The sequence below is a fragment of the Roseateles sp. P5_E4 genome (genome assembly GCF_054049255.1).
The window spans coordinates 1-350251 of the sequence record NZ_JBFUMS010000007.1 but is presented as its reverse complement, the minus strand read 5'-3'; the positions used below and the strand labels follow the sequence as shown (position 1 = coordinate 350251).

At 68.2% G+C, this 350251-nt stretch carries 324 protein-coding genes and 1 pseudogene; 152 read left to right on the top strand and 173 right to left on the bottom strand.

Translation table 11 applies throughout. The features are described from left to right. The 4 genes from ACXJLH_RS16210 to ACXJLH_RS16195 all read left to right on the top strand — a co-directional run. On the top strand, positions 1 to 379 hold a 379-nt coding region (locus ACXJLH_RS16210; protein WP_457445231.1), incomplete at its 5' end, for a pilin. An 87-nt stretch (positions 380 to 466) separates the two neighbouring features. After that, positions 467 to 2278: a phosphoethanolamine transferase gene (locus tag ACXJLH_RS16205; protein ID WP_457445229.1), complete on the top strand. Its 1812-nt coding sequence runs from the start codon at positions 467 to 469 to the stop codon at positions 2276 to 2278. A gap of 541 nt (positions 2279 to 2819) precedes the next feature. Next, positions 2820 to 4055 (top strand): phosphoethanolamine transferase, encoded by a 1236-nt coding sequence (locus ACXJLH_RS16200; protein WP_457445237.1) that lies wholly within the window; start codon positions 2820 to 2822, stop codon positions 4053 to 4055. 56 nt (positions 4056 to 4111) lie between these two features. Beyond that, entirely contained in the window at positions 4112 to 5815 is a 1704-nt protein-coding gene (locus ACXJLH_RS16195) for a Wzy polymerase domain-containing protein (RefSeq protein WP_457445227.1), read from the top strand. Here the strand turns inward: ACXJLH_RS16195 and moaC are convergent. Then, positions 5807 to 6307: a cyclic pyranopterin monophosphate synthase MoaC gene (gene moaC, locus ACXJLH_RS16190; protein ID WP_457445225.1), complete on the bottom strand. Its 501-nt coding sequence runs from the start codon at positions 6305 to 6307 to the stop codon at positions 5807 to 5809. The two genes, ACXJLH_RS16195 and moaC, sit on opposite strands and share 9 nt — an antisense overlap. A gap of 74 nt (positions 6308 to 6381) precedes the next feature. On the opposite strand from moaC, the gene ACXJLH_RS16185 reads away from it, so the two are divergent. Then, on the top strand, positions 6382 to 7974 hold the full coding sequence (locus ACXJLH_RS16185) for a M48 family metalloprotease (protein WP_457445223.1): 1593 nt from the start codon (positions 6382 to 6384) through the stop codon (positions 7972 to 7974). A gap of 123 nt (positions 7975 to 8097) precedes the next feature. Here the strand turns inward: ACXJLH_RS16185 and ACXJLH_RS16180 are convergent, their stop codons facing one another. Further along, a complete protein-coding gene (locus ACXJLH_RS16180; RefSeq protein WP_457445221.1) occupies positions 8098 to 8730 on the bottom strand; it encodes a glutathione binding-like protein in 633 nt (210 codons plus the stop codon). 68 nt (positions 8731 to 8798) lie between these two features. Between ACXJLH_RS16180 and ACXJLH_RS16175 the strand changes: the two genes are divergently transcribed. Further along, positions 8799 to 9428, top strand: a complete 630-nt coding sequence (locus tag ACXJLH_RS16175) for a TetR/AcrR family transcriptional regulator (RefSeq protein WP_457445220.1) — start codon at positions 8799 to 8801, stop codon at positions 9426 to 9428. A gap of 230 nt (positions 9429 to 9658) precedes the next feature. Here the strand turns inward: ACXJLH_RS16175 and ACXJLH_RS16170 are convergent, their stop codons facing one another. After that, a complete protein-coding gene (locus ACXJLH_RS16170) occupies positions 9659 to 10015 on the bottom strand; it encodes a phage holin family protein (RefSeq protein WP_457445218.1) in 357 nt (118 codons plus the stop codon). A gap of 127 nt (positions 10016 to 10142) precedes the next feature. On the opposite strand from ACXJLH_RS16170, the gene ACXJLH_RS16165 reads away from it, so the two are divergent. The 7 genes from ACXJLH_RS16165 to ACXJLH_RS16135 all read left to right on the top strand — a co-directional run bounded on the left by ACXJLH_RS16165 (position 10143) and on the right by ACXJLH_RS16135 (position 16668). Then, on the top strand, positions 10143 to 10916 hold the full coding sequence (locus ACXJLH_RS16165; RefSeq protein ID WP_457445216.1) for an energy transducer TonB: 774 nt from the start codon (positions 10143 to 10145) through the stop codon (positions 10914 to 10916). 97 nt (positions 10917 to 11013) lie between these two features. After that, a complete protein-coding gene (locus ACXJLH_RS16160) occupies positions 11014 to 13323 on the top strand; it encodes a TonB-dependent receptor (protein WP_457445214.1) in 2310 nt (769 codons plus the stop codon). Between the two features lie 28 nt (positions 13324 to 13351). After that, entirely contained in the window at positions 13352 to 14047 is a 696-nt protein-coding gene (locus ACXJLH_RS16155) for a Fe2+-dependent dioxygenase (RefSeq protein ID WP_457445212.1), read from the top strand. After that, positions 14044 to 15162, top strand: a complete 1119-nt coding sequence (locus ACXJLH_RS16150) for an alpha-hydroxy acid oxidase (protein WP_457445210.1) — start codon at positions 14044 to 14046, stop codon at positions 15160 to 15162. Before ACXJLH_RS16155 ends, ACXJLH_RS16150 begins: the two co-directional genes overlap by 4 nt. A 10-nt stretch (positions 15163 to 15172) precedes the next feature. Beyond that, positions 15173 to 15457 carry a PepSY domain-containing protein gene (locus ACXJLH_RS16145; protein ID WP_056191418.1) on the top strand — a complete coding sequence of 95 codons (285 nt, stop codon included), beginning with the start codon at positions 15173 to 15175 and terminating at the stop codon, positions 15455 to 15457. A 6-nt stretch (positions 15458 to 15463) separates the two neighbouring features. After that, positions 15464 to 16009 carry a cytochrome b/b6 domain-containing protein gene (locus tag ACXJLH_RS16140; RefSeq protein ID WP_457445208.1) on the top strand — a complete coding sequence of 182 codons (546 nt, stop codon included), beginning with the start codon at positions 15464 to 15466 and terminating at the stop codon, positions 16007 to 16009. Positions 16010 to 16230: 221 nt separating this feature from the next. After that, positions 16231 to 16668: an SWIB/MDM2 domain-containing protein gene (locus ACXJLH_RS16135; RefSeq protein ID WP_056191416.1), complete on the top strand. Its 438-nt coding sequence runs from the start codon at positions 16231 to 16233 to the stop codon at positions 16666 to 16668. Positions 16669 to 16785: 117 nt separating this feature from the next. Here ACXJLH_RS16135 and ACXJLH_RS16130 read toward each other — a convergent pair whose 3' ends face one another. Further along, positions 16786 to 17175 (bottom strand): response regulator, encoded by a 390-nt coding sequence (locus tag ACXJLH_RS16130; RefSeq protein ID WP_056191414.1) that lies wholly within the window; start codon positions 17173 to 17175, stop codon positions 16786 to 16788. A 221-nt stretch (positions 17176 to 17396) separates the two neighbouring features. Here ACXJLH_RS16130 and ACXJLH_RS16125 point away from each other — a divergent pair, with 221 nt between their 5' ends. Next, positions 17397 to 18209 (top strand): MHFG family PEP-CTERM protein, encoded by an 813-nt coding sequence (locus tag ACXJLH_RS16125; RefSeq protein WP_056191411.1) that lies wholly within the window; start codon positions 17397 to 17399, stop codon positions 18207 to 18209. Positions 18210 to 18361: 152 nt separating this feature from the next. On the opposite strand, the gene uvrA is transcribed toward ACXJLH_RS16125, so the two are convergent. Beyond that, complete coding sequence (gene uvrA, locus ACXJLH_RS16120) at positions 18362 to 21265, bottom strand: excinuclease ABC subunit UvrA (protein ID WP_457445206.1); 2904 nt, start codon at positions 21263 to 21265, stop codon at positions 18362 to 18364. Positions 21266 to 21336: 71 nt separating this feature from the next. Between uvrA and ACXJLH_RS16115 the strand changes: the two genes are divergently transcribed. The 5 genes from ACXJLH_RS16115 (at position 21337) to ACXJLH_RS16095 (ending at position 29855) form a co-directional block, all read left to right on the top strand. Continuing rightward, positions 21337 to 23322 carry an alpha/beta hydrolase family protein gene (locus tag ACXJLH_RS16115; RefSeq protein ID WP_457445204.1) on the top strand — a complete coding sequence of 662 codons (1986 nt, stop codon included), beginning with the start codon at positions 21337 to 21339 and terminating at the stop codon, positions 23320 to 23322. A 137-nt stretch (positions 23323 to 23459) separates the two neighbouring features. Continuing rightward, positions 23460 to 23684 (top strand): hypothetical protein, encoded by a 225-nt coding sequence (locus tag ACXJLH_RS16110; RefSeq protein ID WP_056191405.1) that lies wholly within the window; start codon positions 23460 to 23462, stop codon positions 23682 to 23684. Positions 23685 to 23880: 196 nt separating this feature from the next. Next, the gene (locus tag ACXJLH_RS16105) at positions 23881 to 25086 is read left to right on the top strand and encodes a hypothetical protein (protein WP_457445203.1); all 1206 of its coding nucleotides are present in this window, start codon (positions 23881 to 23883) and stop codon (positions 25084 to 25086) included. 96 nt (positions 25087 to 25182) lie between these two features. After that, positions 25183 to 28143: an ATP-binding protein gene (locus ACXJLH_RS16100; protein ID WP_457445201.1), complete on the top strand. Its 2961-nt coding sequence runs from the start codon at positions 25183 to 25185 to the stop codon at positions 28141 to 28143. A gap of 281 nt (positions 28144 to 28424) precedes the next feature. Continuing rightward, a complete protein-coding gene (locus ACXJLH_RS16095) occupies positions 28425 to 29855 on the top strand; it encodes a pectate lyase family protein (RefSeq protein WP_457445199.1) in 1431 nt (476 codons plus the stop codon). A gap of 108 nt (positions 29856 to 29963) precedes the next feature. Here the strand turns inward: ACXJLH_RS16095 and ACXJLH_RS16090 are convergent, their stop codons facing one another. Beyond that, positions 29964 to 30305 carry a nucleotidyltransferase family protein gene (locus ACXJLH_RS16090; RefSeq protein WP_457445197.1) on the bottom strand — a complete coding sequence of 114 codons (342 nt, stop codon included), beginning with the start codon at positions 30303 to 30305 and terminating at the stop codon, positions 29964 to 29966. A gap of 2 nt (positions 30306 to 30307) precedes the next feature. Beyond that, positions 30308 to 33856: a Dyp-type peroxidase gene (locus tag ACXJLH_RS16085; RefSeq protein ID WP_457445195.1), complete on the bottom strand. Its 3549-nt coding sequence runs from the start codon at positions 33854 to 33856 to the stop codon at positions 30308 to 30310. A 194-nt stretch (positions 33857 to 34050) separates the two neighbouring features. Between ACXJLH_RS16085 and ACXJLH_RS16080 the strand changes: the two genes are divergently transcribed. From ACXJLH_RS16080 to ACXJLH_RS16070, 3 genes are all read left to right on the top strand, one after another. Next, positions 34051 to 34326 carry a hypothetical protein gene (locus tag ACXJLH_RS16080; protein ID WP_457445193.1) on the top strand — a complete coding sequence of 92 codons (276 nt, stop codon included), beginning with the start codon at positions 34051 to 34053 and terminating at the stop codon, positions 34324 to 34326. A gap of 132 nt (positions 34327 to 34458) precedes the next feature. After that, positions 34459 to 34992: a PEP-CTERM sorting domain-containing protein gene (locus ACXJLH_RS16075; protein WP_457445192.1), complete on the top strand. Its 534-nt coding sequence runs from the start codon at positions 34459 to 34461 to the stop codon at positions 34990 to 34992. Next, positions 34989 to 37040, top strand: coding sequence for a hypothetical protein (locus tag ACXJLH_RS16070; RefSeq protein WP_457445190.1), 2052 nt, complete (start codon positions 34989 to 34991; stop codon positions 37038 to 37040). The genes ACXJLH_RS16075 and ACXJLH_RS16070 overlap by 4 nt, the downstream gene beginning before the upstream one ends. An 11-nt stretch (positions 37041 to 37051) precedes the next feature. Here ACXJLH_RS16070 and recQ read toward each other — a convergent pair whose 3' ends face one another. Beyond that, the gene (recQ, locus tag ACXJLH_RS16065) at positions 37052 to 38941 is read right to left on the bottom strand and encodes a DNA helicase RecQ (RefSeq protein ID WP_457445188.1); all 1890 of its coding nucleotides are present in this window, start codon (positions 38939 to 38941) and stop codon (positions 37052 to 37054) included. A 29-nt stretch (positions 38942 to 38970) separates the two neighbouring features. Between recQ and ACXJLH_RS16060 the strand changes: the two genes are divergently transcribed. Then, positions 38971 to 39465, top strand: coding sequence for a cupin domain-containing protein (locus tag ACXJLH_RS16060; RefSeq protein ID WP_457445186.1), 495 nt, complete (start codon positions 38971 to 38973; stop codon positions 39463 to 39465). Between the two features lie 25 nt (positions 39466 to 39490). Here ACXJLH_RS16060 and ACXJLH_RS16055 read toward each other — a convergent pair whose 3' ends face one another. From ACXJLH_RS16055 to ACXJLH_RS16045, 3 genes are read right to left on the bottom strand one after another with little or no spacing between them, the layout of a single operon-like run. Continuing rightward, positions 39491 to 39814 (bottom strand): hypothetical protein, encoded by a 324-nt coding sequence (locus ACXJLH_RS16055; protein WP_457445184.1) that lies wholly within the window; start codon positions 39812 to 39814, stop codon positions 39491 to 39493. A 53-nt stretch (positions 39815 to 39867) separates the two neighbouring features. Further along, positions 39868 to 40122: a hypothetical protein gene (locus ACXJLH_RS16050; protein WP_457445182.1), complete on the bottom strand. Its 255-nt coding sequence runs from the start codon at positions 40120 to 40122 to the stop codon at positions 39868 to 39870. A 22-nt stretch (positions 40123 to 40144) separates the two neighbouring features. Beyond that, the gene (locus ACXJLH_RS16045) at positions 40145 to 40363 is read right to left on the bottom strand and encodes a SlyX family protein (RefSeq protein ID WP_457445180.1); all 219 of its coding nucleotides are present in this window, start codon (positions 40361 to 40363) and stop codon (positions 40145 to 40147) included. Between the two features lie 256 nt (positions 40364 to 40619). Between ACXJLH_RS16045 and ACXJLH_RS16040 the strand changes: the two genes are divergently transcribed. Beyond that, the gene (locus ACXJLH_RS16040; RefSeq protein WP_457445178.1) at positions 40620 to 41546 is read left to right on the top strand and encodes a hypothetical protein; all 927 of its coding nucleotides are present in this window, start codon (positions 40620 to 40622) and stop codon (positions 41544 to 41546) included. Positions 41547 to 41639: 93 nt separating this feature from the next. On the opposite strand, the gene pbpC is transcribed toward ACXJLH_RS16040, so the two are convergent. Further along, positions 41640 to 43967: a penicillin-binding protein 1C gene (pbpC, locus tag ACXJLH_RS16035; protein WP_457445176.1), complete on the bottom strand. Its 2328-nt coding sequence runs from the start codon at positions 43965 to 43967 to the stop codon at positions 41640 to 41642. Between the two features lie 143 nt (positions 43968 to 44110). On the opposite strand from pbpC, the gene ACXJLH_RS16030 reads away from it, so the two are divergent. After that, positions 44111 to 45667 carry a DUF4331 domain-containing protein gene (locus ACXJLH_RS16030; RefSeq protein WP_457321829.1) on the top strand — a complete coding sequence of 519 codons (1557 nt, stop codon included), beginning with the start codon at positions 44111 to 44113 and terminating at the stop codon, positions 45665 to 45667. 20 nt (positions 45668 to 45687) lie between these two features. Beyond that, on the top strand, positions 45688 to 46221 hold the full coding sequence (locus ACXJLH_RS16025) for a PEP-CTERM sorting domain-containing protein (protein ID WP_457321827.1): 534 nt from the start codon (positions 45688 to 45690) through the stop codon (positions 46219 to 46221). Between the two features lie 28 nt (positions 46222 to 46249). Here ACXJLH_RS16025 and ACXJLH_RS16020 read toward each other — a convergent pair whose 3' ends face one another. Further along, positions 46250 to 46633, bottom strand: a complete 384-nt coding sequence (locus tag ACXJLH_RS16020) for a DUF5329 domain-containing protein (RefSeq protein ID WP_457321825.1) — start codon at positions 46631 to 46633, stop codon at positions 46250 to 46252. Positions 46634 to 46697: 64 nt separating this feature from the next. Here ACXJLH_RS16020 and ACXJLH_RS16015 point away from each other — a divergent pair, with 64 nt between their 5' ends. Then, a complete protein-coding gene (locus ACXJLH_RS16015) occupies positions 46698 to 47801 on the top strand; it encodes an aromatic ring-hydroxylating oxygenase subunit alpha (protein WP_457321824.1) in 1104 nt (367 codons plus the stop codon). A 16-nt stretch (positions 47802 to 47817) separates the two neighbouring features. Here ACXJLH_RS16015 and ACXJLH_RS16010 read toward each other — a convergent pair whose 3' ends face one another. After that, positions 47818 to 48687 carry a hypothetical protein gene (locus ACXJLH_RS16010; protein WP_457445175.1) on the bottom strand — a complete coding sequence of 290 codons (870 nt, stop codon included), beginning with the start codon at positions 48685 to 48687 and terminating at the stop codon, positions 47818 to 47820. Beyond that, entirely contained in the window at positions 48684 to 53756 is a 5073-nt protein-coding gene (locus tag ACXJLH_RS16005) for an alpha-2-macroglobulin family protein (RefSeq protein ID WP_457445173.1), read from the bottom strand. The genes ACXJLH_RS16010 and ACXJLH_RS16005 overlap by 4 nt, the downstream gene beginning before the upstream one ends. Positions 53757 to 53983: 227 nt before the next feature. Between ACXJLH_RS16005 and ACXJLH_RS16000 the strand changes: the two genes are divergently transcribed. From ACXJLH_RS16000 to ACXJLH_RS15990, 3 genes are all read left to right on the top strand, one after another. Further along, on the top strand, positions 53984 to 54883 hold the full coding sequence (locus ACXJLH_RS16000; protein ID WP_457445171.1) for a PEP-CTERM sorting domain-containing protein: 900 nt from the start codon (positions 53984 to 53986) through the stop codon (positions 54881 to 54883). Positions 54884 to 55095: 212 nt separating this feature from the next. Next, positions 55096 to 55437 (top strand): helix-turn-helix domain-containing protein, encoded by a 342-nt coding sequence (locus ACXJLH_RS15995; protein ID WP_056191376.1) that lies wholly within the window; start codon positions 55096 to 55098, stop codon positions 55435 to 55437. Then, positions 55437 to 56747, top strand: coding sequence for a type II toxin-antitoxin system HipA family toxin (locus tag ACXJLH_RS15990; protein ID WP_457445169.1), 1311 nt, complete (start codon positions 55437 to 55439; stop codon positions 56745 to 56747). The genes ACXJLH_RS15995 and ACXJLH_RS15990 overlap by 1 nt, the downstream gene beginning before the upstream one ends. 55 nt (positions 56748 to 56802) lie before the next feature. On the opposite strand, the gene ACXJLH_RS15985 is transcribed toward ACXJLH_RS15990, so the two are convergent. From ACXJLH_RS15985 to ACXJLH_RS15975, 3 genes are all read right to left on the bottom strand, one after another. Next, positions 56803 to 57444 carry a head GIN domain-containing protein gene (locus tag ACXJLH_RS15985; protein WP_457445168.1) on the bottom strand — a complete coding sequence of 214 codons (642 nt, stop codon included), beginning with the start codon at positions 57442 to 57444 and terminating at the stop codon, positions 56803 to 56805. Between the two features lie 185 nt (positions 57445 to 57629). Beyond that, entirely contained in the window at positions 57630 to 58373 is a 744-nt protein-coding gene (locus ACXJLH_RS15980; protein ID WP_457445166.1) for a LytR/AlgR family response regulator transcription factor, read from the bottom strand. Then, positions 58370 to 59473, bottom strand: a complete 1104-nt coding sequence (locus ACXJLH_RS15975) for a sensor histidine kinase (RefSeq protein WP_457445164.1) — start codon at positions 59471 to 59473, stop codon at positions 58370 to 58372. Before ACXJLH_RS15975 ends, ACXJLH_RS15980 begins: the two co-directional genes overlap by 4 nt. A 156-nt stretch (positions 59474 to 59629) precedes the next feature. On the opposite strand from ACXJLH_RS15975, the gene ssb reads away from it, so the two are divergent. The 4 genes from ssb (at position 59630) to ACXJLH_RS15955 (ending at position 62079) form a co-directional block, all read left to right on the top strand. Next, positions 59630 to 60196 carry a single-stranded DNA-binding protein gene (gene ssb, locus ACXJLH_RS15970; protein WP_056191367.1) on the top strand — a complete coding sequence of 189 codons (567 nt, stop codon included), beginning with the start codon at positions 59630 to 59632 and terminating at the stop codon, positions 60194 to 60196. A 146-nt stretch (positions 60197 to 60342) separates the two neighbouring features. Beyond that, positions 60343 to 60810 carry a GIY-YIG nuclease family protein gene (locus ACXJLH_RS15965; RefSeq protein WP_457445162.1) on the top strand — a complete coding sequence of 156 codons (468 nt, stop codon included), beginning with the start codon at positions 60343 to 60345 and terminating at the stop codon, positions 60808 to 60810. Between the two features lie 75 nt (positions 60811 to 60885). Then, positions 60886 to 61350, top strand: coding sequence for a hypothetical protein (locus ACXJLH_RS15960; RefSeq protein WP_457445160.1), 465 nt, complete (start codon positions 60886 to 60888; stop codon positions 61348 to 61350). Positions 61351 to 61377: 27 nt separating this feature from the next. Next, positions 61378 to 62079 carry a restriction endonuclease gene (locus ACXJLH_RS15955; protein ID WP_457445158.1) on the top strand — a complete coding sequence of 234 codons (702 nt, stop codon included), beginning with the start codon at positions 61378 to 61380 and terminating at the stop codon, positions 62077 to 62079. A gap of 211 nt (positions 62080 to 62290) precedes the next feature. On the opposite strand, the gene ACXJLH_RS15950 is transcribed toward ACXJLH_RS15955, so the two are convergent. Then, positions 62291 to 62755 carry a hypothetical protein gene (locus tag ACXJLH_RS15950; protein ID WP_457353586.1) on the bottom strand — a complete coding sequence of 155 codons (465 nt, stop codon included), beginning with the start codon at positions 62753 to 62755 and terminating at the stop codon, positions 62291 to 62293. 87 nt (positions 62756 to 62842) lie between these two features. Further along, complete coding sequence (locus tag ACXJLH_RS15945) at positions 62843 to 64087, bottom strand: cation:proton antiporter (RefSeq protein ID WP_457445156.1); 1245 nt, start codon at positions 64085 to 64087, stop codon at positions 62843 to 62845. A 192-nt stretch (positions 64088 to 64279) separates the two neighbouring features. Between ACXJLH_RS15945 and ACXJLH_RS15940 the strand changes: the two genes are divergently transcribed. Further along, positions 64280 to 65050, top strand: coding sequence for a PEP-CTERM sorting domain-containing protein (locus tag ACXJLH_RS15940; RefSeq protein WP_457445155.1), 771 nt, complete (start codon positions 64280 to 64282; stop codon positions 65048 to 65050). Between the two features lie 35 nt (positions 65051 to 65085). On the opposite strand, the gene ACXJLH_RS15935 is transcribed toward ACXJLH_RS15940, so the two are convergent. Continuing rightward, positions 65086 to 65403 (bottom strand): helix-turn-helix domain-containing protein, encoded by a 318-nt coding sequence (locus ACXJLH_RS15935; protein WP_457445153.1) that lies wholly within the window; start codon positions 65401 to 65403, stop codon positions 65086 to 65088. 156 nt (positions 65404 to 65559) lie between these two features. Here ACXJLH_RS15935 and sodC (ACXJLH_RS15930) point away from each other — a divergent pair, with 156 nt between their 5' ends. Then, a complete protein-coding gene (gene sodC / locus ACXJLH_RS15930) occupies positions 65560 to 66096 on the top strand; it encodes a superoxide dismutase [Cu-Zn] SodC (protein ID WP_457445152.1) in 537 nt (178 codons plus the stop codon). Between the two features lie 21 nt (positions 66097 to 66117). On the opposite strand, the gene ACXJLH_RS15925 is transcribed toward sodC (ACXJLH_RS15930), so the two are convergent. Continuing rightward, a complete protein-coding gene (locus ACXJLH_RS15925) occupies positions 66118 to 67086 on the bottom strand; it encodes an AraC family transcriptional regulator (protein ID WP_457445150.1) in 969 nt (322 codons plus the stop codon). A 76-nt stretch (positions 67087 to 67162) separates the two neighbouring features. On the opposite strand from ACXJLH_RS15925, the gene ACXJLH_RS15920 reads away from it, so the two are divergent. Continuing rightward, complete coding sequence (locus tag ACXJLH_RS15920) at positions 67163 to 68398, top strand: MFS transporter (RefSeq protein WP_457445148.1); 1236 nt, start codon at positions 67163 to 67165, stop codon at positions 68396 to 68398. Continuing rightward, positions 68395 to 69405, top strand: coding sequence for an NADP-dependent oxidoreductase (locus ACXJLH_RS15915; RefSeq protein ID WP_457445146.1), 1011 nt, complete (start codon positions 68395 to 68397; stop codon positions 69403 to 69405). Before ACXJLH_RS15920 ends, ACXJLH_RS15915 begins: the two co-directional genes overlap by 4 nt. Before the next feature lies 1 nt (position 69406). Here ACXJLH_RS15915 and ACXJLH_RS15910 read toward each other — a convergent pair whose 3' ends face one another. From ACXJLH_RS15910 to ACXJLH_RS15900, 3 genes are all read right to left on the bottom strand, one after another. After that, the gene (locus ACXJLH_RS15910; RefSeq protein WP_457445144.1) at positions 69407 to 72010 is read right to left on the bottom strand and encodes a cbb3-type cytochrome c oxidase subunit I; all 2604 of its coding nucleotides are present in this window, start codon (positions 72008 to 72010) and stop codon (positions 69407 to 69409) included. After that, on the bottom strand, positions 72007 to 72972 hold the full coding sequence (gene coxB / locus ACXJLH_RS15905) for a cytochrome c oxidase subunit II (RefSeq protein WP_457445141.1): 966 nt from the start codon (positions 72970 to 72972) through the stop codon (positions 72007 to 72009). The genes ACXJLH_RS15910 and coxB overlap by 4 nt, the downstream gene beginning before the upstream one ends. A gap of 254 nt (positions 72973 to 73226) precedes the next feature. Beyond that, positions 73227 to 73661 (bottom strand): c-type cytochrome, encoded by a 435-nt coding sequence (locus ACXJLH_RS15900; RefSeq protein WP_457353567.1) that lies wholly within the window; start codon positions 73659 to 73661, stop codon positions 73227 to 73229. Here ACXJLH_RS15900 and ACXJLH_RS15895 point away from each other — a divergent pair. Further along, positions 73660 to 74310 (top strand): c-type cytochrome, encoded by a 651-nt coding sequence (locus ACXJLH_RS15895; protein WP_457445139.1) that lies wholly within the window; start codon positions 73660 to 73662, stop codon positions 74308 to 74310. The genes ACXJLH_RS15900 and ACXJLH_RS15895 overlap by 2 nt on opposite strands. Here ACXJLH_RS15895 and ACXJLH_RS15890 read toward each other — a convergent pair. From ACXJLH_RS15890 to ACXJLH_RS15875, 4 genes are all read right to left on the bottom strand, one after another. After that, positions 74234 to 74896 carry a cytochrome b gene (locus ACXJLH_RS15890; protein ID WP_457445137.1) on the bottom strand — a complete coding sequence of 221 codons (663 nt, stop codon included), beginning with the start codon at positions 74894 to 74896 and terminating at the stop codon, positions 74234 to 74236. The two genes, ACXJLH_RS15895 and ACXJLH_RS15890, sit on opposite strands and share 77 nt — an antisense overlap. Continuing rightward, positions 74893 to 75651: a cytochrome c oxidase assembly protein gene (locus tag ACXJLH_RS15885; RefSeq protein ID WP_457445135.1), complete on the bottom strand. Its 759-nt coding sequence runs from the start codon at positions 75649 to 75651 to the stop codon at positions 74893 to 74895. The genes ACXJLH_RS15890 and ACXJLH_RS15885 overlap by 4 nt, the downstream gene beginning before the upstream one ends. Before the next feature lie 174 nt (positions 75652 to 75825). After that, complete coding sequence (locus ACXJLH_RS15880) at positions 75826 to 77202, bottom strand: M28 family peptidase (RefSeq protein ID WP_457388825.1); 1377 nt, start codon at positions 77200 to 77202, stop codon at positions 75826 to 75828. Positions 77203 to 77205: 3 nt separating this feature from the next. Next, complete coding sequence (locus ACXJLH_RS15875) at positions 77206 to 78186, bottom strand: MBL fold metallo-hydrolase (protein ID WP_457445133.1); 981 nt, start codon at positions 78184 to 78186, stop codon at positions 77206 to 77208. Positions 78187 to 78274: 88 nt separating this feature from the next. Here ACXJLH_RS15875 and ACXJLH_RS15870 point away from each other — a divergent pair, with 88 nt between their 5' ends. Then, positions 78275 to 79207, top strand: a complete 933-nt coding sequence (locus ACXJLH_RS15870) for a LysR family transcriptional regulator (RefSeq protein WP_457353555.1) — start codon at positions 78275 to 78277, stop codon at positions 79205 to 79207. A 100-nt stretch (positions 79208 to 79307) separates the two neighbouring features. On the opposite strand, the gene ku is transcribed toward ACXJLH_RS15870, so the two are convergent. Continuing rightward, positions 79308 to 80237 carry a non-homologous end joining protein Ku gene (gene ku / locus ACXJLH_RS15865; protein WP_457353553.1) on the bottom strand — a complete coding sequence of 310 codons (930 nt, stop codon included), beginning with the start codon at positions 80235 to 80237 and terminating at the stop codon, positions 79308 to 79310. Positions 80238 to 80883: 646 nt separating this feature from the next. Between ku and ACXJLH_RS15860 the strand changes: the two genes are divergently transcribed. The 4 genes from ACXJLH_RS15860 (at position 80884) to ACXJLH_RS15845 (ending at position 83017) form a co-directional block, all read left to right on the top strand. Then, complete coding sequence (locus ACXJLH_RS15860; RefSeq protein WP_457445131.1) at positions 80884 to 81747, top strand: TolB family protein; 864 nt, start codon at positions 80884 to 80886, stop codon at positions 81745 to 81747. Further along, positions 81744 to 82196: a RidA family protein gene (locus tag ACXJLH_RS15855; RefSeq protein ID WP_457445129.1), complete on the top strand. Its 453-nt coding sequence runs from the start codon at positions 81744 to 81746 to the stop codon at positions 82194 to 82196. Before ACXJLH_RS15860 ends, ACXJLH_RS15855 begins: the two co-directional genes overlap by 4 nt. 202 nt (positions 82197 to 82398) lie before the next feature. Continuing rightward, positions 82399 to 82749, top strand: a complete 351-nt coding sequence (locus ACXJLH_RS15850) for a PRC-barrel domain-containing protein (RefSeq protein ID WP_056191319.1) — start codon at positions 82399 to 82401, stop codon at positions 82747 to 82749. Between the two features lie 70 nt (positions 82750 to 82819). Beyond that, positions 82820 to 83017, top strand: coding sequence for a hypothetical protein (locus ACXJLH_RS15845; protein ID WP_056191317.1), 198 nt, complete (start codon positions 82820 to 82822; stop codon positions 83015 to 83017). Here ACXJLH_RS15845 and eutC read toward each other — a convergent pair. Both eutC and ACXJLH_RS15835 read right to left on the bottom strand, forming a co-directional pair. Beyond that, positions 83014 to 83808: an ethanolamine ammonia-lyase subunit EutC gene (gene eutC / locus ACXJLH_RS15840; protein WP_457445128.1), complete on the bottom strand. Its 795-nt coding sequence runs from the start codon at positions 83806 to 83808 to the stop codon at positions 83014 to 83016. The two genes, ACXJLH_RS15845 and eutC, sit on opposite strands and share 4 nt — an antisense overlap. A 145-nt stretch (positions 83809 to 83953) precedes the next feature. Continuing rightward, positions 83954 to 85324: an ethanolamine ammonia-lyase subunit EutB gene (locus ACXJLH_RS15835; protein WP_457445126.1), complete on the bottom strand. Its 1371-nt coding sequence runs from the start codon at positions 85322 to 85324 to the stop codon at positions 83954 to 83956. Positions 85325 to 85725: 401 nt separating this feature from the next. Here ACXJLH_RS15835 and ACXJLH_RS15830 point away from each other — a divergent pair, with 401 nt between their 5' ends. Next, on the top strand, positions 85726 to 86763 hold the full coding sequence (locus ACXJLH_RS15830) for a hypothetical protein (RefSeq protein WP_457445124.1): 1038 nt from the start codon (positions 85726 to 85728) through the stop codon (positions 86761 to 86763). On the opposite strand, the gene ACXJLH_RS15825 is transcribed toward ACXJLH_RS15830, so the two are convergent. After that, a complete protein-coding gene (locus ACXJLH_RS15825) occupies positions 86760 to 87641 on the bottom strand; it encodes a LysR family transcriptional regulator (RefSeq protein WP_457353541.1) in 882 nt (293 codons plus the stop codon). The two genes, ACXJLH_RS15830 and ACXJLH_RS15825, sit on opposite strands and share 4 nt — an antisense overlap. A 132-nt stretch (positions 87642 to 87773) precedes the next feature. On the opposite strand from ACXJLH_RS15825, the gene ACXJLH_RS15820 reads away from it, so the two are divergent. From ACXJLH_RS15820 to ACXJLH_RS15810, 3 genes are read left to right on the top strand one after another with little or no spacing between them, the layout of a single operon-like run. Next, a complete protein-coding gene (locus ACXJLH_RS15820) occupies positions 87774 to 88730 on the top strand; it encodes a DMT family transporter (protein ID WP_457445122.1) in 957 nt (318 codons plus the stop codon). A 46-nt stretch (positions 88731 to 88776) separates the two neighbouring features. Next, a complete protein-coding gene (locus tag ACXJLH_RS15815; RefSeq protein ID WP_457445120.1) occupies positions 88777 to 89640 on the top strand; it encodes an alpha/beta hydrolase in 864 nt (287 codons plus the stop codon). Beyond that, positions 89637 to 90392 (top strand): ThuA domain-containing protein, encoded by a 756-nt coding sequence (locus tag ACXJLH_RS15810; RefSeq protein WP_457445118.1) that lies wholly within the window; start codon positions 89637 to 89639, stop codon positions 90390 to 90392. The genes ACXJLH_RS15815 and ACXJLH_RS15810 overlap by 4 nt, the downstream gene beginning before the upstream one ends. Positions 90393 to 90407: 15 nt before the next feature. On the opposite strand, the gene ACXJLH_RS15805 is transcribed toward ACXJLH_RS15810, so the two are convergent. Further along, a complete protein-coding gene (locus tag ACXJLH_RS15805) occupies positions 90408 to 91661 on the bottom strand; it encodes a D-alanyl-D-alanine carboxypeptidase family protein (protein ID WP_457445117.1) in 1254 nt (417 codons plus the stop codon). Positions 91662 to 92007: 346 nt separating this feature from the next. Here ACXJLH_RS15805 and ACXJLH_RS15800 point away from each other — a divergent pair, with 346 nt between their 5' ends. Then, the gene (locus ACXJLH_RS15800; protein ID WP_457445115.1) at positions 92008 to 92961 is read left to right on the top strand and encodes an alpha/beta hydrolase; all 954 of its coding nucleotides are present in this window, start codon (positions 92008 to 92010) and stop codon (positions 92959 to 92961) included. A gap of 24 nt (positions 92962 to 92985) precedes the next feature. On the opposite strand, the gene ACXJLH_RS15795 is transcribed toward ACXJLH_RS15800, so the two are convergent. The 6 genes and pseudogenes from ACXJLH_RS15795 to gyrB (ACXJLH_RS15770) all read right to left on the bottom strand — a co-directional run. Next, a complete protein-coding gene (locus ACXJLH_RS15795; protein WP_457445113.1) occupies positions 92986 to 95373 on the bottom strand; it encodes a DNA/RNA helicase domain-containing protein in 2388 nt (795 codons plus the stop codon). Positions 95374 to 95377: 4 nt separating this feature from the next. Then, positions 95378 to 95728: a nucleotide pyrophosphohydrolase gene (locus tag ACXJLH_RS15790; protein ID WP_457445111.1), complete on the bottom strand. Its 351-nt coding sequence runs from the start codon at positions 95726 to 95728 to the stop codon at positions 95378 to 95380. 9 nt (positions 95729 to 95737) lie between these two features. Continuing rightward, positions 95738 to 96871, bottom strand: coding sequence for a DUF3883 domain-containing protein (locus tag ACXJLH_RS15785; protein WP_457445109.1), 1134 nt, complete (start codon positions 96869 to 96871; stop codon positions 95738 to 95740). 137 nt (positions 96872 to 97008) lie between these two features. Continuing rightward, on the bottom strand, positions 97009 to 97659 hold the full coding sequence (locus ACXJLH_RS15780) for a hypothetical protein (protein WP_457445107.1): 651 nt from the start codon (positions 97657 to 97659) through the stop codon (positions 97009 to 97011). Between the two features lie 90 nt (positions 97660 to 97749). Then, positions 97750 to 99282, bottom strand: a complete 1533-nt coding sequence (locus tag ACXJLH_RS15775; RefSeq protein WP_457445106.1) for a hypothetical protein — start codon at positions 99280 to 99282, stop codon at positions 97750 to 97752. A gap of 355 nt (positions 99283 to 99637) precedes the next feature. Beyond that, a pseudogene (gyrB, locus tag ACXJLH_RS15770) lies at positions 99638 to 99925 on the bottom strand (DNA gyrase subunit B); the annotation flags it as partial. A 76-nt stretch (positions 99926 to 100001) separates the two neighbouring features. Between gyrB (ACXJLH_RS15770) and ACXJLH_RS15765 the strand changes: the two are divergent. Beyond that, on the top strand, positions 100002 to 100139 hold the full coding sequence (locus ACXJLH_RS15765) for a hypothetical protein (RefSeq protein ID WP_457445104.1): 138 nt from the start codon (positions 100002 to 100004) through the stop codon (positions 100137 to 100139). Beyond that, the gene (locus tag ACXJLH_RS15760) at positions 100136 to 101728 is read left to right on the top strand and encodes a tetratricopeptide repeat-containing sulfotransferase family protein (protein ID WP_457445103.1); all 1593 of its coding nucleotides are present in this window, start codon (positions 100136 to 100138) and stop codon (positions 101726 to 101728) included. Before ACXJLH_RS15765 ends, ACXJLH_RS15760 begins: the two co-directional genes overlap by 4 nt. On the opposite strand, the gene ACXJLH_RS15755 is transcribed toward ACXJLH_RS15760, so the two are convergent. From ACXJLH_RS15755 to ACXJLH_RS15705, 11 genes are all read right to left on the bottom strand, one after another. Then, the gene (locus tag ACXJLH_RS15755; protein ID WP_457445101.1) at positions 101674 to 101931 is read right to left on the bottom strand and encodes a HepT-like ribonuclease domain-containing protein; all 258 of its coding nucleotides are present in this window, start codon (positions 101929 to 101931) and stop codon (positions 101674 to 101676) included. The two genes, ACXJLH_RS15760 and ACXJLH_RS15755, sit on opposite strands and share 55 nt — an antisense overlap. Beyond that, positions 101921 to 102235 carry a nucleotidyltransferase family protein gene (locus ACXJLH_RS15750; protein ID WP_457445099.1) on the bottom strand — a complete coding sequence of 105 codons (315 nt, stop codon included), beginning with the start codon at positions 102233 to 102235 and terminating at the stop codon, positions 101921 to 101923. Before ACXJLH_RS15750 ends, ACXJLH_RS15755 begins: the two co-directional genes overlap by 11 nt. 37 nt (positions 102236 to 102272) lie before the next feature. Further along, positions 102273 to 104822 (bottom strand): DNA topoisomerase (ATP-hydrolyzing) subunit B, encoded by a 2550-nt coding sequence (gene gyrB / locus ACXJLH_RS15745; RefSeq protein WP_457353512.1) that lies wholly within the window; start codon positions 104820 to 104822, stop codon positions 102273 to 102275. A 109-nt stretch (positions 104823 to 104931) separates the two neighbouring features. Beyond that, positions 104932 to 106044 carry a DNA polymerase III subunit beta gene (dnaN, locus tag ACXJLH_RS15740; protein ID WP_457445097.1) on the bottom strand — a complete coding sequence of 371 codons (1113 nt, stop codon included), beginning with the start codon at positions 106042 to 106044 and terminating at the stop codon, positions 104932 to 104934. A 369-nt stretch (positions 106045 to 106413) separates the two neighbouring features. Further along, positions 106414 to 107574: a hypothetical protein gene (locus ACXJLH_RS15735; RefSeq protein WP_457445095.1), complete on the bottom strand. Its 1161-nt coding sequence runs from the start codon at positions 107572 to 107574 to the stop codon at positions 106414 to 106416. Then, entirely contained in the window at positions 107571 to 107924 is a 354-nt protein-coding gene (locus tag ACXJLH_RS15730) for a hypothetical protein (RefSeq protein WP_457353508.1), read from the bottom strand. The genes ACXJLH_RS15735 and ACXJLH_RS15730 overlap by 4 nt, the downstream gene beginning before the upstream one ends. A gap of 118 nt (positions 107925 to 108042) precedes the next feature. Next, the gene (locus tag ACXJLH_RS15725) at positions 108043 to 109023 is read right to left on the bottom strand and encodes a LysR family transcriptional regulator (RefSeq protein WP_457353506.1); all 981 of its coding nucleotides are present in this window, start codon (positions 109021 to 109023) and stop codon (positions 108043 to 108045) included. A gap of 170 nt (positions 109024 to 109193) precedes the next feature. Further along, entirely contained in the window at positions 109194 to 109946 is a 753-nt protein-coding gene (locus ACXJLH_RS15720; RefSeq protein WP_457353504.1) for a FadR/GntR family transcriptional regulator, read from the bottom strand. Positions 109947 to 109975: 29 nt separating this feature from the next. Beyond that, complete coding sequence (locus tag ACXJLH_RS15715; protein ID WP_457445094.1) at positions 109976 to 111871, bottom strand: glycoside hydrolase family 97 catalytic domain-containing protein; 1896 nt, start codon at positions 111869 to 111871, stop codon at positions 109976 to 109978. 7 nt (positions 111872 to 111878) lie between these two features. Beyond that, entirely contained in the window at positions 111879 to 113258 is a 1380-nt protein-coding gene (locus ACXJLH_RS15710) for a family 43 glycosylhydrolase (RefSeq protein WP_457445092.1), read from the bottom strand. A 75-nt stretch (positions 113259 to 113333) separates the two neighbouring features. Then, a complete protein-coding gene (locus ACXJLH_RS15705; protein WP_457445090.1) occupies positions 113334 to 114263 on the bottom strand; it encodes a dihydrodipicolinate synthase family protein in 930 nt (309 codons plus the stop codon). A gap of 217 nt (positions 114264 to 114480) precedes the next feature. On the opposite strand from ACXJLH_RS15705, the gene ACXJLH_RS15700 reads away from it, so the two are divergent. From ACXJLH_RS15700 to ACXJLH_RS15685, 4 genes are read left to right on the top strand one after another with little or no spacing between them, the layout of a single operon-like run. Then, the gene (locus ACXJLH_RS15700; RefSeq protein WP_457326003.1) at positions 114481 to 115245 is read left to right on the top strand and encodes an SDR family NAD(P)-dependent oxidoreductase; all 765 of its coding nucleotides are present in this window, start codon (positions 114481 to 114483) and stop codon (positions 115243 to 115245) included. Further along, complete coding sequence (locus ACXJLH_RS15695) at positions 115245 to 116306, top strand: aldose epimerase family protein (RefSeq protein WP_457445088.1); 1062 nt, start codon at positions 115245 to 115247, stop codon at positions 116304 to 116306. The genes ACXJLH_RS15700 and ACXJLH_RS15695 overlap by 1 nt, the downstream gene beginning before the upstream one ends. 16 nt (positions 116307 to 116322) lie before the next feature. After that, positions 116323 to 116793 carry an acyl-CoA thioesterase gene (locus ACXJLH_RS15690; RefSeq protein WP_457353482.1) on the top strand — a complete coding sequence of 157 codons (471 nt, stop codon included), beginning with the start codon at positions 116323 to 116325 and terminating at the stop codon, positions 116791 to 116793. Then, a complete protein-coding gene (locus ACXJLH_RS15685; RefSeq protein ID WP_457445086.1) occupies positions 116783 to 117703 on the top strand; it encodes an SMP-30/gluconolactonase/LRE family protein in 921 nt (306 codons plus the stop codon). Before ACXJLH_RS15690 ends, ACXJLH_RS15685 begins: the two co-directional genes overlap by 11 nt. Here the strand turns inward: ACXJLH_RS15685 and ACXJLH_RS15680 are convergent, their stop codons facing one another. The 6 genes from ACXJLH_RS15680 to rpmH all read right to left on the bottom strand — a co-directional run bounded on the left by ACXJLH_RS15680 (position 117704) and on the right by rpmH (position 122184). After that, positions 117704 to 117877, bottom strand: a complete 174-nt coding sequence (locus tag ACXJLH_RS15680) for a hypothetical protein (RefSeq protein WP_457445084.1) — start codon at positions 117875 to 117877, stop codon at positions 117704 to 117706. A 53-nt stretch (positions 117878 to 117930) separates the two neighbouring features. Further along, positions 117931 to 119295 (bottom strand): tRNA uridine-5-carboxymethylaminomethyl(34) synthesis GTPase MnmE, encoded by a 1365-nt coding sequence (gene mnmE / locus ACXJLH_RS15675; RefSeq protein ID WP_457445082.1) that lies wholly within the window; start codon positions 119293 to 119295, stop codon positions 117931 to 117933. Between the two features lie 199 nt (positions 119296 to 119494). Then, positions 119495 to 121216, bottom strand: coding sequence for a membrane protein insertase YidC (gene yidC, locus ACXJLH_RS15670; RefSeq protein WP_457445080.1), 1722 nt, complete (start codon positions 121214 to 121216; stop codon positions 119495 to 119497). Then, positions 121209 to 121496 carry a membrane protein insertion efficiency factor YidD gene (gene yidD, locus ACXJLH_RS15665; RefSeq protein ID WP_457388756.1) on the bottom strand — a complete coding sequence of 96 codons (288 nt, stop codon included), beginning with the start codon at positions 121494 to 121496 and terminating at the stop codon, positions 121209 to 121211. The genes yidC and yidD overlap by 8 nt, the downstream gene beginning before the upstream one ends. Before the next feature lie 26 nt (positions 121497 to 121522). After that, complete coding sequence (locus ACXJLH_RS15660) at positions 121523 to 122002, bottom strand: ribonuclease P protein component (RefSeq protein ID WP_457445078.1); 480 nt, start codon at positions 122000 to 122002, stop codon at positions 121523 to 121525. Between the two features lie 47 nt (positions 122003 to 122049). After that, a complete protein-coding gene (gene rpmH, locus ACXJLH_RS15655; protein ID WP_054021782.1) occupies positions 122050 to 122184 on the bottom strand; it encodes a 50S ribosomal protein L34 in 135 nt (44 codons plus the stop codon). A 382-nt stretch (positions 122185 to 122566) separates the two neighbouring features. On the opposite strand from rpmH, the gene dnaA reads away from it, so the two are divergent. Then, a complete protein-coding gene (dnaA, locus tag ACXJLH_RS15650; protein ID WP_056192510.1) occupies positions 122567 to 124027 on the top strand; it encodes a chromosomal replication initiator protein DnaA in 1461 nt (486 codons plus the stop codon). A gap of 93 nt (positions 124028 to 124120) precedes the next feature. Here the strand turns inward: dnaA and ACXJLH_RS15645 are convergent, their stop codons facing one another. The 15 genes from ACXJLH_RS15645 to ACXJLH_RS15575 all read right to left on the bottom strand — a co-directional run bounded on the left by ACXJLH_RS15645 (position 124121) and on the right by ACXJLH_RS15575 (position 147748). Further along, entirely contained in the window at positions 124121 to 124420 is a 300-nt protein-coding gene (locus ACXJLH_RS15645; RefSeq protein WP_457353474.1) for a hypothetical protein, read from the bottom strand. A 16-nt stretch (positions 124421 to 124436) separates the two neighbouring features. Next, on the bottom strand, positions 124437 to 125135 hold the full coding sequence (locus ACXJLH_RS15640) for a DUF6250 domain-containing protein (RefSeq protein ID WP_457445077.1): 699 nt from the start codon (positions 125133 to 125135) through the stop codon (positions 124437 to 124439). A 40-nt stretch (positions 125136 to 125175) separates the two neighbouring features. Beyond that, on the bottom strand, positions 125176 to 126153 hold the full coding sequence (gene yjfF / locus ACXJLH_RS15635) for a galactofuranose ABC transporter, permease protein YjfF (protein WP_457445075.1): 978 nt from the start codon (positions 126151 to 126153) through the stop codon (positions 125176 to 125178). Beyond that, the gene (locus ACXJLH_RS15630) at positions 126150 to 127136 is read right to left on the bottom strand and encodes an ABC transporter permease (protein WP_457445073.1); all 987 of its coding nucleotides are present in this window, start codon (positions 127134 to 127136) and stop codon (positions 126150 to 126152) included. The genes yjfF and ACXJLH_RS15630 overlap by 4 nt, the downstream gene beginning before the upstream one ends. A gap of 17 nt (positions 127137 to 127153) precedes the next feature. Then, complete coding sequence (locus tag ACXJLH_RS15625; RefSeq protein WP_457445071.1) at positions 127154 to 130081, bottom strand: TIM-barrel domain-containing protein; 2928 nt, start codon at positions 130079 to 130081, stop codon at positions 127154 to 127156. Positions 130082 to 130092: 11 nt separating this feature from the next. Continuing rightward, entirely contained in the window at positions 130093 to 131631 is a 1539-nt protein-coding gene (locus ACXJLH_RS15620) for a sugar ABC transporter ATP-binding protein (protein WP_457445069.1), read from the bottom strand. Between the two features lie 89 nt (positions 131632 to 131720). Then, complete coding sequence (locus tag ACXJLH_RS15615) at positions 131721 to 132671, bottom strand: ABC transporter substrate-binding protein (protein WP_457320035.1); 951 nt, start codon at positions 132669 to 132671, stop codon at positions 131721 to 131723. Positions 132672 to 132878: 207 nt separating this feature from the next. Beyond that, positions 132879 to 134921: an alpha-L-arabinofuranosidase C-terminal domain-containing protein gene (locus ACXJLH_RS15610; protein WP_457445067.1), complete on the bottom strand. Its 2043-nt coding sequence runs from the start codon at positions 134919 to 134921 to the stop codon at positions 132879 to 132881. 140 nt (positions 134922 to 135061) lie between these two features. Then, complete coding sequence (locus ACXJLH_RS15605; RefSeq protein WP_056191230.1) at positions 135062 to 137428, bottom strand: glycoside hydrolase family 127 protein; 2367 nt, start codon at positions 137426 to 137428, stop codon at positions 135062 to 135064. Continuing rightward, positions 137425 to 138981 carry a glycoside hydrolase family 43 protein gene (locus ACXJLH_RS15600; protein WP_082532317.1) on the bottom strand — a complete coding sequence of 519 codons (1557 nt, stop codon included), beginning with the start codon at positions 138979 to 138981 and terminating at the stop codon, positions 137425 to 137427. Before ACXJLH_RS15600 ends, ACXJLH_RS15605 begins: the two co-directional genes overlap by 4 nt. Before the next feature lie 3 nt (positions 138982 to 138984). Then, positions 138985 to 140538 (bottom strand): alpha-N-arabinofuranosidase, encoded by a 1554-nt coding sequence (locus ACXJLH_RS15595; RefSeq protein ID WP_056191226.1) that lies wholly within the window; start codon positions 140536 to 140538, stop codon positions 138985 to 138987. A 35-nt stretch (positions 140539 to 140573) separates the two neighbouring features. Continuing rightward, positions 140574 to 142160, bottom strand: a complete 1587-nt coding sequence (locus tag ACXJLH_RS15590; RefSeq protein WP_056191224.1) for an aldehyde dehydrogenase (NADP(+)) — start codon at positions 142158 to 142160, stop codon at positions 140574 to 140576. 9 nt (positions 142161 to 142169) lie between these two features. Beyond that, on the bottom strand, positions 142170 to 143924 hold the full coding sequence (locus tag ACXJLH_RS15585) for an IlvD/Edd family dehydratase (protein WP_056191223.1): 1755 nt from the start codon (positions 143922 to 143924) through the stop codon (positions 142170 to 142172). Between the two features lie 152 nt (positions 143925 to 144076). Next, positions 144077 to 145030, bottom strand: a complete 954-nt coding sequence (locus ACXJLH_RS15580; RefSeq protein ID WP_457445064.1) for a glycoside hydrolase family 43 protein — start codon at positions 145028 to 145030, stop codon at positions 144077 to 144079. A 75-nt stretch (positions 145031 to 145105) separates the two neighbouring features. Beyond that, the gene (locus ACXJLH_RS15575) at positions 145106 to 147748 is read right to left on the bottom strand and encodes a TonB-dependent receptor (protein ID WP_457445062.1); all 2643 of its coding nucleotides are present in this window, start codon (positions 147746 to 147748) and stop codon (positions 145106 to 145108) included. A gap of 248 nt (positions 147749 to 147996) precedes the next feature. On the opposite strand from ACXJLH_RS15575, the gene ACXJLH_RS15570 reads away from it, so the two are divergent. Beyond that, positions 147997 to 149274 (top strand): peptide MFS transporter, encoded by a 1278-nt coding sequence (locus tag ACXJLH_RS15570; RefSeq protein ID WP_457445060.1) that lies wholly within the window; start codon positions 147997 to 147999, stop codon positions 149272 to 149274. Positions 149275 to 149277: 3 nt separating this feature from the next. Here the strand turns inward: ACXJLH_RS15570 and ACXJLH_RS15565 are convergent, their stop codons facing one another. Continuing rightward, on the bottom strand, positions 149278 to 150501 hold the full coding sequence (locus tag ACXJLH_RS15565) for an AGE family epimerase/isomerase (RefSeq protein WP_235531767.1): 1224 nt from the start codon (positions 150499 to 150501) through the stop codon (positions 149278 to 149280). Between the two features lies 1 nt (position 150502). Then, complete coding sequence (locus tag ACXJLH_RS15560; RefSeq protein ID WP_056191214.1) at positions 150503 to 150736, bottom strand: DUF2805 domain-containing protein; 234 nt, start codon at positions 150734 to 150736, stop codon at positions 150503 to 150505. Between the two features lie 178 nt (positions 150737 to 150914). Between ACXJLH_RS15560 and ACXJLH_RS15555 the strand changes: the two genes are divergently transcribed. Continuing rightward, positions 150915 to 151670, top strand: coding sequence for an esterase/lipase family protein (locus tag ACXJLH_RS15555; RefSeq protein WP_056191212.1), 756 nt, complete (start codon positions 150915 to 150917; stop codon positions 151668 to 151670). A 221-nt stretch (positions 151671 to 151891) separates the two neighbouring features. Here ACXJLH_RS15555 and ACXJLH_RS15550 read toward each other — a convergent pair whose 3' ends face one another. Both ACXJLH_RS15550 and ACXJLH_RS15545 read right to left on the bottom strand, forming a co-directional pair. Next, a complete protein-coding gene (locus ACXJLH_RS15550) occupies positions 151892 to 153154 on the bottom strand; it encodes an acyl-CoA dehydrogenase family protein (protein WP_457445057.1) in 1263 nt (420 codons plus the stop codon). 115 nt (positions 153155 to 153269) lie between these two features. Then, positions 153270 to 155258 carry a cation:proton antiporter domain-containing protein gene (locus ACXJLH_RS15545; protein ID WP_457388735.1) on the bottom strand — a complete coding sequence of 663 codons (1989 nt, stop codon included), beginning with the start codon at positions 155256 to 155258 and terminating at the stop codon, positions 153270 to 153272. A gap of 183 nt (positions 155259 to 155441) precedes the next feature. Here ACXJLH_RS15545 and ACXJLH_RS15540 point away from each other — a divergent pair, with 183 nt between their 5' ends. From ACXJLH_RS15540 to ACXJLH_RS15505, 8 genes are all read left to right on the top strand, one after another. Then, entirely contained in the window at positions 155442 to 156053 is a 612-nt protein-coding gene (locus ACXJLH_RS15540; RefSeq protein ID WP_157280991.1) for a hypothetical protein, read from the top strand. Positions 156054 to 156067: 14 nt separating this feature from the next. Beyond that, positions 156068 to 156664: a hypothetical protein gene (locus ACXJLH_RS15535; protein ID WP_457445055.1), complete on the top strand. Its 597-nt coding sequence runs from the start codon at positions 156068 to 156070 to the stop codon at positions 156662 to 156664. A gap of 202 nt (positions 156665 to 156866) precedes the next feature. After that, positions 156867 to 158138 carry a Glu/Leu/Phe/Val family dehydrogenase gene (locus tag ACXJLH_RS15530; protein ID WP_457353454.1) on the top strand — a complete coding sequence of 424 codons (1272 nt, stop codon included), beginning with the start codon at positions 156867 to 156869 and terminating at the stop codon, positions 158136 to 158138. 143 nt (positions 158139 to 158281) lie between these two features. Continuing rightward, complete coding sequence (locus ACXJLH_RS15525; protein WP_457353452.1) at positions 158282 to 159322, top strand: ABC transporter substrate-binding protein; 1041 nt, start codon at positions 158282 to 158284, stop codon at positions 159320 to 159322. Then, a complete protein-coding gene (locus ACXJLH_RS15520; protein WP_457353450.1) occupies positions 159319 to 159891 on the top strand; it encodes an SCO family protein in 573 nt (190 codons plus the stop codon). Before ACXJLH_RS15525 ends, ACXJLH_RS15520 begins: the two co-directional genes overlap by 4 nt. Then, positions 159888 to 160322 carry a cupredoxin domain-containing protein gene (locus ACXJLH_RS15515; protein ID WP_457445053.1) on the top strand — a complete coding sequence of 145 codons (435 nt, stop codon included), beginning with the start codon at positions 159888 to 159890 and terminating at the stop codon, positions 160320 to 160322. The genes ACXJLH_RS15520 and ACXJLH_RS15515 overlap by 4 nt, the downstream gene beginning before the upstream one ends. After that, positions 160319 to 161080, top strand: coding sequence for an ABC transporter permease (locus tag ACXJLH_RS15510; RefSeq protein ID WP_235531765.1), 762 nt, complete (start codon positions 160319 to 160321; stop codon positions 161078 to 161080). Before ACXJLH_RS15515 ends, ACXJLH_RS15510 begins: the two co-directional genes overlap by 4 nt. Further along, positions 161070 to 161846 (top strand): ABC transporter ATP-binding protein, encoded by a 777-nt coding sequence (locus tag ACXJLH_RS15505; protein ID WP_057297562.1) that lies wholly within the window; start codon positions 161070 to 161072, stop codon positions 161844 to 161846. Before ACXJLH_RS15510 ends, ACXJLH_RS15505 begins: the two co-directional genes overlap by 11 nt. Positions 161847 to 161982: 136 nt before the next feature. On the opposite strand, the gene ACXJLH_RS15500 is transcribed toward ACXJLH_RS15505, so the two are convergent. Together ACXJLH_RS15500 and ACXJLH_RS15495 are read right to left on the bottom strand one after the other, a co-directional pair. Next, on the bottom strand, positions 161983 to 162438 hold the full coding sequence (locus ACXJLH_RS15500; RefSeq protein WP_457322380.1) for an OsmC family protein: 456 nt from the start codon (positions 162436 to 162438) through the stop codon (positions 161983 to 161985). Between the two features lie 26 nt (positions 162439 to 162464). Further along, positions 162465 to 163127 (bottom strand): hypothetical protein, encoded by a 663-nt coding sequence (locus tag ACXJLH_RS15495; RefSeq protein WP_457445051.1) that lies wholly within the window; start codon positions 163125 to 163127, stop codon positions 162465 to 162467. Between the two features lie 300 nt (positions 163128 to 163427). Here ACXJLH_RS15495 and ACXJLH_RS15490 point away from each other — a divergent pair, with 300 nt between their 5' ends. The 3 genes from ACXJLH_RS15490 (at position 163428) to ACXJLH_RS15480 (ending at position 166979) form a co-directional block, all read left to right on the top strand. Continuing rightward, a complete protein-coding gene (locus ACXJLH_RS15490) occupies positions 163428 to 163988 on the top strand; it encodes a DUF2242 domain-containing protein (protein WP_457322376.1) in 561 nt (186 codons plus the stop codon). 95 nt (positions 163989 to 164083) lie between these two features. Then, a complete protein-coding gene (locus ACXJLH_RS15485) occupies positions 164084 to 166597 on the top strand; it encodes a putative bifunctional diguanylate cyclase/phosphodiesterase (RefSeq protein WP_457445049.1) in 2514 nt (837 codons plus the stop codon). 187 nt (positions 166598 to 166784) lie between these two features. Next, positions 166785 to 166979 carry a PEP-CTERM sorting domain-containing protein gene (locus ACXJLH_RS15480; RefSeq protein ID WP_457445047.1) on the top strand — a complete coding sequence of 65 codons (195 nt, stop codon included), beginning with the start codon at positions 166785 to 166787 and terminating at the stop codon, positions 166977 to 166979. Positions 166980 to 167014: 35 nt separating this feature from the next. On the opposite strand, the gene ACXJLH_RS15475 is transcribed toward ACXJLH_RS15480, so the two are convergent. The 8 genes from ACXJLH_RS15475 to ACXJLH_RS15440 all read right to left on the bottom strand — a co-directional run bounded on the left by ACXJLH_RS15475 (position 167015) and on the right by ACXJLH_RS15440 (position 171755). Next, entirely contained in the window at positions 167015 to 167659 is a 645-nt protein-coding gene (locus tag ACXJLH_RS15475; RefSeq protein WP_457445045.1) for a glutathione S-transferase family protein, read from the bottom strand. 18 nt (positions 167660 to 167677) lie between these two features. Then, positions 167678 to 168937 (bottom strand): RNA polymerase sigma factor, encoded by a 1260-nt coding sequence (locus ACXJLH_RS15470; RefSeq protein ID WP_457445043.1) that lies wholly within the window; start codon positions 168935 to 168937, stop codon positions 167678 to 167680. 4 nt (positions 168938 to 168941) lie between these two features. Next, positions 168942 to 169433, bottom strand: coding sequence for a VOC family protein (locus ACXJLH_RS15465; RefSeq protein ID WP_457322368.1), 492 nt, complete (start codon positions 169431 to 169433; stop codon positions 168942 to 168944). A 24-nt stretch (positions 169434 to 169457) separates the two neighbouring features. Then, positions 169458 to 169862 (bottom strand): VOC family protein, encoded by a 405-nt coding sequence (locus tag ACXJLH_RS15460; RefSeq protein WP_457322366.1) that lies wholly within the window; start codon positions 169860 to 169862, stop codon positions 169458 to 169460. Between the two features lie 8 nt (positions 169863 to 169870). Beyond that, entirely contained in the window at positions 169871 to 170272 is a 402-nt protein-coding gene (locus ACXJLH_RS15455) for a VOC family protein (RefSeq protein ID WP_457445041.1), read from the bottom strand. 11 nt (positions 170273 to 170283) lie between these two features. Beyond that, complete coding sequence (locus ACXJLH_RS15450) at positions 170284 to 170727, bottom strand: SRPBCC domain-containing protein (protein ID WP_457445039.1); 444 nt, start codon at positions 170725 to 170727, stop codon at positions 170284 to 170286. A gap of 70 nt (positions 170728 to 170797) precedes the next feature. Next, positions 170798 to 171340 (bottom strand): SRPBCC family protein, encoded by a 543-nt coding sequence (locus ACXJLH_RS15445; RefSeq protein WP_457353444.1) that lies wholly within the window; start codon positions 171338 to 171340, stop codon positions 170798 to 170800. Positions 171341 to 171350: 10 nt separating this feature from the next. Continuing rightward, positions 171351 to 171755: a YciI family protein gene (locus ACXJLH_RS15440; protein WP_057297547.1), complete on the bottom strand. Its 405-nt coding sequence runs from the start codon at positions 171753 to 171755 to the stop codon at positions 171351 to 171353. 174 nt (positions 171756 to 171929) lie between these two features. Between ACXJLH_RS15440 and ACXJLH_RS15435 the strand changes: the two genes are divergently transcribed. Next, entirely contained in the window at positions 171930 to 172628 is a 699-nt protein-coding gene (locus ACXJLH_RS15435) for a PEP-CTERM sorting domain-containing protein (protein WP_457445037.1), read from the top strand. 9 nt (positions 172629 to 172637) lie between these two features. Here ACXJLH_RS15435 and ACXJLH_RS15430 read toward each other — a convergent pair whose 3' ends face one another. The 3 genes from ACXJLH_RS15430 to ACXJLH_RS15420 form a co-directional block, all read right to left on the bottom strand. Then, positions 172638 to 172985: a YciI family protein gene (locus ACXJLH_RS15430; protein ID WP_457322187.1), complete on the bottom strand. Its 348-nt coding sequence runs from the start codon at positions 172983 to 172985 to the stop codon at positions 172638 to 172640. A gap of 118 nt (positions 172986 to 173103) precedes the next feature. Then, entirely contained in the window at positions 173104 to 174594 is a 1491-nt protein-coding gene (locus ACXJLH_RS15425) for a hypothetical protein (protein ID WP_457445035.1), read from the bottom strand. A gap of 6 nt (positions 174595 to 174600) precedes the next feature. Then, entirely contained in the window at positions 174601 to 175845 is a 1245-nt protein-coding gene (locus tag ACXJLH_RS15420; protein ID WP_056191154.1) for an SPFH domain-containing protein, read from the bottom strand. Positions 175846 to 176100: 255 nt separating this feature from the next. Between ACXJLH_RS15420 and sodC (ACXJLH_RS15415) the strand changes: the two genes are divergently transcribed. Next, on the top strand, positions 176101 to 176622 hold the full coding sequence (gene sodC, locus ACXJLH_RS15415) for a superoxide dismutase family protein (RefSeq protein ID WP_056191152.1): 522 nt from the start codon (positions 176101 to 176103) through the stop codon (positions 176620 to 176622). Here sodC (ACXJLH_RS15415) and ACXJLH_RS15410 read toward each other — a convergent pair. After that, positions 176619 to 176999, bottom strand: coding sequence for a VOC family protein (locus tag ACXJLH_RS15410; protein ID WP_457353436.1), 381 nt, complete (start codon positions 176997 to 176999; stop codon positions 176619 to 176621). The genes sodC (ACXJLH_RS15415) and ACXJLH_RS15410 overlap by 4 nt on opposite strands. A gap of 91 nt (positions 177000 to 177090) precedes the next feature. Continuing rightward, on the bottom strand, positions 177091 to 177405 hold the full coding sequence (locus ACXJLH_RS15405; RefSeq protein ID WP_457445235.1) for an NIPSNAP family protein: 315 nt from the start codon (positions 177403 to 177405) through the stop codon (positions 177091 to 177093). A 98-nt stretch (positions 177406 to 177503) separates the two neighbouring features. Here ACXJLH_RS15405 and ACXJLH_RS15400 point away from each other — a divergent pair, with 98 nt between their 5' ends. The 3 genes from ACXJLH_RS15400 to ACXJLH_RS15390 all read left to right on the top strand — a co-directional run bounded on the left by ACXJLH_RS15400 (position 177504) and on the right by ACXJLH_RS15390 (position 180732). Then, complete coding sequence (locus ACXJLH_RS15400; protein WP_457445033.1) at positions 177504 to 177905, top strand: DUF1801 domain-containing protein; 402 nt, start codon at positions 177504 to 177506, stop codon at positions 177903 to 177905. 65 nt (positions 177906 to 177970) lie between these two features. Continuing rightward, positions 177971 to 178672 carry a response regulator transcription factor gene (locus ACXJLH_RS15395; RefSeq protein WP_457445031.1) on the top strand — a complete coding sequence of 234 codons (702 nt, stop codon included), beginning with the start codon at positions 177971 to 177973 and terminating at the stop codon, positions 178670 to 178672. Positions 178673 to 178704: 32 nt separating this feature from the next. After that, entirely contained in the window at positions 178705 to 180732 is a 2028-nt protein-coding gene (locus ACXJLH_RS15390; RefSeq protein ID WP_457445029.1) for a sensor histidine kinase, read from the top strand. Here ACXJLH_RS15390 and ACXJLH_RS15385 read toward each other — a convergent pair whose 3' ends face one another. Continuing rightward, positions 180733 to 181056 carry a hypothetical protein gene (locus ACXJLH_RS15385; RefSeq protein ID WP_056191141.1) on the bottom strand — a complete coding sequence of 108 codons (324 nt, stop codon included), beginning with the start codon at positions 181054 to 181056 and terminating at the stop codon, positions 180733 to 180735. 95 nt (positions 181057 to 181151) lie between these two features. Between ACXJLH_RS15385 and ACXJLH_RS15380 the strand changes: the two genes are divergently transcribed. From ACXJLH_RS15380 to ACXJLH_RS15365, 4 genes are read left to right on the top strand one after another with little or no spacing between them, the layout of a single operon-like run. Beyond that, positions 181152 to 181535, top strand: coding sequence for a cupin (locus ACXJLH_RS15380; RefSeq protein ID WP_457445027.1), 384 nt, complete (start codon positions 181152 to 181154; stop codon positions 181533 to 181535). Positions 181536 to 181547: 12 nt separating this feature from the next. Next, positions 181548 to 181928, top strand: coding sequence for a RidA family protein (locus tag ACXJLH_RS15375; protein ID WP_457445025.1), 381 nt, complete (start codon positions 181548 to 181550; stop codon positions 181926 to 181928). A gap of 8 nt (positions 181929 to 181936) precedes the next feature. Then, entirely contained in the window at positions 181937 to 182296 is a 360-nt protein-coding gene (locus ACXJLH_RS15370; protein ID WP_457353420.1) for a YkgJ family cysteine cluster protein, read from the top strand. Further along, entirely contained in the window at positions 182293 to 183432 is a 1140-nt protein-coding gene (locus tag ACXJLH_RS15365) for an MBL fold metallo-hydrolase (protein WP_457445023.1), read from the top strand. Before ACXJLH_RS15370 ends, ACXJLH_RS15365 begins: the two co-directional genes overlap by 4 nt. Here ACXJLH_RS15365 and ACXJLH_RS15360 read toward each other — a convergent pair. The 4 genes from ACXJLH_RS15360 to ACXJLH_RS15345 form a co-directional block, all read right to left on the bottom strand. Next, positions 183429 to 183791: a hypothetical protein gene (locus ACXJLH_RS15360; protein ID WP_056191131.1), complete on the bottom strand. Its 363-nt coding sequence runs from the start codon at positions 183789 to 183791 to the stop codon at positions 183429 to 183431. The two genes, ACXJLH_RS15365 and ACXJLH_RS15360, sit on opposite strands and share 4 nt — an antisense overlap. Next, entirely contained in the window at positions 183788 to 184237 is a 450-nt protein-coding gene (locus ACXJLH_RS15355; RefSeq protein WP_056191129.1) for a VOC family protein, read from the bottom strand. Before ACXJLH_RS15355 ends, ACXJLH_RS15360 begins: the two co-directional genes overlap by 4 nt. Positions 184238 to 184251: 14 nt before the next feature. Then, a complete protein-coding gene (locus tag ACXJLH_RS15350) occupies positions 184252 to 186195 on the bottom strand; it encodes an alkyl/aryl-sulfatase (RefSeq protein ID WP_457445021.1) in 1944 nt (647 codons plus the stop codon). A gap of 168 nt (positions 186196 to 186363) precedes the next feature. Beyond that, positions 186364 to 187965 (bottom strand): GMC family oxidoreductase, encoded by a 1602-nt coding sequence (locus tag ACXJLH_RS15345; protein ID WP_457445019.1) that lies wholly within the window; start codon positions 187963 to 187965, stop codon positions 186364 to 186366. A gap of 344 nt (positions 187966 to 188309) precedes the next feature. Between ACXJLH_RS15345 and ACXJLH_RS15340 the strand changes: the two genes are divergently transcribed. Further along, entirely contained in the window at positions 188310 to 189212 is a 903-nt protein-coding gene (locus tag ACXJLH_RS15340) for a LysR family transcriptional regulator (RefSeq protein ID WP_457445017.1), read from the top strand. Between the two features lie 128 nt (positions 189213 to 189340). Here the strand turns inward: ACXJLH_RS15340 and ACXJLH_RS15335 are convergent, their stop codons facing one another. Beyond that, complete coding sequence (locus ACXJLH_RS15335; RefSeq protein WP_457445015.1) at positions 189341 to 190234, bottom strand: LysR family transcriptional regulator; 894 nt, start codon at positions 190232 to 190234, stop codon at positions 189341 to 189343. 143 nt (positions 190235 to 190377) lie between these two features. On the opposite strand from ACXJLH_RS15335, the gene ACXJLH_RS15330 reads away from it, so the two are divergent. Both ACXJLH_RS15330 and ACXJLH_RS15325 read left to right on the top strand, forming a co-directional pair. Continuing rightward, positions 190378 to 191136: an SDR family oxidoreductase gene (locus ACXJLH_RS15330; RefSeq protein WP_457445013.1), complete on the top strand. Its 759-nt coding sequence runs from the start codon at positions 190378 to 190380 to the stop codon at positions 191134 to 191136. A gap of 14 nt (positions 191137 to 191150) precedes the next feature. After that, entirely contained in the window at positions 191151 to 192050 is a 900-nt protein-coding gene (locus ACXJLH_RS15325; protein ID WP_457445011.1) for an SDR family NAD(P)-dependent oxidoreductase, read from the top strand. Here the strand turns inward: ACXJLH_RS15325 and ACXJLH_RS15320 are convergent. Then, entirely contained in the window at positions 192047 to 193234 is a 1188-nt protein-coding gene (locus tag ACXJLH_RS15320) for a DUF4382 domain-containing protein (protein ID WP_457445009.1), read from the bottom strand. The two genes, ACXJLH_RS15325 and ACXJLH_RS15320, sit on opposite strands and share 4 nt — an antisense overlap. Positions 193235 to 193325: 91 nt before the next feature. Beyond that, entirely contained in the window at positions 193326 to 194279 is a 954-nt protein-coding gene (locus ACXJLH_RS15315) for a LysR family transcriptional regulator (RefSeq protein WP_457353403.1), read from the bottom strand. A gap of 115 nt (positions 194280 to 194394) precedes the next feature. Between ACXJLH_RS15315 and ACXJLH_RS15310 the strand changes: the two genes are divergently transcribed. After that, positions 194395 to 195246, top strand: a complete 852-nt coding sequence (locus ACXJLH_RS15310; protein WP_457353401.1) for an oxidoreductase — start codon at positions 194395 to 194397, stop codon at positions 195244 to 195246. A gap of 3 nt (positions 195247 to 195249) precedes the next feature. Here ACXJLH_RS15310 and arsC read toward each other — a convergent pair whose 3' ends face one another. Together arsC and ACXJLH_RS15300 are read right to left on the bottom strand one after the other, a co-directional pair. Next, a complete protein-coding gene (gene arsC, locus ACXJLH_RS15305) occupies positions 195250 to 195672 on the bottom strand; it encodes an arsenate reductase (glutaredoxin) (RefSeq protein WP_457445007.1) in 423 nt (140 codons plus the stop codon). Next, on the bottom strand, positions 195669 to 197453 hold the full coding sequence (locus tag ACXJLH_RS15300; RefSeq protein WP_457445005.1) for a DUF885 domain-containing protein: 1785 nt from the start codon (positions 197451 to 197453) through the stop codon (positions 195669 to 195671). The genes arsC and ACXJLH_RS15300 overlap by 4 nt, the downstream gene beginning before the upstream one ends. Positions 197454 to 197560: 107 nt before the next feature. Between ACXJLH_RS15300 and ACXJLH_RS15295 the strand changes: the two genes are divergently transcribed. Together ACXJLH_RS15295 and ACXJLH_RS15290 are read left to right on the top strand one after the other, a co-directional pair. Continuing rightward, entirely contained in the window at positions 197561 to 200299 is a 2739-nt protein-coding gene (locus tag ACXJLH_RS15295; protein WP_457445003.1) for a polysaccharide deacetylase family protein, read from the top strand. Positions 200300 to 200324: 25 nt separating this feature from the next. Further along, a complete protein-coding gene (locus ACXJLH_RS15290; RefSeq protein WP_457319814.1) occupies positions 200325 to 200606 on the top strand; it encodes a hypothetical protein in 282 nt (93 codons plus the stop codon). An 81-nt stretch (positions 200607 to 200687) separates the two neighbouring features. Here ACXJLH_RS15290 and ACXJLH_RS15285 read toward each other — a convergent pair whose 3' ends face one another. Then, entirely contained in the window at positions 200688 to 201092 is a 405-nt protein-coding gene (locus ACXJLH_RS15285) for an SRPBCC family protein (protein ID WP_457445001.1), read from the bottom strand. Positions 201093 to 201208: 116 nt separating this feature from the next. Here ACXJLH_RS15285 and ACXJLH_RS15280 point away from each other — a divergent pair, with 116 nt between their 5' ends. From ACXJLH_RS15280 to ACXJLH_RS15270, 3 genes are read left to right on the top strand one after another with little or no spacing between them, the layout of a single operon-like run. Then, on the top strand, positions 201209 to 203440 hold the full coding sequence (locus ACXJLH_RS15280; RefSeq protein ID WP_457444999.1) for a helicase-related protein: 2232 nt from the start codon (positions 201209 to 201211) through the stop codon (positions 203438 to 203440). A 17-nt stretch (positions 203441 to 203457) separates the two neighbouring features. After that, the gene (locus ACXJLH_RS15275; RefSeq protein WP_056191100.1) at positions 203458 to 203679 is read left to right on the top strand and encodes a hypothetical protein; all 222 of its coding nucleotides are present in this window, start codon (positions 203458 to 203460) and stop codon (positions 203677 to 203679) included. Next, on the top strand, positions 203676 to 203978 hold the full coding sequence (locus tag ACXJLH_RS15270) for a type II toxin-antitoxin system RelE/ParE family toxin (protein WP_056191098.1): 303 nt from the start codon (positions 203676 to 203678) through the stop codon (positions 203976 to 203978). Before ACXJLH_RS15275 ends, ACXJLH_RS15270 begins: the two co-directional genes overlap by 4 nt. Positions 203979 to 204016: 38 nt before the next feature. Here the strand turns inward: ACXJLH_RS15270 and ACXJLH_RS15265 are convergent, their stop codons facing one another. Both ACXJLH_RS15265 and ACXJLH_RS15260 read right to left on the bottom strand, forming a co-directional pair. Continuing rightward, on the bottom strand, positions 204017 to 205033 hold the full coding sequence (locus ACXJLH_RS15265) for an NAD-dependent epimerase/dehydratase family protein (protein WP_457444997.1): 1017 nt from the start codon (positions 205031 to 205033) through the stop codon (positions 204017 to 204019). A 5-nt stretch (positions 205034 to 205038) separates the two neighbouring features. Further along, entirely contained in the window at positions 205039 to 206421 is a 1383-nt protein-coding gene (locus ACXJLH_RS15260) for a ribonuclease E inhibitor RraB (protein WP_457353388.1), read from the bottom strand. Positions 206422 to 206575: 154 nt separating this feature from the next. Here ACXJLH_RS15260 and ACXJLH_RS15255 point away from each other — a divergent pair, with 154 nt between their 5' ends. Continuing rightward, positions 206576 to 207991 (top strand): peptide MFS transporter, encoded by a 1416-nt coding sequence (locus ACXJLH_RS15255; protein ID WP_457444995.1) that lies wholly within the window; start codon positions 206576 to 206578, stop codon positions 207989 to 207991. 6 nt (positions 207992 to 207997) lie between these two features. Here ACXJLH_RS15255 and ACXJLH_RS15250 read toward each other — a convergent pair whose 3' ends face one another. Continuing rightward, a complete protein-coding gene (locus tag ACXJLH_RS15250) occupies positions 207998 to 208576 on the bottom strand; it encodes a hypothetical protein (RefSeq protein ID WP_457444993.1) in 579 nt (192 codons plus the stop codon). Between the two features lie 88 nt (positions 208577 to 208664). Between ACXJLH_RS15250 and ACXJLH_RS15245 the strand changes: the two genes are divergently transcribed. The 3 genes from ACXJLH_RS15245 to ACXJLH_RS15235 all read left to right on the top strand — a co-directional run bounded on the left by ACXJLH_RS15245 (position 208665) and on the right by ACXJLH_RS15235 (position 210649). After that, entirely contained in the window at positions 208665 to 209123 is a 459-nt protein-coding gene (locus ACXJLH_RS15245) for a hypothetical protein (RefSeq protein WP_457444991.1), read from the top strand. 32 nt (positions 209124 to 209155) lie between these two features. Beyond that, a complete protein-coding gene (locus ACXJLH_RS15240; RefSeq protein WP_457444989.1) occupies positions 209156 to 209821 on the top strand; it encodes a glutathione S-transferase family protein in 666 nt (221 codons plus the stop codon). Between the two features lie 147 nt (positions 209822 to 209968). After that, positions 209969 to 210649 (top strand): class I SAM-dependent methyltransferase, encoded by a 681-nt coding sequence (locus tag ACXJLH_RS15235; protein ID WP_457444987.1) that lies wholly within the window; start codon positions 209969 to 209971, stop codon positions 210647 to 210649. A gap of 10 nt (positions 210650 to 210659) precedes the next feature. Here the strand turns inward: ACXJLH_RS15235 and ACXJLH_RS15230 are convergent, their stop codons facing one another. From ACXJLH_RS15230 to ACXJLH_RS15215, 4 genes are all read right to left on the bottom strand, one after another. Then, complete coding sequence (locus ACXJLH_RS15230) at positions 210660 to 211637, bottom strand: hypothetical protein (RefSeq protein ID WP_457444985.1); 978 nt, start codon at positions 211635 to 211637, stop codon at positions 210660 to 210662. Then, the gene (locus tag ACXJLH_RS15225; RefSeq protein ID WP_457319791.1) at positions 211634 to 212158 is read right to left on the bottom strand and encodes a (2Fe-2S)-binding protein; all 525 of its coding nucleotides are present in this window, start codon (positions 212156 to 212158) and stop codon (positions 211634 to 211636) included. The genes ACXJLH_RS15230 and ACXJLH_RS15225 overlap by 4 nt, the downstream gene beginning before the upstream one ends. A gap of 595 nt (positions 212159 to 212753) precedes the next feature. Continuing rightward, on the bottom strand, positions 212754 to 215576 hold the full coding sequence (locus ACXJLH_RS15220; protein WP_457444983.1) for a xanthine dehydrogenase family protein molybdopterin-binding subunit: 2823 nt from the start codon (positions 215574 to 215576) through the stop codon (positions 212754 to 212756). Positions 215577 to 215658: 82 nt separating this feature from the next. Further along, positions 215659 to 216960, bottom strand: coding sequence for a M20/M25/M40 family metallo-hydrolase (locus ACXJLH_RS15215; RefSeq protein WP_457444981.1), 1302 nt, complete (start codon positions 216958 to 216960; stop codon positions 215659 to 215661). Positions 216961 to 216983: 23 nt separating this feature from the next. On the opposite strand from ACXJLH_RS15215, the gene ACXJLH_RS15210 reads away from it, so the two are divergent. Beyond that, complete coding sequence (locus ACXJLH_RS15210) at positions 216984 to 217808, top strand: alpha/beta hydrolase (RefSeq protein ID WP_457444979.1); 825 nt, start codon at positions 216984 to 216986, stop codon at positions 217806 to 217808. On the opposite strand, the gene ACXJLH_RS15205 is transcribed toward ACXJLH_RS15210, so the two are convergent. From ACXJLH_RS15205 to ACXJLH_RS15185, 5 genes are all read right to left on the bottom strand, one after another. Next, entirely contained in the window at positions 217795 to 220887 is a 3093-nt protein-coding gene (locus ACXJLH_RS15205; protein WP_457444977.1) for a ligand-binding sensor domain-containing diguanylate cyclase, read from the bottom strand. The two genes, ACXJLH_RS15210 and ACXJLH_RS15205, sit on opposite strands and share 14 nt — an antisense overlap. 125 nt (positions 220888 to 221012) lie before the next feature. Then, positions 221013 to 221846, bottom strand: coding sequence for a CPBP family intramembrane glutamic endopeptidase (locus tag ACXJLH_RS15200; RefSeq protein WP_457319781.1), 834 nt, complete (start codon positions 221844 to 221846; stop codon positions 221013 to 221015). Positions 221847 to 221862: 16 nt separating this feature from the next. Beyond that, positions 221863 to 222546: an ABC transporter ATP-binding protein gene (locus ACXJLH_RS15195; protein ID WP_457444975.1), complete on the bottom strand. Its 684-nt coding sequence runs from the start codon at positions 222544 to 222546 to the stop codon at positions 221863 to 221865. A gap of 2 nt (positions 222547 to 222548) precedes the next feature. Next, a complete protein-coding gene (locus ACXJLH_RS15190) occupies positions 222549 to 223808 on the bottom strand; it encodes an efflux RND transporter periplasmic adaptor subunit (RefSeq protein ID WP_457444973.1) in 1260 nt (419 codons plus the stop codon). A 7-nt stretch (positions 223809 to 223815) separates the two neighbouring features. Next, positions 223816 to 226293, bottom strand: a complete 2478-nt coding sequence (locus ACXJLH_RS15185) for an FtsX-like permease family protein (RefSeq protein WP_457444971.1) — start codon at positions 226291 to 226293, stop codon at positions 223816 to 223818. Positions 226294 to 226445: 152 nt separating this feature from the next. Here ACXJLH_RS15185 and ACXJLH_RS15180 point away from each other — a divergent pair, with 152 nt between their 5' ends. The 4 genes from ACXJLH_RS15180 (at position 226446) to ACXJLH_RS15165 (ending at position 231171) form a co-directional block, all read left to right on the top strand. Beyond that, complete coding sequence (locus ACXJLH_RS15180) at positions 226446 to 227738, top strand: sigma-54-dependent transcriptional regulator (protein WP_457444969.1); 1293 nt, start codon at positions 226446 to 226448, stop codon at positions 227736 to 227738. Then, positions 227728 to 228888, top strand: coding sequence for a sensor histidine kinase (locus tag ACXJLH_RS15175; protein WP_457444967.1), 1161 nt, complete (start codon positions 227728 to 227730; stop codon positions 228886 to 228888). Before ACXJLH_RS15180 ends, ACXJLH_RS15175 begins: the two co-directional genes overlap by 11 nt. A 92-nt stretch (positions 228889 to 228980) precedes the next feature. Next, positions 228981 to 230219: a glycerophosphodiester phosphodiesterase gene (locus ACXJLH_RS15170; protein ID WP_457353358.1), complete on the top strand. Its 1239-nt coding sequence runs from the start codon at positions 228981 to 228983 to the stop codon at positions 230217 to 230219. A gap of 226 nt (positions 230220 to 230445) precedes the next feature. Then, complete coding sequence (locus tag ACXJLH_RS15165; RefSeq protein ID WP_457319764.1) at positions 230446 to 231171, top strand: response regulator; 726 nt, start codon at positions 230446 to 230448, stop codon at positions 231169 to 231171. A 147-nt stretch (positions 231172 to 231318) separates the two neighbouring features. Here ACXJLH_RS15165 and ACXJLH_RS15160 read toward each other — a convergent pair whose 3' ends face one another. After that, a complete protein-coding gene (locus tag ACXJLH_RS15160; RefSeq protein WP_457444966.1) occupies positions 231319 to 232332 on the bottom strand; it encodes a hypothetical protein in 1014 nt (337 codons plus the stop codon). Positions 232333 to 232517: 185 nt separating this feature from the next. On the opposite strand from ACXJLH_RS15160, the gene ACXJLH_RS15155 reads away from it, so the two are divergent. Then, positions 232518 to 233291: a PEP-CTERM sorting domain-containing protein gene (locus ACXJLH_RS15155; RefSeq protein WP_457444964.1), complete on the top strand. Its 774-nt coding sequence runs from the start codon at positions 232518 to 232520 to the stop codon at positions 233289 to 233291. 13 nt (positions 233292 to 233304) lie between these two features. On the opposite strand, the gene ACXJLH_RS15150 is transcribed toward ACXJLH_RS15155, so the two are convergent. Genes ACXJLH_RS15150 through ACXJLH_RS15135 form a run of 4 tightly spaced genes read right to left on the bottom strand, consistent with a single transcriptional unit; the run spans position 233305 to position 237792 of the window. Next, positions 233305 to 233967 (bottom strand): 3-keto-disaccharide hydrolase, encoded by a 663-nt coding sequence (locus ACXJLH_RS15150; protein ID WP_457353352.1) that lies wholly within the window; start codon positions 233965 to 233967, stop codon positions 233305 to 233307. Beyond that, positions 233967 to 234581, bottom strand: coding sequence for a gluconate 2-dehydrogenase subunit 3 family protein (locus ACXJLH_RS15145; RefSeq protein WP_457444962.1), 615 nt, complete (start codon positions 234579 to 234581; stop codon positions 233967 to 233969). The genes ACXJLH_RS15150 and ACXJLH_RS15145 overlap by 1 nt, the downstream gene beginning before the upstream one ends. Before the next feature lie 2 nt (positions 234582 to 234583). Next, on the bottom strand, positions 234584 to 236383 hold the full coding sequence (locus tag ACXJLH_RS15140; RefSeq protein WP_457444960.1) for a GMC family oxidoreductase: 1800 nt from the start codon (positions 236381 to 236383) through the stop codon (positions 234584 to 234586). A gap of 50 nt (positions 236384 to 236433) precedes the next feature. Then, the gene (locus ACXJLH_RS15135) at positions 236434 to 237792 is read right to left on the bottom strand and encodes an MFS transporter (protein ID WP_457444958.1); all 1359 of its coding nucleotides are present in this window, start codon (positions 237790 to 237792) and stop codon (positions 236434 to 236436) included. Positions 237793 to 237865: 73 nt separating this feature from the next. Between ACXJLH_RS15135 and ACXJLH_RS15130 the strand changes: the two genes are divergently transcribed. Next, a complete protein-coding gene (locus ACXJLH_RS15130; protein WP_457444956.1) occupies positions 237866 to 238960 on the top strand; it encodes a 6-carboxytetrahydropterin synthase in 1095 nt (364 codons plus the stop codon). Beyond that, positions 238957 to 239586 (top strand): 7-carboxy-7-deazaguanine synthase, encoded by a 630-nt coding sequence (queE, locus tag ACXJLH_RS15125; protein ID WP_457324095.1) that lies wholly within the window; start codon positions 238957 to 238959, stop codon positions 239584 to 239586. The genes ACXJLH_RS15130 and queE overlap by 4 nt, the downstream gene beginning before the upstream one ends. Here queE and ACXJLH_RS15120 read toward each other — a convergent pair whose 3' ends face one another. From ACXJLH_RS15120 to ACXJLH_RS15100, 5 genes are all read right to left on the bottom strand, one after another. Continuing rightward, positions 239587 to 239979: a hypothetical protein gene (locus ACXJLH_RS15120; protein ID WP_457444954.1), complete on the bottom strand. Its 393-nt coding sequence runs from the start codon at positions 239977 to 239979 to the stop codon at positions 239587 to 239589. A 76-nt stretch (positions 239980 to 240055) separates the two neighbouring features. Next, positions 240056 to 240772 carry a DUF1223 domain-containing protein gene (locus ACXJLH_RS15115; RefSeq protein ID WP_457444952.1) on the bottom strand — a complete coding sequence of 239 codons (717 nt, stop codon included), beginning with the start codon at positions 240770 to 240772 and terminating at the stop codon, positions 240056 to 240058. Positions 240773 to 240867: 95 nt separating this feature from the next. Beyond that, positions 240868 to 241302 (bottom strand): Sbal_3080 family lipoprotein, encoded by a 435-nt coding sequence (locus tag ACXJLH_RS15110; protein ID WP_056191031.1) that lies wholly within the window; start codon positions 241300 to 241302, stop codon positions 240868 to 240870. Between the two features lie 197 nt (positions 241303 to 241499). Then, a complete protein-coding gene (locus ACXJLH_RS15105) occupies positions 241500 to 242165 on the bottom strand; it encodes an OmpW/AlkL family protein (protein WP_457444950.1) in 666 nt (221 codons plus the stop codon). A gap of 27 nt (positions 242166 to 242192) precedes the next feature. Then, positions 242193 to 243284, bottom strand: coding sequence for an SGNH/GDSL hydrolase family protein (locus ACXJLH_RS15100; protein WP_457353336.1), 1092 nt, complete (start codon positions 243282 to 243284; stop codon positions 242193 to 242195). A gap of 448 nt (positions 243285 to 243732) precedes the next feature. Between ACXJLH_RS15100 and ACXJLH_RS15095 the strand changes: the two genes are divergently transcribed. The 3 genes from ACXJLH_RS15095 (at position 243733) to ACXJLH_RS15085 (ending at position 245329) form a co-directional block, all read left to right on the top strand. Next, positions 243733 to 244059, top strand: a complete 327-nt coding sequence (locus ACXJLH_RS15095) for a nucleotide pyrophosphohydrolase (protein ID WP_457324092.1) — start codon at positions 243733 to 243735, stop codon at positions 244057 to 244059. A 5-nt stretch (positions 244060 to 244064) separates the two neighbouring features. Beyond that, positions 244065 to 244721, top strand: a complete 657-nt coding sequence (locus ACXJLH_RS15090) for a 3'-5' exonuclease (RefSeq protein WP_457444949.1) — start codon at positions 244065 to 244067, stop codon at positions 244719 to 244721. Between the two features lie 89 nt (positions 244722 to 244810). Then, entirely contained in the window at positions 244811 to 245329 is a 519-nt protein-coding gene (locus ACXJLH_RS15085) for a GNAT family N-acetyltransferase (RefSeq protein ID WP_056191021.1), read from the top strand. A 223-nt stretch (positions 245330 to 245552) separates the two neighbouring features. Here the strand turns inward: ACXJLH_RS15085 and ACXJLH_RS15080 are convergent, their stop codons facing one another. Both ACXJLH_RS15080 and ACXJLH_RS15075 read right to left on the bottom strand, forming a co-directional pair. After that, the gene (locus ACXJLH_RS15080; RefSeq protein WP_457444947.1) at positions 245553 to 246605 is read right to left on the bottom strand and encodes a hypothetical protein; all 1053 of its coding nucleotides are present in this window, start codon (positions 246603 to 246605) and stop codon (positions 245553 to 245555) included. Positions 246606 to 246759: 154 nt separating this feature from the next. Further along, positions 246760 to 247806 carry an HAF repeat-containing PEP-CTERM protein gene (locus ACXJLH_RS15075; protein ID WP_056191018.1) on the bottom strand — a complete coding sequence of 349 codons (1047 nt, stop codon included), beginning with the start codon at positions 247804 to 247806 and terminating at the stop codon, positions 246760 to 246762. A gap of 194 nt (positions 247807 to 248000) precedes the next feature. Here ACXJLH_RS15075 and ACXJLH_RS15070 point away from each other — a divergent pair, with 194 nt between their 5' ends. The 4 genes from ACXJLH_RS15070 to ACXJLH_RS15055 all read left to right on the top strand — a co-directional run bounded on the left by ACXJLH_RS15070 (position 248001) and on the right by ACXJLH_RS15055 (position 250065). After that, positions 248001 to 248969: a helix-turn-helix transcriptional regulator gene (locus ACXJLH_RS15070; protein ID WP_457388584.1), complete on the top strand. Its 969-nt coding sequence runs from the start codon at positions 248001 to 248003 to the stop codon at positions 248967 to 248969. A gap of 94 nt (positions 248970 to 249063) precedes the next feature. Beyond that, positions 249064 to 249372, top strand: a complete 309-nt coding sequence (locus tag ACXJLH_RS15065) for a DUF883 family protein (protein ID WP_056191014.1) — start codon at positions 249064 to 249066, stop codon at positions 249370 to 249372. Positions 249373 to 249379: 7 nt separating this feature from the next. Continuing rightward, positions 249380 to 249763 carry a phage holin family protein gene (locus tag ACXJLH_RS15060; protein WP_056191012.1) on the top strand — a complete coding sequence of 128 codons (384 nt, stop codon included), beginning with the start codon at positions 249380 to 249382 and terminating at the stop codon, positions 249761 to 249763. Beyond that, entirely contained in the window at positions 249760 to 250065 is a 306-nt protein-coding gene (locus ACXJLH_RS15055; protein WP_457444944.1) for a hypothetical protein, read from the top strand. Before ACXJLH_RS15060 ends, ACXJLH_RS15055 begins: the two co-directional genes overlap by 4 nt. Here the strand turns inward: ACXJLH_RS15055 and ACXJLH_RS15050 are convergent. Genes ACXJLH_RS15050 through ACXJLH_RS15035 form a run of 4 tightly spaced genes read right to left on the bottom strand, consistent with a single transcriptional unit; the run spans position 250062 to position 253274 of the window. Continuing rightward, entirely contained in the window at positions 250062 to 250478 is a 417-nt protein-coding gene (locus tag ACXJLH_RS15050; RefSeq protein WP_457444942.1) for a GFA family protein, read from the bottom strand. The genes ACXJLH_RS15055 and ACXJLH_RS15050 overlap by 4 nt on opposite strands. 15 nt (positions 250479 to 250493) lie before the next feature. After that, entirely contained in the window at positions 250494 to 251078 is a 585-nt protein-coding gene (locus ACXJLH_RS15045; protein WP_457444940.1) for a cob(I)yrinic acid a,c-diamide adenosyltransferase, read from the bottom strand. Positions 251079 to 251124: 46 nt separating this feature from the next. Further along, positions 251125 to 252186, bottom strand: coding sequence for a fatty acid desaturase family protein (locus ACXJLH_RS15040; RefSeq protein WP_457444938.1), 1062 nt, complete (start codon positions 252184 to 252186; stop codon positions 251125 to 251127). Positions 252187 to 252188: 2 nt separating this feature from the next. Further along, entirely contained in the window at positions 252189 to 253274 is a 1086-nt protein-coding gene (locus tag ACXJLH_RS15035; protein ID WP_457444936.1) for a ferredoxin reductase, read from the bottom strand. A gap of 127 nt (positions 253275 to 253401) precedes the next feature. On the opposite strand from ACXJLH_RS15035, the gene ACXJLH_RS15030 reads away from it, so the two are divergent. Further along, positions 253402 to 254049 (top strand): TetR family transcriptional regulator, encoded by a 648-nt coding sequence (locus ACXJLH_RS15030; protein WP_056191000.1) that lies wholly within the window; start codon positions 253402 to 253404, stop codon positions 254047 to 254049. A gap of 9 nt (positions 254050 to 254058) precedes the next feature. Here ACXJLH_RS15030 and ACXJLH_RS15025 read toward each other — a convergent pair whose 3' ends face one another. After that, positions 254059 to 255996: a methyl-accepting chemotaxis protein gene (locus ACXJLH_RS15025; protein ID WP_457444934.1), complete on the bottom strand. Its 1938-nt coding sequence runs from the start codon at positions 255994 to 255996 to the stop codon at positions 254059 to 254061. Between the two features lie 40 nt (positions 255997 to 256036). Next, entirely contained in the window at positions 256037 to 256264 is a 228-nt protein-coding gene (locus ACXJLH_RS15020) for a hypothetical protein (RefSeq protein ID WP_457444932.1), read from the bottom strand. A 92-nt stretch (positions 256265 to 256356) separates the two neighbouring features. On the opposite strand from ACXJLH_RS15020, the gene ACXJLH_RS15015 reads away from it, so the two are divergent. From ACXJLH_RS15015 to ACXJLH_RS14985, 7 genes are all read left to right on the top strand, one after another. Continuing rightward, on the top strand, positions 256357 to 257760 hold the full coding sequence (locus ACXJLH_RS15015) for an FAD-binding oxidoreductase (RefSeq protein WP_457444930.1): 1404 nt from the start codon (positions 256357 to 256359) through the stop codon (positions 257758 to 257760). Continuing rightward, the gene (locus ACXJLH_RS15010; protein WP_457444928.1) at positions 257757 to 258332 is read left to right on the top strand and encodes a hypothetical protein; all 576 of its coding nucleotides are present in this window, start codon (positions 257757 to 257759) and stop codon (positions 258330 to 258332) included. Before ACXJLH_RS15015 ends, ACXJLH_RS15010 begins: the two co-directional genes overlap by 4 nt. Before the next feature lie 64 nt (positions 258333 to 258396). Next, positions 258397 to 259839: a cytochrome P450 gene (locus ACXJLH_RS15005; protein WP_457444926.1), complete on the top strand. Its 1443-nt coding sequence runs from the start codon at positions 258397 to 258399 to the stop codon at positions 259837 to 259839. Between the two features lie 191 nt (positions 259840 to 260030). Further along, the gene (locus tag ACXJLH_RS15000; RefSeq protein WP_457444924.1) at positions 260031 to 262652 is read left to right on the top strand and encodes a glycoside hydrolase family 3 C-terminal domain-containing protein; all 2622 of its coding nucleotides are present in this window, start codon (positions 260031 to 260033) and stop codon (positions 262650 to 262652) included. A 27-nt stretch (positions 262653 to 262679) separates the two neighbouring features. Continuing rightward, a complete protein-coding gene (locus tag ACXJLH_RS14995) occupies positions 262680 to 263600 on the top strand; it encodes an alpha/beta hydrolase (protein WP_457444922.1) in 921 nt (306 codons plus the stop codon). 35 nt (positions 263601 to 263635) lie between these two features. Next, complete coding sequence (locus ACXJLH_RS14990) at positions 263636 to 264082, top strand: nuclear transport factor 2 family protein (protein WP_457444920.1); 447 nt, start codon at positions 263636 to 263638, stop codon at positions 264080 to 264082. A 93-nt stretch (positions 264083 to 264175) separates the two neighbouring features. Next, positions 264176 to 264574: a VOC family protein gene (locus ACXJLH_RS14985; RefSeq protein WP_056190984.1), complete on the top strand. Its 399-nt coding sequence runs from the start codon at positions 264176 to 264178 to the stop codon at positions 264572 to 264574. 66 nt (positions 264575 to 264640) lie between these two features. Here ACXJLH_RS14985 and ACXJLH_RS14980 read toward each other — a convergent pair whose 3' ends face one another. Continuing rightward, positions 264641 to 266830, bottom strand: coding sequence for a TonB-dependent receptor (locus ACXJLH_RS14980; RefSeq protein ID WP_457444918.1), 2190 nt, complete (start codon positions 266828 to 266830; stop codon positions 264641 to 264643). Between the two features lie 205 nt (positions 266831 to 267035). Between ACXJLH_RS14980 and bla the strand changes: the two genes are divergently transcribed. Beyond that, positions 267036 to 267896: a class A beta-lactamase gene (gene bla, locus ACXJLH_RS14975; RefSeq protein WP_457444916.1), complete on the top strand. Its 861-nt coding sequence runs from the start codon at positions 267036 to 267038 to the stop codon at positions 267894 to 267896. Beyond that, positions 267893 to 268789, top strand: coding sequence for an AraC family transcriptional regulator (locus ACXJLH_RS14970; RefSeq protein ID WP_457444914.1), 897 nt, complete (start codon positions 267893 to 267895; stop codon positions 268787 to 268789). Before bla ends, ACXJLH_RS14970 begins: the two co-directional genes overlap by 4 nt. Before the next feature lie 7 nt (positions 268790 to 268796). On the opposite strand, the gene ACXJLH_RS14965 is transcribed toward ACXJLH_RS14970, so the two are convergent. Further along, positions 268797 to 269942, bottom strand: coding sequence for a GGDEF domain-containing protein (locus ACXJLH_RS14965; RefSeq protein WP_457444912.1), 1146 nt, complete (start codon positions 269940 to 269942; stop codon positions 268797 to 268799). A gap of 145 nt (positions 269943 to 270087) precedes the next feature. Here ACXJLH_RS14965 and ACXJLH_RS14960 point away from each other — a divergent pair, with 145 nt between their 5' ends. From ACXJLH_RS14960 to ACXJLH_RS14925, 8 genes are all read left to right on the top strand, one after another. Continuing rightward, positions 270088 to 270396, top strand: a complete 309-nt coding sequence (locus tag ACXJLH_RS14960) for an NIPSNAP family protein (RefSeq protein ID WP_457353297.1) — start codon at positions 270088 to 270090, stop codon at positions 270394 to 270396. After that, a complete protein-coding gene (locus ACXJLH_RS14955; protein WP_056190972.1) occupies positions 270393 to 270716 on the top strand; it encodes an antibiotic biosynthesis monooxygenase family protein in 324 nt (107 codons plus the stop codon). Before ACXJLH_RS14960 ends, ACXJLH_RS14955 begins: the two co-directional genes overlap by 4 nt. Then, on the top strand, positions 270713 to 271411 hold the full coding sequence (locus ACXJLH_RS14950; protein ID WP_457444910.1) for an ArsR/SmtB family transcription factor: 699 nt from the start codon (positions 270713 to 270715) through the stop codon (positions 271409 to 271411). Before ACXJLH_RS14955 ends, ACXJLH_RS14950 begins: the two co-directional genes overlap by 4 nt. A gap of 156 nt (positions 271412 to 271567) precedes the next feature. Continuing rightward, the gene (locus ACXJLH_RS14945) at positions 271568 to 272830 is read left to right on the top strand and encodes an ammonium transporter (RefSeq protein WP_457444908.1); all 1263 of its coding nucleotides are present in this window, start codon (positions 271568 to 271570) and stop codon (positions 272828 to 272830) included. After that, positions 272830 to 273108 (top strand): hypothetical protein, encoded by a 279-nt coding sequence (locus tag ACXJLH_RS14940; protein WP_056190967.1) that lies wholly within the window; start codon positions 272830 to 272832, stop codon positions 273106 to 273108. Before ACXJLH_RS14945 ends, ACXJLH_RS14940 begins: the two co-directional genes overlap by 1 nt. Positions 273109 to 273154: 46 nt before the next feature. Further along, on the top strand, positions 273155 to 273562 hold the full coding sequence (locus ACXJLH_RS14935) for a hypothetical protein (protein ID WP_056190966.1): 408 nt from the start codon (positions 273155 to 273157) through the stop codon (positions 273560 to 273562). A gap of 1 nt (position 273563) precedes the next feature. After that, a complete protein-coding gene (locus ACXJLH_RS14930; RefSeq protein WP_457444906.1) occupies positions 273564 to 274187 on the top strand; it encodes a LysE family translocator in 624 nt (207 codons plus the stop codon). Between the two features lie 14 nt (positions 274188 to 274201). Continuing rightward, positions 274202 to 274582 (top strand): VOC family protein, encoded by a 381-nt coding sequence (locus ACXJLH_RS14925; RefSeq protein ID WP_457444904.1) that lies wholly within the window; start codon positions 274202 to 274204, stop codon positions 274580 to 274582. Here ACXJLH_RS14925 and ACXJLH_RS14920 read toward each other — a convergent pair. From ACXJLH_RS14920 to ACXJLH_RS14895, 6 genes are all read right to left on the bottom strand, one after another. Next, a complete protein-coding gene (locus ACXJLH_RS14920) occupies positions 274579 to 274920 on the bottom strand; it encodes a hypothetical protein (protein WP_056190960.1) in 342 nt (113 codons plus the stop codon). The genes ACXJLH_RS14925 and ACXJLH_RS14920 overlap by 4 nt on opposite strands. A gap of 18 nt (positions 274921 to 274938) precedes the next feature. Continuing rightward, positions 274939 to 276483: a SpoVR family protein gene (locus ACXJLH_RS14915; RefSeq protein WP_457389013.1), complete on the bottom strand. Its 1545-nt coding sequence runs from the start codon at positions 276481 to 276483 to the stop codon at positions 274939 to 274941. A 139-nt stretch (positions 276484 to 276622) separates the two neighbouring features. Continuing rightward, positions 276623 to 277903, bottom strand: coding sequence for a YeaH/YhbH family protein (locus ACXJLH_RS14910; protein WP_056190957.1), 1281 nt, complete (start codon positions 277901 to 277903; stop codon positions 276623 to 276625). A 107-nt stretch (positions 277904 to 278010) separates the two neighbouring features. Then, positions 278011 to 279933, bottom strand: a complete 1923-nt coding sequence (locus ACXJLH_RS14905) for a PrkA family serine protein kinase (protein ID WP_056192487.1) — start codon at positions 279931 to 279933, stop codon at positions 278011 to 278013. A 473-nt stretch (positions 279934 to 280406) separates the two neighbouring features. Next, positions 280407 to 281300 carry a ParB/RepB/Spo0J family partition protein gene (locus tag ACXJLH_RS14900; protein WP_457321550.1) on the bottom strand — a complete coding sequence of 298 codons (894 nt, stop codon included), beginning with the start codon at positions 281298 to 281300 and terminating at the stop codon, positions 280407 to 280409. 15 nt (positions 281301 to 281315) lie between these two features. Then, a complete protein-coding gene (locus ACXJLH_RS14895; RefSeq protein WP_056190953.1) occupies positions 281316 to 281855 on the bottom strand; it encodes an RBBP9/YdeN family alpha/beta hydrolase in 540 nt (179 codons plus the stop codon). 51 nt (positions 281856 to 281906) lie between these two features. Here ACXJLH_RS14895 and argC point away from each other — a divergent pair, with 51 nt between their 5' ends. The 4 genes from argC (at position 281907) to ACXJLH_RS14875 (ending at position 286790) form a co-directional block, all read left to right on the top strand. Next, the gene (argC, locus tag ACXJLH_RS14890) at positions 281907 to 282854 is read left to right on the top strand and encodes an N-acetyl-gamma-glutamyl-phosphate reductase (protein ID WP_457321546.1); all 948 of its coding nucleotides are present in this window, start codon (positions 281907 to 281909) and stop codon (positions 282852 to 282854) included. Positions 282855 to 283002: 148 nt separating this feature from the next. Continuing rightward, on the top strand, positions 283003 to 285297 hold the full coding sequence (locus ACXJLH_RS14885; protein WP_457444902.1) for a hypothetical protein: 2295 nt from the start codon (positions 283003 to 283005) through the stop codon (positions 285295 to 285297). Continuing rightward, entirely contained in the window at positions 285294 to 286586 is a 1293-nt protein-coding gene (locus tag ACXJLH_RS14880) for an esterase/lipase family protein (protein ID WP_457353277.1), read from the top strand. Before ACXJLH_RS14885 ends, ACXJLH_RS14880 begins: the two co-directional genes overlap by 4 nt. A 72-nt stretch (positions 286587 to 286658) precedes the next feature. Beyond that, positions 286659 to 286790, top strand: a complete 132-nt coding sequence (locus tag ACXJLH_RS14875; RefSeq protein ID WP_457444901.1) for a hypothetical protein — start codon at positions 286659 to 286661, stop codon at positions 286788 to 286790. Positions 286791 to 286811: 21 nt separating this feature from the next. Here ACXJLH_RS14875 and ACXJLH_RS14870 read toward each other — a convergent pair whose 3' ends face one another. The 3 genes from ACXJLH_RS14870 to ACXJLH_RS14860 form a co-directional block, all read right to left on the bottom strand. Continuing rightward, on the bottom strand, positions 286812 to 287435 hold the full coding sequence (locus tag ACXJLH_RS14870) for a PAS domain-containing protein (RefSeq protein ID WP_457444899.1): 624 nt from the start codon (positions 287433 to 287435) through the stop codon (positions 286812 to 286814). Positions 287436 to 287529: 94 nt separating this feature from the next. After that, entirely contained in the window at positions 287530 to 288015 is a 486-nt protein-coding gene (locus tag ACXJLH_RS14865) for a heme-binding protein (RefSeq protein WP_457444897.1), read from the bottom strand. Positions 288016 to 288018: 3 nt separating this feature from the next. Next, positions 288019 to 290268 (bottom strand): beta-glucosidase, encoded by a 2250-nt coding sequence (locus ACXJLH_RS14860; RefSeq protein ID WP_457444895.1) that lies wholly within the window; start codon positions 290266 to 290268, stop codon positions 288019 to 288021. A 227-nt stretch (positions 290269 to 290495) separates the two neighbouring features. Between ACXJLH_RS14860 and ACXJLH_RS14855 the strand changes: the two genes are divergently transcribed. Next, a complete protein-coding gene (locus tag ACXJLH_RS14855) occupies positions 290496 to 296147 on the top strand; it encodes an alpha-2-macroglobulin family protein (RefSeq protein WP_457444893.1) in 5652 nt (1883 codons plus the stop codon). A gap of 22 nt (positions 296148 to 296169) precedes the next feature. Here ACXJLH_RS14855 and ACXJLH_RS14850 read toward each other — a convergent pair whose 3' ends face one another. From ACXJLH_RS14850 to mnmG, 8 genes are all read right to left on the bottom strand, one after another. Then, a complete protein-coding gene (locus ACXJLH_RS14850) occupies positions 296170 to 297198 on the bottom strand; it encodes an OmpA family protein (RefSeq protein ID WP_457444892.1) in 1029 nt (342 codons plus the stop codon). A gap of 19 nt (positions 297199 to 297217) precedes the next feature. Next, positions 297218 to 298249, bottom strand: a complete 1032-nt coding sequence (locus ACXJLH_RS14845) for a DUF4892 domain-containing protein (RefSeq protein WP_457444890.1) — start codon at positions 298247 to 298249, stop codon at positions 297218 to 297220. Between the two features lie 100 nt (positions 298250 to 298349). Continuing rightward, the gene (locus tag ACXJLH_RS14840) at positions 298350 to 299096 is read right to left on the bottom strand and encodes a GNAT family N-acetyltransferase (RefSeq protein ID WP_457351894.1); all 747 of its coding nucleotides are present in this window, start codon (positions 299094 to 299096) and stop codon (positions 298350 to 298352) included. Next, positions 299093 to 299626: an N-acetyltransferase family protein gene (locus tag ACXJLH_RS14835; RefSeq protein ID WP_457444888.1), complete on the bottom strand. Its 534-nt coding sequence runs from the start codon at positions 299624 to 299626 to the stop codon at positions 299093 to 299095. The genes ACXJLH_RS14840 and ACXJLH_RS14835 overlap by 4 nt, the downstream gene beginning before the upstream one ends. Next, positions 299623 to 300084, bottom strand: a complete 462-nt coding sequence (locus ACXJLH_RS14830) for a hypothetical protein (RefSeq protein ID WP_056190932.1) — start codon at positions 300082 to 300084, stop codon at positions 299623 to 299625. Before ACXJLH_RS14830 ends, ACXJLH_RS14835 begins: the two co-directional genes overlap by 4 nt. A gap of 10 nt (positions 300085 to 300094) precedes the next feature. Then, positions 300095 to 300868 (bottom strand): ParA family protein, encoded by a 774-nt coding sequence (locus ACXJLH_RS14825; protein WP_056190929.1) that lies wholly within the window; start codon positions 300866 to 300868, stop codon positions 300095 to 300097. Between the two features lie 126 nt (positions 300869 to 300994). Then, positions 300995 to 301621 carry a 16S rRNA (guanine(527)-N(7))-methyltransferase RsmG gene (gene rsmG, locus ACXJLH_RS14820; protein ID WP_457444886.1) on the bottom strand — a complete coding sequence of 209 codons (627 nt, stop codon included), beginning with the start codon at positions 301619 to 301621 and terminating at the stop codon, positions 300995 to 300997. After that, on the bottom strand, positions 301618 to 303567 hold the full coding sequence (gene mnmG, locus ACXJLH_RS14815; protein WP_457324039.1) for a tRNA uridine-5-carboxymethylaminomethyl(34) synthesis enzyme MnmG: 1950 nt from the start codon (positions 303565 to 303567) through the stop codon (positions 301618 to 301620). Before mnmG ends, rsmG begins: the two co-directional genes overlap by 4 nt. A gap of 118 nt (positions 303568 to 303685) precedes the next feature. Here mnmG and ACXJLH_RS14810 point away from each other — a divergent pair, with 118 nt between their 5' ends. The 4 genes from ACXJLH_RS14810 to ACXJLH_RS14795 all read left to right on the top strand — a co-directional run bounded on the left by ACXJLH_RS14810 (position 303686) and on the right by ACXJLH_RS14795 (position 306670). Further along, the gene (locus ACXJLH_RS14810; protein ID WP_457324040.1) at positions 303686 to 303943 is read left to right on the top strand and encodes a YkgJ family cysteine cluster protein; all 258 of its coding nucleotides are present in this window, start codon (positions 303686 to 303688) and stop codon (positions 303941 to 303943) included. 33 nt (positions 303944 to 303976) lie between these two features. Further along, positions 303977 to 304945, top strand: coding sequence for a Bug family tripartite tricarboxylate transporter substrate binding protein (locus tag ACXJLH_RS14805; RefSeq protein ID WP_457324041.1), 969 nt, complete (start codon positions 303977 to 303979; stop codon positions 304943 to 304945). Between the two features lie 160 nt (positions 304946 to 305105). Beyond that, complete coding sequence (locus ACXJLH_RS14800; RefSeq protein WP_457444884.1) at positions 305106 to 306155, top strand: TlpA family protein disulfide reductase; 1050 nt, start codon at positions 305106 to 305108, stop codon at positions 306153 to 306155. A 20-nt stretch (positions 306156 to 306175) separates the two neighbouring features. Beyond that, positions 306176 to 306670, top strand: coding sequence for a hypothetical protein (locus ACXJLH_RS14795; protein WP_457444883.1), 495 nt, complete (start codon positions 306176 to 306178; stop codon positions 306668 to 306670). Here the strand turns inward: ACXJLH_RS14795 and ACXJLH_RS14790 are convergent. The 6 genes from ACXJLH_RS14790 to ACXJLH_RS14765 all read right to left on the bottom strand — a co-directional run bounded on the left by ACXJLH_RS14790 (position 306667) and on the right by ACXJLH_RS14765 (position 312538). After that, on the bottom strand, positions 306667 to 307182 hold the full coding sequence (locus tag ACXJLH_RS14790) for a hypothetical protein (protein WP_457444881.1): 516 nt from the start codon (positions 307180 to 307182) through the stop codon (positions 306667 to 306669). The genes ACXJLH_RS14795 and ACXJLH_RS14790 overlap by 4 nt on opposite strands. A gap of 12 nt (positions 307183 to 307194) precedes the next feature. Then, complete coding sequence (locus tag ACXJLH_RS14785) at positions 307195 to 308358, bottom strand: ABC transporter permease (protein ID WP_457321016.1); 1164 nt, start codon at positions 308356 to 308358, stop codon at positions 307195 to 307197. Further along, a complete protein-coding gene (locus ACXJLH_RS14780) occupies positions 308355 to 309149 on the bottom strand; it encodes an ABC transporter ATP-binding protein (RefSeq protein ID WP_457444879.1) in 795 nt (264 codons plus the stop codon). The genes ACXJLH_RS14785 and ACXJLH_RS14780 overlap by 4 nt, the downstream gene beginning before the upstream one ends. After that, entirely contained in the window at positions 309146 to 310624 is a 1479-nt protein-coding gene (locus ACXJLH_RS14775; RefSeq protein WP_457321020.1) for an alpha/beta fold hydrolase, read from the bottom strand. Before ACXJLH_RS14775 ends, ACXJLH_RS14780 begins: the two co-directional genes overlap by 4 nt. Positions 310625 to 310748: 124 nt before the next feature. Beyond that, positions 310749 to 311447, bottom strand: coding sequence for a cysteate racemase (gene cuyB / locus ACXJLH_RS14770; protein WP_457321022.1), 699 nt, complete (start codon positions 311445 to 311447; stop codon positions 310749 to 310751). Between the two features lie 197 nt (positions 311448 to 311644). Continuing rightward, entirely contained in the window at positions 311645 to 312538 is an 894-nt protein-coding gene (locus ACXJLH_RS14765; RefSeq protein ID WP_457444877.1) for an amino acid ABC transporter substrate-binding protein, read from the bottom strand. A 111-nt stretch (positions 312539 to 312649) separates the two neighbouring features. On the opposite strand from ACXJLH_RS14765, the gene ACXJLH_RS14760 reads away from it, so the two are divergent. Both ACXJLH_RS14760 and ACXJLH_RS14755 read left to right on the top strand, forming a co-directional pair. Continuing rightward, on the top strand, positions 312650 to 313531 hold the full coding sequence (locus ACXJLH_RS14760) for a LysR family transcriptional regulator (protein ID WP_457351912.1): 882 nt from the start codon (positions 312650 to 312652) through the stop codon (positions 313529 to 313531). A 260-nt stretch (positions 313532 to 313791) separates the two neighbouring features. Beyond that, on the top strand, positions 313792 to 313995 hold the full coding sequence (locus tag ACXJLH_RS14755; protein ID WP_056190902.1) for a hypothetical protein: 204 nt from the start codon (positions 313792 to 313794) through the stop codon (positions 313993 to 313995). A gap of 3 nt (positions 313996 to 313998) precedes the next feature. Here ACXJLH_RS14755 and ACXJLH_RS14750 read toward each other — a convergent pair whose 3' ends face one another. The 3 genes from ACXJLH_RS14750 to ACXJLH_RS14740 form a co-directional block, all read right to left on the bottom strand. Beyond that, on the bottom strand, positions 313999 to 315564 hold the full coding sequence (locus ACXJLH_RS14750; protein ID WP_457444875.1) for a thioredoxin family protein: 1566 nt from the start codon (positions 315562 to 315564) through the stop codon (positions 313999 to 314001). 108 nt (positions 315565 to 315672) lie between these two features. Then, positions 315673 to 316086 (bottom strand): nuclear transport factor 2 family protein, encoded by a 414-nt coding sequence (locus ACXJLH_RS14745; protein ID WP_457444873.1) that lies wholly within the window; start codon positions 316084 to 316086, stop codon positions 315673 to 315675. Next, positions 316083 to 316520 (bottom strand): MerR family transcriptional regulator, encoded by a 438-nt coding sequence (locus ACXJLH_RS14740; RefSeq protein WP_457444871.1) that lies wholly within the window; start codon positions 316518 to 316520, stop codon positions 316083 to 316085. The genes ACXJLH_RS14745 and ACXJLH_RS14740 overlap by 4 nt, the downstream gene beginning before the upstream one ends. A 48-nt stretch (positions 316521 to 316568) precedes the next feature. Between ACXJLH_RS14740 and ACXJLH_RS14735 the strand changes: the two genes are divergently transcribed. Continuing rightward, positions 316569 to 317234, top strand: coding sequence for a DNA alkylation repair protein (locus tag ACXJLH_RS14735; protein WP_457444870.1), 666 nt, complete (start codon positions 316569 to 316571; stop codon positions 317232 to 317234). Here the strand turns inward: ACXJLH_RS14735 and ACXJLH_RS14730 are convergent. Then, complete coding sequence (locus ACXJLH_RS14730; protein WP_457444868.1) at positions 317231 to 317623, bottom strand: cupin domain-containing protein; 393 nt, start codon at positions 317621 to 317623, stop codon at positions 317231 to 317233. The two genes, ACXJLH_RS14735 and ACXJLH_RS14730, sit on opposite strands and share 4 nt — an antisense overlap. Positions 317624 to 317884: 261 nt before the next feature. On the opposite strand from ACXJLH_RS14730, the gene ACXJLH_RS14725 reads away from it, so the two are divergent. After that, the gene (locus tag ACXJLH_RS14725; RefSeq protein ID WP_457351923.1) at positions 317885 to 318091 is read left to right on the top strand and encodes a hypothetical protein; all 207 of its coding nucleotides are present in this window, start codon (positions 317885 to 317887) and stop codon (positions 318089 to 318091) included. On the opposite strand, the gene ACXJLH_RS14720 is transcribed toward ACXJLH_RS14725, so the two are convergent. Then, positions 318088 to 320139: an oxidoreductase gene (locus ACXJLH_RS14720; RefSeq protein WP_457444866.1), complete on the bottom strand. Its 2052-nt coding sequence runs from the start codon at positions 320137 to 320139 to the stop codon at positions 318088 to 318090. The two genes, ACXJLH_RS14725 and ACXJLH_RS14720, sit on opposite strands and share 4 nt — an antisense overlap. Positions 320140 to 320354: 215 nt before the next feature. Between ACXJLH_RS14720 and ACXJLH_RS14715 the strand changes: the two genes are divergently transcribed. The 4 genes from ACXJLH_RS14715 (at position 320355) to ACXJLH_RS14700 (ending at position 323024) form a co-directional block, all read left to right on the top strand. Next, on the top strand, positions 320355 to 321713 hold the full coding sequence (locus ACXJLH_RS14715) for a DUF4397 domain-containing protein (protein WP_457444864.1): 1359 nt from the start codon (positions 320355 to 320357) through the stop codon (positions 321711 to 321713). A gap of 83 nt (positions 321714 to 321796) precedes the next feature. After that, positions 321797 to 322492 (top strand): hypothetical protein, encoded by a 696-nt coding sequence (locus ACXJLH_RS14710; RefSeq protein ID WP_457444862.1) that lies wholly within the window; start codon positions 321797 to 321799, stop codon positions 322490 to 322492. Between the two features lie 167 nt (positions 322493 to 322659). Further along, on the top strand, positions 322660 to 322791 hold the full coding sequence (locus ACXJLH_RS14705) for a hypothetical protein (RefSeq protein WP_457321046.1): 132 nt from the start codon (positions 322660 to 322662) through the stop codon (positions 322789 to 322791). Continuing rightward, positions 322788 to 323024, top strand: coding sequence for a cysteine-rich CWC family protein (locus ACXJLH_RS14700; RefSeq protein ID WP_457321048.1), 237 nt, complete (start codon positions 322788 to 322790; stop codon positions 323022 to 323024). Before ACXJLH_RS14705 ends, ACXJLH_RS14700 begins: the two co-directional genes overlap by 4 nt. On the opposite strand, the gene ACXJLH_RS14695 is transcribed toward ACXJLH_RS14700, so the two are convergent. Further along, a complete protein-coding gene (locus ACXJLH_RS14695) occupies positions 322988 to 323440 on the bottom strand; it encodes a nuclear transport factor 2 family protein (RefSeq protein ID WP_056190885.1) in 453 nt (150 codons plus the stop codon). The two genes, ACXJLH_RS14700 and ACXJLH_RS14695, sit on opposite strands and share 37 nt — an antisense overlap. 99 nt (positions 323441 to 323539) lie before the next feature. On the opposite strand from ACXJLH_RS14695, the gene ACXJLH_RS14690 reads away from it, so the two are divergent. The 6 genes from ACXJLH_RS14690 to ACXJLH_RS14665 all read left to right on the top strand — a co-directional run bounded on the left by ACXJLH_RS14690 (position 323540) and on the right by ACXJLH_RS14665 (position 329192). Continuing rightward, positions 323540 to 324268, top strand: a complete 729-nt coding sequence (locus ACXJLH_RS14690) for a TetR/AcrR family transcriptional regulator (protein WP_457388501.1) — start codon at positions 323540 to 323542, stop codon at positions 324266 to 324268. Positions 324269 to 324417: 149 nt separating this feature from the next. After that, the gene (locus ACXJLH_RS14685) at positions 324418 to 325293 is read left to right on the top strand and encodes a DMT family transporter (protein ID WP_457444860.1); all 876 of its coding nucleotides are present in this window, start codon (positions 324418 to 324420) and stop codon (positions 325291 to 325293) included. Further along, positions 325290 to 326960, top strand: a complete 1671-nt coding sequence (locus tag ACXJLH_RS14680; protein ID WP_457444858.1) for a long-chain-fatty-acid--CoA ligase — start codon at positions 325290 to 325292, stop codon at positions 326958 to 326960. The genes ACXJLH_RS14685 and ACXJLH_RS14680 overlap by 4 nt, the downstream gene beginning before the upstream one ends. A 134-nt stretch (positions 326961 to 327094) precedes the next feature. Further along, positions 327095 to 327706 carry a class I SAM-dependent DNA methyltransferase gene (locus tag ACXJLH_RS14675; protein WP_457444856.1) on the top strand — a complete coding sequence of 204 codons (612 nt, stop codon included), beginning with the start codon at positions 327095 to 327097 and terminating at the stop codon, positions 327704 to 327706. Then, on the top strand, positions 327703 to 328587 hold the full coding sequence (locus ACXJLH_RS14670; RefSeq protein ID WP_457444854.1) for a DMT family transporter: 885 nt from the start codon (positions 327703 to 327705) through the stop codon (positions 328585 to 328587). The genes ACXJLH_RS14675 and ACXJLH_RS14670 overlap by 4 nt, the downstream gene beginning before the upstream one ends. Before the next feature lie 50 nt (positions 328588 to 328637). Further along, positions 328638 to 329192 (top strand): alpha/beta hydrolase, encoded by a 555-nt coding sequence (locus ACXJLH_RS14665; protein WP_457444852.1) that lies wholly within the window; start codon positions 328638 to 328640, stop codon positions 329190 to 329192. Between the two features lie 9 nt (positions 329193 to 329201). Here ACXJLH_RS14665 and ACXJLH_RS14660 read toward each other — a convergent pair whose 3' ends face one another. Both ACXJLH_RS14660 and ACXJLH_RS14655 read right to left on the bottom strand, forming a co-directional pair. Then, positions 329202 to 332072 carry a helix-turn-helix transcriptional regulator gene (locus ACXJLH_RS14660; RefSeq protein WP_457444850.1) on the bottom strand — a complete coding sequence of 957 codons (2871 nt, stop codon included), beginning with the start codon at positions 332070 to 332072 and terminating at the stop codon, positions 329202 to 329204. Positions 332073 to 332188: 116 nt separating this feature from the next. Next, on the bottom strand, positions 332189 to 332959 hold the full coding sequence (locus ACXJLH_RS14655; RefSeq protein WP_457444848.1) for an SDR family NAD(P)-dependent oxidoreductase: 771 nt from the start codon (positions 332957 to 332959) through the stop codon (positions 332189 to 332191). Between the two features lie 235 nt (positions 332960 to 333194). Here ACXJLH_RS14655 and ACXJLH_RS14650 point away from each other — a divergent pair, with 235 nt between their 5' ends. Both ACXJLH_RS14650 and ACXJLH_RS14645 read left to right on the top strand, forming a co-directional pair. Continuing rightward, on the top strand, positions 333195 to 334094 hold the full coding sequence (locus ACXJLH_RS14650; RefSeq protein WP_056190870.1) for an AraC family transcriptional regulator: 900 nt from the start codon (positions 333195 to 333197) through the stop codon (positions 334092 to 334094). A gap of 104 nt (positions 334095 to 334198) precedes the next feature. Next, positions 334199 to 335929, top strand: a complete 1731-nt coding sequence (locus tag ACXJLH_RS14645; RefSeq protein WP_457444846.1) for an ATP-binding response regulator — start codon at positions 334199 to 334201, stop codon at positions 335927 to 335929. Here ACXJLH_RS14645 and ACXJLH_RS14640 read toward each other — a convergent pair. From ACXJLH_RS14640 to ACXJLH_RS14630, 3 genes are read right to left on the bottom strand one after another with little or no spacing between them, the layout of a single operon-like run. Continuing rightward, complete coding sequence (locus ACXJLH_RS14640) at positions 335915 to 336541, bottom strand: response regulator (protein WP_457323327.1); 627 nt, start codon at positions 336539 to 336541, stop codon at positions 335915 to 335917. The two genes, ACXJLH_RS14645 and ACXJLH_RS14640, sit on opposite strands and share 15 nt — an antisense overlap. Positions 336542 to 336576: 35 nt before the next feature. Continuing rightward, positions 336577 to 337164, bottom strand: a complete 588-nt coding sequence (locus ACXJLH_RS14635) for a cohesin domain-containing protein (RefSeq protein WP_457323326.1) — start codon at positions 337162 to 337164, stop codon at positions 336577 to 336579. Between the two features lie 40 nt (positions 337165 to 337204). Then, complete coding sequence (locus ACXJLH_RS14630) at positions 337205 to 339310, bottom strand: dockerin type I domain-containing protein (RefSeq protein WP_457444844.1); 2106 nt, start codon at positions 339308 to 339310, stop codon at positions 337205 to 337207. Between the two features lie 178 nt (positions 339311 to 339488). On the opposite strand from ACXJLH_RS14630, the gene ACXJLH_RS14625 reads away from it, so the two are divergent. Further along, complete coding sequence (locus ACXJLH_RS14625) at positions 339489 to 340244, top strand: tRNA-uridine aminocarboxypropyltransferase (protein ID WP_457445233.1); 756 nt, start codon at positions 339489 to 339491, stop codon at positions 340242 to 340244. Between the two features lie 66 nt (positions 340245 to 340310). On the opposite strand, the gene ACXJLH_RS14620 is transcribed toward ACXJLH_RS14625, so the two are convergent. From ACXJLH_RS14620 to ACXJLH_RS14610, 3 genes are read right to left on the bottom strand one after another with little or no spacing between them, the layout of a single operon-like run. After that, positions 340311 to 343406, bottom strand: coding sequence for an efflux RND transporter permease subunit (locus ACXJLH_RS14620; protein ID WP_457444842.1), 3096 nt, complete (start codon positions 343404 to 343406; stop codon positions 340311 to 340313). Continuing rightward, entirely contained in the window at positions 343403 to 344515 is a 1113-nt protein-coding gene (locus ACXJLH_RS14615; RefSeq protein ID WP_457444840.1) for an efflux RND transporter periplasmic adaptor subunit, read from the bottom strand. The genes ACXJLH_RS14620 and ACXJLH_RS14615 overlap by 4 nt, the downstream gene beginning before the upstream one ends. Continuing rightward, positions 344512 to 346008, bottom strand: coding sequence for an efflux transporter outer membrane subunit (locus ACXJLH_RS14610; protein WP_457444838.1), 1497 nt, complete (start codon positions 346006 to 346008; stop codon positions 344512 to 344514). The genes ACXJLH_RS14615 and ACXJLH_RS14610 overlap by 4 nt, the downstream gene beginning before the upstream one ends. 67 nt (positions 346009 to 346075) lie before the next feature. Between ACXJLH_RS14610 and ACXJLH_RS14605 the strand changes: the two genes are divergently transcribed. Then, positions 346076 to 346726: a TetR/AcrR family transcriptional regulator gene (locus tag ACXJLH_RS14605; RefSeq protein WP_056190852.1), complete on the top strand. Its 651-nt coding sequence runs from the start codon at positions 346076 to 346078 to the stop codon at positions 346724 to 346726. A 151-nt stretch (positions 346727 to 346877) separates the two neighbouring features. Here the strand turns inward: ACXJLH_RS14605 and ACXJLH_RS14600 are convergent, their stop codons facing one another. Further along, positions 346878 to 348668: a hypothetical protein gene (locus ACXJLH_RS14600; RefSeq protein ID WP_457444836.1), complete on the bottom strand. Its 1791-nt coding sequence runs from the start codon at positions 348666 to 348668 to the stop codon at positions 346878 to 346880. A 517-nt stretch (positions 348669 to 349185) separates the two neighbouring features. On the opposite strand from ACXJLH_RS14600, the gene ACXJLH_RS14595 reads away from it, so the two are divergent. Continuing rightward, the gene (locus ACXJLH_RS14595; protein ID WP_457444834.1) at positions 349186 to 349572 is read left to right on the top strand and encodes a RidA family protein; all 387 of its coding nucleotides are present in this window, start codon (positions 349186 to 349188) and stop codon (positions 349570 to 349572) included. Positions 349573 to 350047: 475 nt separating this feature from the next. On the opposite strand, the gene ACXJLH_RS14590 is transcribed toward ACXJLH_RS14595, so the two are convergent. Then, positions 350048 to 350251, bottom strand: a 204-nt coding sequence (locus ACXJLH_RS14590) for an integrase core domain-containing protein (RefSeq protein ID WP_457444832.1), incomplete at its 5' end; no start/stop codon positions are given.

Here is a 350251-nt window from a genome sequence, read left to right as displayed (position 1 = left end):
GTACAAGGACTACACGGCCAAGGCCAAGCTCGGCAATGCCATCACCGCTGCGGATCCGTGGAAAGCGGCCATCGCCCTGTGCACCCAGGAGACCGGCGACGCGACCTTTGCTGCCTGTGGCCCTAGTGCCAACGGCGTTCCTGCGGACGTCACCACCAACGGTGGCAAGCTGGCCACCGAAGTGGCATCAGTCACGAGCGCCGCCGGTGTCATCACGGTGACGCTGGCCGCTGCTTCGGTGGTGGGCTCGGACCTGGGCGGCAAGGTGATCACCTTCACTCCCACGGCCAACACGACCGCCGTGACGTGGCAGGCTGCCAGTACCGGCATCACCAACACCACGCTGCTGACCGCGCTGACCAAGAACAACGCGACCTGATTGAACTGATCAGGCCGCGAAGGCGGCGAAGCAAGCAAGAGAGGGCATGGCCCTCTCTTTTTCATGGTGGCCTGCGGAAATCCCTCTGTGCGTGAAATCGCCGCCCTATCGACGCCCTCCAACGACCCGCGCGCGCAGCGCAAGGGCTGGATGGCGCTGGTTGGCCTGTTCTTGTTGAGCAGCTTGCCCGCCCTGCAGGTCCTGTCGACACCCTGGATGGCCGCAGAGGGCGGGGGGGCACCCGGCGAACTCTGGGGGCGCACGACAACCTTGTTCGTGCATCTGCTGCTCAGCTTGTTGCTGGCAGCGGCCGTGGGGCGGCTTCGCTGGTGCTTGTGGCTGCTGGCGCCATCCGCCCTGCTCGGCCCCGCCGAAGCCTTCTACTTGCATCACTTTGGCCTGCCGTCGGGCGCTCATGTCTATGGCGTGATCGCAGAAACGGACTTTGCCGAGGCGAGCGCGTGGATAGGCGCTGGGTGGCTGGCGGTTATGGCGTGCGGCCTGTGCCTGCTGGCCGCAGTCACCTGGGCGGCCCGTGAAGTGTGGCGGGCCAATCTTCACTGGCGCCATCGCTCGCGATATTGGGTTCTTGCAGGCGGTGTTCTGCTGTTGGCCGTCCAGGCCGCAGTCCTGCAGCAAGCTGCCGATTTCGACGCCCGAATGGAAAAGGACGACCCGGGCGCGGCCAGTTACGTTCGCTTCGAGCTATCCCCGCGCGGGGAAGGCGTGTTGGGATTGCTGGAAAGTCTCTATCCATGGGGCCTGCCACAACGATTCCATCGTTACCTGCAGCATCGCCATGCGATGGCTGAGCATCTGACGCAGGCCAGCAAACACGACTTTGCAGTACGCGCCGTGCCGGACGCCCATGCATCAAACCGCCAGGTGCATGTGCTGGTGATTGGCGAAACCGGCCGCCTGGATCGCTGGGGCCTCTTCGGCTCGACGCGAAACACGACGCCGCGTCTCGCTCGCCGCGAGGGCCTGCTCGCCTTCTCGGATGTCGTCGGTGCCGCATCCGCGACGCGCGAGGCGGTGCCGTTGATGTTGACGCGGCGCCCACCGGAATCCATGCTCGCCCCGACGTCGGAGCCCTCAGTGGTCACTGCGTTCAAGCAGGCGGGCTTTCGCACCTATTGGCTGAGCAGCCAAGGCAGCGCTGGATCCCACGAGACACCTGTTTCGGTGCTCGCCAACGAAGCAGACGAACGCCGCTACATCAACGGCGCCGACTACCGTGGTTCAGGCGCGTTTGACGCGGAATTACTGCCGTTGCTTGAGAAAGTGCTGTCCCGTCCCGAAAGAAAGCAGTTCATCGTTGTGCACACGTTGGGCAGCCACCTGCACTACGCGCATCGCTATCCGGCGGAATTCGCCCGGTTTCAGCCCAGCTATGGCCCTGAAGAAACGCCAGATATATGGCAGCCCGCTCAGCTGGAGAAACTGCGCAATGCCTACGACAACAGCGTGCTCTACACCGACCTTTTCCTTGATCGTGCGATCGCCGCATTGGATACCCAACGAGTTGAGGCAACGCTGCTCTACGCAGCCGACCACGGAGAAACGTTGTTCGACGGGCATTGCGGCAGGGCCGGGCATGGATTTTCCGCAGTCGCGAACTACCGCATCCCCATGGTGATGTGGGCCTCCACGTCTTGGCGCGCAGTTGCCGCGCAGCGGTGGGCACGGCTCAGCGCTCGACAGACACAGCCTTTCAGCGCAATGGCCGTATTCCCGACGCTGACCGGCTTGGCGGGCTTTGAAACGTCGGCGCCGCATGCCCACCAGGACATGGGCGCCGAACGGCGCCAGACCGCACCGCGCCGGGTCACCCACTTCGGCGACTTCGATAGGGACGTCAGTAGCCGGGGCTGCGACGTCGGTTCTTCTAGGCTGTGATCGACCGCATGCACAAGGCTTGTTCCTACCGATAACCGGCATGGTTCAGAAAACATCGCTGATGCACAAGCGCGCCCGGCATCTGTGGATGGGAGCGCTCAATGGCGCTCTGCTGTTGACGCCGCCGCTGGTGCTGGCCTTCGCGAGCGGCGCTGCACGCCTCGGCCCTTGGGCTCCCGTCTACGGCCTGCTGCTCTCCCTGCTGGTGTTGGCGTTGCCTGTCCTGGTGGTGAAGACCTGGCGAACGTTATTCCTGCTGCATCTGCCGCTGCTGGCCTTGTCGCCATTGTTCGTTTGGTATGTGTTGAACTTCTCGGCGCCGCCTGACGAGAACGCATTCGCCGTGCTGCTGACGTCCTCGCCTGCGGAGGTCAGGGGCTTCGTGCAACTGTTCAGCCTGCAAGTACCGCTGTCGCTCAGCGTCGCGGTGCTCGCGGTGTATGCCGTGCAGGCGGTCTGCCTCGGATCCAATCCCATTCCGGTGTCGTTGCGCAACACCGTGCGATGGCTGTCGATCCCACTGCTCGTGCTGCTGCTCTGGATGCCGTCCAAGGGCCCGCGCGGCATTGGGGTCGACGTCGGCGAGAACGTGCACAGCTATCTCACGTCGAGCTATCCCCTCGGCGGCCTCATCAGCATCGTTGGCGGATTGGAGGGCAATGCGCACGCTTTGGGGCTGTTTGAGAAGCCTGAGCCCTATGGGGCCAGGGCCATCGCAAACGCCGTATCCGCCACGCCGCGCACGCACATCCTGGTCATCGGTGAATCGGCGCGGGCGGACCGGTTTCACATCTTTGGCTACGCACGCCAGACCACGCCGGAACTGGAGCGTCTGGACGGTTTACTGGCGTTCAAGCGCACCTATTCAACCGGCAACCTCACCTTGCTCGCGGTGCCGATGATGATGACGGGCATCGCGCCGGCGGCCTATTCACCTCAGGCCATCCGCGGCACGTTGATCGACCTCGCCAACGAGGCGGGCTACTTCACCGCCTGGCTGTCGAATCAGAACATCGCGCTCTACAAGATCTTCCGGCCGCGGCCGCAAGTCTGGCGGCAACCCGCGGACATGGGCAACTGGAGCGACAACCACGCAACGCCGGACGACGTGCTGCTCGCGCCGCTGGACGACGCGCTGCGCGACGAGCATCCACACAAGTTCATCGTGATGCACACCTACGGCAGTCATTGGGACTACACGCTGCGCCTGCCGGACGATGGTTTTCATTTCTCCGGGCCCGACCGCGCGACGGTGCGAGCTGCCATCCAGGCCGAGACGTCCGGCGGGACGGCGGCGGATGCCTACGACGACACCATTCTGCACACCGACTTCGTCCTGAGCCAGATCATCCAGCGCGCCTCGCGGCTGCCCGGTGAGGTGACGGTGACTTACATCCCCGACCACGGCGAGGCACTGATGGCCATGGAGGGCCGCGCCACCCATGGCTTCAGGGATTTCAACGTCAGCGAGCTTCACATCCCGCTGCTCGTCTGGGCCAATCCCGCATTCCGGACGGCGCACACCGCGCAGTGGCAGACCCTCAGCGCGCGTACGGAGCAGGTTGTCAGCCAGGACGCCGTGTTCTACACCACTGCTTCCATCCTGGGCATTGGGTTCCCCGCGCAGGACCCGCGCCGCGACCTCACCTCACCAGCCTTTCGCCCGATTCCGGTCCGGCAGTTGCAATTTCGCATAGCGGGTTCGGCCGAGCTCCGCCGTTTGCAGGATGCTGTCGATTGGCCCAAGGCCTGCAAGCCGCTCAACGCCTGCGACTGAGCGCCTGCGCCGCCGAACACCAAGCCTTAGACGTGCCCGTGCCATCATCCGCGCCCATGTCATCCGCGACACCTCACCACACCTCTCCCGCCGCCACCTTCGGCCTCGTCCTCGCCGCCGCTCTGCCGCCCCTGCTCGCCTTCAACCAGACGCCGGCCGCCACCCTCTACAACCAGTTGCTCGCCCTCGCTGGCTGGGGCCTGGCGCTGCTGTTGTGGGCCCGGTCCACGCCTGGCTGGCGTGCCGGCCTGAAGAGCCCCGCCGCCATGGCGCTGGCGCTGCTGCTGGCCGCGCCCATGAGCTCCGTCGTGTGGCGCGCACTGCCGCCGTCACTGGGTCTGGGCGCCACGGCCATCATCGGTGCCGGCCTGGCCGTGCTGCTCGTGGCCCAGGGGTTGTCGACCTCAGCCCGCCTGCTCGCCGCCGAGGCCTTTTGCTGGGGCCTGCTGGTCACGGGCCTTTTGACGGTCGTCGTCTGCATCGTGCAGGTCTTCCTGCCGGCAGTCGCCGATGGCAACTTCATCGCACGCTCCGGCGTGGTGGGCAGCGCGGTGGGCAATCTGCGCCAGCCCAACCACCTGGCCAGCCTGATGATGTGGTCGTCCATCGCCGCCGTCTTCATCACCGAGAAGCGCAGCTGGCGGATGGCATTGGCGCCGCTGCTGTTTGCCTTCACCTTCACTGTCGTGTTGAGCGCCTCGCGCACCGGCTATGCCGGCATCGCGTTGCTGGCCGTGTGGGGCGTGGTGGACCGAAAGCTGTCGCGCAGCGCCCGGCTGTGCCTGTTGGCCACACCGTTGATGCTGGGTGTCAGCTGGTGGGGCATGTCGCTGTGGTCGGCCGAAAGCGGCCATGCCTTCCGCGCCGCTTCGCGGCTGTCGGAGGGTGCCGGCTCGCCGTCGCGGCTGGCCATCCTGCGCGACGCCTGGGCGCTGACAACGGCCAACCCGCTGCTGGGTGTTGGCTGGGGGGAGTTCAACTTCGCATGGAGCCTGACGCCATTCCCGGACCGCCCCATCGCCTTCTTCGACCACACGCACAACATCGCGTCGCAGCTCGCCGTCGAGCTGGGCCTGCCCTGGGCCGGCGCGGTGCTGCTGCTGCTGGCCTGGGCGCTGTGGACGGCGTGGCGCAGCCCCTCCGAGAAGGCAGAAGACACGCCGCTGCGCCGCATGGCACTGATGATCGTGCTGACCATCGCCTTGCACAGCCTGGTCGAGTACCCGCTCTGGTACGCCTATTTCCTGCTGCCGGCCTGCTTTGCACTTGGCCTCGCTCTCCCTGCCGAAGCGCCGGCCAAGCCGGCGGGCGCCACGCCCTGGCGGATGATCGGCGGCCTGCTGATCGCCGGCAGCGCCTTCGCGGTGTGGGACTACCAGCGCGTCGTCGCCATCTACATGCCCAGCGAGGATGCCATGCCGCTGGACGCTCGCATCGCCGATGGCCAACGCTCGCTGTTCTTCAGCCACCAGGCGGACTACGCGGCCGCCACCAGCCAACCCCCCGGGCCGTTCGCGCTGGAGGCTGCACGCCGCACGGCCTTCAACCTCATTGACGCACGACTGCTGATGCACTGGTCGCAGTCGCTGGAAAAGACCGGCGACGTGCAAGGCGCGCGCTTCCTTGCCGACCGCCTGCGCGAGTTTCGCAATCCGACCGGGGACAACTGGTTCGCCAACTGCGAGATCGCCGCCTCGGCACCGACCATGCCGCAATGCCAGCCGGCATCGGGCGTCATCGACTGGCGGACGCTACGCTGAAGGCACCGGAGAATCAGCGGCGCGCCAGTCGCCGCTCTTGCCGCCCTGCTTCTGCAGCACCCGCACGTTGCCGATGACCATGCCGCGGTCCGCGGCCTTGCACATGTCGTAGATGGTCAGCAGGCCGACCTGCACGGCGCACAGCGCCTCCATCTCGACGCCGGTGCGGCCCAGCGTCTCGACCTGGGCGCGGCACAGCACGCGGCCGCCGGCTTCGTCCAGATCGAAGTCCACCGCAACGCGAGTGATCGGCAGCGGGTGACACAGTGGCACAAGGTCGGCGCAGCGCTTTGCGCCCTGGATCGCCGCGATGCGTGCCACGCCCAGCACATCGCCCTTCTTGGCCGTGCCGCTGGCGATCAATGCAAAGGTCGTCGGCTGCATGCGGATCTCGCCGGCCGCAACGGCGACACGGTGGGTCTCGGCCTTGGCCGACACATCGACCATGTGCGCCTGGCCCTGGGCGTCGAAGTGAGTCAGCGGGGTCGACATACCAAGAAACATTCAGGAAACCGAGTTGCAGGCATCATAGACAGCCGGCTCCCGCCGGCCGGAGTCTCTGTTCGATGAAGAAGTCACCCGCCTCCCGCGCCCTGCTGACCCTGCTTGCGGCCGCCTGCCTCATCACCACCAGCCCGATCCGGGCCCAGGTCAACCTGCCCGCCCTGGGTGACTCGGTCTCGCAGGATCTCGATGTCGTGGCCGAGCGGCAGCTCGGCGAGCGCTACATGCGCATGATCCGCATCGACCCCGCGTGCGTGCAGGACCCCATCCTGCAGGAGTACATGGCCGGCATCTTCGAACCGCTGGTGGCCGCGTCGCGCAAACTCGGCCATATCGGCGAAGACATCCAGACCCGCTTCGCCTGGGAAAGCTTCCTCGTCGAGGACAAGAGCGTCAACGCCTTTGCGCTGCCGGGCGGCTTCGTTGGTACCCACCTGGGGCTCATCGCGATGACGGTGTCACGCGACGAGCTGGCCTCGGTGCTGGCGCACGAGATCTCGCACGTGACGCAGCGCCACATCGCGCGACGCATTGCCGGTGACTCCAAGAACAGCATGGTCGCCATCGCGGGCCTGCTGCTGGGCGTGCTGGCCGCGTCGCGCGGCAACATCGACCTGGCCAATGCCGGCATCGTCGGCGGCCAGGCGGCGGCCACGCAGTTGTCGCTGAACTTCTCGCGCGACATGGAGCGCGAGGCCGACCGCGTCGGCTTCAACGTGCTTGTCGAGGCCGGTTTCGCGGGCAGCGGCATGGTCAGCATGTTCGAGCGCATGGAGCAGGCTTATCACCTGATGGACAACGGCGCCTTCCCCTACCTGCGCTCCCATCCGCTGACGAGTGAGCGCATCGGCGACGCACGCACGCGCCTGGCCCTCGAACCGTTCGCGCGCCCGCGGGGCCTCGCCGAGCATGCGCTGATGGCAGCGCGTTCGCGTGTGCTGATGGACCCCCGCGTCGAGGCCTGGAAGGTACTGGAGAACTACGACGCCGGCGCCCGCAACATCCGCGAGAGCGGCGGCTACGAACAGCTCGGGGCGCGCTATGCCGCGGCGCTGGCGTCCATCAAGCTGCGCAACTTCGACCGCGCAGAGGCCACGCTGCGCAGTGCGGAGGTGACGTTGCAGCTCGTCAACCCCAGCCCCGCCGAGACGGTGGCCGCCAGGCGGCAACTGACCTATCTGCGTGCCGAGCTCGCGCAGGCCCGCGGCCGCCCGATGGAGGGCACCACCGCGCTGGACACGCTGTCAGGCGAGAAATCCCGCCCCATGCTGATGCAGCGCGTGGGCCTGGCGCTGGCGGCCGGCCCGGGGTCGCCAGCCCTGCGCGAGGCCGCGGATGCACTGCAGACCCATGTCAGCCTGGAGCCGCGGGACTCCCTGGCCTGGGCCCAGCTCGCACTGATCTGGCAGAAGCTGGGCCAGCCGCTGCGGGCCGTGCGGGCCCAGGCCGAGGTGCATGCCGCCGCCGGCGACTTGAACGGTGCCATCGACCGCATGCGCTCAGGCCTGCGCCAGTCACGCGGGCCGGATGCCGACCAGGTCGAAGCCTCCGTCATCGACGCCCGGCTGCGCGCCCTGGTCTATGAGCGCCAGTCGCTCCTGGGCGAGATGTACCGCGGCCGCTACATCCCGCCGGACGTCGAACTGCCGAATTGAGACCACCCCGTACGGCCTGACGGCCGCCCCCTTCAAGGGGGCACTCCCGACGGACCGGCAAAGCCGGATCCGTGGGAGTCGCTGGAGGAGCGGCAGCGCTACGCGCGCCTAGAGCACCCACCTTCAAGCGGCGCGGAGACGTTGCTCTTCTTGATAGAGGGCGAACTCCTCACGCAGCGCCCGCGCCACGGCTTCACGCTGGCCGATGCGGCGGTGATAGACCTTGACCGCGGGCCATCCGCCCAAGTCCACGCCGGCATAGGGCGCCCAGTTCAATACGACGGCGAGGTAGATGTCGGCGATGCCATAGCTGCCCTCCAGGTATTCGTGCTGCTGCAGATGCGCTTGCAGGACGCCCAGGCGCAGCGCCACCTTGTCCATCGAATAGGCCTTCACGTCGGCGCTGGCCTTGGGGTCGAGCAGCGGCACGAAGACGGCCTTGTGCAGTTCGGTGCCGATGAAGCCCAGCCATTGCCGCACACGGGCGCGCGCATCGGCTTCGGCGGGCAGCAGGCCGGCCGCCGGGTAGGCCTCGGCCAGGTATTGCAGCACCGCGGCGTTCTCGTTCAACAGCCAGCCCTCGGGGGTGCGCAGCGCCGGCACCTGACCCATCGGGTTGACCTGCCAGTAGTCGCGCCCGTCCAGCGTGCGCTTGGCCTTGCCGTCCACCTGCGTGAAGCGCGCATCGGCACCTACTTCATACAGCACGGTGCGGCTCGCCAGCGAACAGGCCATGGGGGAAAAGAACAGCTCCATCAAGATCTCCAACAGTGTTTTGTACTGTATTGAATAGAATTCACTGTCGTCAATGAATTTCATGCGCCGTGGTACAAAAATCTGAAGATGAGGCCAAGCCAACCCCGCGCCCTCGCGGGCGGCCGCGCAGCTTCGACACCGAGGCCACGCTCGCGCAGGCCACGCTGGCCTTCTGGCAGCGCGGCTATGCAGCGACGTCGCTGGACGATCTGAGCCATGCCACCGGCCTGAACCGGCCCAGCCTTTATGGCGCCTTTGGCGACAAGCACGCCCTCTATCTGCAGGCGCTGCGTCTGTATACCGAGCAATCCAATGCCGCCATCGCCGCGGCGTTGGCGGACCGTTCGCTACGCGATGGCCTGCTGCGCGTCTACGAGTTGGCGCTGCAGCTCTACTACCCGCCCGACGAGGCCGCTCGGGGTTGCCTGCTGATTGGCACGGCGGCCACCGAGGCGCCGCGGGACGAAGCCATTCGCCAGCAGCTCGGCGATTCGCTGCGCGGTTTCAACACCGCTTTCGAGGCGCGGCTGCAGCGGGCAGTCAACGAGGGCGAGCTGCCGCGCGGCACTGATGTCGCGATGCGCGCCCAGCTCGCATCGGCGGTGCTGCATTCGATGGCACTGCGCGCCCGCGCTGGCGATGCGCGCGAGGACTTGGCCGGCTTCGCGGCGGCCAGCCTGGACTTCGTCTGCCGCTGAGTTTTCAGTTTGCGGGCCGAGCGCTGGGCCGCTCCCGAGCCGGCCCGCTGTGGCGATGTGCTTGCGGCTCAATGCTGCAAGCATCGCCGTCCCCTAGGGGGCTGAGGCCGGACACATGGCGCCCGGTGGGCGGCATGTGCCTGCCGAAGAGCTGCGGCACTGCCGCGGCGCGGTCTGCAAGACCGATCAGGCCCGCCCGCGTTCAGCGGCGCGGGACTGGGCGAGGGGCTTCAGTCGCCAGGGAAGACGCGCTCGACGACGACGTCGATGACCATGCCGCACAGGCTGTAGATCAGCGAGCCGATCAGCGCGGCGGCAAAGCCCGTCACGGCCAGACCATCCAGCACCGTGGCGGCCATCCAGAACATCAGCGCGTTGATGATGAAGAGGAAGAGGCCCAGGCTGAGCACCGTCACCGGCAGCGTCAGCAGCACGAGGATGGGCCGCAGCAGCGTGTTCAGCAAGCCAAGCACGAAGGCCGCGATCAATGCGGATGTGAAAGTCTTGACGATGACGCCAGGGTAGAGGTGAGCCACCAGCAGCAGGGCGCCAGCGAGCAGCAGCCAACGAACGAGGATCTTGGTCATGGCCGCGAGCATATCGGGCCACCGCCAGAGCGGTGTCGCATGACTGCAGCATCGCGACGCCGCATCAAATAGGAATCGTTCGCATTCGTGTTAAGATTTTTTCATCGAACACGGTCCTGTCTCGCTCGTGAAGCCCGCCCTCGCCTTTGTTGCCTCCAATTCGGCCGTTCCCGCGCCGGTCGCCGTCCCATCGCGGCCGGCGGTGGTGCTGCCGTTGCGAGTGCCGGAACCGCGGCTCAGCTTTGCCGAGATGGCGCGCCCCTCGCGCAGCCGGCGCCTGTTGCTGGTAGGTATTGCCGCGCTGCATCTGCTGGGGCTGTGGGGCCTGAGCCAGGTGCAGGATGTGCACCGCACGGTGGCGCGCGTGGCGCCCGTTGTCGTGCGCCTGGTAGCGCCGGCCGAGCCGCCCAAGCCGCTGCCACCGCCCCCGGTGGCGATGCCGGAGCTGAAGGTGCCGGCGCTGACGATGGTGGATCCACCGCTGATCGCCGTCGCGGCGGCGCCCGCGCCCTCTCCCGTCGTTGCGGCTCTGCCGCCGCCGCCACCGACGGTCGTTCCGGTGCAGGCGGCGCCGACACCTGTCATTGCGATCACGCCGCCACCCGCACCGCAGATCAAGCAGATCCCCGCCAGTGCGGTGCGCTATCTGAAGGAGCCGCGCATGACGGTGCCGCTGATGTCCAAGCGGCTGCACGAGTCCGGCGTCGTGCACCTGCGCGTCATCGTCGACGTGCGCGGCCAGCCGCGTGAGATCACCCTGGCGAAGTCCTCGGGCTTCGCCCGCCTGGACGAGCAGGCGCTGCAGGACATGCGCAGTGCCCGCTTCGCGCCGTACACCGAGAACGGGCAGCCCGTCGAGTGGGAGGTCATCGCGCCGATGTCCTACGAAGTCGACCGCTGACCCCGCCTCCTTTCCCTGAGTAGCCATGCCGTGGGCGGCGCCTTGCGCCGCCGTGGGCAAAGCCATGCCCATTCAACACGATCCCTCGGAGAAATCCATGTCCCGCAAGAACAAATCGAACAAGTCGAAGACGCAGGCGCTGCTACCCCTGGGCGCGCTGGCCGCCGGCTTCGGCCTGGCCACGGCCACCCTGGCCCAGACCGCGCCCACACAGAAAGCGCCCGCCAAGGAAGAAAGCGTGCTGCCCACCGTGCGCGCCAAGGCCACTGCCGAGCCGCAAGGCAAGGACGGCTACCAGGCCACCGAGACGCGCATCGGCAAGGGCAAGCAGGACATCCGCGACATCCCGCAGTCCCTGACCATCGTCACCGAGAAGCTCATCGACGACCGCAACCTCGACAACGTCAAGGAAGTGCTGAAGAACACCGCCGGCATCACCTTCCAGGCGGCCGAAGGCGGCGAGGAAGACATCAAGATCCACGGCATCTCGCTGCAGAGCACCGGTGACATCTTCATCGACGGCATGCGCGACCCGGCCTTCTACGACCGCGACACCTTCTTCCTCGACAAGGTCGAGCTGCTGCGCGGCTCCGGTGCGCTGATGTTCGGCCGCGGCTCCAGCGGCGGCGCGGTCAACCAGGTCACCAAGCAGGCTGTGCTGGCCGACCAGAACGAGATCAACGTCGGCGCCTACAGCCACGGCGGCCTGCGCGTCACCGGCGACTTCAACAAGCGCAGCGGCGAGACGACGGCCTGGCGCATCGGCACCATGGTCAACCGCGCCGACAACGACGGCTCGGGCAACATGATCAACAAGGCCGGGCTGGCCGGCTCGGTGCGCACGGGCATTGGCGAAGACGACGAGTTCGCCCTCACGCTGTACGCCCTGGACAACAACAACGGCATGAACTACGGCATGCCGTGGATCAAGCCCACGCCCACCGCTCCGAGCAGCGCCACGACGCTGCTGCCGCTGGCACCGACCGCCTACTTCGGGCTGGCCAGCGACCGCAACAAGGGCACGGCCAACTACGTGATGGGCTCGCACACGCACCGCTTCAGCCCCAACGTCGAGCTGGTCACCAAGGCCCGCTATGCGTCCTACACGCGTGACCAGCGCGCCGGCACGGTACGCTTCGCAGCTGCAGCCCTGCAGCCGGGCGGCATTGCCGCGTCACTGGCGACCTTCGGCCCCAACACCGTGCTGGCTCGCGGCACCCAGCTGAAGATCCAGGATCTGCAGACCATCACCGTGCAGAGCGACCTGAGCGCCAGGTTCAAGGCCGCCGGCATGGAGCACCATGTCATGACCGGCGTGGACTTCGCCCAGGAGAAGAAGCAGGTCTACAACGACAGCCCCGGCTTGACGGCAGCTCAGCGTGCGGCCTTCTACGCGGCGCTGGGCCTCACCAAGCCCAGCACGCTGGCCGGCACGCCCGACGATGGTGCCGGCATCGACGAGTCGCGCCGCCAGCCTCTGAAGGCGAGCGAGTACACCTCCCGCTCTGCCGGCGCCTACGTGCAGGACATGGTGTCACTCACGCCGCACTGGAAGCTGCTCGCCGGCCTGCGCTACGACAAGCTCAAGGGCGACTACGACAACTTCAACTACAGCTACAACGCCACCGGCACGCCGGGCTACGACAAGATCGTCCGCTCGACGACCGACAGCTACCAGATGAACGTGTCGGAGTGGAGCAAGCGCGCCGCCGTGCTGTTCCAGCCGAATGCCCAGCTGTCCTTCCACCTGATGGGCGCGACGTCCTTCAACACCTCGGGCGACACCTACTCGCTGAGCGCCACCAACGCCAACATCCCGCCCGAGAAGTCGGTGAACATCGAGCTGGGCGGCCAGTACGACAGCGCCGACGGCAGGCTGACGACGCGTTTCGGCATCTTCCGCGCCACCAAGCTGCACGAGCGCAATACCGACCCGCTGAGCAATCTGGTCGTGCTGTCCGGCAAGCGCCACGCCCAGGGCATCGACGTCGACATCACCGGCCGCATCACGCCGGAATGGGAAGTCTTCGGCACCTTCACCTGGATGCCGACGGCCATCATCGACATCGGTGCCGAAGGCGCGGAAGGCGAGGGCACGCGCCCGTCGCTGACGCCGCGCTACTCCGGCAGCTTGTGGACGACCTACAAGATCACGCCGCAATGGCGCGTTGGCGGCGGCTTCAACGCTCGCAGCGGCCAGCAGCCCAACCGCAACCCCGGCTTCTACGCGCCCAAGTTCATCATCGGCAACCTGATGGCCGAATACACCGTCATCGAAGACGAGCTGCTGTTCCGCCTCAACGTCGACAATGTGACCAACAAGCGCTACGCCGACACCCTCTACACGGGCCACTACATCCCGGGCAAGGGCCGCGTCGTCGCGCTGACGGGCACCTACAAGTTCTAACCTCCTCCCAAAAGGCCCGCGCCACGCCATGCTGCTGAAGATCCCCCAGATCCTCGACGCTGCCGGCGTGGCCCGGGCCCGCGAACTGCTGGCCATCGCTCCGTGGGCCGATGGCCGCAGCACTGCCGGCCGCCAGGCCGCGCAGGTCAAGAACAACGAGCAGCTGCAGCCCCTGAGCGAGAAAGATCGCGGACAGCACCGCGAGCTGCAGGCGCTGGTACTGCAGGCACTGGAAAAGCACCCGCTGTTCTTCTCCGCCACGCTCCCGAAGCGCGTGCTGCCGCCCCTGTTCAACCGATACGCCGGGGCGAGCAACGCCTACGGCAGCCATGTCGACCAGGCCGTGCGCTATCTGCCAGGTGGCGCGCAGCGCGTGCGCACCGACATCTCCTGCACCCTTTTCCTCAGCGAGGTCACCGACTACGACGGTGGTGAGCTCGTCATCGCCGACACCTTCGGCGAGCAGCGCGTCAAGCTCGCCGCCGGCGACCTCGTCGTCTATCCCGGCAGCAGCGTGCACCGCGTCGAACCCGTCACGCGCGGCGAGCGGCTGGCCAGCTTTTTCTGGATCGAGAGCATGGTGCGCTCGGACGATCAGCGCCGCCTGCTTTACGAGATGGACATGAGCCTGATGAAGCTGCGCGGTGAACTGGGCGAGACGGACGAGCTGGTGCAGCTGACCGGCACTTATCACAACCTCTTACGCATGTGGGCGGACACGTGACAGCGCCCCGCATCGAATCGCTGCCGGATGGCCTGGCCAATCTGGCCGACTTCGAAGCGCCCGCCCAGACCCGCGTCGATGCCAAGGCCTGGGCCTATCTGAACGGCGGTGCCGCGGACGAGATCACGCTGCGCGCCAACCGCGCGGCCTGGGACGCCATCAAGCTGCAGCCCCGCGTGCTGCGCGACCTCAGCAACGGCCACACGCGCGTGACGCTGCTCGGCCGCGAGCTGCGCCACCCCATCCTGCTCGCGCCCATCGCCTACCAGCGCCTTTTTCATGCCGACGGCGAGCTGGCCATCGCCCATGCCGCCGCCGCCCAGCAGGCCGGCCTCATCCTCAGCGCCCAGGCCAGCGTGACGATGGAAGATGTCGCCGCACCGATGCTGGCCGACCCGAGTGCCGGCCCGCTGTGGTTCCAGCTCTACTGGCGTGACGACCGCGACTTCATGCGTGCGCTGCTCCAGCGCATCGAAGCCACCGGCTACCAGGCCCTGGTGCTCACCGTTGATGCACCCGTGCACGGCGCGCGCGACCGTGAGCGCCGCATCGGCTTCAAGCTGCCCGATGACATCCGCGCGGTGAACCTCGGCGGCGTCAAGAAGCCGCTGAACCTGCAGCCCGGCCAGAGCGCGCTGTTCGACGGCCTGATGCCGCGCGCCGCCACCTGGGCCGAGATCGACTGGCTGCGCGCCGAGAGCCGGCTGCCGCTGCTGCTCAAGGGCGTCACGCACACCGACGATGCGCGTGAAGCCCTGGCCCGCGGCGTGACCGGCTTCATCGTCTCCAACCACGGCGGCCGCACGCTGGACACGCTGCCGCCCACCGCCGAACTGCTACCACCGCTGCGGGCCGCCCTCGGGCCCGACGTGCCGCTGCTCGTCGACGGCGGCATCCGCCGCGGCACCGATGTGCTCAAGGCCATGGCCCTGGGTGCCAACGCCGTGCTGCTCGGCCGCCCCTACGTTCATGCCCTCGCCGCCAGCGGTGCGCTGGGCGTGGCGCATGCGCTGCGCCTGCTGCGCGACGAACTCGAGATCGCCATGGCGCTCTCCGGCTGCAAGACTCTCGCCGACGCCGGCCCGGCGCTGCTCTGGCCAGGCAACTCCCGTTGAAAGGCTCACCATGAAATTCCTCGCCTCCCTTCTCCTCGCTTTCACCGCCTCCGCCGCCTTCGCTCACGGCAACGTCTCCTGCCCCGCCGTGCCCAAGGAAGAGAAGAAGCCGCAGATGGAACTCCAGAAAAAACTCGAAGGCGAAGGCTGGAAGGTCCGCAAGGTCCAGAACTACAACGGCTGCTACGAGGTTTACGGCTTCGATGGCGCCGGCAAGAAGGCCGAGGCCTTCTTCAATCCAAAGACCTTCGAGCGCGTCTATCCGGAAGGCGAGCAGCCCGCCGAGAAGAAGTAGATCAGCATGCGCGTGCGCGTCTGGGACGGCCTTGTGCGCCTGCTGCACTGGACGCTGGCGGCCGCCGTCGCGACCGCGTGGATCAGCGGGCACTGGCCGCCCAGCCACTTCGACGCCTGGCACCACACTGCCGGCTATGTCGCGGGCGCGGCCGTGATGCTGCGGCTGGTCTGGGGCTTCGTTGGCCATGGCTACGCGCGCCTCGCCCAGTTCGTGCGCCGGCCGCGCACGGTGCTGGCCTATGCCCGCGCGATGCGCGCCGGGCGCGAGCGGCGCTACGTCGGCCATAACCCACTGGGTGGATGGATGGTGCTGGCGCTGTGGTCCACGGCCGCCTTGCTGACGCTCAGTGGCTGGCTCTACACGACCGACTGGCTGTGGGGCTACGAATGGCTGTCGGACCTGCACGCGATGCTCGCCTGGCTCGTCGCGACCCTCGTGATCGGCCATCTCGGCGGCGTCCTTTTGACGAGTTGGCGGCATCGCGAGAACCTCGTCAGCGCCATGTTCAGCGGCATGAAGCGCGCGCCCGGCAGCGACGACATCGCCTGACTGCAAGGCCCGTGAAGGCCCAAGTGATGCGGCCTAGCGACAAGCAGGGCCTCAAAGGCCCGATTTCATGGGCCTTTGCGGGTCATCCCCTCTATGAAAGCCTTCTCTTCCCCTAGGGAGCGCAGTACCATCGCCGCCGCAGGGTGCTAGAGAGTATTGAAGGCTTACGCGGCCTTCACCCGGACCCGGCACATCAACAACCTTTGATGGAGTGAATCGACATGGCAACTGCGAAGAAGGCCGCGCCCGCGAAGAAGGCGGCGGCACCGGCTAAGAAGGCCGCACCGGCGAAGAAGGCAGCAGCGCCCGCAAAGGCGCCTGCAGCAAAGAAGGCAGCTCCGGCCAAAAAAGCCGCGGCACCTGCGAAGAAGGCAGCTCCGGCCAAAAAAGCCGCAGCACCCGCCAAGAAGCGCACGCCCAACGCCGCCTTCATGAAGGCCCTCACCCCCAGCGCCGCTCTTGCGGCCATCGTCGGCGCAGCTCCCCTGCCGCGCACCGATGTGACCAAGAAGGTCTGGGAATACATCAAGAAGAACAAGCTGCAGGATGAGCTGCAGAAGCGTGTCATCAACGCCGACGCCAAGCTGAAGGAAATCTTCGGCAAGGCCAAGGCCGACATGTTCGAGATGACCAAGCTGATCAACAGCCACCTGAAGTGAAGCGGCGCCGCGCAAGCGGCCTCGTCAACACAAGCCCGGTCCTGCCGGGCTTTTTTTCGTCCATATCAGCCGACCGTGGCACAGCGGGTTCACTGCTATTACAGCGGCGGGCCGACCCTAGCCCAGCAGCTTGTGCAAGCCGGCCTGAAGGATCGGCACGTCGATGGGTTTGAGCCAGTAGTCGTCGAAGCCCGCCGCGCGGGCGGCGCGTACGAGGGCACCCGGGTTGTCGGCCGAGAGCGCAACCCAGCGCGCGCTCAAAGCTGCGGCCAGGCTGGCGTCCGCGGCCACGCGTTCGCGCAACTCCAGGCCGGTCATGTCGGGCAGGTTCATGTCGACCAACACCAGCGCCGGCTGGCATTCGGCCAGGGCCGCCAGGGCCTCGGCGCCTGTCTCGACCATGCGCAGCTCCCAGCCCTGCAGCAGCCGGAACACCTCCTCCATCAGGATCAGGTGGATGCGGTCGTCTTCGACGTAAAGCACCAGCGGCGCGGCGCGATCGGGCATGGAGGGTTCGGGGGGACTGCGGGAGGCGGTCGGCACGATAGCAGCAATGGCGGGCCGGACCAGCAAGCGATGACGGGCAATCGTTTTCAGCCTTTTGCGTGATTTATCTCACCCGATGGCCACCCCCTCTTTGCGGGTCTTCAACGCGGATAAACCCTAGCCTTCCCTAATACTAGGGACATGCGCCCTGGTTCGGGCGCTTCCCTTTTGCGGGCCTTCCGATGTCCTTGATCGCCACCCTCGCCCTCGCCGTTTCCGCCGGCTCCACGCTGCCCCAGTGCAGTTGGGACCGCCCCGGCGCCAATCCATTCATGGGCGACGTGGTCGCGGCCGTCGATCGCTACCAGGACATCCCCACCGCGACGCGCGAGAAGCTCAAGGCCCGCATGAAGGCGCGCAGCTATGACGACATTGCCGTCATCGGGCGCGATGCCATCACAGGCAAGGCGAGCTACGCACCCGAGATTCGCGACATGCATTTCGGCCCCGGCGCCGTCTGCCGCACGGTGACGCGCAGCAAGTGGACGGCGACGACGCAGGAGCGCGGCCTCGTCTATTGCGAGGACGGCCAGTGCATCCTGGTACCCACCGTCTGCCGCAACGTCAGCCGCATCCGCCGCCTGGACAAGCCCAGCGCCGTGGCACCGGCCCACGCCAGCAACGTCGCCTCGTCGACTCGTGAGGGCGAAGAAACCGCGCCACTGGAATTCGAGGCCCCGGGCGCCGGCCCCGCAGCCGCAGCGCCGGACAGCTTTGCCACCGCATCCGGCGTGTCAGCGCTGTCGAGTTCGCCCGCTCAGGGCGGCAGCCTGCTGGCTGGCGGCGGCGCCAGCGGCCCTGCCAACGCCGGCGGTGGTGGGGCTCCCGGCCTCGTCAACCTCGGCATGCCCGCCCTGCCGCCCGGCACGATTCGCCCGGCCGACGGCCCCATTGATCTGCCCCACACGCCGGCCGTGCCCGAACCCGGCACCTGGGCCATGATTGCCCTGGGCCTGCTCGTCATCATCTTCCGCGCGAGGCAGCGCAGGCGCTGAAGCCCCTCGTCCGGCCTCGCCCTTGCTGAACGCGGGCGAGTCCAGCCGGTCCCCCGAGGGGACGGCGATGCTTGCCGGGTCGACCGGCAAGCACATCGCCATTTCGGGCCGGCTTGGGAGCGGCCCGGCGCTCGGCCCGCAGGTGCGGCTCGTCAGCGCCGGAGCAAGGGCGCCAGATAGCGCCCCGTGTGGCTGGCCTCACAGGCCGCCACGTCCTCCGGCGTGCCCGCCACCAGCAGCGTGCCGCCGCCGGCGCCGCCTTCCGGCCCCATGTCGATGAGCCAGTCGGCCGTCTTGATGACGTCCAGGTTGTGCTCGATGACGACGATGGTGTTGCCCGCGTCGCGCAGCTGGTGCAGCACCTTCATCAGCAGCGCGATGTCGGCGAAGTGCAGGCCGGTGGTCGGCTCGTCCAGGATGTAGAGAGTGCGCCCCGTGTCGCGCTTGGAGAGCTCCAGCGCCAGCTTGACGCGCTGGGCCTCGCCACCGGACAGCGTCGTCGCACTCTGGCCCAGCTTCACATAGCCCAGGCCCACGTCCAGCAGCGTCTGCAGCTTGCGCGCCAGCGCCGGCACGGCGTTGAACAGCTCGTAGGCGTCCTCCACCGTCATGTTCAGCACCTGGGTGATGTTCTTGCCCTTGTAGAGCACCTCCAGCGTCTCGCGGTTGTAGCGCCGGCCCTGGCAGACGTCGCAGGGCACGTACACATCCGGCAGGAAGTGCATCTCCACCTTCAGCACGCCGTCGCCCTGGCAGGCCTCGCAGCGGCCGCCGGCCACGTTGAAGCTGAAGCGCCCCGGGCCGTAGCCGCGTTCGCGCGCGGTGTTCATCTCGGCGAACAGCTCGCGGATGGGCGTGAACAGGCCGGTGTAGGTGGCGGGGTTGGAGCGCGGCGTGCGGCCGATGGGTGACTGGTCGACGTTGATGACCTTGTCAAAGGCGTCCAGGCCCTCGATCTCGTCATAGGGCGCCGGGTCGGCGTGGCTGCTGTAGAGCTTCTTGGCGACGGCCGTGTAGAGCGTGTCGTTGACCAGCGTGCTCTTGCCGGAGCCCGACACACCGGTCACACAGGTGAACAGGCCCACCGGGATCTCGACCGTCACGCCCTTGAGGTTGTTGCCGCGCGCATTGACGATGCGCAACCGGGACTCCTGCACGGGCTTGTGCCGCTCGGCGGGCACCTCGATGCGTGCCACGCCGCTGAGGTACTGGCCCGTCAAGGAATTCGGGTTGGCCGCCACCTGATCAGGCGTGCCCTGGGCCATGACCTGGCCGCCATGCACGCCGGCGCCGGGGCCGAGGTCCAACACCCAGTCGGCGGCGCGGATGGCGTCCTCGTCGTGCTCCACCACCAGCACCGAATTGCCCAGGTCGCGCAGCCGCCGCAGCGTCGCGATCAACCGGTCGTTGTCGCGCTGGTGCAGGCCGATGCTGGGCTCGTCCAGCACATACATGACGCCGGTGAGGCCCGAGCCGATCTGGCTGGCCAGGCGGATGCGCTGGGCCTCGCCGCCGGACAGCGTCTCGGCGCTGCGGTCCAGGCTCAGGTAGTTCAGGCCGACGTCGTTGAGGAAACGCAGCCGCGACGCGATCTCGCGAATGACCTTGTCGCCGATCTCGGCCTTGTTGCCCTTGAGCTTGAGCGTCTCGAAATAGTCCAGGCACTCGCGCAGCGTCGAATGCTCGACCTCGAAGATTGGCCGGCCCTTCACGCCCGTCGGCGCATCGGCTGGCTGCAGCACGACATGCCGTGCTTCACGGCGCAGCCGCGAACCCTCGCAGGCCGTGCAGGGCTTGGCAGCCATGTAGCGCGCCAGATCCTCGCGCACGGCGGCTGAATCGGTCTCCTTGTAGCGCCGCTGCAGGTTGGGCAGGATGCCCTCGAAGGGATGCTGGCGCTTGACCGAGCGCTTCTTGCCCGCGGCCGTCTCGGCCTGGTAGACGAAGCTGATGTCTTCGGTACCCGAGCCGCGCAGCAGCACCTCCTGGGCAGTGGCCGGCAGGCTGTCCCACGGCGCCTCGACGTCGAACTTGTAGTGGGCCGCCACCGACTCCAGCAGCGAGAAGGTGTAGGGGTTGCGCCGGTCCCAGCCCTTCACCGCGCCACTGGCCAGCGACAGCGTCGGGAAGGCGACGACCCGGTCGGCGTCGAAGACGGTGACCTGGCCCAGGCCCTCGCAGCTCGGGCAGGCGCCCACCGGCGAGTTGAAAGAGAACAGCCGCGGCTCCAGCTCCGGCAGCGAATAGGAACAAACCGGGCAGGCGAACTTGCTGGAGAACAGTGTCGTCTGCTCGCTGTCCATGTTCATCACCAGGGCCCGCCCGTCGGCCAGGCGCAGCGCCGCCTCGAAGCTCTCGGCCAGGCGCTGGCGCAGGCTGTCCGCCGAGTCATGGCGCAGCTTGATGCGGTCGATGACGACGTCGATGTCGTGCTTCTCGGCCTTCTTCAGCGCCGGAATGTCGGGGGCCTCCACCGTGGCGCCGTCGACGCGAAAGCGCACATAACCCTGGGCCTGCAGGTCGGCGAACAGCTCGACGAACTCGCCCTTGCGGTCGCGCACCACCGGCGCCAGCAGCATCAGCTTGGCCTCGTCCGGCATGGCCAGCACGGCGTCCACCATCTGGCTGACAGACTGGGCCTCCAGCGGCAGGTCGTGGTCGGGGCAGAAGGGCGTGCCGGCGCGGGCATAGAGCAGGCGCAGATAGTCGTGGATCTCAGTGACCGTGCCGACGGTCGAGCGCGGGTTGTGCGACGTTGCCTTCTGTTCGATGGAGATCGCGGGGGACAGGCCCTCGATGATGTCCACGTCGGGCTTGTCCATGAGCTGCAGGAACTGGCGCGCATAGCTGGACAGGCTCTCGACATAACGCCGCTGGCCCTCGGCATACAGGGTGTCGAAGGCGAGCGACGACTTGCCCGACCCGGACAGCCCCGTGATGACCACCAGCGCATGGCGCGGCAGGTCGACGTCGATGTTCTTCAGGTTGTGCGTGCGCGCACCGCGCACGCGGATGAATCGGGATTCAGGAGGCGCGGGCAAATCCGGGAGGGCCATGGCAGTTTTCACAAGCGAACCGGACATGATAGGCCGCCACAATCTGGCGCGTCCAAACCACGCTACCGCACATGAAGTACCGCCTCGCCGCTGCCCTGCTTGCAGCCGCCACCGCGCTGGGTGCCAGCACGGGCGTCAGTGCCGCAGAGCCGCCGCCCGCCGCCGCCTTCTTCAAACGCGCGGCGGTGCGCGCGCCCAAGCTCAGCCCCAGCGGCCGCTTTCTCGCTATCCAGGCGGCGGGCAAGGGTGACCGCATCTGGCTGGCCGTGCTGGACCTGCAGACCATGCAGCCGCCCAAATTCATCGCCGGCTTCAATGACGCTGACATCTCGACCCACCACTGGATCAGCGAGGACAGGCTGGTGTTCGACGTGTCCGACTCTCCGGACGGCACCACGCGCGTCAACGGCCAGGGCCTGTGGGCGGTCGACCGGGAAGGCGCCAACCTCCGCCAGCTGATCAAGACCGACAAGCCCTTCGTCACCACGGCGACGCTGATCAACGATCGGCGGCTGGACTTCAACTGGGTGCTGCACAGCGTGCCGCCGGGGCTGGACGGCGGCGAGGTCATCGTCCTGCGCCGGCCTTGGTCGAACGAACGCGAGGCCACGGGCGTGCAACTGGCGCGGCTGGACACCCGCACCGGGCTCACGCGCACGCTCAGCGCGGGCATGCCCGACCACACCAGGAATTGGCTGCTCGACTGGCGCGGCGAACCCCGCGTCATCGACACCCAGCACCAGGGCCGCAGCCAGCTGTTCAGCCGCGACGATGCGGGCCGCTGGCAGCCCTGGTACGACGACGACCCCCACGCGCGCAAGCACCCGTGGCCGATCTGGGCCGGGCCGGACGGCCTGATGCTGGGCGAACGCGGCTACGGCGGCTATGACGCCGTCTTCCGCGTCGACCCCAAGACCGGCAACGCGGACGGGGAACCGCTGATCTCCACGCCCGGCTACGACTTCGAAGGCCGACTCATCACCGAGCCCGGTACGGGCCGGCTGCTGGGCGTGCGCTTTGAAACCGACGCGCCCGGCACCGTGTGGCTGGACAAGACGATGAAGGCCGCCCAAGCCGACATCGACGCTCGCCTGCCTGGCAGCGTCAACCTGATCGAATGCCTGCGCTGCGTGCAAGCCAGCCACTTCATCGTCACCTCGCTGTCCGACGTGCGCCCGCCGCTGTACTACCTGTACGAGACGGCCGAGAAGCAGCTGCAGTCGCTGGCCGGCACCCGCACCGACCTGCCGGCCGCCGCCATGGGACAGCGCGACTACCACCGTATCAAGGCCCGCGACGGCCTGGAGCTGCCGGTGCTGGTCACGCAGCCGGCCGGCGGCGTCAAGGGCGCCACGCCTACCGTCGTGCTGGTGCATGGCGGGCCTTATGTCCGCGGCACCCACTGGTCATGGTCACCCTATGCCCAGTTCCTCGCCAGCCGCGGCTACCTCGTGCTGGAACCGGAATTCCGCGGCAGCACCGGCTACGGCTTCAAGCACTTCAAGGCCGGCTGGAGGCAATGGGGCCTGGCCATGCAGGACGACCTCGCCGACACCCTGGCCTGGGCCGTGAAACAGGGCTGGGCCGACCCCAAGCGCGCCTGCATCATGGGCGCCAGCTATGGCGGCTACGCCGCCATGATGGCCGCCGTCACGCAGCAGGACCTGTTCAAGTGCGCCGTCAACTGGGTGGGCGTGACCGACATCGGCCTGCTGAGCAGCATCAGCTGGAGCGACATGTCCGACGAGTGGAAGGATTACGGCATGAAGCGCCTCGTGGCCGACCCGGACAGCGACGCCGAGCAGATGCGCAAGACCTCGCCGCTGGCGCGCGCCAGCGAGATCCGCATGCCGCTGCTGATGGCCTACGGCGGCGAGGACCGGCGCGTGCCGCTGAAGCACGGCACCGAGATGAAGGCCGCGCTTCGCGCCGACCAGCCGCTCGAATGGGTGGTCTACCCCGACGAAGGCCACGGCTGGTTCAACCTGAAGACCAACGAAGACTTCTGGGGGCGCGTCGAGCGCTTCCTGGCCAAGAACCTGGCGGCGAAGAACTAGCGGTTTGTCGCGGCCGCATGCAGCTCGCGGCCCGCGTCTGGCGATTCATCGCAGCGCCATGGCGGCGCCCGTGTCCAGTGACGAAACTGCTTCCATCGACACAGCAAACCCGCTGAACGAAACCCCAAGGAAGCATCATGAAAGCCACCGTCCTGATCCAAGCCGCCGCCGTCGCCGCCTTCGTGTTCACCGCCTTCGCCGCCAGCGCCGCCCCCCAAGAAGTCACCAAGCTGCCCCGCGTCGTCATCACCGGCAAGGCCACGCAGGAAGTCGCCCAACTGCCGCGCGTCGTCATCACCGGCTACGCCGTGCGTGAAGTCGCCCAGCTGCCGCGCGTGACCATCACCGGACACCGCGTCTGAGTCCCACATGAGGATTCAAATGACCCAGGAACACCGAGCCGAGTCGCCGGCGCAGCAGGCCGGCGGCCCAGGCTGTGCCGACGACTCGGCTTGGCGTGAAAAAATCACGCGTCTGTGAAAGACAATCCAGGCTTCTGATTGGAGCCTGCTTGTGAAAGAAGAGCTGCGCAAACGCCGGTCCTGGCTGGATGGCTTCATGGCTTATCCAGCACCGGCCGGCCTGAGCGAAACCGCACTGCGCGAGAACATCATCCTGCTCGACCAGGCGCTCTACACGCTGTGGGGCCTGGGCGACAACCTGATCTACGCCTGGACACCCGAGCCGCGCGGCCTGCGCGTGCTGGTCGCGCCGCACCAGATGCTGACCGAGTACACGCTGGGTGACGGCACCTCGCCGCTGACCGAGGTGACGCGGCGCACGCGGCTGCTGGACAACCTGCTGTCCAACCAGGAGCACCTCGAAAAGCAGGCCTTCGACAGCGTGGCCGCCGCGCTGAGTGTGGTGCCCAAGCTCATCGAGCTGCCCTTCAACCCCGAGCGGGGCCTGGGCCTGCCGCTGATCGCGGCCATCGCGGCGCGCTACGGCATCCGCCTCGTCGAGGACCGGGCCGTCATCCTGTTCGACGCGGTCGGCTTCTCGCTGCTGACGCCGCTGCAGCAGGTGGTGCAACTCAACAGCCTGTCCTGCTCGGTCAACGCGGCCTACGCCAAGTTGCTGGACCGCGAGATCAACATCAACTTCGCCCGCACGACGACCGGCGACGGTTTCTACATCTGGAACCGCATGCGTGGCGTCGAGGCCAATGTTGAGCTGTACCAGCTGATGCAGTTCATCCTCGCCGACAACGCCCTGGCGCTCGAGCGCGCGACGCGCCCCGAGTCGGTGCCCAAGCTGCGCGCGTGCTTCCACGTCGGCTCGCACTACGAGTTCTATCAATCCGAAGGCCTCAACCCCACGTCCTTCAGCTATTTGGTCGGCCAGGTCACGATCGAGCTCGCCCGCATGATCGAGCGCGCCGAACCGGGCCAGATCCTGGTCGGCAAGTTCAACACGCTGATGCACGACGAGGTCAACGGCGAGGACGTGCACATCGACAGCCTGGACTTCGTCGAGCGCACGCGGGCGCCGCTGCGCAGCCTCAATGGCCTGAAGCTCGCCGGCTCCGAGGTCGACGAGATCGCCTGCTACCTGACCGGCCGGCGCGACTCGACCGGGCTTTGGGGCATCAGCGAATACCACATGGCCGACAAGCACGGCTTGATCCACCGCGTCTACAACGCCAAGATCAACATCCATCGCCGCAACGGCGAGCCCATCTACCTCGGCCTGCGCGAGGAAGACCTGCCTCCCGACGCGCCGCGCACCGTGGCGGACACCGATTTCGTGCCGCTGCAAGGTTGACGACGGTCAGCAGGCGACAAGAGCTAGAGCAGAGCCCCCAGAACGGCCTGTTCATGCGGTCAGCCCCGAAGCGCAACGGCTAGGATGACCAGCGCCGTGACCGAGTCCTCCGCGCCCTTCGCTGCCCCCCCTGCGCCTGTCGGCCAGCGCCGACTGCTAACCCTGCTGTTCGCCGACCTCAGCGGCTCCACCGCCATGGCCGAGTGGATGGAGGCCGAGCACTATGCGGCCATGCTCGGGGGCTTGCGCGCGCTGTACGAGCGCATCGTGCCCCACCACGGCGGCGTCATCGCCCGCATCCAGGGCGACGGCATGCTGGCCGTCTTCGGCCACCCCGACGTGCGCGAGGACGATGGCCGCCGCGCCACCGAGGCCGCGCTGGAATTGCACGCCGCCGTGCGCGAGCTGCTGCCGCCCGGCCCCCGCCCCGCCGACTTCCCCGGCCTGGCCCTGCACAGCGGCATCCACGCCGGCATCGTCCTCGTCAACGACGGCGACCAGATGCGTGGCCGCTTCGAGCTGCTCGGCAACGCACCCAATATCGCGGCCCGCCTGTCCGAGGCCGCCAAGCGTGACGAGATCATCGCCAGCGAGGAGAGCCTGGGCCTGCAGAGCCAGTTCTTCGACACCGGCCCGCGCTTCTCGCTGCAGCTGAGGGGCCGCGCGACGCCGCTGGCCGCCTACCGTGTGTTCGGCCGCGCGCCGGTGGGCCGGCGCTTCGAGGCCAGCATGCGCCGCGGCCTCGCCCCCTTCGTCGGCCGCGGTGGCGAGCTGGCAACCCTGGAGGCCACGCTCGCTCGCGCGCTGCAGGGCGGCACGCTGTGGCTGGGAATCCGCGCCGGCGCGGGTGTCGGCAAGACCCGGCTCACCGAGGAATTCCTGCGCCACGCCCAGGACCAGGCCGTCCAGATCCACCGCGGCTATTGCGAGAGCTACCTCAGCGCCGAGCCGCTGCAGCCCTTTTTGCAGATGCTGCGCGCCATGGACATGCATGACGGCGGCCTGCACGACGCACCGCCCGAACTCTTCGCCGCCCAGCACAGTCAGCCCGGCCAGCGTGCCGACGCCCTGCTGACCCTGCTGCTCGCGTTGGCGCGGCGCATGCCCCAGCTCGTCTTCATCGACGACCTGCAATGGGCCGACGACGCCTCACTGCGCCTGCTGCATCGGCTGCGCGCCGCTGCCGATCGTGAGCGCCTGCCGCTGCTGCTGCTGACCGCCAGCCGGCCGCAGCCCGCCTTGCCGGGAGCCAACGACGGCGATGCCGACCTCATCGAGTTGCCGCCGCTGACCGAGACCGAGGCCGCTCGCGCCGTGCAGCAGCTGCTGCCGCAGATCGACCCCTTCATCGCCGCCGAGGTGCAGCGCCACGCCGGCGGCAATCCCCTCTTCATCGAGGAGCTCTGCCACGCCGCGGCCGACACGGGTGAAGGCCTGGTCGCCGGGCCGAGCAGCTCGGCCTGGCTGGCCGCCCTCGTCGAATCCCGCGTCGGCCGCCTGCCGCCCGAGCAGGCGCAGCTGGTGCGCGTAGCGGCCGTCATTGGCAATGTCATCCCGTCCTGGCTGCTGCAGGCGTTGTCCGGCTGCGGGGAGCAGCACCCTGCCGTGCAGGCTTTGGCGGCCCAGGACTTCATCTTCCCGGACCAACGCCCCGGTCATCTGCGCTTCAAGCACGGCATCACGCGCGACGTCGTCTACGAGGCCACCGGCCTGCACCAACGCCAGGCCCTGCACCGGCGCATCAGCGTCGAACTGGCAGAACACGGTGGCCAGGACCTGCACGAACAGCTGGCCTATCACGACGCCGCCGCCAACGACTGGCCGGCCGCCGCCCACCACGCCGAAGCCGCCGGTGACCAGGCCCTGGCCGCCTCGGCACTGGACCGGGCCAAGAAGCAGTTCCGCGCCGCCCTGGCCGCGCTGGAGTTCCTTCCCGACGATGCGGAGCGCCGGCGCCGCTGGGTTGGCATCGCCCAGCGCCTGGGCATGGCCTGCGTCTTCGACGCCTCCCAGGACGACCTGCGCGTGCTCCGCCATGCCGCCACCCTGGCCAAGGCCGAAGCCGAGCCCGGCCTCATCGCCCGCACCGAATACTGGCTTTCCTATGTCGGCTACGCCCTGGGCGAGACGCGCGACAGCCTGCGCCATGCGCGCGCCGCCGTCGAGACGGCCCAGGACTGCGGCGACCATGCGCTGCTCGCCCAGCTGCCCGGCACCGTGGGCCAACTGCAGGCCGCCGCGGCCGACTACGCCAACGCCCTGCCCATGCTGGACCTGGCCATCGCCCGCCAGCGGGCGCGCGCCCGCAAGAGCGCGGTCAACCAGATCGGCCTGTCCTTCTCGCTGTGCTGCCGTGCCTATGTGCTGGCCGACCAGGGCCATTTCGACCAGGCCCACGAGATCTTTGCCGAGGCCCTGACGCCCTTCGATGGCAGCGGCCATGCGGTCGAAGCCAGCATCCAGGGCTGGCGCGCCGCCGTGCTGCTGTGGCAGGGCCGCTGGGCCGAGGCGCGCGAGGCCGCCCTCGTTGCCCACCGCGTCGGCGCCCAGGTGCGCAGCATGTTCACCTGCGCCATGGGCCACGCGGCCGGCGCGTATGGCGCCTGGATGCAGGAGGCCGACCCGACCGCGCGCCAGCACATCCTGGACGCCACCGCCTGGCTGGCGCCGCGCGGCGGCGGCCTGTACAGCAGCTTCCAGCACGGCTGGCTGGCCGACATCCTGGCCACCCAGGGCGACGCCGGCGCGGCCCGCCACCACGTCGCGCTGGCCCTCAAGCGCGGCCGCCAGCATGACTGGATTGGCGGCGCCATGGCCTACCGCGCCGCCGCCCGGCTGGCAGCGCGCATGGGGGACAGCGAGCGCGCCAAACGCTATCTCGGCCTGGCCCGCGGCGCTGGCGAGCAGCGCAACTCGGCGCATGAAGCCGCCGTCACGGCGCTGCTGGAAGCCGAACTGCGGCTGGACGACCGCTGGCAGGCCGCACGGGACCGCGCCGGGCGGGAGTTCGAGCGCCTGGGCATGACGGGCTTCCTGGAGCGGGCCCTGCAGCTCTGAGCGCCGCAAAGTCGCACTCATCGGCTACGTGAAACCACGTATCCATAAAAACAGAACGCTGTTTCATAGTTGCTTCGCGATGCGCGGCGATGCCGCACCGACCTGACGTCGCCGCGCCCCAGCGCGCGGATCGACCGGTAGTGACCTGACGTCGGCACCGGTTTTCTTCTCCCTTGCCCCGACAGCCTTCGTGGCGGCCGCTCCTCGGCCCCGACGACGGCCCGCTGCGCGCATCCGGACGGAAACCGCGCGCCCACACAACGACCGGAGACAAACAAACCATGATCACGAAGAAGCTCACACCCCCGCCCCTGCCCGTCATCCGCACCGCCGGCACGGCCCTGTCGCTGCTGCTGGCCGCCTCGGCCGCCCACGCGGTGGACTGGCCCTCGGGCTATTCCAAATGCGCCGACGAAGGCGAGACCTGCAAGGTCGGCACCAGCACGCGTGCCGTGTCCTATGGCATCAAGGACAAATGGGTCATCAAGAACCTCAGCGGCAACATCGCCTGCACGACGGCCACCTTCGGCTCCGACCCCAACCCCGGCATCACAAAGAAATGCGCCATCGGCCCGGTGGCGTCGCCGGCGCCAACGCCTGCGCCGACACCTGCTCCAACCCCCGCACCGACACCGGCGCCTACACCTGCTCCCACGCCGGCCCCTTCACCCGCTCCGACGCCCGCACCCGCCCCGGCCGGCGCCAGCGGCGGCTATGCCGGCACCGTGACGGGAGGTGGAACCAAGACGGCGGTGACGGTCAGCACCGCCGCGGCCATGCAGGCCGCCCTCAACGCCTATGACGGCAGCTCCGGCCTGGTGCTGCGCTACACCGGCACGTTCGACTTCGGCACCATCCCCGACGCCTGCGCCCAATGGCAAAAGCCCGCCGGCGCCATCGTCGAAATCAAGAACAAGAACAACGTGACCATCGAAGGCGCCAACGGCTCGGCGGCCAACTTCGGCCTGGCCATCAAGGCCGCGGCGCAGAACATCATCATCCGGAACATGACCATCGGCCTGCTGCCCGGCTCCATCGACGCCATCGGCATCGAAGGCCAGAGCGGCGGCATCCCGGGCTACATCTGGATCGACCACAACACCCTGTTCAGCAGCCTGAAGGAATGCAGCGGCGCCGGCGACCTGGAGTTCGACGGCCTCGTCGACAACAAGGCCGGCGCCCATCACATCACCTATTCGTACAACTACATCCACGACCACCACAAGGTCGGCCTGATCGGCTCCAGCGACAGCGACGCCAGCGACCGCTTCATCACCTTCCACCACAACTACTACAAGGATGTGGGCTCGCGCCTGCCGCTGCAGCGCGCCGGCTATACCCATCTGTACAACAACCTGTACAGCGGCCTGCTGACCTCGGGCGCCAACATCCGCATGGGCGGCTACTCGCTGATCGAGGGCAACTGGTTCGAGAACTCGCAGAACCCGGTGACCTCGCGCGACAGTCCGTCCATCGGCTACTGGCAGCTGCGCGGCAACAACATCACGAGTCCTTCCGACTTCGCGACCTATGGCATCACCTGGGTGGCCAGCGGCTCGTCACCGTCGCGGGATGCGACGGACTGGGCCAGCACCGCCACCTTCCCGCTCGGCATTCCCTACGGCTACACGCTGCAGGCGCCGTCGTGCGTGAAGCAGAAGCTGCCGGCGGCGGCGGGGGCGGGGACGGGGTTGGCGAAGGTCAGCTGCTGATGGGTTAAATCGCTGGCGCCCGCGTTTCGCTGGCGCCAGCCCACAGTTCAACAGAATGCTAGATTGCGCGACGGGTCGCCGAACCGCTCGCTCACCGGTCGCGAAAACCTAGCCTGACTTCTCGTAGGCAATCACGCTGGATTGATGGAGCCCTTGTGCGATCGTCGGGTCGAGCTTCTCGTTTGCGAAATGCTCGAGTTGTACTTCGATCCCTGTGAGCGATTGCAACTCCGCCTTCCAGCCTTCGGTTTCAAACATCCAGGTGGCTATTCCACCGCTTTCATCGCTGCCCTCGAACTCGTTTGGGTCAAGCTCAATAGCAACATCAAGATCGCTATCCGCTCGGTTATCACCACGCACACGGCTACCAAAAAGGTGGACTCGCTTGATCAGCGGCTTCTGGCTGGCCCAGGCGCCAACGATAAGCAGCAACGCATCCAGCGTCGTCAATGTCACACCCCCATCGCGACCACTGTCGGCGCCCCGGTAAACCGCAGCACCCCCGCATCCAGCACCGCCGCGATCACCCCCAGCATGACGCCCATGCCCATGCCATAACCCGAGCAGGCATGCGGCGAGCGGCCCTGGGGGTCGGCGCAATCGCCACCGAAGGCGACGTGGTGGCGCAGCGGGTCTTGCTGGGTGGCCGAGCCCAGGCCCACGACGACGACGCGGCCGGCCTCGACATCGACCTGTCCCAGGCGGTGCGCTTCGCGCGCCTTGCGCCAGACCTGGAAGGGCGTGGGGCGCCGGGTCAGCGTCGCGACCATCGTCGGGCGCAGCCGGGCCACGGCCTCGGCGTAGGGGCGCATCTGGGTCTGCGGATCGGGCACGACTTCGTGCCACAGCGGCTGCAGCTCCCACAGCTTGCGCGTCTGCACCCAGGCGGCCAGCACGGTGATCAGGTTGGCATGCGTGGTGGGCGGAAAGCCCAGCATGATGCCGGCCAGCGTGCATGCAGCCAGGTCGGGCGTGGCGTCGGGCAGGGCTCTGGCGGCGGCAACGATCTTCTGCGCCAAAGGCGGCAGCACGGTGCCCGGCTCGGCCAGCCAGGCCTCGACGGCGGCCGTGAAGCGGCGGCCGGCGGCGCGGCCCTCGGCCTGCACCGCCTCGGTCGGGTAGGGGCCGAAGACATGGCGCGAGACCTTGAAGAGGTCACGCGGGCAACGCGCGGCCGCTCCTTGAGCCGGCGCCTCGGCATGGAACTCGGTGCCCCAGATGTGGCGCCCGTCGGGCTGGCCGAACCAGAGCTGGCAGAGCTTGGCCAGCACGCCCTCGCTCAAGCGCTCGAAGTCCAGCGGCGTGTCGGTGGGCAGGTCCTTGGGTTTCTGCGAGGCTGGGAAGGCATCCAGCAGCGTGTGGGCCTCGTCTGCCAGCGTCTTCAGGCCCTGCTTGGCGACCCGATAGGCCAATGCGTAGCAGTCGGCCTCGCTGTATGCCTCGATGGCCGCATTGATGATGGGCGCCAGTGCTCGATGACCGCTGCTTTCGTCCTGGCCCAGAAAGCCCAGGCCGATGGAGTCGTGCATGCGCTCGCCATAGCCGCTGACGGAGTAGCGGTCGGGTGCGTTCCTCAGCACCTCGCAGACGCGCTCGGGCGCGCCCACCAGCACGCCATAGGCCGTGTCCACCACGCCACCAGGCTGGGCGCGCACCCAGGCCCAGGCGGCATCGCGGGTGTTGGTGTCTTCCAGCCAGAGCTGCATGGCCGCCTTGTCCTGCAGGTCGGGCACGCGCTCGGGCACCGGCGTGGGAGGCGGCAGCGGCAGGGGCAGCTCGGTCAGGCAGGGCAGGGACTTCAGCGCAGCGATGGAGGGCACGAAGAAATAGGCGCCCCATTGCAGCGTGACGAAGGGTTCGGGGCCGAGGTCGATCTCGTAGGCCTTGCCGCCATGCTCGAAGGGGAACAGGCGCGGGCCGCCGCTGCCGTCGACGACACCCAGCAGTGGGTCGCTCTGCGCCGCATAGCCGCCGCTGGCATTGCCGCCGGCCACCCAGCGCTGCACCACTTCAAATTGCTCGGCCAGATGGGCGTTGTAGGCCATGAAGACGAGGCCGCGGTCCTCGTCGTCCGGGGCATCGGCATGCACGGGCGCGCCGTAGCTCATGCCGCGGCGCAGGATGCGCGGCATGCGGTTCCTGGAGAAGGCCGTGCCGGCCAGGTCGCGCGGGTTGGTGCGGCGGATGTGGGCGTGGAAGGGGCAGGCCGAGCCTTGCGCGTCCTTGGCGAAGTTGAAGTCGTTGCTGCTGCCTGAGGCCTCGGGCGCCGCGAGCGGCCGGCCGTCCTGCCAGCGGCCCATCAGCTTGGCGAGCACCAACTCGTGGTCCAGGCCGATCTTCCTGGCCTCCTGGTAGGTGCGCTTGGCAAAGCGGCCGGTGTACTGGCGCAGCTTGCGCACCACCAGGAAGCTTCCGCGGTCCAGCAGCGCGTCGGGCTGCTCGGGCACGGCGTAGCCCTTGTCGCGTTCGGTCGGGAAGCCCTGCAGGATCTCGCCGGTCTTGACCCGGTCGTCCCATGAAGTGCCCGAAGCTTCTCCGCCCAGCACCGGCTGGCCGGTTGTAGAGGCAGCCAGCACGGGCTGGCTGATGCCGTCCTTGAAGCCGAAGTGCTCCTTGTCGGCCGCGTTGCTGCGCATGGGCTCGATGGCCATCAGCGCCAGGCCGGTGTTGACGGTCAAGGCCTCGGCCAACTCCTTCAGGCGCTTGTCGTCAGCCGCGGCGAAGTTCTCGCCCGGCTCGGCGGCCGTAAAGCGCAGCTGCACGAGGACATGGGCGTTGGCGGGGTCAATGCGGTCGATCTTGTTGACATGAGGCGCCAGCACCCAGTGCGAAGGATGGTTGTGGCGCACGTCACCCAGCAGGCCGGCGCGCGCGGCCATGCCTTCCTTGAAGGCCTGCGGGAAGCGGTCCAGGCGCGAAGCCGGAACGCCCAGCGCCTTCAGGCCTGACAGGGTCAGCGCGACCTGGCGCCAGACGGCGAGCTGGGCGTCGTCTTCGTTGTCACGCTGCACCGGCGCCGTGCTGAGCCAGGCGACAGCCTGGGCCGGCTGGGCCACGCGCAGCAGCACCAAGCCGCCGCGGTTGCCGGGCGGTTTGCTCAGCAGGCAGCACTGCAGGTCGCCCGGCAGCAGCGACAGTTCGCGCGCCTTGACCTCAGGCTCGGGCAGCGGCTGCTCGAACCAGGCCAGCATCTCGTGATGGCGCTGGCGCAGCTGGCCGCCGGCGGTCTTGCCGCCGTCCTTGGGAAACTGTTCAGCCGTGCCCAGCTCGCGCAGCTCGAACAGCACATCGTGCGTGGCGCGCAGCAGGCAGTCGCGGTCGGGCGCCCCGGCACCGAAGTAGCGCTGCAGCGTGTACAGGCCCGCCAGCGGCAGCAGACCGCGCGCCGCCATCGCGAAGCGCTCCTTGTCGCCAGCGGGCAGCGGCGGCGTCTCGCCGGAGGCCGGTGCGCGCAGGCGGTTGAATTCCAGCTCGTTGGCACGGCCGCGCTGGGCGGCCTCCAGCCGGGCGAGGTATTCGCCATCGCCGACGCTGCGGCCGGAGGCGATGAACAGGAAGTCGGCCGAGATCTCATGATCGCGCACCCAGCGCGCATAGGTCTCGAAGCTGCAGTCGCGCGACAGCGTGTAGGCCTCGGTGTGGCAGAGCATCAGGTCCAGCGTGGAGCCGAGCTGGTCCCAGATCACCCGCATATAGGGCTCCCAGCCGCCGTCGAAGCAGACGTTGAGCAGCAGCCGGTCGGGCGCTCCGTCCTTGCCGTCGACGATGCTCCAGCGGAAGGAATGGACGATTCGCCAACGGGCGACGATGTCGGTATAGGGCGAGGCCGGCGCGCTGGACTCGCGCGAGCCCAGGCGCAGGCCGTTGAGCGTCTTCAGCACCCTGCGCAGGCGGTCCACATAGGTGACGACCTCGAGCGCGTCGACAAAGCCGCGCTTGATGTCAGCCAGCAGGTTGAGGTCGGTGATGCCGCCGAGCTGAACGTCGTTGCCCCGTGCCATGTGTCTCTCCCTGACTTATAGGCCGAGTATCCAAGCGCGCCGTGGCAAGCGAGCGCGCCTACACCCTCAAGTGTGAGGAGTGCTTATCCGCGCCAACTGCAATTCATCCGCGAAAAACCGCGACCTATCGCAAACCCTTAGATCGGAAGCGCCCTCGCCAACACACTGGCGGCCATACACCAAGGGAACGCATCATGAACCGCATCAGCACCACCACCGCCCGTACCCGCCTGCAAGCCGTCAGCGCCGCCGTCCTCGTCACACTGATCGCGCTGACCGGCGCCACCTGGATGACCATCACGGTCCCGGCCGAGGCTCCCGAGGTCGTGAAGCTGGATCGCGTCGTCATCAGCGGCGTGAGCACCCCCGAAGTGCAGCAGCTGCCACGCGTCGTCGTCGTGGGCCACCGTGACAAGGCCGCCGATGGCGCCCAGGTTGCCAGCGCCTGCGTCGCACCGGCTGTCTGCTGACCCCCCACGAATCACAGGCCCGCGAAGGCCTGTTTTCCCCAAGCGTGGGGATGGTGGCCAGTGACTGGCTGCCTAGCATCGGCCCCATCGCAAGCCCCCGTGTGGGCGCGGCTGCGCAACTGGGGAATGTCGATGAAGTCCGTTCAGTGGTCCAGTGGTCTGTTCGCAATTGCCCTGGCCTGCGGCCCTGCACAGGCCGCCAGCATGGATGCCGTCTATCAATGGTTGGGCGGCACGGATTGGCAGGTGGCGTTCACGCTGCACGCCGACGGCACACCGGCCAGCGTGTCGGAGTTCAGCGTCTATTTCCCCGAGACCAGTTTCGGCATGCTGACGCTGCAAGCCTCCCCTGCCGCCTGGGACAGCCTGGTGGTGCAGCCCGACACGGCGCTGGCCTCGGCGGGCTATCTTGACGGCCTGCTGCCTGCGCCCGCCCCGGGCCTTACCGCAGGTCAGTCGCAAGCCGGCTGGGTGGTCAAGTTCAGCTACCTGAGTGCAGGCCAGCCTGGTGCGCTCAACTTCGACATCCTGGACGCGAACTTCGCCGTCGTCGCCAGCGGCCAGACCACCGTCGTGCCCGAGCCCGCGCAGTACGCGCTGCTGCTGGCCGGCGCGCTCGCGCTGGGCTTGTGGCGCGCAAGCCGCCGCAACGGAGACACGGCATGAGCGCCGCCGGTATCCGCAACCGGAGCCGTGGCTGGCTGCCGAGCCTGGCCGCCGCGCTGCTGCTCAGCGCCTGCGGTGGCGGCGGGCAGGACCCGTCACCCTCGGCCACGCCCACCGAGGCACCGCGAGCACAGGCGCTCGCGGTCAACGCGGCCACCGCCGCCAGTGTCACCGGCCTCACCAAGCTGAGTGAGAAGCGCATTGGCCGCACCCTCTTCGAATACGAGTTCCGCATCACGGTGCAGAACGGCGCGACGGCGCAGACCGGGCTCAAGGCCCAGCTCACCGCCGCAGGTGCGGGCACCACCATCGTGCAGGGCGACGTGAGCGTGGGCGACATCGCCGCCGGCGCCAGCCTCACGCCCGCCGGCACCATCACGCTGCGCCAGGACCGCCTGCAGGCCTTCCAGCTCAACCAGATGGTGTGGAGCTTCAGCGCCAGCGGCGCCGTGCCCACCGGCATCAGTCTTGCGCTCAATCAAGGCGTGATTGGCGCGGGTGGCAACCTGGTCATCCAAGCGACGGTGACCGACGCCAGCGGCAATCCCATCAACCCGCCGCCGGCGCTGACCCTGCAGGTGATCGCACCCGCCGGTGGCTCCCTCGGCGCACTGCCCACGGTCAGCGGCAACCAGGTCCTGACCTCGGCGGACACGCGCGGCGGCTTCGGCCTGCAAGCCACGCTGGGCGGCTTGCAGACGCGGGTGGACTTCGTCGTCGTGGCCAACAACAGCCAGTCGGAGAACTCCGGCCAGTTTGCCGACCTGTCGGCCAACCAGGCCAGCCTGGTGAGCAACCTGGGCCTACTGCGCGACGCGGTGGCCCGCGGCGACAACGCCGCCGTGGCGACGCTGAAGGCAGCCATTGCCGACACAGGCAACCACATCGACCCCAACACCCTTTACTTCGGCAGCCCCTATGCGCCGGACACCGGCTTCGTGCCCGACGCGGCCAAGCTCAGCGCCGGCGGCCTGACCGGCACGCCCGCCGACGCCGTCTACGCCGCGGCGGTGGCGCAGCTGCAGGCCAAGCTCGCGCAGATCACGGCGCTGTTGCGCTCCACCACCGGCACAGACGCCGAAAACACCGCCCTGCTGACCCAGTACCAGGCGGACCTGGCCGGCATCGCAGCCCAGCTGCAGGCCCCCGGCGCCCAGCCCAGCGCCCATGGCCTGGTGACCAACGCCATGCTGCTCAACCGCCTGCTCACGCAGGACATGCCGATCACGATGCGTGCCATCGCCGAGCGCACCGTGACCCAGGTGTCGACCTCCGTCCTGTCGGTGCCCGGGCCCGACTCGAAGTCGGCGGCCGCGCTGGCGATCAAGGCCCTGTCGGCCACGCAGTCGGCCGACGGCCGCCGCACGCTCACGGCCTGGCCGCAGGCGGCGGGCGCCTATGCCTCGCCGCAGTTCCTGTTGTCCGGCCTGCTCAACGCGCTCGGGCCCATCGGCAAGCTCATCGACGGCATGTACGGCCAAGGCCTGTCGCAGATCCAGAACATGATGACGCTGCTGATCGCCAAGGACCTGCTCGACAAGCTGCTGACCCAGACGCTGGTGATCGAAGGCGTGCGCGCGGGCGCCGCTCTGCTCGGCCCCTATGCCTACAACTATCCCGACAGCACCATCGAGCTGACCAACACCAGCGCCGCCGAGATGGCGGGCTCGGACGCCTATCTGATCGGCGCCTCGGCGGTCAACGCGCTCACTTCGCTGGGCAAGTCACTCAAGCCGCCCAAGGAGGCCAAGTCGTTCAAGGAAATCTTCGACTACTTCAAGGGCATCGTCGACGCGATCAAGGGCGTGGGGGAGGCCTACGAACTGGCTCACCAGTTGCCGGCGCAGATCGTGGACAACAGCTTCAGCGAGAACTTCGGCTGCCTGGTTTCGCTGTCCGACAGCTGCGTGGAGATGCAGTACCCCAGCGGCTTCAAGAACGTGGCCGGCGGTGAGCGCTTCAGCTTCACCGTGCTGATCCTGGTGCGCAGCGGCGGCCCCAAGCCCAAGTACGGCTCCATCGTGACGAACTTCGTCCCGACGACCTGAATCGCAGGAGGCTAGCGACCCAGCACCCGCAGGATCTCGCGGCCATAGGCCTCGAGCTTCTTGGCGCCCACGCCGCTGATCTCGCCCAGTTCGACGAGATCGCCGGGCATGACGCGCGCCATCTCCGCCAGCGTCGTGTTCTGGAAGATCACATAGGCTGGCAGGCCATGCTCCTTGGCCACCTCGGAGCGCCAGGCCTTCAGCGCCTCGAAGCGCTCGTGGCCCTCGGCGTCCAGCCCCAGCGCGGGGTCCGTCTTGGGCTTGGCACCGGCACGCGACGTCTTTGACTTGCCACGCGGCTTCTTCTCCTCGGCCTCGCGCAGGCGCAACTCCACCTCGCCCTTGAGCACCGCCCGGGCGCTGTCCTGCAGAGCCAGGGTATTGAACTCGCCCTCGGCGGCCACATGGCCCAGCGAGATCAGCTGGCGCAGCACCGCCCGCCACTGCTGCTCGGACAGGTCGGCGCCGCAGGCCCAGGTGGACAGGTTCTCGTGGCCGTACTGCTTGGTCTTGTCGGTCGCCTTGCCGCGCAGCACGTCGATCAGGTGGCCGGCGCCGAAACGCTCGCCGCGCTGGTGGAAGCGGTAGATGCAGCTCAGCAGCTTGCGTGCCGCCTCGGTGCCGTCCCAGGTCTGCGGCGGGTTCAAGCAGTTGTCGCAGTTGCCACAGGGCGTTGACGCTTCGCCGAAGTAGCCCAGCAGCCGCACGCGCCGGCAGTCAGTCGCCTCGGCCAGCGCCAGCAACGCATCCAGCTTGCCGCGCTGGCCCTGCTTGAAGACCTCGTCGGCCGGGCTGTCGTCGATCATGCGGCGCTGGTTGACGACGTCAGCCAGGCCATAGGTCATCCAGGCCTCGGCCGGCGCGCCATCGCGGCCGGCGCGACCGGTCTCCTGGTAGTAGCTCTCGATGTTCTTGGGCAGGTCCAGGTGGGCGACGAAGCGCACGTCGGGCTTGTCGATGCCCATGCCGAAGGCGATGGTGGCCACCATGACGATGCCGTCCTCGCGCAGGAAACGGTCCTGGTGGCGGCGGCGCACGTCGGCGTCCAGGCCGGCGTGGTAGGGCAGGGCCTTGATGCCCTCGCTCTCCAGCCACGCCGCCGTCTCGTCGACCTTCTTGCGGCTCTGGCAGTAGACGATGCCGGCCTCGCCCTCGTGCTCGTCGTTGATGAAGCGCAGCAGCTGGTCGCGCGGCGAGGTCGTCTTTTCGGCGATCAGGTAGCGGATGTTGGGCCGGTCGAAGCTGCTGATGAAGACGCGTGCGTCCTGCAGTTGCAGCCGCTGGATGATGTCGGCCCGCGTCAGGTCATCGGCGGTGGCCGTCAGCGCGATGCGCGGCACATCGGGGAAGCGCTCGTGCAGCAGACTGAGCTGCAGATACTCGGAGCGGAAGTCATGCCCCCACTGGCTGACGCAATGCGCCTCGTCGATGGCGAACATCGACAGCAGGCCGCGTTCGTGCAGCGAGGCCAGCTGGGCCAGGAAGCGCGGCGTCGTCAGCCGCTCGGGCGCGGCGTAGAGCAACGTCAGCCGCCCGCTCATCATCTCGCGCTCGATGCGGCTGGCCTCCTCGCCGGTCTGGCTGGAGTTCAGGAAGGCGGCGTGCACGCCGGCCTCCTCCAGCGCACCGACCTGGTCGTGCATCAGCGCGATCAGCGGGCTGACGACGATGGCCACGCCCTGTTGGCGGGTGTGGCGCACGATGGCGGGCACCTGGTAGCACAGGCTTTTGCCACCACCGGTGGGCATCAGCACCAGCGCGTCGCCGCCGGCGGCCACCTGCTGGACGATGTCGGCCTGCTGGCCGCGGAAGGCGGTGTAGCCGAATACTGCTGACAGGACCTGGTGAGCTGCGGATTGCAGGTCGTCGGAGGCTTGGGGAAGATGCAGGGGCGGATTCATTCAGCCGCCATTGTCCCAGGAGCTTCCAGATGCCCCCGTCCGATAAAGCCGCCGAATTGCGCGAGCGCCTGATCCGCAATTTCAATGACGCGCCGCGCGAGCGCTTTGTGCGCCCGCCGCGCTACGACACCGAGACCACGTCGCTATCCAAAGGCACCGCCGCCCAGCAGTTGGGCGCCAGCTTCGACATCCTGGCGCCCGGTCAGATGGGCTGCCCTTACCACTTCCACTACGCCGAGGAGGAGATGTTCATCGTGCTGCAGGGCGAGGGCACGCTGCGCGTCGCCGGCGAGCTGGTGCCCATCCGCGCCGGCGACACCATCAACATCCCGGCAGGGCCCGAGTACCCGCATCACATCATCAACACCTCGGACGCGCCGCTGCACTACATCAGCATCAGCACGCAGAAGGAGCCGGAGATCTGTGTCTACCCGGATTCGGGCAAGGTGGGTGCTTTCGCGCCGGGCCTGCGCCTGTTGCAGCGCAAGGAGGCGGGGCTGGACTACTGGGACGGTGAGCCGTGACTCACCGCTCCCCACAAAACCGCCTTCATCCTGATCGCTGCTCGTGCTCGGTGCCGGTGTCGAAGAACGTGTCAACGTACGGCTCGGGCGCCAAGTCGCTGTCCCGAAGCAGCGAGAACACTTCCACCCCATGACCGGGCAGCGGCTCGACCAAGGCGTAGGCCTGGGCGAATCCCAAATACTCGATGCCGGCATCGGCATATGCGCTGGCTTCATGCTCCGCAAGCGCGATGGCCTCGTCCAAACTACCCGCAGACCACAAGGTGATCCGCTCTTCGTACAGATAGGCCAAACGCTGATCGGGACGCAACGGCCAGCGAAACAGGCAGCGAACCGTGTATGACTCCATGGCGCGCCTTGAGTTCCTGAGTAAGTGAAGGGGCTATTGCGTGAAGAGCGGCTTCACTCCTCGGCGTCAGTGGGCAGGCGCCGCAGAGCAGCTTTCTCGTGGAACCGGATGCGGCTGTTCACGAATTTCTTGCCGCCACGCTTCGCCTTGGCGTAGCCACGATGGCCGTTGCTGTTGTCACCTCCCCAACCCGCCCCGACCGTGCGGCCCGCCAGCGCTGAATATCGCGAGGTGCAATCCATCGGGCTGAAGGCGTACCGCTCCGAGTCCTTCTGCGCGGTGAAACCGCGTCGATGATTCTTCTTCATGCGTAGGTCTCCAGCTTGGTAGTCAGTAATGCGGCGGTAGCTCGTCGCGCAGATTCCGGGCCTCGCCCGGCTCGGCCGCCGTGGCGCGGTTGCGCAGCTCGACCAGCTCGCGCACCAGCCGGTCAATCTGCTCCTGCTGGCGCACGACGACCTGGTTGAGCTGCTCGACCGTGTCGTCGGTGAAGCTGGCCTTGATCTCCAGCTCGGTGATGCGTTGTTCGAGGGCTTGCAGGGTATCCATGACGATATGGTGGCGCATTTAGGCGGGGTTGCGCGCGTCGATGGTCCACTGGTTTGCAGCAGCAGCCGTCTCAACCCTTTGCCGCTCCGCAGCCGTCATCGGCCGTTCTCTTGCCCGCAGGCGTTGACGGTTACGCCTCCTCAGACTTGCGGATGCAATTGGCAGGTGGGCGATCTAAGGTCAAGAGGCGCTCGTTGACTGGGCGACGGCGATGAATTGGCCGTCGTGCCGAAGCAAACTTTCCTGGAGATCCATCGTGCCTAAACCACCTGCACCTGCTGATAACCGCAATCCTGCCATCGGGATCTACGTCACGGCGGTTGGGGCCGCTGCGGTGACGACTTTCTTCGACCGTGTTCGCAATGAAGAGGTGTCTGCGCTGCGCAAAACCGGCATCGCGCTTCGCGAAATGGTCGAGTCGGGAGACGTGACGAGTGGCTACCTCAGCATGTTCGCGCTGCTCATCTTCTGCCTGGTCTCGGCGTTCATGGTGTTCGTCTACAAGCCTCGGGAACCGAAGGAGGCCTTTGTCCTGGGTATGGGAGTGCTGGCTGCAGTGGGCATGACAGTGGCGCCTCCCAAATCGACAAATCTGCACGTCGACGGCGCGGCAGGCCAACCCCCAAAGGCGGCCAACGAGGTGCCCGCTAAGCTCACTCTCTCTGACGCGGTGCTCGGACTGTTTCCCAGCGCCAACGCGCAGACCAAGGAAGCTCCCGCCGAGCCGCGCAGGGCCGGCGTCTGGGTCTTCCTGGAGGGGCCGCAACAGCTGCGCACACCAGAAACACGGGTTCTGATCTACGCGCTGCAGAGCAAGACGGCACTGGTGAATTCACCGGCCAATGCAGCCTTCTACATTGCACTTCCGCCTGGCAGCTACCAGTTCGAACTGAACCACGTGGGGTACCGGAGCGTCGCCTTTTCCGCGACGCTTGAGTCCGGGACCCAAGTCCTGCAAGTTCCCATGGAGCAGGTGAACGTGGAGCTGCAAAACTTCTTCGGGCCGACCCGCACAAAGGTCAGGACTCGACCGGAAATTGCCCGTCAACTGGACGGCGCGCAGGCGGCCTGCGCGAGCGGGGGGGGCGAGCAGAGCAACACTGCGAAATCAGCCCTGGCCGGCATCGACAAGCGCTGGCTCAAGGCCCTGTCGCCGGAGGCGCGCCACATGTTGTGCGTCTGAAGTGGCGCTCGTGGCTAGGTTCGGAGCGCCGCCAAATGCCCCAGTAGAAGGAAGCTAAAAGACCCAGGTGCTGTCACCGGCCTTGATTTGCGGCTAAGGCGCCATCTGAAACTCTACCCTCGTCCAACGCCCCAGCCCATCCATCACCGTCAGCCGGTGGGCACCCGCGCGCTCCACGCGTAGGGTCTGCGCGGCGGAAGCGACGGCGCTGGCGGCCATCCACTGGCCATCGAGCAGCCAGGTCGCCCCCTGCTGCGCGCCGATCGCCTGCAGCTTCAGCACAACGTCGCGCTGACCCGGCGCCGGGCGCAGCACCGTGCCCGGCTCCAGGCCCACGACGCGCAGCCGGTTGGCTGCCAGCTGCTGGCTGGCGCAGCCCGGTCGCCAGGCCAGGCGCTCCAGCGGGTGGCGCTGCTCGGCATCGAGGAAAGGCCCGAGCAGCGCAGGCCAGCGCACAGCCTCAAAACGCTCGGCCTCGGGCGCGCAACCGGGTTGCACGCGCTGGCCCGCCGCCACCCAGACAGGCTCTGCCAGCGGCCCCGGTCGCAGCCGGTCGGGCAACGTCGGCGGCACGGCGCCGTCCAGCGTCCAGGCGATGCGACGCTGCAGGCACAGCGCGGGCTCGGTGGCGGCTTCGGCCAGGCCCATCGGCCAGCAGATGGGCACGGCCGCCACGCTGTCGGGCCGGCGGCGCGGCGCGAGCTGCTGGCGGGCCTCGTCGGGGCCCAGCGCCGCCGCCAGGTCGCGCAGCAACGGTGCCGCCGAGTTGGCGCCAAAGTGGCCGGGGTTGGGTGTGCCGTCGGGCCGGCCTATCCACACGCCGAAGGTGTAGCGGTCCGTCACACCCAGGGCCCAGGCGTCGCGAAAGCCAAAAGACGTGCCCGTTTTCCAGGCCACGCGCTGGCCGCTTTCGCGGAAGGGTGATCCGGGCCGGCCGCCGTTCTCCAGGATCTCGCGCACGATGTAGGCGGCGCCCTCGCTCATCAGCCGCGCCTCCTTCAGCGGCTCGTCGGGCATCAACCGCGGCCGGGCCGCGATGCCGCCGCGCGCCAGCGCCGTGTAGGCGCCGACTAGCTCCTCCAGCGAGGTGCTGCCGCCGCCGAGGATGAGGCTCAAATTGGGCGCCGCATTGGCCGGCATGCGCAGCCTCAGGCCCGCGTGGCGCAGCCGGCCGGCAAAGCGCTCGGGGCCGAGGCGGTCGAGCAGGTCCACGGCCGGCACATTCAGTGAGCGCTGCAGCGCCTCGCTGACGCTGACCGGACCGGAGAAATCGGCCTGGAAGTTGCCCGGCGCATAGCCGCCGAAGTTCTGCGGCGCGTCGATGAGCAGGCTCTCGGAATGGATCAGCCCTTCGTCCAGCGCCATGCCGTACAGAAACGGCTTGAGCGTCGAGCCTGGTGAGCGCTTGGCACGCACCATATCCACGTGCGCCCCGCGGCGCGCGTCGGTGAAGTCCGCCGAGCCGACGTAGCCGCGCACTTCCAGCGTGCGGTTGTCGACGACCAGGGCCGCCAGCGACACGGCGTCGGGCAGGCTGTTGAGCCGGTCGGTCAGCAGCTGCTCCAGGCGGGCCTGCAGACCGGCGTCCAGCGTGGTCTGGATCGTCGCCGCCGTCTGACCGTGGCGTTTGGCATCCTGGCGCAGTCGCTCGGCCGCCAGAGGCGCCAGCCAGCGCGCGCGCAGCGGTGGCGCAAAGACGCGCTCCAGCTTGGCGTCGGCCACGTCGGCAGCACTCCAGATGCCGATGGTCTGCATGCGCGTCAACACCTTGTCACGCGCCGTCTGGGCGGCCTGCACAGCCCGGTCCGGTCGCAGCCGTGTCGGTGACTGCGGCAACGCGACGAGCAGCGCGGCCTCGGCCTTGGACAGGTCCGCCGCGCCCTTGCCCAGGTAGGCCCGGCTGGCCGTCTCCACGCCCTCCAGCGGGCCGCCCATGGGCGCGAGGTTCAGGTACAGCGTCAGGATCTCCTGCTTGCTGCAGTGCAGCTCCAGCTGCAGCGCACGGGCGATCTGGCGCAGCTTGGCGGGAATGGTCCGGCCCGCCGCTCGCTCGTCCACGAGGCGTGCGACCTGCATGGTCAGCGTCGAGCCCCCGGAAACGATGCGCCCATGCCGCGCCCACTGCCAGGCCGCGCGCACCAGGGCCACCGGGTTCACGCCCGGATGCCAGCGAAACCAGCGGTCCTCGTAGTGCAACAGCGCCTCGGTGTAGTTGGGCGACACGGCTTGCGGCGTCGTCGGGTGGCGCTGCGCGCCGTCGTCACCGGGCCAGGCGCGCAGCGGCGTGCCGTCGGCGGCCAGCACGGTCAGCGTCGGCGAGTCGCTGGCAGGCGTGGGCAGCGGGCAGGCGAAGTCCAGCACCAGCACGACGGCGAGCAGGCCGGCAAGCGTGAGTTCGATGTGTCGACGGGTGATGCGCATCGGCATGCCGAAGACGATAGCCGAAGCGCCCCCCTAGCTTGCATTGCATCCAGCCCGCCCGCGCTGCGTAAAGACAAGGCCGCAGCGCTGGTTGTGTCCATCTGTTTGCGGTTCCACCCACGACCCGTCCAACAGGAGATGCCATGAAACTGCCCACCCGCGCGCCGACCCTAGCGCTCATCACCGCCAGCGTCCTCGCCGGCCTGGCCGCTTTGACGGCCCAGGCCTCCAGCCACCGCGAGGCCCCGTCGATTGGCGGCATGCCGCGCGTCGACGGCACCGACTTCTACCTGTTCAACAGCTACGAAGGCGTGGCCGCCAACGGCAGCGGCGGCCGTGCCGGCTATGTGACGCTGATCGCCAACTACCTGCCGCTGCAGGATGCCTATGGCGGCCCCAACTACTTCAAGCTGGACCCGAACGCGATCTACGAGATCCACGTCGACAACAACGGCGATGCGAAGGAAGACATCACCTTCCAGTTCAAGTTCATGAACACGCTCAAGGGCATCACCCTGCCCATCGGCAACCAGGTCGTGCCCATTCCGCTGACCCAGGCCGGCACGGTGAGCGCGCCCAATGCCGCAGCCCTCAACGTCAACGAGAAGTTCGCCCTGACCCTGATCCGCGGCGACCGCCGCACCGGCACGGCCAGCCCAGTAGCCAACCCTGCCGGCGGCACCTGGTTCGACAAGCCGGTGGACAACATCGGCACCAAGACGATTGCCGACTACCCGGCCTATGCCGCCCAGCACATCTACAGCGTCAGCCTGCCCGGCTGCGGCTTCCCGGCCAAGGTCTTTGTCGGCCAGCGCCAGGAGGCCTTCGCGGTCAATCTCGGCCCCATCTTCGACCTCGTCAATGCCGACGTGGGCGTCATCACCAACCGCAGCCTGATCAACGCGGCGGCGGTCAATTCCATCCAGGACAAGAACGTCACCTCGCTCGCGCTGGAGGTGCACAAGAGCTGCCTCACGCAGGGCAACGAGACCGTCATCGGCGGCTGGACAACGGCCAGCGTGCGCCAGAGCCAGATCGTCAACGCCGCACCGCCCAGCGGCTACGACACGGCCGTCAAGACAGGCGGCGCCTGGGTGCAGGTCTCGCGGCTGGGCAACCCACTGGTCAACGAGGTCGTCATCGGCCTGCCCGACAAGGACAGGTTCAACGCCTCGGCGCCGACGGGCGACGGGCAGTTCGCCACCTATGTCACCAACCCGACGCTGCCGGCCCTGCTGTCGGCCGTGCTGCCGATCGGCAACGCCGCCCCCACCAACTTGCCGCGCCTGGACCTGGTGACGACCTTCCTGACCGGCATCCCTGGCGTGAACCAGCCGGCCAATGTGGTGGGCTCGGAGATGCTGCGCCTGAACACTGCCATCGCGCCGCGGCCGTTTGCGATGCAGAACCGCCTGGGCATCGTCGGCACCCTGCGCGATGGCGAGAACCCGCCCGACCTGGCCGGCTTCCCCAATGGCCGCCGGCCCAAGGACGACATCGTCGACGTATCGCTGGCCGCCGTCATGGGTGGCCTGTGCTGGCTGAACAACGGCGGCGCGCTGTTCGGCCCGGCCTGCACCCGCGCCGTGGTGCCGCTGGGTGCCACCTCGCTGGAGCTTCACGACGGCGTCGACCAGGCCGTGGTGCCGCTGCTGCCCGGCTTCCCGTACCTCAACACGCCCAAGCCAGGCGCGAAGTGAACCCTTCCAGGAGCAAAGCCATGAATCGATTCCTCGGCGCCGTGGCCCTCGCGGCCGCGCTCTGCAGCAGCGGGGCGGCACAGGCCGGCCTCGTCACCTTCGACAACCCCGGTGTGATCGACATCGATAACAACACCGGCATTGCCAGCTACAGCGAGGCGGGCTATGTCATCAGCGGCCCGGCCGCGAGCTTTCTGCCCCTGGACGGCGCCATGGTGGGCGGCTTCGACACCACGCCCTTCGCGCTAAGCTTGCTCGGCGGCGGCGTGTTCGGATTGCAGTCGCTCGACATCGCGGCCTATGACCTGGGCTTCGGCCCCGGCATGCTGGCCCTGGTCGGTATGCTGGGTGGTGCACAGGTGGCTTCGCTGAACATCGACCTGGCCAATGCCGGACCGTTGGTCTTCGACAGCAGCTGGGCCCAGCTGACCTCGGTCAGCTTCTCGGCCACCAGCGGCTTCGCCCTCGACAACATTGCCACGGTGCCCGAGCCGGGCAGCTTCGCGCTGGCGGGCGCGGCACTGTTGATCGCGGCAACGCGTCGGCGGCGCTGAGCTGAACGTCGTGGCCGGTCCCGGCGCTTCAGCGCGCCGGGGTCGATGCCGCGCGGGCGGCACGCTGCAGCTGCAACTCGGTCTTCAGCCACTGCGCGCTCTCCACCGGCGCCTTGCCGGCACAGCGCACCAGATACGGCTTGCCGCTCATGCTGCTGGTGGCCGCGCCGCGCTCGATGAACTGCTCGGCCGTCTTCACCATGTCCTTGCCTTCCAGATAGTCCAGCTTCTTCAGCAGGTGGGCCTTGGCTTCGGCGCCGGCATACCAGCTGCCGTTGCGGTTGAACTCGCAGCCGGAGGCTTGCAGGCGGGTCAGCAGGGCGTCGACCTCGGCGCGGGCGACGGGTGGCAGCGGTGCGGCGTGGGCCAGGCCGGCGGCCAGCGAAAGCAGAAGGGTGAAGGCAGTGCGCATGAGCCGGATGCTACGAGGACAAACACGTGTCCGACCACAGCGGCCGCGAGGGTAAAACTGCCTGATGAACGACACCTCGCAACGCTGGCAGGTCCACCCGGAAGTCGCGCGCGCCGAGACGCTGGACAAGGCCTTCTACCTCGACCCCGCCGCGCAGCGTCTGCAGTACGAACGCGTGCTCGCGCGCAGCTGGCAGTGGCTCGCTGACCTGCATGGCGTGCAGGCGCCGGGCAGCCTGCAGCCCGAGACGCTGCTGCCCGGCAGCCTGGACGAGCCCCTGCTGCTGTCGCGTGACGCGACCGGTGCGCTGCGCTGCCTCAGCAACGTCTGCACCCACCGCGGCAACCTGCTCGTGCAGCAGCCGTGCCAAGGCGCCGCACAGATCCGCTGCGGCTACCACTCGCGCCGCTTCGAGCTGGACGGGCGCATGAGCTTCATGCCCGAGTTCCAGCAGGCGCTGGACTTCCCCCGCCCCTGCGACAACTTGCCGAAGTTGCCGCTGCAGGACTGGGGCGGCCAGGGCCTTGTCGCTTTGGAAGACCCGCTGGACACCTTCGATGCCTTCTTCGGCCCCGCCATGCAACGCCTGCACTGGCTGCCGCTGCAGGACTTTCGCCTGGACACCAGCCGCAGCCGCGACTACGAGTTCGACGCGCACTGGGCCCTCTACGTCGAGAACTACCTCGAAGGCCTGCACATCCCCTTCGTGCACCCGGGCCTCACGCAGACGCTGGACCTGAGCCAGTACCGCTATGAACTGCACGAGTGGAGCAATCTGCAGCTGGCGGTGGCGCGGGCCGACGAGACAGCCTTCGAGCTGCCGCCAGAGGCCGCCGAATACGGCCAGCGCATCGCGGCCTACTACTGGTGGGTGTTTCCCAACCTGATGCTGAACTTCTACCCCTGGGGGCTGTCGCTGAACCAGGTCACACCTATCGGTCCGGCGCGGACACGCGTGCGCTTTCGCTCCTACGTGTGGAAGCCCGAGCTGCTAGACAGCGGCGCCGGCGGCGCGCTCGATCAAGTCGAGATGGAGGACGAGGCCGTCGTCATGACGGTGCAGCAGGGGCTGCGGTCACGCTTCTACCAACATGGGCGCTACTCGCCGACGAGGGAGCAGGGGGTGCACCACTTTCATCGGTTGATAGCGCGTGCGATGGGGGATTGAAACAGCATTGCAATCGTCATCGGCTCTGCGGCGAAAACACCCTCTCGATCAAGTCGATCACCTGTTCTTCCGCCTTCGGGCAATCGGCGCGGCCGGACTGGAAATCCAAGAAATAGAGAGTGTCCGATGCCATGATCTGGCCCGACCTCCGGTCTGTAATTCGCACAGACGCGCTTGAAAGCGAATCGAAGGCTACTCCCGGCGACTTGGCCGGCGGGCTCGTTTCGCCCACTACAAGTTCGTAGCGCGCCGCAGGCTCCTGAATTTGCGTGTAGACCAGGGCCTCGCAAGCAGACGATCGAAAGAAGCTTGGTGGCTGTACCGACTGGCGTCCTTCGATGAAGGCCAATCCCAAACGTCGGCACCGTTGCACGTCACTTTGCAGCAACCGGATCAAGGTATCCGCTCTGAAACGCGACAGTTTCTGGACAAACGCGGGATCTGCACTCACAAGCAAGGTTCGAGCACCAGAGGAGGGAAGCTCTCCAGGAGGAACCGTGGAAAGCACCTGCAGTTGTCGGCTCTTGCAGAACTGCGAATAGGCTCGATCCGCAGCAACCTGCTCATCGATGACGCGGCGATTGCGGGCATCTCGTTGGGCTCTCTCCTGTTCGCCGGACATCTCGATACGCCGCCACACCCAAGCTGGCGGCAACACCAGCAAAGCGAAGGCTGCAATGAGCGCCCACCGAGATCGAAAGCCCATTGCAGCCAATACGACCAAGGCGATCAGGTACGGCAGCACCGGGCCGACTAAGCCGCCCACACCGATTGGATCGGATGTACCGGCCCAGGAAGCCTCTCCGAGCGTTGTCAACGTTGCTGCGACGACCACACGGCTGATGCCACCCTTGGCTGTGCCCCGCATGCCGACGGTGAGTCTCACTTCTTGTCCACCACCGTAATCTCCCCCTCCGCCTTCCCAATCCCCCTCACCTCCGGCCGATACATGTCCTCCGCAAACGTCGCCGGCACCACGTACTTGCCCGGCGTCACGGCGCGCACGAGGTAGAAGACGTCCAGCGTTTGCCCCAACGACGCGGCGGCGACGAAGCGGTCGTCGCGGTACTCCATGTGGACGATGCGTTCGTTGGCGTTGGCCTGCGCGATGTTGACGCCCTCCACCGTGAACTCACCAGCCTTCGGTCCCTGGCTCAAATTCAGGTTTTCGATCTCGAAGCCGGCCGGGATGCGGTCCACCACCAGGCCGTCCTTGATGGACTGCGGGGCCTTCACGCGCAGGCGCACGACGAACATCTCGCCGGTCGTGAACTGCCGCGCCGTCACAGGCTTGCCGTCGGTCGTGAACATCGCGCGTTCGACCGAGATGCGGTCGCTGGTCGGCGCCAGCGGCTTGGTCGGGTAGCCCTGGGCGGTCACGTCGAGGTACAGCGGCGCCGCGCCCTCGTTCTTCAGCGCGATGCCCGACTTGAGCTTGGCGAGCTCGAAGCTCTGCTGGCCCACGCCGCTGCCGGTCCAGGCGTCGGCCTTGGCGCCCACGTTCAACGCTGTCTTCCAACCGTCGTCCTTGCCTGCGCCGTTGGTGGCGGCCTGCACGGCCAGGAAGAGGGCCAGGCGCTCCTGCGTCGAGTAGTAGTTGCGGCGGCTGAAGTCGTCGGACAGGTCGAACAACAGGTTCTCGCGCTTCTCGTGCGTGACCTTGTGGCGCAGCAGCAGCGCATAGGCCAGGGCCCGGTCGCGCACGCGTGAGCCGTAGTCGCCCAGCCACTGGCTCCACCAGTAGTTGTTGGGGTCATCGGGCTGGTAGCCGTAGCCGCGCTGCATGGCGTCGTCCAGGGCCACCTTGGCACGGCCCTCGTCGCCCATCAGTTTCAGCGCGAGGCTCAGGTGCACCAGCGGCAGGGGCGACAGCGCATGGCTGCGGTACTGATCGTGCAGCGTGCGCAGCGTGGCCAGCGGCGCCTTCTGCTCGCGGGCCAGGATGTAGCCGGCGTGGGCGGCCTCGGCAAAGCGCTGGTGGGCGATGCGCATGGTCTCGGCGTCGCGCCAGTCGGCGATGCGGCCCTTGTCGTCGCGCTTGGGATCCTTGGCCGGTGTGGTCTGCTGGGCCGGGGCGCGCTGGAACTGCTCCAGCAGGTTGTCCAGCGAGCGCTTGAGCTGGGCCTCGGGCACGGCGAAGCCGGCGTCGCGCGAGTCCTGCAGGAAGCCGGTCACGTAAGCCGACAGCCAGCCCTCGTAGGGACTGCTGGACGCCCACAGCCCATAGCCGCCCTTGGGTTGCTGCATGCTGGCCAGGCGCGCGAAGGCGCTGTCCAGACGTTTGGCGCGCTCCTCGCGTGGCACCGGCGTCATGCCCCAGCGCTTTGCCGCCTCGTCGTCGATGAAGACGAGCGGGTAGGCGCTGGACGTTGTCTGCTCCAGGCAGCCATAGGGGTACATCAACAGGCCCTTGACCTGGTCCTTGATGTCGATGGGCGGCGTGTTGGAGACACTCAAGCTCACGCTGGCCGAACCGGCCCAGAAGGCATCGAGCAGGGCCTTGTCCAGGGCCTGCGTGGCGCCGGGCTCCAGGCGGATGCGCCGGCTCTCGCGCACCAGTGGCGTGATGGGCTGCACCTGCAGCGCTGCCTCGCGGGTGATGCTCAGCGGCCCAGCCGTCACTTTGACCTCGATGGGCGCCAGGCCCGAGGCATCCAGCGCCTCGGCCTGGAAGCGCAGGATCTGGCGCTGCTTGTCGGCCAGCTTGAGGCTCTCGGCACCGCCGGTGATCTTCAGCGGCCCGCTCGACGTGACCGACACCTTCACGTCCTGCGCCGCACCGCTGAGGTTGGTCACATCGAGTGCGATGGTGGCCTTGTCCCCCGGCGACACGAAGCGCGGCATGTTCAGCTCGGCCACCAATGGCGCGGCGACCACCGTTTCGGCCTGCGCCGAGGCATAGCTGTCGGCACTCGAAACCACCGCCATCACCCGCAGCGTGCCGTTGAAGTCCGGCAGCTTCAGGTTGATGGTCGCCTCGCCCTTTGCATCCAGCTGCACCGGGCCGCTGAACAGGTCCACCAGCAGCACCTTGCGCGGCATGGACTGCGAATCGCGCTTGCCGGCGTCGCCGCCGAAGCGCTGCTTGGCCACATTGCCCTCCATCTTCTCGATGAGGCGGCCGTAGAGGTCCAGCATGTCGGCGCCGTAGCGGTGCTTGCCGAAGAAGAAGTCTTGCGGGTCGGGCGTCTTGTAGTTGGTGATGTTGAGGATGCCCACATCGACTGCGGACACAGTCACGATGGCCGGCTTGCCGGCGAGGGCCGGCACCTTGACGCTAATGGGCAGCGCCACCGATGGCTGCGTCTTGGCCGGCACGGTCAGTGCCAGCTTGGGCTTGCGGTCCTCGCGGTTGAGCGGCAGGTGCACCAGGCCCAGCGCACGAGCCGGCGTCACCTTGTCGCCCTGGCTGCCGGGGCGGAAGGCGGCGACGGTGATGTAGAGGTCGTGGCGGGCCCAGCTCGCATCGACGGGGATATCGATGTCCGTGCCGCTGGCCTTCACGCCGATGCGCTTGGTCCACAACACGCGGTCGCCTTCGACGGTGACGATGGCCTCGCCGTCATGCGGCGGCTTGATGGCCAGCTTGGCCACGTCGCCCGGCTTGAAGGGCGCGCCCTGCAGCTTGAGCTGCACGCGGTCGGGCCGGTTGCCGATGTCGTCGGCGTCCTGGGCGCCATAGCCGGCGTAGAAGCCATAACGCATCGTCAAGCCGGTCTCGGGGTCCTTCACCTCCAGGCGGTAGCGGCCCCAGCGCACGGGCAAGGCGATCTTGGTGCGGGCCGTCAGCGCGAGGCTGCGCGCCTCCACCAGCTCCTCATTCACGTTGAAGCCGGAGTTCCAGCCGCGGCCGTCGTCATAACGCCAATACCACTGGCGTTCCTCGTAGATGAGCTTGAGCTGCACTTCCTTGCTCGGCTTGAAGTTGCCGCTGGCATCGACACGCGCCAGCTCGAACTCGGCCAGGCCGTTCTCGGCCGACACATTGCGGTCGAACAGCGGCCGCGCGCCGATCAGCACCGGCGCCGGCCACCACGTGCGCTCGATGGCGCGCACGACCGGGCGGCCGCCGGACTCCAGCAGGCTGAAGGCCGCGCGAACGCGCATCGGCGACTTGCGCTCGCCAAACGCCGTCGCGATCTTCATGCTGGCCTTGCCTTCGGCGTCCAGCTCCTGCTCTTCCAGGTCCTGGCGGTTCTTGGCCTTGTCGTCAGCGAGGTCGCCAAAGATGAAGCCGGGCAGCTTGGCCGGCAGCGGCACAACCAAGCGCTCGGAATAGGCACTGCCCTGCAGCCGGTTGCCGCCGGCGGGTGCGCCGTAGAGGTAGTCGCCCTGGGCCTGCACCGTGATGCCGCCGTCACCGTTGAGGGTGCCCTCGGGCGCGGTCAGCGTGAGCTTCATGCGCTCGGGCAGGAACTCCTCGACCTTGAAGACCCATTGCGCGTCGGGGGTCTTTGCACCGGGGTCGACGCGGGCCTGGATGGTCCAGCCACCGGTGGGTGCGTCGGCCGGCAAGGTGATGCCTTGCTGGTAGTAGCCGGTGCCCGTCTTGCCCGGCTGCACCAACTGCTCGACGAGCTTGCTGCCGTCGGGCTTCTTGACGGTCAGCGTGATCGGCAAGGGCTTGGGCAGCGGCTTGCCGTCGGCATCACGCGCCAGCACGGACACCTGGAAGTTCTCGCCCGGCCGATACAGGTCGCGGCCGGCGTAGACGAAGAGCTTGTTGCTGCGCGAGGGGTGGCCGGTGGCGTCGAACTCGCTCAGGTCCAGCGCCGCGTCGCGCAGCGACAGGATGGACATCTCCTTGCCTTTGCGCGCCAGCACGGCGCGCGCCTTGTCACTCCGGCCGGTGAACACGGCGTGGCCGTCGCCATCGGTCTGCGCCTGGGCCAGCGCCTTGCCGTTCTCATCGACGAGGCTGAGCTCCACGCCCGACAGCGCGCCGCCGCTCTTGAGGGACGTGGCGAACACATCCAGCTGCTCGGCATGCCGGCGCAGATGCAGGCCGATATCGGTGACGTAGTAATGCGTGACCTGGTAGTCCCAGCCGAAGCGGCCGGGCTGGTTCATGATGGCCACGTAGATGCCGGGCTCCTGCAGCTCCTTGATGCCCTCCACGGGCAGGAAGCTGACGTTGCGCCGGTTCGGCCGTGCATCGGTCGTGAAGCGGCCGAGGTAGACGCTGTCGCTCATGGCGCGCAGCTCGTCCAGCACCCAACCGCCCACGGTGCCCTTGAGCCGCCGCTGGTTGTCGTTGTAGCCGTCGTAGTAGTAGCCGCCCTCGCCGTCCTCTTCGCCAGAGTTCACCTGGCGCTCGCGCCGGCCGCTGACCTGCTCCAGGAAGGCCGGCAGCGAGGCCGGCTTGATGCGCAGGAACTGCACATCCACTTCGGGCGTGTTGATGGTGACGACGGGCAGGCCGCCGTTCTGGCCGGCCGGCAGCACCAGGCCACGGCTGGCGAAGTAGTAGCTGTCGGGCATGGTCTCGCTGACAGCCTCGCACTTCTGCGCGGTCGCGAGCTTGGCGCCGGTTTTCGCCCCCAGCTGCGCGTTGAACGCGAAGCGAAAGCTGCGGTCCGGCGTCACGAAGGGCAGGTAGAGCACGCGGGGGTTGTCGCCCAGCACCCAGCGGGCGGCCAGCGGCTTGAAGCTGGCGTCCGGCGCCGGCTCCTTCTTGCCGTCGGTGGTGGTTGGCGCGGCGCCTTCCTGCGCGCTGACGAGGGCGCCGAAGTCCTGCTTGCTGTCCAGCGGCTGCGTGAAGCTCAGCGCGATGGCCGGCGAGCCGTCGAAGAGTCGGGCCTTGCAGTCCAGCAGCGCAAAGGCCGCCTGCTCGCCACCGATCTCGGCGCTACTGGGCATGGCCGGTTGCCCGAGCTTTTGCGACGCCCACCAGCCGCCGCCCACCACCGCCACCACACCCACCAGGGCCGTGACGGCCTTCTTCCACGCAACCATCGAATTCCTCCCCGCAATTTGGCGAGGAGTTTAGGTAGCGATCAGCGGCTGTCCACGGAAGGTTTCTTCTCGCCGCGGGCGCTGATCGACCCCTTGGTGCCGCGGTTCGTCATCAATAGGTAGCTCGCCGTCCTAGGGGGATCGGCGCCACATCGATTGACCCTCCCCAAGCGCAGGCGTAGAAAAGCCTCGGCCCGCAGTTCGCCGGGCGGTCAAGGAGTGGCTTCATGAAATTCCGGCATCTTCTGGTGGGCCTGACCGCCCTCGGCTGCGCCTTCGCAGCATCCGCAGGCTCGACCATCGCCAGGACGTCGGCCAGCGCGCTTGGCACGCAATTCGACCCGCCCGTGGACGATTTCGACAGCGGCACGTTCAGCGCCTCGTCATCAGCCGCCGGCAACGGCGCTGGCGGCACGGCTGATGCGTCGGTGGCCCTGGGTGTCATCAAGCTCTACGCCTCCAGCTTCGCCGGCGCAGGCAACCACCTGGGCACCGCCTTTGCCGAAGGCGCGTACGGGGAGGACATCACGATCAGCTCGGCCGGTCTCAACGGTACGCAGGCGCGCGTCACCATGGGTGTCACGCTGCAAGGCATGATCGACCCGACCGGGGGCGGCTATTCCTCGGTGAACTTCTCTTTAAACGGAGCCGGTTTCCTCGGCAGCTGGGGCGCCCACACCGACCCTGCATTCCCGGGCGGGATCCCAGTCGACTTCGTCAGCGCCGTGGCCGGCGGCCCGCTGTACTACTCGGGCATCCACAACATCAAAATCACCATCACCCTGGGCACGCCCTTCACCTTCACGGAGCGGCTGACGGTGTCTGCGGGCAAGATCGACTGCTTGAGCGACCCGCAATGCAGCACCAGCGAAGCAGCCTCGGTCACTGCCGATTTCGGCCACTCTTCGTACTGGAACGGCATCTCGGCAATCTCGCTGCTCGACCCCAACACCGGCCTGTACGTGCCGGCGGACATGTCGCTGTTCACGATCACGTCGCCCTCGGGGCTGAACTGGGCCCAGTCCTTTGCTCCGGTGCCGGAGCCGTCCTCGCTGTGGCTGATGTCCCTGGGCGGGCTGCTGGCCGCCTGGCGATACCGCTCGCTCGCCCGATCCCACCCGCGGTAGGCGCGTTTCCCCGCCGGATAGGAGCTTGGTGCTGTGCTTGATGCCCGGCTCTTGCATATCCTGGCAAGCAGCTTGACACGGTAGGCGCTGCCGCGCGGCGCTTGGTCGTGCGCAACGCTTGAGCGCTTGAACGGCACCAACCCACCATGCTGGACAAAATATGGTGAAAATGTTCATAATGGTGGACATTTTCGAACCGGATTACCTGTCCGATGCCCAGCAAACCGCCGGTCGTTTTCCCCCAGGAGCAGCGTCTTCTTGCTGCTCTTGGTGAGCGGCTGCGCCTGGCGCGGCTGCGCCGCAAGCTCAGCTCCATGACCGTTGCGCTCCGGGCCGGGATCTCGCGCTCCTCCCTTTACAACGTGGAGGCTGGCGATCCCGGCGCGACACTTGGGACCTATCTGAGGGTGCTCGCCGTACTGGGCCTCGAGAAGGACATCGAGTCGCTCGCGGCCGACGACCAGGTGGGCCGCAAGCTTCAGGACCTGGCGTTGGAGCCCAAGCCCGCTCGAAAGCGCGGCGCCATGCCGGCGTCCTCGCCGAGAGGATCTTGATGAGCGGCTCGAACCTGGAGGTCTGGCTCGACTGTGATCTTGAAGACGCGCGGCGTGTAGGCACGCTGTCTCACGATCGCGGCCAGGTCCGTTTCGTCTACGAGCGGGACTGGCTGAAGGACCCGATGGCATTTTCGGTCGATCCCGATTTGTCCCTCGGCGACCAGCCCTACTTTCCGAAGCCAGAGCTGGGCAACTTCGGCATCTTCCTGGACTCGTCCCCGGACCGCTGGGGCCAAACGCTCATGAAGCGACGAGAAGCTCTGCAGGCGAAGGACGAAGGCCGAACGCCCCGGAACCTTTATGCCTGGGATTTCCTGATCGGCGTTCAGGACTTCACGCGTCAAGGCGGGCTGCGATTCCGCCTGGAGGGCGCCGAGGAATTCCTCGGCGCCGAAAAGATGGCCGCACCCCCCGTGACCAACCTGCGCGAGCTCGAGGCCGTGGCCACGTTGCTAACGAGCAAGCGCATCGACGATCTTGACGCGCTGCGTCGGTGGCTGGCCGTGCTGGTGGCGCCAGGCGCTTCATTGGGCGGGGCCAGGCCGAAAGCGAACTTCGCCGAGCAGGACGGCTCGCTCTGGATCGGGAAATTCCCATCGCGTGACGATGACCGGGACATAGGCGCCTGGGAGGCCGCTGTCCACACCATGGCCAAGAGGGCCGGCGTCAGTGTTCCAGCCGCCCGCGCGGTCAGGTTGAACAGCGAGTTCCACACCTTCTGCGTCCAGCGATTCGATCGCGAGAATGGCAAGCGGCAGTTCTATGCGTCCGCCATGACGCTGCTCCGGCGGGAACAGAGTGAGGGCGCGAGCTACCTTGAGCTCGCCCAATTCCTGAGTGCCGGTGGAGACCCTGCATACGTCGCCAGCGACCTCAAGCAGCTGTTCCGTCGAGTGGCTTTCAATGTCGCCGTCGGCAATCGAGACGATCACCTGCGCAATCACGGGTTCCTGCTCGGCAAAGATGGCTGGCGGCTGTCTCCTGCCTTCGATGTCAACCCGAACGTCGACAAAGCGGAGCATGTGCTCAACATCGACGATGTCGACAACCGCCCGAGCATGAGCACGGTGCGGTCGACAGCTGCGTTTTATCGACTCACAGACGCCGAGGCAGGCGCCATCGTCGAAGAGGTGGCGACCGTGGTCGACCAGTGGCGCGACGTCGCCCGTGGAGCGGGCATTTCCGGCGCGGACATCGAAGTCACGGCCGGCGCCTTCTCGGCTCACAGTGAGTACAGGGCAGATGCACTGAATGCCACGTCGCAACCGATGGCCGCGGCCAAGTCTCGGCGGTCAATGATCCGGTAGCAAAACTCACTGGCTGGCATGGTGTTCGCGGCACCGAGCCTGCTTGTCGAAATACCTAGTTCCGCCGTTCGCCGCGTGCGCTGATCGAGCCCATGCCCGACACCGAGCGCTGCACCGACGGGTTGCCGAAGTAGTCCACCGAGCCGATGCCCGAGATATTGGCCGCCAGCTCGTCGGTCACCCACAGCAGCACATTGCCGATGCCGCTGACGCTGACACGGGCGCGCTGGGCCTGAAGGCGGTCGGCGACCACCTTGCCCTTGCCGGAGATCTGCAGCGCCAGGTCCTCAACGCGCCCGCCCAACTGGCCGTCACCGGCGCCCGAGATGACAAAGGTGAGCTGCCTGGCCTGCAGCTGGTCCAGCCGCACCAGGCCTGCGCCGCTGATGAAGAGCTTGAGCTGGTCGGCGCGCAGGGGCAAGGGCGCGTGCACGTCGCTGGCGCCGGACAGCGACAGCCCCTTCAGCTGACGCATCTCCACCTGCACGAACAGCTTTTGGCTGTGCCAGAACTTCCAGCCGCCGGTCGGGCGAATGATGAGCTGGCGGTCGGCCAGCTCGACCTCGACGCTCTTCTGCACCTCGGCGTCACCGGCGATGAAACATTGGTCGCGCTCGCCCTGCACAAGGATGACGCGCGCCGCGCCGGCCAGCTCCAGGCGATCGAAGGCGCCGGGGGCGTAGATGCGGCCGGGCATTGCTGGGGTGGCCGGCGTCGCTGGTGTCGCTGGTGTCGGAGGAGTGGCCGGTGTTGCTGGTGTCGCTGGCGTGGCGGGAGTGGGGGGCGTCGCTGGCGTGGGGTGCGGGTGAGGCTGGGCCTGCGCCAGGCCGAGGGCTGCCAGCAACAACGCCGGCAGGAGGCGCCTCTTCAAGGTGTTGGTCTTCATAGCGACTGCTCCCTCAACATCTTGGACACCTCACGGTTGGCCGTGATGCGCGTGCCGTCACGCAGCTGCACGACGAGCTGGGAGTTCTCGTCCGGGGTCATGCTCTCGACGAAATCCAGGTTGACGATGCAGCCGCGCTGCACGCGCAGGAACTTCATCGGGTCCAGCCGCGTCTCGAAATCGGCAATCGGCAGCCGCACCAGGAAGCTGCGGCCCTTGCTGGTGATGGCGGTGTATTTGTTGTCGGAGCGCAGGCACTCGATGGCGTCCACCTGCAGCGGGAAGATCTTGCCCTGGTCGCGCACCAAGAGGCGCGTCAGCGGTGCGTCGGCCGGCGCGCCCAGCGCCTGGGCCACGTCGGCAGGGCTGGGCGAAGCGTCGCGCAGCACATGGTTGATCGCCTCGTCGAAGCGCTCGCGCGAGAAGGGCTTGAGCAGGTAGTCCACCGCATGCAGCTCGAAGGCCGTCAGCGCGTGCTGGTCATAGGCGGTGGTGAAGATGATGCGCGGCTGGTGGGCCTCGCCCTGCAGGGCCTGCACCACCTGCAACCCCGTCAGGCCCGGCATCTGGATGTCGGTCAGCACGAGGGCGGGCTTGAGTGCGCGGATCTGCGCCAGCGCGTCGTCGCCGTCCTCGCAGACAGCCACCAGCTGCAGGCCCGGCGTGGCCTTGACCCAGTCGGCCAGGGCTTCGGCGGCCAGGTGTTCGTCTTCGGCGATGAGAACGGTAGTCGTGTTCATGTTTGAGGAATGAAGAGGTCGACGCGAAATCCCGCGCCGGGAGCGGTGTGGATGCGCAGGCGCGCCTGGCCGTCGTAGTCCAGGGCGAAGCGCTTCTTCAGCGCCGCCAGGCCCACGCCGCGGCGCTGGCCGGGCTTGGGCTCCAGGGCCTCGGGCTCGCAGCCCGGGCCGTCGTCCGCCACGGCCAGGTCCAGGCCATGGTTGAGCGCATTGCGGCGCGCGGTGATGGTCACCTTGCCGCCGCCCTTGCGGGTGGCCACGGCGTGCAGGATGGAGTTCTCGACCAGGGGCTGCAGGGTGAGCGGCGGCAGCTCGTCGGCCATCACGCGCTCCTCCAGGTCCCAGTCCACGCGCAGCCGCGAGCCCAGGCGCAGGGCTTCCAGGGCCAGGTAGTCACGCAGGAAATCGATCTCGTCGGACAGCATCACGCGGTCCTCGGCGCCGCGCTTGGTGTCCAGCACATAGCGCAGCATGGACGAGAACTTCAGCAGCGAGGCCTCGGCGGCGGCCGGGTCCTTGCGGGTCAGGGCGATCAGCGAGTTCAGCGTGTTGAACAGGAAATGCGGGTTCAGCTTGCCGCTGATGGCCGACAGCTCGGCCCTGGCCAGGGCGCTTTCAGCCTGGGCGGCGTGCACGGCCGCCGAGCGCGCCGCGCGCGACTGCAGCACGGCGGTGAAAGCGGTGGCTATTGCTGCGTAGACCACGAAGCCCCACACCGAGCGCCACAGCAGGCCGGCCAGCAGCACGGCGCCGGCGTGGTCGGTGCCAAACAGGGCGGCGTTGACGGCGAACTCGCCGGCCTGCCACAGCGCCGAGAACGACAGCGCCGCCATCGCATGCGCCAGGGCGGTCGCGGCCGCGCCGGCATCGGTGCCGTGCAGGCGGCGGGCCACCGGCCAGACGGCGACGCCCAGCAGCATCGGCGCCCACAGCATGGTGGTGGCCTGGTAGACGGCCAGCCAGAACGGGTCCAGGCCGCGGTCGAACTCGCTGCCCGCCAGCACGAACAGGCACCAGGCCAGCGCGCAAGTCCCGGCGTACGCCAGCCACAGCCGCACATTCGGGCGGCGGTTGCTGGAGCGGGGGCCGGGGGAGTTCATGGCTTCATCTTAGGGAGCCCCGTCGGGCGGGCGGCGGGTGGAGAGACGAAGTGCGGGCCCCGGGGTGCGGGATGCGGTCTACGTGGAGTTGCTGACGGGGTTCGGCGAGCCCCTCGGCATAATTCGCCCCTTCCCCATCGAATTCGGACGAGCGTCATGGCCAGCGTCAACAAAGTCATCATCATCGGCAACGTCGGCAAAGACCCCGAGGTTCGCTACAACCCCAGCGGCGGCGCCTGGGTCACCCTCAGCCTGGCGACCACCCGCAACTGGAAGAACCGCGAGAGCGGCGAGCGCCAGGAAGAGACCGAATGGCACCGCGTCGTCTTCAACGACCGCCTGGCCGAGATCGTCGGCGAATACGTCAAGAAGGGCCGCCCCCTCTACGTCGAAGGCCGCCTGAAGACCCGCAAGTGGCAGGACAAGGAAGGCCGCGACACCTACACGACCGAGATCATTGCCCAGGAAATGCAACTGCTCGGCGGCCGTGATGGCGCCGGCGGTGGCGATGAAGGCGGCGGTGGCGGCGCCAGCTACGGCCGTGGTGCTGGTGGCGGCGAAGGTGGCGGTGGCGGCTACAGCCGTGGCGGTGGCGACGAGGGCGGTGCCCGCCCGGCAGCGCGCCCGGCTGCGGCCCAGCGCCCGCCCGCTCCGCGTGCACCGGCTGCGGCGCCCAAGGCGGCGACGGGGTTTGACGATATGGATGACGATATTCCCTTCTAAAGCCTGTTTTGCGATGAATGACAAGAGGCCCGCAGCATTTGTTGCGGGCCTTTTTTATTATTCACATGATGTCAACTATCACTTTTGCGCAATAAGCGTCGGTATTCGGTGTATAGGCTGTCGCCCGAAAATAACTTTCGTATCAGATGGCTATTCCTACTGCCCTGCAACGACTTGAGGAAATCGGTTTTCGCCGTTGCGGCCAGTGGCAATCGACGGATATGGGCGGAATTCGCATCTCGCTGAGCGAACACGCGAGTAGCGCAAATGCTTTGTATGCCTTTATCTCATTGGGAGAGGTGCTATACATCGGCAAAACAACACAGCAACTCCGAAAGAGATTGTATGGCTATCAAAATCCACGGAGCACACAAGCAACCAATATTCGAGGTAATGCAGCTATTGCTGCCGCTCTTGCTGCAAGTCGACTGATCGATGTGTATGTTCTCCCTGACCACGGCCTTCTACGTTTTGGAGGTTTTCATCTCAACCTCGCTGCCGGCCTTGAAGACAGTCTTATCAATGATTTGCGCCCAACGTGGAACAAACGATTTGGCCGCGAAGATGCACTCGCAAAAGCTAGAGCGGCCAAGGCGAAAGATGACAAAGCCTGATCCATCCGTCAAGAAAGAACCCACGAGCGTGCTTTGCTCACTTGCAGTCGCCCCTTAAACGGACGTTGGCCCGCAATGAATGTTTCATCGAGCGTACGCAAAGCTGAGATGGAGCGTCGAGCGTTCTGGGATTTCGCGGAACGACTCGATGAGAAGGATATTTGGCTTTCCGTTGAAAGTCGTAATCCACCCGAACCTGATCTTCTCTGCATGCACGAGCAACGCGGTCTGATCGCATTCGAGCTCGTTGCAATCACCGATCCACTGATTGCCCAAGTCAACGCGGGAAACGCACCGCAAAGCTTGCACTCGTTCTCCACCTCCGATCCGTCGGAGCGAATCATTCGAAAGAAGCTGAAGCGGAAGTACAAGACAGAACACTCGCTTGAACTACTCGTGTACAACGACCTGTTGGTGATTACACCTGACGATGTCATCGTTGCCACGATACTTCCTTGGATCAGTTCGATTTCACATCCATTTCAGCGGGTTTGGTTTATGGGCCAGTACTTAACCGAGTGCATCTGGAATGCCGGCTAGCCCTTCCTTCGAGCGCTAGATTGCCAAATGCCAAACGTGCGAAAGCAGGAGCGTCGTTGGAAAAAGCCGCGTCCACGAGTCCGAACAGCCAACCAGGCGTTTGAGGAAATCGAGCTCGCGAACGCGGCGATGACAAAATTATTTTTGGACGAACCGCTTTCCAGTGAGGAACTAGATGCGCTTCTTCACTCCGACTACCTGAGCCCATCCAGTGAAACACCGTTCAGCGACAAGCCGATTTCATTGTATGAGTCCGCAAAATTCGAAATTGCAGTTGCGTCGCCTTTCTTGTTCAGTGACGTGGAGCACGAAGTATTAGCATACTTCGGGCGTCATCCAGAACTCTTGCATTCGCTACCTCCTCGCAAATTCGAAGAACTTGTTGCTGCGGTCTTCCGACAGAACGGTTTCTCTGTCGAATTGACCCCCGAGACTCGAGATGGAGGTATCGACATCATCGCCATTCAAAAGAGTGGGCTCTCAGGGAGTAGCCTTCATCTCATTGAATGCAAGCGTTACCTTCCGCACAACACAGTAGGTATAGGAATCGTTCAGCGCCTGCTTGGTGTTGTCGAGCAGCACAAAGCCACCAAAGGCATCGTGGTTACTACGTCGAGTTTCACGCGAGATGCCGTCTTGGTTGCCGAAAGCGCACAACATCGCCTGGTATTGAACGAATATTCAAAACTTGCTTCGTGGCTTGCGGAGTTTGCAAAGCCCAATCTCTAGCCGGTCATCACACGGTCTTTAGGCGAAGCCCGGTTGGGGTGAACGCAGTGAACCCCAACACTGATGGCGGCAGAGCGGTATTGCTCGGAAGCGCGACATCGTCGATGTTGGGGTTCGCGTGGCTCACCCCACCTATGGAGCTGCGACCGGCACGCGACGAACGCCAAACGACGTGGCGGAGATCTGGCGGACAGGCCGCCCAGCTCGCCGCTTAGATGGGCTCCAGCTTCACCGTGATTCGATGGCCATCCGTCAGCGTCGGCGGGCAGATCCCGCGGCTGGAGGCGTACGAGCCTTGGGCGGTCACCTTGAGCGGCACGTAGCCGGGGGCCGAGACGGTGAAGGACTGTTCGCCCGTTGCCGACGAGAAGCCGCAAGGCAGCGTGCATTCCAGCGTCTTGCCGACCGTGCGTACGTTCAAGCTCTGCGTCGGTGAATACAGCTCCGCCGAAAAGCTCAGGCCGTTGGCCGTCATGTCGCTCAGAATGACCACCGGAATGGATGCAGACGTGGCGGCGCTCTGCACGGAAGCGAGGATGAGTGCAGGCCCGTCGCTCAGGACGATCGCCGGGCAGCCGACCGACTCCGTGTTGTCGCCTCCGCCCCCGCAGGCGGCCAAACCGAGCAGCAGGGACGCCAGCGTGATAGCCGGTGACAGGAGTGAGTGATGGCGCATGCCGGCGGGGAGGCTGCACCGGAGAAGCCAGCGCTCGCCTAACGATTCAGATGGGCGGCCATGTTAGTCGCCTTGCCGCCGCTCGACTCAGGCCGCCTTCGCGCCCTTGACCCGCTTGCGGTAGCGCAATGCCAACGTGATCAACGGGCTGGTCATCGCCGTCGTGGCCAGGGCCATGATGAGCAGGATGGTGAACATGTCGGGGCCGATGAGGCCGACGTCCAGGCCGACCTTCATGACGATGAGCTCCATCAGGCCGCGGGCGTTCATCAGCGCGCCGGTGGCCATGCTCTCGGCGCCGTTGAGGCCGGCCACGCGGGCGCCCAGCCAGCCGCCCACCAGCTTGCCGACCGTCGCCACGCCCACCACCAGCAGCATGGCGCCCAGGGCGCCGCCGGCAAAGGCCGAGCGCGTCGTCGACAGGCCGGCCAGCGCGAAGAACAGCGGCATCAGCAGCACGATGGACAGCGGCTCGATGCGCTGCATCAGCGACTGCAGCAGGCGGTCGTCGCGCGGCAGCGTGGCGCCGAACAGGAAGGCGCCGAACACCGCGTGCAGGTGCAGCCATTCGGTCGCGGCGGCGCAGGCCAGCAGGCCCAGCATCAGCGCGGCCAGCACGCCCAGCGACGGCTCGCCATCGGGCGCCCGGGCGGCCAGCAGCCGGGCATAGACCGGTCGCACGACGAAATAGAGGACGGCGAGGATGGCCAGCGTGCCGGCGGCGATCCGGGCCAGGCCGGCATAGCCTTCACCCACTCCCGCAAGGGCGACGACAAAGGCCAGCAGCACCCAGGCGAACACGTCGACGACCGCAGCGCCCGCCAGGGCCAGCTGGCCGAAGCGGGTCTGCGTCATGCCGCGGTCCTTGAGGATGCGGGCCATGACGGGGAAGGCGGTGATGGACACGGCGGCCGTCATGAACAGCGCAAAGGGCCAGAAGCCCACGCCCGCCGGCGCCAGGCCCGGGTGCAGGGCGGGCGTGATGGCCAAGGCCAGGACGGCCGGCGCCAGCACGCTGAGCAGGCCGACGCTACCGGCTGACCGCAGCTGCGAGCGCAGGCCGCCCGGCGCGCGGATCTCCAGGCCGACGACGAACATGAACAGCACCAGGCCCAGCGTGGCCAGCGCATTCAGGCCACCCAGCAGGGGCTTGGCGAACAGCTGGGCATGCAGCTCCGGAGCGTAGAAGCCCATGACCGCTGGGCCGAGGACGAGGCCGGCCGCCATCTCGCCCACCACCTGCGGCTGGCCCAGATGACRCAGCAACCAGCCGCAGCCGCGGGCCACGCCGAGGATGACGATGAGTTGCAGGAGCAGGGTGGTGGTCGTCATCGGATCGTTGAACGGCGCCTGAACGGCACGCTGGGGCGGCGAATTTTAGGTGGCCACCCCGCAGCGCTAATTCGGCCCGCCAACAGGGGCGCGACGACCCTTGCCCGGCTCGACTGTGGGTCATCCGTGGGTGGAGCGCCGTCGGACGGGCGCGCAACATCGGCGGCTCCAACCCACGATCAGGAGAGCCCCATGAGTTCTGCGACAAGCCAGCGCAATCGCCTTCCCACGCTGCTGGCGCCAGCCTTGGCGCTGGTGCTGTCGGCCCCCGCGTCTGCCACGGTCTGCCCGACCGCGACGTTCGACCAGATCCTGGCGCTCGGCAACTGCACCATCGCAGGCTCCAACTTCGATTTCACCCAGCGGCAGCTGCCCTCGCACCCGGTCTGGAACAACGGGCCGTTTGCCGGCAACACGAAGCTGGCGCCGGACGCTGCGGCAATCGTCTTCACGCCCGACAGCAGCCCCGGCAACATCGGCTTCACGCTGGCGATGGACTTCGGCGTCGTGGGCCAGGCCTCGCGCTTCGACCCGTTCGCGCAGACGGTCAAGACCGGCAACTACGTCGATGCGACGCTGGCCTACTTCAGCATCACCAACGCGGCTGGGATGGGCCTCAGCGGCTACTCGGTGGCGATGGGCAACGTGGTGGTCACGCAGACCAGCTTCGACGCCATCGTCTACGCCAATCTGAACAGCGCCACCGCGGCGGTCAACAACGCCGGGTTCACGCGGATCACCGACGCCGTTGACTATGGCGCCGTGCTGCCGGGCACCTTGATCTACGCCGCCAACCTCAGGGCCTACGAGTACTCGCCCGACGCCGCACATGGGGCTCGCTTCGGCACCGTCAGCTTCGAATTCGCCCAACAGGCATTGGCGGTGCCTGAGCCCGAGACGGCCCTGTTGTGGTTGGCCGGGCTGGCGGGCATCGCCTGCATCGCGCGTCGTCGCACGGGCTGAAATCGCACGCGGCTGGCGTTGACCTCAGGCCGCTTTCAGCCTGCCCGCGCCGCACTGGGCGCATGCCCGATCACCCGCTTGAACGCCCGGCTGAATGACGCCTCCGATTCATAGCCCAGCCGGTCGGCGGCCGTGGCCACGCGCATGCCGTCCTGGGCGATCCAGCGGCGAGCCTGAAACATCTTGATCTTGGCGACGTAGCGGGCCGGGCTCTCGCCCACGGTGCGCGTGAAGGCGTCGGCAAAGCTGGAGCGCGGGGCGCCCATGACGTCGGCCAGCTCGGGCAGGCTCCCATCGCGCTCGGGCTCGGCGTGGATGGCAGCGACGACCGTGCCGATCTTGGGGCAACGCAACTTGCGCCCCGATGACGGGCACCTCGCGCCCCCGCCTGTAGGCGCATCGGCCAGGTCTCGCCTGCCCGCACATCCCTTGTCCGCTTTGTGCCCGGCAGCCCGTCTGTCAGGGCAGGGCTGAACGAGGTGTCCGGCCCGCTGTCAGGGAGACCCACCATGCGCTTCTTCTCCATCGCCACGCTGCTGGCCCTTCCCATCGCCGCGGTCCAGGCCGCTGCCATCACCGTGCCCATGCACCTGATCGACAGCCGGGGCGCGGCGCAGGCGATCGGCGAAGTGGTGGTGACCGAATCGGCCTACGGCCTGGTCTTCACGCCGGCGCTGAACGGCCTGCCGCCGGGCAGCCATGGCTTTCATGTGCACGAGAACCCGAGTTGCGCAGCGGGCCTGCGCGACGGCCAGCCGGTGGCGGGCCTGGCGGCAGGTGCCCACCTGGACCCGCTGGGCAGCGGGCGCCACGGCACGCCCTGGGGCGACGGCCACCTGGGCGACCTGCCCGCGCTGGTGGTGGAAGCCGACGAGCGCGCCAGCCATGCCGTGCTGGCACCTCGCCTCAAGCTCGACGACCTGCGGGCGCGCTCGCTGATGATCCACATCGGCGGCGACAACCACGCCGACCACCCGATGCCGCTGGGCGGTGGCGGGGGCCGCATGGCCTGCGGCGTGACGCCGTCGGGCGCGCGGGAGCAATGAGGGCGGCGCCGGGCCGGTGCTTCAGGGCGACGGCCCCCGCGCCGCACTGGGTGCATGCCCGATCACCCGCTTGAACGCCCGGCTGAACGACGCCTCCGACTCGTAACCCAGCCGGTCCGCCGCTGTCGCGACGCGCATGCCGTCCTGGGCGATCCAGCGGCGGGCCTGGAACATCTTGATCTTGGCGACGTAGCGGGCCGGGCTCTCGCCCATGGTGCGCGTGAAGGCGTCGGCGAAGCTGGAGCGTGAGGCGCCCATGACGTCGGCCAGTTCGGGCAGGCTCCAGTCGCGTTCGGGCTCGGCGTGGATGGCGGCAACGACCTTGCCGACCTTGGGGCAGCGCACCGCGGCAATCCAGCCGGTGGCGTCGCTGCAGCCGCATTCCACCCAGGCGCGGATGATGCTGGCGGCGAGCGCGTCGGCCAGCCGGGCCAGGATGCCACAGGCGCCGATGCGGTCCAGCGCCACCTCGCGCTCCATCGCGTCCAGCAGCACGGGCACCGTCGCGTCTTTCTGCGCCAGGTCGCCGGCCAGCATGACGGGCGGCATCATCGCGATGAGGGGGTGCAGCGGGTCGAGGTTGAAGCGCAGCGCGCCGCAGAACATCACGTCGGTGGCGTCGTCCACCACCGCGGCGGCGGAGCCGGGCGCGGCGCCGACCAGGTAGATGTTCTCCGACACGGCGACGCGCGACAGCGAGTCGATGTCCACCGCCGGCACGTCGGGCGCGCTGGCCAGCACATGAAAGCTGCCATGCGGCAGCAGCACCGCGTCGCCGGCGTTCAGCCGCACCCAGTCGGTGGCCGCGGTGCGCAGCCAGCAGCCGCCGTGGCCGACGAAGTGAAAGCGCGCCGAGCGCTGCGCCGGGAAGGCCACGGCCCAGGGCGCGCGCAGGATGCAGCGGCCGTACTCGACGCCGTCCAGGCGCAGGCCCAGCAGGATCTCGGTCAGGGTGTCGCGGCCCTCGGGTCTGGACGAAAAGTCAAGCATCTCGGCTTTCCTGGCATTCAATCGCCGGCAGCCTATTCCTAGCATTCAGACCTCGCTGACAAAGGGTCTTGCCGCCGTGACTTCCTCTTCCTGCACTGCCTGCCCCACCGACCCCGGTGGCCACGCCATCGCCGCGCCCGCCCCGGCCCACACCACCGCCCGCTGGCCGGCCGTCGCCTCGCTGACGATGGGCGTCTTCGGCCTCGTCATGGCCGAGTTCCTGCCGGCCAGCCTGCTGACGGCCATGGCCAGCGATCTCGGCATCAGCGACGGCGCAGCCGGCCAGGCCGTCACGGCCACGGCGCTGGTCGGCGCGGTGGCTGCACCCGCGTTGCCGCTGCTGACGCGCAGGCTGGACCGCCGCGTCGTCATGCTGGCCCTGAGCGCGCTGCTGGTGCTGTCCAATCTGCTGGCCGCCACTGCCGGCAGCCTGGCGGCGCTGCTGGTCGCGCGGGTGATGCTGGGTGTTGCGCTGGGTGGTTTCTGGTCGATGTCGGCGGCGCTGGCCATGCGCCTGGTGCCCGAGAACCTGTTCGCCCGTGCCATGTCGGTCATCCTGACCGGCGTGTCGGTCGCCACCGTCTGTGCCGCGCCCATCGGCGCGTGGATGGGCGACGTGTGGGGCTGGCGCAGCGCCTTCATCGCGGCCGGCGTGGTCAGCCTCGTCACGCTGGCCGTGCAGGCGGCCACGCTGCCGGCCCTGCCGCCGCGCGACAAGCCGGATCTGCGTGTGCTGGCCGAGCTGCTGCGCCGCCCGCCGGTGCGCGTGGCGCTGCTGGCGGTGCTGCTCGTCATCTCGGGCCACTTTGCCGGCTTCACCTACATCCGGCCGCTGATGGAGCAGGTCACGCACCTGTCGGTCGGCGCCATCTCGGGCGTGCTGCTGGGCTATGGCATCGGCGGCTTCTTCGGCAACTTTGCCGGTGGCTGGCTGGCCGGGCGCAGCGAGCGCCATGCGATCGTCGCCGGCGGCGTGCTCATCGCGGTGCTGGCGGCGAGCCTGCTGGTGGCCGGCAGCTCGCCCGTCGTCACGGCCGTGGCCGTCACGCTGTGGGGCTTTGCCTTCGGCGCCTTCCCGGTGGGCTTCCAGACCTGGATCGTGCGCGCCGCGCCCGACCAGGCCGAGGGCGCCGGCGGCCTGCTGGTGGCGGCCTTCCAGATCGCCATCGCGAGCGGCGCCATCGGTGGCGGCCTGCTGGTGGACCGTATCGGCGCGCTGGGCGGTCCAGCCTTTGCTGTCGTTGCGTTGACGCTGGGCACGCTGCTGACGCTGCGCCATGGTCCGCGCGCCGTCGCCCGAGGTGCGCAATGAACCGCCGCCTCACTCTCGCCGCCTACCCGCAAGGCCTGCCGGGGCCGGAGCACTTCCGCCTCGACACCCAGCCCGTGCCCGAACCCGCCGACGGCCAGGTGCTGCTGCGCACGCTCTACCTGTCCGTCGACCCCTACATGCGCAACCTGATGGCGCCGGTCGGCCCGGGCTACGCGCCGCCGGTGCCGCTGGGCGGCGTCATGGTGGGTGGCACGGTCAGCCGCGTCGTGGCGTCACGGCACCCGGGCTTCAAGGAAGGCGAGCTGGTGCTGGCCAATGCGGGCTGGCAGGAATACGCCGTGAGCGATGGCAGCGACCTGCTGGCTCTGGGCGACGTGACGCAACCGTCGCACGCACTGGGTGGCCTGGGCATGCCGGGCTTCACGGCCTATGTCGGGCTGCTGGACATCGGCCAGCCCAAGCCGGGCGAGACCGTCGTCGTCGCCGCGGCCACGGGTGCGGTCGGCGCTGTCGTCGGCCAGTTGGCCAAGTTGAAGAGCGCCCGCGTGGTGGGCATTGCCGGCGGCGCCGACAAATGCCGCCACGCCGTCGAGGTGCTGGGCTTCGATGCCTGCCTGGATCGCCACGCCCCCGATCTCGCCGCGCGCTTGGCCGAGGCCTGCCCACAGGGCATCGACGTCTATTTCGAGAATGTCGGCGGCGCGGTGTTCAGCGCCGTGCTGCCGCTGCTCAACCTGCACGCCCGCGTGCCGGTCTGCGGCTTCATCTCGCACTACAACGACGCCGCGCCGCCCACCGGTCCCGACCGCCTGCCTGGCCTCGTCGCCACGCTGCTGGCCAAGCGCATCCGCATGCAGGGTTTCATCATCCTGGACCACTATGGCGAACGCTTCGACACCTTCCGCCGCGAGATGAGCGCCTGGCTGGATTCAGGGCGCATCACGCTGCGCGAGGACATCGTCGACGGGCTGGAGCAGGCACCGGCCGCGCTGGCGCGGCTGCTGCAGGGCGGCAACTTCGGCAAGACGGTGGTGAAGGTCGCTTGATTCACGCACCTCCCCACGGCAGCAGGCGCGGCAGCAGCAGGCCGGCGGCACCCTCCAGCGCGGCGTAGATGAACAGCAGGCGCAATGCCTCCAGCGTCTTGTTGGCCGGGCGCGGCGCCAGGCCGCGCATCCAGCGCAGTGCGTAGAAGAACGCCGCCAGCACCACGGCCGCCACGACGCTGCCATGCCAGGCCAGCATCGCGTAGACCGTCGCGCCCTGGCCGCTGGCATCGCCGCGCAGCCCGGCGTGCCACCAGTCGAGCACGTCCACGGCCAGCGCGGCGGCCAGGCACGCCGCGCTGAAGCTCATCAACACGGCGCTGGCGCCACTGCCCCGCTTGAGCTTCGCCATCAGCGGCCGGGCAGCATAGGCAAGGCCCGCCGATGCACCCAGCAGCAACAGGCCGGGAACCAGCGCGCCGCGCGGCGCCTGGAGCAGCCACCAGTCGGGATGCGCGGCGTACAGGTAGAGGTAGCCGAACATCGCCATCAGGAAGATCATCCCGAGCACGATGTCGAGCAGCACCGCGGCCCACCAGCCGTGCGCCTGCGGGCCGGCCACATAGGTCGGCAGCAGGATGCCGGCGCCGGCGTCGACCTGGCCCTGGTGCGGCGGCAGGTGCCGGTCGTTGCTCCACACCCAGCGCATCAGGCAGATCACGGTCAGCACGCCGCAGGCGGCGCTCAGGGTCATGGCCTTCACCGTCAGCAGCAGGAAGAAGCCGGCCGTGAACAGCGCCGACAGCAGCGGCCACCAGGACGGCCCCGGCATGATCTGCACGTACTGCGGCTCGGCGCGCGCGGGGCTGGTGACGAGCGTTTCGCGCTGGCCGGTGGCCGTGTTGGGCAGGAAGTAGCGCCCGGCTTGCGCGTCGTTGGCCAGTTGGGGGTCGGCCCACAACGGCTCCAGGTCGTTGACCACCGGGATGGAGCGCACGCCGTAGTTGCCCGCCGACAGCCATTCCAGTGTGCCCCCATGGAACGCATTGCGGGCATTGCCGCTGCTGCCGCCACGGGCGTAGCAGCGCACCGCGTCGATGACGAACAGCAGCGCACCTGCGGCCATGATGAAGGCGCCCACGGTGGAGATGAGGTTCGGCAGGTCCCAGGCCCGGTCGGGCAGGTAGGTGTTGACGCGCCGCGGCATGCCCATCAGCCCGGTCAGGTGCATGGGCAGGAAGCAGACGTGCACGCCGACAAAGCTGAGCCAGAACACCCAGCGCCCGAGCCGCTCCGACAGCTGCTGGCCGTTGATCATCGGCGTCCAGTAATAGAAGCCGGCGAACAGCGGGAACAGCATGCCGCCGATCAGCACGTAGTGGAAATGCGCGACAACGAAGTAGGTGTCGTGCGCCTGGCCGTCGAAGGCGACCATGCCCACCATGACGCCGCTCAAGCCCCCCATCACGAAGATGAGGATGCCGCCGACCAGGAACAGCGACGGCACGTTGCGCTGCACACGGCCAGACGCGAGCGTGCAGATCCATGCGAACACCTGGGCGCCCGCGGGAACGGCCACTGCCATCGACGCGGCCGAGAAGTAGCCCGCCGCCAGCTCCGGCATGCCGACCGTGAACATGTGGTGGGCCCACACGCCGAAGCTGATGAAGCCGGTGGCGATCATCGCCAGCACGACGAGCTCGTGCCCGACCAGCTTCTTCTGCGCGACGGTGACGACCATGGTCGACACCATCGCCGAGGCCGGGATGAAGATGATGTAGACGTCGGGGTGGCCGAAGAACCAGAACAGGTGCTGGTAGAGCAGCGGGTCGCCGCCGCGCGTGGCGTCGAACAGCGGCCAGTTGAAGGCGCGCTCCAGCTCCAGCAGGAAGGTCACCATGATCATGGCCGGAAAGGCCAGGATGATCATGACGCCGAAGATCAGGATGGCCCAGGCGTACACCGGCATCTTGGCCAGCGTCATGCCCGGGGCGCGCGTGCGCAGCACGCCGACGATCAGTTCGATGGCGCCGGCGATCGCGCTGATCTCGATGAAGCCGATGCCCAGCAGCCAGAAGTCGGCGTTGATGCCCTTGGCATAGACCCCCGAGCTCAGCGGCGGGTACATGAACCAGCCGCCCGACGGCGCCAGACTGAAAAAGACCGAGCCGAAGAAGACCACGCCGCCAATGGCATAGGCCCAGTACGAATAGGCCGACAGCCGCGGGAAGGGCAGGTCGCGCGCGGCCAGCATCTGCGGCAGCAGCAACACGGCAATGGCCTCGACGGCCGGCACGGCGAACAGGAACATCATCACCGAGCCGTGCATCGTGAACAGCTGGTTGTAGGTCTCCTGCGGCACCACGCCGGCCAGCGGCGCGGCCAGCTGCACGCGCATCACCAGCGACAGGATGCCGGCCGCAATGAAGAAGCCGAAGGCCGTGGCGATGAACAGGAAGCCGATGAAGTTGTTGTTGACGGCGCTGAACGCGCGCCAGCCGGTCGGCGTTTCCCAGGTCTTCTCCAGCGCCTCGAGCTCGCCCGCGGGCCGGCCGCCCTGGGTCGGGAAACGCGCGTAGAGCCGCGTATCGAAACCGGTCTCGGACGGCTCGGCTGCGGCATCGCGGACGGCGCCTTCCACGCCGGGGCTGGCGGGCAACGTCATTTCAACGACTCCATGTAGCTGGCGAGTGCGTTCAACTCGCTGGCCTTCAGCGAGCGGTAGGCGGGCATGCGGTTGTTCGGCTTGATGGACTGGCTGTCGCCGATCCAGCCGATCAGCGTGCCGCGCGTGTTCGGCAGGATGCCGGCGCCCAGCGACTGGCGCGAGCCGACGAAGGTCAGGTCAGGGCCCGACACGCCTTGCGCCGAGGTGCCGGCGACACGGTGGCAGGCCGCGCAGCCGACCTCGTTGAAGAGCTGCTTGCCGCGCAGCGCCTCGACGCTGACGTTGCTCTCAGGGGCCGGCTTCAGGCGTGAATCCAGCCACCGCTGCCAGTCCGCCGCCTCATGCGCGACGACGACGAAGCCCATCAGCGCATGCGCGCCGCCGCAGAACTCGGCGCATTGCCCGCCATAGACGCCCGCCTTGTCGGCCTGCAGCTTCAGCCGGTTGGTGCGGCCCGGGATCATGTCCATCTTGCCGCCCAGCTTGGGCACCCAGAAGCTGTGGATGACATCCTCCGAGACCATGTCGACGACGACCGGGCGGCCCACCGGGATGTGCAGCTCGTTGGCATCGGCCAGCATCTCGCGGCCCGCCGCATCGAGGTAGGACACGCGCCACCAGTAGATGTTGCCGGACACACGCATGCGCAGCTCGTCGCCCTTGATGGTGGACATGCCCGCGACCAGCGTGAGGCCCCAGGCCAGCAGCAGCAACAGCACGCCGGCCGGGATGATCAGACCGAACCACTTGACGACGCGCTCGCCGCCGAGCCTGGCGCGCAGCTCATCGCTGCCATACAGCGCCACCCACATCGCCGCGCAGACGCCCAGAAAGATCAATGTGACGAGCGCGATCAGCACCCAGGCCAGCGTCGTGACCGAGTTGGAGAACGGCCCGTGCGGATCGAGCACCGGCGGCGGCCAGCCGCTCAAGGCCTCAGCGAGGTTAGGGCCTGTCATCCTATGAATCTCCCCCGCGCCGGGGCTGCAAGGGGTGCAGCGCTAGGCGCGAGCCGACGGTCGGGGCTCTTCCCCGACCTAGGTTCGCAACGACGCGGGGCGCCCCTTGCAGCCCCGGCCCTTCGGGTGGCGCCACACAGAGCCTGCACTCGTCGTTGCAAATCCTYGCCGGGGCCCCACCCCGGCTGCGGTTTGCGCCTAGATTGCAGGCTCTGTGGGGTGCCACGCGGGGGGGATTCATAGGATGACAGGCCCTATAGCGTGAGGAGGTAGGCGGTGACATCGCGAGCTTCCTGGTCGGACATGGGAATGGCCGGCATGGCCGTGCCGGGCACCATCGACGGTGCGTTGCGAACGAACTGCATCAACAAGCCGGGCTGGTTCGGCAGCTGCCCTGCGATCAGGCCTTGCCTGCCGAAGTTCTCGAGCGACGGCCCGAGCCCTCCACGCGGCCATTTCACGTCGGGGAAGGTGTGGCAGGCCACGCAGCCCTTGTCGGCCACGAGCTGCCGGCCCCGTGCGGCGTCCGCGTCGCCCAGGGTCGGCGTGCGGTCGGGCGGGCCATCGCAGGCGGCGAGGAAGGCACAGGCGAGCACGAATAGGAAGCGCCGAACAAGTCCCTCGCGCGCAGCGCATCGCTGGGACTTGCTCGGCGCTTCCTTTGCCAGGGATGATGATTCACCCGCCATGCGCCACCTGTCTCTTCTCACTCTCATCATCCTCACGCTGCTGGCCGCCGCCTGCACCGATCGCATGAGCCCGAGCGACGACCGCTTCGGCCGCGGCGGCGAGCTGATCGCGATGAGTGGCGGCGAAGGCGGCGCGCGCTACGCCTGCGTGAGCTGCCACGGCGCGCGCGGCGAGGGCAATGGTTTCGACGCACCTCGCCTGGCCGGCCTGCCGGCGGGCTACCTGCAAAAGCAGATGGAGGACTACGCGGCGGGGCTGCGCGCGCACGAGGTCATGCGCGACGTGGCGCGCTTTCTCGACAGCGACGAACGCGTGCGGGTGGCCAACTACTACGCCGGCCTGCCGCCCCAGGCCTTGCCGCCCGCCACCGCCGAAGCCATCGCCGCGACGACCCCGGCGCTGTACGCCGCGGCCTGCCAGCAATGCCACGGCGCTGAAGGGATCGGCAGCGCGAAGGGGCCGCCGCTGAACGCCCAGCCGGCCTTCTACCTCGCCCAGCAGCTGCAGGACTGGCAAGTGTCGAAGCGCCGCAATGACGGCAATCATCAGATGCTGACTGCGGCCCAGCGGCTCAAGCCCGAGGAGGTTCATCAGCTGAGCCTTTATCTGGCGCGGATCCCACCACGCCCGGCGCCTGCGGCCCGTTGAGGTCGAACATCGAGGGCAGCACGCGGTCGCGCTTGATCACGTAATGCAGCACGGCCGCCCCGGCGTGGCCGGGAATGGCCAGCGCCGTGATCCAGACGACCCAGGTGTGCGCCGTCGCGGCCCACTCCATCAGGCGGTGCTGCAGGCCCTCGGACAACTGGTCGAAGGGCAGGTTGGGGAAGGGAATCACACCGGCGATCGACAGCGGCAGGTCGCTGGGCAGCGTCGACCACATGACCCAGCCGCTGATCGGCAGCGCGAAGAAGCTGAAGTAGAACCAGACCTCCAGCACATGGCTGGCCCTGCCCGAGAACGATGACTCGTCGACGTTGTCGGGCGTGCCGATCTGGCTGCGCCACAGGAAGCGCAGCGTGCCCAGCACCATGATGGCCAGCCCGACCTCCGTGTGCGTCTGGTAGCCGATGTACTTGTCGCCGCCCGCCGGCTGCCAGCCGAGGTACCAGCCGTAGCCGAGCTGGAAGATCATCAGCGCCGCCATCGCCCAGTGAAAGGCCACGCCGATCGGCGAGTACAGGCCCCGGCGGTGGTGGCCCTCGGCCCATTCAATGGCGGCAACGAGATTCATGCCGCCTCGGCACGCAGGCCGCGCGCACGTTCAGCGCGCATCCAGCGCCAGCCTATCCACATCGCGGCGGCCAGGTAGGCCATGCTGCCTGGCGCCCACATCACGATGCCGGCGAGCTGCTGGTCCTGCAGCGGCGAGACGCCCCAGCTCAGCGCCGATGCGAAGTGCGGCGCATACAGCGGCCGCGCGGCGAACGTGATCAGCGCGCCCAGCAGCCCCATCAACACCGTCGTGGCGAGGATGGCGCCCGTTGCAGCGACCGCGCCGGAGCGCCGCACCGCGACCCAGAAGGCGACCGCGCTGGCCAGCAGCGTGAACTGCATCAACGCGTACAGGGCCACCGACGACAGGGCCGCCGCGTAAGGCGCGGGCGCATGCCAGGTCCAGAACGTGACGGTGGCGATGGCGGTGCTGGTCCACAGCGTTGTCGGCAGGCGGCGCAGCCAGCGTTCCAGCCCGATGGCCAGCAACGGCGCCATCGCCAGCACCAGAGCCATGTGATGGACCACCCGAACGGCGAAGAACGCCGAGCTCAGCGCACACAGCGGCGACACGTAGAGCAGGGCCGCCAACGCCCAGGCGCAGCGCAGGCAGCGCAGCTGTCTCGGCGTTGCAGCCTGCGCCGCTGACAGCCGCCACAGTGCCAGCGCCAGCAGCACGAGGCCCGTGCCGAGCACCGGGTCGAGGTTCCATCGGCTCAGCCAGGCGTCCGGGCCGGGCGCCTCGCCGCAATAGGGAATCCACCGGCCGTCCATGGTCGTCTTCCGCGTCTAGTTCAACGCTGCACGGGCACACGACTTGCCCGCGTTCGTGGCCGCCCCACGAGAGGGGGCCGGTCCGGGAGCGCAAGGCTTTGCGGCAACTTTTGCCGTAGCCCGTTCAGCCCTTGAGCGCCGTTTCAATCGCCGAGATGGCGAGCTTGCGCATATCTACGGCGCGTTCGCTGCCAGCCAGGCAAACGTCGTGTAGGCGGCGACGTTCTGGTTCAAGGACGCGGGGTCGATCTTGTCCAAGGTGTCATTGGCGCTGTGATGATGATCGAAGAGGTCCGTGGCATCCTGTGCGAGCTGGATCCACGGCACGCCACGCTTGGCCAGGAAGCCCAGATCCGGTCCCGGTGCGCCAGCGGCACCGTCGAGCGTGATGCCCAGCGGAGCCAGCGCGCGTGACAGCCGTGCCGTGAGCTCAGCGTCCAGCGGCGGATGACGCAACGCGTAGATTGGCCCTGCGCCCCAATCGCTTTCGATCGCCAGATAGTGCCGCGACAGATCGCCCGCATCGCGCGCCGCATAGGCGCGTGCACCATCGAAGCCGTTCTCCTCGTTGGCGAACAAGACCACGCGGATCGTGCGGCGGGGTGCTTGGGGCAGCTGCTTGATCAACGCCCCGGCTGCCATCGTCAGAGCTACGCCGAACCCATCGTCGACTGCGCCCGTGCCGAGATCCCAGGAGTCGAGATGCGCAGACATCATCACGATCTCCCGCTTGGCGCCTCGCCCAGTGATCTCGCCGATCACGTTGTACGAGATGCTGTCGGCCTGCGTTTGCGTCGCGATGTTCAGGCGCAGCCGTACCGAGGGATACCGCTGCCCAAGCCGTTCAAGGAGATCCGCATCCGGGCCCGAGATGGCGGCGGCCGGGATCGCGTTCCCGGGAGCGTAGTTCACGCTGCCGGTGTGCGGCAGCCGGTTGTCGTCGGTTCCCAAGGATCTGATCAGAAGCGCCACGGCGCCCTTGGTGGCGGCCAACGAGGCGGCACTGCTGCGCATCTGCAGGACCCGCGCGTATCCCGACCCATCGCGGTCGCGTTCCATGCGCCGGGTGAGCAGGACGATCCTGCCGCGCACCGATTCGGCCGGCGCCGACTGCAACGCTTCGAAGTCTTGGAATCGCACGATCTCGGCATCGAGCGGGCCGTTGGTTCCCACGCTGTTGCCCAGCGCGGTCACGGCAAGGCGCTGCGTGATCGGCGCAGTGACATCTGCGCTCTCGGACAGCCGGCGCCAAGCCGTGAACTTGACGGGCTCCGTGTAGACCTTGTCGTAGCCCAGCGCATGGAACTTCGCCACGGCCCACGCCACCGCGCGGGCGTCGGCCTCCGACCCGGCGGGGCGCGCGCCAACCTCCGTGGTCAGCGATTCGACAATCTTGAACGCCCCGCTGTCCGCCAGCGCGCGTTCCCTCAGGAGCCCGGCGGTCGCTTCGTCGGCTGCGGAGGCCGGCAACGTTTCAGCGCCCGTGAAAGGGCATGCCAGACACGCGGCCAGCAGCAGTGCCGCGGAGTGATTCAGCAACCGCTGGGCCATGGTTCACTTCGCCTCGTAGTGGTCGTTCACGTAGGTCATGGGGATCCACCGGTAGCCTGGGCCATCGGGGCGCAGATGGCCGACGCCGGGGAACGAGATGTGGTCGGCCGCGACCCAATACCGGCCCTTGACCGCGTCGGCGAACGCCTTCTTGCGCGTTGCTGCGGCGGCCTTGGGATCGACGTCGAAGACGATGGTCACGCCCGGGTTGGGCATCTGAACTTCCGCCACGTGGACCAGGTCGCCCCAGAACACCAGCTTCTCGCCCTTGCTCTCGAGCGCGTAGAACGTGTGGCCCGGTGTGTGGCCCGGAGCGGGGATGGAACGGATGCCGGCGAACAGCTCGGTCGCGCCGGAGAACGTCTTCACCTTGCCGGCATCGACATAGGGCTGCACCTTGGCCGAAGCCTCGTCGAAGTACTTCTTCGCCGCCTCCGGCGCCCGCGCGCGGTTGTCGGGGCTCAGCCAGTGCGCGACTTCCTTCTGCTCGATGTGGACCGTGGCGTTGGGAAACACGATGCGCTGGCCATCCATCAAGCCACCGGTGTGGTCGGTGTGGATGTGCGTGATCAGGATGTCGGTGATCTGCGCCGGCGTGACGCCCACCGCCTTGAGACTGGCCTCGAGCTTGTTCAACGTCGGGCCGTAAAGCTCGCCGGTGCCGGCGTCCATCAGGATCAGGCGGTCACCCGCCCGGATCAGGTAGGCGTTGACCGAGGCATCGACCTCGGTCGTCTGATACGTGTCCGCCAGGCGCGACGCGACCTCGCCGGGCTTGGCGTTGGTCAGCAGCTTCAGCGTCGGGATCGGCAGCGTGCCGTCGGAGAGCGCCGCGACCTCGAAGTCGCCGAGCTTGAAGTGGTAGTAGCCGGCTTGATAGCGGCTCACCTTGGTCGCAGGCGCCTCGGCCGCGGACGAGACCGGGGCGACCAAGCTGGTGGCGACAGCGGCGGCCAGGAAGGCCGCAAGGAAGGTGCGTTTCATCGTGAGGCTCCTGTTAAGCGATGAAAGGCACTATATTTATCGCCATCTTGTTTATAAAGATCGATATAGCTATTTCACAATCAACGATATGGAAACAATGATCGACAACCTGGCCGAGCTGACGATCTTCGACAAGGTCGCCAGTGCCGGCAGCCTCACGGGGGCCGCGAACGCGCTGGGCCTGTCGCTGGCAGTGGTCAGCAAACGCCTGGCCGCCCTCGAGGCGCGCATGGGCGTTCGCCTGCTCAACCGGACCACGCGGCGGCAGTCCATGACGCAGGAAGGCGAACGCTTCCACCTGCATTGCGTGCGCATCCTTGCGGAGGTGCAGCAGGCCGAGGTGGTGATGCAGCACAGCCGCACCGACATCAACGGGCACCTGCGGGTGACGGCACCGCGCATGCTGGGCACGCGCTATCTCGCCCCCCTGGCGGCGCAGTTCCAGGCCATGCATCCGGCGTTGCGGATCGAGATCGTCTTGAGCGACGACGTCGTGGATCTCGTGGAACAAGGCATTGACCTGGCGCTGCGCTTCGGGGTGCTCAACGACTCGACGATGACGGCACGCCACATCGCCGACAGCGAGCTCGTCCTGTGCGCCGCGCCGGACTATTTGCTGCGCTTCGGCTCTCCCGACACGCCTGCTGCGCTCTCAGCGCACAACTGCATCCTCTACGGCACGCGAAGCACGCGGCACTGGCTCTTCCAGCATGAAGGCAAACCGGTCTCGGCCGAGGTGAACGCGACCTTCCTGTGCAATGACGGCAACGCGGCCAAAGCACTCGCGCTCGCCGGCGGCGGGATCTTTCTCAAGTCAATATGGGATGTGGGCTCGGAGCTGAGGGATGGAACGCTGGTGCGCGTGCTGGGCCGATACGGCATCCCCAGCGCACCGCTGCATGTCGTGTACCCGCATGCATTGCATCTGGCCCCGCGCGTACGCCACTTTGCCGACTACGCGCTCAAGAGCCTTCGCGGCGAATGGGAGCTGCTGACCGATCAGGCCTCCGCCAGCTCTTGACTTGCCGTCAGCGGACCAGAGCAGAACTCGGCGACGTCTTCGGCGGCGCAGTCGAACCACCGGCGAAAGGTGTTCCCGCAGGACGTCGGTGCGCCTGAATTCACGCGGCCTTCCTGCCGCGGTTTGCCGCGCCACGCTTGGCCGCGGGCTTGGCTGCCGCCTTCTTCGCCGGCGCCTTATCGGCCGGTGCCTTCGCCGCCTTCTCGGCCTTGCGCGCCTTGCCGCCCAAGCTCTGCTTCAGCAGCTCGGTCAGGTCGACGACATTGCTGCTGCTCGTGTCCGGCGCCTCTTCGAAGGGCTGCACGGTCGCCGTCTTGCCGGCCTTGGCCTTGCGCTTGACCAGCTCATGGATGGCGCTCGTGAAGTCGTCCTTGAACTTCTCGGGCTTCCAGGCCGCAGTCATCTGATTGATGAGCTGCTGGGCCATCTTCAGCTCGGCGGGCTTGACGCCCGCAGCGCCAGCGGCTCCCACCTTAGGCAAGTCCAGCGCATCGGGCGAGCGGATCTCCTCGGCCCAGCGCAGCACGCCCAGCATCAACGCCGGGCCGGCCGGGATCAGCGCCGCGAGGTGCTCCTTGTTGTGCAGCACGAAGCGCGCGATGCCGATGACACCGGCTTTCTCCAGCGCTTCGCGCAGCAGCGCATAGACGCGATCGGCCCGGCCATCCGGTGCGAGGTAGTAAGGCTTCTCGATGTAGACGAAGGACACGTCCGCCGCCTTGACGAAGTTCTCGATCTGGATGGTCTGCGTGCGCTTGGGGTAGGCGGCCTTGATCTCGTCGTCGGACAGCACCACGTACTCGTCGCCCTCGAGCTTGACGCCCTTGACGATGTGTTCCTTGTCGATCTCCTTGCCGGTGCGCTTGTTGATGCGCTTGTAGCCCACCGGGTCCATGCTGCGCTTGTCCAGCCAGTCGAAATCGATCTCCTGCTCCTGCGTGGCGCTGTGCAGGGACACGGGCACGTGCACGAGGCCAAAGGAGATGGCGCCCTTCCAGATGGCGCGGGGATTGGCGCTGGGGCCTGCCATGTCTTTGCCTCGGTGCTTGCCTCAGTGGCCAAACCGCGCGTACGCGGTGGGCAAGGCATAGGCCGAAGAGGCCGCCGCCTTGGGCCTGGGCACCTCATCGGGTCTTGGCGGTGGCGGCACCTCCTTGCGACAGGCGGTCAGGCCAGCCACGGCGACCAGAACGGCCGCGGTCAATTGCTGGAATCTCTGGCGGGGCGGCATTTCGGAATCGGGCCAATGTGACCCCGACACTATGGGCGACCCGCTGCGGCCGCGCCGTCGGCGGCCGGACCGTTCGGTTGTAGGTCTGCGCCGACCAGGGCCTGTTAACGCTACGGCAATGGGTCGCGAAGGCTCGCTGCCAGGGGCCAATCAAGGCGCAGCACGCCGCCCGCACTGATGTGCGGGCAAGCGGTGCAACGCCGAGTGGCCCCTGGCGACGGGCCTTCCCGAAGGGTTGAGGCCAGAAAGGCCGCGCGCGGCGTTGCAAGTGCTCGCCGGGTGGCCAACCCGGCTCCGCTTTGCGCCTTGCTCGCGGCCCTTCTGGCCTCAACGCGACCCATTGCCGTAGTGTTAGCAGGCCCTCGTCCCCGGAATCCGCGATGCGAAAGGTCAGGCCGGGCTTGCGGGCGCAAGACTGCGACCGACCTGACATCGAAAGACCGCCATGAAGGCCCTGCTGGCCCTCGCCATCGCCGCCACCGCGGCAAGCGCCCCCTCGCGATGGACGCCCGAGCGCGTCTCGACCGATCAGTACGAGTCCTCGCCGAGCTTCGCCCCCGACGGCCGCACGATGATCTTCATGCGCGCCAACCCGCAGTTCTCGGCCTACCGCCTCATGCAGTCGAGCTGCGGCCCGCGGGGCTGGAGCGAGGCCGTGCCCCTGGCCATTGCGGCGCCGCTGCCGGCCAGCGAGGCCGACCCTTTCATCACGGCCGATGGCCGACAGCTCTGGTTCGTGTCCAACCGGCCCTTCCCCGGCAAGCAGGGCGATGACCTGGACATCTGGGTCGCCGACAGCGACGGCCGCGGCGGCTGGGACGCACCACGCCGGCTGCCCGAACCCATCAACTCAGCGCAATCCGAGCTGCTGCCGCGCCGCCTGCCCGACGGCCGCCTCTTCTTCGGCTCCGACCGCCCCGGCGGCCTGGGCGGCAATGACGTCTACGTGGCCACGCCCCGAGCCGACGGCGGCTGGCGTGTCGCCAACCTGGGCGCACCGCTGAACACGGCGCACAACGACTACGAGGTGGAGATGTCGCGCGACGCCAGCCAGGCCGTCGTCGTGTCCGACCGCGAGGGCCGCTCCCATCTCTACCGCTTCGCCCGCAGCGGCGACGGCTGGCGGCCCCTGGGCCGGGTGCCAGCGCGCGACGACGTCTTCCAGGTCGGCCCGCTGCTGTCGCCCAAGGCCGACCGGCTGCTGTTTGCCCAGGCCGACGGCGAGCGTTCGGGCGAGCTCTTCGTCATCGACCTCCAAACCGGCGCCGACCCCACCTGGCCGCCGGCCTGCCCCGGGAGCAAGCCATGAATCTCACCCGCCGCACCCTGGCCCTGGGCCTGGCGACAACGACATCCACCGCAGGAGCCGCCATGGCCAAGACCCGCGCCATCAATGCCGCCGAAGCGCCCGCCCCGTCGGGTGGCTATGCCCAGGCCCTGGAGCTTCGGGCGCCGTCGCGCCTGCTCTTCATCAGCGGCCAGATCCCGGTCGACAAGGCGGGCGCCGTGCCCAAGGATTTCGCCGCGCAATGCCGCCTCGTCTGGGCCCACATCGACGCCCAGCTGCGCGCGGCCGGCATGACGCTGGACCACCTCGTCAAGGTCACGACCTATCTCGGTGACCGTACGCACGCCCTGGAGAACTCCGCCATCCGCCGCGAGGTGCTGGGCGCGCGCAGCCCGGCGTTGACGGTGCTGATCGCCGGCATCTACGACAGCGACTGGCTGCTGGAGATCGAGGCCATCGCGGCCGACTGACGCCTGGCATGTGTCCCGCCAGGGGCAGATCTGCGTGGACGAGAACGGACCGCCGGTCGGCCGGTTCCTACAAGGGCTGGGCGCCTAGCCCGACTGCCAGGCCCCGCCATAACAAGCATATTCAACGCATGGTGCACAGCACCTGGCGGAGCGGGTTAAAGCCTGCCCCGTGACCCGTGTTCAACTTTCCAGGAGTTCCATCATGGCCAGCGTCACTCCCACCATTTCTTCCTCCAAGGTCGAAGGTACCAAGGTCTACAGCCCCAGCGGCGACAAGCTCGGCTCCATCGACGACCTCGTCATCGACAAGAAGTCCGGCCAGGTGCGCTACGCGGCGCTGGAGTTCGGCGGCTTCCTTGGCATGGGCACCGACCGCTACCCGCTGCCATGGGATCAGCTGAAGTACGACACCAGCAAGGATGGCTATGTCGTCAACGTCGACAAGGCCCAGCTGGAGCGCGCACCGCGCTACCCGAGCGACGAAACGCCCACCTACAACGACGAGTACGGCCGCAAGGTCTATGACTACTACGGCTCGACCTGGTGGATGTAAGCAAGCCCTCGCCGCTTGCTGATCGAAGGGGCGGCGCTGCCGCCCCTTTTTATTGAACCCCGGAGGCCCCATGCCTGACCCGACCCGCACCCCGCCGATCCCGCCCGAGCCCGCACCGGCCGCACCACAGGCCGGCGATGTCGAGCGGCCCACCGCCAAGCAGCGGCCCGCGCGCGACGTGAAGAACGGCGCCTTCGATGACTCCGTGGCCGGTGAGGAAGACCCCGGCGCGGGCATCGACACGATGACGCCCCGGCCGGGCCGCTAACCGCCCAACAGGCGCATCAGCGGCGCCGCCGTCGCCGCGTGCGGCAGGCCGCGTTCGTCCGCTTCATCCTTGAGCCCAATGCCGCTCACTTGCCGTGATCGCGCGAGGCTTAGCAGCGCGTGCAGCTTGGCCGCCGCCGCTGGCGGTGGCAATCCTTCGGGGCGCACGTTGGAGATGCAGTTGCGCTCGGCATCCGCCAGCCCGAGGTGCGGTGCCCAGCTGAAATAAACGCCCAGGCTGTCCGGCGCCGACAGCCCCGGCCGCTCGCCGATCAGCACCACGACACAGCGCGCATGCAGCAGCGCGCCGACCTCATCTCCAAGAGCCACGCGAGCCTGCGCCGCGACGACCGGTGGCGCCCAGGTCCAGCCGCCTTCGTGCAGCAGCCGCTCGCGCAGCGCCGTGAATAGCGGCAGGGCCTGGCGCTGCAGGGCCAAGGCCGACAAGCCGTCCGCCAACACGAAGGCGAGGTCGCTTGCCGGTGCGTTCAACTCTTGCAGCGCTTGGGCGTCGGCCTCATTGAGCCGCCGGCCGAGGTCGGGTCGTTGCAGATAGCTCGCCCGGTCCGCCGCCCGGCTCTGTACGCGCAACGGCGCCTCGCCCAAGGCATGCAGCCCGGCCAGCAGCGCCTCGGCGTCCAGCGGCGCATGCACCGCATCGCGCGCCTCGGCATGCGCCTGCTGAAAGGCGAGGTGGGCCGTGGTCGGCACGCTGATGCCGGCGCGGCCCAGGCCGATGCGCGCGGCCGTGTAGCGGCGCAGGCGGGCCCAGGGTTGCTCGATGATGCTCACTGGTGCACCCTTCGGCCTGCGGCCTTGCCTGGCCGACAGCGCGGCCAGGCGTTCGCCAGGCATGGGATGCCCACTGGGCATCCCATGTCCGGGCTCACTCCCGCCAAGCGGGAGCGAGCTTGCTTGGGGCGGCCCGGCGCGGCGCTCACGCCTGCTCCAGCAAGGCCGCAAAACGCGCTGGCAGCCCAGCCGCCAGCCGCGGCACGTCACCGGCCTCGAAGATGCCCATGCGCTGCAGCCAGGCCTCGAACTCCGGCGCCGGCCTCAGGCCCAGCAGGCGCCGCATCGCCAGCGCGTCGTGAAAACTCGTGCTCTGGTAGCCCAGCATGATGTCGTCCGAACCCGGCACGCCCATGATGTAGTTGCAGCCGGCGGCGCACAGCAGCGTGAGCAGGCTGTCCACATCGTCGACATCAGCCTCGGCATGGTTGGTGAAGCAGACGTCCACACCCATGGGCAGGCCGAGCAGCTTGCCACAGCAATGGTCCTCCAGGCCGGCGCGCAGGATCTGCTTGCCGTCGAACAAATACTCCGGCCCGATGAAGCCGACGACGCTGTTGACCAGCAGCGGCTCGAAGCGCCGCGCGACGGCATAGGCGCGGCACTCCAGCGTCTGCTGGTCGCAGCCATGATGGGCGCCGCTGGACAGCGCACTGCCCTGGCCGGTCTCGAAATACATGACGTGGCGGCCGCCGCGCTTGAGCGCCAGCGCCGCCTGCCGTGCTTCTTCGAGCAACGCCAGCGTGATGCCAAAGCCGCGGTTGGCGCCCTCGGTGCCGGCGATGGACTGGAACACCAGGTCCACCGGCGCGCCGCGCGCGATGGCCTCGATCGTCGTCGTCACATGCGTCAGCACGCAGCTCTGCGTCGGAATCTCGTGGTGGCTGATGACGGCGTCCAGCATCTGCAGCAGGCGCATCACCTGCGGCAGGTTGTCCGTTGCCGGGTTGATGCCGATGACGGCATCGCCCGCGCCCATCAGCAGGCCATCGAGCAGGCTGGCCGCGATACCGGCCTCGTCGTCGGTCGGGTGGTTGGGCTGCAGCCGCGTGGCCAGCCGGCCGCGCAGGCCAACGGTGCTGCGGAACTGCGTGACGACCTCGCAGCGCCGCGCGATCAGCATCAAGTCCTGCACGCGGCAGAGCTTGCTGACGGCGGCGGCCATCTCTGGCGTCAGGCCCGCGGCGATCTGCGCCGGGTCGACGGCTTCGCCCAGCAGCGCGTCGCGCAAGCCGCCCACCGTCAAATGCGCGATCGGCGCGAAGGCGGCCGCGTCATGCGTGTCGACGATCAGCCGCGTGACCTCGTCGCTCTCGTAGGGCACGACGGCTTCGTTCAGGAAAGCCGTCAGCGGCAGATCCGCCAGCGCCAGCTGCGCGGCGACCCGCTCGCGCGCCGTCGCCGCGGCCACGCCGGCCAGCTCGTCCCCCGAGCGCCGCGGGCTGGCTTTGGCGAGCAGGGTGCGCAGGTCCGCGAAGCTGTAGCGCTCGCCGCCGAGGGTGTGCGTGTAGGCCATGGCTAGGGCCTGTTGGCACTGCGGGGATCGGTGCGAGAGGGTTTGCGCGGGTGCAGGGCTAGACGCCACGCCGAAGCCCGGGCTTCTCGCCCGGGCAAGGCGTGCAACAACGGCATGCGCCCGCGCAGACCCTCTCCCGAAGGGTTGTGACTCAAAAGCCCGCCCGCGGCGTTTCTCGGCCTCGCCGGGTAGCAAACCCGTCTGCGCCTCATGCCTTGCTCGCGGGCTTTTGAATCACAACGCATCCGATCCTCGCAGTGCCAACAGGCCCTTAGTTTGCGCTGCGACCGCTTCGCTTGCATGACCAAGGTGTGACGCGGCCAGCTCCGCAAAGCTGAGGATGCCCGGCCCGGCCATGGCGGTTAGCGTCGCGATCCTGCATATCAGCGCGTGAGATTGCCATGGATGACGAGAAAGTTTCCCGGCGAGTCAAATGGGGCGTCATCGGGCTGCTGGCGATCTGCGCGGTCCTGGCGCTCACCTTGCTGGCGCCGAACCCGAGAGGCGATTCCGCCCTCTGGTTTGTCGGCCTGCTGGTGCTGATGGCCACCGCGCTGACGCTGACGGCCATCGTCTTCGGCGGCCTCAACCTCAACGACGCCAACGAGGCTTTCGGCCTGCCCTCGGGCTCGGTGCGCACGCTGCTGGCCGTGGGCGTGATGGTGCTGTTCGCGGTGTTCGGCCTCAAGTTCTTCAGCGAAGCGCAAGACGAGGCCCGCATGCCCCGCCCCGGCGACAAGCCCTTCGAGCAGCAAATCGAGGTGCCGGTCGCGCGGCTGGCGGACGAGATCGCGCGCTACAAGCAGGTGGGTTCGTTGCTGGTCGTTGTCGCCTCGCCCGGCCGCGCCGCCTCGGGCACCGATGCCGGCGCCAATGCCAAGCTCAATCTCTACACGCTGGAGTCGCGCCCCTCGGCCAGCGCGATGGACGCGCAAAAGCAGCTGCTCACCGCCATCATCACCCTGCTGACGACGGTGGTGGGCTTCTACTTCGGCAGCAAGAGCGCCGGTGACGGCCTGCGTGCGCGCAACGAGGGCACGCCCGCCGACCCCGCGGCCCCGCAGCGCCAGCAGGCGGCCCTGGCCACCGAGCGCGACGCGCTGGAGGCCCACATCAAGAGCGATCGCGAGACGCTTGAGGGCTTGCGCAACGCGCCGGGTGACGTCGACGCGGCAAGGCGCCAGAAGCTGGACGAGGCGCAGGGCCTGTCGAGCCGCCTGGACGCGCTGCGCGACCAGCTCGCCCGCGCGCTGACCGAGGCCCAGACCCGCCTGGGCGCCATCGCCGCGGCGCCGGCCGGCGGCGAGGCCGCTGCCCGTGACGCCGCCCAAAAGGCACTGGCGCGAGCCAGCACCGAGCTGGATGCGCTGAAGCAGGCCGCCCAGCAGTTCGAGGCCGCCGTCGCCCAGTTGCGTGCGCCCGCGGCCAAGACGCCTTAAACCCAGGTCAGCGCCACCGCGTCCCGCACCGCGCCCACGGCCGGCACGGCAAGCGCCGCCGGGCTGCTGATCCAGCAGAACCAGGTCGGCGCCGACCAGCCCGGCCAGATGCGGGCCTGGCCGGCGTCTTCCATCAGCGTGGCCTGGTCGCGCCGCACCATGCCGGCGCCCATGCCGGCCGCCACCATGCTGCGCACGGCCACCTCGGTGTCGGCCTGCAAGCCCACCTCCAGCACGGCGCCGGCTTGGCTGAACAGCCTTTCCTGGTGGCTGCGCAGGCCGCAGTCGGGCGGTGTCGTCACCCAGGGCAGAGCGGCCAGGCCGGCCAGGTCGGGCGGCAGGCCGCCGTGTATCAGCAAGCGTTGCGGCACCACGGGCACGATCTCGGCGGCCTGCAGGCGCCGCACTTCCAGGCCCTCGATCTCGGCGTGCTCGTGCAGCACGCAGGCGCAGTCCAGCTCGCCGCGGCGCACGGCGGCGATGGCGCGCAGTGACACCAGCTGCTGCAGCTGCAGCTGCACCCCCGGGTGGTGTTCGGCCAGGTGCACGAACACCTCGCCCAGGCGCAGCGCCACCGCGTCGCTGACCGTGCCCATGCGCACCTGGCCGCGCGCCTCGCCGCGGATCTGCGCGGCCGCCGCCTGCATGCCCTGGGCCGCGGCCAGCGTGCGGCGCGCCTCTTCCAGCAGGCGCTCGCCGGCGGCCGTCAGCGCCATGCCGCGGGCGCTGCGCTCGAACAGCTTCACGCCGAACTCGTCTTCCAGCGCCTTGAGCTGGGCGCTGACCGCCGGCGGGCTGGTGAACACGCGCTCCGCGGCGCGCGTGAGGTTGCCCTCGGTAGCCACGGCGACAAAGGTCTTGAGCTGGTAGATCTCCATGGCCGCCATTCTGCTCAGGGGCGGCGGGGCGGGGGTGTGGATTTTCCGAACGGGGCGGTCGGCCGAAACGAATGGATGGTTTCGCGCGAGGCGCCCAAAGTGGTGGAACTGAAATTCGTCTGGAGACCCTCCATGACCGCCAACACCCGGCCCGGCGCCATCACCGCCCTGCTCTTTGCCACCTCCACCTGGGGCAGCCTGTTCCTGATCGGCAAGACCGTCGTCGCCCAGCTCGACCCCGTCTGGTTCACCTTCTCCCGCTACACGCTGGCCACCGCGGTGCTGGCCTTGCTGGTGCACTTCGCCGGCAGCCACCCCTGGGCCAAGCTGCGCCGCCACGCGCTGCGCCACAGCCTCGTCGGCCTGGCCGGCTATGGCGTGTTCAGCATCATGGTGTTCCATGGCCTGCGCCTGTCGCTGCCCTCGCACGGCTCCGTCATCATGGCCACCATGCCCTTCACGACGATGGCGCTGCGCTGGGCGCTGGACGGCCAACGCCCGCCGCTGCGCGCCATCCTCGGCGCCGCACTCGCGCTCACGGGTGTGGCCACCGTGGCCAACTTGCTCGGCCAGGCCAGCGAGATCAATGCCCGCATGCTGCTGGGCGACGCCATCACGCTGGCCGGCACGCTGGGCTGGGTGCTCTACACCCGCGCCATGGCCAAGGTGCCCGACCACAGCCCGCTGGAGTACACCGCGCTGACGGCCATCGCCGCGCTGCCGGGGCTGGCGTTGGTGGCGCTGCTCGCCACGCTGCTGGGCTGGGCCCAGGCGCCGTCGGCCGAGCTGCTGCTGAGCCTGAGCCCGAAGCTCGTCTACATCGCCCTGGTGCCCACCGTGGCTGCCGTGCTGGCCTTCAACGCCGGCGTGAAGAAGCTCGGCGCGCCGCTGGGGACGCTGTTCCTGAACATGGTGCCGGTGTCGGTCATCGCCGTGCACGCCGTGATGGGCGAGGCGCCGCATGCCAACGAGATCGCCGGCGCGGCGCTGGTGGGCCTCGGCCTGGCGCTGACGGTGTGGGCGCCCAAGGCCGCCGCGGTGCCGGCGCCGCGCGTGGCCCTGGGCAACGCGGCGCCTTGCACACGTTGAAGCCCGCGCTCACCACGCTGTCATGCAGGCGGCCTAGCCTCGGCCCATGCCACCGCTGACCGCTCTCCTGCCCTGGGCCTGGGCCCTGCTCGCCCTGCTTGCCTTGCCGGCCGCCCTCATCGGCCTGCAGGGCAAGCTGCTGTTCGGCCGCACCTGGGTCATCCGCCGCACCGACCCCGGCCCCGCTGCCGCGCGCCGGCGCAGCGAGGCCGTCTGGCTGGCGCGCCCGGGCGGCGTGCAGTTGCAGGGCTGGCTGACAGTGCCGGTGGATGCCCCGCCCCCGCGCCGCCTGCTGCTGTGGTTTGGCGGTCGCAACGAAAACGTCGCCTGGACGCCCGACCTTGCCGGCTGGCTGCCCGACGACTGCGCGCTGCTGGCCTTCAACTACCGCAGCCTGGGCGAGAGCGGCGGCTGGCCGTCCGAGGCCGCCTGCGTGGCCGACGCCGAAGCCGCCGCGGCCTGGGGGCTGGCGCGGCTGGGGCTGCCGCCGGGCGCCCTGCACCTGGCTGGCCGCAGCCTAGGCACCGGCGTGGCCATGCAGCTCGCGGCGCGCCAGGCCGCGGCCGGCCGCCCGGTGGCCAGCGTCGCGCTGATCACGCCGCTGAAGAGCCTGCGCGCGGTGCTGCGGCGCAACCTGCTGCTCGCGCCGTTGACGCCCTGGCTGCGCTCGCCGCTGGACAGCGTCGCCGCCGCCGGCGCGCTGAACTGCGAGGTGCTGGTGCTGCTGGCCGAGCAGGACCGCCAGGTGCCGCACGCGCATTCACACACCCTCGTGCGCGCCCTGCAGCGCGCCGGCTCGGCCGTGACCGTGCACCAGCTCGCCGGCACCAACCACCGCAGCCTGGCGCGCACGCCCGCGGCGATGCGGCAGCTGGGCGGGTGGTTGCTGGAAGAATCGGCCGCACGATGAAGAAAACCCTGAACGCCCTCGCGGTGGCCGCCGCCGTGGCCACCGCGCCGGCCCTGGCTGCCGACACCCAGTTCGCCGTCCTCGTGCTGGCCATGCCCACCAAGTACCACTACGAGTACATCCCGGTGGCGCGCGAGAGCTTCGAGAAGCTGGCCAGGCTGCACGCCTTCGAGCTGACCTGGACGGCCCAGCCCGGCGCCTTCGAGGGCGACTTGAGCAAGTATGCGGCGGTCGTGCTGCTCAACAGCTCGGGCGAGGAATTCAACGAGGCTCAGCGCGCCGGCTTCGAGCGCTACATGAAGGCCGGCGGCAACGCCGTCGTCGTGCACCGCGCCATCATCAGCAAGCCGGGCCTGTGGCCCTGGTACGAAAAGCTCGTCGGCCGCTCCTTCGTCATCCACCCCATGCTGCAGACGGCCGTCGTCACCAAGGCCGATGCCAACCACCCCGCCACCTTCGGCCTGCCGGACCGCTGGATCTGGTCAGACGAGTGGTACGAGTTCAGCAACCCGCATGGCGTGAATGTGAACCCTGTGCTGGCCGTGGACGAGCGCAGCTACGACCCCACCAAGATCTGGCCCGGCCAAGTCGCCAAGGGCATGGGCGCCGACCACCCGGTGAGCTGGTGGCAGGCCTACGAAAAGGGCCGCGTTTTCGTCACGGCGCTGGGCCACAACCAGGCCATGTACCGCGACGAGCGCTACCTGGACCACCTCTGGGGTGGCATCTGGTGGGCCGCCACCGGACGCTGACGACCCGGGTTCGGCCTATTTCGAGAACCAGCCGGAGATGCGCTGCTTGATGCGCAGGAAGAAGCCGGCGCGCTCCACATCGGCCAGCGCGACGACCGGCACCTCGCCCAGCGTCTTGCCATTGGCCACCGCGACCGCCTTGCCGATCACCGCCCCCTTGGCAATCGGCGCCTCCAGGCCCGGGTTCAGCGTCAGCTCGGTCTTGACCGCGGCGGCCTGGCCCTTGGGCACCACCAGCGTCCACGGCTTGGCCAAGCCCGCCGCCACCTCGGGGGCCACGCCGTACACCACCTTGGCGTTGGCCAGCGCAGCGCCCGCCTGGGCCGGCGTGGCTTCCTCGAAATTGGCGTAGCCCCAGTTGAACAACACGCGGGTCTGGTCGGCGCGGGCCTGCTTGCTGTTCGCGTTCATGATGACCGAGATCAGGCGCATGCCATTGCGCTTGGACGAGGCGGTCAGGCAATAGCCGGCGTCCTCCGTGTGCCCGGTCTTGAGCCCGTCGACGGTCGAGTCGGTGTACAGCAGTGCATTGCGGTTGCCCTGCTTGATCTTGTTGTACGTGAACTCGCGCTCGGCGTAGATCGGGTAGTACTCGGCGCTGTTGCGGATGATGGCTGCGGCCAGCACGGCGAGGTCCTTCGCCGAGGCCTTGTTGTTGGGGTCGGGCAGGCCCGCGGAGTTCGCAAAGTGCGTCTTCGTCATGCCGAGCTTGGCGGCTTCGGCATTCATCAGGGTGACGAAACCGGCCTCCGAGCCGCCGACGTGTTCGGCCAGCGCCTTGGAGGCGTCGTTGCCGCTGGCGATGACCACGCCGCGCAGCATGTCCATCAAGGAGGCCTTCTCGTTGAGCGGCACGAACATGCAGCTGTCGCCGTCCTTGCCGCCGCGGCACCAGGCGCTCTCGCTCATGGTGACCATCTCGTCGGGCTTGAGCTTGCCGTTCTTCAGGCCCTGCTCGACCAGATAGCTGGTCATCATCTTGGTGAGCGACGCCGGCGGCAGCGGCTCGTCCGGGTTGGACGACGCGAGCAGATGGCCCGTGTTGAAGTCCATCAGCACCCACGCCTTGTTCTCGAGCACCGGCACCGACTGCCCGCTCGCGTCGGTCGTCATCGCCTGCTCGGCGGGGGCGGCAGCCTTCTTCGACTTCTTGGCCGCCGCGTGGGGCTTGGCATGCGATGCGGCGCTGGCGAGGCCGACGGAGCCGATCAGGATCGCGCTGGCAAGAACGCAGGGGAGCAGGTGGGAAATGCGCGGTGTGCGGGTCATGGAGAGATGCTTGCTGGAGAAGCCAATAGGTAGTTCGGTAGCTCGCGATCAATTTTCTGATCACTGAGATGGACGGTTCGTTGTGCTGGCGCGAAGCGCACCCCAGGTGTCCGATGGACCGGCCCGGGGCGGCGAAATCGCGCTCGGGATGTCATCGGCACGGGATCGCGCCAGGCGATTCGGGGGCCAATTGTGTCCCCTCGGATGCCCACAACGGCCCTGGCGATGGGGATCTCACGAATCTCTACAACTGCGCTGGCTTCCAATACTCACCGCCATGAGCGCGTCCCGCGGGCAAACTGCACCGCAACAAACCTGAGCACGGGCGACCGAGCCCGCCCAACGCATGCAGCGCCGCCCGTTGATCCTGTCGCCCTTGTTGACCCTGCTGACGCCGCTCAGCCGGGCCGCGCCCTCGCCGAACGTGCTGCCGCTCTGGCCCGAGGGCGTGCCCGCCGCCGTGCGGGTGGATGCCCCCGCCACACGAGGGGATCTCGGCCCCGAGCGCGTCGACGCCAATGGCAGCATCGGCAACGTGTCGGTGCCTACGCTCACCGTGGTGCCGCCCGCCGTGGACCGCCCCAACGCCACGGCCGTGATCCTGTGCCCGGGAGGCGGCTACAGCTATCTGTCGGCCAACCGCGAGGGCCAGCAGTACGCCGCCTGGCTGAGCACGCTGGGCATCACCACCTTCATCCTGAAAAGCCGGCTGCAGGAGTGGGGCCACCCCGCGCCGCTGCAGGACGTGCTGCGCGCCATCCGCCTGGTGCGCTCGCGCGCGGCCGAGTTCGGCGTGGACCCCAAGCGCATCGGCGTGATGGGCAGCTCCGCCGGCGGCCACCTGGCGGCCAGCGCCAGCACGCTGTTCGACCACCCCGACGGCCGCACCGGCGCCGCGCTGGACAACAGCGTCAGCGCCCGTCCCGACTTCGCCGTCCTCGTCTACCCCGTCATCACGATGACCGACCCCGCCGCCCACGCCGGCTCGCGCCGCGCGCTGCTCGGTGCCGAGCCTGGCCCCGCACTGCTGGCACTGACCTCCCTGGAGCAGCAGGTCACGGCCGCCACCCCGCCCACGGTGCTGCTGCACACGCAGGGCGACAAGACCGTGCCGGTGCAGAACAGCATCCTGTACTACCAGGCCCTCACCCGCGCCGGCGTGCCGGCCGAGCTGTACGTGTTCGAGCAGGGCGGGCATGGGATCGGGATGCGGGATGGGCTGGGCACGGCGTCGGGTTGGCCAAGGCGGGTGGAGGACTGGCTAAGGCAGCGGGGGTTGTTGGGCGCGGTGGCGCGGTGATGCGCGTCGCGCGCCGCCGACCAATCAACCGAGCACCGCGAGCAACTCCGCCACAACGGCGAAATCACCTTCTCCAGCTTGCTCGATCACGATGGAGCGATATTCCAGGCGATCACTGTCCGGGCGCAACTCGATGCGCTGGTGAAGCCACCCGTCACCGTCCGCGGCCTTCTTGTCGCTGAAGTAGCGCTTGATGGTGTACCGGCCGCCCAGGTCGGGATCATCGATCGCGTGATGTCGAACGACGACCACCTTGCCTTGTCGCGTACCCATCGGTGACTCGCGGAACAGGCACCATGCGCCGTTTGGAATTTGGCGGTTCATGGATTCGCCGATGACCTGGGCGACGAACATGCCTTCGCTCACGTGGAAGTGCTCAGGTAGCTCTGCCCAGTCCGAGTCGTTGCCATCACGCGTCTCTTCGAATCGGCCGGCCGCAAACTTCAGGTCAATCAGCGGCACGGCGAATCGCGACTTCCTTGCTTCGCTCGGAGTCAGCCGTCGGAATGGCAGGACTTCGGCGATTGCCTCGGGCTCTTCGATTCGTGCACGCAGCCGGCTTCTGATGTGGGCCGCAAGTTCCGCATCGGTGCAGTAGACGTAGCAGCCCTTCATCCCACGCGTGAGGAGTGTCCGGTACGTGTTCTTGATGATGGCTTCGGCTTGCTCCTGCGCTTCCTGCTTGTCCAATTTGCCGAGTCCGCGCAGCGACTGGTCGTGGCGCGCTCGCGCCTTCGGAACTGTGCGAATCGACCCGCCATTGGCCGCCAGATCAGGGCCGACGATGACGCCCACATAGTCCAGCTCCAGGCCCTGGCACGTGTGGATGCAGCCGACTTCCGACACGGATTCCGGAGCAACGATCCAGAGACTGCCGTCCTTGGTGAGATTCCAGCGACGCCGGTAGCCATATTCCGGCATCTCGATGTCGTAGGCAGCGGGGTTCTTCTTGCTCTCCCACTCCCAGCAGTAGCCCGCCACCACCCTGGCGCGGCCTGACACGGCGTTACGCTGCTCGATCAGCCGATGAAGTTCGGCCGGTGAATCGACGACGCGGAAATCGAATTCGTCCGTGTCTAGCTGCTCGTTCGCAGTTGGCCGAAGCTGCAGCGTGTTGTCGAGCCAGCTGAGATAGCCGTCTGACCCGTTGCAGCGGAACTGCGAACTTAGCTTCAGCTCCGTGACCTGGGCTCCCAGCTTGTGCGCCCAATCACGCAGAGCCGCGACGCGTCCGATGTCCTTCAACGTCACGATTTGATCGTCGTCCGCGAAGAAGACAGCGCAGCGCGATGACTGAATCAACTCCTTGATCTGGTTCTCGCCGAGGTTGCCATACAAGCCGGAAAACTGATTCAGCCGATGCGCCTCGTCGACGACCAGAACGTCAAAGGTCTCGCCAGCCGTTTCGGTGAATGCCCCGCTGCCGGAAAAGAAGTTGCTGATCTCCGATTTGCGAAACGTTCCTACCAGCTTCGATTCATAGACTGCCCGAGGCGCTGCGTTCTTCGACACGTACCGCACGTTCAACCGCTCGCCCGTCAGCTTTGCCAGCAAGTTGATGGCGACAACGGACTTCCCGGTTCCAGGCCCGCCCTGAATCAGCACGACCTGCTTGCGCCCACCCTCCTTTGTCGCATCGAGTGCTCGGCGCGCCGCAACCTCATAGACCAGCTTCTGGTCGTCAATCAAGACGAACTCCGGTTGGCCCTTCAGCAGCCCCAGGACCGCATCAGCTAGAGGCCGCGATGGTCTGATTCGCCCCTCCTCCAATTGATACAGGAGGGCCCCATCGTCACCATGACGAACATGCTTGACGATGAAATCCTTAAGGCGCCGTTGCTCGGTCGGCCCCTTCAGAAACAAGGGCGCCCGGGAGAGGTGCTCCTCGTAAAAGGGGTGGTTGATCTCGCCGTCGTCTGGGTGGTTGTGCAGGTAGGCGCAAGGCCTGAGTTCGGCGTCCGACTCGTACACCGCTTCGTTGAAGCCCTTCAGCAGCGCCGCATACGTCCACGCCTGATATGACGGGTGCGGGCCCTCGGCCTCGATGGACTGACCGCCGCGATGCGCGGCGACGATGCCATCCATATCCGTTCGCCGAGAAGAAGACCACCGCTTCAATTCGACGATCACGGCGGCGGCCCGCGCGTGGTCATCACGGCCTGTGATGATGAAGTCCACGCGCTTCATCGACTGCGGAATCCGGTACTCGACTGCGATGCCGCAGTCGGCGGGAATCTGCGGCTCGTCCAGCACGAAGGCCATGTGCAGCAGCGACTCCTTCCACGCCCCGATGTCGCCCGGTGGCGGACGCGAGCCTGTGCGGACACGGTATGCCTCGCTGATGACGTCCTCGATGTCACCGCCCTTCGCGTCTTGGAGAAATCGCTGCTTGGTTGCTTGGTAGACCAGCATGGATTCAGCGTTCGTCCAATTTCTTGGCGCTGCCGAACGCCAGCTCCACGGGGTACTTACGCGCGTTGAGTACCAACTTTTGCTGCGCAGCCTCGATCAGAGGTACATGCAGTCGGTCCGCTAACTGGATGAGGTAGAGCAGGACGTCGGCAAGCTCTTGTTCCACCTTCGCGCGGGTCTCTGCGTCCAGCGAGCGGCTCTGCTCTTCAGTCAACCACTGGAACGGTTCCAGAAGCTCTGCAGCCTCCACAGCCAATGCCATTGCGAGATTCTTCGGCGCGTGGAACTGCTCCCAGTTGCGGTCTTTCGCAAACTGGCGCAGTTGTGTCTTCAGGTCATCCAATGAGTCCGACATACGCAAGTCCTAAAGCAGGCTAGCTTTGAAGGAGTGAGGGTCCAGCAGGCAGTGGTTTTCGATCTGCCCTTCCAGCTCGAACAATCGGGGTTCAACGCGAAAGTCGAAGACTCTGTACAGCCGAAAGCGATCGCTCTCGCTGCGTGCAAATTCGACCTCATTAGACGATACGAAGAAGGGCGTTCGTTTGCCGAACGAGGTTGTCTTGACCTCAATGAATCGCTCCGCCCCGTCGGAGGCGAAGGACAGCACGTCGTACCCAAGGCCGTCGCCACGCGTCTTCGCGACGTGCTCGACGCGTTCGGCCAGTTGCCCCACACCCAGTTGGGCCAACCGCCAGCGCTCGAATCGAACCACGAAGTCCTCGCCGGCGCGGCCCAGTGAGCGATTGGCGGCTTCCTGCTCCAGGTAGTCACGGCGAAAAGCTCGCCGCAGGTACGCGCGGCTCGGCTCCCGAACTTCAAGACTCCTTTCGGGCGGAGCCTCCGCCACCGTGGCGAAGTCGTCCCGCTCTAACTCGATAGCTTCGCGGCGAGCAGCCTCCATCGCCACCATATCCAGGCGCTCATGTCGAACGACTTGCGCCTCGATTTCCCGCAGCAGTGCATCTCGCTGGAAGTTTGCTCGGGGCTGATAGCCTTTGATGTAGGGCAGGCCCAACTCCAACATGGCTGCGCTGATGTTGGCGTGCTTGAACTCGACAGCCGACTCGGAACGGCCATTGAGCTTTCCCAGCAGGACGCGGCGATGGGCGTTCTTGTTGACGGACTGTCCACTCAGCTCGGCCAGCAGCATGGAGAGGTAGTCGGCCACGATAGCGGCCACTTCTGTGGGAGACCAATCGGTGCCCGCCGCCAGCGGCTCGGCGGGTTGATGGAGAACCGCAAAACCGAGTCGCTCCAGCGCTCTTTGGACCGTGAACGCCCCGCCGGAAAAATCCTTGGCGCCGAGGCCGCCGCTGCCGGGATGCTGATAGGCCAGTGCGACGCCGACGATAGCTTTGGAATCCGCCAAACCTTGCGTGCGCGGATTGCGCACCAAGTAGCTGCTGGCTTCGCCAAAGCCGTGTTTGCGAAGAAAGACCTCTTTGCCCAGCTGCTCGTATTCATCGAGCGCGGCCTGGACGGCCGCTGGACTCGTCAAGTCAGATAGTCGAAGCGACACGATGCACGATGCCAGTTGCGCGCAAGTGGGGGAATGAACACCGCACCGTACGGCGTGGTCCGACATCTCGCACCGTAGCCGGTGTCCTTGTAGTCACTTTCGGCCAATTCATAACATCAAGGTTCTATGACTGAAATCATGTTCGGCATCCGCTTTCCGGACAGCCACTCCTCGTAAGAAGGCATCTCCTTCCACGCCTCCTCAGGGGTGAACTTGTGGATCGGGACCTGCGCCAGGATGGCTTCATAGTCGGCAAGCGCCGATTTGTCATCGGTGCGGAATGCGTAGCGAATTTTTGCTGGCGCTGACTCGAATCCATGGATGTCAGGGACAAAGAGAACTCTGGACTCCCCTGAGTCCGCGAAGGACACATCACGGATCTCGCTTCCATCTGTCCACACGGCGTGCCGCTCACCTTCGATATAGAGCGGCTCGTTGTACCAAATGCGGTAGCCGCAGAGCATTGCACCACCGTGCTCCGCAACGAACCTGCCGACATTCATGTCGCAGCAACTTTGCCGAGCCCATGGTTCGGGCCGGCAATCCAAAAAGATTGGGACTTTGTCGCTTAAGGTTTTGGTGAACTCAGCGACCTGATCGTTGACGGTTGTGGGTGTCGTCAAGCCTACGAATAGGCGCTCGGCCTTTTGTTGAATTTGCAACATTCGATCGAATGATGCCGGCATTGCTCGCTGGGCGAAATCGGGCCTAGCCTTCGCTCGAGCAATCCGCTCTTCTCTCGTACCTCGTCTCTTGGCTTCTCCCATACAGCTCCCTTATCGTTGGATGGTTGCGTTACGACTCTCCGAAGCCATGTACGTTGGTACATAGCGAATCAAATCTATAGCGGACAGCATTCAAGCCTTAGAGGCCGACGGTTTGTTATCCCGGTTCGCGTCGATGAGGATGATGTCCGGGCTGTCAGTCAGCTTGAGGTCCTGAAGAATCCCTACGACCCTGCCGTACTCAGACTCCGTGAAAAACAAGATGACCTTCAACGACCGCGACGTGTTGCTCGCCTGCTCGTAAATGTCGACCTGTTTGCGCAAGTTACGTTCAAGGCTGGTGTTACTCGCCAGCTTGAACTCGACGAGGCTGGCGTTCTCCTTGCCTTTCGAAATCTTGAAATCCACTGGACCTCGGCCGTTGTTCACCTCGGCGTTTGCATCGAAGGCTGTGGCGCACCATGTCAGGCGGAACATCGTCTGGAGGTCGCTTTCACGCTTCACGGCCTTGCCATCAATGTAGAAAACTCGGTAACCGTCGTTGTCCTCGATGACGTGCTTCAAGTACAGAACGCGACGTCGGGCTTCATCCAGGGCAACCGCGTGGGCGTCACCGGACGCCGCCGGATCAGCGGTACCGGCGGGTGGAAGCGCCTCGCGAAGCTGAGTCAATAGCAGGGAAAGCTGGCGGACGTTCTCAACAAATTGGACCTCGGTCGCCTTGACCTTGAGGTCACTCTGCGTGTGAGCTTCCGGCGCATCCTCTTCCTTTAGCTTGATGTAGATGTCCAGCAACTCAGGATTAGCCGCAATGGTCCTGAGTGCCGCCTCCTTGCGCTCTTTGTTAGTGCTCTGCTCGTTGATTTGTCGCAAAAAGTGGTCGTTGACACGCTCCCGCATGTGGTCGTCATCGACCGCCACTTGAATCTGAGTGAACTGCGACAGCATGTCCGCTTGGTTAATCCAAGCCGCCTCGCGCGTGAGAATGTCCTTCGGCGTTAGCAGCACGAAGTCGTTGTCAAAAAAGGGCAAATCAAAGTAGCCGTTCGTCCACCTGCGCGTGTGGTAGTCGAAAGCAACCTTGTCGATGCGAAACCGTCGGACGTGCTCAGCGCGAAGATGCTGGCGAGCAAACGCCTGGGTGTACTCAAGGAGAAATCCCTTGATGAGATTGGTAGTGAAGTCGCTGAGGTGGTCTCGGCCGACGCCGTTGCTCAGCAGCCCTAACTTCTCGAGATGGCTACTCGCGGTCCTGGTCTCGCCGCCGAAATCCCGGAAGACGGTTCTGAGGTTTTGCGCCAGAGACTGGGCGAAGTTGATGCCTAGGCCGGTGCCGCCGTTGCCGACCTGACTGAACCCCAGCCAGTTCTGCTTGACCTCCCGGAACAGCAGCCACTGGGTGACATCGCCACGGCTTAACTCGCCTTCAAGAGTCCGTTCTTTGAGGAACACAAGGTACTGAATAATGCTGTCGTGCAGGGCCTTGTACTTGTCGTCCTCGCTGTCGAAAAGCAGGAACGGGTCTACGAACAAGGGCAGGTCGTTGACAAGGGCCACGTTAAAGGCACCGTAGTCATCGACGATGGCCTCGTCGACCTCGAAGACGTCAGAGAAGTAAATTGGAACTAGGGCTTCCTCGAAGCCATCGACCGAATCCGTCGCCATGTCCGCTCCCTGCAGATGCGCTTTTATCCCCCTAGTGTGCAGGGCGCCGTGAGTAAGTGCAAAGTGGGCGCCATGGGCAAAGGTCCATTCGCTGCGATGGCAGGTTAGCTATGGTCGTCCATCGTCTTCAGGGGGCCGGCAGCGGCCGCGATAGAAAAAGGTGCTGCAGGTTCTGTACCAACCTCGTCCTTCAGTTTTCTTTGTTTCGACAAAGACTCCGTTCGACTTTTGGTGCACTTGCGGCGTATCACCCGCCCAAATGCAACAAGGCCCGGTCACCCGGGCCTTGCATTAACGACGACAAGCGCCTTTCAGCCACTTGGCATAGCTCTGTGTCACCCGACAGCGTCCAACGTCAGACGTCGATATTCCCAGCGCGCAGCGCGTTGGTCTCAATGAAGTCCCTCCGTGGCTCCACCTCGTCGCCCATCAACATCGTGAAGACCTTGTCCGCCTCGATGGCGTCGTCGATCTGCACGCGCAGCAGGCGGCGCACGGTGGGGTCCATGGTCGTTTCCCAGAGCTGCTCGGGGTTCATCTCGCCCTGGCCCTTGTAGCGCTGGCGGCCGACGGCCCCCTCGGCTTGCTGCATGAGCCAGGCCATGGCGGCGCGGAAGTCTTCGACTTTGCTTTCCTTGTCCTTGTCATCGCTGGCTCGCGGGAGGCGCATCGCGGCGACAGCCGCGGAGCCCGCCGCGCGCGGCGCCACAATCCGCCGCATGATTTCACGACCCGTTCCCGATGAACGCGGCGGCAAACCGTTGCCACGCGCCGCAGTGCCCTGGCTGACCGGCCTGCCCGGCGCCGGCAAGTCCACGATCGCACAGGCGGCGCGTCTCGTCGTGAGACGGGCATGAAGCGCGCCGTGTCGAGCGATCCGCTGCACGGGCTGAAGCCTGCCGACGTGCAGCAGCTGGCCCGCGCCACGCAGGCGCTACAGGCGGGCGACCGCATGTACGCGGGGGTGCTGCTGCTCGATCTGGCGCGCAGCGCGCCGGATCACCCGGAGGTCTTGCGCCTGCGCGCGGTCTGCCGCGCCGGCGACGACGACTGGGAAGGCGCGACGCAGGACCTCGCGCGCGCGCTCGCGCAGCGGCCCGGGGACTTCGACCTCCGCTCACAGCTCGCGGCCGCGCAGGAGCACGCGCACGACCACGCTGCGGTGGTCGCGACGCTGCGCGAAGGCGAGGCACACGCGACGACATCGGCCGACTGGCTGGGGCTGTCGTTCGAGCACGACAACGCCGGCGAGCCGGCGGCGGCATACGACGCCGTGCAGCGCGCCGTCGCGCTGGACCCGGCGGCGCCGCTCGCCCGGCTGCAACGCGCACGCTGCGCCACGGCGCTCGGCCATGGCGATGTCGCGGCCGCGGATTGCCGGCACCTGATCGCGCGCGGCGAGCTGGTCGCGCACGCGTGGTTCACGCTGGCCGACCTGAAGGTCGTGCCGATGACCGCCGACGAGCTGGCGCAGCTCGAGGCGAAGGCCGCCGCGCCGCCGACGACGATGCCGGCGGAGGAACGGCTGTTCCTGCGCTTCGCCCTCGGCCACGGGCTGGAGAACGCGGGCCGGCACGCCGACGCGTTCCGGGTCCTGTGCGCGGCGAACGATGCGGCACGCGCGTCGCGGCCGTGGGACACCGCGGCGTTCGCGCGCCACGTCGACGCGATCCGCGCCGCGTTCGCCGGCGCGCCGCCGCCGCCGCAGGACGGGCCGGGGCGCGAGGTCATCTTCCTCGTCGGGCTGCCGCGGTCGGGGACGACGCTTGTCGAGCAGATCCTCGCGAGCCACTCGCAGGTCGAAGGCGCGAGCGAGCTGCCGTACCTGCCGCAGCTGCTCGACGCCGAATCTCGCCGGCGCGGCAAGCCGTTCCCGGCCTGGGCCGCCGATGCCAGCGACGCTGACTGGCGGCGGCTCGGCGACGCCTACTTGCGGGCGAGCGCGCGCTGGCGCACCGGCAAGCCAATCGCCACCGACAAGCTGCCCGAGAACTGGCTCTATGCCGGCGCCGTGATGCGCATGCTGCCCGGGGCTCGCATCATCGACTGCCGCCGCGACCCGGTGGAGACCGCGTGGTCCTGCTACAAGCAGCTCTTCGGGCCGGGCATGGTGCACTTCACTTACAGCTTCGACGGGCTCGCGGCGTACTGGCGCGCCTACGAAGCGCTCGCCCGCTTCTGGGCCGAGCGGTACCCGGGACGCTTCGTCGTGCAACGGTACGAGGACCTCGTCGCCGACCCGGACGCCGGCATCCACGCGCTGCTCGCCGCCTGCGGCCTCGACTTCGAGCCGGCCTGCCTGCGCTTCCACGAGACGGCGCGCGCGATCCGCACGCCGAGCGCGCTGCAGGTGCGCCAGCCGATGCGCGCCGCGTCGACGCCGGGGCAGCGCTACGGCCCGCTGCTCGACCCGCTGCGCGATCGTTTCGCCGCGACAGGGGAGTGATCGGCGATGCGTGAGGCCAAGTTCGGGTCCAACTGACGCACCCGTCCCAGGGCTTCGCCAAGGATCAGGAACTGGCGCTCGACGGCAGAGCGCAGCAGCTCATCACCCACGTAGTCATCAAGAGACTTGCCGGCTGTGAATCGCAGCGCACGCGCGGCGGCTTCCTTGGCATTCCAGATGTACTTGCGCAGGTCAGGCGCCATATACCGGCTGCCGCTCTGCGCTCACCCGTTGCTTGAAGTACGGGTTGCGGATCGCACGCTCCACCACCAAGTCGACCGGCCGGGCGAACAGCCGTTCCAGGCCGCGCTTCAGTTCGAAGAACGCCTCGGCATAACGCACGGGCGGGAGGTCTTCGAACACGACGAGGAAGTCGAGATCGCTGGACCTGGCGTCGAAGTCCTCCCGGACCGCTGCCCCGAACAGGTCCAGCCGCCGCGCATGGGCTTGCTTGCAAAGCTCCGCAATGGCTTCGCTCCGCTCGGTGACAAGGGCCGGGACTTGCATGAGCGGATTCAAGCCGTTGCGCGGGGCCGCGTCAACGTCAAACGTCGATGTTGCCAGCGCGCAAGGCGTTGGTTTCGATGAAGTCGCGCCGCGGCTCCACCTCGTCGCCCATCAGCATCGTGAAGACCTTGTCCGCCTCGATGGCGTCGTCGATCTGCACGCGCAGCAGGCGGCGCACGGTGGGGTCCATGGTCGTTTCCCAGAGCTGTTCGGGGTTCATCTCGCCCAGGCCCTTGTAGCGCTGGCGGCCGACGGCGCTTTCAGCCTGCAGCATGAGCCAGGCCATCGCGGCGCGGAAGTCGTCGACCTTGCTTTCCTTGGCCTTCTCGCCCTCGCCCTTGCGCACGATGGCGCCGGCCTGGATGAGGCCTTGGAAGCTGAGGCCCGCGTCGGCCAGCACTTCGTAGTCGGCGCCGTGCACGAAGTCGGCGTGGATGACGCTGGCGCGCACGTTGCCGTGGTGGGTGCGGGCGATCTTCAGGAAGAACTTGTCGGTGCGCGGGTCGGTCTCCACCGTCACCAGCGCGTCGTGCAGCAGGCCCTTGAGGCTGGCGGCGCTGGCGTCGGCGTCCTCGTGGGTGTCAAGCTTGAGAGCCAGGCCGTTGGCCAGCACGTGCAGGGCTTCAATGTCCATCCAGTTGGACAGGCGCGCGATGACGGACTGCGCGGCCACGTATTTGCGGGCCAGCGTGTCGAGGGTGTCGCCCTTGAGCGTGTTGCCGGTGCCGGTGTCCAGGCTCGCATCCTGCAGCGCGACCTTGAGCAGGAAGCTGTCGAGCTCGGGCGCGTCCTTCAGGTACTGCTCGTGCTTGCCGACCTTGACCTTGTACAGCGGCGGCTGCGCGATGTAGATGTGGCCGCGCTCGCAGAGCTCGGGCATCTGGCGGTAGAAGAAGGTCAGCAGCAGGGTGCGGATGTGGGCGCCGTCCACGTCCGCGTCGGTCATGATGATGATGCGGTGGTAGCGGAGCTTGTCGGGGTTGAAGTCATCACCCCCCGCGCCGCGGCCGATGCCGGTGCCCAGGGCCGTGATCAGCGTCAGGATTTCATTGCTGGTCAGCAGCTTCTCGTAGCGAGCCTTCTCGACGTTCAGGATCTTGCCGCGCAGCGGCAGGATGGCCTGGAACTTGCGGTCGCGGCCCTGCTTGGCGGAGCCGCCGGCGGAGTCGCCCTCGACGATGTAGATCTCGCACAGCGCCGGGTCTTTTTCCTGGCAGTCGGCCAGCTTGCCGGGCAGGCCCAGGCCGTCGAGCACGCCCTTGCGGCGCGTCATCTCGCGGGCCTTGCGGGCGGCCTCGCGGGCGCGGGCGGCGTCGAGGATCTTGCCGCAGATGATCTTGGCGTCGGTGGGGTTCTCGAGCAGATAGTCGGTCAGCAGGCGGGAGACGATGTCTTCCACCGGGCCGCGCACTTCCGAGCTGACGAGCTTGTCTTTCGTCTGCGAGCTGAACTTGGGCTCGGGCACCTTGACGGACACGACGCACGCGAGGCCTTCGCGCATGTCGTCACCGGCGACTTCGACCTTGGCCTTCTTGGCCAGCTCGTTGTCGTCGATGTATTTGTTGATGACGCGGGTCATCGCGGCGCGCAGGCCGGTCAAGTGGGTGCCGCCGTCGCGCTGCGGGATGTTGTTGGTGAAGCAGAGGACGTTCTCGTTGAAGCCGTCGTTCCACTGCATCGCCACTTCGACGCCGATGTTGGTCTGCTGGTCGCTCATCTTGTCGCCCTGGGCGTGGAAGATGTTCGGGTGCAGGGTGGTCTTGCCCTTGTTGATGAACTCGACAAAGCCCTTCACGCCGCCGGCGTAGGCGAAGTTGTCTTCCTTGTTGTTGCGCTCGTCGACGAGGCGGATCTTGACGCCGTTGTTCAGGAACGAGAGCTCGCGCAGGCGCTTGGCGAGGATGTCGTAGTGGTAGTCGTTGTTCTCTTTGAAGATCTCGGTGTCGGGCAGGAAGTGGACTTCCGTGCCGCGTTTGTCGGTCTCGCCGATGACCTTCATCGGGCTGGTTTCGAAGCCGTTGACCATGACGATCTCGCGGTCCTGCGGGATGCCCTTGGCGAACTCCATGAAGTGCACCTTGCCGTTCTGGCGCACGGTCAGGCGCAGGAACTTGGACAGGCCGTTGACGCAGGACACGCCCACGCCGTGCAGGCCGCCCGAGACCTTGTAGCTGTTCTGGTTGAACTTGCCGCCGGCGTGCAGCTCGGTCAGCGCGATCTCGGCGGCCGAGCGCTTGGGCTCGTGCTTGTCATCCATCTTGACGCCGGTGGGGATGCCGCGGCCGTTGTCGATGACGGAGATGGAGTTGTCGGTGTGGATGGTGACGACGATGTCGTCGCAGTGGCCGGCCAGGGCCTCGTCGATGGAGTTGTCCACCACTTCAAACACGAGGTGGTGCAGGCCGGTGCCGTCGGAGGTGTCGCCGATGTACATGCCGGGGCGCTTGCGCACGGCTTCCAGGCCTTCCAGGATCTGGATGGAATCGGCGTCGTACACCGCGCCCGATTTGGCCTCGGCCGCGGCGGCCGCCTGCTGGTTGGCGTTCAGGCCATCGGGGTGGTCGGCACTGCTGGAAACATCACTCATTGGAAGGTACTCAAGGCCGCAAGCGGCCGCTACTGCTGTCTGGCTAGAACCCCCGCTTGGCGGGGGCAGGGGGTGCGCCACATTCAGGCACACGTGCCTATGAGGATCGCTAGATCCTCATAGGCATGACCACGTACTTGAATCCCGTCGTGTCGGGGATGGTCAGCAGCGCGCTGCTGGCGCTGTCGTTCAGGTCGATGCAGACCATGTCCTGGCTCATGTTGGCCAGGGCGTCCATCAGGTAGGTGACGTTGAAGCCGGTTTCGATCTTGTCGCCGGCGTAGTCGATCTCGATCTCTTCCTTGGCTTCTTCCTGCTCGGCGTTGCTGGACGCGATGGACAGCAGGCCCGGCTCGAAGGTCAGGCGCACGGCCTTGAACTTCTCGCTGGTCAGGATGGCGGCGCGCTGCAGGCTGGACAGCAGCGGCGCGCGGCCCAGCGTCAGGCGGAACTTGTGGCTCTTGGGGATGACGCGGTTGTAGTCGGGGAACTTGCCCTCGACCAGCTTGGTGACGAACTCCATGCCGCTGAAAGAGAACTTGGCCTGGTTGCCGGCAAAGCGCATCTCGATGGCGTCATCTTCCTTGCCGTCCTTCAAGAGGCGCTGCAGTTCCAGCACGGTCTTGCGGGGCAGGATGACTTCCTGCTTGGGGATGTCGGTGTCCAGCTCGGCCTGGGCCAGGGCCAGGCGGTGGCCGTCGGTGGCCACCAGCGTCAGGTTCTTGCCTTCGGCGACGAACAGGATGCCGTTGAGGTAGTAGCGGATGTCGTGCACCGCCATGGCGAAGTGGACCTGGTTGATCAGCCCCTTGAGCGCCTTTTGCGGCACGCTGAAGGCGGGGCCGAAGTCGGCGGCTTCCTGCACGAGGGGGAAGTCGTCGGCCGGCAGGGTCTGCAGCGTGAAGCGGCTTTTGCCGCCCTGCAGGGTCATCTTGTTCTGGTTGCTGGTCAGGCTGACGACCTGGTCGGCCGGCATGGAGCGCAGGATGTCGATCAGCTTGCGGGCGCCGACGGTGGTTTGCAGGTTGCCGGTGTCGCCGTCGAACTGGACCGTGGTGCGCACCTGGATCTCGAGGTCGCTGGTCGTGAGCTCCACCTGGTTGCCGGTCTTGCGGATCAGCACATTGGCCAGGATGGGCAGCGTGTGGCGCCGCTCGACGATGCCGGACACCGCTTGCAGCGCGCCGAGCACCTGATCCTGGGGAGCTTTCAAAACGATCATGGAGGCCTCTTGGGGGATCTCTGGGGGGCAGTTTCGGCGCGCCCAAGCACAACGCGCGCGCGAAGCTGCGATTGTCGCCCGGAAACGGTGCCCGGCCGGCCGAGAGGGCTGTCTCGGAGGCTACGGGACAACCCGGAGGCGGAGTCGCCCGGCTGAGCAGCGCGGGCTGACTCGGAACTAAATTGCGTGAGTTGGCGGCCGAACCTGCCTTTTCTTGGAGAAATTCCCGTGCAGGCTGGCCGTACGGGCCAAGCGGTAGCGCCGCTGGGTCGCGCGACCGCCACGAACGCACTTGCAGGCGCCTTGGTCTTTCAGCAACGACCGTGCAGCGTCTCATGCGCGCAAAGCCCGAAACGGGCTTTGCGCAGGTCAAGGCCCCGTGCCGACGTTCATCAATGCCTTGGGGCTCCAGCTGAGCGAAAGCAGACTGGCGGTCTCCAGCTTCTCTCCGGTGATGGTCCGCTGCTTGCCGAGTCGCAGGTTGAGCCACACATCCGGCATCAATCGGGTATCGATACCCACCGCATATTTGAAGGCCCGCTGGCTCTCGGTCACCTTCTCCCGCCGGGCATTGCTCAACTCGGCGAACAACCTCGACTCGTCGCTGCCTCCTGTCACGCGAACAAGTGCAAGCTGGGTACGGCGCCGTTCCGGAGCGGCATTTGCCAATGTCGCGAGCACAGGTTCATTGCGTGTATGGCGATAGCCCAGAGTCAGCGCGAGGCCTTGGTCAAACCAGCCGACGGCGGGGTTGAAGCCCAGCGTCAAGTTGGCCGTCAGGGCGGTGCCCATAGAGAGTTCAGGGGCGCTGCCGTCGCTGCGACGTATCCAACCTCGTGCAACCGACAAAGAAGCGAGCGAGCGGTTCCATCGCAAGTTAGCTATCGCTTTTTTCGTGCAATCCGCGAACCGGGCCTTCGATTCGGCAGGATCGACCTCAGCCGGTTTGGCGGCGGCACCTGCCGGGCCGGGCGTCACGGCCGTTGGCGCAGCTGGCTTCGGCTTGCTCGAATCGAAGACCTTGCACGATTCCGCCGCTTCAGCCACAGCCAGCACCGGATCGTCACTCGCACGCAGAAACCAAGTGGTCTGCACAGACAGCGCCCGGCGGTCATAGTCCACTGCCGACACTTGGCTCTGCCCCTGGGCATATCCCACCGTGGTTGACCCCAGGATGCGGGCCACGGTCGCGTTAAGGCTGCCGTACCCGGCGTAGGTGCTGAGGTTCATCGGCGCGAACGACGTACGTGCCGGGGTGATGCCAAGGGCCAGCGCGCCTTTGCTACCTCCGACGTTGAGCCCCTTAAGCGATGCCACGAGACCTTTGACGTTTTCCACAGTAGCAACGGAGTCGCCTGCAATGCCCAGCATGCCCGCTGCGGCCACTGCGCCGGCACCAGTGTCTTCGGTGAGGCTGGCCCATGTCGCACCGCCTTTGCTGAAGATCTCCTGCTGTGCCGTTTCAGCCTGCGCTACAGCGACCGAAAGCAGCAGGCCGGGCAGCACCATGAAGCGCGCGGAGGGGTTCATGCGACCTCCAGGATAAATTGGTCCTTGAACGCCTTGGTGTCGTCCTTTGCCGCTGTGGTGTTCACGTCACCGCCGTCGGCATAGGTGTCTTGGCCCGCCACGGCGAACGTGAAGCCGTACTTACCGTTGAGAGACTCCTGCACGAAGCACTGGAAGACGCACGTGTAGCTGCCTTTGGGCAGTTTCAGAGCGACGCTCTCACTCGGACGCTTGGCCTTGCTGAAAGGCTGGGTCGCGACCAGCGTCCAGTCGTTGGCGCCAGGCTGCCAGATGTCGAGCTGGGCCAGAACGATGGTGCCGCCTGAGCGACTGAATTCGAATTCGACGGGAGATGCGGACTGTCTAAGCATGGGGGCCTCCATCAGTGGGTGGCGGCCATGCTGCGTTCAGCCCCTGAGGACGTCATCCTCAGATCTGTGGTGCGCGCCGGAACTTAGTGGATGCGGGCGCCTGGGCGCGAAGCGCCAATCAGTACAAATCCCGTGCCGCCGACCGGACCTCATGCAGCAGCTGGCGCGCCCCCGGGGACATCAGGTGCCCCTCGCGGGTGATGATGCCGAAGGCGTCCATGTGACAGGGCAGGTCGATGGGCAGGATGGCCAGCACGTTCAGCGACGCGTAATAGCGCGCCACCTCCACGGGCATCACGTGCAAGGAGTCGGTCTGCTGCAGCAGCGCCGTGATGAGCAACAGGGCCGTGGTGTCGACGTTGTTGGCCGGCGGCTCCAGCTCGGCGCGGCGGAACATCAGCTCCCAGCGGTGGCGCAGCACGCTGCCCGTGGGCGGCAGGATCCAGGGCTGGTCGGCCAGATGGGCGAGCTTGAGGTTGTCTTCCTTCAGCAGCGGGTGGCCCACGCGCGCCACGGCGCAGGCGGGCTCGACCGTCAGCTCCTCATAGTGCAGGCCGGCGGCGTTTTGCTCTTCGACGATGCGGCCGATCATGAAGTCCAGCTTGCCCCGCTGCAGCATGTCCACCAGCTGCTTGCTGCTCTCCATGTGCACGCCGATACGCAGCTTGGGCGCCTGCAGCTTGATTCGCGAGATGGCGCGGGGCAGCAGGCCCATGGCCGGCGTCATGATGACGCCCACCTCGACCTGCCCGGCCAGGCCGTTCTTCAGCGACACGATGTCGTCGTGGGCGGCGGACAGCGACGTCAGCGCCATGCGGGCGTGGCGGATCATGGTCTCGCCATAGAGCGTGGGCTCCATGCCGCGCGGGTGGCGCTCGAAGAGCTTCACGTCCAGCATGTCCTCCAGGTCCTTGAGCTGCTTGGACGCGGCCGGCTGGGTCATGCAGAGGACCTCGGCGGCGCGGTGGATGTTGCGCTCATCGTCGAGCGCAATCAGCAGCAGCAGCTGGCGCGTCTTCAGGCGCGCACGCAGGAACCAGTTGGGGTTGGGGCTGGCGTCGGTCAGGCCGCCGCTGTCATCGTCATCTTGGCGGGCCATGTCAGTCGTCCATTCCACGTTCGCGGCGGCTGTAGTGCATTGCGTCGGGCCGAGCGCCGGGCCGCTCCCTAGCCGGCCCGATCTGGCGATGTGCTTGCCGGTCAATCCGGCAAGCATCGCCGTCCCCGCGGGGGACCGGCCAAGGTACGCCTTGGGCGAGGGGCTTCATGTCACGCAAGATTGACTCTGCCGTCGTTGGCCAAGACGCTGTTGATGTCGTCGCCCGTTTCGTCCAGCTGAACCAGCGTCGCCTGACGGGCGCCGAGCGGGTCGCGGGCCTGCAGTGCGGTCAGGATGGCCTTGTGGCGCGGCAGCGAGAGCTCGTGCGTGTTGGGCAGCTGGCTGGACAGCGTGATGGACTCGCGCAGCGCCAGCGACAGCATGTTGCCAATGTAGGCCAGCAGGTCGTTGCCCGTGGCTTCGGCAATGCGGCGGTGAAAGGCCAGGTCGGGCTCCAGGAGCTCCTCGGTCGTCCTGGCGGCCGCCATGCCTGCGTAGGCGGTGGCGATGGATGCGAGCTGCTCGTCCGTCGCGGCGCGGGCCGCGAGCGCGGCGGCGGCGGGTTCGAAGATCTGGCGCACTTCCAGCAGCGTCTGCACAAAGTCGCGCTGCGGGCGGGACTGGATCAGCCAGTACAGCACGTCCGGGTCCAGCAGATGCCACTCGTTGCGCGGCCGCACGATGGCGCCGGCGCGCTGGCGCGACACCACCAGGCCCTTGGCGACGAGCACGCGCACGGCCTCGCGCAGCACGGGGCGGCTGATCTCGTAGCGCTCCAGCAGCTGGGCCTCGGGCGGCAGCTTGTCGCCGGGCTGCAGTTCGCCGCCGACGATGGACAGCCCCAGCTCGCTGACGATGCGGCCGTGCTGGCTCTTGCCCTCGGTCTGGGCGCTGTAGGTGGAGTGGTCTGCTCGGGTTCGCATGGACGCCAGGCCGATTGCTAAAGCCTTCATTATCGAAAGCGCGCGACAAAGCCGCCCTTGGGTGCCAGCGTCAGCTTGGCCGCCGGTGCGGCGAGCTTGCTTTCAGCAAACTCGCGCTCGCCTGCGCCGTCGGTGATGAGCTGGCCCTCGGCCCGGCCCAGCCAGCCCAGGTCCAGCGAAATCTCGCGCGGCTGCTCGTCGGCGTTCAAGCCGGCGACGAACCACTGCTTGCCGGCGCGGCGGGCGATGACGACGAACTTGCCCGGCTCGCCGTCCAGGAAGCGCACCTCGTCCCAGTGGCGCGGCAGCTCGCGCAGCAGGCCTTTCACATAGGCCGGCACGGTGGCCATGCCCTCGGGCGTCTCGGCGAAATGCTGGATGCCCGACAGGAACAGCACGCTCTCGGCCAGCTCGAAGCCGTTGCGCGTGGCGCGCTTGATGTTGGGGACGTCGCCGAACACCATGGGCGTGAAGTCCATGGGGTCGAAGAGGTTGCGCGTGAACGGCAGCATCGCGGCGTGCGTGACGACGGCGTCCTGGTCTTCCTGCGTGAAGGTCGTGAACTCCAGGCCGCGCACCGCTTCCACCGTCATCAGGTGGGGATAGGTGCGGCTCCAGCCGCGCGGCAGCGTGGCGCCGTGGAAGTTCATCAGCAGGCCGGCCGCCGCGGACTCCTTCAGCAGGTCCACGTAGTAGGCCTGCATGGAGGCGCCGTCGCCACCGAAGAAGTCCACCTTCAAGCCCTTCACCCCGATGGTCTTCATGCGCGCGAACTCGCGCTGCCGGTCGGCGCGCGTCAGCAGCATGCTGCGAGGCGTCTGCGGGGTGTCGTTCCAGTCGCCCGCGGAGTTGTACCAGGCCAGCAGGCCGACACCCTTGGTCCGGCCGTAGTCGGCCAGCGCCTTCATCTTGGCATCGCCGATCTGGCGGTCCCACTCGGCGTCCACCAACGTGTAATTCCAGCCCATGTCGGCCGCGTAGTCAATGAAGCGCTTTTGCACGTCGAAGACGGTGGCCTCGTCCTTGAGCAGCGCCCAGCTCCAGGACGCATGGCCGGGCTTGAGCCTGGCCTTGTCGAAGGGTATGGCGGGGGCGGCGAGATCGGTGCCGAGGGTGGACTCCATGACCGTCTTCAGCGGGCCGATGGCGAGCACGCGCCAGGGCGTGGTCAGCGGCCCATCGACTTGCGCCAGCAGGTGGCCGCCGGTGAAGACCTCGCTCGGGTCGGGCAGGCCGATGCGGTAGGTGCCGCCGGTCGAGTCGGCTTGCAGGCGCGACGCGTGAAAGCGTCCGTCCATGCCGGCTTCGGTCAACGCCACCCAGTTGGCGCCGCTGCGAAACAGCGCCGGAAAAATCCAGCCGGCCGGCATGGGCGACGGCGTACCGACGGCGATGCCCATCTGATAGTGCTCTTCATAGGACGGGTTCACGCGCTTGTAGCCCGACTTGGCGGTCGCCATGGGCTGCAGCCAGGCGCGCGCTTCGGGTGCGAAGGCGAAGCTGGTCAACTCGTCCTTGAACTGCTTGCGGCCGGGGCCGTCCACCGTGTAGCGCAGCGCCAGGCCGTCGTTGGAGGCGCGCAGGGTCAGGATAAGCCTTTGGCCGGCGGAGTTGGCGACGGTGAAACGCTGTTCATTGGCGCGGTAGTCGATGCTGCTCTTCTTGCCGGCAGCGAGCGTGTACTGCTCGCGGTGGGCCTTCACGGGCGAGGTCGCGACGAGCTTGAGGCCGTTGGCGAAGTCGCCCTGCTCCAGCACCAGGCCCAGGCGCGAGGCCAGCAGCACGGGTTGGCCGGCGCGCTGCACCGTGTAGACGAGCTGCTGCTCGGTGTTGACGGAAACGTCGACCTGGAGCTGGCCGTCGGGGCTGTTCAAGGCCTGGGCGAGCGCAGGGATGGCGAGCATGAACGAAGCGATGAGGCGCATATCGATCTCAGATTGAGTAAAGGCCATCGGCGACGGGTGCGCCGAAGTCGGGGAAGCCGTCGTCGCGCCAGCCAAAGGCCTGCGCACGCGTGTGGCGGTTGGGGTCGTTCAGCGGGTCGCCGACGATGTCGCGGTAATTGCGGGCGTGGTAGACCAGCAGGTCGGTCCTGCCGTCGGGTGTCGTCGTGAAGCTGTTGTGGCCAGGGCCGAACTGGCTCACAGATTCGTCGGTCGTGAAGACCGGCGTGGGCGACTTGCTCCAGCTCTTGGCGTCCAGTAGATCGGCGTTCTCGTCGGCCCACAGCAGGCCCATGCAGTAGTTGGCGTCGGTCGCGGCAGCCGAGTAGGCGATGAAGATGCGGCCATTGCGCTTGAGCACAGCCGGGCCCTCATTGACGCAGAAGCCGATGCGCTCCCAGGCCAGGTCGGGCCGCGTGATGACGACGGGTTCGGACTTCAAGGTCCACGGGTTGGCCATCTCGGCGAGGTAGAGATTGCTTTCCATCGGCGGGCTCTTCTGCGCCCAGCAGAGGTAGCGGCGGCCGTTGTGCTCGAAGGGCGTCGCGTCCAGCGAGAAACCTTCCTCGGGCGTCACGATCTGGCCGCGCTCCACCCAGGCGTCGCGCAGGGGGTCGTCGCCCTGGCACTCCAGCACGTACATGCGCAGCTTCCAGATGTCGTCGCGCTCGCTGGCCGCGAAGTAGGTATACCAGCGCCCGTCGGCATCCATCAGGTCCTTGCCGTCACGGTCGAGGTAGGGGCCTTCGACGTTCCGAGCGCGGCCGACGCGGATGTTGTAGGTGCTCTGCGCGCCCCGGCAGCAGAGGTCGTAGGAGGCGAACAGATAAAGCCAGTCGCCATGGCGGGCAATCGTCGGCGCTTCGATGCCGCCCCAGAACGACCCGTAGCTCAGCCAGAGCTTGCCGTCGGTGTCAACGAAGAGGTCGGGGTCGATGGCGTTGAAGCCGTCCTCGGCGCGGCTCTGCACGACCAGGCCCTCATCGCGCCAGTCGCCGTCAGGCCTGTCGCTGCTGGCAAGGCCGATGGCCGATCGGTTCTTGCCGAAGGTGGAGATGGAATACAGAACCCAGGTGCGGCCGCGATGCTGGAAGAGCTTGGGCGCCCACACGTCCGGGCCCTTGTGCTCGGGCACCGCGTCGGCCCACCAGGCGGGTGGCTCGCCGAACATGGGCGCCAGGCGGCGCCAGGTCGTGCCGGCATCATCAGACGCCAGCCGCTGCAGGCCACGGCCGGTCGTGAAGACGAACCAGCGGTCGCCCTGGATCAGCAGCGTCGGGTCATGCGCGCCCGTGTCGCCCTGCGGCTCCCATGCCCACGCATCGCCGGCAAGGAGCCACGCGGAACACAGGATCAGGAGCAATCGCATCACATGCATCTCCGTACGCCGAAGCTCGGCGGCGCGGGACGCCGACCATCGTGCGGCGCAGCCGGTCGGGTTGGGCTACTTGCCCCAGCGAAGCACGAGGGGGTCGAGTCGCTTGGCGGCGTCCAGCAGCCCGGCGCGCACTTCGGGGCTCATCTCGGGGAAGGGGTGGCGCGGCGCATCGCTCTTGATGACGCCGCCTTCCTTCATCAGCGCCTTGGCGGTCAGGATGCCGCCCTGGCGGTTCTCGTAGTTGATCAGCGGCAGCCAGCGGCCATACTGGACCACGGCTTCCTCGCGGTCGCCGGCATGGAAGGCGTCGAAGATCTTGCGGATGCCGTCGGGGAAGCCGCCGCCCGTCATCGCACCGGTGGCGCCGGCGTCCAGGTCGGCCAGCAGCGTGATGGCTTCCTCGCCATCCCACGGGCCTTCGATGGCCGCGCCGCCGACGCGGATCAGCTCGCGCATCTTGCTGGCGGCCTGCGGCATCTCCAGCTTGAAGTACTTCACGTTGGCAATGTTCTGCGCCATGCGCGCCAGGAAAGGCACCGACAGCGGCGTGCCCGCCACCGGGGCGTCCTGGATCATGATGGGAATGCCGATCGCGTCAGACAGGCGCTGGTAGAAGCTCTCGATCTGGCCTTCGGACACGCGGAAGGTGGCGCCGTGGTACGGCGGCATGACCATGACCATGGCTGCGCCGAGGTCCTGCGCGAGCTTGCTGCGCTCGATGCAGATCTGCGTGGAGTAATGCGTCGTCGTGACGATGACGGGCACGCGGCCGGCCACGTGCGCCAGGATGGCCCGCGTCAGCGTTTCGCGCTCGGCATCCGACAGCACGAACTGTTCGGAGAAGTTGGCGAGGATGCACAGGCCCGTGGAGCCGGCGTCGATCATGAAGTCGACGCAGCGCAGCTGGCCGGGAACGTCCAGCGTGCCGTCGGCGTGGAAGATGGTCGGTACGACGGGGAAGACGCCGCGATAAGGACGACTGGTGGAGGCGCTCATGGTGCGGGCCCTTGTCTCTGAAGTTGGTTCAAGCGCCGGCAGGCGGCGCAAGGCTGGCTGTCATCGCCGGCATGCCTCTCATTAAAGTATGACTATTTACCCTTGATTATCGGGGTTAACCCGAGATTCGCCGGCTTTGCAAACAAAATAGTATGACTAATAATCCATCTACCGCCCGGCCAAAGCAGCTGGGCCGCCTATCGCAGGAGACAGTCTGATGAGTTCTTACGCCCGCTACCCCAGCCTCCAGGACCGCGGCGTCCTGATCACCGGCGGGGCCACCGGCATCGGTGAAACGCTGGTGGAGACGTTTGCCGAACAGGGCGCCAAGGTGGCCTTCATCGACCTGGCCGCCGACGAGGGCAACGCGCTCGCGGCCCGCTTGGCTGGTTCGCGCCACGCGCCTCAGTTCATGGCGGCGGACCTGTCCAACGTCGATTCCCTGCGCGGGGCCATCGCCGGGTTGCGCGAGCGCAGCGGCCCGTTCACGGTGCTGCTCAACAACGCCGCCAACGACAAGCGCCACGCCGTCGAAGAGACGACGCCCGAGTTCTGGGACGCCAGCGTGGCCGTCAACATCAAGCACCAGTTCTTCACTGCGCAAGCCGTGCTGCCAGACATGAAGGCGGCGGGCTTTGGTTCCATCATCAACTTCGGCTCCATCAGCTGGATGCTCAAGCAGGGCGGCATGCCGGCGTACACGGCGAGCAAGGCGGCGGCGCAGGGCCTGACGCGCTGCCTGGCACGCGACCTTGGCCCGCACAAGATCCGCGTCAACACGCTGGTGCCCGGCTGGGTGATGACCGAGAAGCAATTGAAGCTCTGGGTCACCGAAGAGACCAAGGTCGAGATCGCCAAGGGCCAGTGCATCGACGCGCCGCTGATGCCGCAGCACATCGCCAGCATGGCGCTGTTCCTGGCGGCCGACGACAGCGCCATGTGCACGGCGCAGGACTTCATCGTCGACGGCGGGTGGGCGTGATGCAGCGCCGCGACTACGGCGTGCTGGCCGACGGCCGGCCGGTGCATGAATACACGCTGACCAACGGACTGGGCCTGGCGCTGACGGCCATCACGCTGGGCGGCATCGTCAACGGCCTGTGGGTGCCGGATCGGGAGGGCCGCATCGACAACGTCGTGCTCGGCTTCGACAACCTCACCGACTACGCCCTTCGCAACCCCTTCTTCGGCGCCATCGTCGGCCGCTACGGCAATCGCATCGCCGGCGCCAGCTTCGAGCTGGACGGCGAAACCCACACGCTGTCCCGCAACAACGGCCCCAACTGCCTGCACGGCGGCACCGAGGGCTTCGGCCACCGGCTGTGGGCTGCCGAGCCCGTCGAGCCCCGCGCCGGCGAGGCCGAGGCACTGCTGTTCACCCTCACCAGCCCGCACGGCGATCAGGGCTTCCCCGGCGAGCTCAAGGTCAGCGTGCGCTATTCGCTGAGCGCGACGGACAACAGCTGGCGCATCGACTACGAAGCCACGACCGACCGCGCCACCGTCGTCAACCTGACGCATCACAACTACTTCAACCTGGCCGGCGAGGGCAGCGCGCTGCGCCACCGCTTGTGCATTCCCGCCTCGCGTTACAGCGAGGTCAACGAGCACCTGATCCCGCAGCGCCACGCCGCGGTCGAGGGCACGCCCTTCGACTTCCGCTCGCCCACCGCCATCGTCGCCCGCATCCGCCAGGCGTACCCGCAGCTGCTGCGCGCCAAGGGCTATGACCACAACTGGTTGCTCGACGGCGAGCTGGATGCCGACGGCCTGCGCCCCGCCGCCACGCTGGAAGACCCCCACTCCGGCCGCCGCATGGACATGCTGACCAGCGAGCCGGCGATCCAGTTCTATTCCGGCAATTTCCTCGACGGCAGCCTGTGCGGTCCCTGCGGACGCATCTACCGCCAGGGCGACGGCCTGTGCCTGGAGACCCAGCACAACCCCGACTCACCGCACCACGAAGCCAGCAGCGCCTGGCCCACCACCGTGCTGAGGCCCGGCGAGGTGTGGCGCAGCACCACAATCCATCGCTTCTCCTGACCGCTAAGAGAACGCCATGGACCTGCCCGCCCACCAACTGACGATGACGGTGCTGATGACGCCCGATACCGCCAACTTCGCCGGCAATGTCCATGGCGGCAACATCCTCAAGCTGCTCGACCAGGTCGCCTATGCCTGCGCCAGCCGCTATGCCGGCCGCTATGTCGTGACGCTGTCGGTGGACCGGGTGATATTCCGCCAGGCTATCCACGTCGGTGAGCTGGTCACCTTCCTGGCCAGCGTCAACATGACCGGCACCTCGTCGATGGAAGTCGGCATCAAGGTCGTGGCCGAGAACATCCGCACGCAGGAGACGCGCCACGTCAACAGCTGCTACTTCACGATGGTGGCCGTGGGCGACGACAACAAGCCGGTGGCCGTGGCGCCGCTGCGCCCCTTCACTCCCGACGAGCGCCGCCGCCACGCGGCGGCCATCGCCCGCAAGCAGGCTCGCGCAAGCCTGGAAGCCTCACCCGATGCAAGCTGAACACCCTTTCGCCCTCGCCCTTGCCCTGGCCAACAACCTTGGCGAAGGCATCCAATGGCATGCCGCGAGTGGCCGCTGGTGGTGGACCGATATCGAAGGCGCCTGCATCTACGCCTGGACCCCGGGCGACAGCGCCACGCTGCAGGTGCGCCTGCCCGAGCGCGTGGGCAGCTTCGTGCATGGCCGCTCCGGCGCCATCATCCTGGCCATGGCCAAGCGCCTCGCGCGCCTGACGCTACCCGACCTGCATGCCACCGGCAGCATCGCTGCCGAGCCCGAGACCCTCACGCCACTGGAAGCCCACCTGCCCACCACGCGTGCCAATGACGGCCGCTGCGACCGCAGTGGCAACTTCGTCTTCGGCACGCTGGACGAAGCCAACCCGCGCCAGCGCATCGGCAGCTTCTACCAGTACTCGCTGGCCCACGGCCTGCGCCGGCTGGCGCTGGACGGCGTGAGCATCTCCAACAGCATCTGCTTCAGCCCCAATGGCAAGCGCATGCACTACTGCGACACGACCACCCCTCGCATGATGGTCTGCGACTACGACGCGGACAGCGCCCAGGTCAGCGAGCCGCGCCTGTTCGCGAGGAAGGAATTCGACGACAACTGCTGGCCGGACGGTTCCGTCATCGATGCCAAGGGTTGTTTGTGGAATGCCGAGTGGGGCAACGCGGCGGTGGCCCGCTACGCGCCCGACGGCCGGCTGCTGGGGCGCTATTCGGTGCCAGTCAGCAATGTCACCTGCCCCGCGTTTGGCGGCCCGGCCGGTGACCAGATCCTCGTCACGACGGCCCGCGAAGGCCTCAGCACCGCCGACCTGATGGCCCGCCCGCTGTCGGGCAGCCTGTTCGGCATGACCATTGAGCCCGGCCTCTACCTGCCCGACCCGCTGTTCAACGACGCCTGATCACCGCTTGCCGGGTTTCTGCACCCAGGCGTCCATCCAGTCGGACCCCGACAGCACGCGGCGCGAGCGCCACATCTCGTCGCGCGGCGGAACAAGTGCGACGGGCTTGGCCTGCGGCGTGAGCCGACGCGGTGCGGCTTCGGTCGTGAAGCTGGAGTTCTGAAGGCGTCGCATGCGACCTCCTCTTGCGTTGCGTGCGTCCACAACGCAGCAAAGGCGGCGTCGGACTACTTGCCGATGCAAAAGCTGCTGAAGATGACGCCGAGCAACTCATCGGCCGAGAACACGCCGGTGATTTCACCCAGCGCATCGTGGGCCAGACGCAGCTCCTCGGCGAGCAGATCCAGCGCGGCGTCGCGCTGAGCGGCAACTTCGCGAGCCAAGGCCAGGTGCTCTGCCGTGCGCGCCAAGGCCTGCACATGGCGCTCGCGAGCGATGAACAATCCTTCGGGCACCGCTTGCCAACCGGCCGTCTGCAGCAGGCGCTGGCGCAGCGCTTCGAGGCCATCTCCCGTCTTCAGGCTCAGCGCAATCTCGCCTTCGGGCGCTCGAGCCAAGTCGGCCTTGTTGAACACCTGCACGATGCGGCTTGCGTCCACACCGAGCAGCCGCGCGCGGATGCGCTCGTCCTCGGCCTCGTAGTCCGGCTGGCCGACGCGGCCCAGGTCGTGCAGGAAGAGCACGACGTCGGCGTCCGCGATCGCGTCCCAGGATCGCGACACGCCGATGCGCTCGACCTCGTCGGCCGTCGCATCGCGCAGGCCGGCGGTGTCGGTGATGTGCAGGGGCACGCCTTCGATCTGGATGGTCTGGCTGACCTTGTCGCGCGTCGTGCCGGGAATGGGCGTGACGATGGCGAGCTCGGCGCCGGCGAGTGCATTCAGCAGCGAGCTCTTGCCCACATTGGGCTGGCCGGCGAGCACCACCTTGAGGCCGTCGCGCAGCAGCGCGCCCTGGCGAGTTCGAGCTTGCACTTCCCTCAGTTGCGCAGCCAGCCGATCCAGACGGCCGAAGGCGTCCGCCTTCTCAAGGAAGTCAATCTCCTCCTCGGGAAAGTCCAGCGTCGCCTCGACCAGCATGCGCAGCTGGATGAGCTGGTCGCGCAGCACACCGACCTCGTGCGACAGCGCGCCGCCCAGCGCCCGGCTCGCGCTGCGCGCCGCAGCCTCCGTGCTCGCATCGATGAGATCGGCCACTGCCTCGGCCTGGGCGAGGTCGAGCTTGCCGTTCAGGAAGGCGCGCTGGGTGAACTCGCCTGGTTCGGCCAGGCGCACGTTTGCGCCGGCCGCTATGACCCGAGCGAGCAGCAGCTGCATGACGACTGCGCCGCCATGGGCCTGCAGTTCCAGCACATGCTCGCCTGTATAGGAATGCGGCGCCGGGAAGTGCAGGGCCAGGCCCTGGTCGATGGCCGCGCCGGCTTCATCGCGGAACGGCAGGTAGGTCGCCTCGCGAGGTTTCAGCGCGCGGCCGCAGACGGCTTCAATGAGCGGCGCGAGGCCTTGTGGTGACGACACGCGGACGATGCCCACGGCGCCGCGCCCGGGAGCGGTGGCGATGGCAGCAATGGTGTCTGCGTGACGAGCGAGCATGAATGCAATTGTCGCGGCGCAAAAAGAAACAGCCGCTCGAAGGAGCGGCTGCATCAGAGGTTGGCGCGGGGGAGGCTCGGTTCGGGCGCTCTCGTGAGTCCCGTCCGGGCCGGTGTTCTCTGCCCCGCGAAGCCATTGAACTGCTAACCCCGGGCAGAAAGAAGCCCCCGGGTGCGGGGGCTGTGCAGATTCACGTGATTCAGTTCACGCCCAATCGCTTGTTGATCAGCCACTGCTGGGCGATGGACAGGATGTTGTTCGTCAGCCAGTACAGCACCAGGCCGGACGGGAAGACGAAGAACATGACGCCGAAGGCCACGGGCATGATCCACATCATCTTCTGCTGCATGGGATCGGCGGCCGGCGGGTTGAGCCAGACCTGGAACAGGCTGGACGCCATCATCAGCAGCGGCAGGATGAAGTAGGGGTCGCGCACGGACAGGTCGGTGATCCACAGCGTCCACGGCGCCTGGCGCATCTCGACGGTGGACAGCAGCACCCAGTACAGGGCCATGAAGATGGGCATCTGCAGGAAGATGGGCAGGCAGCCGCCGATGGGGTTGATCTTCTCCTCGCGGTAGATCTTCATCATCTCCTGCTGCATTTCCTGCGGCTTGTCCTTCAGGCGCTCCTTCATCTCGTTGATGCGGGGCGCCACGGCCTTCATGCGGGCCATGGACTTGTAGGCGCTGGCGTTCAGGCTGTACAGCGCGATCTTGAGCAGCAGCACCAGGGCAACGATGGTCCAGCCCCAGTTGCCGATGAAGCCATGCAGCTTGTCCAGCAGCCAGAACAACGGCTCGGCCAGGATGGTCAGCATGCCGTAGTCCTTGACGCGCTCCAGGCCCGGCGCCAGTGCTGAGAGGTTGTTTTCCTCCTGCGGGCCGGCGAAGAGAGTGGCCTGCTGGGTCGCGCTGGTGTCGGGTGCGAGCGTGGGCAGCGTGAAAACCATGCCGGTGGCGTAGGCGTCGCCGCGCACGCCGGCCTGCCCAGGTAGCTTGCGCACGAAGAACTCACGATTGCCGGCTTCATTGACGAGCCAGGCGCTGGCGAAGTAATGCTGCACCATCGAAACCCAGCCGTCGTTGGCCTGCTTCTCGATGTCGACCTTGCCCTTGTCGATGTCCTCGAACTTCAGCGTCTTGAACTTGGTGTTGCTGTTGTAGACCGCCGGGCCCGTGAAGCTGGGCGTGAAAGCCGCGCCGCCGGTGACGGTACTGCCGTCACGCACCAACTGCAGATAGACCTGCGGCGTGACGGGCGCGGCACCGTGGTTGACGACTTCATGCGTGACGCCCACCGTGTAGACACCGCGCTTGAACGTGAAGGTCTTGATGAGCTTGACGCCACCGACCTCGGCCGATTCCAGGCGCAGCTTGACCTCGTTCTGGCCCTCTTTGAGCTCGCGCTCGCCGGCCACCGCCGTCATCGGCGTGGTGTGGGCAGGCAGCGGGCCCTGGGCGCTGACCAGGCCGGTCTGGGCCCGGTAGTGCTGGCCCTCATTGAAGAGCACGACCGGCTGGGGCGTGAACTCGGGTTTTTTCTGCAGATGCACCATCTGCAGCAGCTGGTCGGTGACGGTCGGGTCCGGCGACGTCAGGTATTTGGGCAGCTCGGCGCGGACGATGTCGCCGCCCAGGGTGTCGACCGTGACCGTCAGCACGTCGGTGCGGATGGTGATCTGCTCGGACGGCGCGGCCACCGGTGCGGCGGCCGTGGGCGCCTGGGCAGCAGCCGTGCCGCCAGCAGCGGTCGCTGCCGGTACGCCAGACGACGCAGGTCCGGCCGGTGCCGTCGACACGGTCTTGGGCGTCGGGCTGAACATCGAGGGATGCCCGTTGTGCTTTTGCCAACCGTCCCAGAGCAGGACGAGAGACATCGTGAACACCACCCACAGCACGGTGCGGCGAATATCAGTCATGAGGAGACTCGGACGAGGAAGAGGACGCGCAGGAGGCGCGCGCCACGGGGAGAGAGAGGAGGCGGGAAAACAGCCGCGGCGGATTGTCAGGCACGGGGTCGTGCCCGCCGTTACACCAGGGCTGGCAGCGCAGGATGCGGTGGACGGTCAGATAGCTGCCGGCCAGCGCACCGTGTTTCTCAAGCGCGCCCAGCGAGTAGCGGGAGCAGGTCGGCTCGAAGCGGCAGGCGTTGCCCAGCCAGGGGCTGAGCATGAGGCGGTAGCCGCGCACGATGGCCATCAAAGCGCGGGCGGGCCAGCTCGGCTTCACGTCTTCGTGCCCGGCTTGGACGCCATGGCTTTATCCAGAAGCTGAGCCAGCTCGGCTCGGGCAGCTTGGCGCAGCGCGTCGGAAGCGGCGCTGGGGAACTTCTGGCGGTCAAACGGAGCGCGCAAGCGGACAACCCACAAACCCGGCGGCATGCCGGTCGCTGCAGCAAATGCGGCGCGGATCTGGCGCTTCAAGAGCTGGCGTGTCACGGAGCGCTTGGCATGCCGCTTGGGAACGACGATGCCCACCCAGCAGCCTTCAGGCGCAGTGGGCGGGTTCTGTTCCACAGGGTTGTGAACAGGCTGTGATTCGCCTGTTGATAACTCGACTGAGGCTGTGCGCAACTTGGCGGCACGCCAAGCGCTGGGCGCCGGGTCGGCCGAGAGATGGTGCAGCGCGAAATGCGCGCTGCGGGCCCGGCTTTGTTTGCCGAGCACACGCTCAAAGTCCACCGGGCGCTGCAGCTTGCCGATCATCGGGTGCCCGACAGGCTGACGACGCACGGGTGGCGTCGTCGCGCGGCTTAGACGGCCAGGCGCTTGCGGCCCTTGGCGCGGCGTGCGGCGATGACGGCACGGCCACCGCGGGTCTTCATGCGCACCAGGAAACCGTGGGTACGGGCGCGGCGGGTCTTGGAGGCTTGGTAGGTACGCTTCATGGGAAACCTCTTTGGAGGGTTTGTGCAGGCCGGGCACAGCGGTTGGCACCCGGCAAGAAGGCCGGTTTTGACACCCGGCAAGAATGGCCGGTTCGTATCCGGCAAGAAAAGCGCATGGCGAACCAGTCGCAACCGGCCGGCAATGCGCGAAAACCCGGCATTACAGCAGAAGCCGCCGACCCGGTCAATAAGTCGCCAGTCTCAAGCCGGGTTTGCCAGGGATTGACCCCCTGCCAAATTCTGTGGATAACCCATCCTTCGGTGGCCTCGGGTCCGTACAATCCAGCCGCTCGAAAAGAAGTTTTCCACAATGAGCGAAGAAGAACATACGGTGGATGGGGTGCAGGCTTTGAAGACGGGCGTGATGACGGGCTTAGAGGGCATGAATTCGCCGGATTGGGCGTCAGAGCTTTGGCGGCGGGGCTGCGAGCGCCTGGCCACCGAGCTGCCTGAACAGCAGTTCAACACCTGGATTCGCCCGCTGCCACCCGCCACGGTGTCTGGCGAAGCCGCCGACAGCGCCCTCGTGGCGACGCTGAAGGTGCCCAACCACTTCAAGCGCGACTGGATCCGCCGTCAGTACGCGGCCCGCATCGAAGCCATCCTGACCGAATTGGCCGGCCGCCCGACGCGGCTGGAGCTGTCCCTGGTTGCGCGCGATGCGTCGAGTGTGCCCATCACCGTGCCCAGCTCGATGTCGGGCGCCGCTCAGGCACCTCAGCAGCCGTCGGCGTTTGCGGCCGAACCGAGCGCCGCGCTGCGGCCCGTCAGCGCGCCCCCGGCCAGCACCATCATGCTGCCCTCGCAGGCGCCCGCCTCGGCCAAGCACCGCATCAATCCGCAGCTGACCTTCGACACGCTGGTGCCCGGCCGCGCCAACCAGATGGCGCGCACGGCCGCACTTCACGTCGCCGGCGCGCCGGGCGTGACCTACAACCCCCTGTTCATCTACGGCGGCGTCGGCCTGGGCAAGACCCACCTGATCCACGCCGTGGGCAACGCGCTGCTGAAGGACCGCCCGGACGCCCGCGTGCTCTATCTGCACGCCGAGCAGTTCATCTCCGACGTCGTCAAGAACTACCAGCGCAAGACTTTCGACGAGCTCAAGGCCAAGTACCACTCGCTGGACCTGCTGCTGATCGATGACGTGCAGTTCTTCGCCGGCAAGGACCGCACGCAGGAGGAGTTCTTCAACGCCTTCGAGGCGCTGCTGGCCAAGAAGGCGCACATCATCATGACGTCGGACACCTACCCCAAGGGGCTGGTGGACATCGACGAGCGCCTCACCAGTCGCTTCGACGCCGGCCTGACGGTGGCCATCGAGCCGCCCGAGCTGGAGATGCGCGTCGCCATCCTGATCAAGAAGGCCGAGGCCGAGGGCACGCCCATGCCCGAGGATGTCGCCTTCTTCGTCGCCAAGAACGTGCGCGCCAATGTGCGCGAGCTCGAAGGCGCGCTGCGCAAGGTGCTGGCCTATGCCAAGTTCTCGCACAAGGAGATCAGCATCACCTTGGCCCGCGAGGCGCTGAAGGATCTGCTGTCCATCCAGAACCGCCAGATCGGTGTCGAGAACATCCAGAAGACGGTGGCCGACTTCTACAAGATCAAGATCGCCGACATGTACTCCAAGAAGCGCCCGGCCAGCATCGCCCGGCCGCGCCAGATTGCGATGTACCTGGCCAAGGAGATGACGCAGAAGAGCCTGCCCGAGATCGGCGAACTCTTCGGCGGGCGGGACCACACGACCGTGCTGCACGCGGTGCGCAAGATCGGCGCCGAGCGCCAGAAGAACACCGAGCTGAACCAGCAGCTGCACGTGCTGGAGCAGACGCTCAAGGGTTAGGCTGGACCGAGCTGAGCCCCCGCGGGCTCGGCGACGCCTGTCTGACAGTCCGCGCATGCAAAGCGCGGGCGCGGCCTGCAAGGTTGAAGGCGTTCAGTCCTCGGCCTCGCCGTAGACCGCCAGGAATGCCTCGAGAAATTCCGCCGACGCGCTCAGCGTCAGCGTGACGGTCAGCCAACCGCCCTCCTCCTGCTGCACGAGCAGCTCGTGGTCCCAGGCCTGGCCGTCCTCGACCGGACCGTGGCGACCAGGGAAGCGGCTGTGCGCCCAGTCCAGCACCTGCTGAGCCTCGGCCAGCACGCGGCTGTGCTCCTCGGCTCGCGTCGAGGCCATGGCCTCCAGCGTGGCGATGCCGTCGTCGCCATCGCTGAAATCGAAGATCAGGTAGCGCATCGCTGCGCAGGCTAACTCAGTCCAGCGCGTAGATGCGTAGCGCACCGACCTGCTGGCGCGACCAGGTGCTGCGCAGGCCGAACCAGCCTTCGCGCAGCGGGCTCTCGTCGCGGTGCTCGAAGAACAGCTGGCCGTCGACGTAGACAGTTGAGCGACCGTCCTTGACGAGGGTCTGGACGAGGTAGTCGTGGTTGGGTTTGAGCAGGTGTTCGGCGTCCAGCCGCTCCTGCAACAACACGCGCTGGCCGTCGCCGTACTTGCGCAGCCGTGTGCTGGTGTTGCCGTTGCCGCCGATGCCGAAGTAGTACAGGCTCAAGGCGTCATAGGACTCGAACGCGCCATTGCGGCCCAGCGGGGAGCCGCCACCGGCACCGGTCGCCATCCAGAACTGGTTGAGGTCGCTGAGCCTGTCGTTAGCGCCGCCCTGCAGGACGATGCGGCGGCGGTATTCGATGAGGAGGTTGCCGCTCAGGCGCCGGTTCAGCCAGACGGTCACGCCGCCGGCTGTGTCGAGGACGAGGTGGCCGTTCTCGGTGCGAACCGTCGAGCCGGGCTTTGCCTCGATCTCCGCGACCCAGGTGGCCGGGTCCAGCGCCTGCTTGAAGTCATCGCTGAAGATCAGCCGGCCGCGCTCGCCCAGCGGTGCGGGGTCGGCCATCGCTGCACCGCAAAACGCCAGCCAGAACAGCAGCGCGCGGCGCGGCGGGACCTTCATGGTTTGCAGCCGGGCGATGCGAGAGACCGCCTCTTGACCATCAGGCAACGACCTTCTTCAGGGACAACAGGCGCTGCACGGCGCAGAAGACGAAGAGCAGGGCGCCGATGACGATCTTGGTCCACCAGGAGCTGAGCGTGCCGTCGAATGCGATCAGCGTCTGGATCAGGCCGAGCACCAGCACGCCCGACAACGCGCCGGCTACATAGCCATAACCGCCCGTCAGCACGGTGCCGCCGATGACGACCGCGGCGATCGCATCCAGCTCCACGCCCTGGGCATGCTGGCCGTAGCCGCTGAGCATGTAGAACGCGAACAGCAGGCCGGCGAGCGATGCGCAGAAGCCGCTGAGCGCGTAGACGGCGACCTTGGCGCGGCCGACGTTGAGGCCCATCATCAGCGCCGAGGCTTCGCTGCCGCCCAGTGCGTAGACGGTGCGGCCGAAGGCGGTGTAGTGCGCGACCCACAGGCCGACACCGAGCACGACGAGGGCGATGACCGCGCCGGGCGACAGGAAGGCGCCTGCAAAGAGCGGGATCTGCGTCTGTGACAGGGAGACGAACAGCGGCGCGTCGATGGTGATGCTGTCCACGCTGATGAGGAAGCACAGGCCGCGCGCCAGGAACATGCCGGCCAGCGTGACGATGAAGGCCTGCAGCTTGAACACGTGGATGACGAGGCCCTGCAGCGCGCCGAAGGCCGCGCCGCCGAGCAGCACGATGACGATGACCAGCTCCGCCGGCCAGTGTGCCACCTGCAGCAGCCACGCGGCGACCATGGTGGTGAGCGCCAGCACCGAACCCACCGACAGGTCGATGCCGCCGGACAGGATGACAAAGCTCATGCCCACCGCGATGACGAGCAGGAAGGCGTTGTCGATGAGCAGGTTGGAGACGACCTGCGTCGATGCAAAGCCCGTGTAGTTGGCAGCGCCGGCGATGAAGAGCACGGCCATCAGCACGACGCTGACCCAGCTGGTGAAGGAGGGAGCGGCCATGGCCGCACGCAAGGCTTTCATGCCTTCCTCCAGGTCGACCAGGCCGAGGACTGCGAGATGCAGACCGCGAACACGACGACGGCCTTGACGACCATGGTGACCTGCGGCGGCACGCCCATCGCATAGATGGTGGAGGTCAGCGTCTGGATGATCAGCGCGCCGATGAGGCTGCCGGCCAGGCTGAACTTGCCGCCGCTCAATTGCCCGCCGCCGAGGGTGACGGCGAGGATGGCGTCCAGCTCCAGCAGCAGGCCGGCGTTGTTGGCGTCGGCGCTCTTGATGTTGGACGAGATCATCAGCCCCGCCAGCCCCGCGCCGAGGCTGCAGTAGACGTAGACGAAGAAGACGATGGCCGCCGTGCGCACGCCGGCCAGGCGCGCGGCGACGGGGTTGATGCCGACGGTCTGGATGAACAGGCCCAGCGCCGTTCGCTTCATCAGCAACGCGGTGAGGCCGCCGACGACGGCGACGATGAACAGCGACACCGGCAGGCCGAGCAGATAGCCGCCGCCCAGCCAGAAGAAGCTCGCGGGCTCGTAGACGGTGATGATCTGGCCGTCGGTCAGCAGCTGTGCCAGGCCCCGGCCGGCGACCATCAGGATCAGCGTGGCGATGATCGGCTGCAGGCCCAGGGCCGACACGAGCAGCCCGTTCCACAGCCCGCACAGCAGCGCAGTGCCCAGCGCCGCGGCGAAGGCGACGGCCAGGCCGTGCGAGCCGACCAGCACACAGGCCACCGTGCCGGCGATCGCGACGACGGCACCGACCGACACGTCGATGCCGCGCGTGGCGATCACCAGGGTCATGCCCAAAGCCGCGAGCATCAGGGGAGCGGCGCGATGCAGGATGTCGATCAGGCTGCCGTAGAGGTGCCCGTCCTTGATCTCCAGGTGCAGGAAGCCCGGCACGAAGAGGGCCGCGACGGCCAGCAGCAGCGCGAGCGCGGCAACCGGCCGGAGCAGGGGATGGCGCCAGAGGGCGGCGCGCGCGGGCGGAGAAGACATGGCAAGCGTGGGAGAACTCATGGGGTCGTGAATTGCAGCGCCGTCGCTTCGCCACGGTAGAGGACGGACTGCGGTTTCGTGCTGGGGCCGCTGGTATCGACCAGTGTCACGTTGAAGCGGCGCTGCTGGACGAGGCCGGGGAAGCGGCCCTCGCGGGCGCCGACTTGCAAGGTGCGCCGGGCGTCGTCCCAGCGCAGCGTGACGGTCGCACGTTCGCCGGTCTCGTAGCGGTAGGTCTCGCCGTCGTCCTCGTAGAGAGTGAACTGCGCGTCGGCGCCGGGATAGATGCGGATCTCATAGGGCGCATCGGGCTGCTGGCCGACGTGCTCGATGACCGGGCCCATCGGCACGATGCTGCCGGCGCGCACGAACAGCGGGAACTGGTCCAGCGGGTACTCGCGGGACACGGTCTCGCCGCCGGCGTGGCGGCGGCCGCTCCAGAAGTCGAACCACGCGGCACCCGTCGGCAGCAGCGTGGCCTGGCGCTTGTCGATCTGGCGTTGTTGGTCGGCAAGCGCCAGCAGCTGGCCGGGCGTGCGCCAGGCCAGGCGCAGCTTGCGCCCGCCGCCGTCCTGATAGAACTCGATACGCAGCTTGACGGCCTGGCCGGCGTTCAGCATGACGCGCTTGCCCTCGAAGCGCGCGGGGCCGTTCTTCCAGTCGTCGACCAGGAGCTTGTCGTCCAGCCACAGGCGGAAGCCGTCGTCGCCCTCGACGCCGATCTCGTACTCACCCGATTCGGGCGCGACGAGCGTGCCCTGCCAGCGCGCCGAGAACTGGTTCAGGCTCTGCAAGCCGGGCGGCACACTGCCGAGCGGCGCGGGCGGCCAGTCGTGGGCGACCGGGCCGTCTACGGTGCGGCTGGCCGGCTTCTCGAAATTCATGCCGGCGAAGTACTCCAGCGCCAGCCCCGGCTCGCCGGAAGGCGTACGCAGCGCGCTGGCGGGAATGGTGGCGGCGGGCGGCACCTCGGCATAGAGCGTGGAGTGCGTGACGGGCTGTACGAGGAAGGCCGGGCCGAACATATAGGTGTCGTCCACCTTGCGTAGCGCGGTCTCGTCGGGGAAGTCCATCGCCAGCCCGCGCATCATCACGTAGCCCTCTTCGTGCGCACGCCAGGCCAGGCCGTAGAGATAGGGCAGCAGCCGGTAGCGCAGCTGCGCGGCGCTCAGCAACGAACGGTAGACGGCCGGGTCCAGCGTCTTGTACAGATAGGGCTCGCGCTCGACGTCCGTGCCGTGGATGCGGTAGATGGGGTTGAAGATGCCGAACTGGTTCCAGCGCGCGTACAGCTCGCGCCAGGCCGGGTTGCGCTCGCCGCCCGGGTAGGGCACGAAAAAGCCGCCGGTGTCCTGCGTCCAGTAAGGCGTGCCGGCCATGCCGACGTTCAGGCCGCCGGCGATCTGCGCGCGCAACGTCGCCCAGCTGGCCGTCGTGTCGCCCGACCAGGGCAGTGCGGCGTAGCGCTGCTGGCCGGCCCAGGCGGAGCGGGTCAGCGTCATCGCGCGCTTGTTGCTGCTGGCGCGCTGGCCTTCGTAGACGCCGCGCGTCGTGACCAGGCTGTAGACGTTGAGGTAGCGCGTGAAGTCGCCCATGGCATTGCGGCCGAGGCGCTTGATGTCGGCCTCGACCTCGCCGGGGTCATGCGCGGCGCCGCCCACCTCGACCTCGGTGCCGTCCATCCACAGCGCGTCCACGCCGATGTCGAACAGGCCCTTCTTGGTGTGCTTGAAATAGATGGCGCGGCCTTCGGCACTGAAGGCGTCGTAGACCTGCGCCTTGCCGGAAATCCAGTGCTTGGGCGCGAAGCGCAAGCCCTTGGCGTCGAGCTCTTTGGCAAGTGCCGTGTCGTCACCGATCGAGGGCCAGATGGACACCATCAGCTTGGTGTTCAGTTCGCGGTGCAGCGTGTCGACCATGCCGCGCGGGTCGGGGAAGCGCTCGGCGTTCCAGGTCATGCCGCTCCAGGTGCCGTCCTTGTCGCCGCCCCAGTACTGCCAGTCCTGCACGATGGTGTCGAGCGGGAAGTGGTCGGCACGGAAGCGCTTCGCGACGTCGAGCAACTGCTGCTGCGTCTTGTAGCGCTCCTTGCTCATGAACAGGCCCAGGGCGCTCTTCGGGAACATGGGCGCAGCGCCGGTGAGCTGGCGGTAGCCCGCCATCAGGTCGTCCATCGTCGTGCCGGCGACGAGGTAGTAGTCGGCGCCGGCCGGCGCGCTCTCGGCCCAGAAGCGGGCGCCCTGCGCGTCGTCGGTGAAGCGCATCTTGGAATAGACGTCCCAGAGCACGCCCCAGCGTCGCGTCGAGATCATGAAGGGCAGGACGGTGCCGATGTTGGTCTGCACCATCAGCACGTCACGGCCGCGGTAGTCCATGTAGGACTCGTTGTACTGGCCCAGGCCGTAGAGCGACTCGTCGGCCGTGAGGCTGAAGGCCTGCGTCATCGCGTAGGTCGGCGCGCCGGATATCTCGATGGCCTTGAGCGCGGCGGGCGCCTGCTCGCGGGTGAACAGGCTGCCATCAGGCCGGTAGAAGGCGAGGGCTCCGCTGCGCTTGTCGATCTCCACACGCACGGCCGCGCTGGTCAGCACCAACGCGTCGGCAGACTCCTTCACGTTCAGCGGCACGGCCTGCGGCGCGGCCACCACGACCAGGCTGGGCTGGGTGGCATGGCTCTGGCCCAGGTGAGCCGTCACTCGGACGAGGCCTGGCCCGTAGAACAGGATGTTGCGGGTCAGCGCGCCGAGTTGCACCTGGGCACCTGCGGCCAGCGGCGTCCATGCAAAGCCGCGTGCGTCGGGCGTCAGTGGCTGGCGCTGCGCCTGGCCCTGGGCGTCAAGTCCGGTCGGTGACTGCGCGCGCGCGGCCGGTGTGAGTGCCGCCAGGCAGAGCAGGGTCAGGGTGGCCAGGGCGGCGCGCAGCGCGGGGACGGTGGGGTGATTCATGTTGGACACGCTCAGGCCGCAGCCGAGACAGGCTCCGCGGCGATGACTTCAAGCACGCTGCGTTCGTCCAGCTCGCCGCGGCGGTATTCGCCGGCGGCGCGGCGGTCGCGCATCACGAGGACGCGGTCGCTGCAATGCAGGACCTCGGGCAACTCAGACGAGATGAAGAGGATGGACATGCCACTGCCGTCTTCCTTGTGGGCCAGGGCGCGCACGGCATCCATCAGGTCTTCCTTGGCGCGCACGTCGATGCCTCGGGTGGGCTCGTCGAGGATGAGCACGGCCGGATTCGTGGCCAGCCAGCGCGCCAGCAGGGCCTTCTGCTGGTTGCCGCCGCTGAGTTGCCCGATGGGCGTGTCGGCGCTCGGCGTCTTGATGCCCAGGCGCTTGATGTAGTCGTCGGCCAGGGCCTGCTGCGCTTCACGGCTCATGACGAGGTCCAGGCCGTGCCGGGCCTGCAGCGCAAGCAAGATGTTCTCGCGCACCGAGAGGTCGAGGATGGCGCCTTCGTGCTTGCGGTCCTCCGAGCAGAAGGCGATGCCGGCGGCGATGGCCTCGCGCGGCGAGTGCCAGCGGCCCGTACGGCCTTCGGTTTCCACATGACCCGCATCGGCGGCGTCGGCGCCGAACAGCAGGCGCGCGGCCTCGGTGCGGCCGGAGCCCAGCAGGCCGGCCAGGCCCAACACCTCGCCGCGCTTGAGCTCCAGGTCCAGCGGGTGCAGCGCGCCGCGCCGGGTCAGCCCTTGCGCCTTCAACACCGCGGCGCCGGTGGTCGGGGCCTGGCTGTCCAGGCGGGTGGGCTGCTGGTCGGGCGGCGCGCCCACCATCTTGTTGACGAGGGCCAGACGGCTGAGGTCGCTCGCCAGGTACTCGCCCTCGGTCTCGCCGTTGCGCATGACCGTGATGCGGTCGGCCAGCGCATAGGTCTGGTCGAGGAAGTGGGTGACGAAGAGGATGGCCAGGCCCTGCTCGCGCAGGCGGCGCAGCACGGTGAAGAGGCGCTGCACGGCCGCGTCGTCGAGGCTGGAGGTGGGCTCGTCGAGGATGAGCACGCGGGCCTGCACGCGCAGCGCGCGGGCGATGGCCACCATTTGCTGGACGGACAGCGAGTAGCGCGACAGCGGCGTGGTCACGTCGATGTCGAGGTCCATCTGGGCGAGCACTCGTTTGGCTTCGGCGTTCACCGCAGACCAGTCGATGCGACCCCAGCGGCGCGGGAAGCGCCCGGCGCAGATGTTCTCTGCGACGCTGAGGTTGGTGCAGAGGTTGACCTCCTGGTAGACGGTCTGGATGCCGAGGGCTTGGGCTTCTTCGGTGCGGCGCGGGGCGATGGTCTCGCCGCCGAGTTTGATGGTGCCGGCTTCGGGCGTGTAGAGGCCGGTCAGCACCTTGATGAGGGTGGACTTGCCGGCGCCGTTCTGGCCCATCAGCGCATGAACCTCCCCGGGGAACAGGCGCAGGCTGACGTCGCTGAGCGCCTTGACGCCGGGGAAGCCTTTGTGGATGCCGGAGAGCTCCAGCACGGGCTCGGCGGTTCTATGGAGAGTCATGGTTTCGCGTTCTCAAGCCTCGGCGCTCGCAAGCGCCGAGTCCTTCGTGAGGCGTCGGACAGGACGCAGGTCCTGTCCTCGGTTCTCACTCAGTACTTCCGGTTCGGCAATTCCTTGGCCGCCTGATCCGCCGTGTACACGCCCTCCGTCACGGTGATGCGCTTTTCTACCGGCTTCTTGGCGACCACGTCCTTGGCCAACTGCATCAGCTGCGGCCCCAGCAGCGGGTTGCATTCGACGGTCACGTTGAGCTTGCCGGCCTTCATCGCCTCGAAGGCACCGCGCACGCCGTCGATCGACACGATGGCGATGTCCTGACCGGGCTTGAGCCCCGCCTCTTCAATCGCCTGGATGGCACCGATCGCCATGTCGTCGTTGTGCGCGAACAGCACGTCGATCTTCTTGTCGCGCTGCTTCAGGAAGGACTCCATCACTTCCTTGCCCTTGGCACGCGTGAACTCGCCCGACTGCGAACGGATGATCTGCAGCTTGGGGTTGCCCTTGATGGCTTCCTCGAAGCCCTTCTTGCGGTCGATGGCCGGGGCCGAGCCCACGGTGCCCTGCAGCTCGACGATGTTCAGGGCGCCGCCCGGCGCCTTGGCCGCCCGCTCCAGCACCCACTTGCCCGCCTTGCGGCCTTCTTCGACGAAGTCCGAGCCGATGAAGGTCACGTACAGCGACGGATCGGCCACCTTGACGGCGCGGTCGGTCAGGATGACAGGGATGCCGGCCGTCTTGGCTTCCTTGAGCACCGTGTCCCAGCCGGATTCGACGACTGGCGAGAAAGCGATGACGTCGACCTTCTGGGCGATGTAGCTGCGGATCGCCTTGACCTGGTTCTCCTGCTTTTGCTGCGCGTCGGCAAACTTCAGCGTGATGCCGGCCTCCTTGGCCGCGGCCTTGATGGACGCGGAGTTGGCGGTGCGCCATTCGCTTTCGGCGCCCACCTGGGAGAAGCCCATGACGAGCGGGGCGGCAAGGGCGCCGAACGCGGGGGTCAGCAAAGCGGCGGCCAGCAGGCTGCGGCGCAGAATTCTCATGGTTGTCTCCATCTGAGGTCTTGTGACAGCCGATGGTAGGAAGGCCAGTGATGCGCGACCAATGACATTTCTCCGTCAAGCCATGTCGATTTCGGTATGGGCCAGTCTCTCACCTCTGGCCGAACGCCTGGCGCGGTCGCCGCGTCTGTGTCGGAATGCCATGTAAACCAAGGAACCGACACAGCGCGTCCACGCGGTACTGGCGGCCTATTTGGTCGACAGCACCAGCACCGTCACAGAATACGGCGCGAAGCTGTAGCTGAACTGCTTGCCGAGCCCGCTCGCCTTGCTCGTCACCGGCACCACCTTGGTCGGCTCGGCGATGGTGTTGGTGTCTTCCTTGTGCGTCGAGCTCAGTACGATTGCCTCCCCTTCGGCCGCCACCTTGACGGCGCCGGCCAGGTCGACCTGCACCGTCTGCGCGTTGCCGATCGCGTTGACGACCTTCAGGTAGATCTCGCCGCGCTGGTCCGACTTGGTCGCCGAGAAGAACATCGTCGGCACCTGCTTGGCCGGCGGCACGTCCTGCGGCGTCTCCTTCTTGGCCTCTTGCTGCCAGGTTTGCATGCTGACCTTCTCGGCGTGCACCGGCAGCGAAACATTGCCCAAATAGTTGCTGAACATCTTTTGCGCGTAGTACGACGGCGAACCGAAGCTGGACTGCGCGTTGTAGCCGATCAGGTTGTACTGCCACTGCATGCCGCCCGGGTTCACGTTCACAAACAGCGGCGCGTAGCAGGACATCTCGACAATGTCGGCATTGCGCTCCATGCCGGCCATGAAGGCGGCATCGGCCAGTGCGGCGTGCAGGTTGGTGGTCGGCGAGCCTTCCTGCCCGGCCCATTCGCCGATAAAGACCTTCGGCCCGCTGCGCGCATAGCTGTCGTAGCGCGCGGCGTCGTTCATCATCTCCATCGGGTTGTAGTAGTAATGCTCGTCGACCAGGTCGGGCACCCGGCTGGACAACTTCTGTTGCTGGCCCAACCAGTCCTTGCCGTTGACCGTGGCGATCAGCTTGATCTTCGGGTACTTCTTCCTGATGGCGTCGTGGAACTGGGTGTAGCGGCCGTCGTAGGTCTTGTTCTTCTCGAAGCCATCCTCGTTGCCGATCTCGACATAGCGCAGCTTGAACGGCGCCGGATGGCCATCCTTGGCGCGCTTCGCGCCCCACTTCGTGCTCACGTCGCCGGTCACATATTCGATCTCGTCGAGCGCGTCCTGGACGAAGGGCTGCAGTTCCTTGCCGACCGGGACGGACTCGCCGTTGAGCGCGTAGCCGGCGAACACCGCCAGCACCGGCTCGGCCTTCATGTCCTCGCACCACAGCAGAAATTCGAGCAGCCCCATGCCGTCGGTAGAGCGGTAGCCCCAGGTGCCGGGATTGCCGGGACGCTGGTCGATCGGGCCCAGCGTTTCCTTCCACTTGAAGCGGTTCGTCACGCTGCCGCCTTCGACGTAGTTCCCGCCGGGGAAGCGCAGGAAGCCCGGCTTCATGTCGATCATCTTTTGCATCAGGTCGGGCCGGTGGCCGTTCGGCCGGTCCTTGTGGGTCGGCGGGAACAGCGACACCAGGTTGAACCACACCTTGCCCGGGCTTTCGGTGGCAAGCACCAGGCGCGCGTCGGCGGTCGGCTTGACGTTCGCACCGGTGGCGAGGGTGACGCTGTAGCGCTTCCATTGACCGTCGATGCGGCCGCCTTCGGCCTGGGCGTAGACGGTCTTGCCGTCGACGCCTTCAATGCTGATGGTCAGCGGCACGCCACTGGCGCCGGACGTTTTGGCGTAGAAGCTGGCGCGGTAGCTGGTGTTCGGCGTGACCGGGATGCCCCAGTAGCCAGCATTGGCGATACCGACACGGTGACCCGGCGAAGCGTTCTCGGCGTCGATCCGCAGACTGGTCGTCAGGGCGGTGCCGGCGACCGGGTAACGCTCGTCGAGCGCCATCGCGGCGCTGCCGCCGGCGTCCTGCACCAGCGACCAGTGCTCCGGCGTGTAGCCGTGATTCTTGAAGGCGCGGTTACGCACCAATTCCGCATACAGGCCGCCATCGTAGGAAAAGTTGATCTCCTCGGTCATCAAGCCGTACAGGGTCGGGCTGACCGGCAGGCCAGGCTTGGCGAGGTCGATCCGGACGGTGGTCTGCGCCATCGCCAGCGGGGCGATCAGGGCAACCAGCGACAGCACACGGGAGCGGAAGCGGCGTTGCACGATGGGCATGGCGGAGCTGTGCGATGGAATGTTCGAGGTCATGGGTGGGATGGTCTGTTAGTGAAGCTGCGCTTTCGGGCGCTTTTGTGTGAGGTCCGCGGCATCAACACCGCGAACGTGGTGACAGGAACGGAAGGCCAGGCGCTTGTTCATGAGCCACAACATTGCGCCGGTGCCATCAGTCAACGCAACAGCCTCAGGCCATAGAGGCCGCCGGCGATGGAACCCGGCTTGGCGACGAAGCGCACCTCCAGCTTGCCGCCTGCGGCAGCGACGAGATCGGGCGGCAGTGGCACTTCGCGGGCATACAGCGGCTGGGCTTCGGAGGCCAGCGCCAGCTCGGCGACGACACGGCCGTTGACGACCACGTCAAAGCGCCGGCCCGCATCGCCGCTGGCCAGCATCAGGCGCAGCAGCCGGCCCTGTGCCTGCGGGTCGTTCAGCGTGTAGCCGAACCACTGCTTCGCATGCCGCCAGCGGCCGGCCGGCGCGATGCCGGTTTCGGCGCCCTCGCCCTGGAAGCTGTGGTCGGACTCGGGCTGCTGCTCGCCCGGGGCGACCTGGTCGATGGTCTGCGCGTCCAGCGCCAGGCGCTCTTCCTCGGCCTTGGCCAGCTCGGCACGCATCAGGCTCTGCTGGGCCGGCGTGGACCGCGCCCAATAGACCATGTAACGCGAGTCGTGCAGGCGGAAGAAGGGGATGAGCTGCAGCTTGTCCGCGTCCTTGCCACCCTGGATGAGGTCGGGCGCGGTAAAGGTGAGCGGCTGGCCGGGCACGGGCTTGAAGCGGCGGATGAAGTCGGCCTTGTCGCTGACGAACACCGGCGCGCTGTCCTGCGGGCAAACGGCGCCGGCCGGGACTTGGTCCCCACGCGCGCTGTCGGCCATGAAGTTCAGCGTCTCGCCCGGCTGCGGCGTCTTGGCGGCCAGCACGATGGGGCCGTGCAGCACGGCGACGTAGTTCTTCAGGCCGGGCATGGGCTCCAGCGTCGTGCGCATGGGCAGCTCGATGTCGACCCGGTCGCCGGCCTTCCAGTCGCGGCGCAGTTCGACATAGTCGCCGGGCTTGGCCGTCACCTTGACGGGGTTGCCGTTCAGCTTGACCCTCAGCGCGCCGGGCGCGACCCAACCGGGGTAGCGAACCTTGAGCGCGAAGCTGCCGGCGCCGTCCACCGTCAGCCGCGTGCGCGACTCGTCGGGGAACCGGGTGGACTGCGTGAGCTTGATGCCGCGCTCGCGCCAGTCCAGCTTGGAGGCGACGAAGAGGTTGACGACCAGTGCGTCGTCGCCCTCATGCGCGTAGATGAACTCGCCGTGACGCGCGTGGCTCTCGATGCCGGAGCCCACGCAGCACCACATGCTGTCGTCCACCTTGGAGTAGACGCGGTAGTGCTGCGGCCGCATCGGCGTGAAGTAGACCAAGCCGCCATCGCCCGGGTGCTGGGACGCGAGGATGTGGTTGTAGAGCGTGCGCTCGTAGTAGTCGGCGTACTTGCCCGTTCCCGCGCCCTGCTTCGGCCGGGCCTGCGCCAGCAGCGCGGTCAGCTTGAGCATGTTGTAGCTGTTGCAGGTCTCGGGGCCTTCCACCGCGTCGAGCATCGGCTTGAAGTCGTCGGCCGGATGGAAGTGCTCCTTGACGCTGTTGCCGCCGATCGCCACGCTGCGCTTTTCGACGACGGTGCGCCAGAAGAACTCCGCCGCGCGCCAGCCCTCGTCCTCGCCAGCCTGCTGCGCGATGCGCGCAAAGCCGATGACCTTGGGGATCTGCGTGTTGGCATGCAGGCCGGTGAGCTTGTCCTGGCCGGCCGCGAGCGGCTGCAGGATGGCCCGGTGCGAGAAGCGCCGCGCCAGCGCCAGGTAGCGCAGGTCGCCGGTCATCTCGGCCACGTCGGCCAGCACCTCGTTCATGCCGCCGTGCTCGGCGCGCAACATGTCCTGCATCTGCGCGTCGCTCAGCGGCGTGGTCAGGCGCAGCGCCCAGTCGCTCAGGCGCACGAGCATGGCCTTGGCGTCGGCATTGCCGGCGTGCACCCAGGCGTCGCGCAGGCCGGCGAACGTCTTGTGGAGGTTGTACCAGGGCACCCAGCGCCCGTTGAGTCCGAAGCTTTCGACCTTGAGCTCGCCCGCGGCCACCTGGCCCCAAGCCTTGGCGCCGTCGGGAACGCCGCCGATGTAGCCGTTGCCGAGCTTGTCCTGGCAGCGCTTGAGTTCGGCGATGAAGTAGTCCAGTCGCTTCTTGACCTCAGCGTCGCCGGTGGAGGCCCACATCAGCGCCAGCGCTGAAACATAGTGGCCGCCCATGTGACCGTCCAGGCCGTGGGACTCCCAATTGCCGTAGCTGGGCGTAGGCACCGGCAGGCCGGCCTCGCGGCGGAAGGGCGCCAGCAGGCGCTCGGGGTCGAGCGCCATCAGGTAGCGCAGGTCGGTGCTCTGCGCGTCGAGGAACGGCCCGTCCTGTAGACGTACACGATCCAGCGCAAAGGCTTGCGTCGCCGCATGCGCGCCGTGGGCACACAGCGCGAGGGCGAAGATGGCGAGAAGGCGTTTCATTGCGAGCTCCCTGTGCGAACCGCCCACAGCGACACGCCGCCGGAGGACAGCGCGCTGAAGGTCACGACGAATGCGCTGGAGTTGGTGTTCCATTGCCGGGACAGTACGCCGGCATAGGTCGCTCCGCCGCTCACCACACTCAGTTTGTTGCTGCCCTTGTGCATCCAGTTGCCTGTCATGCCGCCGCCGAGCGTGCCATCGGCGTTCAGCGTGACGTTGATCGAAGTCTTGCTCACTGCCGTGATGTCCTTGCCATGGTTGACGAGCTTGTAGTTGCCGGCCGCCTGCGCGGCGCTGACGTCGGCCGTCTGCGCCGGCGTGGCCAGGCTCAGCGGCGCGTAGCGCAGCGGCGCGACGACGAGCCAGCCGTCCTCGTTCAGATGCATCTCGTGCACCCGCACCTCGTGGACCTCGCCGGTGCCAGGGAAGCGCGTGTGAAAGATGATGAAGTACTGACCGGTGGCCGCGTCGTGGTAGGCCGAGTTGTGGCCCGGCGAGACATAGCCCAGCGCCGTGCCGGTCTCGCCGGCCGCGTTGGCGAACTGGTGGCCGCCCATCAGCTTCATGCCGTGCGGCGTGATGCTGGCGTCGTCAAAGACCGTGCCGGCCGCACCCTTGACGGTGGCCATGTCGGTGCCGGCACCATCCACGTAGGGCCCATCGGGTTGCAGGGACCGCGTCACGCGGACGTTGTAGCCGCCGGCCGCATCCAGGCCGCCGAAGGACGTGAACAGGTAGTAGTACTGGCTCTGCGGGCTGTAGAGAACGTAGGCCCCTTCAATGCGCGCATGGTTGCCGCCCATCAGGTGCCTGCCGTAGCCCTGGCCCGGCAGCGGCAGGCCGGTCGTCGCGTTCAGCTGCAGGATGAACAGGCCGCCCGAGTAGGAGCCGTAGATCATCCACAGCTTGCCCGTTGCGTCCTTGAACACCTGGGGGTCGACGACGTTGGGGTGGACGGTCGCGTCATAGACCGTGCCGTCCTCGCTGGGCAGCCCCCACATGCCCGATTTCAGCAGGATCTGCTTGTTGACGTAGGGGCCGTCCACCTTGTCGGCCACGGCCACGCCCAGCGCCGAACGCGGAGAGTCGCCCTTGCAGGCGCAGTAATACATGTAGAACTTGCCGTCGTCGAGCCTTGCGACGTCGGGCGCCCACAGGTCGGTGACCTGGGCCCAGGCGAAGGTATCCGCCAGGGCCGTCGTGACCTTGTTGCCGAACAGCGCGTTGGCGTCGTTGACGCCATCGGCCACTTTGGTCCAGTTCATCAGGTCCGTCGTCTTGGCCGCGGCGAGATGGGAGCCGAAGACGTAGAAGGTGCCGTCGGTGCGGATGACCGAGGGGTCATGCACGGCGACGTTGGCGAAGCTCACCGGTGCCTGCGAAGGCGCAGGCGCTGGGGCCGGCGCGGGCGCGGGTGCAGGTGCGGGAGGCGGAGCGGGTGCCGGCGTCGGTGCAGGCGAAGGCGCCGGCGAGTCGCCGCCGCCCCCGCCGCAGGCCGTCAAGGTGAGCACGGCTGCGCCCGCGAGGAACTCGCGTCGCTTGGGGGCGCTCATGGCTCAGCCTTCGATGGCGACGACCAGGACGGACTTGGCAGGCAGCTTCAGCGTGAGCTTGCCGCCGACGGCCTGCGCCTCATAGGCCTGCGGCGTGACCAGCGGCGCCTTGCCCAGTTCGTTTTGCGCATCCATCGCGGCGGCGGTCAGCAGCTTGCCGCGCGCGGCCTTGGCTGCACCGGCGCCGACCTGCACGCTCAGCTCGGCGGGCTGGTTGGGGTTGGCGTTGACCAGGCCGACGTAGAGCTTGCCGTCCTTGGCCCGCGCGGCCGTCACGCTCAGGCCCGGCATCTCGGCCGCGCCGACCTTGTAGACCGGGTTGTTCTCGATCTTGGCGGGCAGCGAGGTCGCGTCCTGGAAGGGCGTGTACAGCGCGAAGGCGTGGTAGGTCGGCGTCAGGACCAGCTTGTCCTTGGTCGTCTGGATCATGGCCTGCAGCACGTTGACCATCTGCGCGATATTGGTCATCTGCACGCGGTCGGCATGGGCGTGGAAGACGTTGAAGTGCAGGGCCGCGAGCAGCGCGTCGCGCAGCGTGTTGCGCTGGACCAGGAAGCCGGGGTTGGTGCCGGGGTCCGCGTCATACCAGCTGCCCCACTCGTCGAAGTAGAAGCCGATCTTCTTGCTGGGGTCGTTCTTGTCGAGGACGGCCGAGTTCTTGGCGATCATCTGCTCGATCTGCTGGACGTTGCCCAGCGTCGAGATCCATTCGCTCTCGGGGAAGCCGATGGCCGCGCCCTTCTTTTCCCAGTTGCCGGTGGGCAGGGTGTAGGCGTGGTGGGAGATCGCGTTGACGCCCGGCACGCCCTTGCTGAGCACGTCGGTCCACTCGGTCTGCATGCCGTTGCCGCCGCTGGCGATGATGATGGGCCGGTTGTGGCCGGGCGCCCTCAGGAAGGAGGCGACCTGGCGGAACTGGTCGGCGTAGTACTCGGGGCGCATGTTGCCGCCGCAGCCCCAGGTCTCGTTGCCGACGGCGAAGTAATGCACGCGGAAGGGCTTGTCGCGGCCGTTCTTGCGGCGCAGCTCGGCCAGTGAGGACTTGCCCTCGGCCGTCATGTACTCCAGCCATTCGGACATTTCCTGCGCGCTGCCGGTGCCCAGGTTGCCGTTGACGTAGGCCTCGGCGCCGATCTGCTCGACCAGGTCGAAGAACTCGTGCGTGCCAACCGCGTTGTCCTCGGGCACACCGCCCCAGTTGCTGTTGACCTTGACCGGGCGTTGCTTGCGCGGGCCGATGCCTTCGCGCCAGTGGTATTCGTCGGCGAAGCAGCCGCCGGGCCAGCGCACCAGCGGCACCTTGAGCTCCTTGAGCGCCGCGACGACGTCCTTGCGCCAGCCGCGCACATTGGGGATCTTGGAGTCGGGACCGACCCACATGCCCTCGTAAATGCCGGTGCCCAGGTGCTCGGCGAACTGACCGTAGATGTTGCGGTGGATGACGGGGCCGGGCTGGTCGGGGCTGACCACCAGCTTGATGTCGGCGGCCAGGGCGCTGGCGCCCAGGGCCAGGGTCGCCCCCAGCGCGACCACCTTGGCGAGCAGTTGCTTCTTCATCGTCTTGTCTCCTGTCGTTTGTCTTGTGTTGATCTTCAGTTGCGCGTCAGCGCGCCGTCGCGGCGGCGCCAGAGGCCACGCTCGTTCGGTTCGCGCAGCACCGGCGGCAGCAGCGCGCGCGGCATGTTCTGGTAGCAGACCGGGCGCAGGAAGCGCTGGATGGCGGCCGTGCCGACCGAGCTGCTGCGGCCGTCGCTGGTCGCCGGGAAGGGGCCGCCATGGACCATGGCCGTCGACACCTCGACGCCCGTCGGGTAGCCATTGGCCAGGATGCGGCCGACCTTGCGCTCCAGCGCCGGCAGCAGGCGGCGGGCGGCGGCGAGGTCGGCCTCGTCGTCGTCCTGCAGCTGCAGCGTCGCGGTCAGCTGGCCTTCCAGGCTCTCGATGACGGCGAGCAGTTCGTCCAGGTCCGAGCAGGCCACCAGCAGCGAGGCGGGGCCGAAGATCTCGGACTGCATCGCGTGGTTGGCCAGGAAGGCCGCGCCGGTCGTCTTGAACAGGCTGGGCGCACCCTTGCAGGCACTCGATTCACCGCGCAGCAACGTGTCCACGGCAGGCTGGCCGGCAAGCTGGTCCTCGCCGCGCTGGTAGGCGCCGGCGATGCCGGGAGTCAGCATGGTGGCGGCCGGCATGGGCTTGAGGGCCTCGGCAGCGGCGCTGGCGAAGCGGTCGAAGTCCGCGCTGGCCAGGCCCAGCACCAGGCCAGGGTTGGTGCAGAACTGGCCGACGCCCATCGTCAGCGAACCCGCAAAGCCGGTCGCGATCTCGGCGCCGCGCGCGGCTAGCGCGCCAGGCAGCAGGACGACGGGGTTGATGCTGCTCATCTCGGCGTAGACCGGGATGGGCTGGGGCCGCGAAGCCGCCGCGGCCATCAGCGCGATGCCACCGCTGCGCGAGCCGGTGAAGCCGACAGCCTGGATAGCCGGGTGGCGCACCAGCGTGTCGCCGATGCCGTGGCCGCTGCCGGTCAGCAGCGCGAAGACGCCGGCGGGCAGGTTGGACAGCTTGACCGCCTCGACGACCGCGCGGCCGACCAGCTCGGACGTGCCCGGGTGGGCCGAGTGCGCCTTGACGACGACCGGGCAGCCGGCGGCCAGGGCCGCGGCGGTGTCGCCACCGGCGACCGAGAAGGCCAGCGGGAAGTTGCTGGCGCCGAATACGGCCACCGGGCCGACGCCGACGAAGCGCAGGCGCAGGTCCGGCCGCGGCGGTGTGCGGGTGGGCAGCGCCGTGTCGATGCGGGCGTCCTGCCAGCTGCCTTCGCGCAGCAGCTCGGCGAACAGCTTGAGCTGGTTCATCGTGCGGCCACGCTCGCCTTCCAGGCGGGCACGCGGCAGGCCGGTCTCGGCCATGGCGCGCACGATCAGGTCGTCGCCCAGCGCCAGGATCTGCGCGGCGATCTGCTCCAGGAAATCGGCACGCTCCTGATCCGTCGTCGCGCGGTAGGCGTCGAAGGCGGCGCCGGCGAGCGCGCAGGCTTCGGACACCTGCGCGGCATCGACGGCGTTGAAGTCAGGGCCGATGGCTTCGTTCTTGCTGGGGTCGAAAGCCTGGAAGGGCTTGCCCGCGCCGCGCACCGGCTGGCCGCCGATCAGCGCCAGGCCTTGGAGGGTGTTGCTCATGAGGAGTCCTTAATGGGAATGGCGCGGCACGGCCGAGCCGCGCTTGCCGAGCAGGAAGTCGAAGTCGCAGCCTTCGTCGGCCTGCAGCACGTGCTGCACATAGAGGCTGCGGTAGCCACTGGCGTCCTGGGGGTCGACGGTCTGTGCCGCGGCCCAAGCAGCCAGGCGCTCGGCCAGTTCGGCCTCGGGCACGTCCAGGTGCAGGCGGCCGCCAGCGCAGTCCAGCTCGATGAAATCGCCTTCCTTGACGACGGCCAGCGGCCCACCGGCGCGCGCTTCGGGCGCGACGTGCAGCACGACGGTGCCGTAGGCGGTGCCGCTCATGCGCGCGTCGGAGATGCGCACCATGTCCTTCACGCCGGCGGCCAGCAGCTTGGGCGGCAGACCCATGTTGCCAACCTCGGCCATGCCGGGGTAGCCCTTGGGGCCGCAGTTCTTCATGACGAGGATGGAACTGGCGTCGACGTCCAAGTCGGGATCGACGATGCGCGCCTTGTAGTCCTCGAAGTTCTCGAACACGACGGCACGGCCGCGGTGCTTCATCAGCTCGGGCGTGGCGGCCGAGGGCTTGAGCACGGCACCGCGCGGCGCCAGGTTGCCGCGCAGGATGCAGATGCCACCATCGGCGATCAGCGGGTTGTCGAGCTGGCGGATGACTTCGTCGTCGTAGATGGGCGCGTCGACGCAGTTGGTCCACAGGCTCTTGCCGTTGACGGTCAACGCGTCCTTGTTCGGCAGCAGGCCGCCCTCGCCCAGGCGGCGGATGACGGCGGGCAGGCCGCCGGCGTAATAGAACTCTTCCATCAGGAAGCGGCCCGAAGGCAGCAGGTCCACGACAGTGGGCGTGCCGCGGCCGACGCGGGTCCAGTCTTCCAGCTCCAGGTCCACGCCGATGCGCCCGGCAATGGCTTTCAGGTGGATGACGGCGTTGGTCGAGCCGCCGATGGCGGCGTTGACACGGATGGCGTTCTCGAACGCCTCTTTCGTCAGCACCTTGGACAGTGTCAGCTGCTCCCACACCATCTCGACGATGCGCATGCCCGACAGATGGGCCAGCACATAGCGCCGTGCATCAACGGCGGGAATCGCGGCGTTGTGCGGCAGGGACGTGCCCAGCGCCTCGGCCATGCAGGCCATCGTCGAGGCCGTGCCCATGGTGTTGCAGGTGCCGGCCGAACGCGAGTGGCCGGCCTCGGCAGCCATGAAATCGTGCATGCTGAGTTCGCCGGCCTTGACCTGCTCGTGCAACTGCCACACGGCCGTGCCCGAGCCGATGTTCTTGCCCTTGAGCTTGCCGTTGAGCATGGGGCCGCCGGTGACGACGATGGCCGGCACGTCGACGCTGGCCGCGCCCATCAGCAGGGCGGGCGTGGTCTTGTCGCAGCCCACCAGCAGCACGACGGCGTCCATCGGGTTGCCGCGGATGCTTTCTTCGACGTCCATGCTGGCGAGGTTGCGCGTCAGCATGGCGGTCGGGCGCAGATTGCTCTCGCCGTTGGAGAACACCGGGAACTCGACCGGGAAGCCGCCCGCCTCCAGGATGCCGCGCTTGACGTGCTCGGCCAGCTTGCGGAAGTGGGCGTTGCAGGGGGTCAGCTCGCTCCAGGTGTTGCAGATGCCGATGATGGGCTTGCCCTGGAATTCATGGTCGGGGATGCCCTGGTTCTTCATCCAGGAGCGGTACATGAAACCGTTCTTGTCCTGGGTGCCGAACCACTCGGCGGAGCGTAGCTTGACCTTGCTCTTCTTGTCGTCAGTCGTCATGTGTTGTCTCGATGTCGTTCCCGGCACGCAGGTTTGCCGCTTCATGGAGCTGGCTGCGCCATGCAGACGCGGGCAGCCCGTCAAACGATGCTAGGGGCCGAGGGATACGCGATCCAATCAAATTCCACAACGTATCGATATCGAAACCGGCATCAATCAAGCCGGGAAGGCTTGCCAAACAGCGGCATGCCGTCGGCCGACCACCGCAGCGGCTTCACGAAACTGTGCCGGTCGGGGTTCCACAGCGGGTCGCCGACGATCTCGGTGTAGGTGCGGGCGTGATAGACCAGCAGCACCTCGTCGGGGTCCCGGCCCGTCGTGAAGCTGTTGTGGCCAGGGCCGAAGACGCTGTCCTCGGCGCAACTGCGCATGACCGGCTGGACGGACTTGCGCCAGCTCGCCGGGTCCAGCGGGTCGGCGCCGTCGTCCGCCCACAGCAGGCCCATGGCGTAGTTCTCGTCGGTGGCGCTGGCCGAGTAGCTGATGAAGACACGGCCGTTTCGCTGCAGCACCGACGGCCCTTCGTTGACCAGGAAGCCGCGGCACTCCCAGTCGTATTCGGGCCGGCTCAACAACACCGGCGCGCCGCCCAGTTGCCAGGGCGTCCTCATCGGCGCGATATAGAGATTGGAATTGCCCGGGATGGCCGGGTCCTTCTGCGCCCACAGGTAATAGAGCTGGCCGCGGTGCGTGAAGGTGGTCGCGTCCAGGCAGAAGCTGTCGATGCCGCTATCGACCTGGCCCATGAACTCCCAGGTGCCGCCGAGCGGGTCCCTGGCCTGGTTGCGGATCGCGTACATGCGGTGCTGGAACATGCCCAGGTGATCCAGCGCCCGGGTCGGTGCCGCCGCGAAGTAGACATACCAGGCGCCGTCGTTGAAATGCAGCTCGGGCGCCCAGACCAGCTCTGAATACGGCCCCGCGTCGGGCTTGTGCCAGACGTCGAAGACCGGCGCGTCCACCAGGGCCTCGATGGTGAGGGCACGGCGGATCTCGACGCGGTCGTACTGCGGCACCGACGCGGTGAAGTAGTAGAAGCCGTCGGCGTGGCGGCTGATGTGGGGATCGGCGCGCTGGCGGATCAGCGGTTCAAGCAGGTCAGACATGGGTACGGCGGCATAAAAAGGGGCGTTACCGGCGAGGCGCCTGCAACGCCCTGGACGAGCCGAGGGTCGTCGGGTTCAAAGCTTCCAGCGCACCGACACCCCCACCGTGCGGTCGTAGTAGCGCACGTCGCGCACCAGCGACGGGGTCTGGTCGAAGTAGTCGTGATAGGACTGGTTGAGCAGGTTGGTGACATCCACCGACATCGTCAGCTGCTTGTTGAAGCTGTAGCCGAACGAGGCGTCCAGCGTGCGCAGCGGCGCCACCCACAACTCACGGCCCGTCGTGCGGTAAGGCTTCTCGGCCAGGAACTTGCTGCGCCAGTTGTAGGCCAGGCGGGCGTAAATGTCACCGTACTCGTACAAGCCGACCAGGTTGTAGGCCGACTTGGACTGGCCCAGGAAGGGGCCGACCACGCCGTTCGGGTCGGTCTGCTTGCCGGTCATGAAGGTGTAGTTGGCCTCCAGACCGAAGCCGCCAAGCCAGCCGGGCAGGAAGTCGTAGAACTGGCGGTAGCTCAGCTCGTAGCCGTGCAGATTGGCCTTGTTGATGTTGATCGGCTGCGTGATGCGGTAAGGCACGCCACCGATCGTCGTCTCGACCGTCTGCGAGTACACACGGTTCTTGAACTTGTGCTCGAAAGCCGTGGCCGTCACCGAGCCGGTGCGGGCGAAGTAGTACTCCAGCGCCGCGTCCACATTGGTGGACTCGGTCGGTTTGAGCTGCGGGTTGCCGCCGTTGGCCGTGCCGTAGGTGACGCCGCCGCCCGGGGGCGTGAAAGTGATGCCGGGGTTGTAGTCGACGAAGTTCGGGCGCTCGATGGCCTTGCCGGTCACCAGGCGGGCGATCAGCTTGGACGTCAGCTCGGCCTTCAGCGACAGCGTCGGCAGCGCGTCGGTGCGCGAGGTGTCGATGTTGACCGGCGTGATGACGCCGGTGCTGGCATTGCGGGAGTTGCCCATCAGCTGCTGCTCGGTGCGCACGACACGCAGGCCGAACACGCCGGTCACCGGCACACCGCCGGCGTTGAAGCCGAACTTGGTGCGGCCGTAGATCGCCTGGGTCGTCTCGCTGTCGTCGAACAGCGTCATCGGGTCATAGGCCGTCAGCGCGCCGTTGCCGTTGGTCAGCAGCTTGCGGAAGGCTTCGCCGTTGTTCAGCAGCCAGTCGCGGTCGGCATAGACGTATTGCTTGACGCCGTAGTCGCCCCAGGTGGGCGGCGACACCGAGAACATGTCCGCCAGCGCGGCATCGGCCGTCGACTTGCCCACGGCCGAGAAGCTGGTCGTCCAGGGCATGGTGGTGCCGATGGACATGGCCGTGCGCTTGGCCAGGCGTGCGCCGCCGCTGACCTCGCGGAAGAAGCCGTCGCCGATGTCATAGGTCGCGTCGCCGCGCCAGTCGGTGTTGTGGCCGTCGCGCTCGCCGCGCACATCCACGCCGCCGTTGATGCGGAAGTTGGCCTTGCTGGTCAAGTCCAGGTTGGGGTAGTTGATGTAGCCGCCGCCGTCCTGCACCTTGGCCACCGTGCTGGTGGGCGAGTAGCCGGTGTCCAGGATGCGGTTGACCCAGTCGATCTGGCTGTTGGTGCGGGCCAGCTCGGTGGACAGGCGCAGGCGGTCGGTCACGTCCCAGTGGCCGCCCAGGGCCACCTGGGCATTGCTGACCGTGTCGTGCTTGGCCTGCGTGGAAGTGAAGCCCCAACCGTTGTAGTTGGTGTTGGTGACCGTGTCCATGAAGTTGGTGCCGGGCTTGACGGTCACCACCGAGGTCGGCTCGAAGACCGGCGCACCGGCCACCAGGAAGGACTGCTGGAAGCGGTGGTTGATGCTGGTGCCGAAGCCTTCCAGATAGACCTCCTTGTCGGCGCTCGGCTTCCACTGCAGCGCGAAGTTGCCGGCCAGGCGCTTGCGGTCGCCCAGGTCGAGCACGCGGCCGACGGCGTCGGAGCCGACAATGCTGCGGCCGGCGTTCGTGAAGGTCAGCGGGTCGCCGACCCATGCGCGCTCATCGTGGTACTTGCCGCGCTGGTAGGACAGGCCGAACAGGGCGCCAACCTCACCGAGGTCGGTCTTCCAGCGGTTGGAGGCCATGCCGCTCAGGTCAGGGTTGTTGACGTCGGCCTTGTCGCGGTGCTCCATGCGGCCGTTGACGACGAACTGCGCGCCCTTGAAGTCGAAGGGGCGGTTGGTGCGCACGTCGATGACGCCGGCCGTGCCGCCTTCGGGCAGGCTGGCTTCCTGGGTCTTGTAGACGTCAATGCGCTTGAGCATCGTCGCCGGCACGTCGGCCAGATAGAGGCTGCGGCCCGAGTCCGAGAAGAACTCGCGGCCGTTCAGCAGCGTGACGATGCCGCCCAAGCCGCGCACGATGACCGTGCCGGCCTCGCCGTTGCCGCGCTGGATCTGCACGCCGGTGACGCGGCCGACCAGCTCGGCCACGTTCTTGTCGGGGAACTTGCCGATGTCCTCGGCGACGATGGAGTCGACGACCTGGTCGGAATTCTTCTTGATGGCCTGCGCCGTCTCGGCCGAGGCGCGGGCGCCGGTGACGACGACGGTCTCCAGCTGCTGGTCGGCAGCGGCCGCAGCGGCCTGCTGCGCCAGCGCGCTGCCGGACAGGGCGGCCAGCGCGGCGGCGGCCGTCAGGCTCAGGGCAAAGCTCGGGAAATTCTGGAAATGGGCACGCGCATGCCGCGGCGCCAGGCCTTGTTGCTTCATCTTGTCTCCGGAAATCGTTATGGGTGCAGATCCAACCCTGGCAGCGTCGGCCTCTCGGGGGCCGGTGGCTCGGGTCTGAAATCATGCTAGGGGCCCGACCGATTCGCGACTAATCACATTTTTGGACTTCTCGATGCTGTTTTTCGCATCGTTACCGCGGGTATTTACCAGTAAGGTTGCAATGGCCCTGACGGCCAGGTGAAGGCGCGCCCCTATTATCTAAAACCGCCGCTCCAAAGCCTTGATCCATGTCCGCCGAGGTTATTTCACCACCCACTGCAAACCTCCGCCAACCGTTCGGCCTGTTTGTGCTCGCCGGCGCTGAAATGTGGGAGCGATTCAGTTTCTACGGCGTTCGCTCGCTGCTGGTGCTGTATCTGGTAGAGGCTTTGCAATATTCGCGGGCCGACGCGGTTTCGGTCGTCGGCATGTATACCGGCTCGGCGTTCTTCTGCGCCATCTTCGGCGGCTGGCTGGCGGACCGCCTCCTGGGCCAGCGTCGCGCGGTGCTGCTGGGCATGCTGATGATGATGGCCGGCCATGTGGCTCTCGGCGCGGGCCAGCCCGTCACCCTGGGCCTGGGTTTGCTGGCGGTGGGCACCGGCCTTTTCAAACCCACCACGACGGCCATGGTCGGCGCGCTATATCTGCCAGACGACGCGCGGCGCCAGGGTGGGTATACGGTGTTCTATATGGGCATCAATATCGGCGCGGCCCTGTCTGCGCTGATCGGTGGGTATCTGGCGCAGCGCCACGGCTGGGGATATGGATTCATGTCTGCCGCGGTGGGCATGGCCGTCGGCGTCGTGGTTTTCATGGCCGGCTGGCGCTGGTTGCCGCCTGTGGCTGCGCCAGCGCCCGAGCCGGCACGCGCGGCCTGGACTGATGCGCAGGCGCGGCGCCGCATCCAGGTCATCTTGCTGATGTCGCTGGTGGCCATCTGCTTTTACATCGGCTACGAACAGGCGGCTGGCGCGATGACGCTGTTCGTGCGCGACCACGTCTCGCCGCAATTCCTCGGCATCGAGCTGACCGCCGCGCAGTTCCTGGCCGTGAACCCCCTGCTCGTCATCCTGCTGGCGCCGCTGTCAGCGCGCCTGCTTTCGCGGCTGGGCTGGCCCGAGTTCCGCGTGCAGGGCCTTGGCATGCTGGTGCTGGGCCTGAGCTTCATGCTGTTGCAGGTGCTGCAGAGCCGCGCCGCGCAGGGCGAGGTCATTCCGGCCTGGATGATGGTCGGCGTCATCGGCGTGCAGACGCTGGCCGAGCTGCTGGTCGTGCCCATCGGGCTGGCCGTGGTGTCACGGTATGCGCCAGCCGGCTGGGCGGCCACGTTGATGGGCGCCTGGATGCTGGCCAAGGCCACGGCCGGCCTGCTGGCCGGCCAGCTCTATGGCTGGCTGCTGCCGACGGGGCTGTCGCTCTACGGGGTGGTGACCGCCATCGGCATCGCCGGGGGCCTGCTGCTGATCTCGGCGTCCGGCGCACTGCGGCGATACGCCGGCATGGGCGACCTGCGCCCGGGCTGAGCGTCAGCTGGCGACCTTGAGCGCCGCCTGGTGCAGGCGCACCATGTGATAGGGATCGGGCTGCGCATCACGGCAGCCGCCGCTCTTGCAGGGCAGGGCATCGGCCGCGCGCCAGCCGCCATGCTCGGCGTCGATGAGCTGGGTCTTGATCAGCCCCTGCGTCTGCTCGTAGCGCCGCCACAGGTCGTTGCGGCCCGTGGCCTGGCCCGCGACGAGCAGGGCATGCAGGCATTCGGCCTGCTGCCACCAGCCCTTGTGCGCGTCGGCCTTGCCCCCGTCCGGGAAGGCTTTCAGGCCGCAGCCGCCGTCGATGTCGTCATAGCCGGTGGCCAGCGCATAGGCGAGCACCCGCTCGGCCACCTGGGCATAGATGGGCGACACCAGCGCGCCCTTCATCAGCAGATGGCTCCATTCGAACTGGTGGCCGATGTCGATATAGCCGCCGGCTTCCCGCGTCGGCAAGGGCTTCCAGCCCTCGTCGTACCACTCGGGGATGTGGGCGCTGCCCTCGGCCTGTCCTTGCAGCAGCTTGTAGGCGACGAAGTCGCCCAGGCGCCGGGCTCCGGCCTCGACGGTCTTGTCGCCGGTGGCATCGCGCAGGGCCAGCAGCGCCTCGAACATGTGCATGATCGGGTTCTGCGTGCGCGCGCCCGGAATGGGCTTGAAGTCACGCTCGCATTCGTTGTAGAGGCCACCGGCCGGCTCGAAGAAGTTGAGTTCGATCTCGCGCCAGGCCTGCAGGGCCGCATCGCGATAGCGCACATCGCCTCCAATGCGGTAGATCTCGGCCAGCGCCAGCAACGCAAAGGCATGGCCGTAGGCGCGCTTGATCGAGGCGCGCGGGATGCCGTCCGCTCCCACGGTGTGGAAGAAGCCGCCATGCACCGGGTCGCGGAAGCGCTGCAACAGATAGTCGGCGCCCCGCCGGGCCACCTTGAGATAACCCGCATCTGGGATGAACTCATGGCCAGCGGCGAAGGCGTAGACGAGGCGGGCCTGGCCGATCAGCTCGAGTTCCGGCTGGGGCTGGGGCTGCCAGGCGCGGTTGAAGGCCAGCTGGAAGCTGCCGTCGGGCCGCAGCGCATGACCATGCCAGTGCAGCAGCAGGGCCTCAAGATCGTCCCGGTGCCAGCCGGTATCGATGCGGTTGCGGATGCGCGCATCCGGGTCGCTGCAGGCGGCCAGGGCGGCGAGCAGCGCGAGGACAGACCGGCGGTCGAGCTTCACGTCAACGACCATGGGGCCAGGTGGCCCGCTTGGTCGGTCCCTTGCTCGACCTGCCGCGCGCGGTCCAGAGCTTGTAGGCCGCCGGCGTCAGCTCGCGCTTGAGCAGGGCCACCAGCTCGCCATGCCCGATGCCATGCATCAGCAACACCTTGGTGTAGGGCGGTGTGTCCTCGAACGCGGTGGCGATGACACGCTTGACTTCTTCTGGATTGAGCTTGGGTGCGGGCTTGGCCATGCTCGCATTCTGTCAGCCGAAGCACCGGGCTCACCCCGCCAATGCGGGGGTGGGGCCCTTCGCCCAAGCGGCCAGTGCCGTCCTACAGCGCCTGTGCCGTCGCGCTGGCACCACGCCTCGGTGCGGCACGCCAGCATCGGGGCCATTGACTGACCCATCGGCTCACGCCGCTACAGCCATGACCTCTTCCACTCCCGTCGTGACCCTGACACCCAAGCCCGTCGCCGCACCCAACCGGCGGCCCGCCCTGTCACTGCTGGCCTCCGAGCCGGCGCGCGCCACGCTGGAAGCCTGGGCCGCGTTGATGCAGTGGGGCAAGACGCCCAGCCAGGTCGGCGCCGGCCATACCGTGGTGCTGTTCCCGGGCCTGGGAACGGACGGCCTGACGCTGTGGCCGCTGCGCCGGCATCTGGAGCGCGCCGGCTTTCGGGCGCTGGACTGGGGGCAGGGCATGAACACCGGGCCCAAGGGCGACGTCGATGCCTGGCTGGAGACGTTGGCCGACAAGCTGCACGAGCGCGTGGCGCCGGCACGCGAGGTCAGCTTCGTGGGCTGGAGCCTGGGCGGCTTCTATGCGCGCGAGCTGGCCAAGCGCTGGCACGACCGCGTGCACCACGTCGTCACCATCGGCACGCCCTTCAATGGCAGCGTCGACGACACCAACGTGGGCTGGCTGTTCCGCCTGCTGAACGGGCGCGAGGCCCCCGCCGAGGCGGCGCTGCGCGAGCGCCTGGCGGAGCCGCCGCCGGTGCCGACGATCTCGCTGTACAGCCGCCGCGACGGTGTCGTCTCGTGGGAAGCCTGCACGCACGCGCGCCGCTGGCCGCTGGCGCGAGACATCGAGGTGCAGGCCAGCCATATGGGCATGGGCTGGGCGCCCGAGGTGCTGAACCACGTGACGGGCGTCCTGGGCTGCCGCCGCCAGACCACCTGAGTTCGCGGGCCGAGCGCCGGGCCGCTCCCTAGCCGCGCTGGCGATGTGCTCGCGGCTCGATGCCGCGAGCATCGCCGTGCCCTCGGGGCTGAGGCCGGACACATCGCGCCCAGTGGGCGGGATGTGCCTGCCGAAGAGCTGCGGCACCTGCCGCGGCGCGGTCTGCAAGACCGACCAGGGCGCCCGCGTTCAGCGAGGCGGACTGGACGAGGGGCTAACGGTCAGCCGCCGCGCGTCACCGGCATCGAGACCCTGTCGGCCGGCAGCTTCATGTGGCTGGCCAGCTCCAGCTTGGCGAGCGAATTGCGGTGCACCTCGTCCGGGCCATCGGCCAGGCGCAGCGTGCGCTGGTGTGCCCACATCATGGCCAGCGGCGTGTCGTCGCTGACGCCCATGCCGCCGAACACCTGGATGGCCCAGTCGATGACCTGCAAGGCCATGTTGGGCGCGACGATCTTGATCATCGCGATCTCGGCCTTGGCGACCTTGTTGCCCACCGTGTCCATCATGTAGGCGGCTTTCAGCGTCAACAGGCGCGCCTGTTCGATTATGCAGCGCGACTCGGCGATGCGCTCCTGCGTGACGGTCTGCTGGGCAATCGTCTTGCCAAAGGCCGTGCGGGCGATGGCGCGTTCGCACAGCAGCTGCAGGGCGCGCTCGGCGGCGCCGATGCTGCGCATGCAGTGGTGGATGCGGCCCGGGCCCAGGCGCCCCTGCGCGATCTCGAAGCCACGGCCCTCGCCGAGCAGGATGTTGCTGGCGGGCACGCGCACATTCTTCAGCTCGACTTCCATGTGGCCGTGGGGCGCGTCGTCATAGCCGAACACGGACAGCGGACGGACCACCGTGATGCCCGGCGCGTTCGCCGGCACGACGATCATGGACTGCTGCTCGTGGCGGCCGGCCTCTTCGTTGGTCTTGCCCATGACGATGTAGACGGCACAGCGCGGGTCGCCAGCACCGGAGCTCCACCACTTGCGGCCGTTGATGACGTAGTCATCTCCATCACGCTCTATGCGGCATTCGATGTTGGTGGCGTCGCTCGAAGCCACGGCCGGCTCGGTCATCAGGAAGGCCGAGCGGATCTCGCCGCGCAGCAGCGGCTCCAGCCATTTGTCCTTCAGCCCCTCGGACGCATAGCGCTCCAGCGTCTCCATGTTGCCGGTGTCAGGTGCCGAGCAGTTGAAGACCTCGGGCGCCCAGAACACGCGGCCCATGATCTCGCACAGCGGCGCATATTCGAGGTTGGACAGGCCCTCGGGCGCGCGGGCGGACTTGGGCAGGAAGAGGTTCCACAAACCGGCCGCGCGGGCCTTGGGCTTGAGCTCCTCGATAACCTTCGTAGGCACCCAGGGATTGCCGGCGCGACGGTTGGCAGCCACCTCGTCGAGATAGCGCTTCTCGTTCGGATAGATGTGCTCGTCGAAGAAGGCAAGCAGGCGCTCACGCATCTGCGCGACCTTGGGGCTGTAGTCGAAGTTCATGGCGCGGCTTCTTTCGAGTGCGGGGTGCGCCAGTGTGGCCCAGCGACCCGCGGGCGCTTGTCACTCAGGTGGCAGAGCCTGGCAATGGCGCGGCAATGGGTCGCGTTGCCAGGCCCTAGCCCAGCAGCTTCTCTTCGGCCAGCGCCAAGGCCTCCGGCTTGCCGCTGATGACCAGGGTGTCACCACTGGCCAGCGTCGCGCCGTCAGCAAGCAGGCCTTTGCCGTTGGCGCGTCGAAGTGACACCACGGCGACACCCAGGGCGTGCAGGGCCAGGTCGTCCAGCAACTTGCCGGCATGCAGGCTGGCGGTGGGCAGCGTCACCGACGCCAGGCGGGCCTGGTCGAGCTCGTCGGCGGTGTCGTCGTCGGCGCCGTGGAAATAGCCGCGCAACAGGCCATAACGCTTGTCGCGCGCATCGCGCGTGATGCGGATGACGCGGCGCATCGGCACCCCCACCAATGCCAGCGCATGCGAGGCCAGCATCAGCGAGCCCTCGATGGCCTCGGGCACGACCTCGGTGGCGCCGGCGGTCTTGAGCCGCTCGAGGTCGGTGTCGTCGATGGTGCGCACGACGACCGGCACCCTGGGCGCGTGGGCTCGCACGAGGTCGAGGATCTTCAGTGCCGACGGCGTGTCGTGGTAGCTGACGACGACCGCGCTGGCGCGCGCCAGGCCCGCGGCCATCAGGCTCTGGACCTTGGCCGCGTCGCCGAAGACGACGCTCTGGCCCGCCGCCGCGGCCTGGCGCACGCGGTCCGGGTCCAGGTCCAGGGCCATATAGGGAATGTGTTCTCCCTCCAGCAGCCGCGCCAGGTTCTGGCCCGAGCGGCCGTAGCCGCAAATGATGACGTGGGCCTCGGACTGGATGGACTTCTTGGCGATCATCGTCAGCTGCACCGACTGCATCAGCCAGTCGCTGCTGGACAGCTTCATGACGATGCGGTTGCTGTACATGACGAGGATGGGCGTACCCAGCATGGACAGCACCATGCTGGCCAGCACCGGGCTGACCCATTGCTGCGCCACCAGGCCGTGCTGCGTTCCAAGCGTCAGCAGCACGAAGCCGAATTCGCCGGCCTGGGCGAGGTACAGGCCCGTGCGCAGCGCAACGCCCGGCGGTGACTTGAACAGGCGGGCCAGGCCGGCGATCAGCGCGAACTTGGCCGCCACCGGCGCCAGGGTGAGCAGGATGACCAGCCACCAGGTGTCCACCAGCGGCCGCCAGTCCAGCTTCATGCCGATGGTGATGAAGAACAGGCCCAGCAGCACGTCGTGGAAGGGCCGGATGTCGGTCTCCACCTGGTGGCGGTACTCGGTCTCCGAGATCAGCATGCCGGCCACAAATGCGCCCAGGGCCAGGCTGAGTCCGAAATGCTCGGTCAGCCAGGCCAGGCCGAGCGTGACCAGCAGCAGGTTGAGCATGAAGAGCTCGTCGCTCTTGCGCCGCGCCACCAGCGTCAGCCACCAGCGCATCACCTTCTGGCCGCCGTAGAGCAGCAGGGTCAGCAGGGCCGCGGCCTTCAGCCCGGCCCAGGCCAGCGCGCTCATCATCTCGCTGCCGGTGCTGTTCAGCGCCGGGATCAGCACCAGCAGCGGCACGACGGCCAGATCCTGGAACAGCAGCACGCCCATGACGAGCTTGCCGTGCGGACTCTCCAGCTCCAGCCGCTCGGCCATCAGCTTGACGATGATGGCCGTCGAGCTCATGGCCATCGCCGAGCCCAGCACCAGAGCCCCCTGCCAACCCATCTGCCAGGCGCTGCCCAGCATCGCGAAGCCGGCGATCAGCAGCGCATTGCCGAGCATGGCGCCGGCAATGGTCAGCGCCACCTGCGCCATGCCGATGCCGAAGACGGCCGTCCTCAGCGCGCGCAGCTTGGGCAGGTTGAATTCCAGCCCGATGGCGAACATCAGGAAGACGACGCCGAACTCGGCCAGGTACTGGATGCTGGCGGAATCGTGGGCAAAAGCCAGGGCGTTCGGCCCGATCAACACGCCGACGGCCAGATAGCCCAGCATGGGCGGCAGTTTCAGCAGGCGGCAGGCGACCACCCCCAGCACGGCGGCCACGAGATAGAGCAGGGCGAGGTCGAGGGAGGTCACCCGCGGATGGTATTCGTCACCTTCGCTCGCTGACTGGGGATAGTTCGGACCGGCAACGGCGCGGTACGTCCCTATAGTTCGCGCCGCCCAGGTCGCCGCGGGCTCACACCCCGGCAAAGACGACCCGGCGACACCGGTTCGCGCCGTCGAAGAGCGGCGCGTGTGATGCAACAGGGAGATCTCATGTTTACGTTGAAGGAATGGGCGCGGCGAGCTGCGCTCGGCACGCTGCTGGCCGCCACGGCCTTGTTGGGAGGCTGCGCCAGCGCCTATCTGGACGGCAGCACCAAGGAAATTGCAGCGGCGCAGTTCAAGAAGCCGCCGGCTCCAGCGCCGGTGCAGGTGCTGTTCGACTTCCAGACCAAGGGGGTGGCCAACGCGCAGGCCACGGCCATGCTGCGTGATCGCGTCTCTGCCCAGGTGAAGGCCAGCGGCATGTTCAGTGAAGTGGGCAGTGCCGCCGTGCCCAATGGGGCCGTCCTCAGCATCACGCTGAACAACGTGCCGCTGACCGACAACGCCTTCTCCAAGGGATTCGTGACCGGACTGACCTTCGGCCTCGCCGGCTCGCAAGTGTCGGACGGCTACATCTGCACGGCCACCTACCGGGCGTCGGGCGACGCCGCACCCGTCGTCAAGCAGGCACGTCACGCCATCCACACGACCATGGGCGCGGCCGCGACACCGGGCAATGCCACCAAGATGCCCAACCTTCAGGAAGCAGCGTTCCAGATGACCAACCAGGTTGTCAGCAACGTGCTGAACGACATTTCCCAAGACCCCAGCTTCAAGTGAAGGACGACCGAACCATGATCCATGCCTTGCTCTCCTCCCGGGCCACCACGCAGCGCCTGACCCTGGTCGTCTTGCTGGCCGCGTTGACGGGCTGTGCGTCCGTGAAAATGCCCGCCCCGGCGCCCAGCGCCGCCAACGCCGAAAAGCTGCGCGCCACCAAGCTCGTGCCCGCCCAGGTCGGCAGCTTCAAGCTCGCCGCCGGCAAACCGGCCGAGATGGACACCACACTGGGCGGCCTGCGTGGCTCGTCGCTCAGCCCGGCAGGCGGCAGCTTCGCGGGCCAGTTGCGCGATGAGATCGCCGCTGAGCTGACGGCCGCAGGCCTGCTGGACTCGAAGTCCAAGATCGTCATCGAAGGCCAGTTGACCGACAGCATGGTCGATGCCGGCATGAGCACCGGCAAGGGACGGCTGGCCGCCAAGATCCAGATCAAGCGCGAAGGCAAGACGGTGTTCGACAAGGAAGTGATTGCCGAGTCCACCTGGGAATCGTCCTTCGTTGGCGCGATCGCCCTGCCGGCAGCCATCAACCAATACGGCGCGCTCTACAAGACCCTGGTCGGCAAACTGTTCGACGACGCCGACTTCAAGCGCGCACTGGCCACCCAATAGGGTCGCTGCGCCCGTCCTTTGAACCCGGCCCCAGGCCGGGTTTTTTTGTTGCCCGACGCGGTACGCCGCCGTGAAATCCGGCACCCGAAACCGTTGCCATGCATTGCATGCATGGGCGCATACGGACTTGGCTAGACAAGCGCCGCCGAGGGACCGGAGCTTCGCGCTACCGTTCGGCCCACTCAAAGTTACGGAGCGTTTCATGCCCAACCTGTCCTTTGTTTCGCCGACGCGAAACAGCCCGTGGGGAACCTATCTGTCGCAGATCGATGCGGTCGAGCCCTACCTCGGCGGCCTGGCCCGCTGGGTCGAGACGCTGCGCCGCCCCAAGCGCGCGCTGATCGTCGACATCCCCATCGAGATGGACAACGGCAGCATCGCCCATTTCGAGGGCTACCGCGTGCAGCACAGCCTGACGCGCGGCCCGGGCAAGGGCGGTGTGCGCTACCACCCCGACGTCACGCTCGAAGAAGTGATGGCCCTGTCGGCCTGGATGACGATCAAGAACGCCGCGGTGAACCTGCCCTATGGCGGCGCCAAGGGCGGCATCCGCGTCGACCCCAAGCTGCTGAGCCTCAAGGAGCTGGAGAAGATGACGCGCCGCTACACCAGCGAGATCGGCATCATCATCGGCCCGCAGCAGGACATCCCGGCGCCGGACGTCAACACCAACGGCCAGATCATGGCCTGGATGATGGACACCTATTCGATGAACACCGGCGCCACGGCGACCGGCGTCGTCACCGGCAAGCCCATCGAGCTGGGTGGTTCCCTCGGCCGCGTGGCCGCCACCGGCCGCGGCGTCTTCGTCGTCGGCCGCGAAGCGATGCGCCGCCTGGGCCAGCCGCTGGAAGGCGCGCGCATCGCGGTGCAGGGCTTCGGCAACGTCGGCTCCATCGCCGCCAAGCTGTTCGCCGCCAATGGCGCCAAGGTCGTCTGCGTGCAGGACCACACCGGCACCATCCTAAACGAGAACGGCTTTGACATGCAGAGCCTGCTCGACCACGTGGCCGCCTACAAGGGTGTGGCGGGCTTTGCCGGTGCCGACAAGATCAGCGACGAGAACTTCTGGGACGTGGCCAGCGATGTGCTGATCCCGGCCGCTCTGGAAGGCCAGATCACGGCCGAGCGCGCCAAGCGCATCAAGACCCGCCTGGTGCTGGAAGGCGCCAACGGCCCGACCACGCCGGACGGCGAGGCCGTGCTGGCCGACCGCGGCATCGTCGTTGTGCCCGACGTGATTGCCAACGCCGGTGGCGTGACGGTGTCCTATTTCGAGTGGGTGCAGGACTTTTCGTCCTTCTTCTGGACCGAGGACGAGATCAATGTCCGCCTGGACAAGATCATGATCGGTGCCTTCAAGCACATCTGGGAAACCAGTGAGCTGCACAAGATCACGCTGCGCACCGCCGCCTTCACGGTGGCCTGCACGCGGGTGCTGCAGGCGCGCGAGGAGCGCGGCCTGTACCCGTAATCCGCGCTGGGCCCCGCCCATGCACCGCCGCCAGCCGCCGCAAGGCCTGGCGGCGGTGCAGTTTCAAAGTAGGTACGTAGGCACAATTCGGTCAGCCCGCATGGACAGCCCCCTAGAAGTTGGCAAAGTCATGCGCCCTGGTCATGACTCACGAACTGCCTGAATCCCCACCCGCCGGCCTTGATCGCCGGCAATTGCTGCGCGGCGCGCTGGCGTCAGCGCTGCCGACGCTGGGCCTGCCCGCGGCGGCCGCTTCCGGCCCGCTGATCGTCGGCGGCCTGCCGGTCACCTGCAACTTGACGCTGCCGGTGGCCTGCTCGGCACGCCTGGCGTCCAACAAGGCCTCCGGCAGCTCGGCCTTCCAGTTCGAGTACAGCAAGTACAACGGCTGGCCCGAGATCAAGGAGTCGCTGATGACCGGCGGCATCCAGGCCGCCTACATGCTGGCGCCGCTGGTCATGGACCTGGCCGACAAGAAGATCCCCGTCAAGATCGTCTCGCTGGGCCACCGCTCGGGCGCCGTCATCATGGTGCGCACCGACTCGCCCTACAAGAAGTTCAAGGATCTGACGGGCAAGCGCATCGCCATCCCCAGCCGCTTCGCGGTGGACTTTCTGTTCCTGCGCAAGATGCTGGCCCAGGAGGGCATGACGCCCAAGGACATCCAGATCGTCGAGATGCCGCCGCCCGACATGCCGGCCGCCCTCTTTGCCAAGGCCGTGGACGCCTATTGCACCGGCGAGCCCTTCGGCGCCTCGGCCCAGCGCGCCGGCTATGCCAGGCCGCTGCGCATGACGCGCGACGAATGGCGCAACTACATCTGCTGTGTGCTGACGGTGCGCGAGGAGCTCATCAAGGAGAACCGGCCGCTGGTGCAGGACCTGGTGAACCACGTGCAGGGTGCCGGCAACTGGCTGGACCTGCAGGCCGCCAACCGCGAGAAGGCCATCCAGATCGCCGCCGGCCGCAAGTTCTTCAACCAGGACCCCAACATCCTGCGCTTCGTGATGGAGAACCCGACGGACCGCGTCACCTATGGCGACCTGCGCATGATCCGCGCCGAGTTCGACGACCTGATGCAGCTGTCCATCGAGGCCGGCACGCTCAAGGCCCCGGTGGCCTACGAGAAATACGTGGACGACAGCTTCGTCAAGGCGGCCAAGGCCGCGCCCATCCCGATATGAAACGCCGCGCCCTGTTGTGGGCCGCGCTGCCTTTGACGGCGCAGGCTGCGCCGACGCTGAAGGCCGGCGTCTTCGAGCCCGCCCAGGCAGCGCCCGAATTCGCTCTCCAGGGCAGCGACGGTGCCGCCCTCAATCTCGCCCGCTTCAAGGGCAGGCTGGTGCTGTTGGTGTTCGGCTTCACCCACTGCCCCGAGGTCTGCCCGACGACGCTGGCCACGCTCGCCCAGGCGCGCAAGCAGCTGGGCACCGACGCGGCGGACGTGCAGGTCGTCTACGTAACGGTGGACCCCGAGCGCGATGACATCCCGCGCATCCGCCAATACCTGACCGCGTTTGACCCGACCTTCATCGGCGGCACCGAGGCACCGGACAAGCTGGCCGCGATGCGCAAGCGCTATGGCGTCGTCGCCGAGAAGATCGCGCCCAAGCAAGGCAACGCCTACGGCATGAACCACTCCACGTCGGTCTGGCTGATCGACCGCACCGGCAAGCTGCGGGCCATGATGCCTTATGGCCATGAGGCCAAGGACTTCGTGCACGACCTCAAGCTGCTCTTGGCTTCGAAGTGAGAAAGCGTTGGGTCTGGCTCCTGCCGGTCACGTTGCCGCTGGCCCTGGTGGCCTGGGCGGCGCTGGCGCCCATCGAGCTGCCCACGCGCGACGAACTGTTCGAGATCCCGCAAGGCACCTATGCCCGCCGCATGGCCGGCGACAAGGTCGAGATCCTGCCGGACCGCATCGATCTGACGCTGGGCCTGAACGACGTGCTGCTGCTGCGCAACCGCGACGAGGTGCCGCAGCAGTTCGGCCCCGTGCTAATCATGCCGGGGCAGAGTTTTCGCCTGCCCTTCGAGGTCGCCTCGAGCTACAGCTTTGCCTGCAGCGCACATGCCAGCGGCCAGATGGCCGTCGTCGTCGCGCCAACGCCAGCGCGCGGCTGGCCAGCATTGCAATGGCGCTGGCAACGCTTCATGAAGAACCACTGGAAGGAGGGGCGGTGAACCTGCGCCTGAATCGAATCCTGCCGCCGCTGGCGGTCATTGCCCTGGTGATCGCGGCCTGGTGGGGCATCGTCGTCTACACCGAGAGCCCCATCTTCCCGACACCCTGGGCCGTCGTCACCGGCACGCTGGAGCTGGCCCAGGACGGCACGCTGTGGGAGCACATCACCGCGTCGCTGATGCGCGTGGGCATCGGCTTCGGCCTGGCCATGCTGATCGGCATCCCGCTGGGCCTGTGGATGGGCTGGGTGGCCGGCGCCTACCGCACCTTCAACCCGATCTTCCAGATGCTGCGGCCGATCTCGCCGATCGCCTGGATCCCGCTGGCCATCCTGTGGTTCGGCGTCGGCGACACCTCGCCCATCTTCCTGATCTTCATCTCCTCCGTGTTCCCGCTGATCGTTCAGACGACCTCGGGCGTGCACACCATCGATCGGCGCTACCTGCGCGCGGCCACCAACTTCGGCGTGTCGCGCGCGGTGATGTTCCGCCGCGTCGTCATCCCGGCCGTGCTGCCGGAAATCATCATCGGCATGCGCATCGGCATCGGCGTGGCGTGGCTGGTCGTCGTGGCGGCCGAGATGATCGCGCTGCGCTCGGGCCTGGGCTATCTCATCATGGATTCGCGCAATGCCGGCAACCGCTATGACCTCGTCATCGCCAGCATGATCCTCATCGGCGTCATCGGCCTGCTGCTGGACGGCGTGACCCGCCTGCTCGAAAAACTCAAGACCGTGCGGTGGCGCTATGTCCGATAACAAGACTCCCAAGATCGCTGTCAATGGTCTGACGAAGAGCTTCAAGTCCGCCAAGGGCGGCCAGCTGCCCGTCATCCAGGGTGTGGATTTCGACGTCGCCGAAGGCGAGTTCGTCGCCATCGTCGGCCCTTCCGGCTGCGGCAAGTCGACGTTGATGAACATCCTCGCGGGCTTCGAAAAGACCGACGGCGGCTCGCTGCTGATCGACGGCCAGCCCCATCCCGGCCCCAGCCCACAGGGCATCGTCATCTCGCAATACGGCTCGGTCTTCCCCTGGCTGACCGTGCAGCAGAACCTGATGTTCGGCCTGACCGGCCAGGAGCATGGCGTCGATGCCGAGCGCGTCAAGCTGGCCGATCACTACGCCGCCATGGTGGGGCTCAAGGGCTTCGAAGGTGCCTACCCGCACGAGCTGTCGGGCGGCATGCTCAAGCGCGTGGAGCTGGCGCGGGCCTTCATCGTCAAGCCCGAGATCCTGTACCTGGACGAGCCCTTCTCGGCGCTGGACGCGCTGATGAACCTGCGCATGCGCAACGAGCTGCTGCGCATCCTGGCCGAAGAAAAGCACACGGTGCTGCTCATCACCCACGACGTCGACGAGGCCCTCTACATGGCCGACCGCATCCTCGTGCTGTCGCCCCGGCCCACGCGCATCCAGGCCCGCTTCGAGCTGGACATGCCGCACCCGAGGCGGTTGATCAGCCCGGAAATGGATGCGCTGCGCGAGGCGATCCTGAAGGAACTCGGCCTGGAAATGCCCGCTTAGAAAAATGAAGCCCCTCGGCCAAGGAGTACCTTGGCCGGTCCCCCGAGGGGACGGCGATGCTCGCGGTATCGAACCGCAAGCACATCGCCAGCGCGGACCGGCTAGGGAGCGGCCCGGCGCTCGACCCGCAAAGAATTCACACGGCCGCGGCGGGCTTCAGAACCGCACCAGTGCTGTCCAGCACGCGCAGCGTCACGGGAATGGCCGGCGCCACGCTCTGCGTGACGGTGCAGAAGTCCTCGAAGGTGTCCAGCACACGCTGAATGTGGCCGAGCTGGTCGGCTGGCTTGCCCAGGTGCAGGTCCACCGCCAGGCCCTGCACGCGGTTGCGCCCGCGCTCGTTCCTGCCGACGGTCGCCTTGACCTCGGTGCGCAGCGGCGAGGGGTCGTCCTTGTACTTCTGGCAGGCAAACCACAGCGACGCGGAGAGGCAATTGCCGATGGCCGAGGCCAGCAGTTCGACCGGATCGGGCCCCAGCCCGGTGCCGAAGGGCACGGGCTCGTCCGATAGCAGCACCGGCAGCTCCGGTGCGTAATGGTGTTCGAACTGGTAGCCCTGACGCTGGATCAGGGTCACGCTGGGGTTGTCCATAAAGCCTCCTGGGTTGGAAGCGATTCTCAGCGCAGGTCGTCGGTCTCGAAGTAGATCTCGGTCAGCCCCTTGGCCTTGAAGGCACGTTGGACAGTGGCGCCAGGCCTGGCGACGCCCTGCAGCGGCACATCGACCTCGCCGCGGACCTGGGGTGCCTTCAGGCGCACGATGTGGTCGAAGTCCGGGCGGCGGTCGATGGTCTTGACCGCGAACCACTCGCTGCCCTTGCCGATCAGCCGATAGCGCCCGGTCGATGCCTCGCGTTGAGCGGGGCTCAGCCGCCGAAACAGCATCACCTCATCGACGACGACGCGCTGCTCGGCCGACTGTGGCTTGCCGCCACGCTCGAAGTGGCCCGCGAAGAAGCGCGCCTTGAATTCGCGCAGCGGCTTGGCGTGGCCTGGTGTGAAGCGCAGCAGGTCAAAGGCCTCGGGGTCGAAGGTCCACAAGCTGGGCTGGCGGGCCAAGGTCTCGCGCAGTGCCTTGTCGGCCGCCGCATCGGCGAGGTGAAAGCGCAGCAGCACCTGGCTGTCATGCGGCGTGTGGAACATCGGCAGGTGCGAGGCATACAGGCCCTCGCGGCCGCCGAACACGGCCATGCCATGGCCGCCGAACGCGGACTCAGCAGTCTCTTCGGCCCAGGCCAGAGCCGGCAGCAGTGCGGCGAATGCAAAGGTACGGCGCTTCATGCGGCGCATCTTCGCCCTCAATGGCCGCATATGAAGCAAAACCCGATCAACGGTCGATGCCGGTCCGGATGGGCATCGCAGAGTTCAGCGTTGTGAGCCCGCGCTTACATTGCCGCCTGCCTGCACCGTCCGTGGCAGCCTTGCCGCTTCGCGTTCCGTCTGCCCGGCTGATGGGCACGCTGAATGCCGCACCTTCCCCTGAATGTCCCTGTCATCGGATCCCGGCCCGGCGGCGTTGCGCGCGGGCCCCGGCGCCCGCCCGGCAACAAAGCGCCCTTTCGCGGACGGAATAATCGACCCATGCATCGCCTCTGCTCCCTGACCTTGTCCGCCTTCCTGCTCCTCACGCTGCTGGCTGGCTGCGGCGGCCTGCCCTCCAGGTCGACGAAAGCCGAGAAATCGGTCTACCAGGGTGAGAGCTTTGCTGCCGAGGAGACTTTCTCGCGGCTGTTCGACGCCAATGTCGACGACACCTGCGAGGCCGCCCGGCGCGCCCTGCTCAGCCAGGGCTATGTGATCAGCAAGGCGGAAAGCGGCGTCGTGCGCGGTGCCAAGCACTTCCAGCCCGCGGGCGAGGTGCATGTGGAGATCGCATTCAACGTTGTCTGCGTCGGCGATGGCCCCAAGCAGCAGATCGCGACGGCCTATGTCAGCGCCCAGCAGGACCGCTACGCGCTGAAGAAAAGCAACCAGGCCGCCAGCCTCGGCGTCAGCGCGCTGGGCTCGATCTCGGTGCCGCTGTCATCGAGCGATGACTCCCTCGTCAAGGTGGCCTCCGAGACCATTCCCGCGGGCGAGTTCTACGACCGCTTCTTCACGCTGATGCAGCGCATGGTGCGCGAGAACACGGCACAGCGCTGACCCTGGGCCCGTGAAGCTTGCGCCGCGCTGATTGCGGACGAATCGGCATTGCGTCACACCCACGCCGGCCAGGGCCCGCCTAGGATCGGCTCGCCATGGCCGAGCCACTGCCCCCTTTTGCACTGCCTGCCCGGTGGCCGCTGGCGGGGTTCAAGCGGCTGATCCACGCCGCCTGGGAGGTGCCGGGCGATCCGGCAGAGGCGGCCAAGCTGCGGGACGACCAGTGGCGCGCCGTCGTCGGCCAGTTGCCTGCCTCGGTCGTGGCCACGGCCATCGCCATCGCGCTGCTGCTGGTGGCACTGAAAGGGCGCATTGACCTGCTACCCGTCGCGCCCACGCTGATGGCACTGGTGGCGCTCAACGGCTTCAACTTCGCGCTGTGGCGGCATGAACGCCACCGCCGCCCACCCGACGCGCCGCCGCGCGGCATCCGTGCCGGGCTGCTGCTGGCGCTGGACCTTTTTGCCGGCGGCGTGCTGGACGCGGTGCTGCTGCTGCAGGTTGCCCAGCAGGCCGAGCCCGGCCTGCACGCGCCGCTGGTGGCCACCGCGGCCGGCGCCATTGCCGCCGCAGCCTGGATGTTCGCGCTGCTGCCCGCCGTGGCCATCGGCTGGGTGCTGGGCGCCTGCGGCACGCTGGCCGTGGGCATCGCGCTGCTGCCGCTTCCCTGGATGGACGGGCTGCTGCCGTTGCTGCCGTTGTACGCCATCGCGCTGTGCATGGCGGCACTGCTGAATGCCCGCCTCTTCCTGCTGGGCCGCCACGCCCAGCACGAGGCCGCACGGGACCGGCTCACGGTGTCGCTGCTGCTGCGCGACTTCGAACATCACGCCAGCGACTGGCTGTGGGAATTGGGCCGCGACGGCCGGCTGCGCCATGTCTCGCAGCGCATGGCCGAAAGCCTGGGCCAGCGGGCGCAGGACCTGATCGGCGAGCCGCTGCTGGCCGTACTGGCCCACCAGCTGCCCGCCAACAACGCCGACGCCCAGCAGCGCCTGGACCGACTGGGCGACGCGCTGCTGGCGACCGAACCGCTGAGCGATCACGCCCTGCATCTGCGGGTTGGCGGCGAGGATGTCTGGTGGACGCTCAGCGGGCGGCGCCTGGAAGGCGACGGCGGCTGGCGCGGCGTGGGCAGCGATATCAGCGAGGTGCGCGAGCGCGAACGCGAGCTGCTGCGCCTGACCGACCAGGACACCGTCACCGGCCTGGCCAACCGCCATCAGTTCCACCGCCGCCTGGCCCTTTATCTCGGCGGCGGCGGGCCCATCTCGCCGTGCACCGTGCTGCTGCTGGACCTGGACTGCTTCAAGCAGGTCAACGACAGCCTGGGCCATGCCGCCGGCGACCACCTGCTGGCCGCCGTGGGCGAGCGGCTGCACGACAGCCTGGCAGCGCGGCGCGGCAACGGCGACCTGGTCGCGCGGCTGGGCGCCGACGAATTCGCCGTGCTGCTGCGCGGCGAGCTCAGCCCCGAAGCCATGCAGCGCCTGGGCAAGCAATTGCGCTCGGCCCTGCGCGTGCCGGTTTCCATCGACGGCAACGAGATCGACGTGCGCGTCAGCATCGGCGCGGCCTGCGCGCCACGCCATGCCCAGGCGGCCGACCCGCTGCTGCGCGCTGCCGACCTGGCCTTGTTCGCCGCCAAGGCCGCCGGGCGCGACCGCCTCGTGCTCTACGAGCCGGCCCTGCAGCAGGCCGCCCAGGACCGCCTCGCCCTGCTGGCCGACCTGCGGCTGGCGCTGGACGCGGATCAACTGGAGATGCACTACCAGCCACAGATCGAGCTGGCCACGGGCAAGCTGCGGGGCTTCGAGGCGCTGATGCGCTGGCGCCATCCCGTGCGCGGCCTGGTGCCACCGGCCGTGTTTATCCCGTTGGCCGAAGACAGCGGCCTCATCATCACCATCGGCGCCTGGGCTCTGCTCATCGCCTGCCGCGACGCAGCGCGCTGGCCGGGCGAGCTGCGCGTCGCCGTCAACGTGTCGGCCCTGCAGTTCGAGCGCAGCCCCATCGAGCTGCATGTGCTGGAGGCGCTGGAGCGCACCGGCCTGCCTGCCGACCGCCTGGAGATCGAACTGACCGAATCGGCCCTGCTGAAGGACAGCCAACACGCCATCGACCTGCTGACGCGGCTGCGCGCCCTGGGTGTGCGCACTGCGCTGGACGACTTCGGCACCGGCTTCTCGTCGCTGGCCTATCTGCGCCGCCTGCCGCTGGACCAGCTCAAGATCGACCGCGCCTTCATCGCCGATCTCGACCACCCGCGGGCCGGCCCGACGGCACGCGCCATCGTCGCGGCCATCCACGACCTTGCCGAGGCCCTGGGCCTGCACACGGTGGCCGAGGGCATCGAGACCGCCGAGCAGCACCAGGTGCTGACCGAGCTGGGCTGTAGTCTGGGCCAGGGCTTTTTGTTCGCCCAAGCCCTGCCGCGCGACGCCACCCAGGCCTTCGTCGAGCTGGCCCACCGCCAGGGCCTGGGCGCTGCGCGCGAGGCCCACCTGGACTCCGTCAATCCGCCGCTGACGGCCTGGCCTTCGACACGGCTGCAGTTGCGCAGCCTGCTGCAGCTGCCTGACACGCGCTTCAGCGGCGGCGACTTCTGAGCGACCGAGCCGGCAGGCCTGGCGGCTCTCGTGGGTGTGCACAGTCGCGCGGCCGTCATCAGCCGAAGGCGAACCTCCCCCGGATCTGCGGGGTCTGCCACCCGTTTGCAGGACAAGTCCGGTTGAAACCTGCCGAGGCGCCGCCCAAGCTCTTCACACCGGAGGGATTCCGGGCAAGGAGACAACGATGAGCACCCTGTCCACCCTGATGAGCCGCGCGGCCGTGGCCGGCATGGCTTTGCTGCCCGCCCTGGCTCAGGCCCAGGCCAATTGCGGCCAGCCGGGCACGCCGCCCTGCCCGACGCCGGAGCCCGGCAGCTGGCCCCTGGTGGCCTTGGCCCTGGGGGTGCTGGCCGTCGTCAAGTACATCCGGCGGAAATAGCCTCCCCCGCCGGCTCGCCAGAAACCGGCCCAGGCCTAGGCCGGGCGCGTGTTGACGGCCAGTTGTGCCGCGAAGGCGCGCTGGTAGGCGGGCCGCGCCTCGCCGCGGGCGACGTAGGCAGCCAGGCTGGGGAACTCATCGAGCAGGCCGGACGGCCGGGCCCGCAGCAGCACCGACACCATCAGCAGGTCGCCGGCGCTGAAGTCACCGTCCAGCCATTGGGCATCACCCAGGCGGGCTGCCAGCTGGGTCAGCCGCGCACGCACCCGGTTCTCGACGAGAGGCTGGCGCTCGTCCTTCCAGGGCTTGTCGCCTTCGGCGAACTTGACGATGACGAGCTCCAGGATGGGCGGCTCGACCGAGTTGAGCGCGGCGAACATCCACGTGATGGCACGCGCCCTGGCGTTGGCGTCGGCGGGGAACAGGCCCGGCCCGCGCTCGGCGATGTGCAGCACGATGGATCCGGTCTCGAACAGCGTCAGATCGCCTTCCTCGTAGGTGGGGATCTGGCCGAAGGGATGCAGCGCCAGGTGCGCGGCCTGCTTCATTGCCGGCATGGGCACCAGGCGAACGTCGTAGGGGAGGCCGACTTCCTCGAGGGCCCAGCGCACGCGCGTGTCGCGCGCCAGCCCCATGCCGCGGTCGGGCGAGCGATCAAAGGCGGTGATGGTGATGGTCATGATGGAAATTCTTCCTGTTCAGTTGGCCAGTCGCCTGGCCCGTTCCGTGAGCAGCTCGCGCTGCACCTCGTTGTCTGTCAGCTCCGCGGCCCGCAAATAGGCCTCGCGCGCTTCGCCGATACGGCCCAGGCGCTCCAGCACGTCGGCCTGCGCGCCGGCCAGGAAGGGGTAGCGCTTGAGCTGCGGCTCGGCGGCCAGCCGCTCGAGCAGCGGCCAGGCGGCGGCCGGCCCATCAGCGAAGCTGACGGCCACGGCGCGGTTCAGCGCGATCACCGGCGAAGGGTTGAGGGCGAGCAGGCGGTCGTAGCCGCCGACGATGGCGTGCCAGTCGGTGTCCTCGGCGCGCGCCGCACGGGCATGGCAGGCGGCGATCGTCGCCTGCAGCGTGTAGGGCCCCGGCTCGCCCAGGCTCAGCGCGCGCTCCAGCGCCGCCAGGCCGCGGCGGATCAGCAGCGGGTCCCAACGGCGGCGGTCCTGGTCGGGCAGCAGCACCGGGCGGCCCTGGGCATCCATGCGCGCGGGCAGGCGCGAGGCCTGTATCTCGAGCAGCGCGGCCAGGCCATGCACCTCGGCGTCCTGGGGCAGCAGGTGCTGCAGCTGGCGCACCAGGCGCAGGGCTTCGTCGCACAGGGCCGGGCGCAGCAGGCTGGCGCCGCTGCCGGCGCTGTGGCCCTCGTTGAAGATCAGGTAGACGACCGCCAGCACGGCGCCCAGGCGCTGCTCGCGCTCGTCGGCGCTCGGCAGCTCGTAGGCCTGGCCGTTGAGGGCCTTCTTGGCGCGCACGATGCGCTGCGCCACGGTGGCCTCGGGCTGCAGGAAGGCGCGTGCGATCTCGGGCGTCTCCAGGCCGCCGAGCAGGCGCAACGTCAGCGCGACCTGGGCCTCGCGCGGCAACACCGGGTGGCAGGCGATGAAGATCAGGCGCAGCTGCTCGTCGCCGATCTCGGCCTGGTCACGGGCGGCGTCGAGGTGGTCGACGAAGTCGGGCACGACGTGGGTGCCGGCGGCCTCATCGTCGGCCGCGAGGTGCTCATGCTCGCGCTCCAGCATCGCGCGGCGGCGCAGCCGGTCCAGGGCCTTGTTGCGGGTGGCGGTCATCAGCCAGGCGGCAGGGTTGTTGGGCTGGCCGTCGCGCGGCCAGTTCTCCATGGCAGCGATGAGGGCGTCCTGGGCACAGTCCTCGGCCTCGTCGAGGTCGCGCAGCATCTTGGCCGCCGCGCCCACGAGGCGGCTGCGCTCGATGCGCCAGACGCCGGCGGCAAGTTCAGCATGGCTCACGGCTTCAGGTGCCGTCGTAGGCGCGCTTGAGGGCCGCGAGATCGATCTTCTGCATGCGCCAGATGGCCTGGAAGACGCGCTGCACGCGGGCCGGGTCGGGGTCCCGGATCATGTCGAACCAGGCTGCGGGCAGGATCTGCCAGGACAGGCCCCAGGCATCCTTCAGCCAGCTGCATTCCGACGTCTTGCCACCGCCCGCGGGCAACTGCTCCCAGAGCTTGTCGATCTCGGCCTGGTCTTCGCAAGCGACGGTCAACGAGAAAGCCTCGTCGAGCTTGAAGTGGGTACCGCCATTGAAGGCCGTCATGTGCACGCCGAACAGCTCGAAGTTGAGCAGCATGACGCTGCCGGCCTCGCCGGGCGAGTCCTGGCCCCAGCGCTGGGTGTGGATGATGCGGCCCTTGTCGGCGCCGAACACCTTCAGGTAGTGCGCCACCGCGTCTTCGGCACCGCGCTGGTACCAGATGAAGGGTGCGAGTTTTTGCTGGATCTGCATGGTCGTCTCCTTGACGTTGCGGGGTCAGGCTTGCGGCGGCATGCCGCTCATGTGGACGAGTTCCCAGTGGTGCCCGTCCAGGTCCTCGAAGCCATGGCCGTACATGAAGCCATGGTCCTGCGGCTCGCTCGGGATGTTGCCGCCGGCAGCCTTCGCCTTCGCGACCAAGGCGTCGACCTCCTCGCGGCTTTCGCAGCTCAGGCACACCCAGCCCGTGGTTGCGGTCTTGGCGTCCGGGAACGCCTTGGGGGTGAAGGTCCTGGCGAAGTCCTCGGCCAGCAGCATGGCGTAGAGGTTCTCGCCCAGCTCCATGCCGGCGCCCTTGTCGTTGGTGAATTGCGGATTGAACTTGTAGCCCACAGCCTCGAAGAAGGCCTTGCTCTTGGCCAGGTCCTTGACGGGCATGTTGACGTAGATCTGCTTGTGCATGGTGATGCTCACTCGGGTTTGACGAGGGGTTGGACGAGGTGGATGAGGTTGCCGCAGCCGTCCTCGAACATGACCGCCTTGATCGGCCCCATGTTCTCGGGCTCGCCGCGCACGACGACGCCGCGCTCGCGCAGCTTGCGGGCTTCGGCCTCGACGTCCTCGGTGACAAAGGCGGTGGCCGGGATGTTGGCCTCGAACAAGGCCTTCTGGTAGACCTTGGCCGGCGCAAAACCGATGGGCTCCAGCGCCAGCTCGACGCCGGCAATGCCGTCGGGCGACACGACGGTCAGCCAGCGGTAGGTCGGGCCCATCGGGATGTCGGCCATCTTGGTGAAGCCGAGCTTGCCCGTGTAGAAGGCCAGGGCCTTGTCCTGGTCATCGACCATGACGCTCGCAATCTTGATCTGCATGGTGGTTCCTTTCAGTGAACGGATTCGGACAGGTCCTTGAGGCGCACCAGCGCCTTGGGCCAGGTGTCGTTCAGGAAATCGGTGAAGCCGTCGTCCCAGCTCTGCAGGTGCACGACGAGGCAGGTGCCGCCTTCGGGCGTGGCGCTGAAGACATAGCGCTCGTGGGCCGGTTCGGCATGCAGGCGGCTGTCGGCCACGGGCCGGCCGTCCTTGATCTCGCCCACCAGCCGCAGTGACAGTCGTTCGTACGGCAAGTTCTCGTCGACGACAGCCTCCATGCCAAAGCCGCGCGGGTCCAGGAAGCGCAGCCGGCGGCCGGCCGCCCAACTGCCTTCGAAATAGGAGCCCTCGGCGAAGGCGCGGGTCCAGTCGCGGTAGGCGGTGAGGTCGAACATGCAGTCCCAGACCCGTGCGACCGGGGCGGCAATGTCGATGCTGAAGTCGAGGTCGGTCATCGGGCACCCTTCGCGCTGCGCGCTGTCCCGCCAAGCGGGAGTTGAGCGCCTTCGGACGGCCGGGCGGCGCTCATGACGTCTGGGCCTCCGAGAGCTGCCGCAGGTTCTGCAGGCCGGCCTCGAAGTCGCGGCCCACCATCTTGTCCATGTCGATGAAGACGCCCATCAGTTTGCTGATGAAGTTGGCCGGGCCGTGCATGGCCCAGCGCACCTCGGTGGCGCCGTCGGGCGTGGGCTGCAGCACGAACTCGGCCTGGTTGTGGGCCTCGAAGGGCTTCACGAAATCCAGCTTCATCTGCACGGCGCGGCCGGGCTGCTGGCTGACGATCTCCAGGCTGCCGCTGCCAACTTCCTTGCTGTCCCAGTCGTAGCGGGAGCCGATGCCGCTCGAGGCGCCGCTGTAGGCGCTCTTGATCAGCGGGTCCTTGCGCTCATAGGGGTTCCAGCGGTTGAAGGCGCGCAACTCGCTGACCAGGGGCCAGACCTTGTCGGCCGGTGCGGCGATGCGCACGTGGCGCTCGACCCGGAAAACGTCGGGCCGGGTGGCGGCATAGGCCAGCAGCAGCACGAGGGCGACACCCAGGCAGATGAAGATGATGGTGAGGTTGCTCATGGTGCGCTCCTCATTCGGCACGGATGGCCATGTCGCCGCCGGGGGCGAAATCGGCGTCTTCATAGAGCCGCCGCACCTCGATCTCGCAGTCCTCGCTCAGGAAGGGCTGCGGGAAGCGGCTGGCCCAGGCGCGGGCTTCTTCGACGGAGCGCACCTGGATCAGCGTGTAGCCGGCGATCAGCTCCTTGGTCTCGGCGAAGGGGCCGTCGATGATGGTGCGGCTGCCGTCCTTGCCATAGTGCTGGCGCCAGCCGTCGCGGCTGGGCCGCAGGCCGGCACCGTCGAGCAGCACGCCGGCGCGCGCCATCTCCTCGTGGAAGGCGCCCATCTCCTCGAACAGCTTGGCGTATTCGGGGCCGGGCGGGTCGCCGCGCTCGCTGGTGGCTCGGGCGCGGACTTGGATCATGAATCGCATGGCGGGTCTCCTGGTGACGAGGCGGCGGCTTTCGCGGCCTTCACTTGCACGACGATGCAGGTCTGCCCGAATCGACATGCTCAGGGAAATTACCTAGTCCGCCAGCACCTTGGAGACGGAGCGGAGACGGTGGCCCGGCACATTGGTGGTGTCTCCACGATCCAGGCCCCTGCGATGAACCCCTTCTCCCTGCGCTGCACCCGTCTTCCTCGCGCCGTGGCTCTCGCCACACTGGCAGTGGCGCCGCTGCTGGCCTCGGCCCAGGTGTTCGACGCCGCGGCCGACTTCTCCAGCGCGGCCAACCCCACGGGGCCGTGGGCCTATGGCTCGACGGCGACGCTGGGCGGCAGTTTCGAGGCCTATGGCACGCCCGGCACGGTGTTCTACGGCGCCAGCAGCTGGAATGCCGGCGGGCTCACCTTTCCCGGCATGTACCCGCTGGTGTTCCACAACGGCACCGCCGCCGCAATCGACTACAGCAGCGGCGCTGTCCTGCCCGGAGAGCTGGGCCTGCACCCGGGCAACGACGGCCGGCTCAGCATCGTGCGATGGACGGCACCGCAGGCGGGCAGCTTCCGCGTCGAGGCCACCTTCACGCGCGACGACGTCGGCTTGACCGACGTCCACGTGTTGAGGAACCAGCTGGCGCTGCACGCCGTCGCGCTCGACGCGTTCCACCCCGGGTCGTCGTTCTCGCAGACCCTCGTGCTCGCCGCCGGCGACCACCTGGACTTCGCCGTCGGCTTCGGCGCCGACGGGGTCTTCAATGGCGACACGGTGGACTTGAGCCTGCGCATCGCCGCCGTGCCCGAGCCGGGAACCTGGGCCTTGATGCTCGGTGGCCTGGCGGTGCTGGCACGGCGGCGGCGCTGAACGGGAGGCCTACATGTAGCAAGGCCCGACGCCGCGGATCTCCACGGTGGCCCACTCCGCGGCCGGGCAGCGCTCGGCCCAGGCCATGGCAACGGCGGGGTCTTCGGTGTCGAGCAGGAAATAGCCGCCCACCATCTCCTTGGCCTCGGCAAATGGGCCGTCCCAGACCTGGGCGTCACCGCTGCGCTTGGCATAGCGCTTGGCCGCCGTGCCCAGGGAGTTGGTGCCCAGCAGCAGGCCGGTCTCCTTGAGTTCGGCGGTGAAGTCCAGCATGCGCTGGTAGACAGCCTCGCCGGCAACGCGGCCGCGTTCGGCGCGCTGGCCCGTGGGTTCGACGATGAGCAGCATCTGGGGCATGGTCGGGTTCCGCAGTCCGTGGCAACAGGCCGGCATTCTGGCGCCTGTCGAATCTCATTCCTGGCAGTTGGGTTGAACGGCGTCATGAGCCACAGCCGAAGCGCCAGCGAGGTTTCGCTCAACGCCGCATCGGCGAGCTGCCCCGCCAGGCGGGGTCGGCCCAGCGCTGGAAGGCGCCCATCAATGCCGGCTCGCTGGACTGGCGTTCGGTCGCCAGGTTGCTGAGCGACACGACCTCGAAGCTGCGGCGGTACTTGCCCTCGGCGCGGAACTCGCGGGCCAGCAGCATCTGCGCGCCACCCGGCACCCAGCCGGCGAACTCGGCCACGCCCAGGCCCGGCTGGGCCGGCGCCGGCGGCATGACCTCGATGCGCCAGCCGCCGTTCCTGCCCGGCTCCTTCAGGAACACCCACAGCTCGCGCCAGCCATCCAGCGGCTGGGCGGCCAGGGCCAGAGCACGGCCCTCGCGGTTCAGCGAGGCCGAGGCCAGCGCGATCTGGCCATAGCTGCAGCGGCGCGCAGCCAGCTTGCCGCCCTCCTTCAACTCCACGCAGCGCTCTCCGTCCGCACCTGGCTGCAGCGCGAGCTGCACGGCGCCGAAGTCACGTGCCGTGGCGGCCGTGCCCAGCCAGCGCGCCGCGTTCACGCGCATCGCGGCGTCGGCATAGGCGGCCTGGTCGTCCTCGGTCAGCTCGGTCGGCGTGATGCCGGCAAACTCGGCCAGAGCCGGCACGGCTTCGCCACCGGCGCCACGGCGGGCCTGGGCAAAGGCCAGGCTGGCGGCGACTGAAGCGCGGCGCATCAGCAGACGGTTCTTCCAGTAGGCGGGCAGGCTGGCCGCATCGACCTGGGCCAGCACCTGCTGGCGCCATTGGTCACGCGCCTCGGCCTCGCGCGGCGTGGCACGTGGGTTCAGGCAGTCGGGCCGCGTGAGGGCGAGCACCGCATGCACGCGCTGCTCGGGCGTGGCGGCCGTGACGAGCAGGCGGCGGAAGGCCTCGCCGTCGTAGCAGACCTGCACGCGACCCTCTTCCACGTCGAAGGACTCAAACTTCAGGCCATAGCGCGCTGCCACCTCCATCTGCGCGGCCAACTGGCCCTCGGTCGGCTTGGCGGCCGGCTGTGAGGCACGGTCGGCAATGCGCTCGGCGAACATGCCCATGGCCTCCAGCGCCTCGGCGCCGCCGGGGCCGGCGAACTCGGCCGGCGTGGCCAGCTGCACATAGGCCGCGGCCAGGCCCAGCCCCAGGCCCTCGGTGCCCCATTGCTGGCGAGCCAGGCGCAGTTGCGACAGCAGCTCGGCGCTGGCGCCCTCGCCACGCGGCACCACAAGGATCTGGCCCTTGCGCAGCCAGCCCCCGCGCTCGCGGCGGTAGTCCCAGACCTGCCAGTGATCGCCGCGCTCGGCGCGGATCTCCAGCGCCTCGCCGCGCGCCATCTGGGTCTGCAGCGAGGCGGTGTCACGCGGCGCACCGCGCAGCGGCGCGTCCTGCACCACCAGGCCGGCGCGCGGGAACGCGGGCAGCTCGGCGGAAGGCGCGGCTTCAGCTTTGGTCATGACGACGGCGGCGACGGCGGAGGCGACGACGATCAGCGCAATGCGACGCATGATGGCTTACTCCTTCTCCGTGGTGGCTTCAGCAGCCCTCGGCTGAGCCGAGGTGCCACCCAGCAGCGCGCTGCCGATGAAGCCGCCCGAACCAGGCGGGGCAATGATGACCTGCACCTTGTCCGACAGCTTGTCGACCATGGCCTTCTGCACCAGCAGCGGGTGCTTGGTCAGCAGCGCGCCCTCGGCCGCCATCTGGCTGGCATTGGCCTTGCCCACCTGGCCCAGGCGGTAGGCCTCGGCATCGGCCAGCTTCTGGCGCGCAGAGGCCTCGGCGTCGACCTCGATGCGACGCGCCTTGGCCTGGCCTTCGGCCTGCTGGATGCGCGCGGCGCTGTCGGCTTGCGCCTCGAGAGCGCGCTGCTCGATCTGCTTTTGCTTGAAGGGCAGCACATGCTTCATGGCCTCTTCCTGGGCCTTGGCAGCAATGATCTGCTCGCGCCCGGCAGCCTCGGCGGCGGTCTCGCGGCGCACCTTGTCGGCGGCGGCGGTCAGCTCGGTCTCCTTGACCTTCTTGTCGGCGATCTCCAGCGTGTAGCGCATGCGCTCGCTGGCCAGGCTGTCGGCCAACAGGCTGTCCATGCCGCGGCGATAGTCGGGCGGCAGGTCCACCGAGCCGATCTGCACGCCCTTGAGCACGATGCCGTCGGCGGCCAGCTTGGCGCGCAACTCGGCTTCCAGCGCCGCGGCGATCTCGGCGCGCTGGCTGGAGAAGATCTCACGCACGGTGCGCTTGGCGATCTGCTTGTAGACGACGGCCTGCACGGCCGGCGCGATGACGTCGGCCTCGATGTTGTCGGGCAGTTTGCGCGACAGCTCGGCCAGGCGTTTCTCATCCACGGCCCAGCGCACATTCATGTCCAGGCCCAGGGACAGGCCTTCCACCGACTGCAGCGGCGCCGAGCCCTGGGCCTTGGCGATGGCTTCAGGGTGGTAGCTCTGATCGCGCAGCGGGAACAGGCGCACCTCGTGCAGGCCGGGGATGCGGATGAAGCTGCCTTCGCGGAACTCACTGGTGCCGCCGCTGAACTGGTTGGTGCGCAGCGCGGCCTGGCCGTGGGGCACGGCCTGCAGGGGCGGGTGGGTGACGACGGCATAGCCGACGCCGGTCACGGCCGTCAGGATCAGCAGCGGAGGCAGGGCGCGGCGCAGCGAACGGGCGGCCGTGGGGGCAGCTTCAAGGCCGCGGCTGGCTCCGCGGCTGAAGGCGTGGCGGATGGAAGCGGCGAGGGTCTTGAGGCGTTGCAGCATGATGATGGGCTCCTTGGGCGATGTGCATCGGTGTTCGATGCATGGCGGCCATGGTTCCCAGTCATGCGGGAAGGGACGAGAGCGACGCGCGGTGAGTGTCTTCCGACGTCATGGAAGGAATCTTCCGGACATGTCAGCATCCACCTTCGTGGGCCATCCCCTCAACGCAGACGACATGTACCGTCAAGCCGGTACATGTCACATTCGAACGCCGTGAGCCAGTGCCTACGCTTGGCAACCTACCAAGGAGACCTCATGAAAAGCCTGTTCATCGCCGGCGCCTGCCTGCTTGCCAGCTCGCTGGCCGTGGCCGCCGAAGCCACCGTGACCCTCAACCTGGCCGAAAAGCAGGGCGATGGCGCCGCGCTCGGCACCGTCCGCATTGTCGAGACACCTTATGGCCTGGCCTTCTATCCTCAGCTGAAGGGCCTGCCGCCCGGCCTGCATGGCTTCCATGTCCACGAGAAGCCCTCCTGCGCGCCCGCCGAGAGCAACGGCGCCGTCGTGCCGGCCGGTGCCGCCGGCGGCCACCTCGACCCGCAGGGCACGAAGAAGCATGGCGAGCCCTGGGGCGATGGCCACCTGGGCGACCTGCCGCCGCTCTACGCGGCCGCCGACGGCACGGCCACTTCGCCCGTTCTGGGCCCGCGTCTCAAGCTGGCCGACGTGAAGAACCACGCACTGATGGTGCACGCCGGCGGCGACAACCATTCGGACCACCCCATGCCGCTGGGTGGCGGCGGCGCACGTGTGGCCTGCGGGGTGATTGGCGGCTAAGCCAGATCCTCGTGGATGCAGAGGTAGTTGCCCTCCGTGTCCTTGAACCAGGCCGCCTTCTCTGACCCCAGCACGCAGACGTGGTCGACGGTCTTGAAGTCCGGGAAGTCGTAGTCCTCGAAGACGACGCCCGCCCGCTTGAGCTCGGCGATGCTGGCAGCGATATCGTCCACCTTGAAGCTGATGGCCGTGTGGTCGGCTTTGGTGCCGCCCGGCTTGGGGAAGAGAGCCAGCGTGCTGCCGGCCACGCTGTAGACGAATTTGCCATCCGGCTTCAGGCCGCCGGGCACCAGCCCCAGGCAGCCTTCATAGAAAGCCCGCGCCCGGGCCATGTCGGCCACGGGCAGCATCGTCGTGACGGGAGCGCTGTTCAGCATATGCAGTCCTTTCGCTCGTGCCGGTTTGGCCGGGCATCGAGCATAGGACGGTCGCTCAGCCGGCGCCACCGCCGATCAGTGATCGGGAAGCCTAGGCATCGCTCGCCAGCACGGGCCTGAAGAAGCTGCGCTCGTAGCTCAGGAAGCACTGCGTTTCCTTCGCATATGCAAAGGCAGCCTGGCATTCCGGGTCTTGAAGCGAGCGGTTGCGGTAGTCCTCGTAGGCCGCCAGAGACGGAAAAGAGAACAAGGCCAGCGCGATGTTGTTGGCGCCCTCCGACGGCAGGAAGTAGCCATGGTGCGTGCCGCCGAACTTCGCGACCAATGGCAGCCAGAGCTTGCCGTAGTGCTCGAATTCCTTGGTCTTGTTGGGATCGATGACGTAGCGCAGATAGCAGGTGATCATGTAGGCGAGCCGCAGTTCAGTGAACTGCAGATTCTGCGGCGCATTCGCCGGTCGAAGCGACATGCAGCGGGCGCCGGCCTTTTCGCCAGAATCCCGCCATGCCCAAGCTGACCACCGCCGACACCACCGCCGCCGTGGACCGGTTCATGGCGACGCTCGACCACCCCTTCAAGCCAGAGATCGAGGCACTGCGCCGGGCCATCCTCGCCGTGGACCCGTCCATCGCCGAAGGCATCAAATGGAATGCGCCGAGCTGGCGCACGAGCGACTACTTCGCCACCACCCATCTGCGCAGCAAGACCGGCCTGGGCCTGATCCTGCACCTGGGCGCCAAGGCCCGCGAGTTGCCCGAAGGCGGCCTGCAGATCACGGATCCCGCCGGCCTGCTGAAGTGGCTGGGCAAGGACCGCGCACAAGTCGAATTCACCTCTGCAGTCGACTTCACGGCCAAGCTGCCTGCGCTGCAGGCAGTGCTGAAGGGCTGGCTCCGCCACGTCTAAGCCATGGCGGCCAAGCGGAAGAATCCTTCCGCGACCGGCTGTGCAGGCCTCCACATAATCACCGCATGCCCCGCATCGCCGTCATCGAAGACGACCCCACCACCAGCGAACAGCTGGCCGGCTGGATTCGCACCGCCCGCCCCGAGCTGACCGTCGACCAATGGTTCGACCGCGACGCCGCTGAGGCCGCCCTGCTGCGCGAGCGTTATGACCTCGTCGTGCTCGACATCGAGCTGGGCCGCGAGCGCAATGCCGGCGTGGCGCTGATCAACGAGATCAACAAGCAGGGCCTGGGCACGCCGGTGCTGGTGGTGTCGGCCATGCCGGCGGCCATCTACCGCAGCATCATGAAGGCGCTGGACGCCTGGGACTATCTGCAGAAGACGACCTTCGACGAAGCCGAGTTCATCGAGACCTTCCTCGACATCCTGCGCACGGCTCGGCTGAAGGAACCCGTCAAGGCCATCGCCAAGGCCGAGGACAGCAGCCTGCAGCTCGACCCGCTGAAGCAGCGCACCCCCATGTGGCGCGGCCAGCGCATCAACCTGCCGCTGACGGCCCAGCGCATCCTCGCGACCCTGCACGCGCGCGCCGGCGAGGTGGTCAGCTACGAGGAGCTGTTCGACGTCGTCAAGAGCGGCCGCAACCGCGACAACGTGCGCAAGCATGTGGCGACCATCCGCGATGCGTTCAGGGATGTGGACCCGACGTTTGACGGCATCGAGAACATCCCGATGCGCGGCTTCCGCTGGACGCCCGGCGGATGAAGCTCGGCCGGGTGGATTTTCCACTGCCAGACATGCCGCGTCTGGGCGTCGCGGCCTTCCGCAACCGCATCGTCTTCCACCTCGTCTTCATCGCCCTGGCCCTGGCCACGCTGGCCCTGGCCCTGGCCCTGTTGAACGAGGAGCGCCAGCGCAACGCGCAGCGCTACGAGCAGACCTTTGCCAAGTCCCTGGCCGAGATCGTGGCGCAGCTGCGCCACCCGTCGGGCCAGCTGGCGCTGATGAACCCCGAGCCGGCCCAGGTCGAGGCCGGCTGGGTCGCGCCGCTGCTGCTGCCTTTCGCGGCCATCGACTTTGACGACGCAACCAAGGCCCAGCGAGCCGTTGAGATGGCCGGCTGCGCACTGCAATACCCGGGCGGCGCCAGCCTGTGCACGGCAGTGGGCAGCAATGCCTATGCGGGCGGCTTCATCTATCTCGTGGCGGCACTGGATGCGCCGCCGCTGGTCTCCCGTGAGCGCGGCACGCTGGACCTGGCCGACGTGCACCGCGTGCGCATCAGCCTGAAGCGCGACGGCGCCGAGCAGTACTGGCTGGCTCCCGTCGAGATGCTGGACGCCCAGCGCGGCCAGCTGCCCGGCTTCACGGTCAACGAGGCCGGCAACACCGCGACGCTGCCGCACAAGGCCCGGCCGCAACGCGACTTCCGTGGCTGGGTCTGGCGTGAAGGCCCCTGCCTGAGCACGGCCGAGCCCTGCCCGCGCCGCACGACGGTCTCGATCCGCCTGCCGGTCGAGGCCTTTCGCGAGGCGCTGTTCCGCCCCGGCGGGCCGCAATGGCCGCCCGCGGACCTGTCCCGCACCGGCCTGCGCCTGGCCCTGCTCGGCCCTGGCGGCACCGTGCTGTTCGACAGCAGCAGTGCCGCGGCTCAAGCGCCGCTGTCGCTGGCGCGGCTGTCCGGCACGCTGGCGCCCGGCGAGACGCTGAGGATCACCCGCGGCAGCAACGTCGTCGCGCTGCTGCAGGGCGCCGACGAAACCGGCACACCGCCGTCGCCCTGGCTGACGGCCCTGATCCAGCACCTGCCCGCGCCGGCCACGCCGCGCAGGCTGCAGGCCCGGGACAGCGTGACGACGCCGGCGGGCCGCTTCGACATCACGCTGAGCGGTGACCTGCAAGGACTGGACCGGTCTTTGAGCGCCAGCGCTGCCCGCCTGGCCTGGCCCGTGGGCGCGATGCTGGGATCAATAGCGCTGGCCTGGCTCATCATCGAGATGGGCCTGATCCGCCGCGTCGCGATGCTGACGAAACGCGCCGCCGCGCTGTCGCACCAGCTGCAGTCGCCCGAGCGCTTCGAGCTCGGCACCCTGGACGTGGCCGACCTGCGCGGCAGCGATGAGCTGGGTATCCTGGCCGGCAGCTTGTCGGACCTGCTGCAGCACGCCCGCGACAGCCTGCGCCGCGAGCAGCTGCGTGCCGAGCGCGAGCACGACCAATGGCATGCCGTGGGCCACGAGATCATGTCGCCGCTGCAGTCGCTGATGCTGCTGCACGGATCGGAAGCCGATCCGAGCCGGCGCTATGTGCAGCGCATGCAGCAGGCCGTCAAGGTGCTCTACGGCCAGGCCTCACCGAGCGAGGCCCTCGCCGCCGCGACGCTGGCCGTGGGCCGGCTGGACCTGGACGCCTTCCTGCGCCAGGTGGCCGGGAACGCGGCCTATGCGGGCATCGCCAATGTGGCCTATGCGCCGGGCGATCCCGTCTGGGTGCAGGCCGACGAATACCCGCTGGAAGACGCCATCACCCATGTGCTGACGAATGCTGACCGCTACCGCGTGCCCGGCACACCCGTCACGCTGGCGCTGCGCATCGAAGGCGAGCTGTCCATCATCGACATCCACAACCAGGGCCCGCAGATCGCCGACGACCAGCTCACGCGCATCTTCGACTACGGCGTCAGCGACGCCGAGCCGGAGAACGGGCAGCGTCGCGGCCAGGGGCTGTTCGTTGCCAAGACCTATCTGGCCAAGATGGGCGGCAGCATCGCGGCGCGCAATGTCGCCGACGGCGTCGTGTTCGAGATCGCGCTGCGGCGCAGCTGATCAGTCCTTGCGGATGCGGCCCAGCAACTCGCGCGCCGCCAGCTCGGAACTCAGCGACATCTCCAGCGGCGCCCGCACCAGGCCGGCATGGCCATACTGCAGGTTCTCGTAGACCTCGGCCGCAGCGGGGAAGTGATCCAGCAGGCCCGACAACATCTCGTGGCCCTGCTGCTCGCGCAGTTCGGCGCCGAGCTTCTGAACCAGCAGCTGGTATTGGTGAGGATCGGCCGCGTGGCCCTGGCCTTCAAGCGCCTGCAGCAACTGGGCCAGGCGCACGAGGGACAGCAGTTCGGCGGGGACAGCGAGCTTGATGACGGAAGGCATGCGTCCCACATGCCGCCACCCCCACACATTTCAAGCCGCCCGGTTGCGGCATGTTGCACACCCGACCCGCACAATCGGCGCCAGGAGGCCGCCCGATGAAGTTCCTGCCCGACGAAACCTATGCCCTGCTCGACGCTGCCGGCGGAATCCGCCAGGAGGTGGGCGGCCGCGAATTCTGGGCCCAGCCGCAGGAAGCCCTGGACGCACTGGGCAAGGACTGGCTGGTGTCGGAGTTCCTCTGTGACGCCGACTGGGGCAGCTGGGAGATGCACCCCAACGGCGAGGAGTTCGTCTATCTGCTGGACGGCGACATCGAATTCCTGATGGAGACCGCCGAAGGCGTTGCCACCGCCCAGCGCATCACCGACCGCGGCGCCGTTGTCGTGCCGCGCGGCGTCTGGCATACGGCCAAGGTGTACAGGCCCAGCCGCATGTTCTTCATCACGATGGGCGCCGGCACCCAGCACCAACCCGCGTGAAGAGGACCTCCCATGCCCCGCGACATCGTCTACACCCCCAAGGCCGCCAAGCCGCCGCCGACCTACAGCCAGGCCGTCAAGGCGGCGGGGCTGGTCTTCGTGTCCGGCACGGCGCCGACAGATCCCGAGACCGGCCAGTTCGTCGGCACGACGGTGCAGGAACAGACCCGCCAGTGCCTGACCAACATCGCCGCCATCCTCGACGCTGCAGGCAGCGCCATGGACAGAATAGTCAGCGTCACCATCGTGCTGGCGGACGAGGATGACTTCGCCGGCATGAATGAGGAATACCTGCGCTGGTTCCCGGTCAACCCGCCGGCCCGCCAGGGCGCCAAGCTGCCGGCGCGCGTCCCGGGGCTGAAGGTGTCCATCGCGGCAATTGCCGAGGCCTGAGACCTCGCATGGACGACGAACTCGACTGCCAGCGCTGCGGCGCCTGCTGCGCGGTGTTCCGCGTGTCCTTCTACTGGGCCGAAGCCGATGACGTGCCGGGCGGCACCGTACCCGTGGCGCTGACGCGGCCGGTCGGCTCGCTGCACCGCTGCATGGCTGGCACCGAGACGCGGCCGGTGCGCTGCATCGCATTGCGCGGCGAGGTGGGCCAGGAAGTAGGCTGCAGCATCTACGCCCAGCGCTCCAGCACCTGCCGCGGCGTGCAGCCCGGCGACAGCCAATGCCTGAAGGCCCGTGCGGCCCACGGCCTTGAAAGCCCGCGCCACGCCGCCATCTCGGCAGGTCTGCCCCAACACCTGCTGCCATGAAGTCACTCGGCAAACGCGCCACCGGCCTCCGTCTCGAACGCATGCGGGCGTCGCCGCGCTACCTGGCCACGGAGGCAGGCGAGGGCTTTCGCAACGTCCATCCCATCCAGCCGGGGCTGCGTGACCGCAGCGAGCGGCCATCGCTGGGCGATTTCATCTGCTCCGAAGGCCGCCGCACACCGGCCGGCACCCTGCCCTCCGTCAACCCGCTGGACGCCTGGCTCAAGCCCACCGACACCGGCCTGCGCGCCACCTGGCTCGGTCACTCCACGGTGATGATCGAGGTCGACGGCCTGCGTGTGCTGACCGACCCCGTCTGGGGCAAGCGTGCCTCACCTTCGCAGCTGGCCGGGCCGAAACGCTTCCAGCCGGTTCCGCTGGCCTTGAAGGCCCTGCCCAAGCTCGACGCCGTCGTCATCTCCCACGACCACTACGACCACCTGGACATGGGCACGGTCAAGGAGCTGGTGAAGCTGCAGGAGGTGCCCTTCATCACCTCGCTGGGCGTCGGCGCCCATCTGGAGGCCTGGGGCGTGCCACCCGAGCGCATCGTCGAGCTGGACTGGTGGGAGCACTGGCAGGCGCCGAACTCCGAACTGCGCATCCATGCGGCGCCGTCGCAGCATTTCTCGGGCCGCTCGCTGACCGACCGCAACGCCACGCTGTGGTCGTCCATCGTCATCGAGACGCCGAAACACCGCGTCTTCTTCAGCGGCGACACGGGCCTCACCAGCGAGTACGCGGCCATCCGCGAACGCTTCGGGCCCTTCGATCTGGTCATGCTCGAAGTGGGCGCCTTCCACCCGTCCTGGGGCGACATCCACCTCGGGCCTGAGAACGCGCTCAAGGCCTACCAGCTGCTCGGCGGCGGCGCCTTCCTGCCGGTGCACTGGGGCACCTTTTCATTAGCCCTGCATGACTGGGATGCACCGGCCGAGACATTGCTGGAACTTGGCCCGAAGCAGGGCGCCCAGCTGCTGATGCCTCGTCTGGGTGAGGCCGTGGAGCCGGCCAAGGGCGAGCCCGCGACGCCGTGGTGGCGCGAGGCCGATGCGCCGGCGCGCAAAAGCACCAGGCCGGCGGAGCCCCAAGACCCCGCCAAGATGCCCAAGGCCATGCCCTGGCCCTTGGATTAATTCGAGGAGCTGGCGGCTGAGCCGCTGCCTTCGACCTTGTTCGCCGTCTTGCGCACGGCATTGCTGGTGGCGTCGGCACCGCGCTTGACGCCGCTGGCCGCCGCATCCACACCGTGTGCGACACCGCGGGCGGCCGCACTGGCGCCCTTTTCCACGCCGCGCACCGTCGCCTTGGCGCCGCGCTCGATGCCGCTCGCCGCCGCGTGCACGCCACGGGCAACCCCGCTGGCCGCAGCCTGGGCGCCGCGCGTCACGGCGCCTTCGATCTTTTCGAGCGTTGACGGAGGTTCATCGGCCGCCATCGCGGGCGCACCGATCAACAGGCCGGCAAGTACCAGGGCAGGGGACATGCGCTTCACGAGTCTTCCAATCCGTGGGGAGGAGTGGCTGATTCTGCATGCAGCTCGCCGCCCCAGCTCGCCGGGTCCACATCGGCCACGCTCTGCGTGAAAACCCAGTGGTGGCCGGCGAAGTCGCGCACGCCGTATTGCCGCTCGCCGAAGGGGTAGGTTGTCGGCGCGCCGGCCGCCGCGGCGCCAGCCGCTGCCGCACGGGCGTGGTGGGCATCGACATCGGCCACTCGCACCATGACCGAGTGCGACGAACAGCTGTCAGGCGCCACCTCTCCCTGCTTGACCACCAAGGCGCCACCGCCCGGCACGCTCATCTGCACACGATGGTCGGCAATGCGCAGCCGCACCGCGAAGCCGAAGGCGCGACAGAGCCAATCGGCCGCGGCGTTGACGTCCGGATAGGCCAGTTCGGGCAGGACGGTCGCAGCGGGAATGGAGCGATTGGCTTGCATGCCCGCAGTTTGCGTCAGCGCGACACGATGGGAAAGGTTCCCGTTGCCTTGTCCATCAGGCTCAGGAAGCGGCCCAGGTCAATCTTGCTGCCACTCGCCTTGACGTCGTCCGACAGCAGCAGGTCCTTGGCGCCGGCGGTGCCCGCCATCATGCGGACGAAAAAGCCCTTGGTCAGCGTCAACGTGGCGTTGGCATCCGCGGCCGGCTCGGCGCGGCGGTGGTGGAGCACGGCGTTCTCGATCCACAGCACATAGCTCTCCTTGGTGTCGGTCAGCACCAGGTTGATCTTGAAGTCCTTGCCCTCGGCGGCCGGGCCGTTGAGGCCGGCGGCCATGGCCTCAAGGAAGCGCTCGATGGGCGTCTGGGCCAGCATGTCGAGGAAGGCCGCGCGGTTGACGCCCTGCTTGGGCGCGCCACCGCGCAGCTCGGCGGCGGCCGTCAGGTAGCTGTTGCGCCAGGTGGAGGCCTCGGCCACATAGCCGAGCTGGTCGTAGGCGCGCGCCAGCAGCTCGCGCGCGGCCTTGTGGCCGGCATCGGCGAAGACGACATGGTTCAGCAGCTCGGCAGCCCAGCGGTAGTCGCCCTGGTCGAAGGCCGTCTGCGCGGCGGCCACGGCCTTGTCGGCGCCGCCGGCCAGGGCCACATAGCGCTTGGCGACGTCCACCGGCGGCAGTGGGTCCAGGTGGGCGGGGTTGCCGTCGTAGGCGCCGAGGTAGAACTGGTAGACGGCCTTGACGTTGTGGCGCAGGTCGCCGTAGTAGCCGCGTGCGCCGAAGTGGCCCTGCAGCGACTTGGGCAAGCGGATCTGGTCGGCGATCTCGGCCGGCGTCAGGCCCGCGTTGATGAGGCGCACGGTCTGGTCGTGGGTGTATTTGTAGACATCGCGGTGCTTGGTGATGAAGTCGGCGATGCGGTCGTGCCCCCAGACGGGCCAGTTGTGCTGGCCGACATAGACCTCGGCGTCGCCGAGCTGGTCCAGCGCGCCCTGCATATAGCCAGCCCAGCGCAGCGCGTCGCGCACCTTGGCGCCGCGCACGGGCAGCAGGTTGTGCATGGTCTGCGCCAGGTTCTCAGCGCCGCCGTAGAGCTTGAGCGACGGCACCGAGAAGGTCATCTCTGCCGGGGCCTCGGCGCCGGGCACGTTGTGGAAGACGATGCGCACGCCGTCCAGCACGCGCTCCTCGGTGGGTTGCGTGATGAGGTCGGTCGGCGCCAGCACGCCGAAGCTGCCGTAGCCCACGGCCTTGCCCAGGCCGGTGTCGACCAGGCCCTTGGGCGAGCGTTCCAGGTTCTTGCCGAACTGGTAGGCCGAGCGTCGGCCCATGGCGGTGCCGACCATGACGTTCTCGCTGGTGGCCTCTTCCATGAAGCCCGCCGAAGCGATGACCGGCACGGTGCGCGCCTGCTCGGCCGTCAGCACGCCCAGGGCGCCGCCGAAATGGTCGATGTGGCTGTGCGAGAACAGCAGCGCGGTGACCGGTTTGTCACCCAGGTGTTTGCGAGCGAAGGTCATGGCCGCGCTCGCGGTCTCGCGGCAGGTCAGCGCGTCGATGACGATCCAGCCGGTCTTGCCCTCGACCAGCGTGATGTTGCCCATGTCGAAGCCGCGCAGCTGGTAGACGCCGTCGACGACCTTGAAGAGGCCGATCTGGGCGTTGAGCTTGGCATGGCGCCAGAGACTCGGATTGACGGTGGGCGGCGCGGCGCCATCGACGAACTTGAAGGCGTCGAAGTCGATCAGCACGCTGCCGTCGGCCGCGAGGATCTTGCCCTCCGGGCGCGCGATGAGGCCGCGCTTGGCGTCCTCGAAGCCCTGGGCCTCGTCCAGCGGCAGGGTCTGTGCGAACTGCGCGTTCGCCTGCGCCGTCGTCGCACTCGCGTCGCCGGAGGGCGCTGCGGTCTCACGGCTGCAGCCGGCGAGGGCCAGGACTGCGGCGATTAGGGTCATCGTCTTCATTTCGTCTCCATTGAGCTATGGGCACGGTTTTCGGGCCGAGCGCAGGGCCGCTCCCAAGCCGGCCCGCCGTGGCGATGTGCTTGCCGGTCGATCCGGCAAGCATCGCCGTCCCCTCGGGGGACCGACTGGGCGCGCCCGCGTTCAGGGCGGCGCGGCTGGGCGAGGGGCTCAGACATCTTTGCGGATCATGTCGGCGGCCTTCTCGCCGATCATGATGGTGGGGGCGTTGGTATTGCCACCGACGATGGTGGGCATCACCGAGGCGTCGACGACGCGCAAGCCACCGATGCCGTGCACACGCAGTCGCGCATCGACGACGGCCATCGGATCGCGGCCCGCGGGGCCCATCCGGCAGGTGCCCACCGGGTGGTATTGCGTATCGGCACGGGCGCGGATGTCGGCGGCCAGCGCCTCGGTGTCGTCGGCGCGCACCGGGTAGAGCATGTCGCCGCGCAGGCCGTCGAAAGGCTTGGACTCGATGAGGCGCTGCTGCAACCGGGCGCCCCTCAGCAGCAGCCGCATGTCGCGCTCGTCGCTGAGGAAGCGTGGGTCGATGCGCGGTGCCAGCTGCGGGTCGGGCCCGGCCAGCTCCACCGTGCCGCGGCTGTGCGGCCGCAGCACGTCGACATGGCAGGAAATGCCGTGGCCCCAGTGCAGCTTGCGGGCGTGGTCGTCGACGATGCCAAGCACGAAGACGAGTTGCAGGTCGGGCACGGTCACATCCGCCGAAGAGCGCAGGAAGGCGCCGGACTCGGCAATGCTGCTCGTCAGCAGGCCGGTGCGATGACGCCGCCATTCACCCACCGCCCGCGCCAGCCGCGCGCCGCCGCGCAGCGAGACGCCGAAGGTAGGCGTGTCCGAGCTGCAGCGCCAGGTCTGCACATAGTCGATGTGGTCCTGCAGGTTCTGGCCGACGCCGGGCAGGTCGTGCTGCACCTCGACACCCGTCTGGCGCAGGTGCGCGGCGGGCCCGATGCCGGACAGCATCAGCAGCTGCGGCGAGCCGAAGGCGCCGGCGCTGAGCAGGACTTCGCGGCGCGCGCGCACGAGGCGGGATTGGCCGTGGACGCGGTAGTCCACTCCCACCGCGCGGCCATTGGCCAGGCGCAGCTTCGTCGCCTGCGCGTGGGTGATGACCTTGAGGTTCGGGCGGCCCAAGTTGGGCGTCAGATAGGCCTTGGCGGCGCTGCAGCGCTCGCCGTTGACTTGCGTGACCTGGTAGACGAAAGAGCCGAACTGCTCGGCGCCGTTGTAGTCGCCGATATGGGGCACCCCCTGCAGCGCCGCGGCGGTCAGGAAGGTTTGGTTGATGGGGCTCGCGCTGCGCGGCAGCGTCACGTTCAGCGGCCCGCCACGACCGTGCAGCGGGCAGTCGCCGAACTGCTCGTTGTGCTCGGCGCGGCGGAAATAGGGCAGCACCTCGTCATACGACCAGCCGGCGTTGCCGAAGCTCGCCCATTGGTCGTAGTCGTGGCGGTGGCCGCGCACATAGAGCATGGCGTTGATGGAGCTGCTGCCGCCCAGCGTCTTGCCGCGCGGCTGGTAGCCGCGGCGGCCCATCAGGCCGGGCTGGGGCACGGTCTGGTAGGCGTAGTTGTTGATGCGGGTGGGCACCATGGCGACGACGCCGGCCGGCGCGTGGATGAGCACGCTGCTGTCCGGCCCGCCGGTTTCCAGCAGGGCCACCGTCACGCCGGGGTCTTCGCTCAGGCGCGCGGCCAGCACGCAGCCCGCCGAACCGGCGCCCACGATCACGTAATCGAACTCCACGGCGCTTGCCTCCTCCAGCCTCTGAGCGGGCCGGGGAGCGAAGGATGAAAGCCGGCAGCAATTACGTCCAACGCATAATTAGTCGGCATTCATTGCGTTCACTGCATAGCAACCCAGATCCGGCAGTCGGCCGCTCCCCATGGCGCCATGCCTTCAACCTCGGCACGCTGGCCGATTTGCCACCCTCGCCGCTTCGATGAACAACGCTGCACGCCCGCTGGTCGGCCGCTGCAAACCGCAGGCGGCGTTGCTTCTCCTCGTGGGCATCAGCCCACTTCGTCGGCGCGCCTTGCCGGCGGCTCGCCTCGTCCGCCCCTCGGACGTGCCCAACTGCCGGATCTAGGTTGAACCTCCGCCAGCTCTCCCACCTGATCGCGCTGGCCGACGAGGGCCGCTTCGTCGCCGCGGCGGAGCGTGTGCACCTGAGCCAGGCCGCCTTCAGCCGCAGCATCCAGGCCCTCGAAGCCCATTGGGGCCTGCGCCTGTTCGAGCGCGGGCCGCTGGGCGCCGTGCTGACGCCGGCCGGCCGCACGCTGGTGGAGCGGGCGCGGCGCCTGGTCTTTGACGCCGACTGCCTGGAGCGCGACGCCGACCTGCTGCGCGGCGGCCTGCTGGGCGAACTGGCCTTTGGCGCGGGGCCCGTGCCGGCCGCCGTGCTGGTGCCGCCGCTGCTGGCCGAACTGCGCCGCCAGGCACCGGGCGTCGTCGCCCGCGTGCGTTACGGCAATGTCGACAGCCTGCTGACCTTGCTCACCGACGAGGCCATCGAGTTCTTCGTCGCCGACCCGCGCATGCTGACCGACGCCAGCCGGCTGGAGATGGCGCCGGTAACGCGCATCCGCGGCGCCGTCTACGCCCGCGCCGGCCATCCGCTGCTGGACGCCACGACCGTGACAGCGGCCGACCTGGTGCACTACGGCCTGGCCATGGTGTCGGTGTCGCCGCAGCTGCAGGCCTATGTGGCCCAGGGCCTGGGCTTTGCAACGCCGGCCGAGCTGCCCGTCGTCGTCGAATGCGATGACCTCGTCACGCTGGCCCGGCTGGCGGCCGACGGCGACCTGCTGGCCGCGTTGCCGCGTGCCCTGCCCATCATCCAGACCCTGGGCCTGCAGCCCGTGCGCGGGCTGAAGACGATGAGCGAGCTCTATGTGGACGCCCACGCCGTCTGGCTGCGCGGCCGCACGCTGGCGCCGGCGGCGGAGACGGCGATCCGGCTGTTCAGGGCGGTGGCGGGGTCGGGTGGGTGATGAGGAGGCCCGCAGCGCCGAGCCGCGTCCAGATGCTCACAACAGCGCCTCGATGCAGATAGGCAACCACGTCGGCCCCTAGGTCCACCGAGTGCAGCGATTCATAAGCGCTCACCGCTCAGCGTCGCTCAGCCCGCCCCCGCCATCCGCTCCGCCAGCCAATCCACAAACACCCTCACCCGCGACGACAGCTGGCGGGCATGGGGATACAGCACATAGACCGGCATAGGCGTCGGCTGCCAGTCGGCAAACACCTCGACCAGTTCGCCGCTCGCCAGTTCTTTCTCAAAGTTGTAGCGCGGCGCCTGCATGAAGCCCAGGCCGGCCAGGCAGCAGGCGCCATAGGCCGAAGCGCTGCTGACGGTGACGGGGCCGGGCAGGGTCAGGCTGTGCGCTTCACCATCGACGATGAAGTCGAAGGGCAGCACGCGACCGCTGCTGCCGATGTAGTTGACGGCCTGGTGGGTGGCGAACTCTTCCAGCGTGAGCGGCAGGCCGCGGCGCTCGATGTAGTCGCGGCTGGCGCAGGTGACCTGGCGCAGCTGGGCAACGCGCCGGCCCACCATGGACGAGTCCTTGGGTTCGCCCGAGCGCAGCACGCAGTCCACGCCCTCGCGCACAAGGTCGACAAAGCGGTCACCCAGGCCGATCTCCAGCTCGACGTCGGGGTAGCGGGCATGGAAGTCGCCGAGGTAGGGCAGCACGAAGCGCTGGGCCTGGTTGCCCTGCATGTCCACGCGCAGCTTGCCGCGCGGCTTGAGCTGGGCGCTGCGGAACAGGTCCTCGGCCTCGCCCACGTCCTGCAGGATCTGCTGGCAGCGCAGGTAGTAAGCCTGGCCGTCCAGCGTCGGGCTGACATGGCGCGTCGTGCGGTTGAGCAGGCGCACACCCAGGCGCACCTCCAGCTGCTGCAGGGCCAGGCTGACCGAGGCGCGCGGCAGCTGCAGCTCGTCGGCCGCCTTGGTGAAGCTGGCCAGGTCGACGATGCGCACGAAGAGGCGCATCGCATCCAGTCGGTCCATGGCCTTCCTCGCCCCAATTGTTTAGATGGTTTGGATTGTGATGTCTTGTTCGTCTGATTTATCCGAAAGCGATCGAACAATACATTGAACTCACAGGGCCGCTCCTCGGTCCTGCCTTCCAACCCAACGACCTGGAGCACCCCGTGAGCAACACCACTTCTTCTTCCTCTTCCCCCGTCGCCATCGTCACCGGCGCCTCGCGCGGCATCGGCGCGGCCATTGCGCAGCGACTGGCGGCCGACGGTCATGCCGTCGTCGTCAACTACGCCGGCAATGCCGTCGAAGCGCAAAAGGTTGTCGATGCGATCGTGGACCGTGGCGGCCGTGCCATCGCCGTCCAGGCCAATGTGGCCGATGCCGGCGCCGCCAGGCTGCTGTTCGACACCGCCACCGAAGCCTTCGGCGGCGTGGACGTGCTCGTCAACAACGCCGGCGCCATGGCCAACGAGCTGCCCCACCTCGCCGACACCAGTGACGAGACCTTCGACCGCCTCTTCGACGTCAATGTGAAGGGCAGCTTCCTCGCCATGCGCGAGGCGGCCAAGCGCCTGCGCCAGGGCGGGCGCATCATCAATTTCTCGACCAGCGTTATCGGCCTGGGCCTGCCGGGCTACGCCGTCTACGCGGCCACCAAGAGCGCCATTGAGACCATGACCAACATCCTCGCCAAGGAGCTGCGCGGCAAGAACATCACCGTCAACGCCGTGGCCCCCGGCCCGACGGCGACGAATCTCTTCCTGAACGGCAAGACGCCCGAGCAGGTCGAGCGCCTGGCCAAGATGGCGCCGCTCGAGCGCCTGGGCCAGCCCGAAGACATCGCGGCGATGGTCGGCGTGCTGGCTGGGCCGCAAGGAGCCTGGGTCAACGGCCAGACGGTGCGCGTCAACGGCGGCATCGTCTGAAGGAGGACAGCATCATGAGCAACCAACAACAAGTCATTCTCGTCACCGGCGCCTCCAGCGGCATCGGCAAGCTGAGCGCCCTGGCCCTGGCCGCCGCCGGCCACACCGTCTACGCCAGCATGCGCGGCGTGACCGCCAAGAACGCGGCCAAGGCCCGCGAGCTGCGCGACTGGAGTTTTGCCCGCGGGTTGGACCTGCGCGTCGTCGAGCTGGATGTGCTGTCGCAGCGCAGTGCCGACGCGGCCGTCGCCACCATCGTGGCCGAGCAGGGCCGCCTGGACGTCGTCATGCACAACGCCGGCCACCTCGTCGTCGGGCCCACCGAGGCCTACACGCCGGAAGAGATCAGCGCCGTCTTCGACACCAATGTGCTCGGCGCCCAACGCGTCAACCGCGCGGCCCTGCCGGTGCTGCGGGAGCAGCAGCGCGGCCTGCTGCTGTGGATTGGCAGCACGACGACACGCGGCGGCTTCCCTCCCTTCCTCGGCCCCTATGCGGCGGCCAAGGCGGCCATGGACTCGCTGGCCGTGACCATGAGCTTCGAGCTGGCCCGCTTCGGCATCGAGACCAGCATCGTCGTGCCCGGCGCCTTCACCAGCGGCACCGACCATTTCGCCAACGCCGGCAAGCCGGCCGACGAGGCCAAGGCCGCGGCCTACGCCCGCTATGCCGGCCTGATGGACCAGATCGGCGCGCGTCTGACCGCGCTGATGCCGCCCGAAGCCGACCCGCAGGCCGTCGCCGACGAGGTCGTGCGCGTCGTGGGCCTGGCGCATGGCGAGCGGCCCTTCCGCTCGGTCGTCGACTTCATGGACGACGGCGCGGCGGCGGTGACCGAGGTGGCCGAGCGGGTGCGCGAGGACTTTGCCGCGCGCATCGGCATCGCGGACTTGCTCAAGCCCACTCTCGCTTAGAAGCCGAAGTTGACCGTCAGCGTGCCACCCGCCGTGACAGCCAACGGGCCGACGACCTTGACCGTGCCGTTGAGGCTTGCATTGAAGGAGTAGGACAGGCCGGCCGTCACGTCCGCCGCAAAGACCAGGCTGGCCGGCGGCGCGGCATAGGGCGCCACCCAGGGCGGCGCGGCGGGCAGGGTCAGATTGAAGGCGCCGGTCGTCGAGTCCGATAGGGTCTCGGCGATGGTGATGATGCCGCCGCTGGCCAGCTTCTGCGTCGCCGCGACGGCCGCCGTGTTGACCACCCCATCCACCATCACCGTGCCCATGGCCTGGCCATCGATGGCCGGGGCGGGCGACAGCGGCGCGACGCTGGTGCTGACAGCCGTCACGGTATTCGCCGTCACCGGCACGCCGGTCACGACCATGGTGGCTCGGGCCGCGGACTTGATGACGAGGTCGTAGCTGCCCGGTGCCACCGGCGTGAGCACGAACTTGCCGCTGCTGTCCGGCGCGGTGGCCTTGAGCACGACGCCGCCCTGTTGCAGGCTGACCTGGGTGCCGCCATAGGCGACGCTCGCATCCACATAGCCGCTGACGCCCGACAGCAAGTTGGGCACGACGGCGACGACGGGCTTGAGCAGGTATTGGCCCGAGTTGCCGGCCGTGACGACGGACTTGCAGGCGTCGAAATCCAGCACGAAGTCGGCCATCTGGTTGGCTGCGATGTCGATGCTGGCATTGAGCTTGAGGCCGCTCTGCTGGCCGCTGGGCGTCTTCAGCGCGACCTCGCTGCCGCCCGTGGGAACGACCGAGTTGGCCAGCGGCGTGGCGCCGCCGTTCTCGGCCAGCACCAGGCGCAACTGGGCGTAATGGCCCACCGCCAGCGGCGTCTGGCCCAGGCTGGCGAGCACGCCGTTTTGCAGCGCCAGCAGGTCAAAGCGCTGTGTCGGGCCCACCACCAGGTCCGTCCAGCCGGCGCCATCTTCGGCGGCGTCGGCGCTGGCGTTGACGCGGACCTTCTGCACCGTCACGTACACATGGTCGAAGCCGCAGGCCGGCGAATCGGTCAGGCTCAGCGCCAGCGTGCCCGAGGTGCTGTTCGAGGGCGTCGTGACAGGAGTTCCAGCATCGCCGCCACCACCGCCGCAAGCCGCCAGGGCCACGGCCGCTGCGCATACGGTCAGGGTTCTGTAGTTCATGAGAGCCTCCAATTCAGATGCCCTCCCCGTCTGCAGTGTTGGCTTTCGCCGTGTGCCCAGGCTTTACCAATCGCGTCGGCTTGTTACCCGCTCAGCGGCGCTTGCGGGCGGCCGCAGCCAGCTCCTGAGCGCTGACCACCCAGGCCGGGTTGCCCACCACGCGCTCAACGACGAGGTCGATGAAGGCCCGCACCCGCGCCGGCTGGGCCACGCGGCTGCCGTAGTACAGGTACAGGCCAAGGTGGGCGCAGACATGCTCGGTCAGCAGCGGCACGAGCTGGCCGCTGCGGATCAGCGGGGCGGCAGTGGCGCCGACGAGCTGGCCGATGCACTGGCCGGCCACGACGGCATTGGCCTCCAGCTCGACGTCGTTGGTCATGAAGACCGAGGCGACGTCGCGCCCGACGATCTCGTCGCCCACCAGGAACTCCCAGGGCATGGGCTTGCCCGTGCTCGGGTGGCGAAAGCCGCTGCAGCGGTGCCGGGCCAGCTCGTCGATGCTTTGCGGTGCGCCATGGCGGGCGATGTAGGCGGGCGCGGCGCAGACGATCAGCTGCAGTGGCAGCAGGTGGCGGGCAATCAGGCCTTCGCCCGGCGGCGTGCCGGCGCGAAAGCCCACGTCGACGCGGTCCGCCACCCAGTCGCCGATGCGGTCGTCCAACTGCACATCGGGCTCGACGTCGGGGTGGCGGGCGCAGAACTCCTCCAGCACCGGCCACAGCACCGGCAGCATCAGCGAGCGCGAGGCCGTGATGCGCAGCGGCCCGGCAATGACGTCACGACCCAGGCGCGCGCCATGCAATGCGCGCTGCAGTGCTTGCAGCCCGGGCGCTGCGGCGCCGAGGAAGCGCTCGCCCTCCTCGGTCAGGCTGAGCCGACGCGTCGTGCGGTGGAAGAGGCGTACGCCAAGGTGGGCCTCCAGCTGTGTCAGCGCCTGGCTCGCCGCCTGCGGCGTGATGCCCTGGGCCACCGCGGCCTGGCGCAGGCTGCCCAGCTCGGCGGCCTTGGTGAAGGTGGTGATGGCGCGAAGTTCGTTGAAGGCCATTGTCAGGATTTACTTGCCAATCAATGAAGCGATTCTGGGCTAGTTGAAGATCAATCCCGATCCTAAATTTCGCTCCATCGGCCGATCCACCCTTCACCCCACACCGGAGCCCAACATGACCACCACCCCCACCTTCAAGCGCGTCTGGATGATCACCGGCGCCTCGCGCGGCATCGGCGCACGCATCACCGAAGCCGCCCTGGCCCATGGCGACGCCGTCGTCGCTACGGCCCGTGACGCCGCGAGCATCAAGAAGCGCTTGGGCACCCAGCCCGGCCTGTTGGCCGTGGCCCTGGACGTCACCGACGAAGCCCAGGCCGCCCAGGCCACGGCCGCCGCGCTGAGCCGCTTCGGCCGCATCGACATCCTCGTCAACAACGCTGGCTATGGCCTGCTCGGTGCCGTCGAGGAAGCCAGTGCCGATGAAGTGCGCCGGCTGTACGAGACCAATGTCTTCGGCCTGCTGAACGTGACCCGCGCCGTGCTGCCGCAGATGCGCGAGCGCCGCAGCGGCCATGTCATCAACATCTCGTCGCTCGGCGGCGTCCGTTCGGCCGCGGGCTTCGGCGTCTACTGCTCGACCAAGTTCGCCGTCGAGGGCATCACCGAGGCCCTGCATGCCGAGCTCGCGCCGCTGGGCATCCACGCCACCGTCGTCGAGCCCGGCTATTTCCGCACCGAGTTCCTGGAAGGCCAGTCCCTGGTCACCTCGCCGCGCGAGTTGGCCGACTACGCCGCCAGCGCCGGCCAGGTGCGCGAGGCCGCCAAGCGCATCAGCCTCAACCAGCCCGGTGACCCCGAGCGCCTGGCGCAAGCCATGCTGACGCTGGTCGATGCCAAGACCCCGCCACTGCGCCTGCCGCTGGGCACGGACACGCTGCAGGCCATTGCCGACAAGCACGCCTTTGTCGAGCGCGAGACGGCCGAATGGCGCGGTCTCGCGGCATCGACGGACTTTCCGGCCTGAACCTCAGCCGCGCCGACGGCCGTGGTCGTGCACGACTTCGCCGTCAGACTTGGTGAAGGGCGGCAACGGCCCGACGGGCAGCAGCTCCAGCACCGCCTCCGACGGACCGCACAGCGCCGTGCCCAGGGACGTCACGACGATGGGGCGGTTCAGCAGCACCGGATGCTGCTGAACCGCGTCCAGCAGGGCGTCATCGCTCAGAGCCGGATCGGCGAGGCCCAGCTCGGTGAAGACGGCCTCCTTCTCGCGCAGCAACGCGCGCAAGGGCTGGTCGGCGGCCGCCGCCAGCGCGCGGATTTCGTCGCGGCTCGGCGGCGTCTGCATGTACTCGACGACGCGCGGCTCCAGGCCGGCATGGCGGATCAGCGCAAGCACATTGCGCGAGGTGCCGCACTTCGCGTTGTGGAAGATCGTGATGTCGCTCATCGCGCCACCTTAGCCTGTGTGGCAATCCACGCATCGATGCGCTTCTCCAGCACCGACAGCGGCAGCGAGCCCTCGCCCAGCACCTGGTCGTGGAAGGCGGCGAGGCTGAACTTCTTGCCCAGCTTCTGCTCGGCGCGGCGGCGCAGTTCCTGGATCTTCAGCGCGCCGATCTTGTAGCCCAGGGCCTGGCCCGGCCAGGCGAGGTAGCGGTCGATCTGGGCCACGGCCTGCTGTTCGCCAGCACCGGTCGTGTCCATCCAATACTTCAGCGCCTGCTCGCGGCTCCAGCCCTTGGCGTGCATGCCGGTGTCCACGACAAGGCGCGCCGCGCGGCTGATCTCCATGCGCAGCATGCCGGCGTAGGCCACGGGGTCGTTGGCATACAGGCCCAGTTCATGGCCCAGGGTCTCGGCATACAGCGCCCAGCCCTCGCCATAGGCATTGATCCACATGCGACGGCGGAACTCGGGCATGGGCATCACCACCTGCTGGCCAAAGTGGAAATGGTGCCCGGGCTGGCCCTCATGCAGGAAGAGGGCGGTCATCGTCGCCACGGAGTAGTCCTTGGGGTCGTTGATGACGGCCCAGAACACGCCGGGCGCGCTGCCGTCAGCCTGGCCGGCGGTGTAGTGATCGGAAGCCGTCTCGCGCGTCAGCTCGGGCTCGGCGCGGATCTCCAGCGCCATGCGCGGCAGCTGGCCGAACAGCCTGGGCAGCTGCGGCGCGACACGGGCGTTGATGGCGCGATAGGCATCCAGGATCTCGGCCTCGGTCTTGAAGGGCCGGAAGCGCTCATCGCTGCGCGCCCAGGCCAGCAGGCCGCCGTTCTTCAGCGGGTCGCCCGTGAAGCCGAGCTGCGGCGCGATGCGCGTGATCTCGCCCTGGATCCGCGCCACCTCCTTGAGCCCCAGCTCGTGGATCTGCTCGGGCGTCATGTCAGTCGTCGTCTGCTCGCGCACCCATTGGCGGTACCAGGCCTGGCCGTTGGGCAGGGACGTCCAACCAATGCTGCCGCGGCGCTTCGCGGCGGGCAGGTAGTCGGTCTCGACGAAGGCGAGCAGGCGGCGCAGCGCGGGCTGAGCGCGCTCGGTCAGCTCGCGGCGGTAGGCCTCGGTCAGGCGCGTGCGGTCCTCGGCGGTGAGGTCGGCGGGCAGGACGCGCACCGGCGCCGTGTAGGGGCTGTGCTCGGCGTCGACCTCGGCCAGGTTCCGCAGCTGCGGCAGTGCCGCCTCGACGACGGGCCGTGACTGCACGACGTCGCGCTTGATGCCTTCGCGCATATTGGCGATGGCCTGGTCGCACCAGGCCGGCAGGCCGGCGACACGCTTCAGGTAGGCGTCGAGTTGAGCGGCCGTCTTCAGCGGTTGGCCGGCCTGGCCGCTGGAGAAGAAGGCCAGCTGGAAGGGCGTGGCGCCCATCTGGTGCAAGGGCAGCAGATGGTCGGGGTAGCGCTCGAAGGCCAGCTGGGCGCGCAGCTGCTGCTCCAGCAGCTCGCGGTTCAGGCGTTCGGCCTGCGGCAGGCTAGCGGCGGGCAGGGCGGCCAGTTCCTTCAGGAAGCCGCGCCAGGCGGCGAAGCGCTTGGCCCGCTCGGCCGGCGCGATGTCCAGGCCCAGCTGGTCGTCAAAGCGGTTGTCGCCGGCCTGGGTGGCGTTGAGCGGGTCGAAGCGGGCGCGGGTGTCGTAGTAGCGCGTCGCCACATCGGCCAGGCGCTCGGCGGGGGTGGCGGCCTGGCTGGGGGCGATGAAGCAGGCAAGAGCCAGGGTCAGGGCGAGCAGTCTCATCGTTATCGTCCTTGTTGGGAGGACGGCATTCTGTCGGCGTCCGCAGTCTCGCGCTGTCAGCAGCGCGGGCAGCCCCACAATCTCGCGGCTGACTTTTTCACCCCGCAATGCGCCTCATCTCACTCGCCCTGCTGCTGACCATCGCCTTCGCCCTGACCGGCTGCAACAAACGCCTCAGTGAAGTGCCCGCCGCGCTGCCAGCCGCCTCGGCCGCGCAGGACAGCAGTGCGACGGCCAAGCTGCGTGAGGAAGGCGACGGCCTGCTGGCCCTGCACCGCCAGATCGTCGTGCTGATGGACGGCGAGGCCACCCTGCCGGCCGCCCAGCGCCGCGAGGTGCAGGCCCTCGGCCAGCAGCTCTTCCACGAGCTGCTGCAGCGCCAGCAGCGCCTGGCCGATCTGGCGCTCAAGCCCGAGTCCCTGGACGCCACCGCGGCGCTGTTGACGCGCATCGAGAGCGAACCGAGCTGGTTCGACGCCGACCGCCTCGCCTTCAAGGAGGTGCTGGGCCAGCTCGCTACCGGCCTGAAGAGCGCGCAGACGCTGGACGGCATCAAGCTCGCCCGCCGCGCCCAGGAAGACCTGGACACGCTGGCCGAAGTCGAGAAGGCCTATGAGCAGGAGCTGAAGGAAGTCTTCGGCGGCTTTGCCAAGCGCGGCATCGAGCTCAAGCGCGAGCGCTGGAGCGACTACGTCGCCAAGCTGAAGGCGCTGCACACGCGCGACGCCGTCATGAAGCAGCACGGCGCACAGTTGCCGGCCGCGGCTGACCTGGCGCCGGAGCCCGCCGCGTCAGGTGCGATGCGCGGTGTCGCCGCCAAGGAGCGCGAGGTCTTTGGCGACAAGCTGCCGCCCAAGACCGTGCTGCTGACCTTCGACGACGGCCCGCATGCGCGGTACACGGACGAGATCCTGGAGATCCTGAAGCGCTACAACGCACCGGCCGTGTTCTTCCAGCTCGGCCAGAACCTCGGCAAGGTCGATGCCGACGGCAAGATCCAGCCGGGCAATGGCAGCGCCGTGGCCAAGCGGGTTCTCGCCGCTGGCCACCAGCTGGCCAACCACAGCTTCACGCATGGGCTGATGTCCAAGTTCGAGCTGGTCAAGGTCAAGGAAGAAGCCGCCAACACGGAGGCGCTGCTGGATGCGGCGGGTCGCAATGGCGACGCGTTGTTTCGATTCCCTTATGGCGCGCGCAACGACGGCGCGCTGACGACGATCGAGGCGCTGAAGCTGCGCTCGATGATGTGGAACGTCGACTCCCTGGACTGGAGCGACCCCATCCCCAAGAGCATCGCCGCGCGGGTGATGGCCGAGCTGGACAAGCAGCAGCGCGGCATCGTGCTCTTCCACGACATCCACGCCCGCACCGTGCAGGCCCTGCCCCTGGTGCTGGACCAGCTCGCCGCCGAAGGCTGGCGCTTTGCGAGCTGGAAGGATGGGCAGTTCGTCGTGTCCACCGACAAAACCGCCGCCGCACCGCCACCCGCCCCCGGCGAGCTGTATCGCGACAGCCATGCCTTGGTCATCGGCATCAACCAATACACGGCCTGGCCCAAGCTCTCGCACGCGGTGCGCGACGCGCAGGCCGTGCGCGAATCGCTGGTCACGCGCTTCGGCTTTCGAGCCGACAACGTGACGCTGCTGACCGATGGCGACGCCACGCGGGCCAACATCCTGAAGGCGCTCAACGAGCGCTTCGGCGACGCCAAGCGCGTGAAGCGCGACGACCGCGTCTTCGTCTTCTTCGCTGGCCACGGCAGCACGCGCAAATTGCCGAGCGGCCGCGAGGTCGGCTATATCGTGCCGGTGGACGCCGGCCTGAATGACCTGCAAGCCGACGCCATCGCTATGCCGCAGCTGCAGGAAGTGGCCGAGGCCATCACGGCCAAGCACGCGCTGTTCGTCATCGACGCCTGCTACTCCGGGCTGGGCCTGACACGTGGCGGCAGCGCCGCGGCCGACAGCAACTTTGCCCGCACCAACGCCCGTCGCTTCGGCCGCCAGATGATGACCGCCGGCGGCGCCGACCAGCAGGTGGCCGACGACGGCCCCGGCGGCCATTCGGTCTTCACGTGGACCTTGTTGCAGGCCCTCAACGGCAAGGCCGACCTGAACGGCGACGGCCTCATCACCGCCACCGAGCTGGCCGCCTACGTGGCGCCCGCCGTGTCGGCCATCGCCCATCAGACGCCGGCCTTCGGCAGCCTGCCGGGCAGCGAGGGCGGTGAGTTCATCTTCGAGCTGCCGACGGCGCAGGAGCCCGCGCTGAGTGGCGCCGTGGCCCAGCTCGATGACAAGGCCAGCCAGTTCGCCGCCAAGCTCGACGAGGCCAGCAGCGCCGGCCGCCAGGTCGCCACCGCCGCGAGTGGCGCGGCCAGTGGTGTTCAAGTGACCATCAAGGGCCTGGACGGCAAGGACCAGGCCCTGGCCGCCACGACCGCCCGCGTCGACCCCGGCGCCCGCGTCGCCGCCCAACGCGCCAACGACCGCGGCCTGCAGCTCTACCGCGAGCGCCGCTACGACGAGGCCGAGGCCGCCTTCAAGGAGGCCTTGCAGCTGCAGCCGAAGTTCGCGCTGGCGGCCAACAACCTGGGCTTCGTGTTGTACCGGCGCGGCAAGCCTGCCGATGCTGCAGTGTGGTTCGAGAAGGCCGTCGAAATGGACGGCAGCCGTTCCCTGGCCTGGCTCAACCTCGGCGACGCGCGGCTGCTGGCAGGCGACGAGGGCAAGGCGATGGCGGCCTACAAGACTTTCCTGGAGCTGGCGCCCAAACATGCAAGGGCGGCGGAGCTGCAGGGGTGGATTGCGAATCCGTCTGAGGGGACGCGGCCGAAGCCGTTGTGATGCAAGTGGAACGACTCTGACCGTCATGGGTACTGAATATCGACTGACGTTCTCGCACCTCGACAAGGCGCGGATCGAGCACGCCCTATCCGAAGTGGCCACCGTGAAAATCGGCAGCGTGCCAACCCCCAGCTACGAATTCCGAGCCGACTCGACGAAGCCTGGAATGCCGGATGCGACGGCGATGATTGAACAGTACGGGCTGTACTTCTGTGACCACGGTGGATCGGGTCGAGACTATTTAGGACGACTCGTTGCTGTGCTGGTTGGCGAGTTCGGCAGCGTGCGCGTCGAAGCTCTCGAGTAGCTGGCGCTGAACGTCGCCCAAACCGCGTCGCTGGCAGCTTGGTGGGGTGCGAGCAGCCAACGCTGCCTTGCGGGAAGCAAGTCAGCCGTTCTCCATCAACGCCTTCAACGCCCTTAAATCCTTGAGCACATGCGCCGCATCCCGCTCAAAGTCCTCATTGCTCGCCCCGGCCATCCTCAGCACCACGAACGTCAATGCACAGCCCTCATCCACCGGCGTGACCCGGAACGCGTTGTGCGTGGTCACGCCGTCCGGCGTCGTCACATCGTGGTCCAGCACCCCAAACTCGTTGCGCGGCGCCATCCTGATCTGGATGCGGCCCATGGGTGAGTCGGTGACCACCCAGTGGTCGCCTTCCTGCTCGATGTCGGCCGACGCCAGGCCCGATGCCCAGAGGTGCAGGTTCTCGCGCCGGCTGGCGAACTCGTAGACCTCGTGCGCCGGCGCGGCGACGGTTTCGCTGACAACCTTGATTTCGCGTGGCATGCGGGCCTCCAAAGCAGTTGCAGAGCTTGTCACGAAGCAATGGGCACCGGCAAACCGCGCGCCCGTCGGCCCTCGTGGCGAGGACGCAGTCAGCTCGCCTGTGTTCCACTTCCGCCGTGAATTCCGAAGTCTCCTCGCCCAAGCCGGCCAAGCCGCCCGCACCCGCCTTTCCCCTCCCGCAACCCAGCCACGCCGCCCGCTTCCCCGCGGGCCTCGCGCCTGAGGACTGGGCCCGCATCCGCCAGGCCGCGCACGCGCTGCCCCAGGTGCTCGTGCCCGCCGATTTCGACGATGGCAGCGACGAGTCGCTGGATCGCCTGGGTTGCATCCAGATCTCCCGGGCCGCTGGCGGTGGCCGGCCGAGCCGCTGGATCCTGCCGGCCCATATCCCGGTCGCCCTGGCCCAGCTCGAAGCCACGCCCCAGACCAACACGCTGCGCCCACAGCTGCAGCAGCGCCTGCACCAGCTCGAAAGCCTGGGGCTGCGCCGCGAAGGCCTGGTGTTCACGCGGCTGTGCGTGCACCCGATCACGCTCGCGCACGAGGGCTGGCGCATCGACCTGTCGCACCGCGTGCCGGTGCCCGAGGAGCCCGTCTGGGCCTTTTTCCGTGATGGCGACACGGCCGCGCTGCGCCACAACCTGGGCCAGGCGCCCGAGTACTCCTACACGGCCGAGCTGATCCTGCACCTGAACCACCTCATCGCCCGCAGCGAGGCCATGGGCCATGCCAGCCAGCTCGCCTCGCTGCTGCCGCGCCTGCAGGCCGAGTGCGGCGTGCCCATGCCCTACGAGGACCTGAAGGCGGCGCTGAACCGCGCCCAGGACCGCTGGGAGCAGACGGTCGAGGAGCAGGACACGCTGGCCAGCCTCGGCCGCGAACTGGCCTTCCAGGGCTACCCGGACAGCTTCGACGCGGCGCGCAAGCTGGGCCGCAAGGTCACGCTCTACCTGGGCCCGCCGAACAGCGGCAAGACCTATGCCGCCTTCGAGCGGCTGGCGCAGGCGCTGGACGGCGCCTACCTGGCACCGCTGCGCCTGCTGGCGCTGGAGGGCCGCGACCGTCTGGTGGGCCGCGGCGTGCCCTGCTCGCTGCTGACCGGCGAAGAGAACGTGCCGGCCAACGACGCGCGCGTGGTGAGCAGCACCATCGAGATGGTCAACACGCGCGACACCATCGACGTGGCCGTCATCGACGAAGCGCAGATGATCTTCGACGACTCGCGCGGCTGGGCCTGGACGCAGGCCATCGTCGGCGTGCCGGCGCGCGAGCTCATCATCATCGCGTCGGCCTATGCCGCGCCGGCCATCGAGCGGCTGCTGCAGCTGTGCGGCGAGAAGCCCGAGCGCCGCGTCTTCGAGCGCAAGCAGCATGTGCAGCTGATGCCCGCGCCCGTGCCGATGACGCATCTGCATGCGGGCGACGCGGTGGTGGCCTTCAGCCGCCGCGACGTGCTGATGCTGCGCGACCAGATCGCGCAGAACGGCCACGTTGTCAGCGTCATCTACGGCGCGCTGCCACCCGAGGTGCGCCGCCGCGAGGCCGAGCGCTTTGCCGTCGGCGCCAGTCAGGTGCTGGTCGCGACGGATGCCATCGGCATGGGCTTGAACCTGCCCATCCGCCGCGTGCTGTTCTCGACGCTGGAGAAGTACGACGGCGTCGGCGACCGCGCGCTGACCGTCGGCGAGGTGCACCAGATCGCCGGCCGCGCCGGCCGCTACGGCATGCACGACGAGGGCTTCGTCAGCGTGCTGAAAGAGGCCGAGGCCGACGCGATGAAGACGCTGCGCGAGCTGCTGCCCAAGGAGCCCCGCGCACCGCGCGACTTCAAGTGCCCGGTGGCGCCCAACTGGCGCCATGTGCAGACGATCTCGGCGCGCCTGGGCGTGAACAGCCTGCACCAGGTGCTGACCGTCTTCATGCAGCAGCTGCGCCTGGACGACGCCCACTTCGAAGTGGCCGAGCTGGAGCAGATGCTGGGCCTGGCCGAGATGCTGGACCGCAACGCGGCGGCACTGTCGCTGCAGGAGCGCTTTCGCTACGCGCAGGCGCCGGTGGACGACCGCCTGCCCCAGGTCGTCGAACAGTTCCAGGCCTGGGCCGCCAGCCACGCGCGCACCGGCAAGGCCGGCACGCCCTGGTTCCTGGACGACGTCGACGAACACAGCCGCCTGGACCGCATGGAGCAGGCGCTGCGCCAGTGCACGCTGTGGCTGTGGCTGGACCTGCGCTTCCCCGAGGTGTTCGGGCATGTCGAGGCGGTCATCGACCTGCGCGGCCGGCTCAACGACGGCATCGAGAGGCACCTGAAAGGGAAGAAGCCGTTGTGGCAGAGACGGGGAAGGTGAGGCGTACCATTGCAGCCATGCAGCTCACCACTGGCACCGTCGTTGGCGGCAAGATCGTCGTCGAAGGAGATCCGCTGCCCGAGGGCACGGTCGTCACAATCCTGACACGCGATAGGAACGAGACCTTCCTTGTGTCTCCTGAACTCGAAGCCGAGCTGCAAGCATCGCTCGGCGAGTTGGAGCGCGACGAAACGATGCCGGCCGACGTGCTGCTGCAACGACTTCGCATGGCATCGTGAGTGGCCGCGTCGCCGTGGTGGTGACCCGCAGGGCCGCCACCCAGTTGGAGCGGGCAGCATCGTGGTGGCGCGAGAACCGGCCGGCTGCGCCTGACGCCGTGGCGAACGATTTCGAGGACGCACTGCGTCTGCTGGCCTTTCAACCCGAATTGGGTGCGCGCTCTGCGTCGCCACACTACCCGGACCTGCGACGGCTCTTCCTCGCCCGCATCCGCTATCACGTCTACTACCAGGCGCTGCCGGACAAGGTGGTGATCCTCGCGTTCTGGCACGCCAGCAGGCAGTCGCCGTCTCTCTGAGTTCGCTGGCAGGTCAGCCAGATCGGCTCAACGCCGCGTCACATGCGCAGTGCGATCAGATCGCGAGCGGTCGCCACGATCGCCTCCCGCGGCGCCCGCGGCACCCAGCCCAGCCGCTCCCGCGCATGGCTTGAATCCTGGTGCCGCGCCGTGCCCAGCTCACTCGCCGCCGCCCGCACCGCCGGGCTGACCTTGGCCAGCAGGCGCACCGCCCAGTTCGGCATCTGCAGCGTCGGCACGCGCTGGGCCTGCTCGCCAAGCTCAGCACGCAGGATGGCCGCAATCTCGCGCAGCCACAGGAAGCCGCCGCAGGCGATGAAGCGCTCGTCGGCCATGCCCGGCGCGGTCAGCGCGCGCCAGTGCAGCTCGGCCACGTCACGCACGTCGACGATGCCGAAGCCGATGTTGGGCAGGGCCGGCACCTTGCCCTGCAGCAGGCTCTTGACGATGACGACGCTGGCCGAGTAGTCGGCACTCGCCACCGGGCCGAGCACGACTGACGGATTGACCGTGCAGAACTCCAGCCCGCCGCCCTCGCGCGCCACCCAGTCGCGCGCCGCCCGCTCGGCGATGGTCTTGGACTGGATGTAGGGCGGGATGCCGGGCGTCTCCAGCCGCGTCCAGTCGTCCTCGGTGAAATGGTGCTCGCCCGGGCCATGCCCATAGGAGATGGCCGCGACGGATGAGGTCATGACGACGCGCTGCACGCCGGCATCGCGCGCGGCCTTCAGCGCGCGCAGGGCGCCGTCGCGGGCGGGCACGATCAGCTCGTTGGCGTCGCGCGGCACGCCCACCGGCAGCGGCGACGCGAGGTGGGCCATGTGGCTGCAACCAGCGGCCGCCTCGGCCCAACCGGCGTCGGCCATCAGGTCGGCGGCAAAGCAGCGCAACTGGTCACTCGCGCCAACGCCGAGCAGCTGGCGCAACGCCGGCTCGCGCCTGAGGTCGCGCACGGTGGTGTGCACCTGCCAACCGTTGGCCAACAGCTGGCGGATCAGCACGCCGGCGATGTAGCCGCTGCCGCCGGTGACGAGGACGCGGGGAGGGGTGTTCATACGCTTCACTCCACGAACACGCGCGCGTGCCCCTCGTGCGCCGCGGGCGAGCGCCAGTAGGGCGATTCAAAGGTGACGTGGATGGATGGGCACTCGTCCTTCGGCCGCAGGAACACGCTGCGAACCTGCCTGCCCTGGGCCTGCAGTGCGCGGCGCAGCTCATCCTCGCTGGGCAGCTGGAATCCTGGCTGGGTGTACAGCAGCAGCTCCGCTGCCGAAGGATGCCGGGCGAGCGATGCGAAGTCGACCTGGCCCATGTGCAGCAACACGCCGGCGTTCTGCAGCTCCGGCCAGTGACTCAAGGTCTCGTAGCTGGCCAGCGTCCCGCCGCGGCTGCAGACAAAGACCCAGCGCAGCCGGTTCACCCCCGCGATGGGCTCGAAGCTCTGCACCTTGGGGGTCTTGTAGATCTCCAGCATTTCGATGCCCGGGGTCTGAGCCAGCTCGCTGATGTCCGTGAGGCTCAGGCAATGCGCCAGGCGCAGTTCACGCAGCGCCGAGAACCGCGCCAGGCCTTCCAGCGAGGTCAGCGGCGCGCCGGCAAGGATGAGCGATTCCAGGCCGCTCCAGCCGTCGAGTGCATTCAAGGACTTGAGCTTGCGGGGCCGCCTCAGCTCCACGCGGCGCAGGCTGGGGTTGTTCAGCCCTCGGGGATCGAGCTTCTCCGCATCCAGGCAGCGAAAGCCGCGCAGCCTGGGCAGCTTGCGGTAGTCGCCATGAGCTTGCGGCGCCTTGTGCAGGTAGATCTGCTCCAGCGCCGGCAGCAGATCGATGCTCTCCAGGCTCAGCTCTTCAGACGGGCTCCTGAGGCCGCGGATCTTGTGGGCGTAGGGTTGCAGCGCCCCCAGCGAACCCACGCCGGCACCAGGGCTGACCCAGTAGACGTCGTTCTCCGCCAGTGCGGCCTCCGAGGCGGCGCTCCAGCGGTAGATGTCCAGATCCAGCGTGCCATCAGGGCGCCCTTGCAGCCAGTGGTCATCGCTCTTCTCGAGAAAGTCCGGCGTCTCGCCGAACCATCCCTCGAACTCGCAGTCATGCTGCGGGCCGAGCTGGCACATCTCCTTCGTCCATGCGAGCAAGGCGTCTTCCGTCATCAGCACAGGCGGGGTGTGGCCGGTGACCACCCACGACGCCACCACCAGCGAAGCGGCGGTCCAGTCCACGAAAGCGCCCGTCTTGCGCGCCTGCGGCTCATAGCCGCGCGCCTTCAGCACCGCCGCCAGCGCGTCGGCCTTGGCCTGCGTGTTGGTGTGGAAGAAGAACTTCAGCGGCTTTTCGTCGGTCGGCTGGACTCGCCAGGCCCGCAGCGAGGCCAGTTGCTGGGGCGTTTTCCAAGCCGCCCGAGCCACGCTGCGCTCGAAACGCTCCTCGGTGACAAAGCTTTCCATGCCGACGCCTCTCCCTGGATGAATGCGCCCCATCGTAAGCAACGAAAACGACGGGCCGCCCCCATGACGCCCGTCATGCCCGGGCCATTCCCATTGCCAGACGGTCACCCGGCATGGACAGTCTCGGCTTTCCGCAAGTTTCCGGGACACCCCCTTGACCTCCGCCACCCTGACCGCGGCCGCCGACGCCACAAGCGACGCACGCGCCCGCCATGACCGATCCTTCCTGGGACACCCTGCCGGCCTGGGCTGGCTGTCCTTCTGCGAGCTGTGGGAGCGTTTCAGCTACTACGGCATGCAGGCGCTGCTGGTGCTCTATCTGAGCAACTACCTCTTCCTGCCGGCCCACATCGGCCATGTGGCCGGCATGGATGCGCTGCGCTCGGCAATAGAGAACGTGACCGGGCCGCGCTCGCCGCAGCAGCTGGCGTCTGCCGTGTTCGGCCTCTACGTGGGCCTGGTCTACCTGCTGCCCATCTTCGGCGGGCTGATCGCCGACCGCTGGCTGGGCCGCACCAAGACCGTCGTCATCGGCGCGCTGCTGATGGCCACCGGCCACTTCCTGATGGCCATCGAGGCCGCGCTGCTGCCGGCCCTGGGCTGCCTGCTGCTGGGCGTGGGCTGCTTCAAGGGCAATATCGCGGCCCAGGTGGGCGACCTCTATGCGCCGGGCGACAAGCGCCGCGCCAGCGCCTTCCAGATCTTCATGCTGGCGATTCAGATCGCCGTCATCGCCGCCCCCATCGTCTGTGGCACCCTCGGCGAGAAGGTGGGCTGGCACTGGGGGTTCGGCTCGGCCGGCGTGGGCATGTTGATCGGTCTGTTCGTCTATCTGGCGGGCCGTCGCTGGCTGCCGCCCGAACCGCAGCGCAGCGCAGCCAAGGCTGAGGTGCGTCCGCCGTTGGGCCGCCGTGGCGTCATGCAGGTCGCCCTGCTCGTCGGCATCCTGCCGCTGCTGATGCTGTCCATCGTCGGCAATCAGCAGTTCAACAACGCCTACCCACTGTGGTCGCAGCAGCACATGGACATGATGGTCGGCAGTTTCCAGGTGCCAGTGACCTGGCTGCAGGCCGTGGACGCCACGGTGAGCTTCATCACGATGCTGGGTTCGATCGCCTTCTGGCGCTGGTGGGCCACGCGGCGACGCGAACCCGACGAGGTCACCAAGATGGCGCTGGGCTCCTTTGTCGCGGCTGGCGCGCCGCTGCTGCTGCTGATCCCGGCTTTCGCCATCGAAGCCGGCGGCGGCAAGATCAGCATCCTGTGGACCTTCGCCTACACCCTGGTCAACGACATCGGCTTCGCCAACATCATGCCAGTGGGCCTGGCCTTGTATTCACGCGCCGCGCCGCGCGGCCTGCAGGGGGTCATGATCGGCATCTACTACCTGCACCTGTTCTTCGGCAACACCTTCGTCGGCTGGCTGGCCGGGCTGCTTGAGACCATGCCGGGCTCACAGTTCTGGGGCCTGCATGCGGTGCTGGTGGCCGCGGCCGGGGTGGGGCTGCTCATCGTCAAGCTGGTGTTTGGCCGCTTGCTGGCGCCGGACGAGGCGCCAGCCCAGGCCTGACCGGGCTCATGCCCGCGCGTGCTGGGCCGTGCCAACGCCCAGCGAGCGTGTCAGGGCCGCCATCAAGTCCTTGTAGGTGGCCAGCACCTGGTCCTTGCCTGCGGCGTTGCGGGGCTCCGAGAAGCAGGGGTTCCAGGCCTCGCTCCAGGCATAGGCGCTGTCGGTTCGCCGGTCGCCGTCGGGCCCCTGGACCAGGGCCCGCAACCTGGCGTCGTGGCCGGCGCCGGTGTAGGTCTCGAACAGCACGTGGATGTAGGCCTGGTAGGTCTTGTAGACCTCGGCCTCGAACACATGGCGGTAGATGTTGAGCGTCCTGTCCAAGTCGCGCTTGGCATGGATGGCATCAGCCGGCGAGATGATCTTCCAGTAGCCCACCCAGGTGAAGAAGCACAGCAGCTGGTTCAGCTTGGGCGCGATGTCGTCGTAGATGGCCAGCCGCTTCTCGATGAGCTTCTGGTTGGTCCAGTTGCTGAGGTCCAGGCGCTTGAGCTGGCGGCTGAACAGCCAGCCCAGCAGGGCCACCGACAGCGGCGTCAACACGCCGACGATGAGCTTGGCGATCTCCAATGTCGGCCATTGAGCCATGCGACCCTCCTTCGGCACGGCGTGCCGCGCCGCAGCGTAGCCGGCCGCGGCCTTGCGGTGCAATCCCGTCTGCCTAAACTGGGTCGCCATGAACGACGCCCTTGACCACCTGGCCCGCGAACTCGCCTTGGACGCCCCGGCGCAGGAGGGGCTGCGGCTTCGCTTCGGCCTCGCGTGCGTGCAGCGGGTGCGGCACCTGCTGGAGGACGCAGCGGTGGTCGCCTGCCTCGATGTACTGGCCCGTTTGGTGGCTGCAGGTGCGACGCGGGAAGACCTGGACGCGGCGGCTGCCGAAGCTGCGCAGCTGGCCAACCACCACCCTGGTTCGCGGTCATTGGACGGCGTAGGCCACGCGGCCGTGTCGGCTTCCTATGCCGTCGCCAACGCTCTCGCCGGCCGGGCTTTGCAAGCCGCCGAGTACGCCGCCTATGCCACGGTCTATGGCGAGGGCGGCTATGGCGCCGTGCAGCAGCGCGAGTCCTTCCAGCCCGAGTTCGACTGGCAGCTGGACGCCTTGCGCCGCCTTGCCGCTGAAGTGCCGGTGTAGCGTCGGTTGGGTGCCTGCCTACACTGCGGCACATGATCACCGTCCACCACCTCAACAACTCCCGTTCGCAGCGCGTGCTGTGGCTGCTCGAAGAACTGGGCCTGCCCTACGAGATCAAGCACTACCAGCGCGATGCCAAGACCGGCCTGGCGCCGCCCGAGCTGCGCCAGGTGCACCCGCTGGGCAAAAGCCCCGTCATCACCGACGGCGGGCTGACGGTGGCGGAGAGCGGCGCCATCCTGGAGTACCTGGTGGACCGCTACGGCCAGGGCCGGCTCAAGCCCACGGGCGAGCAGGACCTGCTGCACTACCGCTACTTCATGCATTTCGCCGAGGGCTCGGCGATGCCGCCTCTGGTCATGAAGCTGGTGTTCAACAAGGTCAAGCGCGCGCCCATGCCCTTCTTTGTGAAACCCATCGCCAAGGGCATTGCCGACAAGGTGCTGAACAGCTTCGTGCAGCCCAATATCGACGCGCAGCTGAAGTTCCTGGAGGGCGAGCTGGCGTCCCGGCCCTGGTTTGCCGGCGCCGAGTTCAGCGCGGCCGACATGCAGATGAGCTTTCCTGTCGAAGCCGCGGCAGCACGGGGCACGATGGACAGCTACCCCAAGCTGAAGGACTTCCTGGCCCGCATCCACGCGCGGCCGGCCTACAAGAAGGCCCTGGAACGCGGCGGGCCTTACAGCCTGATGAGCTGACCCTACACTGGCTCAACGGCCGCGCGCTCCGCGCGGCCGCTACCGTCTTGCCCCGCCGGCCTGTCGCCCGGCCGCTGTGAACGAACAGCGGCGCTGACCTCCCCGTGTCGCATTGCGCTCTGACACGCAGGTCACCTGGGGGCTCTCATGCCCGGCTATGAAATCAAAGTCCAGGCGCTCGCCATCGATGGCGCGGCGGATCTGCAGATCCGCTCGCTGCTGGACAACGACCAGTTCGCCGACCCGGCGGGTGCGGCCGAGGCCCTGGGCATCTCGCCCGCGCAATGGCCGTTGTTCGGCCAGGTCTGGCCCTCCGGGCTGCATCTGGCCGCCGCGATGGCGATCCGGCCCCTGACCGACGGCGAACGCATCCTGGAGATCGGCTGCGGTCTGGCCCTGGCCAGCCTGGTGTGCCACCGCCGCGGCGCCGAGGTCACGGCCAGCGACATCCACCCGCTGGCCGGCGCCTTCCTGCTCGAGAACCTGCGCCTGAACGAGCTCACGCCCATGCGCTACTGCCATGGCGACTGGAGCGAGGACGCGGTCGCCGCCGAGGGAGGCGCACCGCGTGTGCAAGGACGCTTCGATCTCATCATCGGCAGCGACGTGCTCTACGAACGCGACGACGGCGGCGCGCTGGCGGCCTTCATCGAGAAGCACGCGCTGCCGCAGTGCGAGCTGTTGATCGTGGACCCCAACCGCGGCAACCGCGCGGCGTTTGGTAAGCGGATGGCGGGCTTGGGGTTTGAGTTCAGTGAGGTGCTGTTAGCGGCGGAAGCGGGGAGGCCGGACTACCGCGGGCGGTTGATGCGGTTTGTGCGCGGCTGACGCGGCTGCCTCAACGCTTGGGCAGCGCTCCCTTCGGCCCGTACTCCACCACCCTACAGCCCGCCCCCTGCGGGTTGTCGCAGCAGGCCGCCAGCTTCTTCAGGCTCTCGCTGAACTGCTCGTCCCACTGCGCCTTGCTGTGCAGGTTGCCCGGGCTCATCCAGTGTGATTGCGGGAACTTCTTGGACCACTCGTCGCCACCCTCCTGAGGTGCATTGCCGGTGGACTGCTTCATCGCCACCTGGCAGGAGTTCATGTTGCCCATGCGATGGCAGGCCGTGCAGGTGTTGCCCCGCGTCGTGATGCCGAAGGCATTCAACTTCGCCCAGGCGCGCTTGAAGTCCTCGCCGATGGCCTTGGGTTGGTAAAAGCCAAAGGGATCGCCGGGCAACATGGTCGTCTGGGCGATGTAGGGGCTGTACATGAAGGGGCCGCTGTCGTGGCAGCCGATGCAGGCGGGCTGCTTGAAGGCCACCTCGTAGGGTGACAGCCAGACCTTGTCGGCCCCCGGCACCAAGCGCGCGCGCGTGCTGGGCGAGGGCACAGCGCGGCCGTCGATGCCGGCACCTTCGGTCAACGGTGCCTTGGCCTTGGCGGTGAACCAGCAGGTCTTGCCGTCCTTCAGGCTGTGCGAGATGACGTTGATCTCGTCGAACAGCGGGCTGCCGGCGGGCCGCGCGACCTGCTTGCGGCAGACGGCGCTGATCTGCGCGGTCTTGTCGTCGCGCAGCACCAGGGCGCGGCTGCCGGGCACGCACTGGCCCTGGCTGGCGGCATCGTGCTGAGGCAGCAGCGAAGGCCTATCGCAGCGCGGTGGCGCGGGTTGCGATGGCACGGACTTGCCGTCGACGGTGATGGGGATCTCCTCGCCCGCCATGCAGTTGAAAGCAGGGATCTCGCTGATCTGTTCGGCGCATTGGCGGCCGTATTCGTACAAGGTCTCGGCCTGGGCGGCACCGGCCAGCAGCAGTAGCAACAGGGCTCTCATGCGACCACCAGTCCTTTCTCCGCCAGCACGACGGTGCGTATGGCCTGGTGGTAGCGGGCGTAGCCGGTGCAGCGGCAAATGTGCTGGCCGACGGCGTCTTCAATCGCCGCGTCCAGTTGCTCGCGGCGGATGGGCTGCGCGCGCAGCCGCCCGAGCAGCATCTCGGTCGCCATGACAAAGCCCGGCGTGCAGTAGCCGCACTGGAAGGCGAAGTGGTCGAGGAAGGCTTGCTGCACAGCGCTGGGTTTTTCCATGCTGCCGGTGCCCTCCACCGTCGTGATGCTCTGGCCTTGCAGCAGGGCCACCGGCGTCGAGCAGGCCAGCATGGGCTGGGCCTGGCTCGATGGCGCACGCCGCGCGGCTACGGTGCAGGCCTTGCAGACGCCGATGCCACAGCACAGGCGCGTGCCGGACAAGCCGAGCTCTTCGCGCAGGAAGTCGACAAGGGGCAGGTCGGTGGGCACCTCGGTCTTGATGGGGCGGCCGTTGACGTGGAATTGGACGGGGACGAGGTCGGTCATTGGGAGGCCTCTCGTTGGTGTTGGTTGATGGCGAGGCCCAGCCGGGAGTTCGCCCCGGCGGGCGACCTACTTTCTTGTGTCGACAAGAAAGTAGGCAAAGAAACGACCCCCGATCCGCCCGCCCTTCGCTGCGCTTCGGGTCCCCTGCGGTACTCAGGCCTTGAGGCCCCGCGCAAAACTCCCTTCGCTACGCTGCGGTCAAACAGTTGCGCGGAGTCAGTTCTTGAAGCGTGCTGCGCACGCGGCCTCAAGGCCCTCCGTTCCTCGGCAGGCTCAGAGGGGGCAATAGAAATGCCTCGTTGCGAACGGCCTCCGGGTTTGGCTGTTGGCTGTTCAGGAGCCTCCCCTTCTAAACCGCCGAGAAGCACAGGAGCCCGGGGCGCGAGCGCAGCTCGCATCAACTTCTGACTTCGCGCCCCTTTGTTTGAACGGAGCGTAGCGAAGTGAGTTGGGCGCGGCCCCGGGCTTCGAGCATCGCAGGGGACCCCGACAGGGGCGGTTTCGCAGGGGAGAGCTTTTTGCCTACTTTTTGGCGGCGCAAAAAGTAGGTCGCCCGCGGGGGCGAAATCCCCGCTGGGCCTTGCCACAAAGCCGCTCATGACAAAGCCCTCTCAATGTCAGCGCCAGTAATCGGCAACGACCGAAACCGCTTCCCTGTCGCATGGGCGATCGCATTCCCGATCGCCGGCGCAATGGGGCAGAGCACCGCCTCCGCAATGCCCTTGGCCGTCGTCTCGGTGGTTGGCAGCGGCGTGATGCTCATGCGCGCGAGCGGCACGTCGGCGCTCAATGCCACGTGATAGCGGTCCAGGTTCCAGCGCCCGTCGCCCGCGCCGCCCGCCTCCAGCGGCAGGTCTTCCAGCAACGCATAGCCAATGCCCATCGCGATGCCGCCCTGGGCCTGGCCCAAGAGCAGGTCGGGTTGCAGCACCTTGCCGGCATCCACCAGCAGCTGCACGTCGACGACACGCGGCGCAAAACTCTTGGGCCCGATCTCGACGGCCACCAGCACGCCCGACGGCGCATACAGGCTGCGGCCGTAAAGCGCGGCCTCGGGCTTGGGCGGGATGACGTTCTGGCGCAGCACCGGCGTCCAGCTCGCCTGGCCCGCGGCGCGCAGCGACAAGCCGTCGATGGGCAGCTGCAGCGGCGGCCCGGCCGGCACGGCGTAGGTGCCGACCACCCAGGACCCTTCGTAGAGCCCATGCACCATGGCAGCCGAGGTCAGGCCCGTCTTGTAGACCTGGGCCGCCAGCACGCGCAGCGGCAGCGGCGCCAGACCCGGCGCGACGAGATGACCCTTGTCCCACTTCGTCTTGCCTTGGACCTGCGCCAGCGGCACGCCCCAGAGCGCTGCCGCCGCCGGCAGCAGACCGGCCTGGAAGAGCACCTGGCTGGCCCGCTCGGTCACGTGCACCTGGTGGAAGGCCGTCAGGCAGGCGCTGCTGGACATGGCAAAGCCGGCTGTCCAGTTCGGCTTGCTCCAGTCACCGCCGGCATAGGTGCTGACGTCCAGTGCATTGAAGCTGCCGACGTCGCCCATGACGATGTCATGCGCGTTGTGGCCCAGCCAGGCGGCCGTGCTGATCGCCAGCGTCGTCGCCGAGCCATTGCCCATGTCGACGCAGTTGGTGCGCACGGTCAGGCGCCCGATACCGTCCATGGCCACCTCGGCCATGACGCCATCCTTGCCCGTGCCATAGGCCTGGTTGGCCAGCGCAAAGCCGACGCCGTAGCGGATGCCCTCGCGCGCCTTGCGGGCCTTCACCAGCTCGCGGTCGCGCCACAGCGCGTGCTCGCGCGAGCGGCGGCAGATCTCGCGCAGCGTCGTCGCCTGGGTCAACGGCGCGCCGGTGATGGTGCGGTCGCCTTCACGCAGCGCGTTGAGCTCGCGCAGCGCGATCGGGTCGCGCTTGAGCGCCACGGCCACCTCGTCCACCAGCGTCTCCACCGCGAAGCTGGCCTGCGGCCCGCCGAAGCCGCGCATGGAGCCGGCGACGACGCCCGTGCTGGGCTGGGCGATGGCATCGACATAGGCTTGGCGGATGTCGTAGCCGCTGAGGCCGCAATACGCCGCCAGCATGGCGACGAACTGGCTGTAGTTGTTTTGCCCACCAGAGGGCAGCACCTGCTGGCTGCCGAAGGCGAGGAACTTACCGGTCTTCGCGTCCACCGCGATGCGCTGGGTGATGTGGCTGGCCAGCTGCTTGAGGCCGCCCTGGAACTGCTCGTAGCGGTCCTGGGCGATGCGCACCGGGCCGTCGGCCAGGGCCGCCGTGACGGCCAGCAGCGGCGGGAAGGTCGACACGTCGCGCCCGCCGAAGCCGCCGCCGGGATAGCAGGAGTTCAGCACCACGGTTGCGACCTTGACGGGGCAGTCCTTGCTGAACAGCGCCAGGCTGTCGCCCGAGTCGCCGTTGGTGGCCTGGGTGCCGAGCACGAGGTTGAGCGTGCCGGTGCCGGAGCGGTCCAGCCAGGCCAGGCCCGCTTCGGGCTCCATGAACATCGGGTCGAGCACCTGGGTGCTGTAGCTGCCGCCGAGCTGCAGCACGGCGGGGCTGGGCGACTGCAGCGCGGCGTTGATGCGGCCGCGCAGCCGGCGGGCGGTGCTGTTGTAGGGCTGGGTCTTGGAGTCGGGCTGGTAGGGGTCGGACGCACAGCCCACCTGCACCTGCGAGAACGGCTCGATGCCCGCCGCCTCATAACGCGTCAGGTAGTTGACCGGGCTGTAGGCCATCACCCAGGGCTGGGCGGGAGGCGCGGCCAAGCCGCCGGTCTGCACGACGCCGGGCTGGAACTGCAGCGCGCGCTTGGCGCGGCGGTAGGTGTTGCCATCGGCAAAGATCAGGATGGCCACGGGTTGGCCGTAGAACTGCGGCGCCGTACCGACCGGCACCAGCAGCTGGTAGACGCCATCGGCACCCGCGCTGGAGAAGGGCAGCTGAAGGTTCAGCGAGGCCAGGTCGCGCTGTGGCCCGGTGTAGCCGGGCAGAGGCGTTTGCGTGATGGTCAGGAGCGGCTGCGCATGGGCGGCGTCAAGGCGGGACAGGTCCAGGCCCGCGAAGGCGAGGCCGGGCTGGGTCGCGCGCAGGATCATGGCCATGCGCTCGGCCTGCGGCCAGCCGGGCATGTCGACGGCGCGGAAGTCGCGCGCATAGACCTTCTGGCCCGTCACCTTGGCCAGGCCGTCGATGCGAAAGCGCGCCTTGCCTGGGCCGCCGGACCAGTCGGGTGCGCCAGGCGGCGCGTGCGGTTGCACGGGCGTGCCCTCCGGCTGCGGCAGGGCGCCCGGCGTCTTCAGCGCGGGCGGCTTGAAGGCCAGGGCCAGCTCGTGCACCAGCAGCGTCACTGCGGCTGCGCCGCTGCCAATGACGCGGCGCCGCGTCAGTTGGAATGGCCCGTTTGTGTTCTGCGACACGCTTGTCTCCCTTCCATGCGATGGGGGGAGTTTGGCGCCGCCAGCCGCCCTGTCTGGCGGGGGTTTTGCCTGAGTCGATGCCCTATCGAGTCAGTCGATAGATCAGCAAGGCCGCACGGATGGCACCACGCTCGATGGAGGCGATCTCCAGCCATTCGTCAGGCGTGTGCGCACCGCCACCCGCGGCACCGAGGCCGTCCAGGCTGTCGATCAGTGGCGCGACGAACTGCACATCGCCCGCGCCGCGCAGGCCGGGCGGGAAGGGCACGATGGCATTGAGGCCGGCGTCAGCGCTGGCTTGGGAATAGGCCTCCAGCACCTTCAGATTGCCCGGCGTGGGCGCCATCGGCGGGTAGCTTTCGTGGAAGCTGATCTTCGAGCGCGTGCCGGGCAGGGCCTGGTCGACGATGGCCTGCATGCGCTCACGCGCCTTCGCACCCTGCTCGGCGGTCAGGTAGCGCAGGTCGCCGCGCACCTGGGCGTCGCGCGGGATGACATTGGTCTTGCCGAAGGCCTGGCCCTGGCTTTCACTGTCATCCCATTTGGCGCTGGTGCCGGCCACGATCGTCGCGGCATTGAAGGTCAGGTCGGGCTCGATGAGCTGCTCGCGGAAGGCGTTCAGCACACGCGCCGCCTCATAGACGGCGCCGTAGCCATCCTTGCCGAACACGCCTGCCGAATGGCCGGTGCGTGCCGTGACGTTGAGATGCCAGCCGCCCGAGGCACGCCGGCCGATGGTGGCGGCGTCGCGGCCCTGCTCGTCCTTGGTGGCGCCCTCGAAGGCCAGGGCCACGTCGCTCTGCTTTGCGGCGTCGATCAGCGCGGCCCTCGCCACCTCGGCGGGGCTGCCGACACGCTCCTCGTCGCCGGTGAAGACGGCCCGCACGGTGCGGCCATCCAGCGCGCCGGCGTCGTTCAGCGCCCGCAGCGCGAGCAGGATGATGACGTCGCCGCCCTTCATGTCGGACACGCCCTGGCCGCGCACCTTGCTGCCGTCGCTCTGCCAGGGCGGCACCGGGCTGTCCTTCTCGAAGACGGTGTCCAGGTGGCCGATCAGCAGCACGCGCTTGCCCTTGTCGCCAGCGCGCTCGGCCACCAGATGGCCAGCGCGCTTCATCTCGGCCGGCATGTCGACCCAGCGCGTCTTGAAGCCGATGGACTCGAAGGCCTTGGCGTAGACAGCGCCCACCTCGCGCACGCCGGTCGGGTTCAGCGTGCCGCTGTTGATGAGGACGCTGCGCTCCAGCAGCTTCAGCGCGTCGGGTGTGTGGCGCTTCACGTTGGCGACGATCTGCTGCTCCTGGGCGTCGAGCCCGGCGGCCATCGCCGAGGACGTGACGAGCAGCAGGGCGAGGGCGGTTCGGATAGCGTGCGGGGTCTTCATGCCTTGAGTGTCCAACACCCACCATGCAACGCCGCCTGCTGCTGACCCTGCCCCTAATGAGCTGTCTGCCTGCATGGGCCGCCCCGTCGACGGCCCTGCCCAGCGTGCAGGTGCTGCCCGAGCCGCTGGCCATGCCGGGCCTCGCCCGCAGCCGCACGCTGCGGCTGTGCCTGCCGACCAGCTACGACAGCGAGCCCGAGCGTCGCTACCCGGTCATCTACATGCACGATGGCCAGAACCTGTTCGATGCGGCCACCGGCTTTGCCGGCGAATGGGGCGTGGACGAGACGATGGCAGCCTTGGGGAAGGAGACCGGCTTCGAGGCCCTCGTCGTCGGTATCGACAACGGCGCCGAAAAGCGCAACAGCGAGATGGCGCCCTACGACCACAAGGAACTCGGCAAGGCCGAGGGCCCGGCCTATCTCGACTTCATCGTCAACACGGTCAAGCCCTTCATCGACAACGGCTGGCGCACGCGGCCCCGAAGCGAGCACACGGCGCTGATCGGCAGTTCGCTCGGCGGCCTCATCAGCCATGCGGCCCTGCTGAGCCATGGCGAGGTGTTCGGCCGCTATGGCCTGTTCAGCCCGTCCTACTGGGCGGCGCCCCAGCTCTTCGAAGCGACCGCTGCGGCCCGGCTGCCGGCCGACACGCGCATCCACCTCTACTGCGGCGGCCGGGAAGGCGGCAGCATGGCGGGGCAGACGCGCCAGATGCACAAGCGGCTGGCACGCCAGATGCCGTCCGAGCAGCTGAGCCTGCACATCGCCGCCGAGGCGGGCCACAACGAGGCGGCCTGGCGCGCCGAGCTGCCGGCGGCGCTGAAAACCCTGTTCAGGCTGGGCTGACGGCGTCGTCGACCGCGGCGCTGCGTGCGACCTGCAGCCGCTTCTCACCGCGCCAGGCGGCCAGGCCGTCGGGCGCCTCGCGCGGCGACAGGCCATTGGCGCGGATGGCGCCCATATAGCCGTCGCGGCCCTGGGCCTTGGTGGCGTACAGCGCCGAATCGGCCAGGGCCAGGCAGGCGCGCCAGTCCCACAGCCGCGGGTGGCGCGGGTCCAGCGGGAAGGCGCAAAAGCCGACGGACACCGTCACGTGCACGGTCTCACCCAGGCCGATCTCGAAGGGCTGGTCGCGCACCGCGGCGCAGACGCGCGCGGCCAGCTCGGCGGCATCGCGCCGCTCGGTCTCGCGGGCCAGCACCAGGATTTCCTCGCCGCCCCAGCGCACCAGGGAGTCGGTCTCGCGAAAAACCTGGCGCAGCCGCTCGGCCACCTGCACCAGCACCGCGTCGCCGGCCGCGTGGCCATGCACGTCGTTGACGCGCTTGAAATGATCCAGGTCCAGCAGCATCAGCAGCAGGTCGGCATCCGGGCCGGGACCTTCGCCCGCTCCTTCAATTCCGGGGGTCTCGAAGCGGCGCAGGCACAGGCGCAGGTCGTCGTCCAGGCGCAGCTCGAGGTAGCGGCGGTTGCGCAGACCTGTCAGTGCATCGGTCAGGCTCAACTCGCGCAGCTCGGCCGTGCGCTCGTCCACCAGAGCCTTGAGTTCGACCTCACGGCGGCGCAGCAGCCGCGTGCGCCAGCGCATCCAGGCCCAGATGGCGAGCAGGGCCAGCAGCCCGCCGCCGATGCGGGCCGACGTGGTCTCCCACCAGGCCGGCTCCAGCGTGATGGGCAGCTGCAGCTGCTCGGTGCCCCACAGGCTGTGGTGGGCCGTGGCGCGCACCTGCAGCGTGTAGTGGCCGGGCCGCAGCGGCCCGAAGCTGGGGTTGCGGCCGCTGGCGTCGACGCGCGTCCAGTCGCTGTCCAGGCCCTCCAGGCGGTATTCGTAGCGCAGCCGAGACGGGTCGGCATAGTCCAGCGCCGCGAACTCGATGGACAGGCTGCGCTTGCCGGGCGGCAGTTTCAGGCCGTCCAGAAGATTGCGGGGCTGCTCCCAGGGCTGGCCGTTGACACGCAGGCCGCTGACGACCAGCGGCGGGCTGGTGCGCTGCGCGCGGTAGGCGTCAGGCAGCACGCGCAGCAGGCCTCGACTGCCGCCGAACAGCAGGCCGCCGCCGGGCAGCTCGGTGCTGGCAAAGAACCAGAAGCTGCCAAAGTTGGCGCCCTCGGCGCTGCCGAAGCTGTCCAGGCGGTCGGCCGCCGGGTCGTAGACATAGAGCTGGCTCCAGATGCGGCCCTGCGCGTCCTCGTGCAGATTGCCGCCGAACACACCCTCCACGCCGTGGCGCTCGCTGATGCGCTCGAAGCGCGCGCGGCCCTCGCCGTCCCAGCCCTTGAGGCGGTGCAGGCCACTGACCGGCGTGTCCACCCACAGCCGCCCGTCGCGCCCCCACAGCAGGCTCATGACGATGGGGCTGGCCAGGGACTCGGCGGGTGCCTGTGGCACCACCTCCAGGCCGCTCTGGCCAGCGGTTCTCTCGCGGAACAGGCCCTGCTGGCCGCCCACCCAGAGGCGCCCGTCCGGCGCGGCGCTCAACACATAGACGCCACCGTGCAGCGGCCCGCTCAGCGGATGCACCCGCTCCAGCGCTGCGGCGCCATCGCCGGCGAGGCGGTACAGGCCCTCCTGCATGCCCAGCCAGATGCTGCCGTCGGCGCGCAGCAGCAGCTGCTGGGCACGGCCGCCGTCCAGCGCCCAGTCGCGCAGCAGGCGGCCATCGGCGGCGCGGTGCTCCAGGCGGCCGGCCGCGGCCATCCACAGGCTGCCGTCGCCCGCCTCGGCCATGAGCTCGACGACGCTGCGCCGCTCGCGCGGCCATTCGCCCAGCGTCGCCAGGTCGCGGCCCGGGCGGCCGTCCAGGCGGGCGATGTGGCCGGTCTGCGTCGGTGCCAGCACCTCGCCGTTCTTCAGCGCCAGCACCGCGCGCACATCGGCCTCGGCCAGCGGGCTGTTCAGGTCGGCATCGGGGCCGCGCACGGCCAGGGCCGGGTGGGAGAGGTGGCGCTGCACGCCCAGGCCATAGCCGCTGACCCACATCGCGCCGCTGCGGTCGCGCAGCAGGCCGCTGATGTCGTTGCCCGCCAGGCCCATCGCGCGGCGCGGGTCCTGGCGCAGCCGGGCCTCGATGGCGCCGCTGGCCGGGTTGACCCAGAACAGCCCAACCTTGCCGCCCACCCAGAGCCGCCCGTCCGGGCCTTCCGCCAGCGCGTTGATGGGCATGTCCAGCGTCTGCACCCAGCGCACCTGGCCCTGCTCGACGACGCCCAGATGCCCGTCTTGCGTGCCCAGCCAGATGCGCCCGCCGCGATCCTCGGCCAGGGCCAGCACGGGCATGCCCCGTTCCAGGCCGGGCAGGGCGAGGTCCTCCCAGGCGCCGCGCACGAAGCGGCCCAGGCCGCGCCAGTGGCCGGCCCAGACGACCCCGTCGGCACCCACTCGCAAGGCGAGCACCCGCTTCTCGGCCTGGCCGTGCCAGTGCAGCTCGTGGGCCTCGAATCGCTTGGCCGCCGGGTCGTAACGGTACAGGCCCTGGCCCAGGGTGCCGACCCAGATGGCGCCGTCCGGCGCCGCCGCCAGCGCGCGGATGGGCGGCTGCGGGCCCGCGCCGCCCTGAGCGCTGCCATGGCTTTCGACGCGGTCCTGCTCGGGGTCGTAGGCCACCAGGCCCTGGAACTCCGTGCCTATCCACATGCGCCCGTCGGCCGCTGGCGCCAGTGCCCGCACCCAGCCCAGGCTGCGCTTGGCCGTCGTGTCACCGGCCTGCTCGATGGGCCGCAGCCGGTAGCCGTCGTAGCGCGTCAGCCCCTTGCTCGTGGCGATCCACATGAACCCGGCCCGGTCCTGCGAGATCGCCGGCACCGAGTTCTGCGGCACTGTCACGCTGCGGAACTGCACCTCCAGCGGCCCCACGCCGGCGTCGGCGCGGGCCAGACCCGCCCCGAGCAGCATCAGGCCAAGCAGGCCTTGAATTAGGGGGTGCATGGGCCGGCATCCTAAAGGCGGCGATTGACGGCGCCGGCCTGCTGGGGTTAGGGCGGACGGGGGAGATGTGCGGTGCTGTCGGCGATCGGCGACTTGACATGCCACAGTCGCGCGTAATGCCGCGGCTATGTCCACGCCAGCACGGCAGGCGGCCGGCGGTTCAGCGACCGCAGCAGCGCAACGCAGGCCAGCAGCGTGACGCCCACATAGACGGCCTGTGCCACCTCCCACTGGCCCAGGCTCCAGGCCTGCGGACCGCGCACGTCCAGTACCGCGGCGGCGCCGTCGGGCGACATCACCAGGTCGCGCGCCCAGTTCCAGCCTGCATGCACGCCGATGGCGGCCGGCACGCTGCGCCAGCGGATGAAGACCAGACCGAACAGCAAGGAACCGGCCGTCGTGCTGACCAGCGCAACCTGCCAGCTCCAGCCGGACAGCACATGAAAGACAGCCGCGACGAGCGCCACGATGATTTGCGCCGGCCAATGGCCGAGGCTGCGCAGCAGGCCGTCCAGGGCGTAGCCGCGCCAGGCCAGTTCCTCGCAGGCATTGGTCAGGAGGTGAAAGAGCAGGGCGCCACCGATAGAAGCCGGCAGCAGCGCCGCCTTCATCCGCCATTCAACGGGCAGCCACAGCGCCATGACAAGTGTCGCCGCGGCGAAAAGCAGCAGGCCCGCCACCAGTCCCAGGCCCAGGTGGCTGAAGGCACGGGCCGACACCGTGAGGCCAAGGTCGGCCAGCGACCGGCCCTCGCGGCGCATCAGGGCACGCGCAAGCGCGGCCAGCAACAGCGCGGTCGCCAGGCCGTACAACATCGGCCTGTGCGGACCGACCGGAAACGGCAGGCCCTGGTAGACGACGACCACGAGCGGGAAGGCGCACAGCAGAAAAGCCATGCTGCGCAGTGCCAGCCAACGGCGGGCTTGGGTTGTCAGCGCGGTGTCGGCAACGTGCGGCATCGGCCGCACTCTAATATCAACCCACCGCACTCACCGCATCCACCACCACCCTGCCATCCAGCAGCCGCAGCGTTCGCGACGCCTGCGCCGCGTGCTCCAGCGAGTGGGTCACCATGACCAGCGTCGTGCCCTCGGCGTTGAGTTCGCGCAGCAGCCGCATGACCTCCGCGCCATGGGCGCTGTCGAGGTTGCCGGTGGGCTCGTCCGCCAGCAGCAACGCGGGCCTGGCGGCAATGGCACGGGCGATCGCCACACGCTGCTGCTGGCCGCCGCTCAATTGGCTGGGCCGGTGGCCGGCGCGATGGGCGATACCCAGGCGCTCCATGACCTCTGCGATGCGCTCGCGACGAGCGCGCGCGGGCAGTTCGCCGTATTCCAGCGCCAACGCGATGTTCTCGGCCACGCTCAGGTCGTCGATCAGGTTGAAGCTCTGGAACACGAAGCCGATGCGGCCGCGGCGCAGCGTGTTGAGCTGCTTCTCGCTCCAGCCTGCCACGTTGTGGCCGTCGAACCAGTACTCCCCGCCTGACGGCGCGTCGAGCAGGCCGAGGATGCCCAGCAGCGTGGACTTGCCGCAGCCCGAGGGGCCGGTGATGGCGAGGTATTCGCCGGCCTCGATGTCGAGGTCGATGCGGTCCAACGCGGTGGTCTCGATGTCGCCGGTGTGGAAGGTCTTGGTAAGGTGCTTGAGCTTGAACATGGTCAGTGGATGTCGAGAGCGGAAGCGCCCGCCAAGGCGCGGTAGGGGGAGACGACGACCTGCTCGCCGGGCCGCAGGCCGCCAAGCACTTCGACGACACCGTCGGCGCGCCGGCCCAGTTGCAGCGGGCGGCGCTGGGCATGACGGCCGTCCGAGTCGAGCACAAAGGCCCAGGCGCCGCCGGTGTCGGCGTAGAAGCCGCCGTCGGGCAACAGCAGCGCGTCCTGCGCCTGGCCCAGCGTCAGGCGCACGTCCAGACCCTGGCCGACCTGCAGCGCGGGCGGCTCGGCGTCGAAGGCCAGCTCGACGGTGAAGCGGCCGTCCTTGACCTGCGGGTCGATGCGCGCGACGTGCAGCGCATGGCTGCGGCCTTCGTGGGCCAGCGCGCCGGCCAGGCCTTCGTGCACGCGGCCGAGGTGGAATTCGTCCAGCCGCAGGTCGAGCTTGAAGCGGCCCAGGCTGTCCAGCCGCGCGATGCGGGTGCCGGCGCGCACGCTCTCGCCGACCTGCAGCGCAAGGCCCGTCACGCGGCCGGCCACCGGTGCGCGCACGGCCAGGCCCTCGCTGGCGGCGCGCATGGCGGTGAGGCGCTGGTCCAGGTCGGTGACGGCGCGCTGCATGGCCTGCACGGACTGCTTCCGGGTGCGCAGCTCCTCGCGGCCGTCGGCCTGCAGTTGCGTGAGCAGGCGCTGGGCCATGGCCAGTTTGTCGGCCGAGTCCTCGAGCGCCGACGGCGACAGGAAGCCCTGCGCGGCCAGGCCGACGTTGCGCTGGTGCAGGCGGCGCACGCGCTCCAGCTCGAACTCGCCTTGCGTCAGCTCGCGGCGCTGCGCGGCTTTCGCCTGGGCCAGCCCGGCGCGGAAGGTGGCAAGGTTGGCCAGCTGCTGCGCCGCCTCGCTGGAGCGCGCCATCAGCTCCTGGGCGCGCTGGGTGCTGCTCAGCACGACGAGCAGCTGTCCGGCCGCGACGCTGGCGCCATCCTTCACCAGCACCTGCTCGACGCGGCCATCCTCGGTGGCGTCCAGCAGCACCGACTGCAGCGGCTGCACGACGGCGCGGCCGACGACGAGGTCGCGAAAGGGGCCGGTTTTCACGGCGGCAATTTCCACGTCGGCGCGCGCCACCGCCACACCGCGCGGCCAGTAGCGCACCAGCAGCAAGGCCGCGGCAAGCGCAGCCAGGACCGCCAGCACGATCAGGCCGTAGCGCCTGGGCACCGCGACGCGGCGGTCCATGGCGGCGCCGGAGAGCGCGGCACTCATTGGCGCGTCAGCCACGCAGCGCCTGGAGTGGCCGCAGCGCCAGCGCCGCATGCAGGTGCCGCGCCACGGCCAGCGTCGTCACCACGGTCAGCAGCGCGACGGCGGCCAGCAGCGCCCACAGCGAGAACGGTCCCACCGGCGCGCGCTCGACGAAGCCGCTCAGGTAGAGCTGCGACAGCCAGGCCGCCAGCGGCAGCGCCACGGCGCAGGCGGCGGCCAGCACGCCGACGAACTCGGCGGCCAGCAATCCCGCTACTGCACCGGGGCCGGCACCGTGCAGCTTGCGCAGCACGATCTCGCGCTCGCGGCGGCGCAGCGTGTAGGCGGCCAGGGCGTAGATGCCCACGGCGGCCAGCGCCAGGGCCAGCAAACCCGCGAAGCCGATGAGCCGGCCCAGGCGGGTGTCCTCTGCGACCTTCTGCAGCAGCATGTCGCGCATTGGCAGGGCCTCGATGAACGAGTCGGGAAAGCGTTCGTTGAGCAGTGCCGTGAGCTTGCGACGTGTGGCCTGCGGGTCACGGCTGTGCACGCCGATGGCGCCCGCGCCGCGCGTCGCTACGGCCGAGATGGCGTGCGGCTGCGGCGGGCTGCGCGGGCCTTCCAGGCGGATGTCTTCGATGACGGCGACGACGGTGGCGGGCTTGCCATCGTGGAAGTTGGGGGACACCCCCAACGTCTGTCCGATCGCCTCCTCGGGGCTGGCAAAACCGAGTGCGCGCACGGCGCTGCGGTCCAGCACGAGGCCGTTCTGCGCCACCTCCGCGACATGGTCGGCCGACAGCCGGCCGGCGATGACCCGCATGCCATAGACCTGCAGATAGCCAGGGGTGAAGCCGACGCCGGTGCGCAGGTTCATGGGCGGGGCGCCTGGGCGGTTGAACTCGGAGAACCAGCTCGAAAAATCCCGCCCCGGCACGTCGTCGGCGGCGGCCACGGTGACGACCTCGGGCCAGCGGCGGACTTCCTCGAGCACCGCCATCGTCTGCGCCGGCTGCGCTTCCCAGGGCAGGTCGACGGCGACGCGGTCCTGCAGCTCGAAACCACGCGGCATGCCGCCGGCATGCTCGGCCTGCCACAGCACGGTCAGCGCCAGTGACGCGAACAGCGCGGCGGCGCCGAACTGCAGCGCCGTCATGAGCCGGCGCAGCCAGCGGCTGGCCGCGCCCTCGCTGTGGCTGCGGCCGGCCAGCGACTCTGCCGGCCGCACACGCAGCGCGATGGCCGCCAGCGGCAGCGAGCTCAGCCCTGCAATGCCCAGGCACAGCAGGCCCGTCAACGCCGCCATGACGGGCGACAGCACCGGCGCGTCGAAGGGATGCTGCAGCAGCACCGACGCCGTGGGCGAAGCCCACCAGGCCAGCAGCACTCCGAGCGCGCCGGCCAGGCCCGCGACAACGGCCGCCTCGGCAAAGAACTGCACGGCCAGCTGGCCGGCGCCCGCGCCCAGGGACTTGCGCAGGCCGATCTCGCGCTGTCGCCTGAGCGTGCGCACGCTCCACAGGTTGACGAAGTTGATGACCGCCAGGCCCAGGACGCCGGCCGATGCTGCGGCGAGGCCGGCCAGTTGCTGGCGCCGCTGTGGGCTGCCGGCGCCGTGCAGGCCGATGTCGGCCACGGGCAGGGCGCGCAGGTAGGCCGGTTTGCCGCCCCCCTTGAGGAAGTCCATCGGGAAGCCGGGCGGCAGGGGTTGCCGGTCGACCAGGCGCTGCGCCAGGTCGCTGAGCTGCTCGGCCGTCGCGCCCGGCTGCAGGCGTGCGAACAGCCGGCCGGAGTTCTGATACCAGTTGTTGGAGCGCGCCAGGTAGGCCTTGGCGGCCGGTGCCTGGAAGCCGGCGATGGCGTCGTAGATCAGCGGGCCGTTCATGTTGGGCGTGGGCAGCACCGCCTTGACGGTCAGCGCGAACTGCATGGCCGGCGTGTGCCCCTCGGGGTCGGGCGGCAAGGACAGGGTGAAGGTGCGGCCGAGGACCTGCGCGGTGCCGAAGAGCCGCTCCGCGGCGACTTCCGTCAGCGCAATGCCTTCGGGCGACGACATCGCGGCCTTCAGGTCGCCGGCGACCGGCTGCAGGCCCAGCAGCGTCTGCAGGTCGGGATCGGCCATGGCGATGACCAGCCGTACGCCACGGGGCTGGCCCTGTGCCTCGCTGGCGCGCGCGTGCAGAAAGGTGTAGAGCACGCGGCTCATCGGCCCCAACGGCGCGCCGGTGTCGCGCAAGGCGGCGTGCAGCGGCACGGACGGCACGTCGCCGAACCAGTCGGTCGTGATGCCGCCGGGGCCGCGCACCCGCCACTCGAAGGTGACCAGGCGATCCCGCTCGGGCAGGCGGGCATCGGGCCACAGCGTGTCCTGCAGGAAGCTGGCGGTCAGCAGCGTCAGCGCCAGGCCCAGCGCGAGGCCGGCGATGACGAGGGCGGCCGGGCCGGGTTCGGCGCGCAGTTGCCGCCAGGCGCCGCGCCAAGCGGTGGAGGTGGGGAGCAGGGTCATGCCCGGGTTTTGCAAGAGGCGGGCCAGGCGCGTTCTCCCAGGCCAACGCGGCCTGAAGGCATGGCGACCGTCCGCAAGCGGACACCTCGACTGTCCGCTTCCGAACACCACCTTCCCCGCAGCCCCGGCCCCGCTTAGAGTCGCGCCCTCTCATGCCCGGCATCCTCATCCTCGACGACGACCCCGACGTGGCCCTGGCCGCGCGGCTTGCGCTGCGCAGGCTGGGCGCGGTGGCCGTGCGCAACGACCCGCGCGAGCTGGCCGCCGCACTGGACGAGATGGCGCCCGACGTGCTGCTGCTGGACATGAACTTCACACCCGGCGCCAGCGATGGCGTGGCCGGCCTGGCGCTGCTGCGTGAGGTGGTGGCGCGCCGCAACGCGCCGGCGGTGGTCGTCATGACCGCCTATGCCGAGGTGGAACTGGCCGTGCAGGCGCTCAAGAGCGGCGCGGTGGACTTCATCACCAAGCCCTGGGCGAACGACAGGCTGGTGGCCTGCGTGCAGGCGGCGCTGGCCCGACGTGCTCCCGCGCCTGCCGCGGGCGAGCTGCTGGGTGAGTCGACGGCGATGCAATCCCTGCGCTCGCAGATCGCGCAAGTCGGCGCCAGCGAAGCCAGCGTGCTCATCCTGGGCGAGAACGGCGTCGGCAAGGAGCTGGTGGCGCGCGCACTGCATAGCGCCTCGCCGCGTGCGGCCGGGCCGCTACTGGCCGTGGACATGGGCTCGCTGCCCGAGGCACTGGTGGAGAGTGAACTCTTCGGCCACCGCCGCGGCAGCTTCACGGACGCCCGCGAGTCACGGCCCGGGCGCTTCGTCGCAGCGGCCGGTGGCACGTTGTTTCTCGACGAGATCGGCAACCTGCCACTGGCCCAACAGGCCAAGCTGCTGGCCGCGCTGGAGCGCCGCGAGGTGACGCCACTGGGCAGCGACAAGCCGGTGCCGGTCGATGTGCGTGTGCTGGCCGCCACCAATGTGGCCGAGGCCGAGCTGTTCGACGCGCGGCGCTTCCGGCCCGACCTGCTGTACCGCCTCAACACCGTGGTGCTGCGCGTGCCGCCGCTGCGCGAGCGCGGTGCCGGCGACATCGCGCTGCTGCTGCGCCACTACCTCGCGCAGTTCGCCAAGGAGCGCATCGTCGAGGTGACACCGGACGCCCTGGCCAGGCTCTGTGCCTACCGCTGGCCTGGCAATGTGCGCGAGCTGCGCCAGGCCTGCGAGCGCGCGACGCTGCTGGCACGCGGGCCGGTGCTCGCGTGGGACGACTTCGGCCTCAACGCCGCGCCGCTTGCGCCTGCCGAGCAGGGGTTGGACCTGGCCCAGCGCGAGCGCGAGGCCGTGCAGGCGGCGCTGGCACAGGCCGACGGCAATATCAGCCAGGCGGCCAAGCTGTTGGGCGTCAGCCGCGCGGCCTTGTATCGACGGCTTGAGAAGCATGGGCTTTGAACGAACCCGTGTCGTGGTGGCTGCGATGGGGCTGGCAGCAAGCGCGGCGGGCGCCGCCGCTTCAATGGACGCCCCGCGCCTGCTCGTCGCCTGCGCGCTGACCGGCTGCCTCGCCGCTGCCATTGGGTGGACTGCACTGAGTCGCCTTGCCCACCGGCCGACGCCGCTCCCACCCGACCCACCGCCCGCACCGCGCCCGGACCTGGATGCCGCACTCGAACACGCCCCGCTCGCGCTGTGGCGCCTCATGGCCGGTACACCGCCTCTCGCGCTGAACGCCGCCGCGCGCCGGCTCATCGCCCCGGGCCGAGCCGCCGAACCTGCGGCGCTGCTTGCTCTGCTGGACACCGGCCCCGGCCGGCGCGTCGTCACCCTGCCCACCGAGCATGGCCAGGAGCGCGCCGTGCTGGCCGTCTCGGCGCTGACGGTGCAAGGCCAGGCCTGGCGGCTGGCGGCACTGGCACCCATCGAGTCCGAGCTGGAGACCGAGACGCTGGCCGCCTGGCGCCAGCTGGTGCAGGTGCTGACCCACGAGATCATGAATTCGCTGACGCCGATCGCCTCGCTCGCCACCAGCGCGCCGGCCCTGCTGGAAGCCGGCGAGCACGAGGAGCTGCAGGCGGCCCTGGCGACGCTGGCGCGCCGGGCGGCGCATCTGCAGGCCTTTGTCGAGCGCTACCGCAGCGTCAGCCAGCCGCCCGCGCCAACGCTGGCCGACACGCCGCTGCTGCCCTTGCTGCAGGCGGTGCAGCGGCTGTTGGCGCCGGCCTGGGAAGTGGCCGGCGGCGCGGTCAGGATCGTGGTCGAACCCGAAAGCCTGGCCCTGCGCACGGACGCGGCGCAGCTGGAACAGGTGCTGATCAACCTGGCGCAGAACGCGCTACAGGCCTGCGCCGGCTATTCCAAGCCCGAGCTGCTGATCGAAGCCCGGCTGAGCCGCGGCGCACGGCTGCGGCTGACGGTGGCCGACAACGGTCCGGGCGTGGCGCCGGGGCTGGAGAGCCGCATCTTCACGCCCTTCTTCACCACGCGCGAGGGCGGCAGCGGCGTGGGCCTGGCCGTGGTGCGCCAGCTGGTGCATGGCCTTGGCGGCTCGGTGCGCCACGCCAAACGGCCGGGTGGCGGCGCCTGCTTCGTCTTGACGTTTTGATGCAGTTGCAGCGGAGCTAGGGGGTTCCAGGTTCACGGCCTCGTCACCGCCGCCGCCTACCCTGCGGCGCTCGGTCACCCAGGAGCCATCCGATGTTCAAACCCCTTCGCTGGGCCGGCCTGTGCCTGCTCGCCCTCGCCTCGCTGAGTTCGTCATTCAGCGCTACCGCCCATGACCGCGGCCGCGCCGAGAACGCGCCGCTGGTCATCGGCCACCGCGGCGGCGCCACCGGCTATCTGCCCGACCACACGCTGGAGAACTACGCGTTGGGCATCGCCATGGGTGCCGACTATGTCGAGCCTGATCTTGTCGCGACCAAGGACGGCCACCTGATCGTCCGCCACGAGCCCAACCTGATCGCGACGACCAACGTCGCCTCGCTGCCGCAGTTCGCCTCGCGCAAGCGCACCGCCGTCATCGATGGCGCGACCGAGACGGGCTTCTTCGCCAGCGACTTCACGCTGGCCGAGATCAAGACGCTGCGCGCCATCCAGCCGCTGGCCGACCGCGACCCATCCTTCAATGGCCAATTCGAGATCCCGACGCTGGAGGAGGTCATCGCCTTCGTGAAGCGCAAGTCGGCCGAGGAAGGGCGGCGCATCGGCATCTACCCGGAAACCAAGCACCCGACCTATCACCAGAGCCTCGGCCTGGCCCTGGAAGACCGCCTGCTGCGCGTGCTGACCAAAGCTGGCTGGAACCATCGCAGCGCGCCGGTCATCGTGCAGTCCTTCGAGACGGCCAACCTGAAATACCTGCGCAGCAAGTCCAGCCTGCGCCTGGTGCAGCTGGTGGATGCCGACGACGTCAATGCCGACGGCAGCCTGGCCTTCAACAAGCCCTATGACAAGCCTTACGACTGGGTCGTGTCCGGCCGCGCCGGCCTGTTCAAGGACCTGCTGACGCCAGCCGGCCTGGCCGAGGTGAAGACCTATGCCGATGGCATCGGCCCGTGGAAGGTCTACCTAATGTCCAGCGCCTGCAAGACGGTGGCCGCGGGCGGTGGCTGTGCCGACAGCAACGGCGACGGCCTGGTCGACGAGCGCGACCGCAAGCTGCTGCCCGCCAGCGACATCGTCGCCAACGCGCACAAGCTCGGCCTGGTGGTGCACCCCTACACCTTCCGCAGTGAGCAAAAGCGCCTGGCCAGCGACTACCAGGGCAGCCCGGTCAACGAATACCTGGCCTTCTACGAGCTGGGCGTGGACGGCGTGTTCGCCGACTTTGCCGACTCGGCCTTCGCGGCGCGGGCGATGTTCCTGCTGAAGAACGACGCCGGCTACGCCCGCTGCCTCGTGAACGGCCGGGGCTGCGTCTCCAGCCGGGATTGAGGTACGGAACGCGGACCGGCGCCGGGCCGCTCCCAAGCCGGCCCGCAGGCGATGTGCTTGCGGCTCAATGCCGCAAGCATCGCCGTCCCCTCGGGGGACCGACTGGGTTTGCCCGCGTTCAGCGCGCAAAACCGGGCGAGGGGTGCACTCTTACCGGCTTTCCTCGGTGGTGTGACCGTGTGGCGGGTGTTAGGCTGCCCGCTGTTACACCCCGGGGATGGAGTCGATGTTTCACGAGCTGCAGGAGTTGCTGGGCGCCTATCTGATGCCGGTATTGATCGCGATACCGCTGGCCATCATCGTGCTCATCGCCGCCTTCAAGCGTGACGACTACCGTCCGCCGCGCGAATACACGCCGCCGCCACGCCCGCCGCAAGGGGGCCAGCGCGCCAACGCGCCTGTGGTGTTGCCGCCGCTGCCTGGCTCAGCCACTGCTGGCCCGTCGATGGCCAGCGCCTTCGTCACGGCGCCTACGCCGATGCAGCCGCCGGCCGCCCCCGCGCCCGTGGTGCCGGAGGGGCCACCCACCGTGCTCATCGCCGATGACTCGGCTGTCGTGCGCACCAAGCTCAAGCGCCTGCTGGAAGGTGCGGGCTTCGTGGTCGTCCAGGTCAACGACGGCAACGAGGCCATGGCACAACTGGACGAGAAGCCCGAGATCGCCGTGCTGATCACCGACCTCGAGATGCCCAACAAGGACGGTTTCGAGCTGATCGCCGACGTGCATGGCAGCCTGATCACCGAAGACCTGCCCGTTATCGCCATCACTGGCCACGACGAGCTGCACGGCCGCGTCGGCCAGATCGAGGGCGTCTACGGCATCTTCAAGAAGCCCTGGAACGACCGCGAACTGCTCAAGCGCGTGGAGTCGCTGGTGCACCTGCGCAGCGCCGCCAGCAAGCGCGGCCGCCGCGTCAGCGACCTGCGCGCACCGCCACCGCCGAGCACGTAACTTGCGGGCCGAGCGCCGGGCCGCTCCCTAGCCGGCCCGCGTTTGGCGATGTGCTCGCGGCTCGAAGCCGCGAGCATCGCCGTCCCCTCGGGGGACCGGCCGGTCAGGCCCACGTTCAGCGAGGCCTGACAGGACGAGGGGCGTCAGTCACGTCGGTCTGAAGCTCCACTTCATCCGGATTTCCGCCTGACCGGTGCCGGCCGGCAGGCGCGCCTGATCCTGGCCCCCTGAACTGAGCTGCACGAGGCGTTGCTGCAGCCAGGGCTGGGCCTCGCGCCATTGCAGGCCGATGCGGCCCTCGTGGCGCTGCTTGCGGCGATTGGCCTCCTCGCGGGTCTGCACGCCCTGCACATCCTGCGGCACCAGGCCCAGCGCCGTCCAGACCCGGCCGTTGCGGGTGTCCAGCACGGCCTGCAGCGTCGGGCAGGGCGCATCGTCACGGCGAGTCTCGCTGCCCTGGGCCGTCTCGGTGAAGGGGACAACGCCCTGCACATCGTTGAAGCGCCCCTGCACGCGCTCGTCCAGCTTGGCGCTCAACTGCAGGTTGCAGGCCATCGGTCCGGTGAACAGCAAGTAAGGCGTGGCCGGGCCGCTATCGTCGGGTGCATCGGCACCGCCACCGGCGGCGCGGCGTGCGTCGGCGCGGCAGGCCTCGCGGGCCTTGCCGGCAGGCTGGCGCTCGCAGGCGGCCACCGCCTGGCCATAGCCCTGCATGACGCCCTGGCTGCCGCGGTTGACGCCGGGCATCGCACCCGCGCTCAAGGCCGACGCCTCGCGCATCAGGCAGGCGCTGTCCTGCCCGCAGCGTGCCTGCAGCGCCTGCGCCTTGGCTTGCATGGCACGCCAGTCGGGCATGGGCGCGGCGGGGGCAGCCGCGGCCACGCGCTGGGCGGCCTCGGCCTGGCGGCGGTGATCGTCGGGGTCCAGCGGGTTGTAGGGGATGGGTGTGCCGTCGCTCTGCAGCAGGGCGCTGAACTGCCAGCGCTGGCTCAGCGTCTGCTCGCCGCGGTCCGCGCCGGCCTGCACGGGGCCCTGGCGCAGCAGTTCGACGTCGAGCACGAGGCGGCGCTGCTGAGCGGTTTGCGCTTGCGTGGTGTCGGCCAGCAAGCTGAAGGCGGCGAGGGCGAGCAGCAGCGTCGGGGCGGTGGGATGTGAAGGCATGGGGAAGAACTCCGGCAGGGATGTGGTGGCCGGCATCGTCGGCCGCAGGCGCCAGCGGCGCATCACCCATGGGGAGCCATGCATTTATGACAGTGCCATGGCTCTCACGTGGCTCTTCGCGGGCGATGCGCCGGGATGGCCTGAAAAACACACTTCCGGCCGTCAACAACCCTGCCATCACCACCATGAAACTGCTCTTGACCCCCCTCTTGCTGGCTTCGGCCGTGCTGACCGCGAATGCGGCGGCCGGTCAGCCTTTCGCCACTTCCGGTGTTCACGCCAGCGCGGGCGGCCAGACCGCCGGCGGTGCCGGCCAGTCGCACGTCAGCAACAGCTTTGCCAACGTGAACGTGCAGGCTTCCGCCGAGGCGTCGCTGAACACGGGCAGCCTGCATGCCCTGGCCTGGTCCAGCAACAACCCGACGCTGATCAAGGGCTGCCGGCCCGACATGCTGTCGTGCAACTGGGGCACCAGCGCCGACGCCTGGTTCTACGACAAGGTCACGCTGCAGGCCGACGAGAGCCATGACCCGGGCGACCCGGTCAGCTGGAGCTGGTCGGTCGAGGGCGAGACCAAACGCGGCAAATGGTGGAGCGGCTCCTCGGCCACCAGTCGCTTCTATGTCGGTACCAACCCCGAGGGCTGGCGCAACGCCATCACGCTCGACGCCAAGAACAGTTCACGCGAGATCAGCAGCACCTTCCTGGTGCCGGCGCATGGCCAATCGCTGGTGGTCTACATCTATGGCTCGCTGTCCGTGTTCGCCGAAGGCGGCGCGGTGGCAGACTTCTCGCACACCGCCCGCTTCAACTGGGACCTGCCCACGGGCGTCACGGTCACGTCGGCCTCGGGCCATTTCATGACCGCGGCCGTGCCGGAGCCGTCCACCTACGGCCTGATGCTGGCCGGCCTGGCCGTGCTGCCTTGGGCCCGGCGGCGGCTGGCAAGGTGCGGCTGAAGGTCGCCGGTCTTCAGGGCAGCACTTTCACCTTGATATTTCTGAAATGCACCGTGCTCTCAGGGTCATGCCCCTGCAGTGCGAAGGTGCCGCTGGCGAGGTAGCGCTGCTCCAAGCCCTTCTTGCGCACGATGGGCGACTCTTCGGTGTAGTCGGCTGTCTTCTCGGCACCGACGAACGTGGTGACGTGCTTGCCCTCGACGCGGATGGTCAGCGTGAACCATTGGCCGTCGGGTGCGATGACCTTGGGGAAGTCCTGCACGCCCCACAGGCCGCCGGTTCGGCTGGGGTCGCTGTGGGAGTTGTTGACCTGCACCTCGTAGCCCAGGCTGGGCCAGCCGACGTCCTGCCACTTGGTGTGGAAATAGACGCCGGAGTTGGCCTTGGCAAAGGTCATCACGTCGGCCTTGAACTCGAAGTTCCTGAAGTCGTGCTGCTGCACGGGGCCGACGTAGAAGAGGTGGGAGCGCGGGCCCTGCACGATGAGGGCACCGTCCTTGACGCTGAAGCTCCCGGGCGCGTCGCTCGCACGCCAGTTCTCCAGCGTCTTGCCGTCGAACAGCAGCTTCCAGCCGGCGGCGGTTTCTTCGGCGCTCAGCGTGTTGATATTCATGTCGGCGGCGTGGGCAGCGGTGGCGACAGCGAGGCTGGCGGCAATTGCGGTAAGTTGGCGCATCAGGCGACTCCGACGATCTGAAGGACTTTGAGAGGGGGGCCGTCGAAGGTGACGGATGGGACATTGCCGACGAAGCCGAGGTCCTTCGAACCCTCGGGCGTCGTGTAGAAGCCCCCGGCCGTCAGATCGCGAAAGCGCTTGAAGAAGCGCGCCGCCGCGGCGTGCTCCGGCTTGGCTTTCTGCACCCAGCAGATGTCGTCGGCGATCTGCGATTGCGCGGTGACATCGAGTTCGGCGAAGCGTTTGCCGAAGCGCAAGCGGCTCTCGGCGTCCAGCCAACCCAGGCCCGCGACGATGACGTCCTTGTCCTTGACCTGATCTGGGTAGGGCGCGCTGATCCACTCGTCGATGAAGAGGTGGACCTTGAGTTGCGCGGCGCTGGGTGAGTATTCGTCGGCCGGGATGATGAGGCCACACAGCGCCTGCGCGGCGCGCGCCTGATCAGCCGTGAAGGTCAGCGGCCACAGCTTGCCGCTGCGATAGGTCGTGGTGAGCTGAGGATCCGTGCCATAGCCCTTGCCTTTGCGCGCAGCGGGCGTAGCGCCGGCCGACACCTCCACGCCCATGGCGGCGCTGGCGGCCAGCATCCATTGCAGGGTCTGTCTGCGGTCCATGCTCAGAGCTCCTTCTTGCGCATGCGCTCGACGATGTGGTCCGCCTGGCGCCAGGCCAGGGCCATGATGGTCAGCGTCGGATTCTTGTCGGCGTTGGACGCGAAGGGCGCTCCGTCGGACAGAAAGAGGTTGGGCACGTCCCAGGTCTGACCCCAGCCATTCGTGACCGAGTTGCGCGCATCCGCGCCCATGATGGCGCCGCCGACCTCGTGGATGATGGAACCGCCCGGCGCGATGGCCTTGGCCCCGTCCAGTTCCGGCCCGCCGTCCTGCACGCGGCCGCCCATGGCGGTGATGATGTCGGCAAAGGTCCTTTGCATGTGCGCAGCCTGGCGGGTCTCGTGCTCGGCCCACTGCCAGTGAAAGCGCAGCACCGGGATGCCGAAACGGTCCTTCACCGTCGGGTCAATTTCGCACCAGGACTGCTCGTTGGGGATCATCTCGCCGCGGCCGGCGAAGTGGACGAAGGAGCCGTACAGCCGCCTCACGTCCTGCTTGAAGCGCGCGCCATAGCTGCCCTGGGTCAGCCACTCCAAGCCCGCGCCGGTGCCCGAGGTGGGCATGCGCCGGCCTGTGCTGATCTCGATGTGATAGCCGCGCGGAAAGCCCAGCTTCTTGTGCCAGTCGCGGCCCTGCTGCTGGTAAAGCCACCAGGGCGAATAGGCGTGGCCGCCGCCGGCGCCGTCCTCGTTGTGGGGCGGCAAGGCTTCCAGGCCCGGCACCTGGCCCGACAGGTCGCTGCCAACGGTATCCATGATGTAGCGGCCGAGCTTGCCGCTGGCGTTGGCGAGGCCCCCCGGCTTGCTGTTCAGCAGGATGCGCACCGATTCGCAGGCGCTGGCCGCCAGCACGACGGCGCGGGCCTTGGCCTTGATGTGCTTGCCGGTCTTGCGGTCGACAAAGCGCACGCCGCTGGCCTTGCCGCCGGCGGTCGTCACCTCGTAGACCATGGCGTCGCAGAGCACGTCCAGATTGCCGCTGGCCAACGCCGGCGGCAGGTGCACCGCCGGGCTCTGGTAGGTGGCGCCGATGCTGCAGCCGCGCCCGCAGGGCGTGGCCCAGAAGCAGGCGGCGCGGTCGCGCATGGCCTGGGCGACCAAACCTTGAGCGCGCGGGTTGCCGGGGTGCAGCAGGGCGGGGATGCGGGCGTCGTCGAGCTTTTTCGTCAGCACCGCGCGGTGGATGGGCACGACGGGCACGCCCAGCGTCGCCGCATGCTTCTTGATGAGTCGCTCGCCCACGCGCATCGCTGGCGCGGGCAGCAGGCAGCCCTCGGGCGAGTCGGGTGTGTTCTCCAGGCTCTCGTTGCTACCGTAGATGCCGACCAGCATCTCAACCTTGTCGTAGTAGGGCGCCAGGTCGTCGTAGCCGATGGGCCAATCGAAGCCCAGGCCATCACGGCTGTGGGGCTTGAAGTCGTAGGGGCCGTTTCTCAGCGAGATGCGGCCCCAGTGGTTGGTGCGGCCGCCCAACATGCGTGAGCGCCACCAGTCGAAGCGCTGCCGTGGGTCAGTGGAAGCTTGCGTGTAGGGCTCGCCGGGCACCTGCCAGCCGCCATCCACCGTCGCGTCGTAGAAGCCGAAGGGCTTGTCCGGCGTGCCGGCACCGCGCAGCGGCGCGTCCGCGCTGGTCTGGAACATCGGCGTCTCGGTGCGAAAGTCGTAGTGACGGCCGGCCTCGAGCATCAGCACCTTCACGCCCTCCAGCGCCAGCGTGTAGGCCGTCTGGCCGCCACCGGCACCCGAGCCGACGACGATGACGTCATAGTCCTTGGCCATGCTGCGCGTCGTCACGAAACCCATGCACCTCTCCCGCGGAAGACGGCGCAGTGTGCCACCAGCAGAAAGCGTTTTCAGTGGTTGTTGGGTTGGGCTCGGGGGCTGATCAAGGCAGCGACGGTGACGAGCCCCAGTGCCAGCAGCAGCACCGGCAAGACCTGGCGCGTAACGGGGTCGAACAGCAGGCCGGCCAGGGCCAGCGCGGCACTGCTGGTCAGCGCATCACAGAGTTGCAGCGACGAGGTGTTGCTGCCCTGCTGCTCCGGCGGCGACAGCTTGAGCAGCAGCACCGAGAGGATGGGGAAGGATAGGCCGATGCCCAGGCCGACCAGGGTCCAGCCCACAAAGACCAGCGCAGAGGGCAGGGCGAACAGCAGCGGCGCGATGACGAGGGTCAGTGCCAGCGCAGTCAATGTGAAGCCGCCCGGCAGCAACAGGCGCCTCGATTCGGGCCGCTGCACGCGAGCCTGCAAGGCGCTGCCGATGCTCCAGGTGACCGCGCCGGCGCTCAACGCAATGCCGGCCTGGGTCAGGCTCCAGCCGAAGTGCTGGGTCAGCATCAACGGCAGGAAGGCCTCGGCGCTGGCAAAGGTCGCGGCGATGAGGCCGCGCAGCAGGATGACCGTCGGCAGGCCACGCGCCGCCCTCAGCGTGCCGGCGGGCAGCAGCAGCCGGGCGGCGATGCCGGCGGCCACCAGGCCGGCCGCGAACAGCAAGGCCGAGCTGGCGCCGCTCTGCTGGCTGGCGCTGTGCAGCGTCAGCGCGCCCGCACTGGCCAGCAGGGCCCAGCGCATCGCGCCCCAGCGCAGCTCGTCACCGGAGCCCGAACCCACACGCTTGAGGGCCGGCAGGATCATCAACGCCGCCACGGGCACGGCCGCCGCAACGACCAGGAAGACGGAGCGCCAGCCGATGAACTGCACGAGGAAGGACGCCAGCGCCGGCCCGACCAGGCCGGGCACGACCCAGGCGCCCGCGAACATCGCGAACATCTTGGGGTGGAGTTGCTGCGGCACGACCTGGCCGACGCCGACATACAGCGTGACGCCCAGCACGCCGCTGCCCAGGCCCTGCAGCGCGCGGCCGAGCACCAGCACGGGCATGGATGGCGCAAAACCCGCCAGCAGCAGGCCGACCAGGAAGGCCGCGAGGCCTGCCAGCGCGGCGCGATAGGGGCCGCGCTTGTCGCAGAGCTGGCCGGCCGCCGTCATGCCCAGCACCGAGGTGGCCAGCGTCGCGCCGAAGGCCAGGGCGTAATAGGGCAGGCCCTGCAGCGCCTCGGCCACGGCCGGCATCGCGGTGGCGACGGCGATGGACTCGAAGGCCAGCATGGAGATCAGCGCGATGGCGCCGATGCAGGCGGCGCTGCGGCCAGGGGCAAAGAGTTTTTCGGACGCGCCGGCCGGCGCGTCGATGGGGTCAGCAAGATTCATGGCGGGGAAGACTAAAAGCTCAAGCCCACTTCAAGTCAAGCAGGGTTTTGGGGGTGGGCGCGACAATCGCGGCATGTCAGTTTCCGTGTTGCACTGTGCCTCGGCCGGCTTCGAGTCGGCCTGCCGCATTCCCGCCCTGCCCGCCTCCCATCGCAGCCATGGCCTGCATGGCCACAGCTATTTCGCCACCGTCCGCACGGCACTGCCCGCCCGCTGGCCTGCTTTTCCGGGCGGTGAGGTCGAGGCGCTGCGTGCGCGCATGACTGAGACCGTGGCGCCGCTGGATCATGCCCTGCTGAACGACCACCTGGCCGAGCCCACCGACGAGAACCTGGCGCGCTGGGTGCGCCAGCGGCTGGACGTGCCCGGCATCGTGCAGGTGGGCGTGCAAAGCACCCAACACAGTGGCGTGGACCTGGACGGCGCCGGCCATGCCCATGTCTGGCGGCGCTACCGCTTCCAGGCCGCCCACCAGCTGCCGAATGTACCGGCTGGCCACCAGTGCGGCCGCATGCATGGCCATGGCTTCGAGGTCATCCTGCATGCCAATGCGGACCTCGGCGAGCGCGACCTGTCCATCGACTACGACCACCTCGACGAGGTCTGGGCGCCACTGCACTTCGCGCTGAACTACCGCTGCCTGAACGACATCGCGGGGCTGCAGAACCCGACCAGCGAGAACATCTCGGCCTGGCTGTGGGACAGGCTGAAGCCCGAACTGCCGGAGCTGAGCTGGGTGACTGTCTACGAGACCGGCTCCAGCGGCGCCAACTTCAATGGCAGCAGCTACCGCATCTGGAAGGAGATGACGCTGGACAGCGCCGTTCGCATGAAGCACGCGCCCGTTGGCCATCCGCTGGCCGGCATCCATGGCCACACCTTCACGCTGCGGCTGCACCTGGCTGCGCCGCTGGACCAGGTGATGGGCTGGACGGTGGACTTCGGTGACGTGAAGTCGCTGTTCAACCCCATCTTCAAACGGTTGGACCATCACCCGCTGTTTGAGATTGCCAATCTGCCCGACGGTGACGTGGCCTCGATTGCAGCCTGGGTGCTGCGCGAAGGCGGCGCGGTACTGCCGCAGATCGACCGCGTGGACCTGTACGAGACGCGCGGCTCGGGTGCCATCGTCAGCCGGGCTGACTCCGAAGAATTGATCCCCGTATGACGTATTCGGTCAAAGAACTGTTCTTCACGCTGCAGGGCGAAGGCGCCCAGGCCGGCCGCGCAGCCGTGTTCTGCCGCTTTGCCGGCTGCAACCTCTGGACCGGCCGCGAGCAGGATCGCGCGACGGCGGTCTGCACTTTCTGCGACACGGATTTCGTGGGCACGGATGGCGAGGGCGGCGGCAAATTCGTGACTGCCGATGCGCTGGCCGATGCGATTGCCAAAGCATGGCCCGGCGGTGGTCGTCCCTACGTCGTCTGTACCGGCGGCGAGCCGCTGCTGCAGTTGGACACGCCGCTGATCGACGCCCTGCACGCCCGCGGCTTCGAGGTCGCTGTCGAGACCAATGGCACGCAACCCGCGCCGCCGGGGCTGGACTGGATCTGCGTCAGCCCCAAGGCCGATGCGCCGCTGGTGCTGACCTCGGGCCACGAGTTGAAGCTTGTCTATCCGCAACCGCTGGCCCAACCGGAGCGGTTTGCGAATCTGGACTTCCAGAACTTCTTCCTGCAGCCCATGGATTCGGTGCTGCAGCGCGAGCACACCAAGGCGGCCGTGGCCTACTGCATGGCCCATCCGCAGTGGCGGCTGTCGGTGCAGATGCACAAGGTCGTCGGCATCGCCTGATCAGCCGCGGCAATAGCCTTCGCCGCTCTTCACGATCAGACAGTCGTGCTTGTCGGCCAGCCATTTCATGCCCGTCTCGGGGCCGCTGCCGGCGCGGATGGTTTCGAGCACGCCATCACGCGTGAATACGAGCGTGTCGGTGCCGGCCTTGGCGTCGAAGCTGCGTGGACCATCCAGGTTCTGCAGCGTGACGCTGTAGGTTCCAGGCCCGCCGGTGATCTCCAGATAGGTGCCTTCGGGGCCGTGCCATCGGCCGACCCAGGGGCTGGACGCCTTGGATGCCGAAGCAGCCGATGCTGGCACCGGTGCTGCCGCGGGGCTATCGACCGACCTGCCGCAAGCGCTCAGCGCGGCAACGCCGGCAGCCAGCATGACAAGAGGGTGGATTCGCATGGCCTTGCGGGATTCAGCGGGGATGGCCAAGTCTGATCGCCTGCGGGGTTCCCTCGTGTCGGAGGACTCCCCGTTTTCAGCAACCGATCTCGACGGCCTGCAAGGTGCGGCCATCGCGCACATCCACGGCTACCGCGAGCCAGCGGCTGGCGTGGCCAGGTTCGGCGGCCTTCACCGGCACGGCCCACTGCGCCGGGCCCCGTCCCTCCCAGAGCGGCAGCTTCCCGTATTCCCGCACGACACTGTCGTGGTTGAGCGTCTCGCCACGGTTCTCGCCGGCGCGCACGCGGCTTTGGTGGCCGTCCTCGACGCGAGCCCACCAGAGCTGGACGTGCGCGGGCGCGCCAGGCAAGGCCTCCGCACTGAGCTTCAGTTCGCCGCTCGCGCTGCGGCTCCAGCCCAACCGTACACGAGCCGGCTCGGCACTCGCCGCGGGCAATGAAGCGCTGCGCCAATCCCGCCCATTGATGACGATTTGCGGTGTGTACGCATAGCGTGAGCCATTAACGCCCACGCCTTGTTTCTGGCGCTCGGTGAAGGCCGGGCTGGAAAACCGATCCGGCCAGCCCAGGCCGTTCCAGTAGTCAACATGAAAGGCTGCCGCGATGACGCCGGGCTGGCCCTTGAGGCCGCTCAGCCAGCGGTCCGCCGGCGGGCAGGAGGAGCAGCCTTCGGATGTGTAGAGCTCGACGATGCGCGGCACCGTCGCGCCGCTTTGCACGGTTGTAGCAGGACAGCTTTGGGCGCCGGCGAGAGGCGTGGCCATGGCGAGGAGCAGGGCAGTCAGCTTCATGGGGCATGAGTCGACCATGATCGACAAACCTGACATGCCAGAACGACAAAGGGAGCCCGCAGGCTCCCTTCTGCGCTATGAGTCCGGCCGCCTGCTCAGGCGCCGGCGCCACCCGGGAACAGTTGATTGACCAGTTCGGTAATCTTCTTGTCGGCGTCGATGAACTTGCCCATGTTGCCACCGCCGCGCGTCGAGTCGTACTTGGCTTCACCGACCGGCTTACCGTTGTTGTAGACCTTGATCTCCGCGTAGGCCATGTACAGGGCAAGGTCCCAGCGCCAGTTGGCCGTGTAGGTCGACGTGATCGGGCATTCGATCAGCGAGGCGCCAGCCGGCAGCTTGCGGACCGCATAGCCCTTGGCCTCGAGCGCCTTCCTGTAGCTCTCGAAAACCCCTTCCCTGACGTCGCCGTTATGGACGATGCAGATCTGCTTGGCCTCCAGCCGCTCGACCGGCTGCACGGTCTGATGGATGGCACAGCCGCCCAAGGATGCAGCAGCGGCAATGATCAGCAGTGTGTGGATCCTCATGATGATTTCCCTCCCGAAAGTTGTTTGGATTTGGTGCTCTTCGCGGCTTGCGATCAGCGGGGGCACTATGCCGATGAATGTCACCAGTTGTGACTTGAACTTCGCTCATTGCCCTCGGCGGCCGTGACGGCTTCACGAGAGGCCCAAAGAAAAGGGAGCCCGCAGGCTCCCTCTTGGTGATCGGCCTGGAAGCCGGATCAGAAGCGATAACCAATCCCGAACTTGACGGACACCGGGTCCAGCGTCGTCTCGATGGTCTGGCCAGTAGACAGGCTGCCGGTCGTCTTGATAAAGGTCTTGGTGACTGCCAGACTGGCGGACCAGTCCTTGGTGATGTTGAAGGCACCACCGAGTTCCATGGTCGTGCCGAAGCGGCTCTTCATGGACAGCGTCGTCGGGCTGGCGGGCGAGCCACCGGTGAGGCCGGACAGTGCGGCCGTGGCGCGTGGCTTGAAGAAGTAGCCATAGGTGACGCCCGCGCCGACAAAGGGACGGAAGCTGCTGTTGGCGTCGCCGAAGCGGTACTGGGCCAGCAGCGTCATCGGCAGGGACTTGACCGTGCCGAGCTTGCCCGAACCTTCGATGGCGCCAGCACCAACGACGTCGTGCTTGAACGGCAGCGCGATCGGCAGATCGATGCTGATGTTGTCGGTCCAGTAGTAAGTCACGCCGCCGACGAAGGAGCTGGCCTTCTTCACGTCGACCTTGGTGCCCGCCAGGCTGGGCGCGGTCAGGTCACCGCTGTCGACATGCGGGTTGATCTGTGCGGCACCGCCATAGACGACGATGCTGCCGGCCGATTGCGCGTGAACGAGGCTGGTGGCGGAGAGCAGGGTGACTGCGAGCAGGGATTTGATGTTCATGAAGTTCTCCTGAAGGGTCACGCGGACTCAGAGCCAGCCTTTGCGAGCCAGTTCCAGGGACACCACCTGCGACAGCAATTGATTCCCAAACGGGGTGGGGTGGACGGAGTCAGCGAACAGGTAGTGACTGACGTCACCGCTGATGACGTTGTTGGCGCTGCAGACCAGCGACGAACCCAAGGGGTTCTTGGCCGCGCTCAGATCACAGGCCGGCGTGGTGACATTGCTCAGGCTGAACTTCGCAGGATCGGCAATCTGGTCACGCACCCCTTGGGCGGCATCAACCCAACCCACGTCAGCGCCGGCCAGGCCGGTCTTGAGTTGGTCGTTGAAGGTATTGACCATCTGCAGGATCAGGCCCTGCGTGGCTGCGGGCAGGCTCTTGGCGAAAGGTGTCAGGCTCACGTCGGGCAGGTTGATGACCACGACGTTCTTGGCACCCTTGCCCACCACCAGCGCCTTGACGTAGCCGGCCAGTTCCGCACCGGCCTTGCCCATCTCGGTCACGCCCTTGGTGGCAGCGGCCGTCGGGTCACCGCCAGCGGCGATGGTGGCCTGCACGGTGGCCAGGTTGATGAACACATCATTGCCACCGGCATAGACGAAGACGAGCTCGGTGCCCTTGAAGCTGCCACCGACTGCCGTCAGGTGGTTCTGCATCTGCGTGACGACGGGCACCGTGAGCTGGCCCAGCACGGCGTTGGAACCACCCAGCAGCTTGTTGCCCGGGCCGACCGGGTTGGTCACTCGCGCGCCACCCTGACCGTAGGCGAAACAACCCGCGTTGTTCTTGACGGGCACGCTGAACCCCTGGGAAGCGAGCCCATCCAGGCCTTGCTGGGCCGGGCAGGGCTTGGGCAGGCCGTAAAGCGTGGCAATGCGTTCCACCCAATGCGGGCCAACGCCATTGACGGTGTACTGGCCACCGCCCAGGGCGGCAACAGTACCGACCTTGTAGGTGCCCTGGTCGCTCAAGCTATCCCCGAAGGACACCACGCTGCTGGGGGCAAACTTGGGCGTCGTATCCGCCGTCGCACCACCACCACCGCAGCCCGCCACCAGCAAGCTGCCCAACAGCGCCACCGAGGCGGCGGCGATCCGGGTGAGGAAGGGTTTCATTGTTGTCTCCTAGGCGACACCGCAACATCGCAGTGCATTCAATTCGGGAGCGCAACTCTAGCCGCAGCTTTTTAGAACGGTCGTTCGTTTTTCCCCTCATTCCGCGTAAAGAAACAACGCCGACGGCTTGGGGAAGGCCTGCACAAGCGTCTCGCTCCTCAGCGGCTGTACCGCCTTGGGCAAGTCTGTGGATGGTTCTGGCACAACTGGGCAGATATCCACAGGCCAACGGCTTTCAGCAAAGTTGTACCCAATCGCGGGTCATTCCATCAGGCTACGGCGCACAGGCTTGTGCGGCTACCAAGCGCTTGTGCCGCAAGGACTTTTTGCGCTTGTCCACAGCGCAGGCGGCGCACTACTACGACCACTACCTTTGAAATCTTGAATACTGTTTATGAATACACGGGACACTTTCGGCGATGCAACGACCCTCACACGTGCTCCCCTGATGGACATTCCGACCCTGCAGCAGCGTCTGCGCCAGTTCGCCAGCGACCGCGACTGGCAGCCCTACCAGACGCCAAAGAACCTCGCGATGGCCATGACGGTGGAGGCCGCCGAGCTGCTGGAAATCTTCCAGTGGCTGACTCCCGAGCAATCCCAGAGCCTGAGCGACGACCAGCGCCGCCATCTCGGCGAAGAGCTGTCGGACGTGCTGCTGTATCTCGTACAGATTGCCGACCATGGCGGCGTGGACCTGGATGCCGCCGTCGAGCGCAAGCTGGCAATGAATGCCCTGAAACACCCGCCCAGGCATCCACTGAAGAAGTCTTGACGAAGATGACTGAAACCATCGCCGTCGTCGACCTCGAAACGACCGGCCTCGGGCCTACCAGCGGCGGCCGTGCCACCGAGATCGCTGCCGTGCTCGTGCGTGGCGGCATGGTGGTCGACGCCTGGAGCAGCCTGATGAACAGCGGCGCCAGGGTGCCGCCCTTTATTCAGTCCCTGACCGGCATCAGCAACGAGATGCTGGCCAACGCACCGGACTCGGCCACGGTCATGCGCGAGCTGGCCCGTTTCACCCAGGGCTGCCCGCTCGTCGCGCATAACGCTTCTTTCGACCGGGGCTTCTGGCATGCCGAGATGGAGCGCGCCGGCGTGGCGCGCGACCCGGCCCACGAGTTCGCCTGCACCGTGCTGTTGTCGCGCCGGCTCTGGCCCGAGGCCAAGAGCCACGGCCTGGGTGCGATCACGCAGTTCCACGGCATCCGCTTCGACGGCCGTGCCCACCGGGCGATGGCCGATGCTCGCGTGACGGCGGAGTTGTTACTGAAGGTTCAGAACGAGGTCGCGCGACGCTTTGCGTTGGACCTGGGCGACGCCGCCGTGGATCACGCACTGATGCTGGAGTTGCAGCGCACGCCGTTGCGCTGGCTCAGGCGCGGCCTGGTCGACCATGTGAAGGCCTGTCGCGCCAATTCGTTGGCTGCTTGAGCGGATAAAAAATTCTGTCAAGACCCTGCAGCTCATCATCGGGCTAGGACAATCGCGCCCTTTCGTCCCGTGCTATTGCCAAGAGTTCCATGTCCGTGATCCAGGTTCGCCCCGCCACCCTGCGCGATGCCAAGGCCATCGCCGAGATCCATGTCGCTGCCAGCCAGGACGCCTACAAGGCCCTCCTGCCCGCCGCCGCGCTGGATGCGATGTCGGTGCAAAAGCGCCAAGCCTTCTGGCGTGAGGCCATCGACCTCTGCGAGCCGCAGGTCATCGTTGCCCATCTGGACAACAAGATCATGGGTTTCGCCGGCTTCGATCGCTCCCGCGACAAGGGCACGCCCGCCACGACCGGCGAGGTCTGGGCCATGTTCGCCGACCCGGTGCACTGGGACAAGGGTGTCGGCCTGGCGCTGTGGGATGCCACGCGCGACGGCCTGCAGGAAGAAGGCTGCACCAAGGCCACGCTGTGGTGCTATCTGCGCAACGAGCGCGCCCTGCGCTTCTTCGAACTGGCCGGCTTCAAGCGTGAACTCGGCAGCGCCCGCACCTCCGAAGTCGGCGGTGCGCGTGTCGAAGAGATCCGACTGCATCGCTCCCTCGTCTGAGGCCATCGCACCGTGAGCAAAGCGCCCTGCGGGGCGCTTTGTCTTTTCCTTGGTGCTGTCGTCAAGGTATCTGGGTGTTCCGGGCCGAGCGCCGGGCCGCTCCCTAGCCGGCCCGCGCTGGCGAAGTGCTTGCGGCTCAACGCCGCAAGCGTCGCCGTCCCCTCGGGGGACCGGTCAGGCGCGCCCGCGTTCAGCAGGGCGAGACTGGACGAGGGGTCCTATTTCAAGCCGCGTAACCGCCCGTGGCCAGGGCCCAGCCATCGGTGGCGTCGTCGTGGCGCTGGATGTGCACGGGGCTGAGCTTCTTGGCGGCCGCACGTTCGACGAGGTTTTCTGCCTGTTCGGCGGTCAGCTGCAGGGCGAAACGAGCCCAGCGCTTTTGCACCAGGGGCAGGGTCCAGGCATCTTCAAGTGCCCAGCGGATCTGATGCGGCTCTTGCAGCTCGGTGGCGGCCAGCACGCGAGGGGCCAGGGCGAGCAGGAAGCGGTTGAAGTCGGTGCGCAGCGTGTCGGTGGGAAGCAGTGCCTCGAGGCGGCTCAGGCGGGCGCTCCAGCCGGGCGTGGCGAGCTGGCGTGTGACCAGGGCCTGCAGGGCCTGGATGGGGTTGAACAGACGCAGGCGATTGGGCGGCAGCACGTGCAGCGGAATCAGCGCGGCTTGCTCGTGGCTCAGCGGTGTGACAAAGCTGGCCAGCACAGCCAGGCGCTGCCACTCGGCCTCGGCCAGGCCGCCAATGCGCGTGATGGGGCCGGCGGCGCAGCTGGCGGCCATGTCCGCCAGCGCTTGGTGATTGCGATGCCCCTTGGCCCGGTTGGCGCGGCGACTCATGACGGCCAGGTTGCCGGCCGCATAACCAGCGTCGTCGCGGACGCGGTCGATGCTGGTGCTCTCGCCGTCCAGCAACTCCCGGATGATGGGGCAGTGCTGGGTTTCCAGCTGGGCGAGATGGTGCGGCGTGAGCTGGATGTCCTCGAAGCTGCGGCCGCGTGCCCAGGCGTGGGTGCGCAGGGCCAGCCAGCGCTCGACCTGCGGGCTGGCCGGCGTGCGCACCGGGCGGCCACGTGAGGCCAGCCAGCCGCGCTGCAGTGGCGACTGCGGGTAGAGATGGGCGATGGGCGGCGTGATGCCATGCAGGGCGTAGTCGCGGCCCAGGGCCAGGCCGGTGCGCTCGTGGGCGCTGACCAGAGCAGAGGTGTCGTCCATGTCCAGGTCGAACTGGACCAGCGGGCTGCTCTGGAGGCGGGGGGTGATCTGGGCGTTGATGACGGCTTGCATGACTGACTCCTGATTGAGAGGCACGCCTGAGAGTCGCGGGCCTTGGATATCAGTTTGTGAGCCAGGTAGCTCAATAGGTGATCTACCCTGTGAAAAAAATCAGATGCGCATAAAAAAGGCACCGTAAGGTGCCCTTCGGAAGGCCGACGGAAATTCAGCCGCGGCGCCGGCGCAGCTTGGCGCCCACCACGGCGACCCCCGCAAGGGTCAGGGCCATTGAGCCCGGTTCGGGCACGCTGGTCACGCTGAGGAGCAAGGACATGCAGCCCTGCTGCTGATGGCAGCCGGACGCAAGAATGGTTCCGTTGTCGTTGATCCGCTGGGCCTCGCCGATCAGCCAGTCGGACGAGCCGACCAGGTTGTTCAGGTCGTACATGGTGCCGCCCGTGTAGAGGAAGCCATGACCGAAGCCGTCGATGCCGTTGTTGGAAATGCCAACGACGTCGCCCGCGGCGTTGATGTCTTTGCCCTGGCTGTAGGAGCCGCCCAGGGTGCCCAGATCGATCATCTGCCCGCCGCTGTACCGGAAGGCGCGAGTGAAGCTGTCCGCGGTGTAGGAATATCCGGTGGCCTGACCCCCATCGTTGATGGCCGCCGGAATGCTGAGGGCCGACCCCAAGGTGCCGAGGTCCGTCATTGCGCCCTGGCTGAAGATGGCCGCATGGCCGCCGGCAGTGCCGAGGATCTGGCTGTGGTTGTTGATGGCCGTGACGTCGGTGAAGCTGGCGCCCAGGGTGGCCAGATTGATCATCTGCCCGCCGCTGTAGAGGAAGGTCGCGGAGTTCTTGTTGCCGGCGGTGACCGACATTCCTACGACCTCACCCGCGTTGTTGACGCCGTAGGCTTGGCTGAAGCTTCCGCCCAGCGTGCCCAGGTCGGTCATCTGCCCGTTGCTGTAGAGGAAGGCACGGATGTCGGGATAGCTGCTGGAATAGGACCCGCCCACCACCTGGCCGACGTCGTTGATGGCTTGGGCGTCGGTGGGGCTGTATCCATTGCCCAGCGGATTGGTCCCGCCCAGGCCGCCGATGTTTACCGTGTTACCGCTGCCGTACAGGAAGCTATACGTCGCGCCATTGGCATTGGGCAGATAGGCCAGCCCAGTCACCTGGCCGGCGTTGTTGAGGTCCTTGGCATAGCTGGTGGGATATAGCGATTGCACGGCCAGCGGTGTGACCGAATAGGTCGGCGCTGCAGCCATGCACTCGGCGCCAAGGGCTGCCCAGAAAAGTCCCGCGCAGATTTGACGCAAGAATGATGTCGACGGATTCATGTCACTCTCCCTGCCTGCTCCCGGATGTTTGGCATCCGTGAAGCAGGCTATTGATTTGTTGGCCGATTCAAGCCCGCCGAGTGTGCAGAGATGCCAGCGGTCGGGGCACTGAGAAAACCCGAATGGACCGCACCGAACGCTTTTACAAGATCGAGCAGCTGATCCGCTCCCGCGGCTGCGTGTCCTTTGCCGAGTTGATAGCGGCGCTGGAGGTGTCGCCAGCCACGCTCAAGCGCGACCTGGCCTACCTGCGGGAGCGGCTGGACGCGCCCATCGAGTACGACGCTGCCGAGAACGGCTACCGTTTCGGCCAGCAGTGGCGTGGCGGCAAGCATGAGCTGCCGGGGGTCTGGTTCAACGAGGCCGAACTGCACGCCCTCCTGACCATGCAGCAGATGCTGGCCGGCCTGGATGAGCAGGGTGTCGTGGGCCGCCACCTGCAGCCCATGTTCGACAAGATCACCGGCATGCTGGGCGTGGATGCGGCCGAGGCCGATGAGCTGCGGCGGCGCGTCAGGCTGATTGGCACGGCACGCCGGCGCATGGCCAGCGACAGCTTCGAGACCGTGGGCAGCGCCGTCGTCAAGCGCAAGCGCCTGGCCATCCGCTACCGCAAGAAACGCGATGGGGCGGGCAGCGAACGCGAGGTCTCGCCCCAGCGCCTCGTGCATCATCGCCACGCCTGGTATCTGGATGCCTGGTGCCATGCCAGCGACGCCTATCGCCGCTTTGCCCTGGACGGCATCGAGGCGGCGACGCTGCTGGACGCCGACGCCCGGCCTGTGCCCCTGGCTGAGCTGGAAGCCGAACTCGACCAGGGCTACGGCATCTTCGCCGGTGGCACGCCGCGCGAGGCCGAGCTGGTCTTCAGCGCCGGCACGGCGGCCTGGGTGTCGCGCGAGGAATGGCACCCGGCCCAGCAGAGCGAATTCCTGCCCGACGGCCGCTGGCGGCTGCGCCTGCCCTATGTCGATGACACCGAGTTGCTGATGGACCTGCTGCGCCATGCCGGCCAGGTGGAGGTGCTGGCGCCGGCCGCCTTGCGCGAGGCCTATGCGCAGCGCTTGCGGCAAGCGGCCGCGGCCTTGTAGGACAAGCCCGCTTCAATCGTGGTGGGGCATGTCAGGCCATGTCCAATCGCGTTAGGCTGCAAGCGTGTTTGATCCCCCGATCAAGGAGCCAGCGATGAGTGATACCAGCCAGGCGAAGGAAAAATTGGCCTCGGACTTCCGTGCGGTGATGGAAGACATCGACGCGCTGATGACGGCCACGACCAACAAGGCGGACGGCGAGGTGAAGGCCTTGCGCGCCCGCATCCAGGACCGGCTGTCCGGTGCCAAGGACAAGCTGCTGGACGCCCAGCATGAAGCCCTCCAGCGCGCCAAGGATGCCGCCGTCGCCACCGACGACTATGTGCATGCCAACCCCTGGCAGGCCATCGGTGCCGCGGCAGCCGTGGGCCTTGCGATTGGCGTGTTGATCGGCCGCCGCTGAGCCCCGCTTGAGCGACGCCAAGGAACCCGTCTCCGCGCCGCTGCGGCGGCTCGGGGTGTCGTTGCTGACGCTCAGCCGCATTCGGCTTGAGCTGTTTGCCATCGAGGCCCAGGAGGAGAAGGAGCGTATCGCCAGCCTGCTGCTTTGGGCGGTGCTGGCCGCGTTGCTGGCGGGCTTTGGCCTGCTGATGGGGCTGGTGTTGATCACGGTCGCCTTCTGGGACGATCACCGGCTGCTGGCCCTGGGCGGCGGTACGGTCGTTCTGATCGTTGCGGCCGTCGTCGCCGTGCTCAAGGTAAAGAAGCTGATCGATCAGCCGGCTAGCCTGTTCCAGTCCAGCATCGGTGAGTTGCGCGCTGACGCCGAAGCGCTGCGCCGGCCAGGGCCATGATCCCCAGGATCCCGGCCGACCCGGCTCTGCGCAGCGAGCGCAAGGCCAATCTGCTGCTGGCCTCCGAGTTGATGCGCGGCCAGGCTGCGTTGTCGGTGGACGATGTCGGCCAGCGCGCCGACGGCTGGGTGCGGCGCATCCTGGCCTGGCGCGATCTGCTGTCCAACCCCATCGTGCTCGCCGCGGCCGGCGGCGGTGCGGCCCTTTTTGCCGGCGCGGGGCCCGACCGCCGCGGCAAGCTCTGGCGCGGGCTGCGCTGGGCCTGGCTGGCCTACAAGGTCTGGGGCCGGCGCAAGCGCTAGGCTAGCGGGCTGTCGCGGCCGCGCATGTGAGCCGGGGTGCTGTCCAACTCAGGCAGCCAGGGCATGGCCGAGTCTTTCCAGACCTGCACCACGGGCTTGAGCTGGGCACGTTCGTTCACGCATCCCAGGCGGATGTTCAGCGTCTTGGGTACGTCGGCTTCCGTGGCGAAGAGCTGGGTGCCGCAATCCCCGCAGAAGGCCTGTGCACGGCGGTTGCCGCTGGCTGCGACCTTCACATACTGCTTGGGTGTGCCCACCAGTTCGACCTGATCCGCCGGAACGGCGATCACCGCGCGGAACGGGCCGCCGGAGATGATCTGGCAGTCCGCGCAGTGGCAGGCAAAGACCTTGGCGGGATCGGCAGTCGCCGAGAAACGGAAGGCGCCGCAGTGGCATTGACCGGTGATTTGCATATGGGCCCCTGGGCTTCAGTTGTCGGCCGCGTCCAGTCGCTTCATGCGCTCGCTCTGCCAGTAGACATCGTCGCCCCCCAGCCCGTCGAGATTGGCGCGATTCAGCACGCGGGACAGCACGAAGAGCAGGTCGGACAGGCGGTTCAGGTACTGGCGCGGCGCGGCGCGCACGGGCTCGGCGGTGGCTACCTGAATGACGGCGCGCTCGGCACGGCGGGTAATCGTGCGGCAAACATGGGCAATCGCGGCGCTGCGCGTGCCGGCCGGCAGGATGAATTCCTTGAGCCGCGGCAGATGCTCGTTGTAGTGCTCCAGCGCCTCGTCCAGACGCAGCACGGCGGCGTCCTTCAGCAGCTCGCCGCCCGGCCAGGACAGCTCGCCGCCCAGGTTGAAAAGCTCGTGCTGGATGGTGACGATGAGGTCGCGGACGTCGTCGGGCAGGGGCTCGGCCAGCAGCAGGCCGAGGTTGGAGTTCAGCTCGTCGACATCGCCCATGGCCTGCACGCGCAGATGGGTCTTGGGTACGCGGCTGCCGTCGGACAGGCCGGTGGTGCCGTCGTCGCCGGTGCGGGTGGCGATCTGTGAAAGTCGGTTGCCCATGATGGCGGTGCAGGTCGGTGATCGGACCTGCATCCTGCCTGAATCTTCAGGCCACGGCCGCTTTGGGTGGCAAGGTGTTGACCAGGATGCGCTTCATCACGGTGAGGTACTGCTTGAACAGGCTGCCGGTGTTGTAGCGCAGGCCGTATTGGCGGCACAGCGCCTGCACCTGCGGCGCGATCTCGACGTAGCGGTGCGCGGGCATGTCGGGGAAGAGGTGGTGCTCGATCTGGTGGCTCAGGTGGCCGGTGAGGATGTGGAACCAGCGCCCGCCGGTGAGGTTGCTGGAGCCGGCCAGTTGGCGCAGATACCAGTCGCCACGGGTCTCGTTCAGGCAGTCCTCCTGCCGGTAGATGGCCACATGCTCGGTGAAGTGGCCGCAGAAGATCACCACATAGGTCCACAGGTTGCGGATCAGGTTGGCCGCGAAGTTGCCGGCCAGCACGCGCGGCGCGCTCCACAACGCCAGCGCCGGGAACAGCAGATAGTCCTTGAACCACTGCTTGCCCACCTTGCCGAGGAAGCGGTTCAGGCGCTCCTTGAACACGGGCTTGGGGACGGCGCCATGCTTGTAGCGGCCCAGCTCCAGGTCATGCGAGCCGACGCCGTACTGGAAGCCCAGGGCCAGCATCAGGTTGGCCAGCGGCTGCAGCCAGTGGCGCGGCTTCCACTTCTGCTCGGGCGTCATGCGCAGCAGCGAGTAGCCCAGGTCACGGTCCTTGCCGAGGATGTTGGTGTAGGTGTGGTGGGTGACGTTGTGCGAATGGCGCCAGGCCTCGCCGTCACAGGCGATGTCCCACTCGAAGGTCTGGGAGTTCAGTGCCGGGTCGCCGGTCCAGTCGTACTGGCCGTGCATGACGTTGTGGCCGATCTCCATGTTGTCGAGGATCTTGGCGTGGGCCAGCGCCAGCACGCCGGCGATCCAGCTCAAGGGCCCGACGCCGAAATGCAGCAGCGCACGGCCGCCCACCTCGCTGGCGCGGCACAGCGCGATCATCTTGCGGATGTGATCGACGTCGGCCTGGCCGAGCGAGTTCATGACGGCGGCGCGGATGGCGTCGAGCTCGGCCTGGAATTCATCGACTTGGGATCGGGTCAAGGTGTGCATGATCAAAGGTCCAGTTCGAGGTCGGAGCGGGCGGCGCTGACGCACAGCCGGATCAATTCGTTGGGTGCGCTGGACAGCTCGCCCGTGTGCAGGTGCTGCACCGTGCCGCTGCGCTTGACGCATTGGCAGGAGCGGCAGATGCCGATGCGGCAGCCATGCTTGGGCGCCAGGCCGGCGGCCTCGGCCTGGTTCAGCAGCGGCGCGGCGCCCAGCGACGCGAAGCCAGTGGCGCTGCGCAGCAGCTGCACGCGCACCGGGGCGCTGAGGGCCTCGGCCGCCAGCGGCGCGGCGGCAAAGCGTTCGCTGTGCAGCGGCGCGGTGGTGCCGTGCGCCTGCCAGTGCGCGTGTATCGCATCCATCAGCCCGGCGGGGCCGCACACCCAGGTGGCGCGCTCGGCCAGGTCGGGCACCTGCGCCTGCAAATCGGCTGGCGTGAGATGGCCGACGCTGGTGGTGAAGTGTTGAATCAGGCGCAGCCCCGGCATGGCTGCCAGCTCGGCGGCAAAGATCTGTTCGACCGGGCTGCGGCAGCTGTGCACAAAGACCACACGGTCGGCCGCGCCGCGCGCCTGCAGCTCGCGCAGCAGGGCCATCACCGGCGTGATGCCGCTGCCGGCGCTGAGCAGCAGGATCTTGTCCGGCAGCACGGCCGGCAGCACGAAATCGCCCATCGCGGGGCCGAGCGTCAGCACATCGCCCACGCGCACGCTCTCATGCAGATGCGTGGACACCCGCCCCTGTCGCTTGACCGTGATCGCCAGCAGGCGCGAGCCCGGGCGCGACGTCAGCGAGTACATGCGCTCGTGCCGGCGACCGTTGATCTCCACCGTCAGCGACACGAACTGCCCGGCGCGGGCACCACGCCACATCGCGTTGGGGCGCAGCACCAGCGTGCGGGTGTCGGCCGTCTCGGCGATGCACTTGACCACCCGGGCCTTCACCTGATGCAGGGACAGCAGCGGGTGCAGGGCCTGCAGGCTGTCCTCGACCGCGCTCTCGCGCACGATGGCCGCCACCCAGGGGTGCTGCAGCGCCGCGCGCAGCGGGCGGGTCAGGGTTTCGAGGCGGGTGGGGCGGAGCGTTTGCATGCCTGCATTGTGTACGTTCGTACACAAACAGACAAGACACTCAACCCGGGAGGTACGCCGCAGCCGTGCATAAATAGGCAGACGGACGGGGTGAAGCTACGATACGAGTGTTCACAGACCAGCCGCCATGTCCGACACCGCCGCCGACAAACTCTCTCGCGCCGAGCGCAAGGACCTGACCCGCGCCAGCCTCACCCAGGCCGCGCTGGCGCTGATGGGCGAGGGGCGCAGCTTCACCAGCCTGGGCATCCGCGAGATCGCCCGCGAGGCGGGCATGGTGCCCAACGGCTTCTACCGGCACTTTCGCAATACCGACGAGCTGGGCCTGGCGTTGGTGGAGGAGGTGGGCATCAGCCTGCGCCGGCTGCTGCGCGAGGCGCGCCAGGGCGGCGCGGCGCCGGCCGACCGCGTGCGCGTGTCGGTCGAGGTCTATTGCAGCTATGTGCAGCAGCACCGGCTGCTGTTCCTGTTCATCAGCAGCGAGCGCGGTGGCGGCAGCCGCATCCTGCGCCTGGCCATCCGCAACGAGGTGCGCCACTTCACCAACGAGATGGCGCAGGACTTCCGCGCCATCGGCGCCTACCCCGACATGCCCACCGCCACGCTGCAGATGGTGTGCGGGCTGATCGTCAACACCATGCTGGCGGCCGCGCCCGAGATGCTCGACCTGCCGCCCCAGCAGCCGCTGCTGGAGGCCGAAATGATGGACAACTTCGTGCAGCAGCTGCAGGTGGTGCTGCTGGGCGCGGCGGCCTGGCGGGTCAACCCAGACTGAGCCCGCCCCTCAGCGCTGGGCGACCGGCATGCGGAAGGTGTTGACCAGGCCCGACAACTTCTCGGCCTGCTGCTGCAGGCTCATGCCGGCCGCGGCGGTTTCCTCGACGAGGGCGGCGTTCTGCTGCGTCAGCTGGTCCATGTGCGAGACGGCCTCGCTGATCTGGCCGATGCCGGTGCTCTGCTCGCTGGACGCGCGGCTGATGCTGGTGACGAGCTCGGCCAGAGAGCGGATGGCGTCGACGGTTTCGCGCATCGTTGCGCCGGCGCCCTTCACGAGGCGGGCGCCGTCCTCGACCTGGCCGACGCTGGTGGAGATGAGGACCTTGATCTGCTTGGCAGCCTCGGCCGAGCGGCCAGCCAGCGCGCGCACTTCCGACGCGACGACGGCAAAGCCGCGGCCCTGCTCGCCGGCCCGCGCGGCCTCCACGGCGGCGTTCAACGCCAGGATGTTGGTCTGGAAGGCAATGCCGTCGATGACGGCGATGATTTCCTCGATGCGCCGGCTGCTGGCCTCGATGGCGCCCATGGTGCTGACGACCTGGTCGACGGCCGCGCCACCCGAGATGGCGACCGTGCAGGCGCGCTGGGCCAGGCTGCTGGCGTCGCCGGCCTGATCGGCATTGCTGCGCACGGTGGCGGTCAGCTGCTCCATGGAGCTGGCGGTCTGCTCCAAGGCGGAGGCCTGCTGCTCGGTGCGCTGTGACAGGTCGCGGTTGCCCGAGGCCAGTTCCTGCGAGGCTTGCGCCACCTCGCCGGCATTGCTGCGCACCTCGCCGATGACGCCGCACAGGCTGTCGCGCATGGCCAGCAGCGCCATCGTCAGCTGGCCGATCTCGTCGCGCGCGCTGACGATGACGTCGCCGCTGAGGTCGCGTTCGGCGATCTGCTGGGCCAGGCCGGCGGCATGCTGGAGCGGCACGGTGATGCTGCGCGAGATGCCGCGCGCGAGCAGGAAGACGGCGCCCAGCATGAAGGCCAGCAGGCCGAAGACGACCCAGCTGCTGGTGCGCAGGCTGGACACGCGCGCGCCGAGCATGCCGTCCAGCGCATCCATCGCCTCCTCGGCGACGACATACATCGCGTCGATGGTGCGGGTGTAGCTGGCGATGTAGTCGGGCGCCGCGTAGGCCAGCTCCTCCTTGGCGATCAGCTCGTCGCGGGTCAGCTTCAGCGAGCCGCGCACCTGTTCGTCCAGTGCGGCGATCTTGCTGCCCAGCCGGCTCTTGAGGTCGGCATTGACGGCGAAACTCTTGTCGAATGCCGTGCCCATGCCGGCATGCTGGTCGGCGGCCTGCTGCACGAGGCCGGCCAGCAACGTGCGGCCTTCGGGGCCGATCTTGCCTTCCGCCAGAAAGCCGGCGCCACGCGCTCGCGCCTGGCCCAGGGCCTCGGTGGCGATGGGCAGCCGCACCAGCGTCGCGCTGATCAGGAAATAGGTGTCGGCCTCGGGGTCGAGGATGAGGCCGGACTGGTCGACGAGCTGGTCCAGCAGTTTGAAATAGACGGCGATGAGCTGGGCGTGCAGGGTGCTGCTCTCGGCCGCCTTCAGTCCCTTGGCGCCCACCTGGCTGGACAGGCTGTCCCAGCGCGTGCGCGCGTCCTGCCAGGTCTGGCGCATCGCGTCGTTCGCGCCATCGCCCTTCAGCATGGTGTCGACGGCGGCAACCTGCTTGGCCACCTCGGCGTTCTTGGCCGAGCGCGCCGGCTGCACCGAGTCGTTGCCGCCCAATACGGCAGCCGACAGGCCGCGGTGCTGCTGGGTCAGCTGGGCCAGCCGCACGAGCAGCCGCGCGGGTGCCAGGCCTTCGAGTTCGCCCTGCGCCGCCTGAGCCAATTGACGCGCCTGGCGCACCTGGAAGGCCGAAGGGATGCTGATGGCCACCAGCACCAGCAGGGTCAGCAGCATCAGCTTGCGGCTGATCGTCAGAGTGGTCGTCGGGCTCATGGCGTTCTCCTCGTTGGCAAGGCCCTGCTGCGGCGCCGATTCAGTGTCGGCGGCCGCTACGGTGGAAGGCCGGTTTGTGCACCGGCGCGTCATGCGGCTTGAAACCCTGGGCCGACGTCCAGCGCGGCGCGGGCGGGGCGTCATGGGGCGGTGGCGGGTGACCGAAGACCTCGTGCCAGCGCGCGGCCAGCAGATCGAAGCGCACCGCGCCGAAAGCGATGAGGGCAACGGCCGCGACGAGCAGCAGCCAGGTCAGGGTCGGGTCCATGCAGGTCTCCCGGGGGTTCGCTGTGTGCCCCATGCTGTCACCATGCGAGGGGCACTGCAACACAATCCTTGTCTGACCCCCTGGAGTTGGCCATGAACGCGCCCGAATCCTTCTCGCCCGCCCCACTCCCGGCCGCGCTGCTGGACAGCCTGCGTGCCGACTTCGCCGAGCGCTGCTCGATCGCCCTGGCCGTGCGTGAGCAGCATGGCCGCGACGAGTCGGTCTTCGACGTACCGCCGCCCCAGGCCGTCGTCTTTGCGGAAAGCGAAGTCGAAGTCGCGCGCGTGGTGGCGCTGTGTGCCGAGCATCGTGTGCCCGTCATCCCCTACGGTGCGGGCTCGTCGCTCGAAGGCCATCTGCTGGCCGTGCACGGCGGCATCAGCCTGGACGTGTCGCGCATGAACAAGATCCTGCGCGTGGATGCCGAGGACCTGACGGTCACCGTGCAGCCCGGCGTCACGCGCAAGGCACTCAACGAGGCGCTCAAGCACGAGGGCCTGTTCTTTCCCATCGACCCCGGCGCGGACGCGAGCCTCGGCGGCATGGCCGCCACGCGCGCCAGCGGCACGAACGCGGTGCGCTACGGCACGATGCGCGAGAACGTGCTGGCACTGCGCTTTGTGTCGGCCAGCGGCGAGGTGGTGCGCTGCGGTTCGCGTGCCAGGAAGAGCAGCGCCGGCTACGACCTGACGCGCCTGGTCATCGGCAGCGAAGGCACGCTGGGCGTCATCACCGAGCTGACCGTCAAGGTCCACCCGCTGCCCGAGGCCGTGTCGGCGGCGGTCTGCTTCTTTCCCAGCATCGACGCCGCCGTGCGCACGGCCATGCAGATCATCCAGATCGGCGTGCCCATCGCCCGCTGCGAGCTGCTGGACGCGAATGCGATCAAGGCGGTCAACGCACACGACAAGCTGGGCCTGAAGGAAGCGCCCATGCTGTTGATGGAGTTCCATGGCAGCGAGGCGGGCGTGGCCGAGCAGGCGGCGGTGGTGCAAGACGTGGCGGCCGACCATGGCGGCGAGGCCTTCGAGTGGGCGACGACGCCCGAGACGCGCACGCGGCTGTGGACGGCGCGCCACCACGCCTATCTGTCAGGCCTGCAGATGCGCCCCGGCTGCCGCGCGGTGACGACAGACACCTGCGTGCCCATCTCGCGCCTGGCCGAGAACATCAACGCGTCGATTGCCGAGGTCGAGGCCGCCGGCCTGCCCTACTTCATCGTCGGCCATGTCGGCGACGGCAACTTCCATATGGCCTATCTGCTGGACCCGATCGACCCCGAGGAGCTGGCGACGGCCGAGCGGCTCAGTGCGCAGATGGTGGCGCGGGCGATTGCTCTCGAAGGCACGTGTACGGGCGAGCATGGGATTGGGTTGCACAAGCAGGGCTTCCTGCTGGACGAGACCGGCGAGGAAGCGGTGGGGTTGATGCGCGCGGTGAAGCAGGCACTGGATCCGTTGGGCATCTTCAATCCGGGGAAGATCTTTCAGGCATGAAATCCATGCTTCGAGCCTCATGGGCTTTGGTGATCGGGGCCTTGACCGGGTGTGCGGCACCGCTGCCGCATGGGCCGGTGGCCGGCGGGGCCGTGCCGGAAACGACCTTTGTCATTGCCCAGGTCTGCCTGCGCGCCGAGTTCGATCGAAGCTCGATAGGCGTCCAGACTGTCAAGCCGGGTTCAGTGTCAGGCGGTGCGCAGAGACTGACCGGGCGTACGAGCGCCGACCAGCCTGTGTTCGAGTTCTCCACCGCTCACCCGCGCGAGCTGCGGACCGTGCTGGTGGCGCTGCCGCAACCGGGTCGCTACACCACGGAGCACTTCGTCTTTGACCCTCCAGCCCATATCGAGTTCGACCGCTGGTCTGACTGGCTACAGGCGTCGGCCGTTGCCGTGAACGGCAACTGGGGCGTGGGCACCGGCATGGTGAACGGCGTGAAGCCGGCAGTGAAGCCTCTACCACCGGCGTCACCGATGGTCCGCTACCGGCTGATGTCGTTTCAGCAGTATCTGGACGGCATAGGAGAGCGCAAGAAGAACGGGTTGGACGCCAATCTGACCCCCTGTTGACGCCAGCGGCGACGTCATCAAATTGAACGGAGCGGTTCGTCATACCACCTCCTAAACTGCCCCGATGGACACCCTCGCCGCCCCTCCCGTTGGCGCGCTGCGCCAGTTCGATGACCTGCCCGGTCCGCGTGGCGTGCCGGTGTTTGGCAACTTGCTGCAGATCGATTCGACGCGGGTGCATCAGCAGGTGGAGGCCTGGTGCGAGGAGTTCGGGCCGATCTTCAAGCTCAAGCTGGGCAAGCGCCGCCTCGTCATCGTCGGCGACCACGAGCTGATCAGCACGGCGCTGCGCGACCGGCCGGATGGCTTCAGGCGCACGCAGCGGCTGGAGGACGTGGGCCGGGAGATGGGGCTGAACGCCGGGTTGTTCGGCTCCAACGGCGAGGCCTGGAAGCGCCAGCGGCGCATGGTCATGGCTGGGCTGGACCCGGTGCATGTGAAGCGCTACTACCCCTTCCTGTTGCGTGTGGCCGAGCGCCTCGTCGACCGCTGGCAGGTCGCCGCGCGAGAGGACAGGCGCATCGAGCTGCAGGCCGACCTGATGCGCTTCACGGTGGATGCGGTGGCAGGCCTGGCCTTTGGCGAGGACGTCAACACGCTGCAGTCCGACGAGGACGTCATCCAGCAGCACCTGAACCGCATCTTCCCGATGCTGTTCAAGCGCATCTTTGCGCCGCTGCCCCTGTGGCGCTGGTGGCCATCGGCCAAGGACCGCGCACTCACGCACAGCGTGGCTGAGGTGAACGTGGCGGTGCAGGGCTTCGTCGCCAAGGCACGGGCACGGATGGCGGCCAACCCGGCGCTGCGCGAGGAGCCCGGCAACTTGCTCGAAGGCATGCTGGTGGCGGCCGACGAACCCGGCAGCGGCATCGACGACGAGCAGGTGGCCGGCAATGTGCTGACCATGCTGCTGGCCGGCGAGGACACGACGGCCAACACGCTGGCCTGGATGATCTGGCTGCTGTGGCAGCACCCCGACGTGCTGGCCCAGGCGCGGGCCGAGGTGGACCGCGTTTGTGGCGAGGCCGCGCTGCCGACCCTGGAGCAGCTCGGCGCGCTGGACTTCGTCGAGGCCTGCGCGCACGAGACGATGCGGCTGCGCCCGGTGGCGCCCATCAACGTCATGCAGGCCATGCGCGACGCGCGTGTGGGCGATGTGCAGGTGCAGGCCGGCATGATCGTCATGGCCGTCATGCGGCGCGATGCCACGAGCGAGCGCCACCTGACCAACGCGGCCGCCTTTGACCCCGCGCGCTGGCTGGTGGATGCCAAGCAGGCCGGCGCAGCCAAGCGCCTGTCCATGCCCTTCGGCGCCGGGCCGCGCATCTGCCCGGGGCGCTACCTCGCGCTGATGGAGATCAAGCTGGCTTGTGTCCTGCTGCTGCGGCACTTCGACATCACGGCGGTGGATACGCCCGACGGCCAGGCGCCGCGTGAGCTGCTGCAGCTGGCGATGGGGCCCGTGGGCTTGTCGATGCACCTGGCACGGCGCTCGGCCGCTGCGTGACGGCTGACCTCCAGATATCGATTCTGGTATCGATCACACTGTCGAATTCATCGCTCCCGACTTGAGCGCGTTCTCATAGAGGACGCGAGTGGATTGCGCAGGGGTCGCCATGGCGTCAATCAGGGAAAAGCAGGTGTCCAAATGATTGCGCTACCACACAATCTAGCGCAACGACAAAAATGGAGACGCCGTTGAAGACCCTTTCCATCGCCTGCCTCGCCGGGGGCCTGGCCCTCAGCGGCCTGGGCGTCGCCAGCCCGAGGACGGATGCCGACGCCCAGGCCCGCCAGATCGTGGCCCAGCTGACGCTCGACGAGAAGACGGAGCAGTTGCTCAACGGCGCGCCGGCCATCCCGCGCTTGAACATCCCGGCCTACAACTGGTGGACGGAGTCGCTGCACGGCGCCTTCGGCCCCGGGGCGACGACGAACTTCCCGCAGCCCATCGGCCTGGCCGCCAGCTTCAACGACCGGCTGATGCAGGACGTGGCGGCCAGCATCAGCACCGAGGTGCGGGCCGTCTATGCACTGGGGCGCGGCAAGCCCAACCCGCACAGGATCGGCGGCGCGCTGGACACCTGGTCGCCCAACATCAACATCTTTCGCGATCCGCGCTGGGGGCGGGGCCAGGAAACCTATGGCGAGGACCCCTTCCTGACCGCGACGCTCGGCAAGGCCTTCGTGCATGGCATGCAGGGGCCTGACCCGGCGCTGCCGCACGTCATTGCCAGCCCCAAGCATTTCGCCGTGCACAGCGGCCCCGAGTCCACGCGGCATTCGGTGGACGTGTGGGTGTCGGCGCAGGACCTGGAGGACACCTACCTGCCCGCCTTCCGCGCGGCAATAGTCGACGCGCAGGCCGGCTCCATCATGTGCGCCTACAACCGCGTCAACGGTGAGCCGGCCTGCGCCAGCCACAGCCTGCTGGTGAAGACGCTGCGCCAGGACTGGAAGTTCAACGGCTACGTGGTGTCGGATTGCGATGCCGTCGTCGACATCCATGCCCGCCACAAGTACGCGCCCGACGCCCCGGCCGGAGTCGCCGCTGCCCTCAAGGCCGGCGTGGACAACGAGTGCAATGGCGCCACGCTGTCGCACACGCCGGGCCTGGGCGAGCGCTACAAGCAGGCGCTGGCGCGCGGCTACATCCGCGCGGCCGACATCGACAACGCGCTGGTGCGACTGTTTGCCGCGCGGCTGCGCAATGGCGATCTGCCGGGGCTGGGCGAGCGCAGCTTCCCGAAGGCCGAGGCGATCAATTCGCCCGATCAGCGCGCGCTGGCGCTTCGCGCCGCGCTAGAGAGCCTGGTGCTGCTGAAGAACGACGGCGTGCTGCCGCTGAAGGCGTCGGCGCGCATCGCCGTCGTCGGCCCGCTGGCAGATGCGCGACGCGTGATGCGCGGCAACTATTCGTCAGGCCAGACGGGGCCGACGCAGACGGTCTTCGAAGGGCTGAGCCAGCAGTTCACTGGAGCGCAGGTCAGCCTCGTGCCTTTCGGTCCGTCGATCACCGACGGCGACCCGGTGCCCGCCAGCGCCTTCGTGGCGCCCGACGGCAGCCCGGGCTTGCATGCCAGCTATTTCAAGCTCCAGCCCGACTCCCCAGTGGCGCCGGGCAAGCGCCGCTTTCAGGAGAAGGCCTTCGCCAGCCACGGCGTGGCGCAGCTCGACTCACGCGTGCGCGACTTTCCCGAGTCCGGCGAGGTGACGCGGGTGGTCTTGACGGGCTTTTTCGTCGCTCCCGAGACGGGCAGCTACCGGCTCGGCGTTGCGGGTGCCAAAGGCCAGGTGCGCGTTGCCGGCCGTGATGTGACGCTGGCCAGGCGGCCGACCCAATGGGCCGAGCCGGTGGCCTTGACGCAGGTGGACCTCAAGCAGGGCGAGCGCTATGCGATGCAGTTCGAGACGGAGTCCGGCGCCGGGGCGCCGCCCGGCATGGTCTGGAAGCGCGTGTCCCGCCAGCCGCTGGCCGACCTGCGCGCCGCTGTGCAGGGCGCTGACGTGGTGGTGGCCGTCGTCGGCCTGACGTCGGACCTGGAAGGCGAGGAGATGCCCGTCAAGATCGAGGGCTTCCAGGGCGGCGACCGCACGACGCTGGACCTGCCGGCCGACCAGCGCGCCTATCTGCAGGCCGCGGCGCAGGGGGGCAAGCCACTGGTGGTGCTGAACCTGAGCGGCAGCGCCATCGACCTGTCCTGGGCGCAGGCGAACGCGGCGGCGGTGCTGCAGGCCTGGTACCCGGGCGAGGGCGGCGGCCAGGCCATCGCGCAGGTGCTCACCGGTGTGGCCAACCCGGCCGGGCGGCTGCCGGTGACCTTCTACCGCAGCGCGAGCGACCTGCCGCCGTTTGACGACTACCGCATGGCCGGGCGCACCTACCGCTTCTTTGACAAACCGGTGGTCTACCCGTTCGGCCATGGCCTGAGCTATTCCAGCTTCCGCTACGAGGCGCCCAAGGTCGAGGTGCAGGACGACGGCAAGGACGTGGGCCTGGTGGTGCGCACGGCCGTCACCAACACCAGCACGCGCGATGGCGACGAGGTGGCCCAGCTCTACCTGGCGCCGCCGCGCTTCGAGGGCGGGCCGCGCCTGGCGCTGCGGGGCTTTCAGCGCCTGCATCTGAAGGCGGGCGAACGGCGCGAGCTGAGCTACCGGCTCGATGCCCGCGACCTGAGCTTCGTGGACCGCGACGGCGTGCGCCAGGTCATGCCTGGCGCCTATCGGCTCAGCGTCGGCGGCGGCCAGCCCGACACCGGTGCGCCCGTGGAGAGCGCCAACTTCTCGCTGACGCGGCCGCTGCTGCTGCCGCGCTGACCCCAACAACTCGCTGGACAAACGACCATGCCCTCACTTCTCTCCACCTTGCTGGCCCTGCTGCTGGCCTCCGCTGCCACATGCGCCCTCGCGCAGGACGGCACCATCCACCCGCTGCAGGCGCCCGCCGAGCCACGCGCCATCCCGCTCGGCACCGGCGGCGTCGACAAGCAGCCGGCCGCCGAGAGCTGGTTCCGTCAGTGGGGCGAGCCGATGGTGCGCAACGTCACCACCGCCACGCTGACGCCCTACCTGCCCGCGCCGGGCAAGGGCAATGGCGCGGCAGTGCTGGTGGCGCCGGGCGGGGGCTTCCGCTGGCTGTCGATCAACAACGAGGGCTGGAAGGTGGCCCAGGCGCTGGCCGACCAGGGCATTGCCGCCTTCGTCCTCAAGTACCGGCTGCAGCCGACGCCGGACTCGCTCGACGGCTTCAAGGACTCGATGAACCGCATGTTCACCGCGGCCGGATCGAGCGACGGCAATCCGCGTTCGCTGGTGCCCGACCTCGCCAACCAGCTTGCCGACGCCGAAGCGGCGCATGCCCTCATCCTCTCGCGCGCCAAGGAATGGGGCGTCGACACCAGGCGGCTGGGCATGGTGGGCTTCTCGGCCGGCGCGGGCCTGACGATGCACAGCACGCTCAACTCCAAGACCATGAAGCTCGCCTTCATCGCGCCGATCTACGGCGGCATGGGGCCGGTCGACGTGCCCAAGGACGCGCCGCCGATGTTCAACGTCATCGCCAGCGACGACTTCCTGTTCCGCGGCCAGATGGGCGTCGTCAAGTCCTGGTTCGATGCCGGCCGGCCGGTCGAATTCCATCTCTACCAGAACGGCGGCCATGGTTTCGGGCTCGGCTACCCGGGCAAGACCGCCGAGGGCTGGTTCCCGGTCTTCGTCCGCTGGCTCGACGTGAATGGCTTTCTGAAGGCGGGCGCGGCAAAGTAGACGACCTAGAGGACCGCCGCCGCCAGACCTTCGCCATGATCACCCTCCGCATCCCGTATCTCGCCGCCGTGGCATCTGCCGCGCTGCTCATCAACCCCGCAGCAGGCGCCTCGGTCGCGGAGAAGGAAGCCATGGCAGTGACCCAGGCTGCGTGCGACGCCTTCCGCCTGCGCGACCTGGCGGCGCTTGAACGCCTGCTCGCACCTGAGTTCAACCTCGTAAGCACCAGCGCCGAGGTTCAGAGCCGGGCGCAGGCGCTCCAGGAAGTCCGCGATGGCGACCCGCAATACGAGCGCTTCGAGAACCACGACATGACGGCGCGCGTGTATGGCGACGCGGCGGTGGTACAGGGCATCACTTCGCTGAAGGGCCACTCCGGCGGCAAGCCCTTCGCGGTCGATGTGCGCTTCACCGACACGCTGATCCGGGTCAACGGCCGCTGGGCCATCGTGGTCAGCCATGTCACGCGCATGCCGTCCTAGTCCCGAGTGATCAGGACGCCTGGCGTCGGGCGTCCACAAACATCACAGCGCACCACAATCCTGCGCTTTCGACGTTTTCTTGAGGAGATACCCATGTTCAGCCACGTGATGGTCGGTACCAACGACATCGAGCGCAGCAAGCGCTTTTATGACGCGGTGCTCGGCACGCTCGGCGTGCCCGAGGGCTTTTGCAACCAGGGGCCCTCGGGCCACCAGCGGGTGTTCTACCGCCATTCGGGTGGCACGTTCTGCATGAGCCAGCCGATCAACGGCGAGCCGGCCTCGCATGCCAATGGCGGCACCATCGGCTTCGGGTGCGCGTCGCCCGAGCAGGTGCAGGCTTTCCACGACGTGGCGGTGGCACACGGCGGAGAGTCCATCGAGCAGCCGCCGGGCCTGCGCGAGGGGGCGCTCGGTGCGATGCACCTGGCCTATGTGCGCGATCCGGACGGCAACAAGCTCTGCGCGCTCCACCGCATCAAGACGGCTTGAACTGACGACGGAGGCCCATGAAAAACGCCGCCCGAGGGCGGCGTTCCTGTCTTCGGCGAGCGCTCTTTAGAACATCGCCTTGAACTGCACGCCATACGTGCGCGGCTCGTTGATGAAGCCGGTCAGGTTGTTGAAGTCGATGGCACCCGTCACGCGGATCTGGTTGGTCACGTTGCGCACGAAGCCGGCGGCTTCGTACTTTCCGTTGCCCCACAGATAGCCCACGCGCACGCCGCCTTCGGTCAGGCTCTTGCCCGTGAACTCGGTGGCCTCGTACAGGAAGAAGTTGACCTTGGAGCGGTAGGCCCAGTCGGTATAGACGTAGACCTCGTCGCCGCTGGCCAGAGGAATGCTCCAGCGCGCGGTGAGGTTGTAGGTCCACTTGGGCGCGTTGGGCAGCGAGTTGCCGTCGACCATCGCGTTGTTACCGACGATGGGGTCCTGCACCGTCGGGAAGGCGCCATTGACCTTCAGCGAGCCGCCCGGAGGCACGCCCAGGCCGGCGTCCTTGAGCTTGGTGTTGTTCAGCGAGCCGCCGAAGGTGACCATCAGATCGGGCGTGATCAGCGCTTCGAGGTTGATCTCGGCGCCGGTGCCGGTGGCCTTCTTGGCATTGAGCAGGCGGGTGGCGTTGACGCTGCCGCCCACGGCCGTCAGCTGCAGGTCCTTGACGGTGTAGCTGAACAGCGAACCCGACAGGCGCAGCGTGCGCTTGAGCAGTTCGCTCTTGAAGCCGACTTCATAGGAGTTGACGGTTTCCGGGCTGGCCTGCGATTGGCCGGCGAAGGCCGATGCGTTCTGCATGGACGACGCGCGGAAGCCATTGGCGTAGCGGGCGTAGAGGTTGGTGTCGGCGTCGAGCTTGTAGGTGGCCGACAGGTCGCCGCTCCACTTGCCGTCGTCGGTGCTGGCGCTGGTGCCGGTGGAGGTGTTGAACAGGCCCGTGCCGGCGTGGGTGGTGGACAGGTCCTTCTTGTCCTTGGTGTAGCGCAGGCCGGCGCGCAGCTTGAGCTCATCGCTGACGGCGTAGTTGAGCGAGCCGAACACCGCGCCGGCCTTGTTGGTTTGCGCGCTGTAGATGTGGTCGACGTCGGCGTGGGTCGTCGTGTTGTAGGTGATGTTGTCGATCGTGTACTTCTCGTCGAAGAGATACACGCCCGCCTGCCAGCTCAAGGGACCGGCGGTGTTGGACTCGAGGCGCACTTCCTGCGTCAGCTGGCGGTGGCCGTTCATGCCGCTGCCGGTTTCGGACTGGAAGGGCACGCCGGCCTGGCCGGGCACGCCGCCGTCGATGTCGCCGCGGGACAGCGGCTTGACGTGCTCGCCGCCGGTGATCGAGTAGATGTTCAGCCCGGGCAGGGACCACTTCAGGCGCAGGCTGCCGCCGGTCTGCTTCAAGGTCTGGTCGTTGACGCCATTGAAGGCGGCCTTCTCGGCGTCGAAGCCGTCGGCCAGGTCGTTCGTGCCGCGCTTGATGGCGTTGGCACGGAACAGGCGCGGGCTGCCGTTGAGGTCACGCACGTGCAGGTTGGCCAGGGCGCTGAACTGCTTGTGCGGCTCGTACAGCACCTGGGCGCGCACGGCGCTGTCGCGGTAGCCCTCGGTCTTGGGCGTGGCGGCGCCGGGGGCGGTGTTCTCGGCCCAGTCGCCACGGCGCTGGCTCTGCGCGGAGATGCGCGCGGCCCAGTCGCCGCTCAGGGGCAGGTTGGCCGCGCCTTCGAGGTTCAGCGTGCCGTAGTTGCCCACCGTGACGCTGGCGTAGCCGTCCTGCTTGTGGCTGGGCTTGACGGAGTCGAACTTGACGACGCCGGCCGGCGTGTTGCGGCCGAACAGCGTGCCTTGCGGGCCGGCGACGACTTCCACCGCGGCGGTGTCGAAGATGGGGAAGCCCTTCAGGATGGGGTTCTCCTGGATCACGTCGTCGACGATGACGCTGACCGGCTGCGAGGCGTTGAGGCGGAAGTCGGTGTTGCCGTAGCCGCGCAGGTAAAAGCGCGGGAAGGCGCGGCCGAAGCTGGACTCGATGTTCAGGCTGGGCACGCGGCCCGACAGGAAGCGCAGGTCCTGGCCGCCGGAGGCCAGCACGTCGAGCTTGTCGCCGCTGATCTTGGAGACGGCGTTGGGCACGTCCTTGATGTTTTCGGCACGCCGCTCGGCCGTGATGACGACGGTTTCGAGCTGGCTGCGGTCTTTGGCCGGGGCTTCTTGAGCCAGGGCGGGAATGGCGGTGCTCAAGGCGAGGGCCAGGAGGCTCATGCGCGGTGCGTTCATCAAACAACGACTCCAAAAAAGGAAGCGGCCCCAACTGCAGGGCCGGCGGCGATTGTGCGGACCGCCGCAGGGGCTGGCGGCCGTCATGACAGCGTTGTTGCGCAAGTCTGACGGAGTAGTCAGTTTGCGGACGGGCCGTGCAGGTGCCCCCCGCACCGGGGCCGTGCGGGGGCGCACGAGAATGCGGCGCATGAAACGTCGTCCCCTCCTTGCTGGCCTGGCTCTGGCGCCTGTAGCCACCCGCAGCCTTGCCACCAATGCCGCTGACTTCGCCGCGCTGGAACGCCGCGTGCAGGGCCGAATCGGCTTCTTCGCCATCGACACCGGCAGCGGCCGCGTGATGGCCCACCGCGCTGACGAGCGATTCGCTACGGCGTCGACCTTCAAGATCCTGCTCGCCGCGCGCGTGGCCCAGGGCGTGGAGGCCGGGCGCTGGGGCTGGAACGACGCGGTGCCCCTGCGTGAGAGCGAGCGCGTGCCGCATTCGCCGGCCTTCGACCGCTTGCTGCCGCGTGGCCAGGCGACGCTGGCCGAGCTGGTTCAGGGCATCGTCGTCGAGAGCGACAACCCCTGCGCCAATGTGCTGCTGCGCCATTGCTGTGATTCGCCCGCCGGCCTGACGGCCTGGCTGCGCCAGCAGGGCGATGCGGTCACGCGCCTGGATCGCTTCGAGACCGAGCTCAACGAGAACGCCCCGGGCGACCCGCGCGACACGAGCACGCCGCGCGCCTTCGCGAAGACGCTGCAGCATCTGCTGCTCGGCCCGGGCCTGAAACGGGCCAACCAGGCGCGCTTGTGGACCGACCTGCAAGCCTCGCGCACCGGCCTGAAGCGGTTGCGGGCCGGCGTGCCGGATGCGAGCTGGCGCGTCATCGACAAGACCGGCAGCGGCGGCCGTGGCGCGGTCAACGACGTGGCTCTGGTGTTTCCGCCGGGCAGCCGTTCGCCCTGGGTCGTTGTTGCCTTTCAGTCGGATTCCAAGGCCGCGGCCGACGAGCTCAACGCGGTGCATGCGGACGCGATGCGCGGGCTGGTGAGGGCCTGGGCTTGAACAACGCGAGTCGGCGCCAGTACGAGGCCCGCATGCACCGCGTGCAGACCCACATCGACCGGCATCTGGACGCGCCACTGGACCTGGAGGCGCTGGCCGCCGTCGCTCACTTCTCGCCCTATCACTTCCACCGCCTCTTCCTGGCCTGGACGGGCCAGACCCTGGGCGACTACCTGGCGCGCCGTCGCCTGGAGAAGGCCGCTCAGCGGCTGCGCGGCCAGCCGGATTCGACGGTGTTGAGCATCGCGCTCAGCGTGGGCTATGGCTCGGCCGAGGCCTTCTCGCGGGCCTTCAAGCAGCGCTTCGGCCTGCCACCGGCGCAATGGCGCAATCTCGATCAGGCCGATAGCAATCTGGATCAAGCCGGCGCCGGGCCGGACGACGAGCATGGCTTCTCCCGCAACCGCGACGAAGGAGATCCCGTGAACGTCCGCCTCATCGACCGCCCGCCTGTGCGCATGGGCTATCTGCGCTACCAGGGCGCCTATGGCCCTGCCCTTGGCCGCTTCTGGGCCGAGACCTTCAACCCCTGGCTGGCCACGCAGAACCTCGGCGCCGTGTCGCGCTTCGGGATCAGCCACGACGACCCGAGCCTCGTGCCGCCCGAGCAATGCCGCTACGACGCCGGCGTGGCCGTGCCGGATGACTGGGCGCCCAACGGCGGCGCCCTCGTCACCGAACTGCCCGGCGGCCGCTATGCGGCGCTGGACTTCGAAGGCACGGCCGCCGAGATCGGCGCCGCCTGGGCGGCCATGATGGGCCGGTGGCTGCCGAGCAGCGGCCTGCAGCTGGATGCGCGGCCCTGCTTCGAGCACTACGGGCCGCAGTCGAAATTCGACTTCAAGACCGGTGTGTTCGACTGCGAGCTGTGCATCCCTGTCGCGCCGCTGTAGCCGGCGCTCACACCAGCGGTGCGAACTCGCTGACCGTGCGGGCGCGCCCGGTCTGCTTGGCCTGGTAGAGGGCGCGATCGGCGCGGTCGATGGCCAGGTGCAGGTCCTCGCCGGGCGCGCATTCCGCCACGCCGGCGGAGAAGGTGACGTGCAGGCCCGGCACGATGCTGTCAAAGGAGGCCGCTTCCAGCGCGTCGCGCAGGCGCTCGACCAGGGCTGCGGCCGTGTCGGCGCTGGCCTGCGGCGTGACGACGAGGAACTCCTCGCCACCCCAGCGCCCGGCGAAATCGCTGGTGCGCAGCGTCGCGTGCAGAGTGGCCGCGAAATGACGCAGCACCGCATCGCCCACGCCGTGGCCGTGGCGGTCGTTGACGGTCTTGAAGTGGTCGATGTCGATCAGCACCAGGCTCATCACATGGCCATGCTGGCGCTGGTTCAGCTGCTCGGCGGCGAGGCGCTCGCTCAAATGGCGGCGGTTGCTGATCTGGGTCAGCTCGTCGTGGTGGGCCAGGTACTGGATGCGCCCCAGCGCAGCGCGCAGTTCGGCGGTGCGCGCGCTGAGCTTGGCGCGCAGCCGCGCCATGTTGACCGACAGCACCGACACCGCCGTCATCAGGATGGCCGCGAAGCTGAAGTGCAGGGACTCGACCGCCGCGGGAAAGTTGGCCGGGTCCGTCGTGGCGCCATAGCCCATCGCGACGGCCAGCGACGCCAGCCCGAACAGATAGAGCCCGAAGGCCTGGCGCTGCGACAGCACGAACATGCCCCAAACGAGGTTGAGCAGCATGATGGCGATGATGGCGCCGCGCAGCGGCGGGTCGATGGCATAGCCCCAGGCTGTGATCAGCGCGCCGAAGACCGATTGCGGCAGCGTCAGCGACCGGTCGCGTGCCAGATGACGGCTCAGGCCCGTGCGAACCAGCACGTAAAAGCCCGCGATGCCGGCGAGGCCGACGCCGCTGATCCAGGCTCCGGGGCGGGCCTCCATCAGACCGAGGTTGACCTGCACGGCCACGTTCAGCGCGAACAGGCCGTAGACCGTCAGCGCCAGCAGTGTCAGCTTCACCGCGCCGCGGCCCTGGCCTTTCGGGCCCAGCAGCCAATCCGCCCAGCTCGCGGGAGCAGGTGCAGGGCGGGGCGAGAGTTTGGGCACGGTGGATGGGGCTGGGATGCCGGGCGAGGATAGCGGCCGCCGCGCTGGCGCGGCGGCGGGACACAGTTCGTTGCACGGCGAAGCGTCGCGGGGGTGAAGCCGCCCACACTGCCTTCATCCCTTCAACTTTGTGTGAGCACACTCCATGCCCATCACCTGCTTCATCCGCTACGAGCTCGACCCCTTTCAGCGCGAGGCCTTCCGCGAGTACGCGCAGGCCTGGGGCCGCATCATTCCGCGCCTGGGCGGCCGGCTACTGGGCTACTGGCTGCCGCACGAGGGCACGAACTACGAGGCCTGGGGCCTGGTCGGTTTCGACTCGCTGGCCGACTACGAGGCTTACCGTGCCCGCCTCAAGGCCGACCCCGAGGCGCGGGCCAATTTCGAGTTCGCGCAGAAGCAGCGCTTCATCCTGCGCGAGGAGCGCACTTTCTGTGAGGATGTGCAGCCATGATCGCCGTCATCTTTGAAGTCCAGCCCACCGACGAGGGCCGCCAGGCCTACCTCGACCATGCCGCCGCGCTGAAGCCACTGCTGGAGCGCATGGACGGCTTCATCTCGGTGGAGCGCTTCCAGAGCCTGACGCAACCGGACAAGCTCTTGTCGTTGTCCTTCTGGCGCGACGAGGAGGCGGTGCGCGGCTGGCGTGAGGTGGAGCGGCATCGCGAGGCTCAGGCGGCCGGGCGCGGCGGGCTGTTCAAGGACTACCGGCTGCGGGTGGCGCATGTCGTGCGCGATTACGGCCTGAACGAGCGCGAACAGGTCCCTCGATGACCGCCGAACCCCGCCTTGCGCGCATTGCCGCGGCCATCGCCGACCCGACTCGCGCACGCACATTGGCACGGCTGCTCGACGGCCGCCTGCACACGGCCGGCGAGTTGGCCACGCATGCCGGCGTGGGCGCGGCGACGATGTCGGCCCATCTGAAGCTGCTGGTCGACGAAGGCCTGGCCCGCGTGCGGCCGCAAGGGCGGCACCGCTATTTCGGCCTGGCTGACGGCGACGTGGCGCATGCACTGGAGGCGCTGCTGCGCGTGGCCGACAGGCGCGACGGCGTCGACGAACCGGCGGCCGACCTCAAGCGCTGGCAACGGCCCGAGATGCGCGGCCTGCGGCGTGCCCGCAGCTGCTACGGCCACCTGGCCGGCGAGCTGGGCGTGCGGCTGCATGACGTCCTTTGCTCGCGCGGCTGGGTGGAGCGGGCGGGCAGCACAGAACGGTTGACGGACACGGCGCGCGCGGCGCTGCAGGCGCAAGGACTGGAATTGGCGACCGTGGCTGCGGGCCGGGCGCTCTATCCGTGCGTGGACTGGTCCGAGCGACGCGAGCATTTCGCGGGCGCCGAGGCCGTGGCTTTGCTGGAGGCATTGCTGGCGCGCGGCTGGCTGCGCCGCCGCGACACGTCGCGCGAACTGGTCTTGACGCCCACCGGCCAACGCGAATTCGTCGACGGGCTGTTGGCCGGTTGAGCCACGTGGCCGGCGCCGCGGGCGCGTTGGCGTAGAGCTTGCTATTCATGCGGCGCTACCACCCGCCGCATCCCTATGCCTATTCATCCTTGCTTTCCCGCCGCGCGCCCCGCTCTCTGGAGCCGATCGGCCGCGTCACTGACGGGCTTGCTTGCGATGCCCGCACTGGCCGCCGAGCAGGTGCCAGTCGCGCAGATCAACGCCGGCGACACCGCCTGGCTGCTCAGCGCCACCGCATTGGTCCTGCTGATGACGCTGCCCGGCCTGGCGCTGTTCTATGCCGGCATGGTGCGCAAGAAGAACATCCTGGCCGTCATGGCCCAGACGCTGGCCTGCGCCGCGCTGGTGACGCTGCTGTGGTTCGCCTGTGGCTACAGCCTGGCGTTCGAGCCGGGGCCGGCCGGGCTGGAGCGCTGGATCGGCGGCCTGGGTGGCGCCGGGCTGGGCAATGTGCTGCATGACAAGGCGACCGGCCTGGTCAGCGTGCATCCGCTGATGCCCAGCGTGCCGGCGGCGGTGTTCGCGCTGTTCCAGCTCAGCTTCGCCGTCATCACGCCCTGCCTGGTCATCGGCGCGGTGGCCGAGCGCATGCGCTTCGCCAGCCTGCTGGCCTTTCTCGGGTTGTGGTCGCTGTTCGTCTACGTGCCGGTGGCGCACTGGGTTTGGGCGCCGCAGGGTTGGCTGGCCCAGTTGGGTGCGCTGGACTTTGCCGGCGGCACGGTGGTGCACATCAACGCCGGGGTCGCGGGTCTGGTGGCCGCGTGGATGCTCGGCCCGCGCGTGGGCTTCGGCCGTGCTGCACTCACGCCGGCCAACCTGGCCTACACGATGACCGGCGCCGGCCTGCTGTGGGTGGGCTGGATGGGCTTCAACGGCGGCTCGGCCGGCGCGGCGGATGGACGGGCCGGCATCGCAATGCTCAACACGCAGCTCGGTGCCGCGGCGGCTGCGCTGTCCTGGATGGCGGCCGAGTGGGCGACGCGGCGCACGCCGACGCTGCTGGGCCTGTGCAGCGGCGCCGTGGCGGGGCTGGTGGCCATCACACCCGCCTGCGGCTTTGTCACGCCAGCTTCAGCGGTGCTCATCGGCCTGGTGGCGGGCGCGGCCTGTTACTGGGGCGCCACCGGGCTCAAGCGCTGGCTGCGTGCCGACGACTCGCTGGACGTGTTCGGCGTGCACGGCGTGGGCGGCATCGTTGGGGCGTTGCTGACGGGTCTGCTGGCCGATCCGCGCGTGGGTGGCGTGGCCGGGTCGCTGGGCACGCAGGCCGTTGCGGTCCTGGCCACGCTGGCCTTCAGCGCGGTCATGACGGCGGGCATCCTGCTGCTGGTCTATCTGCTGCTGGGCGGGCTGCGCGTGGATGCGGCGCGCGAGCAGCAGGGGCTGGACCTCAGCCAGCACGGCGAGCAGGTGGCGTGATGGCCAGCGACAGCGAGAAGCTGGCCGTGGCCGCCCACCTGCATGTGCTGATGCGCCGCAAGATGGGCCGCGTGACGGACGTGGAATGGCTGGTGCGCAACGCCGACTACGCACGGGAGATCATCCGCCTGGCCTGCCAGCAGGCCGAGCATCCGGAGGTGGCGGATTGGGGCGCGCGGCTGCAAGCCATGCTCTTCCCGAAACCGCCGCCGGCGGCACCAACGCCCGTAAGTGCGCGTGCAGTGGCAGCGGCCCGCTACATCGGTGGCCTGCGCTGACGCGTCTTCTCCGCGTGGCCCGGCATGGCGTTGTACAACGCATGCCATGCACATCACCCGCATCGCGCCGCTCGTCGCGGCCTACTTCGCAGCCAGCCTCGCCCACTTCAGTCACAACGCTCAGTACATCGCCTTCTATCCTGGCATGCCGGCATGGCTGACACCGGGGACGGTCTGGTTGTGCTGGTTTGCGGTTTGCGCCGTTGGCCTGTTGGCATGGGTGCTGACGCGCCTGGGTCTGCCCACGCTTGGCCTGCTGGCCCTTGGCGTTTATGGCGCCCTGGGCCTGGATGGCCTGCTGCACTATCGTCTGGGGCTGTGCTCGCAGCACACGCTGATGGCCAATCTGACGATCTGGGCCGAGGCGACGACGGGGCTGATGCTGTTGCTGGTGTCGGCCGTGCTGTTCGCGAGACGGCTGTCGTTGGTGAACACTCAAACACGTCAGGGCTGAAATGATCGAACTCCCTACCCTGCTGGCCTTCACGCTGCTCAACATGAGCTTTGCGCTCATTCCGGGGCCTGATGTCATCTGCATCCTCTCCAACTCGGTCTCGCGCGGCACGGCCGCAGGAGCCAAGGTGTGCCTGGGCATTGCCTGCGCTGCGCTGGTTCACGTCGCGGCCGCCACCCTGGGACTCACCGCCTTCCTGGCCGCCGTTCCCACGGCATTTCTGGTGGTCAAGGCGGTCGGCGCGGCCTACCTGGTGTGGCTGGGCTGGCAGATGCTGCGCCACCCCACCGAGGTGGCTGCCGGCCCCGTGAACAGCCGTTGGTCTTCGCCGTTTGCCCAGGGCGCTTTGTCCAACCTGTTCAATCCCAAAGTGGCCATCTTCTTCCTGGCCATCCTGCCGCAGTTCATCGACCCCGCCCTGGGCCATCCCGGCTGGCAGGCGGCCCTGCTGGGCATGGTGTCCATCGTCTCGGGCACGGCGGTCAACCTGTGTACCGCCGCGCTGGGCGGCAGGGCCAGGCATTGGCTGCTGGCCAAGCCGCGCTTCTTCCAGCGCTTCCAGCAGCTCGCGGGCGCTGCGCTGGTGGGGCTGGGCATCAAGGTCGCCCTGGAGCGCGCTCGCTGATACGGGGAGACCGCATGGCCACGCTCGACCACCTGATCCTCAAGGTCAACGACTTGGACGCCAGCGTGCGCTTCTACGTCGACGTGATGGGCTTCACCGATGCCGGCCGCGACGGTCCCTTCACTGTCATCAAGGCTGGGCCGGACTGCCAGCTGCAGCTCGCCCCCTGGGGCACGCCGGGCTTCGAGCACTACGCCTTTGCAGTGACCCGCGCCGAGTTCGAGACCATCTTCGAGCGCATCAAGGCGGCGGGCCTGGGCTATGGGCCGACCTTTGATTCCGTGGGTACGAACACGGGGCCGGGCAGCGAGGTGGGTGCGCGTGGGCCGGGGCCGACGCTCTATTTCAACGACCCTAACAAGCACCTGATCGAGATCAGGACCTACGAAGGTTAGCGCTTGCTTTTCGGCGGCACGAGGGGCGCGCCGCGCTGGCCGGTGGTGAGATCCCACTGGTAGACCTCGCGCGTTGCCCTGTCGACGGCGTAATGGCCCAGCAGATGGCTGGCGTCCTTGGGCTCCTTGGGGCCGTCGAAGCGCAGCGTGAAGACGAAGTCGGCGTCGGTGGGGTGGCGCTTGCAGCGGTAGTCGCCGCGCTTGTTGGGGCCGGCCAGATGCAGGGCACGGGCGGTGCCGATCAGCTTGAGGCAGGCCTGGCGCTCGGTCAGGCCGGCGGCATGGGCGGGCCAGGCCGCGGTGGCGACAAGGGCAGCAGACAGGAGCAGCCGGAACATGCCGGCGAGTATCAGCCCTCAGCCCACCTGAGCCGGCACGCTCCAGCGCTTGGTCACGTCGCCGCGCGTGTTGACGCTTTCCAGCTGCACGCCAAAGCCCCAGAGGCGGCCGACATGCTTGAGCACCTCCTGGGCGCTGTCGTGCAACGGGCGGTTCAGGTGCTGCACGTGGCGCAGCGTCAGCGAGCGGTCGCCGCGCAGGTTGACGTTCCAGACCTGGATGTTGGGCTCGCGGGTGGACAGGTCGTACTGGCGCGCCAGCGCCTGGCGCACGTGGCGGTAGCCGCCTTCGTCGTGGATGGCGGAGATCTCGTACTCGCTCTTGGCCTCGTCGTCGATGATGGAGAAGAGGCGGAAGTCGCGCATGATCTTCGGGCTCAGGTACTGGCCGATGAAGCTCTCGTCCTTGAAGTTGCGCATCGCGTGGTCGAGCGTGGGCAGCCAGTCACTGCCGGCGATGTCGGGGAACCAGTCGCGGTCTTCATCCGTCGGGTTCTCGCAGATGCGCTTGATGTCGGTGTACATCGCGAAGCCCAACGCATACGGGTTGAGGTTGGCGTTGGGATGCTGGTAGACGACGTTGGTGTGGGACTTGAGCCACTCGATCATCATGCCGTCGCTCAAGTAGCCGTCGTCGTACATCTGGTTGAGCAGGCGGTGGTGCCAGAAGGTGGCCCAGCCTTCGTTCATCACTTGCGTCTGGCGCTGCGGGTAGAAGTACTGCGCGATCTTGCGCACGATGCGAACGACCTCGCGCTGCCAGGGGTCCAGCAGCGGCGCGTTCTTCTCGATGAAGTACAGCAGGTTCTCCTGCGGCTCGTCGGGGAAGCGGCGGCTCTCGGCGGCTTCGTCGGGGCGGTCGGCCTTCTTGGGCAGGGTGCGCCACAGGTCGTTGATCTGCGACTGCGCGTGCTGCTCGCGGTCCTTCAGCCGCGCGCGCTCTTCGGCGAGCGACAGCTTGGCCGGGCGGCGGTAGCGGTCCACGCCGTGGTTCATCAGCGCGTGGCAGGAGTCGAGCAGGGTTTCGACGGCATCGACGCCGTAGCGCTCCTCGCAATCGGCGACGTAGTTCTTGGCGTAGACGAGGTAGTCGATGATGGACGAGGCGTCCGTCCACATGCGGAACAGGTAGTTCCCTTTGAAGAAGCTGTTGTGGCCGTAGCAGGCGTGGGCGATGACCAGGGCCTGCATGGCCAGCGTGTTCTCCTCCATCAGGTAGGCGATGCAGGGGTCGGAGTTGATGACGATCTCGTAGGCCAGGCCCATCTGGCCGCGCTTGTAGTTGCGCTCGGTGCTGATGAACTCCTTGCCGTAGCTCCAGTGCCGGTAGTTGACCGGCATGCCGACGGAGGCATAGGCGTCCATCATCTGCTCGGCGGTGATGACCTCGAGCTGGTTGGCATAGGTGTCCAGGCCGAAGCGCTCGGCGGTGTTCTTGATGACGGTGTGGTACTCGTCGATGAGATCGAAGCTCCAGTCATTGGGCGAGGGCAGGGGCTGGCTGGGGCGCTGGGCGACCGGCTTCATGCGCCGCAGCGGCAGGTGCTGGCGGCGGTCGGGCATGCCGGCCGGCGGGTTGGCCGGGCGCTCGTGGTGACGGCGGTCCTCTTTACTGCTCATGTCAGCCCCTCGTCCAACGAGTACGTCGGCCGATCCCCCGAGGGGATGTGGCCCGGCTTGGGAGCGGCCCGGCGCTCGGTCCTCATGTGGAGGCCCCTTCCTTCTTGAACAGCTCACGGAAGACGGGGTAGATCTGCGAGGCCTCGACGGCCTTGCGCATGGCGAAGTGGCGGGCGTCCTCGCTGAGCTTCTGGTATTCCTCCCAGAGGTTCTGTTCGGGTTCGGCCACCTGCACATAGGCGAAATAGCGGCACAGCGGCAGGATCTTGTCGGCCAGCAGCTCGCGGCAGCGGCCGCTGTCGTGATGCCAGTTGTCGCCGTCGCTGGCCTGGGCGCCGTAGATGTTCCACTCGGTCGGCGAGTAGCGCTCCTTGATGATCTGCTCCATCAGCACCAGGGCGCTGGAGACCACGGTGCCGCCGGTCTCTGTCGCGTGGAAGAAGTTCTGCTCGTCGACTTCCTGCGCCTGCGTGTGGTGGCGGATGAAGACGACGTCGATCTTTTCGTAGTGCCGTGTCAGGAAGAGATAGAGCAGGATGAAGAAGCGCTTGGCCAGGTCCTTGCGGCCTTCGTCCATGGAGCCGGACACGTCCATCAGGCAGAACATGACGGCGCGCGTCGTCGGCACCGGGATGCGCACGCGGGCACGGAAGCGCAGGTCGATGGGGTCGAGGAAGGGGATGGCCTTGAGGCGCTCGCGCAGATGCTGGATGCGCTCACGGGTTTCGAGCAGCAGTCGCGGCGTTTCGGGGCGGTCTTCCTTCAGCAGCTCCTGCTCGCGGGCTTCGAGCTCATGCAGTTCGCGGCGCTTGTCCATGCCCAGCGCGATGCGCCGGCCCAGGGCGCCGCGCATCGAGCGTACGACGTGCAGATTGGTGGGCGTGCCGTCAGACACGAAGCCGGCGCGCTGGCTGCGCCACTCGGGCGTGTCGGCCAGCGTCGTGCGGGCGAGATTGGGCAGGGCCAGGTCCTCGAAGAAGACCTGCATGAACTCTTCCTTGCTGAGGTGGAAGACGAAGTCGTCCTCACCCTCGCCAGTGTCGCTGGCCTCGCCGCCTCCGCCGCCACCGCCCTGCCCGCCCTTGGGCTTGGCGATGCGGTCGCCTTTTACGTACTCCTGGTTGCCCGGCCGCACGACTTCGCGCACGCCGCCGTCGCCATGGCCGAAGACGGGCTCGCTCAGGTCCTTCTTGGGGATGTGCACATCCTCGCCGCGCTCCATGTCGCGGATGCCGCGGCCATCGACGGCGCGCTTCACCGCTTCGCGGATCTGCTCCTTGTGGCGGCGCAGGAATCGCTCACGGTTGCCGATGGACTTGTTCTTGCCCGACAGCCGGCGATCAATGATTTGCTGGAGCGACATTCAATCAATCCAAACAACGCCACAGAGGCACAGAGACACAGAGAACACATGGGGCAGGAAACGCATTCCTCTGTGTCTCTGTGGCTGTGTTCCTTGGGCGTACGAGATCAAGAACTCTTGCGGACCCGCAAGTACCACTCGCACAACAGCCTGACCTGCTTGGCCGTGTAGCCCTTGTCCACCATGCGCTGCACGAAGTTCTCGTGCTTCTTGGCGTCCTCGGCGCTGGCCTTGGCGTTGAAGCTGATGACAGGCAGCAACTCCTCGGTGTTGGAGAACATCTTCTTCTCGATGACGGTGCGCAGCTTCTCGTAGCTCGTCCACAGCGGGTTCTTGCCCGCGTTGTTGGCGCGCGCACGCAGCACGAAGTTGACGATCTCGTTGCGGAAGTCCTTGGGATTGGAGATACCGGCCGGCTTCTCGATCTTCTCGAGCTCGGCGTTCAGCGACGCGCGGTCGAACACTTCTCCGGTGTCGGTGTCGCGGTACTCCTGGTCCTGGATCCAGTAGTCGGCATAGGTCACGTAGCGGTCGAAGATGTTCTGGCCGTACTCGCTGTAGCTCTCCAGATAGGCGGTCTGGATTTCCTTGCCGATGAACTCGGCATAGCGCGGCGACAGCTGTTCCTTGATGTAGCTGACGTATTTCTCTTCCAGCTCCTTGGGGAACTGCTCGCGCTCGATCTGCTGCTCCAGCACATACATCAGGTGCACCGGGTTGGCCGCCACCTCGGCCGAGTCGAAGTTGAAGACCTTGGACAGGATCTTGTAGGCGAAGCGCGTGCTGATGCCGCTCATGCCTTCGTCAACGCCGGCGTAATCGCGGTACTCCTGGTAGCTCTTGGCGCGCGGGTCGGTGTCCTTGAGGTTCTCGCCGTCGTAGATCTGCATCTTGGAATACAGCGACGAGTTCTCCGGCTCCTTCAGGCGTGTGAGCACGGCGAACTGGCTCATCATCTTCAGCGTGCCCGGTGCGCACTTGGCCTCGGACAGCGACGAGCCGCGGATCAGCTTCTCGTAGATCTTGACCTCCTCGCTGACGCGCAGGCAGTAGGGCACCTTGACGATGTAGACGCGGTCGAGGAAGGCCTCGTTGTTCTTGTTGTTGCGGAAGGTCTTCCACTCGCTCTCGTTGCTGTGCGCCAGCACGATGCCGTCGAAGGGGATGGCGCCGAAGCCCTCGGTGCCCTTGTAGTTGCTTTCCTGCGTGGCGGTCAGCAGCGGGTGCAGCACCTTGATGGGCGCCTTGAACATTTCGACGAATTCGAGCAGGCCCTGGTTGGCCAGGCACAGGCCGCCGCTGTAGCTGTAGGCGTCGGGGTCATCCTGGGCATAGGTTTCGAGCTTGCGGATGTCGACCTTGCCGACCAGCGAGCTGATGTCCTGGTTGTTCTCGTCGCCCGGCTCGGTCTTGGCCACGCCGAGCTGCTTGAGCACGCTGGGGAAGCGCTTGACGACCTTGAACTTGCGGATGTCGCCGCCGAACTCGTCCAGGCGCTTGACGGCCCATGGGCTGAGGACGCGGTTCAGGTAGCGGCGCGGGATGCCGTAGTCGCGCTCCAGCAGCGGGCCGTCCTCGATGAGGTCGAAGAGGCCGAGGGGCGACTCATTCACCGGCGAGCCGGCCAGCGCGTAGAAGGGCACGTGCTCCATCAGCTGCTTGAGCCGCTCGGCGATGGAACTCTTGCCGCCGCCGACGGGCCCGAGCAGGTAGAGGATCTGCTTCTTCTCTTCCAGCCCTTGCGCGGCATGGCGGAAATAGGAGACGACTTGTTCTATGGCCTCTTCCAGGCCGTAGAACTCGGCGAAGGCCGGGTAGATCTTGATGGTCTTGTTGGCGAACAGGCGCGACAGCCGCTGGTCGTTGCGCGTGTCGAGCATCTGCGGCTCGCCGATGGCCTGCAGCATGCGCTCGGCAGCCGTGGCGTAGGCCAGTGGGTTTTTCTTGCACTCTGCGAGGTAGTCCTCCAGCGAGAGCTCCTCGACCTTGCTGCGCTCGAAGCGCGCTGCGAAATGGCTGATGACGTCCATGCCGACCTCCTGCGGTTTGAACTCCACAGGGCCGCAGGCACGATCCGTGCCCGAGGGACTGGGGGGTTCTGATCGCGCCTCAACTGCAAGGCGTCATCAGAACTCTCCACTCGCTTGATCAGCAGCTTGGCGCCGCCGACCGCTCGTCAATCTCAAGAATAAGCCGCTATCTGCCCATCAACACGACCACCAACAAACCAACGCAGTTTTCCGTTGACAGGGTGCCGGGCCAGCATACGCCCGCAGTTTGGGCAAGACCTGGCACTTTTCGGGCAAACCACACGAACCCGGGGGGCTTGTGGCGGGCCGCAGACAAAGCTGTCGGTGAAGAACTGTAGCGAGAGTGGCGCGCGTCACGGATGCATCACCATCCTTGTTGGACCACGCGGGCATCGTTACTGCGCACCTAGTGTTGAGCGCCTGCCGGCAGCGTCTTGTCAGACGCCGCCGCATTGCATCGCAGCCTGCGTTGCTCAGGCGCCGCGCAGCTTGTCGAGGATGCCGGACAGGGCGTCGAGCGAGTCGAAATGGATGGCCAGTTCGCCGCTCTGAGCACCACGCTTCGTTGCCTTCTTCACGCGCACCTCGACGGTCGCGCCCAAAGCGTCGGCCAGCTCTTCTTCCAGCCGCAGCACGTCGCGGCTCTTGTCGCTCTTCACGCGCAGCAGCGGCGCCTGGCGGCCGGCGCCCTGGTGCCTGGCGACCAGCTTTTCGGCCTCACGCACACTGAGCTTCTTGGCCGCGATCTCGCTGGCCGTCGTGATCTGCGTGGCGCCATCCAGCGGCAGCAGCGCGCGGGCGTGGCCCATGTCGAGGTCGCCGGCCATCAGCATGTTCTGCACCGGGGCGGAAAGGTTCAACAGCCGCAGCAGATTGCTGGCCGCACTGCGCGAACGGCCGACCGCCTGGGCCGCCTGCTCATGTGTCAGGCCGAACTCGTCGGTGAGTCGTTTCAGGCCCTGCGCTTCCTCGAGCGGGTTGAGGTCTTCGCGCTGGATGTTCTCGATCAGCGCCATCGCGGCGGCCGATTCGTCGGGCACCGCCTTGACGAGCACCGGCACCTCGCGCAGGCCGGCAAGTTTTGCCGCACGGAAGCGCCGCTCGCCGGCAATGATCTCGTAGGTCGCGCTCCCGTTCGGTGAGATCGGGCGCACGAGGATCGGTTGCATGATCCCTTGCGCCTTGATCGATTCGGCCAGCTCGTACAGCGAGCCCTCGTCCATGCGCGTGCGCGGCTGGTATTTACCGGCCTGCAGCTGTTCGAGCTTCAGCGTGGAGGGCAAGTCGGTGGCGGGCGCTTCGCTGACCTTGGGGCCGAGCAGGGCCTCCAGGCCGAGGCCGAGGCCTTTGGGTTTCTTCGTGACCATGCGCCAGATTGTCCTTCAGCGCTTCGCGAGGCTTTCCAGCAGTTCCCGTCCCTCGGGCCAGTCGCCCAGGCCCGATTCGGCGTTCAGATGACCCCGCGGCCCGGCGATGACGACACTGCTGCCCCAGTCGGCCGCCATCTGCGTGCTGCGCTCGGCGGCGCCAAAGGGGTCGTCGCTGCTGATGACGGTGATGCTGGGGAAGGGCAGGCGCGGGCGGCGGATGGGTCGCCAGTTGTGGAGCTGGGGCGGCATGTCCGCGCGCTCGGTGTCCGGCGGGGCGACGAGCAGCGCGCCTTTCACGCGGCCGACGTGCTGGGAATGCTCGGCCCAGGCGGTGACGAGCTGGCAGCCCAGGGAATGGGCGACCAGCAGGGCCGGCGCGTCGTCCTGCAGCAGCACCTCGTCCAGCCGCGCCATCCAGTCGCCGCGGCGGGGCCAGTCCCAGTCGTGCTGCTCGACGCGCTCGTCGCCATGCAGCCGCTCCCAGCGGCTTTGCCAGTGGTCCGGGCCCGAGTTTTGCCAGCCCGGGAGAAGCAGTACACGCTCAGATTTCATGGTTTGCCCTTATCCTGCACAGTTCGATTTTCAGCGGTTGGAGCAGCGGCAATGACGTTCAAGGTGTTTGTGGATGGCCAGGAAGGCACCACGGGTTTGCGGATTCACGAGTACCTCGCGGCCCGCAGCGACATCGAGGTGCTGAAGATAGCCGCCGACAAGCGCAAGGACCCGGCCGAGCGTTCGCGTTTGCTGAACGCCGCCGACGTGGCCTTCCTGTGCCTGCCCGACGCAGCTTCGCGCGAGGCCGCCTTCATGGTCAACAACGACCGTACCTGCCTCATCGACGCCAGCACGGCCCACCGCACGGCGCCCGGCTGGGCCTTCGGCCTGCCGGAGCTGGCCAGGGGCCAGCGTGGCGCCATCCAGGCCAGCAAGCGCATCTCCAACCCGGGCTGCCATTCCAGCGCCTTCATCCTGTTGGTGCGCCCGCTGGTGGATGCCGGCCTGTTGTCCAAGGACGCCGCCATCAGCGCCACGTCCATCACCGGCTACTCGGGCGGCGGCAAGAGCATGATTGCCGAGTACGAGCAGCAGCCCTTGCCGGCCCATCTGCAGGCGCCGCGGCCCTATGGCCTGGGTCTCAAGCACAAGCATTTGCCGGAGATGGCTGCCCACACGGGGCTGGCGACGCCGCCGGTCTTCCAGCCCATCGTCAGCAGCTTCTACAAGGGCCTGGCCGTCAGCGTGCCGCTGCACCTGAGCCAGCTCAAGGCCGGCACGACGCCTGAGCAGGTCCATGCCGCGCTGGCCGCACACTACCAGGGCGAGCGTTTCATCAACGTGAAGCCGCTGCGCGACGCGGCCGCGCTGGATGCCGGCTTCTTCGACGTGCAGGCCTGCAACGACACCAATCGCGTCGACCTCTTCGTATTCGCCTCCGACACCCAGGTGCTGCTGATGAGCCGCCTGGACAACCTCGGCAAGGGCGCCAGCGGCGCGGCCGTGCAGAGCATGAACGTCCACCTGGGTCTGGAAGAGAGCCTCGGGCTGGTCTGAACCAGAAATCAGGGCGCTGAGGCGCAGCCTGGCGACATAGGATGACGCCTCTCTCAAGCAAACGACGGGCCGCTCCCGAGTTTGCTTGACCCCCTTGGGGGGCCTGTCGCGTAGTGACAGGTCTGGGGGCTCTATGTTGGGAGGCGTGATGTCGAAGACTGCAGGCACTGATCCTGTTCTGGCCCGGATCTCTTTGGTCATTCCGGGCCGCACGATCGCCTTGGGCGGCCAGCCCGAGGAGGGCGTGCCCGTGTGCCGGCTCGACACCGAAGCCATGCGCTGGACCTATGTGCTGCGGGCACGCGAACGCTGGCTCAGTTCGAGTGACGCCAGCAACAGCCGTGAGGAGCAGGCCAACCGCACGCTGAAGGGCTTTGGCCTGAAGGACGCCGACCTGGAGGCGCTTGCCCGCGCGCCGCGCGTCGTCGTGCGCATGCCTTACGCGTCGGAACGCGAGGGCTGGCAGGGCCGCATCTTTCCCTGGGAATATCTGCTGGCCAAGGCCACGCGGCGTTATCGCAATGTGGACAACCACCGCGTCACCGTGATGCGTGAAGTGGTGCCCAAGGCCCCGGCCCGGTGGAAAAAGCCCGGGCAGCGCAGCCTGCTCTATGTGCAGAGCGCACCTGGCGGCTTGCGGCAGACATGGGATTTCAGCGCGGAAACCAAGCGGCTCAAACGCGCGCTGGGCGACATCCAGCTGATGGAGTTGAAAGACCCGAGCTGGCAACAGCTGCACGACGTCGTGAAGGCGCACAAGCCCGACCTCATCCATCTGAGTGGCTTCGACAATCTGGCCGGCCTGAAGGCCTTGCGCGACCTGGTGCCGGACGGCGAAGTGGTGGAGGCCGAATTCGGCCCGATGCAGCTGGACGACGTGCTGGCCAAGGAGGCCAGCGTGCCCGACGGCATGCTGCTGGCCGGCGAGAGTGGCGGCGCGGCCATCGTCGGTGCGCAGCGGCTGGCCGAGGCGCTGGGGGCGGGGGGCGAGCACTGCGCCTATTTCGTCTCCCTCAGCCTCGAAAACTCGGCGGCGCGCACGGCGGCCCTCATCGTGGCCGAGCGCGCGGCCCTGTCGGCCGTGGGCTTCCAGGACGCGGTCGAGGACCAGCTGGCGGACTTCTTCTTCGAGCTGGTCTACGGCCAGCTCGACCAGGCCGTGTGGAACCTGCCGCTGGCCTTCGAGAGCGCCTGGTTGCGCGCGCGCAAGGAGCCCAGAGCCACGCGCGCCACCGGCGTCACGCTGTGGATGGGCGCGCCGCTGAACGAGGCTGCGTTCACGCTGGGCGAACCCGCCGCGGCTGAACTGCGCGACGCCGACACGCCGCCGCGCCTGCTGGCCAAGCCCGAGAAGGAGCTCAACTACGCGGTACTGCACAACAACGGGCGCCTGTTCAGCGAGATCGTCGTGGAGCGGGGCAACGCCGGGCCCGAGGACGGCTTGAGCGTCGACGTGGAGCTGCAGCTCGGGCCCGAACAGGCGCGCTGGCGCAAGCGCTTCGTGGCCGGCGAGACGCGCTTTGACCTGAGCAACGAGGTGCATGTGCCGCTGACCGCGGCGCTGATGCGTTCGCTGCAGGAAGCGGTCAACAGCACCTTGATGGTCCAGCTCAGCCACAACGACAAGGTGCTGACGCGTGACAGCCATCGCCTGCGCCTGCTGCCGGTGGACCAGTGGCGCGACAACGACAAGGACGGCCAGTGGCTGCCCTCCTTCGTGCTGCCGCGCGATCCGGCCGTCGTCAGCGCGGTGGAACTGGCGCAGCGCTATGTGCGCATCCTGCGCGACAACCCCAGCGCCGGTTTCGAGGGCTATCAGGCCGCGCCGAGCACCGACGAAGAACAGCTGCGCGAGGTCGATCTGCAGGTGCAGGCGATCTGGGCCGCCCTGCTGCATGAGTGGCGGCTCGGCTACATCAACCCGCCGCCGTCGTACAGCGGCAAACTCGATTCGCAGCGCCTGCGCACGCCCAGCACCATCCTCGGCGCGCGGGCCGGCACCTGCATCGACCTGGCCCTGCTGTTTGCCGCCTGCCTGGAGCTGATCGACGTCTACCCGGTCATCTTCCTGCTCAACGGTCATGCGCTGCCGGGCTATTGGCGGCACAACAGCTTCCAGGCCGACTATCTGGCGGTCAGCGGCGATGGCGCGCATGGCGCCATGGCCGGCGCCGCGGATCGCAACTCCTCCGCCAGCCTGCAGCGCTATGCCTGGCAGGCGATCGGCAATGCACCCTACCGCGAGGTCAGGCAGTTGATCCGCGCGCGGCGCCTGGTGCCGATCGAGACGGTGAGGCTGACCGAGCACTGCGGTTTCGTGGAGGCGGTGGAGGCGGGCATCGATGCGCTGTCCGAAGCGGAGGACTTCCATTCGGTGCTGGACGTCGTGACGGCGCGCATGAACGGCATCACGCCCTTGCCCATCGTGGAGGAGAGGCCATGAGCAGTAACAAGCTTTGGGCCGACGTGAGCGCCCGGCTGGTGCTCGAAGAGGAGGCGACCGCCGTCAGCACCCTGCCCATCGGCCAGCGCCGCCGGCGCGCCGCGGCGCGCGATGCCGATGGCCGCGCCAAGGTCGAGCTGGTGCGTGACGAGGACGGCCTGCTGCGCTGGGTCTATTCGCCGCCGACCACGCCAGGCGGCACGGGGCGGCGCTCCTACCGGTCGATTCGCGTGGCGCCCGACGACGTCGTGCAGAGCTTTCGCTTCAACGACTTCGGGGCCAATGCGGTCACGGACAAGCTGATCGCGGCGGATGACTGGCTGACGCCCGACAAGGGCATGCAGCGCTGGCAGGACGGCCATCTGGTGAACGACGTCCAGCCCAAGATCGACAAGGGCCGTGTGCTGCTGCTGGTGCATGGCACCTTCAGCAAGTCGCAGATGTGGTTCGACGAGCTGCAGGCCACCGACGCCGGCAAGAAGCTGCTCGCCGGCTGGCAGCAGAAGTACAGCGCCATCCTGGCGTTTGGCCACGCCACCCTGTCCGTGGCGGCCTGGTCCAACGCCCTCGATCTGCACAGTGCCCTGCAGGACGTCAGCGCGCCCATCGACGTGGTCTGCCACAGCCGGGGCGGCCTGGTCGTGGGCTGGCTGATGCGGCTGCGCGCCGTGCCGGTGGAGCGGGTGATCTTCGTGGCGTCGCCGCTGGTGGGCACCAGCCTGGCCGCGCCGGACAAGCTGCGTGCGGCCCTCGACATGATCGCCAGCTACGCCGATGCCGTGTCGACGCTCAGCAAGCATGCGACGGGCATCGTGCCCTTTGCCGAGGGCGTTTCGCTGCTGGCCAAGATCTTCGGCAAGGTGCTGCACCTGGGCAGCACCACGCCCATCGTCGACGCGGCGGTGGGCTTGGTGCCGGGCCTCGCGACGCAGCAGCTGGTCAAGAACAACAACGATGTGCGGCAATTGTTTGCCGCGCCCTGGCTCAGCAGCCCCCAGATGTCCGGCATCGGCGCGTCTTTCCAGCCCGACGAGAGCGCTCAGCCGATCTGGAAGTTCTGGCGGCGCTTCAGCCACATCGGCGACCAGGTCAAGTACGGTGCGGCCGACATGGTGTTCCCCGGCCCCAACGACCTGGTGGTGGACGTGGACTCGATGTTTCGCCTGGGCGAGGGCGGCAACATCACTTTCGAAGCCCTCGGCGTGGGCCCGACCACACATCACACCAACTACTTCCGCGATGAGCGAGTGATCGGTTATCTGGGCGATCAGTTGTCGATTCAGAACTGAGGGGTTTCGCGGTCCGCCTTCCAACGCGAAGAGTGCGTTCGTCGTCGCGATGAGGGTGACGCACGCCGATGGGTGCCTGATTGCGGCGCCGACCTGATCTTCGACCAGCCCAACGATCTCGTCGTCGACAGCGCGACGACGCATCACTGCAGCTACTTCCAGGACTTGCGCGTGCTCAGCTGGCTGGATGCTCGCTTGCGCTGAGCGGCCTTGCCAGGCGCGTCTCTACACAGTGCGCAGGCTCTCAAGTTGCGCCATGGATGCCTGCAGCAGGTCTTCAACCATGCCGAGCACCCGATCCCGCTCAAGCGCGAGCGCAGCGCGCTCTGCATCGGCGCTGTCGATACCTGACCGGTCGACGCTCAGCAGCAGGTGAAACGGCAGCACCAGCGGCAAACCCTCCATCAAGCCGCGGTGGCCGTCTGCCAACCCGCCCTGGGGCGTGAATGGGCGTTCGGTCAGGTCAATCATGGTCCCGACCATGCGCACCGCCCGGCCCTCGGCGTTGCGCTCGATGACCCGGCCGCGCGAGTGGACGACGCGATACCCCGAGCCATTGCTGCGCAGGCGGAATCTGGCCTCATAGCTGGGCTGGCTGCCCCGGGCGTGCGCGCTCATGGCTGCAAGCATGCCTTCAAGGTCGGCAGGATGGACCCTGCAGCGCCAGAAGTGGGTGCTATCGGCGCTGTACGGTTCGGGATAACCGAGCTGCTGTTTCCACTGGGGTGAATGGTGAACGGTCTCAAGGTCAAGGCGGAGGTCCCACACGCCAAGCTCACCTGCCTCAATGGCCTGTCGCCAATGAATTTCAGCCGGTGGTCGCTGCATGTCCATGGACGGGATTGTCATGTCGCGATTCGGCGCAATCCGGCTTCGAGCCCGGTCGGAAAGGGCGAATGCAGTGAATCCCAACGCTAACAGCAACTTGCGAGGCTGTTGCTCCCTACCGGCTGTTCCAAAGCGCCAGTCCACCTGCCGCAAGCGCATGGTCTTCCCACCCGTCGAGGCCCGAAACGATCAAGGTCCCCACTCGGCCCTTGCCGTGCACCGCCAGGGGCAAGGCGCCGCCTTCGGCCTGGAAGAGGGTGGGGTCGAGGCCGGATTCCGCATGGAAATTGGCCTGGCGTTCGAGGAACTCCAGCCGAACCCGCCATGAACTGTGGCCGAACCGGCGAACGACGTTCTTCTTCTTGGTGATCCAGTCCGCGTTGCCTGCGCCCGTGCCATCCATGAAATAGACGAACAGAGGATGCTCGTCGGTCTCCAGGTGAATGGCCACGGGCCGGGCCGCAAACCACTGCTGCGCCAGCGCGAGGATGGATTGCCCGATTCCCATGGCGTCAGCCGCGGTCAGGCGCTCGAGCACGAGTGCTGCTTCCTGGGCCGCACACTGGGCGGCGGTCTGCGGAGCTTTCAAGCGGGAGTCCATGCGCTATCGCGCCTTGTGACGAAGCTGCGCCGACGTGAACCTGCGGCCCGCCAGCACCAGCTGGGCGGTGGCACGGATGTCGTCCGAGCCCGCGCCGAGCTGCACTTCGTAGGTTCCAGGCGCGATCACCCAGTTGCCGGTCGACTCGTCGAAGGTGGCCAGCAGCCGCGGGTCGACCGTGACCGCACCCGTGCCGGTCTGACCCGGCTTCAGCGCCAGCTTGTCGAAGCCGACGAGGCGGCGGGGCGCTTCCCATTGGGCGCTCTGCGGCGCACGGACGTAGACCTGGCCGACCGAGGCACCGTCGCGCTTGCCGGCGTTCTTGATGGTGAACTTGACGGTCACCTGCCCGCCGGCCTTCTGGGCTTGTTCTGCCTTGAGGCCGCCCAGCTCGAAGCTCGTGTAAGACAGGCCATGGCCGAAGGCGTACAGCGGCTTGTGGCCGTGCAGGTCAAACCACTTGTAGCCCACGGCGGCGCCCTCGGTGTAGCGGACCGTGAACAGCGGGCCGTCCGACTTGCCGCCGATCTGCCGGCGCACCAGCTGATCCGTGCTCGCAGGGAAGGTGATGGGCAGGCGGCCGGAGGGGTTCACCTCGCCGGTGAGGATGCGGGCGATGGCCTCGCCGCCGGCCGCGCCCGGGTAGAAGGCCGCGAGGATGCCCTTCACATCCTTCTCCCAGGGCATCAGGATGGCGCCGCCGCTCTCGACGACGACCACGGTGTTCGGGTTCGCCTTGGCGACCGCGCTGACGATGGCGTCCTGGTTGCCTTCCAGCGTCAGCGACGCGTCCAGCGACTCGGCGGTCCATTGGTGGACGAAGACGATGGCCATGTCCGCCGCGGCTGCGACCTTGCCGGCGGACTCGACGTTGGTGCCCGCGTCGAAGGTGAATGCCGTCTGCGGCCGCAGACGCTGCAGCGCCTTCATCGGCGATGAGGGCTGCCACACCTGGGTCAGCCAGCCGCCCGGGCCGAGGCCGGTGACGGCGGTGCCGCCGATGGGCGTGACGGACGCCGAGCCACCACCGGCGAGCACCGCCTTGTCGGCATATGACCCGATGAGGGCCACGCGCTTGGGCGCCACCAGAGGCAGCAGGCCGGCCTCGTTTTTCAGCAGTACCAGCGACTGCTCCGCAGCGGCCTGCGAGACCTGCGCGTGGGCGGCAAAGTCGATGGGGCCTGGCTTGAGCGGGTGGTCCATCACGCCCTTGTCGAACATCGCCCAGAGGATGCGCCGGGCCATGTCGTCGATGCGCGACCGCGGCACCGAGCCGTCCTCGACGGCCTCCTTCAGCGGCTTGGCAAAGTAAGGCGCCTTGTCGAAGGGGAAGCCGGACTGCTGGTCAAGCCCGGCGGTGGCAGCGAGCACGGTCGAATGCACGGCACCCCAGTCCGACATCACGTAGCCCGGGTAGCCCCAGTCGCCCTTGAGCACCTTGTTCTGCCAGAAGGCGTTCTGGCAGGCGTAGACATCGTTGATGCGGTTGTAGGAGCACATCACGGAGCCGGGGCTGGACTTCTCGATGGCGAGCTCGAAGGCCAGCGCGTCGCTCATGCGCAGCGCGGACTCGCCAATCTGCGCGCTGACGATGTTGCGGCCGGTCTCCTGCGCGTTGATCAGGTAATGCTTGATCGTCGAAATGATGTGGTTGGCCTGCACGCCGCGGATCAGCCCGGCGGCCATGTCGGCGGCGAGCAGCGGGTCCTCGCCGGTGTACTCGAAGTTGCGGCCGTTCTGCGGTTCTCGCGCGAGGTTGACGCCGCCCGCCAGCATGACGTTGAAGCCCGACAGCCGGGCCTCCCGCCCGATCATCTTGCCGCCGGCCTCGGCCACACGCGGGTCCCAGCTGGCGGCCGTGGCCAGCGACGAGGGCAGTGAGGTGCGCTCCAGGTTGGGATTGCGCACGCCGATGGACGCGTCGGCCTGGTGCTGGGCCGGTAGCCCCAAGCGCTCGATGCCGGGGATGTAGCCGGCCGAACCCGGAATCACCGTGGCGATGACCTCCTTGGTGTTGACGCCGGGGATCACGCTGCTGTCCACCTGCGCCAGCTGGTCGCCCGAGGCGTAGCCGAACACCAGCAGCAGCTTCTCATCCAGCGTCATCGCCTTGAGCAGCAACTCGGTGCGCTGCGCGGCGCTCTTGGCCTTGTCCGTCCAGGGCTGGGCATCGGCGGCGAGCAGGGGCTGCGCGGCGGCGCAGAGGGCCAGCGCTACGGCCGTGGCCACGAGGGAGGCATGCATTGATTTCATGGCGAAAGGCGCATTGCGGCCGGGGTGGAATCGGTTCCAGCATCGCAGCGGTGGGGCGGACTCTACCTGGATAGCCCGGTAGGTTGGGGTGAACGCAGTGAACCCCCAACGCATGCCAGCAGCACGCCGTGGCGCATCGGTTGGGCCCTCACAATTGCCGCCAATAACTAACTACAGGGAGACACGGCATGCCTCACGCCCGGGTAGCACAGCCTTTTTCCGCACGGATGCTCGCCGCCTGCGTGCTGGCCATGACCCCGCTGCTCGCCAGCGCGGCGGAGCCCGCCGCGCGGGTGCTCACCTTCAGCCCGCAGGGGCGAGTGCCGGGCGCGGAGCAGGTCAGGGCCACGTTCAGCGAGCCGATGGTGCCCATGGGCAAGGTGGCCGCGCCGGGGCCGTTCGACGTGGATTGCGGGCTGGCCGGCGAGGCGCACTGGGTGGATGACCGCACCTGGGTGATGGATCTGAAGGACCAGGCGCGCGATGGCCGGGCCTGCGAGTTCCGCGTCAAGCCCGCGCTGAAGTCCCTGGCCGGGCATGCCGTGGGCGAGCCGCTGGCGTTCCGCTTCCAGCTGCCGGCGTTGACCGATGAGATGAAGCGCTACGTCGCGAACGTTGTTCCCCACCACGGCGCGGCCTGGGTCGCGGAGGACCAGGTCTTTCTGCTGCGCTACACCCATCCCCTGGGCGGCACCCCGACCGACGTTCGCTGCGAGGCGCCGGGCCGGCCCGAGGCGCCGGCCATCCACCTGCCGACCGAGGTTCGCGACGGGCTGAAGAAGCAGGCCAGCTGGATGTGGGAGGCGCCCGACCGCCTGGAGGCGGTGCGCTGCCCCTTTGCGCTGGCGCCCGGGAGGCCCGTCACGCTGCGGCTGGTGCGCCCGACCTTGAAGCCCCATGAGCTGACATTCACAGCTCGCGCGCTGCCGGCCGTGACCGTGGCGTGCAGCCGCCTGCAGCCCGACGGCGACTGTGCCGCCAGTTTCCCCATCGCCCTGGAGTTCAACGCGGCGATGCCTGAAGCTCTGCTTCGCGAGATCCGCCTGGACGTGGGGCAGGGCCCGCGCCCCGGCACGGTGACGGTCCAGCCGACCACGCTGACTTCCGGTGCCAGCAGCACGGTCACTTTCGAAGGCGGTTTCCAGCCCCGGGCCGAGTACCGGATCCGCTGGCCGGCGCAGGACTTCGTGGACGACGCGGGCCGCAAGCTGGCGCGTGACCGCCGGCCCGCCAGCATCAAGACGCTGCCCGCGCTGGGACTGGCGTACCTTCCGGTGCCGACGGTGTCGATCCGGCCGCTTCGGGCCGACAACACGGTGCCGGTCTTCCTCCAGGGGGCGGCCACCCGGCCTGCCGTGCGCGCCAAGGTCATCGGCGCGGGCGACGGCGACGAGGCGGCAGACCAGCTCATCCTGCGGTGGATGGGGCTGCTCGGCGCCGGTGAGGGCCCGCACCACTACTTCTCGATGCCCGACGCCTGGCGCCCGCGTGGGCGGGTCGATGCGCCCCTGCTGGGTGACGCCGCCGCCATCCCGTTGCAGGCCGTGGAGGCTGCGGTCTCTCCCGAGGCCCGCCGTGGGCGGGTGGCGCTCAAGGGCGCGGGCCTGCATCTGCTGGAACTGCAGGCGTTCGCCGTCCAGGGCGATGCCGTCCCCGCGTACGACAGCGTGGCCGTGTTGCTGACGCGGTTGGCCGTGCACTTGAAGGTTGCCGAGACCAACAGCGCCGTGTGGGTGACGCAGCTGGACGGTGGTGCCCCGGTCGCTGCGGTGGACCTCCGGGCCTATGACTGCCGCGGCACGCTCGTCTGGCAGGGCCGCAGCGATGCGGACGGCCTGGCGTCCATCGACCGCAGCGCGCTCGCCCGTTGCAACGACCTCCTCGGTGCCGGCGTGACGGTCATCGCCCGGCACACCTGGCCCGACGGCGAGCGGGATGTCTCGGTCGCCAGCAGCCGCTGGACGGGCCTGCTCGACGCCGCCAGCTACGGCGTCCACCGAACCTGGGGCAGCTCATTCATCCGGGCGCATACCGTGCTGGACCGCAGCCTGTTCAAGCCGGGCGAGACGGTGTCGATGCGGCATGTGGTGCGTCGGGAGACCGAGGCCGGGCTGGCCGCAGGCGAGCTTCCCCGCGAGGCGACGATTGTTCATCACGGATCGGGCAAGAAATGGACCGTCCCGCTAGAGGAGATCGCGCACGGCGAAGGGCTCTCCCGCTTAGAGCTGCCCAGTGACGCGCCCTTGGGTAGCTACGGGGTGGTTCTGAAGCTCGGCGAGGGTTCGTCGTCGAACGTTACCGACCACGACACGGCGCAATTCGCCGTCGAAGCCTTTCGCCTGCCCGGCATGCTGGGCGCCATCCAGGCGCCACGGCTGACCTTCGGCGCGGCACCGACGCTCCAGCTGGGCCTGCATCACGCCGACGGCGGCGCGGCGCAGCACTGGCCCGTCACGCTGAGGGTCTATGCCCAGGCGCAGGGATACCGCAGGCCCGATCTGCTCGATGGCTACACGGACATGCCGGCCTTCCTCGACGAACCGGCCGCAGCGGAGCCTGAGCCGGCCCAGCTGCTGCTGGACACGCAGTCGTTGCAGCTCGATGCCCAGGGCCATGCGCAGGCCACGCTGCCCGCGCTGCCCCGGCGCGCACGGCCCTATGTGCTGCGTGCCGAACTGAGCTACCAGGACCCCAACGGCGAGGCCCAGACCGTGTCGCAGGGCTTTGACGTGCTGCCCAGCCTGCTGACGGTCGGCGTCCGCACGAGAGGCTCGGTCGCGATCCTGCGGCCGCTGGAAGTGCAAAGCCTGGTGCTCGACGACAGCGGAGCGCGGCGCAGCCGGCAGCACGTCAGCGTGAGCGCCAAGCGCAAGGACGGCTACGGCTCCGGCCCCGTCGAGGAGCTGGGCGAGGTCTGCCAGGGCCTGACCGATGACAAGGGCGAGCTGGTGTGCGGCTTCGTGCCCCGCAAGGCCGGGCGGTACCAGTTCGAGGCGACCTCAGCAGACGTGGACGGCAAGGTGGCCGCCGCCCGTGGCGAGCCCGCCTTTGTGCAGCAGCAGCACCTGCTGGCTGGCCCGCTGTTCGTGGACACCGACAAGGCGCTGTATCGCGAGGGTGAGATGGCCAGCATCGCGGTCTCCAGCCCCTTCAAGCGGTCGCGCGTGTGGCTGACGATGGAGCGCCGGGGCGTCCTGGAGTCCCGCGTGCTCACGCTGGACGCGGCGCAGGCCCGCATCCCGCTGCGCATTCGCCGCGAGTGGGCGGGCAATGTGTCGGTCTCGCTGCTGGCGCTGGATGCCGAGGCGGGGGCGCTGCCGGCGGCCGTGGCCACGGGCATCGCCGAACTGATGGTGTCCGCCGAGGCCCATGCGCTGCGGGTCAGCCTCATGCCCGACCGCCCGCGCTACCAGCCCGGCGACACCGCCCGGGTCCGCATCCACGTCGCGACGGCAGATGGCAAGCGGCTGCCCGTAGCGCGCAAGCTCAGCTTCGTGGCGGTGGACGAAGCGTTGCTGAGCCTGAAGGACAACCCGAGCTGGCAACTACTGGCCCGGATGCAGGCCCCCCGCCTGCACAACGTCTATACGACCAGTGGCTTGGTCATGAACCCCGCGGTGGACGAGCGGGCCATGCTGCGCTCGGCGGAGGGCGTGCTCATGGACATCCTCAGGATCTCGGCTGACAAGGCCGCCGGGATTGTGACTGTCGTTGGGGAGCGGAGTGCGTTGCAGAGTGCCCAGAAGATCAAGCAGAACGACGGCGTGTATCCCGAGGTATTGCAGCGTGTGGTGGGGGAAGTGGTGGTCACCGGCTCGCGCCGCGCCGGCACTGACGCGTCGCCGCCGGCCCGCACCCTGCTCGATTCCCTGCTGTACTGGCAGGCCGACGTGCCCGTTGACGACAACGGCGACGCCGTCGTGAACTTTCCCATCAAGGACGGGCTGAGCCGCTTCCGGCTGGTGGCGGTGGCCAGCGCCGGCAGCGAGGACTTCGGCACCGGCGCGGCCCACCTGGACGTGATGAAGGACCTGCAGCTCACCGCCGGCCTGCCGCCGCGCGTCCGCGATGGCGACCGGTTTGCGGCGCTGGTGACGGTGCGCAACACGTCCGCCGGCCCCATCACGCTGGACGCCAGCGCCGGCCTCGCCGGCCAGGCCGCGCTGCCGGCCCAGGCGCTGCGCCTGGCGGCGGGCGAGGCGCGTCAGATCAGCTGGCAGGTGCGCGTGCCGCAGGGTGCCCAGGCCTTGACCTGGCGCTTCGCTGCGAAGGAACGCGGCGCTGCGGGCCGGCAGGACGTGCTGGAGACCACGCAGCAGGTCGAACCCGCCGTGCCCGTGACCGTGCAGGCGGCCACGCTGGCCCAGGTCAACGGCAGCTTTGACGTGCCGGCGTTCGGCTTCGACGGCGCCGGGGCGGTAGCCGGTACCGCCCGCGTGGCCGTGCAGTTGCTGCCCTCCCTGGCCGGCCAACTGGGCGGCGTGCAGGCTTGGCTCGCCAGCTACCCCTACCGCTGCCTGGAGCAGAGCGTTTCACGCGCGGTCGGCATGCACGACCGCAAGGCCTGGGATGCGGCCATGGCGGAGCTGCCGCGCTACCTGGACGAAGACGGCCTGGCCAACTACTTCCCGCCCGAATCCGCCCTCGCGCGGCTGGGCAGCGACACGCTGACCGGTCATCTGCTGGACCTGGCCGACGCGTCGGGCTGGCCCATTCCCGAGGCCGAGCGCAAGCGTATGCTGGCCGGGCTGGAAGGCTTTGCCGCCGGGCGCATCAAGCGCGCGTTCTGGGCGCCCAGCGAGGACGGCCTGGCGCGCAGGATCGGCGCGCTGGCGACGCTCGCGCGCTACCAACGGCTCGCACCCGGGCAGCTCGACGCCATCCGCGTCGACCCCGACGAGTGGACCACCCGCATGCTGATCGACTGGCTGACGGTGCTGAGGAAAGCCGATGCGCAGCCGGCCCTGCAGACTGCGGCCGCGAACGCACTGCGCGCTCGGTTGACCTACCAGGGGCGCCGGATGGTCTTCTCCACCGAGGCCCGCGACTACTGGTGGTGGCTGATGAGCCACGGCGACGTGGACGCCGCGCGCCTGCTGCTTGCCGTGGCCGACCTGCCCGATTGGAAAGCCGACCTGCCACGCCTGCTGACGGGGCTGCTGAGCCGCCAGCAAACGAACGGCGCCTGGGCCACCACCAACGCCAACGCCTGGGGCACGCTGGCCGTCGATGCCTTCGCGCGCCTGCTGGAGCCGGTGCCCGTGGCCGGCGAGACGCGCATCGCGCTCGGCCAGCAACGCAAGACGCTGAGCTGGAAAGAGCCGGGCAGCAAATCCTTCGACGCTCCCCTGGGCAAGGCCACCGACGCGCTGCACATCCAGCACTATGGCGCCGGCGCGCCCTGGGCTTCGGTGGAGGTGCGCGCCGCCGTGCCGCTGACGGCGCCGCGCTCAGCCGGTTACAGCCTGAGCCGCAGCATCACCGCCGTGCAGCAGAAGGTGCCGGGCCAATGGCATGTGGGCGACATCGCGCGCGTGCGCCTGAGCATCCATGCCCAGGTCGACATGAGCTGGGTCGTGGTGGATGACCCGGTGCCGGCCGGCGCCAGCATCCTGGGCAACGGCCTGGGCCGTGATTCCGCCGCTGCCCAGGCCGGCGAGCAACGCACGGGCAACGCCTGGCCGCTGTACCAGGCCCGCGACTTCACGTCGTTCAAGTCCTTCTATCGCCACGTGCCGCGCGGCGACTTCAGCCTTGAATACACGATCCGCCTCAACAACCCCGGCCAGTTCACTTTGTCTCCCACCCGCGTGGAGGCGATGTACGCGCCGGAGGTGTTTGGCGAGGCGCCGAACGCGGTGTTCGGCATCGAGCCGTGAGGCAGGGTCTGGCGCCGCCGGGCTACTGCGCCACCAGCTCCACGCGCCGGTTCCTCGCCCGCCCGGCCTCGTCGCCATTGCCCGCCACCGGTGCCAGGCTGGCCAGGCCCTTGGCGCTCAGGCGCTTGGTGTCGACCTTGTACGGCGCCGCGGTCAGGGCCAGTACGACGGCGCGGGCGCGCTCCATGCTCAGCGCCTGGTTGGCCTCGAAGCCGCCGACGTTGTCGGTGTGGCCGACGATCCAGGCCTTCAGCGTGGGCTGGTTCTTCAGCAGTTCGGCCATCGCGTCGAGCTGGGCCTTGGACTCGGGCTTGAGCTCGGTCTTGCCGGTGTCGAAGAACAGGCCGGTCAGCGTCACGCGACCCTCGGCGGCGAGGCCGGCCTGCAGCGCGGCGGGGTCCACCGTGACCTGGCCGGTCTCCATGGCCTTGGGCTCGACGACCTGCAGATAGGTGGCCACCATGCCGGTGGTGGCGTTCGCGGCCAGCGAGTTGTAGAGCAGCACGGTGGCTTCCTGGCCGGGCTTGCCCAGGGTGCCGACGAGCATGCGGCCCTCGTCGCCGGACAGGGCCGAGGTCAGGCTGTAGCGGCCGCTGCTGGGGGTGTCGACCGTGCCCTTGGCCCAGTTGAAGCCCTTGGTCGGATCGCTCTGCTTGAGCCAGGCGAAGTAGAGATCGAAGCAGTCGCGCTCGCACGAGAAGCGCTTCTTGAAGCCGGCGGCATTCAACGCCTGCTCGTAGTTGCGCCACACCTCCAGCGCCGACTTGCCGCGCGGCGCGATGTAGACCGTCTGCGTGACCTTGCCCTCGAGGCTGAGCATCGGGTCCTTGAACTGCCGCTTGTCGGCCTTGGACAGCTCGACGCTGGCGGGCAGCACGGCGGCGTCCCAGTTGGAGACATGCTGGCCGGCCAGCCAGGAGCCGGCGAAGCGCCTGACGAGGGGGTGGTCGGCGGCGCCGGGCACGTCGGCGTAGGGCGCGTCGGCGGCTGGCGCGCTGAGGTGGACGGCAGCGGCCAGCAGGGCGGCGGTGAAGCGGAGGGTGATGTTCATGGCGTCGTCTTTGCGGGCGTTATTGCAGGACCATCTCGACGCGGCGGTTCTTCGCGCGGCCGTCGTCGCTGGTGTTGGGCGCCACGGGCGCGAAGTTGGCGATGCCGCGTGCCTGCAGCCGGTTGGCCGCAACGCCGCGCTGGGTCAGCGCCGCGACGACCGCCTTGGCGCGGCCTTCGCTGAGCGCGAGATTGGCGTCGATGGCGCCGACGTTGTCGGTATGGCCGACGATGAGCACCTTCAGCGCCGGCTGGGCCTTCAGCACGGCCGCCATCTGGTCGAGCTGCGCGTTGCTGTCGGGCTTGATGTCGGTCTTGCCGGTGTCGAATACCAGGCCGTACAGCGCGATGCGCCCTTCAGCCTGCAGGCCCTGGCCGATGGCCTTGGCGTCCACCGTGACCTGGCCGGTGGGCATGGCCTTGGGCTCGACGATTTCGATGTAGGTGGCGGCGCGGTTGGTGTACTCGTTCTCGGCCATGGACGTGAACAGCAGCAGGTTCAGCGAGCGGCCGCCGCTGGCCAGCGTGCCCACCAGCATGCGGCCTTGGTCATAGGTGATGGCCGCGGCCAGGGGCCAGGCGGCGCCCCGGTGGTCGCCGTCCATGGCGGGCAGGTCGCCCTCAGCCCAGTGCATGCCCTTCATGCGCTCGTACTTGTCCAGTGCGAAGTGGGCCTTGGTGCAGCCCTGCGCCTCGCTCTCGCATTGCCAGGTGGTCTTGAAGCCGGCAGCGATCAGCGCCTGCTGGTAGTTGCGGTAGACCTCCAGCGGACTCTTGCCCAGCGGCGCGAGGTAGAAGAGACGGGTGACCTTGCCCTCAAGGTTCACCGGGTGAGCGAACTTGTCGTTCTCGGTCTTGGACACGCCGCTGGCGTCGGGAAAGCTGCGCTGCTCCCAGTCCTGCTGGGCGTAGCCGACGAGCACGCTGCCGGCAAAGCGCTTGAGGACGGGGTGGTCGGCGCTTTTGGCGACGTCGGCCTTGGGGGCGTCGGCCTGCGCAGTGGCGAGGGTCAGGGCGGCAAGAAGGGCAAGGGCAGCGCGGAGGGGCGTCATGAGTGGCGGCGGGTTGGAGGCGCGATGTTGACGCAGCCAACGCGCGAGACCCTCGCCACGGCGACCTGCAAACGTGGGAGCCGAAAGAAGTGACTCGCCGTCAGACGAGTTGCTTCTCCGGGCTGCGGTAGTGATACCGGTAGGCGAACACGAAGCCCATGCGCGCATACAGGCGTTGGGCGGCGGCGTTGTCGCTGCCTACCTGCAGATAGGCCTGGCGAGCGCCCTGCGCGTGGGCGAGGGCCAGCAAGGCCTGGCACAGGCGCTCGCCATGGCCCTGGCGCGGCACGGCGGAGAAGATGTCGTAGAGGCCGACGATGTCGCCATCGACGACCATTTGCCCGCAGGCCAGCAGCGCGCCGCCGGCGTCGTTCAGTGCGAAGCCCTGGTAGGTGACCGGGGCGTTAGCAATGCGCTCGGCGTGGGCGGCGATGGCCGTCACGGAAGAGCCACGCAGCGCGCCGACGGCGGCGGCGTAGGTGTTGGCATCGAGGGCCTGGAGGGCGGGTGGAGCCGGCTCGGGAGCGAGGTCGCCCAGCACCATCACGTCGGCCGCATCGAACACCCCCCAGCCCTTGGCAGCGAGCAAGGCGTCGAGGTCGGCCGGCTGGCTCCAGGGCGTCACGCGCACGGCCAGCGGCAAGCCGGCGGCGTCGTAGGCGCGTTGGCAACGGGCCAGCAGCTCATCCAGCGGCAGGGTGCCCTGGCGCAGCGCATTGATGCAGCGCGAGCGCTTGGCCTTGCCGGGCGACAGGCGGATCAGCCAGCCGTCGATGTCGGCCTGCTGGGGCGGGGCGCTGGCATCGAGGCCAGCGTGTTCGGCGCGCAGGGCGAGGGCGTCAATCATGGAAGCAGCACGGCAGGGTCGCGCCAGATGCAGCGCCATTCGGGCAGGCAGGCGCCGCCGAAGGGCGGGGTCGTGCCAGGGTCGATGAACTCGGCGCCCATGCGGGCGTAGAAGCGCTTGGCGGCTTCGTTCTGGTCCAGTACCCACAGGTGCAGAGGCTGGCTGTGCGCCGGCCCCAGCTCGTGGACGATGGCTTGCAGCAACTGGCGGCCGATGCCGCCGCCCTTCAGCTCGGGGTGGACGTGCAGGTTGTCGACCAGCGTGCCGCAGACCGGGTCGTGGCCCGGCAGCACATAGGCAAAGCCGATCATCTGGCCGGCGGCGTCTTCCGCGACGATGCCGAAGGCGGACGCAGCCGGCGACGTCTGCAGGCGCTCACGCCAGACGGCCTGGCGCTCGGCGAACACGTCGTGATCGAGAAAGCTGTCGGGCACGATGCCGCGGTAAGCGCTGCGCCAGCTGGTGGCGTGCAGGGCGGCGACGGCGTCCGCGTCGGCCGGCGTCATGGGGCGCAGGACAGCCAAGCTCATGGCTTTGCGCCATCGGGGGCGTTGAGATAGGTCCGGTAGGTCATGTCGACACCGTCGCTGCGGGCCGCGGATCGGATCGGGCGTGAGCCGGCAGGGTAAGCGATGTCCAGATGATCATCGGCCAACCAATGGAGATCGACGAGGCCGTCTCGCATGGACAGATGGTCGTCGACGGCCGAGCCCAGCGAGATGGCAAAGAAGCCGCGAGGTAGGGCTTGGGGATCAATGCGCCGCTCGGTCGTGGGGACGATGACCACCTGGCGCGAGAAACCGGTGGTCGCGCCGCAGTCGATTTCATAGACGATGGCCGTGAGTTTGCCGCTGGGCGATCGCACCTTGGTGAAGACCTCGGTTGCGCACAGATCGGCGGGGAACAGCTGATTCAGCAGCACCGAGCAGCCGCCGATCAGTGCGGCGATGGCCAGCGCCACCCAGGACAGTGCGCGCCTCCAGCGCATCAGCGGGTTCTCACCGCATCGTCTCGATCCGCCTCACCATCTCCTTGGCGAACTCGACAAAGGCCTGGGCCCCCTTGGAGCTGGGGTCGAACACCACGCCCGGCAGGCCGTAGCTTGGCGCCTCGGCCAGCCGCACATTGCGCGGGATGACGGTGTCGAAGACCTTGTTGCCGAAGTGAGCCTTGAGCTGGTCGCTGACCTGCTGCTGCAGCGTGATGCGCGGGTCGAACATGACGCGCAGCAGGCCGATGATCTGCAGGTCGGGGTTCAGGTTGGCGTGGATCTGCTTGATGGTGTTGACCAGGTCGGTCAGGCCTTCGAGCGCAAAGTATTCGCACTGCATCGGCACGATGACGCCATGGGCGCTGCACAGGCCGTTCAAAGTCAGCATGGACAGAGACGGCGGGCAGTCGATCAGGATGAAGTCGTAGTCCTTGCCAGCATCGAGCAGGGCGGCCTTCATGCGGGCCTCGCGGCGTTCCAGCGCCACCAGATCCACCTCCGCGCCGGCCAGTTCGCGGTTGGCGCCGAGCACGTCGTAGCCGGCCTTCTCGGCACGAGTCTTGGCCTCGGCCAGGGAGGCGGACTCCAGCAGCACGTCGTAGACCGTCAGCTCCAGCTTGCGCTTGTCGATGCCGGAACCCATGGTGGCGTTGCCCTGTGGGTCCAGGTCGACGACCAGCACGCGCTGGCCGATCTGGGCCAGGCCGGCGGCGAGGTTGACGGTGGTGGTGGTCTTGCCGACGCCGCCCTTCTGGTTGGCGATGCAGAAAATCTTGGCCATCTGTTGGTTTGTCGGGGCGTCGGGTTCGAGGCGCGAGGATAAAGGCGAACACAGCCACAGAGGCACAGAGACACAGAGGAGAGAAGCTGAATTTCTCCGCGCCTCTGTGTCTCTGTGGCTTTGTTTCTACTTAGGCCGCATCCAGATGATGCAGCGCTGGGCGTCCAGGCCCGGAACGACCAGTTGTTCCACGTGAAACACATCCACGTCGGCGGGCAAGGCAGCGATCTCGTCGGCCGGGTGCTGGCCCTTCATGGCCATCCAGACCGCACCTTCGGCCAGGTGCTGACGGGTCAAGCTGGTGAAATCGACCAGCGAGGCGAAGGCGCGGGACGTGATGACGCCGAAGGGTTCGGTGCTCAGCGCCTCGACGCGGCTGTGCACACCGCGCAGGTTGGGCAGCTTCAACTCGGCTGCGACCTGCTGGATGAAGGTGGTTTTCTTGGCGACGGCATCGACGCAGCTCACATCGGTGCCGGGGCAGCAGATCGCGATGACGACACCGGGCAGGCCGCCCCCGGCGCCCACATCCATCAGCCTGGCCGGCACGCCGTGGCGTTTCAGCGGCGCGATGACGGACAGGCTGTCCACCAGGTGATGACTCAGCATCTGCGCCGGGTCACGGACGGCGGTCAGGTTGTAGACCTTGTTCCACTTCTGCAGCAGGGCCAGGTAGGCCAGCAGCTCGTCGAGTTGGGCGTCGCTGAGTTCAAGGCCGAGTTCGGTGGCTGCCGCTTGGAGCGTGTCCCTCATGCCGCTTCAGCTTCCGTGAACCCCTTGAACTTGCCCTTCTTCAGATGCACCAGCAGCAGCGAGATGGCGGCCGGGGTGATGCCGGAGATGCGCGAGGCCTGGCCCAGCGTCTCGGGCTTGTGCTTGTTGAGCTTCTGGCGGGCCTCGAAGGAGAGGGCGTGGACGAGGCCGTAGTCCAGCTCGTCGGGCAGCTTCAGATGCTCGAAATGGGCGGCGCGGGCGACGTCGTCGACCTGCTTGTTGATGTAGCCAGCGTACTTGGTGCTGATCTCGACCTGTTCGGTGACGAGGTCGGCAAGCTCCTGGCCCAGCTCGGCGGTCAGTGTTTCACGTGAAACACCGGCTTCGGGTCGCGCAATCGCAGCGACCTCGGCAACGGTGTCAAACACGACGCCGGGCCGGCGCAGCAGTTCGACCAGTGTGTATTCACGCTCCAGCGCCTTGCCGACCAGACGCTCCGCATCCGCCGCCGCCAGGATGCCGGGATGCACCCAAGTGTTCTTCAGCTTCTCGGTTTCACGTGAAACAGCGTCGCGCTTGCGATTGAACGCTGCCCAGCGGGCGTCGTCCACCAAGCCGAGCTGGCGGCCGGTTTCAGTCAGGCGTGCGTCGGCGTTGTCCTCACGCAGCTGCAGCCGGAACTCGGCGCGGCTGGTGAACATGCGGTAGGGCTCGGTCACGCCCTTGGTGATGAGGTCGTCCACCAGCACGCCCAGGTAGGCCTGGTCGCGCGCGGGGGTCCATGCCGCCTCGCCACGCACCTGCAGCGCCGCGTTCAGGCCGGCGAACAAGCCTTGGGCCGCGGCCTCCTCGTAGCCGGTCGTGCCGTTGATCTGGCCGGCGAAGAACAGACCCTGGATGACTTTGGTCTCGAACGAGGCCTTCAAGCCGCGCGGGTCGAAGTAGTCGTACTCGATGGCATAGCCGGGGCGCAGGATGTCGGCGTTCTCCAGGCCCGGGATGCTGCGCACCGCGGCGAGCTGGATGTCGAAGGGCAGGGAGGTGGAGATGCCGTTCGGGTAGACCTCGTGCGTCGTCAGGCCCTCGGGCTCCAGGAAGATCTGGTGCGAGTCCTTGTCGGCGAAGCGATTCACCTTGTCCTCGATGCTCGGGCAGTAGCGCGGGCCCACGCCCTCGATGACGCCGGTGAACATGGGGCTGCGGTCGAAGCCGCTGCGGATGATCTCGTGGGTCTTCAGATTCGTGTGCGTGATCCAGCACGGCACCTGCTGCGGGTGCATCGCCGCCTTGCCCATGAAGCTGAACACCGGCACCGGATCCAGGTCGCCGGGCTGTGCCTCGCACTTGCTGAAGTCGATGGTGCGGCCGTCGATGCGTGGCGGCGTGCCTGTCTTGAGTCGACCCTGCGGCAGCTTCAGCTCCTTGAGCCGTGCCGACAGCGACACGGCCGGCGGATCACCGGCACGGCCGGCGCTGTAGTTTTCCAGGCCGACGTGGATGCGGCCGTCCAGGAAAGTGCCGGCCGTCAGCACGACGGCGCGGGCGCGAAAACGAATGCCGGCTTGGGTAACGGCGCCGACGACGCGGTCGCCTTCCACCATCAGGTCGTCCACCGCCTGCTGGAACAGCTGCAGGTTGGGCTGGTTCTCCAGCATGCGGCGGATGGCGGCCTTGTAGAGGATGCGGTCCGCCTGGGCGCGGGTGGCGCGCACGGCCGGGCCCTTGGAGCCATTGAGGATGCGGAACTGGATGCCGCCTTCGTCGGTGGCCAGCGCCATCGCGCCGCCCAGCGCATCGACCTCTTTCACAAGGTGGCCCTTGCCGATGCCGCCGATGCTGGGGTTGCAGCTCATCTGGCCCAGGGTCTCGATGTTGTGGGTCAGCAGCAGCGTCTGCGCGCCCATGCGGGCGGCAGCGAGCGCCGCCTCGGTGCCGGCATGGCCACCGCCGACGACGATGACATCGAATTCCTTGGGGTAAAGCATCTGGATCCTGGAAAGAGCAATCGCCGGGCAAGGCGCCTAGGCGAACCGCGAATTTTACGAAGCGGCTGTGGATAAGTCACCCCGTTCAGGCTCATGCGGCAGGGACAATTCCGCCGTTATGGAATGCCGCCCGCATTGCGCCGCCTGCTGCATCGCCCCGTCGATCAGCTCGCCCATCCCCGGCCACCCGAATGGCAAGCCGGCGGGTGTGCGCTGCCTGCAGCTGGACGACGAACTCCGCTGCCGTATTTTTGGGCAGCCCGAGCGCCCCGCCGTCTGCGGCTCGCTGCCGCCGCATGAGGAGATGTGTGGCGAGAACCGCGAGCAGGCCATGCGCTGGCTGGGTTGGATGGAGAAGGAAACGGCGCCCGGCTAGAGTCGGGCCACGCCCGCTCTTTGTCACGCCGCCATGACCGATCTGCAACGCCGCCTGCTACTGTTGTCCTCCGCCGGTCTGGTCCTGCCGAGCCTCGCCGAGACCCCCTGGCCCAGCCGCACCATTCGCCTCGTCGTGCCCTTTGCGCCGGGCGGCAGCAGCGAGATCGTCGCGCGCACCGTCGCCGCCGAGCTGACCAAGTCGCTGGGCCAGACCATGTATGTCGAGAACAAGCCGGGCGGCGCCGGCAATGTCGCCATGGCCGAGGTCGCCCGCGCGGACGACCAGCACACCCTGGTGCTCGGCCACATCGGCACGCTGGCCGTGAACCCCTTCATTTTCGACAAGCTGCCCTATGACCCGGTCAAGGACTTCCGGCCCGTCACGCTGCTGGCCAAGGTGCCCAGTCTCTACGTCGTCCATCCCGACGTGCCCGCCAAGACGCTGCAGGAGTTCGTCGCCTACGCGCGCAAGCGCCCGGGCCAGCTGAACTACGGCTCGGCCGGCAATGGCAGCGCCGGTCACCTGGCGATGGAATACCTGAAGATGGCCGCCAACCTTTTCATGCTGCACGTGCCCTACCGCGGCACCGGCCCGCAGTTGACCGATCTGCTGGGCGCGCGCCTGGAGGCCGCAGCCGTCGGCGCGCCGGCCGTGCTGCAGTTCATCAAGGCTGGCAAGCTGCGCTGCCTGGCCACCGGCTCGCGCGAGCGCCTGCCCCAGCTGCCCGACGTACCGACCGTGGCCGAGCAGGGCTTCCCCGGCTTCGAGATGACGCAGTGGTACGGGCTGCTGGCACCGTCCAGCATGGCGCCGGCCTCGGTCGACAAGCTGGCTGTCGAGGCGGCCAAGGCCATCCGCTCGGTGGGCTCCAAGGAGCGCCTGGGTGCCGACTCTGCTGAGGCTGTCGGCAACACGCCGGCCCAGTTCGCCGCCTTCATCGCCCAGGAGCAGCAGCGCTGGAAGCCCGTCATCCTGCGGGCCAAGGTCAGGCCGGATTGAATCCCGAATGACGACCGTCTCCGACACCCCCATGGAGCAGGAGATGGCACCGACAGCCCCCTAGCAAACAGGTCGTAACCAGTTCATCGGGCTGACCGTTCTCCGTCCCTCCTAGACTGCCGCCGCCGCGCCCGGCGTGGTTGGAAGTTCAGGGAGAAACATGAGAATCGAACGACATCACCGCGGTGCGGTGAAGGCCTGGCATCGTCAACTGCTGGGTGCCGCGGCCCTGCTGGCGTGCATCGCCAGCGCGCAGGCCGCCGTGGCCGAGCTGCGGCCCTATCCGCGGGCCCAGCAGATGGGGCGCTACGACAACCCGCTGGAAGCCGGCGCGCTGCCGATCAGCCCGCCCGAGCGTGCCCAGGGCGGCAACCGCACGAGCCGCTGGCGCCTGCCTTACGAGGGCAGTGTCGTCATGACGCAGTACAAGCACGAGGCCGACGACAGCCCCTTGCTGGTGGCCCGCCACTACGCCGGCCAGCTGCGCGAGCAGGGTTTCGAGCTGATCACCGTCTGCGACTTCCCGTGCAAGGCGGCCGACGGTGCCGAGGATGCCGCGGTCTACTGGTTCCATGAACTCGACTTGGCCAAGAAGCTGACCTGGCAGGCCTTTGGCGACCGCGGCATGTACCTCATCGCCCATCGCGCCGACGCCGTCGTGGCCATTCGGGTGGGCACGGTGTACGGGGGCTATGCGTCCACCGTCAAGGCGATCAGCGCGACCAACCTGGATCGCGGGCCGCTGCTCGCTTATGTCGAACGTCAGCGTGCCCCCGTGGCTGATGCACCGCTGCCGTCACCGCCGGGCCGCACGGCAACCAACCCGCCGGCGCCGGCATCAGCGGCCGCAGCCGCGACCAGCCCCTTCGTCAAGGAGGTCGCGCCCGCCGAGCTGAGCGCCTGGCTGCGCAAGACCAAGGGCTGGGTGGTGCTGCAGCTGAGCTCCTACGACCCGGGCTGCATCTACTGCATCCGCGCGAACCCATCGTTCAATGCGCTGGCCCAGAACCAGCAGGCCAAGGGCATCAGCTTCGTGCGGGTGGCCTTCCAGCCCTGGACATCGGTGAGCCGCAATGACTTCGTCGCCCAGTACGCCGTGCCCGGCCTGCCGATCTACTTCACCTTCCAGGACGGGCAGCTCATGCGTCGCCATCAAGGCAATGCCGACGAGGCGACGCTGCGCCAGGCCCTGTTGGACGGTTTGCATTGATCGGCGGTTAGGCTGGCGGCATGACGCCCACAGAAACCGCGCTGCCACCCGCCAGCCTGCTCGCCCGCCTGGCCAAGGAGCACGGTGCCTTTGCCGATGCCTACACGCTGAAGGTCCCGCGCGCGGTGACTCTTGCCGAGTTTGTCGAGGCGTTCTACACGACGCGTCTCTTCAAGGTCGAGCGAGCGCTGATTGCGCTGTTCGGCCGCCCGTCCAGTGACGCGATGGCGCGCGCCGTCGCCCGCGGTGAGGGCGCGCGCCTGGCCGTCTGGACGGTCGAGGCCCGCGAGCCCGACGAGCTGCTGATGCACGAGGACAGCGGCGCCACGCGCTCCTGGTTCAAGGCCGAGGCGGGTGCGACGGGTACCACGCTGTGGTTCGGTTCGGCCGTCGTGCCGCGCCGCTGCGAGGCTGGCGGCGAGCCGCGCTTCGGCCGGGTCTTCCACGCGCTGCTGGGCTTTCACCGCTGGTATTCGCGGGCCCTGCTCAAGGCGGCCGCTCGACGGCTTGGTTAGCGTTCGGTGCCCGGGCCGGTGAGCTTCTCGGTGACGACCTGCCCGGACGCCATCTCCTCGATCCAGACTTCGCAGCGGTCGGCGGCAATGCGGCCGGCTACGGTGTAGCGCTTGCCGTCCTGCGGCGTGAAGTTCACGTCACCCACGGTGCGGCAATTCGGGTTCGACATCGCGAGCATCGGCGAGGCGTACTGGGTCGCAGCCTGCAGCCGCACGCGGGACGCGTGCAACGGCAACTCGTTGGTCAGTGACACGGGCGTGACGGTCATGCCGCTGCCCTGACCCGCCCGCGTGCTGGCCATGCTGCTGCTGGACAGACGCCGGTCGTCGACCTGCGTCATCTCGAAGACGTGCAACTGCTGGGGGCTGATGGCCACGACCTTGTCGGCGACATTGGCCGTGGCGCCGCTGTAGTCCGGCGGCGTGGCGGCTTCGAAGGCAGTGAAGGTCTTGAAGCTGGTGCAGCCGGACAGCAACAGCGCCGTGGCCGCCATGGAGACGATGCTTTTCATGCGGTGGGCAGCTTACCGTGCCACCGCCGCCCGCATCGAGCGGGCCACGTAAAGCAGGGCCGCCACCGTCAGCGCGATGCCGACGAGCACGCCCGGCATCACCTGGCCCCAGCGCAGCGCCTCGCCCTTGAGCACGGCCATCATCAGCGTGTTCTGTGCAAGACCTGGCACCCAGTAGTACCAGGCCGCCTCGCCACCCGGGTTGAGCAGGCTGACCATGGGCATCAAGGTGACGGCGGTGATGACCAGCGTGCTGCCCGCCTGGGCCTCCTTGAAGGTCTTGGAGCGGATGGCCAGCGCCATCAGCAGGGCGGACAGGCCCGCCGCAAGCGGGATCTGGATCAGCCAGAAGGCCAGCACCTCGGGCCCGCCAAAGCTGAACTGGGCCTGCAGCACGTCGCTCTTGAGCAGCCACTGCGCCGGCACGAAGCTCAAGGAGGACAGCAGCGCGACGGCCATGCCCAGCAGCGCGACGGCGCCCCACTTGCCGGCCACGATGGCGCCGTGCGGAGCTGGGTTCATCAGCAGCGGTTCCAGCGAGCCGCGCTCGCGCTCACCTGCCGTGCTGTCCAGCGCTGCGGTCAACGCGCCGTAGAGCACGGCCATCAGGATGAACATCGGGATGATGCCGGTCAGCCGCGCCGCGCGGGCCTGGGCGCTGGCGAGGTCACGCTCCTGCACGTCCGTGGCTTCGAGCAGTTCGGTGGACACGCCGCGCATCGCCAGGTTGAGCATGGCACGCTCGCGGTTGAAGCCCCAGAGCAGGCTTTTGATGGCGCCTACGCCCGCCTCGGCCCGCTGGTTGGCGCTGTCGCTGACGACCTCCACCGTCGGCGCCTCGCCGGCCAGCAGCTTGGCCTCGAAGTCCTTGGGCACGACGAGCACCGGCTCCAGCAGCGTGGTGGCGCGCAGCCGGGCCTCGTAGTCCTCGGGCGCGGCCTTGAGCGTGTAGGTCTGGCGCTCGATGAAGTTCTTCAGCGTCGGCGCGGTGTCGATGCCGACGGCCAGCACCTCGCGCTTCTCGGCGCGCTCCTCCAGCGAGGCGATCAGGCCCGACAGCGCCATCAGCAGCAGCGGCCCCATCAGCACCGCGGGGACAGCCAGGCGCAGCAGCGTGCGTCGGTCGCGCAGCGCGTCGCTGAGCTCCTTGATGAAAACGATCAGGGCTTGTTTCACGCGGCCACCTCTTCAGGAAATGCGAGCTTGACGAAGGCGTCTTCGAAACGCGATTCGCCGGCCAGTTCCAGCAGCTCCGGCACGCTGCCGCGGGCGACGCTGCGTCCCTTGGACACGACGACGACCTCGTCGCAGAGGTGTTCCACCTCCTGCATGATGTGGGTCGAGAAGACGATGCATTTGCTGCCCCCCGCCGGGCTGCGCAGCCAGCGCAGGGCCTCGCGCAAGGCGCGCGTGGCCAGCACGTCCAGGCCGTTGGTGGGCTCGTCGAGCACGATGTTGGCGGGGTCGTGCACCAGCGCGCGGGCCAGCGCTGTCTTCATGCGCTCGCCCTGGCTGAAGCCGTCGGCGCGGCGGTCCAGGATGTCGCCCATGTCGAGCAGCTTCGCGAGGTCCTCGGCACGCGCGTTCGCGGCATCGGGGCTCATGCCCTGCAGCCGGCCGAAGTAGACGATGTTCTCGCGCGCCGACAGGCGGGGGTAGAGGCCGTGCGCATCGCCGAGGATGCCCATGCGCGACAACGCCTTCAGCGGCGCGTCCTTCACGGCGATGCCGTCGACGCTGATGGCGCCCGCATCTGGCGGGAACAAGCCGGCCAGCATGCGCAGCGTCGTCGTCTTGCCCGCGCCATTGGCGCCCAGCAGGCCGGTGATGCGGCCGTTGGCGGCCTTGACGCTGACGCCCTGCACCGCATGCACGACGCGTTTGCCGTCCTTGGAGTTTCGGCGCTTGAAGAGCCTGCCACCGCTCTGGGCGATGAACTGCTTGTGAACGTCCTGGATGTCGATCATTGGGCCGCCCCTCCGTGGACGGGCGGAGCGGGCTGAACGGGCTGGAAGGCGACAGGGCGTGGGATGCGGGTGGCGCAGGCGGCGTCCTGGGGCAGGGCGGCCGCGTCCTGCTTGGCGTCGATGAAGCGGAACATCAGGTCACGCATGCAGCCCACGGCCATGACGCCGTGGCCCGCCTCGGCGACCACAACGTGCTGCACGCGCTCCGGATGGCCAGCTCCCAGGGCCTTGGCGACATGCTCGCCGTGGCGTGGCGGCGTGGCCGGGTCGGCGCCGCCGCTCAGCACAAGGACCGGGCTGGGCGCGGGTGGGATCTTGTAGAAGTCGGCCGCCACGTCGCCGCGCGGCCAGGTCTTGCAGATGCGGGCATACATCTCGGCATCGACGGTGCGGAAGTCCGCGCCCGGCGCGTCCTTGGCCTCGGCGATGCGGGGCGCGTCCTCCGCACACATGACCGAGAAGTGCATGCCCATGGCCAGGCGCATCGAGGGGCTGGAGCCGAAGGCCGTCGTCAGGCCGAAGAGGGAGGCGAAGTTGCCGTCGCTAGCCGCTGTGTGGATGGCGGCGGGCAAGGCGGCCGCCAGGGCTGGCTGGTAGAGCGGTCCGCGCACGGAACGCATCACCAGGTCGCGGTCCACGGTGAAGCGCTCGGGCACGCCGGTCAGCGGTTGCTGCACATTGACCTGGCGCGGCAGCGAGGCCAGCAGCTTCTGCCAGTCGGCGCGCAGCTCGGGGTGGGTCTTGGCGTGGGCCTCGAAGAGCTTGTCCAGCGCCGCCTGGCCATCGGTCGAGAAACTGGCCGGCAGGATCATGTCCGGCGGCGCGACGCCGTCGATGACGGTGCGGCGGACCTTGGCGGGGAACAGGCGCAGGTACTCCACCGCGGCGCGCGTGCCGTAGCTGGCGCCGACGAGGTTCCACTGCGGCACCCCCAGCTGCTCGCGCACGGCGTCCATGTCCTGCATGGCGATGGTCGTCGTGAAGAAGCGCAGGCCGCCGTTTTGGCCATAGGGCAGCTTCTCCAGCCCGGCGCGGCATTCGTCGATGCGGCGCATCTGGGCGCTGGGCTCGAGCTGCTCGGCGACGGAGAGCTTGCTGTCGTCGGGGCAGTCCAGCGGCGCCGATTGGCCGGTGCCGCGCTGGTCGATGAAAACCAGGTCGCGGCGGTTGTTCAGCCTGGACAGGCGCGGCAGCACGCGCGCGGCCACCTTGATCGCGCTCTGGCCAGGCCCGCCGGCCAGCAGCAGCACCGCGTCGGGCTGCTTGTTGCGCGCCAGCGCCGGAACCACGAGGTAGTGGATGTCGACCTTCACGCCGTCCGGCCGGGCTGGGTCCAGCGGGCGCTGCAGGCTGCCGCATTGGAGCTCGTTGGGGATGCCGTCGATGCGGCAGGGCTTGAGCGGCCCCGCGGCCGCCACCGTGCACAGGCCGGCCATCGTCAGCAGGGCCAGCAGGCGTCCTCGCCAATCACGCATGCCAATCTCTTCTTGTCGTTGCAGTGGCGAGCAGTATCCGGCCCGGGCGGCGGCGTGGGGCAATGGGCCGGGATGAGTGGCGGTAGCAGCCGCGCGAGCGGCGGGAAAGCGCGCGTGGGTGGCTTCAGCCCCGGCCCACGCTGGCGACAACAAGGCGCGCCAGGGCCGCCGTCGCATCGACGACCGGCAGGCCGCAGGCTGCGGCGCCCAGCACGATGGGGATCTCCGTGCAGGCCAGCACGAGGACGGCCGCGCCGCGCTGGCGCAATGCGCGAGCCGCGTCGGCCAGCAGGGCCTGGCCGTCCTGCAGCCGGCCGGCCTTGACGGCCTCGATGCCGGGCATGACGCGCTCCAGCATTTCGGCGGCGGTCGGCAGCAGCCACTGCACCGGTGGCGCGTCGGCCAGGCGGCGGTTGATATACAGGCCCGAGGCGGTGGTCGCGTCGGTGGCCAGCAGGCCGATGCGGGCCTCGGGCCCGGCCAGGTCCAGCGCCTCGCGCAGCGCCGCGTCGACGAGGTGGAGCATGGGCCGCTGCAGCTGGGCCTGGACCTCGTCGAACCACAGATGGGCGGTGTTGCAGGGCATGACGATGAGGTCGGCGCCGGCCGACGTCAACCGCCGGCCGCTGGCGACGATGGCCTCCAGCGGCGAGTCGCCCGCGCCCCGGAAGGCGGCGGTGCGGTCCGGAATCTGCGGCAGGCAGCTGACGATCATCGGCACGTGGTCCTGATCGCGCGCGGCCGATGTGGCGTCAAGCACCTTGCGCATGAAGTCGACCGTGGCCAGCGGGCCCATGCCGCCCAGCACGCCGATGACGTTCATGTCAGTTGTCCATTCCGCGGTCGTGGCACCCGCGACGCATGAAGGATTCTTCGGGCCGAGCGCCGGGCCGCCCCAAGCCGGCCCGGTGGGCGATGTGCTTGCGGCTCGACGCCGCAAGCATCGCCGTCCCCCTGGGGGACCGACTGGGCTTGCCCGCGTTCAGCGCGGCAAGACTGGGCGAGGGGCGTACTTTCACTTCAGACGGCCGGCTTGTCGGACAGCTGCTTGAGGTTGTCGCGCAGCTCCGGGCTCATCGGCGCGTTCAGGTTGATGCCGCGCGGCGCGATGGGCGACTGGAACCACTTCTTGTACAGCGCCTCGAACTCGCCGCTCTTCATCAGCCCGGCCACGGTGTCGTCGACGAGCTTCTTGAAGGCGGGGTCGTCCTTGCGCAGCATGATGGCGTAGGGCTCGACCTGCAGCGCCTCGCCGACGATGGCCAGCGAGGCCGGTTCCTGGGCGCTGGCGCGCAGGCCGAACAGCAGGATGTCGTCCATGCCGAAGGCGTCCGCGCGGCCTTGCTGCACGAGCAGGGCCGATTCGGCATGGTCCTTGGCTCCCAGCAGCTCGAAGCCCAGGTCGCGCTCGACGTTGAACCTGCGCAGCACCTGGACGTTGGTGGTGCCCGAGGTCGAGACGACCTTGCGTCCCTTCAGGTCAGCGAAACCCTGCACCGATGAGCCGGCCTTCACGAGCAGCCGTGTGCCGGTGTAGAAGTAGTTGATCGAGAACGCAACCTGCTTGTTGCGCGCGCTGTTGTTGGTCGTCGAGCCACACTCGATGTCGATGGTGCCGTTGGTCAGCAGCGGGATGCGGTTCTGCGAGGTCACGGCCTGCGCGGCCACCTTCAGGTCGGCGCGGCCGGTGGCCTTCTTCACCTGCTCGACGACCTTGGCGCAGATCTCCCAGCCAAAGCCGGTGGGCTTGGCGTCTTCGCCGAGGTAGGAGAAGGGAATGGACGACTCGCGGTAGGCCAGCGTGATCGTGCCCGAGGCCTTCACCTTGTCGAGCGTGCCGGGTTCGGCGTGGGCGCACAGGCCTGTCAGGCACGTCAGGCCGGCGAGGGTGGCGGCAGCGGCGGAATGCTTCATGAAGTCCTCCATGGCGGGGTGTTGATTGATGGGCTGGATGCTAGGAAAACCGGCCCCGGCCGTGCATCGCGTTTGACCGCCATCTCATCAGCTGACCTAATGAAGGCCGCCATGAGGATCAAGCACGTCGAAGTTTTCCACGCCGTCATGCTGACCGGCAGCGTCGGCGCCGCCGCCAAGCTGCTGCACGTGACCCAGCCCGCCGTCACGCAGACGCTGCAGCACGCAGAGCTGCAGCTTGGCTACGCGCTGTTCACGCGCCAGAAGCGCCGCCTGGTGCCCACGCGTGAAGCCCAGGCCCTCTACCCCGAGGTGCAGGCGCTGATGCTGCAGCTGGAGTCGCTGCGCCGCATGGCCTCGGCGCTGCGGCAGGACCAGGACCACCCCTTGCGCATCCTCATCGTGCCGTCGCTCGCGGTGCGTGCGCTGCCGGACGCACTGCGCATCTTCCGCAAGGCGCATGCGGGCATGCCGGTGTCGGTGCGCACGCTGCACTCCAACGACATCGCCCGCGCGATGGCGCTGCAGGAGGGCGATGTCGGCATCGTCTACGGCAAGCTGCCGCATCCGGCGTTGCAGGACGAATTCGTCGCGGCGGGGCGGTTGGTCTGCGTGTCCGCGCGCAAGACGCCGGCCGACAAGCGCACGACGGTGACGATGCAGGAGGTGCTGCGCGAGCCCTTCATCCGCATCGACGAGCGCGACCCGCTGGGCGCCGTGCTGGCCGATCACTGGTCACGCCTGGGCCTGGTCGCCAAGGCCGGCATGACGGTGCAGACGCACCATATCGCCATGGTCATGGCCGAGCAGGGCTTCGGTCCCGCCATCATCGACTCCTTCACTGCCCAGGCCGCCACGGGCGAGGGCCTGCACGTGCGCACCCTGCTGCCCGAAGTGCCGGTGGAGGTGCACGCCGTGCAGCCACAGGGCGTGCGCTCGCCGCGCGCCGTGGCGGACTTCATCGCCGCCTTTCGCACGGTCATCACGGCCTGATGCGGCCGTGGCGGCGTATGCTGGGCCGCAATCCCTCAGCCCGCCGGAACGCCAGCCATGACCCTCTGCCCGATCGCTGCCGTAGTCGGCTGCGCCAAGTGCCCGGCCTTCCGGGTCTGCCCACTCAAGGCGGTCATCGGCGATGTGGCCAAGACGCCGCCCCCGCCGGCCAAGGCGCGCAAAAAATGATGCCTGAAGTCGCGGGCATGGCTTAGATTCCCATCCCACGACGGCGACCGTGCCGCAACGAAAGGCTGAGCGTGCAGACACTCGACGAGATGCGTGACCGTTGCCTGCTGACTGCCGAGCAGCATGCGGAGATCGGTGCCTGGGTCAGCCAGGCGCGCACCCCCGAGGCCATCCTGGCCATGCCCGAAGGGCTGTGGCGCACGCTGGAACTGGCCAGCGTGCTGATGGACGTGGACGCCGACCTGCGGCGCGACCCGCTGCTGTCCGATTCCTAGCGGTCAGGCCTTGCTGGTCGGCTTCATCAGCCCCTGGCAGGCCGACCTGGCCTTGGCATCGGCGGCATCCAGCTTGCCGCAGACGCCGTCGAGCTGGGCCTTGAGCCGGCCCACGGCGGCGGCTTGCGCCGGGCTCTGATTCCACGCGCCCAGCAGGGTCGCCACCTTCTTCAATGAACGCTCGCTGCGTTCGTAGAAGGCGCCGGGGTCCTTGTCTGCCTCGGTAAAGAGCTGGGCCGCCGCCTTCTCGATGCGCGGCGTGTCCTCGGGCGACAGCTCGACCAGCGCGCCGAGGTAGGTCGTGCCCCACTGCAGGCGCGTGGCCGGCCCCTCGCTCTTGTTGAAGGCCTCCTCGTACCAGCGCAGCGCGTCGGCCTTGCGGCCCTGTTTCTTCGCGTTGCCGCCGAGCTGGCTCATCAGGTAGTAGGGCGAGTGGCTGCGCGCCAGGGCTGACTTCAGCAGCTCGTCACTCTCCTTCCACAGGCCGGCGCGGCCGAGCAGGTGGGCGGCCTCGGTGACGACGGCCTGGCGCTCGTAGCCGTCGGTGATCTCGCGATTGGCTCGGCTGGCCTGTTCGCGCGCCTCGGCCAGCAGCGCGGCGGGGATGTTCTTCGGGTTCGGCTCATCCTTGGGCGAGTCCAGGCGGGCCAGATCGATGCGGCCCTGCAGCGCGTTCAGGCGGTCGGCGCGGGACAGCGTGGCGTCTTCGTTGAGGCGTTTCAGCGCCGCGTCGAACTCGGCGACCAGCGCATTGCGCGCCTCGCCGGGTTGCGGGGCGAGCGCCTTGACCAGGTCGGGCGCCTCGTTGGTCAGCACGTCCATGTGGGCACGGGATTGGGCTGCGTCCGCCAGCACGGCGCGCAGGCGTGGCAGCTGTGTGGGGTCAGCCGGCTTGCCCTCGGCCATCGCGCCGATGGACTTCAGCCACAGCCGCGTCGTCGTCTCGGCATCGGCGCCTTCGCTGGCCTTGGCCAATTGGGCCAGCGTCGCCGGGCGCTGCGCCACCGGCAGCAGTTGTTGCTCGTCGGTCTCCCAGCCATAGAAGCCCAGCAGCCGCCATTCATTGGTCGACAGCTTCCTGCCCGTGGATTTTGAATTGAGGGCATCGGCCAGCACCGCCTTGACCGGGCGGCCGCTGGACAGGCCGAGCTGCAGCACCTTCATGACCTGGGCCGCGTCGGCCTCGCCCGGCAGGCGGGTGATCTCGCTGCCGGCCGGGTTGAACAGGATCAGCGTCGGGTAGCCGCGCACCTTGAAGCGCGTGCCGAGCTTTTGCGCGCCGGGCGCATCGCCGTCGATGCCCACGGCCACGAAAGCCTTGCTCTGCTCGATGAAGTCGGCGCGGTTGAACAGCGTCGCCTTGAGCTGGTTGCACGGCGGGCACCACTTGGCGCCCCAGTACAGCAGCACCGGCTTCTTCTCGGCCTTGGCCTGGACGAAGTAGCGGTCGATGTCGGCATCGGCCGCGGCGGCCTGCCAGGAGACGCCGGGTGCGGTGGCGGCATGGGCGGGAGCGCAGCTCAGGGTCAGGGCCAGCGCAAGCGTCGAGAAGAGGGGTAGCAGCTTCATGGCAGACGACGAGAAGGGGTGGCGCAATTGTCCTAGGCTTTGCGACAGGCCATGCGCGTTCGCCGAATGGGCTTATGAGCTGGCCGCATCAGTCATGGCCAGCGCCGCTCAGGGCGACCCGAGCACGCGGCAGGCGAGGTCGGTGTCCATGTACTCGGTCACCTCCTTGAGCCGGCCGGCCTGCAGGCGGAACACCATGCAATAGTGGTTGTTGTAGGCCTCGCCCGCGTGGGTCTGCACGTCGCCCTGGCATTGCACGACGACATGGTCGCCCTCCGCGATGAAGCGCTGGGCGCGGCTGCGGTAGCGCGTCGCAAAGCGCTGGAACAGCGGCTGCAGCAACTGCCCGCGCACCACGTCGCGGCCGGCCCAGCGGCGCGACCAGGGAGAGACGCCGGCGATGGTCCAGCTGAAGTCCTCGTCCATGGCGGCAACGAAGGGGGCGCCGTCGCCATCGGCCAGGGCGGCGTAGATGGATTGCAGCAGGGCCTTGTTGGCGGTGGGGTTGTCGATGTCGGTCATGACTTGATTCCGGGGTTGAGGGGCTTGAGCGGATCACGCGCCGGGCGTTGGCCGGTGGCGATCCAGTCGTCGTAGAAATCCAGCTTCTGGTCCAGCGCGGTCAGGGCCTCCTGCCAGCGCGAGATCGTCGCCAGCACGTCGGCGCGGTGGGCGGCGAGCATGTCGCGGCGCGCCGCCAGGCTCTTGCGGCCCTGGGTGACCAACTCGGTGTAGCGGCGCATCTCGGCGATGGACATGCCGGTGGTGCGCAGGCGTTCCATCAGCTCGAGCCACGCGACGTGCTGCTCGCGGTAGCGCCGCCGGCCGCCAGCGTCCCGCGCCACGCCGGGCACCAGGCCCTGGGCCTCGTACCAGCGGATGGCGTGGACGGACTTGCCGCAGCGTGCGGCCAGCGCGCCGATCAGCAGCAGGGGAGGGTCGGCCAGGGCTGTCATGTGACCATTGGACGACCTAGAGTGCGCTCTAAGTCAAGCGCCATCGTCATGAGCACACCGCCACTCGACCTCGCCCTCCAACGCCTGCGTTCCGCGGCCCGCCCGGATCAGCTCGAAGGCATGGCGCGCTTCGGCCTGACCGGCGACGGGCGCCTCGGCCTGGCGGTGCCGACGCTGCGCGCGCTGGCCCGCGAGTTCAAGCGCGACCACGGGCTGGCCCTGGCGTTGTGGGACACCGGCATCCCCGATGCCCAGATCCTGGCCGGCATGGTGGCCGAGCCAGCGAAGTTCACTCTGAAGCAGATGGACCATTGGGTCGCCGACATGCGCGCCTGGGATGTCTGCGACCAAGCCTGCACCAATGCCTTCGTCAAGAGTCCGCTGGCCTGGGATGCGATCCCGCGCTGGGCGGCGCGCGAGCCCGAGTTCGAGAAACGCGCCGGCTTCACGCTGCTGGCGGTGGCCGCGGTGCATCAGAAGCAGCGGCCGGATGCCGACTTCATCGCCCGCCTGCCGCTCATCGAAGCCGCGGCTGATGACGAACGCAACTTCGTCAAGAAGGCCGTCAACTGGGCGCTGCGGCAGATCGGAAAACGCAGCAAGGCGCTACGTGAGCCTGCGCTCACTGTGGCGGAGCGGCTGTGCCAGCGTGACGAGAAATCGGCGCGCTGGATAGGCACCGACGCACGCCGCGAGTTGAGCCGCTCGGCCTAAGCCCGGCCCAGCTGCTCCTCGATGGAGCGCGTCTTCTCGTTCGGCGAGTCGCCGCTGTGCAGCGTCGTCTTGCGCTCCACCAGCATCAACAAACACTCCTCCTCGGCGACGGGACAGTGCTCCACGCCGCGCGGCACGACGAACATCTGCCCGGCTTCCAGCGTAACGGCACCATCGCGCAGCTCGATGCGCAGCCGGCCGCGCAGGATGTGGAAGAGCTCGTCCTCGTCGGGGTGGCGGTGCCAGCCGAAAGTCCCCTGCACCTTGGCGACCTTGACGTAGTTGTCATCGAAGGCGCCGACGACGCGTGGCGACCAGAACTCGGTCAGGCTGGCGGCGACGTCGACAGGGCTGACAGCGGCGTGAGCGGAGGCGGGGGCGTTGGACATGGCGCGGGCATCGGCGAAGAGAGGGGGGCGCCAGCGTAGCCCGACGGCGCTGGCCGTGACCGTGAGGGGACAACGACTGGGTCATAAATCGACTCTGACCCCAGTTTTGCTCCCTCTTTGGTGGGAGAGCCGGGGGATGTGCCGGGGTGGTCTCCCCCCTCGCTCCACCCTCCGGGTGATGTCCGGAAAAGGGCTGGGCGCCGATGCTGACGGCATGGCGTTGAACACCACGCCGAGCCTTCAGATCACGGAGCCCTCACCATGCAATTCTTCAGCTCGTCGCAGTCGCCCTGGTCCAACTCCAAGCTGCCCGTGGCCATGCCCGCCCGGTCGCGCACCGGGGTGGCAGGCGGCAAGCCGGAAATCTGCGGCTGGTATGACTCCAGCTTCGACCTGGCCACCGGCCTGGAAGTCTGCGAGCAGGACAACGACACGCTGTACCAGCTCTGGCAACTCTCCCAGAACTAAAGCGTGCAGGCCAGCTTGGTGCCCTGCAGGATGGCCCGTTTGGCGTCCAGTTCGCCGGCCTCCAGCGCGCCGCCGATCAGGTGGACGTTGACGCCAGCGGCCTTCAAGGGCGCCTCGAGTTCGCGCAGCGGCTCTTGGCCGGCGCACAGCACGATGGTGTCGGCCTCGATCAATTGGTTGTCGGCCCGCTTCTCGCCATAGCTGACCCACAGGCCCTCGGGCGTGATCTGCTCGTAGTTGACGCTGGCCAGCATGTCGACGTTCTTCATCTTCAGCGCCGCGCGGTGGATCCAGCCGGTCGTCTTGCCCAGGCCCGCGCCGGGCTTGCCGGCCTTGCGCTGCAGCAGCGTGATCTGGCGGGTGGGCGCCTCGGGAGCCGGCCGCAGCAGACCGGCACGCACCTGTTCCGGATCGCCCACGCCCCAGTGGCGGCGCCAGGCCGCCGGGTCCAGCGTCAGCGAATGGCCGGCTTCCAGCAGGTATTCGGCCACGTCGAAGCCGATGCCGCCCGCGCCGACGATGGCCACGCGCGCGCCCACCGGCTTGCCGTGCCTCAGCACATCGATATAGCTCAGCACCTGGCCGCGTGCCTGGCCTTCGTCCTGGCCCTTGATGCGCGGGTTGCGCGCGCTCACGCCGGTGGCCAGCAGCACCTCGTCAAAGCCCTTCAGGTCTTCGGCCGAGGCCCGACAGTTCAGCTTCAGCTCGACACCGGTGACCTCGATGCGGCGGCGGAAATAGCGCAGCGTCTCGCTGAACTCCTCCTTGCCCGGAATGCGCTTGGCCATGTTGAACTGGCCACCGATCTCTGCCGCCGCGTCGAACAGCGTGACCGCATGGCCGCGTTCGGCCAACGTCGTTGCTGCGGCCAGGCCGGCAGGGCCGGCGCCGACGACGGCGATGCGCTTCTTCGCGCCATTCACCGGCTTGATCACGATCTCCTGCTCGTAGGCCGCCCGTGGGTTGACGAGGCAGGTCGAGATCTTCTGCGCGAAGGTGTGGTCCAGGCAGGCCTGGTTGCAGGCAATGCAGGTGTTGATCTCGTCCGCCCTGCCCTGGCGCGCCTTCTTGACGAACTCGGCATCGGCCAGGAAGGGCCGGGCCATCGACACCATGTCGGCGCTGCCATCGGCCAGCACGCCTTCGGCCACCTCGGGCGTGTTGATGCGGTTGCTGGTGATCAGCGGCGTCGCGATGCCTTCCTCGCGCAGCTTGGCGCGAAGCTTTGCCGTCACCCAGGCAAAGCCCGCGCGCGGCACGCTGGTGGCGATGGTCGGGATGCGCGCCTCGTGCCAGCCGATGCCGGTGTTGATGAGAGTGGCGCCGCCCTTGGCGACGCGCCGACCCAACTCCACCACCTCCTCCCAGCTGCTGCCGCCCGGCACCAGGTCCAGCATGGACAGGCGGTAGATGATGATGAAGTCCGGCCCGACGGCCTCGCGCATGCGCGCCAGGATCTCCAGCGGCAGCCGCATGCGGTTCTCGTAGCTGCCGCCCCAGTCGTCGGTGCGCTGGTTGGTGTGTTCCACCAGGAACTGGTTGATGAAGTAACCCTCGGAGCCCATCACCTCCACGCCGTCGTAGCCGGCCTCGCGGGCCAGCTTCGCGCAGCGGATGAAGGCACGGATCTGGCGCTCGATGCCACGCGAGCTGAGCTCACGTGGCGTGAACGGGCTGATCGGGCTCTGGATACGCGACGGCGCCACGCACAGCGGCGAATAACCATAGCGGCCGGTGTGCAGGATCTGCAGCGCGATCTTGCCGCCCTCGGCATGCACGGCGTCGGTGATGATCTTGTGGCGCCGCGCCGCGCCCGAGGTGGCCAGCGTGCCCGCGAAGGGCTTGGCCCAGCCTTCGATATTGGGCGCGAAGCCGCCGGTGACGATCAGGCCCACCTCGCCACGGGCCCGTTCGGCGAAGAACACCGCCATGCGCTCGAAATGCTTGCGCCCATCCTCCAGCCCGGTGTGCATGCTGCCCATCAGCACGCGGTTCTTCAGCGTCGTGAAGCCGAGGTCCAGGGGCGCGAGGAGATGGGGATAGTTCATGGCGGCGGATGCTAACCAGCGACACCCCCCAAGAATTGGAGTGCTCTCCTCACCTCAGCACTGGGGCAGACCCTCCCCTCAGCAACAGTTCTTCACCCACCGCTAGATGGTGGAAATCGTGACATCCTCGGCTTGAGTTCTAATCGCGATCCGCGTTCTTGGCCGCACTCTTGTCGATGAGTGCCCGGCGGTTTGGTTTTTTCGGAGAGTTCTCGATGCGATTCACCCCCTGGGCCACCCGGCTGGTCCTCACGCTGAGTTTGTCGGCCACTGCACTCCTCACCGCCTGCGGCGGCGGCGGCGGCGGCGACGGCGACAAAGCGGAAGTGCGACTACTCAACGTCACGTTGACACAGCCCAGCCTGGATTTGGTGCTTGGCGACAACCAGTCCGTCAGCGCCAAGGTCACGCCTGGGACCGTCGGTACCTACGGCAGCGTGAGCACCAACAGCTCGGGCAATGTCGTGACCAGCGGATCTGGCACGAGCGTTGCCGTCGTGTCGCCCTCACTGACCGGCGGCAGTAAGTACACGTTGATTGCGTACAACTCTGCCGGGCTCGTCAGAACCAGCCTGTTGCAGGAAAGTCAAGACGCGGCGCCCTCTGGAAAGGCAAAGTTGCTGGTGCTGAACTTGGCGCCGGATGCCGGCGCGATGGACGTCTACGTGCTCGGTACCGGCGACTCGCCCGACACGGCCACCCCGCTCGTGACCAACAACGGCGGCGGCGGCGGCGCTGGCTACACCCAAGTCAATGCAGGCACATTCCGCATCCGTGTCACCGGGACGGGTGTTCGTAACGACTTGCGTCTGGACATCCCCACCGTCACGTTGGACTCGGCGAGCGTCAATTTGTTGATCCTGACGAATACCACCAGCGGGTCGCTTGTCACGGGTACGCATGTGGTGCAACAAGGCAAGGCCACCCATTTCGCAAATCCTCTGACGCGAGTGCGTGTCCTCAACGGGCTGCCCGGCACGCCTACCGTGTCCGCATCCGTTGCTGACAGCACCACTTCGACCACCACGACCATCCTGGCAGCGTCGCGTCCGCTCAACCTTTCGAGCTACGTGACCTTCAACGCGGGTGCCGGCACGGTCACGGTGCTGGTCGATGGCGCGCCGAAAACGTTGGCCGCCAGCAGCTTTGTTGCCGGCCAGGATTACACGGTGCTCGTCTGGGGCCCTGCAGGTGCTGCGCAAGTGAAGGCTCTTAAGGATGACAACACACTGCCTTCGGTTAACGGCAATGTGAAGATTCGTCTCATCAACGGCCTGTCAGATCCGTCGGCGGTCGCCACGCTGAACGTGAACTCGCAGGATGTGCAGTCGGCGATCAACGTGGCGACGGGCAGCACCTCTGACTCGTTCAGCAGTGCCAGCTACGCCAACGGTGGTACCGGTGTTCCCGTGGTCGTGACGTCGCCCATCACGTTGTCGGGCGATCCGCTGTGGGTGCAGAGTGGCACGGTGACCAGCCCTGGCAACACCATCCTGCAGGCCAACGGCGTTTACACCGTCGTTGTGACGGGCGATCCGGTCGGCGTTCGTGGCCGGCTCTACAAGGATCGCTGATCACGGCTCGCCAGGCACATAACGCCAGCCCCTCGCGCCTCAAGGCCGAGGGGCTTTTTGTTGGCCGCGCGAAGATCGCACCCGTGTCCCCGGTCACGCCTAAGCGCCATCACCTGCAACGCCTTCGCCAGCTCTGGCGCAGCGCCGGCTGGCCCTGCCAAGACCTTGTCGAGGTCGAGCTGCTGGCGGCGGGATGGGTCGAGCGCCTGCAGGAGGCCGGCGGCCGCGAGCGCCTGCGCGTGACCGATGCGGGCGTCGCCCTCATCGCCGCGTCGCTGACGTGCAACCGGGCCGCGAGGGACGCGCACGAATTGCTGGTCGAGCGCGTTGCCACCGAGATGCAGCGTGCCGGCCGCATCGCCTGGCGCGGTCTCACGCTGCGCGCCGGGCTGCCCGGCGAAGAGGGCAAGACGCTCTGGGTCAACGCCATGCCCGACGTCTATTCCATCCGCCACAGTACGGTGGAGGACTACCTCGAACCCGCCATCCACGAGATCAAGGTCAGCCGCGCCGACCTGCTCGGCGAGCTGCGCCGCCCGGCCAAGTCCGCGGCCTACCGGGCCCTGTGCGGCCAGTGCTGGTTCGTCATCAAGGCGGGCATCGCGGTGCCCGAGGAGATCCCGCCCGACTACGGCGTGCTGATCGGCCATGGCAGCCACCTCGAGCTCGCGCGGCCGGCGCCCAAGCGCGCTTGCAAGCCCGACTTCGCGACCTGGATGGCGCTGGCGCGCGCGACGCCGCTGGCGCCACCGGAAGACCCCCAGTCCCACCTGGCTTGAGGCCTGCCCATCATCCCGCCAAGGGAGGGAGGCGCCCATGATGCGCGGATTGACGGAGGGGCTGGCCGTCCTGCGGGATGGCCGGTTGGGCGCTCGCCAGGAAAGCCCGCCCGGCGCGGCCCTCTACGGCCCACAATCCGCTTCATCCCCTACGGCCAGATGACCCGATGGCGACTGCCAAGAACACCGTCCCGACCGACGACAGCAGCGAGGCCCGCTTTGCAGCGCGGCCCGAGGTGCACATGGCCGATTGCGGGGCGCTCGCCGCGCGGATGGCGCTCAAGGAATGGTGTTCATGAGCGGCACCCTGCTCGACACGAACTGCCCGCGCTGCGGCGGCGGCTTCGAGTGCGGCGCGGCATCGGGCCCGGCCGGCCACTGCGCCTGCTTCGGCATCCGGCTGACCGAGAGATTGCGCACCCAGCTCATTGAGCAATACAGCGGCTGCCTGTGCCTGACCTGCCTGCGCGAGCTGATCGAGGCCGACGGGCGCCGTCACCCCGTGATCGGCTCGGCCAAGGCCTCGGGCTGACCGGCAGCGGCCACCTCGGCCAGATAGCCCGCCAGCCGGGCCGTGTCGCAATGCACCGTCAACGCGCTGACGCGCCCCCAGCGCAGCTCGAACTCATGCATGCCGCGGTTGCTGCCCTCGCGGCCGCCGGGCAGCTGGAAACGGTCGCGCCAGGCCACGACGGCCCGCGTGCGCCAGGGCCAGCCGCTGACCCAGACGCCGTCCACCTCGAAGCGCAGACCCGGTAGCAGGCGCTGCAGGCGTGAATACCAGCGCGTCGTCGCGGCCAGGTCACGGCGCTCGCCACCCAGCGCGTGGTTGCCGACCATGCTGTGGCAATGCTGCGCCGCGAACTGGCCCGGAATGCCCTCATAGCGCCCCGCGTTCAGCGCCGCAAAGGCCGCCAGGAGCTTGCGTTTGACGATGGCGTGGTACATGGCCGCTCTCCTTGTCAACCCGTCAGACCTGCATGATCTTGACGATGTAAAGATGATGGCAGTATCCCCCTTGATCTTGCTGGTGGCAAGATGCGGTGCATGACCAAGGCTGCGCCGACCCGACCGCCCTCCGGCAAAGACGAAACCAAGCCAGTGCGTGCGCCGCGGGCCGGGAAGGTCGCGGGCCAGCTCGCCGCCGACCGCCCGCCGCGCCCGCGTGCGAAAGCGGCTGGTGCCTATCACCACGGTGAGCTGCGCGAGGCGCTGCTGGACGCGGCCGAGGCCCTGCTGGCCCAGCGCGGCGCGGCGGCGCTGAGCCTGCGAGACGTCGCCCGCAGCGCCGGCGTCTCGCATGCGGCGCCCTATCACCACTTCGCCGGCCTGCCGGAGCTGCTGGCCATGCTGGCGGCGCGCAGCTTCGAGCAGCTGGGTGCGGCCATGCAGGCGGGCGTCAACGCCCACCCGGCCGATGCGCGCGAGCAGCTTTTGGCCATCGCCACCGCCTATGTCGACTTCGCCCGGCGCCGGCCGGCGCGCTTTCGCCTCATGTTCGGCCCCGTGCTCGCGTCGCGCCAGCAGCACCCGGGCCTGGATCGCGCGGCGGAGGCGTCGTTCCGCGTGCTGCTGGACGCAGCCACCCGCTTCGACGCGTCGGCTGGCCCGCTGATCGCGCTGACGGGATGGAGCCTGGCCCATGGCCTGTCACATCTGAGCCTGGACGGGGCCTTCGCCGGCTTGCCTTTGCCCGGCCCGCTCCCGGAGCCGGTGGAACTGGTGAGACTGATGTGTGCAATGGTGTTAGCCCCTCGACCAGCCTCGCTGCGCTGAACGCGCGCGACCTGGTCGGTCCCCCGCGGGGACGGTGATGCTCGCGGCATTGAGCCGCGAGCACATCACCAAGCGGGCCGGCTCGGGAGCGGCCCAGCGCTCGGCCCGAACACGCCGTCGTTCGATGGGCGAGGCATGATCGGTCTCCCATGACCGCCCTCGACCGCCTCGCCCCACCCCTCTTCATCTTCATCTGGGCCACCGGCTACATCGTCGCCAAGCTGGCGGCGCCGTATGCCGACCCGCTGACCTTCCTGAGCTGGCGCTATGCCGGCGTGGTCGCGCTGATGCTGGGCCTGGCGCTGGCGGCGCGGGCGCCGTGGCCGTCGCGCCGCGACATGGCCCACCTGGCCATCGCCGGCCTGGGCATCCAGGCGCTTTACCTCGGCGGCGTCTGGGTCTCCATCCGCCAGGGCCTGCCGGCTGGCACGGCGGCGCTGATCGTCAACCTGCAGCCGGTGCTGGTGGCAGCGGCAGCGCCGCTGATCGGCGAGCGTGTGGCACCGCGGCAATGGGCCGGCGTGGCCCTGGGGCTGGCCGGCGTCGTCCTCGTCATCTGGCACAAGCTCAACCTGGGCACGAGCTACGGCCCGCCGCTGCTGCTGTGCCTGATGGCCCTGCTCGCCATCACAGGCGGCACGCTGTACCAGAAGCGCTTCGTGCCGCAGTTCGACCTGCGCACCGGCCAGGTCGTGCAGTTCGTGGCGGCCTTGGCCGTCACCTGGCCCCTGGCCTGGTGGCTGGAGCCGATGCGCATTGAATGGAACGCCCAGGTACTGGTCGCCATGGCCTGGAGCATCCTGGTGCTGACGGCCGGCGGCATCAGCCTGATGTTCTACATGCTGCGCCATGGCCGCGTGACGGCGGTGTCAAGCACCATGTATCTGGTGCCCTCTGTCACCTCGGTGATGGCGTGGTTGCTGTTCGGCGAGACACTCGGCGCACAAGCCATCGCCGGCATGGGTGTGACGCTGCTCGGCGTCTATCTCGTCGTCGCGCAGAGGAAAACGGAGACGCCCGCATGACCCCCCGAGCACATCACAAGTTCTGGCCCGTCCGCGTGGCGCATGCCATCGAGCCGCCGGCCACGGCCCTGCCCGACAACCTGGCGGTCAGTGCGCGCCGCTTCCCGCATCGGCCGGCGCTGGTCTTCCTGGGCCAGACGACCACCTACGCCGAACTGGCCGCGCAGGTGGCGCGCCTGGCCGCCTGGCTGGCCGAGCGGGGCGTGAAGAAGGGCGACCGCGTGCTGGTGGGCCTGCAGAACTGCCCGCAGCTCGTCATCGCGCACTACGCCGTGCTGAGCGCGAACGCCGTCGTCGTGCCCGTCAACCCGATGAACAAGGCGGCGGAGATCAAGCATCTGATCGAGGACAGCGGCGCCGTGCTCGCCATCACCAGCGCCGACCTGAGCGCCGAGTGGCTGTCGGCCGGCATGCCGGCCCAGGATCTGCTCGTCACCCGACTGGCGGAGGTGCTGCCCGGCGGGCATTCCGATGGCGCTGGCCTGCCCACGGGTTGGGCCGACTGGCTCAACACCGACATCGCCCTGCCCGCCGGCACCACGGCCTGGGCCGACGCGCTGGCCTGCACGGCCGCGCCGCCGGCGCTGGAGGTGGGCGCCGACGACCTCGCGCTGCTGCCCTACACCAGTGGCACGACGGGCCATCCCAAGGGCTGCATGCACAAGCATCGCAGCCTGCAGCACAACATCTTTGCCGGCGGCCTGTGGGCCAATGTCAGCCACGAGGACGTGGTGCTCGGCGTCGTGCCGATGTTCCACATCACCGGCATGGTCGTCATCATGCACGGCACGCTGGCGGCCGGCGCCTGTCTGGTGCTGATGCCCCGCTGGCAGCGCGAGTACGCCGCCCGCCTCATCAAGGAGCACCACGTCACGCGCTGGACCAACATCCCCACCATGGTCATCGACCTGCTGGCCAGCCCGCAGGTGGACAGCTTCGACCTGAGCAGCATGGTCACCATCGGCGGCGGCGGCGCTTCCATGCCGCAGGCCATTGCCGAGCGGCTGTGGCAGCGCTGGGGCCTGCGCTACATGGAAGGCTATGGCCTGACCGAGACCGCCGCGCCCAGCCACAGCAACCCCTACGACTCACCCAAGCAGCAATGCCTGGGCGTGCCCTACATCAGCTGCGACGCGCGCGTCGTCGACCCCGACACGCTCAAGGAGCTGCCGCCCGGTGAGGCCGGCGAAATCATCGTCCACGGCCCCATGGTCTTCGACGGCTACTGGCGCCGCCCCGACGCGACCGCGGCTGCCTTCATCGAGTTCGAGGGCAAGCGCTTCTTTCGCACTGGCGACATCGGCTATGCCGACGCCGATGGCTATTTCTTCATGACCGACCGCCTCAAGCGCATGATCAATGCGAGCGGCTTCAAGGTCTGGCCGAGCGAGGTCGAGAACCTGATGCATGCCCACCCGGGCATTGCCGAGGCCTGCATCATCTCGGCGCCCGACGCCTATCGCGGCGAGACCGTCAAGGCGGTGGTCGTCAAGCGCGCCGGCCATGAGTCACTGACAGCCGACGAGCTGCGCGACTGGTGCCGCGCCAACATGGCCGCCTACAAGGTGCCGGCCCTGATCGAGTTCATGGACAGCCTGCCCAAGAGCGGCGCCGGCAAGGTCATGTGGCGGGCGTTGCAGGAGCGCGAGAAGGCGCGCGGTGGCTGACCGGCTCCGGCGGCAACCCTGCCCCCGGGCTTTTGCCTAGTGTTCGTGGCGGCGGCGCCTAGGCATTTCGCCCCATGAGCGTTGGCATGCCTTAGACCCAGACTGAACGGCATCGATCACCGCAAGAGGAAGCGATGCCCAAGCCGACCGCCAACGCCATGGCAAACACGCGGCGTACCGTGCAGTCCTACGAAGCGTATGCGCGCCAGTACGACACGCTCGTCGACGCCGAGCGCCCGCCGCACATCCAGGAGGCGCTGCAGCGTCTGGTGCACTGCCTGCCGCCCGGCGGGTCGGTGCTGGAAATTGGCTCCGGCCCGGGGCGCGACGCGGACTTCGTCGAGGCGCTCGGCGCGGTCGTCCGGCGCAGCGACGCTGCGCAAGCCTTCCTCGACCTGATGGCCGAGCGTGGCAAGGCGGCCGATCTGTTGAACGTCATCACCGACGAGCTTGGTGGGCCCTATGACGGCGTGCTCGCCATGGGGGTGCTGATCTACGTCGACCGCGAGCAGATCGATGCCGTGCTGCGCAAGATCCACGCGGCCCTGAAGCCCGGCGGGGCTTTCCTGGTCGCGATGCGCGAGGGCGAAGGCGAGACGGACGCCGATTGGCACACCGTGTGCTGGACCGGCGAGCGCTTCGCCGCGCGGCTCGCCGCGGCCGGTCTGTCGGTCGCGTGGCAGGCCCAGAGCGTCGGCGGCGACGGCAACGACTGGGTCACTTTCCTGGCCAGGAGGGCGCCATGAGCCGGCGCGGCCTCGCCCTGTTCATCATGCTCAGCGTGCTCTGGGGCATGCCTTACCTGCTGATCAAGGTGGCCGTCGCGGAGGTGCCGGTGCCCTTCATCGTCTTTGCCCGCACGGCGCTGGGGGCGGCGGTGCTGCTGCCATTTGCGCTGCGCGGCTCCGGTCTGGCGGCGCTGCGGGCGCACTGGCGCCCCATCCTCGCCTTCGCGGTCGTCGAGATGATCGTTCCCCAGGGCTTGATCGTGCATGGCGAGCTGCACATCAGCAGTTCGATGGCCGGCTTGCTGGTGGCAGCCACGCCCATCATCACGGTGGCGCTGAATCGACTGCGCCGCGATCACGACCGCCTCGGCGCGGGCCGTCTCGCCGGCCTGATGTGCGGGCTCGCGGGCGTTGCGGTGTTGGCGCTGCCGGCGCTCGGCGGTGATCGGCTGTCCGTGCTCGAGGTGCTGCTCGCCGCCGCCTGCTATGCGGGGGGATCGATGATTGCGGCGCGCTGGCTCGGCGATGCGCCCGCGATCCCGATGACGACGGCATGCCTGGCCATCACGGCGCTGGCCTATCTGGTCCCGGCCCTGGGCAGCTGGCCCGCGGCATGGCCCAGCACCCAGGCCACAGCCGCGATCATCGCGCTGGGCATCGCCTGCACCGCCGTCGCCTTCGCGGCCTTCTTCCTGCTGATACGCGAGATCGGCTCGGAGCGGGCTGTCGTGATCACCTACGCGTCGCCGGCAGTGGCCGTCGCCGCAGGCGTGGCACTGCTCGGCGAGCCGCTCGAGGGCCGCATCCTCATCGCCTTCGCCCTCATCCTCTGCGGCTCCTGGCTGGCCACCTCGCGCGGGCCGCGAAGCCTGGCGACCGCGTCGCCTGCCAAGGGTTAGGCCGCCATGCCCAACCATCAATCAAGTCCACTCAACCCGGAGACAAGTGAATGCAGAACCACGACATCTTGTTTGTGCAAGGCGCGGGCGAAGGCGCGCACGCCGAAGACCAGGCCCTTGCGAACTATCTGAAGAGCGCCGTCGGGCCCGACCATGCAGTCAGCTATCCCAAGTTCTCCGGGCTGGAGAACGTGGTCTACAAGACATGGAAGGACGAGATGGCGGCCGAGCTGAAAAACTCCGGCGACCCGAGCATCGTGGTGGCGCATTCCCTGGGCGGTGCCGCGGTGCTGAAGTACCTGACGCAGGAGCGCCGGGACCTGTCGCTGGCCGGGCTGTTCCTCATCGCCACGCCCTACAAATGCGCCGATGGCGAATGGGGTGGCGACGACTTCGCGCTGCCCGTCGATTTCGCCGCGACCGTGCCCAGCATGGGTGCGATCGTGCTGTATCACAGCGCGGACGACGAATGGGTTCCCTTCTCGCACCTGGCCCGGTGGGCCGAAAAACTCCCGGGCGCGACCTCACGGGCCTTCACCGATCGCGGCCATTCCTTCTCTGCGAAGGCGTTCCCCGAACTGATCGCCGACATCAGGGCGCTGTAGCCGGCGGCCTCACACGGCGCTGACCAGGCCGAGCCGGTGCGCGGCCGCCGCAGCGGCGCCTCGCGACGGCACCTCGAGCTTGGCCAGGATGTTCGACACATGCACGCTCGCCGTCTTCACGCTGATGAACAGCGCCGCGGCGATCTCTCTGTTCGAGCGGCCCTCGACCAGCAGCGTCAACACCTCGACCTCGCGCGCCGTCAGGCCCTGGGGCGAGGCTGAGGGCGCACCGCCCTCGTCCGGCCAGAGCTCGACCCTGCCCCGGTTGGCCACGGTGGCGAGTTGCGCGATCAAGGGCTCGGCGCCCAGTTGCCGCGCGAGCTGCGCCGCGCGCCGCAGCGCTGCGGTGGCTTCGCCACGTTGGCCGGCGGCAAGCCACGCGGAACCCTGGCGCATCAGCGCATAGGCCAGCCATGGAAGGTTGCCGATCTCCTGCCAGGTCGCGACCGCGGCGCCCCAGGCGACCGCATCCGAACCGCCGCCCAGGCGGCTGCGCTCGGCCAGCGATGTCAGGGCGCAAGCCCGCTCCACCGGGCCGGGCTTGGCCAGATGCTCGGACGATTCCACGAGCAAATCGCGCAGCGCATCGGCACGGCCCGACCCGATGCAGGCGCGCCACGCATGGGCGATCAGCGGCCAGAGCAGTCGTGGCGGCAGCCAGCCCCTGAGCGCCCCGATGCCATGGCCGGCCTCGACGGCGGTGGCCGTGTCGCCTTGAAGCAGGGCGATCGCCATCGACAGCTGGCGCTGTGCGGCGGCGCGGCGAGGCGCGTCCTGCGGACTCTCTCCGGCGGCGGTCAGGGCTTTCAAGGCGCGCTCTGCCACGGCCAGATTGCCTCTGCCGGCCGCGATGAGGCCATCCACCTGCGACAACTGCAGGCTGCCCAGAGGCGAGGGATCGAGTTCGCGAGCCTCTGCAATCAGGTCGATCGCGTCGTCCCAGCGCCCGACGGCCATCAGCGCACGCGCAAGAAGCTGGGCGACTGACGCGCCCATATAGCGGGCCTGGCCGAGCTGGCGGGCCCGCTGCCATGCCGCGCTCGCCGCCTCGACGGCCGCTGCGTGCTCGCCGCGTGCATCGAGCAGATCGACCATCGCGACGCGGGCGATCATCTCTACGCGCCCTGATGCGCCGGCCTGCGCTTCACCCAAGGCGCGTTCAAGCCGCGTCATCGCGGCCATGTCGCCGACAGGCCGGGCGAGTGCACCGGACACCAGGGCCTCGACCGTCCACTCAGACTCGCCGAGGCGCATCGCCAACGCGTCCAACTCGTCCACCAGCGCTCGCATCTCATCGGCGCGACCGTGCAGGGCCAGCGCACGGCAGATCTGGCCGAGCGCCGCCGCCCGTATGCGCGTCGGCCCAGGGGCAAGACGCAGGGCCTCGCGAAGGTCGCCCAGCTCGCCCGCATGCAGGCTCTGCTGGCGCATCATGGCGCGCTCGAGCAGCAGCGCGGCGATGCGCTCGCCATCGGTCACCGGATCGAGTTCTGCGAGGCCCGCTTCGACGATGTGCTGCCCACGCTCGGTCTCAACGGCCCAGCAGGCGGCATCGGCCGCGGCCTCCAGCAGCTGCGCCCGATCGATGCCTTGCGGGCGCTGCGTCGGCTCGACGCGGGGCCACAGGTCGAGTGCATGTTCGAGCATCGTCAACTGCTCGGCATAGGCCAGGCGGGCGGTGGCTTCGCGCGCGGCCTGCCAGGCCGCGTTGAGCGCCCGGGCCGGGTCGTCTGCCGCGCGCCAGTGCAAGGCGATGCTGGCCGCCACCCAGGCGTCGGCGCCCAGCGACGGATCGGCTTCCAGGGCTTCGGCGTAGGTGCGATGCAGTCGCTGTCGTTCGCCGGGCAGCAGGTCGCCGCCAATCGCCTCCTGGATCAAGGCATGGCGGAAGGCGTAGCCCTCCGCATCGGCCGCGATGACGACATGCGATGCGACTGCGGCACGAAGCGCTGCATCCAGGCCATCGGCGCCGACGACGGCGGCCAGCAGCCGATGCCCGACGCGAAGGCCACCCACCGCCATCGCGTGAAGGACTTCGCGTGCCCGCTCCGGCAACTCGTTCACCGCGCCAAGCAGCAGGTCGCGCAGCGATCCCATCAGCTTGGGCCGCACGGCACCCGTCGGCGTGACCAGGGCCTCGGTGAACAGGGGCACGCCATCGCCGCGAGCGTGGACGGCGTTCACGACATCGGGCGCCGGCTCATGGCCCAGCATGGCGCTCAGGTGCAGCGCCACGTCGGTGCGCGACAGGCGCGGCAGGGCGAGCGGGGTCACCCCTTCAATCCGGGCCAGCTCCGCCAATCCGCCACGCAGCGGATGCGCTCCTGCCAGCGCCTCGGTCCGGTACGACGCGACCAGCAGCAGGCGGGTGCCCTGCAGGTTGCGAGCCAGATAGGCGAGGAGGTCGCGCGTCGCGCGATCGGCCCAATGCAGGTCTTCCAGCACCAGCACCACCGGGGCCTGGGCGGCCAGACTCTGGAGCAGCAGGCGCAATGACTCGAACAGCCGCGAGCGCGCCATGCCGGGGTCGCCTTCCGATGGTGCTGGCCCCAGCTCGGGCAGCAGCCGTGCCAGTTCGCGCGCGCCGGAATGCCCCACGAGAGTGACGATCTCGGCAACGCCGCGCAGCTGCACCAGGCGCCGCACGGCCGAGACGAAGGGCGCGAACGGCAGCCCCGGCTCGCTTTGCTCGACACACCAGCCGCTCAGGACCAGGGACTGGCGGCCGAGGCGCTCGGTTGCTTCCCGGATCAGCCGGCTCTTGCCGCCACCACCCTCTGCGCTGATCACGACGGTGCGCACCGTTCCCGCGCAGGCTTCGGCGAACGCGCCCGCGAGCACATCCAGCTCGCTGTCGCGACCGACCATCAGGGGACTCAAGAGACGCTTCACGCTTTGGGAGGGACGGCCTGCCCAGGTCTGGGTGTCGCGGGCGGCGCCGCGGCCATTATCCCGATGGTGTGTCCGAATACGGCGTCGAATGGTGCCGTGCTGATTCAGTGGTATGCCGAGACCAGATCATCGTCCCGGGACTTTTGCGTCGCGGGCTGGGCCGCCGGCCAGAGGGCTCGCAACCGTGACAGGGCAGCCGCTTCGTGCAGGCCTTCGGCGAGCAGGTGAGCCACGCTGGAGATGAACTCGGCCCGGGGCACGCCGTGGGGCCGGGAGGCATGCGCCGGGCTCATGCGCTCCGCGCGTGACGGAACGGCGACGTCGGTCACGTCGATGCAGGCGCTGGCCCAGCGCTTTCTGACCGACATGGCGCAGGCTGGCAGGCCGGTCTCGACGACCAGGCCGTCCACGCGCCTTCCTCGCCGTGCATTCGGCAGCGCCAGCATCGGTCCTGCGGCGACGTTCAAGACCGAGCTGCGCGCTCGCTTGCGAAAGTGAGGCAACAGCGCGCCGGTCAGCTGCTGGACGCCCAGCTGATGGGCTTCCAGCTTCTCGTCGCTGTCGTCAGCGTCGAGCAGCGCATGCAAGCCCGGCAGATCCCTCACCGGGAAGGCGATCGAGATGTTGACGAGCATGTTCAGGTGGGCCCAAGTCGCTGCGATCTGCTCGCAGAAGCCAGCGACGCTCCAGGGGTTGGTCAGATCCAGGTCGATGGCCCGCATGCGGGGGTTGGCGCGCGCGGCGGCCTGGGCGGCGCCAGGCTCGCCGCCGAAGATGATGACCTCGTTGCCCAGCCGGCACAGCAATTCGGCCAGGCCGCGGCCGATGCCACGGGTGCCGCCGGCGACGAGAATGGTGTTGCCTTGCATCGTCATGTGGACCTCCTTGCGCGAAGGCCCGCATTGAATCGGCCGGCGGCCATTTCGAGCAGTCGATTCCGGTCATGTGATTGCACGATTCGCCCATCGTGCGGCCCGCTCGAACCGAGCTGGGCGGCCGCCCCAGGATCGATAGCCCAAAACCGCCAAGCTCTTGCACGATCCAGTCATTCCTGAGCGGGTCGTTCGCGCGCCTCTTGAGCCGCACGGGCGCAGCGGGTACGGTTGCGCCATGGGCTCACTCGAAGAATTGCAAAGGCTGATCAAGCGCCACGCCACCTCAAAGGGTGATCGCAATGCAGGCGACGTGTTCGCGGTGGCGGCCGAGGCTCCGACCGAGCTCCAGCACGTGGTGCTGGAGCCGACCTTCGTGGTCGTGGCGCAGGGCGCCAAGCGCGCCATGCTGGGCGACGAGATGTTCGAGTACCGCGAGGGCCAGTTCCTCGTGGTGAGCGTGGACCTGCCCATCGCCGGCTGCGTGATCCAAGCCAGCCCCGAACTCCCCTACCTGGCCGCGGGCTTGACGCTGCAGCTGGCAACCATCTCCTCCCTGCTGCTGGAGATGGACCCCGCGGAAGTGGCCGCGAGCGAACCCGCCGGCTTTGCGGTCAGCGACGCGCCCGAGGACCTGCTGGACACCGTGGTGCGCCTGCTGCGGCTGAAGGACTCGCCGCGCGACGCCGCCGTGCTGGGCCCGCTGGTGGAGCGCGAGCTGGTGTGGCGGCTGCTGCACGGCGCGCAGGGCGCCATGGTGCGGCAGATCGGCCTGGCCGACAGCCGGCTGTCGCAGATCGGGCGGGCCATCCGCTTCATTCGCAGCCATCACGCCGAAGCCATTTCCATCCCGATGCTGGCCGACATGGTGGCCATGAGCGAGTCGTCCTTTCACCGCCACTTCCGCGGCGCGACGACCATGAGCCCGTTGCAGTACCAGAAGCTGATCCGGCTGCAAGAGGCGCGGGCACGCATCCTGGCGGACGCCGGCGACGTCGCGGCCATCGGCTACAGCGTCGGCTACGACAGCCCCTCGCAGTTCAGCCGCGAGTACAGCCGCTTGTTCGGCGCGCCGCCCGGGCGGGACAAGCTGCGGCTGGGGCTGCGGGCGATGGGCGCGGGATCGTTGCCCGCCTGAAGCGGCCATCTTTTTCAACACACCCCTGGGGATTGCAGTCGTCACCCGGGGCCTATCCGTTCGGAGGGCTGGCAACGCGCGCGCCGCTGGGCATGATGCGGGGCATGCTGCCCCATCCCCTGGACGAACGTACGCGCCGCGCGATGCTGCTGTTGTTCTACGCCCAGAGCGGCGTGAGCCTGGTGGCGGCGGCGCTGCTGGTGCTGTTGCATGTGGGCACGCAGATCGACCGGGTGGCTCTGCCGGCGCTGCTGGCCTGGGGCGCGGCATTTGCAGCGCTGATCGTGTTGCGCGTGCTGTGGAAGCTACAGGTGGCGCAGCTGCCGCAAGCCGCTGACCCCGCACCGTGGGAGCGCCGCGCCGAGCTGGGTGCGCTGCTCACCGGTGCACTCTGGGCGCTGGCGCTGGTGATGGCTTTCGACGCGCGGCAGCCTGCCACCCAGATGTACGCCGCCATGCTGGCCTGCATCACCTGCGTGGCCAGCATCAACGTGATGGCGCCGCAGCCGCGCGCCTTCGTGCTGCTGATCGCTCCCGTCGCCGTGGCACTGATCACGCTCTTCCTGTCACTTGGCAGTTGGAGCGGCGCCTACAACGCCTTGCTGGTGCTGTCGGCCGTGGCCCTGGCGATGGCGCTGACTTTGCGCCACACCCGACTGCTGCGCGAGAGCCACGCGATGCGCTTCGAGCGCGAGGCCTTGCTGGCCCAGGCCCAGGCTGCGCGCGAAGCGCAGACGCGCTTCCTGGCCGCCGCCAGCCATGACCTGCGCCAACCCGTGCATGCGCTGGGCTTGCTGGCCGCACAGGCCGCGCACGAGCTGCAGGGCCGGCGTGCGGCGCAGACGGCGGAGCAGTTGCAGGCCATGGCGCAGGCGCTGGACGGGCTGGTGGAAAACCTGCTCGACGTGTCACGCCTGGACAGCGGCGCCTTGCAGCCGCAGTGCCGTTCGCTGCCGCTGCAGCCCTTGTTCGAGCGCCTCTCCACCGAATACGCGGTGCTGGCCGAAGCCAAGGGCTTGCAGTGGCGGCTGCGCCCGACGGCGCTCTGGGTGCGCAGCGACGCGCAGCAGCTCGAACGCCTGTTGCGCAACCTGCTGTCCAACGCGCTCACGCACACCGCGCACGGCGGCGTGCTGCTGGCGGCGCGGCAGCGCGCGGGCCGTGTGCAGGTCGCCGTCTGGGACACCGGCCCGGGCATCGCGCCCGAGCACCACGAGCGCATCTTCCAGGAGTTCGTGCAGCTCGCCAACCCGGGGCGCGACCGGCGCCGCGGCCACGGCCTGGGCCTGGCCATCGTCGCGCGGCTGGCCCGGCTGCTGGACCATCCGGTGGACCTGCGCAGCCGCCTGGGTCACGGCAGCTGCTTCGCCGTGAGCCTGCCCGAGGACGAGCCCCGCCTGCTGACCGAGCCTCGCACCGTGCCGCAGGGGCAGCCGCTGCAGGGCCGCTGTGTGGCGCTGGTGGAGGACGACGAAGCGGTGCGCGAGGCCACCGTGACCCTGCTGCGCACCTGGGGCTGCGAGGTCTGGGCCGAAGCCGCGGTGGCGCCGCTGCTGGCGCGCCTGCGCGCGGCCGGTGCCCGGCCGCAGCGCCTCATCAGCGATTGGCGGCTCGCGCAAGGCGATGGGCTGAGCGCCATCGAGGCCTTGCGCGAGGCGTACGGCGACAGGCTGCCGGCCCTGCTGATCAGCGGCGAGACCCTGCCGATGAGCGCGAAGGCCTTGCGTGCGCTGCGCGTGCAGCCGGCGCGCAAGCCACTGCCGGCGGCGGCGCTGCGCGCCTGGCTCAGCGCGCCCTCAGAACCGAATGCCGAACCGCCCTCAGAACCGCATTGAGGCCAGCCGCGCCTGCCCGGCCAGCGCGGCCTCGGCGCGGTTGCGCACGCGCAGGATGCGAAAAATCGTCACCAGATGACCCTTGACCGTCGGCTCACCCATGCCCAGCTCGCGCGCGATCTCCTTGTTGCTGCGGCCCTTCACCAGCTCGGCCAGCACCTCGGCCTGGCGCTGCGTGAGCGCCTCGTCGGGCAGGTCGGTGCTGCGCTGCAGCAGGAAGGGTGGCAGGTAACAGCCGCCAGCCAGCACCAGCTCCAGTGCGCCGAAAAGCACACCCACGTCGGCGCTCTTGGGTAGCCAGCCGGCGGCGCCACCGTCGAGGGCGCGCATGGCCAGCAGCGGGTCGCTGTCGGCCGACATCAGCAGCACCGGCAGCAGCGGCCACTCGGCGCGCAGCTGCTGGAGGGCCTGCAACGGCGCGAGTCCAGGCAGGTGCACGTCGAGCACGACGAGGGCCACGTCGGGCCGGCGTGCCAGCAGTGCCTGCGCGGCGGGCAGGCTGTCGGCTTCGCTCACTTCGCAGCCCTCGCGCTGCGTGCGCAGCAGCTGCGCCATGCCGACTCGAACGACAGGGTGGTCGTCGACGATAAGGAGGTGCAATGGCGCGGTCATGCCGCGCCATCATGCCGTCAAACGCGGCGTTCGGGTCAGGTTCGGGCTGGATTCGGCAACGTGTGCCGCCCTCGCCGCCGAGCGCCCGCCGTGAGGGCGGCCAGCCCGATGCCGAACAGCGCGACGGACGCCGGCTCCGGCACGCTGGCAACGCTGATGGCGCCACCCATGTGCGTCGTGGCGAGCTCCATCAGCGCCGAATCGAGCAGCACGACGTTCCCGAACGACAGGCTGCTTTGTCCCGCCGCCAGCGCATGGAAAGACAGGTGCACGACGAGGCCGTCGCCGCTGACGCCCGGCCCGGGACCGGCCAGGGTGTTGGCCGTGAATGACACCGTGCCGGCGCTGTTGTCGATGGTGCCGGGCAGGAAGAACGTCGCCCGGCCGCCGGCAGACAGGAAGTCGCCTTCCAGCACCGTGGTGGCCTGCACGATCGCCGGGTCGAAGGCGATGTCGAACTGGAAGGCGTACAGGTCCGGTGCGTCCGCAACGAGCACGTCCAGCGTGAAGGTGTCGCCCACCTGCACGGCAGGCGCGGGGGCAGCGAAGGACAGGGTCGTCGCCGACGCGGGCGCAGCCAGCAGCGCCAGCACGATCCCCCACAGGCAAGTCAGTTTCGTCATCTCTCTCTCCTTGGATCGAATGCAGTTCGTTGACGGCCGCTCAGGGGCAGGTCGTGCCCGCGGCAAGCTTTTGCGCGATGAACGCCAGGTCCCGGATGTCGACCACGCCGTCGCCGTTCACGTCCGCTCTCGCGTCGAATCCGGGCATGCCGGCGCGCTTGCCGAACGCGGTCTTCACCACAGCCTGGTCGCGGCAGTCGATGGCGCCGTCGAAGTTCACATCGCCCGGCAACGCCACGACGGTGAAGGTGGCCGCACCCATGCCCGTGTTGCCGGCGACGTCGGCGGCGATGGCGCTGTAGCGGTGGCTGCCCGGGCCGAAAGAAGACGCCAGGCCGCGAATGTCGGCACAGTTGGTCGACGCCACGCCGGACTCCTTGTCCATGGCCTCGCACGTGATATCGACGCTCTGCCCCGGCGCGTACGAGCCCAGGTTGCCGCGGTAGACGACGGCGGGGGGTGTCTTGTCGATCTTGACCGTGACGATGTTGCTGCTGTCGCTCTTGTTGCCCGCGACATCGACGGCGTACTTCGAGCCGGAGGACACGGTGCCCTGCTTGCTCAGGACCAGGTCGTCGGGGCAGACCGCGACGCCCGAGCCGCCCGTGTCGGCGCAAGTGAAGCGCACGACCACGTCGCCGGTGTACCAGCCCGCTGCGCCGGGTTGCGTCGTCGCGGCTGCCTTGATGGTCGGCGGCTTCAGGTCGACCCTGACGGGGCTGGTCGTGAAGCTGACGCTGTAGCCACCGCCCGTCAGGGTGTAGCTGAAGCCGTTGGGCGTGTCCTCCGACACGACCGCTCGATTGCCGATGCAGACGACGTCGCACTGGGGCGTGATGACGACCTGCCGGTTGGTCCAGGTACCGGGGGTGTAGGGCCGGCTGTCCGAGGTCACCAGGGTGTAGCCGAAGGTCGGGCGGTTGAAGGTGACGCCTGCGTTCACGCTGGCTACCGCCGTGATGAAGCGCGACCCTGGGAAGTCCGCGCGGATGATGCCGATGCGGCTGCCGGGGAGGTGGAACTGCGGACGCATCACATAGTCCGCGATCAGCGTGTTCATGCCCTCGTAGGAGATGGTGCACAGGCCGAGGGCGCATGCGGTGCGCGGGAAGTCGGGAAAGGTGGAGGCGTCGGCGCTGGCGCCGTCCACCAGCCCGGTCGACAGGCGCGGGGCACCCGTCTCGGCGCTGGAATGGCCGCTGGCGAAGAAATAGGGAAACCCGCCGTCAGAGCCACCACTGCCAACGTAGTAGAGCTGGCTGGTGCCGGTGATATTGGCTGCGTCTGCCAGATGGCTTTTGACGGGCAGCCAGAGCCGGTGATAGAGGTCCAGATTGCTGCGGAGTTTATCGAACAGCACGGCCGTGTATCCCATCGAAATGATGGGCCGGTAGTAGTGGCGGGTGGACAGCGGACCCATGTATTGGTGGGTCAGCAGGACCTTGCCGCGTGCGTCACACGAGTTCGGATCGGGTTTCGAATTGAGCGGGGGCACCGGGCCCAAGGTCAATGTGGCCGGACCCGGGCAAGTGGCGGGCAGCAGATAGTCCGCATACTTTTGACCTGTGGCCACGCCATCGATGACGGCGGGTTGGTCCAGCAATGCGTCGAGCGCAGGCGCTGGGTCGCATTTGCAGTCGGCCGTCTCCATGACGACGCTCATGATGACCAGTTCCGACGGGTTGCTTTTCAGGAAGGCGACGGTCGGCTGCAGTACGCCGCTCTCGAAAGGCAGGAACATGTCGACACCGCCGTGAAACACCAGCAGCGCGCAGTTCGACGATTGGTAGTACTGGTTGCAGTCTTGAAGCGCAAGGAGGTCGTAGTACTTGAGCCGGATGTCCAGATAACGGATGCCCGAATCCAGCTGCTCCCGGATGGTCATGGTCTGCGTCTGCGCGATGGGGCCGCCTACACCGTGGAAGGTTCCGCTGTCATGCGTACCCGGCAGGGACAGCTCGGTGAGCTTCTTCGTGGCGCCGAGGGTCAGCATCCACTGGGGGTTGTGCGCCGCGGGCCCGGAGTCGTGCCAGTAGGCGCCGTCGTTGTGGGCCAGCGCGGGGGCGGGGCAGCACAGTGCGGCCCCGGCCAGCGCCAGCAGCGCGGCAAGGCGTCGACCGCTACGCGCAATCGAGGAAGTCAGCATGGAAATCTCCCTGTCAACTGGATCGGGCTGGCCGCCCATCCGCCGCGTCAACGGCTTTGGCCCGCTCGCAATCCACTCGTTGCAGGGCAGTCTAGGAAGCGCCACCCGGGTTGCACAGCCGACAGACGGATGGGATGGGGGCATCCGTTTGGATGAGCAGTGCTCCGACAATCCGCGCATGTCTCATGCCGTATCCCTTCTGCGCGCCGCGCGCCTGGCGAGTGCCACCAAGCCGTTCTCGGCTCGCGGCGGCTTCAAGCGCGAGCGCTGCGAAGGCTGCCGGCTGGTCTCCACGCACTGCATGTGCGCCTTGCGCCCGTCGGTGAACACGCGCGCCGCGGTGTGCCTGCTGATGGCCGACATCGAGCCGCTGAAGCCCACCAACACCGGTTGGCTGATCGCGGATACCGTCGCAGACACCTTCGCCTTCGGCTGGTCGCGAACCGAGCCCGACCCCGCGCTCCTGGCCCTGTTGAGCGAGCCGGCCTGGGATCCCTACGTCGTCTTCCCGGGCCAGTACGCCGCGCCGGAGCGTGTGGTGCATGCCGTTCGGCCGCACGTCGCGGGCCAGGACGGAGCAGCCAAGCGCCCGCTGTTCGTCCTGCTGGACGGCACCTGGTCCGAGGCGCGCAAGATGTTCAGCCGAAGCCCCTACCTGAACTCCATGCCGGTGCTCAGCCTGGCGCCCGCCGAGGCCTCGCAATACAGGCTGCGCCGGTCACGTTGCGGCGACCATTTCTGCACCAGCGAGGTGGCCGCGCAGTGCCTGAACCTGGCGGGTGACGAGGCCGCCGGCAAGACGCTTGACGCGTACCTGGGCGTCTTCACGCATCACTACCTCCAGGCCAAGAACCAGCTGCCCATCGCCTGGGAAGGCGCGGCGCATCAGCGTTTGGAAGAGGTGAGGGCTCAGCAGCCAGTGCGCGCCGCCTGACAGCATGTGCGCCATGGCGAAGTGGCCCTGGTGCCGCCATGGGTCCAGCGCCTGCGAGCAGCCCCGTCACGCGCTGGCCGCCATGGGTGCCGCGTCGGGCGCCTGCGCGGGGCTGTCGCGCCGGACGCGGAACCAGGCGGCGTACAGCGCCGGTACGAAGACGAGGGTCAGCGCCGTGGCCACGACGAGGCCGCCCATGATCGAGATGGCCATCGGCCCCCAGAACACGCTGTGGGTCAGCGGGATCATGGCCAGCACCGCAGCGGCGGCCGTCAGCACGACGGGGCGCGAGCGCCGCACCGTGGCATCGACGATCGCGGCCCACGGCGCAACGCCGCGCGCGATGTCCTGATCGATCTGGTCGACGAGGATGATGGAGTTGCGCATGATCATCCCGCCCAGCGCAATCACGCCCAGCAGCGCGACGAAGCCGAACGGCGCATTGAAGAGCAGCAGTGCCGGCACCACGCCGATCAGCGCCAGCGGTGCCGTCATGAACACCATGAACAGCCGCGAGAAGCTTTGCAGCTGGATCATCAGCAGCGTCAGCATCACCGCGAACATCGCCGGGAACACCGCGAACAGCGCCTTGTTGGCCTTGTCGCTCTCCTCGATGGCGCCGCCTTCCTCGATGCGGTAACCCGCGGGCAGGCTGTCGATGATGGGCTGCAGCGATGGCCGGATCTGCGCCGTGGCGTAGGGGCCCTGCACGCCGTCAACGACGTCGCTGCGCACGGTCAGCGCCATGTCGCGGTTACGCCGCCACAGCACCGGCTCCTCGAAACCCGGCTCCACTCGCGCGACCTGGGACAGCGGCACGTTGACGCCGCTGCGCGTGAACAGCTGCAGGTCGCCGAGCTGGCCAATGTTCTTGCGCTCCTCGGGCGTCGCCCGCACGACCACGTCGACGAGTTCCTCGCCGCGGCGGATCTGCGTCACCGGCGCGCCGTCCAGCGTCGTCTGCACCAGGCCCTGGATGTCGGCGCTGGACAGGCCCAGCAGCCGCGCCTTGTCCTGATCGACGTGGACCTGCACCGCGCGGACCTGCTCGTTCCAGTCCAGTTGCGTGTCGCGCACCAGCGGGTTCTGGCGCACCGCGTCGCGCACCCGGTAGGCGATCTCGCGCACCTGCGCCTTGTCCGGGCCGATCACGCGGAACTGGACCGGAAAGCCCACCGGCGGTCCGAACTCCAGACGCGTCACGCGGGCGTTGACGTCGGGCAGGACCTCGTCCTTGGCGAACAGCTCCATGAGACGGGCGCGCACCCGTTCGCGCTGTTCGGTACCCGCCGTCTTGACGACGATCTGCGCGAACCCCGGGTTCGGCAGCTCCGGCTGGATCGACAGATAGAAGCGCGGCGTGCCGGCGCCGGTGTAGGCGGTGAAGAACTCGATGTCCGGGTCCTTCGCCAGGCGCGCCTCAAGCAGCTTCACTTGGGCAGAGGTGGCGGCGAACGACGCGCCTTCGCGCAGCCGCAGTTCCACCAGCAGCTCGGGCCGCGACGCGGTCGGGAAGAACTGCTGCTGCACCGCCAGCATGCCGGCGCCGGCGATGGCGAACACCAGCACCGTGATGCCCAGCACCCAGGCCCGGCGCCGCACGGCCCAGTCGACGATGCCGCGCAGCCAGCGGTAGACGGGCCGGTCGTAGGGGTCGTGGTGTGTGCCGGCCGCAAGATTCTTCGGCAGCAGCAGCACGCCGAGGTAGGGCGTGAACACCACGGCGACCACCCACGACAGGATCAGCGCCGCGCCGACGACCCAGAAGATGCCGCCCGCGTACTGGCCGGCGATCGACTTCGCGAAGCCCACCGGCATGAAACCGGCGGCCGTGACCAGCGTGCCGGTCAACATCGGAAACGCGGTGGACGTGTAGGCGTAGGTGGCAGCGCGCATGCGGTCCCAGCCTTCCTCCAGCTTCACCACCATCATTTCCACCGCGATGATGGCGTCGTCGACCAACAGGCCCAGCGCGATGATCAGCGCACCCAGCGAGATGCGGTCCAGCGCCCAGCCGGCGGCGTACATGACGGCCGCCACCAGCCCGAGCACCAGCGGCACCGACGCGGCCACCACGATGCCGGTGCGCCAGCCCAGGAACAGGAAGGACACCGCCAGCACGATGGCCAGTGCCTCCAGGAACGAGCGCTCGAACTCCCAGACGGACTCCGCCACCACCCGCGGCTGATCCGCGTACTGCTGGATCTGCACGCCCGCCGGCAGCTCCTGCCGCACCTGCGCCAGCCGCTCGTCGAGCGCGCGCCCGAAGTCGAGCACGTTGCCGTTGGCCTGCATGGTCACGCCGATGGCCAGCACCGGCACGCCGTTGTGGCGGATGGTCATGCTCGGCGGATCTTCATAGCCGGTGCGCACGGTCGCGATGTCGGCCAGCCGCAGCAGTTGGCCGCCCACCTCCAGCGTCACGTTGGCCACGTCCGCCGCGTTGCGCAGGCCACCGTCCACCCGCACCTGCACGCGGTCGTGGGTGGTATCGGCCGAGCCCGCCGGAGCCACCAGGTTCTGCCGCGCCAGCGCGTCGAACACGCCGGTCGGGGCGATGCCCATCGCCGCCAGCCGCCGCGTCGAGATTTCAACGAACACGCGCTCGGCCTGCTTGCCCAGCACGTCGACCTTGCCGGCGCCGGCCACACTCTGGATGCGCCGCTTCACGTCTTCGGTGACCGTCAGCAGCTCGGCCATGGCCAGCTCGGGCGCGCTCACCGCGTAGAGCACGCTGTAGCGGTCGTTGTACTCGTCGTTGAAGAACGGCCCGCGCACGCCTTCGGGGAACTCCTGGCGCACGTCGCCGATCTTCTTGCGCACCTGGTACCAGGCGTTCTCCAGCTCCGCCTTGCTGCTGCCGCCTTTCATCCACAGCGTGATGCCGCCATAGCCCTGGCGCGCGAAGCTGCGCACGTAGTCGAAATGGTCCAGCTCCTGCAGCCGGCGCTCGATGCGGTTGAGCACCTCGTCCTGCACCTCCTGCGCGGTGGCGCCCGGCCACACGACGATGGCCGTCATCGTCGGCACGTCGAAGTTGGGGTCCTCCAGGCGGCCCAGCCGGCTGAAGGAAAAGCCGCCAATGATGAGCGTCGCGATGATCAGGAACAGCACCATAGGCCGGTGCGTGACGGCCCATTCCGACGGGTTGAAGCGTTTCATGAGCCGCTCCTGGTGACGACAGCCGCGCCGGTTTCGGGCGTGCGCTCGACAGCGCGCACGGTGATGCCGGCATCAAGCTTCTGCGCGCCGACGCTGACCACCCGGCTGCCACCGGCCAGGCCGGTGACGTGCACTCGGGCGTCATCCATGGCCACCACTCGCACGGGCGTGAACACCAGGCCGGAGCCCTTGGCGTTGAGCACCCAGACCCCCGCGGACGCACTGGCCTTCACCAGCGCGGTGACCGGCACGGCGGTGGTCGCCGGCCCGGTCGCTTGCCCGGCCAGGTTCAGCTGCATGGTGCTGCCCAGCGGCAGCGCGCCGACCTGCGCGCGCGATTCCGCGGCGGCCGCGTAGCGCACGCGGAAGGTCCGGCCCTGCGCACTGGCCAGCGGCGAGAGCTCGCGCAGCACCAGCCTCAGGGGTGACTTGGCGTCCTGCCAGGGCGTGGCCGTGGCGGTGAGCGTGCGCACCCGGCCGACCCACTCCTCGGGCAATTCGGCAACGATCTCGCGTTCGCCTACGCGGGCCAGCGACAGCACCGGCTGGCCCTCGGCCACCACCTGGCCGCGCTCGAAGCGCAGCGCGGTGACCACGCCGGCATAGGGTGCCACCAGCGTCGCGTAGCCCTCGCGATTGCGCGCCAGATCGAGCTGGCGGCGCGCCTGCTCAAGCCGGGCGGCGGCCGCATCGGCACGCGCCTTCTGGCGCTCGTGGTCGGCAGCGCCCACCGAGCCGTCGGCCAGCAGGCGGCGCAGGCGCGCTTCGTCGGAGGCGGCCTGCTGCGCATCCACCGACGCGGCCTGGACCTGGTTGGCGGCGGTACTTACGGCCAGTTGGTAGTCGGCGGGGTCCAGTCGCGCCAGCGCCTGGCCGGCCTTCACGGTGTCGCCCACCTCGACCAGCCTGTCCACCACCTTGCCGCCGATGCGAAAGCCCAGCTCCGTCTCGACACGGGCGCGGACCACGGCGGTGAAGCTTCGGGTTTGCGCCGACGCGGCGGGGGTCACGGTGGTGACGAAGACCGGCTTGGCGGCGGCGACCGGCGCGGGGGGGCCGCTGCAGGCGGCCACGGCCAGGAGGGATACGGCGAAGAAAGTTCTGTTCACTGGAATGCCCTCTCGGCAAAGGAAGTCATGGCACTGCCGGCACGGGTCGGCTCGAGACCGCCACCCAGGGCCTTGTAGAGCTGCACGTCGGCCAGCACCTGCTGCAGGCGGCTGTCCGCCAGGGTGAGCTCGCTGGACAACACCGAGCGCTGCACGTCGAGCAGCACCAGCAGGTCGATCTGCCCTTCGCGCTGCAGCGATTGCGCGCGCTGCAGCGAGCGGCGGCGATGTTCGACCGTGCTGGCCAGCGCTGCGGCGCGCTCGGCCTCCTGGGTGCGCACGAGCAGGCTGTCCTCGACCTCCTGCACGGCGACCAGCACCGCCTTCTGCCAGGCCAGCAGCGCCTCGTCGGCCCGTGCCGACTGCGCGCGGATGCCCGCATCGATGCGACCGGCGTTGAAGACCGGCATGGCAAAGGCCAGCGCGACGTTCGAAAAATGCACCGGCGCGAGGTCGAGTGCATTCAGCCGCAGGTCCTCGCGGCCGAACAAGGCACTCAGAAAAAGCTTGGGCCAGTATTGGGCTCGCGCTTCGGCGCCGCGCAACGTCTCTGCGGCAACGCGCGACTCGGCAGCGATCAGGTCGGGGCGGCGCCGCAGCAATTCGCTGGGCTGCCCGGTGCCGATCTCGCGCACGGCAGGCCAGGCAAAGCCTGCGTTCTCGTCGACGACGCGGGCCGACGGGTTGCGGCCCAGCAGCACGGCCAGCCGCGTCTGCGACGTGCCAACCAGCGTCCGCAACGGGGGCACTTGCGCGTCGAGCGCCCCGGCTTCGGCGCGCGCGCGATCCAGGTCAAAGGCACTGGCCTCGCCTTCGCGCAGGCGGCTGGCGACGCGCGTCGCCGTTTCGTGCTGAGCCGCCGCGAGAGCCTGCACGATGCGCAGACGCTCCTCGGCGCTGCGCAGCACGAAGTACTGCCGCGCCACCTCGCTGGCCACCAGCAGCCGTGCGCCCTGGACGCCGGCCGCTGCTGCGGCCGCATCAGCCAGCGCTGCGTCGCGTGCCGCACGCACGCCGCCGGCCAGGTCGATCTCCCAGGCCACGTCGACACCGGCGCGCAAGGCACGCGTGTCGGGCATGCCTTGCTTGACGGGGTCGGGCAGCCCGCTGTCGCTGCGCGAGGCCGAGGCCTGCACACCCACCGTGGGCCACAGGCGGGAACTCTGCGCATCGCGACCCGCGCGAGCCTGGGCGACGCGTTGCAGCGCGATCGCCACATCCTGGTTGGCAGACAAGGACTCTTCGATCAGCGCCGTCAGCACCGGGTCACCGTAGCCGGCCCACCAGGCGCCATCCAAGACCTGGGCAGCGGCGGCAGCCGACCCGGCCTGCGCGAATGCTGCGGACAGCGGTACTGACGGCGAAGGCGGCTGCACGGGCGGTGCCGAACAGGCCGACAGGATCGCCAGCGCTGCGGCAGCCGACACGAGGCGGGCCGGTCGGGCGCCGGGGTGGCGATCGCGGTACGGGGCGGGCTGTGTGAAAGGCTTCATATACTGGACTCACTAGTCCAGTAAGTTTAATGGCATATATTGGACTGTCAAGTACAGAAAGACGCCGATGCCCGAAAACGAGAAGCCAGTCGAGTCCCCACCGCGTCGCGGCCGGCCGCGCGACCCCGAGCGCTTGCGGCGCATCGTGGAAGCGGCGCACAGCCACTTCAACGCGCACGGTCTGGAGCGGGCCAGCGTCGATGCCATCGCCGCCGAGGCCGGTGTCTCGAAGATGACCATCTACAGCCACTTCGCTTCGAAGGAAGGTCTGTTCGAGGCGGTGATTCGCGATCGCACCGACCGCGTGATGGGCGGGGTCGCTGGCGTCGAAGCGCTGGACCCGACGCAGCCTCAGAAGGCTTTGCTGGCCGTCGGAGAGCAGTTCCTGGCGCTGGCGCGCGAGGAGGACGTGCTGGGCAAGTTCCGCTCGATCTATGGCGCCGCCGCGGTGCAGCGCGAGGCCTGCCTGGCCTTTTACAGGCAGGGGGCCGACCGGCTGATCGGCGACCTGGCGGCCTATCTGCGCCGCGCCGATGCGCAGGGCGCGCTGAACATCCGGCACCCGCGCCAGGCGGCGGACCTGTTCCTGTCCATGTTCCTTGGCGACGGCCACATCCGCGGCTTGTTGATGCTCGACATGCCCGACGCGCGCGAAGACAGGGCACTGCTGCGCGAGGCGGTGCGTGTGTTCATGGCGGCCTACGCGAAAGCACCTTGACGCCGCGGCCCGACGCGGACTTCGCGACTGGTAGAGCCGGTTCACGGCACCCCCTCAAACCGGGGCGCGCTGCATCGCGAGAACCTGCCCAGCGGCTCTCTGGCGCTTTTCAAGGTGAGGCGGAGAACGGCGTGGCAACGCCGCGTCCTCGCTACGGATAGATGATGTGAATCTGAGCCAGGGCCCTGTCCACACCTTCGCGCCTGACCTTGACGTTGTACTCGTACTTCTTCTTCGTCGTTCCACCCGCACCGAGGTTGAAGTAGCACCTGGGCCCCAGCCCTTTTCTGGGAAGCTGCCCAGAAGGGCTGAGTGTGGCGAAGCGGTTGCGTAGCGCCTGCTTCAGGCGCCCCGGGTTGTACCTTTCCCTGGGATACAGCTCCTGCACGTTCAGGGACGGGCCCGCGTAGTCGAACGTGCTGCGGAACATGCTGAGCACCACGTCCACGATGTGGTCTGCGGCTTGGCCATAGTTGGGCGGCTGGCGTGGCTTGCGGACGCGAACCGGCGCGCTGACTTCCCGCCATTGGGCCTGCCGCTCCAGGAACCACTGGATCTTTGTCTTGACGATCTTGTTGACGAACTGGAGGGCGTCGACGAAGTCGTCATTCGATCGGGCCTGGTCCACCAACGCATACATGGCCTTGCGCTCGTCGTCGTCGATGTGTTCGCCCTCCTCGTAGAACGCGATGTCGTCCAGCGCAAGGTTCAGCGCATCCTCCAGCGCCTTCTGCGCCTTGCGCGCTTCTTCAATCCATGCGTGCACTTCTTCGAGCAGCCGCGCAGCCTGCGCCAGCGCCTCGTCGTAGTTGCGCTTGGCCGCCAGCCTGCGCAATGCGGCCAACTTTTCCTCGTGTGCCTCGCTGTACGTTCCGCTGGCCAGGTCCTCGTCTTCGATCAGCTGGGCTTGCTTCTCCAGCTTGGTCAGCGCCTCGAGGAAACCATCGCGCTGGGGATGCGTTTTGCGCAGCTGATTTTCCTCGGCATCGAGCAGTCCTTCCAAGGTGTCCAACGCACAGCCAGCGTTGACGAAGGTCGATGCGTCGATGTCCTGCGGGACGGCTTCCGAGGCCCGTGAAATCGGATCGGGGAGCGAGCTGTCCTTCTGGAGCAACAGGCACCGCGCCGCCAGTTGGGTGGCCCGGGTGCGTGCCGCCAGTATCTGGGCCTGCTGCTGCTCGGCGATTTCGTCAAAGCGCTTCTGGCTGGCTTTGATCTTCTCCTTCAGCGTGTCGTTCTCGCGCAAGGCGTCTTCGTATTCCGACTTGACGGTGGCCAATTCCGCCAGCTTCGTCTCCAGCGCGCTCTTTTCCTGTTTCGCCGTGGTGATCCGCTCCCGGGTGTCCTGTTGCGTTTTCGGGATGGTCTGAACTTGCAGGTTCTTTTCCAGCGCCTCGATCTGCTTCTTCTTCGCCGCCAAATCCTTTTCCAGGTCGAACAGCCTCACCCGCTCGGCGGCCCTGAGCTTGTCCATGCGCACCCTGTCGGCGGCGGTCGAGCTCTCCTTGAGACCGGCCAGTTCGGTTTTGGCGGCCTCCGCCTGCTTGACCGGGAACAGCTCCAGGCCGCGTCGGAACAAGGGCTCCAGCTTGGCGATCTCCAGAAGGATCAGCGCGGGCGCCTTGGACTTCTTCTTGATGAAGCCGCCCACGGCCTGGTACTGTTTGGCGTACTCGCTCAATGCCGGCAGGAAGGACGCGTCTTCCTTGTCCTTCTGGGGAACCGGCTTCTTCAGCCGCGCATGCTCGGCGTCGAGCGCGACCTGGCAGCTTTCGTAGGTGGGTTGCGGCACCTCGACCCGCACCACGGGCTCAACAGGCTCCCGGGGCTCGTCCGAGCCAACACTGCCCTCGCCCCTGAGCGACAGCAGGACTTCGCGCGTGCCGGACATGGACCGGGGTCGTGAAGGCGGCGAGTCTGTGTCCGGCAAGGGCTTGTCCATTGGCACTCCAGGTTCTGGCTGGGTTAGTGACCTTGACCCCAGGCCGGTTCCCTGAGCCGGCGCATCAAGGAAGGGATGGCGCGGCCGCTCATTCCCATCTCGCCTCATCCGCCCTGGGCGGGTTGCTGCCGGAGCGCGGCGCCCTGTGCCGGGGGCCGCCATGACGGGCGCCGCAAGGCCAGGCAAGGCGAAGACTCACAGCGACCCAGACCGCGTCGCGGATGCCCTGTTCACGCCGCGCTCGGGGTCGCGCGAAGATGGCCCTGCTCACTGCGGGCCGAGCAGGGGCGGCTCGTTCACCCGGGTGAATCCGCACTGGTCCGGCGGGGGATTTGAAACTTACATTCCCCATATCGCCGCCGCCTGACGCCACCGTACGGTGGGCGGTTCAGTCCAACAGGTTTATCCGCCGCCGGGGCGGGCCGCCCGACGTCACGAAGCCATCTTGTCTAGGCGGCACGAAACAGCCTCGGCGAGCCTCTGTCCTACACTCCTCGAACGACTACAACAGAGCGCCATGAACCGCACCCTCATTAGCTCCGGATCGACATTTGAATCCGAAATCGGCTATAGCCGCGCCGTAGTTCAAGGCGATTGGATCTTCGTCTCAGGAACGACCGGGTTCGACTACTCCAAGATGACTATCTCGGGTGATCTGCAGGAGCAAACTGAGCAATGCTTGAAAAACATTCAGTCCGCTCTTGAGCAGACGGGCTCAGGAATGCACGACGTTGTGCGAGTGACCTATGTACTGCCAAACAGTAGCGACTTTCCGCAGTGTTGGCCTGTTCTACGAAGCTACTTCGGCACGGTTCGCCCAGCTGCGATGATGATCTCAGCTGGCCTTTCCGATCCCCGAATGAAGATTGAGATCGAAGTCACTGCTCTTAAGCAGCCAAAGTAGAGTTCATCTTGTGAGTGCCGCCTAACCCTTCTACAGGGACTTCCCGGTAAATCAACCGGTTCGGTATTGGCTGCTTTCGATACTTGCCTTTGCTGTTTTCCCATCAAGACCTGAGTTCGGGTTCGATGCAGCGCCACAGAGAACAGACTGCACATCTACAGGCGGCCTTGTTGCACTCGTGGTCGGTGCGGGCCCAGATACCAACCGCTCAGCAGGGCTCCATTCATTCGCCGCCGTCGCCACCATGGGCGCGGCACAGGGTTAGTCGAGCTTGCCTGCTGCCGGTCTGACCTATGAATTGCATCTTCGAACGCAGGTCTACGGGAAGAACTTGATCGTTGCGAGGTGAGGTTTCAGGCTGACGTGGTGCCAGGTATTGCCGGCATCGCTCCGGGCTTGACCGACACGTGATTCGCATCGAATGACCTGCCCCCAAACGCCGTGCCAATTGATAGTTCGGAGCCCTGGTTGAAGGTTACTGGATCTCTGTATTGATGAGTCCGGCGTGCAGGGCGGGATCGGCCGCGTTTCTGCGGTGCTGCTCAGCAAATTGCGCCGGCGGTATTCGTCCAATGCTGCCGTGCGGACGGACCTCGTTGTAGTCACGGCGCCAGGCGGCGATCTCGGTTCTGGCCTGCTTCAATGTCTCGAACCAATGCTCGTTCAGACATTCAGACAT

What these genes read in the sequence shown, in the direction of transcription:
- ACXJLH_RS15710 (WP_457445092.1), bottom strand. Translation starts at nt 113,258, where the DNA reads ATGCGATTGCTCCTGATCCTGTGTTCCGCGTGGCTCCTTGCCGGCGAT.
- ACXJLH_RS14695 (WP_056190885.1), bottom strand. Translation starts at nt 323,440, where the DNA reads ATGTACCACGCCATCGTCAAACGCAAGCTCCTGGCGGCCTTTGCGGCG.
- ACXJLH_RS15110 (WP_056191031.1), bottom strand. Translation starts at nt 241,302, where the DNA reads ATGAGGATCCACACACTGCTGATCATTGCCGCTGCTGCATCCTTGGGC.
- ACXJLH_RS16020 (WP_457321825.1), bottom strand. Translation starts at nt 46,633, where the DNA reads ATGCGCACTGCCTTCACCCTTCTGCTTTCGCTGGCCGCCGGCCTGGCC.
- mnmE (WP_457445082.1), bottom strand. Translation starts at nt 119,295, where the DNA reads ATGCTCGCTCGTCACGCAGACACCATTGCTGCCATCGCCACCGCTCCC.
- ACXJLH_RS16115 (WP_457445204.1), top strand. Translation starts at nt 21,337, where the DNA reads ATGAAGTACCGCCTCGCCGCTGCCCTGCTTGCAGCCGCCACCGCGCTG.
- ACXJLH_RS14990 (WP_457444920.1), top strand. Translation starts at nt 263,636, where the DNA reads ATGATCACCCTCCGCATCCCGTATCTCGCCGCCGTGGCATCTGCCGCG.
- ACXJLH_RS15375 (WP_457445025.1), top strand. Translation starts at nt 181,548, where the DNA reads ATGCCCCGCGACATCGTCTACACCCCCAAGGCCGCCAAGCCGCCGCCG.
- moaC (WP_457445225.1), bottom strand. Translation starts at nt 6,307, where the DNA reads ATGTCGACCCCGCTGACTCACTTCGACGCCCAGGGCCAGGCGCACATG.
- ACXJLH_RS15455 (WP_457445041.1), bottom strand. Translation starts at nt 170,272, where the DNA reads ATGCAGATCAAGATTGCGAGCGTCATGGTCGATGACCAGGACAAGGCC.
- ACXJLH_RS15825 (WP_457353541.1), bottom strand. Translation starts at nt 87,641, where the DNA reads ATGGAGATCTACCAGCTCAAGACCTTTGTCGCCGTGGCTACCGAGGGC.
- ACXJLH_RS16030 (WP_457321829.1), top strand. Translation starts at nt 44,111, where the DNA reads ATGAAACTGCCCACCCGCGCGCCGACCCTAGCGCTCATCACCGCCAGC.
- ACXJLH_RS15720 (WP_457353504.1), bottom strand. Translation starts at nt 109,946, where the DNA reads ATGCGAACCCGAGCAGACCACTCCACCTACAGCGCCCAGACCGAGGGC.
- ACXJLH_RS15700 (WP_457326003.1), top strand. Translation starts at nt 114,481, where the DNA reads ATGAGTTCTTACGCCCGCTACCCCAGCCTCCAGGACCGCGGCGTCCTG.
- ACXJLH_RS15730 (WP_457353508.1), bottom strand. Translation starts at nt 107,924, where the DNA reads ATGCTTAGACAGTCCGCATCTCCCGTCGAATTCGAATTCAGTCGCTCA.
- ACXJLH_RS14895 (WP_056190953.1), bottom strand. Translation starts at nt 281,855, where the DNA reads ATGAAATCTGAGCGTGTACTGCTTCTCCCGGGCTGGCAAAACTCGGGC.
- ACXJLH_RS16075 (WP_457445192.1), top strand. Translation starts at nt 34,459, where the DNA reads ATGAAGTCCGTTCAGTGGTCCAGTGGTCTGTTCGCAATTGCCCTGGCC.
- ACXJLH_RS15100 (WP_457353336.1), bottom strand. Translation starts at nt 243,284, where the DNA reads ATGAAACCCTTCCTCACCCGGATCGCCGCCGCCTCGGTGGCGCTGTTG.
- ACXJLH_RS15560 (WP_056191214.1), bottom strand. Translation starts at nt 150,736, where the DNA reads ATGGCCAAGCCCGCACCCAAGCTCAATCCAGAAGAAGTCAAGCGTGTC.
- ACXJLH_RS15795 (WP_457445113.1), bottom strand. Translation starts at nt 95,373, where the DNA reads ATGCTGGTCTACCAAGCAACCAAGCAGCGATTTCTCCAAGACGCGAAG.
- ACXJLH_RS14835 (WP_457444888.1), bottom strand. Translation starts at nt 299,626, where the DNA reads ATGAGCTTGGCTGTCCTGCGCCCCATGACGCCGGCCGACGCGGACGCC.
- ACXJLH_RS15900 (WP_457353567.1), bottom strand. Translation starts at nt 73,661, where the DNA reads ATGGCGGGTGAATCATCATCCCTGGCAAAGGAAGCGCCGAGCAAGTCC.
- ACXJLH_RS14885 (WP_457444902.1), top strand. Translation starts at nt 283,003, where the DNA reads ATGTCGAAGACTGCAGGCACTGATCCTGTTCTGGCCCGGATCTCTTTG.
- ACXJLH_RS16060 (WP_457445186.1), top strand. Translation starts at nt 38,971, where the DNA reads ATGCCCCCGTCCGATAAAGCCGCCGAATTGCGCGAGCGCCTGATCCGC.
- ACXJLH_RS15190 (WP_457444973.1), bottom strand. Translation starts at nt 223,808, where the DNA reads ATGAGTGCCGCGCTCTCCGGCGCCGCCATGGACCGCCGCGTCGCGGTG.
- ACXJLH_RS15735 (WP_457445095.1), bottom strand. Translation starts at nt 107,574, where the DNA reads ATGAACCCCTCCGCGCGCTTCATGGTGCTGCCCGGCCTGCTGCTTTCG.
- ACXJLH_RS14790 (WP_457444881.1), bottom strand. Translation starts at nt 307,182, where the DNA reads ATGAAAAGCATCGTCTCCATGGCGGCCACGGCGCTGTTGCTGTCCGGC.
- ACXJLH_RS14650 (WP_056190870.1), top strand. Translation starts at nt 333,195, where the DNA reads ATGGGCTCACTCGAAGAATTGCAAAGGCTGATCAAGCGCCACGCCACC.
- ACXJLH_RS15120 (WP_457444954.1), bottom strand. Translation starts at nt 239,979, where the DNA reads ATGCGAATCCACCCTCTTGTCATGCTGGCTGCCGGCGTTGCCGCGCTG.
- ACXJLH_RS15610 (WP_457445067.1), bottom strand. Translation starts at nt 134,921, where the DNA reads ATGACCTCGAACATTCCATCGCACAGCTCCGCCATGCCCATCGTGCAA.
- ACXJLH_RS14855 (WP_457444893.1), top strand. Translation starts at nt 290,496, where the DNA reads ATGCTCGCCGCCTGCGTGCTGGCCATGACCCCGCTGCTCGCCAGCGCG.
- ACXJLH_RS14925 (WP_457444904.1), top strand. Translation starts at nt 274,202, where the DNA reads ATGGCCACGCTCGACCACCTGATCCTCAAGGTCAACGACTTGGACGCC.
- ACXJLH_RS15355 (WP_056191129.1), bottom strand. Translation starts at nt 184,237, where the DNA reads ATGCAAGCCAATCGCTCCATTCCCGCTGCGACCGTCCTGCCCGAACTG.
- ACXJLH_RS14955 (WP_056190972.1), top strand. Translation starts at nt 270,393, where the DNA reads ATGATCGCCGTCATCTTTGAAGTCCAGCCCACCGACGAGGGCCGCCAG.
- ku (WP_457353553.1), bottom strand. Translation starts at nt 80,237, where the DNA reads ATGGCAGGCCCCAGCGCCAATCCCCGCGCCATCTGGAAGGGCGCCATC.
- ACXJLH_RS15055 (WP_457444944.1), top strand. Translation starts at nt 249,760, where the DNA reads ATGATCCCCAGGATCCCGGCCGACCCGGCTCTGCGCAGCGAGCGCAAG.
- ACXJLH_RS15520 (WP_457353450.1), top strand. Translation starts at nt 159,319, where the DNA reads ATGAAACGCCGCGCCCTGTTGTGGGCCGCGCTGCCTTTGACGGCGCAG.
- ACXJLH_RS15600 (WP_082532317.1), bottom strand. Translation starts at nt 138,981, where the DNA reads ATGAGCGCCCCCAAGCGACGCGAGTTCCTCGCGGGCGCAGCCGTGCTC.
- ACXJLH_RS15410 (WP_457353436.1), bottom strand. Translation starts at nt 176,999, where the DNA reads ATGCTGAACAGCGCTCCCGTCACGACGATGCTGCCCGTGGCCGACATG.
- ACXJLH_RS15040 (WP_457444938.1), bottom strand. Translation starts at nt 252,186, where the DNA reads ATGCACACCTTGACCCGATCCCAAGTCGATGAATTCCAGGCCGAGCTC.
- ACXJLH_RS15075 (WP_056191018.1), bottom strand. Translation starts at nt 247,806, where the DNA reads ATGGCTGCAGCGCCGACCTATTCGGTCACACCGCTGGCCGTGCAATCG.
- ACXJLH_RS15725 (WP_457353506.1), bottom strand. Translation starts at nt 109,023, where the DNA reads ATGGCCCGCCAAGATGACGATGACAGCGGCGGCCTGACCGACGCCAGC.
- ACXJLH_RS15385 (WP_056191141.1), bottom strand. Translation starts at nt 181,056, where the DNA reads ATGCCTTCCGTCATCAAGCTCGCTGTCCCCGCCGAACTGCTGTCCCTC.
- ACXJLH_RS15975 (WP_457445164.1), bottom strand. Translation starts at nt 59,473, where the DNA reads ATGAACTCCCCCGGCCCCCGCTCCAGCAACCGCCGCCCGAATGTGCGG.
- ACXJLH_RS15595 (WP_056191226.1), bottom strand. Translation starts at nt 140,538, where the DNA reads ATGAAGAAGCAACTGCTCGCCAAGGTGGTCGCGCTGGGGGCGACCCTG.
- ACXJLH_RS15420 (WP_056191154.1), bottom strand. Translation starts at nt 175,845, where the DNA reads ATGCTGCAACGCCTCAAGACCCTCGCCGCTTCCATCCGCCACGCCTTC.
- ACXJLH_RS15135 (WP_457444958.1), bottom strand. Translation starts at nt 237,792, where the DNA reads ATGAATCTTGCTGACCCCATCGACGCGCCGGCCGGCGCGTCCGAAAAA.
- rsmG (WP_457444886.1), bottom strand. Translation starts at nt 301,621, where the DNA reads ATGAGGGACACGCTCCAAGCGGCAGCCACCGAACTCGGCCTTGAACTC.
- ssb (WP_056191367.1), top strand. Translation starts at nt 59,630, where the DNA reads ATGGCCAGCGTCAACAAAGTCATCATCATCGGCAACGTCGGCAAAGAC.
- ACXJLH_RS15695 (WP_457445088.1), top strand. Translation starts at nt 115,245, where the DNA reads ATGCAGCGCCGCGACTACGGCGTGCTGGCCGACGGCCGGCCGGTGCAT.
- ACXJLH_RS15020 (WP_457444932.1), bottom strand. Translation starts at nt 256,264, where the DNA reads ATGGACCCGACCCTGACCTGGCTGCTGCTCGTCGCGGCCGTTGCCCTC.
- ACXJLH_RS15885 (WP_457445135.1), bottom strand. Translation starts at nt 75,651, where the DNA reads ATGGACGGCCGGTGGATTCCCTATTGCGGCGAGGCGCCCGGCCCGGAC.
- ACXJLH_RS15685 (WP_457445086.1), top strand. Translation starts at nt 116,783, where the DNA reads ATGCAAGCTGAACACCCTTTCGCCCTCGCCCTTGCCCTGGCCAACAAC.
- ACXJLH_RS15185 (WP_457444971.1), bottom strand. Translation starts at nt 226,293, where the DNA reads ATGACCCTGCTCCCCACCTCCACCGCTTGGCGCGGCGCCTGGCGGCAA.
- ACXJLH_RS15880 (WP_457388825.1), bottom strand. Translation starts at nt 77,202, where the DNA reads ATGGCCCAGCGGTTGCTGAATCACTCCGCGGCACTGCTGCTGGCCGCG.
- ACXJLH_RS15505 (WP_057297562.1), top strand. Translation starts at nt 161,070, where the DNA reads ATGTCCGATAACAAGACTCCCAAGATCGCTGTCAATGGTCTGACGAAG.
- ACXJLH_RS15940 (WP_457445155.1), top strand. Translation starts at nt 64,280, where the DNA reads ATGAGTTCTGCGACAAGCCAGCGCAATCGCCTTCCCACGCTGCTGGCG.
- ACXJLH_RS15265 (WP_457444997.1), bottom strand. Translation starts at nt 205,033, where the DNA reads ATGAACACCCCTCCCCGCGTCCTCGTCACCGGCGGCAGCGGCTACATC.
- ACXJLH_RS15140 (WP_457444960.1), bottom strand. Translation starts at nt 236,383, where the DNA reads ATGGGTTTCGTGACGACGCGCAGCATGGCCAAGGACTATGACGTCATC.
- bla (WP_457444916.1), top strand. Translation starts at nt 267,036, where the DNA reads ATGAAACGTCGTCCCCTCCTTGCTGGCCTGGCTCTGGCGCCTGTAGCC.
- ACXJLH_RS15065 (WP_056191014.1), top strand. Translation starts at nt 249,064, where the DNA reads ATGAGTGATACCAGCCAGGCGAAGGAAAAATTGGCCTCGGACTTCCGT.
- ACXJLH_RS15760 (WP_457445103.1), top strand. Translation starts at nt 100,136, where the DNA reads ATGAAGCGCGCCGTGTCGAGCGATCCGCTGCACGGGCTGAAGCCTGCC.
- ACXJLH_RS16000 (WP_457445171.1), top strand. Translation starts at nt 53,984, where the DNA reads ATGAAATTCCGGCATCTTCTGGTGGGCCTGACCGCCCTCGGCTGCGCC.
- ACXJLH_RS15080 (WP_457444947.1), bottom strand. Translation starts at nt 246,605, where the DNA reads ATGCAAGCCGTCATCAACGCCCAGATCACCCCCCGCCTCCAGAGCAGC.
- ACXJLH_RS14795 (WP_457444883.1), top strand. Translation starts at nt 306,176, where the DNA reads ATGACGCCCACAGAAACCGCGCTGCCACCCGCCAGCCTGCTCGCCCGC.
- ACXJLH_RS14720 (WP_457444866.1), bottom strand. Translation starts at nt 320,139, where the DNA reads ATGAACTATCCCCATCTCCTCGCGCCCCTGGACCTCGGCTTCACGACG.
- ACXJLH_RS15170 (WP_457353358.1), top strand. Translation starts at nt 228,981, where the DNA reads ATGTTCAAACCCCTTCGCTGGGCCGGCCTGTGCCTGCTCGCCCTCGCC.
- ACXJLH_RS15205 (WP_457444977.1), bottom strand. Translation starts at nt 220,887, where the DNA reads ATGCACCCCCTAATTCAAGGCCTGCTTGGCCTGATGCTGCTCGGGGCG.
- ACXJLH_RS15605 (WP_056191230.1), bottom strand. Translation starts at nt 137,428, where the DNA reads ATGAAACGCCTTCTCGCCATCTTCGCCCTCGCGCTGTGTGCCCACGGC.
- ACXJLH_RS14830 (WP_056190932.1), bottom strand. Translation starts at nt 300,084, where the DNA reads ATGCGCTGGAGGCGCGCACTGTCCTGGGTGGCGCTGGCCATCGCCGCA.
- ACXJLH_RS15180 (WP_457444969.1), top strand. Translation starts at nt 226,446, where the DNA reads ATGCCCGGCATCCTCATCCTCGACGACGACCCCGACGTGGCCCTGGCC.
- ACXJLH_RS14870 (WP_457444899.1), bottom strand. Translation starts at nt 287,435, where the DNA reads ATGACAATCCCGTCCATGGACATGCAGCGACCACCGGCTGAAATTCAT.
- ACXJLH_RS15235 (WP_457444987.1), top strand. Translation starts at nt 209,969, where the DNA reads ATGCCCGGCTATGAAATCAAAGTCCAGGCGCTCGCCATCGATGGCGCG.
- ACXJLH_RS15790 (WP_457445111.1), bottom strand. Translation starts at nt 95,728, where the DNA reads ATGTCGGACTCATTGGATGACCTGAAGACACAACTGCGCCAGTTTGCG.
- ACXJLH_RS14645 (WP_457444846.1), top strand. Translation starts at nt 334,199, where the DNA reads ATGCTGCCCCATCCCCTGGACGAACGTACGCGCCGCGCGATGCTGCTG.
- ACXJLH_RS14775 (WP_457321020.1), bottom strand. Translation starts at nt 310,624, where the DNA reads ATGCGTGATTGGCGAGGACGCCTGCTGGCCCTGCTGACGATGGCCGGC.
- ACXJLH_RS14860 (WP_457444895.1), bottom strand. Translation starts at nt 290,268, where the DNA reads ATGAAATCAATGCATGCCTCCCTCGTGGCCACGGCCGTAGCGCTGGCC.
- ACXJLH_RS15335 (WP_457445015.1), bottom strand. Translation starts at nt 190,234, where the DNA reads ATGGACCGACTGGATGCGATGCGCCTCTTCGTGCGCATCGTCGACCTG.
- ACXJLH_RS15835 (WP_457445126.1), bottom strand. Translation starts at nt 85,324, where the DNA reads ATGGCCTACACGCACACCCTCGGCGGCGAGCGCTACAGCTTCGCGGAC.
- ACXJLH_RS15715 (WP_457445094.1), bottom strand. Translation starts at nt 111,871, where the DNA reads ATGCGCCTCATCGCTTCGTTCATGCTCGCCATCCCTGCGCTCGCCCAG.
- ACXJLH_RS14950 (WP_457444910.1), top strand. Translation starts at nt 270,713, where the DNA reads ATGACCGCCGAACCCCGCCTTGCGCGCATTGCCGCGGCCATCGCCGAC.
- ACXJLH_RS15950 (WP_457353586.1), bottom strand. Translation starts at nt 62,755, where the DNA reads ATGCGCCATCACTCACTCCTGTCACCGGCTATCACGCTGGCGTCCCTG.
- ACXJLH_RS15370 (WP_457353420.1), top strand. Translation starts at nt 181,937, where the DNA reads ATGGACGACGAACTCGACTGCCAGCGCTGCGGCGCCTGCTGCGCGGTG.
- ACXJLH_RS14760 (WP_457351912.1), top strand. Translation starts at nt 312,650, where the DNA reads ATGAGGATCAAGCACGTCGAAGTTTTCCACGCCGTCATGCTGACCGGC.
- uvrA (WP_457445206.1), bottom strand. Translation starts at nt 21,265, where the DNA reads ATGGCCCTCCCGGATTTGCCCGCGCCTCCTGAATCCCGATTCATCCGC.
- ACXJLH_RS15070 (WP_457388584.1), top strand. Translation starts at nt 248,001, where the DNA reads ATGGACCGCACCGAACGCTTTTACAAGATCGAGCAGCTGATCCGCTCC.
- ACXJLH_RS15090 (WP_457444949.1), top strand. Translation starts at nt 244,065, where the DNA reads ATGACTGAAACCATCGCCGTCGTCGACCTCGAAACGACCGGCCTCGGG.
- ACXJLH_RS16130 (WP_056191414.1), bottom strand. Translation starts at nt 17,175, where the DNA reads ATGCCCGATCGCGCCGCGCCGCTGGTGCTTTACGTCGAAGACGACCGC.
- ACXJLH_RS16015 (WP_457321824.1), top strand. Translation starts at nt 46,698, where the DNA reads ATGAACGACACCTCGCAACGCTGGCAGGTCCACCCGGAAGTCGCGCGC.
- ACXJLH_RS15130 (WP_457444956.1), top strand. Translation starts at nt 237,866, where the DNA reads ATGTCAGTTTCCGTGTTGCACTGTGCCTCGGCCGGCTTCGAGTCGGCC.
- ACXJLH_RS14630 (WP_457444844.1), bottom strand. Translation starts at nt 339,310, where the DNA reads ATGCTGACTTCCTCGATTGCGCGTAGCGGTCGACGCCTTGCCGCGCTG.
- ACXJLH_RS15615 (WP_457320035.1), bottom strand. Translation starts at nt 132,671, where the DNA reads ATGAGAATTCTGCGCCGCAGCCTGCTGGCCGCCGCTTTGCTGACCCCC.
- ACXJLH_RS15210 (WP_457444979.1), top strand. Translation starts at nt 216,984, where the DNA reads ATGCAACGCCGCCTGCTGCTGACCCTGCCCCTAATGAGCTGTCTGCCT.
- ACXJLH_RS16200 (WP_457445237.1), top strand. Translation starts at nt 2,820, where the DNA reads ATGCCGTCCAAGGGCCCGCGCGGCATTGGGGTCGACGTCGGCGAGAAC.
- ACXJLH_RS15855 (WP_457445129.1), top strand. Translation starts at nt 81,744, where the DNA reads ATGAATCTCACCCGCCGCACCCTGGCCCTGGGCCTGGCGACAACGACA.
- ACXJLH_RS16125 (WP_056191411.1), top strand. Translation starts at nt 17,397, where the DNA reads ATGTCCTTGATCGCCACCCTCGCCCTCGCCGTTTCCGCCGGCTCCACG.
- ACXJLH_RS15365 (WP_457445023.1), top strand. Translation starts at nt 182,293, where the DNA reads ATGAAGTCACTCGGCAAACGCGCCACCGGCCTCCGTCTCGAACGCATG.
- ACXJLH_RS15390 (WP_457445029.1), top strand. Translation starts at nt 178,705, where the DNA reads ATGCCGCGTCTGGGCGTCGCGGCCTTCCGCAACCGCATCGTCTTCCAC.
- queE (WP_457324095.1), top strand. Translation starts at nt 238,957, where the DNA reads ATGACGTATTCGGTCAAAGAACTGTTCTTCACGCTGCAGGGCGAAGGC.
- ACXJLH_RS14810 (WP_457324040.1), top strand. Translation starts at nt 303,686, where the DNA reads ATGGAATGCCGCCCGCATTGCGCCGCCTGCTGCATCGCCCCGTCGATC.
- ACXJLH_RS15285 (WP_457445001.1), bottom strand. Translation starts at nt 201,092, where the DNA reads ATGCCACGCGAAATCAAGGTTGTCAGCGAAACCGTCGCCGCGCCGGCG.
- arsC (WP_457445007.1), bottom strand. Translation starts at nt 195,672, where the DNA reads ATGAGCGACATCACGATCTTCCACAACGCGAAGTGCGGCACCTCGCGC.
- ACXJLH_RS14690 (WP_457388501.1), top strand. Translation starts at nt 323,540, where the DNA reads ATGACCAAGGCTGCGCCGACCCGACCGCCCTCCGGCAAAGACGAAACC.
- ACXJLH_RS14625 (WP_457445233.1), top strand. Translation starts at nt 339,489, where the DNA reads ATGTCTCATGCCGTATCCCTTCTGCGCGCCGCGCGCCTGGCGAGTGCC.
- ACXJLH_RS14750 (WP_457444875.1), bottom strand. Translation starts at nt 315,564, where the DNA reads ATGAAGCTGCTACCCCTCTTCTCGACGCTTGCGCTGGCCCTGACCCTG.
- ACXJLH_RS15300 (WP_457445005.1), bottom strand. Translation starts at nt 197,453, where the DNA reads ATGAGACTGCTCGCCCTGACCCTGGCTCTTGCCTGCTTCATCGCCCCC.
- ACXJLH_RS14985 (WP_056190984.1), top strand. Translation starts at nt 264,176, where the DNA reads ATGTTCAGCCACGTGATGGTCGGTACCAACGACATCGAGCGCAGCAAG.
- ACXJLH_RS14845 (WP_457444890.1), bottom strand. Translation starts at nt 298,249, where the DNA reads ATGACGCCCCTCCGCGCTGCCCTTGCCCTTCTTGCCGCCCTGACCCTC.
- ACXJLH_RS15260 (WP_457353388.1), bottom strand. Translation starts at nt 206,421, where the DNA reads ATGGAAAGCTTTGTCACCGAGGAGCGTTTCGAGCGCAGCGTGGCTCGG.
- ACXJLH_RS16085 (WP_457445195.1), bottom strand. Translation starts at nt 33,856, where the DNA reads ATGGCACGGGGCAACGACGTTCAGCTCGGCGGCATCACCGACCTCAAC.
- ACXJLH_RS15625 (WP_457445071.1), bottom strand. Translation starts at nt 130,081, where the DNA reads ATGAATCACCCCACCGTCCCCGCGCTGCGCGCCGCCCTGGCCACCCTG.
- ACXJLH_RS14700 (WP_457321048.1), top strand. Translation starts at nt 322,788, where the DNA reads ATGAGCGGCACCCTGCTCGACACGAACTGCCCGCGCTGCGGCGGCGGC.
- ACXJLH_RS15350 (WP_457445021.1), bottom strand. Translation starts at nt 186,195, where the DNA reads ATGAAGACGATGACCCTAATCGCCGCAGTCCTGGCCCTCGCCGGCTGC.
- ACXJLH_RS14905 (WP_056192487.1), bottom strand. Translation starts at nt 279,933, where the DNA reads ATGGACGTCATCAGCCATTTCGCAGCGCGCTTCGAGCGCAGCAAGGTC.
- ACXJLH_RS15025 (WP_457444934.1), bottom strand. Translation starts at nt 255,996, where the DNA reads ATGAGCCCGACGACCACTCTGACGATCAGCCGCAAGCTGATGCTGCTG.
- ACXJLH_RS16180 (WP_457445221.1), bottom strand. Translation starts at nt 8,730, where the DNA reads ATGGAGCTGTTCTTTTCCCCCATGGCCTGTTCGCTGGCGAGCCGCACC.
- sodC (WP_056191152.1), top strand. Translation starts at nt 176,101, where the DNA reads ATGAAAAGCCTGTTCATCGCCGGCGCCTGCCTGCTTGCCAGCTCGCTG.
- ACXJLH_RS15250 (WP_457444993.1), bottom strand. Translation starts at nt 208,576, where the DNA reads ATGGCTCAATGGCCGACATTGGAGATCGCCAAGCTCATCGTCGGCGTG.
- ACXJLH_RS15525 (WP_457353452.1), top strand. Translation starts at nt 158,282, where the DNA reads ATGACTCACGAACTGCCTGAATCCCCACCCGCCGGCCTTGATCGCCGG.
- ACXJLH_RS15805 (WP_457445117.1), bottom strand. Translation starts at nt 91,661, where the DNA reads ATGACCCGCACACCGCGCATTTCCCACCTGCTCCCCTGCGTTCTTGCC.
- ACXJLH_RS16055 (WP_457445184.1), bottom strand. Translation starts at nt 39,814, where the DNA reads ATGGAGTCATACACGGTTCGCTGCCTGTTTCGCTGGCCGTTGCGTCCC.
- ACXJLH_RS15380 (WP_457445027.1), top strand. Translation starts at nt 181,152, where the DNA reads ATGAAGTTCCTGCCCGACGAAACCTATGCCCTGCTCGACGCTGCCGGC.
- ACXJLH_RS15815 (WP_457445120.1), top strand. Translation starts at nt 88,777, where the DNA reads ATGCCACCGCTGACCGCTCTCCTGCCCTGGGCCTGGGCCCTGCTCGCC.
- ACXJLH_RS15035 (WP_457444936.1), bottom strand. Translation starts at nt 253,274, where the DNA reads ATGCAAACGCTCCGCCCCACCCGCCTCGAAACCCTGACCCGCCCGCTG.
- ACXJLH_RS15550 (WP_457445057.1), bottom strand. Translation starts at nt 153,154, where the DNA reads ATGAACTTCGACTACAGCCCCAAGGTCGCGCAGATGCGTGAGCGCCTG.
- ACXJLH_RS15095 (WP_457324092.1), top strand. Translation starts at nt 243,733, where the DNA reads ATGGACATTCCGACCCTGCAGCAGCGTCTGCGCCAGTTCGCCAGCGAC.
- ACXJLH_RS15450 (WP_457445039.1), bottom strand. Translation starts at nt 170,727, where the DNA reads ATGACCGACCTCGACTTCAGCATCGACATTGCCGCCCCGGTCGCACGG.
- ACXJLH_RS15495 (WP_457445051.1), bottom strand. Translation starts at nt 163,127, where the DNA reads ATGAAGCGCCGTACCTTTGCATTCGCCGCACTGCTGCCGGCTCTGGCC.
- yjfF (WP_457445075.1), bottom strand. Translation starts at nt 126,153, where the DNA reads ATGAAAGCCTTGCGTGCGGCCATGGCCGCTCCCTCCTTCACCAGCTGG.
- ACXJLH_RS15555 (WP_056191212.1), top strand. Translation starts at nt 150,915, where the DNA reads ATGACCTCTTCCACTCCCGTCGTGACCCTGACACCCAAGCCCGTCGCC.
- ACXJLH_RS16045 (WP_457445180.1), bottom strand. Translation starts at nt 40,363, where the DNA reads ATGGATACCCTGCAAGCCCTCGAACAACGCATCACCGAGCTGGAGATC.
- ACXJLH_RS15890 (WP_457445137.1), bottom strand. Translation starts at nt 74,896, where the DNA reads ATGAATCTCGTTGCCGCCATTGAATGGGCCGAGGGCCACCACCGCCGG.
- ACXJLH_RS15530 (WP_457353454.1), top strand. Translation starts at nt 156,867, where the DNA reads ATGCCCAACCTGTCCTTTGTTTCGCCGACGCGAAACAGCCCGTGGGGA.
- ACXJLH_RS14600 (WP_457444836.1), bottom strand. Translation starts at nt 348,668, where the DNA reads ATGGACAAGCCCTTGCCGGACACAGACTCGCCGCCTTCACGACCCCGG.
- ACXJLH_RS15050 (WP_457444942.1), bottom strand. Translation starts at nt 250,478, where the DNA reads ATGCAAATCACCGGTCAATGCCACTGCGGCGCCTTCCGTTTCTCGGCG.
- ACXJLH_RS16185 (WP_457445223.1), top strand. Translation starts at nt 6,382, where the DNA reads ATGAAGAAGTCACCCGCCTCCCGCGCCCTGCTGACCCTGCTTGCGGCC.
- ACXJLH_RS15440 (WP_057297547.1), bottom strand. Translation starts at nt 171,755, where the DNA reads ATGCGATTCATGATCCAAGTCCGCGCCCGAGCCACCAGCGAGCGCGGC.
- ACXJLH_RS15830 (WP_457445124.1), top strand. Translation starts at nt 85,726, where the DNA reads ATGGATGACGAGAAAGTTTCCCGGCGAGTCAAATGGGGCGTCATCGGG.
- ACXJLH_RS16105 (WP_457445203.1), top strand. Translation starts at nt 23,881, where the DNA reads ATGGCTTATCCAGCACCGGCCGGCCTGAGCGAAACCGCACTGCGCGAG.
- ACXJLH_RS14745 (WP_457444873.1), bottom strand. Translation starts at nt 316,086, where the DNA reads ATGACCGACATCGACAACCCCACCGCCAACAAGGCCCTGCTGCAATCC.
- ACXJLH_RS15570 (WP_457445060.1), top strand. Translation starts at nt 147,997, where the DNA reads ATGTCCGCCGAGGTTATTTCACCACCCACTGCAAACCTCCGCCAACCG.
- ACXJLH_RS15800 (WP_457445115.1), top strand. Translation starts at nt 92,008, where the DNA reads ATGCAGCGCCGCCCGTTGATCCTGTCGCCCTTGTTGACCCTGCTGACG.
- mnmG (WP_457324039.1), bottom strand. Translation starts at nt 303,567, where the DNA reads ATGCTTTACCCCAAGGAATTCGATGTCATCGTCGTCGGCGGTGGCCAT.
- ACXJLH_RS15680 (WP_457445084.1), bottom strand. Translation starts at nt 117,877, where the DNA reads ATGCGACGCCTTCAGAACTCCAGCTTCACGACCGAAGCCGCACCGCGT.
- ACXJLH_RS14735 (WP_457444870.1), top strand. Translation starts at nt 316,569, where the DNA reads ATGAGCACACCGCCACTCGACCTCGCCCTCCAACGCCTGCGTTCCGCG.
- ACXJLH_RS14800 (WP_457444884.1), top strand. Translation starts at nt 305,106, where the DNA reads ATGAGAATCGAACGACATCACCGCGGTGCGGTGAAGGCCTGGCATCGT.
- ACXJLH_RS14850 (WP_457444892.1), bottom strand. Translation starts at nt 297,198, where the DNA reads ATGAACATCACCCTCCGCTTCACCGCCGCCCTGCTGGCCGCTGCCGTC.
- ACXJLH_RS15195 (WP_457444975.1), bottom strand. Translation starts at nt 222,546, where the DNA reads ATGTTCAAGCTCAAGCACCTTACCAAGACCTTCCACACCGGCGACATC.
- ACXJLH_RS14805 (WP_457324041.1), top strand. Translation starts at nt 303,977, where the DNA reads ATGACCGATCTGCAACGCCGCCTGCTACTGTTGTCCTCCGCCGGTCTG.
- ACXJLH_RS15955 (WP_457445158.1), top strand. Translation starts at nt 61,378, where the DNA reads ATGCCAAACGTGCGAAAGCAGGAGCGTCGTTGGAAAAAGCCGCGTCCA.
- ACXJLH_RS15240 (WP_457444989.1), top strand. Translation starts at nt 209,156, where the DNA reads ATGATCACCGTCCACCACCTCAACAACTCCCGTTCGCAGCGCGTGCTG.
- ACXJLH_RS16140 (WP_457445208.1), top strand. Translation starts at nt 15,464, where the DNA reads ATGCGCGTGCGCGTCTGGGACGGCCTTGTGCGCCTGCTGCACTGGACG.
- ACXJLH_RS15315 (WP_457353403.1), bottom strand. Translation starts at nt 194,279, where the DNA reads ATGGCCTTCAACGAACTTCGCGCCATCACCACCTTCACCAAGGCCGCC.
- ACXJLH_RS14595 (WP_457444834.1), top strand. Translation starts at nt 349,186, where the DNA reads ATGAACCGCACCCTCATTAGCTCCGGATCGACATTTGAATCCGAAATC.
- ACXJLH_RS16170 (WP_457445218.1), bottom strand. Translation starts at nt 10,015, where the DNA reads ATGACCAAGATCCTCGTTCGTTGGCTGCTGCTCGCTGGCGCCCTGCTG.
- ACXJLH_RS14740 (WP_457444871.1), bottom strand. Translation starts at nt 316,520, where the DNA reads ATGACAGCCCTGGCCGACCCTCCCCTGCTGCTGATCGGCGCGCTGGCC.
- ACXJLH_RS15435 (WP_457445037.1), top strand. Translation starts at nt 171,930, where the DNA reads ATGAACCCCTTCTCCCTGCGCTGCACCCGTCTTCCTCGCGCCGTGGCT.
- ACXJLH_RS14610 (WP_457444838.1), bottom strand. Translation starts at nt 346,008, where the DNA reads ATGAAGCCTTTCACACAGCCCGCCCCGTACCGCGATCGCCACCCCGGC.
- ACXJLH_RS15775 (WP_457445106.1), bottom strand. Translation starts at nt 99,282, where the DNA reads ATGGCGACGGATTCGGTCGATGGCTTCGAGGAAGCCCTAGTTCCAATT.
- cuyB (WP_457321022.1), bottom strand. Translation starts at nt 311,447, where the DNA reads ATGAACGTCATCGGCGTGCTGGGCGGCATGGGCCCGCTGGCCACGGTC.
- ACXJLH_RS14655 (WP_457444848.1), bottom strand. Translation starts at nt 332,959, where the DNA reads ATGACGATGCAAGGCAACACCATTCTCGTCGCCGGCGGCACCCGTGGC.
- ACXJLH_RS15915 (WP_457445146.1), top strand. Translation starts at nt 68,395, where the DNA reads ATGAACCGCCGCCTCACTCTCGCCGCCTACCCGCAAGGCCTGCCGGGG.
- ACXJLH_RS14900 (WP_457321550.1), bottom strand. Translation starts at nt 281,300, where the DNA reads ATGGTCACGAAGAAACCCAAAGGCCTCGGCCTCGGCCTGGAGGCCCTG.
- ACXJLH_RS15540 (WP_157280991.1), top strand. Translation starts at nt 155,442, where the DNA reads ATGTTTACGTTGAAGGAATGGGCGCGGCGAGCTGCGCTCGGCACGCTG.
- ACXJLH_RS14680 (WP_457444858.1), top strand. Translation starts at nt 325,290, where the DNA reads ATGACCCCCCGAGCACATCACAAGTTCTGGCCCGTCCGCGTGGCGCAT.
- ACXJLH_RS15085 (WP_056191021.1), top strand. Translation starts at nt 244,811, where the DNA reads ATGTCCGTGATCCAGGTTCGCCCCGCCACCCTGCGCGATGCCAAGGCC.
- ACXJLH_RS15990 (WP_457445169.1), top strand. Translation starts at nt 55,437, where the DNA reads ATGAGCGGCTCGAACCTGGAGGTCTGGCTCGACTGTGATCTTGAAGAC.
- ACXJLH_RS15160 (WP_457444966.1), bottom strand. Translation starts at nt 232,332, where the DNA reads ATGCCTTCACATCCCACCGCCCCGACGCTGCTGCTCGCCCTCGCCGCC.
- ACXJLH_RS15165 (WP_457319764.1), top strand. Translation starts at nt 230,446, where the DNA reads ATGTTTCACGAGCTGCAGGAGTTGCTGGGCGCCTATCTGATGCCGGTA.
- ACXJLH_RS15405 (WP_457445235.1), bottom strand. Translation starts at nt 177,405, where the DNA reads ATGATCACCTGCTATCTGCGCTACGTCATCGATCCCAACAAGACCAAG.
- ACXJLH_RS15580 (WP_457445064.1), bottom strand. Translation starts at nt 145,030, where the DNA reads ATGTCTGACCTGCTTGAACCGCTGATCCGCCAGCGCGCCGATCCCCAC.
- ACXJLH_RS16095 (WP_457445199.1), top strand. Translation starts at nt 28,425, where the DNA reads ATGATCACGAAGAAGCTCACACCCCCGCCCCTGCCCGTCATCCGCACC.
- ACXJLH_RS15705 (WP_457445090.1), bottom strand. Translation starts at nt 114,263, where the DNA reads ATGAGCGCCTCCACCAGTCGTCCTTATCGCGGCGTCTTCCCCGTCGTA.
- ACXJLH_RS14960 (WP_457353297.1), top strand. Translation starts at nt 270,088, where the DNA reads ATGCCCATCACCTGCTTCATCCGCTACGAGCTCGACCCCTTTCAGCGC.
- ACXJLH_RS15425 (WP_457445035.1), bottom strand. Translation starts at nt 174,594, where the DNA reads ATGCGTCGCATTGCGCTGATCGTCGTCGCCTCCGCCGTCGCCGCCGTC.
- ACXJLH_RS16005 (WP_457445173.1), bottom strand. Translation starts at nt 53,756, where the DNA reads ATGGTTGCGTGGAAGAAGGCCGTCACGGCCCTGGTGGGTGTGGTGGCG.
- ACXJLH_RS15645 (WP_457353474.1), bottom strand. Translation starts at nt 124,420, where the DNA reads ATGCGCTACCTGATCTTCGATTTCAGCGATGGCGACGACGGCATCGCC.
- ACXJLH_RS15460 (WP_457322366.1), bottom strand. Translation starts at nt 169,862, where the DNA reads ATGCACAAGCAGATCTACGTCAACATGCCCGTCAAGGACCTGGCCAAG.
- ACXJLH_RS15985 (WP_457445168.1), bottom strand. Translation starts at nt 57,444, where the DNA reads ATGCCCGGCCGCATCTACGCCCCCGGCGCCTTCGATCGCCTGGAGCTG.
- ACXJLH_RS15585 (WP_056191223.1), bottom strand. Translation starts at nt 143,924, where the DNA reads ATGACGACTGACGACAAGAAGAGCAAGGTCAAGCTACGCTCCGCCGAG.
- ACXJLH_RS14640 (WP_457323327.1), bottom strand. Translation starts at nt 336,541, where the DNA reads ATGACCGCGCCATTGCACCTCCTTATCGTCGACGACCACCCTGTCGTT.
- ACXJLH_RS14605 (WP_056190852.1), top strand. Translation starts at nt 346,076, where the DNA reads ATGCCCGAAAACGAGAAGCCAGTCGAGTCCCCACCGCGTCGCGGCCGG.
- ACXJLH_RS15215 (WP_457444981.1), bottom strand. Translation starts at nt 216,960, where the DNA reads ATGAAGACCCCGCACGCTATCCGAACCGCCCTCGCCCTGCTGCTCGTC.
- ACXJLH_RS16160 (WP_457445214.1), top strand. Translation starts at nt 11,014, where the DNA reads ATGTCCCGCAAGAACAAATCGAACAAGTCGAAGACGCAGGCGCTGCTA.
- ACXJLH_RS15155 (WP_457444964.1), top strand. Translation starts at nt 232,518, where the DNA reads ATGAAACTGCTCTTGACCCCCCTCTTGCTGGCTTCGGCCGTGCTGACC.
- ACXJLH_RS14675 (WP_457444856.1), top strand. Translation starts at nt 327,095, where the DNA reads ATGCCCAAGCCGACCGCCAACGCCATGGCAAACACGCGGCGTACCGTG.
- ACXJLH_RS15015 (WP_457444930.1), top strand. Translation starts at nt 256,357, where the DNA reads ATGAACGCGCCCGAATCCTTCTCGCCCGCCCCACTCCCGGCCGCGCTG.
- ACXJLH_RS15895 (WP_457445139.1), top strand. Translation starts at nt 73,660, where the DNA reads ATGCGCCACCTGTCTCTTCTCACTCTCATCATCCTCACGCTGCTGGCC.
- ACXJLH_RS15660 (WP_457445078.1), bottom strand. Translation starts at nt 122,002, where the DNA reads ATGATCGGCAAGCTGCAGCGCCCGGTGGACTTTGAGCGTGTGCTCGGC.
- ACXJLH_RS15290 (WP_457319814.1), top strand. Translation starts at nt 200,325, where the DNA reads ATGGGTACTGAATATCGACTGACGTTCTCGCACCTCGACAAGGCGCGG.
- ACXJLH_RS15860 (WP_457445131.1), top strand. Translation starts at nt 80,884, where the DNA reads ATGAAGGCCCTGCTGGCCCTCGCCATCGCCGCCACCGCGGCAAGCGCC.
- ACXJLH_RS16155 (WP_457445212.1), top strand. Translation starts at nt 13,352, where the DNA reads ATGCTGCTGAAGATCCCCCAGATCCTCGACGCTGCCGGCGTGGCCCGG.
- ACXJLH_RS14920 (WP_056190960.1), bottom strand. Translation starts at nt 274,920, where the DNA reads ATGTTCCGGCTGCTCCTGTCTGCTGCCCTTGTCGCCACCGCGGCCTGG.
- ACXJLH_RS15320 (WP_457445009.1), bottom strand. Translation starts at nt 193,234, where the DNA reads ATGAACTACAGAACCCTGACCGTATGCGCAGCGGCCGTGGCCCTGGCG.
- ACXJLH_RS14915 (WP_457389013.1), bottom strand. Translation starts at nt 276,483, where the DNA reads ATGCCCGACCGCCGCCAGCACCTGCCGCTGCGGCGCATGAAGCCGGTC.
- ACXJLH_RS15965 (WP_457445162.1), top strand. Translation starts at nt 60,343, where the DNA reads ATGGCTATTCCTACTGCCCTGCAACGACTTGAGGAAATCGGTTTTCGC.
- ACXJLH_RS15395 (WP_457445031.1), top strand. Translation starts at nt 177,971, where the DNA reads ATGCCCCGCATCGCCGTCATCGAAGACGACCCCACCACCAGCGAACAG.
- ACXJLH_RS15910 (WP_457445144.1), bottom strand. Translation starts at nt 72,010, where the DNA reads ATGACGTTGCCCGCCAGCCCCGGCGTGGAAGGCGCCGTCCGCGATGCC.
- ACXJLH_RS16025 (WP_457321827.1), top strand. Translation starts at nt 45,688, where the DNA reads ATGAATCGATTCCTCGGCGCCGTGGCCCTCGCGGCCGCGCTCTGCAGC.
- ACXJLH_RS14865 (WP_457444897.1), bottom strand. Translation starts at nt 288,015, where the DNA reads ATGGACTCCCGCTTGAAAGCTCCGCAGACCGCCGCCCAGTGTGCGGCC.
- ACXJLH_RS15590 (WP_056191224.1), bottom strand. Translation starts at nt 142,160, where the DNA reads ATGAGCAACACCCTCCAAGGCCTGGCGCTGATCGGCGGCCAGCCGGTG.
- ACXJLH_RS15780 (WP_457445107.1), bottom strand. Translation starts at nt 97,659, where the DNA reads ATGGGAGAAGCCAAGAGACGAGGTACGAGAGAAGAGCGGATTGCTCGA.
- ACXJLH_RS16070 (WP_457445190.1), top strand. Translation starts at nt 34,989, where the DNA reads ATGAGCGCCGCCGGTATCCGCAACCGGAGCCGTGGCTGGCTGCCGAGC.
- ACXJLH_RS15005 (WP_457444926.1), top strand. Translation starts at nt 258,397, where the DNA reads ATGGACACCCTCGCCGCCCCTCCCGTTGGCGCGCTGCGCCAGTTCGAT.
- ACXJLH_RS15295 (WP_457445003.1), top strand. Translation starts at nt 197,561, where the DNA reads ATGCGCCTCATCTCACTCGCCCTGCTGCTGACCATCGCCTTCGCCCTG.
- ACXJLH_RS16195 (WP_457445227.1), top strand. Translation starts at nt 4,112, where the DNA reads ATGTCATCCGCGACACCTCACCACACCTCTCCCGCCGCCACCTTCGGC.
- ACXJLH_RS15325 (WP_457445011.1), top strand. Translation starts at nt 191,151, where the DNA reads ATGAGCAACCAACAACAAGTCATTCTCGTCACCGGCGCCTCCAGCGGC.
- ACXJLH_RS15200 (WP_457319781.1), bottom strand. Translation starts at nt 221,846, where the DNA reads ATGCCGCACGTTGCCGACACCGCGCTGACAACCCAAGCCCGCCGTTGG.
- ACXJLH_RS14940 (WP_056190967.1), top strand. Translation starts at nt 272,830, where the DNA reads ATGGCCAGCGACAGCGAGAAGCTGGCCGTGGCCGCCCACCTGCATGTG.
- ACXJLH_RS14980 (WP_457444918.1), bottom strand. Translation starts at nt 266,830, where the DNA reads ATGAGCCTCCTGGCCCTCGCCTTGAGCACCGCCATTCCCGCCCTGGCT.
- ACXJLH_RS15755 (WP_457445101.1), bottom strand. Translation starts at nt 101,931, where the DNA reads ATGGCGCCTGACCTGCGCAAGTACATCTGGAATGCCAAGGAAGCCGCC.
- ACXJLH_RS14725 (WP_457351923.1), top strand. Translation starts at nt 317,885, where the DNA reads ATGCAATTCTTCAGCTCGTCGCAGTCGCCCTGGTCCAACTCCAAGCTG.
- ACXJLH_RS15175 (WP_457444967.1), top strand. Translation starts at nt 227,728, where the DNA reads ATGGGCTTTGAACGAACCCGTGTCGTGGTGGCTGCGATGGGGCTGGCA.
- ACXJLH_RS14930 (WP_457444906.1), top strand. Translation starts at nt 273,564, where the DNA reads ATGATCGAACTCCCTACCCTGCTGGCCTTCACGCTGCTCAACATGAGC.
- ACXJLH_RS14780 (WP_457444879.1), bottom strand. Translation starts at nt 309,149, where the DNA reads ATGATCGACATCCAGGACGTTCACAAGCAGTTCATCGCCCAGAGCGGT.
- ACXJLH_RS15810 (WP_457445118.1), top strand. Translation starts at nt 89,637, where the DNA reads ATGAAGAAAACCCTGAACGCCCTCGCGGTGGCCGCCGCCGTGGCCACC.
- ACXJLH_RS15230 (WP_457444985.1), bottom strand. Translation starts at nt 211,637, where the DNA reads ATGAGAGCCCTGTTGCTACTGCTGCTGGCCGGTGCCGCCCAGGCCGAG.
- ACXJLH_RS15640 (WP_457445077.1), bottom strand. Translation starts at nt 125,135, where the DNA reads ATGAAGGTCCCGCCGCGCCGCGCGCTGCTGTTCTGGCTGGCGTTTTGC.
- yidC (WP_457445080.1), bottom strand. Translation starts at nt 121,216, where the DNA reads ATGACTGATATTCGCCGCACCGTGCTGTGGGTGGTGTTCACGATGTCT.
- ACXJLH_RS15490 (WP_457322376.1), top strand. Translation starts at nt 163,428, where the DNA reads ATGCATCGCCTCTGCTCCCTGACCTTGTCCGCCTTCCTGCTCCTCACG.
- ACXJLH_RS15690 (WP_457353482.1), top strand. Translation starts at nt 116,323, where the DNA reads ATGGACCTGCCCGCCCACCAACTGACGATGACGGTGCTGATGACGCCC.
- ACXJLH_RS14995 (WP_457444922.1), top strand. Translation starts at nt 262,680, where the DNA reads ATGCCCTCACTTCTCTCCACCTTGCTGGCCCTGCTGCTGGCCTCCGCT.
- ACXJLH_RS14765 (WP_457444877.1), bottom strand. Translation starts at nt 312,538, where the DNA reads ATGAAGCATTCCGCCGCTGCCGCCACCCTCGCCGGCCTGACGTGCCTG.
- ACXJLH_RS15995 (WP_056191376.1), top strand. Translation starts at nt 55,096, where the DNA reads ATGCCCAGCAAACCGCCGGTCGTTTTCCCCCAGGAGCAGCGTCTTCTT.
- ACXJLH_RS15225 (WP_457319791.1), bottom strand. Translation starts at nt 212,158, where the DNA reads ATGACCGACCTCGTCCCCGTCCAATTCCACGTCAACGGCCGCCCCATC.
- ACXJLH_RS15145 (WP_457444962.1), bottom strand. Translation starts at nt 234,581, where the DNA reads ATGGACCGCAGACAGACCCTGCAATGGATGCTGGCCGCCAGCGCCGCC.
- ACXJLH_RS15820 (WP_457445122.1), top strand. Translation starts at nt 87,774, where the DNA reads ATGACCGCCAACACCCGGCCCGGCGCCATCACCGCCCTGCTCTTTGCC.
- ACXJLH_RS14945 (WP_457444908.1), top strand. Translation starts at nt 271,568, where the DNA reads ATGCCCGCACTGGCCGCCGAGCAGGTGCCAGTCGCGCAGATCAACGCC.
- ACXJLH_RS14665 (WP_457444852.1), top strand. Translation starts at nt 328,638, where the DNA reads ATGCAGAACCACGACATCTTGTTTGTGCAAGGCGCGGGCGAAGGCGCG.
- argC (WP_457321546.1), top strand. Translation starts at nt 281,907, where the DNA reads ATGACGTTCAAGGTGTTTGTGGATGGCCAGGAAGGCACCACGGGTTTG.
- ACXJLH_RS15105 (WP_457444950.1), bottom strand. Translation starts at nt 242,165, where the DNA reads ATGAACATCAAATCCCTGCTCGCAGTCACCCTGCTCTCCGCCACCAGC.
- ACXJLH_RS15245 (WP_457444991.1), top strand. Translation starts at nt 208,665, where the DNA reads ATGAACGACGCCCTTGACCACCTGGCCCGCGAACTCGCCTTGGACGCC.
- ACXJLH_RS15475 (WP_457445045.1), bottom strand. Translation starts at nt 167,659, where the DNA reads ATGACCATCACCATCACCGCCTTTGATCGCTCGCCCGACCGCGGCATG.
- ACXJLH_RS15430 (WP_457322187.1), bottom strand. Translation starts at nt 172,985, where the DNA reads ATGCCCCAGATGCTGCTCATCGTCGAACCCACGGGCCAGCGCGCCGAA.
- ACXJLH_RS16135 (WP_056191416.1), top strand. Translation starts at nt 16,231, where the DNA reads ATGGCAACTGCGAAGAAGGCCGCGCCCGCGAAGAAGGCGGCGGCACCG.
- ACXJLH_RS15485 (WP_457445049.1), top strand. Translation starts at nt 164,084, where the DNA reads ATGGCCGAGCCACTGCCCCCTTTTGCACTGCCTGCCCGGTGGCCGCTG.
- ACXJLH_RS16080 (WP_457445193.1), top strand. Translation starts at nt 34,051, where the DNA reads ATGAACCGCATCAGCACCACCACCGCCCGTACCCGCCTGCAAGCCGTC.
- pbpC (WP_457445176.1), bottom strand. Translation starts at nt 43,967, where the DNA reads ATGCGCATCACCCGTCGACACATCGAACTCACGCTTGCCGGCCTGCTC.
- ACXJLH_RS14825 (WP_056190929.1), bottom strand. Translation starts at nt 300,868, where the DNA reads ATGGCCAAGATTTTCTGCATCGCCAACCAGAAGGGCGGCGTCGGCAAG.
- ACXJLH_RS15465 (WP_457322368.1), bottom strand. Translation starts at nt 169,433, where the DNA reads ATGCAGATCCAGCAAAAACTCGCACCCTTCATCTGGTACCAGCGCGGT.
- ACXJLH_RS15875 (WP_457445133.1), bottom strand. Translation starts at nt 78,186, where the DNA reads ATGAAACGCACCTTCCTTGCGGCCTTCCTGGCCGCCGCTGTCGCCACC.
- ACXJLH_RS14730 (WP_457444868.1), bottom strand. Translation starts at nt 317,623, where the DNA reads ATGTCCAACGCCCCCGCCTCCGCTCACGCCGCTGTCAGCCCTGTCGAC.
- gyrB (WP_457353512.1), bottom strand. Translation starts at nt 104,822, where the DNA reads ATGAGTGATGTTTCCAGCAGTGCCGACCACCCCGATGGCCTGAACGCC.
- ACXJLH_RS15535 (WP_457445055.1), top strand. Translation starts at nt 156,068, where the DNA reads ATGATCCATGCCTTGCTCTCCTCCCGGGCCACCACGCAGCGCCTGACC.
- ACXJLH_RS15870 (WP_457353555.1), top strand. Translation starts at nt 78,275, where the DNA reads ATGGAAACAATGATCGACAACCTGGCCGAGCTGACGATCTTCGACAAG.
- ACXJLH_RS16050 (WP_457445182.1), bottom strand. Translation starts at nt 40,122, where the DNA reads ATGAAGAAGAATCATCGACGCGGTTTCACCGCGCAGAAGGACTCGGAG.
- ACXJLH_RS15630 (WP_457445073.1), bottom strand. Translation starts at nt 127,136, where the DNA reads ATGTCTTCTCCGCCCGCGCGCGCCGCCCTCTGGCGCCATCCCCTGCTC.
- ACXJLH_RS14715 (WP_457444864.1), top strand. Translation starts at nt 320,355, where the DNA reads ATGCGATTCACCCCCTGGGCCACCCGGCTGGTCCTCACGCTGAGTTTG.
- ACXJLH_RS15575 (WP_457445062.1), bottom strand. Translation starts at nt 147,748, where the DNA reads ATGAAGCAACAAGGCCTGGCGCCGCGGCATGCGCGTGCCCATTTCCAG.
- ACXJLH_RS15765 (WP_457445104.1), top strand. Translation starts at nt 100,002, where the DNA reads ATGATTTCACGACCCGTTCCCGATGAACGCGGCGGCAAACCGTTGCCA.
- ACXJLH_RS14880 (WP_457353277.1), top strand. Translation starts at nt 285,294, where the DNA reads ATGAGCAGTAACAAGCTTTGGGCCGACGTGAGCGCCCGGCTGGTGCTC.
- ACXJLH_RS15850 (WP_056191319.1), top strand. Translation starts at nt 82,399, where the DNA reads ATGGCCAGCGTCACTCCCACCATTTCTTCCTCCAAGGTCGAAGGTACC.
- ACXJLH_RS16145 (WP_056191418.1), top strand. Translation starts at nt 15,173, where the DNA reads ATGAAATTCCTCGCCTCCCTTCTCCTCGCTTTCACCGCCTCCGCCGCC.
- sodC (WP_457445152.1), top strand. Translation starts at nt 65,560, where the DNA reads ATGCGCTTCTTCTCCATCGCCACGCTGCTGGCCCTTCCCATCGCCGCG.
- ACXJLH_RS14670 (WP_457444854.1), top strand. Translation starts at nt 327,703, where the DNA reads ATGAGCCGGCGCGGCCTCGCCCTGTTCATCATGCTCAGCGTGCTCTGG.
- dnaN (WP_457445097.1), bottom strand. Translation starts at nt 106,044, where the DNA reads ATGATCGTTTTGAAAGCTCCCCAGGATCAGGTGCTCGGCGCGCTGCAA.
- dnaA (WP_056192510.1), top strand. Translation starts at nt 122,567, where the DNA reads ATGAATTCGCCGGATTGGGCGTCAGAGCTTTGGCGGCGGGGCTGCGAG.
- ACXJLH_RS16110 (WP_056191405.1), top strand. Translation starts at nt 23,460, where the DNA reads ATGAAAGCCACCGTCCTGATCCAAGCCGCCGCCGTCGCCGCCTTCGTG.
- ACXJLH_RS14910 (WP_056190957.1), bottom strand. Translation starts at nt 277,903, where the DNA reads ATGTCGCTCCAGCAAATCATTGATCGCCGGCTGTCGGGCAAGAACAAG.
- ACXJLH_RS15115 (WP_457444952.1), bottom strand. Translation starts at nt 240,772, where the DNA reads ATGAAGCTGACTGCCCTGCTCCTCGCCATGGCCACGCCTCTCGCCGGC.
- yidD (WP_457388756.1), bottom strand. Translation starts at nt 121,496, where the DNA reads ATGGCCATCGTGCGCGGCTACCGCCTCATGCTCAGCCCCTGGCTGGGC.
- ACXJLH_RS15030 (WP_056191000.1), top strand. Translation starts at nt 253,402, where the DNA reads ATGTCCGACACCGCCGCCGACAAACTCTCTCGCGCCGAGCGCAAGGAC.
- ACXJLH_RS15960 (WP_457445160.1), top strand. Translation starts at nt 60,886, where the DNA reads ATGAATGTTTCATCGAGCGTACGCAAAGCTGAGATGGAGCGTCGAGCG.
- ACXJLH_RS15750 (WP_457445099.1), bottom strand. Translation starts at nt 102,235, where the DNA reads ATGCAAGTCCCGGCCCTTGTCACCGAGCGGAGCGAAGCCATTGCGGAG.
- ACXJLH_RS14685 (WP_457444860.1), top strand. Translation starts at nt 324,418, where the DNA reads ATGACCGCCCTCGACCGCCTCGCCCCACCCCTCTTCATCTTCATCTGG.
- ACXJLH_RS14635 (WP_457323326.1), bottom strand. Translation starts at nt 337,164, where the DNA reads ATGACGAAACTGACTTGCCTGTGGGGGATCGTGCTGGCGCTGCTGGCT.
- ACXJLH_RS15925 (WP_457445150.1), bottom strand. Translation starts at nt 67,086, where the DNA reads ATGCTTGACTTTTCGTCCAGACCCGAGGGCCGCGACACCCTGACCGAG.
- ACXJLH_RS15310 (WP_457353401.1), top strand. Translation starts at nt 194,395, where the DNA reads ATGACCACCACCCCCACCTTCAAGCGCGTCTGGATGATCACCGGCGCC.
- ACXJLH_RS15275 (WP_056191100.1), top strand. Translation starts at nt 203,458, where the DNA reads ATGCAGCTCACCACTGGCACCGTCGTTGGCGGCAAGATCGTCGTCGAA.
- ACXJLH_RS15445 (WP_457353444.1), bottom strand. Translation starts at nt 171,340, where the DNA reads ATGAGCAACCTCACCATCATCTTCATCTGCCTGGGTGTCGCCCTCGTG.
- ACXJLH_RS14620 (WP_457444842.1), bottom strand. Translation starts at nt 343,406, where the DNA reads ATGAAACGCTTCAACCCGTCGGAATGGGCCGTCACGCACCGGCCTATG.
- ACXJLH_RS15845 (WP_056191317.1), top strand. Translation starts at nt 82,820, where the DNA reads ATGCCTGACCCGACCCGCACCCCGCCGATCCCGCCCGAGCCCGCACCG.
- ACXJLH_RS15400 (WP_457445033.1), top strand. Translation starts at nt 177,504, where the DNA reads ATGCCCAAGCTGACCACCGCCGACACCACCGCCGCCGTGGACCGGTTC.
- ACXJLH_RS15150 (WP_457353352.1), bottom strand. Translation starts at nt 233,967, where the DNA reads ATGCGCCAACTTACCGCAATTGCCGCCAGCCTCGCTGTCGCCACCGCT.
- ACXJLH_RS14840 (WP_457351894.1), bottom strand. Translation starts at nt 299,096, where the DNA reads ATGATTGACGCCCTCGCCCTGCGCGCCGAACACGCTGGCCTCGATGCC.
- ACXJLH_RS15500 (WP_457322380.1), bottom strand. Translation starts at nt 162,438, where the DNA reads ATGGACAACCCCAGCGTGACCCTGATCCAGCGTCAGGGCTACCAGTTC.
- ACXJLH_RS14705 (WP_457321046.1), top strand. Translation starts at nt 322,660, where the DNA reads ATGGCGACTGCCAAGAACACCGTCCCGACCGACGACAGCAGCGAGGCC.
- recQ (WP_457445188.1), bottom strand. Translation starts at nt 38,941, where the DNA reads ATGAATCCGCCCCTGCATCTTCCCCAAGCCTCCGACGACCTGCAATCC.
- ACXJLH_RS15480 (WP_457445047.1), top strand. Translation starts at nt 166,785, where the DNA reads ATGAGCACCCTGTCCACCCTGATGAGCCGCGCGGCCGTGGCCGGCATG.
- ACXJLH_RS15045 (WP_457444940.1), bottom strand. Translation starts at nt 251,078, where the DNA reads ATGGGCAACCGACTTTCACAGATCGCCACCCGCACCGGCGACGACGGC.
- ACXJLH_RS14935 (WP_056190966.1), top strand. Translation starts at nt 273,155, where the DNA reads ATGCACATCACCCGCATCGCGCCGCTCGTCGCGGCCTACTTCGCAGCC.
- rpmH (WP_054021782.1), bottom strand. Translation starts at nt 122,184, where the DNA reads ATGAAGCGTACCTACCAAGCCTCCAAGACCCGCCGCGCCCGTACCCAC.
- ACXJLH_RS15010 (WP_457444928.1), top strand. Translation starts at nt 257,757, where the DNA reads ATGAAATCCATGCTTCGAGCCTCATGGGCTTTGGTGATCGGGGCCTTG.
- ACXJLH_RS15980 (WP_457445166.1), bottom strand. Translation starts at nt 58,373, where the DNA reads ATGAACACGACTACCGTTCTCATCGCCGAAGACGAACACCTGGCCGCC.
- ACXJLH_RS15620 (WP_457445069.1), bottom strand. Translation starts at nt 131,631, where the DNA reads ATGACTCTCCATAGAACCGCCGAGCCCGTGCTGGAGCTCTCCGGCATC.
- coxB (WP_457445141.1), bottom strand. Translation starts at nt 72,972, where the DNA reads ATGACAGGCCCTAACCTCGCTGAGGCCTTGAGCGGCTGGCCGCCGCCG.